The following is a 455,436-nucleotide window of genomic DNA, read 5'->3' on the forward strand; positions in this document are numbered from 1 at the left end:
GCGTTTGGCAATGCCTTCGCCGGGCCCGAGCCCGAACCAGCCGCCGTTCCAGAACGCCTCCATCGCGGTGTCGACCTGGAAGGTATCGCCGGAAGCCGGGTTCATGAAGCGCGTGATACGGCCCGCGACGTGCGGCACCAGCAGATAGGCGGTGAACAGGCCGGCGCTGGCGGCGCCAGCGAGCCCAAGCACCCAGATCATGCGCATGCCGGCGATGAAGAACAGCGCGCCCCACACCATCGAGATCAGCATGGTCTGGCCGAAGTCAGGCTCCATCACCAGCAGCGAGACCAGCATCATCAGCAGCACCAGCGCCATCGAGGTCGCCGGCATCTCCGGCCGCTTCGTCGACTCCGCGAACAACCACGCCGCGAGCACCACGAAGGCGGGCTTGGCGGATTCGGAGGCCTGGATGTTGACCCCGAGCAGCGTGATCCAGCGCCGCGAGCCCTTGACCTCGGGCCCGATCAGAAGCGTCGCCACGATCAGCACGATCGAAACCGCGAACACAATCACCGCGGCGCGCCGGATCTGCCGCGGCGTCATGAACGACACCCCGATCAGCACGATCACCGACGGCACCAGGAACATCACGTGCCGATTGAAGAAATGGAAGGGGTCGAGCCCGATGCGGGTCGCGACCGGCGGGCTCGCCGCCAGCGACAGGATCACACCGGCCAGCATCAGCGCGGCAATCGCCGCAAGCAACAGCTTGTCGACGGTCCACCACCAGTCCGAGAACGGGGTGCGTTGGTCACGGGCGAGCATGGGCATCCCCAGATGGCAGAGGTAGCCTCCATTGGTGGCGCAGGATGGTTTCCAAGGGATTAACGGGTTGGGTAACTTTTGAGGGAGGTGTTGGGGAGCCGAGTGGCGCGCGGTTTGGACTAGGTTCGGTGTCATCACCCGCGAAGGCGAAGGCGGGTGATCCAGTATTCCAGAGACGCCGATGCTTGAGCCGATAGGCCGCGGCGTGCTGCCCGGTCAAGCCGGGCGATGACAGTTGTGGGTGGGACGCAGCTTCGCCTTCTCGCGAGCCCGTAGGATGGGTATCGCTGCGCTCCACCCATCCTACGCAGGTTCGATCTCACACCACCGGCTTCACACCGGGCATCGCAGTTACCAGATCGCGGAACGCGGCGCCGCGGATTTCGAAATTGCGGTACTGGTCGAACGAGGCGCAGGCCGGCGACAGTAGCACGACGGCCTCCGCAAGCCCGGACGCCTCCGCATCGCGCGCGGCGCTGGCGATTGCGACATCGAGCGTAACCGACATCTCGTGCGGCACGCGGTCGCCGAGCGTGCCGGCAAATTCCGGCGCGGCCTCGCCGATCAGATAGGCTTTTCGGATGCGCGGGAAATAGCCGGTCAGGCTGGTGATGCCGCCGGCTTTCGGCTTGCCGCCGGCGATCCAGAAGATGTCGGCAAAGGATGACAGCGCATGCGCCGCCGCATCGGCATTGGTGCCTTTGGAATCGTTGACGAACAGCACATTGCCGCGGCGGCCGACCTGCTCCATGCGGTGGGCAAGGCCGGGGAAGCTGCGCAAGCCCTTCTGCAGCACGTCGGTAGAGATCCCCATCGCGAGCGCACACGCCGAAGCGCACGCCGCGTTCTGCGCATTGTGCAGGCCGCGCAGCGAACCGATGCCGCCCAACCGCGCCACCTCGCTGCGCGCCGCGCCGGATGCGCGCACGATGGTCTCGTGCTCGACATAGAGGCCATCGGGCAACGGGTTCTTCACGGAGATGCGCACCACGCGCTTGCCGTTGCGATCGAGCCGGTCGGCGATATTGCGGCACCAGCCGTCGTCGACGCCGACGATCGCGGTGCCGTCGCCCTGCACGCCGGCCACCAGCCGCTCCTTCACCGCGGCGTAATGCTCCAGCGTGCCGTGGCGGTCGATGTGATCCTCGCTGACATTGAGCAGGATGCCGACCGATGGATCGAGCGAGGGCGCGAGATCGATCTGGTAGGACGACATCTCGACGACATGCACCCGTCCCATCCGCGGCGGCTGCAGCGACAGGATCGCGGTGCCGATATTGCCGCCCATCTGGGTGTCGTAGCCGGCAACCTTCATCAGATGCGCGATCAGCGCCGTGGTGGTCGACTTGCCGTTGGTGCCGGTGATGGCAACGAACGGCGCGTTGGGCGCATGACGCCGCCGCTCGCGGCAGAACAATTCGATGTCACCGATCACCTCGACGCCGGCCTGCCGCGCCAGCAGCACGCTCCAGTGCGGCGCCGGATGGGTCAGCGGCGCGCCGGGGGTCAGGATCAGCGCGGCGAAATTTGCCCAAGGTACCACACGCAAATCGGCCGTGATGAAGCCGGCCTGGGCTGCCTTGGCGACATTGTCGGCGCTGTCGTCGGCCGCGACCACCTCGGCGCCGCCGGCCTTCAGCGCATGGCAACTCGCGAGGCCGGAGCCGCCAAGGCCGAAGACCGCGACCGTCTTGCCCGCGAAGGAGGTGACGGGGATCATGGTTGGCCCACAGTCATTCCGGGGCGCGCCTCTCTGCGCGAACCCGGAATCTCTAGATTCCGGGTCCGGTGCTCGCGCACCATCCCGGAATGACGATGGTTGGAATGGAAGCGCATCAGCGCAGCTTGAGCGTGGAGAGGCCGGCGAGCGCCAGCATCACCGAGATGATCCAGAACCGGATCACGATCTGCGGCTCGGTCCAGCCCTTCTGCTCGAAATGATGGTGTAGCGGTGCCATTCGGAACACGCGCTTGCCCGTCAGCTTGAACGACGCGACCTGCACGATCACAGACACCGCCTCCAGCACGAACAGGCCGCCGATCACCGCAAGCACGATCTCGTGCTTCACTGCGACCGCGATGGCGCCGAGCATGCCGCCGAGCGCCAGCGACCCGGTATCGCCCATGAAGATCGAGGCCGGCGGTGCGTTGAACCAGAGGAAGCCCAGGCCGGCGCCGAACACCGCGCCGCAGAGCACCATGAGCTCGCCGGTGCCGGCGACATAGTTGATCTGCAGATAGTCCGAGAACACCACGTTGCCGGTGAGATACGCGATCAACCCGAAGCTTGCGGCCGCGATCATCACCGGCACGATGGCGAGGCCGTCGAGGCCATCAGTGAGGTTCACCGCATTGCCGGCGCCGACCATCACGAAGGCGCCGAAGATCACGAAGAACCAGCCGAAATTGATCACGACATCCTTGAGGAACGGGATCGCAAGCGAGGTCGAGGACACATCGCGCCCGAGCCGGACCAGCGCATAGCAGGCGGCGAGCGCGATCACCGCCTCGATCATGAGCCGAAACCTGCCGGCGAAGCCGCCATGCGACTGTTTCGTGACCTTCAAATAATCATCATAGAAGCCGACGAAACCGAAGCCGAGCGTCACCGCCAGCACGATCCAGACATAGGGGTTGAGCGGATTGGCCCAGAGCAGCGTCGACACCACCAGACCCGACAGGATCATCAGCCCGCCCATGGTGGGCGTGCCCTTCTTGGAGATCAGATGCGACTGCGGACCGTCGGTGCGGATCGGCTGGCCCTTGCCCTGCCGCAGCCGCAGATGATCGATGATCCACGGCCCGAACAGGAACACGAACAGAAGGCTCGTCGCAATCGCCCCGCCGGTGCGGAACGTGATGTAGCGGAATACGTTCAATCCGCTGCGGAATGGTCCGAAACCCGGAACGGTGTTGGAGAGATCAATCAACCAGTAAAACATTCAAAAAGCCCTATACCGCTTCTTCGTGCACGGCTTTGCCGGGAAAACGCTTCTCCAGCGCGCTGACGATGACCTTCATCTTCGAACCCAGCGATCCCTTCACCATGATCGCGTCACCGGCACGGACCGCGGCGACCGCCTGCGCTTCGAGCGCCGCCGAACTCTCGGCATAGCCTCCCCGCTTGCCGCTGGAAAGGGCATCCCACAGATTCCGCATCAGCGGACCACAACAATATACGAGATCGATGCGGTTGGCGGTGATGGCCTCGACCAGGCCGTGGTGCAGCGCGGGACCGGTCGGCCCGAGTTCGAGCATGTCGCCGATCACGGCGATACGGCGGCCGTGCGGGCCGATCTGGGCCTGCCCGAGCACGTTGAGCGCAGCCGCCATCGAGGCCGGGTTGGCGTTGTAGCTTTCGTCGATCAGCGTCGCCTCGCCCTGGCCGACCTCGAGCGCGCGGCGGACGCCACGCCCCGATGGCGCCTCGAGCTGCGACAGCGACAGCGCCGCACGCGCGATATCAGCGCCGAGCAGCGAGGCACCCGCCAGCACCGCCAGCGAATTCATCGCCATGTGGCGGCCGGGCATGCCGATCTTGTAGGTGATGTCATGATCGAGGATGTCGGCATGCACCGCGGAGCAGGTCGCATGCAACGACACGTCGATCAGCCGCGCATCGGATTTCTTGTGGGTGCCGAACGACATGATGCGGGAGAGACCGGCCTTCCTGGCCCGCCGCTGCAGCCGCGCGAATTGCAAATTGTCGCGATTGAGCACCACCGTGCCGCCGGGTTCGACCCCGAGAAAAATCTCCGCCTTGGCATCGGCGATCGCCTCGATGCCGGCGAAAAATTCCAGATGCACCGGCTCGACCGTGGTGACGATGGCGACATGCGGCCGCACCATCTTCGTAAGCGGCGTGATCTCGCCGGCATGGTTCATGCCGATCTCGAACACCGCAAAGCGTACGCCCGCGGGGCAGCGCGCCAGCGACAACGGCACGCCCCAATGATTGTTGAACGACGCGGAGGAGGCGTGCGTTTCGCCCTGCGCCGACAGCGCGCAGCGAAGCGCCTCCTTGGTCGAGGTCTTGCCGACCGAGCCGGTCACCGCGATGATCTGCGCGCCGAGCCGCGCGCGCGAGGCATGCGCGAGCTCGACCAGCGCGGCAAGCACGTCGTCGACCACCAGCAGCGGCGCATCGGCGGGAAATTTTGCGCGCTGGGTCGCCTCGACGACCGCGAGCCCGGCGCCGGCCTTCAGCGCGGCCTCGACGAAACTGTGACCGTCATGGACATCGCCCTTGATCGCGAAATAGGCCTCACCAGCCGCGATCGTCCGGCTGTCGATCGAGAGGCCGGTAACCCCCTCGGGCAGCGCGCCTTGCGTCGCGGCGCGCATCGCCTGCACCATCGCATCCGACGTCCACAACAATTTTCTCATGCCCCCCTCGCCGCCAATGCCGCCGCCACCGCATCGTGATCGCTGAAGGGCAGCGTCGTGTCGCCGATGATCTGCCCGACCTCGTGCCCCTTACCTGCCACCAGCAATGCGTCGCCTGGCTCAAGGTCCGCGATGCCGGCGCGGATCGCCTCGGCGCGGTCGCCGATCTCGCGCGCACCCTTTGCAGCGGCCATGATCGCGGCGCGGATCGCGTCCGGCTTCTCGCTGCGCGGATTGTCGTCGGTGACGATGACACGATCGGCATTCTCGGCTGCGATCGCGCCCATGATCGGGCGCTTGCCTGCGTCGCGATCGCCGCCGGCGCCAAAGATCACGACGAGCTTGCGCTTTGCGTAGGGCCGCAGCGCCTGCAACGCCTTGGCGAGCGCATCCGGCTTGTGCGCGTAGTCGACGAAAATCGGCGCGCCATTGTGCTCGCCGACGCGCTCCAGCCGGCCCTTGGCGCCTTCGAGATGTTCGAGGTTGCCGATGACGTCGTCCGCGACGCTGCCGGTGCCGATCGCAAGGCCGGCCGCGACCAGCGCATTCTCGATCTGGAATTCGCCGACCAGCGGCAGCCGGATCGTGTGCGTTCGGCGGCGATGCTCGATGACAAGCGTCTGCGCAAAGCCGTCGATCGTGGCGCCGACCAGCCGAATGCCGTCGCCTGCACCATCGGCATTGCGCCCGACCGCGATGACGCGAAGCTTGCGTGCGGTCGCCGCATCGGTCACGGTCTGCGAGCAATCATGATCGGCCGAGATCACGGCGGTGCCGCCGTCGACGACGAGATCGCGGAACAGCCGCAGCTTTGCATTGAGGTAATGCGCGACGTCAGGATGGTAATCCATGTGGTCGCGCGACAGGTTGGTGAAGCCGCCGGCGGCAATGCGCACGCCGTCGAGGCGATATTGGTCGAGGCCGTGTGACGAGGCCTCGAACGCCAGATGGGTGACGCCGTCGGCCGTGATCTCGTCGAGCTGCCGATGCAGCGCGATCGGATCGGGCGTGGTCAGCGAGCCGTAGACGGTGCGCTTGTCCGACACCAGGCCGATGGTGCCGATGCTCGCGGACACCTGGCCGAGCCGCTGCCAGATCTGGCGCGTGAAGGCCGCAACCGAGGTCTTGCCGCTGGTGCCGGTCACGGCCGCGATCGTTTGCGGCTGCCGCGGATAAAATCTTGCCGCGGCCAGCGCCAGCGCGCGGCGCGCATTCGTCGTGATGACGAACGGCACACGGGCCTCGCCTTGCGGCAGATGATCGCCGGCGACGGCCACCGCGCCGGCCTTGATCGCCGCGTCGATGAAGCGCACACCATCGGTTCGGCTGCCGGCCAGCGCAAAGAACAGATCGCCCGGCTTCACCGCGCGGCTGTCGACCGCAAGTCCTCTAACCACAAGTCCTCCGACCGCAACCGTGTCGGCACGCGGGTCGATCGCGGCGTCATCGCTGAAGAGGTCGCGAAGTCTCATGGTCTTCCAGTTGGCTGGCGCCGTGGTTCAAGCATGAACTTTCCGGATCATGCTAGGGTACGCCTTACTGGGTTGTCTTGGATGCCGCAAGAATAAGGCGGTCGGACGGCGGCAGGTCAAATCGCGGCTCGATGCCCAAAAGCGGCGCAATTCTGGCGATCACCTTGCCCCCGGTCGGCACTGCGTTCCAGCCCGAGGTGATGAAGCCATAGGTTTCCTTCAGCGACTGCGGTTCGTCGAGCATGATCAGAAGCTGGTATTTCGGATTGTCGGCCGGCAGGATCGCGGTAAAGGCCGTGAGCACCTTCTTCTTGGCATAACGGCCGTTGATGACCTTTTCCGCCGTGCCGGTCTTGCCGCCGATATAATAGCCCTTCACGTCGGCTTTTCGCGCGGTACCGACCTCGGCGTTCAGCCGCATCAGGAACCGCATCTTCTCGCTCGTCTCTGGCTTGATGACCCGCTTGGCAATCGCCATCGCTTCCTGCTCGGTCCGCTTCATGAAGGTCGGCGGAATCAGATAGCCGCCGTTCACCAGCGCATCGATGCCCATCACCGCCTGCAGCGGGGCCACCGCGACGCCATGGCCGAAAGCGATCGTGATCGTATTCAATTCACTCCAGTGTTTCGGCAGGATCGGCGAAGCGCTCTCCGGCAGCTCGGTGCGCAGGCGATCGAGCTGCCCCAACTTGCGCAGGAACGCCTTGTGCGCCTCGACGCCTTGCGACAGCGCAATGCGCGCCGCACCTATGTTGGAGGAGAACGTGAAGACCTCCTTCATGCTGATGAAGCGCCCCTTCGGCTCGTCGTCATGGATCGCGAACTTGCCGTAATGCAGCGGAGCGCGTGCGTCCCACAACGAGTTGAGATCGTATTTGCCGGTATCGAGCGCCATCGCCAGCGTGAAGGCCTTGAAGGTCGAGCCCATCTCGTAGACGCCGGTGGTCAGGCGGTTGATGCGATCGGGGTCGTGCGCTTCCTTCGGGTCGTTCGGGTCGAAGTCGGGCAGCGACACCATCGCCACGATTTCGCCGGTCCTGACATTGGAGACGAGGCCGGAGGCCGCCTTGGTGTGGAATTTTTCCTTGGCCTTGAGCAGTTCGTCGCGCAGCGCGTGCTCGACGCGCAAATCGACCGACAGCTCGATCGGCTTTTGCAGCCGATCGGTGGCGAAGCCCGCGCGATGCAGATCGGCCAGACCGTTATTGTCCAGCCACTTCTCCATGCCGGCGATGCCCTGGTTGTCGATGTTGACGAGGCCGATCAGATGGGCGACCTCGTTGCCGGTCGGATAGACGCGCTTGTTCTCGCGCAGGAAGCCGACGCCGGGAAGGCCGAGGCGATGGATATCGAGTTGCTGCTTCGGCGTGATCTCGCGCTTCAACCAGACGAAGCCCTTGCGTGATCCGATGCGGTCGCGCACCTCGCCGGTGTCGAGATCGGGCAAGGTCCCGGTCAGGAGCTCGATCGCCTCGTCCTTGTCGATGATGCGGCGCGGTTCGGCGAACAGGCTCGGCGCCTTGACGTCGGTGGCGAGGATCGCGCCGTTGCGGTCGATGATGTCGGGCCGCGCGGTCGCGATCGCGTCCTGCGAGGCCGTGTGCCGCGCGCCATGGCTGTCGGCGCCGACCGCGAACAGCACCAGGCGCCCGGCGAGCACGGCATAGATGGCAGCAAAGGCCAGGATCGCGAGGCCGACGCGGGCGCGCGCCTTCGCGGCACGGTCGACGTTGCTCCCGTACAGCAGCGTGCGGACCAGGCGCTGGCGCCAGGGCTCAGCGGGCTTCCCGGCCGGCTTTTTGGCGTTTGCCGGATCTGTCATGGCTGGTCCGGTCATTGCTGATCTCCCGGGTCCTGCTCGGGCTCTGCCGCCGGTGCCTGCTCCGCCGCGGGCGCTGGCTCGGGAATCGAGCCGGTCGTGCTGTCAGGCTGGGCGGCGGCCTCGATGGTGTCGAGCATCGCGCCGATCGGATCGCGCGCGCCGGGCCGGGCGAAGTTCGGCGGCCGCTCGGGCAGGTTCTTCAGGCTATCATACTGGTTGGCATTGATCGGCTTGAGCGGCAAATGCCGTTCGGCAAGCCCTTGCAGCCTCAGCGGCGCATCGAGCTTGGCCCATTGGGCGCGTAGCGTTGCGATCGCGTCACGCTGCTCGCGGATTTCCGCGTTCAGCCGCAGCACGCGCTCGACACGCGCCGTCGATTCCATCTTGATGCGATAGACGTAGGACGCCGCGAAGATCAGCATGCCGATGACGAGGAAATGGAGGATGCGCATCGTCAGCCTCCCCGCATCACGTCGGCGAGACGCGGCCATGACGGCGAAGCATCTGCCGCGTGCACCGGCGCGGCGGTCCGCTCAGCCGCACGCAGCTTTGCCGATCGGGCGCGCGGATTGGCAGCGACCTCGGCATCATCGGCCGTGACCGGGCGCTTGGTCAGAATCTGGAAGCTCGGCGCTGATTGCGCGACCTCGGGCCGATGCCGCGACCCGGCACTCACCTTGCCGCGCTCGGCGAAGAAGTTCTTGACGATGCGGTCTTCCAGCGAATGGAAGGACACCACCACCAGCCTGCCGCCCGGCCTCAGCACGCGCTCGGCCGCCGACAGCGCCAGATGCAGCTCGTCGAGCTCCTCATTGACGAAGATGCGCAACGCCTGGAACGTCCGCGTCGCGGGGTGGATCTCGTTCGGCTTGGCGCGCACGACCTTGGCGACGATGCCGGCGAGGGCTTCGGTCGTCGTGATCGGCGCGTCCTTGCGCGCGGCGACGATGGCGCGCGCGACACCGCGCGAATGACGTTCCTCGCCGAAGATGTAGATGATGTCAGCGAGATCGCTTTCGGAAGCCTTCGCGACCACGTCGGCCGCCGTCGGACCGCTCTGCCCCATCCGCATGTCGAGCGGTCCGGCAAGGCGGAACGAGAAACCGCGCGCCGCCTGGTCGAGCTGCATCGAGGAAACGCCGACATCCATCACGACGCCGTCGACGGTGTCGGCCCCCTGCGCGGCGCAGACCTCGGCGAGATGGGAGAAGCGGTCCTCGACCAGCGTCAGCCGGCCGCCCGCGCCGTCGACCAGATCGAAGCCATCAAGGATCGCGGTGCGGTCACGGTCGATGCCGATCACGCGCGTATCGGCAACGTCGAGGATCATGCGGCTGTAGCCGCCGGCGCCGAAGGTCGCATCGACATACGTGCCACCGGCGCGTGGCGCGAGAAAATCCACCGCCTCGCGGCCAAGCACGGATACGTGACGGGCAAGCGCGCTCATGCGCCGTCCCCGGCCGGGGCCGCGCCGATGAGATCGAAAATGGACGCGCGCAGGCTCATTGCGCCTCGAATCCTCGCGCCTTGCCAGGCCGTTCCGGTCAAAAAGTCCCTGCGAGATGCGCGCGCTGGTTCCCATCGTCGGCGGCAAATCCTGATGTCCGACCGGAATTTGCTGGGCTTCCATGGAATTTCGCGCAAAAGCGGACCTCGGCCGGCCCGAAACCGGTTCGGCTGTTCACCCCTCAGTAACGGCACTTAGCGTTAAGAAAACGTTGATGATCCGTTAGCGGAATCCGGCGCTTTTTAACCGTTCTCGAGGTGATGCGCTCGGCACACACCCCGGGCAAAATGCATCAGATGGAACCGGCCGCCGATTGCGCGGGGCACAGGGTAAAGGAATAGTAAACGCATATCGTTTACCAATCGTATTGCCGCTCTTGATTGCCGCTCTCTTGCCGGGTTTGGATTGTCTGATGGCTTCTGGTCCGTTCACGCCGTCAAATTCTGATTCGAAGCGTCAACGCGCCCTTCCCGTTCCCAGGGCCGTTGCCGACATGAAGACGTTCATCCCCGATTCCTCGATCGCCTCCGACGTGATCCCGTCGGCGAATTTCGGCGAGCGCGCCAACGGCCGGCAGCCCGACATGATCGTGCTGCACTACACCGGCATGCCCGATGTCGAGGGTGCGATCGCGCAGCTCGTCACCGCGGGCACCGAGGTCTCCGCCCACTACGTCGTGCTCGAGGACGGCCGCATCGTGCAGTGCGTGCCCGAGAGCAAGCGCGCCTGGCACGCCGGCGTGTCGCATTGGGCCGGCGAGGAAGACATCAACTCCTGCTCGATCGGCGTCGAGATCATCAACCGCGGCCACGACTGGGGCTATCCGGACTTTCCGCTGCGCCAGATCGCGGCCGTGATCGCGCTGTGCCGCGGCATCATGCTCCGCCGCAAGGTACCCTCGCATCGCGTGCTCGGCCATTCCGACGTGGCGCCTGGCCGCAAGAAGGATCCCGGCGAGAAGTTTCCGTGGCATTCGCTGGCCAATTCCGGCGTCGGCCACTGGGTGCAGCCGGCGCCGATCGTGCGCGGCGACGCGCTGAAGTTGGGGGCGATCAGCGACGACGTTGCGAAGATGCAGACGGCGTTCGCACGCTACGGCTACGGCATCCCGACCCACGGCAAGTTCGACGGGCCGACCATGGAGGTGATCACCGCCTTCCAGCGCCACTTCCGTCCTGAGCGGGTCGACGGCGCCGCCGATTATTCCACCATGGCAACGCTGCAGGCGCTGCTGACGAGCCTGCCGGAAGATGCCGTGGCGCCGGTCGTGGCGCAGACGAAGTAGTCATCGTCTCGACCCAAGGCCTGTATCAACCCCTGATCCAGAATGCACGGCCCGTCCCGCGCCTCGGCGTTAGGAACCTAGGGCGTCCAGCACCGTTCTAGTGGTCCACTCTTCCAGAGGAGACCCAAATGAAAAAAATCGTTGCGGGATGTGTGCTGTCAGTCGCGCTGGTGTCCGGTGCCCATGCCGCGTCCATCCTGTCGTCTGCACCTGCAGAAAGCTGGACCGTCACCAATTTCTACAAGCAGACGGTCTACGATCCGGGCGAGAACAAGATCGGCGATGTCGATGACGTGCTCGTTGACAAGTCCGGCAAGGTGACCGGGCTCGTGATCGGCGTCGGAGGATTCCTCGGCGCCGGCGAGAAGGACGTCATCGTTCCGTTCAACTCGGTGAAGACCACCAAGAAGAACGACAAGTGGTGGCTCACTCTCGCAGACAGCAAGGACGAGCTCAAAAGCGCTCCTGGCTTCAAATACGACAAGGCGAGCACCACCTGGGTCCCCGCCAAGTAAGGCGTTCGCAGCGTTCACTGGAGAGACGCGCACCGTTCTGGGTGCGCGTCTCCGACGTTGCATCCGGATCGCGCAACGAATAGGCAGCGCGGCAGCCGTGGATCGCCCTCACCCCATCTCAGCGATCCTTCGCGCATAGAGCCGGCGCAGCGGCTCCAATTGCGTCGCGGCGCTCGCCGCGTGATACGCCTCCCGTGCCTCCTGCTTGCGGCCGAGCCGGCGCAGGAGATCGGCGCGCACCGCGGGCAACTGGTCGTATCCCTTCAATCCGCCGCGCGCCTCCAGCGCATCGATCAGATCGAGGGCACGCGCCGGTCCGTCGACCATCGACACCGCGGCGGCGTGGTTGAGTTCGATCACCGGCGACGGACTGATCCGCAGCAGCACCTCGTACAGGCCGGCGATCTGCGGCCAGTCGGTGTCCTCATAATTGGGCGCCCGCGCATGCAGCGCGGCGATCGCCGCCTGCACCGCGTAGGATTGCGGCCGGCCCGGCATCCGCAGCGCTCCCTCGACCAGCTCGAGACCTTCAGCAATCTGGTTGAAATCCCACTGCGTGCGGTCCTGCTCTTCGAGCAGCACGATATCGCCGCTGGCAGTCTGCCGGCCGGCGCGACGCGAATCGTGCAGCAGCATCAACGCCAGCAAGCCTTTGATCTCGCCGCGCGCCGGCATCAGCGCATCGAGCAACCGCGCCAGCCGGATCGCCTCGCGCGCGAGATCCGGCCGCATCAGATCCTCGCCCGAGGTCGCGGCATAGCCTTCGGTGAAGACGAGATAGATCACCACGAGCACGCCGGTGAGACGCGGCTGCAGCGCCTCGCGCTCCGGGACCTCATAGGGAATGCCGGCGAGTTTGATCTTCTGCTTGGCGCGCAACAGCCGCTGCGCCATCGCGTCTTCGCTCGCAAGGAAGGCGCGCGCGACCTGCGCCGTCGTGAGGCCGCAAACCGTGCGCAAGGTCAGTGCGACCTGGACCTCCGCGGCAAACGACGGATGGCAGCAGGTGAAGATCAGCCTGAGCATGTCGTCGTCGAGCGTGGCATCGGACGGCTCGGCCGGCGGCGCCGCATCGAGCAGCAGCTGATGGGTCAGCGCCTGTTCCTTGCCGCGAAACGTGGTCGCACGCCGCACGCGGTCGATCGCCTTGTTGCGGCCGACATTGACCAGCCAGGCGCGTGGATTGGATGGCAGTTCACCGGTCGGCCAGCGCTCCAGCGCCACCGCGAAGGCATCCTGCAGGGACTCCTCGGCGAGATCGAAATCGCCGACGAGGCGGATCAGCGTGGCCAGCGCCCGCCCCGCCTCGTCGCGGAAGATTTTGTCGATATCGCCTGGGGTCATGAAGCGCCGGTTCCAAACAGTCTTTCCGGGGCGATGCGAGAGCATCGAACCCGGAACCTCGAGATTCTCCGGCGCGCAACCGCGCGCCGTAGCTTGTGTCTTCGACACGCCCCGGAATGACAGCCGGGCCGTCAGTTGTCGTAAACCATCACTGGCCTGACCTCGACCGAGCCAGACTTGGCGCCGGGAATCCGTGCAGCGAGGCTGAGCGCGGTGTCGAGATCCTTGGCGTCGACCAGATAGTAGCCGGCGAGCTGCTCGCGGGTCTCGGCGAATGGGCCGTCGGTCGCCAGCATCTTGCCGTCACGGACGCGAACGGTGGTTGCGGTTGTCGTGGGCTGGAGCCCGTCGCCGGCCTTGAAATGGCCGCTCTGGATGATGGACTGGGTGTATGCCCCGTAGTCCGCGGACACGCCCTTGCGGCTTTCCGCGTTCATACCGGCCAACACCGATTCGTTCTGGTAGATCAGCAACAGGTAATTCATCTCGTATCTCCTTGTGATCGGCTGGATCGCCGACACCCAGTCGAACGGGCGGCGCACAGGACGACACCGTCAGGATAGTTTATTTTTTGACCGCCTTCGCGGCCGTTATCCGCTTGACGGGACCGGCCGAAACCCCCATGCCTACGCCGTCAGTCGGCCGGACGGCCGCTCCCGCAAGTGTCGAAAGGCCGCGGGGGAGGAAAGTCCGGGCTCCATCGACATGCGGTGCCGGATAACATCCGGCGGGGGCGACCCCAGGGAAAGTGCCACAGAGAACGAACCGCTTCCTCCACCTACCTCCCCCGCTTGCGGGGGATTAAAGGGAGGGAAGTAAGGGTGAAAAGGTGCGGTAAGAGCGCACCGCGTTTCCGGCGACGGAGACGGCATGGCAAACCACACCGGGAGCAAAACCGAATAGGGACGGCAACGCGGTCAGTTCGCGCAAACGCGCGATAACACCGCAGGGCGATGTCAGGCTCGCCGTCCGGGTAGGTTGCTCGAGGCAAGGTGCAAACCTTGCCCCAGAGGAATGGCCGTCACGTACCATTCGCAGGAATGGTGCCCTACAGAACCCGGCTTACAGGCCGGCTGATGCTTCTACCATGAAGGGCTCGGCGTACTGCGCCGGGCCCTTCGCCATTTTTTCCCCGTCATTGCGAGCGCCAGCGAAGCAATCCATCGTTCCGCGTGCGCAGATGTATGGATTGCTTCGCTTCGCTCGCAATGACGGGGATGGACTCAGTGATCCATGATCTGCTGCAGCAGCGCCATCAGCGCCTCCGGCGCCGTCACGTTCGGCGAGTGGCTGGCGTCGATGTCGAAAGAGTGCCAGCCGGCCTCGCTCCTGGTGCGCTTTGCAAACTGGCCAAACGTGTCTGCCGGCGTGATACGGGTGGCGTAGATGTAGCTGCGCGGCAGGGTCGTCTCGCCGTGCTGCAACTTGAGCTTCTGCTCGAAGCATTTGATCGGCATGTTGACGCGGCGCGGGGTCACCCATTCGATGTCAGCCGCCGAGGTGTCGGGCGGGATCCCGATCGGCGGGATACGCCAGCCGTCGGCGTTCCGCGCGCCCTCCCGCATCGCCTCGATCGCCGGCGCGTTGAGATCGAACAGCGATTGCCCGTCGCGCGGCACGAAGGCGTCGACATAGATCAACTGCGCGACGCGGTCACGCGCACGGTCGGCGACGCCGGTTGCGACCATGCCGCCATAGGAATGGCCGAGCAGCACGATGTCGCGCAGGTCCTCATACTTGATGACGTTGAGCACATCCTGGATGTGGGCCTCGAGATCGAGCGACTGGGTGGCCAGATGCGCCCGCTCGCCGAGCCCGGTGTAGCTCGGAGTGATCAGCCGGTGTCCGGCGGCCTGCATCAAGGGGTGCATCTTCTTCCACGCCCATCCCGCGGACCAGGCGCCGTGACAGACCAGAAAGGTTTTGGACGAACTTGGAGTCATTGGGACGCTTCCATTTCGATTGTCGTTGAAGGCTTGCGATTTCGAATAGTACCTGCTGCCGACGTCGTGTAAACGTCGCTCCCAATCACAGCAGTCATTCGGGGATGGTCCGCAGGACCAGACCTCAGATGCGCGGTGGCGCATTGGGGAATCTCGAGATTCCGGGTTCGCTGCGCGCCCCGGAATGACGAAGGAGAAGCGGATTGAATCCGACAAGCTACGCGCTTCTGTTCTTCGGCGCGTTTGCCGGTGGCTTCGTCTCCGGCCTCGCCGGCTTCGGCACTGCGCTGATGGCACTCGGTATCTGGCTTTACGTGCTGCCCCCGACGCTTGCGGTGCCGCTGGTGCTGGTCTGCTCTGTCATCGCGCAGATTTCGACGCTGCCGTCGATCTGGAAGACCATCGATTTCCGCCTGGTCTGGCCCTTCATCCTCTGCGGCCTTGCCGGGGTTCCGATCGGCATTTTCCTGATCGCCCGCGCCGATCCGACCGTCTTCAAGCTGACCATCGGCATCTTCCTGCTGGTGTTTCCCGTTGCACTGTTTTTGCAACGCAAGCCGATGTCGATCGCTTTTGGCGGCAAATGGGCCGACGGCGCCATCGGATTTGCCGGCGGCATCCTCGGCGGCCTCGCCGGACTCTCCGGCCCGCTCCCGATCCTGTGGGCGAGCGTACGCGGCTGGGGCAAGGAGCAGCGCCGCGGCGTGTTCCAGACCTTCAATTTCACGATCCTGGCGGTCGCGCTCTGCGTCCAGATCGGCAGCGGGCTGGTGAAGCCCGAGATCGTCTGGCTCGTCATCTGCGCATTTCCGGGCACGCTGCTTGGCGCCTGGCTCGGCGCGCGGGTCTATCACGCGCTGAGCGACCGGAATTTCTCCGACGTCGTGCTGGTGTTGCTGTTTTTGTCGGGCGTCGGATTGGTGTGGAGCGGAATTGCTCCGAGATAGCGCACGCATAGCCGCCATGTGCACCGAGCGCGTTGCTTGTCGACGGCGCCGCAAAGCAGCTAATCACAGCCATCATGTCCACATCATCCTCGCACGAACGTCTTGGCCTGCTGCTCGGCTTTGTCGGCATGGCGATCTTTGGCGGCACGCTGCCGGGGACGCGCCTTGCGGTCTCGGCGATTGATCCGAGTGCACTGACCGCAATGCGGGCCGCGATCGCCGGCGTCTGTTCGCTGGCGGTGCTCGTGGCGTTGCGACGTCCGCTGCCGCCCCGCGCGCTGTGGCCGCAACTGCTGCTGACGATGGTCTGCGTCGTCGTGCTGTTTCCACTGCTGATGGCGATGGGCATGCAGCGCGTCGACGCCTCGCATGGCGGCGTGGTGTTCGGCGGCATGCCGATCGGAACGGCGCTGGTCGCCGTCGCGGTTACCCATGAACGTCCGCGACCGCTGTTCTGGATCGCTTCTCTGGTGGGCGCCGCGCTGGTCGTTGCCTTTGCGCTGCGGCAAGGCGGCGGCACGCTGTCGGTCGGCGACCTCTTCCTGTTCGCAGCCGTTGCGGTCGCAGCGGTCGGCTACGCCTTCTCCGGCAAGCTCACCGCCTCGATGCCGGGCTGGGAGGTGATCAGCTGGGTGCTGGTGATCGCGCTGCCCTTCTCGGTACCGGCGGCGCTACTGACCATGCCGGCCGATCTCCTGCAGCTTCCGCTCAAGCCGCTGCTCGGCCTGCTCTATGTCGCGCTGTTCTCGCAATGGATCGGGTTCTTCGCCTGGAACGCCGGCATGGCGATGGGCGGCATCGCGCGGGTGTCGCAGGTGCAGTTGCTGCAGCCTTTTGTCACCTTCGCGCTTGCCGCCCTGTTCAACGGCGAGACCATCACCTGGCAGATTGTGCTGTTCGCCACCGCCGTGGTGGCGACGGTGGCGATCTCTACACGGACGCGGGGGCAGACCGCGCCGCCTCCGGCTCAGCTGGTTCCGGAGTGACCGCGCGCGCCGGCGGCACCAGGCGTTTGCCGAACTCGCGGCGCAGCAGCCACAGGCTCAATGTCGCTTGCAACGTCGTGGTCGCGATCGACAGATACCAGACGTGTTCGATCGCAAAGCCGGGCCGGCTCGAGAGCCAGACTGCAGGCACCGCATAGGTGACCAGGCGCGTCGCCGAGCTCACCAGCACCGGCCTGGTGTTGCCGAGCCCCTGGAACATGCAGTTGCAGGTGAAGACCACGCCCTGCGCCACGAGATTCAGCGAGACGAGTTGCAGGAACCGCGCGGCGACCGCCATGGTCTCCCGGTCGTTCGAGAAGCCGTCGAGCAACAATCCCGGCTTCCATTGCGCCAGGATCGTGAAGGCGATCATCACGAGCGTGCCGATCACGGCCGCCTTGACGAAGGTCTCCCGCACCCGCGCGAGGTTGCCGGCGCCGAAGTTCTGGCCGGCGATTGGACCGGCGGCGAGCGCAACCGCCAGCGCCGGCATCTGGATCAGGCCGAGCACGCGCGTGCCGATGCCGAATCCCGCTTGCGCCGCCGGGCCGAAATCGCGCAACACATAATAGATCACGCCCATCCAGGCGAAGATGATCGCGAATTCGCCGCCGGCCGGCAGGCCGACATTGAGGATGCGCTTCCACTGGTATAGCTGCGGACGCCATTGCGCGGGCTCGAAGCCGACATAGCGCTCGAGCCTGCGAAAATACCCAAACAGCATCAGCACGGCGATCAACACGGCGATCGAGCTTGCGAAGCCGGCGCCGGCCACGCCGAGCGGCTGACCGGTGCCCCAGCCCGCGATCAGGACCGGTGCCAGCGCAATGTTGATGAGCACGGCGACCACCTGCACCAGCATGGTCGGCCGCACGATGCCGCTGGCGCGCAGCGCCGCCCCCATCACTTGCGTGATGAATTGCAGCGCCAGCGCCGGCATGAACCACAACAGATAGACCGTGCCTGCCTCGACGGTAGCGGTATCAGCGGCAACTGCCCGCATGTAAGGGCGCGACAGCAGGGCGCCTGCGACCAGCGTCACCAACCCGAACAGCACCGACAGGACGATTCCCTGGTTGAACACCGAATTGGCGTCGCTTCGGTCCTTGCGTCCGACCGCCTGCGAGATCAGCGCGACCGTGCCCACACCGAGCACTTGCATCAGCCCGTTGATCAGAAAGCCGGCATTGCCGGCCGCGGCCACGCCGGCGACGGCGGCGTCACCAAGGCTGGCGACGAAATAAAGGTCGACCAGCTGGCAGACCATGATCGTGATCATGCCCAGCACGATCGGCGGCGCCATGGCCAGGATGTGGCTCACGATGGAGCCGTGCGTCAGGTCTTTCATTGCCAATCCAATCTCAAAATCGATTTGTGGCGCGTGGCTTTTGCAGCCACGCGCCGCCATTCACTCCGCTGCGTCGATCCGGCCGAACTCCATCACCTGCCGCTCGAACAGGCCGCGATAGATGCCGCCCGGCCGCGCCGCGAGCGCCGTGTGCGTCCCCTGCTCGACGATCGCACCACGATCGAACACCAGGATCCGATCCATGCTGCGCACCGTCGACAGGCGGTGCGCGATCACGATCGAGGTCCGGCCCTTCATCAGCCGCTCCATCGCCTGCTGGATCAGCGCTTCCGATTCCGAATCGAGGCTCGAGGTCGCCTCGTCCAGGATCAGCACCGGCGCATCGGCCAGGAAGGCCCGCGCCAGCGCCACGCGCTGCCGCTCGCCGCCCGACAGCTTGACGCCGCGCTCGCCCACCAGCGTGCCGTAACCCTTCGGCAGCCGCATGATGAAGTCGTGCGCATTGGCAAGCCGCGCCGCCTGCTCGATCGCCTCGGCGCCGGCGCCCGGCCGGCCATAGGCGATGTTCTCCGCCAGCGAACGATGAAACAGGATCGGTTCCTGCTGCACGATCGCGATCTGGCTGCGCAGCGATTGCTGCGTTGCCTTGGCGATATCCTGACCGTCGATCAGAATCTTGCCGCCGGAGACGTCGTAGAGCCGCTGCATCAGCTTGACGAAGGTCGTCTTGCCGGAGCCGGAGCGCCCGACCAGCCCGACGCGTTCGCCGGCACGGATGTCCGCCGACAAGCCGTCATAGAGCGGCAGGCGATGGCCGCCATAGTGGAACGTCACGTCGTCGAACACGACGCGGCCGCCCTGGATGTCGATCGCCTTGGCATCATCCGCGTCGACGATGCCGAGCGGCTCGCCGTGGATCGCCACCAACTCCTCCATGTCGTTCACCGAACGCTGCAAATTATTGATGTGCATGCCGACGTCACGCAAGTAAGCGTGGATAATGTAGTAGCTGGTCAAGACATAGGTGACGTCGCCCGGCGTGGCGCGGCCCGCCGCCCACAGCAGGATCGCGCCGCCGATCACCGAGGCACGGAAGCACAGCAGCACTGTCAATTGCGCCGCTGCGGTGTAGTTGTAGTGGAACCAGGTCCGCCGCACCCGCCTGCGCCAGCGCTCGATTACGCCGGCGAGCCGCGTATCCTCGCGCGCCTCCGCACCGAACGACTTCACGACGGCGTTGCAGGTCAACGCATCCGCCAGCGTGCCGCCGACCTTGGTGTCCCACGCGTTGGACACGCGGGCAGCCGGCGCGACGTAGCCGATCGAGAGCGTCACGGTCATCGTGACATAGATCACCGAGCCGATCGCGATTACCGCCCCTAGCTGCGGCCAGTGCAGGCCGAGCAGGATCATCGAGCCGAGCAACACCACCATCGAGGGCAGCAGCGCCATCAGGATCGTGTCGTTCAACAGGTCGAGCGCCCACATGCCGCGCGTGACCTTGCGCACGGTGGAGCCGGCGAACGAATTGGCGTGCCAGTCGGTCGAGAAGCGCTGCACGCGCATGAAGGCCTGCTGCGCCACATGAGCCATCGTCTTCAGGGTGAACGGCACGATCGCCTGCAGCCCGCACATGCGCAGGATCACCGACACCAGGCCAAGTGCTACGATCGCGCCGAACGCGATCATCGCGGCGTGGCGCGCGGCGGGGTCCGAGGCGCCTGACGTCAGCGCATCGACCAGATGGCCGGAATAGACCGGCATCAGCAGGTCGGCGACGGTCGCGCCGAGGAATCCCGCGATCATGGCGGAGCCACGAAGCGGCTGCTTCAGCCAATGGCGGAACACGAACGGAAGCACGATCCGGATCGCGGCGGGTCGCTTGGTGGTTTGAACGGTCATGGCACATTCCGGCCACGCATTGTCAGCGCCGGCCGGCTCCATCTGAGGCGACGCGCGGGCGGAATCCGGCCGCAAGCGTCGTCGAGAACAATCGATAAGGCGTTGGGAAGTCTGGATGATCGGGGATCAGGCCCGATCAGAGCTGGTGCTCAATACGCGGCGGCGTCCAGCAAGAACATCGAACGCGGGCGCGCGATCTGTGTAAACGACGAAATCATGCACATCTCCCCGGTTCGAGTGACAATGCGTTGCTTATAAATGCGTCACGCGCGATTTGCAAGATGACATCGGCGTGAGTGAACGCGCTGCGATCCAAACTGCGTAACTGTGACCGTTATGACTCAATGCGCGTCGCCGCCGCCGCTCTGCCCCAAGGCAGTCGGCTTGTTCACCAACAGGATCAGCAGGCTGAGGCCGAGATAGAACAGCGCCAGCATGAAGAAGGCATCGCCATAGCCCATCACCGAGGCCTGGCGGTGCACGATCTGCGAGAGCTGTTTCATCGCCATCATGGCGGAATCGCCGAGGCCCTGCATGCGCTGGGTGAACATGTTGAGCGTCTCGACCGCGGTCGCATTACCCCAGGTCATGCGGTCATGGAGCCGCGAGATGTGCAGGTCGGTACGGTCGTTCAGCACCTGGTTGATGACCGCAAGCCCGACCGCGCCACCGAGGTTGCGCATCAGATTGTAAAGGCCGGAAGCGTTCTTGACCCGGTCCGGCGGCAGGGTGGCGAGCGCGATGTTGTTGGTCGGCACCATCGCGCACATCATGCCGATGCCGCGCAGGATCTGCGGCAGCAGCAGCTCATAGAAATCGAAATCGCGCGTGATCCAGGTCATCTGCCAGGAGCCGAGCGCGAAGGTGACGAGGCCGAAGGCGATGATGTAGCGCAGATCGACCTTCAGCATCAGCCGTCCGACCACCGGCGCCATCAGGAACATCGCCACGCCGGACACGAACATGGTCTCGCCGATCATCAGCGCACTGTAACCGCGAATCTCCGCAAGATAGCGCGGATAGATGTAGGTCAGCCCGTAAAGGCCGATGCCAATGCAGAATTGCAGCACGCTGCCGACCGCGAAGTTGCGGTTGGTGAAGGCGTAGAGATCGACGATCGGCTCCCTTGCCATCAGCACGCGCCAGAAGAAGGCGATCGCCGACACGAAGCAGATCGCGGCGCAGATCGCTACAGACGTATCCTGCAGCCATTCATATTGCGGACCCTCCTCAAGCACGTATTCGAGCGAGCCGAGGAAGCCACCCATGAAGATCAGTCCCCACCAGTCGAAGTGGTCGAGCAGCGCAAGATTCGGCCGGTCGAAATCGATCAGCATCAGCGCGCCGATGGTGATGCCGATGCCGGGCACGACATTGATGAAGAACAACCAGTGCCACGACATCAGGTCGGTGATGTAGCCGCCGACCGTCGGTCCAATCGTCGGCGCCAGCGTCGCGACGAGGCCGATGATCGGAGCCACGATGTGGAACTTGTTGCGCGGGAAGATCAGGTAGGCCGACGCGAACACCGTCGGAATCATGCCGGCGCCGAGGAAGCCCTGCAGCGCGCGCCACAGGATCATCTGCTCGATCGAAGAGGCGAAGCCGCACAACAGGCTCGAAGCGGTGAAGCCGAACGCCGAGATCGCAAACAGGATCCGCGTCCCGAGCGCGCGCGACAGGAAGCCGGACAACGGTATCGCGATCACCTCGGCGATCAGATAGGCGGTCTGCACCCACGACACTTCGGTCGAGCTCGCCGACAGGCCGGCCTGGATGTCGGTCAGCGAAGCCGAGACGATCTGGATGTCCAGGATCGACATGAACATCCCGAACACCATGATGATGAACGCAAACAGCCGCTTCGGCTGGATACGTTCCGACGCCGCCGGCGCGGCGCTCATCATCGATGGGGAGGCAGTGGTCGCGTTGGCCATGGGCTAAGGCCCGGTGCTTCTGAACACCTCTCCCCGTCGGGGAGAGGTCGGCGCGCAGCGCCGGGTGAGGGCCTTCAGATTCCACGAGAGAGCGTAACCCCTCACCCGGATCGCATCTGACGATGCGATCCGACCTCTCCCACAGGGGGAGAGGTGGACTATCGATGCGGTGGCTACTTGATCCGAATTCATCGTGCTCAAGCCCGTGCAGTAAGACTTCACTGCGGATGAATCATCATCGGCGAGTCGAGATCGCTGTTGCTGTCGGCATCCGTCGCACCCTCGGTCGTATCGACGATGGTGTAGACCGACATGCCGGCGCGCAACATGCCCTGCTTGGCAACGCTCGCGGGCACGCGAATGCGGACCGGCAGGCGCTGCACGATCTTGGTGAAATTGCCGGTCGCGTTGTCGGGCGGCAGCAGGGTGAACACCGAGCCCGCCGCCGGTGCGATGCTGTCGACGATACCTTCGAACTTGCGGAAGCCGTAGGCATCGACCTTGATCGTCACCTTCTGGCCCGGACGGATGCGCTTGAGCTGGGTTTCCTTGTAGTTGGCATCGATGAACACGTCATCGAGCGGCACCACATTGCCGAGCCGCTGGCCCATCGTGATGAAATCGCCGACATTGACCAGGCGGTTGGAGAACGAGCCGTCGACCGGCGCGCGCACCGTTGCGAAGTCGAAATCGCGCTCGGCCTTGGCGAGCTGGGTCTGTAACTCCGCGAGCGTGGCGCGGGCCTCGACCTGCTGCGCCTTCGTCACCTCGACATTGTCTTTCGCGGCGTCGTAGGCCGCCTGCGCCGATCGCACCGCGGCAGCGCCCTGGTCGCGGCCGGCTTCGGAGACTTCGAAGGTCGCCCGCGAGGCAAAGCCCTTGTTGCTCAGTGCCTGCTGACGATCGAAATCGAGGTCGGCGCGCTTCTGGCCGGCCGCCGCGGAGACGAACTGCGCCTGGGCCTGCTCGACCGCACTCTGCTGCGCGATGACCTGGCGGCCGATGCGATCAATCGTCGCCTGCTGGGTCGCGATCCTGGTGCGTGCAGCATCGACCGCGATGCGATAGTCGCCATCGTCGATGCGGAAGATCACGTCACCGGCGTGCACCAGCGTGTTGTCGCCCGGCAGGATCGCAGCGATGTGACCCGAAACACGCGCGCCCAGCGTGGTGTTGTTGGCACGGACATAGGCGTCGTCGGTCGCGACGTAGAAGCGCCCGACCATCAGATAGTAGGTGCCATAGCTTGCGGCGGCGAGCGCCAGCAGGCCCACCAGACCGATCATGACGAATTTCCGCCGGCTGGATTTCGGCGCCGCAGTTGCCGCGGGCGGAGCAGCCGCCGGTTTGTCCTCGGGCGCAGGCGCGGCCGGCGTCTCCGCGGGACGGCGTCTGGCTTCTTCGTTAGCTTGAGTTGGGAGTTGCGCCGCGGCTTGAACCTTGGCCTGCTCGCCAGGATGGGCGGTGGCGTCGCGCAGCGGCTCGTCAGCCTCAGGCCCGGAACGGACGATGCGGGCGGCCTGGTCTCTCGCTGCGGCCATAATTGGCTTCCCCACAAAAAAAAATCCCGATGCGCGCACGGCCGCAACTCCGGCTTCGCGGTCATCGTCATCGATAAGTAGCATTGACCGAACGGTTCGGTCAAACTATATTCCCGTCTTACGCACTATACTGCGTCGATTCTTACCCTGCGTATTTTGGGTTGAATTCTTTCCTAAGAAGCTGAACCAATGGTTGCATCGCCCCAAAACCCGCTCCGCCTCGTCGGCGAGGAGGACTCCTCGAAGCGCCGCCAGATCCTGGACGGCGCCCGCAAGGTCTTCATGGACCTTGGTTTTGACGGCGCCAGCATGGGCGAGATCGCACGTGCCGCAGCCGTCTCCAAGGGCACGCTGTATGTCTACTTTCCCGACAAGGCCGGGCTGTTCGCCGCGATCGTCGAGGAGGAGAAGCTCGAGCAGGGCAACACCGAGTTCAATTTCGATCCCGAACGCGATGTTGACATCACCCTTCCCGAGTTCGGCCGCGCCTATGTCGGGGTGCTGTGCCGGGCCGGCGGCGGCTCGGCGCTCCGCACCGTGATGGCGATCGCCGAGCGGATGCCCGAGCTCGGCAGCCGGTTCTATACCCACGTGATCGCCCGTACCATCGATCGCTTCGCCGCCTATCTGGAAGCGCGCGCAGCACTCGGCGAACTCGTGATCGACGATTACCAACTCGCGGCCCACCAGTTCATGCAGATGTGCCAGGCGACGCTGTTCCAGCCGTTCATCTTCCAGGCCAAGCCGTCGCCCTCGCCCGAGCAGATCGCCAGCGTGGTCGACAGCGCCGTGCGCGTCTTCTTCGCGGCGTACCGGCCGAAGGCGGGTTGACAGGGTCACGCTGGCGCGGAGCGGACTTTGTCCGCCGCAGCCTTTTTGTCTGCTGGCTCCTTGGCGAAGGCAGAATCAATCCATCGCGCGGCAAACTGAAATGATGAGGTGAGAGCTTCGCCTCGCGCGGACCTGCGTGCAAATGACGCACGGTCGATGGCCTGCTGCTGTGAAGCAGCTCATAGTGCGGTTATTCATCGTACTTTTATACCTGAGGTTGAGCGGCCCGGAGGCCGGTTCGGCATCGCGCGATCAGCACGCTGCCCTCACTCAGCACCAGAGGTGTCACATGGCGTTCCTGTTCTTCAATTTCCGCAGCATGGGCCTCAGCGAAGCCCTGGCCAATGTCGGCGAGCTCAAGGGCGTCGTCGCCAATACGTTGAAGCAGGACGGCTTCACCGACGTCGTCAACACGCAGTCCGAGGTCGCCGGAAACAAAAACCGCGTGCGCGTCTCGATCCTGCACTTGCATATCGTCGACCGCCAGTTCTGGCAGGTATTCATGGCCGGCGGCGACACTGCGGCCACGCAGCAGACGCTCAACGAGGTCGTCAACAAGGTCGAGCACCTCGCCTTCCTTTAGAGCGTTTTCGAGCGAAGTGGACGCCGGTTCGCGTGAAGAAAACGCGTCAAACAAAAATCCAGAGCTTCGGTTCTGATTCAATCAGAACCGATGCTCCAGCCAAACAAAATCCCCCGCAGAGAACCGCAGGGGATTTTGCCCGTTGTTAGTTCGGTTAGTTCGCCGCTGCGTTGATCTGCGCCGGCGCGCTCCGTTCACCCTGCTCCATCTCCTCCGGTAGCCCGGCGAAGCGGCGCAGCGCCTGCGCCATCTTCACGCGGCCGCCGACACCGGTGATGATGACGTCGACCATGGTGTAGGACGAGTGGAATTGGCCGTGTGCCTTGAACTGCTCGACCGGCACGCCGGCCTTTGCAAGCGCCTCGGCATAGGCGATGCCCTCGTCGCGCAGCGGGTCGAACTCGCAGGTCACGACATAGGCCGGCGGCAGGCCTTCGAGCTTGCCACGCAGCGGCGAAGCGCGCGGATCGGTGCGGTCGGCGGGCGAGCAGTACAGGTCCCAGAACCAGAACATCAGCCCGCGCGTCAGGAAGTAGCCGGTCGCATTTTCGATGTAGGACGGGCGATCATAGGTGCAGTCGGTGACCGGGCAGACCAGCAGCTGTCCCGCGATCTCGGGCCCGCCGCGGTCGCGTGCGAGCTGGCAGGTGACCGCGGCGATGTTGCCGCCGGCGCTCCAGCCCGCGACCAGCACCGGCCCGGCCCGGCCGCCGAGCTCGGCGGTGTGCGCGGCGATCCAGCGCGTCGCGGCGTAGCCGTCCTCGGCCGCGGCCGGGAATCGATGCTCCGGCGCGTGGCGATAGCCGACGCTGACGACGATCATGCCGGTGCGCCGGCACAGATCGCGGCAGAACGGATCGTCTGACAGTTCGTCGCCGAGCACCCAGCCGCCGCCGTGGAAGTAGACGACGATCGGATGCGGCCCCGGCGTCGCCGGCCGGTAGAGCTTGTAAGGCAGCGGACCGTCAGCCCCTTGCAGCATGCCGGTGCCGAGCTCGCCGACCGGCCGTCCGGCCGGACGGGCCTGGTTGAACGCATTGAGGAAGTCGCGTGCGCCCTGAGCGCCCATCGTTTCGATCGGCGGCAGGTTCATCCCGGCAAGCATGTTCAGCACCAGCCGCACGTCCGGCTGCAGCCGCACCACCTCGCCGTCATTGCATTGCGCGGCGACGCCGGGACCACTGAGCTTGAGGCCCAGCATGCCGCAGCTTGCGACCTCGTCGCAGATGCTGCGGTACGGACCGACACCGCCGGTATAGGGCATCACGCCCTGTGGCTTGCCGGGTACGTTGGCGCCCGTGTACCAGGTGTTGGCGAGCCGATGCAGCGTCAGGGTCGCGCAATCCGCCATGTGCCGCTCCCAGCCGGCCTGTGCCGTCTCGGTCGCTTCCGCGGTGGTGAAGCCGGCGTCGCGCAGCGCCACCAGGCGGTCGACCACCCAATCGACATGCTGCTCGATCGAGACGGCCATGTTCGACAGCACCGATGGGCTGCCGGGGCCAGTGATCATGAAGAGATTGGGGAAGCCTGCGACCATGAGCCCGAGATAGGTCTGCGGTCCGTGCGCCCAGACATCGGACAGCGACTTGCCGCCGCGTCCTGAAATCGGATGCACCGCCATGATCGCGCCGGTCATCGCGTCGAAGCCGGTAGCGAACACGATGACGTCGACCTCGACGCTGCGCTTGTCGGTGGTGATGCCGTTTGCCGTGATCGCCTTGATCGACTCCTGCCGCAGATTGACCAGCGTGACGTTGGGACGGTTGTAGGTCGCGTAGTAATTGGTATCGAGGCAGGGGCGCTTGGCGCCGAACGGATGATCGTGCGGGCTCAACGCCGCCGCGGTCTCCGGATCCTTCACGACGTCGCGGATCTTCTCGCGGATCAATTCGCCGACCAGCCTGTTGCCATCGACATCGACGCCCTGGTCGGCCCAGAGCTGCGTCAGGATGTGCACGAGATCGCCCGCAGCCCACGCCTTCTCGAAGCGCTCGCGGCGCTCGGCGTCGCTCAACTGCCAGCTCACCGCCGTCTGCTGCGGATACGGCACGCCTGCCATCGACGCGCGCGCCTGGTCGCGATAGGCGGCGCGGTCGGTTTCGAACAAGCCCTTGCGATCCGCCGGCTGCGGACCGTTGCCCGCCGGAAGCGCGAAGTTCGGCGTGCGCTGGAACACGGTGAGCTGCGCGGCCTGCGCTGCGATCAGTGGAATCGACTGAATGCCCGACGATCCCGTGCCGATCACCGCAACGCGCTTGCCGTTGAGGTCGACGCCGTCATGCGGCCAGCGGCCGGTGAAATAGATTTCGCCCTTGAAATCCTTGACGCCGTCGATCTCCGGCGGTTTCGGCGACGACAGGCAGCCGGTCGCCATGATGTAGTTGCGGCAAGAGACTGGCGCGCCATGGCTGGTCGCAAGCTGCCAGCGCTCGCTCGAGTCGTCCCATGTCGCCTGCGTGACCCTGGTGCCGAAACGGATGTCGCGGCGGAGATCGTAGCGGTCGGCGACGAAGCCGAGATAGCGCAGGATTTCCGGCTGGGTCGCGTATTTCTCCGACCAGGTCCAGGCCGTGTCGAGTTCCGGATCGAACGTGTAGCTGTAGTCGATGGTCTGGATGTCGCAGCGTGCGCCGGGATACCGGTTCCAGTACCAGGTGCCGCCGACATCGCCGCCCTCCTCGAGCACGACGGCGGAGAAGCCGGCCTTGCGTAGCCGATGCAGGAGATAAAGGCCGGCGAAACCGGCGCCGACGACCGCGACGTCGACCCGCTGTGCGGTTCCGCTGTGCGTTGAATCCGAAGCGCGTGCTGCAACTGCTGCGTCTGGCATGCCATCCTCCCGTGCGTTTTGATTTTGCCGGAAGGCTAGTCCTGCGCTGTCAGTTTGTCATCACGACAAGTGCAATCTCAGGTCACCATACTTGTGACGAATGCGACCTGGAGCACGGCACTCAGCGCCTCAACGCAACTGCGCTAAACCGATCGCATCAGCCCGCCGTCGACGCGGATGTTCTGGCCGGTGATGTAGGCCGCGCCGTCCGAGGCGAGGAAGGCGATCGTCGCCGCGATCTCCTCGGCCTTGCCGTAGCGCTGCATCGGCACGCTCTGCCGCCGCTCTTCGTTCGCCGGCAGGCTGTCGATCCAGCCCGGCAATACATTGTTCATGCGGACATTGTCGGCCGCATAGCTGTCGGTGAACAGTTTGGTGAAGGCTGCCAGGCCCGCGCGGAACACCGCCGAGGTCGGAAACATCGCGGTTGGCTCGAACGCCCAGGCGGTGGAGATATTGATGATCGTGCCTGACTTCTGTGCCTGCATGATCGGCGCGACGAAACGCGTCGGACGGATCACGTTCATCAGATAGACGTCGAGACCGGTGTGCCACTGCTCATCGGTCAGTTCCAGCACGGCCGCCCGCGGTCCGTGGCCGGCGCTGTTGACGAGCGCGTCGATGCGGCCCCAGCGCGCCATCACGCCGTCGACGGCGCGCTTCAGATCGTCGTTCGACCGGTTCGAGCCGGTGAAGCCGAGACCGCCGAGTTCGTTCGCCAGCGCTTCGCCCTTGCCTGACGACGACAGGATCGCGACCTGGAATCCGTCTGCCGCCAGCCGGCGCGCCGCCGCGGCTCCCATGCCACTGCCGCCCGCGGTGACGAGCGCGACTTTCCCTGCTGCCATGATCGATGATCCCGTTGATGACGAACCCGACGCAAGGTCTATCATCAGGGATCGCGCGGCGCGACACCCGGCCTGCCACGCGATGGCCGCAGCTACTTCCGGACGATCTGTTTTGACGCAGCGTCGAACCGGGCGACGGGCCGCTCCATCTGCCAGAGTTCGACATCGTGGCTGTCGACGAGACGGCTGGCGGACGTGACGGCGGAATCATCGTCGCCGCAGTCGATGTTAACCACGGCAATCGGTCGGCTGTGCAGCCCAACGATATACGCACGATAAGCCGTCATCCTCGCCTCCATGTCGCGCGAACTGTGGAAATGTTCGCCTGGAAGATGAGCGCGACGACGTATGAATTCGAGAAGGAAGGTTGCGGCACTTTGTAAAGACGGAATAAGTGCCGCCAAGCCAATCCGCACGATCACGCGCGCGGCGCATCCTTCAGTAGCTTCGTCACCGCCGTGACCAGTTGGTCGGGTGAAAACGGCTTTTGCAGCAGCACGCTGTCCGGCACGCCTCTGGTCGGCCACTCGTCGCCGCCGCCGCCGGTGATATAGAGCACGGGGAAATCTGGATCGACCTCGCGGGCGCCACGCGCCACGCGCCAGCCGTCGAGCCGGCCGAGCAGGCGGATATCGGTGACCAGCGCGCTGTATTTGGTCCGAAACGCTTTCAGCAGCGTCAACGCTTCCTCGCCGGAGCCCGCGATCGCAGGTTCAAAGCCGCCGTCCTTCAGGGCGTCCTCCACCATCATCTGAAGGTCACGATCGTCTTCGATGACGAGAATGATCGGCGCGTCTTGCAAAACTACCCCCAAAGAATCAGCCGGGGCCGCCCGGCTCCGCAAGCATATGCAGCAAATAGTGGCCACCGTTTGCGCGGCAGCCCGGTAGAAATACGGACGCGAGAGGCGCCCTACTCGTCCGCTGAGTCGTCCTCGTCGTTGGCCGCAGGCTTGCCTCGTGGGGCGGCCGGCCGGCCACCAAGCGATCCTGTGGCATACGGATCGCGCGCTGCATAGGGGCCACGGCCGCCGGCGCGGGCGGCAACTTCCTCGCCCGAGACGGCGGACGGCTCGCAGATCACGCGGCGGCTGGCGCGGCGCATCAGGTCCACATGGATGTGGTCGTAGTGATATTTGTTGGAGCCCGGCGCCAGTACCGTGTTGAACTCCCGGCAGGCGGCAGCCTGCACGTCGCGCAGAAAACCCTGCTCCTCCGGTAGGCCCTTCCAGCCGTCCTTGACGCTGATGCGGCGGCCGTCGGCGAGCGTGAAGGCCGCGATATCAAGCGCGTTACCGAAGGCGTGCTCGGAAATATGCGCGTTCGGATTGCCGTTCATACCGCGGCAGGAATAGGCGGAGATCTGCTTGATCTCGACCACCCGCGCACCGAACCAGCGCTGCGCCGCCGGCTGCACGGAATCGGCAAGCCAGTGCTCCAGCACCGAGACGATCGGGCATGCCAGCGTCGCCGCCGGCTTCACCGCGACCGGACCAACCGCCATCACCTGGTTGCCGACAGGCGGGCCGAGCCGCGGCGGCGGTGCCGCTTCCTGCTGCTGCGAGTAAGGTGCCGGCGAATAGGGTGCGCCCGCGCCCTCACGCTGCGGATTGGCCGGCAGGCCCGGATAATAAGGTCTGGAGCCGCCCCTCGGATCGGGCGAACCTTCCGCCGGCAGGTCGATCTCGTCCTGCTGCGGGGCGACGCCCGGCGCGGTCAGCGAGACCGGCCCGTTCGGCTGGCTGCCATAGCCCGGCCGGCTCACGACCTGGTCGGAATAAGGCGCCTGCGCGGGCGGTGGGCTCTGCTGCGGATTGATCGGCCAGCGTGGCTGGTTGCCGATCGGCGCCGGGGGACGCAGATCGTCGGCAAATCCGTAACTCGGGCTGGCCTCCCCGATCGCGGCCACTTTGAGTGGGAATTCCGCGCCGCAGACGCCCGGACCCGAGATCGGGTCGATGCGAACGAGGTCGGCGCTCTCCCTGACGGCGCCGGATTTCAGGCATGCCGCCTCTGCCTCGGCTCGCCACGGCTCGCGCTCGGCGGTCTGAAACAGACCGCGGCCGCAACCAGCTAGCGAAACAAGGACAAGGGAGCCGACGAGATACAAACGAACTCCACGCGTCATGCGCGCAGGTTCGGCTAATTTATTTAAAGACTCTTCAACGCATTGAATTCATGTGTTCTTAACCATGCGGCGGAACCCGGCGCCAACATCGAGATGCCGGGAGGGACAGCAGCGCTGACTTTTTTGGCCGGGAACGTCTTGCTAGCTTTGTCGTTAATGCGGGCAGCGTTGTGAACCAAGGGAGCATCCCAATGGACTTCGCGAGTCCTCTGCTGAGCAAGCTGAGCATTGTGGCCGCGTACATCGCGTTCGCCTTCGTCGGCGCCATCGTTCTCGGCGTTATCTAGGCACCAATATCGGACCAGAGTTTCGCCCGGCGGCTGTCCCGCCGGGCGCGTTGCGTTTGTGTCCGGGAATGTGCCGACAATCATCTCAGAAATTCGAACCGCGCGTGCGCTTCAGCATATTGGTGTAGATGTCGTTGTCGGCATGGGCGGCGGCGCTGCCGAGCAGCAGCAGCGCAACCAGACTCAGGCGTTTCATGTTGGCCTCCTTCGCGTCACGGATAGCGTTGACCTCCATCGGTCGCGCGCGACGGGACGGCCGGTTCGAAGCCGATCGATTACAAATTGGACATTTGCCGGGTCAGGACCGCGGCTCGGACTGGATCTGCTGTTGCGTGATCATGCGCCGCGGCGCGGGCGAGGCACGGGTCCAGTTGGTGCCGGTGCAATAGAAGCCGCCGAACGCGCAGGCTTCGACCCGCAGCGTATTCGCCCCCTTCGTCTCCATCGTGCCGTAATGGGTGTTGCCGCTGTCATGGCTGTAGACGTTGCCGCTCCACTGCGCGCCCTTCTTCGGCTTCATGTTGATCAGAACAGCCTCGCCCAGGTCGCGCGTTTCCTTGTCGAGCGCGTAGCCGCACAGCGCGCGGCCGCAGAGGCGGATGCGGACGAGGCTGTCGGTCTCGGTCTGCCAGTCCCCGATCGTCCCGTCTGCCGGTTCGTCCTCGGCCACCCGCGACACCCGCGTGGCCTGCTGTGCCGGACGCACAGGTTCGGCCGGCCGTGCCACCGGCGACTGAGGTGGCGGCGCGGGCGGGATGACGACGACGGGTGGCGGAGGTGCGGTGACGATGCGCGGCATGGGCGTCGGTGAAGGTGGTGGTGCGGCGACCGGCGGCAGCGCGGGAGGAGATGCGGTCGCAAGCCGAGGCGGATTGCTTTCGGCCGCTACCGCGGAGATCGTCCCCGTCGTCGCGGGCGCGGGCGGTGCCGGCTTCGCCTGGCGGCCTTTGTCGCCGCCGTCATCCCGCCGGGAAACGCCGGAGACCGAGACGCAGGAGACCGAGCGGCACCGCACCGAGTTCGATTTGGATCCGATGGCCGCCGATCGAAAACGAGATGCCGTTGCCGGCATGAGCGGACGGACAGAACAGCATCAACGCGGCAAGTAAACAGAAGCGCTTCATCGAGGCCTCCCGGGTAACGGCATGACGCTGGCCGCGTGGCGCTCACGGCGCTGTGAGCTGAGTCACGTGCTCCACCCGTCCGATGCGCACCGCCTCCTGTGAGGCCGGTCACAGAAGACGGCGGTGGCGGCGCGTAGCGTTGCGATCAGATCGATGCAACAGGCGCACCCGCCGCTCAACGCTCAAGGAGGCTCTTATGAAAAGGCTCGTTGCGATCGCCGCGCTGCTGATGGCCACCACCTCCGCCCAGGCCGGTGGCTCCGGCATCACCTTCCAGATCGACGGCCAACGCATCCATGTCGAGGCGCCGCGCAATTGCAATGCGCTGTCGTGCATCCGGATCGAGGCGCCGGGCTATAACGGCACGATCGGCAACGTCAATCTCAAAGGGCTCGGCTCCAAGAAGGACGACGATGACGACGTCGCGTCGAGCACCGACCCGGTCGCGCCCGCGCCGGTTCAGGCTGCGGCGCCACAGCAGCAACCGGCTGCACCGGTTGCGGCCTACGTCGCACCGCCTGCTCCTCCTGCTCCGGCAACGATGGTCGCAACCGCAGCGCCCGCGCTTGTTGCGCCAGCTCCTGCGCCGGTCGCGGCGCAGACTGCGCCGCAGCCGGTCCCTGCTCCCGCCGCCGCAGCACCGGCACCCGCTCCGACCGGGCCGATCGGCGTCTGGGCCACGGAAGAGAACAAGGGCAACGTCCGCGTCGAACAGTGCGGCACCAATCTCTGCGGCTATTCCGCCAAGACCAACGAGCGAATCCTGATCAACATGAAGCCCGATGGCAACAAGTGGAGCGGCCGCATCCACGATCCCGACTCGAACCGCAACTACGACTCGACGATCGCGATGAAGGGCCCGAATGCGATGCGCGTGCAGGGTTGCGCCTTCGGCGGCATGTTCTGTGGTGGCCAGACCTGGAGGCGCGTCAGCTAAACACTCCTACGAGACGGATGTCCGCTGCCGCGCGAGCGATAAGCGGACATCAGCCATTGCTCCCGGAGCCATCTATCGACAACCTCAATTGCCGTGTTCAAGCCCAACTGCCCGCTTCAAGCGGATCATCCGAGGCGGTATAAGAACCGCTCTGTCGAGGTGAATCCGCGGAGGACGGCTGCGATGGCGTTGACGGCTCTTGATCTCGGCCTGCGCGGTGCGGTGGTCGGGCTATTCCTTGTGGTTTGCGCGGTGCTGCTGCTGCGCTACACGACGGTCCACCGCGCCGCGAGCCTGGGTGCGGCGATGGGCGTGGCCGGTGCGGCCTACGCGATTTCGACGGCGCCGTTCTTTCCGACCTGGTCGTTCGGGTGGAGTTCTCCCTTCGTCGCCCTGGGCATGAGCTCTCCCGTGATCCTGTGGCTGTGGGCGCGCATGATCTTCGACGAGCATTTTGCGTTGCGCCCGTGGCACGCGGCCATTTGGGTGCTGATGGCCGGCCTGGGCGTTGTCGCCTTCAACGGCTGGACAAGCTGGCCCGGCCTTGCCGCGACATCCGGACGCCTGCTGGCGGCAGCATCCATCGGTTTTGCCTTGCTGGCGGTCGCCCAGACCCCGAAGGGATGGCGCAAGGCGATCACGACCGCACGCGGCCGGTTGCTGGTCGCGTTATTGATCGGCATCAGCAGCCAGATCGTGCTCAGCGCTTCCGCAGGGCTCGCTGGAATCCCGAACCGGTCCATCAGCCTGACTGTCGCGTGCGGCCTCGGTGCATTCGCACTGATGTCAATCTGGATGATGCTGTTCGATCCGCCCGAGAGCCAGCCGGCTGCGGCCGGCGCAGGTGCCGGTGACGCCGACCGGACCTCGAGGTCGTTCGTGCGCGCCGCTCCATCCAGCCCCGACCGCGCGTCGCTCAATCGTCTGGAGTACCTGATGACCGCGCAGCGGGCTTATCGGCAGGAAGGGCTGACCATAGGCTTGCTGGCGGTCAGGCTTGGGATGCCGGAATACCGGTTGCGCACCCTCATCAATGACGGGCTGGGCCACAAAAACTTCAACGCCTTCCTCAACCGCTATCGCCTCGACGAGGCCAAGGCGGCGCTGGCCGATATCGGCCAGGCCGAGGTGCCGGTGCTGACGATTGCCCTGGATGCCGGGTTCCAGTCGCTTGCGCCGTTCAACCGGGCGTTCAAGGCGGACACCGGATTGACGCCGACCGAATTTCGCCGAAGTGCCGTTGCGGGGCAGAACATCCATGTTGAGCTCGAAATTGCCCGTTCGAACTGACAATTCGATCCTCGATTTCAGAATTCGATAGGCGCCCATCCGCGCGATCTGCCTAGCTGTGCCGTAACGACTCCGTTTCGGGACCTCGCAGGTGAACAAGGTTGCAATATCGGCCGTAGTGGCGCTCGGCCTCCTGGCTCAGCCTTCGATGGCCGTTGCCGCCGCGGCAGGGGTGATATGGCAATGCCCCGAAGGCTATCAGGTCCATGAAGGGCTGAACGTCGATTTTCCCCACAAGGGGGTCAAGCAGTCGTTCTGGGTCTATCCTCCGGCCAACGGTGCGAGCCCGGCGCCGGTATGGATGCCGCTCACGGGCACCGTGGAATCCACCAACGACAACCTCACCGTCCCCCGCAGCGGCGCGAACGCGCTGATGGCGCAACAGGGCTTTATGGTGATCGGACCGGTGCGCCAATGCGCCGACGGCGAGCCCGCCTATGCCGGTCCACGCTGCAACGGCCCCGGCATCGATGGCTGGAACTGGCGACCATGGAATGAAGGCCGCGCGGCCAACGCAAGCGGCGAACCATGGAAGCAGGACGCCGGTCACGATGCCAGCTTCTTCCAGGCGGCGATCAAATGTGCCGGGACCAAATGGAAGCTCGATCCCGACCGTCTCTATATCGGCGGCATCTCCTCCGGCGGCACCATGACCAACCGGGCGCTGCTGTTCGATTCCGATTTCTGGGCCGGTGGCATGCCGATTTCGGGCGAATGGTATGTGACGCGCGACGACGGCAGCGGATTGTCATTCAATGACGCGCGCAGCTTCGTGGCCGCCAATCCCGCAAAAATCATGCAGGGCCGGGTCGGCCCCTTTCCGCTGCCGGCGCGGCTTGGACCGATGATCGTCATCACGGTCTGGGGAGGCGACAAGGACCTGTGGAATTGCGGCCCGTCGATTGGCCTGTGTGCGGACTACCGGCCGGCGACGCAGGCAAGCTCCAACTTCTTTGCGAGCCAGCCCGACGTGGTTCATGTCGCATGCAGTTCGACCCACGGGCACAGATGGCCCCAGATCAATACCCAGGCCTTTAATACCTGGGCCCTGAAGACGATGGCCTCGCATCCGAAGGGCACGAGCGCAAAGGACTTCGTCCTCAGGCCGCCCCCGGACGGTTATCAATGCCGCATCGGCGCCTTCACCGATCACTATCCGGAGCCGGGGTGATCGCATGGGCATCTCGCACATCAGCAAATGGCTTTCAGCACTGTTGGCGTTGGGTCCCAGCATGGTCCTGATCGTCTCCGCTGCCTCGGCCGACGATCTCGCGTCCGGCAAGGCGCTGTACGAACAGCGTTGCGCCGGTTGCCATGATCGCGCCAGCGATCGCACGCCATCCCGCGAGATCCTGTCGCGCAATCCGCCCGCCTTCATCCTCAACGCCATGCGCGAGGTGATGGCGCCGATGGCGACCGGCCTGTCGCAGGACGAGATGAAGGCGGTCGCGTTGTATCTTAGCGCTGCCGCGCCGCAACCCGGTGATCCGAATCCGAACGCGATCTGGGGACCATCATCCTCGCAACTGCCGCTCGACGGTCCCAAATGCGAGGGCCCACCACCGCCGATCGACCTTGCCAGCCCGCAATGGAATGGCTGGAGCCCGCGGCCCGACAACGCGCGCTATCAGCCTGATCCGGGGTTTACGGCGGCCGACGTGCCGCGGCTCAAGGTCAAGTGGGCGTTCCACTATCCGGGCTCGAAGAACGGCCAGGCCACCGTGATCGGAAGCCGGCTCTATGTGACCAGCATGTCGGGCGCCGTCTACGCGCTCGATGCGCGCAGCGGCTGCGTTTACTGGCGGTTTGATTCACTGGCAGCGACGCGCTCCAGCGTGTCGATCGGCCCGATCGCGAACCGGCCGGGCCACCGCTACGCCCTCTACTTCTCGGACTGGACCAAGAGCGCGGTCGCCATCGACGCCGAAACCGGCGAGCCGATCTGGCGCACCAAGGTCGATGACAGTTCCGGGCTGCAGATGACCGGCTCGCCGACGCTCTATGATGGTGTGTTGCTGGTGCCGATCTCGACCGGCAACGAGGCGTTCGCCCACAACGATGACTATGTCTGCTGCAAGTTCATCGGCTCGCTGGTCGCGCTCGACGCCAACAGCGGCGAGATTCTCTGGAAGACCTACACCACCGACAAGAAGCCGGAGCCCTACCGGCTGAACGCCAAGGGCAAACAAATGTGGGGTCCCTCGGGCGGCTCGATCTGGAGCGCGCCGACGATCGATCCGGCGCGCGGCCTGATCTATGTCGCGACCTCCAACTCGCACACCGACGCCTTCCATGACGGCGCGGACGCCGTGATCGCGATGGATTTCAAGACCGGCGCCGTCAGCTGGAAGAACCAGTTGCTGAAGGACGACAACTACATCATCGGCTGCCCGGCCGCGGCCAATTGCCCACAGCCAGTCGGACCGGACTTCGCGCTTGGCGACTCCGTGATCCTGCATACGCTGAAGGACGGCAGGCAGATATTGATCGCCGGGCAGAAGTCGGGCGACGTCTACGCACTCGATCCCGACGCCGGCGGCAAGATCATCTGGCGCCATCGCTTGAGCAGCGGCAGCACGCTCGGCGGCGTGGAGTTCGGTTCGGCGGCGGACGGGGACAATGTCTATATCGGCATTTCCGACGTGGTGAATTTCCGCGATCCCAAGCCCGGGCTGACTGCGATCCGGATCGCCGACGGCACCATCCTGTGGACCGCGCCGGCGCCAAAGACGGCCTGCCGCTGGACCAATATTTTTTGTTCGGGCGCGATTTCGATGGCGGTCACCGCGATATCAGGCGTGGTGTTCGCCGCCTCGATGGACGGGCATTTCCGCGCCTACGCAACGGCTGACGGCAAGGTCGTCTGGGACTTCAACACCGCCGCCGACCCCATCAACGCTGTGCTCGGCAAGCTAGCCTATGGCGGTGTGATGGATGGGGCGGGACCGACGGTCGTGAACGGCATGGTCTACGTTCATTCCGGCTATGCCGGACGGTCGACCGCCAACATCTATGACCTCAAAGGCAAGGAAGGAAATTTGCTGATCGCCTTTTCGATCGACGGCAAATGATCCAGGCATCGCGCGCAGCAAGCCAGAACAACGGAGTTCAACGTCTCATGAAAAACTTCCTCAACGCAGCCAGGCTGCTGCTGCTCGACCTCGCATCGACCTTCGTCTTTCTTGTGCTATTTCTTCTGACGCACAATACGGCGCTCTCGGTCGGGCTCGGCATCGCCTTCGGCGTCGCGCAGATCGGGCTGCAGTTGGTCCGCGGAAAGCGGATCGACATGATGGAGTGGCTCAGCCTGTTCCTGGTCGTCGCCGCCGGCAGCGCAACGCTGCTCACCCATGATCCGCGCTTCGTGCTGTTCAAGCCGAGCGTGATCTATGCGGTCGTCGGCGTCGTGATGCTGAAGCCGGGTTGGCTCAATCGTTATCTGCCCGAGATCGCAAGGACGGTCGTGCCTGACGTCGCCGTCGTGATCGGCTACGCCTGGGCGGGGCTGATGTTCTTGTCCGCGGCGGTGAACGCGTTCGTCGCGCTGACCTGCGATGTGATGATTTGGGCCATGGTGATGCCGATTTACGGTATCGTCAGCAAGGTGGTGGTGTTCCTCGGCGGATATGCGGCCCTGCGCCTCATCGCCCGGCGTCGCATCTACGCCATGCCGGCCACCGAACGTGACGCCGTGCTGGCCCTCGATGGCGGTACCGCGACGGCCTCATCGTGACACGCAGGACCGGCCTGCGATCGACGCGGTGCTTGATCGTCGTGGCTTGCCATGACAACAAGGCAACACCGTTCATACGGCATTCAGCCTGACGCGGCTCAATTGCCGGTCCGTCCGTCAGGGGCTTCCCGGGAATTGATCGCGATGCGGCGCAGACTCTCCTTGGCGCTTCTGCTTGGTGCCGGGTTCATGATGAGCTGGCAGGCGCAGGCCATCGCCGAACCAATGCAACTCGCGCAAACACAGCCTGCGCAGACGCCGGCCCCCGCCCCGGCTCCAGCCGCGACGCCGGCGCCTGCGACACCGGCGGCCAGTCCGCAGGCTGCGGCGCCCGAGCCGATCGGCAACGTCGCGACGTTGACCGGCACCGCCACCGTCACGCGCAACAACACCACGACGCCGCTACAGATCCGCGACGACATCTATGCCAATGACGAAGTCGCGACCGCAGCGACATCATCGCTCGGCATCACCTTCAACGACGCCACCACCTTCAACCTGCGCGCCAACGCGAAGATCAAGATCGACAGCTACGTCTACGAAGAAGGCGGCCAGCAGAACAACGCGCTGTTCAACGTCGCGAAGGGAACGGCGGCCTTTGTCGCCGCCGCCGTCGCCAGGACCGGCAACATGAAGATCTCGACGCCGACGGCAACCCTCGGCATCCGCGGCACCACGGGCCTCGTGGAGGTGCCGGAAGGCGCGACCGCGACCGACAACAATGTCGGCATCAAGCTCTATCCCGACGCCGACGGACACGTCGGACGCATTGAGGTCAACGACCGCAGCGGCGCCTCGCTCGGCGTGCTGACGCAGGGCGCGAGCGGTTTTGCGATTCGTCCGGGCTCGGGCGGCGCGCGGTTCGCCGCGGTGCCGCTGACGATCTCGCCGCAGCAGATGGCGCGCGACCAGGGCTTTGTGCGCGCGGTACACAGCGCGCAGACATTGGGACGGCAGGTCGTCAGCGAACAGCGCGACTTCCGCCGCGCCAATCCGGACTTCCGTCGCGCCAATCCGGCCGCGCCCTATCCGAACCGCGGCCAGCCGGCGCAGCCGAACCAGCAGCGGCAGAACGGATTGCCGGGCCAGAACCGTGGCACCCCGCAGCAACCGGGTCAGCCGAACCGTCCGGGCCAGCAGCAGCAACCGGGCGCACCCGGCCGGCAGGGCTCGCAGCAGCCGGGCACCCAGCAGCAGGGCGGCGCGCAGCACAACCTGCCCGGCCAGCCCGGCGGTGCGCCGCTGCCGCGCGCACCGAGCGTGCAGACTCCGGCGCGACAGGGAGGTGTGACGCGGCCCGGTGTGCAGCAGCCGGCCGGCCGTCAGGGCGGTGTACAACCAGGAAGTCCGCGCGGGCCGGCAGGCGCGCAGCCGCCGGGTAGTGTGCGGCCGCCGGGCGCTCCGCAGCAAAATGGCGCGCTGCCGGCGGCTGGCCCGCAAGGCCAGCCACGACCGCCGGGCATTCAGCAGGCTGCGCCCGGCGCACCACGGCCCGCCGTGCAACGGCCGGCCGCGCCGCGGCCCGGCGTCCAGCAACGCCGCCCGCCCGCTCCGAAGCCTGGCAAGCCGCCGCCAAAGAAGCGCAGGTAGGACGAGTGCCGCTACTCAGGCCGCGCGGCGCAGCCAGTCCCGCACGCGCTGAATGAGATTTCGGCGCACGATGTCCGCCGGTGCGGTCGCGTCCGGCTCGGCGGCAGTCACAAACGACGGCTGCTCCGCCGGCACGGCAGTGTCGGCGACTTTCTCCGCCGCCTCGACCACTTCGCGGGCCTCTCCCACATCGTCCTGCAGCGCCGACGCGACGACGTCGGCCTTCTCCACCTCCACCGCTTCGTCAGCCTCCACCGCATCGTCTTGCGGCACCGGTGCGTGCGGTTCGTCCGGCTCCATCGCCGCGGGGGGCTCCTCGACCACGGGCGCGTTCACAGCGACCGGCGTCTCCAACGGTGCGGGCAACTCCGCGACCACGGGCACCTCGGTGACCACGGGCACCTCGGTGACCACGGGCACCTCGGTGACCACGGGCACCTCGGTGACCACGGGCACTTCCGTGACCACGGGCGGCAACGCCACGGCACGACGGCTGCGCCTCTCCGTGGCTGCAGCCCGCGCGCGTGCCCGCCGCGCGCTCTCCGCGTCGGCTGCCGCCTGCAACGCGATTGGCCCGACACTTTCCAGGAATGCGCGCTCATAACTGCGCGACAGGCGGTCGAGCGCCTCGTCAAGCGGCAGCCAGTCGACCTCCCTGATGTCGCTCATCAGCTCGCGCACCGGCTTGCCGCCGGCATCCATACGCCAGTAGTGCACCACCTTGGAGCGACCGCCCGACTCATAGACCAGCGTGCCCAGGAATTCGTGCACGTCGACGGCGTGGCCGGTCTCCTCCAGCACCTCGCGCTCGGCGGCATCGCGTGCCGTCTCGCCATCATCGAGCTTGCCCTTCGGCAACACCCATTCGTTGCGCTTGCGCAGGCGCACGACGGCAAAGCGCGGCGGTGTCTCCCGCCGCAGCACAATGCCTCCCGCCGCCATAACAGGCGTCCGCGCCATCTCGTGTCCATCAGGTTTGCGATTTAGGATCGTCTCGTGACGATCGCATCCATACTAAAGCATGATCCGGAAAAGTGGAAACCGATTTTCCCTCGCGACATGTGGAACGTTTGTGCGGAGATCATGCTCAAATAAAGAGCCGGTGAAAAAAGCGAGATCACATCGCAGGCTTTCGCAGCAGCGGCTCGCCGCATTTAATTCGTGTTCCCTCCGCGATAGTGTCACAGAACTCGAAATTGTCCGGTGCGAGCACGATGATGGTCGAGCCGTGCTCGAACCAGCCAAGCTCGTCGCCCTTCCTCACATGCGCCTCGCACGGAAAATCGACCGGCCCTCTGCTTTGTGCATTCAGCGTGACATCGAGGAAATGCAGCCGGATGCTCGCGACAAGGATGGCGGCGACCGGAACCAGCGTCAGCGCCTCGCCGCTCGCGAGCCGGGTGCGCAGCACCGCGCGCTCGTTCTTGCAGAACAGACGCTCGACCCGTTTCAGCGCGATCGGATTGACGTTCCAGACGTCGCCGTGAATGAACGTGACCTTGTCGATGGTGAGGTCCGCGGGCGCGTGGAAGCGGTGATACATGCTCGAGGTCAGTCGCAGCGTGACAAAGCGGCCGTTCCGGTGCTGCTCGACCAGGTCGGGGTCGCCGAGGAGATCGAGCAGCGAATAGGGCGCGCCCTTGATCTGGAACAATTGTGTGTCCTCGATCCGCCCATGCGCGCCGATGATCGCATCCGATGGGCTCGTGATAATGGCGGGGTCGGCCGCGACCGGACGCAGGCCGGGATTCAGCTCGCGGGTGAAGCAGTCGTGCAGGCTCCGGAACTCGGTCTTTTTGGCTTCCGACAAATCGAGGTCGGAAAACAGCCGCCAGCAGGCGATCGAGGCGTCGCGCACCAGCGGGTTCTCGATCTTGGAGAACCAGCCCATGAACCGGGTCACCGCCGCCCGCGGGATTCGGTTGGTCAACAGGAAGTTGAGGTCTTCCTGCTGGGTGAACGCCGAGATCAGGCCCTTGACTGTCATGAATTTGTTAGGTGCTGACGCTAGCGCTTCTGTCATGGATTCATCCCTTCCGATTCTCTCGCTGTCCGCCGCCGCGCTTGCCGGCGCCGCCGCAGCTTTCCCCAAAGTCAAAGCCCGCCTTGCCCTGTCGCGCGCCAAGCACCGCTCGCTGACCGGACATTCCAAGATGTCCAAGATGGTGGCGCGCCTGGTCCCGCACTACGAATTCGACATCGACGATTTCTTCCGCTCCGACGGCGCGCCGTCCGAGGTCGCGATGCAGCGCCAGGATGGCTTCTTCCGCCTCGCCGGCATCTACGGGGATCGCTACCCCAAGGGCCGCGCCATGACGGCCGAGGTCTCGGACCGGATCTCCGACCTGCAATTCACCGAAACCTACCGCGTGCCGTTCCAGTACAGCCGCCTGGTGCGCGAGCACCTTAACACCTCGGCCTTCGTGCAGGCCTCGAAGGGTGTCACCGTCACCGACGTCGACGGCAATGAATCCTACGACCTGACCGGCTCCTACGGCGTCAACATCTTCGGCAACGACTTCTACAAGGAGTGCATCGCCGAGGGCGAGAAGCGCGCGCATGCGCTCGGCCCCGTGCTCGGTCCCTACCACCCGATCATCGCCGACAACGTCAAGCGGCTCTGCGATATCTCCGGCCTCGACGAGGTCTCGTTCCACATGTCCGGCACCGAAGCTGTGATGCAGGCGGTGCGGCTGGCGCGCTACCACACCAAGCGCACGCATCTGGTCCGTTTCGCCGGCTCCTATCACGGCTGGTGGGGCGAGGTGCAGCCCGGCGTCGGCAACCCGGTTTCGCCGCATGAGACCTTCACGCTCGCCGACCTGTCGGACAAGACACTGCATGTGCTGCGAACCCGCAAGGACATTGCCTGCGTGCTGGTCAACCCGCTGCAGGCGCTGCATCCGAATTCCAACGCGCCCGGCGATTCCGCGCTGGTCGATAGTTCGCGCTCCTCTCGATACGACCGCGCTGCCTACACCGAATGGCTGACCAAGCTGCGCGAGGTCTGCACCGAGCGCGGCATCGTGCTGATCTTCGACGAGGTGTTCGTCGGCTTCCGCCTCGCTCCCGGCGGCGCCCAGGAATATTTCGGCGTCAAGGCCGACATGGTGACCTACGGCAAGAGCCTCGCCGGCGGCCTGCCCGTCGGCGTGGTCTGCGGCCGCAAGGATCTGATGCGGCGCTTCCGCGACGACCGTCCCGCCGACGTCTGCTTTGCCCGCGGCACCTTCAACTCGCATCCCTACGTCATGACGGCGATGGACGAGTTCCTGAGCCGCCTGGCCAGCCCGAACTTCCGCTCGATCTACAACGGGCTCGAGGAGACCTGGAACGGCCGCGCCAAGGCGCTGAACGACCGCCTCACCGCCGAGGACCTTCCCGTCCGCGTCGGCAACATCTCGTCGATCTGGACCGTCCATTACACCACACCGTCCCGCTATAACTGGATGCTGCAATATTACCTGCGGGCTGAGGGACTGGCGCTGAGCTGGGTTGGCACCGGCCGCCTGATCTTCAGCCTGAACTACACCGACGCCGACTTCACCGAGGTCGCCGACCGCTTCGTCACAGCCTGCGAGAAGATGAAGCGCGACGGCTGGTGGTGGCACCAGCCGGGTGTGACCAACAAGAACATCAAGCGACAGATCCTGAAGGAAATGGTCGCGGTGAGGTTCAAGCGCTGAGGCCAATTCGCCTCCAAGCTGCTTGCCCCCTTCCTTCGCCTGTCCCGCTTGCGGGGGAGGCCGTATCGCATCGCCAGATGCGATACGGGTGGGGGCTCTCTCCTCACAAAAAATGTCGCAAGCGGTGACACCCCCACCCCAGCCCTCCGCCGCAAGCGGGAGAGGGAGCGTAGTCCCGTCGTAACTGGCAGATCGGCCTAGTCTGTTCACAGAAGCCCTAAGACGTAGATGCCCGGGACAAGCCCGGGCATGACGCAATTCGAAAAAATTGGGATCAACGATCAGGCGTGCTTGACGTGCTTCTCGAGACCCGGATCGATCAGCTCGCCCTTCATCAGGAACAGCGGCGCCTTGTGATAGAGCTTCAGGTCGTGGAAGGGATCGGTGATGATCTTGGTCATCCAGACCAGGCCCGTCTCAATGTCGCGGATGAAGAACAAATGGACGGTGCGGAACAGGAGGCCGCCGACGCCGACCACGAGCCAGATTTTGGCCACCTGGCGGGTAAAGTCGCCCATCGTGACCCACGGCTTGAACAGGCCGAACAGGGTCGGATCGAAGTAAAGCACCATCGGCGACAGCGCCCAGATCGCCATCAGCACGACCTTGCGCTGCAGATTGTAGCCGACCTTGATGTCTTCCTTGTGCTCGTGGGTCGCCTGGTTGACGTGGTCGTAGCCCTTCGGCTCGAAGAAGAAGTGACCGGCCTGGCGCGAGGTCATCGAGACCAGCCAGCCGACCAGCGCCGACACCATCGGATCGAAGAACAGCATCACATAGGCGAACACGAAGCTCAGCGCGCTGACGAAGTGCAGGCTCTGGTTGATCCGGCTGTGATGATAAAAGCGATGGTCATCCCAGCGCTGGGTACGCAATTCTTGCAGGAAATTCTTGATCATTGGTTCCCCCAACATCTCTCGGAACTTGGTTTACAGGGATTCGATGTACGGCATGTGACATCATCATAATGACATATAACAATGTGGAGCAGCGCTTCGATACGACCAGTGCCCCCCACGGTGAAGCGCCCGACTGAGTGAGGCGCCTCACAGATGAGGGTCGGTCAACGATCCTACGCGGCCTCTTTAGGCCGCCTTGGCCACGTCGACCTTGCGGAAGCGGACCAGCGAGAAGTGGCCGAGCGGCGGAATCAGACGGCGCTCGGCGAGCTCCATGCCCTTGGTGCCGGCGAGCCACTTGGTGTAGCGCGACCAGGCGAATTCAGCGGTGCGGAAGCCGAGCGGACGCACCACCGGCTGGAGCTTCTGCTCGATGAAACGGCGCATGCCGGCATCGGCGCTGACGCGGGTCAGGATGATCAGTTCGCCGCCCGGACGCACCACGCGGGCGAACTCGTCGAGCGCCACTTCCGGATTCGGCACCGCGGTGACGACATATTGCGCCATCACCACGTCGAACGAATCGTCGGGGAATTCGAGCTTCTCGGCGTCCATCACCGCGAGCCCCTCGACGTTCTTCAGGCCGTGCTCGACGACGCGCTTCTTGGCCTTCTCCAGCATCGCTTCCGAGATGTCGGTGCCGAAGATGCGCAGGTGCTGGCCGTAGAGCGGCAGCGAGATGCCGGTGCCGACGCCGACCTCGAGCACGCGGCCGCCGATCTTGTTGGTGGCCTGGATCGCGGCCTGCCGGCCCTTGCTGAACACGCCGCCGAATACGAGGTCGTAGATCGGCGCCCAGCGATCGTAGGCCTGCTCGACCGTCTCGCGGTCGAAGTCCAGGGGCCGGTTGGCGTCGAGCTTGATGATATTTGCCATAGATAAGGTCTCTCGTTCGGTTGAGGTCTTAATTCGGAACAGCAGTCCGGCCGGCGACGCGGCGGGCGGGCCGCGGGGCGCGGCTCGGCTGCAACCTGGCCAGATTGCCGATGAACTGACGCGCACTGTTTTCCCAGGAACGCTCCAGCGCGAAATTGCGGCAGGTCGCGCGCGACATTGTAAGCGCACGCAGGCACGCGCTGCGGAGGTCGTTGCCGATGGCTCCGATCGGATGATCCGCGATCACGTCCTTCGGCCCGGTGACCGGGAACGCCGCCACCGGCGTGCCGCAGGCCAGCGCCTCGAGCTGCACGACGCCAAAGGTGTCGGTCAGGCTCGGAAACACGAAGACGTCGGCGGCGGCGAGATGCGAGGTCAAGTCCTGGCCCTTCTTCTCACCAAGGAAAATCGCGCCGGGATATTTCTGTTCCAACGCCGCCTTCTGCGGCCCGTCGCCGACCACCACCTTCGAGCCCGGCAGGTCGAGCGACAGGAACGCGTCGAGATTCTTCTCCACCGCGACGCGGCCCATGGTCATGAAAATCGGCCGCGGCAGATCGAGCGCGGCCGGCGCATCCGGATGGAACAGCTGCGTGTCGACGCCGCGGGTCCAGAAGCCGAGCTTGCGGAAGCCGCGCTCGGTGAGTTCCTGCCGCAGCGAATCGGTCGCGACCATCGTCATCGACGCCGCGGCATGGAAATGGCGCAGCACGGCGTAGCCCACACTGTCCGGAATCCCGGTTCGTACCGAGACATATTCCGGAAAGCGCGTGGTGTAGGATGTCGTGAACGCCAGCTTGTTGCGGCGGCAATAGCCGCGCACCGACCAGCCGATCGGTCCTTCGGTCGCGATGTGGATCGCGTCGGGCGCGGCCTCTTCGATCCGGCGCGCGATCTCGCGGCGGTTCGGCAGCGCGACGCGCAGGCCCGGATACGTTGGCACGCCGACCGAGCGAAAGCCGTCGGGCGTCAGGAATTCGATGTCGGCGCCAAGCGTCGCGGCGCTACGCGCCAGCGAGGTCAGTGTCCTCACCACGCCGTTGACTTGCGGATGCCAAGCATCGGTCGCAACAAGTATGCGCATTGCAGGAGATCCAAATCGTTAATTTTGATTCTGCTCGCACGACGTTCTGACATGGATGTTTCAAACGTATGACGTCATCGAAATGTAAGGTTCTTTTTCACGGCGTTCCGCGGCTTTTTGGTGTATCGTGACAGTAAGATGTCAGAGCAGAGCGAAAATCCCGGCGTCGCGCGCCCCAGGCTCAAGCGAAGAAATTCGTCGCTGCTGATTCTTGCGGCGGGCATCTTTCTGTTCGGCATCCTCGCCAGCACGCTCTATTACGGCCTGCGTCCGGTAACGTTGCGGATCGCGGTCGGGCCGCCCGGCAGCGACGACCTGAAACTGGTCCAGGCGTTGACGCAGGCCTTTGCGCGCGACGGCAGCGCGGTTCGCTTAAGGCCGGTCACGACCCAGGGCGCCACCGAGAGCATCGCGCTGTTCGCCGAGAACAAGGTTGACCTCGCGGTCGCACGCGGCGATCTCAATTTGCCGGCCGGCGCCGGATCGGTTGCGATCGTGCGCAAGAACGTCGTGGTGCTGTGGGCGCCGTCGGGCGCACCAGCAAAGGGCGTCAAGCGGTCCTCGGTCTCGAAGGTCAAGAGCATCGACGACCTCGCCGGCCGCAAGATCGGCGTCATCGGCCGCACCGAGGCCAACGTCACGCTGTTGCGCGTGATCCTGACCGAGTCCGGCGTCAACCCGGACAAGGTTGCGGTCAGCCATTTCGCCGTCAACCAGATCGCCGATCTCGCGCGCGACACCTCGCTCGACGCCTACATGGCCGTCGGGCCGGTTGACAGCAAGATCACCGCCGACGCGATCGCGGCAACGGCGGCCACGCGCGGCGAACCGAAGTTCCTGCCGATCGACGTCTCGGAAGCGATCGCGCAGAAACATCCGCTCTACGAGTCCGAGGAGATCCCGGGCAGCATCTTCTCGTCGTCTCCCGCACGACCCGAGGACAAGATCGAGACCGTCAGCGTCAATCATTTGATCGTCGCGCAGCACAGGCTGCACGAGGCGATCGTCGGCGCGCTGCTCCGGCAAATCTTCACGGTGCGCCCGCAGATCGCCCACGACGCTCCGAGCGCCGCCAAGATCGAAAAGCCCGACACCGACAAGGATGCCGCGCTGCCGGCACATCCGGGCGCAGCGGCCTATATCGATGGCACCGAGCGCACCTTCCTCGACAAATACTCCGACTACATCTGGGGCGGGATCCTGCTGCTGTCGGGCCTCGGCTCGGCGGGCGCCTGGCTGCGACACTACCTCAAGCGCAACGAGCGCGAGCAATACGTCACCCATCGCGACAATTTGCTTGTGCTGGTCTCGAAGGTGCGCGGTGCCGAGACCACGGATGACCTGGCGGCGATGCAGGTCCAGGCCGACGATCTCTTGCGCGAGGCGCTCAACTGCTACGACGACGGCGCGATCGAGGAAGGCGATCTCTCGGTGATCGGTCTGACGCTCGAGCAATTCCACCACGCCGTCGCCGACCGCCGCGCCGCGCTCGGCAGTGACAAGACGGGCTTGGCAAGGATGCGCGCCGGCTAGGCGGCAATCGCGGAGTCGAGGCCGGATACGTCCATTCCTGAAGGCCGGCAACCCGCCGTTAACCGCCCCGACGAAACACGCACGAAACAATTCCCTAACGCCACGAAACCATTTTGGCGATTTCGTGCAAACGTCCTGAAACGCCTGACCTGTACTGGTTTGCTTAACAACGCGCCGAACTGGCGCGCAGGGCGCAAACAACAGGGGTCGACAATGTCCAATTCCATGAGGCTGAACTCGCGTCTCGCTGCCGCCGCCTTGGGCGCGCTGGCGATTGGTACCGTTGCTCTTTCCGCTTCCGCAGCAGCCGCTCCGCTGCCGATCTTCCCGTTCATCCTGATGCCGCAGACCGAGGCGGCCCCGCCGGTGCAGTCCGCGCCGCAGGTCCAGGATGAGGACCGCTCGGGCGAACTGCCGGCCCGCCTGAAGCGCCAGGTCGTCACCTACCCGACCCGCGAGGCGCCCGGCACCGTCATCATCGATACCCCGCACACCTACCTTTACTATGTGCTCGGCGGCGGCCAGGCCATCCGCTACGGCATCGGCGTCGGCCGCGAGGGCTTCACCTGGTCCGGCACCCAGACCATCACCAAGAAGGCGGAGTGGCCGGACTGGACGCCACCGCCGGAGATGATCGCCCGCCAGCCCTATCTGCCGCGCCACATGGCTGGTGGCACCGGCAACCCGCTCGGCGCCCGCGCCATGTATCTCGGGGGCACCGTCTACCGAATCCATGGCACCAACGCGCCGGAGACGATCGGCACGCACGTCTCTTCGGGCTGCCTGCGCCTCACCAATGAAGACGTCACGGACCTCTATTCGCGGGTCAAGGTCGGCACCAAGGTGATTGTGATGCCGATGACCGATCGCCGCGCGGATCTCGGCTCGACGGTCCGCTAAACCGGACACATTCAGACACCGACCAGAAATCGACAACGGCCCCGGCATCCCGCCGGGGCCGTTGTCGCGTTCGTGAGCGTTTGTGATCGTTAACCGCTCCGCCGCATCGGCGGCGGCTACCAGCTTTCGCCGCCGAAGAAGCCCGATCCGGCCACACTGGCGCCGCCGTCGGCAGGCCTGTACAACCCCGTTGAGTTCATTGATCCGGGGGAATGATGCGTCTTCCGATGCATCCAAAGACGATATTGCTTGGGATCGCCGTAGTGGCGGTGTCGTTCGCGGCCAGCCTAATGGCCATGAACTGGCTCGCACCGCGTGCCACCGTGCCGCAGCCGCAGCTAGCGCAATTGCCGGCGCTGCCGGCGGCACCGCGCTCGTCGACGATCGTGGCCCAGGTTGCCGTCGCGCTATCGGCGATCCGCGACGCCGCCGAGCGTGGCGCCCCGAAGACCTTTACCGGCAAGGCCGACAATCCGGTCTCGCAGATCCTGCAGAACGCCGATATCGGCTGGACCGCGTCGCGCGGGCCGATTGCGGTCACCGGCGCGCAGGACGTGCTGACGCTGGCAACCCCGATCAACGGAACGCTCAAGGTCACCGGCTCACTCTCGGCCAAAGCGACCGGCGCGGTCGGGGACGCCCTCGGCAGCCTGCTCGGCGGCAAAGTCGCCAAGCAGATCGCCGCCGTGAACATCAAGCAGCTCAACGCCGATGCCGAAATCAAAGGTAATGTCACCCTCACCTCGCGGCCGAAGCTCGGCGCATCCTGGCGGATCGAGCCGAACCTGCAGGCGCAGGTCAATCTCGGCGACTCCAGCCTGTCGGCCGCCGGCGTCAAGGTCAGCGTGCCGGCCCAGGTCAAGCCAGTCATCGACAAGCAGGTCGCCGACCAGATTGCCGCCGTGCAGGCGAAATTGCAGAACGACCCGACCTTCGAGAACAACGCGCGCGCCCAATGGACCAAGGCCTGCCGCTCGATCCCGCTGCAGGGCACCGGCGGCACCTCGTCGATGCCGCCGATGTGGCTGGAGCTGCGGCCGACCCGCGCGATCGCGGCGCAGCCGAAGGTCGATGCGTCATCGATGATCATCACGATGGGAATCGAGGCCGAGACCCGCATCACCGAAACGCAGACCACCCCGACCTGCCCGTTCCCCGAGAAGCTCTCGATCGTGCCGCCGATGCCCGGCCAGGTCGCGATCGGCCTGCCGGTCGACATGTCGTTCATCACGCTGACCCAGCTCATCGAGGCCCAGCTCAGGGACAAGATCTTTCCCGAAGACGGCTCCGGTCCGGTCGACGTCACTATCAAGCATGCGAGCGTTGCCGCTTCCGGCGACCGCCTGCTGATCTCGCTGCTGGTGCACGCCAAGGAAAAGACCAGCTGGTTCGGCCTGGGCGCCGAGGCGACCGTGCACATCTGGGGCCGGCCGCGGCTCGACCAGCAGGCGCAGACCCTGCGGCTGAACGACGTCGAGCTGGCGGTCGAATCCGAGGCTGCATTTGGCCTGCTCGGCGCCGCCGCGCGCGCGGCGATCCCGCACGTGCAACAGGCGCTCGCCGACAAACTGATCATCGACCTGAAGCCGTTCGCCAACAACGCACAACGCAAGATCGCCTCCGCCATCGCCGATCTGCAGAAGAACGAGCCGGGCATTCGCGTCGATGCCGAGATCACCAGCGTCCGCCTTGCCGACATCGCCTTCGATTCGAAGACGCTGCGGGTGATCGTGGAGACCGACGGCACCATCAACGCGGCCGTGACGGCGCTGCCGGGGCTGTAAGCCGCGGAAACCGGCGGTCCGTCGATACCTTGTGTGCCCAAAAAGTCGACTTTGCGGCCGGTTGCCGCACCGGGTACAAGGTGCCCCGTGAAACCAAATCCTTAATGAGAAGTCAGGGAGAGACATTGATGAAATCGCTTTTGGCCGCAGTGGCGGCCGGCCTCGCGCTAGCCGCCTCCGGCACCGCGGCCAACGCCCAGATCTCCGACGACGTCGTGAAGATCGGCGTGCTCACCGACCTGTCGAGCCTCTATGCCGACGCCACCGGCAAGGGCTCGGTCGCCGCCGTCCAGATGGCGGTCGCCGATTACGGCGGCCAGGTGAAAGGCAAGCCGGTCGAGGTGGTCTCGGCCGACCATCAGAACAAGCCCGACGTCGGCGTCAACATCGCGCGCAACTGGTACGACAATGAGAAGGTCGACGCGATCTTCGACGTCCCGACCTCTTCGGTGGCACTGCCGATCTCGGCGCTGACGCGCGAGAAGAACAAGATCAACATCAATTCCGGCGGCGGCTCTTCCGACCTCACCGGCCCCGCCTGCTCGCCCAACACGGTGCACTGGACCTACGACACCTACGCGCTGTCGAACGTCGCCGGCAAGGCGATGGTCAAGCGCGGCGAGGACACCTGGTTCTTCGTCACCGCCGACTACGCCTTCGGCATGGCGCTGGAGCGCGATGCCGCCAATGTCGTGAAGGAAAGCGGCGGCAAGGTGCTGGGCAGCGTCCGCCATCCGCTGAACTCGTCGGACTTCTCGTCGTTCCTGCTGCAGGCGCAGGCCTCCAAGGCCAAGGTCGTGGCGCTGGCGGACGCTGGCGGCGACACCACCAACGCGCTGAAGCAGGCCTCCGAATTCGGCCTCACCCAGGGCGGCCAGAAGATGATCGCGCTGCTGATGGAGATCACTGACACGCATTCGCTGGGGCTGAAGGCGACCCAGGGCCTGATCGTGACCGACGCATTCTACTGGGACATGAACGACGAGACCCGCGCCTTCTCCAAGCGCTTCTACGACAAGGTCGGCCACATGCCGACCATGATCCAGGCCGGCCTCTATTCGGCGACCATGCACTATCTGAAGGCGATCGAGGCCATCGGCACCGATGAGGCGCCTAAGGTGATGGCGCAGATGCGGGCCACACCGGTCAACGACTTCTTCGCCAAGAACGGCCACATCCGGATCGACGGCCGTATGGTCCACGACATGTATTTGTTCGAAACCAAGAAGCCGGAAGAGTCCAAGGGCGAGTGGGACCTCTACAAGCTGATCGCCACCGTTCCCGGCGACGAGGCGTTCCGTCCGCTCGACAAAGGCGGCTGCCCGCTGGTGAAGCCGAACTAAGCGCTTTCAACTCGAATTATCTTTCGAGGTCCAGCCAGGAGGCGTGGATCGTACGAGCGATCCACGCCTCTTCGACGGGATCAAGACGCGTATTGGGCCAGGCCATTGCCGAACGACCAGTTCTCCTTCTTGACCTCGACGAGGTTGATGAAGACGTCTTCCGGGCGAACGCCAAGCGCCGACAGGCCGCCGGCGATCGCCTTGTAGAGCGCTTTCTTCTGCTCCAGCGCGCGGCCCTCGTTCCAGGTGATCTGGATGATCACCAGATCGTCGCTGCGGTGGATCCCGAGATAGTTCGGATCGAACAGGAAGTTTCCGGCGTCGTGCTCGCTGATGATCTGGAATCGATCGTCCTTCGGCACCCCGACGCTCAGCATCGCCTCGTACACGACATTGCCGACATCCCGCCGAAAGGCGGCATCCTTGCCCTTGCGAAGATCGATCCGGACGAGCGGCATGACTGTTCTCCCGACGGTTGATGATGGCATCATTGCGCTCCGGGTGACTGATCTCACCCGACTGAGGCGGCGTGCCGCGGGTCTCTTCCCTGCGCGGCACGCTCGCCCGACGTAGTCGGTGACGCAACGACATTCAATGAATGATAATTATCATATAATCATATTCGTGCGAGCCGGCGCCTCCCAATGAAGCCGAGGCCGATCCCGGCATCTGCTTTTGCGATGGCGTCCCGGCGAACCGCGTCCCCCTCATTTGCAGGTCGGGGCCTATCCCCAGGAATTTTTGCCTGCCCGGGGCCGCCCGGCGGTCATCCGACTGTCAGAGAACTGAGACAAGAAGACAAACGCGTGGGCCTTATTCGGCTCGGCCCTGTGGCATACGAAGCGATGCCAGGTCAAAGATGGAGGCTAGGCCATGAAGCACGGTCGTTCACGACGGAAACTACATGTTGGAGCGATGCTGCTCGGTGCGGCGGCTTTGGCGCTCCTCCCGGTATCGATGGCGTCTGCGCAAACTACCTCAGCGCCATCAGGCGCCAAGCCCTTCCTCACCCTCGATGGAAAGCAGCCTTTGGTCATCGGGCATCGCGGCGTGCCGGGGCTGATGCCTGAAGAGACCGAGGCATCTTATGAGCTGGCCGCGGCCCTCGGGGCCGACTCCCTCGAAGAAGACCTGCACCTGACCAAGGATTGCATTCTGGTCGCACGTCACAACCCTTGGCTGAGCGACAATACCAACGTGGCCGAGGTGGCGAAGACCAATGCGGCGGTGGCGGCCCGCAAGCGCACGACGCCGGGCGTCATGGTCAAGGTGAAATGGCCGCAATCCGCCGCAAGCGGGCCGGCCGAATATCCCACCGATCTCGTTGATCCCAGCGATCCCAAATCGGTGCTGAAAGCGCTGATCGTCGACGGCGACGACCATACCAATGATTGGTCGATCACCGATTTCACGATGGCCGAGCTGAAGAACTGGATCTCCGGCACCACCTATGATGCGGCCAATGAAAGGCCGAAGGTGTTCAACGGCAAATTCCCGATTATCAGTTTCCAGGAGATCGTCGACCTCGCCAAGGCCAAGAGCAAGGAGACGGGCCGTACCATCTCGGTCTATCCGGAAACCAAGAATCCGACCTGGAATAATGCCCAGGCGATCGCCAATGGCTGCGGCGCGCCGGGCAGCCACCCGCTCGAGGATGCGCTAATCAAGATCATCAAGGACAACGGCCTCAACTCGAAGGACGCTCCCATCTTTGTTCAGAGCTTCGAGCCCGGCAGCCTGAAATATATGCGCAGCCATGGCCTGGAGACGCGGCAGGTCCAGCTCATTGACGGTAACGGTGTCGACTTCAAGGCCGGCAAGGTCCTCCTCAACAACATCGCCAATTCCCGTCCGTACGACTGGACCGTTGCGGGTGACGGACGCGGCTTCGATGCGATGCTGACCCCCGCGGGCCTTGCGGAGATCAAGACCTATGCCGACGGCATCGGTCCGTGGAAGGTTTACCTCGTCCCGTACAAGATTTCGCCGTGGAAGGACAGCAACGCCGACGGCACGCCCTACAAGGGATCGACGCCGGACGCTTCGACGCAGGAAGCAACCAGCGTCATTGCCGACGCGCATAAGCTTGGTCTGTTCGTGCATCCCTTCACATTCCGAAACGAGAAGAAATATCTGGCTGCCGACTATCACGGCGACCCGGGCCTGGAAGATCTCAAGTTCTTCCGTCTCGGCGTGGATGGGATCTTTACCGATTTCACACACACCGGCGTTGCCGCGCGCGCTACCTATCTCCGCGAACTGGGCTGGTGAGGCCTGGAGCACCATAACGCCAGGTTGATTGGCTCAGCCACAGACTCGCTGCACCTCTCCCGCTTGCGGAGGAGGTCGGATCGCATCGCCAGACGCAATCCGGGTGGGGGCTCTCTCCACGATACGACTCGCGGAGAGACCCCCACCCTAGCCCTCCCCCGCAAGCGGGAGAGGGGACGCAGTTTCTATACTTCTGCCCGGCGCTTTCCTTGGCCCTCGACTGCGGAGGGCGCGGTATGACAAACTGCGCGTCCGCACGATCGGAGCGAACCGATTGCGTTGGAGGTCTCGATGCTTCCGAAGGCTGAAGCGGCATATTTCGCTATTGCCGACATCTCCGGCTATACGAACTTCCTCGCGGCGGTCGAGCTCGAGCACGCGCAGGACATCATCGCCGATTTCATGGACACGATGGTGAAAGGGCTGCGCCCGCCATTTCGCCTCGCCAAGTTCGAGGGCGACGCCGCGTTCGTCTATACGACCGACGAGAAGATCGACGGCTCGCTGCTGCAGGACGCGATCGAGGGCGCCTATTTCAAATTCCGCCGGCGCCTGCGCAACGTTCGCCAGGCCTCGGCTTGCGAGTGCCAGGCCTGCGTCGCGATGGGCGATCTCGATTTCAAATTCGTCGTCCATCACGGCGAGATGGTGAAGCAGAAGATGGGCGGCAGAGAAGAGCTCGCCGGGCGCGACGTCATTCTCGTGCACCGGCTGCTCAAGAACAATGTCAGCGAGAAGATCGGCGGGCGCGCCTACGCGCTCTACAGCGATGCCGCGATCCGCGCCATGGGCGTCGACCCGCTGGCGCAAGGTCTCATCGCGCATCACGAAACCATCGACATCATCGGCGACGTGATGCTGTGGGCGCGTGATCTCGACGCGGCATGGCGGCAGGAAGACGCGCGAATTCGCAACGAGGTAACACGCGGCGACGCATGCGCCACGTTCGAGTTCGATATCGCCGCCCCACGGCAGACGGTGTGGGAGCATCTCACCGTGCCCGGGCAATGGCAGAAATGGTGGGACGCCGACAACATCATCGAGGATTCCGGCAAAGCGCGACGCGGTGTGGGCACCAGGAATCACTGCATGCACGGCAAAGCGACCAACATCGAGGAGACGCTCGATTGGCGCCCCGTCGACTACCTGACGGTCAGCATCGCGCTTCCGGTTCCCGGCGCGCCGCGGATCGTGGTGACCCGCGCCCTTCTGGACGGTCCAAACGGCACGACGCGTTTGGAACTGCGGATCGCCAGGCCGAAGCCGAAGGACAAGGCGTTCGTCGAGGGCGCCGCGGCCAAATACGGCGAACGCATGAACCAGGCGATCGCCGACTTGCGCTCCATGGTGGAAGGTAAGCAGGCCGCCTCGAGCGCCGTGGAAGAGCCGGCGCTGAAGCTATCGACCGGACGCTTCCTGACCGAGCCGGTGAAATCGGGCGCGCCACGCTGAAACCGTCATGTCGAGCGAGGCGCCGCCTGCCATAGCGGCGCGCTCGCATCGAACTCGCGGCAGCCAAGATAATTGGACGAGGGCGACACTCGGCCGCCCTCGTGGGCGGTTGATCGGGCGAGACGGATCACGCCGCGGCCAGCCTGCTCGTCGAGGCGCTCTCTCGCCTCAGCCGCCACAGAACCAGGCCATGGAGCATAAGGGCCAGCGGGACTGCGAAAGTAGGGACCATCACCAGCGGATAGGATGAAATGAGGAGGTTCGGCGCATCGAAGGCCAAGAGGTGGGGTCGACCCGGGGACGTCATTGCCCCCATGGTCACCGCCACGATGAGGTCGGCGATTCCAAAGAGGCACCAACCGTAGGTCGCCCTCAGAGCGCCTGGCGCCTTTTGCGCCAGCAGCACGGCCACGACGACGGCAAGGCAGCCTGTCATCACGTCACCAATCCCTGCAGGCAGCGCGAATTGCCAGGGCAGGCGTCCGTCCGCCCAAAGGACGAGGAAGATTCCACCTCCGATGCGGTAGACTTGGGCCGCTACGATCCAGTGCAGCGGTATCGCTGAGACGAGGCTGGCAATTCTTCCCGACAGCCGCAGGCCCACGGCAGCGGTCGCCAGTGGGATCAGCAAACCGAACAGCAAAGTCGGCGCCGCATTCTCGCTGGCCGCAAAATACGCATTTGCCGAGCCCAAATACTGAGCGACGGCCAGCCACGCAATGAGAACCACCGACAGAACAGCCGCGGTTGCGTAGCGCGACTGTGCGGGTCCTTCCATGCGTGTCGCACCGATCCAGATCAGGCCTAGTGCAATAGCCGCTACGAGGGGCCGGATGGCCGCCTCGAAGGCCACGAGATATTCGGGGATTTGCGGTGTCATCGCACAACTCCATTGGCTGTTGTAACTATCATTACATGATGTCACTAGTTTTTTTGTAGTCAATTGCCAAAGTCGTGATGGCCGGGTAAAGCGGACCTATGCCAAAGCAAAAGCCCCAAAAGCCCCAAAAGCCCGCAGCGGAAGGCCCGGTGGCCTACACACTCAGCGTCATTGGATCGAGTTGGACTTGCCTTATCCTGCGCGACCTCCTCCAGCACGGTGCGAGGCGCTTCCAGGATTTGCAGGACTCGCTGGATAGCATTGCGCCAACGACATTGTCGGAGCGTCTCAGGACGCTCGAACAGAATGGCGTCGTGGAGCGGCGGTTCTATTCGATGAGCCCCCCGCGGGCCGAGTACGTGCTGACCGAGAAGGGTCGCGACCTCGGCCCGATTGTGGGTGCCATGCGAAATTGGGGACGCAAGTACTCGAGTTGACCCGCCTCGCCTCGTCTAACAACTTGGCAGGCGATGGAGCTTATCACCGACAGATTTGGCTTTCCGAAGAGTGGCCTCGCGGCGTATTCGGCAGCTGATTGTCGCGGCCTGGGCAGCATCCGCGCTTATCGCAATGACCGTAATTGGCCCCAAGCCCGATACGAAGCTCAGGCGGCGTAGGTGCTGGCTGTAGGTCTTTGAGAAGCAGGCTGTGCGATGACGCCGCCCAGCCTCCGCGTCACTTGGCCTCAAGCATCACGTGGTCTCGAGCATCACTTGGTCTCGAGCATCATTTGGCCTTCAGCACCAGGGCGCTGGTCAGGTCGCCGAGCGGTTTCTGGTCGTGAGCGGCGATCGCGGCGTCGCGCACGGTGATGCCGTGCAGGGTCGGCAGCTCGAAACGGCGCGTGACGAAGCGCAGGATCGAGGTCGTGTCCATCGGCGTATGGTCGACATAGCCGCGGCGCGCATAGGGGGAGACGATGATGGCCGGGACGCGTGAGCCGGGGCCCCAACGGTCGCCCTTGGGCGGCGCCACGTGATCCCACAGGCCGCCATTCTCGTCATAGGTGACGATAACAAGCATGTGCGGCCATTGCGGGCTCTTCTCGAGATGCGCGACCAGATCGGCGACATGGGCGTCGCCCGACTGGATGTCGGCATAGCCCGAATGCTCGTTGAGATCGCCCTGCGGCTTGTAGAAGGAAACCTGCGGCAGCTTGCCGTCGTCGATCGCCTTAATGAACTCGCTGCCCGCCAGCCCGCCGTCGCGCAGATGCTCGGCACGCGCAGCGGTGCCGGGCGCGAAGCTCGCATAGTAGTTCAGAGCCTGGTGGTGATACTGGAAGTTCGGGACCGGCGACTTGTTGCCATGGTCGAGCACATCCTGCCAGGCACCGCCATACCACGCCCAGGTGACATGCTTGAGGCTGAGCATATCCCCGATGGTCGGCTCAAGCTGCGGCGGCAGCGTCGTCGGCTTCGTCGGATCCGCATAAGCCTTGTCGCCATCTTTCGCGGGGTCGTTGCCGCTCGGCTGATAGGGCGGCTGCATGGTGTTCACGGCGTAGAAATCGGGGGTGAGATTGCCGTCGCTGACATATTTCGGAATGCCATCCACCGCGGATTTCGGCGAGTTGGCGGCTTCCTTCAACGTCACGCCGTCCGCCTCCACAACTGATATCGACGGCTTCGCCGGATTGGTGTCGGCATTGGGATAGGTGGGCGCACAGGCGCAGACCAACCATTGGTGGTTGAGAAAGGAGCCGCCGAACGCTCCCATGAAGAAATTGTCGGCCAGCGCATATTTCTCGGCAACCTTCCACATCGCCGTTTTCGATCCGTCCCAGAGGCTCATCACCAGAGCGCCGGAGTCGGCATGGGCGACGAATTTGTCGTTGCGCCCGCCATTGATCTGCATCTGGTTCTGGTAGAAGCGGTGCCAGAGGTCGTGCGTGATGGTGCCATAGCTGAGCTTGAAGCCCTTCGGGTCGTCCAGATAGAAGGGGCGATTGGGGAGATGCTCGGTCTGGGCCTGGGTCACCGGCGGCGTCACGCCCTTGGCGGTCAGGCCGTCCCAGATCGGCGGCAATTCGCGGAACGGCTTGCCGTCGCGATCGCGCTGGAGGCGGGTCGAGGCGGCCGCCTTCGACACGCCGTTCGCACCCGGGAAACTACCATAGAGATTATCGAAGCTGCGGTTCTCCGCATAGATCACCACGACCGTGTCGATCAGCGCCAGATCGGCGGCGGCATCCTTACCCGAATGAGCCAATGAATGCGAACTGGGACCCGGACCATTTCCGGCTGCCAGCGCCGGGCCGAAACCACCGATGGAGAAACCCAACGCACAAAGGACAACCGCCGATTTCGTTCGCATTCGAGCCCCGCTCACCTGATTGTTGCTATCGTTCCGTTCGGTTTTCGTCATAGCCCGGACGCTCACCGAAGGCACGTTCCACCATGAAGGTGTCCAGCCATAGGCTCGGTTTGCAACATGCGGATTAAGCAGTGGGTTTTCTTATCGGCGATTGTCTCGGCGATAGTCCTGCCGGCCCTGATCGTCGTTCCCGGCCAGGCCGGGGCGGAGATGTCACGCGCCGAGGCGCGCCGGCAGGCCGAGCGGCTCGGCGCGCTCGGCCAGGCGCTGTTTTTCGATCCATCGCTCTCGCCATCGGGCCAGCTTGCCTGTTCATCCTGCCACGATCCCGCCCACGGTTTCGGTCCGACCAATGCCCTCGCGGTGCAATTGGGGGGTGGCGACATGCGCCAACCGGGGACGCGTGCGGTCCCTTCCCTGAAATATCTGCATGTGGTGCCGCCCTTCACCGAGCATTTCCACGATTCCGAGGACGAGGCCGACGAAAGCATCGACAACGGCCCGACCGGAGGCCTCACCTGGGATGGTCGGGTCGACCGTGGCGCCGACCAGGCCAGGATTCCGCTGCTGTCGGATTTCGAGATGGGCAATCGGAACGAGGCCGACGTGGCCCGCCGGGTGCTCGCTGCGGGCCATGGCAAGGAGATCGCGGCAATTGCCGGACTTAAGGGGCCCAACAAGGCAGCCGCCGATCCGGCAACCGTCTACAAGACGGCCCTCAAGGCGCTCGAAGTGTACCAGCAGGACTATCAGACCTTTTATCCCTATTCGAGCAAATATGACGCAATGCTGGCCGGCAAGGCCGAACTCAGCCCTGAGGAAGCGCGCGGGCTCGAGCTATTCAATGCGCCGGACAAGGGCAATTGCGCCTCCTGCCACATCAGCAAGCGCGGCAATGACGGCACCCCGCCCCAGTTCACCGATTACGGGCTGATCGCGCTCGCGGTGCCGCGCAATCCTGACATTCCCGCAAACAAGGACCCGGCCTATTTCGATCTCGGCCTGTGCGGACCCCTGCGCACGGATTTCCTGAAGCGCGAGGATTATTGCGGCCTGTTCCGGACGCCGACGCTCCGCAACGTCGCGCTGCGCCAGACCTTCTTCCACAACGGCGCGATGCATTCCCTGCGCGACGCCGTGCGGTTCTATGTTGAGAGAGAGACCCGGCCCGAAATCTGGTACCCACGCAAGGCCGACGGCAGCATCGACAAATATGACGACCTGCCCGAAAAACCGAAGGCCAATGTCAACATGGATCCGCCGTTCGACCGCAAGGCAGGCGAGGCGCCAGCCTTGACCCCGGCCGAGATCGACGATGTCGTCGTCTTTCTCGGAACCCTGACCGACGGATATCAGCCGGCGAAATGAAGGCTGGTTGCCCGCCTCCAAGTCTCCGCCTCCAAGTCTCCACTTCCAGGTCGCAGCCTCAGTCTCCGGGCAGGCCGAGCAGGCTTGCGACCGTCTCGGCCCCCTTGCCGGAGGCGGAGATTTTCCCATCGTCCCTGACTTCCACGGCGGCGCCATTGGAGAAACTGAGGGACCAGCCATCATCCGTGCCGTTCCGGCGCCGATCGGTAAGCCCGATGCCGGCTGCGGTAATCACTGCAGTAGCCTTGTCGACATCCATGGTGGTCACCTCTTGCAAGCGTCGGAATATTCCCGATCGGTGTCGTGAAGTCGAGGGGGACTCTAGGCGAAACGATTGGCGGCAATATGAACCAGGCGGAGGTTTGCGCGATGTCGAACAAAAAAACGCGTCCGGGATCACCGGGCGCGTTTCTGTTTCTCGGATGATGCGATGCGTTACTCGGTCGAGTACTTGAACTCCGGCATCGCCTTCAGCTCGTCCTTGGTCGCGTTGAAGATCGCGTGATCGGGATACCAGGGATTCGACTTTGACGTTGCCGTAGGCGCGGTCGTGGCGGCGCCCGTGGTGGTCGTCGACGTCTTGGTGTTGCCGGCGCCCGTGTTCGACGCGCTCGCACCGGTATAGGCGACGGGCTCGTTGGAGAACTTTACCTTCTCAAGCGGCACGGCGACCAGATGCTCGCCCATGCCAAGGAAGCCGCCGACACCGATCACCACTGCCTTGATGGCGCCGCCCTTCTCCATCAACAGGTCGTTGATCGAGCCGACGCTCTCATTGTTGTCGTTGTAGACCTTGAGTCCAACCATCTTGGAAGCACGCCAGTCGCCCTGAAACGAGGTCGGCGACGCCGACGTCGTGGCCGCAGGGGCCATTCCGGCCTTGTCATTCTTGTCGGTTGGTGTCTGCGCGAACGCAACGCTCGCAAGCAACGCGGAGCCGGCGATGCCGGCGACGATGGATTTGACTAACATTGATGGGCTCTCCTCACTTCGCAAAATCGATACGTGAAGAACCCGTAATCTCCGCAACCGTTCCTATGGAACGTGCGATCAAAAGCCGCCCCAGTAGGGCGGAACGCCGTAGAAGCGATGCAACTCGGCTTCCTGTGAACGATCGCCCCAGTCGAAATCCTTGTCGGCGCGGAACGAAGGTGCGCGCTTCAGCTCGTCATCGTCGATGTCGAGCTGATAGGCCTCGAACTTCGGATTGTAGTGCAGCCGCGCCCACGGCAACGGGATCAGGTTGGTTCCGATGCCGAGGAAGCCGCCGAAGCTCATCACGGCGTAGGACACTTTGCCTGAAACCTTGTCGATCATCAGCCGTTCGATGTGACCGATCATGTCGCCATTGGGCCGCCGCACCGCGGTGCCTTCGACGCGATCGCTTGCAATGAGTTGATGCGGCCTTGTCATGACGTCCGCTGCCATCTCACCCTCCATGCCTGAAAGATTGAATCAACTCGGCGTCAGCGGCACTGGTTCCGTCGCAATGCGGCAGCCACCCTCCCCTTTTTTGAAGCATGGTTACGATGCGGCCAGCCGATGGAACGAGCTGGAATTCAGAAAACGGGGCCGCCCGCTTGAATACCGCCTTCGGTCGACCGACGACTGCAGCGATCACCAGCGGACGGCACCCCGATCGGGCCGGCCGGGTGTCTCCCAAATCCTGTCGATATTTCAGCACCTTAGGCTTGATGACAGAACGATAACTTTTCAGGGTGCCGGGGAACTGTTAGTTGCTTATGGCCGTGCCGCGCAACAGTGTGGAAACATACTGAAACAAGATTCCTCAGCCGCTCTCCCCGAATCACGGACAAAAGACTCGGTATGACCCAGGCAGCGCCCAATATCCTTGTCGTTGAGGACGATCGCGAGACGCGGGCCCTCATCGCAAAGTATCTCCGCACCAATTCCTGCAACGTCACCACCGCATCCGACGGCCGCGAGATGGCCCGGGCGATGGCCGACCACCGGGTGGATCTTCTGATCCTCGACGTCATGCTGCCGGGCGAGGACGGCCTCAGCCTGTGCCGCAAGGTGCGCGCGGAATCGCAGACGCCGATCATCATGCTGACCGCGCGCGGCGAGGACGTCGACCGCATCCTCGGCCTCGAGATGGGCGCCGACGATTACCTGGCAAAGCCGTTCAACCCGCGTGAGCTCCTGGCGCGGATCAACGCGGTGCTGCGCCGGCAGACTGCCGCCCGCAATGCCAGCGCGATCGAGGGCGCGACCACGCTGTCGTTCCTCGGCTGGCGCATCGACATCCGCCTGCGCGAGCTGCGCAATCCCGAAGGCGCGCGGGTCGCGATGACCAGCGCCGAATTCGACCTGTTGCGGACCTTCTGCGAGCGGCCCGGCCGCGTGCTGTCGCGCGACAGCCTGCTCGACCTGACGCAGGGGCGCAGTGCCGGCTCGTTCGAGCGCTCGATCGACGTGTTGGTCAGCCGCATCCGCCGCAAGATCGAGCCCGATCCGCAGGAGGCCACCATGATCAAGACGGTGCGCTCCGGCGGCTACATGTTCACCCCGAGGGTGGAGGCGGTCGCCGCCACGACCAACTGACCATGAAATTCCTGCGCGTATTGAGTCTGCGGAGGATCGGCGCACAGATCGCAGCGCTGGTGGTCGTGTCGATCGTCGCGCTGCATCTGATCTTTACCGCGAGTTTCCTGATCCACCGCCCCGACCGGCCCGAGCAGTCGGATCGCTGGCACACCCAGCTCGCCGCCGCCGCGCAATTGCTCGGGCATGCCCCGGCATCGGAACGGCCGCGGCTGAAGGACGATATCGCGCGCGCCTTCCCGCAACTCGCGATCGGCGACCTGCCGGCGGGTGCAAGTCAACTCAGCGAGCCGGACGCGCCAAGCCTGCACGCGCTGCGCCGGCTCGGGGCCGGCTATCACGTCTTCCTGCTGCCGCGCGAGCCGGGCGCCAATTCGCGGGACGACCAGTCCCGCCGCGTCGGCATTCGCCTGCCCGACGGCGAGATGATATCAGCCAATTTGATGCCGGATCAGCACATGCGGCCATTCTGGGGCGGGCCCTGGATGATGACAGTGCTGTTCGCCGTCATCTGCGTCACCCTGCTCGGCCTGTGGGCTGCATGGGCGCTGACCGCGCCGCTGTCGTCCTTCGTCAAGGCTGCGGAGACCTTCAGCCTGAGTGGCGCCGCGGCGCCCCTGCCCGAGCGTGGTCCGGAGGAGATCCGTTCGCTCGCCAAGGCCCTGAACCGGATGCGGGAGCGCATCACCGCGCTGATCGACGACCGCACCAAGATGCTGGCCGCGATCAGCCACGATCTCAGGACGCCGATCACGCGGATGCGGCTGCGCGCCGAGTTCATCGAGGACGAGACCCATCGCCATCGCATGCTGCGCGATCTCGACCAGATGCGTTCGATGCTGGAATCGGTGCTGTCGTTCCTGCGCAATGACCGCAGGCTCGAGGAGATGACGCTGGTCGACATCGCGAGCACGCTGCATCTGGTCACCGACCAGTTCACCGACATGGGACACAAGGTCACCTATCAGGGTCCGCAGCACGCGATGGCGACGGCGCGGCCCGGCGACCTGCATCGCAGCGTCACCAATCTGGTGGAGAACGCGGTGCGATTTGGCGGACAGGCCACCGTCCACCTCGACGTCAAGCCGGACCACATCACCATCGACGTCGAGGACGACGGCCCCGGCATCTCCGACGCGCACAAGGCCAACGTGCTGGAGCCGTTCGTGCGCGGCGACAACGCACGCAACATGGACGAGGCCGAGGGTTTCGGCCTTGGCCTGTCGATCGCCAACGCCATCGTGCTCGCGCATGGCGGCACGCTGTCGCTGCACGACCGGCAACCGCATGGGCTCGTGGTCCGAATCCAGTTGCCGGTGCAACACCAGCAGCAAGCCCGGAGATCGGCGGCCTGATCAGGCGGCCGGACTTTACGCCGCGAGCGGGGTCAGTTGCGCGTGGTCGTAGATCGCGATCGCTTCGAAACGATAGTTGCAGGCGCGGCAATTCCACAGATAGGTGGTGCGGCCTTCGCCGTGCTCCACCCAATCCGGACGCAGGATCGGCCTGCCGCATTGCGCGCAAGGATTTTCGCGAGGCGAATAGCCGGACTCCTGACGGGCCAAATCCTGACGAGTCATATCTTGACGAGTCCAACCTTGAGGAGTCATGGCGCATCTCCCTGGAGCGTTTGTGGCGTGATGCTGATTGGACAGATGGGCTGACTCAAACCAGCGCACGCTGTTGGCGCGCATTGTACAACTCCGGTGAGTCGTTTGCACGACAATCCGCACTCGCGCGGCGTGCGGCAAAATCGGCTCCGACAATTTGAAGCAACTTCGCCGGCTTCGCTCCCCGTTCATGAAATACCTCTTGGAATACCTCTTGTCGCGCGGAGGTTTTGCCACATTCCTGCCCGCTCGCCGTACCATTCAGGACGCAGAACCTGACATATCGTGAATGGGCGCAAACGATCCGAAATGAAGACCTCTCAAACCCTTGCCTGGCTCGCCGCGGCAGCGATGCTGGCATTCGGCTCCAGTGCGCAGGCGCAATCGCGCGCCCAATATGAGGCGACGGTGGCGGCCCACGCCAAAGCCAATCTGGTGCCGGAGGAGCTGGTGCATCGCGTCATCGTGCGCGAGAGCAAGTACCAGCCGAAGCTGATCGGACGCGGCGGCGCCATCGGGATGATGCAGATCAAGCTCGCGACCGCCCGCGGCCTCGGCTACACCGGTACCGCCGAAGGCCTGCGTGATGCCGAGACCAACCTCACCTACGGCATCAAATACCTTGCCGGCGCCTATCGCGCTGCCAAAGGCGATTTCGACCAAGCCGTGCGTTATTTCGCGGGCGGGTATTACTACGTCGCAAAGCACCAGCGCATCGAGCACCTGAAAGAGGCCAAGCAGGTCGGCGAGAGTGCGCCGCCGAAGGAGCTCGCCAAGCAGGAGAAAAACGCTCAAGCGGCCGCCGATGCCAGCGCCGAAGAGCCAGTTCCGACGAAATGACGCAGACGACGAGTGTTTGTTGACACTCCGGCCTATCGGCTTACATTAGGGGCGTTCCGAGGGGTGCTCCGAAGGAGGAGCTGAGATACCGCAAGCTTGGGCTTGAGCCGTGATGGCGAACAGTCCGGGACCGCGGTGACCCTTTGAACCTGATCCGGGTCATGCCGGCGAAGGGACAGGGATGTATCAGACGTTACGACCGCGGGGGGATTCCCCCGTCTCGATCATCGGCGCTGGCATTGCCGGCGCCTGGCAAGCGCTGTTATTCGCGCAGGCAGGGCACACCGTCACTCTGCACGAGCGCAGTGACGCCGCGATGACGGATGCCACCAGCCACTGGGCCGGCGGCATGCTCGCGCCGTGGTGCGAGGCTGAAACCTCCGAGCCCGTGATCTCGCGGCTCGGCATCCGCTCGCTGGCGCTGTGGCGCGAGCATTTCCCGCAGACCCCGTTCAACGGATCGCTGGTCGTGGCGCATCCGCGCGACCGCGCCGATTTCGAGCGCTTTGCGCGGTTTACCGCCGGCCACCGCAGGCTGGACGCGCAGGGCGTCAGCGCGCTCGAGCCGTCGCTCGAGGGCCATTTCAGTGGCGGATTGTTTTATCCCGACGAAGGCCATGTCGAGCCGCGCCGCGTGCTGCCGCAGCTCCATGCGGCGATCGCGAAAGCCGGCGGCACCATCACCTTCAACAGCGCGGCCACGGCCGATGATCTCGACGGTCTGGTGATCGATTGCCGGGGACTAGCCGCACGCGACCGCGCGCCGTCCTTGCGCGGCGTCAAGGGCGAGATGATCGTGATCGAAACCTCGGAGGTCGAGCTGGCGCGCCCGGTGCGGCTGATCCATCCGCGCTGGCCGCTCTACGTGATCCCGCGCGGTGACAACCGATTCATGCTGGGGGCGACGTCGATCGAGGCCGAAGATCGAGGGGTCAGCGTGCGCTCGGCGCTGGAGCTGCTCGGCGCCGCCTACGCCGTGCATCCGGCGTTTGCCGAGGCACGCATCGTCGAATTCGGCTCGGGGCTGCGGCCTGCTTTTCCCGACAATCTGCCGAAGATTGCGATCGACAAGGATGCGATCAGCGTGAACGGGCTCTACCGCCACGGCTTCCTGCTGGCGCCGGCGCTGGCGGAATTGACGCTCGCCTATGTCGCGCGCGGCGAAATCGACAACGAGGTGATGCAATGCGCGTGATCGTCCAATGCGTGTGATCGTAAACGGCGAGCAGCGCGACATCGCGGCTTCCAGCGTCGACGCGCTGCTCGGCGAACTCGAATACGAGGGCACGCATTTCGCGATCGCGCTGAACTACGACGTGGTGCCGAAGAGCCGCTGGGCCGCGACCTCATTGAAGGCCGGCGACGAGATCGAGATCATCACGCCGCGGCAGGGAGGGTGAGGATGATGATCGCGCCAAATACACCGCTGTCATCGCCCGGCCTGTGCGCAATTGCGCACATGGACCGGGCGACCCAGTACGCCGCGGCCTTTCGATTCATCTCAGGCGTCCCGGCGTACTGGATCCCCGCTTTCGCGGGGATGACGACCACATTTGAGGAGACACCTCGGACATGGTGAACTTCTACGGCAAAACCTTCACCTCGCGCCTGCTGGTCGGCACGGCGCTCTATCCCTCGCCCGCAATCATGCAGGGCGCGATCCGGGCCTCGGGCGCGGGCATCGTCACGGTGTCGCTGCGGCGGGAGGCGGCCGGCGGCAAGACCGGCGATGCGTTCTGGTCGCTGATCCGCGAACTCGGCGTCACCGTGCTGCCGAACACCGCCGGCTGCCGCAGCGTGCGCGAGGCGGTGACGACCGCAAAGCTCGCGCGCGAACTGTTCGATACGAGCTGGATCAAGCTCGAGGTGATCGCCGACAACGACACGCTGCAGCCCGATGTGGTCGGCCTGGTCGAAGCCGCCGGCATCCTGATCAAGGACGGCTTCGAGGTGTTCCCCTATTGCACCGAGGATCTCTCGGTCGCGACACGGCTGGTCGACGCCGGCTGCAAGGTGGTGATGCCGTGGGCCGCGCCAATCGGCAGCGCGAAAGGCATCATCAACCGCGACGCGCTGAAGCTGCTGCGCGATCGCCTGCCCGACATCACGCTGGTGGTCGACGCCGGCCTTGGCGCGCCGTCGCATGCGGCCGAAGCGCTGGAACTCGGCTACGACGCGGTGCTGCTCAACACCGCGATCGCAAAAGCCGCGGATCCCGTTGCGATGGCCAACGCCTTCCGCCTCGGCGTCGAGGCCGGCCGCGCCGCCTATCAAGCCGGGCTGATGGATGCTCGCGACTTCGCTTCCCCGTCCACTCCTGTTGTTGGGACCCCGTTCTGGCATGCCGTATCCTGATCCGTTCTATCCCGTCGTCGACAGCCTCAAATGGGTCGAACGCCTGACCAAACTCGGCGTCGGCACCATCCAGTTGCGCGCGAAAGACCTCGACGACGGCGCGGCGCTTCAGATCGTCACCGACGCGCTGGCGATAACAAAGGGCACGGGCACAAAGCTCGTCGTCAACGACTATTGGCGCGCGGCTGTTGTCGCCGGCGCCGAACATCTGCATCTCGGCCAGGAAGACCTCGCTGAGGCCGACCTCGCCGAGATCCGAAACGCGAAGCTGACGCTCGGCATCTCCACCCATGACGACGAAGAGCTGGCGATCGCGCTGAAGGCAAAACCCGATTACATCGCACTCGGCCCGATCTTCCCGACCACGCTGAAATCGATGCGCTTCGCCCCGCAGGGCATTCCGAAGATCACGGAATGGAAAAAGCGCGTCGGCCCCATTCCGCTGGTCGCGATCGGCGGCATCAAGTTCGAGCAGGCCGCCGAGATCTTTGAGGCCGGCGCCGATTCGATCGCCGTCGTCAGCGACGTCACCCAGAACGCCGACCCCGATGCACGGGTGCGGCAGTGGCTCGGCCAATCCGCGGAGGCCGCGTGATGCGCCCTCTCCGAAGCCTCGTGCCACTCACTCCGTTGTCATCGCCCGGCCTGTGCGCAATTGCGCACTAGGCGGGGATGACAGCGATATTTGTTTCCCGCGCAGCGACGCCAACGAATTGAAGTAAGGAGGATACCCCATGAACATCCGCTCCAACCCCGACACCACGTTTCCCGCTGTCACCACCGGCCCGCTGCCGTCGTCGCGAAAAATCTTCGCGACGCCCGATGCCGCGCCCGAACTCCGCGTGCCCTTGCGCGAGATCATGCTCTCCGAAGGTGCCGGCGAGCCGAACCTGCCGGTCTATGACACCTCGGGCCCCTACACCGATCCGACCGTCACCATCGACGTCAATTCCGGCCTGGCGCGCAATCGGCTGGCCTGGGTTAGGGAGCGCGGCGGCGTCGAAGAGTATGAAGGCCGCGACATCAAGCCGGAGGACAACGGCAATGTCGGCGCCTCGCACGCGGCAAAGGCCTTCACCGCGCACCACACGCCGCTGCGCGGCCTCGACGGCCACAAGATCACGCAACTCGAGTTTGCCCGCGCCGGCATCATCACCAAGGAGATGATCTACGTCGCCGAGCGCGAGAATCTCGGCCGCAAGACGCAGCTCGAACGCGCCGAAGCGGCACTTGCCGACGGCGAGAGCTTTGGCGCCGCGGTGCCGGCCTTCATCACGCCGGAATTCGTGCGCAGCGAAATCGCCCGCGGCCGCGCGATCATCCCCTGCAACATCAACCACGCCGAACTGGAGCCGATGATCATCGGCCGCAACTTCCTCACGAAAATCAACGCCAATATCGGCAACTCGGCGGTGACCTCGTCGGTCGAGGAGGAAGTCGACAAGATGGTGTGGGCGATCCGCTGGGGCGCCGACACCGTGATGGACCTCTCGACCGGCCGCAACATCCACACCACGCGGGAATGGATCCTGCGCAACTCGCCGGTGCCGATCGGCACCGTTCCGATCTATCAGGCGCTGGAGAAGTGCGAAGGCGATCCCGTCAAGCTGACCTGGGAGCTCTACAAGGACACGCTGATCGAGCAGTGCGAACAGGGCGTCGATTATTTCACGATCCACGCCGGCGTCCGCCTGCCCTACATCCACCTCACCGCCAACCGGGTCACCGGCATCGTGTCGCGCGGCGGCTCGATCATGGCGAAGTGGTGCCTGGCGCATCACAAGGAAAGCTTCCTCTATACGCATTTCGACGAGATCTGCGATCTCATGCGCAAGTATGACGTCTCGTTCTCGCTCGGCGACGGCCTGCGCCCCGGCTCGATCGCCGACGCCAACGACCGCGCGCAGTTCGCCGAACTGGAGACGCTCGGCGAATTGGCCAAGATCGCGTGGGACAAGGGTTGCCAGGTCATGATCGAGGGCCCCGGCCACGTGCCGATGCACAAGATCAAGATCAACATGGACAAGCAGCTCAAGGAATGCGGCGAAGCCCCCTTCTACACGCTGGGACCGCTGACCACCGACATCGCGCCGGGCTATGACCACATTACCTCGGGCATCGGCGCTGCCATGATCGGCTGGTTCGGCTGCGCCATGCTCTGCTACGTCACGCCGAAGGAGCATCTCGGCCTCCCTGATCGTAACGACGTCAAGGTCGGCGTCATCACCTACAAGATCGCCGCCCACGCCAGCGATCTCGCCAAGGGCCACCCCGCCGCGCAACTGCGCGACGACGCGTTGTCGCGCGCGAGGTTCGACTTCCGCTGGCAAGACCAGTTCAACCTCGGCCTCGACCCCGAGACCGCGAAGAACTTCCACGACGAGACCCTGCCGAAGGAAGCCCACAAGGTCGCGCATTTCTGCTCGATGTGCGGCCCAAAGTTCTGCTCGATGAAGATCACCCAGGACGTCCGCGACTACGCGGCGACGCTGAACGACCCCGACAAGCGCGCCGTTGCCGGCGTCGGCATGTCGATGTCAGGCGTCATCGAGGACGGCATGGCGTCGATGTCGCAGAAGTTCAAGGAGATGGGCGAGAACTTGTATCTCGATGCGGAGAAGGTGAAGGAGAGCAATCGGATGTTGTGAGGGAGGAGCAGAATGCTGTCCCGCATGTTGCTGCGCCCAACTGGGCTTCACGCCGAGGCAAAAATTCCTGCGCTTCCAGAAAGGGGACACGTCCCGAAATTGCGACGCGCGCCGACAAATTGTGCCTCTACCAGCGGCTAACCAAAGTTAGATCAAGGAATGTGTTCAGAAGATTCGCCAAACCTCACGGACGAATTCGATCTGCTCTACATCCGCGGCGTCGCTGGATGGAGTGACTTGTACGTTCTGGCCCCCAACACTCAGATCTCTGTACGCGTCACGCACATTATGTCGGACCCTATAGCAGAACTATCCGAGCTATGTTGCAGGCTGTTGCGAGGTGAGCCTCAGTGCATGGCCCGCCTGCTTGACGAGCCTGGGGCGACTATAGTCGCGGCATCCGTTCATCCAACGCAAAAGCATATAGTTCGCATTGAATTTTGGTCCTGCGAGGGCTGGAATGGCTCCCCACCATGCGGAACGTCAATTTTGAGCGTGGACGTCGAGATTCAGCAGTTCGTGGGCTTGGTATATCGCCAATTTGAAAAAGTGCGATGGCTCTATGAAGAACGGAGTTACCAAAAGAAACGGGACCTCTTTCCACATGTCGCATTTGAAACGCTACAACGGGTGTGGATGAATTCGTCGCGTTAGCGGCTCAGCAGCAAGCGTAGCCGGGATGAGCGCAGCGACATCCGGGGTTTGTATCCGTCCCGCATATCGCTGCGCTCATGCGGGCTACGCACCTACGCCGATGCGCCAGCGGCCGCCGCTCCGCGCGACCTTGCTGAATTCGATCTCCTGATACCCCTTCGCCGCGACGTCATTGATGATCCCCAAAAACTTCGGCGTACCCCCGTTGTAGACGAAGTACCGCACCGTCCCCTCTTCATGGCCCGCGACATTCGAGTTGTAGCCGGTGAACCAGGACTTGGCTTTGCGCATCAGCATGATCTCGTACATCTTGGCGACGTGCGCGGTCCAGCGCTGCTGCGCTTCCAGCGTGGCGTCGGCGCGGGTCAGGCCGCGATCCCACATGGTTTGCAGCAGGTTCGTGCACCAGTTGACGCCGTTCTCGATGCCACGCGGGAAATTCGTCGACGCGGAGGCGCTTTGCGGGCCGGTCGGCATCAGCAGGTTCGGAAAGCCGTGGACCATCATGCCGAGGAAGGTGGACGGCGCCTGCTTCCATTTGTCCGCGAGCTTTGCACCGCTGATGCCGCTGATGTCGATCAGATCATAGGCGCCGGTGATGGCATCGAAGCCGGTGGCGTAGACGATGATGTCGAACTCGTAGTCGCGAGCTGATGTGCGCAGGCCTTTCTCGGTGATACGCACCAGCGGCGTCTCGCTGAGATCGACGAGATGCACATTGTCGCGGTTATAGACCTCGAAATATCTGGTCTCCAGCGGCAGGCGTTGCACGCCGAAGCCGTGATCCCGGGGGATCAGTTTCTCGGCGACCTTGGGATCCCTGACGCGGCGGCGGATGCGGTCGGCGATATATTCGGATAGTTCGGCGTTGGCTGATACGTCCATGAAGATCTCGCGGAAATTCGCCAGCCAGATGCCGAAGCCGGGCTCGTCGTAGAGCTTGTCCCACAACGCGAGACGTTCCTCGCGGCTCACTTCGTAGAAGCCGCGCTTGTCCGGCCCATGCACGAAGCTGCCCGGCGTCAGCGCGCAGGCGGCAAAGATCTCGTCATAGCGCGCGCGGATGTCGGCCATTTCAGCTTCCGAGATCGCGCTGTTGTTGAGCGGCGCGCTCCAGTTCGGCCGGCGCTGGAACACGGTGAGGTCACCGACCTTGTCCGCGATCTCGCCGATCACCTGGATGCCGGTGGCGCCGGTGCCGATCACCGCGACCTTCTTAGCCGTTAGATCGACCGGCTCGTGCGGCCAGTAATAGGTATGGAACGAGCGGCCCTTGAAGTCGTCGATCCCCTCCACGCGCGGCATGGTCGGCGCCGACAGCAGCCCAATCGAGAGCACCACGAAGCGGCAGGTCAGCGTGCGGCCGTCACTGATCCTCAATTGCCAGAGATCGTGCGTCTCGTCGAAGCGCATCGCCTCGACCTTGCAGTTGAACTGCATGTGCTTGCGCAGATCGAACTTGTCGGCGACGTAATTGAGGTAGCGCAGATTCTCGGGCTGACCGGAGAAGCGCTCCTTCCAGTGCCATTCGTCGAGCAGTTCGCGGGAGAACGAGAAGCCGTAGGTGTAGCTCTCCGAGTCGAAACGACAGCCAGGATAGCGGTTCCAGTACCAGGTGCCGCCGAGATCGGGCGCGCCTTCGAGCACGGTGGCGTCGATGCCGAGATCGGCCAGCCGCTTGATCTGGTAGATGCCCGCGACGCCGGCGCCGACGACGATCACCTCGTAATGGGTTTTGGCCGCTTCCGACATTTCCTTCTCCGGAATTTTGTTCTTGCTTCTGTTGGCGTCGATTACAGACCCTTTTGCCTGATCAGGCAACCGGCGACCGCGAAGAGCATCAGCCACGCAACTTGCGTTGAGGCGCTGCCTGCGCCACATCGATCATTGCGCTTCTAACGCCGAGAGCGCGATTGGGTTGAACGGCAACGCCGAGGGGATTGTGCTCCCTCTCCCGCTTGCGGGGGAGGTGCAATGTGTATGCCGCGATATCCATTCAACCTGAATTCATCAGGCTCTCGCGTCCCACAAGCGACAGAACGTCATGATAGAACGCCCTGATCACTCCCACCGCCTCCCCGACCAGCTCCGCGCCAACCTCCGGCTCGTGTTCGTCGGCACCGCGGCGAGCACGCGCTCAGCCGCCGTCGGGCATTACTACGCGCATCCCGGCAACCGCTTCTGGCGCGCGCTGCATGAAGCCGCGATCACGCCGCGGCTTTATCGGCCGGATGAGTTCACCACGCTGCTCGAGCTCGGCATCGGTTTCACCGATCTCTCGAAGACCGGCGCCGGGATGGATCACGAGATCGCGAGACAGTCGTTCGATGTGCTGAGCTTCCGGGCGAAGATCGAGACGTATCGGCCGAAGACCATCGCCTTCACCAGCAAGAAGGCGGCGAGCCTGTTCTATCACCGGCCGACCAGCGCGATCGCGTTCGGCCGGCAGAAGCCGCTCAGCGACTTTCCGGACGTGTTCGTGCTGCCGTCGCCTTCGGGTGCGGCGTCAGGGCATTGGGCTTCGCAGCCGTGGCGCGATCTGGGGGAGCGGATCAAGGCGGACTAGCGTAGCCCCGATGGAGCCAACGGGTCGCGTTATTCCTTCAACGTGATCGCGAGGCCGCTGAGGTCCAGGTTGGCCATCAGCCCGAGCTGCTTGCCGGCCAGTTCCAGGATCGCGCCGTTCTGGTTGGTCAGCACGATGCCGCGCACGCCGGCGCCGAATGCAACGCCGGCACCGGCCGCGGCATAGACGCCGGCGATGTCCTGAGCCCGGCGGATATTCCGGACCCGCCCCTGCAACGTGGTCTGGGACCCACCGAAGACGAGGCCATAATCCAGCCCGCCGGCGGTGAGCCCGTAGGTCTGGCCGTGGAAGGTCATGACGCCCTTGCCGATCGAGCCGCCGAAGATCCAGCCCCCCTTGAAGATGACGAGCGTCACCGCCCCTTCCTCGGCCCGGGCGGCGGACGATCCGGCGAACAGCGCCAGCGCGAGCAGCACGGCGCGGGCGACGAATGACAATCTCATGGGGTGTTCTCCGGACGAGGTGAGAGGCAGGAATCGGGCCAGTCTACCCGATGGGCGGCAGGGTTGAAATGTTCGCCGGGCATGCGGGGTTGAGCTTGTCCCTGAACCCGTGGAGTCTATCATCAGGCCACGTTTGTGCGAACCCATTCGTATGGTGAACCATGCCCATCCAGCATTTTCCTCCCCCGCGTGGCATCAAGGCACCGCCGCTATCGTTCGGCGCCCGCGTCGGCGACCTGTTGTTCATATCCGGCATTCCCGGCTTCGACGCCAACGGCGCGCTGCCTGATACCTTCGAGGCGCAGTTCGCCAATGTCGCCACCAATTTCAAACGCGTGCTGGACGAGGCCGGCGCCACGACGCGCGACCTCGTCAAGGTCAACGTGCTGCTGACCCGCGCCGCCGACGTCGCAGCGATGAACGCGCTCTACGCCGGCGCATTCGGCCCGGCCCCCTATCCCGCGCGCACCACCTGCGTAGTGGTGGCGCTGCCGAACCCGCAGATGCTGATCGAGATCGAGGGTGTGGCGTCGGTGAAGGGGTGAAGTGGCCTTCTGAGTGGATGCGCCCTCGCGCGCTCAATCACTGATTTGCCCGACGGCGCAAGCCCTCGCATGAAAAATATTTCGTTTTAACAGAAATAAAGATCGGTGTATAAATCCGTCCGTCCCACCCGATCGAGGGGCGAGCGCACGTCACGAACGCGCGGTGGGATGCGGTGGACGTGGAGCGTGCGACTGACGAGCGCGCGCTACGCGGACGGTGAAGTCGTGTGGTTCCGACGCCTCAGTGGCAGGTGTCGATTCCGTGAGACGCAAATGCAGCTCGCGGATGACGGTGACAAAAAAGCCTGGTCTCGCCGGGAAGAGCACGAAGTAAGCCGTAAAACCATCGCGCAGGGAAAGCCGGGTTGTTTCCGGTTACACCTGTGGTCCTACCCCCGTGCTTTCTGTTGCACCGGGCCCATGGGTGCAATCGGCACCCGGCTTTCCCTGCGCCCTCTGCAAAGTGAGAGGGCAAACGAAGAGCAAAGGTCGGACAAATCATGTCGCGAGAATGCGAAGCTGCGTCCCCATCCACAGATGTCATCGCCGGCCCCCGTGCGCAATTGCGCACCAGGCCTCGACGCCTACCCCGCGTTATCTGCTCATGTATCCGAACCATCGCTCAATGATGCCTGATCAGCGCGTCGCGCGCGGCAGCGAGTTCGTGGAACGCCGGACCGTTGCCGCCGCCGTCGGGATGCACGGTCTTGGCGGCACGCTTGAACGCCTGATGAATCTCGGTCGTGGCGAGGCGTCGGCCGAGCGGGAGGCCGAGCAATTGCCGGTACTGATCCTCCTGCGTCGGCGCCTTCGGCACCAGGCCGCGCCGGCCGAACCGCGGCATGGCGAGCCTATGCAGCGCATCGCCGATGATGCCGAGGCGGCGATGCGCCATCTCCCTGGTGCGGCGGTCGGCGGATGTTGCCGCCTGGCGCAGGACCGGCAGCACCTGTGCGGCGGCCTGCCGCAGCGTCTCGTCGTGTTCGGTCGCAGCGATCTCCGCGACCAACCGCGCCATCTCGCGATAGTCAGGGTCGGGCGCCGCGCGAAAACGCTCGATCGCGAGTTTCCATTGTCTGATCTGCGGGTGCATGTTCCGCTCCATCCGCATCTTCCGAATTCAGATGACAGCAACGCGCAAACGCCGCTTGGCGTTTCGCTTGGTGCAGTTTTGAATAGTGTTGTCGACAACACTCAAAAACCAAACGAGGAAACGCCATGCCCCTTCTCGACAATCACATCGCCGTCGTCACCGGTGCGGGCTCCGGCATCGGGCGCGCGATCGCGGCGGGCTACGCCAGGGAAGGCGCGCGCGTCGTACTGCTCGACATGAATGGCGAGGCCGCAACGGAGGCGGCGCAAGAGATCCGCGATGCCGGCGGCAAGGCCGAGAGCTTTGCGCTCGATGTCACTAATCGCGACGCCTGCATCGCGATGGCGAAACAAGTCGCCGACAAGGTCGGAGCGGTCTCGATCCTGGTCAACAATGCCGGCATCGCGCGCCGCAACGGCATGCTCGGTACTGATGAGGCCGTGATCAAGGACTGGGAAGACATCATCGCGATCAATCTCACCGGCGTCTTCAACGTGACGCATGCGTTCCTCGCACCGTTGCGCAAGAACAGGGGACGCATCGTCAATATCGGCTCGATCCAGTCCTTCGTGCATCTGCGCACGCCGAGCTCGCCGGCCTACACTGCCTCCAAGCATGGCGTGCTCGGCTTCACCAAGGCGCTCGCCGCCGAGCTCGGCAAGGAAGGCGTGCGGGTCAATGCGATCGGCCCTGGCTTCATCGAGACGCCGCTGAACGAGAAGGTGCGCGCCACCAATCCCGATCTGGTGAAGGTGTTCATGGATCACACGCCGCTCGGCCGTGCCGGCCAACCGGAGGACATCGTGGGACCCGCGATCTTCCTCGCCTCCGACCTCGCGGCCTATGTCTCGGGCACGATCGTGATGGTCGATGGCGGCTATCGGACGCTGTGACGGATGGAACCGCAATCGTGGCGATTTCGGGGTATTTTCGTTGATGCACAGATGGTTAGGGGCGCGTTAAGGACTTGTTAACCAAACCGGCACACCGTGGAATTACGGGCTTGGGGTAGTTGGGTACTCGATGTTTCCGCCTCATCGCCGAGGCGGGCGTTGATCGGGAGTTTGTCAATGTCTTACGCGTCCACCCTGCCGTCGCCGGAAGCACTGCTGCTGCCGTCGCTGGCCCCAAATGAAATCGTGCTAATGCTGATCGGTGCCACCGTCGGCGAGGTCGAGCGCGAGCTCGTGCTGCAGACGCTGGCGCGCTGCGACGGCAACCGCACCCGCGCCGCGCGCGTGCTCGGGCTGTCGGTCCGCACCCTGCGCAACAAGATCCGCGAATATTCCGCTGACGGCATCGAGGTGCCGCCGCATGTCGAGCGCGCGGCGGCGTAAAGGTTCAGATTGGCAGATCGATCGCGAGGCGACGCCAGCGTGCGAGCAGCGCGTCGTCCGCGGCGAGCGAGAGGCCGATCTCCGTCGCCGATGTCTGGCGCAGCGTCCGCGCGACCAGTTCGTTCGCGTAGTGCCAGTAATCGCGGCGGACAGACGGATCCGCCGCGACCAGCGATTTTGCGAGGATCTCGACATAGATCGCCCTAACCGCCGTCCGCCAGAGTTCGCCGGCGTCCGTCACCGCGGGCAGCACGCCGCGCCGCGTGTGCCACATCAGCCAGTAATCCTCCTCCTCACCCGCCCAGGCCGGCGACGGCAACGACGGGTCGAGACAGGGCGAGCGGCACCCAAGCGCTCGCCCCGTGCGCGCGTCGCAGAACAGGGAATAGCCGAGCTTGCGATACCAGCTCACCCTGAGCAATTTTCGGATCACGCCCGCTTCATCCGTGCCGGGCCGGCGCCTGCGCTCGCGTTCGAGATCGGCGATGATCGCCTCGAGCCTCTCGCGATCAAACGGTTCGACTTCGAGCACCACGCCGATGTTATGCGGGAACAGTTCGTCGAGCGCATCGACCATCTCGCGATAGAAGGTCTGCGCCAGCCCGCCGCCCCGCCACGCCTTCCCCACGCCGACATGATTGCAAGAGATCAGGCGGCTTGCATGGTCATAGGTGAAGAAGCCGAGCCCGATCGCGCGCCCCGCGGCGCGCAGGATGAAGCAGCGCGAATCGAGGCGATACGAGAGCTCTTCACCGTCGATGGTAAAGTGTCGCGGCTCGCCCACATCGTCGGACAAGACCCAGCGCACGATATCATCAGGGTCGTCGCGCTCGCTCATAGGAAACAGCTCGGCATAAAGATCGAGCAGGCCGGTGCCGCGAAAGCTCGCTTCGTCAAGCACATCGTGTCGTGTCACCACGATGTCGAGGGCCGACCAAGCCTGTCCCGTGCCGTTCAGGAACCGCAACGCGCTCTCCTCCGTGCAAGGCGCATCGAATTATGACTGTTGATCGCTCGCCTCAGCGCTGGCCAGCAGAATTGAAGCCCTCGTCCAACCTCTGTTACAAGCGGCTTCACATCTCGACGGAGCATAGCAGTGGCTGACGACACAACTTCCCGCGAGGGACTACGGGGACCGCAGGGGCCACAGGGCCGTCAGGGCGAGCCGGGACGTCCCGGCCCGCAGGGACATCCCGGGCGCCCCGGCGCGGAAGGCGTGCGCGGCAAGCCGGGTCCGGCCGGCAAGGGCGGCCCCGTCGGCAAAGCTGGTCCACAGGGCAAGCCGGGAGCGCAGGGCAAGGCAGGCCCGCAGGGCGCACGCGGTGAGGCCGGCCCGCAAGGCGCCCCGGGACCGGCGGGCCCGCGCGGCGAAGCCGGCCCGGCCGGCCAGCTGCCGTCGATCGACCAGGTGATGCCGTGGCTGCACATGATCTTCGACGCCTACGAAGACTACAAGCGCACCAGGGAGCGCGAAGCGGTCGAGCAGGCCGAGCATGAAGCCGCCGAGCGCGCGGCGGCGGAAGCGATCGCCTACGACGTCGATGCCGCCGACTTCGGCGAGGATGATTCGGGCGAGGACGACGATCACAAGAAAAAGAAGAAGCACCGTCACAAGGACAAGAAGGACAAAAAGTAGCGCGTCCGGTCCCTGTGATCCGCGCACAACAGTCGGCGTGTGGTTCGTCTAGGGATCACGGGGCGGGCCGAGGTGGATGAACTGGAACACCCACCGCATGGCGTAGTACGAGCCCACCCCCGCAAACGCCCCGCAGATCGACAGGATGATGACGTTGGTGCGGTCGATCGCCCCGCTCGACCACAGCATGCCGCAGGTCCACAGCACGGCGAACGCGATCGAACACAGGGTGAGCGGGACGGCAGGCTTCATGGCGTTGCTCCGGGGGCCGGGGCGGGCGGCGATCCTGCCCGGTGCCGTGTCGCTGGTCCGTGATCTGGATCACGGCAACCTGGATCAAGGTCTGGCGCCCATCTCAGCCGAACCGCAGCCGCGAGCGCTCCTTCGCCTTTTCGGCCTCGACCTCGCGATCGCGCGCCGGCGCCGTGGTCTGCAACGAGACCAGCAGCCTTCGCGCAGCCTCGGAAACCTCGGTCACCGCCTGATTGAACGCAGCCTCGTTGGCCTGCGATGGTTTGTTGAAGCCGGAGAGCTTCCGCACGAACTGCAGCGCCGAGGCGTGGACCTCGTCCTCGGTGGCCGGCGGCTCGAAGTTGAACAGCGTCTTGATGTTGCGGCACATGATGGTCTCCGTTTGGCCCGGCGATCGGGCTGCTCCCTCAAGGACGATCGGTTGCTGCAAAATACGACATCGTGGTCTATTCTCACATCCGCATCGTCCACGACGGAGAGGTTCCCCATGAGCCACGTGATCTACAAGGTCGTCCAGCACGACGGCGGCTGGGCCTATACCGTCAGCGGCGTCTTCTCGGAACCGTTCCCGACCCATGCCGCGGCGCTTGCTGCCGCGCGACGCGTCGCCACCGAGCAACGCGTGCCCGGGCGCACCGAGGCGATCGAATACGAGACAGCCGACGGGAAATGGCGGACTGAAACCGCGGCGGGCAACGATCGCCCGGAGACGGAGGTCGAGGACAGCCGCTAGCCCAGTCAGAACGGAACCTGCACGCCAAGCCGATCGAAGAACGCCCGTCCCCGGTTCGTGACGCGCAGCGCGCGCGGAATGCGGTGCGGCGCAACGCAGCGCGTCTCGAGCAGCCGCGCCAGCACGGCGTTGGCAAAGGGACCGGCGAGATGCGGCACGCGCTCGGTCCAGTCATTACAGGGCCGCAGATGCGGCTGCCGCGCCGGGTCGAAATCGATCTTCTCGGCCCGGCACCACGCCAGCCCCTGTTCGGTCACGTGACCGCTGCGGCCGTCGACGACGACGAGCCGGCGGCGGATCAGTGCGTTGGACAACAGCACGCCGAGCTGGCCCGCCAGATGATGGTAGCAGGTGCGCGATTGCCGGAGCTGCTCGGCCGGCAGCGCACGCTTGCGCACGGCACTCACTCTCGCCGCAAGATCAACCAGGCTCTCGATCAACGCCGCGACGTCGTCATCCCTGATCCGGTAGTACCTGAACCTGCCCTGCGCCCAGACCGACAACACGCTCGCATCCACGAGCTTCTGGAGATGCGCGCTCGCGCTCTGCGGCGAGATGCCGGCAACCGAGGCGAGCTCGCCGGCGGGCAATGCCTTGCCGTCGGCCAGCGCGCTGACCATGGCCTCGCGCGCCGGATCGCCCAGCGCTTCGGCGATCCGCGAAAATCCCGTCTGCACCGACTGACCGGATGATCCCACCGCTTCGTTCTCCAAATCGACCGGGACAGTCCTACCGGCAATCGGAAGATCACGAAACTCATTTCAGATTTTCCTGAAACATCGGAGCAGCGCCATCCGCTCTGATCGGCACAGGTCAACGGAACGAAAGAGAACGGCCATGACAACCGATACGAACGATGCGGAGCGCATCTACCGGCTTTGGGACCAAGCCCTCGGCAATAAGGATCTCGAGGCGGCGCTGGCGCTCTATGCGCCGGAGGCCTCGATCGAAAGCCCGCTGGTTCAGCACCTGATGCAGACGAGCGACGGCATCGTCCGCGGCAAGGCTGCCCTGCGCGAGTTCATTGCGCGGGTATTCCGCACCAACCCACCGCAACGCAAACGCTTCAAGCAGGGCTTCTTCAGCGACGGCCGGGTCATCACCTGGGAATATCCGCGCCAGTCGCCGGACGGCGATCAGATGGACCTGGTCGAAATCATGGAGATCGAGGATGGACTGATCCAGCGCCACCGCGTCTATTGGGGATGGTATGCGCTCAACGTGCTGAGGGCTGGTTGGCCGATAACTCCCCGTCCCGGCCACTCGCGGCCTCTCGGACGGGCGCGCCCGTCATGATAGGCTCGCAACGAGGCGGCTGGACAAACGCGCCGCGCCCGGGGAGAAACACGATGATCCGCTTGTGCGCGGCGCTTGCAGTCGCTCTCGTCTCGATATCGGTCACCGCAATGGCTGCAGACTATCCTGCGCCGCAGGACGGCGAGTGGATCGCGAAGGATTTCAAGTTCCACACCGGCGAGATCATGCCGGAGCTGCGGCTGCACTACACCACGGTCGGCGCGCCGACCGGACAGCCGGTGCTGGTGCTGCACGGCTCCGGCGGCTCGGCCGCCAGCATGCTGACGCCGAGCTTCGCCGGCGAATTGTTCGGGGCCGGCCAGCCGCTCGACGCGTCGAAATACTACATCATCATCCCCGACAGCATCGGACACGGCAAATCCTCGAAACCGTCGGATGTGATGCGGACGAGCTTTCCGAAATACGACTACGACGACACGGTCGATGCGCAGTATCGGCTCGTCACCGAGGGCCTCGGCATCAAGCATCTGCGGCTCGTGATCGGCAACTCGATGGGCGGCATGCACACCTGGATCTGGGGCGTGCGCTATCCGCATATGATGGATGTGCTGGTGCCGATGGCGTCGCAGCCGACCGCGATGGCGGCGCGCAACTGGATCCTGCGCCGGATGATGCTGGAGACGATCCGCAACGATCCCGACTATAACAACGGCAACTACACAAGCCAGCCGCGGATGATGAAATACGCCGTCGCGGCCTACCGCTTCGCGAGTGCCGGCGGCACGCTCGGCTACCAGACGCTGGCACCGGCGGCAGCGCAGGCCGACAAGATGGTCGACGAGCAACTGGCGCTGCCGGTCACATCAGACGCCAACGACTACATCTATCAATGGGAGGCCTCGCACGACTACGATCCGTTGGCCGGAATGGAGAAGATCGAGGCCGTGCTGCTCGCGATCAATGCTGCCGACGATGAACGCAACCCACCGGAGACCGGAGTCACCGAGGCCGCAGTGAAGCGGATCAAGAACGGCAAAATCTTTCTGATCCCAGCCAGCATCGAGACGCGCGGCCATCTCACCACCGGCGACGCGAAGTTCTACGCCAAACAATTGCAGGAGCTGCTGCAGACCGCGCCGCAGCGAACGATGTAGGCCGAACTCAGAGGTCAAAGCCATGTCACAAAACCGTTTCCGCAAGATCGCGCTGAGCCTGCCCGATGCAGTCGAGGGTGCGCATCAGGGCCACGCCGATTTCCGCGTCGGCAAGCGCATCTTCGCAACCATTGGCTATCCCGACGACGCCTGGGGCATGGTCAAGCTGACACCGGAGCAGCAGGCGATGGTGGTCGAGGCGGAGCCCGACATCTTCCGGCCCGTGCCGGGCGGCTGGGGCAAAGGTGGCAGCACCCATGTCCGCCTTGCGAAAGCCGATCCGGCGACGTTGCGTAGCGCGCTGACCATGGCCCGGGATAACATCGCTGCAAAGCCGGCCGCGAAACCACGCGCCGCGAAGCGCGCTTGATTTTCCGCAGCGCATCAAACTTCTCAGCCCGGCCTCGCTCATTCTTTGAGCATGCATCTCGTGCGCGGTTCGTGCCTAATTGCAGACAATAACGGGATTCGCCCATGCGTCGTCCGCCACGCGTGGGCGGCCGAGATTTACGTGGAGGATCCGGATGCGAAGGTTCACGCATATCGCCCTGCTTGCGTGGCTCTCGACGTTCACCGGCACTGCGCTCGCTTTCGACAACGGCCAGTACGACAATTTGCCATCAGACATTCGCGCCTGGTTCAAAAGCGTGATGGCACCGAACGGCGTGCCCTGCTGCGACATCTCAGACGGCCACCGCACCAGCTACGATGTGCGTGAAGGCGCCTATTGGGTGCCGATCGAGGGCGAATGGATGATGGTGCCCGAACGCGCCATCATCCGCGACCGCGGCAATCCGGTCGGCGAAGCGGTGGTGTGGTACGTGCACCACCGCGGCGGCATCATCATCAGCTGCTTTGTTCCCGCGGACTCCGTCTAGCGTTCCGCGTGGTGCACACCGCAGCGCTGTGTTAGGTCCGCTGATGATGTCCGCGATATCAGACGAACGCATCCGTGCCGCCCTGCGCTGGATCCTCGCAGCGATCTATGCCGCGGCAAGTTGCCCTACATCAGCAACAGCTGGCTCTACCATGGACCGCGGCTGGCATTTCAGCCGGTGCTCGTTTGGTGGGCGCTCTTTGCGCCGGCGTAATTGACTGGCCGTGGCGGAAGACCAAATAGTCCGTCAGGAGCAACTCGGACGAGACAAGTGCCTCGCGCCATTTTGAAGCAGCCTGCCCTGTTAAGATTACTTCTTAACCAATAATTAACTATGGGTTTGCTGGCGCGATGGAGCCCGGCTTAGCGTCCGCACAATGCTCCGTAACCGAAGAGTTGGTGCATGCCATGGCGTATCGAATATCTGCGGCGTTTGTTGCGTCCGTCGGCGTTGCAGCGCTGATGTTTGCGTGCTCGACGGAAACCTTCGCCAGATCCGGAACAGCGCCGCGCGGTGCGTTCACGTCCCCACATCCAGCCTTCCGCCATCACGGACGCGTGCCCGGCACCTTTTGGGGGGACGTAGGCGGATATGGATATTATGACGGTCCGTCCGGCGAGCCCCTCGCGGGGGTCGCGCCGCCGGTCTCGAACGACATCCGTTACACCTTCACCGATGACGTTCCCTGGGACTGGGCGCACCGATACCCGCCGGCGGTGGCGCCGTCCGATCGTCCCTATGTGTCGAGCTGCCCTACGGAGAGCGTGGTCGTTCCCGGACGCGGCGGAGATCGGACCGTCAACATCACCCGGTGCTACTGACAGGGCCCGGGTCGAACCAATATTGTGAAGCGAAAGAGGCCGCCCAAATGGACGGCCTCTCGTAGTTGCAGGGACGGTTTCCGATTCAGCCGAAGCCGATCAGGAATCCTCGCCCTTCAGATGGCCGACGTGCTTCTGGGTGTAGAGTTCAAGACCGATACGCTTGATCAGGTCGAGCTGGGTCTCGAGGAAGTCGATGTGGTCTTCCTCGTCCTTCATCAACTGCTCGAACAGGTCGCGGCTGACATAGTCCTTGACGCCGTGGCAATAGGTCGCCGCTTCCTGGTACAGCGTGCGCGCGGCGATTTCGGAGGCGAGATCGCACTCGATGATCTCCTTGACGTCCTGGCCGATCCGCAAGGGATCGAGCACCTGCATGTTCGGGAAGCCGTCGAGAAACAGGATGCGGTCGGTGAACTTGTCGGCGTGCTCCATCTCCTCGATGGATTCCTTGCGCCAGACCTTGGCCATCTCGAGCAGGCCCCAATTGTTCAGCACCCGGTAGTGCAGCCAGTACTGATTGATGGCGGTCAGTTCGCTGCGCAGCCCCTTGTTGAGATAATCAATGACTTTCGGGTCGCCTTGCATGATCCACTCCACCTGTCGCGGCCAAGATCGGCCGGGATTCTCAATTTAGAATGCTTCTAAATTAGATTGCCAGCAAGAGCAACCTCTGCGGAACCGGCGCGTGGACAAAGAAAACAGGGGATTTGAGCGGGACTCAGTAGGCCGCGAGCGCAAACTCGGTGGCCGGCTCGTCCTCGTTGGCCGCGTGGGGATGGACGTGCGGGCAGCCGGCGCAGCAGGCCTTGGCACAGGGGCCCAGCGCCTCGTCGATGATTGCCTTGATGGTACGCGCGCAGCGGCCACATTCGGCACTGCAGCCGAGGCAGCCATAAACCTGCTTGGCGTTTCGGGTCGCGGCTCCGCCGGCACTGACGGCAGTGCGGACATCGTGGTCGCTGAGGACGTTACAGGAACAGACAATCATCTGAGATCAGCAGGTCCATCGGTGATGCTGCAAATCATCTATTGAACGGCTCGATCGGATGCAAAAGGAAAAGAGCCTTTTTGAAGCAATTCCAAACTGATGTGCTGTTCAGATTGGAACGAATTTAAAATTCTGGACATGATCGATTTCGATCGCGGACAGCGTCGGGTGTTCCCGGATGGACGTCGGCCGATCGCGGTCAATCACCGCTTCCGCCGCCTCCTCCATCGCCGCCACGGCCGCCGCAGTCACCACCACCGTCGCCGCTCGGGGCGTCACTGCAGCCACCGGAATGGTCGGCATCGGAACTGCCGCTGAACCAGCCGGAGACCCCGCCGTCTCCGTCGGAAGCGCTCGTGGAATTGATCGCGCCGTCACCGGCATTGGACCGTCCGAGGCGGCGATTCGCGTTCCCGATTGTCAGGGCGTAGGCAAGCAGCGAGGCGCCGGCGAGCGCAATCATGAAGACCATCATTCCGCTCATCGCCATCCCGGACTCTCCAGCGCCCGTCGACATGTTCCCGGTTTGTACGGCGCGAAACATTGCCACAAAGCAGCACACATTCGTAAGCTAATGAGGCGGCTTCGTTCATTGATCATTCAAACGAAGTATGGAAACTTCGCGCGATAGACCGCTCGCAAGCTGTCATTGATCCGAGAGAAAGGTGAAGCCATGAAGAAGACATTGCTGGCGCTTTGCGCCGTCGCCACTCTGGCGATTTCGGCTGTGGCGGTGCCCGCCCCCGCCAATGCTCAGCGCGGTGTTGCCGCTGGTGTCGCCGCAGGCTTGATCGGTGGCGCCATCGTCGGCGGCGCGATCGCATCGCAGAATCCATATTACGGACCCGGCTACTACGCGCCCGGCCCGGCCTATGTCGCCGGCCCGCCCTGCTACTGGCAGCGTCAGCGCTTCTGGGATGGCTACGGCTGGCGCATTCGCAACGTCAGGGTCTGCGAGTAATCCTCGTTCATCTCGACTAAATCTAACCAGATGTCCCGGAAAACGGCTGTTTTCCGGGACATCTCGCTGTTGAGGGCCCGAAAAAACCGCTTTTTTCGGGATGATCGCACCGGCGTTTACTTTCAATTGACTGTTATGCGCTGTTTAGCGAGACAGCAGTTCGAAACCAGCGTGCGCGTCACCCCAAACCCGGCGCCGAATCACGGCGCCATCACCCTTCCAAGAGAGCCAAAGACATGAAGAAGACTTTAGCTGCCCTCGTCGTCGTCACCACGATTGCGGGTTCGCTGGCCGTTGCCCCGGTGGCCAAGGCGGGAGACGGCGGCGCGGTCGCAGCCGGTGTTGTCGGCGGCCTGATCGGCGGCGCCCTGCTCGGCGGCGCGATTGCGCAGAGCCGTCCAGCCCCGGTTTATGTTGCACCGGCGCCGACCTATGTCGAAGAAGCCCCCTGCCGCTGGGTTCGCGAGCGGTTCTGGGACGGCTACGGCTGGCGCTTCCGCCGCGTCGAGGTCTGCGACTAAGCCGACCGCATCGCGGGCGTGTCTCGCGCGCATTGCCTTCAAACCCGGCCGCCTGCGGCCGGGTTTTTGTTTGTTCAGGGATGCGCGTCGGGAATTCCGTGCCTCTGGGTCAGGACGCGCAAGATCGCGTCCTTGCCCTCGACGAACCGGCGGCCGTTTGCCCGACCGGTTTCGAGCCCGGCCCCGGCATCATCGGCGAGCACGAGCACCGGCAGCGACTGGTTCTCGACCCCAATCAGATCGACGACCTCCCGCCTTGGTCGCGGCCAGGCGATCCGCTCGACATCGATCGCAGCGGCCAATTGCGGAAATGACGCCAGCACGCCTTCCAGCAACGCGCAGTGCCAGCAATAGAACCGGCGGCCGGGAAAGGCCAGGTCCTCGAAATCGGGCTTGAGAAGGAACAGCCTGTCCCGCAACATCCAGTTTCTTTCTACCGCGCGGCGCACATCGAACGCAGCACCGCGTCACTAGGCCAGCAATCGACCTTCAGTCCGGCGGACTTCTGATAGGCGCCGAGCGCTGCGCGGGTCTGCATGCCGGCCTTGCCGTCGAGCTTGTCCTTGTAGAGTCCGATCCGCGTCAGATGCCGCTGCATCGCCTCGACGTCAGCGGAACGCAGCTGCGTTGAAGTCGACCAGGACGTTGCGAACGGCAGCGGGCTTGTCATGCGATCGGCGAGATGGCCCACGAACAGCACATAGAGATCGGAGAAATTGTATTCCTTGATCACGAAGTAGTTCTGCGTGGTCAGGAAGGCGGGACCGTAGATCCCCTCCGGCTGTAGCAGCGAGGCCGATTGTGCCTGCTCGGCGGCGCCAAGCTTCTGCCCGCGCACCGGAACGAAGCCAGCTCGCAGCCACTCGCCGATCGGCTTCGTCACCTCGGGAACGCCGGTCGTGCAGTCGACATTGGCCGGCGCCTTGACCTCGTAGGCCCAGCGCACACCGGGCTGCCAGCCCTTGTTGACGAGCTGCTGCGCCGCGGAAGCGAGCGCGTCCGGCACCGAGTGCCAGATGTCGACACGCCCGTCGCCGTCGAGATCGACGCCATGCTTGTAATATTCCGACGGCAGGAACTGGGTGTAGCCGGTCGCACCGGCCCATGAGGAGCGCAACTCCTTGCGCGTCACCACGCCCTCGCCGAGGATCTTCAGCGCGAGGATGAACTCGGTACGGTACTGGTCCTTGCGGCGGCCGACATAGGCCTGCGTCGCCACTACGCGCAGCGTGTCGTAGGGCAGCGAATAGCGGCCGTAGTCGGTCTCGCGGCCCCAGATCGCCAGCACGATCGGGGCCGGCACGCCGAAGCGCTTCTCGATTTGATCGAGCGCCGAGCGATATTTTTGCCAAAGCTTCTGCCCCTCCTCCGCGAGCCGCGCGATGGAGGCTTCCTTGATGTAGTCGGCGGGCACTTGCACGAACTCGGCCTGCGCCGGTGCGCCTGTCTTGGGGCGGCCGGGCAGGATCAGATCAGGCAGCTTGTAATCGGGCTCGAGCCCACGCGTCTCGCGATCGAAGGTCTCGCGCGACACACCGGCGGCCTGCGCCTCCGGCCAGAGCGAGGCGATGAACTGGGTGAACGCCGCGTCGGCGGCGCGCGCCGGCGAGACGATCGGCCAGGATACAATCAGAAGCCCGAAGGCGAGCGCGCGGAGGAATGGCAAATCCAACAGCCTGTTCACGCAAAGACCCAATGGGCGGATCGTCCGGCCATCTCCCGTCATGTTCGTGTCGTGAGCCTTATCACGACACCGGATCGCTGTGAACCGCGGAGCGCCGAGGCCGCCATCAATGCGCAGTCTGCTGCTTGGCTGCCTCGATCGCACCGTTGGACAGCTTGTCGACATAGGCGATGCCGATGGCCGACAGGATGAACACGGTGTGGATGATGGTCTGCCACATCACGCCGGTTTCGGTGTAGCCGGTTTTGCCGGACGCGAGGCCGCCGGCCTCGATGAAGGTCCGCAGCAGATGGATCGAGGAAATGCCGATGATGGCCATCGCCAGCTTGATCTTCAGCACGCTGGCGTTGACGTGGCTGAGCCATTCCGGCTCGTCAGGATGCCCCTGCAGATTGAGGCGCGACACGAAGGTCTCATAGCCGCCGACGATCACCATCACCAAGAGGTTCGAAATCATGACGACGTCGATCAGGCCGAGGACAGCCAGCATGATCTGCTGCTCGCTGAAATCGAAGGCATGGGCGAACAAATGCCACAGCTCCTTGAGGAACAGCACGACATAAACGCCCTGGGCGATGATGAGTCCGACATAGAGCGGTAGTTGCAGCCAGCGCGATCCGAAGATCAGCATCGGAATCGGACGCATCGACCGTCCCTTCACGGGGGCGGGCGCGTCTGAAATGGCGGACATGTTGGATAGCTCGCGGGACTGGATTGGCGGAGCACTCAATCTACGCAATCGCGCGCGCTTGAAAAGCGACAACTGGCCGCAGATTGCGCCGTGATGCGGTCACGATCCTGCAATCCCGTCGCAGCGCGACCATGCACAGACCCGTCACAGCCGGGACAAGCCCGGCCATGAAAGTGGTTGGTCGATTCAACGCGTCAGCTTCTTGTACTTCACGCGATGCGGGATGATGCTGTCCTGGCCGAGCCGGCGCATCTTGTCCTTTTCGTAATCCTGGAAGTTGCCCTCGAACCATTCGACATGGCTCTCGCCCTCGAAGGCCAGGATGTGGGTCGCGATGCGGTCGAGGAACCAGCGGTCATGGCTGATGATGACGGCGCAGCCGGCGAAATCCTCCAGCGCCTCTTCCAGCGCGCGCAGTGTGTCGACGTCGAGGTCGTTGGTCGGTTCGTCGAGCAGCAGCACGTTGGCGCCCGACTTCAGCATCTTGGCAAGATGCACGCGGTTGCGCTCACCGCCGGACAGCGCGCCGACCTTCTTCTGCTGGTCGGCGCCCTTGAAGTTGAATGACGAGCAGTAGCCGCGCGAGTTCACTTCCCGCTTGCCGAGCAGGATCAGTTCGTTACCGCCGGAAATCTCCTCCCAGACGTTCTTCTTGCCGTCGAGATCGTCGCGCGACTGGTCGACGTAACCGAGATGAACACTCTCGCCGACCGTGATCGAGCCCTTATCCGGAGTCTCCTGTTGGGTGATCATCCTGAACAGCGTGGTCTTGCCGGCGCCGTTCGGACCGATCACGCCGACGATGCCGCCCGGCGGCAGCTTGAAGGTGAGATCGTCGATCAGCATGCGGTCGCCAAAACCTTTGCTGAGGCCTTCGAAATCCACGACGTTCTGGCCCAGACGCTCAGCGACCGGGATCGTGATCTGCGCGACCTGGGTCTGCTTTTCGCTCGCCTGTTTCAGCAGATCTTCATAGCGCTGATAGCGCGCCTTCGACTTGGCCTGGCGTGCCTTCGGAGAGGATGCGATCCACTCCTGCTCGCGGGCCAGCGTCTTCTGGTGCGCGGCGTCCTCGCGGCCTTCCTGCTCGAGCCGCTTCTGTTTCTGCTGCAGCCAGGATGAGTAATTGCCCTCGTAGGGGATGCCCTTGCCGCGGTCGAGTTCGAGGATCCAACTCGTCACGTTGTCGAGGAAGTAGCGGTCATGGGTCACGATCAGGATCGCGCCGGGATAGTTGCGCAGATGGCCTTCCAGCCAAGATACGGACTCGGCGTCAAGGTGGTTGGTCGGTTCGTCCAGCAGCAGCAGTTCGGGCTGGTCGAGCAGCAGCTTGCAGAGTGCGACACGGCGGCGCTCACCGCCGGATAGTTTCGTCACATCGGCGTCGTCAGGCGGGCAGCGCAGCGCATCCATTGCCTGGTCGACCTTGCTGTCGAGATCCCAAAGGCCCGCGGCCTCGATCTCGTCTTGCAGCTTGGTCATCTCGTCGGCGGTCTCATCGGAATAGTTCATCGCCAGTTCGTTGTAACGATCCAGGATCGCCTTCTGCTTGGCGACGCCCAGCATGACGTTGTCGCGGACCGAGAGCGTGGCATCGAGCTGCGGCTCCTGTTCGAGATAGCCGACGCGGGCGCCTTCTGCGACCCAGGCCTCGCCGTTATATTCCTTGTCGAGGCCGGCCATGATCTTGAGCAGCGTCGACTTGCCCGAGCCGTTGACGCCGAGCACGCCGATCTTGGCGTCCGGGTAGAAGCTCAAATGAACGTTATCGAGCACCTTGCGGGTCGGGTAGCTCTTGGTCAGACCCTGCATGAAATAGACGAATTGGCGAGCCATCCGCGGTCCCTGCAATCGAGAGGATTTGTGGAAATTTTGCTGCCGCCGATGTAACGGCCGCACCCTGAAAGCGCAACCACACGCGGCCCGTTTTCCGTTCATTCACCACGGGTGAATACGGGTTCGATACCATGTGTGCGCGGGCACACCCTTGTGTGCCCTGGATCACGACAATTGAAACTATCTTTTAATAAATCAGGCCAAAACTGGTTTTCAGCGCCGAAAACGGCGTTTTTCGCGGCAGAACCGCGATCGAACAAGCAGAGGCCGTGTTATGGCTACCATCACTTCGGCATCGCTTCCGCGCCCGGCCACCGCCCGCGAGGCCAAGCCGTTCGCCGAACTTCGCGCCTTCTGGCGTGCATTCGTGGACAAGGCGTTCAACCCCTATCGGCCGGAACTGCACTATATGCGCGGCCCGGGCCCGGCCTGGCGCGCCAAGCACGTGGGATTGTCACCCGCGGTGCAGTCGATGCTCGCCGAAATCCGGACCGGGAAGGCGCGCAAGGCGTCTCCATCCGCATAACTGCTGTCTCTCTTTTGGTAACTGCCGCCGCTTGCGCGTCCGCCGATTGCGCGCGACCATGACGAGCCCCCGACGGTTCATTTCCGCCGTCGCCCTCGCCATGAACGGACCTCCCGATGACGCGGCTCAGCTGTGCAATCCTCGACGACTATTTTGACCTCGCCCTCTCGGTCGCCGACTGGCCCGGGATCGAGGACCGTGTCGACGTCACCGTGTTCGACAAGCCGTTCGCAAGCGAGGCGGATGCCGCGGCCAAGCTGAAGGATTTCGAGATCATCTGCGCGATGCGGGAGCGCACTGCGTTTCCGCGCGCGCTGTTTGACGCATTGCCCAAGCTGAAGCTCCTGATCACCTCGGGCATGCGCAATGCCTCGATCGACATCGAAGCGGCCAAGGACCGCAAGGTTTTGTTCTGCGGCACGCAATATAGCCGTGACCCCACCGCGGCCCTGACCATGGGCCTGATCCTGGAACTGACGCGCGGCATCGGCCGCGAGAACGCGCGGATGCACGCCGGCGAGCCCTGGCAGACCTTTGCCGGCACCGAGATCGAGGGCAAGACGCTCGGCATCGTCGGGCTCGGCAAGCTGGGCAGCAAGGTTGCTGGCATGGCCAAGCCGTTCGGCATGAAGGTCATCGCCTGGAGCCCGAACCTCACGCCCGAGAAGTGCAAGGAGGCCGGCGTTGGCTATGCCAGCAAGGAGGAGCTGTTTTCGACCGCCGACATCGTCACCATCCATGTCGTGCTGAGCCCTCGCTCGCGCGGACTGGTCGGTGCCGCAGACATCGCGCGGATGAAGCCGTCGGCCTATCTCGTCAACAGCGCGCGCGGCCCGATCGTCGATGAAGACGCCCTCCTCGCGGCGCTGCGCGCCAGGAAGATCGCCGGGGCCGGCATCGACGTGTTTTCGGTCGAGCCGCTGCCATCAGACCACCCGTTCCGCAAGCTCGACAATATCGTGATCACGCCGCATCTCGGCTACGCGACGCGTGAGAGCTTGCAAACGCATTATCAGCAGATGGTCGAGTGCATCGACACTTTCACAAAAGGCGGCGAGCCGCCTCGGCGTCTGGCCTGAGGCCGCGCGCTTCAATCGCGGGCGCGGGGAGGAGCCGCGAGGCGGTCAAGGCTTCAGGATCCAGCGAAATGCGCGGCGGAGTTCGGCGCCACCGTCACGGTCGTACCAGCGCCCGTGAGCGAGGATGATCCGTTGTGGATCCCACGCGATCATGCGGGTGACGGCAGCCTTCATCGCGGCTCGGTTCCGCGAGAATGTCAGCCGCAGGTCGCGCGGCGTGCTGCCATCGGGATCGCGCACGCCGCCGGCCCAGGTCAGCAACCGCATCACGGGCGAGCCGATCTTTTCGGTTTCGAAATTCTCGATCAGATCGGTCAGCAGCAACGTTCGCGACGGGCGGTGGAAGAACACGATCTCTGTCATGTAGCTGCCGGCGACCGAAAGCGTCGCGATCCAGTCGTCCCAAGGATAACCCGATTGCCGATCCAGCGGCTCGCCATCGAACCCGAGCCGGACGCCGGCCTGCTGCGCGATCCCAGGGGCGAGAAAGACGCGCGCTTCGGGATAGGCTGCATGCCAGTCTTGTATCCACCAGTAATGCAACCGGTTCGGCCCGATGATCCAGCTGGGTATTCCCAAGCGCGCGATCTCGGCCTTGAGGTCACCCATCAACGGCGTCGGCGAATGGATGAACAGCCTCTGGTCGGGCAATCGAATTATCGTTGCACGTGTTGGAAACGGCGCGCTGAGCCAGGACGGGCCGAACCGGATCACCGGTCCGTCGACGATCCACACCCCGTCGGCAACCGGCTTCGGCGTGTTCAGCGGCGGATATGTCAAGCCGGCTTCCTGCATCGCGTTGCCTCGGAACGGCAACGTCGAGACAAGTCGGCTGGTTGCAACAAAAAAGGCGCGCTGTTCGCGCGCCTTTCTTGAAATGAGTGGTGGCCGGCTTAGCGGACCGTGACAGGCGCGGGCAGCGGCTGGACAGTGGTCGGCTGGGTACCGGGCAACGGCGCGACCTGGGCCTGGGACGGCGCTGGACCAGCGGCAGCCATCGGGCTTCCGGGCACCGGCGCGGCGTCGGCCGTCGTTCCCGGCGGCGGACTGCCGGGCATCACGACCACGCGGGTGCCGACCTTGGCGCGATCGAACAGGTCGGAGACGTCTTCGTTCAGCATGCCGATGCAGCCCGACGAGACGAACTTGCCGATGGTCGACGGCTGGTTGGTGCCGTGAATACGATACACGGTCGAGCCGAGATACATCGCGCGGGCGCCAAGCGGGTTGCCGGGTCCGCCGGCCATGAAGCGCGGCAGATAGGGCTGGCGCTCGATCATTTCCGGCGGCGGATGCCAATCCGGCCACTCGGCCTTGCGGGTGATCTTCTGAACGCCGGTCCAGGTGAAGCCATCGCGGCCGACGCGGACGCCGTAGCGGATCGCCCGGCCACCGCCGAGGATGTAATAGAGGTAGGTGTTCGGCGTATCGACGACGATGGTGCCAGCCGGTTCCTTCGTCGGAAACGCCACTTCCTGGCGGCGCAGATTCGGCGCCAGTTGCGCCAGGCCGGATTCGGGCTGCTCATCCGGCGGAAGCGCTGCGAGCTGCACCGGCTGGCCATCGGCACCGACCGGGGCTTGCTGCGGGGGCACCGACCCGGTGACACCGACCGCATCCGGCGGACGCATGCCGCTGCGATCATTGCCGTACGGATTGGCGGGATAGACGACGCCTGCGGCCGGAACGCCGTTGTCACGATAGGCCTGCTGCGGCGCGCCCTGCGGACGATCCGCATAGATCACCGGCGGCGGGCTCATGGGTCGGCCGTAACGCGGATCATCAGGCGACATCACGGGACCCGCCGGTGCGCGATCGGAGTAAACCGGGGGCGCGTTCATCGGACGGCCATAGCGCGGATCATCCGGCGACATCACCGGGCCGGGTGGCGGTAGCGCAGCCGAATCCTGCGGCGCGTCGTCGTCGTCCAGCGCGTCGAAATTGGGCATGTTGCCCTGCGGATAAGGTTGCGGCGCCGAATAGGCCTGGCCTCGGGGAGCCGGATAACCCTGCTGCGCATGCGCAAACGAGGTTCCCGCCACGCCGAGAGCCGCGGCAGCGCAGATCGTCAGAATGCGGTTGATCATCATCGCTCTTGTATAGTCCCCAAGGCACACCGGACTGTTAACGGCCACATGACGGAAGATAGCGGCGCATTCAAGACAAATCCTCGAAACTCGGCCCAATTCGGGCATTTTGTGATCTCGTGTGACCGCTGCGGCAAAGATGTCTCACGACTTGGGAAAGTTTGTCCACGCGCCCAAAGTCATCAGGCGCTCGCATTTTGTAACGAACAGCCTCCGGACGTTGCGATATCCTCGAATCGGCCTGATTCGCGCTCGCGACGCCGGCTTTCTTTGTGTGGTCACCGCGTTCCCTTGTCATCAAGACCTCCCGCAGAAGGGGGAACTCGCGACCATGCTGCCCGGCCTTCGTTTCTTGTTCGCGGCGATCGTGCTGGCGACGTCGATTTTGGTGTTCGGGTTGGGTGCCGCGGCGTTGTTCCGCGCCGCCCATGAGGAATTTGCCAGCATCCCCGCGCGCCCGGCACCACGCGAGCCGCAATTCGCGCAGCAGACGCAGACCCCGCCTGTCCTTGCCATGCTGCGTGTCGACCCGCCGCCCGCGGGCAAGGCGACGGCAGAAACTCCGGCCCCATCGATATCCGAAGCGACAGCGCCTGCGGAAGTGTCGCCACCCGCCGAGCCCGACAAGATCGCCGCGGTGAAGACGGATGATCTGCCACCGCCGGCCACTCCGAAATCGGAGGCACCGCCTGTAGAGACCACCGCGTCCGCGCTGCCGGCAGAGGCCGCTCCGCTAGCGCCGGCCGCAGCGGAGCCGGCGACACAGCAACCCGCACCGGCTGCCGCCGAAGCGGCGCCCGCGCCGACCGAGCCCAAGCTCGCCGCGGTGACCGAGCCGCCGGCCGTGACCAGTGAGCCCGCGCCCGCTGCAACTGGGCCGGCGATAGTTGAGCCGGAAACTGTGGCGCCGCCGTCGCCCGAGGCGATTGCCGCTGCGACCAGGATCGCAACGCTGGGCGGCCCCGAAGTCGTGATCCCGTCACCTCCCGCGGCCAAGGCTGTGGAGGCGAAGAAGCCTGACCACAGCGCGACCGGCAAGCCGGCGCACCGGAAGGAGCGGCGGCGGATTGCGCGTGCGCGTCACGCCCGGAAGACGGTTGTTCAACAACAGGCCCTGGATCCGTTCGGCCAGCCGACCACGATCACGGCCGTTCAGCGGCAATAGCTGACATTCACGCCGGCCCGGTTGCAATCGGCGGGCCGCTCGCCTGCCCCCATTCCGACCACGAGCCGTCATACAGCGCGGTGTCGTTGACGCCGAGCCGGTAGAGCGCGAGCGTCAACACGCCGGCCGAGACGCCGGAGCCGCAGCTCGTGACGATCGGCGCATCGAGCTTCACACCAGCGCCGGTGAACGCCGCGCGCAGATCGTCGAGCGGCTTCATCGCGCCGGTCGCGGCATCGAACAGATTGTTGTAGGGCACGTTACGGGCGCCCGGGATGTGGCCAGCGCGGATGCCAGGCCGCGGCTCCGGCGCACGACCCTCGAAGCGCTCGGCGGCGCGCGCGTCGATCACCTGCTCGGCTCGGCTTTCGACATTGGCGATCATCTGTTCGATGCTGCGCACGCGCTTGGCATCGTAGGCCGCGCTGAAGGTTGCAGGGCGCGGCTTCACCTCGCCGCTCTCGACCGCCCGGCCCTCGGCGCGCCACTTCTTCAGCCCGCCATTGAGAATGCGCACGTTGCGGTGGCCATAGGACAGGAACATCCACCAGGCGCGCGGCGCGGCGACCCAGCCGCCGGCATCATAGATCACGACGGTGTCGGCATTGCCGATACCGAGCGCGCCGATATCACGACCGAATTGCTCGGCGCTTGGAAACATGTGCGGCAGCGGGTTGGAATGATCCGACACGCCATCGACATCGAAGAACACCGCGCCCGGAAGATGCGCGGCGAGATAGTCGTCCTTCGGCAGCGGCAGCACGCCCGGCAGCTTGAAGGTGGCGTCAAGGACCTTCACATTGGCGTCGCCGAGGTGCGCGGCAAGCCATTCGGTCGAAACAAGCGGATCGTCGGTTGTGGTCATGCTGCGATGTCCCCGAGGGCTTTGCCCTCACTTCTTCTTCGGCTCCCACGCCTCGATCGGGCCGCCGGCGTCGCGCCAGGCGGCGAAGCCGCCGCCCATATGGGCGACCGGCTTCAGGCCCATGTCCTGCGCGGTCTTGGCGGCGAGCGCCGAGCGCAGGCCGCCGGCGCAGTGGAAGACGAACTTCTTGTCTTCCTGGAAGATCGGCTTGGCATAGGGACTGTTCGGATCGATCCAGAATTCCAGCATGCCGCGGGTGCAGGCAAATGCGCCCGGGATCTTGCCATCGCGCTCGATCTCGCGGGGATCCCTGATATCGACGATCACGACGTCGTCCTTGCCGATCAGCGTGATCGCATCCTTTGCGGCTATCGTCTCGATCTCGGCATTGGCCTCGTCGATCAGCGCCTTGATGCCGCGGTGAATGGTCTGGGGCATGGGCTCTCCCTTACATCTTCTTGGTTGTCATTCCGGGGCGATGCGAAGCATCGAACCCGGAATCTCGAGATTCCGGATCAGCCGCTTCGCGTCTGTCCGGAATGACGGAGACAATCACCGCACCAGTTCCCGCATCGCATGCTCCAGACCCTCGATCGTGATCGGATACATGCGCTCGGAAAAGATGCGGCGGATGACGGTGGTCGATTCCGAGTAGTCCCAGTGCTTCTGCGCGACCGGGTTCAGCCACACCGCGTGCGGATAGGTGCGGATGATGCGGTCGAGCCAGATCGAGCCGGCCTCCTCATTGACATGCTCGACCGAACCGCCGGGGACCATGATCTCGTAGGGCGACATCGAGGCATCGCCGACGAATACCACCTTGTAGTCGTGCGGGTACTTGTGCAGCACGTCCCAGGTCGGCGTGCGATCGGTGAAGCGCCGCTTGTTCTGCTTCCAGACGCCCTCATAGAGGCAGTTGTGGAAGTAGAAATACTCCATGTGCTTGAATTCGGTCTTGGCGGCGGAGAACAGCTCTTCGACCTGCTCGATATGCGAATCCATCGAGCCGCCGATGTCGAAGAACACCAGCACCTTGACGGCGTTGCGCCGCTCGGGGCGCATGTGCACGTCGAGATAGCCGTGGTTGGCGGTCTCCTGGATCGTGGTGTCGAGATCGAGCTCGTCAGGCGCGCCGGTCCGCGCGAACTTGCGCAGGCGGCGCAGCGCGACCTTGATGTTGCGGATGCCGAGCTCGACATTGCCGTCGAGATCCCTGAACTCGCGCTTGTCCCACACCTTCACGGCGCGGTTGTTGCGGTTCTTCTCCTGCCCGATGCGCACGCCTTCGGGATTGTAGCCATGGGCGCCGAACGGCGAGGTGCCTGCCGTGCCGATCCATTTGCTGCCGCCCTGGTGGCGGCCCTTCTGCTCCTCGAGGCGCTTCTTCAGCGTCTCCATGAGCTTGTCCCAGCCCATGGCCTCGATCTGCTTCTTCTCGTCCTCGGTGAGATATTTCTCCGCGAGCTTCTTCAGCCACTCTTCGGGGATCTCCGCCTTGCCCATGGCGTCGAGCAGGCTCTCGAGCCCCTTGAACACGGAGCCGAACACGCGGTCGAACTTGTCGAGGTTGCGCTCGTCCTTCACCAGCGCGGTGCGGGACAAATAATAGAAGTTCTCGACCGTCTGATCGGCGAGGTCGGCGTCGAGCGCTTCCATCAACGTCAGATATTCCCGTAGCGTCACGGGGACCTGGGCGTCTCGCAGCGATGTGAAAAACTGCAGGAACATACCCACCTAGATCGCCCGCGGGGCCGGTGGCGTCAAGGGGCCCCCGACGTGCTTCGCCCCGAGATCAGCCATCCACTTTCGCCCGCCACCCCCGACGGCCCTGGGCCGGGCCGAGACGGCTGCAGGAGCGTTCCTAGCAAGACGATGCATTCCGCACAGCGGAAAGATGATGCCTGACATTCCATGCCAATGCGGCCCTGGGCACCGCTGCGCTGCGGAATCCGCGCTAGACCGCCCCGCTTTTTCAACTAGAATTGCACCTGACGAGAGATTGGACAGGCCATGCGACCGCTGCGAGAGCGGTCGTTTCATGTTGCGGCCCGAGCCGCCGACGAACGAACCAAGGCAAAGAGATCGATGAAATTCACGGGTACCAAAGACTACGTCGCCACCGATGACCTCAAGGTCGCCGTCAATGCCGCCATCGTGCTCGAGCGCCCGCTGCTGGTGAAGGGCGAGCCCGGCACCGGCAAGACCGTGCTGGCCGAGGAAGTCGCCAAGGCGATCGATGCGCCGCTGCTCACCTGGCACATCAAGTCCACCACCAAGGCGCAGCAGGGCCTCTACGAATACGACGCGGTGTCGCGGTTGCGCGACAGCCAGCTCGGCGACGCGCGCGTCTCCGACATCAAGAACTACATCAAGCGCGGCAAGCTGTGGGACGCCTTCACCCACGAGAAGCGGCCGGTGCTGCTGATCGACGAGATCGACAAGGCCGACATCGAATTCCCCAACGACCTGCTGCTCGAGCTCGATCGCATGGAGTTCCATGTCTACGAGACCGGCGAGACCATCAAGGCTAAGCTGCGCCCGATCGTGATGATCACCTCGAACAACGAGAAGGAGCTGCCGGACGCCTTCCTGCGCCGCTGCTTCTTCCACTACATCAAGTTCCCCGACGTCGACACGATGAACAAGATCGTCGACGTGCACTTCCCGAACATCAAGAAGCGTTTGGTGGAAGAGGCACTGCGCATCTTCTTCGAGGTGCGCGAGGTGCCTGGCCTGAAGAAGAAGCCCTCGACCTCGGAGCTGCTCGACTGGCTCAAGCTGTTGCTGAACGAGGACATCACGCCGGAGATGCTGCGCGAGCGCGATCCACGCAAGCTGATCCCGCCGCTGCACGGCGCGCTGCTCAAGAACGAGCAGGACGTCCATCTGTTCGAGCGGCTCGCATTCCTGAGCCGCCGCGAAGTCTAGTTCCGATATCGGCAAACGCCGGGGCCTTGGCTCCGGCGTTTTGTTCCCGCACCTCAACCAAAAAGAAGACCAGGGAAGATGAACGTCCAGAGCCAAATCCGCGCCGCCGAGCCCGTTACCACCGAGCATTTCGACGTCCTGATCGCAGGCGCCGGCATCTCCGGCGTCGGCGCCGCCTATCACCTCACCACGCAATGTCCGGGCACCAACTTTGTGGCGCTGGAGACGCAGGCAACATTCGGCGGCACCTGGTCGACCCACCGCTATCCCGGCATCCGCTCCGACAGCGACCTGCACACCTTCGGCTATCGCTTCAAGCCGTGGACCAGCGCGCCGATCGCAAGCGCGGCCGAGATCCTGAAATACATGGGCGAGGTGATCGAGGAGAACGATCTCGCGCCCCATATCCGCTATCGCCACACCATCACGGCGGCGAAATGGTCGAACGAGACCAATCTCTGGACCATCGATGCCGTCAGGCTCGACACCGGCGAGATGCTGCGCTTCACCACCCATTTCTTCTGGATGTGCCAAGGCTATTACCGCCACACCGAAGGCTACACGCCGGAGTGGACCGATATGGCCAAGTTCAAGGGCCCGATCATCCATCCGCAGAAATGGCCCGAGGATCTCGACTACAAGGGCAAGCGCGTCGTCGTGATCGGCTCCGGCGCGACCGCCGCAACCCTGATCCCGGCGCTGGCCAAGGATGTCGGCCACGTCACCATGCTGCAGCGCTCGCCTACCTATTTCCGCACCGGCCGCAACGCGATCGAAATCGCCGAGGAACTGCGCAAGCTGCAGGTCGACGAGCACTGGATCCACGAGATCACCCGCCGCAAGATCCTGTTCGAGCAGGATGCCTTCACCAAACGGACATTTGCCGATCCCGAGGGCGCCAAGAAGGATCTGCTGGCGGCTGTCGAGGCCGTTCTCGGCAAGGATTACGATATGGCCACCCACTTCACGCCGCGCTACCGGCCGTGGCGGCAACGCATCGCCTTTGTTCCGGATGCCGACCTGTTCCAGGCGATCAGGGACGGCAACGCCTCGGTCGTGACTGACGAGATCGACCGCTTCACCGAGAAGGGCATCCTGCTCAAATCCGGTAGCGAGCTCGAGGCCGACATCATCATCACCGCGACCGGCTTTCACCTCTCCGCCAATGGCGACATCGAGTTCGAGATCGACGGCAAGCCGCTCGATTTCAAGGACACCGTGACCTATCGCGGCATGATGTTCACCGGCGTGCCGAACCTCGTCTGGGTGTTCGGCTATTTCCGCGCCAGCTGGACCTTGCGCGTCGATCTCGTCGCCGATTTCGTTTGCCGCATGCTCAACCACATGAAGGCAACCGGCGCGAAGAAGGTGACGCCGGCACTGCGCCCGGAAGATCACAACATGCCGCTGCTGCCGTGGATCGACCCGGAGAACTTCAACCCCGGCTACATGATGCGAGGCATGCACCTGTTGCCGAAGCGCGGCGACAAGCCGGAATGGCAGCACAATCAGGACTACTGGGCCGAGAAGGACGAATTCCCGGCGATCGATCTCAAGGACAAGGCGTTCGTTTACGGCTGAGCTCCTTCTATCCATTACTCATTGCGAGAGCCAAGCGACAAGGAAGCCCTTCTCGCTCAGCTCGCGATGACTTTGGAAGGAGCTAAGCATCAGCTAATGTGCCGGCAATTGCATTGAACAGCTCAATTAGAGCTCTGACGCCGAGAATATAGTCGAGGTCGCTGCTCCATCGCCCGTACATGCCTGCCCCCGGAACCAGCCGATTCAGTACGGCGGCCCCCTCAGTTTCGAAGGCAAATCTTGGTTCGTTCACATGAAAGATTCGAAATTTTAGCGGAGACCGCAGGCGAAAAACATTGCCACCGAGCCACACGCCAACCTCAAAGACAACATCTCCGCTTTTCTTTCGCCAACGGTTTCGTGAGCGAGCTTCGAACCCCAGCGCTCTGCAAAATTGATCCAAGAAGGGGACAACATCCGACTTCCTTTCCAATCTGCGCTCCATGTCGAGTCCGAGCCGATGGCCTTCCGCCCTCTGCAATCCACTGTAGAATGTAACCCGGCTTTCTCGAAATTCCGGATCCTCCCACACCTTTTTGGTGTGGTCGAACAAACACCTGAGAAGCGGCGGGTTTTGATACGGCGGCTCAATCGCAGGCCTAACGGCAAATAGTTCGTCCAAAAAAGCAGAGCGATAAGTTGGCTCAATGAGGAAGGTACGCCCATCTGAGTTTCCCTGTCCGAGCGATTGCATCGTCTCGAGAGCCACTTCGTCCCAGTATCGATGAAGCAACTCTGATTGCCCATCTCCGCAGAGCTGGATGATTTCGTCTTGCCATGCTCTGTGGATCGAAAACCCAAGTGCCTCGAATGCAACCTGTGTTGGACCCCGCCCGCGCCAACGTGCTAGCGCGCTTAGAAGCGGGTGTTCTGCCGTTCGTTCCGACCCAGCCATGCCAATCGAAGCAACCCTCACGCATACTCCGGCAGTTTCACCGTCACTTCCGGCGCCTTCCCCCGGATCATGTCGGAGGCCTTGTCGGCAATCATCAGCGTGGATGCGTTGAGATTGGCCGAGATCATCCGCGGCATGATCGAGGCGTCGATCACGCGCAGGCCTTCCATGCCGTGCACGCGAAGCTGGTCGTCGACCACGGCCCATGGCGCGTCCGCCGGCCCCATCCGGCAGGTGCAGCCGGGATGGAACGTCGTCGTCCCGCGCTCGGTCGCGGCCGCGAGGAATTCGTCGTCGCCCTGCACCTTCGGACCTGGAAAATCCTCGTACGCAAAATACGGCTTCAGCGGCTCGGAGGCGAGCAGCCGGCGCGCCAGCTTCATGCCGGCGACGACGACGCGGCGATCGAGTTCTTCGGCAAGATAATTCGTCTGGATGATCGGTGGCTGGAACGGATCCGCCGAGCGGATGCGGACATAGCCGCGGCTCTCCGGCCGCTGCTGCCACGAGGCGACCGTCATACCGGGCTCGTCCTCGAGCTGGCCCTGCACGCCCTCCTTGTAGCTCGCCGGCGTGAAGGTGAGCTGGAGGTCGGAGCTCTCGGTGGTCTCGCCGGAATGCCAGAAGCAGTACACCATGGTCGGCGACAGCGACAGCAGCCCGCGCCGCGTCGTCGCCCATTTCAGCGCCTCGACCCACAGGCTGAGGCCGCGACGCATTTCGTTGATGGTCCGGATGTTCTTCACCCGCGCCACCGAGCGCGGCGCGTAGTGATCCTGCAGACCCTCACCAACACCCGGCAACGCGTGGCGCACCTCGATGCCATGCGACTGCAACAGGCCGGGCGAACCGACGCCGGAGAGCTGCAGCACCTGCGGCGAATTGTAGGCACCACCGGAAAGGATGACCTCCTTGCTGGCGCGGATCTCGATCGGATCTCCGTACTTGCCACCCCTGTTGTAGCGCACGCCGACCGCGCGCTTGCCCTCGAAGATGATGCCGGTGACATGCGCATGGGTGCGCACATCGACGTTCGGCCGTTTCCGCGCCGGATGCAGATACGCGGTCGCGGCGCTCACGCGCAGTCCGTTCTGGATGGTGCGCTGGCAGTAGGACACGCCCTCCTGAATCTGGCCGTTGTAATCGGTGTTGCGCGGGATGCCGAGGCTCACAGCACCGTTCATGAAGGCTTCGCAGAGCGGGTCCTGCCAATCCATCGTGGTGACCGTCAGATTGCCGTCGCGGCCACGATAGGTGTCATCGCCCTCGCCGACCCGCCGCTCCATCCGCCGGAAATACGGCAGCACGTCGGGATAGCCCCAGCCGCGATTGCCGAGCTGCGCCCAGGTGTCGAAATCCTGGCGCTGGCCGCGATTGTAGATATGGCCGTTGATCGACGACGAGCCGCCGAGCGTCTTGCCGCGCGGGGCATAGATGCTACGCCCGCCGGTGTAGGGACCCACCTCCTGCTGATAGGCCCAGTTCACGCTCTTCATGTGAAAGGTCTTGATGAAGCCGGCCGGCAGATGGATGTAGGGATGCCAGTCGCTTGGTCCCGCCTCCAGCACGCAAACCTTGGTGCCCGCGTCCTCACTCAACCGGTTGGTCAGCACGCTTCCGGCGGAGCCTGCGCCAATGATCACATAATCGAACGTTTCCATCGTCTCTTTTTCTGGCGCTGATATGAACGTCAGCGCGCCTTTTCGTTGAGTTGAAAATTGAGATGCGCCTTCACTGTAGGCCATTCGCTGGCGATGATGCTGTAAACCACGGTATCACGCAACGTGCCGTTCGGCGCGATCTGGTGGCTGCGCAGGATGCCGTCCTGCTTGGCACCGAGACGCTCGATGCCGCGCCGGCTCTGATGGTTGAAGAAATGCGTGCGGAACTCGACGGCGATGCAATCGAGCTTCTCGAAGGCATGGGTCAGCAAAAGCAGTTTGCACTGCGTGTTGACCGCGCTGCGCTGCACACGCTTGGCGTACCAGGTCGAACCGATCTCGACGCGGCGGTTCGGCGTGTCGACGTTCATGTAGGTCGTCATGCCTGAGATCTGGCCTGCGGCATCGAACACCGTGAACGGCAGCATCGAGCCGGCGGCCTGCAGGCCGAGCCGGCGGTCGATCTCCTTGGCCATGTTCTCCGGTTTCGGAATCGCTGTGTACCAGAGCTTCCAGAGGTCGCCATCGCTGACGGCTTCGGTCAGTCCACCGAGGTGATCGTGCGACAGCGGTTCAAGCCGCGCATGCGCGCCGCGAAGGGTGACCGGTTCAAGCCAAGGCATTTTGTATCCTTTGAGTACGAAGTCGTCCGCTCATTCTAGCCGTCATTGCGAGCGAAGCGAAGCAATCCATCTTTCCGCGTGCGCGGACAAATGGATTGCTTCGTCGCTTCGCTCCTCGCAATGACGGTGGGCATCACTTGTTCAGAAAATTCAGCGGCAATCCCGGCCGCGGCCAGTCCATCGCGATCAGTTCGCCCTTGCCTGACAGCGTGATGTAGGCCGTCTTCAGCTCGGGGCCGCCGAAGGCGATGTTGGTGGTGACGCGGTCGCCGGTCGGCACCTGCTCGACCAGCGTGCCGTCAGGCGCAATCACCGAGATGCAGCCGGAGACCAGCGTCGCCACACAGACATTGCCGTTCGCTTCGACCGCAAGCGAGTCGAACATCTGATAGCCGCCGAGGCCCGCGATCGGCTTGCCGCGCTCGCCGCGATAGATCACGTCGCGCGGCTTGATCGTGCCGGGCTCGGAGACCTCATAGGCCCACAGCCGCGCCGTCGGCGTCTCCGCGATGTAGACGGTCTTTTCATCCGGCGACAGTCCGATGCCGTTGGCCGGCAGGATGCCGTGCACGGCCTCGACAATTTCGCTCATGCCGGGCTTAAGATAGTAGAACGCGCCGACATCCATGTCGCGGGCGCGGCGCTTGCCGAGGTCGGAGAACCACAAACCGCCCTGCTTGTCGAACACCAGATCGTTCGGCCCGCGCAGTTCGTGCTCGCCGCATTTTGTCACCACGGTCTCGACCTTGCCGGATTGCAGATCGACGCGCTGGATCGAGCCGCCGAGATAGTCACCCGGCTGCGGCCCCGGCATGATCATCTTGCCGGTCGGGATCCAGGAGAACCCGCCATTGTTGCAGACATAGATCTTGCCGTCGGGGCCGAGCGCCGCGCCATTCGGCCCACCCGGCATCTTCGCGACCACTTCCTTGCGCCCGTCGGGATAAACCCGCGTCAGCCGCTGGCCGCGGATTTCGACCAGCACGACCGAACCGTCAGGCATAACCACCGGACCCTCGGGAAACTCCAGATCGGTGGCGAGAACACGGATATTGGCCATGGCATCCTCCCGGCTCGTTGGCTGCCGGCGGATTCCGTCGAGGCCCGCACGCGCAACATGTTGTTTCGCCCCGTTATGGCAAAGTCGTTCCGGCTTGCCAAGCAATCACGGGCGCAACGCTGCCCGGCGGTTATTCCTTCACCGGCACCCAGATCTCGAGGCCGCCATGACCGGTGCTCGCATCAAAACTCTCATCGTAGCGCTCGAAGTTCGGGGCGTCCGCGACCTTCATGCCGGACTGCGGCAGCCAGCGATTCCAGATCGTGTTGACGGTGCGGCGGATGGTCGAGATGTGGTCCGTGTGGGCAAATACGAGATATTTCTGTTCTGGAATCCGCACCCGCGCGAACTCGCGCGGCAGGTCTGAGAAATCGGCGACCTCGATACCTGCGATGTAATCGAAATTGCCGGCGTCGTCGCCGTTGCAGCAGACGCCATAGGCGATCTTGCCGACATGGCGGGGAATGCTCGGGCACTGCACGTGGAATTCGTGCCACTGGTTCGGGATGCCGGCGGTGCTGCCGTTGGCGTGGTTGTAGCGTTCGCCGATGCCGGCGACGAGGAACGCCTTGCCGGTGGCAACGCGCGGCGGATCGAGATGATCGAGGGCTGTCGAGATCATGGTGATCGGCTCCTGGAGCTTGAGCGTCTTCAGGCAGGGTGTCGCGCGCACCGTTTCCGGCGTGACGCCGAAATGGTCGCGGAACGCGCGGGTGAATGCTTCGTGGGAGCCGTAATCCGCATCCAGCGCGAGGCTGAGGATGTCGGGCGCACCGGCGGCAAGCTCGCGCGCGGCCTCGCTGAGGCGGCGGGCCCGCACATAGCGCATCACCGAGAACCCGGTCGCCTCCGCAAACGCCCGCACCAGATGGAAGCGCGAGACGCCGGCGACGCCTGATATCTCGTCGAGCGTCAGCGGCGCACCGAGATGGCTTTCGATGTACCAGAGCGCCTTCTGGGCTGGATTCATGAACGACGGCTTTCCTGGAGCATGATCCGGAAAAGTGTGTAGCGGTTTTCCGAAGAGATCATGCTCAAACAAGACGCTAATTTGTGCGCATTATGCACCGCTGCCGAGCGCGGCGCTTGACAGTGCTTGCTGCGCGGCGGCCGAAACCCTGCGGTTCCGCTGCACGGAAATTACTCCAAAGGGCTTGCTGGTAACATGGTCCCAATCGTGCATACTTGGCGCCGCATCGATCCGACGGCTCACGACAAGCAGCCGACCATCAAGACTGCATGAGCCGCGGCCAGCACGTCAGGGAGGACAATGATGCATCGCCGACTCTTGAGCTATGCCCAATCCGCCGCACTTGCGGGATGTCTCGCGGTTGCGGTCGCAAGCGCGGCCAACGCGCAAAAGAAATACGATCCGGGCGCGACCGACACCGAGATCAAGGTCGGCAACATCATGCCCTATTCCGGCCCGGCATCCGCCTACGCCACCATCGGCAAGACCGAGGCGGCCTATTTCAAGAAGCTCAACAGCGAGGGCGGCATCAACGGCCGCAAGATCGATTTCATCTCCTACGATGACGCCTACAGCCCGCCGAAAATGGTCGAGCAGGCCCGCAAGCTCGTCGAAAGCGACGAGGTGCTGCTGATCTTCAATCCGTTGGGCACGCCGGGCAACACGGCGATCCAGAAATACATGAATGCCAAGAAGGTGCCGCAGCTGTTCGTCTCCACCGGCGCCGCCAAATGGAACGATCCGAAGGATTTTCCGTGGACGATGGGCTGGCAGCCCAGCTACCAGGTGGAAGCGCGCATCTACGCCAAGTACATCCTGAAGAATTATCCGGGCAAGACGATCGGCGTGCTCTACCAGAACGACGATTTCGGCAAAGACTACCTGATCGGCCTGCATGAAGGGCTCGGCGACGAGGCCAAGAAGCTGATCGTCATCGAATCTTCCTACGAGACATCGTCGCCCACGGTGGATTCCCAGATCGTGCAGATCAAGGGCGCCAATCCTGATATCTTCGTCAACATCGCGACGCCGAAATTCGCGGCGCAGGCGATCAAGAAGGTCGCCGAACTCGGCTGGCATCCGGCCCAGTTCGTGACCAACGTCTCCGCTTCGATCGCGGGCGTGATGCATCCAGCCGGCTATGAGGCAAGCCAGGGCGTCCTCTCCACGCAATACCTCAAGGACCCCAAGGATCCCGCCTGGAAGAACGATCCGGCCATGGTCGAATGGCGCGCTTTCATGAACAAATGGTACCCCGAAGGCGATCAGGACGATGCCTCGACCGTGTTCGGCTATGGCGTGGCCAAGGGTCTCGAGCAGGTGTTGAAGCAGTGCGGCGACAACCTCACCCGCGAGAACGTGATGAAGCAGGCCGCCAATTTGAACTTCGAGATCGGCATCTATCTGCCTGGCACCAAGATCAAGACCGGTCCAGACGATTACGCCCCGCTCGAGCAGCTTCAGATGATGCGCTTCAAGGGCGAGAGCTGGGAGCTGTTCGGCCCGATCATGAGCGGCGAGAAGGGCGCGTAGGGTCTGACCGACGCCTGGATAAGACGGGGCGCACGACCGCCGCGAAGAAACTGCGCTCCCTCTCCCGCTTGCGGGGGAGGTACAGCGAATTCGCGGATAGACTCTCTCTACTTCGTCCCCGGCTTCGCCGGTGTCGCATCCTTCGCGGCCGGTGCGTCGGCCTTCTTGCTCAACTCGTCGACGAGCTTGCCCTGCGCGGTCTGCAGATCAGCGACGAGCTTCTGCAAGCTCGCGACCGCACTCTTCAGACCGTCGATCTGGCGGTTGGCGGCATCGAGCTTCTGCTGATGATCTGATGTGAGCTTGCTGATCGTCTTCTGCAGGAAATCGACATTGCTCTGCAGGCAGCTGGTGCGCCGCTCCATGGTTTTTTCGACGGTGCAGATTTCGATGCCGGGGACATCCTGCGCATACGCGTGGCCTGCGCCGAGTGCAAGCAGCACGAGAACCACAACAGCAAAACGAGCGATCATCAACATCCCCGATCAGACGCGTCATTCACAGCTTTGTGCTCCCGACGCTGAGAGCAAGGGAGACATACCATACTGATACCGCATTCACGCGGTGTGCTCGGTCGATTGCGGGGAACTTCTCGTGGGGACGGGGGGGCCTTCGGAACTTGTTTGGTTCGAACCCTTGACGATGGAGACAGATCACATGGCAACGCGCGAAAAACGGCTGGCGCAATTCGATGGCCATGGCGAACCTTCGCCCAACCAGCGCGTGGAAGTGCTTTGTGAGGATCACAGCGGGACGTATCAGCTGCCGTTCGCCTGCCGCTTCGTCGACGGCCAGTGGCGCAATGACGCAACCGGCGGCGCGGTCGAAGCCAACGTCATCGGCTGGCGCCTGCCGCGCGACAGGCATGCGGCCGCGACGCTGGCTGCCGGCGCATTGTCTCAAAACGCGACTTAGCGGCACGTCGTCTTAGGATTCGGAACGCTGCTAGAACGAACCGCGCCCGAATCACTGATCGAGCGCCGTACTCCGTTGTTCACGGCTAGATATGGTCATCAGGCCGAACCAGCGCACCACATGCAGAATCATGACGATCGGCCGCAACCAGCGGCCGACCACAAAGGTTAATTCCTCCGCCGATGACATGCCGATCAAGCCCAGGGCGTGGGCGCAGGCACCTTGTCCGTCCCCGGATCGACATCGACGGTCTTGAAATCGGCGGGACTGACGATCTCGAGGTATTCCATGTCCTTCGAGTAATCGAACAGATAGTGGGTGATGCCCGGACGCTGATGGATGACGTCGCCGGCCTCGACCAGCGTCTCCTTGTCCTCATACATGAAGCGGGCCCAGCCCTTGGTCATGATGACGATCTGGAAATCGCAGAGATGCTTGTGCCAGCCGGTACCTTCTTCCGGCGGCAGATCGGGATTGGCCTTGACCAGGTGGCAGATCACCTGCCCGCTGGTGGCGTCGGCGATGCCGAGGTCGCGATACAGGAAGAAGTCGCGCAGACCTCCTTCCTTGAAATCGGTATCACCGGGTTTGACGTGGGAGAATTTGCTGACGACGGCGTGCTGATTCATGAAAGCCTCCACGGTTCTCGTTTTCGCGAGATCGCGGCGCGGGCTCAGCGTCCAAATTTTCGGCAGCGTCGCATCGTCGCGGTCACAGCTCGATGTTTGCTATGCGAAATCCTTGCCAGCCGCGCATTGCGGCGGCGGGGTTGCTGCGCGTCTTGGTCTTCGCGGCGGAAGCGCTTGCTGCAAAGCGTGAATTCGCGTTGCACGTGTGCCGGCTCGCGTCCCGCCGCGATCCGGTGCGAGGGCCAACCCGACCGCCGGCGGCACGTCCGTTGAGCAAAGCCTGCCCTGCGCTTGAGCCGCCGATACGGGCAGGCCGGGCAGCCGACTGCCTAATATTCGACCTCAAGCTCCTCGACGTCGGCCGGCTCGGCCTTCGCCGCCTCGATCCATTCGGCCATTTCGGGCATCGTCATGATGGTCTTGGCATAGGCTGAAAGCTGCGCGTCGAGCTTCACGTCATAGGTCATGAAGCGGGTGACGACCGGGGCATACATCGCGTCGGCCATGGTGCGGCGCTCGCCGAACAGGAACGGGCCGCCCGATTTGGCCAGGCAATCGCGCCAGATGACGCAGACCCGGTCGATATCGGCCTGCGCGCGCGACCAGATCTTGAATCCGGGGAAGTGCCCCTTGAGGTTGACCGGCAGCGAGGCCCGCAGCGTGGTGAAGCCGGAGTGGATTTCGCCGCAGATCGAGCGGCAATGCGCCCTCAGCACGCGGTCTTCCGGCAGCAGGCCGGCATGCGGCATCAGATCGTTGAGATACTCGCCGATCGCCAGCGTGTCCCAGACCGTCGCCCCCTCATGGCGAAGACATGGCACCAGGATCGAGGACGACAGCAGCAGCAATTCGGCCTTGGCCGAGGCGTCGTCGGGCGGGGTGACCATCTCCTCGAACTCCAGCCCGGCAAACTTCGCCAGAAGCCAGCCGCGCAGCGACCAGGACGAATAGTTCTTGCTGCTGATGGTGAGTGTCGTGTCCGCCATGCCCATTCCTCACGCCTGAACGCTTCCCCCGATGCGCCGCCCGGGGGCGGGGCGCCCTGCCCAAGGCATGAGCGCCGAGCATTTTTGCAGCAAGCCACGTGCCAATTTGCAAGGCGGCCCCCGCCCGCTTTGGCGTCGATATTGCATAGCACCATAGGGCAAGGGCGGATGCGTATGATGTCAATGATGTACCAAGCCTACCAGAACCACATGGACCTCACGGCACCGTGGCGGACGGGAGCCGCGGCGGCGCTGAAATACCTCAACTTCGTACCACAGGGCGTCTCGGACCGGGTGTTCGGCCGGCTTGCGGCGGCGCTCGAGCTGATCTCCCGCTCCAGCCTGACCTACAGCCGCCCCGACTATGCCATCGGCCGCGTGAAGGTCGGCAACCGGGACTTGGAGGTCACTGAGGAAGTCGCTTATGCGACACCGTTTGGCTCGCTGCTGCACTTCAAGAAGATCGATGCGCCCGAACAGCCGCGGCTGCTGCTGGTGGCGCCGATGTCCGGCCATTTCGCGACACTACTCCGCGGCACCGTGAAGACGCTGCTGCAGGACCACGACGTCTACATCACCGACTGGCACAATCCGCGCGACATCCCGCTCGCGGCCGGCCGCTTCGGGCTGGAGGACTACACCGACCATCTGATCGACTTCCTCGACAAGCTCGGGCCCCGCGCGCACATGGTGGCGATCTGCCAGCCTTCGGTCTCCGCGCTGGCGGCGGCCGCCGTGATGTCGGAGGAAAACCATCCGGCGCGACCGGCGTCGCTGACGCTGATGGCAGGTCCCATCGACACACGAATCCTGCCAACCAAGGTCAACGGGTTCGCCAAGAGCAAGCCGATCAACTGGTTCGAGGACAATCTGATCAACTACGTACCGTTCCAGTGCAAGGGCGCGTTCCGGCAGGTCTATCCCGGCTTCGTGCAGCTCACGGCCTTCGTGTCGATGAATCTGGAGCGGCACATCAAGCAGCACATCGACCTCGCCGATCATCTCGCCAAGGGCGAGATCGACAAGGCCGAGCTGATCAAGACCTTCTATGACGAATATTTCGCCGTGATGGATTTGCCGGCCGATTTCTACATCGAGACCGTCCGCGACGTGTTCCAGGAGCATTTGCTGCCGCAGGGCAAACTGATGCATCGCGGCCGTCCGGTGAATCCGGCCGCGATCAAGCGCATGGGCCTGATGACGGTGGAAGGCGAAAAGGACGACATCTGCTCGATCGGCCAGACGCTCGCCGCGCAAGACCTCTGCACCGGCGTGCGGACCTATCGCAAGGTGCACCACATGCAGGCCGGCGTCGGCCATTACGGCGTGTTCTCGGGCAAACGCTGGAACAACGAGATCTACCCGCTGCTGCGAGATTTCGTGCATGTGAATTCTTGAGCGGGTTCGCGCCGCTATCGTCCACCTCTCCCATTGGGAGAGGTCGGCGCGTAGCGCCGGGTGAGGGGTTGAGGTTCCATCGATAGAGCGACACCCCTCACCCGAATTTCGGCTGCACTCGAAATTCGACCTCTCCCTCCGGGAGAGGTGGCGCACTCGTCGCACTCCTGAGCATAGCTGAAACCGAGGCGACCTCTGGTCCTGCATCTCTTCGCGAAGTATCGTTCCCCCGCCACGACGACACCGCGCGCCCCAAGAATCGTCTCCGGGAGAAACCTCCATGCGCCGCCTTTCCTTCCGCACTCTCGCGCTTGCCTTCGTCAGCGCCCTCGCCTTCACCTCAGTCGCATCCGCCGCCGAAGTCCACGTCATGATCTCGGGCGGGCTGACCGCGGCCTACAAGGCGCTGGTGCCGGAATTCGAGCGCAAGACCGGGAACAAGGTCGTGACCGCCTTCGGACCGTCGATGGGCACCACCACAAACGCCATTCCGGTGCGGCTGGAGCGCGGCGAGCCGGCGGATGTGCTGATCATGGTCGGCTATGCGCTCGGCGACCTCATCAAGCAGGGCAAGGTGGTCTCGGACAGCCGCGTCGACCTCGTCAACTCGCCGATCGGGATTGCGGTGAAATCGGGCGCACCGAAGCCCGACATCAGCTCGGCTGAGTCAGTCAAGCAGGCGCTGCTGGCGGCAAAATCGGTCGCCTATTCCGACAGCGCGAGCGGCGTCTACGTCTCGACCGAGATGTTCGGAAAGCTCGGCATCACCGATGCGATGAAGGACAAGGCGCGGAAGATTCCGGCAACCCCCGTCGGCGAGATCGTCGCCAAGGGCGAGGCCGAGATCGGCTTGCAGCAGATCTCTGAGCTCAAGCCGGTTGCCGGCATCGACATCGTCGGTCCCTTGCCTGATGCGATCCAGAAGATCACGGTATTCTCCGCCGGCATCGCCACCGTGTCGAAGGAGCCCGACGCCGGCAAGGCCCTGATCAGCTTCCTCGCCTCGCCGGACGCGCGCGACACGCTGGTCAAGAGCGGGCTTAACCCGATCCCGGTGGCGGCAACGCATTAGGTTGCAGCGCACGTCTGCTCTCTCCCCGTCATCCTGAGGCGCGAGCGGAGCGAGCCTCGAAGGATGCGCGGCCCGGCCGGTGGCCGTCGATCCTTCGAGGCTCGCAAGCGCTCGCACCTCAGGATGACGGGGATAGGCCGGTGGTGGAGCCGAGCACGTACGTCGCGTCTTGCCCTAGTGAAAATGATGCGCCCCATAAGCAAGCAGCAAGACGACGGCGAGCGCGAGCAGCAGCGTCGTCGATTTCCAGAACAGCACCGGGTTGCGCTCGATCAGCGGCGTCGACGATGTCGCGAGATATTTTGCGTTGGGATTGCGCAGGTCGAACAGGAACTCCGAGAAACTGTCATAGCGCTTGAGCGGGTTCGGATGCACCGCACGCTCCAGCGCGCCGTCGACCCAGGTCGGAATGTCGCCGCGATGTGTCGCGGGGCGGTAGACCAGCCGGTTGAAATCCGTCCGCGTCCGCGCGCGCGCGATCTGGGCCCCGTAGGGCAACCGCCCGGTCAACATTTGATAGGTGACCACGCCGAGCGAGAACAGGTCGGATCGCATCGAGCCACCCTCGCCCAGGAAGTACTCCGGCGCGGTGTATTGCTGGGTGCCGAGGATGGCCTCGCTGCCTGACAGCGCCGCCTCGGCGACACCAGCGATCCTGGTCGAGCCGAAATCGATGATCTTCACCGTGCCGGTGTGCTCGATCATGATGTTGTCGGGCCTGACGTCCTGGTGCAGCATCTCCCTGCGGTGGAAGGCGCGCAGCCCTTTTGCGATCTGCTCGGCGAGGTCGCGCACCGTCTCGAGCGAGGGAGTGGGATTGTCGATCATCCACTGCGTCAGCGTCTGGCCGTCGATATATTCCGTGGTGACGTAGAGGAAGTTGCGCTTGCGCCGCGGCAGCCAGGGTTTCAGCACATGCGGTGAGTCGATCCGCCGGGCGACCCATTCCTCCATCATGAAGCGCTTCAGATAGGCCGGATCGTCGCGCAGGTCGATCGAGGGGATCTTGATGGTGACGGTGGTGCCGGTGTCCTCGTCGACCGCGAGGTAGATGTGGCTGCGGTGTGATGCATGCAGCTCGCGCACGACGCGGTAGCCGTCGAAGCGCATCCGCGCGTCGAGCAGCGGCGGCAGCGGCAGTTCGGTCGGCTGGCCGAATATTTCGCGCGCGTCGCCGTCGGGCAATTCGTCGATCCGGACGATCTGCGCGGTGAGATTGTCCGGGCTGCCGCGTTCGAACGCCTGTTCGACGATCGATTTCGCGACCCGATCCAGATCGGCGGCGCCGTCCAGGACCATCTTCGCCAGTTGCCGCGACGGCACATGCTCATGGATCCCGTCGGTCACCAGCAGGAAAATGTCGCCGCGCTCGAGCCGGAGATTCTGATAGTCGATCTCGACCTGCGGATTCACGCCGAGCGCGCGGCCGAGATAGCTCTGCTCCGACGAGATCACGACACGGTGGTCGTTGGTCAATTGCTCGAGGCTGTGGCCTGCGACGCGGTAGATCCTGCTGTCGCCGACATGGAACAGATGCGCCGTGGTCGACCTGATGACAATGGCGCTGAGCGTGCAGACATAGCCCTTGTCCTTGTCGTAGGGATTTGGACTGCGCCTTGTCTGCGCATGCAGCCAGGAATTGGTCGCCTCCAGCACCCGCTGGGCTGAGGTCTTCACGGACCAGGATTCCGAGGTGCAGTAATAGTCGGTGAGGAAGCCCTTGACCGCCGACTCGGCCGCAATGTGGCCCACACTGCTCGACGAGATACCGTCGGCGAGCACCACGGCGATGCCCTTCAGGCCGAGCAGCGGCTCCTCGGGGATCAGCACGCCGTGAAAATCCTGATTGGCGTCCTTGCGGCCCTTATCAGAGAATTGCCCGACCGATATTTTCAGCGCGCGCGGCATCGCCTCGTTCAAGCCCGACGAGTCCCTCGCCGACAGGAGAGCCCGATATGCCCGTCGAGATCAAGCCGCGAGAGGCTCACGGCTCAGTGCGCATCCCCTTGACGGTACCGCTACTTGGTCTGGGTCCGGATCGGCGTATCCTTCAGGCCGTTATTGTCATAGGCCTTGCGCAGCGTACCGTTGGCGATTGCGTCGGTCATGAATTTGGTGGCGAAGGCGGCGGCGAGCGGATGGTTGAGCGGCACCGCGACGGCGGTCACGGTCTGCTTGAAGGTCTCATCCAGCACGCACGTGCCCGGAATCTGCTTCGCCATCGCGATGAGCTGGTCGCGCGACAGCGCGAAGGCGTCGACCTCGCCGTTCTCCAGCAGATGGAATATTTCGTCATAGGTCTGATAGCCCGTCACCCTGGCGTGCTTGAGATGCGCGATCGCGCCGCGCATGGTCGTGGTGTTGTTGACGGCGGCGACCTTGACGCCCTCCTGGTCGAGCGTCGCGAAATTCACAATCTTCGAGCCCGGCCTGACGATGTAGGTGGCGTCGGCGACCTCGTAGATCGGCCCGAACGTCATCCTGGTCTCACGCTCGGGATCCTTGGGAAGGAACGTGATGTCCCAGGTGTTGTTGCCCGCCGCATCGGTGATCTGGCCGGAATTCAGGTGCACGACATATTCGACGGGAACGCCAAGCTGCGCCGCCATCTCGCGGCCGAGGTCGACGGGAACACCGGCATAGCCGTTCGCGGTCTTCGTCGACCAGAACGCGCCGCCGGCCGGGCTGATCGCGATCGCGACCCGAAGCTTGCCGGTCGGCGCGATCTCATCCTTCAGGGCATCGGCATGGGCTGGCACGGCCATCATCATCACTCCCAGAACGAGGCCGGCAAGACGCAACAGTTGACGAGACATCGGACTTCCTCCACGCCGGATCCACGCCCGGCAACAAAACCGTAGGCGCTAGATCCGCGCAACGGCCATTTGCGCAAGGTGGCCATCGCAGCCGATCTACTTGACCCTAATGGTGATCTTCTCGGAGACGATGGGGGGATTGAACGGATAGTGCTTGGCGTCGCCCAGCACCAGTTGCAGCGTGTGCTTGCCGGGCGGCAGTTCGATTTGGGTCTCGGTCTGGCCCGCACCGAAATGCAGATGCGACTTGTCCGATGGAATCGGCTCGTTCGGATTGAGCGGCTCGTTCACGTCGATCAGCAAATGATGGTGACCGCTGTTCGGATAGTCGTCGCCGGCATGGGTGACGCCCATGTTGCGCAGGCCGAAGCGGCACCAGAACGCGCCCTTGATGGTCGCCCCGTCATGCGGCCAGACGAAATACAGCTTTGCGTCGTGTGGCGCCGGCTTGCCTTGTGCGTGGGCAGGGGTCGCGATCAGCACCGCCGCCGCAAGCAGGATGAAGCGTGCAATTGTCATCGACCCCTTCCCCGATCATCATGCTCTACGGTGACAGCGCGACCCTGAAGCCGTGGGTCGGATAGCGAACGTTGGTGTCGTAATTGTCGCGATTGGCCGGCCGCACATAGCGCGTGTCATTCTTCCAGGAGCCGGAGCGGATGACGTGGGACGCGCAGTCACCGCCGGACCAGACCGAACCGTCGGCCGGTGCGCCCTGGTAACTCCTGTGCCAGCAATCCTCAACCCACTGGTCGACGCCGCCGCCCATGTCGTAAAGGCCGAACGGATTCGCTTTGAAGCTGCCGACCTTGACCGGCTGCTCGGCGCCGGCGTCGCCGCCGCAATCCCTGCAACTCGCTGCGCCCGATTGCATCTGATCGCCCCACCAATATTTGGTTTGGGTTCCGCCGCGCGCCGCGAACTCCCATTCGGATTCGCTCGGAAGCCGGTACGCCTTCTTGGCGTGGTTGGCGAGCCACGTCACATATTGCTTGGCGTCGCTCCAGCTCACATTGGTGACCGGCGCATCGTCCTTGCCTGACGCCGTGAAGCCGCAGGCCTTGGCCGCCGCGCACGCATTCCATTCGCGCACCGTGACCGGATACTTGCCCATCGCAAAAGGCTTTACGGTCACCCGGTGGATCGGGCGTTCCGAGGCGTCATCATTGCTCCCCATCGAAAAACTGCCGCCTTGAAGGGGGACCATTTCGGACTCCGGCACGGACGCAGCTTGCGCGGTCGCGGAGGGCGCAGGCTGGGGCGACGATTGTTGCCCGGCAAGCGTCGGCACCGGATTTGGCGTGGCACTCGGCGCTGCCTGCTTGACGGCAGGCGCCGGTTCGGCCGGCGATGGCGCCTGCGCCACGTCGCGTGGCTCGCCGCGCGGCTGTGCCAGCATGTACCAGAGCGCGCCGCCGGCGATGATCGCGATCGCGATGCCGAGCAGACCGATCAGGACATTCTCGCGACGCTTGCGCGTGCGATTGTACGCCGCGGCGTCCGGCAACACGCGATAGACGCGGACGGGATCGGTGATGTTCTTGACCTTGCGGTCGCCGAGCGACTCGTATCCGCAGACCAGTTTGTGCTTGATCTGCTCGTAGATGCCGCCGGAGATGAAGACCTCGCCCGGCGCGGCAATGCCTTCCAGGCGCGCAGCAACGTTGACGCCGTCGCCATAGATGTCGTCGGGTTCGATGATGACGTCGCCGAGATTGACCCCGATACGGTACGCGATCCAGTAATCCTTCGGCACCCCCGCGTTCCGGCCGACCAGGTTTTGCTGGATCACGATGCTGCATCGGACAGCCTCGACAGGACTGTCGAACATCGCCAAGAAACCGTCGCCGGTGGTCTTGACCAGCTTGCCGTGGTGTTCGGCAATGGTGGGTTCGATAAGATCGCGCTGGATCCGCTTAACCCGGCTATGCGTGCCCTCTTCATCGAGTTCCATCAACCGGCTATAGCCGGCGATGTCGCCCGCAACGATGGCCGCAAGGCGCCGCGGCACCGCTTCGTCGGGCGGCGGTTTGCCTGATTTGCCTGACTTGAAGTCGCGAATTTCTCCCATAGCTGGGCCGGCTCCACAAAATCACGAACGGCAGTGATAAAGGCGCGACCGGCACCTGGGTCCCCGAAGCCCGGGCGGAGCGTACCACACCGTAGGGTCGGAACAAGTTCATGGAATGTCGGAACAAAGCTCACAGGCAAGTGTGCAGTGCATGAAGCGCAGTTGCTTGACCGGCGTCGGATGTGTGCTTCCCGACCATGTCAACCCAAATTGTCGCGGCAAAGCGTCACCGCCGTCAGTTCGGCTGCGCTACCGTCACCTTGATCTCGCGCGGCAGGATGATCGCGGCCGCGATCGCCAGCAGGCAGAGCGCCGCAAACGCGCGCAGCATCATGCTGAAGCCGCCATGGTCGTATAGCCAGGCCACCAGGCCGACGGAAGCACCCGCTGCGGTGAAGCCGACAAAGTAGCGCACCGCATAGGCCCGTGAGCGCCATTCCTCGGTGGTGTATTTGCCGACCATGGCATCGTTGACCGTGACCTGCCCGAAGGCGCCCATCACGATGCCGATCGAGACCACGATCAGCGGCAGGTTCGACAGGCTGGCAGCAAGATAGAGGAACGGCGCCAACATGAATGACAGCGGCAGTGCCACCGTCTTCAGCGAGTGTTTGTCCAGCAGCTTGCCGATCGTGTATTGCGTCATCGCACCGAACACGTAGACCCCGGCCGCAATCAGGCCGAGCAGCGCCGGGCTCTTGGTCAAATCGGCGAGCCGTTCGGCGAACAACTTTGGCAGCGCCACCGTCACCGCGTTGAACGTGGTCGAGATCGCGATCACGACGATCAGCAGCGCCAGCACCACGCGCCACATGTCTTCCTTGGCGACGCGCACCTGGGCAGCCGCCTGCCTGGAGCCCTTGCGGTCCTCATGGACCACGGTCATCGCAAAGGCGATGCCGATCAGCACGGTGACCACGCCGGGCACGATGAAGGCCCAGCGCCAGCCGAGATATTGGCCGACCACGCCGGTGACCAGCGCCGAGGAAGCGACGCCGAGATTGCCCCAGACGCCGTTGATTCCCATCTGGGCCCCGAGCTTCTCGGCATAGGACACGATCATCGCGGTGCCGACGGGGTGGTAGATCGAGGCGAAGATGCCGATCGCAAACAGCGCCACGCCGAGTTGCAGGGGCGTCTGCACGAAGCCGACCGAGATCATGGCAAGACCGATGCCGACGAAGAAGATCACCATCATGTGGCGGCGGCTCCAGCGGTCGCCGAGCCAACCCGTGATCAGCGATCCGGCGCCGAAGGCGATGAAGCCCGGCGTCGCATACGGCAACAGTTCCGAATAGGCCATGCCGAGCGCCGGGCCCATGATGATGACGGCGGCGGCGAAAATCAGCATCGCATAATGGTCGATGAAGTGGGCGGCGTTGACGAAGCTGATCACCCGGCTGGGGCTATTCATGGGCAGGTTTCTCACTCGAATCTTCAAAGGCTCGAAAATAGGTTATAGGGTCATGTACTGACGGGATGTCGCCAATGACTATCGCTGAGCCGCCAATCAGACCGCTTTATGAGCAACGGCTCGTCACCGATGATGGCGTGCATCTGGTCGCGCGCACGTACAAGAAGGGTCATCGGCTTGACCCCCACATGCACCGCGAGGCGCAACTGGTCTATGCCGCGAAGGGCACCATGCAGGTGTCCACGCCGAAGGGCCGCTGGCTGGTGCCGCCGGACCGCGCGGTCTGGGTCCCTGCCTTGTTCGGCCATGCGATCGACGTGCTCGCCGACATCGAGATGCGCACGCTGTATTTCGAGCAAGCCTGGCTCGCACGCGAGGAGCGCAGCGACAGCCTTCGCAACGAATTCGTGGTGCGGGTCTCGCCGCTGCTGCATCAGGCAATGCTCGCGCTGTTCGACAGTTCGAGCAGCGAGGAGCGCATTGAACTTCTGATCCGGCTCGTCATGCTCGAGCTCCACCGCGCCGAGGACTCCGCAACCTTCATTCCGTTGCCGCAGGAGCCGCGATGCCGCCGCGCCGCCGACATCGTGCTGGCAGATCCGACGCACGACCACGAGATCGAGACGCTGGCGCGCGAGGTCGGCACTTCGGCGCGAACCCTGTCACGGCTGTTCTCGGCAGAGACGCAACTGAGCTTCAAGAGCTGGTGCCAGCGCGCCCGCATCGCGGCCGCGATCGAACGGCTGTCGACGGACGCGAACTTTTCCATCAAGCAGGTCGCCTCCGACCTCGGCTACGCCAGCGTACCGGCGTTTTCCCACGCCTTCCGCCAGGTGACCGGCAAGACGCCGACGGAGTTTGCGGAGAAAACGTGAACACGACTCGTCATACGCGGGCTTGACCCGCGTATCCATCGTCCGTCACAAAAGTTCTGTTCTTCAAGGAGATGGATGGCCGGGCGTAGGCGAGCGGAAGCGACGCCGTCCTGCGGACGGCTATGCCCGGCCATGACGAATCGAGCTGCGACATATTTCCGTACGATCCATGCGCTTGACTCTCATCCCTCCAGCCTTAAATCCGTGTAAGGTTCGGCATCACCGGACACGACCTGCCTATGGCCAACGCTTTCTTCTCCGACCTGCTCTCGACGATCTCCGAACGCGGCCGCATCCTGCTCGGGCGGGTCGGTTCTGCCGACGACAAACAGGACGCCTCCGAGCTCCTGGAACTCTGCGAGGCGCTGCTGTCGGGCCGCGGCGAGGCGTCCGGTACCGCGATGGCGCGCGAGGTGCTCGATCGCTACCATCACCTCGACGCCGCCGGCCGTCTGTCGTTCTTCCAGACACTGTCGCGCGATTTCGGCCCCGATCACGCCCGGCTGGTGCAGGCGATCGAAAGCTGGCGCGCGCAGGCCAACGGTGATGATGCCAGCGATCTGCATTTTGCCTCCGAGCCGCGCCGGCAGGAATTGATTCGCCGGCTCAACCGCGCGCCGGGCGGCACCAGCGACCTGGTGTCGATGCGATCCGATCTGCTTTCACTGATGAAGGGCAACAAGGACCTCGCCGTCCTCGACCGCGACGTGTCGCATCTGCTCTCATCCTGGTTCAACAGGGGATTCCTAGTGCTGCGCAGGATAGACTGGTCATCGCCGGCCAATATTCTGGAAAAGATCATCCGTTATGAGGCCGTGCACGAGATCCGCGACTGGGACGATCTGCGCCGCCGCATCGATCCGGTCGACCGCCGCTGCTACGCCTTCTTCCATCCGGCGCTCGCCGACGAGCCGCTGATCTTCGTCGAGGTCGCACTGACCGAAACCATTCCCGGCGCGATCGCGCCGCTGCTCGCCGAGGAGCGCGAGCCGGTGGCGGTCGAGCGCGCCCGCACCGCCGTGTTCTATTCGATCTCGAACACCCAGCGCGGGCTCGGCGGCATTTCCTTCGGCAGTTTCCTGATCAAGCAGGTGGTCGAGGAGCTGCGCCGCGAGTTGCCCAAGCTCGACACCTTTGTGACGCTGTCGCCGGTGCCGGGCTTCATGCAATGGGTGAAGCAGGCCGATGACGTTCCGCTCACCGCGGACGACCGCCAATTGCTGGAAAGCCTCGACAAGCCGGGCTGGTTCGAGAATGACGAGCTCGCCGCGCAACTGCGCGCGATCGTGGAGCCGCTCGCCGCCTACTATTTCCTCAAGGCGCGTACGCCGAAGGGCCGTCAGATCGATTCGGTCGCACGCTTCCATCTCGGCAACGGCGCGCGGCTGGAGCGGATCGACTGGCTCGGCGACCTCTCGCCCAAGGGCCTGCGCGAATCCGCCGGCATCATGGTCAACTACCTCTATCGCCTCGACGACATCGAAAAGAACCACGAGGCCTACGCCAACAACGGCGAGGTGATCGCCTCGAGCGCGGTAAAGAAGCTGCTGAAAGGCGATGGCCGCCGGCTGCTCGATATACGGCTGTCGTAGCGGTTGTCGGCCTCTCCACGTCGTTGCGCGCGCAAGCGAGGCAATCGGCCACTACGTCAGGGGGACACGGACCTGAACCGCAACATTGCAGCGGAGAGATGCGCGGCGAGCCAGCTGGCGATGGCGCGCTCGTTGCGATGATAGAGCAGACCGGCGGCGATAACGGCTACTCCGATCAGCGACAGCGCGAAGGGAAACAACAGCGAGTCCTTGAAGACGACGTCGGCGAGATGTCCGAGATAGAGACAGATGCCAAACGCGCCAAACACCGCATAGGCGCGCCGCATCAGGATCACGGCGAGCGCGAGCAGGCCGACATTGAACAGGCAATACATCGCCCGCCCCAGTTCGGTGGCGCTGTCGGACGAGGTAATTCCACCCCAGAAGGCCAGCAATCCGAACAGATGCAGCCAGAAGGCAAAGTCGCCATTGCGGCTGCGATAGTCCACGGTCCAGGCCACCGCGAGGACAAGCAGCCCGAACCAGATCGACACCCTGCGCCGCATCTCGAAATCGAGGTAATTCACACCGCTGAACCACGGCGCCAGATCCATCGACATGAACCAAAGCGCAACCGCGATGAGCGCGACGATGAATGGAAACCGGTAATAGCGCAACGCGACGATGCCGGCGGCGACAGTCGCGATCTCCATGAAGACCCAACTGCCTTTGACCCAGATGTAGAAGTCGTGCACCGTCCCCGGCTTGCCGAACGTGCCCCACCAGCCGAGTTCATCCTGAATGCCGTAGACCGCGAGCGGCGCCATCGACACTGCGACGGCGATCAGCAATCCGCCGGGTACACGCAAATTCCTGGCGTGCCAGAGATAGTGGCCCGCCACGCTAAATCCGATCGCATACGCGATCGCGCAGAGCGTGAGCGCACGGCCACCCATCTGCGAGAAAGCCAGCGTCGAGAACAGCCCCATGGCGCCGATCACAATCAATGCGCCGGCGTACCAGAGCAGGCTCGCGGCATCGAACTTGGCCCGCGGGCTTGCGCCGCTGGCCAGTTCCCGCGATTCACCGCGCGACAGAAAGGCGAGCAACCGCTCCAGATCAGCCGCGCTGATCACCCCGGCATCTGCGGCAACGCGTAGATCGTTTGCTGAATACGGCATGCGACTGTTCCCGTGTGGTGGGTCACGCCTCTCCCCGCTAAACCGGTCAAGGTCGTCTCGCATCTGACTATAGCTGAAATTGAGCGACGCTCAACAAATATTTGAGCATCGCTCACAAAGATTGGTGAGCGGTCCGTTCGGCCAGGCGTCAACTCGCTGAATTGACCTGGCTACTCCGCCAAGACCTTCATTTCCTTGTACAAATCCGACTTTCCCTCAAACCCGATGCCCGGCAGGTCGGGCATGGTGATATGGCCGTTCTCGACGCGCACGCCGTCCGGGAAACCGCCATAGGGCTGGAACAGGTCGGGATAGCTCTCATTGCCGCCGAGGCCTAGGCCGGCTGCGATGTTGAGCGACATCTGATGGCCGCCATGCGGGATGCAGCGGCTCGGCGACCAGCCATGGGTCTTCAGCACCTGGAGCGTGCGCTGATATTCGCAGAGCCCGTAGGACAGCGCGCAGTCGAACTGCAGCCAGTCGCGGTCCGGCCGCATGCCGCCATAGCGGATCAGGTTTCGTGCGTCCTGATGGCTGAACAGGTTTTCGCCGGTTGCCATCGGCCCCGGATAGAACTCCGCAAGCGCGGCCTGCAGCGCATAGTCGAGCGGATCGCCGGCCTCCTCATACCAGAATAGCGGGTACTCCCGCAGCATCTTGGCATAGGCGATCGCGGTCTCGAGATCGAAGCGGCCATTGGCATCGACCGCGAGCTGCGCGCCGCTGCCGATCTCCTTCAGCACCGCCTCGATGCGCCCGCGATCCTCCGCGAGCGGGGCGCCACCGATCTTCATCTTCACGACGTTGTAGCCACGGTCGAGATAGCCGCGCATCTCCGCTCGCAATGCGCCGAGATCCTTGCCCGGATAGTAGTAGCCGCCGGCGGCATAGACGAAGACGCGCGGATTGGCGTTCACACCGTGACGCTCGGCCAGCAGCCGGAACAGCGGTTTTCCTGCGATCTTCGCCACCGCGTCCCACACCGCCATGTCGATGGTGCCGACCGCAACCGAGCGCTCGCCATGGCCGCCCGGCTTCTCGTTCGACATCAAGGTCGACCAGACCTTGTCCGGATCGAGATTGTCGCCGCTGGCATCGAGCAAGGATTTCGGATCGGCTTCCTTGAGCCGCGGCGCAAAGCGCTCGCGGATCAGGCCGCCCTGCCCGTAGCGGCCGTTGGAATTGAAGCCGTAGCCGACCACCCGCCTGCCGTCGCGCACCACGTCGGTGACCACGGCAACCAGGCTCGTGGTCATCTTGGTGAAGTCGATATAGGCGTTGCGGATCGGCGAGGAGATCGGTTTTGTGACTTCGCGGACGTCGACGATGCGGACGGACATGGGGTTGCTTTCCAAGTTGGTAAGCACGTCATTCCGGGGCGGTGCGAAGCATCGAACCCGGAATGACAGTGTTTTACTTCTTGTCGCGGAAATATGGCTCGACCGGGCCGTGCACCTTGATGGTCAACGGGTTGCCGTGGCGGTCCTTGGCATTGCCGGCGGTGACGCGGACCCAGCCTTCGCTGATGCAGTATTCTTCCACATTGGTCTTTTCGGCGCCCTTGAAGCGGATGCCGACGTCGCGCGACAGGATTGCCTCGTTGTAATACGGGCTGCCGGGGTTGACCGAGAGACGGTCGGGGAATGGCTCGTTGGTGGTGTCGTCGTTCTCGCTCATAGCAGCGCCTCGATATCCTTCTTCAATCCTTCGGGCCGGGCGGTCGGCGCATGCCGTGCCACCACCTTGCCGGATCGATCGACCAGGAATTTGGTGAAATTCCATTTGATCGATGACCCGAGCAGGCCCGACTTCTCACGCTTCAAATAGTCATACAGCGGATGCGCGTTGGCGCCGTTGACGTCGACCTTGGCGAACATCGGGAACGTCACGGCGTAGTTGGTCTCGCAGAAATTCGCGATCTGCTTCGCATCACCCGGCTCTTGCGCGCCGAACTGGTTACAGGGAAAGCCGAGCACGGCAAAACCGCGCGGCGACAGGTCGGCGTGCAGCTCCTGCAAGCCCTTGTATTGTGGCGTGAAGCCGCAGGCGCTCGCGGTGTTGACGATCAGCAGCACCTGCTTCTCGAACCGCTGCAGCGGCACGTCGTCGCCGGTCAACGACTGGGCCGTGAAATCATAAACGCTCGGCATGTTCCTACTCGCTCTTATCGGCGCATGATCTGGTCGGAAAACCGGGATCCACTTTTCCGGATCATGCGCTAATCTGCCGGATCGATCGCCGCCGACGGCGTGCCGCCGGCTTCGACCGCCTCGCCCGCGGCGAGGCAGAGATCCTCGCGATAGCGGCCGGCCACCAGTTGGACGCCGACCGGAATCCGTCCGACCAGTCCGGTGGAAACGGTTAGCCCGGGAAGCCCCATGAAGGGAATGGCAATCTGCGACAATTGCGCATGCCACACCCGGGCAAAGGACGCCTCGTCCTTGCGGTCGAGATGATCCGGAAATGGCAGTTCGCCGGATACCGGCATCAGCAGCACCGGATATTTGTCGAGAAATGCGAACCATTCCCGCGTCAGCGTCGCGCGCCGGGTCAGCGCCTTCGAGAGGTCGAACGGATGCACCTTGGCACGGTTCCCCCGCAGGCAGGCGAGCGCGCCGGGATCGCCCTCGCGCTCGGCCATTTCAAGCTGGGCCTCGTAGCCGTCACCGAGCCAGAGTTTGGTCTGGATATCGGCGGCCTCGCGCAGGGACGGCGTGTCAGCGATCTCCTCGACGATCCAGCCCGCATGTTGCAGCCGCTTGCCGGCATCCGCCACCGCGGCGACCACCTCGGGCACGGGGTTGAGGCCATCGGGATTGAGGCACATCGCGACGCGCTTCGGCCGCGGCGGCCCTTCGAGTGGCACCGGCGCGTACCAGGGATCGCGCGGGTCAGGCGCGGACATCGCCGCCAGCGAAATCCGCAGATCGTTGACGGTGCGCGCCAGCGGGCCGGAGACGGCGCTGATCTGCGGGCCGATCGGGCGCTCCGGCAGCGCGGCATTGAACGCGGGAATGCGGCCCAGGCTCGGCCGCAAGCCATGCACGCCGCAGGCATAAGCGGGATAGCGGATCGAGCCCGCGATATCGGTGCCATGCGCGATGTGACCGATGCCGGCCGCGACCGCTGCGCCCGCGCCGCCGGACGAGCCGCCCGGGGTGATGCCGGGATCGCGCGGATTTTTCGTGTCGCCATGAATGAGATTGGTGGTGAACCAGCGATAGGAGAAGGCCGGGCAATTGGTGCGACCGAGCAGCACGGCACCGGCCTTGCGCAGATTGGCGACCACGGGGTTGTCGGCCTTGGCCATGGTGTCGCGCTGCAGCTTCAGGCCGTTGGTGGTGGCAAAGCCTTCCTGGTCGACATTGGCCTTGATCGTGACGGGCACGCCAGCGAGCGGACCTAGTTCGTCGCCGCGCGCGATTGCCGCATCGATGGATGCGGCCTGCGCCAGCACGTCGTCCGGCCGGTGATCGACTACCGCGTTGATCTTCGGGTTGACCGCGTCGAGGCGGGCAAGGCCGGCCTCCGCCGCCTCTTTCGCCGAAACCTTCTTCGATTTGATGAGGCCGGCGAGTTCGGTCGCCGACAAACGCCAAAGATCCTGCATGTACCACTCCGTGTGACGGAGGCCTTTTAGCGCCGCCCGAAACACAAGGCCAGCGGCCTGCCGCCCGATCTATCAGCGGAAATGGGCGACGTAATAGGCAAGGTATGAAATCTGCTCCTTGGTCACGGTCTGCATCACGTCGGCCATGGTGGCGTCATAGCCGTGGCGGCTGTTGTCCTTGTATTCAGCCAGCGTCTTGGCGAGATAATCCTCGCGCTGATTGGCGATCCCCGGGACGTTCTCCTTGCCCGAAAAATCGGTGTTGTGGCAGGTGTTGCAGCGGTTCTGCTGCACCAGGGCCTGACCGCGCGCCATCCGCGCCGGATCGCCGGCCTCGGTGGGCGGCGCAGGCTTCGGCAGCGTGGCGATGAAGTCGGAGAAGGTGCGCAAATCGTCGTCGGTGAACGACTTCGCCATCTCGTTCATCGGCTCGAAGATGCGCAGCTTTTCACGGAACATGAAGAGCTGGATCAGCGCATAGGGCGCCTGCTGGCCACCGAGCGAGGGCGTGTTCTCGGTTTCCGACGTGCCATGCTCGCCGTGGCAGGCAAAGCAGGCGACGGTGCGTTCCTGGATGGTTTCAGCGTTTGAGGAGACGGCGATGGACGCAAACGCCAAGGCTGCAAGGATCGTGTAACGCATCGATTCATCTCCACGGCCGTCATTGCGAGCGAAGCGAAGCAATCCATGCCGCTACCTGCGGAGATACGGATTGCTTCGTCGCTTCGCTCCTCGCAATGACGGCGGCTGGCTACTTGGAGGTTACTTGGACTTACTGGTTCGCGACCTTCTGCTTGCCGTAGCTGACGCGATAGACCGCGCCGTTCCAGTCGTCGGAAACCAGCAGCGAGCCGTCCTTCAGCAGCATCACGTCGACGGGGCGGCCGACATACTTGTTGTCCTCGAGGAAGCCGGTCATGAACGGCTCGACCGACTTCACGGTGCCGTCCTTGTTCAGCTTGACCACGACGACATCACCGCCCTGCTTCTGCGACTTGTTCCAGGAGCCGTGCCGCGCGACGAAGATCGCGTCCTTGTACGACTTCGGGAACTGGCTTCCGGTGTAGAAGCGCATGCCGAGCGAGGCGGTGTGCGGGCCCATCAGGCCGACCGGCGGCGTGTAGTCCTTGCAGGATTTACCCCAGCCGAGTTCCTGATCGACGATATTGCCCTGGTAGCAGAACGGCGCGCCGAAATCCTCGCCGGCCTTGGTGACGCGGTTGAGTTCGTCTTCCGGCACCGACTCCGACAGCCAGTCGCGGCCGTTGTCGGTGAAGTACATCTGCTTGGTCTCGGGACTCCAGTCGAAGCCGAGCGAGTTGCGCACGCCGAGCGCGTAGACCTCGGCGCCGGTGCCGTCGAGATTCATGCGGCGGATCTGGCCGTGGTCGGCGTCATGCAGCACGTCGTTGCCGGGCTGGCCGACCGGGACATAGAGCTTGTTGTCGGGACCGATGGCGATGAACTTCCAGCCATGGGCCTCGTCCTTCGGCAGCTTGTCGTAGATCACGGTAGGCTTTGGCGGGCTATCCAGTCTGTCCTCGACGTTGTCGATCTTGGAGACCTGCGAGAGCTCGGCGATGTAGAGCGTGCCGTTCTTGAAAGCGACGCCGTTCGGGCGATAGAGGCCGGAGGCCAGCACCTTGACCGAGCGTTTGCCGTCCTTGTTGACGATCGCATAGACCTTGTCGACGAGCCGGCTGCCGACGAACACGGTGCCCTTGTCGCCGAGCGCCAGCGAACGCGCATTGGCCATGCCGGCGGCATAGACCTCGACATTGAAGCCGGCCGGGACCTTGAGCTTGGCGAGCGGCAATTTGTCGGGCGCGGCCGCGATCGGCGGCCCCGCGACCGGGGCGAGCTTGGCGGCCGCATCATTGTCCGGACGCCCCAGCAGCGGCGAGCCCTGCGGCAGCGGCTGGGCGGCGGGCGCAGCACCTGCGGCGGGCGGACTGGCCGGCTGTTGCGCTGCGGCATGAAGCGTAAAGGCACCGAACAAAACACCCGCCAGCAACAGGCTGCGCGGCGCAAGCGAATAACTCATCATGGCGTTCTCCCCTGAGCCGGAAGCCGTCTTGCTTGACACCGGTGACGACCGGCATCGGCGGCTTTCCATCCGTCCTAGTCTTGCGAATTTGTCCGGACAAATGCAATCGGAAACATGCAACCGAAAACATGCAAGACATAACGCGACGACGCGGGGTTCCGCCTCGCGGCGTTTCGGCGCGCTTCAATGCCTGGTGATTGTGCGATCCGGGCTATCGAGAATCGCTTCCGTGAACGGAAACTCCAGCACGATCTGGCCCTCGTCGTCGGTCACCTCAATGACCGCGCTCAAGAGCGCACCGTCGGCCCCTTCGGTCTTCAGGAGTTCGCGAATCATGGCTCGCGCCATTTCCCAGGCCCGATCGGGATCGCGCAGGATCTCGCCGTCGGGATCGGAAATCAGCTCGTCGCCGATACGGGTGTTGAAGAAATAGCGTGGCATCGGCTAACTCAGCTTAGTTGGGCGCCCTCTCCGCCAAGAACGCGAACAAGAACGCAAACAAGAGCACAAAATCGTCATCGCGACCTTCGGAGGAGGGCTTGCTTCCCCTCCCTAGCCCAAGATCACCATTCACCGTGTGGCGAACAACAGGAAAAAGGTCTGATGCCACGGGCTTTTGAGCGCAACCTACGCACAAGTCCGTGAGCAGTCACGCGGAAATACTGCGATGCAGCATGCACTTGGCAAGGACTTGGCAAGGCACGCCTGCAAAAAATTTAACTGGCGAACTTTTCGATCCACAGTAGTTTAACTTGCAGGGCGGAATGTTCGTCCGATTGCAATGGAGAGCGAAATGGCCTGGAAAGCACCGAAAATCGTCGAAGTGTCGGTCGGCATGGAAATCAACATGTATATGTGCGCGACCCGCAAGTAAGCGGCAGCGTACTATACAGGTTTAGCGCAGGTGGACGCCCGGTCATGACGCGCTCCCGATCAGGGGAGTGTGGTTCAAATCCGGGCTCCACCTCGTAGTGTTTTTAGGTTCGCGTCAGATTCCTCCAGGAGACGGATCATGCTTCGCGTCGTCGTCCTGGGCGCCGCGGCAGGCGGCGGTGTTCCGCAGTGGAACTGCGGCTGTCCGGTGTGCAGAAGTGCACGAAGCGACCATCCGGAATTGCAGAGCACGCAGGCCTCGATCGCAGTGAGCGGCGATGGCGCGCACTGGTTCCTCATCAATGCCTCTCCCGATCTCCGCCAGCAACTGATCGCAACGCCGCAATTGCATCCCCAGAGCGGCGCGCTGCGTCACAGCCCGATCGCGGGCGTGATCCTCACCAATGGCGAGATCGATGCGGTCGCAGGACTGCTGTCGATGCGTGAGGGATCACCGTTTACGATCTACGCGCATGAACGCGTGCTGGCGATTCTGCGTTCCAACAGCATCTTCAACGTGCTGAGCGACAAGAACGTCAGCCGCCGGCCCATCGCCGTCGACCAGGCCTTTGAACCCACTTTGCCCGACGGATCGCCGTCGGGACTAGAGATGCTGCCGTTCGAGGTTCCCGGCAAGGGCGCATGGTATCTGGAAGGCAAGGCGCATCCGGCCGGCAGCGACGGCATCGGTGATACGCTCGGCCTGCGTATTGCGGACCGGCGAAGCGGCAAATATTTGTACTTCCTGGCAGCCTGCGCGCGGGTGACCGACGATCTCAAGTCGCGGCTTGCGGGCGCGCCGCTGGTGTTCTTCGACGGCACGGTGTGGCGCGACGACGAGCTGATCGTGGCGGGGCTCGGCAACAAGACCGGCCAGGGCATGGGACATATCGCGATGTCGGGCGATCACGGCGCGATCGCAAGCCTCGCCGGTCTCGACATCGGACGAAAAGTGTTTTTGCATATCAACAACTCCAACCCGGCACTGCTTGGAACCTCGGCAGAGCGCAAGGCGGCCGAACATGCCGGGTGGCAGATTCCTTCCGACGGAACGGAGATCGTGCTGTGAATGCCGTGCCTACCTCTGGAATGACCGCGTTCTCGATCGGCAAGGGCATCGCGCTCGACAGCGCCGAGCAGATGGAGGCAACGCTGCGCCAGATTGGCGCGACGCGCTATCACAGCCTGCATCCGTTCCACCGGCTGTTGCATGGCGGCAAACTCAACAAGGGCCAGGTGCAGGCCTGGGCGCTGAACCGCTACTACTACCAGAGCACGATCCCGCTGAAGGATGCGACGGTGATCTCGCGTTTCCGCGACCGCAAGACACGGATCGAGTGGCGCCACCGCATCGAGGACCACGACGGCGATCTCGGCAATGAAGGCGGCATCGAGCGCTGGCTCAAGCTGACCGAGGGCCTCGGCCTCGACTCGGCCTATGTCGAATCGACCGAAGGCATCCTGCCGGCGACGCGGTTCGCGGTGGAGGCCTATGTGCATTTCTGCCGCGACCGCACCCCGCTGGAAGCGATCGCCTCCTCACTCACCGAATTGTTCGCGCCGAACCTGCATGAGGAGCGCATCTCCGGGATGCTGAAGCACTATGACTTCGTCAACCCCGACATCATGAGCTATTTCAGCCGCCGCCTGCAGCAGGCGCCACGCGACGCCGGATTTGCGCTCGACTACGTCAAGCAACATGCCAAGACGCCGGCCGAACGCGAGGCGGTCTGCAACGCGCTGATCTTCAAGACCAACGTGCTGTGGGTGCAACTCGACGCGCTCTCATACGCCTATGTCGAGGGCCACATTCCGCCCGGCGCCTTCGTGCCGAAGGCGAGCTAGAGCATGATCCGGAAAAGTGGACCCCGGTTTTCCGAAAGATCATGCTCAAACAAAGAGACTTAACCATGGCCAGCCGCAACATCAGCGTCAGCGAGACCAGCCGGCCGAAACTGCCGCGCCATGCCAAGCTGAAGTTCGATGAGACGCGGCAGGTCTGGGTGATCCTGGCGCCGGAGCGCGTGCTGGCGCCGGACCAGATCGCAGTCGAAGTGCTGCAACTTTGCGACGGCGTGCGCAGCGTCGGCGATATGGCAGAGCAGCTCGCAGCGAAATACGCAGCACCACGCGAGGCGATCATGACCGACGTGATCGCCATGCTGCAGGATTTGGCCGACAAGGGCTTTCTCACCGAAGCGCGCGAGAAGACGTCATGACCGATATCCTCGCAGGCAACAAGACAGCGACCACGGGCCCGACCGACGGTCTCGCGGTGCTTGAGAATCGCCGCTCGGCGGCGCAGACCTACGGCATCCCGCTCGCGGTGCTCGCCGAGGTCACGCATCGCTGCCCACTGCAATGCCCCTATTGCTCGAACCCGGTCGAGCTCGACCGCGGCAGTACCGAGCTCACCACCGACGAGTGGAAGAAGGTCTTAAGCGAGCTCGCCGAGCTCGGCGTGCTGCAGATCCATTTCTCCGGCGGCGAGCCGACCGCGCGCAAGGACATCGTCGAGCTGGTGCAGCACGCGACCGATGTCGGGCTCTATTCCAATTTGATCACCTCGGCCGTGCTCCTGACCCGGGACAAATTATCGGCGCTGGCCGATGCCGGCCTCAGCCACGTCCAGATCAGCTTCCAGGGCAACGAACCCCTCGTCGCCGATCGCGTCGCAGGCTTGAGGGATGCGCACCGCAAGAAGCTCGAAGTCGCAAAATGGACGCGCGAGCTGGAGCTGCCGCTCACGGTGAATGCCGTGATGCACCGGCAGAACCTGCATCAGCTCTCCGACATCATCCAGATGGCGGTCGATCTCGACGCCGACCGGCTCGAAGTCGCCAACGTGCAGTATTACGGTTGGGCGCTGAAGAACCGCGCCGCGCTGATGCCGACGATCGAGCAGATCGAGGAGACCAGCCGTATCGTCAAAGAGGCCCAGGTACGCCTGAAGGGCACGCTCGCGATCGATTATGTGGTACCGGACTATTACGCGCTGCGGCCGAAGAAATGCATGGGCGGCTGGGGCCGCCAGTTCTTCAACATCTCGCCGGCCGGCAAGGTTTTGCCGTGCCACGCCGCCGAAAGCATCACCGGGCTTGAATTCGAATCGGTGCGGTCGAACCATTCGATCGCCTGGATCTGGCAGAACTCGGAAGCCTTCAACCGCTATCGCGGCACGGGCTGGATGCCCGAGCCGTGCAAATCCTGCGAATTCCGCGAGGACGATTTCGGCGGCTGCCGTTGCCAGGCCTTCGCACTGACCGGCGATGCCGGCAACACCGATCCGGCCTGCGCGCTGTCGCCGCTGCATGACGAGATCTTCAAGCAGGCCGAGCGCGAATCCGCAGGCGCCGAGAGCCGCTTCCTCTACCGCAACTTCGCCGGCGGCACGCTGGAGATGGACGATCATCATGGCGCCTGACGCCGATGCCGGTAAAGCCGCCAGGCGATCCGATCCCTTTGCACCGCTGACATCGGAATTGCTCGATGTCGGCGACGGTCACAACGTCCATGTCGAGAGCGTCGGCCGCGCGGGCGGCACTGCCGCGGTCTATCTGCACGGCGGGCCCGGCAGCGGCTGCCAGCCGGACCATCGCCGCCTGTTCGACCCTGAAAGATTCCACGCCGTGTTGTTCGATCAGCGCGGTTGCGGCCGCAGCCGGCCGAAGGGCAGCCGCGACCACAACACGACGGCGCATTTGATCGCGGACATGGAGAAAATCCGCGAACGGTTCGGCTTCGAGCGCTGGCTGGTGGTCGGCGGCTCCTGGGGCGCAACGCTCGCGCTGGCTTACGCGCAGGCGCATCCCGACCGCGTCAGTGGCCTTGTGCTGCGCGCGACCTTTCTCGGCACGCGTGAGGAGCTCGAGGACGTCTTCCTGCGCGCCTTGCCGCGTTTCTATCCCGGCCTCTACGAGGATTTCCTGAGCGTGCTGCCGGCGGACGAACGCGCCCAGCCGATTGCGGCCTATTATCGCCGCATCCTCGACCCGGACGCGGCCGTGCACGCGCCGGCCGCACGGGCCTGGCACGATACCGAACGCACGCTGTCGGAACACACGCCGAAACAGACGCGGCTCGATCTCGCGGCATTGAAGTCGGGCGCCCTGCCCTCGACGCCGTTCATGGAAGCGCACTATTTCGCCAATGACTGCTTCATGCGGCCGAACCAGCTGATGGAGGACGCAGGCCTGCTCGCCGGCATTCCCGGCATCATGGTGCAGGGCCGCTACGACCTGCTATGCCCGCCGGCGACAACGCATGCACTCGCCGCGCGCTGGCCGGGCAGCGAGGTTCGCGTGATCGATGGCGCCGGCCATATCCTCTACGATCCCGGCATCCGCAATGCCGTGATGAAGGCAATCGCGGATGTGGCGTCGAAAGCGGGATGAGATTGGATCGAATAGCGACCGCGGCGGGACCGCGCCCCCTTGCCCCGTTCTTGCGGGGAGAGGGTTGGGGTGAGGGCTGCTTCCGCATAGGCGGTGACAGATGCTCCCGCGGAGCCTCCCCCTCACCCGGAACGCATCTTGCGATGCGTTCCGGCCTCTTCCCGCAAGCGGGGCGAGGCGAGGCGAAGAGCCGCCGCTCCTCCCTAAACCAAACTCAAATCCTTCGGCTTGATGCCGGTGAAGATGCGCTCAAGGTTGGCCTGCTGCAAACCATAGACGTGCGGGATCAGGCCGGCGAAGAACGCCTTGTGGTGTCGGTCAGCACGGGATAGTCGCGGTTCTGGAATAGCGTTGCCTGCGAGACCTGGACCTGCTCGCCGGCCATGCGGCCGCCATTGATGCCACCGCCCATCACCCAGTAGACGCTGCCATGGCCATGATCGGTGCCGCGGTCGCCGTTCTCGCGGAACGTGCGGCCAAACTCGGAAATCACGACCACGACCGTGTCGCGCCACATCGCAGGGCCGATCTCCTCGGAGAAGCCGGCGAGGCCGCGGCCCAACTCACCCAAGCGGTCGGCGAGATAGCCCGTTGCCGCGGCTGCCATACTTACTCGACCTTACTCGACTTGACGCGCCAGCCAGGCTGTTAGCAACCTAACCGCCGCTGATCGTGGCTTCTCCGCTTGTGCCGTCACAAGGAAATAGCCTTCGGGAAGTTCTGTGGTTGGGCCATGTGGGCGAAGACGACCTGCTGCGATATGGGGTCGAGCATATGCCTCGTCCATCATGGCGACCCCAGCGCCCGCCAGAGCCGCATCCATCGCTTGGGCGCGGGTCTCAACCACGACGCTTCGGATCGGCGGTTCCCCTGTTTTGCATGTCGCGCGCCACCAGCGTGTCCAGTCTGCGAAGCGCGATCGCGCCCTGATGACCGTGCTTGCACTGGAAAGGTCGGCCAGATCCGGACGGGCGACAGGCGCAAGCGTTTCGTGGAACAACAGAGTGGCTGACAGGTCCTGCCAATCCCCAAGACCATGGCGGACGGCGCAATCAATATCTTCTGCTGCAAGATCGAGCACCCGCGTAGTCGTGGAAATTGCCAGCTCGATGTTGGGATGCTGATGCTGCCAGTCCGCAAGGCGGGGGATCAGCCAAAGCGACGCGAAGGTCGCCACGGTGCTGATGCGCAACTGTCCCCGCCGCCGACGAAGCGGCGCCACCGCCGCCTCGATACGGTCGAGCGCGTTGCCCATCACCATCAGGAGGGACTGCGCATCATCCGTGAGCACGGCACAGCGGCCGGACTGACGGACGAGAATGACACCGAGTTGTCGCTCCAGTTCAGCGATCCGGTGCGACAGTGCCGAACGGGTCACTCCAAGCGTCTCTGCCGCGGCGCTGAGGGAGGATGCTTTCTTCAGGGCTGCCAGGGCCTGCAAGTTCCTTGTCGAAGGCAGGTCCATATAGGTAGGTCCATATCGCTGTGGCTCCGACGCGACGCGTGAATATATCTCACGCATGGGCGTGTGCGAAGCCGCTACGGTGGCCTGCGGAGGTTCTCATGACCAAAGCTACCTTTGACCAGTTCGCGGCTTACAATCGGTGGGCGAACGCCCGCATTTACGCCGCGGCGCTGGCGCTTCCCGAGGAGGCGTATAGGCGGCCGGTCGGCGTGTTCTTCGGCAGCCTTCATGGGACGCTCAATCACCTACTCCTCGCAGATCGAGTGTGGCTTCGTCGACTGACAGGCGAAGGCGAACATCCTGATCGTCTTAATGCCATCATCTTTGATGACCGGCATGACCTCGCCCGTGCTCGCTTTGAGGAGGACAAGCGGCTCGTGATGGTTGTCTCAGCCTACGAGGAAGCGCAGTTGAATCGTGTTCATGCCTACAGAACCACGAGCGGGCAACCGCAGGAACAGCGGATCGCCGACATCCTCCAGCATCTGTTCAATCATCAGACGCACCATCGAGGCCAGGCCCACGCTTGCGTGTCGATCCTGACCGGCAAGGAACCACCATCGCTCGACCTTCTCGCGTTTCAGCGCGGCGCACCGGCGCCGCCTATCTTCGAAAGTCTGCTTTCAAGCTCCCCCCAAATGCCATCGGACGGCTAACAATGGTCAAAAAGTCTCTGGAGCGGGATGGTATTTGTCTGGAGCGGCAGCGGAGGTTCACCTCTCCCTTGGGAGAGGTCGATTTGCGCAGCAAACCGGGTGAGGGGTTACGGTCTATCGAGAGAGCAAGAGCCCTCACCCGGATTGCACTGGACGATGCTTCGCATCGCCAGGCGCAATCCGACCTCTCCCCGGTGGGGGAGAGGTGAACCGAAAGCGCGGCAGCCGCTCCGATGAAGCGAGCACTACAATCCCGGTGACCTCGCCGCCCAAGCTTTGGTGGCCTGGCAGCTTTCCATCGCTCGGGCGTAGGCAGGGCGTGCCGTCGTGCGGGCGAGATAGTCCCGCTCGATAGAACCCGGGACGTAGTTGCCAGTTCGCAGGCCGAGCAGGAGGGCGTAGCTCACCGAGATATCGGCAGCAGTGAATCGGTCGCCGGCGAGATAGGGGCAATCCGCAAGGCGGCGGATAACCAACCCCAGCCGGCTCTCGAAGGTCTCGAGTGCCCAGCAAGTAACCCGGGCATCTCGCTCGGCTTCGGGCGCCAGTTGGCGACCGACAATGACGGCGTTCATCGGCCCGGCGAGCCCGGCCTCGCCCAAGTGGAGAAATTGCAGATAGGAAGCGAAGGCGGGATCGTCCGGGGCGACGGCAAGCGAACCTGAGCCGCGGCGGGCGAGCAGGTACTCAAGAATCGCGATCGATTCGACCATGATCGTCTCGCCGTCTTGTAGTGCGGGAATGAAGCCGGCAGAGTTGATCGCGAGGAAATCGCGATCATTCTCGACAGCCAGCAGATCGACCGGGCGCAGCCGATAAGCCAATCCTAATTCCTCAAGCAGCCAAACAACACGGAAGCCGCGACCTTCGCCATAGACGGTGAGCATGGTTGAGCGTTCCTGGATTGGGCGCTTTGGGGTTTGAGGCGCGCGCTGGACTTGCTCGTCGGCCGTCCGGCTGCCATGGCACGATTTCTGGATAATGGAAAAATACCGCTGATTTGCCCGACGGGTCAAGTTGCCGTGTCGGACACCGGCAACCGACGGCTCCTTTGCATGGGGTTGTTTTCGATATTTTGGCAGTGCCCCTTCAAACCAAACTCAGATCCTTCGGCTTGATGCCGGTGAAGATGCGTTCGAGGTTGGCCTGCTGCAAACCGTAGACGTGCTGGATCAGGCCGGCGAAGAACGCCTTGTAGTCGGTCAGCACCGGGTAGTCGCGATTCTGGAACAAGGTCGCCTGCGAGACCTGGACCTGCTCGCCGGCCATGCGGCCGCCATTGATGCCGCCGCCCATCACCCAGTAGACGCTGCCATGGCCGTGATCGGTGCCGCGGTCGCCGTTCTCGCGGAACGTGCGGCCAAACTCGGAAATCACCACCACGACCGTGTCACGCCACATCGCAGGCCCAATCTCCTCGGAGAAGCCGGCGAGGCCGCGGCCCAACTCGCCCAGGCGGTCGGCGAGATAGCCGGTCGCCGCGCCCTGGTTGACATGGGTGTCCCAGCCGCCGACATCGACGAAGCCGAGATTGAACTGCTCGCGCATCAACCGCCCGATCCGCCGCGCCGACAGTTCGAAGCCGCGCGGCGAGACCGCGCCGCGGTTGGCCGCCGTCATCTCCTCGGAGACCGACTTGTAGACGTCGTCGCGGACGCGAAAACCCTCCGATACCGAGCTGGCGAGATTGCCCTGGGTGTACATCTGCTTGATCAGCCGCGCCTGGCGGTCGTCGACGCCGGGCTTGCTGACGCTGGCGATGCCGGTGTTCGGGATCTGGTTCTGGCCGCGGAAGATCAGCGGCAACTGATCGGTGAAGGAGATCGGCTTGACCCGCGTCAGCTCAGTTGCAAGCCGGTTCATGAAGCCGGAACGGTAGTCGCGGCTGCCGCCGACCGCCTGGCCGAGCTCGATCGTGTCCTGGGTCTCGAAATGGCTGCGCGAGAGGTCGTCGCTGGTGCCGGCGAACGGGATGAAGGCCACCTCGCGCTTGGCCCACAGCGGATAGATCGAATCGCGCAAGCTTGGATGCAGGCCCCATCCGGCGTCGAGCGCCAGCGCCGCGTTTGGATTGCCGGCATCGGGCCGCGCGACCGCGAGAGTCGGACGCGAGGCGTAATAGAACTCGCTGCCGATGGGCACGATCACATTGGCGGCGTCGTAGGCGCCGCGCAGGAACACGACGAGCAGGCGCGCGTCGGTCGCGGGCGCGGCCCAGACCCGCCCGGCGACGGTGAGCGAAGCCGAAGCGGCGAAGGCCTTGATCAGTTCACGGCGGTTCATGGCGAACCTCCCTTTCAGTGCATGAATTCCGGTGACGATAGAAAGAGCGTGTTCCAGTCCTGCGGGGACATCGCCTGGTCGAGTGCGGCGAGCGTCGTCGGGCTCAGCGTCTGGCGCAAATTGTTGAAGTAGAGTCCGTTCATGACCAGCGGAAACGCCGGCTGGTCGGCGGCGTTGGGCTCGTTCGGCTTGAACAGCCCGGCCGAGCCCGATCCGATCGCGCGCGCGATCTCGAAGCGCAGCATCATCTGTCCGGGACCGTTCCATGCCGCCGACAGCATCGAATATCCGTCGGGGGTGTCGTGGTTGAACAGGCCCTCCGACAGGCGGTTGAGCCAGTTCTGAATCGGCAGCGTGTTGAGGATGACCTTGTTGTCGTAGGCAAGCCGCACCGCCGACATCACATAGACCACCGGATCCTTGAATTTCGTGCCGCCCTTCAAGGTCGCCGTGAATTCCGGCGCGTGCACCAGGGTCGACATGACAGCCGCGATATCTCCATCGGTCTTCTGGAAGGTCTGCGCCATGCGCTGCACCAGCGCGTCGGGCGGATTGTCCGACACGAAGTAGGTCGCAAGCTGCCTTGATATATGCGTGGCGGTGGCGGGATGACGGCAGAGGATGTCGAGCGCTTCGTCGACCTCCGCGAGGCCACGGCCCTTGATCTGATGGCCGAGGAAGGTCTTGTCGCCATAGTCGTGGCGTGCCGGGTTGAATTCGAACGCGCCTTCACGGACAAGCTGGGATTGCAGCTCGGGCTTCAGCTTGGGGTCCTCCGGCTTGAAATCGATGCCGACGCCGGTCAGTATCCGTGCCAGCGCCTCGACATCGGCCTGGCTATAGCCGGAGCCGACGCCCATCGTGTGCAGCTCCATGATCTCGCGGGCGTAGTTCTCGTTGAGATGGCCGGCCGCGTTGTCGGCATTGTCGAGATAACGCAGCATCACCGGATGATGCAGCGTCGCGGCGAGCAGGTCGCGGAACTTGCCGAGCGCATAAGGCCTGATCGCGCGATCCTCGTAGTCGCCTACCAGCACGCGGATGTTAGCCTTGTACTGGTGGACATTGAAGTGGTTGAACCAGAACCAGGTCATGCGCTCGCGCAACTGGTCCGGCGCATAGAGCGCGTACAGGATGCTGCGGGCGGCGGCCTGTCTGCCGCGGTCGTTCATGGCCTGCTGATAGACCTGTTGCGCCGCCTTCTTCTGCTCGGGGTCGGCGACCTGGTTGGCGGACTTCGCCTGCTGATCGAAGCTGACGGCGATATCGAACGGAAAGCGATGCACGTCCGGCATCGCCTCGACTTGGGCGCGGGCGGCTTCCGGCAAGGTCGAGTTGGCCGGGTGCAATTGTTCCTGCAGCCACCGCTCGACGCCGATTTCGCGCAGATGCGCCGCACTCGCGGCGTTGACGCCCCAGGTCAGGCGATCGAGCAGCGCGACGTCCTGTGCGGCGAGTTCGGCGGCGCGGGCGGGCTGGTGGCAAGCCACCAGCCCTGCGATCGCACCGATCAGAAGCGTCGAGACCGACCGGAATCCGGGAGAGCCTGATGTTCTCATGGATGCTGACCTGCTCATGGCGTCACGCCCTCAGTGCTTGCACTTTCCAGGAGGGCATGGCGGCGGCTTCGGGGCGGCAGGCCGCGGCGGCGGCGCGGCACGCTGCGCCACCGGCCGCGGGGGCGGCGGCGGGGCAGCACGCGGAGGCGGAGCGGGAGCCGGATGCGGCGCGACGGCTGCCGCACGTGGTGGCGGCGGGGCAGCCGGGCGCGGTGGCGGCGCCGGACGCGAGGCCGGTGGCCGGGTTACTGCGGCCCGCACCGGTGCGGGCCGCGCAGCCGGAGCCGGTCTTGCCGGCGCCGCGCGAACTGCTGCTTTCGGACGTGTCGCGGTCGCAGGCTTCAGCGTGCTGGTCGGCGCCGTCGCTGCATGCGTCAGCGGTGCCGCCGCGGGCGGCTTGCCCGCGGTCAAGGGCGCGTTCGTCGTCCCCGGGGCAGGCCTTCCGGCCGTCCCGTGCGGGGGCGCGTTGGCGGGCGCCAGGGCCGTGGCGGGCCTGCCGGGAGCAAGTGCATTCGGCCTGGCGCCGGGTTGTGCCGGGGTCGTGGGCGCCGTTGCCGTCGCGGGCAATGGCGGTCCGTTCCTGGCACCCGGCAAGGTATGGACCCCGGGCGCGCCAGGTCCGGCAGGAGCGGCAGCGTTCGGCGTGGCGCCGGGCAACGCCGGTGCGGTGCCGGTCCGCGCACCAGGCCCCGGCTGACCGCCTTGCTGACCGCCCGGCTGCGCCAGATTGGCGCGCTGCAACGCGGCGGGCGGCAGCGACGGTCCCCTCGTGATAGGCCCGCCGGGGACCGTTGGCCTCACCCCGGCCGCAGCGAGTTGCGCCGGCGTCGGGTTGGGATTGTTGATCACGGTGTTGATGATCGTGGTGTTGTGGATGTTGTTGAACACGATGTTGTTCGGCGGCGGCACGACATAGGCCGGCGCTGCGACATAGGCCGGCATCGCCACGAAGAACGGGATCGGCAGCACGAACAGGCCGATCGGCGGCGGCGGTGGCGGCAGCACCACGAAATCCGGCGGCGGTGGCGGCAGGAAGAACAGCGGCGGTGGCGGCGGTGGCGCAAAGGCAAACGCCGGGTCGCTGTAATAGAGCACCGGACGATCGACATAGTCGACCTCATCAGGCGGCGGCGGCGGCACGTCGTAGGCGATCGGCGCGAACTGCGGCGGCGGCTCAAGCGCAGCCGAGAGATAGCTCAGCCGGCGCCGCGCATCGAACGCATGCGGGCCGTGTGGATAGCGATTGAGATAGGACCAGTAAGCGTCCGGCGTATCGGCGTTGTAGGTGCGGCGCCAGGTGATCGCCTCGCGCCGCGCGGCGACGATCGCGCGGACCCGCCTGGCGAGCGGATCGTTCGGGTAGGCCTGCAGATAATCCTGGTAGCCCGGCAGCGTGTCGCGCTCCAGCGCCGCCGTATAGGCATCCTGCGCCGAGAAATCACGGATCGGCTTGGTGCGCATTCCGGCGTCGGTCTGGGCCGGCGGCGCATCCGGCTTGCGCTCGAAGAACACGAAGGGTGCATCGATCTTCTGCGCGTCCCACGGAATCTGCGCGCCCTTGGTCATGTCGTTGACGCGCAGGCGAACCCGGTCGAACACGTCGGGCAGAGACAGACCGCCGGTGCGGATCATTTCCGCCAGCGCCTGGGCATAGGGACCGTAAGGCGGCGCGCCGTCCGGCGCGACGGTGCCGGGCGCGGAGTTGAAGGCAACCAGCATCTTCGGATCGGGATCGACCAGCGCGAGGCCGCCGGCCAGCGGCTGGCCGTCCTTGGCAAACGAATTGCTGCGCGCCGCATCGAGCACGATCACATCAGCCTTGATCCCCAGCGCCGAGAGTTGATGCGTGTAGTCGGACATCCTGATCGCTTCGACCGGCACATCGGTGTCGCGTGCGATCTTGGCATCGACCGGCACGAAGTAGTTCTCGCCGGTCAGTTGCACCCCATAACCTGCGAGATAGACGAAGGCGACGGTGTTCGGTCCGGCGTCCTGCACCTTCTGGATGAAGTCGCGGAACGACTTGCGCAGCGTCTCGCCATCGAGGTCGCGCGCGCCGATCACGTCGAAGCCGGCCGCCTGCAAGGTCTGCGCGATCAATCCGGCATCGTTGGCCGCGGTCTGCAGCGGGCTCGCCTGGTACGCACCATTGCCGACGACGAGCGCGAGCCGCTTTTCCTGATCCTGCGCATGCACGGGAAGCGACGCGAGCGACACCAGACCGACGATCAATGCCCACAAAATTCGCGCCATCGCGGCGTCCCCTTTTTTCATTTCAGCAATCTTCCGGACGAATGGAAATGCAGTATCCGTGAACCCGCGCTGAACAGAATTGCACGAATTGTGGCAATCCTTGGTCTGAGCTGGTTTTCATTGCAGGAACCGGCTTCCGTTGCAGCGGCCGTTCGGCAATATTCGGCAGTCAAATCAGGCACCCAGGAGCAAACGATGCCGATCGCCGGACAGGGCATGCTGCTGACATCGATGGATGTCGACACCTTACACGAGGCTGAATTCAATCGCTGGTACGACCGCGAACATCTCGAAGAACGGGTGGCGATCGACGGATTCCTCGAAGCGCGCCGCTACGTCGCCCATAACGGCAAGCCGAAATATCTCAGCCTCTACTCGACCGCGACATTCGAGGTGCTCGACAGCCCGGCCTACCGCACGGCGCTCGCCGGCCAGACCGAATGGTCGAAGGCCAACATCGCGCGGTTTGAAAACATGATCCGCGGGGTCGCGCGCATCACGATCAGCCGCGGCACGGGCCGAGGCGCAGCGCTCGGCATCATCCGCCTGCGTCCGCCCGCTGACGGTGCGGACAAGCTTCGCGCCGCCTTGCGCGAGCGGCTTGATCCCTCCGCACGGGACGGCGTCATCTCGATGCATCTGCTGGAGAACGATCCGGCGCTCTCGAAGCCGCTCACCTCGGGCGCAGCGGAGGACGATCCCGGCGCCGGCGACTGGTTCGTGCTGATCGATGCCACAGATGTGAACACCATCCCCGCGGCTGCGGCCGGCATCACCGACAATGCTGCGTTCAAGCCGCTGATCGTCTCGAAAGGCGTCTACCGGCTGCTGTGGGACATCGCGAAGAGCGATCTTCCACGCGGCTAAACACATCGAATGCGGCGGCGCACCATATTGCACCGCCGCATAACTAGTTCGAGACGAGCGCTCCACGCACATCAGCCGCGCGAAAGCTGCTGATCGCGCAAATTTGCCTTTGCCATTTCTGGAACCGGTCTAATAAGATAACCCTATGATCCAATTCAAAAACCAGAACAACGTCGCGTGAGCGTTCGTCGTCAACAATAAGGCCGCGCCTCTGGCATTTTTCGCGCGGGTCAAAGGTAGGAATGAAACCGACTGATATCTCGGCGCCGGATTACTTTCATAAAGTAGTCGATTGCCAATGGGCCTGCCCCGCACACACTCCCGTTCCCGAGTACATCCGGTTGATTGCTGAGGGGCGTTACAGCGACGCCTACATGATCAATTGGCAGTCGAACGTGTTCCCCGGAATCCTGGGACGCACCTGTGACCGTCCGTGCGAGCCCGCGTGCCGCCGCGGCCGCGTCGAGGAAACGCCAGTAGCGATCTGCCGCCTGAAGCGCGTCGCGGCTGACTTCAAGGACGATATCAAGCATCGGCTGCCGAGGCCGGGACCGAAGAACGGCAGGCGCATCGCGCTGGTCGGCGGCGGCCCCGCCTCGCTTGCGGTGGCCCGCGATCTCGCGCCGCTCGGCTATCACTGCACCGTGTTCGACGGCGACCCGAAGGCCGGCGGCATGATGCGCAGCCAGATTCCAAAATTCCGGCTGCCCGATAGCGTGATCGACGAGGAGACCGACTACATCCTCAATCTCGGCATCGAGTTCAAGGGCGGCCATCGCGTCGACAGCCTGAAGCAGCTGCTGTCCGAGAACTATGACGCGATCTTTGTCGGCAGCGGCGCGCCGCGTGGCCGCGAACTCGAGATTCCCGGCCGCAAGGAAGCTGCCGCCAACATCCATATCGGCATCGAGTGGCTGTCATCGGTGTCGTTCGGCCATATCGAGAAGATCGGGCGCCGCGTCATCGTACTCGGCGGCGGCAACACCGCGATGGATTGCTGCCGCACCGCGCGCCGCCTCGGCGGCGACAGCGTCAGGGTGATCGTCCGCTCCGGCTTCGAGGAGATGAAGGCCTCACCCTGGGAGAAGGAAGACGCCCTCCACGAGGACATTCCGATCCTCAACTACATGGTGCCGACAGCCTTCGTTCACGACAACGGCAAGCTGATCGGCGTCACCTTCCAGAAGGTCAAGGCCGAGTACGACGCCAAGGGCCGGCGCAATCTGGTGCCCTCGGGTGAGGCGGACGAAACCGTGCCCTGCGACGATGTGCTGGTCGCGGTCGGCCAGGAGAATGCGTTTCCCTGGATCGAGGCCGATTGCGGCGTCGAGTTCGACAAATGGCACATGCCGAAAGTCGATCCCAAGACGTTCGTCTCGACCAATCCGAAAGTGTTCTTCGGCGGCGACGCGGCGTTCGGGCCGAAGAACATCATCTGGGCGGTGGCGCACGGCCATGACGCCGCGCTCTCGATCCACAGGCTGCTGTCCGGCGAGGACATCAACGAGCGCCCGCTGCCCGAGGTGCATGTCTCCTCGCAGAAGATGGGCATCCACGAGTGGAGCTACGACAACGACATCTCCGCCGACAAGCGGTACAAGGTGCCGCATCGCGACAAGGTGATCGCGCTGAAGGACATCCGCACCGAGGTCGAGCTCGGCTACGACCTCAAGCTCGCGCTCGGCGAGGCGCAGCGCTGCCTGAATTGCGACGTGCAGACGGTGTTTTCCGCGCCGCTCTGCATCGAATGCGACGCCTGCGTCGACATCTGCCCGATGGACTGCATCACCTTCACCGAGAACGGCGAAGAGGATGATCTGCGGCAGCGGCTGAAGGCCCCCTCGCCGCATCACGACCAGGCGATCTATGTCGCCGACGGCCTGAAGACCGGACGCGTGATGGCGAAGGACGAGGATGTCTGCCTGCACTGCGGGCTGTGTGCCGAGCGCTGTCCGACCGGCGCCTGGGATATGCAAAAATACCTCATCGATATGGTTCAAGCGGGATCAACATGCCAGTCCAAAGCCCGATCAGCAGCGTAAACGACTTCGTCGTCCGCTTCGCCAACGTCAACGGCTCGGGCTCCGCCTCTGCCAACGAACTGTTTGCGCGCTCGATCCTGCGCCACGGCGTACCGGTGAGCCCACGCAACATCTTCCCGTCCAACATTCAGGGCCTGCCGACCTGGTACGAGGTGCGCGTCACCGAAGCCGGTCATCTCGGCGCCCGCGGCGGCGTCGACATGATGGTGGCGATGAACCCGCAAACCTGGGACAAGGACGTCGCTGGAATCGAGCCCGGCGGCTATCTGTTCTACGATTCGACCAAGCCGATGCCGACGTCGAAGTTCCGCGAGGACATCAACGTCATCGGGGTGCCGCTGACCGCGATCACCAACTCGACCTACACCGATCCGCGGCAGCGCCAGCTGTTCAAGAACATCATCTATCTCGGCGCGCTCTGCGCCCTGCTCGACCTTGATCCCAAGCTGGTCGAGCAACTGATCGGCGAGCAATACAAGGGCAAGGAGAAGCTGTTGTCCTCCAACGTCCATGCGCTGCATCTCGGCCGCGACTGGGCACTGCAGAACCTGAAATGCCCGATCGGGCTGCGGGTGAAGAAATCGGACAAGGTCGGCGACCGCATCTTCATCGAGGGCAACAGCGCGGCGGCGCTCGGCGCGGTCTATGGGGGCGCCACCGTCTGCGCCTGGTATCCGATCACGCCGTCGTCTTCGGTCGCGGAAGCTTTCACTGCTCATTGCAAGAAGTATCGCCACGACCCTGAAACCAAAAAGGCGAAATACGCCATCGTGCAGGGTGAAGACGAGCTTGCCTCGATCGGCATCGTGATCGGCGCCTCCTGGAACGGCGCGCGGGCCTTTACCGCGACCTCGGGTCCGGGCATTTCGCTGATGACCGAATTCATCGGCCTGTCCTACTTCGCCGAGATCCCGGCCGTGATCATGAACATCCAGCGCGCCGGCCCCTCGACGGGCATGCCGACCCGCACCCAGCAATGTGACGTCATCTCCTGCGCCTATGCGTCGCATGGCGACACCAAGCATGTGCTGCTGTTCCCGGAGGATCCCGCGGAGGCCTTCGAGTTCGCTGCCGTCGCGTTCGATCTCGCCGAGCGGCTGCAAACCACGATCTTCCTGATGCTCGATCTCGATATCGGCATGAACCATCGGCTAAGCCGCCCGCTGAAATGGGACGACGCAAGGCAATATGACCGCGGCAAGGTGATGACCGCCGAGATGCTCGACGAAGGCCGCGACTTCGGCCGCTATCTCGACGTCGACGGCGACGGCATCCCTTATCGCACGTATCCCGGCACCCATCCGACCAAGGGCTCCTACTTCACCCGTGGCACCTCGCGCGACCGCTATGCGCGTTATTCGGAAGAAGGCGCCGTCTACGCCGACAACATGCAGCGTCTGGTACGCAAGTTCGAGACCGCGCAGGACATGGTGCCGCGGCCGCTGCAAGCCAATGCGGCGAAGCCAACCAAATACGGCGTGATCTATTTCGGCTCGACGTCACCTGCGATGGACGAGGCGATCGGCATCCTGGAGGCACGCGGGCATCACCTCGACCGCCTGCGCGTCCGGGCCTTCCCGTTCCACTCCAGCGTCGCGAGCTTCATCGCCGATCATGATTTTGTTTACGTGGTCGAGCAGAACCGCGACGCCCAGCTCCGCCAGCTGATCGTCAACGAGAACGGAATTGATCCGGTCCGGCTGGTGCCGATCCTGCACTTTGACGGCACGCCGATCACCGCCCGCTTCATCGCCAATTCGATCGGCGACCACCAGGACCACCTCAAGGTCACCCCTCTCCGCAAGGCCGTGTCATGACCTACATTGCAAAACCGAAGTTTCATCATCCCGGCCTGAAGAAGAACGATCTCGGCTACACCCACCGCGACTATGAGGGCAAGATCTCAACGCTGTGCGCCGGCTGCGGCCACGACTCGATCACCGCCTCGATCATCGAGGCGTGCTACGAACTGTCGATCGAGCCGCACCGGGTGGCGAAGATCTCCGGCATCGGCTGCTCGTCGAAGACGCCGGACTACTTCCTCGGCAATTCGCACGGCTTCAATTCGGTGCACGGCCGCATGCCGTCGGTGCTGACCGGAGCCAACCTGGCCAACCGCGACCTGATCTATCTCGGCGTCTCCGGCGACGGCGATTCGGCGTCGATCGGCTTCGGCCAGTTCGCGCATTCGATCCGGCGCGGCGTCAACATGACCTACATCGTCGAGAACAACGGCGTCTACGGCCTGACCAAGGGCCAGTTCTCGGCGACCGCCGACCGTGGCTCGAAGTCGAAAAAGGGCGTCACCAACACCGACAACGCGATCGACCTGGTCGCGATCGCGCTGCAGCTTGGAGCGACCTTCGTGGCGCGCAGCTTCTCCGGCGACAAGACGCAATTGGTCCCGTTGATTGCCGCCGCGATCCGGCACAAGGGCGCGTCCTTTATCGACGTGATCAGCCCCTGCATCGCCTTCAACAACCATGCTGGCTCGACCAAGAGCTTCGACTATGTCCGCGAGCACAACGACGCGGTGAACCGGCTCGACGTGCTGGTCGGCCGCGATCCGATCAGCGTCGACTATGCGCCGGGCACCGTGCAGGTGGTCGAGCAGCATGACGGCACGAAGCTGGCGCTGCGCAAGCTCGACGCCGACTACGATCCGCATGACCGGCTCGGCGCAATGACCTTCCTGCAGAAACATGCGGCCAAGGGCCAGATCGTCACTGGACTGCTCTATGTCGATCCGGACGCCGACGATTTGCACACCCATCTCGACACTGTCGAGACGCCGCTCAACACGCTGGACGAAAAGGCGCTTTGCCCCGGCTCCGCCGTGCTGGACAAGATCAACGCCAGCTTGCGCTGAGGCAATGCCCGATATCGCGCCGGGCCTTTCGGGCTGAACCTGGAAGGCCCGGCTTGCGTTTTGGCGGTTACTTGTCGCTCAGGACGTCGCCGAACAGCGCCCACGACTTGCCGTCGAACCGCGCCATCTGGATTTGCCGGATCGGCGTCACATTGTCGGGCTCGGTCTGGATCTTGATGCCCGGCAACAGCATCGGCAGCTCCAGCGCCTTGAGGTTGCTGGCCTGCTTGATGATGTTGTCGCGGCTGTAATCGCCATTGCAGTTCTTCAGCACCGCCGTCATGACCTGCGCGACCGTGTAGCCCTGCGCGTTGAAGAGATCGCCCATATTGGCGTTGGGCTGGTACTTCTTCATCCAGGCCGAAAACTCCTTCTGGCCGGGATCGTCGGCCCAGCGCGGATCGGTCGGATCTTTCAGATAGAGGCCGGTCACGACACCGACGACGTTCTCGAGGCCGGCCGGTTCGAGCACCGCCGACACGGAATTCGAGACGGTCGGCAGGATGGTCAGCGGCTTCCAGCCCATGCTCGCCGCCTTGCGCAGCGCCTGTGCCGCGAATTTCGGCGTCGCCTCCGCGAAGAACACATCCGCACCGGACTCGCGCATCGTCACCATCTGCGAATCGATGGTCGGATCGCTCGTCAGATAGGTCGTCTCCGAGACGAGCTGGCCGACATGCTCGCCGAGCCCGTCCTTGAAACCCCTGAGATAATCCTTGCCGGCATCTTCGTTCGGCGTGATGACGGCGATCTTCGCATCCGGCTTGGTCTTCAGGATGTATTTTGCGTAGAGCCTGCCTTCGAGCTCGTAGGTCGGATTGAAGCCGACCGTCCAGGGGAACTGCTTCGGATCGTTCCAGCGCGTCGCGCCGGATGAGACAAAGAGCTGAGGCACGTGCTTGATGTTCAGATACTTCTGCACAGCGATGTTGGGCGCGGTGCCGACCGCGCTGAAGATCGCAAGCACTTCATCCTGCTCGACGAGCTTGCGCGTCTGCTCGACTGTCTTCGACGGCGAATAGGCGTCGTCGAGACTCTCGAACTCGATCTTGCGGCCGTTGATGCCGCCCTGATCGTTCAGCATCTGGAAATACGCCGCCTCGGCGCGCGCGACCGTGCCGTAGGCGGATGCCGGGCCGCTGTAGGGCGCGGTGTTTCCGATCTTGATCGACGTCTCGGCTGCAACGGATGGCGAGATCGACAAGGCCGAGAGTGCGGTGAAGGCGAGAAAGCTCGCCAGACAGGCGCGAGTTGACAAGGGTGTATCCTCTTCTTGGTTTTCTTGACGCGGCGCACCTTATCAACCGCGTCCGCGCAGGCAATCGCCAAGAAGATAGCTTCAGGAGCTGAATGTTGCTTTGATGTTCACGATAAAAACCTTCGATGGCCACGAAGGTTCACCGGGCAAGACACCTATTCCGCACGACGGCCGGCAAGCGCAAACCTGCCGTCCGATATTGCCGATGATGCCATCGCGCCAGAGCATGATGAGATAAGGTCGAACTTGAACGGCGCCGAAAGTTCACCTCTCCCTTGGGAGAGGTCGATTTGCGCCGCAAATCGGGTGAGGGGTCACGGTCTATCGAGAAAGCAAGAACCCTCACCCGGCGCTTCGCGCCGACCTCTCCCCGGCGGGGAGAGGTGAAACCGCCGCTAACCGATTCGACCAAAACTCATCTCGCTAGGCCGCCACGGCCGCCGCGCGCGGGCTGATGACGTATTCCTTCAACACCTTGTCGGTGCTGTCGACCTCGGTCAGCGCAACGTCGTAGCTCCAGAGATCGGCGAGGTGCTGCAGCACGCGCCGCGCATCGGTCTCGTTGAGTTGCGCACCCTTCACCGTGGTGTGGCGCAACATCAGCCGGCGATCGCCGGCGAGATCGACATCCACCACCTCGATATTGGCGTCGACGAAACCGACGTCATATTGCCGCGCCAGTTCGCGGCGGACCCGGCGGTAGCCGCGCTCATCGTGGATCGCATCGACCTTGATCCCCGCGCTTTCCGCGGGGTCGTCGTGCAGGTGGAACATGCGGAGGCGCCGGATCAGCGCCGGGCTCAGGAACTGGGTGATGAAGCTTTCGTCGCGATAGTTGTTCCAGACGTCGCGCAGCACGCCTTCCACGTCGCCCTTGCCGGCGATGTCGGGGAACCAATGCCGATCCTCGTCCTCCGGCTTGGTCACGATGCGCTCGATGTCCTGCATCATCGCAAAGCCGAGCGCGTAGGGATTGAAGCCGGAGTAGCGGCGATCATCGAATTCCGGCTGGAACACGACGTTGGTATGCGACTGCAGGAATTCGAGGAAATTGCCGTCGGAAATCCGGCCCTGCTGGTGCAGGCGATTCATGATGCGATAATGGACGTAGGTCGCGGTGCCCTCGTTCATCACCTTGGTCTGGCTCTGCGGATAGAAATACTGTGCGATGTGGCGCACGATGCGGATGATCTCGCGCTGCCAAGGCGCCAGCCGCGGCGCGGTCTTCTCCAGGAAATAGAGGATGTTCTCCTGCGGCAGCCCGAGCAGCGCGCGGCGACGCTCGGCGGTCAGCGTCGCCTTGCTCTTGGCCTTGGTGTTCGGCACCGTCCGCCACAGATCGTTGAACATGCTCTCCTCGTGCCGACGGCGCTCTCCGGCGCGCTTCTCGTCGGCACGGAGGTCGAGGATCTTCTTTCCAGGATAGCGATCAATGCCATGCGACATCAGCGAATGTGCGGCGTCGACAGTACGTTCCACCGCTTCGCGGCCATGGCGATCCTCGCATGCGGCGATGTAGCCCTTGGCGAATTCGAGATAGTCGAGGATGCCGTCGGCATCGGTCCACTGCTTGAACAGATAGTTGTTCTTGAAGAAATGATTGTGCCCAAACGCGGCGTGCGCGATCACCAGCGTCTGCATCGTCGCGGTGTTCTCCTCCATCAGGTAGGAAATGCACGGCGACGAGTTGATCACGATCTCATAGGCGAGGCCCATCAGGCCCTTGCGATAGGACGCCTCCTGGAAGGCGAACTGCTTGCCGAACGACCAGTGCTTGTAGAACAGCGGCATGCCGACCGACGAATAGGCGTCCAGCATCTGCTCGGCGGTGATGACTTCGATCTGGTTCGGATAGACATCGAGCCCGAGCTCCTTGCGCGCGATCTCCTCGCAGGCGTCATGCACCCGCTGCAGGATATGAAAGTCCCAATCCGCGCCTTCGAACAACAGCTGGCCGGAAGAAGACATCACGCAACCCTTTCCTGCTTGCTGCGGCGCTTGAACAGGTCCTGGAACACCGGGAAGATCTCGCCGCGCTCGCTGACCTTGCGCATCGACAGCGGCGCACCGTCGTTACGCAGGCGCTCGTAGAGCGTCCAGAGCGAGGAGTCCGGCATATCGAAGGTGTAGTTGGCAGCTTCGCCGACTTCGAGGTAGGCGAAGAACTGGCAGACCGGCAGGATCTTTTCGGTGAGGAAATGGCCCGTCTGCGCGCTGTCCGACGTCATGTTGTCGCCGTCGGAGGCCTGTGCGGCATAGATGTTCCAGTCGGACGGACGGAAGCGAGTGCGGACGATATCGTTCATTGCAACGAGCGCGCTCGACACCAGCGTGCCGCCGGAGGCCGGTCCGTGGAAGAAGGTTTCCTCGTCCACTTCCTCGGCGCGGTCGGTGTGCCGGATGAACACGATCTCGACATGCTTGTAGCGCCGCCTCAGGAAGACGTAGAGCAGCATGTAGAACCGCTTGGCGAGATCCTTCATGTGCTCGGACATCGAACCCGACACGTCCATCAGGCAGAACATCACGGCCTGCGCCACCGGCTTCGGCACCGTCTCGAAGCGACGGTAGCGGATGTCGATCGGATCGATGAACGGGATCCGCTTGACCTTGGCCTTCATGGCTTCGAGCTGCGCCAACAGCTCGCGCCGGCGTGTCGTGTCGTCGCACTCGGCGAGTTCGGCCTCGAGGGCTTCAATCTCGTCCTTGCGCGGCCGGCGCAGCGCCACGCGCCGGGCCAGCGCCCGACCCACGGTGCGGCTGATCGAAATATTCGCCGGCGAGCCCGATGTGGCGTAGCCGGCGCGCTGGAGCCCCTCGCTTTCGGTCTGCGCCAGCTTGCGCTTGGCAAGGTCGGGCAATTCGAGGTCGTCGAGGAACAGGTCGACGAACTCCTCGCGGCTGAGCACGAATCGGAAGGCGTCCTCGCTGTCGCCCTCGCCGGCGCCGGAACCCTTGCCACCGCTCTGGTTCGGACGCTGCAACCAGTCGCCTTCAATGTATTTCTTGTTGCCGGGCAGCACCATGTCGCGGGTGCCCCCCTCGCGCCGGAACCGCGGCTCGTCCATGCCGTCCAGCGGGATTGTCACCTCGCCGCCTTCCAGGACGTCCTTGATGTCCCGATCTTGCGACGTCTTCTTCACGGCCCCCTGAACCAGCGCCTTGGCACGCCGCAGGAAGCGTTGGCGGTTCTCCAGGCTCTTGCTACCCGGGTTCAGGCGCCGATCGACGATATGAATGGCCACGTTGCATCCGCCTCATGGATCATGCTGCGACGATTAAGACATCGCATCATGATCTCATTTTCGTGTTGAGCAGGGAAGCCGGTTTTCACGTCTCCGGATCATGCCCTAACCGGCCTGTTTCACCCGCATGTACCACTCGACGAGCCGGCGAACCTGGCGCTCGGTATAGCCGCGTTCCACCATTCGCTCGACGAACTCGCCGTGCTTCTTCTCGGTCTCGCCGTCCTTTTTGGAACCGAAGGAGATGACCGGAAGCAGATCCTCGACTTGCGAGAATATCCGCTTTTCGATCACGTCGCGGACTTTTTCGTAGGAGGTCCAGCCCGGGTTCTTGCCGCCATTATGGGCCCGGGACCGCAGCGAGAACTTGACGACCTCGTTACGGAAGTCCTTCGGGTTGGCGATGCCGGCAGGCTTTTCGATCTTGGTCAGCTCCTGGTTCAGAAGCTCGCGGTTGAGCAGCTGCCCGGTGTCGGGGTCCTTGAAGTCCTGATCCTCGATCCAGGCGTCGGCGTAATCGACGTAGCGATCGAACAGGTTCTGGCCGTAGTCGGAATAGGATTCCAGATAGGCCTTCTGGATCTCGTTGCCGATGAACTCGGCGTAGCGCGGTGCGAGATCGGCCTTGATGAATTCGAGATAACGCTTCTCGACTTCATCGGGCAGCTGCTCGCGACGGATCGACTGCTCCAGCACGTACATCAGATGCACCGCGTCGGCGCCGACTTCGGTCGTGTCGTGGTTGAAGGTCGAAGCCAGCACCTTGAAGGCAAAGCGGGTCGAGACGCCGTCCATGCCCTCGTCGACGCCGGCGGCGTCCTTGTATTCCTGCACGCTGCGGGCCTTGGGATCGGACTCCTTCAGGCTTTCGCCGTCGTAGACCCGCATCTTGGCAAACAGCGTCGAGTTCTCGTGCTTGCGCAGCCGTGACATCACCGAGAAGCGGGACAGCGTCTCCAGCGTGGCTGGCGCGCAGGGCGCGGCGGCGAGTTCGGAGGTCTGGATCAGCTTCTCGTAGATCTTCTGCTCCTCGGCCACCCGAAGGCAGTACGGGACCTTGACGACGCAGATGCGGTCGATGAAGGCCTCGTTGTTCTTGTTGGTCTTGAAGCTCTGCCACTCGGACTCGTTGGAGTGCGCCAGGATGACGCCGGTAAAGGGGATCGCGCCGATATTCTCGGTGCCGATATAGTTGCCTTCCTGCGTCGCCGTCAGCAGCGGATGCAGCATCTTGATCGGCGCCTTGAACATTTCAACGAACTCGAGCACGCCCTGGTTGGCGCGGTTGAGGCCGCCGGAATAGCTGTAGGCGTCGGGATCGTTCTGGGCGTAGGTCTCGAGCTTGCGGATGTCGACCTTGCCGACCAGGGACGAGATGTCCTGGTTGTTCTCGTCGCCGGGCTCGGTCTTGGCCACACCGATCTGGCGAAGCCGCGAGGGCTGGATACGCGCGACGCGGAATTGCGAGATGTCGCCGCCGAAGGCTTCCAGCCGCTTGTAGGCCCATGGCGACATTAGCCCGCTCAGCCGGCGGCGCGGAATGCCGTACTTCTCCTCGATCATCGGCCCGAGTTGGTCCGGATCGAACAGGCCGAGCGGAGACTCGAACACGGGGCTCAGCTCGTCGCCGGCCTTCAGCACGTAGATGGGGTGAACCTCCATCAATGCCTTGATGCGTTCGGCAAGCGACGACTTGCCGCCGCCGACCGGCCCGAGCAGATAGAGGATCTGCTTGCGCTCTTCGAGCCCTTGCGCCGCGTGGCGGAAGAAGCCGACGAGGCGCTCGATCGTATCCTCCATGCCATAGAAGCCGGCAAAGGCTGGATATGAACGGATCGTGCGGTTCAAAAAGATACGGCCGAGGCGAGGGTCCTTGGCCGTGTCGATCATCTGAGGCTCACCGATCGCCGCCAATAACCGCTCGGCCGCATTGGCATATCGCATCGGATCGCTTCGACACGACTCCAGATACTCGGCCATCGACATGTCGGTTTGGCTTCGTGCTTCAAACGACCTGGCGAAGGCGTTGAACAAAGAATCGTTGTACATGATCCCTCTCTCCACGATATGTGTATCGCCGCACGACTGAAACGAGTCGCAACCAGAGCCCAAGGATCGAATCAGCGTCGGCACGCTGGGTCCATTGGACACTCGACCGACTCACTTCGGCAATGCACGGCGCATGCAGCCTCTGCCTTATCAACAGGCATGAAGCTTAATAGTTCATCAATATCCGCAGTTAGTGGCCTGTTTTTGACAGTTGTAGCCCGCTCGCCACATCCGTGGTTTAACGGGAGGTCAGGCCTCCAAAGCGAACATCCTAACTAGGCACCTTCCGCGCCCGGGCGATGAACGTTGGGCTTCCCTCAAGACGTGTGACTGACCGGCCGTGACTTCAAGATGCGCGCTTCACATGTCGCATGATCAAAGATTCAGGCGTCGTTGAACGTGCCTCCTTGTCGCCGCGACTAAGGCGGCGAGTCCTGCACAATCCCGCGCGGCACCATCGCCGCGTATCAATTGTGATGCGCGACACGCATCACTTATTCCTGAGACCGATTGCGAGCTGATATCCCGCGTTCAGCCATTGGCGCAGTCTTCGCAACGTCGCAGGCCAGCGCCACGATCGGGCGCCAGCAAAAAAGCTGAAGGTGCTCTACCACCTCAGCGACCTCGACAAGGTCAATTTCGCCATCGACCACATCCAGAACCATCTCGACGGTGTCGGCGGTCCCCGACAGTGTGACCGCGGCCAATTCCGGCCTGTCGGAGCATGTCGGCCAGTTTTCGAGAGACGGAATCGAGCTCGCCGTCTGCGCCAACACCATGAAATCGCAGAACATCAGCCTGAACGGCCCGCCGCCGGGCTTCGTTAGTGCCGAGAGGCGCGGCGTCGTCCGCCTCGCCGAACTGCAATCGCAGGGTTACCTCTATTTGAGGCCGTGAGCAGGTCGTGCGCAGTCATAAAAATGTGCCGAGATCAGGCTCTCCTCGAAATCCGAACGCTGGCGGGATCGAACTGATGTGAATGGCGTTATGGTTCGGGACCACTCATATTCCGCCTGGGCCCCCGCTTGATGTTGACAATCCGCCCCCGCCCCCGAAAGCTGCCCGGGAACCCAAAAATCGACCCTCGATCGAACGAGAACAGGCACCCATGAATCCCGTCAAAGCACTCGAAAACCATGGCCAGGCAGTCTGGCTGGACTTCCTGGCCCGCGGCTTCGTCACCAAGGGCGACCTGAAGCGGCTGATCGAGACCGACGGCGTCAAGGGCGTGACGTCCAATCCCTCGATCTTCGAGAAGGCGATCGGCAGTTCGGATGAATATGACAGTGCGATCGCCGGCGCCCTGAAGCATGGCGACCGCTCGGTCGCCGACCTGTTCGAGCATGTCGCGGTCGAGGACATCCAGCACGCCGCCGATGTGCTGCGCCCGGTCTACGACCACACCCATGGCGGCGACGGCTTCGTCAGCCTCGAAGTGTCGCCCTATCTCGCGATGGACACCAAGGGCACGATCGCGGAGGCCGAGCGGCTCTGGAAGGACGTTGATCGCAAGAATTTGATGGTCAAGGTGCCGGCGACGCCGGAGGGCCTGCCCGCGGTCGAGCATTTGATCGGCGAAGGCATCAGCATCAACATTACGCTTTTGTTCTCGCAGAAGGTCTATCGGCAGGTCGCGGAAGCGTATCTCAAGGGCCTGGAGACATACGTCGCCAAGGGTGGCGATCCCTCCCACGTCGCAAGCGTCGCGAGCTTCTTCGTCAGCCGCATCGATAGCGCCGTTGACAAGCAGCTCGACGAGAAGATCGCCAAGGCCAACGATCCCTCCGAAAAGGAGCGGCTCGCCGCGCTGAAGGGCAAGGTCGCGATCGCCAACGCCAAGCTGGCCTACCAGGACTACAAGCGCCTGTTCGCGGGCCCCCGCTGGGACAAGCTCAAGGCCAAGGGCGCCAAGCCGCAGCGGCTGCTCTGGGCCTCGACCGGCACCAAGAACAAGGACTACAGGGACGTCCTCTATGTCGAGGAGCTGATCGGCCCCAACACGGTCAACACCGTGCCGCCGGCGACGCTCGACGCGTTCCGCGATCACGGCAAACCGCGTGACAGCCTCGAGGAGAATGTCGACGACGCAAAGCACGTGCTGGAGGAGCTTGAGAAATCCGGTGTCTCGCTCGACGCGATCACCGCGGAGCTGGTGAAGGACGGCGTCAAGCTGTTCGCCGACGCGGCCGACAAGCTCTACGGCGCGGTGGCGCACAAGCGCGCGACCTCGCTCGGCGGCGGCATCGACCACCAGAAGCTGGCGCTCGGCGCTGCTATCGAGAAGGCGGTCGAGAGGAGCACCGAGGAATGGCGCGCGTCGGCCAAGATCCGCAGGCTTTGGCAGAAGGACAAGTCGGTCTGGACCGGCGATGACGAGAATAAGTGGCTCGGCTGGCTGACCAGTGCAGCCTCGGCCGATGTCGCCGAATACGAGGATTTCGCCCACCGCGTGAAGGGGCAGCAGTTCACCGATGCCGTGGTGCTCGGCATGGGCGGATCGAGCCTCGGACCGGAGGTGCTGGCGGAGACCTTCCCGCACAAACCGGGCTTCCCGAAACTGCACGTGCTCGACTCCACCGATCCGGCGCAGGTACGCGCAATGGAAGAGTTCGTCGATATCGAGAAGACGCTGTTCATCGTCTCCAGCAAATCCGGCGGCACCACCGAGCCGAATGTGATGAAGGACTATTTCTTCGATCGGGTGGCAAAAGCGATCGGCAAGGACGAGGCTGGCCATCGCTTCATCGCCGTAACCGATCCCGGCTCCGCGCTGCAGAAGGTCGCCATCAAGCAGGGCTTTGCACGCATCTTCTACGGCGATCCCACGATCGGCGGCCGCTACTCCGTGCTGTCGCCGTTTGGCCTGGTGCCGGCGGCTGCGGCGGGCATCGATATCCGCAGCCTGCTCGGCCACACGCTATCGATGATGCGCTCCTGCGGCGCCGACGTGCCGCCACAGGAAAACCCCGGCGTGCAGCTCGGCCTTGCGATGGGCATCGCGGGGCTCGAAGGCCGCGACAAGGTGACGATCTTCGCCTCGCCGAAGGTCGCCGACTTCGGCGCCTGGGCCGAGCAGTTGATCGCGGAATCGACCGGCAAGGACGGCAAGGGACTGGTCCCGATCGAAGGTGAGACGATTGGCGATCCTGCCGTCTATGGCAACGACCGCTTCTTCATCGACCTGCGCACCGAAGGCGACGACGATGCCGCGCACGAGAGCAAACTCGCCGCAATCGAGGCCGCGGGCCATCCGGTCGTGCGCATTGTCATGAAATCGATCGACCATATCGGCCAGGAGTTCTTCCGCTTCGAGATCGCGACCGCGGTCGCCGGCTCGGTCCTCGGCATCAACCCGTTCAACCAGCCGGACGTCGAAGCGGCCAAGATCAAGACCCGCGAGCTCACGGCTGCGTTCGAGAAGACCGGCACACTCCCTGCGGAGCATCCGGTGGTATCGTCGGCGGATGTTGATCTCTACACCGACGGGCAGAATGCCGAGGAGTTGCGCAAGGCCGGCGCCAATGGCGACCTCAATTCATGGGTCAAGGCGCATCTTTCGCGCTCCGGCCGCGGCGATTATGTCGCCCTGCTCGCCTATATCGAGCGCGACGGCGACACCATCGACGCCGTGCAGGCGATGCGGCTGAAGGTGCGCGATGCCAAACACCTTGCGACCTGCGCCGAGTTCGGCCCGCGCTTCCTGCATTCGACCGGACAGGCCTACAAGGGCGGCCCCGACAGTGGCGTGTTCCTGCAGGTGACGGCCGATGACGCCAAGGATCTGCCGGTGCCTGGCCAGAAGGCGAGCTTCGGCGTGATCAAGGCGGCGCAGGCGCGCGGCGATTTCGACGTGCTCACCGAGCGCGGCCGGCGTGCGCTCCGCATCCATCTCAAGGGTGATCTCGCCTCCGGGCTCGCGGCGCTCGATGCCGCGATAACAGCCGCGTTGAACTGAAGGAGCCCTGCGATGCAACTCGGCATGATCGGCCTCGGCCGGATGGGCGGCAACATTGTCCGCCGCCTGATGAAGCAAGGCCACACCACCGTGGTCTACGACAAGGATCCGAAGGCTGTGGCCTCGCTTACCGCTGACAACGCCGCGGGCGCCTCGTCGCTGGAGGATTTCGTTCTCAAGCTGGAAGCGCCGCGTACGGTCTGGGTGATGCTGCCGGCCGGCAAGATCACCGAAGCCACCATCGAGGCCCTGTCGAAACTGATGCAGCCCGGCGATGTTATCATTGATGGCGGCAACACGTTCTGGCAGGACGACGTCCGCCGCGGCAAGGCGCTGAAGGAGCGCGGGCTGCATTATGTCGATGTCGGCACCAGCGGCGGCATCTGGGGCATCGAGCGCGGCTACTGCATGATGATCGGCGGCGAAAAGGCCGTGGTCGACCGGCTCGATCCGATCTTCAAGACGCTCGCGCCCGGCATCGGCGACATCCCGCACACGCCTGGCCGCGAGGGCCGTGATGTCAGGATCGAGCAGGGCTACATCCACGCCGGCCCGGTCGGCGCCGGGCATTTCGTCAAGATGATCCACAACGGCATCGAGTACGGCCTGATGCAGGCCTATGCCGAAGGCTTTGACATCCTCAAGAACGCCAACATCGAGGCGCTGCCGCCGGACCATCGCTTCGACCTCGATATCGCAGATATCGCCGAGGTGTGGCGTCGCGGCAGCGTGATCCCGTCCTGGCTGCTCGATCTCACCGCGTCGGCGCTCGCGTCAAATCACACGCTCGACAATTATTCGGGCTTTGTCGAGGATTCCGGCGAAGGCCGCTGGACCGTCAACGCCGCGATTGACGAAGCAGTCCCGGCCGAGGTTCTCACGGCCGCGCTCTACACACGCTTCCGCTCGCGCAAGGATCATACCTTCGCCGAGAAGATCCTCTCGGCGATGCGCGCCGGCTTTGGCGGCCACAAGGAGCCGCCCAAGAAAGCGTAGTAAGAAGGCGTAAAGTGCAGGAAGGCATTGCACGAAAGTATTGCAGGAAAGTACTGAATGGCTGACGCTCACGTGCAGAAAAAACCTGATCCCTGCTCCTTCATCATCTTCGGAGCCACCGGTGACCTCGCGCACCGGCTGGTGATCCCGGCGCTCTATAACCTCGCGGCATCAAACCTGCTGCCGGAGAAATTCTGTGTGGTCGGCATCGCCCGCAAGGGCATGTCGAGCGAAGAGATGTCCGATAGTCTGCAGAAGGGCCTGCGCCAGTTCGCGACGCGCCCGATCGACGAGACGGTCGTCAAGCGCCTGTTCGAATGCGTCACCTCGATTGAGGCCGATCCAAGCGATCCCGCATCCTTCGACACCATGAATGAGCGGCTCGAGAAGGTCGAAAAAGCACGCGGGACCGGCGGCAATCGCCTGTTTTATCTCGCAACCCCGCCCAGCGCCTTTCTGCCGATCAGCGAGCAACTCGGGCGCACCGGCATGCTGGAGGAGAACGGCTCCTGGCGGCGGCTGGTGATCGAAAAGCCGTTCGGCACCGATCTGGCGTCGGCAAGGACGCTGAACGCCGCGCTGCTAAAATTGGTCGACGAGCACCAGATCTACCGGATTGATCATTATCTCGGCAAAGAGACCGTCCAGAACATCCTGGTGCTGCGCTTTGCCAACGGCATGTTCGAGCCGATCTGGAATCGCAACCACATCGATCACGTCCAGATCACGGTCGAGGAGAAGCTCGGCGTCGGCCACCGCGGCAGCTTCTACGACGCCACCGGCGCATTGCGCGACATGGTGCCGAATCATTTGTTCCAGCTGTTGTCACTGGTCGCGATGGAGCCGCCGGCGCGCTTCGATGCACATGCGGTGCGATCGGAAAAGGCCGAGGTGCTGGCAGCAATCCAGACCCAGAGCGAGCAGGAAGCGCTCAACAATTCGGTGCGCGGCCAGTATCGCGCCGGCAGGATCGGCGACACCGAGATCGAGGACTATCTGAAGACCGAGGACGTCAAGCCTGATAGCACCACCGAAACCTATGCGGCGCTGAAGCTGACGATCGACAATTGGCGATGGGCCGGCGTTCCCTTCTACCTCCGCACCGGCAAGGCGCTCAACACCAAGCGCACCGAGATCGCAATCAAGTTCAAGCAGGCGCCGATTGGCATGTTTCGCGACACGCCGGTCGATCGCCTGTCGCAGAATTTCCTCATCATCTCGACCGAGCCGACCGAAGGTATCGAGCTGCAGTTCAACACCAAGGTGCCCGGCCCGGCCATTGATATCGACGGCGTCGAGATGAAGTTCCGCTACAAGGACTACTTCAAGGCGGAGCCGTCGACCGGCTACGAGACACTGATCTACGACTGCATGATCGGCGACAACATCCTGTTCCAGCGCGCCGACAGCGTCGAGGCCGGCTGGCAGGCGGTGCAGCCCTTCCTCGATGCCTGGAAGAACGCCGGCGGGCGCGGGCTGCAGCCCTACAAGGCCGGCAGCAGCGAGGGCCCGGAGGCTGCCAACGCCCTGCTGACGCGCGACGGCCGCAGTTGGCGAAAGCTCAGCTGACCATGGCAGGGAGCGGCGAGCGCAGGATCATCACGGTCGCCGATCCGGCCGCGCTGGCGAAGGCAGCGGCCGAGCGGGTGATCGCAAGGATTGCGGAGAATGCCGGCCGCGTGGCTGTCTGCCTCACCGGCGGTTCGAGCCCGAAAGCACTTTACGAGCTGCTGGCGACGCCGGAGTATCGTCCCAGAATTCCCTGGGAGCGCGTGCACTGGTTCATCGGCGACGAACGCCTGGTGCCGCGGAAGGACCCGCTGCACAATATGAGCATGGCGCGCCAGGCTTTCCTGGATCGCTGCGCACCGGCCGCCAATGTCCATCCGATCCCGACCGACACCGCTGACCTCAAGGATCCAGACAAGAGTGCCGCGCTGTACGAAAATGAGCTGATGGCTTTCTACGGCGCCGAACAGCTCGATCCGGCGCGTCCGCTGTTCGATCTCGTGCTGATGGGCGTCGGTCCCGACGGCCATACCGCGTCGCTGTTTCCCGGTTACCCAGCCGTCGAGGAGACCACACGCTGGGTAGTCGGAGTCCCCAAGGCCAATGTCGAGCCGTTCGTACCGCGCGTCTCGCTGACCTTGCCGGCGCTGGCTTCCTGCCGCGAGATGCTGTTCGAGATCGCAGGGCACGGCAAGCGCACGATCTTGACGCGCCTCTTCGCAGGCGAGAACCTGCCGGCGAATCGCGCGCGATCGCAAGGCGAGACCATCTGGCTCGTCGATCAGGCCGCGCTGCCGGAGGATTTTCGTGGGTGACGGGATAAGCCCCTGCGCACTGGTCGTGATGGGCGTCTCCGGCTCGGGCAAGAGCACCATCGCCGACCACCTCGCGATCAGGATCGGCTGGCGCTACGAGGACGGCGACAGCTTTCACCCGCCCGGCAACGTCGCCAAGATGCACGCCGGCCAGCCGCTCACCGACGAGGATCGCTGGCCCTGGTTGCAGGCTATCGCCGACGAGATCGACCGCACCTGCAAAGTCCGCGAGCGCGCCGTGATCGCCTGCTCGGCCCTGAAGCGCGTCTATCGCGACATCCTGGTGCATGGACGCGAGGACGTCCGCATCGTCTTCCTGAACGGCACGCAAGAGCTGATCGCCGCGCGGCTCGCCACGCGCAAGGGACATTTCATGCCGCCAGAGCTCCTGGCCAGCCAGTTCAGGACGCTGGAGCCGCCGACCCCGGAAGAATGCCCGATCACGGTGAAGATCGACAACACCGTCGAGACCATCGTCGACAACATTGTCAGCCAACTGGAGCTGGAGCGCCCATGACCCGCATCGCCCTTGTCGTATCCGACGTTGACGGCACGCTCCTGACCAAGGACAAGATCTTGACCGACGCCGCCAAGGCGGCGGTCGGCAAGCTGCATGAGGCCGGCATCGGCTTCACCATCGTCTCCAGCCGGCCGACGATCGGGATGGGCTTCCTGATCGCACCGCTCGGCATCACGCTGCCATTCGGCGCCTTCAACGGCAGCTCGATTGTCGATGCGCAGATGAAGCCGGTCCAGCAGCATTTGATCCCGGCCACCACAGCAAAACGCTGCATCGACCTGCTCACCGATCGTGGCGTCGATATCTGGCTGTTCACCAACGACCGCTGGCTGACGCGGAATCCGGAAGGTGAGTATACCGCCCACGAGCAGCGCACGATCAAGCACGACCCGACCATCGTCACGGACTTCACGCCGTATCTCGGTCAGGCCTGCAAGATCGTCGGTGCGAGTTCGGACGCCCCCCTGCTGCAGCGCTGCGAGGTGGAGATGCAGCAGATGGTCGGCAATGATGCGACCGCGGTCCGCTCGCAGACCTACTACCTCGACGTCACCCCGCCCGGCCACGACAAGGGGACGTTCGTCGTCGGCATCGCAAAGCGTCTCGGCGTATCGCTCGAGAATGTCGCCACCATCGGCGACATGCAGAACGATCTGCCGATGTTTGCGAAGAGTGGCGTCTCCTTCGCGATGGGCAATGCGGCCGACGACGTGAAATCCCGCGCCACGCATGTGACCGAGACCAACGAGCACGACGGTTTTGCGCGCGCCATGGACATTGTGCTGAAGACCGGCCGGTAAAGCGAGGCTAAGTCGAACGCTGCACTGCCGGCTTCTTGGCCTCGGCCCGCGCATCGCTGAGGTTGTGCGCGGTGTTGATCAGCGCGATGTGGGTCAGGGCCTGCGGGAAGTTGCCGGTCTGACGGCCGGGCCCGGAATCGAACTCCTCCGCCAGCAAGCCGACATCGTTGGCGACGGCCACGACACGGTCGAACATGATCTGCGCCTTGTCGATATTGCCTGCCAGCACATGGGCGTCGGCGAGCCAGAAACTGCAAGCCAGGAACGCGCCCTCGATCGGCTGCGTTTCATCGGACACCTCGCGCGGGTCGTGGCGCAGCACGAACCCATCACGCATCATGTATTTTTCGATCGCATCGATGGTGCCACGGATGCGCGGATCGGTGGGGGGCAGGAAGCCGACCGATGGCAGCAGCAGGAGGCTGGCATCGAGCAGCTTTGAGCCGTAGGATTCGACAAAGCTGTTGAGCTCGCGATCGAAGCCTTTCTGGCAGATGTCGCGATGAATGGCCTCGCGCACGGCGCGCCATTTGGCCAGCGACGCCCTGAGGCCGAAACGCTCCGCGCTCTTGATGGCGCGGTCGAAGGCCACCCAGCACATCACCTTGGAGAAGACATAGTGCCGGGGCTCGTCGCGGCGCTCCCAAATGCCATGATCCGGCTTGTCCCAGACATCGGCGAGATGATCGACCACCGTGCACTCCAGCGACCAGTTCTCCTCTTCGAGGTCCAGCTTGGCCATGCGGGATTGGTGGAAGGCGTCGATCAGCTCGCCATAGACGTCGAGCTGCAGCTGCGCATGCGCGGCATTGCCGACCCGCACCGGCTGCGCCCCCTCATAACCGGGCAGCCATTCGGCCTCCCATTCCAGCAGACGTCGCTCACCCATGATGCCGTACATGATCTGCATATCCGCCGGCATACCCGCCACCGCCCGCAACAGCCAGTTGTGCCAGGCCGCTGCCTCCTCGGTATAGCCTGAGTTCATCAGCGCCAGCAGCGTGAAGGTGGCGTCGCGCAGCCAGCAGAACCGGTAGTCCCAGTTTCTCAAACCACCGAGTTTTTCCGGTAACGATGTGGTCGGCGCCGCGACGATGCCACCGCTCGGCGCGAAGGTCAGCGCTTTCAGCGTGATCAGCGAGCGCATCACGAGGTCGTGGTGACGACCCCCGTCATAGGTCGAGCGGCCGGACCATTCGGTCCAGTAATCCTCGGTGTCCTTTAGCGCTGCCTCGGGATCGATCAGCGCCGGCACCGCGAGATGCGAAGGACCGTAGGTGAGCACAAACGGTACCATCTCGCCTTCACCGACTTCGAAGTCAGCGACCGTCGTCATGTCCTCACCGCGGGTCTCGACTGGCGTTCGCAGCACCGTCATGTCCGGCCCGCTGATCGCCAGTAGCCCCGGTCCGTCCGGATTCTTCTTTACCCAGGGAACGCCGATGCCGAAGCCGAAGCGAATAACCAGCTCCATGCGCATCTTCACGCGGCCACTGAGCCCGCGAACCATGCGGACAACATCGGAGGCGTCGCCGCGCGGCGGCATGAAATCGATCAGGGCGACCGCACCACTTTCGGTCTCGAACCGCGTCTCCAGGATCAGTGTATCGCCCTGGTAGCGGCGCGAGGACTTGCTGACTTTTTCGGCAGGCGCGACCAACCAGCGGCCATGCTTCGAGGTGCCGAGCAGCGCCGCGAAACAGGCATCGGAATCGAACGCCGGCCAGCACAACCAATCGATCGACCCGTCGCGGCCGACCAGCGCCGCGGTCTCGCAATCGCCGATCAGTCCGTAGTCTTCGATATGCAAGGGCAAACGCTGTGCTCCATGGCGGATCAGCCGCCGCGCGACCGCTCCTGAGTTGAGCGCTTGAGTGCATCGACGTCGATCGCCGATGACAGATGCTCGATCGAGACCGCAAGCCGCCGGCGCCAGTTCGGATGTTCGTTGACAGTGCCGGGGATGTTCGGTTGATCGACCAGACCGAGCAAATCCTCCATCGAAACCACCATCATGCGCGAATGGGTTCGCGCCAGGAAGCTTGCGACCGCATAGAGATCGTGGTTCTCGATGCCGTGCCGGCGCAACAGATCGTCGAGATGGCCGAGTGCATCCCAGCGCCCCTGGTCGGTTTCGCCGGGATCGATCCCGAGCGCCCGCTTGGTCTTGAGATCACTGAAGGACCGCCAGCCGGCATAGGTCGAGAGGTCGTGGGTGTTGAAGGTGACGAGCGCGTCCGCGATGTAATAGTCGGCGTTACGAAAGACGCCCGAGTCATCATGCTCGAACATCATCACCAGATATGACCAGATGCCCCAGCCGTTCATCTGCTCGCGAAAGCCCTCCGGCACCGTGCCGAGGTCCTCGCCGATGACGACGCAGCGACCGGCAACGCTCTCCAGCGCGGTCGCCCCCAGCAGCGCCTCGAACGGCATCTGCACATAGGCGCCGTTGGCCGGGCCAAAGCCGCGCGGCACGAGGTAAAGCCGTCGCAGTCCGAAGGCGTGGTCGAGCCTGACCGCACCGGCATGACGCATCGAGGCGCGCAACATCTCCCTGAACGGCTCGAAGGCGCGCAGCTCGAGGCCTGCGGCATTGAAGCCAGCGAGCCCCCAATCCTGACCAGCGGTGTTGAGCGGATCCGGTGGCGCTCCAACACCCAGATGACGCGAGATCGCGATCTGTTCATTCCACGCGTCGAAACCATCCGACTGAACGCCGACGGCGACGTCGAGATAAAGCCCGACCCGCATGCCGAGCTTGTGCGCAAGCGCCTGGCAGCCGCCAAGCTGCTGATCGGCGGTCCATTGCACGAATTCGACGAATTCAACTTCGGTGGCTGTATCGTTCGCGCCACGCAGCCTGGTGCAGGCCGCCTCATTGGGCTGCCGCCATTCGTCCGGCCATTCCCACCACGGCGTGTTGAGCTTGTGTCTCATCACCTCGAAACAGGCATAGCGCGACAGCAACTCGCCCTGCTCGCTGCGATAGGCTTCGAAAGCCTGGCGGCGGCCGCGGCCCGGCTTGGCCTTGAAAGCTGCGAAGGCCGCCCGCAACGCACGCCACTTCAGCGGGCCGACGGCGACATAATCGACGAGGTCACGGGTGCGCAGTTGCGCCAGCGCGGCCTGCGTCTCCGCGTCGATCTTGAATTCGGGGATTTTCTCGACGTCGATATAGAGACCGTTGAGGAACAGCCGGCTGTTCGGTGAGTACGGGCTGCAATCGCCGGGCCGGTCGTCAAACAGCGCGTGCAACGGATTGAGTCCGATACCGTCGGCGCCGACCTGTTGGGCGAATTTGAGCAGGCCCTGCAGGTCGGTGAAATCGCCGATACCCCAGTTGCGCGCGGACCGCACACCGTAGAGCTGAACGGCGATCAGCCAACAGCGGTCGAATTCACCGGCGAATGCCTTTTCCGGCGCGACCAGCAGCGGCAACGTTTCGCTGGTGCCTGACGCATCAGATACCTGCAGTCGATGCACGCCTTGAGGCAAATCCGCCGGCCAGGCGAGGCTGCGCTGGCGCGTCTCTCCCTCTGCGAGCAGCGCCGCGCCATCCGTAATCTTCCAGTGCACTGGAAGCCGGGCGGCCTCCCGCAGCTCGATTCGCGCGGCGTGGCCGGAGCGAATGACGACGGGCTCGGCGATGATCCGCCGCGCTGGCTCCGGCGGAAGCGCATCGAGGATCGCCGAAAGGGCCTCAGGCGTCGTCACACGGTGTTGACCGTGACCATCGATAAAGTCGGTCTGAATTCCCAGGGTCTTGGCTTTGGCGTAAAGGTCCATACGGCACGCTGCTTGCACGCAACGGTATTTGCGGTCGTTGCGAAATTGTCCAGATAGGGGAAAGGGTTAGACGATGCTTAACGCGCTGCCCCAGCCGGTGTTCCGAGGGAACCAATGCCCGGCGAGCGGCTTTCTATGTAGGTCTGGCGCGCCTCCTTCCCGCCGCTGCGACGTCATTTGCATTTCAATGGCGGCATCACCGTGAACAAAACTGCCCGACCTGTCGAGAGTGCCAGCGGCACTTTTCATATCACCGACGTCTATCCGTCGGTCGATTGCGGCCGTTTTGCAGTCAAGCGCATTGCCGGCGAGGCTGTCGAGGTGTGGGCCGATATCTACCGCGACGGACAGGCCGTGATATCAGCCGCGCTGGTGTGGCGGCACGAGGCGGCAGGCGAATGGCAGCGCATGCCGATGACGCTGCATGGCAACGACCGCTGGGGTGGTGCATTCGTCCCGGATCGGCCGGGCCGTTATGTCTACGCGATCGAGGCCTGGACTGACGAATTCGCCAATTGGCGGCAGCGTTTCGAGCTGCAGCAAACGAGCGGCAGCGACCTCACGCTGGATGCGATCGAAGGCGCGGGCATGCTGACCAAGGCGCATGCCGCCGGTCCGGCCGACGCCGCCGTGATCATCAAGCAATGCGAGATCTATCTCGCGACCGGCGAGCCTGGCGCGTTGCTGGCACCGGAATTGAAGCGGGCGATGGCCGATAGCCAGTATCGCGCCGATCTGACGCGGTCGCAGCTGTTTCCGCTCGTCGCCGACCGGCCGAGGGCGCGCTATGGCACCTGGTACCAGATGTTTCCGCGCAGCCAGGGCAACGTGCCGGGCGAGCATGCGACCTTCACCGATTGCATCGCGCGGCTGCCCGATATCGCGGCGATGGGCTTCGACGTCGTCCATCTCACGCCGATCCATCCGATCGGTGGAGCGCGTCGCAAGGGCCGCAACGATGCGGCAACGGCACTATCAGGCGATCCCGGCAGTCCCTACGCGATCGGCTCGGCCGATGGCGGCCACGACGCCGTGCATCCGCAACTCGGCACGCTGGATGATTTCCGCTCCTTCATCGCCGCGTGCCACGCGCGCGGCATGGAGGTCGCGCTCGACTTCGCCGTGCAGTGCTCGCCCGATCACCCCTGGGTGAAACAGCATCCGCAATGGTTCAAGCGGCGCCCGGATGGATCGATCCGCACCGCCGAACATCGCCCCCAGCGATGGGATGATGTCGTCACCCCCGACTTCGCCAACGAGGACGCCGGAGCGTTATGGCATGCGTTGCGCGACGTCGTGCTGTTCTGGGTCGACCAGGGCGTCAGGATCTTCCGCGTCGACAACCCGCACACCAAGCCGCTGCCGTTCTGGGAATGGCTGATCCGCGAGGTGGAGCGCCACGACGCGAACGTGCTTTTCCTCGCGGAAGCCTTCGCGCCGCCGAAATTGATGAAAGGTCTGGCCAAGCTCGGCTTCACACAATCCTATACCTATTTCACCTGGCGCACGCAGCGTGCGGAGCTCGAGCAGTATCTCGGTGAATTGATCGGCTACCCCGAGCGGGACTTCTTTCGGCCGAATTTCTTCGTCAACACACCCGACATCCTGCCCTTCCACCTGCAAATCGGCGAATCCTGGATGTTCAAGTCGCGTCTTGCGCTGGCCGCGACGCTATCGAGCAACTACGGTATCTACAGCGGCTTCGAGCTGCTGGAGCATGCGCCAATCCCCGGCCGGGAAGAATATCTCAACTCCGAGAAATACGAGATCAAGGTTCGGGACTGGCAGCAGCCTGGAAATATCAAGCCTTATGTCGCCGCGCTCAATCGGATCAGGCGCGGCAATTCGGCGCTGCAACAGACCGCCAATCTGCGCTTTATCGCACTCGAGGACGGCAATATGATCGGCTTCATCAAGGAATCGATCGACCAGAGCAATGTGGTCGTGGCCGCGATCGCACTGACGCGCGATGCGCGCGAGGTCTGGATTCCGCTCGGCGACTCCAAGGTCGGCCGCGGCGATGTGCGCTGTACCGTCACGGCCGTGGAGGATCTCGTCACCGGCGAGCGCCATACGCTCGAATGGGGCGGCGTGCGCCTGCGTATCGATCCCGAGCGCGATCCCGCGCTGTTGTTGCGCTGCGTGGCCTGAGGGAGCCATCATGAACGTATTCTCCACCGTCAATCCCAAGGAGAGAGTCGCGACCGAGACTGCGGACCAGCTTTGGTACAAGGATGCCATCATCTATCAGCTTCACGTCAAGGCCTTTGCCGACAGCAACAATGACGGCATCGGCGACTTTGCGGGGCTGACGGAGAAACTCGGCTATCTGCAGGAGCTCGGCGTCACCACGCTGTGGCTGTTGCCGTTCTATCCCTCCCCGGGCCGCGACGACGGCTACGACATCGGCGACTACGGCGACATCAATCCCGACTTTGGCACGATGAAGGATTTCAAGCGCTTCATCCAGGAGGCCAAGAAGCGGGGTCTGCGCGTCATCACCGAGCTCGTCATCAACCACACGTCCGACCAGCATGCCTGGTTCAAGCGCGCGCGCCGCAGCGCGCCGAACTCGAGCGCGCGGAGCTGGTATGTCTGGAGCGATACCGACCAGAAATATCCGGGCACGCGGATCATCTTCACCGACACCGAGAAGTCGAACTGGACCTGGGATCCGGAAGCCGGCCAGTTCTACTGGCACCGCTTCTTCTCGCACCAGCCGGACCTCAATTTCGACAATCCGCGTGTGGTGCGCGCCATCGTGCAGGTGATGAAGCGCTGGCTGGACACCGGCGTCGACGGCTTCCGGCTCGACGCCATTCCCTATCTGTGCGAGCGCGACGGCACCAACAACGAGAACCTGCCGGAGACGCATGCCATCATCAAGCAGCTGCGCCAGGAGCTCGACGCCTATGCCAAGGGCAAGGTGTTGCTCGCCGAGGCCAATCAATGGCCGGAGGACGTGCAGGAGTATTTCGGCCGCGGCGACGAATGCCACATGGCCTACCACTTTCCGCTGATGCCGCGGATCTACATGGCGATCGCCCAGGAGGACCGCTTTCCGATAACCGACATCCTGCGGCAGACGCCGGATATCCCGGCGGCCTGCCAATGGGCGCTGTTCCTGCGCAATCACGACGAGCTCACGCTGGAAATGGTCACCGATGTCGAGCGCGACTATCTGTGGTCGACCTATGCCAACGATCCGCGCGCCCGGATCAATGTCGGCATCCGCCGGCGGCTTGCGCCGCTGATGGACAATGACCGGCGCAAGATCGAGCTGATGAACTCGCTGCTGCTATCGTTCCCCGGCACACCGATCATCTATTACGGCGACGAGATCGGCATGGGCGATAACATCTATCTCGGCGACCGCAATGGCGTGCGGACGCCGATGCAGTGGTCGCCGGACCGCAACGGCGGCTTCTCGCGTGCCGATCCGGCGCGGCTGTACGCCCCGATGATCATGGACCCGGTCTACGGCTACGAGTCGGTCAACGTCGAGGCGCAGTCGCGCAGCCTGTCGTCGCTGCTGAGCGCCACCAAGCGGCTGATCGCGGTGCGCAAGTCGACGCTGGCGTTCGGGCGCGGCACCATGACCTTCATCCGCCCGGAGAACCGCTCGGTGCTGGCCTATGTACGTCAGCACCTGGGCGAGGTCATTCTGTGCGTCGCCAATCTGTCGCGATCGGCGCAGGCAACCGAGCTCGACCTCTCCGCCTTCAAGGGCCGTATTCCGCTCGAGATGCTCGGCCGGACACGCTTTCCGGCAATCGGCGAGCTGCCCTACATGATCACGCTCGCGCCTTACGGCTTCTACTGGTTCCAGCTGCAGGAGCGCGACAAGTCCGAACCGGTGGTTCCGCACGCGGTGCCGGAGTTCGAGACGCTGGTGGTACCGCTGAATTCGACCTGGATGTCATTGGCACGTACCCGCGGCGTGTTCGAGCACGATGTGCTGCCCGGCCATCTCGCGCGTACGCGCTGGTATCCGGAGCACTCCGCCCAGGCAATCCAGCCGACGCTGGTCTCCGCGATCCCGTTCTGCGACATCGGCGACAACCGGCCGTGGCTTGCCTGCTTCGAGACCACGCAACGCGGCACGACCAGCCGCTACGTGCTGCCGATGCAGATCGAGTGGGTGCGCTTCGACCGCGAACGCTATAACCCGCGCGCCTTCGCCGCGGTCCGCCAGGGCGCGCGCGAAGGCACGCTGCTCGATGTCGCCACCGACCAGATTTTCACCGGCCTGTTCCTGCGCAATCTGCGAGAACATCTGACGGTCGATGAAAGCGAACAGGGCGTGAAGCTCGAATTCCGGCCGACCAGCCGCTTTGCCGACAAGGCGATCCGGCAGCCGGACCGCATTCGCGTCTACGAAAACGATCAGCCGCACTCGACCGCGCTGGTCGACAACGAATACGTCACCAAGATCTACCGGAAGCTCGAGGTCGGCATCAATCCGGAAATCGAGATCGGCCGCTTCCTCACCGAGATGGTGGGTTTTCCCAACAGCCCCGCTTTGCTCGGCACCGCCGAACTGATCGAGGGCGACAAACGCAGCGCGATCGCGGTTCTGCATGCCTTCGTGGTCAACCAGGGCGATCTCTGGACCGTCGCGGCCGGCCGCCTCGACCAATTCGTCGACACGCAGCGTCTGCTGGCCGCCAGCCAGCACCCGGCCGAAAGCGACGACCAGGGATCCTATCTGCACTATATGTCGCAGAGCGGAAAACGCCTGGCCGAGCTGCATCTCGCACTTGCCGGCAACAGAGACCTGCCGGATTTTGCGCCGGAGCCGACCCGGCCCGAGGATCTACAGCGCTGGAGCCGCGAGATCATGGCGCGCGCCGAGCGCGTGTTCGACACGCTGAAGCAGCGGCGCGACACCCTGAAGGACCCCAACCGTCTGCTGGCCGACCAGTTGCTGGCCCAGCACGATAGACTGCCGGACCGGCTGAAGGCGCTGCTGCCACGCGACATCGACGGACTCAACATCCGCCATCATGGCGACCTCCATCTCGGCCAGGTGCTGGTCGTCAAGGACGATGTCTTCATCATCGATTTCGATGGAGGACCGGGCCGCACCATCGCTGAACGGCGTCGCAAGGCGCCGGCCGCGCGCGATGTCGCCAGCCTCATCCGCTCGATCGACTACGCGACGACGGCTGCCCTGGAGCGAGCGCTCAAGGTCGCCACCGACGAAAACGGCAAATTAAGCCTCGCTTTGGCGGAATGGCGCGATCGCGCGGCGGCGGCCTTCCTCGGCGCCTATCGCGAGACCATGGCCGGCCAGCGCCTGTGGCCTACCGACGCCAAGGCCGCCGAGCGCCTGCTCAACTTTTTCCTGCTTGAGAAAGCCTTCTACGAGATCGAATATGAACTCGCCAACCGGCCGGATTGGCTGCGGGTCCCACTGACTGGCCTGTTGAGGATTCTGGCGCAACAGCCGCATGAGGTTGCATGACCAAATTGCCCGCCGAAGCCTATGCCATCATCGAGGGCCGTCACGCGGATCCCTTCCATTATCTCGGCCTCCACACCGAGGGAGATCGCAAGGTCGTCCGCGCGTTCCTGCCGGACGCAACCAATGTCGAGGCGATCGGCGAGCATGGCGAGACCGCGCCGCTCGCCCGGATTCATGACGCCGGCCTGTTCGCCGGCCCGCTGCCGAACGGCTCGACGCGCTACCAGCTTCGCGCACGCTTCGGCGACAACGTCGTCGAGTTTGAGGACGCCTACCGGTTTCCGCCGATCCTGAGCGATTTCGACCTCTATCTGCTCGGCGAGGGCACCCATCAGCGCGTCTACGACACGCTCGGCGCGCATCCGATGACACTCGACGGCGTCGAGGGGGTGGGCTTCGTGGTGCTGGCCCCGAACGCGCGACGGGTCAGCCTGGTCGGCGACTTCAATTTCTGGGATCCGCGGCGCCATCCGATGCGCGTCCGTGGCGCCGGCTATTGGGAGTTGTTCATTCCGCGCGCGCGCGTCGGCGACCACTACAAATTCGACATCGTCGGACGAAACGGCCAGCATCTGCCACTGAAGTCCGATCCCCTTGCCTTCGCCACCGAGGTCCGGCCGAAGACCGCCTCGATCGTGTACGATGAGCGCACGATCCCGCATCCGCGCCCCGCTCCCGACGGCATCAATGCGCTGCGGGCTCCGGTATCGATCTATGAAGTCCATCTCGGCTCATGGCGGCGCAAGGGTCACAACGAGTGGCTGACCTACCGCGAGATGGCGGAGCAGCTCCCGGCATACGCCCGCGATATGGGCTTCACCCATATCGAATTCATGCCGGTCAGCGAGCATCCGTTCGACGGATCCTGGGGCTATCAGCCGACCGGGCTGTTCGCGCCGACCAGCCGCTTCGGTTCGCCGGACGATTTTGCCGCACTGGTCGATGCCTGCCATCGCGAGGGACTGGCCGTGCTGCTCGACTGGGTCCCGGGGCATTTCCCCGACGATCCCCACGGGCTCGGCCGTTTCGACGGGACCGCGCTCTACGAGCATGCCAATCCGCTGCAGGGCCGCCATCTCGACTGGGGCACCCTGATCTACAATTACGGGCGCACCGAGGTCACCAACCTTCTGGTATCGAACGCGCTGTTCTGGCTCGATCGTTACGGCATCGACGGCCTGCGCGTCGACGCCGTCGCCTCCATGCTCTATCTCGACTACAGCCGTCCCGCCGGCGGCTGGATCCCGAACAAATATGGCGGTCGGGAAAACATAGAGGCCATCGACTTCCTCCGCCGCTTCAACACCGAGGTGTTCGCACGCTTTCCGCAGGCGACGACGGCGGCCGAGGAATCGACCGCATGGCCGCAAGTGTCGCGCCCCGTCGAATTTGGCGGGCTCGGCTTCGGCTATAAATGGAACATGGGCTGGATGCACGACACGCTGAAATACATCGGCAAGGATCCGATCCACCGCAAACACCATCACGGCGATATCCTGTTCGGCCTGCAATACGCCTTCTCGGAAAACTTTATCCTGCCGCTGTCGCATGACGAAGTCGTGCACGGCAAGCGCTCGATCCTGGGGCGGATGCCCGGCGACGACTGGCAGCGCTTTGCCAATCTGCGCGCTTACTACAGCTTCATGTTCGGTCATCCCGGCAAGAAGCTGATGTTCATGGGCTGCGAATTCGGCCAGGAGCGCGAGTGGGATCACGATCACTCGCTGGATTGGCATCTGACCGAGCAGCCGAAACATGCCGGCGTCCAGAACCTGATCCGCGACCTCAACCGCCTCTATCGCGCGCTGCCGGCGCTGCACGAGCTGGACTGCGACCAGGCCGGGTTCGAATGGGTGATCACCAACGACGCCAACAACAATCTGTTCGCCTGGATCCGAAAGGGCAGTGGCGCGCGCTCGCGCTGCCTCGTGGTCGTGAACTTCTCGCCCAACGTCTATCGCAACTATCGCGTCCGCGTTCCGTTCGCCGGCAAGTGGCACGAGGTGCTCAACTCGGATTCCGCGCATTACGGCGGCAGCAATGTCGGCAACATCGGCGAGGTCCGCGCCTCGGAGGGCGCAACGCCCGAGCTGAGCCTGACCATTCCCCCGCTGGCTGCGATCTTCCTCGTACCGGAAAGCTGATTCATGCGATTGACCGAGGGGACGTCCTCGCGGCTTGGCGCCAGCTGGGACGGCAGGGGTACTAACTTTGCGCTGTTCTCCGCCAACGCGGAGAAGGTCGAGCTATGCCTGTTCGACGGCCAGGGCCGCCGCGAGCTCGAGCGGGTCGAATTACCCGAGCGCACCGAGGACATCTGGCACGGCTATCTCAACGACGTTTCGCCGGGTCAGCTCTACGGCTATCGTGTCTACGGCGCCTATGCGCCGGAGCGCGGCCATCGTTTCAATCCGAACAAGCTGCTGCTCGATCCCTATGCCAAGCGGCTAGCCGGGCGGCTGGTCTGGAGCGATGCGCATTTCGCCTACCGCACCGGCAGCGCGCGCGAGGACCTTTCGTTCGACCGGCGCGACAACGCCCGCGGCATGCCGAAGGCCGTGGTGGTCGATGAGACCTTCAACTGGGGACGCCGCGAGATTCGTCCGCATATCCTCTGGGAAGACACCATCATCTATGAGGCCCACATCAAAGGCCTGACGCAGAAGCGCGAAGACGTACCGCCGGGTTTGCGTGGCACCTATGGCGGCTTGTCGTCGCCCGCGATGATCGAACACCTCAAGCGGCTCGGCGTGACCACCGTGGAGCTGTTGCCGATCCACGGGCTGATCGACGACCGTACGCTGGTCGAGAAGAAGCTCGTGAACTACTGGGGTTATAACACCATCGCGTTCTTCGCACCGGAGGCGCGCTACGCCCAGGACAATGCGCTGGATTCCTTCCGCACCACGGTGGCGCGGCTGCACGACGCCGGCATCGAGGTGCTGCTCGACGTCGTCTACAACCACACCGCCGAGGGCAACCATATGGGCCCGACGCTGTGCTTCCGCGGCATCGACAATGCCTCCTATTACTGGCTGAACCGCGAGAATCCGCGCTTTTACGACGACTTCACCGGCTGCGGCAGCTCGGTCAACCTCACCCATCCGCGCGTGCTGCAGATGGTAATGGACTCGCTGCGCTACTGGGTCGAGGTCTGCCATGTCGACGGCTTCCGCTTCGATCTCGCGACAACGCTGGCGCGCGGGCCGAATGGTTTCGATCGCGGTCATTCATTCCTGACAGCGGTTCGCCAGGACCCGGTGCTGGCAACCGTGAAGATGGTCGCAGAGCCCTGGGACCTCGGCCTCGGCGGCTATCAGGTCGGCGCGTTTCCGTCGCAATGGTCGGAGTGGAACGATCGTTATCGCAGCGCGATGCGGCGCTACTGGAGCGGCGAAGGCAGCCTGATCGGCGAAATCTCGGGCCGCATGACCGCCTCCTCGGACCTGTTCCACCATGACAACCGCGCGACCCGCGCCGGCATCAACCACATCACGGTGCATGACGGGTTCACGCTGGCTGATCTGTTCAGCTACAACGAAAAGCACAATGAGGCGAATGGCGAGGACAATCGCGACGGCTCCAACGACAATCACTCCAACAATTGCGGCCATGAGGGCCCGACCGACGATCCCGCCATCAACGCGCTGCGCCGTCAGCTCCGGAAGAACCAGCTCGCCTGCCTCCTGCTCGCACAAGGAACCCCGCTGATGCTGGCCGGTGACGAGGTCGCCAACACCCAGGACGGCAATAACAATGCCTATTGCCAGGACAACGAGATCGGCTGGATCGGCTGGGACAATCTCGGCAAGGATGACGACTTCACCGATTTCATCGGCCACCTGACCGCGCTGCGCCGCCGCTTCGGCCAGATCCGCTGCCAGCGCTGGCTCGACGGCCGCCGCGCCGACGGTAGCTACGGCGTGCTGTGGCTGACACCGTCGGCCGACGAGATGACGGAGTCGGACTGGAAATTCCCCGAAGGCCGGTTCCTCGCCTTCGTGCTCGGACCGGTGGAACAGGAACAGGCGCCGATCTTTATCGTGCTGAACGCCACGCCCGAGGAGATCGCATTCAAGATGCCGAAAATGCCGGATTACAAGAGCTGGCAGCAGGTGCTGAACACCTCCGGGAGCCAGCAGGACGGCGCCGCCTTTGCCTCGAGCACCGACAGCAAGGCGCCGCCGCGTTCGGTGCTGGCATTTGCAGGCTCAGCATGAATGCCCGTCACTTTGGCCCCGAGCTAACCCACGACGGCACGCGCTTCCGGCTGTGGGCGCCGGCGGCAAAGCGCGTCGACGTGTTGCTCGACCGCCCGCACGCGCTGACACGCGACGCTGCCGGCTGGTACATCACAACTGAGGTCCCGGGCACGGGCGCAGGCGCGCACTACAAATTCCGCATCGATGACGAGATCGATGTGCCCGATCCGGCGTCCGCATTCCAGCCCAACGACGTCTTCGGCCCGAGCGAAGTGATCGACCACGCTGCCTTCAAATGGCGCGCCACGGGTTGGCGTGGGCGTCCCTGGCACGAAGCCGTCGTTCTCGAGGCCCATGTCGGCACCTTCACGCCCGAAGGCACCTATCGCGCCATGATCGACAAGCTCGATCATCTGGTCGCAACCGGCATCACCGCGCTTGAACTGATGCCGCTTGCGGATTTCGCGGGCAAACGCAACTGGGGTTATGACGGCGTGCTGTGGTACGCGCCCGACAGCGCCTATGGGCGGCCCGAAGACCTGAAGACCCTGATCGACGAGGCGCATCTGCGCGGGCTGATGGTGATGCTCGACGTGGTCTATAACCACTTCGGCCCCGAAGGAAACTATCTCGGCCGCTATGCGCCGACATTCTTTACCGACACCAAAACGCCGTGGGGCAGCGCGATCGACTATCGCATTCCCGAGGTGCACGCCTTCGCGATCGAAAACGCATTGTCCTGGCTGCGCAACTATCGCTTCGACGGACTGCGACTCGATGCCGTCGATACCATCATCGACGAGGACGGCGTTTCAGTCCTGCGTGACCTCAGCGTTGCCGCTGGACGGCTCGCTGCCGAGACTGGCCGGCACATCAACCTCGTGCTCGAGAACGGCGAAAATCGCGCCAGTCTCCTTGACGCCTCGGAAGGTCCACCGCACGGCAAATATCGCGCACAGTGGAACGACGACTACCATCATGTGTGGCGCGTGATCTTGACGGGTGAAACCCAGGGCTACTACGCCGACTATCAGCACACTCCGCTGCACCAGCTCGCCCGCGCACTGTCATCCGGCTACGTCTATCAAGGCGATATCTCGGCCTTCAGGCGCGGTAAGCGCCGCGGCGAGCCGAGCGGGAAGCTGCCGCCGACCTGCTTCATCAATTTTCTGCAAAACCACGACCAGATCGGCAACCGCCCGTTCGGCGATCGTCTGGTGACCACCGCAAAGCCGGCCGCGCTGGAGGCTGCACTCGCGGTGACGCTGATCGCACCGGCGGCGCCGATGCTGTTCATGGGCGAGGAATGGGGTGCGACATCGCCGTTTCCGTTCTTCTGCGACTTCAAGGGTGATCTTGCTGATGCGGTCCGCAACGGACGCCGCAAGGAGTTCGCTTGGGCATTCGCGAAATATGGCGACGACATTCCCGATCCGCTCGCTGAGTCGACGGCGCGATCGGCCGTGCTTGATTGGTCGGCGCGCGAGCAGGGCCCGGGCCGCACGCGGCTGGGGCTCGTGCGCGACCTGCTCGGCGTTCGCCATCGCGAAATCATCCCAAGGCTTGTGGCAGCGCGCTTCGGCGACGCCCTTGTCACGGGCGACTTGTTGACCGCGCACTGGCGGATGGGCGACGGCAGCACGCTACGGCTTGCAGCCAACCTGTCGGATCGCGAGATCACTGGCCTGCCGGAGACGACGGAACGCCTGATCTGGGGTAACGCGCCGCCGGGCGGCATGCCCGCCTGGTCGGTGCGCTGGCACATCGGATAGCACCATGCCTCCGGCGATTCCGATCGCGACATACCGCCTGCAGCTGACGGCCGATTTCGACTTCGACGCCGCCGCGCACGTGACGCCGTATCTGAAGGCGCTCGGCATCAGCCACGTCTATGCGTCGCCCTTCACGAAGGCGCGCAAGGGCTCGACCCACGGCTATGATGTCGTCGACCACACCAAGTTCAATCCGGAGCTCGGCGGCGAGGAGGGCTTTGCGCGGTTCAGCGACGCGTTGAAGCGCAACGACCTCGGCCTGATCCTCGATTTCGTGCCGAACCATGTCGGCGTGCACTTTGCCGACAATCCATGGTGGCTCGACGTGCTCGAATGGGGGCCGGCCTCGCCGCACGCAGTCTCCTTCGACATCGATTGGGACCTGCTGCCCTATCGTGGCCGCGGCGGCGTGCTGCTGCCGATTCTCGGATCATCCTATGGCCGTGCGCTGGAAAGTGGCGAGATCGAATTGCGCTACGACGCCGGCGACGGCAGCTTCTCCGCCTGGTATTTCGAGCACCGGCTGCCGATCGCCCCGGAACGCTATGGTGAGGTATTGCGGGCCATTGTCCGGGAGGCCGGCGCGGAGGACAGCGTGGCCGGACGGGCCATGCTCGTCCTCGCCGCGCGATACAGGGGGCTACGCCACCCGAACCGCGCTGAGGCCCCGGCACTCAAGGGAGCGATCAGGGAGATCGAGGGCGGCGCCGACATCATCGTGCGCGGTCTCGCCGCCTATCGTGCCGGCGAGGACCGCGCGGCCCAAACGCTCGCTTTGCATCATCTGCTCGAACGTCAACACTACAAGCTCGGCCACTGGCGGCTCGCGTCCAGCGACATCAACTACCGCCGCTTCTTCGACGTCAACACACTGGCGGGCCTGCGGGTCGAGGATGCCTATACTTTCGAAGCGAGCCACAGCCTGGTGAAGCGGCTGATTGCGGAAGACCGGCTGCAGGGTCTCCGGCTCGATCACATCGATGGCCTGCGCGATCCGGCGCAGTACTTCCAGCGCCTGCGCCGGCTGATCCGATCGGCGCAAGGCGCGAAGACGAAGCCGTTCTACATGGTGGTCGAGAAGATCCTCGGCGAGGACGAGAAGCTGCCCGCGTTCAGTGGCGTCGACGGCACGACCGGCTACGAATGGATGAACGTGATCAGCCAGGTGCTGGTCGACGGCAGTGGGCTCGACCCCCTCAACGAGGTCTGGCGCCAGGTCAGCAACCAGTCGCCCAATCTGGCGCCGGTGCTGCGCGACGCCAAACGCCGGGTGCTCGAGACGCTGCTGACCAGCGAATTCACCGTGCTCGTGCGACTGCTGGCGCGGATCGCCAGCGGCCATTATTCGACCCGCGACTTTTCTGCCGACAGTCTGCGCCAGGCGCTCGAACTCTACGTGCTGCACTTCCCGGTCTATCGCACCTATCTGACACCGTCGGGCGCGAAGGCGCATGACCGCGCACTGATCAACGACACGATCGCGCATGCGCGCGCCGACTGGTTCGCGGCCGACGAAGGTATCTTCGATTTCCTGCGCGATGCCCTGACCATGGATTTGCTCAAGCCCGGCCGGCCGCCGCACGGCGCGCCGCGGGTCCGCCGTTTCGCGCTGAAGGTCCAGCAGTTCACCGGCCCGATGATGGCAAAGTCGCTGGAGGACACGGCCTTCTATCGCTATCACCGCCTGCTGGCGCTGAACGAGGTCGGCGGCGATCCCGCGGCGCGCGCGCTTTCGGCGGACCGCTTCCACACGATGATGCAGGGCCGCGCCCGCGAATGGCCGCATGGCATGACGGCGACCGCAACCCACGACACCAAGCGCGGCGAGGACGCCCGCACGCGGATCATGGCGCTGGCCGAGATCCCCGGCGAATGGACCAGCGCGGTCGCACGCTGGAAGGTGCTGAACGCGCCGCACCTCGTGCTCGACGGCGAGATGCGCGCACCATCGGCGACCTTCGAGTATATGCTGTATCAGGCGCTGATCGGCGCGTGGGAGCCGGACGACGCATCCTTTGTCGAGCGCATGCAGGCCTATGCCTTGAAGGCGGCACGCGAAGGCAAGCAGGAGACGAGCTGGCTCAATCCGCATCAAGCTTATGAAGACGGCGTCAAGATCTTCATTGAACGGATCCTGGATCGCAAGATTTCGGCCGAGTTCCTGGATTCGCTGGGGATGCTGGCACAACGCACGGCTCGAATCGGTGCGTTGAACTCGCTCAGCCAGATCACGCTGAAGGCGACCATGCCGGGCGTGCCGGATTTCTATCAGGGCACTGAGCTGTGGGATTTCTCGCTGGTCGATCCCGACAACCGCCGGCCGGTCGATTTTGCGGAACGCTCAAAGCTGCTTCCCTCGGTGGAAGCTCCTGATTGGGACGCACTCGCACAAACCTGGCATGACGGCCGCCTGAAATTTGCATGGACGCGGCATCTGCTGCGACTGCGGAACGAAATGTCTGACCTCTTCGCCAGCGGCGAGTATGAGCCGATCGAGGTGAGCGGACCGCATCGCGACCACGTTATCGCGTTCGCCCGGCGGCACGGCCGCGATGCGGTCATCGTCGCAGTGGCAAGATGGTTTGCCCCGTTCACGCAAAGCGGGCGGGCTTGGCCGCGTCCGGAGGCCTTCGACGGCGCGATCGATGTGACGGGGTATGCGACGGAGGGCGGAGCGAACAGGCTTCAGCTTTCGACGCTCTTCGAACAGCTGCCCGTTGCGGTGCTGAGAGCAAGGGCTCCAGCCAAGCGGACATCAAAGCGAAAGCAGAGCCGTCCGTAAAAGCGCGGAGGCCGTCCGGGATCGACGGCCGGACGGCCTGGCGGATGTCGTGCCGGTCAAGAAGGCCGGTTCCCTCCCTCCGCGCTTGCAATGATGCTCCGGCAAATTGGTTACGGAGATGCTGACGGCCGCCCGCGGCGCGCGGTATTTCATTGCTGCGGGGCACAACAAACGGCGACGCGTCAGCCGCGCTTGGTCAAGAGCAACTGCCCGCTCTTCTGGATAGCGATCTGCGCGACCTCGGCGAAGCGCTGCAGCATCCACGGCAACGTCACCTCCAACCGCACATACGCATCCTCGACATCGAGATGCCCGGAAGCGACCTGCCCAAGCGCACGGACGCGGAAGATCATGCGATTGTTGTCCCAACGCTCCTCGTCGACACTCAACACCGGTACGCTCGCTGCCGCACGCGACAAACCTGTTTTGAGGCGGCGCATGGCTTCGTCGCGGCCGAGACGATGCGGAATCGAAACGATAAGCGGCGCCGACATCACAAGCCCTCCTCGACCGATTCGGTTGATGTAATTTCGTTCCACACAAATGGAAGATGTATGGGCTTTATCGTATCGCGAGAGTAGGAACCTTCACAGTTCCGATTTGTTTCCTCCACGCAAAAGACAGACGCACGCAGGCCTGTGGGCTGAGGAGAACATTCATGTCACTTGGAACGATCATTCTTATTATTCTGGTCATCGCGCTGCTGGGCGGCTTCAGCGGCATCGGCGGCGGGCCGTTCTACGGCACCGGCTATTACGGCGGCGGTGGCCTCGGCCTCGTGATCGTGATCCTGCTGATCCTCTTGCTGCTCGGACGGCTATAGTCCACAGGCGCAATGCGCCGCAACAACATCGACGACTGTCATCACCCGCGAAAGCGGGTGATGACGTATTCCGGAGACGCTGACGATCGAAATGAAGCCGAGCGTGACGACAGCTGATTACTGCGCAGCGAGTTTCTTCATCGCCGTCTTGATCGACGTCGCCGCATCGTCGTAACCGTCCCAGGCCTTGGTCTTCGCCAGCAGCGCTGGCACGGTGCGGATGGTGTATTTCTTCGGATCGAGATCGCCGCGGACCTGGGTCCAGGTCAGCGGCATCGACACCGTGGCACCCTCGCGCGCACGCGGCGACAGCACTGCGACCGCGGTCGACATCCGATCGTTGCGCAGATAGTCGAGGAATATCTTTCCGGTGCGCTTGGCCTTGGACATGTTGAGCAGATAGCGCTCGGGGTCGTCCTGCGCCATCCACTGGCAGATCGCTTGCGCGAAGGCCTTGGCCTCCTTCCACGTTACCTTGTCTTTCGCGCCGTGGAGCAACGGCGTGACGACGTGAAGGCCCTTGCCGCCGGTGGTCTTGCAAAAGCTTTCGAGCCCGACCACGGTCAGGCGCTGGCGCATGTCCTTGGCGGCCTCGATCACCTCGGCAAATCCGACGTCGGGCGCGGGATCGAGGTCGAACACCAGCCGGCCCGGCGTGTCGTACGCATCGGGCGCGCAATTCCACGGATGCAGCTCGAGCCCGCCGAGCTGCGCGACCGCTGCCAGCCCCTCGATCTGGTCGATCTGCAGATAGGGTTTGCGGTCGCCCGAGACCTTGGCGAGTTTCAATAGCTTCGACGTGCCGGCCATGGCGTGGCGCTGAAAGAAGGTCTCGCCCTTGATGCCGTCGGGTGCGCGCACGATCGAGCACGGCCGCCCCTTGAGGTAGCCGAGCATCCATTCGCCGACCGTCTCGAAATACCTTGCGAGGTCGAGTTTTGTGACCACCTCGCCGTCGCCCGCATCGGGCCACAGTGCCTTGTCCGGATGGGAGATGACGACGCCCATCACCTCGCCGGACGTCTTCCCCGCACCCTTTGCCGTGCTTCTGGCCATCGGCTTCACCACCTTGGTTACGACGGGCTTCTCGGCTTCGACCTCGCGCGCGGGCTTGTCCTGGCGCAGGCCCTTGAACGCGGCCTGGCGGATATTGCCGCCGTCGGTCCATCCCGCGAATTCGATCTCGGCGACCAGCTCCGGCTTCAGCCAATGCACGTCGCGGGTCTTCTTCGGCGCGTCCTTGCCGCCGAACGGGCTCTTGTCAGACGCCGCCGCCTTCAGCGCCGGCATGATGCGCCTCACTGTATCCTGGCCGAAACCGGTGCCGACGATGCCGACAAAGGCCAGATGACTGCCGCGATAGACACCGGCCATCAACGAACGGAATTTGCCGTCAGTAGTCTTCCAGCCACCGAGCACCACCTCATGCCCGGCGCGGATTTTCGCTTTGGTCCAGTCGTCGGAACGGCCAGAGCGGTAAGGCCCCTCCAGCATCTTGGAGACGATGCCTTCCAGCGCGAGTTTGCGTGCCGATTCCAGCACAGTCTCGCCGTTCTCCTCGAAATGCTCGACATAGCGGATCAGCAGCTCCTTGCCCCTGCGCGCCTCGAGCAATTGCTTCAAATGCGCCTTGCGCTCGGCAAGCGGCAGCGAGCGCAGATCCTCCTTGCCGGCAAACAACAGATCGAAGGCGAAGAAGATCAACTTGTTGGTCTTGGCGTCGGAGATGGCCGCCTGCAACGTCGAGAAATCCGGAACGCCTCCTTCGTTGAGCGCGACGATCTCGCCATCGATCAGGGCGTCCGGCAGCTTGCCGGCCTCGGCCGCGATCGCACCAAACTTGTCGGTCCAATCGAGCCCCTTGCGCGTCTTCAGCACCGCCTCGCCGTCCTCGACGCGGAGCTGGACCCGGTAGCCGTCGAACTTGATCTCATGGCACCAGCCCGCTCCATTCGGCGGGCTGTCGACCGACGCGCAGAGTTGCGGGCTGACGAAATCCGGCATCTCCGACACTTGTTTCGGCCTCGCCGCCGGCCGCGCCTTGGGCGGCGGAGCCTTGACCTTGGCGCGCGCCTCGGCGGCTTCCCCGCGATTGGAATGCCAGACGGCGTCGGCCTTCGCTTTGCCAGTGCCCTTGGCCAGCATGAACGGCTTTGGCGCCCGGCCCTTGCCAGCCGCGATCTGCGCCATCGGACGGCCGGAGGCGACCGAGCGGTCCTCCTCAAGGATCTCGGCGCCGTCGCCGTCCACGGCATAGTCGTCGCGGTGCTTGATCAGCAGCCAGTTGGTGCGCTTGCCGCCAAAGCGGTCGCCTTTCATCCGCACCAGCACCCAGCTGCCATGCAGCTTCTCGCCCTTAAGCGTGAACTTCAAGTCGCCCTTCTTGAAGCCGCGTTCGGGGTCATCGGATTCCCAATAGCCGCGGTCCCAGAGCTGCACCGTGCCGCCGCCATACTGGTTTTCCGGAATCGTGCCTTCGAAATCGCCATAGTCGAGCGGATGATCCTCCACCTCAACCGCGAGCCGTTTGTCATGCGGATCGAGCGAGGGACCGCGCGTCACCGCCCATGATTTGAAGACGCCGTCGAATTCGAGCCTCAGATCGTAGTGCAGCCGGGTCGCGTCGTGCTTCTGGATCACAAACCGCCGCTGCTTCGCCGGCGCGACTTTGAGGTCGCCCGACGGTTCATCGGTCTTCTCGAAATCGCGCTTCTTGCGATAGGTAGACAGGTTTCTCAGCGACAATTGCAAGCCTCGGCGCAAACGACAACCGCCGCGCATCCGCGGCCGTCAGGAACCAAAACCCACGGTATCCGTTCAAGTTCCAAACTCAAGCTGTTTGGAGACGACATGGCCGCTCCCCGCGCCTACTGGAAAGGCACGCTCAAGCTCTCGCTGGTATCATGCCCGGTGGCGCTCTATCCGGCCTCCACGTCGACGGAGAAGACCCGTTTCCACATGATCAACAAGGAGACCGGAAACCGGCTGAAGCAGCAGATGGTCGACGCCGAGACCGGCGACGTCGTCGAGGCCGACCAGAAGGGCCGCGGCTACGAGGTGAGCAAGGGTAAATACGTCGAGATCGACAAGGCCGAACTCGAGGCCGTCGAGATCGAGAGCAACCACACCATCGACATCGACAGCTTCGTGCCCGAGGGCGAGATCGACAAGCGCTATCTCGACCATCCCTATTACATCCGGCCCGACGGCAAGGCCGGCACGGATGCATTTGCCGTGATCCGCGATGCCATGAAAGACCAGGACCGCGTCGCGCTGGCGCGGATCGTCCTGACCAACCGCGAGCACGTCATTGCGATCGAGCCGCTCGGCAAGGGCCTTATCGGCACCACGCTGCGCTACCCCTACGAGCTGCGCGACGCCGACGATTATTTCGACGACATCAAGAGCCCGAAAGTGACAAAGGACATGATCGAACTCGCCGGCCACATCCTCGACAGCAAGGCTGCGCATTTCGATCCGTCGAAATTCAAGGACGAGTATGAAAACGCCTTGAAGGCGCTGGTTCGCCGCAAGGCCAGCGGCAAGCCGATCAAGGCCCCCGAACGCGAAGCGAAGCCAAGCAACGTCGTCAATCTGATGGACGCATTGAAGCAGAGCCTGAAGGAGCGAAAGAGCCCACCGCGGTCGCGCCCCGCTGCACGTCGCCAGACCTCGCATCGCCGACCAGCCAAGAAGGCGCACCGGTCATCGGCGCGGTCGCGCAAGGCGAGCTGAACTGTCTCCACCGTCATTGCGAGAAGCGAAGCAATCGTCTTTCCGCATGTGCGGAGAGGTGGATTGCTTCGCTTCGCTCGCAATGACGGCCTGGTTTGGCTTAGCGTCCTACCGCTTCTTCGCAGCCTTGCGTTTCTTGCTGGTCTTCCGCTTCTTGGACGTTTTCTTGGCAGCTTTCTTCGGCACCTTCTTGCCCTTGGCTCGCGCTTCGGACAGGCCGATCGCGATCGCCTGCTTGCGGCTCTTCACTTTCTTCTTGGAGCGGCCACTGCGCAACGTGCCGGCCTTGCGCTTCTTCATCACGCGCTCGACGTCACTCGACGCCTTCCGCGAATATTTTCGTGCCATGGTTTCCCTCCCGGTAAGGGGAAAACAATCCTCACCGGCCGGGAAAGTTCCTGATGTCGACTAATCCGCGGCGCGCAGCCGATAGCCGATGCCGGTTTCGGTCAGCACGAACTGCGGACGCTCGGGGTCGGCCTCGATCTTCTGGCGAAGCTGGCGCACATAGACGCGCAGATACTGCGCGTCAGTGAGTTCGTCCCACAATTCCTTCAGCAGGAAGCGGTGGGTCAGCACCTTGCCGGCATGCTGCACCAGCACGCGCAGCAGATCGTACTCCTTCGGCGACAGCTTGATCTCCTTCTCGCCGACCTTGACGATCCGGCGTACCAGATCGACGGACAGATCGCCCGAACGGAACACCGGTCGCTCGCCCTGCACCTGCAACTGGTGACGGAGCGCCGCGCGTAACCGCGCCAGCAACTCGTCCATGCCGAACGGCTTGGTCAGATAATCGTCGGCGCCGAGATCGAGGGCTTGCACCTTGCCGGCCTCGTCGCCGCGGCTCGACAGCACCACAACGGGCACACTCTCGTTGCGGCCGCGGATCATGCGCAGGAGGTCGTGGCCCTGGATGTCGGGCAATCCGAGATCGAGGATGATCAGCGCCGGCTCTTCAGCCAGCATTTCGAGCGCGATCTTGCCGTTAGAGGCCTCGAGGATGTCATAGCCTTGCGTGCTCAAGCCCATCCGCAGCAATTTGCGGATCGGCGGCTCGTCATCGATGACCAGAACCTTGATGGGCGTGGCGTTCATGCAGCAGTGTCCAGCGCGTGGGTGTCGGCCGTAACACGCAGGCGGATGGTGATGACGGCGCCGCTCCGGTCGGGGCGGTTGGCGGCGACGATCGTGCCGCGCATCGCCTCGACGAAGCCGCGGGAAATCGCCAGCCCAAGGCCGGTGCCGGGGCGGACATGGTCGCCCTTCTCGGCGCGATAGAACTTGTCGAACACGCTTTCGAGGTCGTGAGCCGGAATGCCGTTGCCCTCGTCGAGGATCTGCAGCGCGATGGTCGCGCGGTCGCGTGCAGCGCGGACCGAGATCGTGGTGTCCGACGGCGCGTATTTGGCGGCGTTGTCGAGCAGGTTGAACAGCACCTGCTCGAACAGCACGGCGTCAAGCTCGAGCATCGGCAGGTCGGCCGCGAGCTCCAGCGATACCTTGTGATGCACCAGGATTTTTGCCGCGCGGCGCAGCGCACTGCCGACGATCTCGCCGATGTCGTGCCGCGCGGTGTTGGGCACGATCGCACCTGACTCGAGCTTGGTCATGTCAAGCAAATTGGCGATGAACCTGTTGAGCCGTTCCGACTCGTCGATCACGGTCGCGAGCAGGTCATGCTTCTGCGCGTCCGTCAGGTTTGACCCAAGATCGCGCAGGGTCGAGGCTGCGCCGAGCACGGAGGCGAGCGGCGTCTTGAGGTCGTGCGAGATCGAAGTCAGCAGCGCGCCGCGCAGGCGATCCGATTCGACTGTGCGCTTGACGCGGTCCATGTCCTCGACCAGCAGCACGCGCTCGATCGCGAGGGCGCCCTGATCGACCAGCGCATCGAGCAGACGGCGCTGGTCGGGCGTCAGCAGCGGTCCAGTACGGTCGTCGTCGATGCCAATCACGCCGATCGGGCCGCGCCCGGTGCGCATCGGCAGGAACAGCCGCTTGGCACCCGGCAGCGTGTCCGAGCCTCGCCCGGCGGGCCGATCGTTGCCCCAAGCCCAGTTGGCGGCCGCGAGGTCGGCCTTGTCGAGTTGGTCCTCGGGCGGATAGCCCGCCTTGACGGCCAGCATATCGTCCTCCGGCAACAGCAGCACCACCCGCACTTTCAGCATCAGCGCGATCTGGTAGGCGGTTGCCCACAGCACGTCGTCGAGCGTGGCGGTGCCTGCGAGCTTGCGGCTAAACGCATAGAGCGACTCGGTGGTGCGCACGCGCCCGATCGCCGTATCGGCCTGGGTGCGCACGCGCGCCGCGACATTGGAGACGAGCAGCGCCACCACCATGAAGAAGAAAAACGCTGCGACGTTGGTCGGGTCGGTGATGGTGAAGGTATAGACCGGCGGCAGGAAGAAGAAATTGTAGCACAGCGAGGCCGCCACGCTCGCCAGCAGCGACGGCCACAGGCCGTAGCGCACGGCGACGCCGACGACGGCGGTGATAAACACCAGATCGACGTTCTCGATCCCGAAGAATGGCTGGATCAGCACCGCTGCCCCGAGTCCGACGGCGATCAGCAGCAGCGCCATCAGATAGGGGCGCGGATTGAACGGCTCCTGCGGCTGCGCCGTCTGCACCGACGCCTTGCCGACCGGCTGCTCATCGCCGGCGATCACATTGACGCTGATATTGCCGGCGCGGCGCACCAGATCGTGCACCACCGAGCCGCGCGTCATCTCGAACCAGCGCGAGCGCGTCGACTTGCCGATGATGATCTGGGTGACGTTGTTGGCCTGCGCGAAATTGATGACGTCGTCGGCGATGCGGCGTCCGACCTCGGGAATCGTCAGCGCCTCGCCGCCAAGCGCCTCCGCGAGCCGCATCGTGTCGGCGAGCCGGTCGCGCTGCTCGTCGGTCAGTTGCAGGCTACGGCGGGTCTCGATGCTGACGGCCGTCCACGGCGCATGCAACCGGTCGGCGAGCCGCTTGGTGTAGCGGACGAGGCCGGCCGCGCGGGGATCCTCGCTGACACAGACGAGGATTCGCTCGCCCGCCGCCCAGGGCCCTGCGATCGCGTTGGCCTGCATGTGGGTGAGCAACTGCTCGTCGACCCGCTCGGCCGTGCGCCGCAGCGCCAGTTCGCGCAGCGCGGTGAGATTGCCGGGCGAGAAATAATGCTCCAGCGCCCGCTCGGCCTGCTTCGGCACATAAACCTTGCCCTCCTTCAACCGCTGGATCAGGTCGTCGGGCGTGAGGTCGATCAGCTCGATGGCGTCGGCGCGATCGAACACCGAATCCGGCACGGTCTCGCGCACCCGGACATGGGTGATCTGCGCGACCACGTCGTTGAGGCTCTCGATGTGCTGGATGTTGACGGCGGTGTAGACGTCGATGCCGTGCGAGAGCAGCTCCTCGACATCGAGATAGCGCTTGGGATGCCGGCTACCCGGCGCGTTGGTATGGGCGAGCTCGTCGACCAAGGCGATCTGCGGATGCCGCGCGATCAGGGCGTCGAGATCCATCTCCTCGATCGTCTGGTCGCGGTAGGTCAGACGCTTGCGGGGGAGCGCTTCGAGGCCTTTCAGCAGCGCCTCGGTCTCGACCCGCCCGTGGGTCTCGACGACGCCGACGACGACGTCGGCGCCCGCCTTGACGCGAGCGTGGGCGCTCTGCAGCATCTCGTAGGTCTTGCCGACGCCGGGAGCGGCGCCGACGAAGATCTTCAGCCGCCCCGAGCGATCGGTCTCCCGGCGCGCGGCCTCGAGCAGCGCATCGGGCGAGGGTCGTTTTTCAAGGTCGCGGCGCTGATTGGCCATGCAGCAATATAGTCATCCCGTCTGTCGCAGCCTACTCCCCTATTTCGAGCTGGCCCCGTCCAGCGCCAGATTGAGCGCAAGAACGTTAACGCGCGGCTCGCCCAGGATACCTGCGAGGCGCCCCTGCGTGTTCTCCGTCACCAGCTGACGAACCGCTTCTTCGGACATGCTGCGCGCCGTGGCGACGCGCGGCACCTGGAACAGCGCGGCGTCCGGCGAGATGTCGGGATCGAGCCCGCTGGCCGAAGTGGTGACCAGATCGATCGGCACCGCGGCCGACGGATTTTCAGCCCGGAGTTTCTCGACATCTTCCTTGACCCGGTCGTTCAGTGCCTTGCTGGTCGGACCGAGATTGGAGCCGCCGGAATTGGCCGCGTTGTACGGCGCCGGCACGGTCTTGGTGGCGTCTTTCGGATCGGGCGCGACCGTCGCCGACGGCCGGCCGTGGAAGTATTTGTCGTCCTTGAATTCCTGCCCGATCAGGGCGGAGCCAACCACCTTGCCGTTTCGCACGATCAGGCTGCCTTGCGCCTGTTTCGGGAAGATGGCGCCTGATATCGCCGTCATGGCGAGCGGATAGACCAGGCCCGTGATCGCGGTCAGCACGACCAGGACGATGATGGCGGGACGAATTTCTCTGAGCATCGTAAGTCTCCTAAGTTTGCGCCGTCATTGCGAGGAGCGAAGCGACTTCGCGGCCCCCGCAATGACGGTTGTGTGGTTCAAGCGAGGCCCAGGGCGGCGACCACGAGGTCGATCGCCTTGATGCCGATGAAGGGAATGATGATGCCGCCGAGGCCGTAGACCATCAGGTTGCGGCGAAGCAGCGCGCCGGCCCCGATCGCGCGATACTTGACGCCCTTCAGCGCCAGCGGAATCAGCGCAATGATGATCAGCGCATTGAAGATGATCGCCGACAGGATCGCGCTCTGCGGGCTCGCCAGATGCATGACGTTCAGCACCGCAAGCTGCGGATAGAACGCGAGGAACATCGCCGGAATGATCGCAAAGTACTTGGCGACGTCGTTGGCAATCGAGAACGTGGTCAGCGCACCGCGGGTCATCAGGAGCTGCTTGCCGATCTCCACCACCTCGATCAGTTTGGTCGGATTGGAGTCGAGGTCGACCATGTTGCCGGCCTCGCGCGCGGCCTGCGTGCCGGTGTTCATCGCGACGCCGACGTCGGCCTGCGCGAGCGCCGGCGCATCGTTGGTGCCGTCGCCGCACATTGCGACCAGCTTGCCCTTGGCCTGCTCGTCGCGGATCAGCTTGAGCTTGTCTTCAGGCGTGGCCTGCGCCAGGAAGTCGTCCACGCCGGCTTCAGCCGCGATCGCCGCCGCCGTCATCGGGTTGTCGCCGGTGATCATCACCGTGCGAATGCCCATCCGGCGCAGCTCGGCAAAGCGCTCGCGGATGCTGCCCTTGACGATGTCCTTGAGGTGTACGACGCCGAGCAGCTTGCCGTCCTTGGCGACGGCAAGCGGCGTGCCGCCGGCCTTGGCGATCTCGTCGGCGATCGACTGGACCTCGCGCGCCTCGGCGCTCATCGTCGCCTGGATCGAGCGGACGACATTGCCTGAGGCAACCGTGCGGGGCTCGCCACCCTCGACATAGCTCAGGATCGCGTCCACCGCACCCTTGCGCACCGACGACGAGCCGGCATCGATGCCGCTCATGCGGGTCTGTGCAGTGAACGGCACGAAGGTCGCGGCGAGCTCGTGCATGTCGCGGCCGCGGATGCCGTATTTCTCCTTGGCCAGCACGACGATCGAACGTCCTTCCGGCGTTTCGTCGGCGAGCGAGGCAAGCTGCGCCGCGTCGGCTAGATCCTGCTCGGTGACGCCGCGGATCGGACGGAACGCGGTCGCCTGGCGGTTGCCGAGCGTGATGGTGCCGGTCTTGTCGAGCAGCAGCGTATCGACGTCGCCGGCGGCTTCGACGGCGCGGCCGGACATTGCCAGCACGTTGAAGCGGACCAGGCGGTCCATGCCGGCGATGCCGATCGCCGACAGCAGCGCGCCGATCGTGGTCGGGATCAAGGTGACGAACAGCGCCACCAAGATCACGACCGAGATCGAGCCGCCGGCATAGGACGCATAGCTCGGGATCGTCACGGTCGCGAACACGAAGATGATGGTGAGACCGGCGAGCAGGATGTTGAGCGCGATCTCGTTCGGCGTTTTCTGCCGCTCTGCGCCCTCCACCAGCCGGATCATGCGGTCGATAAAGGTCGAGCCCTGCGCCGCGGTGATGCGGACGCGGATCCAGTCCGACAGCACCTGCGTGCCGCCGGTGACCGCCGAACGGTCGCCGCCGGATTCGCGGATCACGGGCGCGGATTCGCCGGTGATGGCGGCCTCGTTGACCGAGGCGACGCCTTCGATCACCTCTCCGTCGGACGGGATGTTGTCGCCGGCTTCCACCAGCACGACGTCGCCGACCTTCAGCGAGGTGCCGGGCACCATGCGAAAGGTCCGGTCCGTACCGGTGAGCAGCTTAGCCTGGCTCTCGGTGCGGGTTTTCTTCAGCGACTCCGCCTGGGCCTTGCCGCGACCTTCGGCGACCGCTTCGGCAAAATTGGCGAACAGCACCGTGAACCAGAGCCAGAGGATGATCTGGAACGTGAAGCCCAGGCTGGCCCCGCCCGTGACGAGGTCGCGCAGGAAGATGACCGTGGTCAACGCGGCCACGACCTCGACCACGAACATGACGGGGTTCTTGGCCATCAGCCGGGGATCGAGCTTGACGAACGCCGACCAGATCGCCGGCACCAGGATCTTCGGGTCGAGCATAGTCGACGCCGTCACCTGCTTTTGCAGTTTCATGGTTTCCATGGAGGTAACTCCGGTCGTATCAGGTCAGAACAGGGTGTTGGCGGTCATGGCGAGGTGCTCGACGATCGGCCCGAGCGCCAGCGCCGGAAAGAAGGTCAGGCCGCCGATGATCAGGATCACGCCGACGACGAGGCCGACGAACAGGCCGCCGGTGGTCGGCAGCGTGCCGGCTGACGGCGGGATCGACTTCTTGCCCGCCAGCGAGCCGGCCATCGCCATCGCCGGCACGATCATGAAGAAGCGGCCGACGAACATCGAGACGGCGAGCGTCAGATTGTAGAAGAAAGTATTGCCGCTAAGCCCCGCGAAAGCCGAGCCGTTGTTGCCGGTCGCCGACGTGTAAGCGTAGAGCACCTCGGTAAAGCCGTGCGGACCGGCATTGGCCATCGAGGCCACCGCCGAGGGCAGCACCACCGCGACCGACGTCCAGCCGAGATACATCAGCGGCAGCACGAGAATGGCAAGCATCGCCATCTTGACCTCGCGCGCCTCGATCTTCTTGCCGACATATTCCGGAGTACGGCCGACCATCAAGCCAGCGACGAAGATTGACAGCACAACGAAGAGCAGCATGCCGTAGAGACCGGCACCGACGCCGCCGACGATGATCTCGCCGAGCTGCATGTTGATCAGTGGGATCATGCCGCCGAGCGCAGTGAAGCTGTCATGCATGGCGTTGACCGCGCCGCAGGACGCGGCGGTGGTGATGACGGCAAACAGCGAGGACGCGACGATGCCGAAGCGCACCTCCTTGCCCTCCATGTTGCCGCCGGTCAGGCCGAGCGCCTGCAGCGCCGTGGTGCCGTTGGCTTCCGCCCAATAGGTGACGGTGACACCGGCGAGGAACAGCACGCCCATCACAGAGAGGATCGCCCAGCCCTGGCGCTCGTTGCCGACCATACGGCCGAACACGTTGGTCAGCGCGGCGCCAAGCGCGAAGATCGAGATCATCTGCACGAAGTTCGACAGCGCGGTGGGGTTCTCGAACGGATGCGCGGCGTTGGCGTTGAAGAAGCCACCGCCATTGGTGCCGAGCATCTTGATCGCGACCTGCGAGGCCACGGGCCCGAGCGCAATGGTCTGCTTGCCGCCTTCGAGAGTGGTGGCATCGACATAGGCGCCGAGCGTCTGCGGCATGCCCTGCGAGACCAGGAACAGCGCGTAGACGATGCACATCGGTAGCAGCACGTAGAGCGTGCATCTGACGACGTCGACCCAGAAATTGCCGATCGTGCGCACCGAAGAGCGCGAGAAGCCGCGGATCAGCGCCACGGCAAGCGCAATGCCGGTGGCGGCCGACAGGAAGTTCTGATGGGTCAGGCCGAGCATCTGGACCAGATAGGACAGCGTGCTCTCGCCGCCGTAGTTCTGCCAGTTGGTGTTGGTGATGAAGGAGATCGCGGTGTTGAAGGAGAGATCCTCGGCGACCGCGGACTGTCCGGCCGGATTGAACGGCAGCACCGCCTGCAGCCGCATCAGGCCGTAAATGATGAAGAAGCCGCCGACATGGAACAGCAGCATGGCGACCGCATAGGTCAGCCAGTGCTGCTCGCGCCGCTCGTCGACGCCACCGACCCAGTAGATGCCACGCTCGAGGGGGCGCAGCACCGGCGAGAGGAACGTGTGCTCGCCGTTGAAGACGCGGGTCATGTACCAGCCGAGCGGTTTGACCAGCGCGACCACGATCGCGCAATAAAGAAGAATTTGAATCCAGCCGATGACAGTCATTGCGTCAAACCTTTCGAACGGGTACGAGGCGCAGCAGTGACGCGAGCAGGCCGAGCAGCAAGCCACTCAGCACCACGTCCGCCACGAGAATTGTGCAAAGCACGAGCATTGCGCGGGCCTAGAAGCGCTCGGGCCGCAACAATGAGTAAGTGAGGTAGAACAGCAGGCCGAGCGAGACGAGGCCGGCGAGCGAATAATCAAAGATCATCGTCGCCTCCTATAGCCGTTCGCAGGCGTAGGCGTAGCCGATGCCGGCCGCGAACAGGCCGATCGCCAATGCCGCCATGATAATGTCCATCATGAGAGACTCCTATGCTCCATGGGCGGCGGACGTCGCATAAGCGACCCCGCGCCGGATGGTGGTGAAATGCCATCCGAGGCATAGGTTTTCGAGATGTGGCGAATAAGGACGTTATAGGAATCCTATAAGGGTTCCCCCGTCGTCCCGGCGCAGGCCGGGACCCATAACCACAAATGCCGCTTGTTGCGCAACGCTGGAACGACGAATCGCCTTCACAACATTCGCCGCGGCGTATGGGTCCCGGCCTTCGCCGGGACGACGCGTAGAAGCGCCCCGTTCCATCTTTATGGAATCCCTATATCTCCGCCCCTCGCCTCATCTCGTTTTCAAATGGCGATCCGGCCATTTTGGACGTGCGGCCAATGTCTTGGGCCGCGCTTGGCACGAGATAACGTCATGTCACTGCTTTCTGAAAACCCCACCTCCGAGCTCGGCGATCGGCTGCGCGACGCTGATGCCGTCACAGCGGAGTTCATGGCCGACATCATCAGCCAGGCCTGCCGGCGCTTCCCTTCGCTCGGACAGACCGGCAAGACCGCCCGCGTCCAGCACCTGATTCAATCCGGCGCCTGGACCGAAACTGCACTTGCTCTGCTCGATCTCGAGCTGCCGCAATGGCAGGTCCGCCGCCTCGTCTATGACGAGGGCGAGTGGCACTGCGCGCTGTCGCGTGAGCGCGAGCTGCCCGACTGGCTCGACCAATCGATCGAGAGCCATCATGCGGATCTCACACTGGCGATCCTCAGCGCTTTCGTCGAGGTCGAGCGGATCAGCGCACCGGCGAGCCGGACCAGCGTGCCTGTGGTCCGTCGCCACGCCAGTCCGCAATACGAGCCCTTGCTCGTTGATAATTTCTGCTAATGGCGGCGCCATCGTGAGTGCCAAAGAGTTGCCCCGGGAATTGCGCTCGGCCCAGGTCCTGATCCGGTTCGGATTCCGGCTGGCGATCATGATCGGCTTTGCCGCCTTCGGCGGCGTCGGCTTCGGCAAGGGCCTTGTCGCACTGTTGTGGATGTCCGCACTGCTGTGCGCCGTGGCCGGCGCGGTCAAGCGCGAGCCGCCCTTCAGGGCCCAGCTCAATCACTGGGACGAGATGACCGCCTATGTCGCGCTGTGCGCGCTCGGCACCGGCATTGTCGAGCACCTCTGAAAATCTCCCGCAATCCTATGCCGCTCCTATGAAGTCGATGCCTGTTCGCGCTCGATTTCATATCCGGCAAGACAGACATTGTCAGCGTTCAGTTCACTTCAAGGAATGCCAACGTGAAACTCGTCGAACCTCCCTCGTGCAGCACAGCCTCGACCATTGTCTTCATCGGCCGCAACCGGCGCGGCCAATGGGTCGCCCAGGAACAGAACGGCCTCTACGGGGGCCTGTTCGTCAACCGCGCCCAGGCCGTCAAATACGCGCTGTTCGAGAACGGCCAACACCTCGAAATGCTCGTCGAACTATCGCGTGAGATCGAGCTCGATATGCACCGCCGGGCGACCGCCAGCATCCCCGCAAGCCGCGTCGCCTGACCCCGGATGGTCTCCCCTTCAAAATCGGCCGACTGGCTGTCGGGTTACATCCCCGATCTTCCGACACCTTTCAACGAGCAGGGCGGGATCGACGAGCTCGCGTTCGGCCGGCTTTGCGAGCGACAGATCGCGGCCGGCGCCACGGCGCTGGTGGTCGGCGAGACATCAGGCGAGTCGTCAACATTGGAGCCGGCGGAGCGCGAGCGGCTCGTCCGCATCGCCGTCGACGTCGCCCGCCACCGCGTGCGCATCATCGCCGGCGCCGGATCCAATGCGACCGAACGGGCGATCACGTTCACCCAGGCCGCGGAAGCCGCCGGCGCGGACGCCATCATCTCCGTGGTCCCCTACTACAACAAGCCAATGCCGTCGGGCCTATCAGCGCATTTCCGCGCCGTCGCCGCGGCCACGACGCTACCCGTAATCGTCCACGATATCCCGGCGCGAACGGTGCGCGGCTTGCCCGACGACACCCTCGTCGAGCTCGTGCGCTCGGCGCAATTTGTCGGATTGCGGGACAGCAGCGGCGATATCGCCCGGCTGATGCGGCTGCAGGCACGCCTGCCGGCAAGCTTCCGCTTGTTGACCGGCGACGACACGACTTCGCTCGCCTATCTCGCGGCGGGTGGTCATGGCTGCATCTCGTCAGTGTCGAATGTCACGCCCGACCTCTGCATGGCCCTCTTCAGGAATCTCCGTGAGGGCCGGCTCCGTCAGGCGCGCGAGGTGCACCAGGCGCTGGTGCCGCTCGCAACGTTGCTGGAGCGGGAGCATCCCGCCGCCCTGAAGTTCGCACTCGCGGTGCTTGGATTCATGCAGCCGACGACGCGCTTGCCGATCGTGCAACTGGACGCATCGGCAAAGGCTGGGGTCGCGCAGGCCGTCGCCGGTCTCGCCGACGAATACCTAGCAGCGGCGCAGTGAGATTCGCTAACGCGCGGCGACACAAGCCATCGCAATGCACAATGGCATCAGCGAACATCTCCGTAACTCCACTCCCATATTGAGGTTCCGGAACGGGGCCCCATATCTCTGCCAAGGGAGTGCTTGCCGTGCAGACCTTACGGGCGGCCCTCGTTGCGGCGATTGCCCTCGTCGCGCTGGTTGTCTCCATCCGACCCGGCCCGGCGGAGGAGGACCGCCGTCTTGCCCTGACCATTTCGATCGACGGAGCGATCGGGCCGGCGTCCGCCAGCTACGTGAAAGACGCTCTCGCCAAGGCTGCCGAACGCCGCGCCGAGATTGTCATTCTGCGCTTGAATACGCCGGGCGGTCTCAGCACCAGCATGCGCGAGATCATTGCAGACGTGCTCGCTTCGCCCGTTCCCGTCATCGGCTATGTAGCTCCCTCCGGTGCCCATGCCGCCAGCGCCGGTACTTATATTCTCTATGCAGCCCATATCGCCGTCATGGCACCGGGCACCAATATCGGCGCCGCGACGCCGGTGCAGATTGGTGGTCCGATGCCGGGTCTGCCGGGCGCCGCGCCGGAGAAGGATGGCAAAGACAACAAGGATGGCGACCACCCATCCGAGCCGAAGGACGCCATGACGGCGAAGGTGACGAATGACGCTGTCGCCTTCATCCGCAGCTTGGCCGAGCTGCGCGGCCGCAATGCCGACTGGGCCGAGAAGGCGGTCCGCGACGCCGCCACCCTCTCCGCCAACGGCGCGTTGCAGGCCAAGGTCATCGACCTCATCGCACGCGATCCGGCCGAATTGCTCAGGCAGGTCGATGGCCGGGTGGTCGAGGTCGCCGGTGGCAAAACCCAACGCTTGGCGACGAAGGATGCCGCGGTCGAAGCCGTCGATCCCGGCTGGACATCGCGCGTCCTTGCGGTCATCACCGATCCGAACGTTGCGTTCATTCTGCTGATGGTCGGCATCTACGGGCTGATCTTCGAGTTCGTGACCCCAGGCACGTTCGCTCCGGGGGTCGTCGGTACGATCTGCCTGCTGCTCGGCCTGTATTCCCTCAATCTGCTGCCGATCAACTACGCCGGCTTCGCCTTGATGCTGGTCGGGATCGTGCTTCTCACGATCGAAGCTTTCAACCCGACCGTCGTGATCGGCTTTGGAGGGGTCGTCGCCTTTGTGTTGGGCGCGCTGATGCTGTTCAGGGTCGAAGCCCCCGGCTACGCGCTGTCATGGTGGGTCATCGGCGTCACCGTCGCGCTGTTCGTCGTTTTCTTCCTTGCCGTGCTCGGCGCGCTTCGCCGCGCCGCCAAGGGGCCGGTCCGGGTCGGCGCGCAAGCCATGCGAGGCCTGCCGGCCGAAGTCCTCGACTGGTCCGAGACCACAGGTCACGTCTTCACCAACGGTGAACGCTGGCAAGCGCGCGGCACCGAGGCGTTCAAGTCCGGGGAGACGGTCGAAGTGGCCAACATCATCGATTTGACGCTGGTGGTCCGGCGCGCGCCGGCCGCCGCCGGCGAGGGGGGTACAGCATGACGCTTGATTATTTCGCCTATGCGGCGCTCGCGCTGATTGTCATCATATTCCTGACCCAGGCGATTCGCGTCCTGCGCGAATATGAGCGCGGCGTCGTCTTCACACTCGGCCGCTTCACCGGCGTGAAAGGCCCGGGACTCATCATCCTCATTCCGGTCGTGCAGCAGATCGTGAAGGTCGATCTCAGGGTGATGGTGCAGGTCGTGCCGCCACAGGACGTGATTTCTCGCGACAACGTCTCGGTCAAGGTCAACGCCGTGCTCTACTTCCGCATCGTCGATGCCGAGCGCGCCATCATCAAGGTCAGCGACTACATGGCCGCGACCAGCCAGCTCGCACAGACCACACTGCGCTCGGTGCTCGGCAAGCACGAACTCGACGAGATGCTCGCGGAGCGCGACAGGCTGAACGCCGACATCCAGGAGATCCTCGACAAGCAGACCGACGTCTGGGGCATCAAGGTCACCGCGATCGAGATCAAGGATGTCGATCTCAACGAAACAATGGTGCGGGCGATCGCCAAGCAGGCCGAGGCGGAACGGTTACGGCGTGCCAAGGTGATCAACGCGATAGGCGAGCAGCAGGCTGCCGAGAAGCTCGTCGAGGCAGGGCGAACGCTCGCGCAGGAGCCGCAGGCCATGCAGCTGCGCTATTTCGAGGCTCTGCATGACATCGCAGGCGAGCGCTCCTCGACGGTGGTCTTTCCGCTCCCGATGAACATTCTCGATCATCTGACGCGGCGAAGCGAAGCAACCTGACCTTACGGGTTGCCGGCAAGGACAGCCGCTCTGGGAGCAGCCGAACTGGCGCATCGTGCTCAACGTCAAGAATATCACCAACGAACGCTATTTTATCGCCGCCATCGGCGCCGGCGGGCTCGTGGGCGAAGGCCTGAGCGCCTTTCTGACGGTGGCCTATCGGCAGTAGACGGAGGCCGGCCGGAAAGCCGGCGTCCTCCTCGTTAGTGCTGCAGATGCTTGGCCCGCCAGGCCGGCCCGGGGCCGCGCATGTAGTGCGCCTCGGGCCGGTAGACCCTGACCGGCTCCTTGCCGATCCAGGCCAGGAAGTTGAGTAACCCGTTTGCGGCGCGGCGCAGCAGGCCGGCTGTGACGGTCGATGACGATGCGCGCATTTCAGTAATCCCACTTCTCGCCGAGCACGACGGGGCGCTGCGGATATTTCGCGGCATCCGCGCCGCGACTGCCGACATCCAGATTCATCTGCGCCCAGTCCTCGTGGCCGCGATGCAGCAAAAGCTCGTTGCGCAAGCGGTGGATTTTCGCGGCTGCGATGGCGCGGTGGATCGCCTTGAAGGCAACGCCGATCCGCCTGATCGCCCGGGCGAATGTGAAACGCGTGGCGCGGACCGGTCCGCGCAGCCTCAGGTCATGTGCATAGAGCAAAGTCATGTCCCACCTTCCTATTCCCGGCGCGCGTGAGCGCGCCACCTCATCCCGGAAGATGCTGATAGGACCGTAGGAAATCGAGATGGCCCGCGGCCAAGCCGCATAGGCACCGCATAAAAGGGCCGCCGCCCCGCGGGCATGCTGCAAATCGGGACATTGCGGGCGTTTTCGCGCGATTCCCCGGTCCGGAGCCGGTTTACGGTCGGCGGCAACATCGGTAACCTCTTGATGCGCAAGTCCGATGTGAAGAGGTGCCAATGCAGCCCAAGGATCCCATCAACTGGATGCTGTCAGATGCGATCGAGACGCTCGCGCGGGCCGAACGCATGCACCAGCGCTTCCTGAATCTGCACCCGCGTACCGGAAATCGCGAGCCGAGCTGGGAACCGCCGATCGACGTGATCGAGACTGACGACGAAGTCCTGATCCTGGTTGCGCTGCCCGGGGTCGATCCCGACGAAGTCGAGGCGGCGCTGGACGGTACAACGCTCGTCGTCAGCGGGCGGCGCACCTTGCCCCCGGAGCTCCGTGATGCCCGCATCCTGCGGCTCGAACTGCCGCAGGGCCGGTTCGAACGCCGCATTCCGCTGCCCACGGGGCGCTACACCATCACCCGCTTCGCCGCGCATGGCTGCGTCGGCCTGCGGCTTGGAAAATTGAGCTGAGGAGTTCGGCATGTCCGATGTAGCAAACGCAGCGCCGGTATCCTCGTCCGATCGGTCGACGCCGATTCCGTCGGATGCCCTCATCATCGTCCCGGTCCGCAATACCGTGCTGTTTCCGGACGTGATCATCCCGATCACTATCGGGCGGCAGAAGTCCATCGCCGCCGCGCAGCAGGCGGTGCGCGAGCAGCGGCAGATCGGCATCCTGCTGCAACGCGATCCGGAGGTAAACGACCCGGGCCCGGACGGCCTCTACCGCGTCGGGACCGTCGCCAATGTGGTTCGCTACCTTACCGGCCCCGACGACAGCCATCATCTGGTCTGCCAGGGTGTGCAGCGTATGCGCGTGCTCGACTACCTCCCGGGGACACCATTCCTGGCGGCGCGTGTGCTGCAGATCCCGGAGCCCACCGCGACGTCGCCCGAGATCGAGGCGCGCTTCCTCAATCTGAAGCGGCAGGCGCTCGAGGCCGCGCAGCTGCTGCCGCAGGCCCCGCCGGAACTGGTTGCGGCGCTGCAGGGCACGACCTCGCCTGCAACACTGGCCGACCTTGCGACCTCCTTCATGGACATCAAGCCGCCGGAGAAGCAGGACATCCTCGAGACCATCGACCTCGCGCTACGGATGGACAAGGTGTCGCGCCATCTCGCCGAACGTATCGAGGTACTGCGGCTCAGCCAGGAGATCGGGCAGAAGACCAAAGCCGTCTTCGACGAACGCCAGCGAGAGGCAATCCTGCGCGAGCAGATGGCGACCATCCAGCGCCAGCTCGGCGAAGGCGACGGCAAGGCGGCGGAAGTGGCTGAAATGACCAAGGCGATCGCGGAGGCCAGGATGCCGCCGGAAGCCGAGAGCCAGGCGCAAAAGGAGCTTCGCCGCTATGAGCGGATGCCGGAGGCCGCGGCGGAATCCGGCATGGTCCGAAGCTACCTCGACTGGCTGATCGAATTGCCCTGGAGCATCCCGGAGGAGAAGCCGATCGACATCGCCGAGGCGCGGCGCATCCTCGACCAGGACCATTATGGCCTGGAGAAGATCAAGAGCCGTATCATCGAGTATCTCGCCGTGCGCAAGCTGGCGCCCAACGGCAAGGCTCCGATTCTCTGCTTCGTCGGACCGCCCGGCGTCGGCAAGACCTCGCTCGGGCAGTCGATCGCGCGCGCGATGTCGCGGCCGTTCGTCCGCGTCAGCCTTGGCGGCGTTCACGACGAGGCGGAGATCCGCGGCCACCGGCGCACCTATATCGGCGCGCTGCCGGGCAACATCATCCAGGGCATCAAGAAGGCAGGCGCGCGCAACTGCGTGATGATGCTCGACGAGATCGACAAGATGGGGCGCGGCATCCAGGGCGATCCCTCCGCCGCCATGCTCGAGGTGCTCGACCCCGAGCAGAACGGAACGTTCCGCGACAATTATCTCGGCGTGCCGTTCGACCTGTCGCGCGTCGTGTTCATCGCGACCGCGAACATGCTCGACGGCGTGCCGGGACCGCTGCTCGACCGCATGGAGATCATCAGCCTCGCGGGATATACCGAAGAGGAGAAGCTCGAGATCGCCCAGCGCTATCTGATCCGCCGTCAGCTCGAGGCCAACGGGCTGAAGGCCGACCAGGTCGAGCTCGAGCCTGATGCCATCAGGATGATCATCAAGAGCTACACCCGCGAGGCCGGCGTCCGCAATCTGGAGCGCGAGATCGGCAAGGTATTCCGCAACGTCGCGGTGCAGATCGCCGAAGGCAGCGCGAGCCGCGTCGTCATCAACCCGAAGGACATCGTGTCGCTACTCGGCCAGCCGCGGTTCGAGAACGAGATCGCGATGCGCACCAGTATTCCGGGCGTTGCGACCGGGCTTGCCTGGACGCCGGTCGGCGGCGACATCCTTTTCATCGAGGCTTCACGTACGCCGGGCAGAGGCGGGCTGATGATCACGGGACAGCTCGGCGATGTCATGCGCGAGAGCGTGCAGGCCGCGCTCACGCTGGTGAAAAGCCGGGCCACCCAGCTAGGCATCGACCCGACGGTGTTCGAGAAGAGCGACATCCATGTCCACGTCCCCGCGGGCGCGACGCCGAAGGACGGCCCGAGCGCGGGTGTTGCGATGTTCACCGCTCTCACCTCGCTGTTGACCAACCGCACGGTGCGCAGCGACACCGCGATGACCGGCGAGATCTCGCTGCGCGGTCTCGTGCTGCCGGTCGGCGGCATCAAGGAGAAGGTCGTCGCCGCCGCCGCGGCGGGCCTCACTCGCGTCATGCTCCCCGCGCGAAACCGGCGCGACTTCGACGACATCCCGGCCGGCGCCCGCGAGAAGCTCGAGTTCATCTGGCTCGAACGGGTCGACGAGGCCATCGCCGCGGCGCTGGAGGCCGCCAAGACCACGCCAGCGGCGGCGGAGTGACGTTTCGCATCGATATCCCGCCCCGGGGCCACCCCTCTCCCCGCCCCTCCCACGCAAGGGCAGGGCTATCGCATGTGGCACTCCACGTCGTCATGGCCGGGACAAGCCGGGGCGAGCTATGGAACGTGGGCTGATAGCCATATGTGATAGCCTGCCGTCGCAGGGGCGCACTGCCAAAATATCGAAAACAACCCCATGCAAAGTAGCCGGCGGCTGCCGGCGTTCGACACGACAATTTGACACGTCGGGCAAATCAGCGGCATTATTCCATTATTCCGAAATCGCGCCAAGGCGCCTTTCACCCCGGGCTATCGCATATGGCACTTGCGGACTTCTCTAGCTAACATCTCGTCGTCATGGCCGGCCTATGGACGTGGCCGTAACCATGTGCGATTGCCCTGCCCGCAAGGGGCCCCTTGGGGGGAGGTTAGGGAGAGGGTTCCGCGCGGCGTGCTCTCTCGACTCAATTCTCAACGCATCTGGAACAGCGCGGTTGAAGCGCTTTCCCGAAAACCTTTTCAAACGGCAGACCAAAGCGCGATGCCGATCGCATCGCGCTTTGGTTGACCGCAATCAAAAAATCCTGATCGCGCCCTCCAGCGTCTTGTACACGCCCCAGGCCAGTGGGATTGCTACAAAGGCCCAGAACAGCATTGCCTGGGTGTCGAGGCCGCCCTTGCCGATGCCGAACGATCCGCTCGGCCCGGAGGCCACCGCGCTCGCCGTCTCGGCCTGCAGCTTCGCGACTTCAGCCTCGCTCATGTGCCATTTGGAATCGACCGGCCGGATCCGCAAATTGCAGATCAGCCCGATCACCAGCAGGCCCACCAGGATGTACATGGTGCGGTCGTAGACCAGCGCGCGCGCGATCCCGGCCTGAAGCTGCGCATCCCTGATGTAGCCGACCAGCAAGGGACCGACGACGCCGGCCGTCGACCATGCCGTCAGCAGACGGCCGTGGATGGCGCCGACGAACTGCGTGCCGAAGATATCGGCGAGATAGGCCGGGATGGTGGCGAAGCCGCCGCCATACATGGTGATGATGACGCAGAATGCGGCAACGAAAAGCGCTTTCGAACCCATATGGGCGAAGCTCGGTGCCAGCGCATAGAGCACGATGCCCAGGACGAAGAACGTATAATAGGTGTTCTTGCGGCCGATCTTGTCGGACAGCGACGCCCAGAAGAAGCGGCCGCCGATGTTGAACAGCGACAGCAGGCCGACGAAGCCGGCCGCGATGGTCGCGATTGCGACCTTCTGCCCGGCATCGAGCGCAGCGAAGCCGACCTCTGGCTTGCCGATCAGCGCGCCGCCGAAGATCTCCTGCAACATCGGCGAGGCCATCGCGAGCACGCCGATGCCGGCGGACACGTTCATGCAGAGCACCATCCAGATCAGCCAGAACTGCGGCGTCTTGTGCGCATTGTCGAGATGGACGTTGGCCGCGCTGATCATGCGGTCAGTGGTGGCTGGCGGGGTCCAGCCGTCGGGACGCCAGCCGGCGGGCGGCACGCGATAGGCGAACGCGCCGATCATCATGAATACGAAGTAGATGATCGCCAGCACCAGGAAGGTCTGCCAGACGCCGACCGATGTCGGCGACTTGAACGTGTTGATCAGGATGTTGGCGAGCGGTGAGCCGATCATTGCGCCGCCGCCGAAGCCCATGATCGCCATGCCGGTCGCCATGCCGCGCCGGTCGGGGAACCACTTCACCAGGGTCGACACCGGCGAGATGTAGCCGAGGCCGAGGCCGACTCCGCCGATCAGGCCGAGCCCGATCCACAGCATCCAGAGCTGATGAATGTAGACTCCGAGCGCGGAGATCGCGAAGCCGCCGGACCAGCTCAGCGCCGCGACGAAGCCCGCCTTGCGCGGACCGGCGCGTTCGAGCCAGCCGCCAAACATCGCGGCCGAAAGGCCGAGCACCACGATGCCGATGGTGAAGATGATCAGGAGGTTGGTGACCTGCCAATCGCAGGTCGTCGTGAAGAGGTCGCTCATCACCGACGGGCTTTGACACGCAACAGGCTTGTCGAGACCGATCGCACGCGACAGTGGCAGCCAGAATACGCTCAATCCATAGGACATGCCGATGCAGAGATGGATGCAGAGCGCAGCCGGTGGCACCAGCCATCGATTGAAGCCGGCGGTCGCGATCGTCCGTTCCTTGTCGAGAAAACCTGCGCCTGTTCCGGATACAGTTCCGGCGCTGCTCATCGTCGTCATTGAAACCTCCCTGCACCGCCGTCGCGTCCGGCGTGTCCGCCATCTTCGATCCCGTCCCAGCCCGTTGCGGCGCAACCGCTACGCGGCTGTTCCGTACGATTCCCTGCATGCGCCGGGATCAGCCCCCGCGCATTCCGGAATCTAACCCGCGACGCGACCGGATATGCCCCGGCCGCGCGGCCCGATCTGGAAGCAGCCCTGCTCCCGCGTGCCCTAATCCGGGCACGATTCCATCTCCACAAACCCAGCGGAGATTATCAATTCGCGCAGAAGGAGGAATAGGTGTCGATAGGCAAAAGGTAGATATCAGGCTGCGACTAGCTCATACGCGGCGATGCAGCATTTGACTTATCTATCGTTCCATTCGTCTTCTCGATCAGGAACACGATGCGGACGTCGCTCCGCTCGGTGATCTCGACCTTGTCACCGGTCTCCCGAACGAGGTTCGGGATATCGATCACCGAAAGCGGATCGGTGCAGTGCACTTCGAGGAAGTCTCCGGGCGTCACCCGCTTCAGCGCCTTGCGCGTCTTCAATGCCGGCAGCGGGCATTTCAATCCGGTGAGATCGAGTTTCGTCGTGGTCATGGCTGGACCATGGCGAAGCTGTTGCGCCTCGTCAACGGAGGCCGGTGCGTTCGCGTGGAAACCGCTTCGTCAGCGATCGGCGGAAGCCCTCGCCAGCACATCGTCGACCGGAATCGCAAACCGCAGCATTAACGCAGCCACCTCTTCGACGTTGTCGAGATGAGCCACCGGCAGCGTGGTTTCGACCGGAACGTCGCAGGCGATCGCCACCACGCACGCGTCGTCGGGAAACAACAGCGGCTTGCCATTGGCCGCACGATGCACCTCGATCTTGTTGATCGGCTCGCGCCTGAAGCCCTCAACCACGACCAGATCGACCCGCGCCATCTTGCCGAGCAGCTCCGGCAGCTGCGGCTCGCTCGCTCCGCGCAACTCGTGCATCAGGGCCCAGCGCCGCGTCGAGGATACCAGCACCTCGGTCGCGCCGGCGTGCCGGTGCACCCACGAATCCTTGCCCGGCACGTCGACGTCGAACTCGTGATGGGCATGCTTGATTGCGGAGACGCGCAGGCCGCGGCCCAGCAGATACGGGATTACCCGCGACAGCAAGGTGGTCTTGCCGGCGCCGCTCCATCCCGCGAGGCCAATCACTTTCATTCTGTCCATTCCCGTCAACGTAAGCCTATCTGTCCGTCCACCGTCATTGCGAGCCAACGGGTCGGCGCGAAGCGCCGCCCGATAACAGGCTCCGCGAAGCAATCCACCTCTCCCTGGGGGCTATGGATTGCTTCGTCGCTTCGCTCCCCGCAATGACGAGGAAACTACCAAGATGCTTATATCGGCCCGGAGCCCTTGTCATGGTAGCCTGCCCGGCATGGTGAAGATCGAGAAGGTCCCGGAAGGAAGACCTGCGCCGTGACTGACGTGACGTCAAAAATCGCATCCAGTGATCGGTTTGTGGAGCGTCAACTTGCGCGACGAACTCCGCCATGCGCTTGTCGTGGAGGACGTCAGAGGGGCCGGCCGCTGGATCGCACGCTACAGGCTCGCCAGCGTGACCTGGCCAACGACGCCGCTCGATCCATTCTTCAACGCCAACACTCTGGACGACATCGCCGAGGCCGAGCGGCTGGCGGCGCTGGACGAAGCAGGTGCTTGAGCGCCCGTAATCCGAAGGCAAATCTGACGTGTGCAGTTTGTTTCGCCCAGCGCCCGATTTTGGACCATCGCAAAGGACGGAGGGCTCGTTAGGGCCGAAAAATAACAAAGAGCCTAAGCCTGCGCATGAGCGAGCGGGTTTGAATTCCAAATTCCAATCTGCGGTTGTTCTGTAATCATTGCAAGAAAGCCCTCGATCTCTCCCCGATCCGCGCGAAATTGCATGTAATCGTAGAAATTCTGGGCCGTATCCCATTCCTCAACGAGTATGAATTGGCTCTTCTCGATATCGCCTCGCAACAGTCGGATATTTCGAAAGCCAGGACGAAGCCTGGTTATCTTGAACATGTCCTGGAGCGTGGCGACAAACGCGTCGATCGATTTAGGCTTGATATTCCAGCTTACCGTTACGGTGACGCCTGACATCGCTGCATCCTTTCATCTTTTTTGAATCGCTGCGTAAGCCGTCCCAAAGCACGGCTTGAGGTGCCTCAGGCCAGCAATACCGATGAATAGATCGATTCCTGTAGCGAGTGCTACATATCATCTCTCTGTAGCATGCGCTACAGGTATTTGCATGAGCATTCGAAACGAGCGCCGCGAAGCTGCCGTTGAACGCATGGCCGATCATCTCCTGTCGGAGGGATTGGGCGCCGCGACCCTGAGGCCATTAGCAGCCGCCGCCGGAATCAGTGACCGCATGCTGCTCTACTACTTCGCCGACAAGGACGAGATATTGTCCGTTACGCTACATAGAATTGCAGCGCGCATGACCGCTCAGCTGGACGAAGCCGTGCCGATCGGACGGCCGCGTTCGTTTCCTGTTTTGTTGGAGGAAGTGTGGGCGGCGTTGGGATCGGAAGACGTGAAGCCGTTCATGCACCTGTGGCTCGATCTTGCGTCCGGTGCGGCGCGCGGCGTTCAGCCTCACTTGAAGATTGCGGGCACGATAGCTGATGGATTTCTGGCTTGGGTAAAGAGCCGCCTGGAAATCAAGCAGGGCGTCGACCACCCTCTGTCGGCTGCCTTGTTCCTGGCTTCCATAGAGGGGATGCATCTTCTCGAAGCCATAGGTCGTCGCAGCATCGCGGACTCTGCGGTCGCCGAACTCTCGGCGCGTTCAAAACCTCGTCGCTGATCGTCCGCGAGGGCTATCGTGCCCGGCGGCTAGGCGTCGTGAGCTGCGCAGCGAGTTTTTTTCATTGCTGCATTATTCGCGGGTGACTTCACCAGCCTCTCGACTGTGCAAGGAAATGCCTGAAAAATTCTGTAGCGCGTCGCGGCTGGCCGATCCGTATGTGCCGAGGGATACTTGGTGATGCTTCCTATCATCGGCCCGACCGGAGCGGCGACGTGTAAACAGGCGCCGCCGGCCGGTAGGGAACGACGGAATTGCCGAAGTTCTTGCCGTATTGCTGCTGGACGCCCGGGATATTCACGACGCCGGTTTTGGTATCCGGCGATCTCGCGTCGAGCGGCGGATCGTTGCCGACCGGATTGGTCTCGTCGACCTTGCGCTTGAGCTGTTCATTGAGACGCTGGAACGAACGGTCGGTGGTGCCTTTCGCTGCCGGGCTGCCCTTCCCCTCGCCGCCTCCCTTGTGATCATTGCTCAGAGGCTTGGGCGGCTGGACGCTGATCTCGGGTAGCATGGCCTGTGCGTTGGCCTGGGCCGACATACCAACCGACATCAATGTTGCGATCGCGACTAGGATTGCCATGCGCATCGGACGCCGCGTTTCGGCCATTCGATGTGTCATTGATCTCATCATCGCGGCGCCCTCACCTGCATGACGAGTTGAAACCCATGGAGTTGAAACGATGAGCTTCATCAAAACAAAGGCCGGCACCGAGATTTTTTTCAAGGATTGGGGCAAAGGTCAGCCGGTTGTGTTCAGCCATGGCTGGCCGCTATCGGCCGGCGACTGGGACACCCAGATGCTGTTCTTCCTCAATACGGCTACCGGGTGATCGCCCATGACCGCCGTGGCCACGGACGTTCCAGCCAGACGGCGGACGGCCACGATATGGATCACTACGCGGATGACGTTGCGGCTTTGACGGCGCATCTCGATCTGAAGAACGCCATTCACGTCGGTCATTCCACCGGTGGCGGCGAGGTGGTGCGCTATCTGGCGCGGCACGGCGAGAGCCGCGTGGCGAAGGCGGTTCTCACCAGCGCGGTACCACCCCCATGGTAAAGATCCCGACCAATCCCGGCGGCCTGCCCAAGTAAGTCTTCGATGGACTGCAGGCGCGGGTTGCGACCAATCGGACCCAGTTTACCGCGACCTTCCGGCCGGTCCCTTCTATGGCTACAACCGGTCGGGCGCCAAGGTTTCAGAGGGCATTATCCAGAATTGGTGGCGCCAGGGCATGATGGGCGGCGCCAAGGCGCATTACGACGGCATCGTCGCGTTCTCACAGACTGACTTCACGGCCGACCTCAAGAAGATAACGGTGCCCGTCCTGGTCATGCATGGGGATGATGACCAGATCGTCCCTTATGCGGATTCCGGGCCGCTGTCGGCCAAACTGCTGAGGAGTTCGACCTTGAAGACCTACCCTGGATTTCCGCACGGCATGCCGACCTCGAACGCCGACGTCATCAACGCCGACCTCCTGGCCTTTGCGAGGGAATGACCCGTTCGAGCCGGAGCACGCCGAACTCACCGGTTTGACGGCCGCACTTCCGGCCGCGGGCTCACTGTTTGATGATGCGGACCAGATGACGGCGCGGACGGACGCCGGTTGAGTTCGCCGAGCAGGTTGCGGACGGCACCGTCATATTCATCGGGCTGGACTTTCTGATCGACCTGTCGCCTGTCGCGCGGCTGATCGCGGCGGCGGCTGGACAAGTCGTCATTCGCCGCGATGAGCAGGCGCTCGAGATTGATGGCATCACCGCGTTCCGGACCGGCAACCAATGCCTCGCCCTCGCGCTTTTGCCACGGAGCGCGCGGAAGGTCGCCGCGCGCCATCCTGCGCCGGCGGCGCGAGATCATCTCACGTACGCCATAGCCCGATCCGAACCCGATGCCCAAGGCGATGACGATAATCAGGAGTCCAAGCATTGGTCTGTCCTACAATCAGCCTGCCGCACTGCAATAAGCCGATAATGAAGGCGGAGAGGTGACGGTTGACGCGTGTTTTTGCAGCGCGGTGAACCGTGGAATCCGCGCCGACCGCGGAGTCCTACGGTCTTTTATTTGGGGTCCTCCTCGGCTACCTTCCCGGAACTCGGGGGGCCGGGGGACTCGATGCGCAAGAGTAATGACTACATTTTGAGGCTGCGGCCGTGGTCATTGTCCACGTTCGTCGCGGCGCTGTTGATGGTGGTGGTTGCGACCGCGATGCAGGAGGTATTTGCAACCTTCGGCACGCAGCTCTACTTCGCGGGCTTCGTGCCCGCGATCCTGATCGCAGGCCTGCTCGGCGGCGCGCCCGCCGGAGCCTTTGCCACCGTCATCACGGTTCCGATCGTGGTTTGGGCGTTCATGCCGCCCTACTTTGAGTTCACTTGGCCGACCGCATCCGATTACGACAGCATCTCGACCTTCCTGCTGTCGAGCGCGCTGCTGGTCTGTTTCTCGCAGCTCTATCGGGAAGCGATCGTCATTTTGCGGAAGTGAGCCTCGGTCGCGTTCCGGCCACGGCGTAATCGCCACGCGCCAACGGGCAGCGATCACCTCGCCGTCGGCAAGCAGGGCGCCACAAAAGCGAGCTGCCCTCAGATCCCGAACATCCAGACCGCAACGATGGTGGCGATCGTCGCCATCCCGCTGATGGTCCAACCGACGGCGTAAAAGGCGTCGTCGGGAGCGGTGTCGAGCATCGCGTCGGTCGTTTCCGTCATCGATCGCCAGCGCATGGCGCGTCTCCTCGGAAAACCTGCCCATCCGCTTAACGCAGATCGAAGTTCCCGGTTCCGCGCGTCCTGGCGACCACAGGCCGATCACGGGCAACTGATCCGTGAAGCGGAACCTGCGACAATCTGTCCCGTTGAGGGGCGCCGGAAAGAAAATGGGAGAACCACCCGATGCGAACACTGATCCTCGCCGCCACTGCCCTCGCCTTCCTGTCGTCCAGCGCGTTCGCGCAGGACAAGGCCGCAGCACCCGCTGCACCGAGCAGCGACACGGCGACCAAGAGCGATACGACCAAGATGGCGCCGAAGAAGGCGAAGAAGATGAAGAAGTCGAGCGCAAAGTCCAGCGGCGACGCGACCAAAGAATAAAGAAACAGCCAAGCGATCGACGATCACGCGACAGGCCGCCCTCGGGCGGCCTTTTGCCGTTCTGGCGCACCAAATGCGCGGGCCGTTGAATTGAGGTGCGGAAGGTGGAGCGAAAGTGAAGCGGAGCTGGTGATGCGCACCGCCATTGGATCGTACTGAAAAAAACCACCAGCCCCTGAAATTGCTCCACCTGCCGCGCCTTCTGTTGTGGCGCGATGGCGCGGGCGATGCATGATCCAAACGGGCTATCACGGCAGACGCGCGCATTGAACTTAATGCTGAGCGCCATCATCGCGCGTTCCCGTCAGACCGCTCACGCGCAGCCGCTCGGCAAACCAGAGCGATGCCGGACGCACGACGGCGCCACCGGCATAGACCTCGGATGAAACCACCCCGTCCCGTCCCAGTGTTACCAGCACACCCATCGCATAGGCGAACCAGACATGCGGATCGGTCAGCGCCTGCAGCTTGTGCTGATCGTGCTCGATCGGCTGGTGGTTGTTGTCCTTGCGCACCTCGATGGCGAGCAGATTGTTCGGAATCTCGCGCTGATGCACCACGATATCGGGATAGATCGATTTGCCGAGATGGTCGTCGGTCGAGACGATCGTCCCGTGTGGCAGCCGCAGCGTGCGTTCGCCGAGCCGATCGTAGTTGCAATCGACCTGCCATCCGGCGAACTGCCGCTCGACATAGATCGCGAGCCGGTGAGTGAGTGTTCGCTCGCCGAGATCGCGTTCCAGCAGGAAACCCTCCTGCGCATAAAACTCCTGCAGGGCAGCAATCACCTTGCTCAGCTCGGTCTGCATTCAGGCCTCCGAACGGCAGCGCCGCCGCCGCATCATAAACCCTTCCTAAATCTGCACTTCGATCAGCCGCGGTCCCGGCTCGGCGATGGCGTCCGCCAGCGCCTTGTTGAACTCGTCCGCGGTTGTCACCGCGACGCCCGGCACGCCCATGCCCTTGGCCAGCGCGACGAAGTCCAGCGTCGGACGGTCGATCTTCAGCATGTCCTGTGCGCGCTCGCCCGGCTCGCCGGCGCCGACGCCGTCGAACTCGCCGCGCAGGATCTGGTAGATCCGGTTGGCGAACACGATGGTCAAGACGTTGAGCCCTTCGCGGGCCTGCGTCCACAGCGACTGGATCGTGTACATCGCAGAGCCGTCGCCGACCATGCAGATCACCTTGCGGTCCGGACAGGCCACGGCCGCACCGGTCGCGACCGGCGTCGAATAGCCGATCGAGCCGCCCAGATTCTGAATCCAGTCGTGCGGGGCGGCGCCCGCCATCACCGGAAAGAAGCCGCGTCCGGTCGTGATGGACTCGTCGACCAGGATGGCGTTGTCAGGAATAGCCACGGCGATCGCCTGCGCGATCGACGCATGGTTCAAGGCACCCGTCGGCCTGACCAGATCGACTGTGGCCTGCGGCTTCACATCGGACGGCTTGGCGCCGACCGCTGAGGCCAGCGCCTCCAGCGCCGCCACAGAGTTCTCCCCGCTCGAGGTCATGCGATGGATCTCGCAACCCTCCGGCTTCAGCAGGCTGGGCTTGTTCGGATAGGCGAAGAAGGCCACGGGCTCGTTGGCCTCGAGCAGAACGATGTGCCGAAAGCCTTTCAGCGCCGCTTGCGCCAGCTCAACCACGTAAGGCACCCGATCGATCGAAAACCGCCCGCGTCCGCGCGCCATCCGCGGGCTGGCCAGCGGTCCCATCACCTTGCAACCGGTCTTGCCGGCGATCTGCGCCGCCAGCGCCAGTCCCTGCTCCGTCACCGCGCTGCCGGTCATCAGCAGCAATGTCGGTTCGCCGCTGCGCAGCAACTTGGCGGTGTTCTCGACGGCCTGTGCAGAATAGCTCTGGCGCTGGGATTCGACCGGCACCTGCGCCACGCCGTCAGCCTCGTTCCAGGCGGTATCGGCGGGCAGGATCAAGGTCGCAATCTGCGGCGGCGAGCCGCTGGCGGCAGCAATCGCGGCGGCGCCGTCTTTGGCGACCGATTTCGCGTCCGGCGAGGTGCGCACCCAGGCCGACATCGGCCGTGCCAGGCCTTCGATATCGGAGGTCAGCGGCGCGTTGTATTCGATGTGGTAGGTCGCGTGCTGGCCGACGATGTTGACGACGCCGGAATTGGCCTTCTTGGCGTTGTGCAGATTGGCAAGGCCGTTGGCGAGGCCGGGCCCGAGATGCAGCAGCGTCGAGGCCGGCGTGCCCTTCATGCGGAAATAGCCGTCGGCCGCCCCCGTCACCACGCCCTCGAACAGGCCGAGCACGCAGCGCATGCCCGGGACCTTGTCCAGCGCCGCAACGAAATGCATCTCCGAGGTGCCCGGATTGGTGAAGCAGACATCCACACCGCCTGCGACCAATGTCCGCACCAGGCTTTCCGCACCATTCATCGCCGCGCTCCCGTTCTGAGATGTTCTTGAGGATGGTCCAGATCAACCATTGTTCATCCGCCTCGTCAAAGGTTTAGCCGGACAATGCTGGTATCGCTTACGGAATGTTGCCTTTTTAAACCGTGTTGTCCGAAACCGCCGCGCCTCACGGCTTCGTCGCTTGCGAAAGGCCGGCAATTGTGGCCTCTCTGGCCGCATATTTGATTGTTCGCGAGGACGATGACGATGCGCCTGGTTGCCCTGATCTTTGCCGCGCTCACGATCCTGGCAGGTGCCGGCCAGGCACATGCCCAGTTCTTCGACTCTCGCGGTTACATGAACGACGGCCCGACCTTCTTCGGCAGCGGCGCGAGCCCGATCCCGCGCACCACCGTCGAATACCCGACCAACTACGCACCCGGCACCATCGTGGTGAACACGGCCGAGCGCAGGCTCTATCTGGTGTTGGCGAACGGCGAGGCGCTGCGCTACGGCATCGGCGTCGGCCGGGACGGCTTCCGCTGGGGCGGGGTCCACCGCATCAGCGCCAAGAAGGAATGGCCGTCGTGGACGCCGCCGTCGCAGATGCTGCACCGCCGCCCCGATCTGCCGCGCCACATGGCCGGCGGTATCGAGAACCCGCTCGGCGCACGCGCATTGTATCTCGGCTCGACGCTCTACCGCATCCACGGCTCGAACGAGCCCGAGACGATCGGACAGGCGGTCTCGTCGGGCTGCTTCCGCATGACCAATGAGGACGTCAAGGACCTCTACGATCGCGTCTCGGTCGGCACCACCGTCGTCGTGAAGAATTGACCGCCTTGACTCCGAGGGGAACCCGGCGCCGGCGTCACGGCTGATATGGCCTTGCGCCGCTGCAAGCCTTGCGGCAGCGTCGTTCGAATGCGCCGATACCGACCTCCGATCCTGGCTCTCCTCGCCGTGGCGCTTGCCGTCACCCTTGTTGCGACCTTCGCCGATGCCATTGCGGTCGCCGCCGAGATTCCGGCGATCGCCTCGCGCCAGCGCGCCGAGAAGAAGGTCTTCACCGACACCGAGATCGTCGAGGGTTTTCTGAAGACCGCGTTCGGCGCCGAGTATCATCTCGCCGGGCGGGTCGATCGCATCCGCAAATACGACAGCCCGGTGCGCGTGTTCGCCGACGGCAACCGCGCCGATCGCAAGGCCCAGCTCGCCAGGGTCGTCGCCGACATCGGCACCAGGATCAAGCATCTCGATATCGCGATGACCGAGGATAACGAGGCCGCCAATGTGCGGGTCAAGATGGTGCGCGACCACGACCTCTATCGCACTATTACGACCTTCTATGGCCGCGAACGCGCCAAGGAGATCCGCACCTCGCTCGACCCGCAATGCCTGTCCGGCTTCCGCAAGAACGACAATTACGAGATCGAGCATTCCGACGTGATCCTCACCGTCGACAATGGCGATTTCGTCTTCCTCGACTGCGCCTATGAGGAGCTGTTGCAGTCGCTCGGCCCGATCAACGATACCGCGAGCGTGCCGTGGACCATGTTCAACGACAGCGTCTCGATGGGCTTTTTCGACGTCTACGACCAGTACATCCTCAACCTGCTCTACGACCCCCGCATCAAGGCCGGCATGACCGTGCAGGAGGTCAAGGCCGTGCTGCCCGACGTGCTCGCCGACGTGCGTGCCTGGGTGAAGCAGGTGAATCATCTGGAGTGAGCTGCGCAGTAGGGTGCGCCGGGCTGCATCCACATCAAATCACGGTGTGAGAATCCGGTTTCAACGATCAAGCAGCCAGACCCTCGTTGTCGTCGCCCGGCTTGACCGGGCGATCCAGTATTCCAGAGGCAGTCGTGCTTGAACCGATGGGCCGCGGCGTACTGGGTCGCCCGGTCCCGGTGCGCAATTGCGCACACAGACTGGCCGTACCGACTGATGTCGGCTTCTGACCCCGATTCGACCATGAATGATCTTTTTCCCGGTGCCTCACGACACGTTTTCGCCCGACGATGTGCTAGGGTGCGGTCCTTGCCCGAGGACGAAGCCCATGAGGCGACGGGAGTTCATCGCGCTTCTTGGCGGCGCAGTGGCAGCGTTGCCGCTCGTCGCGCGCGAGCGGGACTATCCATCGTCAGCAAGCGATGGGCTTCTGTAACGAGTTAATCCGATGCAAACGTGGGTCCGAACGCTCGTTGCGATCGTCTTAGCGCTCACTGCGCTGAGCGCGATCTCCGAGCGAGTCCGCGAACAAGGCGTGACCGATACGGAAATTCGTATCGGCAATCTCATGCCTTATAGTGGAACTTTGGAGGTCTTCGGGGCGATTGGGAAAGCCGAAGCCGCGTATTTTGAGATGATCAACGAGCGCGGCGGGATCAACGGCCGTAAGGTGCGCTTTATCTCATATGATGACCAATCCAATCCGGCGGCCGCCCTAGAGTTTACGCGCCGTCTTATCGAGGAAGACAGCGTCTTGTTGATGTTCGGCTCCTTCGGAACGCCGGGCAATTTTGCCGTTCGCAAATACCTGAATGACAGGCAAGTGCCCCAGCTGTTCGTCGCCTCCGGAGACGATCATCTCAGCGACCCAACCTTGTTTCCGTGGACCATGGGTTGGCAGCCGTCGTTTCGGGAAGAGGGACGCATCTACGCCAACTACATACAGGCGTCCTACCCCCGACAGAAGATTGTAGCTCTTTGGCAGAACGATCAAGTCGGTCGGGAAATAATCAAGGGATTGGAAGACGGGCTCGGTGACGTCGCCCGTATGATCAGAGTCGATATCGCGTACGATATCGCAGATGAGCATCTGGACACGCACGTATCGATCCTGAAGCAATCAGGAGCCAAGATTTTTGTATTTGCAGGAGCGCCTGCAGACGCAGCGAAAGTAATCCGAATAGCGGCGGAGCTCAATTGGCACCCTGTGTTCATTTTGAGCCATATGGCTTCATCGATTGCGACGGCGCTAAAGCCTGCTGGCGTGGAAAATGCTGTGGGCGCGATTACAGCCGCCTTCTTGAAGGATGCAAATGATCTAGCTTGGAAAGACGAACAAGCCACAAAGGACTGGCAGTCATTTGTTGAGAAATATAGTCGGGCCGGAGGCAAAGACGACGGCGCCGCCGTCTTCGGCTACGCGGCCGCCGAGACCCTGGTGCAAGTGCTCAAGCAGTGTGGCAATGACCTGTCTCGCGAGAACGTCATGAAGCAAGCAGCGGCCCTCAAAGACTACCAAGGCTCCGTTTTGTTACCTGGGATCAAAATCAGCACCGGACCTTGGAACTTTCGGCCGATCAAACACCTGCGACTGGTTCAATTCGACGGCCGCACGTGGCAACCAATCGGTGATGTCCTCGAAACGGCTTTCTCCAACGTCGACAAGTAGCTGTGTCCGGGGAAACAACTGGCTCGAACGGAGGATGCGAAATCTAACGTCTCCATGCAACATGCCACCAAGCCGATCGGCCTCAACCCCGCCTGCTTTGCTCGCACGCGCCGACGAGGTGATCGAAGCGGGCTCCCTTGCTGGGGTGCATGAGTCCGCAGCTGGCCCTTTTCGAACATCGGGCGATGTCCGATGTGCGTCCGTCGTGCGCACGAAAGCGGACGTCCCTGTCATCGGGGCCGCGCTTTGCGCGCACCGGTTTGGCTCGCCCCGAAACAACAGAGACGCTTGACCTTGCCCCTGCGGCCGCCTCCATAAGGTGAGCGGTCAGACGATGCGAGGTGATTCGATGAATGCTGCCGCAAGATTCTACAGCCCATCCGAAGCTGCGAGGCAGCTCGGCATTTCCGCGAAAGCGCTACGCCTTTACGAGGAGCGCGGCCTGATCACACCGGTCCGTACGCCGGCGGGATGGCGAGCCTATGGACCGGCCGAGATGGCCCGCGGTGCCGAAATCGTCGAACTGCGCGCGCTCGGCCTCAGCCTCAGTGAAGTCGGTCGTATCCTGCGCGGCGACGCCGAGATTCTCACGCGTGTGCTCGCCGCGCACGAGAGAAGCCTCGAGGAGCGCATCCGTCAGTCCGGCGACAGCATCGCAAAAATCCGCCGCCTGCGCGCCGACCTCGGCCGCGGCGAGATGCCCGCGACGCGTGACGTCATCGGCGCGGTCAGGGCGCGGCCGGCCGTCAGCGTCGCGTTCGATCTGCCGTGGCCGTGGGGCGGCGAACGCTTCGAGCTGCGCGACGTCAGGCTGCTCACTTACATCGTCGGGCCGCTTGGCAGCGGCAAGACACGGCTCGCACAGCGTCTTGCGGACGCGCTCCCCGATGCCGCCTTCGTGGGACTGGAGCGCGCCGCGGACGGCGGCGCGGCGGCTCGCGGGCGCCTGGATGCCGACCCGGCCCTGAAGGCGCGGGTCGACGAGAACCTGGCCGCGCTCACAGCCGCCGGCGCCGCGGCATCGCCGGCGCTGATCGCCCTGCTCGCGGCCCTGCTCGCGGATAGCCCCGCGATCCTCGTGATCGACATGCTGGAACAGGGACTCGATACGACGACCCAGGAGGCCCTGATCGCGCATTTGCGCCGCCGCGGACCGCGCGCGCGGCCGCTATTCTTTCTCACCCGCTCCAACGCGATCCTGGACCTCGATACTGTCGGTGACGACGAAGCCGTCATCCTGTGCCCCGCCAATCACAGCCCGCCGATCTCCGTCACGCCGGTTCCGGGCGCGCCCGGCTATGAGGCGGTTGCGACCTGCCTCGCCTCGCCCGAGGTTCGCGCACGCACCGAAGGCGTCATCGCGTGGCGGCCGGCCTGACGACAACTCCAGGCTTCGGCCGCTGCACACCGCGACCTTAACGCACGGTACCGGACAGATGCGCGGGTCGGAAGTGTGCTATAAGCCCGGCTAATGAGCGACCTCCCCCGCACACAGGCCCTGCGTTGTTTCACCACGGTTGCCCGCGAAGGCACGGTGTCGCGCGCCGCAGCGGTGCTGAAGCTGACCCAGCCCGCCGTCAGCCTGCAGCTCAAGGGGCTGGAGGAAAGCACCGGCCTGCAACTCTTCAACCGCACCCCGGGCGGATTCACGCTGACCGAAGCCGGCGCAGCGTTGCTGCCGATGGCGCACAAGGCGGTGGCGGCGGCATCGGATTTCAAGGCGACGGCGGAGGCGCTGAAGGAAGCCCAGCGCGGCACGCTGCGCGTCGGCACCATCCTCGATCCGGAGTTCACGAGGCTCGGTCCTTTCGTGCGCAGCCTCGCCACATCGGCGCAGCGGACCGAGGTGTTCCTGCGCCACGGCGTCAGCGACGACGTGCTCGCGCAGATCGGCAGGGGTGAGCTCGACGTGGGCTACTATGTCGACGCGACGCCGGCGGACCAGCTCGTGCATCACAGCTTCACTGAGCGCAGCGTCGAGGACGGCCGCTACCAGTTGGCTCCGCTGTTGAGCTATGACTATCGCGTCATCGCGCCGATCGACTGGAGCGAACGGGTGATCGGCAGGGGCTGGGCCGAGCTCGCCCATCTGCCATGGCTCGCGACACCGATGCATTCGGCGCACCGGCGGCTGCTCGACGACATCTTCCGCCCGCTGGGCGCCTTGCCGAGGCGCGTTGGCTATACCGATCAGGAAGAGGCGATGATCGACTTCGTCGAATCGGGCATCTGCCTCAGCCTCGCGCGCGACGTCGCGCTCGCGCCGCGGCTGTCGCGCCCGCACAACTTCGTCATCGCCGATACGGTGAAGATCACCTGCGACCTCAGCTTCGCCTGTCTCGCGACGCGGCGTCAGGAGCCGGCGATCGCGCAGGCTTTCGCCGCCGCGCGGGCGGTGTGGAATATCAGATCGGCCGTGGCAGGGGCCGGATCGGCGCGCTCGCGGAAAGTGGCACGCAACGCGTAGCTCGATGGAGCGCCTCGCCCGTAACTGCAATCGGCGCGTAGTAACGTCTGCCTGCCTTACCCTTGGTAGAGAGCAGAACGGCCGAAGATCAGCGCTTCCTATGTACGATACCGAACATATGAGACTGGTTTGCCTGCGCCACATGCTGCACTGCGTATCAGTGCGGCACATGCGCAGACGGCGACAGAAGACGCGATCGGATACGTGCAGCCACAATTTCGCGGCAAAGCGGGTGGTTTGAAATAAAGACTCGCAATGTCCGGTAGGACTTTTACTGTTCCCGCATTATCGGATATCCGCCAGGGCACCGATAGCTGAGAGTTCTCTGCGCTCCCGCCTGTCACCGGGAACGCATATGAAGAACCTTTTGCTGACGCAGATTGCCCAGGCGGACTTCGATCGTCTTGAGCCGCATTTAAAGACGACGGGCTTCGCGCAGCATTCGGTGCTGTTCGAGACTGATCAGAAGATCAAGCACGTCTACTTTCCGACCGGTGCGGTTGTGTCACTGGTCGTGACGCTTTCGACCGGAGAGATGGTCGAGGCCGCGATGGTCGGCTCGGATGGCGTTGTCGGAGCGGCCGCAGCGCTCGACGGAAGAATCTCACTCTGCCGTGGAATCGTTCAGCTCGCCGGCGACATCATCGTTTGCGACATCGACGTGTTGAAGTCGACTGCCCTGCAGAGTCCGAACCTGCTATCGTTGCTGATTCGTCATGAGCAGGCCGTGTACGCCCAGGCGCAGCAATCCGCCGCGTGTTTCGCCACGCATCACGTCGAGGCGAGGCTGTGCCGCTGGCTGCTGCGCGCGCGGGATCTGTCGGAAGGCGACATGCTCAATTTCACGCAAGAATATCTCGTCGTCCGTTAAGAAACCGAATTAAGCGGAGAGCGGTCGCTGGCGGCAGCGATGAGGGTGGTCAGGATCAGGCACCAAAGAGCCCTTAGCCAGGCGATGATGCGGCGGAAGTTGTGGCCGACGGCTGAGAGGATGACGTTAGCCGCATCGCCGGCGCGGCCTTTGAGGTAGCAGCGGCCGAGGTGACCATCGGTCTTCAGGTGTCCGATGATGGGTTCGATGGCGGAGCGGCGGCGCAGCTCGCGCTTGATGACACCGAAGACGCCGCGCTTCTGGCCAGAGATGAAGATTCGGCGGGGATTTTGTGCGTTGTGACCGCGGTATCCCTTGTCGACATAGGCCCGCTCGATCGCGCAGCCGGTGAGTGTCTCGGTGCGGTCAATGACGTCCTGCAAGGTATGACCGTCGTACGGGTTATCGGGTAGCGCCGTGGCGTGCAGCACGAACAGGCCCCCAGGAGCCAGGCGGTTGTTGGTGACGATGGAGGCTTTGACGCCGAACTCGTAAGGCGCGGCTGCTTTGCCCTTGCCGATGCACTCCACCTCCGGGGCGTGGAAGGAATAGAGCTTCCAGCCGCGCTGGCGTTGCTGCTGCGAGCGGATCTGCGAAGCCCGGCTGAGCGGGAGGGCGAACGCGTTCTCGATCACAGCCTGACCTTCGATCTTGCGGCGGAGATCGCGGATGATCCGGCCCAGCCGGCTACGCAGGATGCGCAACTGCCGCTGATGCCGTTTGAATTGCTTGGCATGGGCGTAGCGCCCCGCCATCATTGCCGCGGTCTTGGCAATGCGAAGGTAGGACTGCCGCAGCTTGACCCCGTGCTTCCTCGCCAGGCGGTTGAGCCCCTTGATCGCCGCGTGCAGCAGCTTGGCATCGGTCGGGAAGGTGATCGCCTTCGGCTGCACGGTGGTATCGACCGTGACCCGCTTGAGGTCCTGGCTGCGTAACGCGCCGGCCTCGTGCGCCACCCGCAAGCTCTCGGCCAGCAACAGCTCCAGCTTGTCGCCGAGCCGTTTGCGCCAGTGGCTCAGGTCCGAGCGCTCGTGCGGGAAGGCGTGCTGAAAGAACTCTTCGCCGGTGAAGAACTGGAAGTACGGGTCGTGGACCCAGCGCTCGCACACCCCCTCATCGGACAGGCCATAAATGTGCTTGAGCAACAGCAGCCCGATCATGAATCGGGTCGCGATGCCTGGCCGACCGTTCTCGCTATAGAGTGGCGCGATCTCACCGTCGATCCAGTCCCAATCGACTTTGCCGGCGAGCTGAACCAGCTCGTGCTTCATATTGATGATCTGGTCCAGCCTGGCCCGGAACAGATCGCCCGATCCCGTCGTCCTGTGCTTCTTCGGTCGCATCGCCACCTCCGATGCGACGACGGAATCATGACTGGCGATTCGACGGAATCCTGAAAATGAAATTGCAGGGTTCCGATGCTCGAAGCATCAAAACCCTGCAATCGCAAAACAGTCCACAACGACAAATGCGATTCTAGCTCAATCGCTTAGCCGCTCTTCACGGACGACTATCTCGGGGAGATGCTGGGCGTCCGGCGCACCAGCGTGACCGCCGTGGCTCACACGCTACAGGCCGCCGGCCTGATCAAATATGCGCGTGGACGAATTCAGATTCTCGACGCCGACGGTCTGCGGCAGAGCGCATGCGAATGCTACGACACCGTCAAGCTTCACTACGATCGGTTGCTCATCCAGCACCGCGATTAGCACTGTCACCTTTGGCGAGACGGCCGCTTTACAGCGGCATCTCCGCTTTGAACGAAAATTGGCTAATCACTTTTCCGGAGCGATCAGTGACCTCTAGACGCCAGTCGAGGCCCGGTTCTATTCGCCCATACATGTTGCGGATCATATCGCACGCCGACATCGCGGCTTCATGCCAAAGCTCGTCCGGATCGCCGGTGGCGATGGTATCCGCTCGGTGCGTTTCGACCCCATTGGCCAAAACCCGAAACCGGTATGAAGCAGTCGTGGTTTCTTGATTTCGCATTCCTGCCCTCATTAGCCAAGGCGGGAGCACAACCGCTCTCAGTAACCGATTTAGGCCGCGAACGGACGGTAATGATGAACATGTTATCTTATGTCTAGTCTACGGCACAACTTAAAATGAACCAGATGATTCAATCTCAGGTGCGAAGATCGAACCAGCCCGCGCGACATGGGAGACCATCGTTGTTCTTCCGAACGACTTAGAATCAGGCGTCCAACTTTGGACAAGCGTCAAGATTGTACAAGCGTCAAGACAGGATCCATTGACAACCTGCCGACGAAGCCAGGACAATAGTGCGTATGCGCATTCATTCCCGTGATATCAGATGTCCCGCGATTTTCGCCTTCATCACGCTCCCGTCGACGTTCTCAACTATGAGATCGCCCAGGAAACGGCCGCTTCGCTCGGACGGATGGGACGCGCGCTGGAAGCGGCCCTCGCCCGGCTGCGGGAGTTCGATGCCGCTCATCCGGGCTCGGGCGCACCGGCGTCGACGCAGCCAGCGCGGCGCACACTGGTGATGGAAGCCGGCCACGCGCTCTGGATGTTCGTGGTGCAGCGAGAGGCCTGTGGCCTGCGCGACAGCCGCGCCATCATGCGCACCTATAACGTGCCGGGCGAAGTGCAGCAGTGCATGGGAGTGGTCCCCACCACATCGACGCTGACAGCAACATCATGAAAGAAGCGCAGGCTGAGTTCGCTGCTTGCGCACGGAAGTTGTAGCGCGGAACCTGCGCGGGGCAAAAATGTCAGCTCGGGGTCAAAAGCGCCGTCTTGACGGTCGGCCGTTCGATCAGAGGTCGGCGGCAGGCGATCGAAAGCCTCCTCGCCGCCTGCCCTGCGGGTGAAGCTCCACTGAACAGCGGGCGCCACCCTCAAATCAGAATCACCTGGCCGGACGTTCACCGCTGGGAACCGCCGGCAGCGGCTGCTTGCGCGCCGGGATCTCCTTTTTCGGAGGTGCCGGGATCAATCCTTCCCGGATCGCCTGCTTGCGGGCGAGCTTACGGGAACGACGCACCGCCTCGGCCTTTTCGCGCGTCTTCTTTTCCGATGGCTTTTCGTAGGCGCTGCGCCGCTTCATTTCCCGAAACACGCCCTCGCGCTGCATCTTCTTCTTCAAAACGCGGAGCGCCTGGTCGATGTTGTTGTCGCGGACAAGTACCTGCAATCGTTTGCTCCGGTCGGTTGATGTAAGACGACGTGCTGCGCGCTGCCATCGCGCGAGTCCACGACTACGCTGTTTTTAGTCCGACGATGTCTTTGGAAAAGGGTCGCTACGACCGATCTTCAAGGCTCAAGGCCAATCGAACTGCCCCAAACTATATACTTATTTCGCAGACGCAAGGTGAGTTTCGACGGGCCGCACACGCTATCTATCGTCCAACGCGGCGCGGACCGCCCCAATTTCGGTCTTGAACCGGGCCGGGATATCGGAGTTGATAGCCATCATCGGCAGCGGTTCCACAGGCGTCGGTGGCTGGGAGACGATGCACTCCCGCCTGCGATGGTGAGACCGTCATGACGCGCTACTATTTCGACATCAGAACCGGACCAGACCTCTATCCGGACGAACAGGGGCTGGAACTTTCCGATCAGAGCGCGGCCGAGATCGAAGCCGCGCAGTCTCTGGTCGGCCTGGCGAAGGACCTTCCGCCGCTCGACGAGCGGCAGGACGTTGCCATCGAGGTTCGCACGGAAACCGAGGCGCTGTTCAAGGCCGCGTTCATCTTCGAGAGCAAGCGCTAGGGCCGCGCCAAACCTTCATGCCCGCTGCTCGCCCTCGTCGTCACCCTCCAGCTTCTTCAGCAGGGCCACGATCACCCGACGGACCGTTTCCAGGTCCTTGACCGCGAGCCCGTCCGAAAGACCGTTGACCCATGGCACCTGCAAGGCCATCGCGGCATCGAGGGTCCGGCGCCCCTTCCCGGTGAGAACGACGAGCTGCGCCCGCCGGTGATGCGGGTTGGTCTCGAAGACCACCGGAACAGGTCGAGCACGAGACCGGTCAGGACGTCGCCGGCCGGTGTTCGTCGGGTCTTGAGCAGACCACCCCCGACTTCCGGGCGGCGTTCACGCATCCGGAGTTCAGGTCGAAGCTCTCCGCATCGGCCGTGGCGTCCCCGCATTTGTTCCAGAGGATCGCGGTGCCGGGCATCTGCGTCGCGTAACTCGTGCGAATCAGATCTTGCCGCTGCCGCAGATCCCTTTCAGCGCCTGCCATTCGGCCGGCGACAGCAGCGGCTCGCCGGTGGTCGCGCCGTCGGCCTTGCTCATGCGGGCGAGGCGGTCTTCGGTCAGCGGATGGCTGGAGACGATCGAGAGCCCGCTGCCGCCTTCCTTGCCGGTGACCCGGAAAATCAGTTCGCCCATCGGCTTCGCCGGGCGACCGAGGCGGTGCATGGTCTCGATCGCAAACGTGTCGGCGTTGGTCTCGGCGTCGCGGGAATAGGACGACGTTACCAGCGTGCGCGAGGTGAAAACCAGCGCGCCGGAGCCGGTGATGTCGCCGAACAACAGCCCGATCAGGAACGAGGTGCCGCCATTGTGGATCAGCTCGCGCATGCTGTCGCGGTGGCGGAGATGACCGAGTTCGTGGGCCAGCACACCGGCGACCTCGTCGGGGCTTTCCGCTTTCGCCAGCAGTCCATCGAACAGATAGACCTTGCCGCCCGGCAGCGCGAAGGCATTCGGTATCGACGTCGCCAGCACCGCCGATTGCACCGAATTGTCGAAGCCTGCGGATTGCCTGAGCGCGCCGACCAGCTTTTCGAATGCGGCTTGTCCTGCGGCATCGTCGCAGCGCTTGGCGTCGAAGATCACCTTGACCTGCGCGTCGGCGACGTCGCCAAGCCGCCGCTCGAAGCTGTCGGGCACCAGCGGTGTCAGGCGGTCGGCAGCAAGCGGTACGCCGAACAGCACCACCAGCACGATCGAGACCGCCGCCGCGAGCGACCAGCCGACGATCGCGGCGACGCCGCGGCGGTTCGGAAGATTGTCCTCGAAGCGCGGGCAGCGCGCCGTGAGCTCGGCTGCAAGCTGCGGATCGCGGATCTCGAGCCGTGCCAGCGCCGGCGCTGTCAGGCAGCTCAATCGCAACAAGCCGGCCGGGCTGTCGGCACGGCGGATATCGGCATAGGCCCAGTCCGTCAGCGTCTCGCCGCCCTCGACGATCCCCAGCGCATCCGACAGCGCGAGCGTGACCAAGCGCCGCTTGCTTGAGGTACCGTCGAAATAGACCGCGCCCGCCTGAGGCAGCACGGCAGAGATTGCTTCGCCGGGACCGGTCTCCATGTGTCAGAAGCCCGCGACGTCGAGGCCGTCGGCAAAGCCTTCACCGAGCGCGTTGGCCAACTCGCCGCGTGCGGTGACATTGGCTGCCGCCTCGATGTTGTGCACGATCGTCGAGGACAGCACCCGGACCCAGAGATCGCGCATCAGGTAGATCCGCATCACGACGTTCATCGACAGTGCAAAGACGAGATAGCCGATGCCGGCCAGCACCAGCAGCGGAATGCTCTTGGCAAACGCTGCCGTCTTGAAGAAGACCGCGATCGGGGTGGCATCCATGCTCGCGACGAGGAACGCGCACAGCGCAAGATAGGCGACAAACGCGACGCCGAGCAACGCGATCCAGCCGATCACTTTCCAATAGAGCCCGATCAGCGCGCTGCGCCGCAGCGTCGATTCCAGCCGCACCTCGCCGAAGCGGATACCCGACAGCCACCAACGCCACTCGATCGCCTTGAACGCACCATAGACGAACGGCGCGAAAACCGTCAGATACAGCGCGAACGGCGCCAGCAGCCACAGCCACCAGCCGCGCTTGAAGAACTCCCAGCCGGTCCCCTCGAAGCTGCCTTGCAGATCGCCGTAATAGGAATGGCGCATCTTGTAGCGCTCGAGCGCCGCCTCGCGCCACGGCAGCGCGAGGCCGAGGGTGACCGCGACCAGCAGGCCCCACAGCACGGCCAGCAACGCGTAGAGCCAGCCCGACCCACTCATCCAGAACCGCACCCCGCGCCACACCGTGCGCGTCAGGCGATAGCGCCGCGCGCGGTAGATCGCGAACTGCCCGAACACATAGAAGAAGGCGACCAGCGGCAGCGACGCGAAGGCCTTGACGCGCTCCGCCTCGAGGCCGGCGAGGAAATAGCCGAGATAGACCGGCACCAGGATCGCGAGCGCGATCAGGAACCCGATCAGGAGCTCCTTGCCGCGGCCGGTATATTCGGCGCCATCGCCGTCGACCAACGTGTTCGACCAGAGTTGACGACGGATGTCGGTCGCGAGCCAGAACCGGTAGAAGCCAACGGTGACGAGTTCGAGCCCGGCACCGCGCACGATCAGGCGAAAGAACTCCTTGCGATTCCCGGAGAACGCTACCGGCATCGGCGGCGGTTGCGGTAGCCCCGGCGGGGTCCAGCTCATGTCATTCACGGATCAGCTCCCGGACAGTGACAATCTCTGCGGATCAAAAGCACAGATTATCCGCTGCAAGTGTGACCCAGGTTTCACAGAAGGTCGAGGCTGCAAGCCGGACTTTCAGGAACCGCCAGGGCTTTGCATTAACGGGGGCTTGCCGGGAACGCGAAATCAGTGCGCGGCTACGATCGATCGGTTGATGCGGGCTGCGCGTTGCCGCCGATCAAATAAAACGTTGTTTCAAACAGCGTTAGTTGCCCCCAGCCTTTTTTCACCGCGAAGGGTGTCCGAAATCAGTCCTTCCCAGTGCCGCAATCATGCGGCCAAATGCGTGTTGAGGACCCTTGCGCAAACGCCCGAATGGGAATGTAATTCGATAAAACATCACCGCGCCGGCAAGGCCCCGGCCCAGGGACCATTGAGGAGCCGCTCATGCACGGAACCATCGATCTCGTTAAAGACATCAATCAGGATGCCGCGCGCGAGCGGGCCAATGCGATTCCGCTGTCGGATTACGATCCTGGCCATCCTGAATTGTTCAAGACCGATTCGTTCTGGCCGTATTTCGACCGGCTGCGCAAAGAAGACCCGGTGCACTACTGCAAGGACTCGATGTTCGGGCCGTACTGGTCGATCACCAAATACAACGACATCATGGACATCGAGACCAACCACTCAGTGTTCTCGTCGGCCGCCTCGCTTGGCGGCATCACGATCCGCGACGTCCCGACCGATCTGCGCCGCGAGAGTTTCATCGCGATGGACCAGCCCCGCCATTCGGCGCAGCGCAAGACCGTGGCGCCGATGTTCACGCCGACCCATCTCGACCAGCTCGCGCTCAACATCCGCACGCGCTCGACCGAATGCCTCGACAATCTGCCGCGCGGTGAGATATTCGATTGGGTTGACAAGGTCTCGATCGAGCTGACCACGCAAATGCTGGCAGTGCTGTTCGACTTCCCCTGGGAGGACCGCCGCAAGCTGACGCGCTGGTCGGATGTCGCAACCACCCTGCCCGGCGCCGGCGGCCTGGTCGCGACCGAGGACGAGCGGCAGGCCGAGCTGATGGAATGCGCCAGCTATTTCGCGCGGCTCTGGAAGGAGCGGATCAACCAGCCGCCGAAAAGCGATCTGCTCTCGATGATGGCGCATAGTGACGCCACACGCGACATGGATCCGAAGAACTTCCTCGGCAATTTGATCCTGTTGATCGTCGGCGGAAACGATACCACGCGCAACACGCTGTCCGGCAGCATCTATGCACTGGCCAAGCATCCCGACCAGTACCGCAAGCTGAAGGAGAACCCGGCGCTGATCGACAGTTTCGTGCCCGAGGTGATCCGCTGGCAAACGCCGCTCGCCCATATGCGGCGCACGGCGCTGGCCGATTTCGAGTTCCGCGGACGCCAGATCAAGAAGGGCGACAAGGTCGTGATGTGGTACGTCTCGGGCAACCGCGACGAGGAAGCGATCGAGCGCCCCTACGAGTTCGACATCAGCCGCGCCCGCCCGCGCACCCATATCTCGTTCGGCTTCGGCATCCACCGCTGCGTCGGCCTGCGGCTGGCCGAGCTGCAGCTCAAGATCATCTGGGAGGAAATCCTCAAGCGCTTCGACACGATCGACGTGGTGGAGGAGCCGCAGCTTGTGTATTCCAGCTTCATCAAGGGCTACGAGACGCTGCCGGTGCGCATTGCCGCGTGAGGCATAGGCGCCGCGCTCCCTCGCCCCGCTCTTGCGGGGAGAGGGTTGGGGTGAGGGGTTTCACCGCAAGCGACACTCTTCGTATGGAAAGAGCCCCCGCCCGCCGCACTTCTTCGAGCGCGGCGATCTCCCCCGCAAGCGGGAGAGGTGAAGGTCAGAACATTCGCTGGAGCAAAGTACCATGAACGTCCAAACCCCCATCCGCGCCGAGCAGGCCGAGTCGCTACGCCAGGCGCGCGAGGAAGCATATTCAACCCCGCTGAAGGACTTTCATCCCGGCGCGCCAAAACTGTTCCAGAACGACACGCTGTGGCCGTGGTTCGAGCGGCTGCGCAAGGAAGAGCCGGTGCATTACTGCACCAATTCGCCGATCGAGCCCTACTGGTCGGTGGTGAAGTACAACGACATCATGCATGTCGACACCAGCCACGGCATCTTTTCTTCCGACTCGACGCTCGGCGGCATCTCGATCCGCGACGTGCCGCCGGGCTACGACTGGCCGAGCTTCATTGCAATGGACCAGCCGAAGCACGCCCATCAGCGCAAGACCGTGTCGCCGATGTTCACGCCGCAGCATCTCGACGAACTGGCAAAGCTGATCCGGCAGCGTTCGGCGACCGTGCTCGACAATCTGCCGCGCAACGAGACCTTCAACTTCGTTGAGCGCGTCTCGATCGAGCTGACGACCCAGATGCTGGCGACGCTGTTCGACTTTCCTTGGGAAGAGCGGCGCAAGCTGACGCGCTGGTCCGATGTCTCGACTGCGCTGCCGAAGAGCGGCATCGTTGAATCGCCGGAGCAGCGGCGGCAGGAGATGGACGAGTGCTACGCCACCTTCACCCGCCTCTGGAACGAGCGCGTCAATGCGCCGCCGAAGAACGATTTGCTGTCGATGATGGCGCATAGCGACGCCACCCGGCACATGGATCCCGACAATCTGATGGGCAACATCATCCTGCTCATCGTCGGCGGCAACGACACCACCCGCAACACCATGAGCGGCTCGGTGCTGGCGCTGCACGAGCATCCCGACCAATTCAGGAAACTGAAGGAGAACCCTGATCTGATCGACACCATGGTGCCGGAGGTGATCCGCTGGCAGACCCCGCTCGCGCATATGCGGCGCACCGCGCTGGTCGATACCGAGATCGGCGGCAAGACCATCAAAAAGGGCGACCGCGTCGTGATGTGGTACGTCTCGGGCAACCGTGACGACGAGGTGATCGAGCGGCCCGACGAATTCATCATCGACCGCGCCCGGCCGCGCATCCACCTGTCGTTCGGCTTCGGCATTCACCGCTGCGTCGGCATGCGGCTCGCTGACCTGCAGCTCAAGATCGTCTGGCAGGAGATGCTGAAGCGCTTCGACCGAATCGAGGTGGTCGGCGAGCCGAAGCGGGTCTATTCCAGCTTCGTGCGCGGGATCGAGTCGCTGCCGGTGCGGATTCCGGGCTGACGATAAACCGCGCTTGCACGAGCTATTTTAATCCGATCACCATCGAATCCGGACCGACCAGCGGTTCGACCCACGTTCTTGAGAATCCTGCGTCACGCATCCAGGCCTGACAGTCCTCCCCCGTATAATCGAACCCACCGGGAGTCTCGATCAGCATATTCAGGCTCATCATGAGACCGAAGGCGTTGGTGCGGCGATCATCATCGATGAGGGCATCATAAACGACGACGGCGCCGCCTTTTGGAAGCGCATCGTGGCGGGAACCATGCCCTGAGCTGCACCGAGATCCATGAAAGTCTTGTAGTCTCTCCACGGGAAATTGGCGGCGATCGCGCCAGCCGGCCCCGCGCTGATTGCGCTCATCGCACTCAAAAATCCGCGCAATTCGACGGCACTCAGGAGTGTTTTGGATGCCCAAAAGCCCAAACCAACCTGCATAATATGTTCCGGTGTTGCTGCGCTCACGGCGTGGTCCTCAACTTGGCTGTCACCAGGTGCACCAGAATGGTTGCGAGGTCTCGCTGTGGCGTCATTTCATAGCGGCAAAGCGGTTGCCATCGCAAGATTCGGCTCGGGTCAGACGTCCCGTGGTCATGCGGGAAAAAGGGCCGAGAATCCTGCGACTCTCGGCCCTTTTGCGATTGTCCGAAGCCGGCTGGACCAATGGGAATCGGCTCAGCTACGACATCGGTCTCAAGACTAGTCCTTGTTGAAGACGTCGTGCCCGAAGGTCGCGTACCGCAGGTCCGGCTGGGCAGCGAAGCCCAAATGGCCGTGCCCGTCATCGCCGCCCTGGTCGATGCCGAGCAAATCTTCGTAGCTGCGCAGCGCCGAGAAGTGGTTGTATTGGCCGACGCTGTTGACGCTGCCGGGCGCAATGTGGCGCGCGTTGAACAATACGGCGCCGATCTTGCCGCCGCCCGGATAGACCCCCGTGGTGGTCGGGGCTTTCTCAGCACCGAGGAATCCGAGAAGCGGGCTATAGCCGAAATTGCTTATATTCGGCCCTGTCGGGTAATTGCAGATAGCCGAATGATACGAATTGGTCAGATCGCACGCCGCGGTGTCGGCTAGCGGGTTGCCCTCGTCGAAGGTCAGAACCACGAGCAGTTCGCCTTCTTTGTAGGCGGGCGAGGCCAGGATCATCGGCATCCAGTGCTTGAGCCAAAGATCGGCGCCGACGAGACCGCCAGCGGAACCGCCCTCGGTATTGGGACCCTGGCAGATAGCATCGTGGCCGTCGTTGCACAGATTGGGCGTCACGAACATGAATCTTGGAGTGGTCTCGCGGCGTTGCAGGTCCTGATAAAGGTGCCCCGAGAATACGTCCGCGCCGTTCGGCCCAGTGCCGACGCTCACTTTGCCCAGCGGGACGACGTGAGCGTCACAACGCGCCTGATTGTCAATAACGCTGTGGAAATACATGAACCCGTTGTGCCGTGTTGCATACTGATCGGAAGCGGTCGCAGAATTGGTCGTGTCGACGCCGTCCAGCGCGGGATGACCGCAGTCGGTACCGCCGAGTGGATCGGGAGTGCCGCCGTCGCGACTTGTCGTGTTGCCCATATCCTCCGAATACTGCCGCCACAGGATGTGCCCCGGCCTATACTTCACGCCTGACGCAGTGAAGGCGACTTGGTCATACTTCTCATCGAGTTGGTCGCCGATTGTCCGGGCGGCATTTTTCCTCGGAGAGGTCTCAAACGACCCCACGGGCGCGGGGTAGATGCAGCCGTCGCCTACCACTTGGCCTGGAAAAGACGAATTGTTGGCGTCCGTGCCCGGCGAGACGTCGAAATACATGCCGGTCAGATTGGTCGGCGAGAAAGTCGCGGCATTGATGCAGTCGCTATTGGTCGACGGTGTAGAGCCCTGGCCCGAGATCTGGGCGATGTAATTGTCCAGGCTGACGTGGCCCGTTGCATACCAATCCGGGATCAATTCGCCCTGTTTCAGGAGTGTGTCGTTGAGATACTTCGCTGGAGAAGCTGGCCCGAACGTCGTTCCCTCGCTCTCGTTCTCCAGCTTAATCACCAGGATGTTTTTGATCCCCTCGCCCGGCTTGTGTTCATGCTCATCCGCCGAGGCAGGTGCCGGCGTAGCGGCCACGCATAGCCCGGCGACCACGGCGCCATTCACGGCATGGCGCAGCATGCCCCAAATATTCGTCGCAAAGTTCATCGAAACCTCCCCAAAAAAAGTAATTTATGCGGCGGCTCGTGTATGCGGGATGACGGACGCAAGACAGTACGTTAACGGAAATATTCCGTTGGGCATGCGCGAGCATCACACTCGTAGGTTTAACGTGGCTGGCCTGAATTTCCCCTACCCGCCCCCTCGACCCGGTCTGGCCAATCTTCGGCGTTCTCGATTTGATACGCGAGGGACGCGGAGGCGGCGCGACCTACCCCAACCTGCATTACGAAGTCCGCCAATCCTCGCACATTTCCATTCGGGCGGCCCATAGCAAGACCATTCGCCTTGCCGGGCTGCCGGAACCGCGACGACGAGGTGATCGACCGGCCCGACGAATTCATCATCGACCGCGCCCGCCCGCGCATCCACCTGACCTTCGGCTTCGGCATCCACCGCTGCGTCGGCATGCGGCTCGCCGAGCTGCAGCTCAAGATCGTCTGGCAGGAGATGCTGAAGCGCTTCGACCGCATCGAGGTGGTCGGCGAACCGAAGCGGGTTTATTCCAGTTTCGTGCGCGGGATCGAATCGCTGCCGGTGCGGATTCCGAGCTGACTACCCGGGTCGGCATGTTCGGTCTGGTCGAAAAGCTATTTTAATCCGATCACCATCGAATCCGGACCGACCAGTGGTTCGACCCACGTTCTTGAGAATCCTGCGTCACGCATCCAGGCCTGACAGTCCTCCCCCGTATAATCGAACCCACCGGGAGTCTCGATCAGCATATTCAGGCTCATCATGAGACCGAAGGCGTTGGTGCGGCGATCATCATCGATGAGGGCATCATAAACGACGACTGCGCCGCCTTTTGGAAGCGCATCGTACACCTTGTGTAAAAGCATCTTCTTCTGGGCGAGGTCCCAATCATGGAGGATATGACCCATGATGATGACATCAACTTTCGGCAGCGGGTCTTCGAAGAAATTTCCACCGTGAAACCGCACGCGGTCCTGCACGCCGCGATGAGCGATGAATTCCTCGAAGACGTGCTTGACCGGGGGAAGGTCGAAACCGATACCAGTGAGGTGGGGATGGGCGCTGGCGAGTGTGGCGGGAACCATGCCCTGAGCTGCACCAAGATCCATGAAGGTCTTGTAGTCTCGCCACGGGAAATTGGCGGCGATCGCGCCAGCCGGCCCCGCGCTGATTGCGCTCATCGCACTCAAAAATCCGCGCAATTTTCCCGAATCGGCATACATCGCCACGAAGGGGCTTTCTCCTCCACCCTTGCTCTCGTTCTGCAATTCGCCGGTGCGCAGGGCCTCCGTGAGCGCCCCCCAGAAGCCGTAGAGACGGGCATTCGCCATCTCCAGGGCACCGCCGATATAGGATGGCTTGGCTCGATCGAGAAAGAGGTCCGTGTCTACGGTGTTGCTGTAGATGCCGTTGTCGCGCTCCAGCAATCTGAGCGCCACCAGCGTATCGAAAAAGTCTCGGGCTGATCGCGGATGCAGCGCAAGTTTTCCTTGAAGAGTCGGCAGATCGGCCGGTGCATTGGCCAGAGTGCTGAACACACCCAGTTCGACAGCACTCAGGAGTGTTTTGGATGCCCAAAAGCCCAAACCAACCTGCATAATGTGTTCCGGTGTTGCTGCGCTCACGGCTTGGTCCTCGAATTGGCTGTCGCCTGGTGCACCAGGATGGTTGCGGGGTCTCGCTACGGAGCGCACGGTCGGCACGGTAAACGAGCCCTGCTACGGAGGAATTGCAGGGATTGGATGTCGCGTTACATCCGTAACACGGCGACTGTAACACGGCGACGGGCGGCAATGCGCGCACCGCGAGGCTCGCGAGAAACGGCGCAAGTGGACCTTTACCCTGACCCCGCGATTTTACCGAACCCGCTCGAGAACTTGTTCGAAACGATCCCGGTCGTTCTTGAACGCCAGGCGTCAGTTCGCTTGTGCAGCCGACCCAAGCCGGTGTTATTCCGCTTTGGCTCGCCGTCCGACCGGGCATGAGTGGATGCGCCGTTCGAGCGCTTGATGTCGTACGGCTCCGCGCTTCGGCATCCACTGCTGCGTCGGCATGCGGCTCGCCGAGCGGCAGCTCATGATCGTCTGGCAGGAGATGCTGAAGCGCTTCGATCGGATCGAACTGGTCGGCAATTGCTGGTGCCGGCGAACCGAACGTGCTTTGGTACCGCATGGCCGAACCGACCCCGGAACAAGTCGCGCAGCTTACGCGCGCGTTCGAGCAATTCACGCGCCGATTCAAGGTGGCTGAAGCGGCGGCGGCCGCCGACAATGCCCTCAACGCGCTGGATGCCGAGACGCTGGTGTTTGCCGGCGAGAATCCCGGTTGCGGCATCGGCGATGTCGCCCGCTATCTCAACGTCGCCATGACGACCATGTCTTCCGCCATCGACCGGCTGGTGCGGAAGGATCTGATCGAGCGCGGCCGGCCCGAGGACGATCGCAGATCGGCAGCGCTGACCGTCACCGACAAGGGGCGGCAAGCGGTCGAGGATCACATTGCCGCTTACCGCGAAGCGTGCCGCGTCATGCTGCGTGCACTCGATCCGCGGGAACGACGCGAACTGATCCGGCTGACGGAAAAGATCGCCAGATCCGAACCTTGAATACTACGAACTTCGTACTATCCTATGCTCCTCCCTGGCTCGCTCCGGAGCCGGTTTCGAATGGAGGCGCCGATGGCAATCGTCATCAATGGAACCGAATATCCGTTACCGGACGACCCCAGGGTTTCGCTGCTTGACCTGCTCCGTGAGCGGCTGGGGCTGACCGGTACAAAGCTCGGCTGCAATCAAGGAGGATGCGGTGCTTGCACCGTCATCGTCGACGGAGCGCGGGTGCTGTCCTGTCTGACACTGGCGGTCCAGGCCAACGGGCGCGAGGTGCAAACCATCGAGGCCATCGCGGGGGAGGACGGCGGACTTCATCCGCTGCAACAGGCGTTCATCGCGCATGATGGTCTCCAGTGCGGCTATTGCACACCGGGCCAGATCTGCTCCGCCATCGCAATGGTCGCAGAGTTGCGAAGGGGCGACCCCAGCTACGTGACAGACGACCTCGCCGAAGGCCCGAAGGGCACGACACGCCAGGAAATACGCGAACGCATGAGCGGCAATCTGTGCCGGTGTGGCGCGCATAACGGGATCGTCGAAGCGATCGAGGAGATGCTGACCGGAGGCGCGGCATGAGACCGTTCGAATATCGGCAGGCAGCCGACCGCAGCGAAGCGTTGTCCATCGCGGCCACCGAGAGCGCTCGCTACCTTGGCGGCGGCACCAATCTGGTGGACTTGATGCGGCAGAATATCGAAGCGCCTGCCGCGCTGGTCGACGTTTCTCGTTTGCCCGGCACCATCGAGGATACGCCAAACGGTGGCCTGTTGATCGGCGCGGCCGTCCGCAACAGCGTCGTCGCCGCGCATCCCGCCGTGCGGACACGCTATCCGATGCTGTCGCGGGCGCTCCTCGCGGGCGCCTCGGCACAAATTCGCAACATGGCGACCGTCGGAGGCAATATCCTGCAGCGGACGCGTTGCGCTTATTTCTACGACGCTGCCGGATCTCGCTGCAACAAGCGCAGCCCTGGCACCGGCTGCGACGCCATCGGCGGTTTCAACCGCTATCATGCCATTTTCGGCGCGTCGGAGCACTGCATCGCGACGCATCCCTCGGACATGTGCGTGGCGCTTGCGGCGCTCGACGCGACGATACATCTCGCCGGCCCAGACGGCGAGCGCAGCGTCCCGCTGCTCGACTTCCATCGATTGCCCGGTGACCGTCCGGAAATCGAGACGATCGCGCGGCCGGGCGAACTGATCACGGCGGTCGAACTCGCCGCGAGCCCCGCCGCGGCGAATTCGCGATATCGCAAGGTGCGCGACCGTTCGAGCTATGCCTTCGCGCTGGTTTCGGTCGCAGCAGGACTGGAAGTCGTGGATGGAAAAATCCAGGACGTGCGGATCGCCCTCGGCGGCGTTGCGCCGAAGCCATGGCGTGCCGCGCAAGCTGAACAACTTCTGCGCGGCCAGGCTCCGACGAGAGAGCTTTTCCTCGCGGCAGCCGATGCCGAACTCGCCGCGGCCAAATCCTTCGACGGCAACGTCTTCAAGATCGAGCTCGCAAAAAGAACCATCGCCGCCATGCTCGGCGAACTCACGGGAGTGGACGCATGAGCAAGCTGCAGAACGCCATCGTCGGCGGGGTCCGCACCGCGATGGGCTATGTCCCCGCGAGCTGGTTGCCCGGCGGCACGCCGGACCCGTTGATCGAAAAGCGGGTGAATCTCGGCACTCAGCAGCCGCGGGTCGATGGCCCCGACAAGGTGCGGGGCATCGCGCGCTTTGCCGCCGAGGTGCGGATGGACCGGCTGCTCTACGCCGCCTGCGTCCACTCGACCGTCGCGCGGGGCCGGATCGTTGCGCTCGAGGTCTCCACAGCCGAGGCTGCGCCCGGCGTGGCGCTGGTGATGACGCATCGCAATGCGCCGAAAATGGCGATGCCTCCGCCGATCGGGCTGACCAACCTCAAGGCTGCAGGTAACAACATCCTGCCCGTGATGCAGGACCCCGAAATTCGCTGGAATGGGCAGGCAGTTGCAGTCGTGCTCGCCGAAACACAGGAGCAGGCCGACCACGCTGCGTCGCTGATCCAGGTGCGCTACGAAGCGGCCGCTGCGCGCACACGGTTCGAGGACGCCAAGGCCGATGCACGCACGCCCGACTCGCTCATGATCGAGAAGAATCGGCTGAAGCGAGGCGACGTCAAAGCGGCGTTCCAGGCGGCGGCGCGCAGCGTCGACGCGGTTTATCGTACCCCCTGGCATAACCACAATCCGATCGAACCGAACGCCGCGACGATTGCCTGGGACGGTGACCGGCTGATTGTGCATGACGCGACCCAGATGCTGAACGGCACCGCCGGTTCGCTCGCAAAAGTGTTCGGCCTCAAGGAATCGCAGGTGTTCGTCAGTTCGCCCTTTGTCGGCGGCGGGTTCGGCGGGAAAGCCCTGTGGGATCACCAGATCCTGGGCGCTGCGGCGGCCAAGCTCGCCGGCCGGCCGGTGCGGATCACTCTTTCGCGCGCAGGAATGCACCGCCTGATCGGCGGCCGCTCGCGGACCGAGCAACGCGTTGCTCTCGCCGCCGATGCCGACGGCAAGCTCAAGGGAGTGATCCACCACGGTTTTTCGGTGAAGCCGCAGCACAGCGCCTGCGACGAGGCATTCACCCTGACGAGCCGCTCGCTCTACGCGTCGGAAAGCTTCGATATCGTGCAGCATACGCTGGACCTCGACGTGCTTGCGAACACCTTCATGCGTGCGCCCGGAGAGGCTGTCGGCACGTTCGCGATTGAATGCGCCATGGACGAACTGGCCTACGGCCTCGCGATGGATCCGATCGAGCTCAGGCGCCGCAACGTCCCGGACAAAGACCCGGTGAGCGGGGCGCCGCACTCCCAAAGCGACTTGATGCGGGCCTACGACCTCGGAGCCGAGCGATTCGGCTGGAAGCGCCGCGCGACCGAACCGCGATCGCGCCGGCAGGGCGAGTGGCTGATCGGGATGGGCTGCGCGACCGGATCCTTTCCATATGCCCGGATGCCCGGCATGTCGGTGCGGATCACCATCGACGGCAACGGTCATGCGACCGTATCGAGCGCCGCACACGAGATGGGCATGGGCACCGCGACCGTGCAGCAACAGCACGCAGCGGATCGCCTCGGCCTGCCGCTGGAGAGCGTCACGGTCAAGATCGGTGACACCAGCCTGCCCTTCGGCAGCTTCGCTGGAGGATCGTCGCAGACCGCCTCGCTCGGCGCGGCAATCGGCGCGGCCAGCAGCAAGCTCGCCGGCGAATTGCTGCGCCTGGCAGGCAACGACACGCCTCTTGCGGGCCTCAGGGCGGCCGATGTTGAATTCGCGAACGGCGGCCTGCAGAAGCTCGACGAGCCTTCCCGTCACGAAAGCTTCGTGTCGATCCTCCGCCGCGCGGCGCGCAGTGACATCAGCGTCATGGGCGAGAGCAGCGCTCCTCTCGAGATGCTCAAGTTCTCGATGCATTCCAGATCGGCTATCTTTTGCGAGCTTGGCGTCAGCCAGGTGACCGGAGAGGTTCGCGTCGACCGTCTCGTTGGCAGCTTCGATTGCGGCCGCATTCTCAACCCCAAAACCGCGGCAAGCCAGTTCCGGGGCGGCATGATCATGGGAATCGGCATGGCGTTGACCGAGGAGACTTTGCTTGATGAACGTACCGGGCGGATCGTCAGCGCCTCGATCACGGACTATCATGTGCCGGTCCACCTCGACGTGCCGGAGATCGACGTGCTGTGGACCGACATCCCGGATCCGCGCACGCCCATGGGAGCGCGCGGTATCGGCGAAATAGGCATTACGGGCGTTGCGGCTGCCATCGCCAACGCCGCGTTCAACGCCACCGGAAAGCGCGTTCGCGAACTCCCGCTGACGCCGGAGAAATTTCTGTCCGTCTGACCACGCCAATGTCTCTCGGGAGCATCGAGCGATTTGGCGAAGCCTGTCCAGTTGCGGCAAGTCTTCAACACGGCTCAGGCACTCAGCGGTCCATCGCGGCCGCCTATAGAATTCCGGCATAGCTGCGCGAGCCAGATGCGAAGTGAATAGAGCCTTCGCTTGCCCTAAGCCTTCGGTGAGGACGCGCCCATGCGCGCCCCGAGCCGAGGCCAAGATGGACCAGATTGCCGTTCACCAGGACAATGCGACCGGCCGGGACTGGCCGGTTGCGATCTATCGCACGCTGAAGGAATTTGGCGTGGCCCAAGTGTCCTACGTCCCTGATGCGGGACATTCGAAGCTGATCAAGCTGTCGCACGCGGATATTGATATCAAGACCACGGTGCTGACGACCGAGGAGGAAGGCGTGGCGCTGGCCGCTGGCGCGTGGCTCGGCGGCGATCGCGCGGTGCTCTTGATGCAATCGAGCGGCGTCGGCAATTGCATCAACATGCTCTCGCTGATGGCGAGCTGCCGCTTTCCGTTCCTGACACTCGTGACGATGCGCGGAGAATGGGCCGAGTTCAATCCGTGGCAGATACCGATGGGCAGGGCGACGCCGCAGGCCTTCGAAATCATGGGCGCGACCGTGCTGCGGCTGGACAACCCTGATGACGCCGAGGAGGTGATCTCGGCCGCCGCCTCGCTCGCCTATGACGGCGACCAGCAGGTCGCGGTGCTGATCTCGCAACGGATGATCGGCCGCAAGAAGTGGACAAAGGAGACGCATTGATGTCACCACCAACAGGCACACTCGATCGCCGCGCCGCCGTGAAGGCGTTGCTCGCAGACCGCGGCGACCTGCTCGTGATCTCCGGGCTCGGCTCCTCGACCTACGATGTGTTCGACGCCGGCGAACATCCCGGCAATTTCTATCTGTGGGGCGCGATGGGTGGCGCTGCGATGGTTGGCCTCGGCCTCGCGCTGGCGCAGCCGCAGCGACCGGTGCTTGTCGTCACCGGTGACGGCGAGCAGCTGATGGGGATCGGCAGCCTGCTGACGATCGCGACCAAGCAGCCCGGCAATCTCTCGATCGCCGTGCTCGACAACGGCCATTTCGGCGAGACCGGAATGCAGCTCAGCCATTCCGGCCTCGGTGCCAAACTGGAAGTGATCGCTGATGGCGCAGGCATCGCCTCGGTTACCGAGATCGCCGATATGGCCGGCGTCGAAAGCTTCCGCGCAAGCTTGCGGGATATGCGCGGCGGCCCGCGCCTGGCGCGGATCAGGATTGCGGCCGGTGAGGTCGAGCGCGCGCTGCCGCCGCGCGACGGCACCTATCTCAAAAACCGCTTTCGCGGCCATCTCGGCTTCGCGGTGACGTGATGCGAAGACGCGCTCAGGCGAGCTGGATATCCCAGAGACCCTCGGCGCGGCAGGCGGCGACCTCGTCGCGCAGCAGCTTTGCGATCAGCGTGATCGCGGTCGAGCCGGGATGCTCGACCGGCGAAGCCAGCGTCAGCTCGCGCCGCGGCGCGGGCCGTGCGATCGGCGCGGTTTCGAGCCGGCCGTCCGCGACTTCGGCGCGTACCGAGGATGGTGGCAGCAGCGTGTATCCCAGCCCCTCCTCGACCAGGCTGGTCAGCACGCGGAACGAATCCGCCTCGAGCTTGACGTCGAGGTCGATCTTTTTCTTCGCAGCCGCATGTTCGAGCAGCGCACGAAGGCCGTGCGAATGACTCGGCAGCACCAGGCGCTGGCGCATCAGCCAGCCGAACTCGACCTGCTTCTTCTGCTTCAGCCCGCTGCCGTGCGGGCCGACCGCGACGATCGAGTCGCGGCCGAGACTCTGCACCGCCAGATGCAGATCGACCGACGGCCCATAGATCACGGCAAGGTCCATCTCGCCGCGATGCAGCCACTCGATCAGGTGCCCGCTGTAGCTCTCGACGATGCAGAGCGAGATTCCGGGATAGCGCTCCACGGTGCGCCGCGCCAGCCGCGCCGAGATCACGCAGCTCACCGTCGGCACCAGCCCGAGCACCACGCGCCCGGACGGCGCGCCGCCGGCGGACTGGATGTCGTCCCGGATCTGATCGATCTGCCGCACGATACCGCTGGTGCGCGCAAGCAGCAGCCGGCCGGCGTCGGTCAGCACCATGCCGCGGCCGTTGCGCGTGAACAGATCGGTGCGCAGCTCGTGCTCGAGCAGCTTGATCTGACGGCTCAGCGCCGGCTGCGCGACCCGCAACGTATCGGACGCCTTGCTCAGACTCCCGAGTTCCGCAACGCAGGCAAACGTCCTAAGCTGGCGGAAATCCATACTTGCCAATCCTGGAAGGCAGGTTCATACGCTATAACAAAACAGCATAGGGAGTTTACCGGGGCCCCACAATGGCGGGCGCTTTGCCCGCAAGATTCTGGTTTTGACGCGTTTTCTTCACGCGAACCGGTCCCCACTTCGCGCGAAAACGCTCTGCTGCAACCTCTCGGCAAGAAGCAACAATGACCGCACACGACCCACAGATCGACGAGCATTCCGACATCCGCGACGCGGTGGCAAAGCTCTGCGCGCAGTTTCCTGGCGAATACTGGCGCAAGCTCGATCGCCAGATGGCCTATCCGAAGGAATTCGTCGATGCGCTGACGGAAGCCGGCTATCTCTCGGTGCTGATCCCCGAGGAATATGGCGGCGCCGGCCTGAAACTGTCGGCGGCCGCCGCGATCCTGGAAGAGATCCAGCGTGCGGGCTGCAATGGCGGCGGCTGCCACGCCCAGATGTACACGATGGGCACTGTACTGCGGCACGGCAATGATGCGCAGAAGGCGAAGTACCTGCCGAAGGTCGCGACCGGCGAGTTGCGGCTGCAGGCGTTCGGCGTCACCGAACCGACCAGCGGCACCGACACCTCCTCGCTGAAAACTTTTGCCAAGCGCGACGGCGACCATTACGTCGTCAACGGCCAGAAGATCTGGACCAGCCGCGCCGAATATTCCGACCTGATGGTCCTGCTCGCGCGCACCACGCCGAAGGATCAAGCCAAGAAGCGCACCGACGGGCTCTCGGTGTTCATCGTCGACATGCGCGAAGCGAAGGGTCACGGCCTGGAGATCCGCCCCATCCGCACGATGATGAACCACGCCACGACCGAAGTGTTCTTCACCGACATGAAGGTGCCGGCGGAGAATCTGATCGGCGAGGAAGGCAAGGGTTTCCGTTACATCCTCTCCGGCATGAATGCCGAGCGCATCCTGATCGCGGCCGAATGCGTCGGCGATGCCAAGTGGTTCATCGCCAAGGCCACCAACTACGCCAAGGAGCGTAGCGTGTTCGGCCGGCCGATCGGCCAGAACCAGGGCGTCCAGTTCCCGATCGCCAAGGCCTATGCCTCGATGCGCGCGGCCGAGTTGATGGTGAAGGAAGCCACGCGCAAATATGAGGCCGGCCTCGACTGCGGCGCCGAGGCCAACATGGCCAAGATGCTGGCGGCGGATGCGTCGTGGGAAGCGGCCAATGCCTGCGTGCAGACCCATGGCGGCTTCGGCTTCGCGGAAGAGTATGATGTCGAGCGCAAGTTCCGTGAGACCCGGCTCTACCAGGTGGCGCCGATCTCGACCAATCTGATTTTGTCCTTCGTGGCCGAGCATGTGCTCGGCATGCCCCGCTCCTACTGAGTTCGCACCATGTTGCCGCTTGAGGGATTGACCGTCATCGCCGTCGAACAGGCGGTTGCCGCGCCGTTCTGCTCGTCGCGCCTGGCCGATGCCGGCGCCCATGTCATCAAGATCGAGCGTCCCGAGGGCGATTTCGCCCGCGGCTACGACGCCGCAGCAAAGGGCCAGAGCAGCTATTTCGTCTGGCTCAACCGCGGCAAGGATTCGGTGGTGATCGATCTGTCCACCAAGGGAGGCCGTGCCACGCTTGAGCAATTGATCGCAAGCGCCGACGTGCTGCTGCAGAACCTCAAACCTGGCTCGATGGACAAGCTCGGCTTCTCGCGCGAGCGGCTGCGCAAGGACTATCCAAAGCTGATCATGTGCACCATATCAGGCTATGGCGACACCGGCCCCTATGCCGACCGCAAGGCCTATGATCTCCTGATCCAGGCCGAGAGCGGCCTCGCCTCGCTCACCGGCGGACCGGAAGGCGCCTCGCGCGTCGGCATGTCGATCGTCGACGTCGCCACCGGCGCGACCGCGCATGCCTCGATCCTCGAAGCGCTGATCGGCCGCGGCCGTACCGGGCAAGGCGCCGACATCCGGATCTCGATGTTCGACGTGATGGCCGACTGGCTCACCGTGCCGCTGCTCAATGCCGAAGACGGCAAGCCGCCGCAACGCATCGGCCTTGCCCATCCCTCGATCGCCCCCTATGGCGTGTTCCGCTCGAAGGACGGCAAGGAGATCCTGATCTCGATCCAGAGCGAGCGCGAGTGGCAGAAACTTTGCGCCGACGTGCTCGGCCAGCCCGATTTGCCCAACGATCCGCGCTTCACCAACATGGTCGAGCGCGTGCGCAACCGCGCGCAGACCGACCGGTTCGTCGGCGACAGTTTCGGCAGGCTGACGCGTGACGAATTGCTGGCGAAGCTCGCAGAGGCCGACATCGCGTTTGCCGAGGTCAATACCATGGCCGACCTCGCCACGCACCCGCATCTCCGCCGCATCGAGGTCGACACGCCGAAGGGCCGCGTCGCCTACCCGGCGCCGGCCGCGATCTTCATGGGCGAAGACAGGCATTACGGCGCGGTGCCTGCCATCGACGAGCGCACGACGAAACGTTCTTAAAGAACTCCTGTCCGGGACAATCTCATGAGCGACACACTCGACCTCGATCATCTCCGCCAGTGGATCGGCCGCAGCACTGATGCAACTGACGTCGTCACCGCGCATCTGGTGATGGGTCTGCGCGCAACGCTGTTCCAGGAGATCGGCGAGCCGAAGCCGGGCGATGCCGCGCCATGGACCACGCATTGGTGCCTCGGCCAGCCGGTGTTTCCGATGTCGCAGCTTGGCCCCGACGGCCACCCGACCCGCGGCGGCTTCCTGCCGCCGGTGCCGCTGCCGCGCCGGATGTGGGCCGGTGGCGAGCTGGAGTTCCTCGATGCCTTGCGCGTCGGCGACACGCCGAAGCGGACCTCGCGCATATCAGATGTCACGGTGAAGACCGGTTCGACCGGCACGCTGTGCTTCGTCTCGATCAATCACGAGGTGACGACGTCGCGCGGCATCGCGATCCGCGAGCGGCAGGATATCGTCTATCGCGAGATGACCGCGCCATCGCCATCGGCCGCGCCCGCCAAGGCTCCGCCGCCTCCGCCGGTCGCACAGCATCGCGAGAGTCACGTCTCCGATCCGGTGCTGCTGTTCCGCTACTCGGCGCTGACCTTCAACGGCCACCGCATCCATTACGATCGCGACTACGTCACCAAGGTCGAGGGCTATCCGGGCCTGATCTTCCACGGCCCGCTGCAGGCCTCCTTCATCGTCGAATTCGCCGCCAAGCTGCATGGCGGCCAACCGCCGAAGAAGTTCGTCTATCGCGGCGTGCAGCCGCTGTTCGAGGGCAGCGAGTTCTCGGTCAATGCCACCGACAAGGACGGCGGCCTGGAGTTGTGGATCGCGAATGCGGAAGGGCAGCCGACCATGAAGGGCACGGCGAGCTGGTAAGGCCTTGACTAAGCCGTCGTTGCGAGCGAAGCGAAGCAATCCATATCTCCCACGCGGAAGCTATGGATTGCTTCGTCGCTTTCGCTCCTCGCAATGACGGAGTGTGAAATGAGCCTTGGGAGTCACGTCATGTCGTCCCGCAAGCCCGCCGCCAGCAAATCCGTCACCGTCAAGGACGCCACCTTCGGCCTGTTGCGCGCGTTCGGCATCAGACGCGTCTTCGGCAATCCCGGCTCGACCGAGCTGCCGTTCCTGAGCGACTGGCCTGATGACATCGACTATGTGCTCGGCCTGCAGGAGGCCTCGGTCGTCGGTATGGCCGACGGTTACGCGCAGGCAACCCGCAACGCCGGTTTCGTCAATTTGCATTCGGGCGCGGGCGTCGGCAACGCGCTCGGCAACATCTACACCGCCCATCGCAACCAGACGCCGCTGGTCATCACCGCCGGACAGCAGGCGCGCAGCATCCTGCCGCTGCAGGCCTTCCTCTACGCCGAGCGCGCGTCGGAGTTTCCGCGGCCTTATGTGAAATACAGCGTCGAACCCGCGCGCGCCGAAGACGTGCCGGCCGCGATCGCGCGCGCCTATTATGTCGCGATGCAGCCGCCCTGCGGACCAACTTTCGTCTCGGTGCCGATCGATGACTGGAACCACGCGACGCAGCCGATCGAGGCGCGCCAGGTCAGCCGCGAGCTCGGTCCGGATGCTTCAGCCATGAACGCGCTGGGGGCAGCGCTTGCCGGCAGCAAGCGGCCGGCCCTCGTCGTCGGTCCCGGGGTCGATCGTGCCGAGGCCGTCGACCTCATGGTCAAGGTTGCCGAGCGATCAAAAGCGGCGGTCTGGGTCAGCCCGTTCTCGGCGCGCTGCTCGTTCCCGGAACGTCATCCGCAATTCGCGGGCTTCCTGCACGCCTCGCCCGGCCAGCTTTCGGACGCGTTGCGCGAGCACGATGTCGTGGTCGTGATCGGCGCGCCGGTCTTCACCTTCCATGTCGAGGGCCACGCCGCGATCTTCGACGGCGCCACCACGATCTTCCAGATTACCGATGATCCGACCGCCGCCGCCGTGACGCCGGTAGGCCAAAGCATCGTCGCGACCATGAAGCCGGCCCTGACGATGCTGCTCGATCTTCTGCCGGACACCAAGCGCGCCGTCCATACCGGCCGTACGCTGCCGCCGCCGCCAGCCGCGGCAGATCCGATCCCGGTCGAATACGTGCTGCACGCGCTTTCCGCGGCGATGGGGCCGCAGGATGTGCTGGTGGAGGAAGCCCCGTCACACCGGCCCGCGATGCAGAAATTCATGCCGATGCGCGGCCAGGACAGTTTCTACACCATGGCGAGCGGCGGCCTCGGCTACAGCCTGCCCGCCGCGGTCGGCATCGCGCTGGGTCGCCGCGAGGCGCGCACGGTCTGCCTGATCGGTGACGGCTCGGCGATGTACTCGATCCAGGCGTTGTGGACCGCCGCCCAGCGCAAGCTGCCTCTGACCGTAGTCATCCTCAACAATTCCGGCTACGGCGCGATGCGCTCGTTCAGCCAGGTGATGCAGGTGCGCAATGTGCCGGGACTCGACCTGCCCGGCATCGATTTCGTCAAGATCGCCGAGGGCATGGGCTGCGACGCGGTGCGGGTGACGAATTCGGCCGAGCTGACCAACGCCTACAAGCGCGGGCTGTCGCATCAGGGCGTGAGCCTGATCGAGGTGATGGTGGATTCCGCGGTGCCGATGCTCTACGCACAGAAGGGTTGAGGCACACCCTCCCCGTCATTGCGAGCGAAGCGAAGCAATCCATGCACCCGCATACGCGGACGGATGGATTGCTTCGTCGCTAACGCTTCTCGCAATGACGGGAGAGCGCGAGCGTCACGACCCGCCTTACTTCCCGTAGCTCTCCCGCATCTTCGCCTGGATCTTGGCCATGCCGCCGATCCAGCGGTCGTAATTCTCGGTCTTCTTGCGCATGTAGCCGAGCACCTGGGGGTGCGGCAGGATCAGGAAGGTCTCCTCGTCGAGCCCCTTCAGCACGTCCTGCGCGACCCGCTCCGGCGTCAGGTCGCCGTCGCCGGATTGCGGGCCCTTGGGGATCGAGCGCAGCATGTTGGTGTCGACGCCCTGCGGGCAGAGGATCGAGACCTTGATGTTGTCGGCGCGATGCGAGATCGCGAGGTTTTCGGCGAAGCCGACCGCGGCATGCTTGGTCGTCGAGTAGGCCGGGCTGCCGACCTGCGACAGCAGACCCGCCGCGGAGATCGTGTTGAGGAAATACCCGCCGCCCCGCGCCTTCATGCGCGGCACCAGGTGCCGCGCCGCGTAGACATGCGCCATGACGTGGATCGCCCAGCTCCGTGACCACGGCTCGTCCGAGGCGCCGCCGGCATTCACCGACAGCGGATCGAAGCCGCCGCCGATGCCGGCATTGGAGCAGAACAGCGCTATCGGGCCGAACATGCGCTCGGTCTCGTCGATCACATGCAGGATGTTCTTCTCCTGCCCGACATCGCATTTGAACGCCGCGCCGCCGACCGACGCTGCAACCGCTTCCGCATGTCCATGGTCGAGATCGACGACCACGACCCTGGACGCGCCTGCGGCGTGGAACGCCTCGCACATCGCCTTGCCGATGCCGTTGCCACCGCCGGTGACCACCACGATTTTACCCGCCACCTGCATGGCCATCCTCCCGGAATCTTGATGTTAGAGGGAGTATGATAGCCCATCCGCCGCCGTTGGCGAGAGCTTCAGCTCGCCAGCACGACGTCGAACACGGCCGTGTAGTGGCAGGCTGCGCCGAGCAGGACGAAGCAGTGCCAGATCGCGTTCTGGAAGCGCAGCCGCCGCCAGGCGTGGAAGATCACGCCGAGACTGTAGAGCACGCCGCCCGCGAGCACGAAGCCGAGCGCCATGGCCGGCAGCACCTTGACCACCGCGTTGTAGAGCATGATGCCGCTCCAGCCCATCGCGAGATAGAGCCCGACCGAGAGCCGGTCGAACCGGCCGGGATAGACCAGCTTCAGCCAGATGCCGACGATCGCCACGCACCACACACCGACGAGCAGCGCTATGGCGAAATAGCTGTCCTTCACTTCCATGATCAGGGGCGTGTAGGTCGCCGCGATCAACAAATAGATCGCCGAGTGATCGAAGCGGCGCAGCACCCATTTGGCGCGCGACACCGGCCAGAGATTATAGGTCGCCGACAGCACCAGCATCGCGAGCAGGCCGGCGACATAGACCGACACGACGGCAACGTCGAGCGGGCTGGCATAGACCGCGGTCAGCACGATCAGCGCAGTCGCCGCGACCAGCCCGAAGCAGACGCCGACGATGTGCACGACGCCATCAGCGATTACTTCGGCACGGTCGTAATTCCAGAGCACGGCGCCGGCCGCGTGGATCGAGTGCGACGCAAATTGCTTCAGGCGGAAGACCGTCATACGGGGAGGCTTTCCTCAGGGCGATAGAACATGGGTATCGCAGGTGCGAAGGTACGTTCAATCCTCTCGCCTGCAAAGGCGCCGGAAGTGTGAAGCTTGATTTCGGGCCGATTATCGCCATTTTGCGTGTGATCGCTCGCCCGTTTTTTGGGCTCCTCCCGCCGGATTTTCACTCAACGCGCCATGCCTCCCAGCTTTCTAGATATCGTCGAGGAAGCGCGGCTCTCGGCGCGGGCCCTGCTCGACTATGGCGAGGGGTTCTTCAACCCGACGGTACGGCTCGGCGTCACCGGCCTGTCGCGCGCCGGCAAGACCGTGTTCATCACGGCGCTGGTGCACGGGCTGACACGGGGCGGCCGCTTCCCGGTGTTCGAGGCCTATGCCTCGGGGCGGATCGCACGCGCCCGCCTGGAGCCGCAACCCGACGATGCGGTGCCGCGCTTTGCCTATGAGAACCATGTCCGCACCCTGATCGAGGACCGGCGCTGGCCGAATTCGACCACCGACATCTCCGAACTCCGGCTCGTGATCGACTACCAGCGGCAAAATGGCGCAGACCGCACGCTCACCCTCGATATCGTCGACTATCCCGGCGAGTGGCTGCTCGATCTGCCGCTGCTGAACAAGAGCTACGAGCAGTGGTCGGCCGAGAGCCTGGCGCTGTCCCGCGAGGCCTTGCGCGCCAAACTCGCCTCACCCTGGCACGACTATCTCGGGACGTTGCAGCCGGAGGGGCGCGAGAACGAACAGGCGGCGCTGACCGAAGCAAGGCTGTTCACCGATTATTTGCGCGCCTGCCGCGACGATCGCTTTGCGATGAGCCTGCTGCCGCCGGGCCGCTTCCTGATGCCAGGCAATCTCGCCGATACGCCGGCGCTGACGTTTGCACCGCTCGATGTGCCCGTCGACGGCAGCGCACCGGACGGCTCGTTGTGGGCGATGATGCGGCGGCGCTACGAGGCGTACAAGGATGTCGTGGTCCGACCATTCTTTCGCGATCATTTCGCGCGGCTGGATCGCCAGATCGTGCTGGCGGATGCACTCGCCGCATTCAACGCGGGCCCGGAGGCACTGCACGATCTCGAGGCCGCGCTCGCCGGTATCCTCGATTGCTTCCGGATCGGCCGCAGCACGATCATAAGCTCGCTGTTCCGGCCGCGCATCGACCGCATCCTGTTCGCGGCGACCAAGGCCGATCACCTGCACCACCAAAGTCACGACCGGCTGGAAGCGGTGCTGCGGCGGATCGTGGCCAAGGCTGCCGAGCGCGCCCAATATGCCGGAGCTGAGATCGACGTGGTGGCGCTCGCGGCCGTGCGTGCCACCCGCGAGGCGCAGGTTCAGCGCGGCCGTGACAAATTGCCGTCGATCCTGGGCACGCCGGCACCGGGCGAACTCGCCAATGGCGAGACGCTGGACGGCGAAACGGAAGTGGCGACCTTTCCGGGCGACCTCCCCGATAATCCCGAGGAACTGTTCAGGGGCGACTTCCGCGGCCTGTCCAGCGCCGGCGCCGAGGCGGCCGATTTCCGCTTCCTGCGCTTCCGCCCGCCGAAGCTGGAGCGAAACGGCGATGCAGACCCTGTGCTGCCTCACATCCGCCTTGACCGCGCCCTCCAGTTCCTGATCGGAGACAAACTGCAATGAACGAGAAGACGCCCAACCGGCGGCCGGCGACGTTCAAGCTCGACGATCCCGGCGTGGTCGTGATGGATGTGGAGGACACGGGCCGCCTCGCCCGCGGCACGATCCAGATCGTGCCCGAGGCCGAGCCTGCGCAATTGCCTGCCACGGTCGACGTGCCCCTCGTTCCCGTGCGCCGCGGCTTTCACTGGGGCACGCTGTTCTGGAGCTCGGTCGCGGGCCTCGTGCTGCTTGGCACCGGGCTTGGCGTCATCAACCTGATCGAGGATTTGTTCGCGCGCAACGAGGGCCTCGGCGTCCTCGGGCTGGCCTTTGCGGTGATCGCGGCGGTCGCGCTGCTCGTCGTGATCGCGCGCGAGGCGGTCGGGCTGGCACGCCTTGCGACCATCGAGAAGCTGCATCTGCGCGCGGCCGAGGTGCTGCTCAGCGACGATCGCGCAGCGAGCCGGGCTGTTGTTGCCGATCTCATGAAGCTCGCGCACCAGACCCCGCGGCTCGCCCGCGCCCGCAGCGCGCTGCAAAGCCATACCGATGACATCATCGATGGCGCCGACATGATCCGCCTCGCCGAGCGCGAGCTGATGGCGCCGCTGGACGAGGAAGCGCGGCGGCTGGTGTCGTCGGCGGCGCAGCGCGTCTCCGTCGTCACCGCGGTCAGCCCGCGCGCGATGATCGACGTGCTGTTCGTGTTCGTGGCTTCGCTCAGGATGATCCGGCAGCTGGCGCGGCTCTATGGCGGCCGGCCCGGCGCGCTTGGCATGATCCGCCTTATGCGGCACGTGATCGCGCATCTCGCAATCACCGGCGGCATGGCGGCGAGTGACAGTTTGATCCAGCAGATGCTCGGCCACGGCATCGCAGCCAAACTCTCGCAGCGGCTCGGCGAAGGCATTCTCAACGGCCTGCTCACCGCACGGCTTGGGCTTGCCGCGATCGACGTGACCCGTCCGCTTCCGTTCAACGCGCTGCCCCGCCCGGCGCTCGCGGACCTCGCAAAGGATATGTTGAAGACACGCGAGGAAGAAGAATAGGACTCCTCGCCTCGCCCCGCTTGCGGGGAGAGGCCGGAGCGCATCGCCAGATGCGATCCGGGTGAGGGGGAGTCTCCGCAAATCCATCTCTCGCCGTCTGTACCCGGAGAGAGCCCCTCACCCCAACCCTCTCCCCGTAAGAACGGGGAGAGGGAGAAGTAACATTGTCGTGCGTGAGTCGATCAACATCGCCAGCACGCGCCAGCGGAAGAAGGGAGTGTCCGGCGGCGGCGACAGGTTCGGCGTCCAGCCGCTGATCTTCTCCAGCGAATAGATATCCATCACCATGTCGCGCCAGCTCCGCTCGACTCGTTCGAGCGGCTGCCGCACGGCGGTGGTTTCATTCCATAACGGGAGATTGTTCTCGGGCTCGCGTCCGACATATAGGCCGGCATGATCCTTGATCAGGCTCATGCCGGGATCGGCAAAGCCCTGGAAGCGGCCGCGCTCGTTGATCTCGACAACCGGCACACGCCCCCTCAGGAACCAGCGCAGCATCGAATAGGTGCGATAATCCGTAGTCGCGACCCAGGTCGCGCCGGTCGCCCGCAATTGCGCTTCCACGCGCGCGGCAACCAGACCATAGCCGGCCTCGGTGCCAACAGGATCGGTGCGGCCGATCAGATTCCATGGCGCGACCGTATAATACAGGAACACGCAGACGACGAAGACGATGCCCGACGTCACCGCGGTCCGCGCCCAGAATACGGTCGATTTGACCAACCGGACCGACCAGCCCTCGAATGGCATCCGCGTGACGTTGATGGCAACGGCCGCGAAGCCCGCCGGCCACAGGAACATCGGCCAGGTGTCTCCGACCCGCAGCGTCAGCGACTTCCACAGGAAGTAGGCGAATGGCACGATCACGGCGGTCGACAGCAGGATCGCGACCGGCTCGCGGCCGCGATAGCCGCGCCACGCCGTCAGCGCCGTGCCGAACAGTACCACCGGCAGCAGCACGAAGCCGACCAGGCCGAACTGGATGCCGATGAACTCGCCGAAGGTGCGCAGCAAGAATGCGTGATCGGCCGTGGCGCGCACCGACTGGAAGCGGAACGAGGCCCAATCATGCTCGGCATTCCAGATCAACACCGGCGAAAACACAATGATCGCGATCAGGGCGGCGAGGTAAGGGTACGGGCTGCGCAGCCAGCGCCACCGCCAATCCGGCACCAGCGCAAAGGCGAGCACGGCCGGCGCCAGCATGATGCCGGTGAATTTCGACAATAGCGACAGCCCGGCAAACAGGCCAGCGGCAAGCCACCAGCGTCCGTCATTGCTCTGCGCTGTCAGCACCAGCGACCACAACATCGCGACCGTAAACGGGATCAGCGCGGTGTCGGGCGCGACCTTGGCCATCAGCAGCCCGTAATAGAGCGCGGCTTCCGGCAGAAGCAGCGCCAGCACGACGGCGCGGACATTGTTGCTCGTGACGCGGCGGACGATGTCGGCAAGCAGGAGCTGGGTGACCAGCATTCCCACGATGCCGCTGAGGCGGACACCGAGATTGGTATCGCCGAAGATCGCGGTTCCGAAGTGAATGAACCAGGCGATCATGGGGGGATGATCGAGGAAGGACAGCACGCTCTCCTTCGACCAGGTCCAGTAATAGGCCTCGTCGGTGCGCAGATCCAACACCGAGGCATAAACCAGCCGCATCGCGGTCATCGCCGCGATCACGGCCACCACGGCCGTCCAATTGGGCCCGCGCGAACGGGCCGGCTTGACGTTGATGTTATCGGCGGGGGCACTCGTCACGGCGGGCTTTTTGTTCGACTCTTGAGGGGGTGTCAACGTGTTAAGGCGCCCGTTGTCACTCCTTGATCACCTTGGCGCGGGACGGTGGTATTCATCGCGGGAATTAAACACTAGATTGCCGATCATGAATCACATGGCCTCCCCTTCGCGCGAGCATTTGCAGGAGATGGTCCGCGGCGTCGGCCTGCGGCAGGTCCGCCTGGTCAGCGGCGCGATCATGTTTGCCTATCTGGTCAGCCATTTCCTCAACCACGCGCTCGGCAATATCTCGATGGAGGCGCTGGCGATCGGCGTCCACTACCATACCGAGTTCTGGCGGTTCCTGCCGGTCGCGATCGTGTTCTATGGGGCCTGTCTGGTGCATACCTCGCTCGGCATCTGGGCGCTGTACCAGCGCCGTGAATTCGGCTGGAAGGCGCTCGAGCCGCTGCAGCTCGTGCTAGGCTTGAGCATCCCGATGCTGATCGTGACCCACGTCGTCGGCGCGCGTCTCGGCCAAACCCTGTTCGGGCATCAGAAACTCTATCCGCAGGAGCTCTATTCGTTCTTCATCGCGTCACCGAACCGGATATGGACGATGCTCGCGGTGCTGGTCATCGCCTGGGTGCATGGCTGCATCGGCCTGTTTTTCTGGTTGCGGCTGCGCCCGTTCTTCAAGCGCGCCGCACCGTTCCTGCTCGCCGCCGCCGTGCTGATCCCGACGCTGGCGATGCTCGGCGTCTACCAGGCCGGCCGCATCACGATCGCCGACCACGAGGATGCCGCCTGGCGGCACGAGGAGTTGTCGGTGGACAAGCTTGGGACGGCAGCCCAGGGAGCCGTGCTCGACGACATCGCGAATGGCCTGACGATCGGCTATCTCGGCCTGCTCTGCCTCGTCGTCATCGCACGCGGCGCGCGCACCCTGCTCGAGCGCCGCGGCGGCATGATCGCGCTGTCCTACGGCAACGGCCGCACCGTCCGGGTGCCGAAGGGATTGAGCGTGCTGGAAGCGAGCCTGCGCAACGACGTACCGCATGCCAGCGTTTGCGGCGGCCGTGCGCGGTGCTCGACCTGCCGCATCCGCATCATCGGCGACTGCGCCGGTTTGCCGGAGCCCTCGCCCCGCGAGGCCTTTGTGCTGCACCGGGTCGGTACCGACGACCCGTCGATCCGGCTCGCCTGCCAGTTGCGGCCGACCACCGACCTGACGTTCTTCCAGCTGTTCCTGCCACACATGATGTCGGCCAATGCGTACGCCACCAACCCGGCTCAGATCGGCGAGGAGCGTTATCTCGTCAGCATGTTCGTCGACATGCGCGGCTCGACCCAGCTCGCCGAGAAGCGGCTGCCGTTCGACACCGTCTTCATCGTCAACCGCTTCCTCGGCGCGGTCTCGCAGGCGGTGCTGGAATCCGGCGGACGGCCGAACCAGTTCATCGGCGACGGCATGCTGGCGCTGTTCGGGCTGACTACCAGCCGGCAGGAGGCGTGCCGCCAGGCGCTGCGCGCCGCGGCGCTGATCGCGGCCAATGTCGACGAGCTGAACCAGTTCCTCAGCCACGACTTGCATGAGCCGATCCGCTTCGGCATCGGTATCCATGGCGGCGAGGTGATCGTCGGCGACATCGGCTATCGCGACCACATGGTGTTCACCGCGCTCGGCGATGCCGTCAACGTCGCAGCGAGGCTGCAGGATATGACCAAGAGCCTGGCCTGCGAGGCAGTGATCTCGGACGAGGTGCGCATCACCGCGGGACTTGCCGGCGACGCATTGCCGGCGCAGGAGGTCGCGATCCGCGGCCGCAACGAGCCGATAAGCGTGCGCACAATCGTGTCGACATGCATATTGTCGGCGCTCGTCGGCAACGAGCGTGCGGTTGCGGCCTGAGGGGTTCACAGGCTGCACCATCGACCGTGATCTGCCGCACACCTGAACACACGTTCAGCAAGTGTTCTCGAACGCGCGCTCTGCAGCGGGCGACTGACGGACGATGGGCAATACCGCAACCCGCGCCGCGACAGAGCTCAACGCGCATTTGAAGGAGACCACCATGTTTCGCAAAGTGACCCTTGCTCTCGCCACCGCCGCCACGCTCGCTGCCGCCGCGCTGGCGCCGACCGCTGCTTCCGCCAAGCCGTTTGGCTGGGGCGGCGGCTTTCATCATCACTGGGGCCGCGGCTTCGGCGTCGGCTACGTCGACTCCGGCTGCTACGTCAGCCGTCTGGTCCTGACGCCCTTCGGCTATCGCTATCGCACCGTGAATGTCTGCGCGTACTGATCGAACCTTCCGGCTTGATTGAAACGCCCCGGCCGCCGACGCGGCCGGGGCTTTTCGTTGTTGCAACGCAATGCCTGAGGACGCTGCGAAAGCATCGATTGACTTGCGGTTCCCCAATGCGACATTTGTCGCCTGCGTGCATTCGTGGGCCGAGTGCGCGCAGCTAGCCTTGAGTCTGGTGATGACCAGCTCAAACAGAACAGCTTCGGAGGAAGCGGAATGCTCGATCGACGAGATCTGATGAAGCGCGCCGGGTTGGCCGCTTTGGTGACGGGGTTGGGGTCAAGGGGCGCGCTCGCGCTCGACACGGTGACACTTCCCTTCGGCAATGGCGGACGGCCGCTGGTGCGCTACCCGCAGAAGCGCCCGATGATCGGCCTCACCAGCCGGCCGCCACAACTGGAAACGCCGTTTGCGATCTTCAACGACGGACCGATCACGCCGAACAACGCGTTCTTCGTCCGCTATCACCTCGCCGGCATCCCTTATGATCTCGACCCTGATGCCTTCACGCTCGAGATCAAGGGCAAAGTGGATAAACCGCTGAAGCTGTCGCTGAAGGACATCAGGAAAATGAAGGCGACCGAGCTCGTCGCCGTCAATCAATGCTCCGGCAACAGCCGCGGCTTCTTCAATCCGCGGGTCGCCGGCGGACAGCTCGGCAACGGCGCGATGGGCAACGCGCGCTGGCACGGCGTACCGCTGAAGACACTGCTCGACATGGCCGGCGTCCAGGCCGGCGCCAAGCAGGTCACCTTCAACGGCATGGACGGTCCGGTGATGGAGACGACACCCGACTTCGTCAAGGCGCTTGACATCGACCACGCGCGCGACGGCGAGGTGATGCTGGCCTATGGCATGAACGGCGAGGATTTGCCGTTCCTCAACGGCTTCCCGCTCCGCCTCATCGTGCCCGGATATTACGGCACCTACTGGGTGAAGCACCTCAACGAGATCACCGTCGTCGACGACGTGTTCGACGGCTTCTGGATGAAATCCGCCTACCGGATTCCGGACACACCCAACAACGCGGTCGAGCCCGGCACCGCGCCGAAGGCGACGATCCCGATTAACCGCCTCACGGTACGCTCGTTCATCACCAACGTCACCGACGGCGCCAGGCTGAAGGCAGGCCGCACCATGTTACGCGGCATCGCCTTCGACGGCGGCAAGGGCATCAAGGAGGTCGCGGTCTCGACCGACGGTGGCAAGACCTGGACACCGGCGAAGCTCGGCAAGGATCTCGGCAAATATTCGTTCCGCGAATGGAAGCTGAAGGTCGCGCTCGCCGCCGGCCCCTCCGATCTGAAGGTGCGCGCCACCAACATGGCCGGCGACACCCAGCCGATGGATCCGCTGTGGAATCCGGCCGGCTACCTGCGCAACGTCGTCGAAACCGTGCACGTCAGCGCGGCGTGAGGAGAAGCATTATGAAGCGCAAGCTGCTCCCCGCGTTCGCCGCGATATCAATCCTTTCGATCGTCGCGGCCGCTGCCACGCCGGTGAACTACGCGCTCCCCGAGGAAACAGCGGCGTTCAAGCCCGGCCCCAACCTCGAGGTCGTGCAGAACAACTGCACTGCCTGCCACTCGGCCGACTACATCAACACCCAGCCGCAGGGCGAGAAGTTCAAGAAGGATTTCTGGCAAGCCGAAGTGACCAAGATGATCGAGGTCTATGGCGCGCCGATCGACAATGCCGAAATCGGCAAGATCGTCGAGTACCTCGCCGCGACCTATTGACAGAATACGACTGTCCCCTGCGCGCTCGCAAGAACTCGCGCGCAGGGGCGACATTTTCCGGCGTCGATCGAGCGGGAACCGTCCGATCTTGCAGCGCATCAATTGACCACGAAACAGGCAGATTGGCGCTAGAGCCCCGCAAAACCGGGTGTTTCCAGGTGAAAACACACCGTCGTTTGATCTACCCAGCCTTTTGCAAACTGCTATCCTGCTCGGTGCGGACAAGCTGGTTTGTGCGGGGATCGGCGGGTCTGATTTCGTTTGATTCCGCGGAGACGACTGGAATGGCTAAAGGTACAGTGAAGTGGTTCAATCCGACCAAGGGTTATGGATTCATCCAGCCCGCATCGGGCGGCAAGGACATTTTCGTGCATATTTCAGCGGTTCAGAAGGCTGGCCTCCAGTCGCTCAATGAAGGCCAGACGGTCGAGTACGACGAGATTGCAAATCGCGGCAAGACGTCGGCCGAGAATCTGAAGGTCTAGCGCGTCAGCGCCAGACCAAACGGCGCAGTCTCGGACGTCATCCGGGAGTGGGGCCGAACCATCAATCAGGACAACGTGATGTTCGGCGGAGCGGGCACAGCGCCCGCGCGCCATGACGTCGAACCGCTGAATGACATAGGGGCGCGCTAGCCGTCCGTAAGCCTTACAGGCAGGTGCCGCCCTGGCCAGAGCCGCACGGCACCTTCTTCGACAATTCCTGGATCTTGCGCTTGGACTCCGCCTGCGCCAGCACGTCGAACACGCTCGACGGCGCGAGCTGCGTGGCCTTGCGGAAATCGTCGGTCGCCTTGCCGGGGTGGTTGAGCGCCTCATGCGCCTTGGCGCGGGCGAACAGCCCCTCCACCGTCTCCTTCTGCGCGATGGCCCGGTCGAGATCCTCGATCGCCTTGGCGTGGTCGTGCAGCGCCGACCAGGTGATGCCGCGCAACATCAGCGCCGGCTGATAGTCCGGCCGCGTGCTCAGGACGAGATTGAGATCCTTCATCGCGTCGTCGGGCTTCTTCAGCCCGAGATAAGCCCGCGCCCGCAACACATGTGCAAAGGGATCGTTGGGCGCCTTGGCGACGATCTGGTCAAAGGCGGGAACGGCGCGGTCAAATTGCGCCGAGGTCAGCATCGCCAGCGCGCGGCCGAGCTGGGCGGTGGGATTGTTGGGATTCCGTTCCAGCACGCCATTGATGTCGACCAGCCCCTCGTCGGTGCGGCCTTTCAACAGCAACGCTAGTCCGCGCCAGGATTTTGCGAGCTGATTGGCCGGCGAAAGTGTCAGCGCCTGGTCGAAATCGAGCAGCGCCTTGTCGGTCTGGTTGAGGCTGACATAAGCGAGCCCGCGCTCGGTGAAGGCGAATGTATCCTTGGCGTTGAGGGCGATCGAATGATCATAATCGGCGAGCGCATCCTGCTGTTTGCCGGTGCTGGACTTGACGAGGCCGCGGGCCAGATAGGCCATCGCATTGTTCGGATCGAGCGCAAGGGCGTGGGTCGCATCGGCCATCGCATCATCGAATTGCCGAAGCGCCGCCAGGGTGACCGCGCGGAAGGCGATCAGTGGCGCGTCGTTCGGCTTGAGCTTGAGCAGATCGTTGATGTCGTTGCGCGCCTCCGCGAACCGGCCGAGCCCCGAATAGGCCACCATGCGCAGCCGCAGCGCGCCCTCGTTGCGGGGATCGCCACTCAGCACCTGGTTGAGATTTGTGACCGCGCCCAGGTAATTGCCCTGTGCGATGAACAGTTTTGCCTGGTCGATCTGCTGGTTGGTCGAGGCGGTCACCGGCGCGCCGGGCGGGGCCACGGGGGCCGCAGGCGCGGCCTGAACCGGTGCGGCCGGTGGCGGCGGGCGCGTGGGCGTCGTGCCGGCTTTGGCCAGTTCGGCCTGCATGGCGACCGCCTGCTGGCGCTGCTGCTGAACCTCCTTGTTGTCGGGCAGCAACGTCAGCAGCTTGTCGAAATCGGCAATGGCTCTGATGTAATCGCCCTTGGCGCTGTAGAGCTGGCCGCGCGCAAAATAGGCGCCGCGGTCGGTCTGCGGCGCCTGTGCGATGGCACGCGAGAAATCCTCGATCGCGTGATCTATATCGCCCTTGCGGCGATAGGCCTGGCCGCGCCAGTAAAACGCGTATTGCGCGCTCGGATTGATCGCGAGCGCCGTATTGACGTCGGCCAGCGCGGCATCGAGCTGCGCGGTTTCGATATGTGCCCGCGCCCGCCCGACATGGGCCGCGGCGAGATCCTGACGCAGCGCGATCGCCTGGTCGTAATCCGCAAGCGCCTCCGACCAGGCATGTTGGTCATTGCGCAGATTGCCGCGCGCCAGGAAGGCGATCGCGTTCTTCGGCTCGAGCTCGATCGCGCGGTCGAAATCGGCGCGGGCCTGATCGAGACTGCCCTTGCGCTGCCGCACATAGCCGCGCGCGAGCAGCGCCGGCACGAATTGCGGGTTCACTTGCAATGCGGCTTCGGCATCACCAAGCGCCTGGTCGGTTTTCCCGCGGGCGACATAAAAGCGTGAGCGAGCTGCGAAGGCCTTGGTCCGATCCTCAGCGGAGCGCGCGGCGTCGTTGATGATGGCCGAACAGGCCGCCTCGACCTTGTCCTGCGCCGGCCCATTGCAATCCTCGACGTCGCCCGCCTGCGCCGGCCCGAATGCCGCGAACGATAACAGCAGCACGCCCGTCAGAAACAAAGAGAAATGAGCGCCGCGCCTTACGACATCAATACAGCTCGCGCACAACTGCATTTCCTGACCCCGGCACCGATTGAACGCTTTTTGTATCCCTACAATCAATGCGAGTGGAACGCCACGGCGCGGACGGCGCGGACGGCGCGGCGGCCAAATTCAACCGCTCAATCTTCCGTCACCCATTGGGCGACGGTCATGACGTCGGGCGGCTGCAGATAGCCGCGTGGCCAGAGGTCGACGGCCCATTCCACCTTGGTCGCGCGCTCGACCAGCACGGCGGTGTTGTGCGGCGTCTGCATCAGGTGAAACCCGCGATAATGGGGATCGCCGACGTCGTGAAATTTGAACAGGTTCCAGTCCTGCAGCACCAGCATCAGGCTCGTGGTGTTGCGGGTGGTGTCCCAGCAATCGTAATTGTGCTTGTCGTCGTTGGCGCGGAAGTCGGCGCTCGCCACGCGCTTGTCGGTGCCGAGGATGGGTCCCATGTGGCGGTCGAGCCAGATCACCGCCTTCTGCGTCGCCGCACGTTCGGCGGCGGCGCTGGCGCGGCCGCCGGCCATGATCTTGCTCAGCGCCGCCTTGTCGCCCGCGGTGAAATAGACCATCTCGCGACGCCTGCAGACGAAGCCGTAGCAGACCGTCATCGTCGTCGCCGACGGCGGATAGATCGACACCGAGGAATAGAGCTGCATGATGCCCGAGCTGAGCTCGGCCGCTCCCGCCGGCACCGCTGTCAGCGATGACAGCACAAAGGCCGCCAGTGCGCCGGCAAATCCGGCGCGCCTCACTCGTATCGGCTGATCGGCGTCTTGCATGATGGCTGCCCCAATGGGAGGCAGAATTAACGCGCCCGGGCGGCGATGCCAATACGCTGGGCGTATGGCTGTGGATCACGAGGATGTCAGCCGACCGGGAGCGGCGCGTCGCGCTTGACCTCTTCCATCACGGCGTAGGTTCGCGTCTCGCGCACGCCCGGTAGAGCCAGCAGGGTTTCGCCAAGGAACCGGCGATAGGCGGTCATATTGGCGACCCGCGCCTTGATGAGGTAGTCGAAGCCGCCGGCCACCATATGGCACTCCAGCACTTCCGGCGCGGTCTGAACCGCCTTTGCGAACCGCTCGAACACGTCGGGCGTGGTCTTGTCGAGCAGCACCTCGACGAACACCAGCAAGCCCAACCCCAGCAAATGCGGGTTGAGCCGGGCGCCATAACCCTCGACAAAACCGTCGCGTTGCAGCCTCTTTAGCCGCTCGCCGACCGAGGTCGGCGATAGCCCGATGCGTTCCGCAAGTTCCACATTGGCGATCCGGCCATCCCCTTGCAAAATGGAGAGGATTCTGCGGTCAATCTTGTCGATATCTGTCATATCTGCGGTCATATCATTGATTATCGTGATTATCTAAGGCAAAAGTGCCAATTTGTCTATCGAACTGCAGTTCGCTCACGGGTAGGTTCCACGCAACCCACGGGAACAGCCATGCCAGACACCTCTCCTCTCCCCCCGCCGTTCAGCGCGCCTTACGCACCCGATGATGCGGCCATCGCGGTCGGCCTGCTGCAAGACGCCAGGCTCGACGCGGACCGTGAGGCACGGATCGATCGTACCGCGACGCGCCTGATCGGGGCCATCAGGACCAACGACGATCGGCTCGGTGGGGTCGAGGACATGCTGCGGGAATTCGCGCTCTCAACCAAGGAGGGGCTGGCACTGATGGTGCTGGCGGAGGCGCTGTTGCGGGTGCCCGATGCGCACACTGCCGACCAGTTCATCGAGGACAAGCTCGGCCAGGGCGACTTTATCAACCACGAGATCAAGTCGAGCGCGTTCCTGGTCAACGCGTCGGCATGGGCGCTCGGGATGTCGGCCCGGGTGATCCAGCCCGGCGAGACGCCCCAGGGAACGATCGGGCGACTGACCAAACGGCTCGGCGCACCGGCCGTGCGCGCGGCGACGCGGCAGGCGATGCGCCTGATGGGCAGCCATTTCGTGCTCGGCGAAACCATCGAGGCCGCGTTGGCCCGCGCACAATCGCATTCGGGCCGCGGCGCGCGCTATTCCTTCGACATGCTCGGCGAGGGTGCCCGCACCGCCGACGACGCCGATCGCTATTTCGAGTCCTACGCGCGCGCGATCGCAGCGATCGGTCACGCAGCCGGCGAGCGCCCCCTGCCCGACCGGCCCGGCATCTCCGTCAAGCTCTCGGCGCTGCATCCACGCTTCGAGGCAGTGAGCCGCGCGCGGGTGATGACCGAACTGGTGCCGCGACTGGTCGATCTGGCACGCCGCGCCCAGGCGTTCGACCTCAACTTCACGGTCGATGCCGAAGAGGCCGACCGGCTCGAACTGTCGCTCGATGTGCTCGCCGCCGCTTTCGCAGATCCGTCGCTGTCCGGCTGGAGCGGCTTTGGCCTTGCGATCCAAGCCTATCAGAAGCGCGCCACGGAGGTGATCGATCATGTCGATGCACTCGCGCGTGGGCTGAACCGCAAGATGATGGTGCGGCTGGTCAAGGGCGCCTATTGGGACACCGAGATCAAGCGCGCGCAGGAACGCGGGCTCGACGGCTATCCGGTATTTACCCGCAAGGCGATGACCGACCTCAACTACGTCGCCTGCGCGCGAAAGCTGCTGGCGCTGCGGCCGCGGCTGTTTCCGCAATTCGCCACCCACAATGCGCTGACGGTCGCGACCATCCTCGAACTCGCCGACGACGCCACGAGGTTCGAATTCCAGCGGCTGCACGGCATGGGCGAAGCGCTGTATGCGCAACTCGGCAATGACCGGCCGGAGATCGCCTATCGCACCTATGCGCCGGTCGGCAGCCACCGCGACCTGCTCGCCTATCTGGTGCGGCGGCTGCTCGAGAACGGCGCCAACTCTTCCTTTGTCGCGCTCGCGGCCGACGACAAGGTGCCGGTCGCGAGCCTGCTGCACCGCCCCGCCGAGATCATCGGCACTGACGACAATGCCAATCATCCGGAGATTCCGCTGCCGGCCGACCTCTATCGGCCGCAGCGCGAGAATTCATACGGCATCGAGTTCGGCGAACGCGCTGCACTCGACAAGCTCACATCGGCGATATCAGCCGCGAAGGTTGCGCGCGCTGTCGCCGCCTCGTTCACGGCGGAGCAGGCCAATGCGACCGTTGTCGCCGCGCGCCGCGGCTTCAAGGCGTGGAACCGGACGCCGGCTTTGCGCCGTGCCGACATTCTGGACAAGGCTGCTGAGCTGCTGGAGCAGCGCCGCGCGCACTTCATTGCGCTGTTGCAGAGCGAGGGCGGCAAGACGCTCGACGATGCGCTCTCCGAAGTGCGCGAGGCAACCGATTTCTGCCGCTACTACGCAGCGCTCGGGCGAAAACTGTTCGGCGACGGCGAAGTGATGCCGGGGCCGACAGGCGAAAGCAATTTGCTGACCTTGCGCGGCCGTGGCGCCTTCGTCGCGATCTCGCCGTGGAACTTTCCGCTGGCGATCTTTTTGGGCCAAGTCACCGCCGCGCTGATGGCGGGCAACGCAGTGGTCGCAAAGCCGGCCGAGCAGACGCCGCTGGTCGCAGCCGAGACCGTCCGGCTGCTCCATGAAGCCGGCGTACCGGCGTCAGTGCTGCACCTCGTCCAGGGCGACGGCCCGATCGGCGCCGCGCTGGTCGCGCATCCCGACATCGCCGGCGTCGTCTTCACCGGCTCGACCGAGGTTGCGCGGTCGATCAACCGGACGCTGGCGGCCAAGGATGGTCCGATCGTCCCGCTGATCGCGGAGACCGGCGGCATCAATGCGATGATCGTCGATGCCACCGCACTGCCCGAACAGGTCGCCGACGACGTCGTGATGTCGGCGTTCCGCTCGGCCGGCCAGCGCTGCTCGGCGTTGCGACTGTTGTTCGTGCAGGACGACGTCGCCGATCGCATGATCGAGATGATCGCGGGCGCGGCGCGCGAATTGAAGCTCGGCGACCCCCTGGATTCTGCCACGCATATCGGGCCGGTGATCGATGTCGAGGCAAAGCAGCGGCTCGATGCGCATATCGCGCGCATGAAGAAGGAGGCGCGCGTGCATCTCGCCGGCGAGGCGCCCGCCGGCAATTTCGTGGCGCCGCATATCTTCGAACTGTCGGATGCCGGCCAGCTCACCGAAGAAGTCTTCGGCCCGATCCTCCATGTGGTGCGCTATCGGGCCGACAAATTCCGCGACGTGCTGGCTGCGATCGAGGCGACCGGCTTCGGGTTGACGCTTGGCATCCATTCGCGGATCGACGACACGGTCGAGGACGTGATCGATCGCTTGCAGGTCGGTAACATCTACGTCAACCGTAACATGATCGGCGCCGTGGTCGGCGTGCAGCCATTCGGCGGCAGCGGTCTCTCCGGCACCGGCCCCAAGGCCGGTGGCCCGCATTACCTGGCGCGGTTCGCGACCGAGCAGACGGTGACGATCAACACCGCCGCCGCAGGTGGCAACGCAGCGTTGATGGCGGGAGTGAAGTAAAATATCAACCGCCGTCATTCCGGGATGGTGCGTCAGCACCAGACCTCAGATGCACAATTGTGCATCGGGGAATCTCGAGATTCTCGGGTGCGCAAGTGCGCACCCTGGTTCGATGCTTCGCATCGCCCCGGAATGACTTGGTTGCATCGTGCCCCCGAGATGGGTCAAATGGCGGTTCGATCGGGATCATCGCACGCGATAATTCCAGCAACCGGAAAAAGACCAACAAGCGCCACGGGAGCGACGGTACGATGGAAAAAGGCATTTTTGACGGGCTCAAGGTCCTGGACTGCGCGAGCTTCATCGCCGCGCCCGCGGCCGCCACCGTGCTGTCCGACTTCGGCGCCGACGTCGTCAAGATCGAGCCGCCCGGCGCCGGCGATCCCTACCGGAACCTGCCGAACCTGCCCGGCTATCCGCACAGCGAACACAATTTCGCGTGGATGCTGGAGGCGCGCAACAAGAAGAGCCTGGCGCTCGACCTCACCAAGCCGGACGCGCAACAAGTGCTGTACAAACTCGTCGCGGAAGCCGACGTCTTCATCACCAACATGCCGCCGCAAGTGCGCGCCAAGCTCGGCATCACCTACGACCATCTCGCCCATCTCAACGACCGGCTGATCTATGCGTCGTTCACCGGCTATGGCGAGAAGGGCGAAGAGGCCAACAAGCCCGGCTTCGATTCCAACGCCTATTGGGCGCGCTCCGGCCTGATGGATCTGGTGCGCGCCGACGAGGACACCACCCCGGCCCGCTCGGTCGCCGGCATGGGCGACCACCCCTGCGCGATGGCGTTCTACGGCGCGATCGTCACCGCGCTGTTCCAGCGCGAGAAGACCGGCAAGGGCTCGCATGTCTCGACCAATCTGATGGCCAACGGCGTCTGGGCCAATGGCGTGCTGGCGCAGGCCAAGCTGGTCGGCGCCAAGTTCAAGAAGCGGAAGCCGCGCGAAGCGGCGTTGAACGCGGTGACCAACCACTACAAGTGCAGGGATGGCCGCTGGATCATCCTGTCGCTGCTCAACGAGGAGCGGCAATGGCCGACCCTGGCGCGCTGCATGGGCCGCGAGGATCTCGTCACCGATCAACGATTTGCCACCAAGGCAGACCGCCATGCACGCTCGGTCGAGCTGATCAGGATTTTCGACGAAGTGTTTGCCAGCAAGGACCTCGCCGAATGGCGCAAGGTTCTCGACGGCAACGGCCTGGTGTTCGGTGTCGTCGGCATCCTCGACGACATCCCGACTGACAAGCAGATGATCGAGAACGAGGTGCTGGTGCGCTTCGAGAACGACACCATGCTGACCGTCAACAGCCCGATCTTCATCGACGGCGCCAAAAAGGTGCAGCCGCGCAAGCCGCCCGAGGTCGGCGAGCATTCAGACGAGATTTTGCGCGAGGCGGGCTACGACGAAGCCACGATCCGGAAGCTGCGCGCCTCCGGCGCGGTGGCTTAGACGGCGCACGCTCCCCAGTCGTCATTGCGAGCAGAGCGAAGCAATCCATCGCGCCGCAGCGGAGACATGGATTGCTTCGTCGCTGCGCTCCTCGCAATGACGACAACGGCAAGAACAAGAGGACGACCCATGCCCCGCTATCGGCTGCACTACTTCCCGGAATCCGGCAACAGCTACAAGCTCGCGCTGATGCTGACCTTGTGCGGTGAGACGTTCGAGCCGGTGTGGACCGATTTCGGCGGCGGCGTCACGCGGACCGCGGAATGGCGCGCGACCGTGAACGAGATGGGCGAGATCCCGGTGCTGGAGGTCGACGGCGAGCGCCGCACCCAGACCGCGCCGATCCTGCTGCAACTTGCCGAGAGTTACGGAAAATTCGGCGGTGAGACACAGGCTGAGAAATTCGAGCTGCTGCGCTGGCTGTTCTGGGACAACCAGAAACTCTCCGGCTACATGGCGACCTACCGCTACATGCGCACCTTCACGCCGTCGGTCGATCCCAAAATCCTCAAGCATTACCGCGCGCGGCTCGACGACTTCCTCGGCATCCTCGACCAGCATGTCGGCAAGAATGCCTTCATGATCGGCGCGCGGCCGACCGTGTCGGATTTCTCGATGATGGCCTATCTGCACTATCCCAGCGACGAGACCGGCTACGATTTTGCCGTGAGCCATCCGAATATCAGCGCCTGGCTCGGCCGCATCGCCGCGCAGCCCGGCTGGAAGTCGGCCTACGACCTGCTGCCCGGGCCGCGGCTGAAGCACTACGCGTAAGGCTCTTTTTTTGACGCGTTTTCTTCACGCGAACCGGTGCCCACGTCGCTCGAAAACGCTATGTTCAGCGTTTCAGCCAGGCCCAGACGATCGCGACAACGATGACGCCGATAATGACCGCGGCAGCGATCGCCCAGCTGCTGACGCGGACGTCGCTGACCACCTGGCGTTCGGCCTCGTTCTCCGCGATCTCGCGGTTGCGCTGCTTGTCCTGCTCGGGAGCACTCATCGGCCGGGTCTCCGCTCAAGGGCTGGCCGGTTCAAGCCCATGCCATCGGCGGCAATGTAGCACCAAATGATGACGCCAGAAGCCGATCGCTACCGGCTTTTGATGAAACACATGCCCATGCGCGAGGTCTGGCCCGCAACCTGGCAAACCAGCCCATCGGCGCAGGTCCAGGCGCGAAAGCTGCGGTCGGCCTCGGCCGGCTTGGCGCCGGGCAGGTAGCAGTGCGCGCCCCAGCCATCGCTGTACTCGGTGCCGGCTAGCTCGATGCTGCCGCGCGATTGCGGGCGGTTGGAGAAGCCGCGCGAAAAATCCGGCGTCTTGCCGTCGCGGAAGCTTGAGAGGATATCGCGGCGGCGGACCTGGTCACCGAAGAAATGCGGCGAGCCCGGCACGACGGTGGAATTCGACGGCTTGGCGGCCATCCAGTCGACGCCAGGGAAATGAAAGCCGCCGATGCCGCGGGTCTGGTGGCAGCCTGTACAGGTGACGTCGTTGAGACGCCGCTCGAAGCCGGCGAGCGACTGGATGTTCTGCAGCCGCGTTCCATCGGCCGCGGCCTTTTTCAAGGCTCCGACGACATCGTCCGCCGAGAACAACGCCTTGTCGGCGCCGCCATCACCCTGCACCAGCCCGAACTCCGGCTGCAGATCGCTGACGTCGAAGCCCGCGGGGGTCGGCGCGACGGCGCCGATGGCGAGGAATTTCTCCGGGATCAAGAGCGTGCCGCGATCAAGCTCGGCAAAATGCCCGGGGTCGAGCAGCCAGGCCTTGAACTCGCGCCTCAGCCCCTCGTCCGCCAGGATGCGATCGCGGTCGATCTGGTTCTCCATCGGCGCTTCCGCGAAACGCTTCGCCTGGCCGTCATAGTCGAACACTTTCAGGAGATAGTCGGTGCGGAAGTCACGCACCGCGGATTTCGGCGCATGGGCGATCTGAAGATTGGTCTCGATCCGATCGATATTGGAGGGACTAATCAGTTCGAGCGGACCGCCCTTGCCGAACAGTTGTTCCATGGTCGGCGGGGAGTTGCTGGTTGCGAGCCAGCGCCGCGCGATCTCGCGGCAGGTGATCGACGGATCGTCGCCATCGCCCTTCGCTCTCAGCACCAGATTCAGCGTCATCGGCAGGCGTTGCGACACCGCGTTCTCGCCGATCGTGGGGACATCGGTACGGGTCAGGCGATAGATCAACCGGATCTCACCGCAACTGGCCGATGCCACGTAAGCGCGGTCCATGCGGTTGACGATGCCTGACAGAACGAAGCTGACGTCAGGGGACCCGAACAGGCCGCGGTCGAACAGCTGGAAGGCGTAACTATCGCCAACGCCGATACTCTCGTTCGGCAGGCTGGCCTTGTGCCTCGCGACATAGCGATCGAACTCGCGGTCGAGTGCCTCGCGCACCAGTAACATCGAGGGCAGTCCAAACAGCTCGCTGTTCGGAAGCGAAAGGCCGGCCGCACGCTCTGGCGACAACATATGGCCGAGGCCGAAGCGGCCGTGATCGAGCTCGCGCAGAATGGCGGGATCGATGATCGCGGTCCCGCGCTCAAGCGGGCGATCCTCGCCTGCGCCCGCGGCGCTGACGCCGCAGAGCAGGACGGACACGATCAAAAGGCATCTCAGCACGCGGCTCATGCCTGCACTAACACCGCGCGGGGAAGCCTATTCAAGAAAAAAGGCGCTTCACATCGCGGTGAAGCGCCTTGGTGTTGTCGCTATCCTCAGCGCGAAACGATCAGGCCCCTGCTGGTGACGACCACCCAGCGGCCATCCTGCTTGCGGATGGCGTCGACGCGGCCGAGGCCGGGGACGGGATCGCCGGCATAGACCTCGTAGACCCCCTGGCGGCTCTCGATCAGCGCACCACCATTGCCGACGTCACGGAGCGCCCAGCCATCGACCACCGGCAGGCGGGCGACCTCGACCTTGGGTGCGGCAGCGGCTGTCGCAGACGGCGTGACCGAGCCCGTGATGTCCCTGGCTGCCGCGGGCGCCACGGCGGCAACGGCCGCAGCCGGCGGCGTGGCGCGGAGCTTGTCGACGGCTTCGCTGAGCTTGGCGAGCTTGGCCATCGGCTCGGTCTGCGCCTTCTCGACCTTTTCGAGGCGGTCATTGGTTTTGTTGGATTGAACCGTGCCGGCCCGGGCGGTCTGGTCGACACTGGATTTCAGGGCGAGGATTTCGGCATCGATCCGGGCGATCGAGGCGTCGACCGTATCCTTCGTGGTGTCCTTAGCGGATGCGACGGCGGGGGTGGTGATGTGACCGAGACCCGCGGTCGCGAGCGCACCGCCGATGGCACCAGCGACCGTCGCCAACGCCACCACAGCCGCCATCGCCGCGACCCAGCGTGTGCCGGAGGGCTTGGCGGCCTGCTCGTGGGCCGGCTTCGAGGCGGCCCCCTCATGATCCCAGGCGCGGTCGCCGGGCGCCATGATCATCAGCTTGCCCGGGAAACGCGGCTCGTCCTGCCTGCCGGCCTCGACCTTGGGCACGTCCATCTTCGGCAGATCGACCTTGGGCGGCTCGACCTTGGGCGCTTCCATCCTGGATGCGTCCGCCTTCGGCGACGTCTCCTCCTGGTCGGGCGCCAGTCGGGGAGCCTCAACATCGGCCGCAGCCATCACAGGCTCGGTTTTCGCCGCCATTTCAGCGCCGGTATCAGCGCTGACCGGCTCGCTCTGCTGCTCACTCACGTTCAAATTCTCCAGACTGGGTTGACCTTTTGGTAACTTTTATTGCTTGCGAAATCGTTACCGGGCTCATCAGCGGGCTTGGGCTTACCGAAATTTTAGGAACTTTTGCGGGCGGGATTTAGGCGGATGCTGCCCTGCGGCATTCCGCGCGCCGGCTCGGTTTGCGCCCGGCCCTTTCCCGACTAACATGGGCCAACCAACCAGCCAGAAGGCAGGCGCGGCGATGACGATCGAAAAGTGCATCATTGAATTTGATGTCGATGACGTCATTTTTGAGGAAGGCTCGACCGGGCGCGAGCTTTTTGTCGTGCTCGACGGCAAGGTCGACATCGCCAAGATCGATGGCGGAAACAAGACGGTCATCGTCAACCTCGGCAAGGGCGAATTCTTCGGCGAGATGGCGGTCATCGACGGCTCATCGCGCTCCGCCACCGCAATCGCCGCCGCGCCTCGCACCCGGGTGATGCGGATCAACCACGCCCGCTTCGTCTATCTCGTCAGCCAGCAGCCGGCGTTCGCGCTGATGGTGATGGACGCGCTGTCGAAGCGCTTGCGCGCCTCCAACGCCGTCACCTACCGGACAACGGGCACCCCATGAGCGATCGCCGGCCGAGCCCGTTCAAGACTCTGTTCGACACCGATGTCGCAACCCTGATCCAGGCGGCCGAGGACGTCTACCAGATCCGCTTCAAGAACCGCGCCGCGAACGCCTATCTGGTGCGCGGCAGCAGGCGGACGATCATGATCGACGTCGGCCTGTCGAGCAACTACCCGCACCTCGTCGCCTGCCTCGATCATATTGGGGTGACACCTGCCATGATCGACATGGTGGTGCTGAGCCACGAGCATCTCGACCACATCGGCGCGGCCTATCATTTCGACGGCCGCGCCTACATCGCCGCGCACCGGCTCGCCGCCAACAAGATCATGCTGCGCGACGACTTCTCGATGCTGCGCAAGATGTTCAACGAACCGAACGAGCCGATCGATATCGATATCTGGCTCGAGGAAGGCAATCTGATCGACTTGGGCAATTTCCGCCTCAACGTGATGTATACGCCCGGCCACACCTCGGCCTGCATCACGCTGTTCGAGCAGGACCGGGGGCTGCTGTTCGCCGCCGATACGCTGATGCCCGGCGGCGTGATGGGCGGCGTGTTCGGCTCAGGCTCGATTGCCGACTACATCCAGTCGCTGGAGCGACTGAAGGGACTAAGCGCGACCATCCTGCTGTCTGGCCATGGCCGGCTGTCCGACACGCCGCGGGACGACGTGCGGATCGCGCTGCAGCGCTCGCACGCCCTGCTCGACGACACCGCACAACTGTTCGATGCACTCGATGCGCGCGCGAACTTCGAGCCGATCATGCAATCGGTGCGGGACCTCAACAAGCTCGACGATTGACGCCATTTTCGCCGTCATTGCGAGCCAACGGGTCGCGCGAATGCGCGCCCGATGACAGGCTCAGCGAAGCAATCCATATCTCCGCTTGCGGAGGAGTGGATTGCTTCGTCGCTTCGCTCCTCGCAATGACGTTGGATTTGACAAACGCGCGCGCCCCCTGTTCAACAGCATCAACAACCCTAAAAACAGGGAGCGAGGACCATGAGGTTTTACGACTCGATCGGGCCGAACCCGCGCATCGTGCGGATGTTCATGGCGGAAAAAGGCATCGAGATTCCCAAGCAGCCCGTCGACCTGCGCAAGGGCGAAAACCGGGAGGCCGCGCATCTGAAGCGCAATCCGCACGGCCAGATGCCGGCGCTGGAGCTCGACGACGGCAATCACCTCTCCGAGATCACCGCGATCTGCGAATATCTCGAGGAGAAGCACCCCTCGCCCGCAATGATCGGCACGACGCCGGAGGAACGCGCCGAGTGCCGGATGTGGACGCGCCGCGTCGACCTCAACATCGCCGAGCCGCTCGCCAATGGCTATCGTTTCGGCGAGGCGCTCAAGTTCTTCGAGAAGCGCATTCCCTGCGCGCCCGAGGCCTCGCCCGGGCTGAAGATGATCGCCGCCAACCGTATCAAATGGCTCAACGACCAGATGGCCGACGGCCGCCATTATATCTGCGGCAGCCGTTTCACGCTCGCCGACATGCTGCTCTATTGCTGGCTCGAATTCGGCAATCAAGTCGGCCAGCCGCTGGACCAGTCGAACACCAATATCATCGCATGGTTCAACCGCGTCGGCGAACGGCCGTCGGTCAAGGCGTAGTGTCCGATCGCCGAACCTCACGACGCAAGACAGTAACCGGCGCGGTGCCAAACGTCGCCAACGGGGAAGGACAAGCGGATGCAGGCCGAAGCCACCAAAGCTGAAGCCGTGAAAGCTGAAGCACTCGCGCAGATGCGCCGCCGCGTCGTGATTTCCTCGACGATCGGCAATGCGCTGGAGTGGTTCGACTTCACGGTGTTCGGCCTGTTCGCGGGCATCCTGAGCAAGCTGTTCTTTCCGTCAGACAATCCGAGCTCGTCGCTGCTGCTGACCTTCGCCACATTCGGCATCGCCTTTGCGGCACGCCCCTTGGGCGGACTGGTATTCGGGCTCTACGCCGACAAGCACGGCCGCAAGAAGGCGCTGGTCGTGATGATCTCGCTGATGGCGGTCGGCACGGGTCTGCTCGGCCTGCTGCCGACCTATGGCGCGATCGGCATCGCGGCGCCGCTGCTGTTGCTGCTGGCACGGCTGATCCAGGGCTTTTCCGCCGGCGGCGAATTCGGTAGCGCCAGCGCCATGCTGATCGAATTCGCGCCGCCCGGCCGGCGTGGCCTTTACGGCTCGTTCCAGATGGTGTCGCAGTCGCTCGCCTTCGGGATCGGCGCAGCCATGGCCATCGGCCTCAACCTCGGCCTGTCGGCGGACGCGTTCGCGAGTTGGGGGTGGCGCGTGCCGTTCATCCTCGGCATCCTGATCGGACCCACCGGGTGGTACCTGCGGCAGCGATGCGACGAATCGCCCGAGTTCCAGGCCTATCTCGCCGAGAAGGCCGTGACGGCGCAGCCGAAGCGACAGACCACGCTCGGCGAGTTGTTCTCCGACCATCCGCGTGAATTGATCGCGTCGTTCTGCCTGATCGCGGCCGGCACGGCGATCAACTACGTCAATGCGATCTTTCTGCCGACCTATGCCGTCGCCGAGCTGAAATTGCCGCTGCTGAACGCCCAGCTGGGGCTTCTCTTTATCAGCGTTGCCAACGCGGCGATCGCGATGGCCTCCGGCGTGCTCTCCGACCGGATCGGCCGCCGCGCGGTCCTCGTTCCGTCGCTGATCATCTACGCCGTGCTGTTCTACGTGATGTTGCAGCGGCTGGTCGCCGCTCCGACAACCACGAACCTCTGGCAATTGCAGATCGTCGCGGTTTTCCTCGGCGCGCTGGCGGGGCCGATGCCGGCCTTCATGACTGAAATCTTCCCCGTCGGCCTGCGCTCGACCGGCGCGTCGCTGATGTACAATCTGGCGGTGATGCTGTTCGGCGGGCTCGCACCTTTCATCAACACCTGGCTGGTGCAAGTGACTGGCGACAAGGCTGCCCCCGTCTACTACATCTTCTTTGCGGCCGCGGTGGGCCTGGCCGGCCTGTCCGTCTACCGGGCGCGAACATCCGGGGCGGGAACCATGCCTGAGCCTGCGTTATCGCGGATCCCGCTCGCCGGCGAGAAAACGGCAGGGTAAGACGCGCGCACCGCTAGATCACCACTGGCGCATCCGGCAGTTCGTTCGGGCCGCCTTCCATGTGCGGGAAGTATTTTGCTAGCTCCCGCGACACCGCGGCAATCCCGTTGGTCACGCCCTGCTCGAAACGGCCGGCCCTGAAGTCTCTTTCCATCGCGCGACAGATGGCTTCCCAACCGGCAGCACCGACCTTCATGTCGATGCCGCGATCGGCGACGATCTCGACGTCGCGATCGGCGAGCAGCAGATAGATCAGAACGCCGTTGTTGTGATGGGTGTCCCAGATCCGCAGGTGCGAAAACACGTCCAGCGCCCGCTCCCGCGCCGGCTGATCGCGGAATAGCGGCGCGCCGTCGAGTGCGCCCTCGACGACGAAGCGGATCTGGCCGGAATGAGTGGCCTCACCCGCCTTGATCGCCTGCTCGATCGCATCGAGCACGCGCGGCGGAAAATCACGCCGCACCCGCCAGCGATGTTCGAGCAGATGCTTGCCGATGCGCTTGATGCCCATAGCTACCAGCTCCCCGAGGCGCCGCCGCCGCCGAAATTGCCGCCTCCGCCGCTGAAGCCTCCGCTGCTGCTCGAGCCCGAGCCGCCGCCCCAGTTGCCGCCGCCGGACCAACCTCCGGGATAGCCACCGCCACGCCGGTATGGTCCCGAGCCGACAACCGGACCGCCAAAATTCAACCCGCCGAAGATCAGCGCCGCCACGAAGCCAAACAGCCCGAGCGCGAGGGCCGTGAGGATCGATCCGGCCACCATCCAGGCAAAGACACCGACGATGCCGCCGGTCGCGACCGAGCCGAGCAGCCGTCCCAGTATCGCGCGCAAAAACCCGGCCCCGATGACGACGGCAAAGATCAGCACCGGATTGGCGAAATCGACCAGGTGGGCCGCCTGCCAATGTTCCGGCTCCGGCGCCGGCAATTGCTCGCCATTGATCAGGCCAATGATGCGGTCGACGCCGGCCGATATGCCGCCGGCGAAATCGCCGGCCTTGAACTTCGGCGTGATGTCCTCTTCGATGATGCGGTGGGTGACGACGTCGCTGAGTACGCCTTCGAGGCCGTACCCGACCTCGATGCGCAGATGCCGGTCGTTCTTGGCGACCACGAGCAGCGCACCGTCATCGACCTTCTTGCGCCCGATCTTCCAGGCTTCGGCGACCCGGATCGAGAACTGCTCGATGGCCTCCTCGCCCGTGGTCGGCACGATCAGCACCGCAACCTGGGCGCCCTTGCGAGTCTCCAGATCCTGCAGCTTCGCAGTCAATGAAGCGACGTCGCTCGAAGACAGCGTTCCGGTCTGGTCGACGAGACGGCCGGTGAGCGGCGGCACCGCGACCTCGGCCAGCGCCGGACACATGAAGCCGAGCAGGAAGGCGAGCAGGATGACGCGCGCAGCGGTCATTGCGGGCGGCCGCACCACCGCTACTTCGACGGCGTCGGTGCCGGGTTGAAATCGACCTTCGGCGCGGTCGAAATCTCCTTCTCGTTCTCGACCGTGAAGTTGGCCTTCTCCTTGTAACCGAACACCATCGCGGTCAGGTTGTTCGGGAAGGTGCGGATGCCGACGTTGTAGTCCTGCACCGCCTTGATGTAGCGGTTGCGCGCCACAGTGATGCGGTTCTCGGTGCCTTCGAGCTGCGCCATCAGGTCGTGGAACAACGCGTCCGATTTGAGCTGCGGATAGTTTTCCGTCACGACCAGCAATCGCGACAGCGCGCTTGAGAGTTCGCCCTGTGCCTGCGTGAACTTCTGGAACGCGGCCGGATCGTTGACCACCTCCGGCGTTGCCTGGATGCTGCCGACCTTGGCACGCGCATTGGTGACGCCGAGCAGCACGTCCTTCTCCTGCTGCGCAAAGCCCTTCACCGAGTTGACCAGGTTCGGCACCAGATCGGCTCGCCGCTGGTACTGGTTCACCACTTCCGACCAGTTCGACTTGACCTGTTCGTCATTGGTCTGGATCGCATTGTAGCCGCAGTTGGTCAGGCTCAAGGTCGCCAGCGCTGCCAGCACGGTCCAAAGCTTGCGCATGAAAGTCCTCCCGGTGGAATTCTGCAGCACCGTATCAGATTCTTGCAGGGTAATCCCGTGTGGCGGTTTTCGCCGGCATTTTTGCCGCTGATTGCGCTTGCCTATCCCTGTCCGACCCGTTCATCATGTTGAAAAATCGATCCCGGGGAGGATCCATGACATCTGAACAATTCGAGACGATCGTCGTCGAACCGGAGCCCGCGATCGCACGGATCGTGATGAACCGCCCCGAGGCGCGCAACGCCCAGAACCTGCAAATGACCTACGACCTCAACGCCGCCTTCGACCAGGCGGTGCAGGACGATGCGGTCAAGGTCATCATCCTCGCCGGCAACGGCCCGCATTTCTCGGCAGGCCACGACTTGCGACCGGCCGGGAAAAACCAGGCTGGCGTGGATTTCCCGCCGGTCGGAAATTGGGGTGGCTTCGCCGAGCCGAACGCGCATGGCCGTTTCGCGCGCGAGCAGGAGATCTATCTGCAAATCACCCGGCGCTGGCGCAATCTCGCCAAGCCTGTCATCGCGGAGGTGCACGGCAAGTGCATCGCCGGCGGGCTGATGTTGGCCTGGGCCTGCGATCTGATCGTCGCAAGCCACGATGCCGAATTCTGCGATCCCGTGGTCACGATGGGCGTCTGCGGCGTCGAGTGGTTCGTGCATCCCTGGGAGTTAGGGGCGCGCAAGGCCAAGGAGATGCTGTTCACCGCCGATAGCTGGAGCGCCGACGAGGCGCATCGCCTCGGCATGGTCAATCACGTGGTGCCGCGCGGCGATCTCTCGTCCTTCACGCTGGCGCTGGCGCGCAAGATCGCGGCCAAGCCCGCCTTTGCGCTGAAGCTGAGCAAGGAGGCGGTCAACCGCACCACTGACATCATGGGGCAACCGGCGGCGATCGATCAGGCCTTTGCGCTGCATCAGCTCTGCCACGCGCATAATCTTCAGGAATTCGGAATGGTGGTGGACCCCGCGGGCCTGCATCCGTCCGTCAGAAAATCCGCCAATTTGAAATAGACCAGATGGACCTAACCCCCAGCGACGAACAGCGCCTGCTGCGCGAAAGTGCCGACCGCTTCGTGGCGGAAATTTTTACGGCCGAGCACCGGAAGAACGCTGCCAACGAGCCGCTCGGCTTCTCGCCCGCGATCTGGAAGCAGTTCGCCGAGCTCGGCTGGCTGGCGCTGCCGATCAGCGAAGCCCATGGCGGGCTTGGCGGCGGCGCGATCGAGATCGGGATCCTGATGGAGGCGTTCGGGCGCGGGCTGGTGTCCGAGCCCTATCTCGCCACCGTTGTGATCGGCGCCGCGCTGGTCGCCGAATGCGGCACCGAAGCGCAGAGGCAAGCGATCCTGCCAAAGGTCGCGGAAGGCGCGCTGTACCTCGCCTTCGCGCATTCGGAGCGCGCCGCGCGGTTCGACCTTGCCCATGTCGAGACGACGGCGACAAAGACCGCCGGCGGCTGGCAATTGAACGGTCACAAGACCGCGGTGCTCGACGGCGCGGCCGCCAACCAGATCATCGTCTCCGCCCGAATTGCCAATGCGAACGGCGCGTCGGGCAAGGTCTGCCTGTTCGTGGTGCCGGCTGGAACGCCCGGTCTCGTCCTGCACGACTATGCGCGTCTGGGCGGCGGCCGCGGCAGCAGTCTCGATCTCAACAATTTGCAGCTTCCAGCCGACACCCTGCTCGGCGACGGCGGCGATGCGCTGCCCACGATCGAAGCCGTGGTCGATCGTGCAATGGCAGCCCTTGGCGCCGAAGCCGTCGGCATCATGCAGACGCTGCTCGACACCACGCTGGAATACACCAAGATCCGGAAGCAGTTCGGAAGGCCGCTGTCGGCCAACCAGGTGATCCGGCACCGCCTCGCCGACATGGCGATGCAATGCGACGAGGCGCGCTCGATGGCGTTGCGCGCAGCGCTGATGGCCGATGCCGAGCCGGTGGCGCGCAGCCGTGCCGCGTCCGGCGCGAAGGCAAAAATCGGCAAATGCGCGCGCTTCGTCGCCGAACAATCGGTGCAACTCCACGGCGCCATGGGCGTCACCGAGGAGCTCGATATCGGCGCCTATTTCAAGCGCCTGCTCGCCTTCGACACGTTGTTCGGCGGCAGCGCCCATCATTATCGCCGCCACGCCGCCTTGAGGGGCCGCGCGCAGGAATAACGGAGAGCGTCAGATGGATCTCACCTTCAACGCCGAGGAACGCGCCTTCGAGCAGGAGGTACGCCACTTCATCGCGGCGAACCTGACGCCGGAAATGAAGCGCGCCACCGCGCTGACGCCTTCGGTGTTCTCCGATCCCGACATCGGCATGGCCTGGCAGCGCACGCTGCACCGCAAAGGCTGGGGTGCGCCGGGCTGGCCGGCGGACCATGGCGGTCCGGACTGGACGTCGGCGCAACGCTGGATCTTCGAGACCGAATGCGCCCGCGCCGGCGTGCCCAATGTCAACGTGATGGGCGTGAAGATGGTCGGCCCCGTCATCATTGGCTTCGGTTCGCCGGAGCAGAAGAACTTTTACCTGCCGCGAATCCTCTCAGGTGAGGACTATTGGTGCCAGGGCTATTCCGAACCGGGCTCCGGCTCCGACCTCTCGTCATTGAAGACGCGCGCGGTGCGCGACGGCGACGAATACATCATCAACGGCACCAAGATATGGACCACGCATGCGCATCACGCCAACCGCATGTTTGCACTGGTGCGCACCAATGAGGGTGAACGCCAGCAGGACGGCATCAGCTTCATCCTGATCGACATGACAACGCCGGGTATCACCACGCGGCCAATCGTGACCATCGGCGGCGACCACGAGGTCAACCAGGTGTTCTTCGACGACGTCCGCGTTCCCGTGGCAAATCGTGTCGGCGAGGAAGGCAAGGGCTGGACCTACGGCAAATATCTGCTCGAGTTCGAGCGTGGCTCCGGCATCGCTTCGGCGAAGCTGCGCGAGGCGCTGAGGACGATCTCCGAACTCGCTGAATCCGACGTCACCGGCCGCGCCATCGATGATCCTGACATCGCGATGCGGGTGTCGGAGGTTGAGGTCGATATCGATGCGCTCGAGATGACGGAGCTGCGGGTGCTGTCGGCGCTGCAGACCGGACAAAATCCCGGTGCGGTGTCGTCGATGCTCAAACTGCGGAACAGCGAAATCCGCCAGGCGGTGACGCGGCTTGGCGTCGATGTGATCGGCAATGACGGGCTCGCCGTCGAACCGGCGCGGCCGCTCTACAGACTGAACCACGAGCCGGTGATTTCAGAGGAATTGCTGCCGGTGGTTCCGGAATATCTCAACGGGCGCGCCTACACGATCTTCGGCGGCTCGTCGGAGATCCAGCGCGACATCATCGCGAAGATGGTGCTGGGGCTGTAAGGCCACCACCGTCATTCCGAGGCATCGCGCAGCGATGAACCCGGAATCTCGAGATGGTGGCGCGAGATTCCCGATGCGCAATCGCGCATCTGAGGTTCGCGCTGGCGCGCACCCCGGAATGACAGAAGCCTACGCCGCCGCCCCCGCCTTGGCGTCACGAATCGCCTGCCAGATCTTCGACGGCGTCAGCGGCGTGTTGAGCCTGCTGATACCGAGCTCGCTCAGTGCATCCATCACGCCATTGGTGATGCAGGGCGGGCCTCCGATCGCACCGGATTCACCGCAGCCCTTGGCGCCGAGCGGATTGGTCTTGCATGGCGCGGAATCGTCCAGCGTCACACTGATCGGCGGGATGTCGTCGGCACGCGGGATGCAATAGTCCTGATAGCTCGCGGTCAGAAGCTGGCCTTCCTCGCTATAGGCCACACCTTCGTACAACGCCTGACCGATGCCCTGGGCGACACCGCCATGCACCTGGCCGGTGACCAGCATCGGATTGACGGCGACGCCGACGTCGTCGACCGTGGTATAGCGCACGACCTTGGTGACGCCGGTCTCGGGATCGATCTCGACCTCGCAGATATGGGTGCCGTTCGGCCAGCTCGGCCCGTCGACCTCGCCTTCGCTCTCGACCGAGAGCTTGGCGCCGTCTTCCTTCTTCGCGATCTCGAACAGGCTGATACGCCTGTCGGTACCGACCACGGTGAGAAAGCCGTCGCGATATTCGATGTCCTCGACCGAGGCCTCCAGCATGTTGGAGGCCTTGTCGCGCGCCTTGTTGATCATGTCGTTGCTGGATAGCGCGACCGCGGTGCCACCGACGAACAGCGAGCGCGAGCCGACGCTGCCGAAGCCGGTGGCGAGATCGGTGTCGCCCTGGATCACGTCGATCCGGTCCATGGCAATGCCGAGCGAGTCCGAGACCATCTGGGTGTAGGTGGTCGCCAGCCCCTGCCCCATCGCCATCGTGCCGGAATGGAGAACCACGCGGCCTTCGGCTGTGGCATGCAGCGAGACTTTCTCGGTGTGGGCGCGGCCGCCGGTCCATTCGATATAGCTGGTCAGGCCGCGGCCATAAAGCAGGCCCTTCTTCTTCGCTGCCTTCTTGCGGGCGGCAAAGCCGTTCCAGTCGGCGAGGTCGGACGCGCGCTCCAGCATGTGCGCGAAGGCGCCGGAATCATACACCTGCCCGACCGCATTGGTGTAGGGCAGTTGCGCCGGCTTGATGTAGTTCACCTTGCGGAGAGCGCGCGGATCCATCCCGATCTGGCGCGCGGCGGCGTCAAACAGCCGCTCGACGATGAAGACCGCCTCGGGCCGGCCAGCGCCCCGATAGGCGCCGACCGGGGCGGTGTTGGTCATCACCGATTTCACCTCGAAATGCACCAGCGGCAGGTCGTAGACACCGGTCTGCACGAACGGACCAAGTACCAGCGGGATGATGTTAGCGGTGCCCGACGAGTAGGCGCCGGTGCCGCCGATCGAGCGCACCCGATAGGCCAGTACACGGCCGCTGGCGTCGAGCGCGAATTCGCCGGTCGAGGTGAGATCGCGGCCATGGGTGCCGCCGACAAACTCGTCGGTGCGGTCGCCGCGCCAGCGGATCTTCTTGTTCAGTTTTGTGGCAGCGTAAGCCACGATGCCGTCTTCAGGATAGAGGCTGGTCTTCTGGCCGAAGCCGCCGCCGATATCGCCGACCAGCACGCGCACGCTGTCCTTTGGCCGCTTCAGGATCGATTCCGCGAGCAGGTCGCGGGTCGACCCCGGCGTCTGCGACTGCACGTGCAGAATAAGCCGGCCGGTCTTCTTCTCGATCTCCGCGATGGTCGAGCGCGGCTCCATCGCCGACGGCACCAGGCGCTGGCTGACCAGGTCGAGCGACACTTTGTGCGCGGCGTTGGCAAAAGCCTCTTCGACCTTGGCGGCATCGCCGTAGCTCATCGCGGCCACGATGTTGTCGGGCGCCTCCGGCCAGACCGCGGGCGCACCTGATTTGATCGCCTCGACCGAATCGACCACCGAGGGCAGCATCTCGTAATCGACCTCGATCGCCTCAGCCGCGGTCTGCGCCAGCACCCGCGAGGTCGCGACGACGGCCGCCACCCCCTCGCCGGCAAAGCGCACCACCTCATGCGCCAGCAGGCGCCGCGGCGGCACGCTCATCGGCTTGCCGTCCGGCCGCTTGAAGATCGCGAGCGTCGGCAGCGTGCCGATTTCGTCCTTGACCAGGTCCGCGCCGGTATAGACCGCCTCGACGCCGGGCATCTCCAGCGCCGCCTTGGCATCGATCGACTTGATGTTGGCATGGGCATGCGGCGAGCGCAGCAAGTGCAGCCAGAGTGCCCCGTCCTCCGGTTTATCGTCGATGAAATGCCCCTTCCCGGTGAGCAGCCGCTGGTCTTCCAAACGCTTGACCGGCTGGCCCGCACCAAAACGCATATTGCCGGGAAGAATGTTCATCAGAGGGTCCTTGATATCAGAAATTCGGCGGGTTTTAGCGGATTTTCACCGCAAGACAACACGCCACCGTCATTCCGGGATGGTCCGAAGGACCAGACCCGGAATCTCGAGATTCTCCGATGCGCAATTGCGCGTCTGAGGTTCGATGCTGACGCATCGCCCCGGAATGACCAGATGGTGAGAGCACATGCAACGCGCAAGCCAGCTTCAATGCAGATCGCGCAGAGCCGCCTCGACCACTTTGCGTTGCTCGGCCGTGAGCGGGGCCTGCGGCGGCACGGGGTCGCCGACGTCGTAGCCCTGGATCGCAAGCCCGGCCTTGATGCAGGCGGCGAGGTTGAAGCGGGCGAACGCCTCGTTGATGCGCCAGAGCTTGCGCTGGAGCGTTATAGCCTCGTCCCATCGGCCGCGGCGGCAGAGGTTATAGAGCTCGACGCTTTGCCGCGGGATGATACAGGCCGGGCCCGCCATCCAGCCATGGCCGCCGATCAGCATCACGGCGGCCGGAATATGGGCGGAGGCCGAGAACACCTTCAAGCCGTCGCCGCAACGGTTCATGATCGACAACAGCCGCCCGGTGTTGGTCGAGGCGTCCTTGATGTAGCCGATGCGCGGATGGGCAGCGAGCTGCGCGATGACGTCGAGCGTCAGATCAGAGCGCTGGAAGTTCGGATTGGTGTAGATCACGACGGGAATGTCGACGGCATCGGCAATGGCGCGGAAATAGGCCTCGACCTGGGCATCACTGAGCGGAAAATACGCTTCCAGGATCGCGAGGATGCCGTTGGCGCCGCGCTTCTGATAGGCCTTGGCCTGCGCCACCGCATCCGCCGTCGAGGTCGAGGCAACGCCGGCGACGACGGGCACGCGGCCCTGCGCGGCCTCGATGGTGGTCTGCACGACCTGCGCGCGCTGGGCATTGTTGAGATAGGCGAACTCGCCGGTCGAGCCGAGCGGCGTCAGCCCGTGCACGCCGGCCTTGATCAGATCGTCGCACAGCCGGCCCAGCACCTCGGTGCGGACATGGCCGGCGGGATCGACCGGGGAGACCAGATACGGGAAGACGCCGTGGAAATCAGCCATTTGCGATCAGCCTCGTGGACGGCGAGACATAGTCGGGATCGTGCGCAAAGGGAAGCGGCGCCGCCGTGCGCAAGGCCTGCAAAACGGAGGCAAAATCGGTGCTGGCGCGAAAGCCGAGCAGGCGTTCGGCCTTGGTGGAATCGTAGATCCGGCCGATCGATTTCGGCAGCTGCCATCCGCGGCGCGCGAACAGCGCCGGCGCATCGGGGAAATAGCGTGCGATCACATCAGCCGCGTCGAATTTCAGCGCCGCGACGTCCTTGCGCGCAAAGGGCGTCGGCGCGCTGATCACAAAGACCTCGAAGCCGCTGGCTTTCTCGAGTGCCACCACATGGGCCTCAGCGGCGTCCTCGACCGTCAGGCGGCGATACATGAGTTCGGTCGCCTTCAGGTTCTCGCCATGGATGTCGCGGATCGTATCGTCGTCTTCGGGGAAGAAGCGGCTGGTGCGCAGTACCGCGCAATTCAGCCCATGCCCCTTGCTGAACAACCGGCACAGCCCTTCGGCGGCAAGTTTCGTGATGCCGTAGATATTTCGCGGCTCGAGCGGGCCTGTGGTCTCGTCGAGCCAGACGGCGGCAGAGCCCTCATCGTCGCGGATCGCCTGCGAGATCATCAAGGATGTCGTCGAGGTGAAGATGAAGCGGTCGTGGCCTGCAGCGGCGGCCGCCTGGAGCAGATTGAGCGTCCCCGTCACGTTGACATCCACAAACGCCTGCGGCGGGAATCGCTCGATGTCCGGCTTGTGCAGGGCACCGGCGTGGATCACGGCCTCGATACCGTGATCGGCAAACACCCGATCGACGACGGATCGTTCGGCGATCGAGCCGACGACATCGGTCGCCTCACCCGGGACGACGTCGAGGCCGACCACGCGGTAGCCGGCCTACCGCAGCCGCGGTGCAAGAAAACGCCCCAGCCAGCCGGACGAGCCCGTCAACAGCACACGCATGACGTCTGCCCCGGCCGCGCCTTCAGAATACCTTGGCGATCGCGGCTTGCGCGTCGCCCTGGATCTGCTTCAGATGATCCGGTCCGCGGAAGCTTTCGGCGTAGATCTTGTAGACGTCCTCGGTGCCGGACGGACGCGCCGCGAACCAGCCAGACTCGCTCTCGACCTTGATGCCGCCGAACGGTTGATCGTTGCCCGGCGCCTTGGTCCTGACCGCGCGCACGGGATCACCGGCAAGCTGCGTCATGTTGAGCTGCTCGGGGCCGAGCGCCTTCAGCGCGCTCTTTTGTTTTGATGTCGCCGCGACATCGATGCGCTCATAGTAGGGAACGCCTAGCTCGGCGGTCAGTTCGTTGAACAGCTCGCTCGGATCGCGGCCGGTCTTTGCGATGATCTCCGCCGCCAGCAGACCGAGGATGATGCCGTCCTTGTCGGTGGTCCAGACCGAGCCGTCCTGCTTCAGGAATGAAGCTCCAGCGCTCTCCTCGCCGGCAAAACCGAATCCGCCGCTCCCGAGTCCCTCGACGAACCATTTGAAGCCGACCGGCGTCTCCACCAGCTTGCGATTCAGCTTCTTGGCAACCCGATCGATGATCGAGCTCGACACGATGGTCTTGCCGATCGCTGCACTCCCGCTCCATTGCGGCCGGTGCGCGAACAGATAGGCGATCGCGGTAGCGAGGAAATGGTTCGGGTTCATCAGTCCGTTCGAGCGGGTCACGATGCCGTGGCGGTCGGCGTCGGTGTCGTTCGCAAAGGCAACGTCGAAGCGGTCGCGCATCCCGATCAGGCTCGCCATCGCATAAGGTGACGAGCAGTCCATCCGGATCTTGCCGTCCCAATCCGCGGTCATGAAACGGAAGGTTGGATCGACGGCGTTATTGACGACGGTCGCGTTGATCCCGTAGCGGGCGATGATCGGTTGCCAGTAGTGCACCGCGGCGCCGCCGAGCGGGTCGATGCCGATCCTGACGCCGGCGGATTTGATCAGCGCGAGATCGACGGTGTTGCCGAGGTCGGCGACGTAAGGCGTGATGTAGTCATACAGATGCGTCGTCGCTGCCTTCCGCGCGCGCTCATACGGCATCCGCGCGACGCCCTTGAGGCCGGCTTCGATGTAGCGGTTGGCGTTCTTCTCGACCACCCCGGTGACGTCGGTATCGGCCGGACCACCGTGCGGCGGATTGTATTTGTAGCCGCCGTCCTCCGGCGGGTTGTGCGACGGCGTGATGACGACGCCATCGGCAAGCCCGGTACTGCGTCCCTTGTTGTGGCTGAGGATCGCGTGTGAAATGACCGGCGTCGGCGTGTAGCCGGCCTGGGCATCGATCATGATCTCGACGCCGTTGGCGGCGAACACTTCCACCGCGCTTGCGAGCGCCGGCTCGGCCAGCGCATGCGTGTCGATGCCGATAAACAGCGGCCCCGTCAGCCCGGCCTCGCGGCGATAGTCGCAAATCGCCTGCGTGGTGGCGAGGATGTGGTCCTCGTTGAAGGAGTTCTTGAGCGACGAGCCGCGATGGCCCGAGGTGCCGAAGGCAACGCGCTGGGCTGGATCGCTGGCGTCAGGCTTGCCGGCGAAATACGCCGTGACCAGCCGCGGCACATTGGTGAGCGAGGCGGGATCGACAGGTTTGCCGGCGGCGGGATTTGGTGTCGTCACTTGACCTCCCAGAACAGGTATCGCCGGCCATCAACACGAATGAGGTATGCCCCGGCGTGCTAGCATGGTGGCTTACTTCCAATCAAGCCGGGGGCACTTCGTTCCTTGCTGCCGCGGCAACGCGCTACGACACGTCGATCTGCTCCACCTTCTCGCGGAGTTCGTCGACCAGTACCCGCTTGTTCTCGGTGTAGTCGACCGGAACCACGACGAGATGCACACCGCCGCCCGCGAAAGCGCGCTCCAGCGTCGGAACGATCGCCTCCGTGCTCTCGATGCGGGAGCCCTTGGCACCATAGCTCTCGGCGTATTTGACGAAATCCGGGTTGCCGAAGGTGAGGCCAAAATCGGGGAAATGATCGACCGCCTGCTTCCATCGGATCATGCCGTAGGCGGAGTCTTCCAGGATCAGGATCACGAGATTGAGCTTGAGCCTGACAGCGGTTTCCAATTCCTGCGAGTTCATCATGAAGCCGCCGTCGCCGCAGACCGCGAGCACCCGGCTCTTCGGATAGAGCATCGCAGCCATCATCGCCGACGGTAGGCCGGCGCCCATGGTCGCCAGCGCATTGTCGAGCAGGAGTGAGTTCGCCAGCAGCGTGCGGTAGTTGCGCGCGAACCAGATCTTGTACATGCCGTTGTCGAGCGCGACGATGCCGTCTTCGGGAATCACCTGCCGCACATCGTGCACGATGCGCTGCGGCGTTGGCGGCCAGTGCCCTTCCGTGGCGCGGTCGCCGATCTTTGCCAGGATGCCTTCGCGCAGGCTCTGCAGCGCGCTGGCGTGGGGGAGCCGTCCCTCCAGCCTGTCAGCCAGCAGCTCGAGGCTCGGGCCGACGTCGCCGATCACCTCACACTGCGGAAAGTAGACCTGCTCGACATTCGCCGCCGTGTAGCTGACGTGAACCACCTGCGGGCCCTTCGGGCCCATGATGAAGGGCGGCTTCTCGATCGTGTCGTGACCGATCGCGATGATCAGGTCGGCGCGGTCGATCGCCTCGTGCACGTAGTCGCGCTCGCTCAGTGCGGCGGTGCCCATGTACAGATTAGTGCCGCCGGACACCGTGCCCTTGCCCATCTGGGTGGTGAAGAACGGAATCCTGGTGCGCCGAACGAAATCGCCGATTCCAGCCGTGCTGCGTGGGCGCGACGCGGCTGCGCCGAGCATGATCAGCGGGCGCTGCGCCTTGAGGATCATGTCGGCAGCGCGATCGAGCGCAGCCGCGTGCGCCACCGGAATCTCGATCGGATGCGGCGGTATCATCGCTACCGGCTCCGCCTCTTCACCCGCGATGTCCTCCGGCAGTTCGAGCAGCACCGGGCCCGGCCGCTCCTGCATCGCGAGCCGGAACGCGTCGCGGACCAGGGTCGGAATGGTCATGGTGCTGACGATCTGAACCGACAGCTTGGTCAGCGGACGGAAGGTGTTGATGATATCGACGATCTGGAACTTGGCTTGCCGGCTGCTCAGAATGCCCTTCTGGCCCGTGATCATCACCATCGGCATCGCGCCAAGCAACGCGTAGGCAGCGCCGGTCGCGAGATTCAGCGCACCGGGACCGAGCGTGGTCATGCACACGCCGGGTTTGCCGGTCAAGCGGCCATAGGTCGCCGCCATGAACGCCGCGGGCTGCTCGTGGCGCGTGACGATCAGCTTGATCGAGGATTTGCGCAGGCTTTCGACGACGTCGAGATTCTCCTCGCCGGGAACACCGAACACCCGTTCCACACCCTCGTTTTCGAGAGCAGCGACCAGCAAATCGGAACCTTTGACCATCTTAGCCTCGCAGTTTTGATTGCATGCTGCCGGCCGAGCATAGCCGCATCGCACGCTGTCGGGGAGTCCCTCAGGGCTTGTGTGCCCCGATCCATTCAGCGACCTGGCGCAGCACGCGTGCCTGGAGGTCACCCGAGATCGCGATCGCTTCCAACGCCCGCCCCACCATCAGCCGTCCGCCGCCGGTCGATTGCGACGGGGCAAAGGCGGCAAGCTCGGCGGCGTGGGCTGGATCGGTAAAATTGGTCATGAAATTGGGGACGAACTGGTCGCGGAAGTTTGGTCCCTGCTTCGCCAGCAGCGTGTCAAAGTTCTTCTGGACGAAATCCCAGGCGAGCTGCGGCTGCTCGCCCGCGGACGCAACCGTGCCGATCATGCCGCCAACGATGGTGCTGGGCAACCCGGCGGTCAACGTAAACGCCAGCGTCGCCTGCGCCAGTTCGGGATCGCGGGCGCTGGCGGCGGCAAAATAATAGCGCAGCCGCTCATTGGTGACCGTGCTCTCGCGCGCGAGCGCCAGCAGCGTGTCATAGGTCGCCCGGTCGGCCGTGATGCCGACCAGATGGGCCACGGCGTCGCGCAACGCATTCGGAAGCGAGGTGGGATCCACCAGGAAGGCCGCGAACCGCCGCTTCGCCTCGGTGATAACAGCCTCGTCACCGAGATCACCAAGCGCCCTGATCAGGCTTGCGCGCAGCAGCGCGGTGTCATCATCGGCTGGGCCACCGCCGTCCCATCCGAGCCTGTCGAACACCGGGCGCAGCTTCGCGCGCGCATAGGCCTGGATCGCCGGCCGCTCGGCGCGGTCGCGTGACAGGCGGTTGAGCGCCGCAAATGACGAGATCACCTGCTCCCATACCGCACGATGATCGCCGACCTCGAGCGCGTCGAGCAGCGCGAGATAGGACGATGGCTCGGCGTGGCCGGCCTGCACCAGCGCCCAGTTGTCGGTGACGATGTTGAGCCGGTCGTCGACCTGCATTGGCGCGAACGCGTTCAGCAGCGCGGCGCGGTTCTTCGGGCCGTATTCGACGCGGTAATAGCCGATGTCGCCGAGATTGACCTTGATCGCATCGCCGCAGGCGCCGGCCGGTACATCAGCGCTGCCCTGCAGCAGGATATCCGCGAAGGGCTTGCCGCCCACCGGCCCGGCCGCCACCGGGATTTGCCAGTCGTGCGCCGGTAGCGCGGCCGCGTTGGCCGGCGCGATTACGAACCGGTCCTGCCGCAGCGTCAGGCGCTGCGAGGCGCCGTCGCAGATCGTCTCCGCCACGACCAGCGGCACGCCATCCTGTTCGGTGAAGGATGCGGCCACGCCGGTGATTTTCTTGCCCGCTGTGCTTTCCAGCGCGTGCCAAAGATCGGCTGTCGTGCTGTTGCTGTAGGCATGCGCGGCCATGTATTTGCGGATGCCGTCACGGAACGCCTGCTCGCCGAGATAATTCTCGAGCATGCGGATCAACGCCTCGCCCTTGCTGTAGGTGATGGCGTCGAACGCCGTGACCGCCTCGCTGTGATCGGCGATCGGCTGCTGGATCGGATGCGAGGTGCGGCGCGCGTCGAGCGTCATGGCAAACTGCTTCGCGCCATAACCGTTCAGCCAGCTTTGCCATTGCGGGTAGAACTGTTCGGACGCCTTGGTCGACATCCAGCTGGCGAAACCTTCATTGAGCCAGAGATTGTCCCACCAGGCCATGGTGACGAGGTCGCCGAACCACATATGCGCCATTTCATGCGCGATGATTCCGAAGATGCCGCGCCGCGCGGTTTCCGCGTTGGTCGCGGGGTCGAACAGCAGCCGGCTCTCAAAGAAGGTGATGCCGCCCCAATTCTCCATCGCCCCGCCGAACCCGCCGGGCACCGCGATCAGGTCGAGCTTCGGCAGCGGATATTTCACGCCAAAATAGTCGTTGTAGTAGCCGAGCAGCTTCACTGCGCTGTCGAGCGCGAACCGGCCCTGCCCGCCCTTGCCTTCTGTCGTGACGACGCCGACCGTCACGCCATCGGCGTCCGCCGTGACACGTTCGAGTTCGCCCACGGTGAGCACGAAGAGATAGCTCGACATCCTCGGCGTCGGCGCAAAGGAGACCTTTTTGAGATTGTCGGCGACCGCCTCTTCGCTCGCGACCGGCATGTTGCCGACCGCCAGGAGATTCTTCGGGATCACGACGGTCAGCGCAAACGTCGCCTTGAACGCCGGCTCGTCCCAGCACGGAAAGATCCGGCGGGCATCCGCCGGCTCCAGCTGGCTCGATATCAGCCGCTTCATGCCGTCCTTGGTCGGATAATCGACCGAAAACAGGCCAGTGCCGAATTTGTTGATCTGCGCCGTGAAGGCGATGCGAAGCTTGTGCCGGCCTGCCGCGATCGGCTGCGCGAAGGTCAGCGTCGCGGTCTGCGCCGCGGTATCGGTCACCACCGCCGCACGCTGCGCGCCGTCATCGGCGGTGACGTCACCAAACGCCGTATTGACCGCGTTCAGCGTCACTTGCGCGACAGGCTCGCGCACCTCGACTTCGACGGTTTCGACACCGGGCAAGGCCAGGGTTGTGAAATCCGCCGTCAGCTCGATCGTATAGCTCACGGGAATGACGGACTTCGGCAGCTTGCCGGGCGTCGCGTCGAAGGAGAATGTCTGCTCGGCGAAGGCACCCGCAACCATCGACAGGAGCAGGGCAGCCCCCGTGGCAACACGACGCAGAGACGTCCACCGGAAGTGGCCTGCAGGCTTGTTCATTGTGAGCGACTCACACGAGGCTTCGAGGGATTCAAAGGTCATCCCGGAAACGAATGACACAATCGGCAATCTAGGGGAGAAAACGCCGCGATGAAACTGACAACCGCGCGACCCAGCCTGCATTGCTTGTTGCCCGACAGCGGGATGAGAGACTAACGTGGGCTTCCCGGTTTGTTGCCCAGGCATTTGATGACCGACGAATGACGATGCGATTTCTGGTCACGATCGGTCTTGTTGCGGCAATCGTGCCGGCCTTGGCCGATTCGGACAGCGCCCCGCTCGAAATAACCCTGCCCGTTACGACCGATCCTGCGACAATCCAGTGCCGCCAGATCGGCACACAAGGCGCAACCTCACTGTCCTTCCTGCCGATGCACCGCACCTTCAACGACGATTTCGACGAGCATCCGCTGTCGAGCGGACGATGGGTGCCGCATTACGCCGGCGGCGCCGCATGGCCGGAGGCGCGCTACTGGGGCGGCGACGGCTCTGATTTCAAGCGCAAGACCAGCGCCAATGGCGAGCAGCAGATCTATGTCGATCCACGCTACGCCGGGCGCGGCACGACCCCGCTCGGCCTCGATCCGTTCCATGTCGAGAACGGCGTGCTCACGATCACGGCCAGGCGCACGCCACCCGACATGAAGGCGGTGCTGTTCAACAACGAATACATCTCAGGCATCCTGACCACCCAGGGCAGTTTCGCGCAGAAATACGGCTATTTCGAAATTCGCGCCAAAATCCCGATCGGGACCGGCGTGTGGCCGGCGTTCTGGATGCTGGCCGACGACGGCGGCTGGCCGCCCGAGGCCGACGTGGTGGAGGGACGCGGGCAGCGACCCGGCGACCTCGTGATGACCACGCATTGGCGGATTCCCGCGACCGGCAAGATCGAACACTGCGGCTTCGATTTCACCGTCCCCGGAGCCGAGGCCGACTTTCACAATTATGGTGTGTTGTGGGAGCCGGACCGCCTGATCTATTTCATCGACCGCAAGCCGGTGTCCGATATCAGCGTGCCGGTCGGATTCGATGATCCGATGTACATGATCGTCAATCTTGCGATGGGATCAAAATTCTTCATCGGCGTCGGCTTTGTCGACGGCGAGTCCCCGGTGACGGTCAATTTCGAGATCGACCGCATCTCCGCCTACCAGATCGACATGACCTTCGCGGGAGCCAGCAATGTCCGATAGATTTTCACGTCGGCAGTTTGCCGGGCTTGCCGGCCTCTCGGCGCTCGGCCTGTCGACCCCCGCGCAGGCGACGGAGAGCGCGCCGCGGCCGGACGGCGCAAGCTTTCCCTCCGGCTTCCTCTGGGGCACGGCTACGTCGTCCTACCAGATCGAAGGCGCGGTCGACGAGGACGGCCGCGGCCGCTCGATCTGGGATACGTTCGCCCACACGCCGGGCAAGATCGAGGACGGCAGCAATGGCGACCGCGCCAACGATCATTATCACCGCTACAAGGAGGACGTCGGTCTCATCAAGGATCTCGGCACCAAGGCCTATCGCTTCTCGATCGCGTGGCCGCGGGTGTTTCCGGACGGCACCGGCACGCCGAACCCGAAAGGCCTCGACTTCTACAATCGCCTGGTCGACGAGCTACTCGCGAACGGCATCGAACCCTACGCCACGCTCTATCACTGGGACCTGCCGCAGGCGTTGCAGGACCGCGTCGGCGGCTGGCGCTCCAGCGACACATCGAAGGCGTTCGCCGATTACGCGGGCTATGTGGCGGAGCGGCTCACTGATCGTGTGAAGAATATTTTCACCGTCAACGAGGTCGGGCGTTTCCTCCCCTTCGGCTACGCCCTCGGCGTCGACGCACCCGGCTTGACGCTGCCGCCGGCCGAGGTGAACCAGGCGCGCCACCATGTCGCGCTCGGGCATGGCCTTGCGGTGCAGTCGATCCGCGCCAAAGGGCGCGCCGGCACCCGGGTCGGCCCGGCCGAGAACATCACCACCTGCGTGCCCGCGATCAACACACCTGAGAACATTCGCGCCACCGAGATTGCGACGCGCGAATTCAATTCCGGCTTCCTCGGCGTCGTTCTCGACGGCAAATACACCGAAGGCTTCCTGGCCTATGCCGGTGCGGATGCCCCCAAATTCACGGCTGAAGAGCTGAAGATCATCTCGGAGCCCAATGACTTCGTCGGGCTGAACATCTACTCACCGCAGCTCTACATCGTCGCGAGCGACCACAAGCCCGGCTGGAAGCCGCTGCCGATGCCCGCCTCGTTCCCGCACATGAACTCAGATTGGCTGCGGATCGCGCCGGAGGTGATCTACTGGGCGCCGCGGATCGCAGCGAAAATCTGGAATCTCAAGAGCATCTATATCAGCGAGAACGGAACATCTGGTGAGGACAAGGTCCAGCCCGATGGGCAGATCTACGATCTCGACCGCATCATGTATCTGCGCAACTATCTCGCCCAGCTGCAGCGCGCCACCGCCGAAGGCGTCCCGGTCCACGGCTATTTCCTGTGGAGCCTGATGGACAATTTCGAATGGATTTATGGCTATGAGAAGCGCTTCGGCCTGTACCGGGTGGACTATGCCACCCAGGCGCGCGTGCCGAAGCTGAGCGCAGCGTTCTATCGCGACGTGATCGCGCGCAACGCGATCGGGGTGTGACGCTGATGTCCTATCCGGCCTGCGGCTGTGCACCGGCCCATGCCCGCTTGAGCAGATCGCGAATGGCGGCCTGTTCGATCGGCCGCGGATTCCAGTAGGGATTTTTGGTCGCAAGCGCCGCGGCCTTGTCGATCCCGTCTTCCGGCATGCCGATCTCGGCAAGCGAGCGCGGCGCGCCGAGCTTTGCCGATAGTTCGAACAACCCGTCAGCCGCATCCCGCGCGCCAAGCGCCCTGGCTGCACGGCCAATCGCCTCGCGGGCAGCCGGCGTGTTGTAGGCGATGGTATGCGGCAGCAGCACCGCATGGGTCTTGGCATGCGGCAGGTCGAACAGCGCGCCGACGGTGTGGCAGAGCTTGTGATGCAACGCCATACCGACGGTGCAGAGACAGACGCCGCACAACCAGGCCCCGTAGAGCGCGTCCGAGCGTGCATCGAGATCACGCGGCCGCGCAACCACTTCCGGCAACGACGATGCCAGCCTGGCGATCGCTTCCTCCGCCATCAGCGCGGTGATCGGGTTGCCGTCCCGTGCATACAGCGCCTCAGCGGCGTGCGCGATCGCGTTGAGGCCGGAGATCGCGGAGAATTTTGCCGGCATCGAGAGGGTCAGGTTGACGTCGTAGATCACGGCCTCGGGCAGGATCTTCGGCGATGACTGCGTGGTCTTGACGCCGTCGACGGTTTCGCCGAGCACCGGCGTCATTTCGGAACCGGCGTAGCTGGTCGGCAGGATCAGCTGCGGCAGGTCGGTACGCAGCGCGATCGCCTTGCTGAGCCCGGTCGCAGCCCCCGCGCCGATCGCAACCACGCCATCGGGCTTCAGCTCACGAACCACATCCATCGCGCGCTCGGTCACCGCAACGGGCGTATGCACCACCGCACCGTCGAACACGCCCGCCACGCGGCCGCCGGTCAACGACGCGAGATCGCCGAACTCGGCCTGCTGCCGCCGGCTCGCGAGCACCAGCGCGCGCGTGATGCCGAGACGATCGAGTTCGTCTGCCAGGTGCGCGATCGTGCCGACCCCGAACACGACCCGCATCGGGCTGACCTGGTAGGTGAATGACTGCGACATCGGGATTTCCTTGTTGCCCTCCGGAGAAAACCGCCGTCGGACGGCACAGCTGTTCCACTTATCGCCTTGGTCCAGTCAACGACACCCCTACGCCACCGCCTTGTAGTCGGGCGCGGTCGCAAGGAACCGCGCATAGGCGTCCGCGTCGGGCGGCGTGAATTTTTCGACGAGCGGGCTGCGGCGGCGCGATGATGTGCCGATGTCAGCCAGCAGCTCGTCGAAATGCTTGAAATGGTAGGGCGCGACGCATAGCCCGCCATAGACGCCCGCCGCCGGACGCTCCACTCGCTTGAAGCGCAGCATCATCGCGATGTTGTCGTTCATCTCGGCTGCGCTCGGCTGGTGTGCGAGCTGGCCATCGGCGTAGCGCACCAGCCAGTTTGCGGCGAGGTCAGCGCACAGCACCGTGCAGAAGCTCGAATTGAAGCCGACGAAGCCCATGTCGGGCAGATCAGGATTGGCGATCAGGCGATACAGTCGATATTGCCCGTCGGGCTCGACCAGCTTCGCCCGATAGGCGTCGGGCAGGAACGGCACGCCGAGCTTGTAGCCGATCGCGAGCACCGCAACATCGGCGGCAATGCGCTGGCCGCCGCTCATGACGATGGTCTTGCCGTCATAGTGATCGAACGTGCCACGCACCGCCTTGATGCGGCCATCGGCGACCATCGGATAGAAGCCGGGCGTCGCAATCGGCACCGAACAGTTGACGCCGTCCTCGATTCGCTGCTTCGGCACCATGTCGCACTGCTTCAGCTTGAGCTGTAGCTTCAGCATGCTTTCCAGCCCACGCCAGTTCGCCCACACGAAGGGCTTTACAATGGCGTGCGCTAGCCGTGACATCGGCCCGATGCCCCAGCTCCGGAACATCTCCTCCTGGGCGCGGACGTAGAGGATGCGCTTGAAGTTGACGAGTCCGCCGATGAAATACGGAATCCGCCAGACCGGCTCGCGATAGACGATGTTCACCGCGATGTCGGTTGCCGATTTCGAGCCGCCGAGCACGACCACCTTGCGTCCCTTGGCAAGATCAGGATCGCCATATTGCGACGAATGCAGGATCTGGCCGCCCTGCGCCTTGAAGCCGTCCTCGCCCGCCAGCTGCAGCGTCTGCGGCTCGTTGAACTGCCCGGTGCAGACCGCGACGAAATCGAAGTCCTCATGGCCGCTGGCGCCATCGGGGCTGCGCAGCGCGAGGGTCCAGCCGGCTTGCCGTCGGCACGACGGCTCATGGCCTCAACCTTGGTATTGAAGCGGATCGCACCGTCGAGCCCGTGACTACGGGCGTAGTCGCGCAGATAGGCATGGACCTGCGGGCCCTTCGGCCATTCCGGATAGGTCTCCGGCATCGGCTTGTCGGTGTAGCGATAGAGCTCCTTCGGGCTCTGGGTCTGCACATCGGGATAAGCGCGTGCCGGCTCCCAGACGCCGCCGAGATCGCCGCTGCGCTCGACGATCGTGACTTTGTGGCCGCGGGTGGCAAAGGCCTTTCCGGCGGCGAGCCCCGACACACCGGCACCGATGACGCACACATGCTTCTGCTTGACCATGAAACCGCTCCGCGATGAGTGAACTGGTCCATTCCCTTGAGCGCACGCGTCCCCGTCATCGCCGGAGGTTGCTCCGGCGAGCCGTGTATCGCGTGCGCGGTATCTGCTTTAGTCCCAGCCTAGTCGTTGGCTTCCGGCGGCAGGAAATCCACCTCGTGCTCGGCGGAGATGCGGACGACCTCGGCGGGGTCCTGCAGATTGTGCAGCTTCTCGAACAACGCTTCGAGCTTCTGCATCGGCGAGACCCAGAACAGCGCCCGCGCCGGCTTGTCCGACTTGTTGAAATAGCCGTGCGGAATGCCGCGCGGCAGGCGCACGAGGTCGCCGGCCTTGGCCTGGACCCAGACCCCATCGAGCTTGAGGTCGAGCACGCCCTCCTGCACCAGAATGAACTCCTCCTGGGTCGGATGGATGTGCACCGGCACGAACTGGCCGGGATCGCTATTGGTCTCGAACGCGAAGGTCGAGTCGGTGACCGCCTTCGGATAATAGACCTGGCCCAGGATATTCCAGGTTTTGCCGCCGTAACCGGTGCCGTTTGGCGTGATGCCTTGTTCGAGCGTGCCCATGTCAGCCTCTCCAGATTGGATGCGCATTGCGGAGCCTGAACCTGTCGCCGGCCACCTTGGCTGTCTAGCCGATAAACGAATCCGCAAGCCGGCAGGACCATGTTGCGATGCGAAATCGCGCCGCCGTCCGTGATGTGCCCAAGGCGCCCGCACTGACCTGCGCGCCGATCGGGCAGACTGCGCAACGAAACCGCGTTTCCCTTTCCGGGAGGATGCATTAGGCTGTCGATGTTTTAGACCTCAAACAACTCCGGACGGCCGGCGTGATTGCGACGAGCAGCGAGGTTTCGGCAAGGACAAGGCTGACGGATTTCGCCCGCGTCTCCACGATGCGCGTCGACGACGCGGCTGAGGCGGTCGGGCGCATCTTCTGCCCGCACGAGCTGACGCCGGTCGATCGGTCGGAACGGTATTTCTTCGCACTTCACAATTGCGCCGGCTTTGATGGCTTCTCCATCAACTACGTCGCCTATGGCGGTTCGGTGTCGATCAACCCCGGCTGCCTCGACCGTTTCTTCCTGCTGCAGATGCCATTGCACGGCTCGGCGTCGGTCAAGACAGCCGCGCGCCAGCTGACGACGGGGCCGCAGCGGATGGCGTCGCTGCTGTCGCCGACCATTCCGACTGAAATGACGTGGCGCGGCGATTGCGCTCAGCTCATCCTGCTGCTCGACCGCAAGCTGGTGGAGCATCGCGCAGCCGCGCTTGGCGGCACGGCCGTACGGCCGGTCGAATTTGATCCGGCCCTCGATCTGACAAATCCGGTCGGGCAAACGCTGACGACGGGAATGGAACATCTGGTCGCGCTTCTCGAGCAAGTCGGACCGCAGAAACGCCTGTCCGCGATCGCAGCCGCCAACTGGCGCGAGCCGTTTCTCAACGCGCTGCTCAACGGCCAACGACACAGCCTGAGCTCCGCTATCGATGTGTTCAACGGACGCGGCGAAACGCAGCCGGCAGCGCTGAAGCGGGCGCGGGCCTATCTGGAGACGCGCGCAGCCGAACCGCTTGATCTCGCCGAACTCGCCGACGTCGCAGATACCGGCATCCGCGCGCTGCAGATCGGCTTCCGCCGCCATTTCGGCGCCACCATCTCCGAGATGCTGCTCGACATCCGCCTCGCCCAGCTCAACGCTCGGCTGAAGACGGCGCGGCCGGGCGAGCGAATCGTCGATATCGCCTTCGATCTCGGCTTCACCCATCTCAGCCGCATGGCCAGCACCTATCGCGCCAAGTTCGGCGAGAGCCCAAACGCGACCCTGCGCCGGCTGAGTTGAGCGCAAGGTCCGCCCCAGCCTACCGGTCCCGCCGGACCCTGCCCATCCGGCCAGTTTCGGGATTGCCCGTGACATCCCAGATTGGGGAAAGCCACAGGAGCTTTCCATGACCGAACAGACCCCCCTCTCCTCCCTTTCGTCGGCTCTTTCCGAGACGGTCGCGCGCGCAGCGCCGGCGATCGTCTCCGTGCATTCGCACCGCCTGCGGGCCTCCGGCTTCGTCTGGAAGCCCGGGCTCATCGTCACCGCCGAGGAGGCGCTGGCCGACGAAGGCGAGGTCGAAATCCTGCTCTCCGACGGCAGCCGGCGGCAGGCGACCATCGCCGGGCGCGACCACACCACCGACATCGCGCTGCTGCGGTTCGACGGCGATATCGCCCCGGTCAAGCTCTCGGCGAACGTTCCCGCGCTCGGATCGCTTGCCGTCGTCGTCGCGACTGACGGCGGCGCCGCGACCGCACGGCTCGGCATGGTCTCGCGCTCGGGTGCGGCCTGGCGCAGCCTGCGTGGCGGCGAGATCGACGCCAGGGTCGAGCTCGACGTCCGGCTGCGGCACAGCCAGCAAGGCGGCCTGGCGCTGAATGCCGAAGGCGAAGCGTTTGGCATGGCCGTGCTGGGTCCGCGGCGCGTGCTGACGATACCCGCCGCTACCATCGAGCGCGTCGCAGCGCAGCTCGAGAGAAGCGGCCGCATCCCGCGCGGATATCTCGGCCTCGGCATGCAGCCGATCCGCCTCGACGACGGCATCGGCGCGATGGTCATGAATGTCGACAAGAACGGCCCCTCGGCCGCTGCCGGCATCCGGCAGGGCGACGTGATCGTGGCGGTCAACGGTGAGAAATTGTCCGGCGTACGGGCGCTGTCGCGGAGCCTGGGGCCGCAGAGCGTCGGAACGGTCGTCGACCTCACGATCCATCGCGGCGGCGAGCCGTTGCACTTCAAGGTGACGATCGGCGAAAGGCCGGAGACGTGAGCAAGGAGACCGCGCCTGACGTCGTGATCTCGCTTCAGATCGACGATCCGGCCCTCGCCGACCGGCTGGCGACGCTGCTTGACGGCGTCGCCGGGTTGCGCCTCGCAGCACCGGGAGAGCCGGCCGTGGCCGTAATCGTCTCGCGCGATCGGGAGGCGGCGGGTTCGCCCGGCGACTTCGAGCTGACGCCGCGCGAACTCGATGTGCTGGCGCTGCTGGCCGAGGGTGCGTCGAACAAGATGATCGCACGGCGCCTCGGCATCTCCGTCCACACCGCCAAATTTCACGTCGGCTCGCTGCTCGACAAGCTCGACGCCACCGGCCGCACCGACGCCGTCGCACACGCGGCGCGGCGCGGGGTGATCAATTTGTGAGATATTCTGTCGTCATTGCGAGGAGCCAACGGGTCGCGCAAATGCGCGCCCGATGACAGGCGCCGCGACGAAGCAATCCATCGGTCCGCGCACGCGGAAGGATGGATTGCTTCGCTCCGCTCGCAATGACGGGGCAGATTCGGCTCGGACGATCAGATTGCCAACCCTCGGTGTCGTCGCCCAGCTTAACCGGGCGATCCAGTATTCCAGAGACGGTTGTGATTGAGGCGATGGGCCGCGGCGTACTGGGTCGCCCAGTCCCAGTGCGCAATTGCGCACAAGGCCGGGCGATGACAGATGGGGTTGGGCTGCAGATCACCATCGCGAGCTAACGACTCGCTCGAGCGAGGATGCCCCTAAAGATCGAAATTCGTGGGCAGCATGACGACGTCGCGAATGGTCATGCCGCGCGGCCGCGTCAGCATGAACATGACGACATCGGCGACTTCGCTGGCCTCCAGCAGGCTTCCCTGCTCCTTGGCTTCCTTCAGCTTCTCGGGCGGCCAGTCCGCGAGCAGTGCGCTGATGACCGGTCCCGGCGAGATCGAGCCGACGCGGATGCCGTGCTTGAAGACCTGGCGCCGCACCGTCTGGACGAAGCAATTGATCGCCCATTTGGACGATGCATAGACCGGCTCCCATGGCGTCGGAAAATGCGCCGCCAGCGAACTCGTGACGATGATGTCGCCGGTCCGGCGTTCGATCATATGAGGCAGCACATCGTGCACATTCTTCATCACGACGTTGACATTCAGGTTCAGCATCCGGTCGATCGCGCCGGTATCGGCATCGACCAGGTCGCCACCGACATAGGTCCCCGCATTGGCATGCAGGATGTCGAACTGGCCCGCCTGCTCCAGCACCCTGGGCAGCAGCGTCGCGCAGTCCCTGGGATCGAGCAGGTCGATGACCAGCGGGATCATGGCGTCGCCGTGCCTGCTGCAAAGCGCCTTCAGCGCGGCCTCGTCGCGGTCGACCATCACCACGCGCGCACCCGCCGCCAACATCGCCTCGGCGCTGGCCAATCCGATGCCCGACGCAGCCCCGGTCACGGCGGCAACCTTGCCTTCCAGTTCTCTCGCCATAGGTCTTCACCTTACTGAGGTCACCACACCACGCATCGCATTATAGCAACCACAAGCGGCCTTGTCGGGGCAAAGGCCTGTCCGCGGTGGGGCTAATGATCCAGTTGGCCGCGCCAATTGCTAGCTTGTGGTGCCTAGCTGTGTTTCGCCGGGATGTCGTCCTGCGCGCCCGGGCAGGATCAGGATGCAGCCGAGGATGAAGACGGCGATCACAGCTGAAGCGATGGGGCGGCTGAGCGCCAGCCCGCCATGATCGATCGGTTTGTCGAGGAAATCGCCGACGGTCGCGCCAAGCGGCCGTGTCAGGATGAACGCGGCCCAAAACAAGACCACCCGGGAGGTGTTCGTCCAGAAATAGGCCGCTGCAAGGATGGCCAGTCCGGCCGCAAAGACCAGTGCGCCGCCCGCGTAGCCAAGGCCCGTCGTGTCGGCCATCCAGTCTCCAAGCGCTGTTCCCAGGGTCTGGGAGAATGTGATCGCGGCCCAATAGAATGCCTCGACCCTCGGCCGGGTCACGGTCTCCACCGCAATCGACCCCTCGACAAAATACCAGAGAACCAGCGTCGCCAGCAGTAGTCCGAGCAGCAGCGACGAGCCGCCGGTATAGCCGATTCCCAACGACCGATCGGCGAAATCAGCCATGGTCGTGCCGAACGTTGTCGAGGCAACGACCGTCGCCCAGTACAGGAACGGATGGAAGCGCCGGGCGAGAATCTGCACCACGACCAGGACGATGAGTGCGCCAAAAAAAATCGCCGTTCCAGCCAGGTACCCCCAATCCAGGGTCATCGTCACGGAGTCTCCGCCAGTTTCTCCGAGCGTGGTTGCGGCGATCTTGATGATCCAGAAGACGAGGGTGACTTCGGGAACCTTTGTGAAAGTGTCTCGCACGTCGTGGGAATTCAAAGCAGTCATGGCATCGCATCATGTTGTTGACAGGGAATGGGCGAAGTCGTTTCGGCTGGAAGGCTGGGCACAGCCTACATCAGGACTTTCCAGCGGAATCCATCATCGACAATAATTCGCTGATGGTCTGTTTACATTTGAGGGCGTCCGGCGTTGCCGCACGCAGCGCATCGAGCGCACGGTCGATCGCCTTGTCGACCTTGTGCCAATCGGCGGCGGCGCGCGGCTTCAGGGCCGCTTCGGCGTCGTCCCACTGGACCTCGAGATCCTTGATCCTGCTCTTGGCGCCGGCGAGATCGCCCTTGTCGATCAACGCGGCGACATCGACGACGACGGCGCGGAATGGCGAGAGGTCGCCGAGTTTCGAGGACATTGTGGCTTCGGCTGACGGCACGAAGGAAACGCCGCCGTCCGCATGCCTGTGCGGCTCGCCTGACATGAGACTCAGTACACCGATGGTGGACGCGAGTATCAATTTTTTCATGCTCACTCTCCTCGTTGCGGCCCGCGCGACATCGCCCGGGCTTCTGGTGAAAAACGGTTGGAAGCAGAGGTCACCGCGCAGGATCGGCGCCTTCGCTGTGTTCGCCCTCGAAGGTCACCCAGGCGACAAGCGCGATGATCATGGTCAGGAAGGCGAGGCTGGTATTGACGGTACCGAGGCCGACGCCGCCGTAGTTTCGCGATTGCGACAACAGATCGCCGAGCGAGGCGCCAAGCGGCCGGGTGAGAATGTAGGCCAGCCAGAACGTGAGGACGGGATTGACGCCGAGCGTATAGAAGACGGCAACAAAGGCGATCAGGACCCCGAACACGACGACGCCGAGCCCAAAGCCCAGGCCGAGCGCCTCCGTTGCCAGATCTCCAGCGGCGGTGCCCAGCGCAAAGGTGACTAGAACGGCAGCCCAGTAAAACAGTTCGCGGCGCGTGGTCGCGATCGTGCGGATCGACAGCGTGCGTTCGACGGCGAACCAGATCGCGAACGTTACGGCCAGCGTGCAGGCAAACACGACCGTGCTGACGTAAAGGCTGATCTCCAGCCTGTCGGTCAGAAGATCGGTGATCTCGGTCCCGACAGTGCTGACCAGCACCACCGTCAGCCAATAGATCGAGGGAACGTAGCGCCGGGTGCGCAGTTGCAAGATCAACGCGGCGAGCAGCAGGGACGCCATGCATGCCGTCGTCACGTTTGCCCCCAGCCCGACATGGACTGCGAGATAGTCGGCGCCGGTCTCGCCAACTGTTGTTGAGAGGACCTTGATGGCCCAGAAGATCAGGGTGACCTCCGGAACCTTGTTCAGCATCGGCGATGAGCGGACCAGCGAGATCGTGGACACGGCGTTCTCCGGGTAATCATTTGTTCACAAGCGACGCCGAGATCATGGCCACGGCCGACTTAGGTGCGACTTAGACGGAACGTCCTGCACGGCCCGGACAAGCTTTTCGGCAAGTCCAGCAGTGCGCGACGCCGCCCTAAGTCTGGGCTAAGTCTGACCCACAAGAACTGTGCGGTCCGGTTCCGGCCCACGGACGAGGATCGAAGGATGCGCGTTCTGCTGATCGAAGATGACAGGATGATCGGCTCGGCTGTGCAGCAGGCGCTGAGGGACGCAGCTTACGCGGTCGACTGGGTGACCGACGGCGAGACCGCCATCCATGCGGCGGAGAGCGAAGCGTATGAGCTTGCTCTGCTTGATCTCGGGCTGCCAAAGGCCGACGGTCGCGAGGTGCTGCGGCGGATGCGTGCGCTTGACCGCAGACTCCCCGTCATCATCGTGACCGCGCGCGACAGCATCGACGACAGGATCGACGGGCTCGATCTCGGTGCCGACGACTATCTGGTCAAGCCATTCGAGATTCGCGAGCTGCTGGCACGGATGCGCGCCGTGCTCCGGCGCGAAGGCAGCGGTGCTACGCCGCTTCTGCACAATGGAAAGCTCAGTCTCGACCCGGCCACGCGCGAGGCATCTTTTGCGGGCGAGAGCGCGGTCCTCACCGCACGCGAGTTCGCGCTGCTCCAGGCGCTGATGGCGCGGCCCGGAACCATTCTGTCGCGCAGCGAGCTCGAGCGTCAGATTTACGGCTGGAACGAGGAGGTCGAGAGCAATGCAATCGAATTCCTGATCCACACGATTCGCAAGAAGCTCGGCACGACGGCCATCCGCAACGTGCGCGGGGTCGGCTGGATGGTGGACCGCCCGTCATGATCAGGTCGCTGCGCGGACGCCTGTTCCTCGGGCTGACCGTAATCATCATCCTGACAGGCCTGACCGGCAGCCTGCTGGTCTACAGCTGGGCGTTCCGGGAGGCCGCCGAGTTGCAGGATTCGGTCCTGATCCAGCTGGCGAGCCTGGCTCAGAACGGCAGCTTTGCCGGCAGCCAACCCCTGCCGGGCGTCGAAGAGGACACCGATGTCTGGCTGATCGAGCTGGGACAGACGCCGCGTGGCCCGGCCGACGACCGTCAGCTGTTCGGCGTGACGGACGGCTTGCATCTCGCCACGCGAAAGCGGCAACCGATCCGGGTGCTGTTGCGGACGCGGCCGGACGGCAGCAGGTTCGCCGTCGCGCAACCGACCGCGGTTCGTGACGATACCGCGCGCGATATGGCGTTCCGCACGGTGCTGCCGATTGCCGCGCTGATTCCCTGCCTGATGTTGGTCACGGCGATCGTGATCGCGCACTCGCTGCGGCCGATGGTCCGATTGGCCGGAAATCTCGATGCCAGACGCGCTGATGATCTCATTCCGCTGCCGCTGGCCGGCACGCCGAGCGAGTTGCACCCCTTCATCCACTCCATCAACGAATTGCTGGTGCGCGTAGGCCTGCTAGTGGATCAGCAGCGGCGGTTCGTCGCTGATGCCGCCCACGAATTGCGAACACCGATTACCGCGCTCAGCCTGCAAGCGGAAAACCTCGGATCGGTCGACCTTCCCGGGGAAGCTTGCGGTCGCGTTGCGGCGCTCAGGCAGGGCATGCAGCGCACCAAGCATCTGCTCGAGCAATTACTCGCGCTGGCCCGCTATGAGGCCGCTCCAGCCGCACGAGGTAAGATGCCGTTGGTCGCTTTCGACAGCGCGGTCAAGCAAGTCGTCGCCGATCTGTTGCCGCAGGCGCATGATCGCGGGATCGATCTCGGTTTCCAGCTTGTCGAACCCCTCATCGTACGAGGTGAGCCGGTGATGCTCGCGACGATGGTGCGCAATCTGATCGACAACGCGCTGCGCGTGACGCCACGCACGGGACGCATCGACATCGGCATCTATCGGGAGGACGAGGCGGCGATCCTGCAGATCGAGGACACCGGGCCCGGCATCGCATCGTCTGACCTGGAACGGATCTTCGAACCGTTCTTTCGGGGCTCCAGTCCGGAGGGCGAAGGAAGCGGTCTTGGCCTGTCGATCGTGAAGCGCGTTGTGGAAGGGCTCGGAGGCGGGATCGCGCTGGACAACATTGCCGGGACCGATCGTTCCGGGCTGCGCGTGACGGTTCGTCTGCCGCTCGTGGACGATCTGCCGAAGGAGGCCTCCGGTACGGCGTAAGCAGAGCTTGACGCCCGCGGGTCCGGGCAAGTGGCATCTTCTCCTGGTACACGTCTGTTCCGTTCACCTTTTGAATCAATGGCCGGAAAAGCATAGCCTGACCAACAGCCCCGGCGCGTTGTCGCGCAGCTCGATCTGCGCGCCATGCAGGCTCGCCACCGCGGCAACGAGGCTGAGGCCGAGGCCGTTTCCGGGCGTGTAGCGGCTTTGCTCGAGCCGAGTGAAGCGCTTGAAGACATGGTCGTGCTGGTCGGCGGGAATGCCGGGGCCGTCATCGGCAACCGACATCACCGCGCCGCCCTCGTCGTTGTCGCAGGTGACGCTCACCCGTCCGCCGGCACGGCCGTGCTTGATCGCATTGTCGACGAGATTGGCGATCGCGTCGAACAGCAGGTCGCGATCACCGGTGACCAGCACCTCGGGATCGCCGGCAAGATCGAGACGGGTGGTATCCCGCTCGGCCGCGGCGTCGTAGAGCTCGACCACTTCGCCGGCGATCTCGACCAGGTTGACGGTCCGGAACGCGCCCTTGCGGGCCCGCGACTCGATCTCGGAAATCCGCGTGATGGATGCAAACATCCCGAGCACGGCGTCGAGATCGGCAATGGTATCGCCGATCAGCACCGCGTCATTCTCGCCATTGCGCGGAGCGTGATAGGCCTTCTCCAGCCGCCCGCGCATGCGGGTCAGCGGCGTGCGCAGATCATGCGCGACATTGTCGCTGACCTGCTTCACCTCCCCCATCAGGGTTTCGATGCGGTCGAGCATCAGATTGAGATTCTCCGCGACGCGATCCCATTCGTCGTGACTGCCGCGCAACGGGATGCGCTGGTCGAGCCCCGAGAGCATGATGGCGCGGCTGGTCGCATTGATGGATTCGATCCGGCCGACCGTGCGCCGCGTCACCCCGATGCTGGCGCCGGCCGCGAGAGCGAAGATCAGCACGATGACCGCAAAGCCGGCCGCCTTGATCCGTGCGGTGAAGCCGTCGAGATCGCTGATGTCGCGACCGACCAGCAGCCGATCGCCGCGCGCCAACGCCTCGGTCACGCCGCGGACCAGAGGTTCGGCCGAGCCCAGCGACGGCACCGGTGCGCGGAACTCGCTCCATCCCTGCTCCGCGGCGCCGGCCGGCCATTGTGTGAGGTTTCCGGCGAGCACCACAGGTCCGGGTCCGGCCAGCAGGTAGACGTGACCGGCAAAGCTCTTGTCCGCCATGCGCTGCCCGATCAGCGCAATCAGTCCGTCGCGGCCGGACCGCGTATAAGTGTCGCGCAGGCTCGCCTGCTCGGCCGCAACAGCACCATCGGCGCGGCTGCGCACATAGGAGGCGGTCGACCAGTAGACATAGGCGAAGATCGCCGAGACGATCAGGCCGAAGGTGCCGATCGCGATCAGCGCCAGACGGAACGTCGATGATCTGAGGGTCTTAGCCAGGAGCACGGAGGCAATACCCGATGCCGCGGATGGTGTGGATCAGCGGATAGGCTTGCTGATCATCGACCTTGCGGCGCACGCGTCCGACATAGACGTCGATGATGTTGGTCGAGGGATCGAAATGCAGATCCCAGACGTGCTGGAGCAGCATGGCGCGCGACACCACACGACCTTCGTTGCGCGCGAGATATTCGAGCAGCTGGAACTCCTTCGGCAGCAGCGGAATCTTCCGGCTGCCGCGGCTCGCCGTCCGCGAGATCAGATCGACCGCGAGATCGCCGACCCGCAAAATGGTCTCCTTGGCGACGGTCTCGCTGCGCCGGCCGAGCGCCTCCAGGCGCGCCAGCAACTCGACAAAAGAGAACGGCTTGACCAGATAGTCGTCGCCGCCGGCGCGCAATCCGCGCACGCGGTCGTCGACCTCGCCCAGCGCACTGATGATCAGGAACGGCACCACGATGCCGTCATCGCGCAGTTGGCGCATCACCGCGATGCCGTCGATGTCAGGCAGCATCCGATCGATCGTGATCACGGCATAGTCACGCGCCGCGCCTCGGCTCAGCGCGTCGCGGCCGTTCGCGGCCAAATCGACATCATATCCGCTGGTGGTGAGCTGCTCGACGAGCTGATCCGCGGTTTCCGGATCGTCCTCGACGACGAGAATGCGGCGGTGGGCTCCGGTCATCGTATTGAACTCTCCGAGCGCGCCCCGCGACGGTCGCCACCAGACTATCCCATTCCGGGGCAGGATGGAAATGCCCGGTGACGACCGCGACAACGGCGCGGTTCGCGGTATCAGTACCAGCCGTCCCCGCACGCGTTGACCCATTGCAATCCGTAAGGCGTCCATGCCCTGCGCCAGCAACCGTCATAACTGCCATCATAACCGTAAGTCCCGCCGAAGAAGGCGAAGCGGCGGTGGTGACGGAAGTCGCCGTGATGATGGAAGCCGTGATGGAAGGCGTGCGCGCCATGGAATCCGCCTGCCGCGAAGCGCGGGCCTAATGCCGATGCACCCGTGAAGCGCGGGCCGCCAAAATGTCCGCCGCCGAAATGGGCGTGACCCGCGCCGGCGAAGGCCGTCGCGCCACCGCCAAAACCTCCCGCGTGCACGCCGCCGCCAAACCCTCCGCCATGTATTCCGCCGCCGAAGCCGCCGCCATGGCCGCCTCCAAAGCCGCCGCCGCCGAAGCCGCCGCCGCCATGGCCGCCGCCTCCGAAGCCGCCGCCATGCCCGCCGCCACCGCCACCGCCGCCACCTCTGGCGAAGGCCGCCGGCGCGAGTGCGACGCTGGCGCCGATCACGGCCGCCATAAGACAAGTAAAGAGCTTATTCTTCATCGAATATTCTCCGTCGTTGAACTGCGGCGAAAGCTCTTTGCCGCAAGAAGAGGAGGATCAGCAAACGCAAACCACAGGCTCACTTCAACTTACAAATGCGCCAGTTTCTGACGCCGGATTTAGTTTCGGCTGAAGGCTTCGATGCTCCGCACACGACAGATGCCGTGGCACGCCGGCAGCCTGGCTGGCCGAGATCGACGGACATTTGGCTGGAATCAGCGGATGCCCATCGTTGAAGCCATCGGCCAGGCTTTCTAGTTGTTGGGCCACGCAAAAGCGATGTCCGCAACCCAGGAGCTTCCGATGAGCGACGAGACGAAACGACCATTTCTGACACACGCGTCTGGCGCGCCTGTCACCGACAACGTCAACATCATGACGGCGGGGCCGCGCGGTCCGGCGCTGTTGCAGGACGTCTGGCTGATCGAGAAGCTCGCGCATTTTCACCGCGAAGTGATCCCGGAGCGGCGCATGCACGCCAAGGGCGCGGGCGCCCACGGGACCTTCACCGTGACCCACGACATCACGCGCTATACCAAGGCGAAAATCTTCTCGGAGATCGGCAAGCAGACGCCGATGTTCGCGCGGTTCTCGACGGTTGCCGGCGAGCGCGGCGCGGCCGATGCGGAGCGTGACATCCGCGGCTTTGCGCTGAAGTTCTACACCGACGAAGGCAATTGGGACGTGGTTGGCAACAACACGCCGGTATTCTTCTTCCGCGATCCGCTGCGCTTCATCGACCTGAACCACGCGATCAAGCGGCACCCCCGCACCGGCATGCGCGATCCGGACATGAACTGGGATTTCTGGACCCTGCTCCCCGAGGCGCTGCACCAGGTCACCATCATCATGAGCGAGCGCGGCATCCCGAGAAGCTTTCGTCACCAGCATGGCTTCGGCAGCCACACCTATAGCCTGATCAACGCGAACAATGAGCGCGTCTGGGTAAAATTCCATTTCCGCACCCAGCAGGGCGTGCAGAATCTGACCGATTCCCAGGCCGAGGCGCTGGTCGGCAAGGACCGCGAGAGCCATCAGCGCGATCTGTTCGACAGCATCGAATCCGGGGCCTTCCCGCGCTGGACGCTGTTCATCCAGGTGATGACGGACGAACAGGCGAAGGCGTTCCCGTTCAACCCGTTCGATCTGACCAAGGTCTGGCCGAAGGCGGATTACCCGCTGATCGAGGTTGGCACTTTCGAGCTCAATCGAAACCCGGAGAACTTCTTCGCCGAGGTCGAGCAGGCAGCGTTCACGCCGGCCAATGTTGTGCCCGGCATCGGCTATTCGCCCGACAAGATGCTGCAAGCCCGCCTGTTCTCCTACGGCGATGCGCAGCGCTACCGCCTTGGCGTCAACCACCACCAGATCCCGGTCAACGCGCCGAAATGTCCGTTCCACAGCTATCACCGCGACGGCGCCATGCGCACCGACGGCAATCTCGGCGGGACGACGACCTATTGGCCGAACGGCCGGGGCGAGTGGACGGACCAGCCGCAGCTGAACGAGCCGCCGCTCGAGATATCAGGTGCGGCCGCGCATTGGGACCATCGTGTCGATGACGACCACTGGCGGCAGCCGGGCGATCTGTTCCGCAAGATGAGCGCCGCGCAGAAGCAGACGCTGTTCGACAACACCGCCCGCCAGGTCGGCAAGGCATCCCGGCACATTAGGGAACGGCACGTTGCGAACTGCAGCAAGGCCGACCCGGCCTATGGCAAGGGCGTCGCCGACGCGCTCGCCAGGTTTGCCGCCGGCGAGCTGTAGTACAACGAGTGCGGCAAGCCCTACGTCGGCTTGCCGCGGCCGTTCTTCTCGGCGGCGCGGCGCAGCGCTTCGGCGAGTGCGCCGCCCGCGGACTGATCGCCCGACTTGCGCGGAGCGGATGACGACATCTTGCCGGAGCTGCGCGAATTGTCGCGCGACGGTGCGGCCGCGTCCTTCTTCGCTCCAACCTCGTCGTCGAGACGCAGCGTCAGCGCGATGCGCTTGCGGGCCACCTCGACGTCGAGCACCTTGACCTTGACGATATCGCCCGGCTTCACCACCTCGCGCGGGTCCTTGATGAAGGTCTTGGACATCGCCGAGATGTGCACCAGCCCATCCTGGTGCACGCCGATATCGACAAAGGCGCCGAACGCGGCGACGTTGGTCACGGTGCCCTCGAGGATCATGCCCTTGCGGAGGTCCTTGACCTCCTCGACACCTTCCTTGAACACCGCGGCCTTGAACGCCGGACGCGGGTCGCGGCCGGGCTTTTCCAGCTCGCGCAGGATGTCGGTGACGGTCGGCAAACCAAACGTGCCGTCGACGAAAGCCTGCGGCTTGAGCTGGCGCACCACATCGGCATTGCCGATCAGCGTCTTGATGTCGCTTTTGGTCGCCTCGAGAATGCGCCGCACCACCGGATAGGCCTCCGGGTGCACGCCTGAGGTATCGAGCGGGTCGTCGCCATTGGTGATGCGCAGGAAGCCGGCGCATTGCTCGAACGCCTTCGGCCCGAGCCGCGGCACCTCTTTCAGCGCCTTGCGCGATTTGAACGGGCCGTTGCTGTCGCGGTGCTGCACGATGCTTTGCGCGAGCCCCTGCCCGATGCCCGACACGCGGGCCAGCAGCGGCACCGAGGCGGTGTTGGCGTCGACGCCAACCGCATTGACGCAGTCCTCGACCACGGTATCGAGCGAACGGGCGAGCTTGGCTTCGCCCAGATCGTGCTGGTACTGGCCGACGCCGATCGCCTTCGGGTCGATCTTCACCAGTTCGGCCAGCGGATCCTGCAGGCGGCGGGCGATCGACACCGCGCCGCGGATGGTGACGTCGAGATCAGGCAACTCGCCCGACGCAAACGCCGAGGCCGAATAGACCGACGCGCCGGCCTCGGAGACCACGATCTTCGTCATCTTCAGGTCGGGCAGCCGCTGCACCAGTTCGGTCGCGAGCTTGTCGGTCTCGCGCGAGGCGGTGCCGTTGCCGATCGCGATCAGTTCGACCCGATGCTCGATCGCGAGCTTGCCGAGCATCGCCAGCGCCTCGTCCCAGCGCCGCTGCGGCTCATGCGGAAACACCGCCGTGGTGCCCACCACCTTGCCGGTCGCATCGACCACCGCAACCTTGACGCCGGTGCGGAAACCGGGATCGAGCCCCATGGTGGCGCGCGCGCCGGCCGGCGCCGCCAGCAGCAGGTCGCGCAGGTTCGAGGCGAACACGCGCACGGCTTCGGTCTCGGCCGCGGTCCACAGCCGCATCCGCAGATCGATGTTGAGATGGATCTGGATTTTGGTGCGCCACGCCCAGCGCACCGTCTCCATCAGCCATTTGTCGCCCTTGCGCCCCTGGTCGGAGACGGCGAAGGCGTTCATGATCCGCAGTTCATAAGCGCCGGGCACGCCGGCCACCGGCTCCTGCGCCTCCGGCTTGATGGCGAGGTCGAGGATCTCCTCCTTCTCGCCGCGGAACAGCGCCAGAATGCGGTGCGAGGGCAATTTTGGCAGCCCCTGGCTGAAATCGAAATAGTCCTTGAACTTCTCGCCTTCGGTCTTCTTGCCCTTGCGCACGGTGGAGACGATCACGCCGTTCGACCACATCATCTCGCGCAGCGCGCCGATCAGGTCGGCATTCTCGGCAAAGCGCTCGACCAGGATCGCGCGCGCCCCCTCGAGCGCGGCGGCGACATCGGCGACCTCTTTCTCGGCATTGACGAAGGGGGCCGCGACCGCCTTGGGATCGTTTGCTGGCTGCGTCAGCAGCATCTCGGCCAGCGGCTCGAGGCCGGCCTCCTTGGCGATCTCGGCCTTGGTGCGGCGCTTCGGCTTGTACGGCAGATAAATATCTTCGAGGCGGCCCTTGCTGTCGGCGGCCATGATCTGGGCTTCGAGTGCGGCATCGAGCTTGCCCTGCTCACGGATCGATTCGAGGATCGCGGTGCGGCGCGCTTCGAGCTCGCGCAGGTACGTCAACCGCTCTTCCAGCGTGCGCAGTTGCGCATCATCGAGCGCGCCGGTCAGCTCCTTGCGGTATCGAGCGATGAACGGGACGGTCGCGCCGCCGTCGAGCAACGTCACCGTCGCCTCGACCTGCTCGTCGCGAACCCCCAGCTCCTGCGCAATCTTCTGATGAATTTTTGCCACGCTCGTCTCTCTGAACAGTCGCACCGCCGGACCTTCGGCTGTGCGGGGGTCGCTTATGGACCATCCCGGATTGATTCATCAAGGCGCACTGTGGATCAAATTTGGCGACAGCCAGGCGCTATCTCCGGGATGTATGCCTTCCGCGACTTGACAAATAGATGCGCGCCGCATTGCCGCCGTAGATATCGGCCTTTTCGGCCGGCGCCAGGTCCGCCAGCAAGGTCTCGCTGGCCGCGAACCATTTTGCATAGCCGCCGGCCAGATTGACCACCGGCCAATCGCTGCCCCACAGCATACGCTGCGGCCCGAACTGCGCAATCACATGATCGACGGCTTCGCGCAAATCGGCGACCTGCCAGTCAGCCGCCGCCTCCGTCACCAGGCCCGACAGCTTGCAGACGATGTTGGGCCGCGCGGCAAGGCTCGCGATGTCCTGCTTCCAGGCCGCGATCTCGCCAGTTGCGAGATGCGGCTTGGCGAAATGGTCGAGCACGAATTGCAGGCCGGGATGACGATCGACCACCTGGATAAGCCGTGACAGGTGCCGCGGCAGCGCCAGCGCGTCGAACACGAGGCGATGCCGTGCCATGGCCTCGAGCTGCGGCGCCAGCGCGGGGCGCAGCAGCCAATCGTCATCGGCGATATCCTGCACCATCGGCCGCAGGCCGACGACAAGCTCGCGCGCCGCGATCGCATCGATCCGCGCCACGGCATCGGCCGCGTCGAAATCGATCCAGCCGACCACGCCGCGCACGATCTCAGCGCGCTCGGCGACGTCTTCGACGCGCTCGGCGATATCGAGCATGAAGGCGGTCTCGGCTTCGGTTGGCGCCGCCTGCACCAGGATCGTGCCCTCGATCCCGGCGGCTGAAAGATGCGGCATCAAATCGGCGAGGCCGAAGTCGCGATAGAGCGGTGTAAGCTCCGGCGTCAGCCAGCCATAATCGCCGCGCGCCACCGTCCAGACGTGTTGATGCGCGTCGATCCGCATCACGCCGGCACCGGCGCATCCGCGTCGAGCAGACGCTCGGCCTTCAGTTCGCGCCACAATACCGCAGGCACCGGTGTCGACAACGCATCGACATTGCGCTCGACCTCTTGCGGCGTCTGCGCCCCAAGCACGAGGCTTCCGACCGCCGGATGGCCCAGCGCGAAATGTAGCGCAGCGGTCGGCAAGGCGACACCATGCGCACGACACACGCGCTCGATCTGCGTCACCTTCTGCATCACATCAGGCGGTGCGTCCTTGTAATTGTATTTGGCGCCCTTGACGGCACCGGTCGCCAGAATGCCGGAATTGAACACGCCACCGAGCATCATGCCGATGCCCTGTTGTTGCGCGAGCGGCAGGAACTCGGCGAGCGCCGGCTGCTCCAGCAGCGAATAACGGCCGGCGAGCAGCATGGTGTCGAAGGTGCCCGCCTTGGCGAAGCGCACGCACATCTCGGCCTCGTTGACGCCGATGCCGATGCCCTTGACGACGTGCTCGGAGCGCAGTTTATCGAGCGCGACGTAAGCGCCGTCCATCGCCTCACGAAAGCGGTCTTCGATGGCGTCCGCGCCATGGGTCCAGACGTCGACGTCGTGGATCAGCAACAGGTCGATGCGATCGGTCCCCAGCCGCAGCAGTGACTGCTCCACCGAGCGCATCGTGCCGTCATAGGAATAGTCGACCATGGCGCGGTGCGGCTGGCCGCCGACGAAATTGGAACCCTCGCCGCGTCCGTGGAACGGATCCATCCAGCGCCCGACCTTGGTGCAAACCACGATCTCGTTGCGCGCCACACGGCGGAGCGCGGTGCCGGCGCGGTGCTCGGCCAGGCCGTGGCCGTAGAGCGGCGAGGAATCCAGCAGATTGACGCCGAGCGCAAACGCCCGCTCAGCCGCTGAAATCGCGGTGGCGTCATCGAGCAGCCCGAACAGGTCGCCCAGCGGCGCGGTTCCGAAGCCGAGCACGGAGACATCGAGCCCGGTTCGGCCAAGCCTGCGGCGCGGCAGGGCCGAAGCGGCCCCGTTGGAGGATTGCTGTTGGGCCATCGCTGCGCCTCTCCCACGATTCTTCTTGCTAGTGGGCAGACTAGCGTCAGGGTTTTGGAGCGCAAGCCTTCTACAGGCCCTTGCTAGGCCGCTCGGCCGATATGACGCACCACTCCGCCGGTCGATTGGGGCGGACAAGCCCCACGCGGTGGAATCCGACGGCGCGCAGCGTTTCCATGACCTCCTCGGGCGCGCGCGACGTGAAGAAGTCGACCGGGAATCCCAATTCGTCCATTCGCGCCTTGGGCAGAAAGCCTGTGACGAGACGTCCGCCCGGCGCCAGGGTGCGATGCAGCTCCGCGAAGCCGCGTTGCAGCGATTGCCAGAAGTAGATTGTGTTGACCGTGCAGGCGCCGTGAAACATCGCCTCGTCAAACGGAAGCGCCTCGGCGTCGGCGACCTGAAACTGGGCACGCCGCGCGGCGATATCAGGCGCAAACTGGCGGTTCGCGCGTTCAACCATGCGCACCGAACGATCGACACCGGCGACAAAGCCGGCGCGGCTCAGCAACGCCGGCAGCGTGACGCCTCCGCCGAAGCCAACCTCCAGGATCCGCTGATCCGCCTGCGCGTCCAGACATTCGACCGCAAGGCGATTCATCCTGGCATTGTGGCGGTTCATCAATCGCGCGACCAGGCTGCCGAGCACGCCTTGCGGGTGCGCAAGATGGCGGGCAATGAAGTAAGGTGGCGCTCTCATGATCAACCCGCATGTCCTGGTTTAAATCTGCTTTCGACCGAGCGCGTTCGGCCAGAGAATCTTAGCGCCTGGATCTCAGCGCGCGATCTGCCGGAATTTGTCGGACAGACCGTCGAGATAGCCGACCCAGGTTGCGTTGATCGGCTGATTTTCCACCAGCGCATGAAACCGGATCATGATGCAGATCAGAAACAGCGGCTGGATGAACGCCGAGCGCAATGTCGCGGCCAGCAGCGCTGCGACCAGGATGGTGACCACTGCGCCGTTTTCCCGTATCGGGTCCGGCAACACCATCGTCAAAATGCCGGCGGGGACGAGCAGCAGCAGGCAAAGCAGGATGCTCAGGCTCCGTTCAACGACGACCATCCAGATCGATGTCATCAGGATCGGCTTGGCGTTCTGGCAGTAATAGACCAGTCCGTCCTGAACATTTCGCCGTGGATCATCTCCGCCGCGCGCGAGGTCATAGGAGAGGACCACCTTGTCAAGATAACGCGTGGCAGCTGCCACAATGGTGTTGACCAGACCGACGATCGTGCTCACGCCCGGGGTCGGCAGCCATTCTCCGAGCGTATCCAGCGCATTGTGAAAGGCTCTCAGCACGCCGCGAACAAGCACACTGATCCCGAACAGTGCCGCGACCTCGCCGAACCTCGCCATGACGATCCGGCGGCCATAGGCGAACTGCCCTTCATTGCCGTCGCCGATGCGGCCTTGCGTGATCAACTCGGTCAGCACGGCAACGTGGCCGCAGGCGATCATGTGCAGCACATAGCGCAGGATGGCGCTCCAGACCCAACCGCCGACGAGAAGAACACCGAGCAGCCAGCAGACGCCGAACATGGTGGCGACGTGCGCACCGAGCCAGGCCGCGCCACCGACTCCGATCCCGATCCAGACGAGGCACGCCACGGCGAATGCCAGCAGGACGCCCCATCGCGCCAGCGCGTAGGGCAAGGTTTGGACCAGCAGTCGCAGCGCCGTTGCCAATCCATGATCACGCACGATCAACGGATAGGCGTGAGATGGTCGCTGGGACTGACTCCCGTCGCGCCATTCGGCCGAGCCATCGCCGCTCCGACCGCCGTTATTAGCCAAACTCATGTCAGATACTTGCTTTCTCTCCCGTTACGGTGACCGATCGAGCCCTGCGTACGCCTATTGCGGGATCAGCTCGACGCGGCGGTTCTTGGCGCGGCCGTCGTCGGTGGCATTGCTGGCGATCGGCGCGAGCAGGCCGGCGCCGTGGCCTTTCAGGCGCGCGGGATTGATTCCGTAGGTCGTGACGAGATCGGCCACCACGGCGTCGGCCCGCGCCTGCGACAGTTGCATGTTGAAGTCGAAGCCGCCGACATTGTCGGTGTGGCCGACCAGATAAACCTTGCGTGCGGCATCCTGCTTCAGGAACGCCGCGATCTCGTCGAGCGCGGGCCGCGACTCCTGCTTCAGTTGCGACTTGTTGAAGTCGAACAGGATGCCTGAGAGAATCACCTGACCCGACATGTCTAGCCGTTTGGCGATTTCGGTGGCCGATACCGGGACCATGCCGTTCTTCAGCTCTCCGACCTGAACCGCATCGAGCCGCACCACGACCTGGCCTTTCTCGACCGTGACCGCCGGGTTGTAGCCGTCGTCGTACTCCACGATGTAGAGCGCGATGTAGGTCTTCGCCCCACCATCCTCCTTCACCGCGGCGAGATAGCGCGACTGGTCGGGGCTGTAGCCGACGATCTGGCCGCCCGGCCCCATGCTCTCGAAGAAGCTGCCTTGCGACACGCCGAAGGCGGGGCCCTTCGCCTCATAGAGCACGCGATAGCCGGCCGAAGGCAGATACTCCTTGTAGCTGCGGAACACCTCCGCCGAGGACGCACCTTTCGGGACCGTATATAGCAACTGCGTGAGCCGTCCTTCGAGATCCTGCTTGGCCTCGATCTCGGCCTCGTTGGTATGGGAGTCGAAGCCGGTGATCTTGCCGGTCGGCAGCGTGTACTCGGCAAAGGTCCTGGAATCGCACAGCGCGATCGACGAATTCTGGAAGCGCATCATGCCATCGACATCGCGGCAGCCCGCCTTGTCGGCTGCGGACGCGTGTTGCGCGGTGAACGCCAGCATCGCTGCGGCGACAAACGATGCTGCGGTGTGAACGAATTTGCGTCGATGCGGGGTCATTCGGGCTTCCGGTTGGTTGGTGGTCATCATTGAAACAGTGGTGCCGTTGCCTCAGCCGGCGGGCATCACAGCGCCTGGGGCTGGGAGAGGTCGTTGGCGCTGTGAGCGGCGCGGCCGCGCCCGCAGCCGCGACACCGGTCAGGGACGAGGACCGATGCCGCGGCGTGCGATCATTGGCCTGGCGGCAGTTCGGCGTAGTTGCCGTCCTTGTCGCGCCGGTATACGACGTAGTCGATCAGGGTGATGTCACCCTTCGGCGTATAGGTGATGTTGCCGAGCACGGTGTCCCAGCTTCCGACCTTGATCGTCGCTGCGACCTTCCTGGCGTCCGTGGTCTTGGCGCGGGCGACCGCCTCGCTCCAGATCTGGAACGCAGCATAGCTGTAGAGCGTGTAGCCGTCGGGATCGATGCCCTTGTCCTTGAACTTCTTGATAACAGCGGCCGCTGCCGTCTTCTTCCGCGGATCCGGCGCAAAGGTGAACAGCGAGCCCTCGGCAAGGGGACCTGCGATCGCCGCGAATTGCTTGTCGACCAGGGCATCGCCACCCATCAGCACGGCATTGACCCCCTGGTCGCGCATCTGGCGCAGGATCAACGCGGACTCGGCATAGTAGCCGCCGACATAGACGAGATCGATGGATTCCTTCTTGAACCTCGACACCAGCGCGGCAAAATCCTTGTCGCCCTTGTTGTAAGCTTCATAGAGCTTTTCCTTCACGCCCGCCGCATTGATGGCGCTGCGGGTCTCGTCGGCGAGACCTTTGCCGTAGGTCGTCTTGTCGTGGATAACAGCGATGTTCTTCGTCTTGTAGTTCTTGATGATGTAGGCGGCGGCGACCATGCCCTGCTGGTCATCCCGACCGCAAACCCGGAACGTGTTCCACAACCCGCGTTCGGTGAATTGCGGGTTGGTCGAGCCCGGGGTGATTTGCAGCACATTGCCCTCGGCATAGGCGTCGGAGGCGGGAATCGACGCCGACGAACAGAAGTGACCCGCAACGAAGGGGATCTTCATGCCTGCCATCTTCTCTGCAACCGATACCGCCTGCTTCGGATCGCAGGCGTCGTCGCCGACTTCCAGTTTCAGCTTCTGGCCGAGCAGGCCACCCTTCGCATTGATCTCGGCCACGGCCAGTTCGGCACCGTTCCTGAACTGCTGACCGAAGCTCGCCTCCGATCCTGTCATTGGCCCGACCACGGCAACACTGATGTCCTCGGCGAGAGCCGCGCCCGACAGCGCGAGACTCATGCCAAACGCAAGAAAGTATCGTTGCAGCGAAAAATTCATCCTGTTCTCCTTGAAGTGCCTTGACCGCCTCAATGCATCGCGACCGGTGAATCGTCCCGAACGGGACGATCCCCCGGGCGCCGCCTTTTAGGCGCGTCATGGTTGCGAGGCTCGGACTGGGGCAACAGCGAATTGGACATATGCGACATCGGCCGATGATTAGAATCCATGCAATCGCGCATGCTCGTTTACGGCCGCGTCAATGGCTCGGACACCTCCGGCTTGACGTCGGCTCCGACCGGCGCCGCCGGTGCGACGGCGCCTTTGAGCTCGACCTCGTAATAGCCGCCGACCTTGATGGCGCCCCATTGCGTCGTGACCGCCAGATTGATTCTCTGCTGCGTCGGCAGATCCGCATCGGTGTGTCGGCGGCCGAAATCACCTTGGGACACAACCTCGATATGGGACAAGTGAACGCCGTCCGCGCCCCAGAAGTCGAAATTGATGTGCTGTCGCATCGCATTTCCGAACAGCCCCATCTCCTTGAAGGCAAGTTCGACGTCAACGTGGCCCGGCCCCGCCATGAACGTATAGTATTGGCCGGAAACATCATTGGTGATGTTGGCGCGATTGATGCCCAAGCCCAGCACCGTCGGCTGATGCGGATCGGTTGATTGTGCTGCTGAGCGGCCGGTGAGCCCGATACACAGAAGACAAATAGCCATTGATCCCGATCGAATAAACCAAGCCAACATCACCGCACTCCTTCTTCAATGAGTGCGCGAAGGGCCCAACAGGTTCGCGACGCGGTAATCGTTCTCTCCGGCTTGTGACGCCGACAAAACCCGTTGCCGTGAATATGCCGAGTGGGTTGTGCACGTTCCGGCGAGCGATTATTGATCTGCCGCCGGAAGCGGCGTGCGTCGCCATGCTGATGTGTGCGAACGAGAAGGCCCTGCCTGCTGAGCGTTACCGGCAACTGATCGAACACATCCGACGGGTGCCGGGCTGCGGCGAGCGATAGGGAGCCGCGCAACGGCTACGTCAAGCAGGTGAGACGCTGTGTCCGAAACGCCGCGGTGCCACGCGGATTTCCGAGGGCGTTGCGCCGTAGTGGCGGCGGAATGTGCGGTTGAAGTAGGACAGGTCACCGAAGCCGGATTCAAACGCGATCGTGCCGATGGTGCTGTCGATCCGGCGCGGATCGGTCAACAGCCGGTGCGCGCGCGCCAGTCGCTGGCCGAGCACGAATTCCGAGAAAGTCGTGCCGGAGTGCTCGAACAGCCTCTGGACATGGCGTGGCGTGAGCTTCAGTCGCGACGCGACGGCGGGCAATGTCAGGTCGAAGCCGAGATTCTTGCTGATGTCGGCCTTGATCGCGGCGAGCCGCGCGACCGCCAGCCCGCGGTCCTCCGCGACAACGGTCCCGTCCCGGTTCGCGCCGATGATGAGCGCGCCAAGATCGGTCAGATGCGTGACGACCGCGCCGAGCAGCTCGGGTGTCGCGAGCTGGTAACCGTCGTCCAGCTCCCTGACATAGAACGCGAGCAGCCGCAGGGCTTCGGTGTTGGTCGACAATGCGCGCATCATCATGTCTTCAGGGTCGGAGCCGAGCGAGGTAAGCGCCTTGCGCGGCAGCCTGAGGCCGAAGAAGCGGCTTGGCGACGGGGCGACGGCCATGTCGCCGGCCTCCGCGGCCGACATCAGCACGGCTTGACCCGGACCAAGTTCGAGTTTGCGGCCGCGTTGCGACGCGGTAACATGACCGCTTGTGATGATCGTCAGGACGAAATCGTCTTTGCCGTCGTGCAGCAGCGTGCGCGGCCTCGCGATCCGCAGGTTGCTGCACGCCCAGGATCCGATGCCGAGCCCGGGCAGCTCACGCACATTCGCTTCGGCGTGGAACGCGCCGTCGGTCAGCGGCTCCGGGTCGAGCTTCACCATCATCCGCCCGATCTGCTCGCGGAAAATCGGCAAGCGGTCGCGCTCGCTCCAATCCGCGGTCGAGAACCGGAAATCAATGATATCCGGCGACTGCATCGTCATCGGGTTAGCCTCATGGTGGCGGGATTGCCGCGAGGGTGCGGTTGATTTGTGGCGGCTACAAACACGCTGTCGCAAACACCCTGTCGCATGTGTCGCGCGCAGTTGGTTCAATGTTCAGCGGGAACTCGTTGCGGCCGGCGGCTGGCTCCGCCGCGACGATGGCGACGTGCCAAGTGACGCCAAGATGTGCCGACAGCACATGGCCGCCATGCGGCTGGAACCCGCGGGGGCGACATCGCTGCTACAGGTGGCGCAGCGCAAGCTGCGCTTGTCCGACCTTGCTACATTACATCGGATCGAAAGCGCGGATCGGCGGCAGATTTCCGTTGAAGCGCTCCACCTCGACCGTCGTGAGCTGGCCGGTGCAGCCCTGCGCAAAGGATGATGTGCCGATGTCGCGTGTGAGCACGTTCGGATTGCCGTGAACGCAGAGCGGAGCCTCGTCCTCGGGATCCATCGGGTCATACCAGGCGCCGGTCGGCAGTTGCACGATCCCGGGCGCGATGCCGTCGGTGACATGCACCGCGGCAAGGCAGGCGCCGCGCGCATTGAACAGGCGGATGATGTCGCCGTCCGCGATGCCGCGGGCGCTCGCGTCACGAGGATTCATGCGCGCGACCTCGCGGCCGCGATGCTTGGCCGCGGTCGAATGTCCGCCGAAGTCGAGCTGGCTGTGCAGCCGCGTGACCGGCTGGTTGGCAATGAGGAAGAACGGCGAACCCGGCCCGGGCACGTCGGTCTTCTCGAGCCAGACCGGATGCCCCGGACAATCCGCGTCACCGTGGTCAGCGATGGTCTTCGAGAAGATCTCGATGCGCCCGCTCGGCGTCCGAAGCGAGTGGGCGACCGGATCCTCGCGGAAGCGGCGCAGCGAGCCGCCGTCATCGAGGTGTTGCGGCACGATCAGGCTGCCGCTCTCCCAGAATTCCTCGAAGCGTGGGGCCGGCAAGCCCTGCGCAGCGAGCGAGGCGCGGGTCGGCTCGTAGAGACGCATCAGCCATTGCCGCGTTGTGCGTCCTTCGGTGAAGGCTTCGCGCGCCCCGAGACGCTCGGCGAGATCGGAGAAAATCTCGTAGTCATCGCGCGCGAGGCCGAACGGCTCGGCAATCCGGTGCATGGCGACCATCAGCGGATCGTTGGAGGAATAGCCGATGTCCTCGCGCTCGAGCGTCATCGTCGCGGGCAGGACGATGTCGGCGTGCCGGGCTGTGGCGGTCCAGGCGAGCTCATGCACCACCAGCGTGTCGAGCCTGGCGAACGCCTTGCGCAGTCGGTTGAGGTCCTGGTGATGGTGGAACGGATTGCCGCCCGCCCAGTAGACGAGGCGGATGTCCGGATAGGTGCGCGTCTCGCCATTGTAGCGATAGGTCGAGCCGGGATTGAGCAGCATGTCGGCAATGCGCGCCACCGGAATGAAGTCGGCGACACCGTTGCGGCCTTGCCCAAGCGTCGGCCCCGGCACTGCATTAACGCGCCGGCCGTAATAGCCGATCGCACCGAGCGAATAGCCGTAACCACCGCCGGGGAGGCCGATCTGGCCGAGGGCAGCCGCGAGCACCATGCCCATCCACACCGGCTGCTCGCCATGCTCGGCACGCTGCAGCGAATGCGAGACGGTGATTAGCGCGCGCCGCCCGGCGAGACGACGCGCCAGCCTTCGGATGGTGTCGGCGTCGATGCCGCAGATCGACGCGGCCCATTCCGCATCCTTACGCTGGCCATCGGCCTCGCCGCCGAGATAGCGCAGGAACACCGGCCAGCCTTCGGTGTAGCGATCGAGGAAGGCCTGATCGTGCAGGCCTTCGCTGACCAGCGTGTGGACGATACCGATCATCAGGGCGGTGTCGGTGCCGGGCACAGCCGTCATCCATTCGGCGCCGGCCTCCGCGGGCAGATCGTCCCGCAGCGGACTGACAAGGATGAACTCGCAGCCGCGCCGGCGCGCCTCGGCCATGGCGCCGCGCTCGACATGCTTGCTGATCGAGCCGCCGGCGACCATGGAGTTCTTCAGGGCCATGCCGCCGAACGCCAGCACGATCTCGCTCTCCGACGCGATCTGCTCCCAGGTGACGTTGCGCTTGGTGATGTCTTCGTAACCCGCCAGGATCTGCGGCAGCAGCACGGATGACGCACCCGAGGAATAGGAGTTCACCGAACGCACATACCCGCCCATCGCCATGTTGAGGAAGCGATGAACCTGGCTCTGGGCGTGGTGGAAGCGGCCCGCGCTGGACCAGCCATATGAGCCGCCGAAGACCGCACCGGGGCCGCGCGTCTCGCGGAGGCGCGACAACTCACCCGCTAGAAGATCGAGCGCCTGCTCCCAGCTGACCGAAACGAATTCATCGCGGCCGCGGCGGTCGTCGGGTCCCGGTCCGCGCTCAAGCCAGCCGCGGCGGATTGCCGGCCGGGCGATGCGCACCTGGTGGCGCAACGCGGCGGGGAAGTTGCCGATGATGCCGCTCGGATCGGGATCTGCCGCATACGGCCTGACTTCGAGACCATCCGCGTTCAGACGCGCCGAGAACACGCCCCAGTGCGACGTGTGCGGCCTGAAGCCGTCGGACAGGTCGAGGCCGGGATCGGGAGTGCCAAGGGTCTCGTTCATCGCGTCGTCCTTGTCGCAAAACCGGCGATAGCTCGATATCCCCGGTCTGTGGCGCGAAGCAAGGGCGCGTTCGTCGCACGGGCTTAGGATAGCCCCTTTCTCAGCCGCAGCCGGTTTTCAAGCCAGTCGAATATCACTTCGTTGGCCAATGTGGGGTTATCCATGTGGCCTTGCATCGCCGCCGTTTCAGCACGCCGAAACAGGATCAACCTGGCGTCATGATGAATGTCGCCTAATTGGCTGCCAAACTCAATCAGGGCGCCCGGAAGCAGCCAGCCGCCTTCGCCCGCGGTGACAAGCAGCGGGCAATCGATACTTCGGGAAATCGAGTTGGGCTCTTCAAGCCATCCAATCCGCTCATGGCCGGCTGTATGGCGGGAAAAGAAACTTCTCTCGTGCGAGTCCCAAATTCCGGCATCACAGACAGCCGCGGCAAATCGGGGGTCGCTTGCGGCCGCGCGGGCGACCAACGAGGAACTCCAGGCGTCCGCCACGATCGCGATCCGGGTGTTGTCAACGCCGGGCATCTCTGAAAGGAAGTTCAGGACACTGCTCATGGCGGCTTCGAACCTATGGCCCTCGACTCGTTCCGGTGACAAGGCCATCTGGGTACCCAACAAATCCACCGCGAGCAGCGAGAGCCCGCGCTCATTTGCGTGACTGGCGTACTTCGCGATCAATTCTTCCTTGTAAGAACCTGGCTCACCGACGCAGACGATCACGGGCCCATTGTCGCGAAAGGCCGACGGCAAGTAGTAAGCTTGAAGCGATACGTCGTCCGTCCAGGGAATCGAAAGCATCTGACCAGCCGGAACCCGGCTCTTCAAAAAGTTGTTTGCACATCGCCGCATGCCGTCGACGGCGCATTTCAACAGATTGGAAGATCCAAGCGGCCTTGCGGCGGCGTGGAAGTAAGTAACAGCCCGGAGCCAGTTCCGGCGAGCCGTGATCAGGTTGCCGTCGAGGAACGAATGATCGGCTCTCGCCTCGTTCAGTTCTGCGGTCCTGATCCACTCCTCGGACCACGAACTCTCCGACGCAAGGTTGATCTTGCTCAACGTCAACCAGCATTCGGAAACCGTCGAACCGCCCTCCTGCGCGGCAGCCAGAAGTCTGATGAACTCCGCCGACAGATCCTCTCGATCCGGCCAGGAAGGCCAGCCCTTGTCATCGAACTCGATGCTGCTTGACGAGGCGCCTCGCGCCCCCTGGTGGCCATGCATATGTCGTCAACTCGTTCGCTTCTCGGAAGGATTCCTAATCGTGTTGCCTTGCGGGCAAACCAACGATTTCGCCTGCGCGTGGCCCGGATTTTCGAGTGCCTGTTGGTAGCGACAGCTGGTGGACGATGGCCATGGCGGCGAAAAGGCCTGATCGGCGAAGTGAAAAAAGCTCAACACGGAAGGTCAGCAACTTCGCATCTCGACGTAGGGCATCGTGACCACACTCTTGAGCATTGCCTAGCCAGCAAAAATCACCTTCAGATGAACAGCACCGCCGCAATCGGGTGATAACGCTGACGTGATCGATGTGGACGAATCCTCCAGCAATCACCTGCTTCTTGCCGGCGTACCTCGTTTTTTACCGGGTACGCGTAAGACACCACTCACCTACCTCCCCAAAGTGAATATAACAGTTCCTTATTCGTATAATTGAAGTTGTTCGTCGGTCGCAATCATCGATATGGCGGCGCAGGGATGCGTTGCGCTTATGCCTTCCGGTAGATTGTTGTCGACGCAATTACCTTCCGAGCGTTTGCTCGGCAGTGTCTTGAACCGTCCCAGCAAGCACGTGTCTCTCTTTCCGCGCGTTGAGCAGATGCAAGCTTGCTCACAGAATCGCGAGACTGAAGACGTCGGGGATCACTCGGCTGTGACTTCGCGAGGTGGGCTGCTCGAGCAGGAGAGAAGCCTCGGCGACCGGACCTAACGCGCAAGCTGCTAGAGTGGGAAGATGTCGCTGTCCTTGAACAGATAGCTTTGCAGCGCCAGCGCTCTGTCGCTGGACTTGATGAACCGCTCGACCAAATCGAGAAAGGTCGAGAATTCCGTTTCGTTCATGCAATCCAGCCAGACATCGTTGACCTTTGATTGCATGGGCGCGAGTGAGTCCAGGAGCGCGCAGCCGCTTGGCGTGATGGTCAGCCTGGTACGGCGCCGATCGCCCAGATCCTCTGCTTTTTCAACCAATCCGAGTTCGGTCAGCTGTTGGATAGCCTTCGTGACACCCGCGCTCGTCAAATGAAGAGACTCGGCGATGGTTACGAGGAAGACATCCTCTCTGGTCTCGAGATGACGGATCGTGCTCAAAATCGTGTACTGCATGCCGGCGATGCCGACACGTGCTGCATAGCCCTGGATCAGGCCGTGATGGCGCGATGACAAGGAATGCAAACAGGCGGTCAGGCGCTGAAGCTCCGGTTCGGTCGCTTTCGCAGCACGATCGGCTCGAGGGGGCGAGCGAAACTCCGTGGAGAAATGGTCAGTCGAGGGTTTGCGGTTGTGGCCTGATTTTGCGATTGCCTTCTGCATACCGAGCCAGCTTCCTGATCAGAGCGAAACGCATATATATGATATAATCATATAATGAAGACAAATTATTTCGTCCAGAGCTGATCGTGCCGCTTGCCTGCGTCGGGCGTCACCATTCGAGGCTGCCGCTCAATCCTGGTGATCCACGGAAGCGCGAGCCATCGCGACGCAAGCTGAACGCTCTGCAAAGCGGCGTCGACGCTTGTCGGTCGAGCGGTTCGCATACCGATCGGGGTCCGAGTCCAAATGAAAAACCTCCGGCAGGGCATTGCCGGAGGTTTCGGAGGTTAGTTCATAAAAGGTATTCGAGCTCTCCTCACTTCGGTCGGCGATAAGCCAATGTCGCCTTATACATTATCCAATAATGTTAGTTAATCACATGATTGGGAGATCGTTCCAACGAAAACCCCGACGGTTTCCCGTCGGGGTCGCTTTGGATCGAGATCAGGTCAAACCGGTGTTACCAGTTGCGCTGAGCGCGGAGGAGCAGGGTGAGGGTGTCCTGATCCTTCAGTTCGTACACCGTTGCCGGCTTGCCGATAGCAGCGCTGCCCGGGAACGTGATCGTGCCGGCGAACTTCTGATCCAGATGGGTGTAGGTCAGGTCTGCCGAGAAGGTCAGGTTCTTGACCGGGGTCCACTGGGTCTGCGTGCCGATCTGCGCGATATTGTAGTTCGGGTTGCAGGAGGTCAGGCCAGCGGTACCGAAGACAGCGCCGAACGAACCACCCACGCCCGAACCGGTCGGGCCGCAAATGAGCGACTTGGCCGTGCTGTTGTACATGACCCCGGCGTAAGCGCCGTAGACGCTGGTGTTCCAGTTCGGGCTCCAGTTGTGGACATACGCACCGCGCATACCCCAGGTCTGGATCAGCTGCTGCGAGCCACCGCTCGCGAACACGCTGTCCGGAGCTATGCCGAAGCCGATGCTCTGGTAGGCGCCGGGCACGTTGGTGCCGCCGAAGTAGGTGACGCCGCCAGCCTGCGACAGGTCCTGGATGTTGTAACGGGTCGCACCGTCCGTATAGACGCCCTGGATGTTGATCGTGTCACCAGGTCCGGTCGGGATGTTCTTGATCGACAAGGCCAGCTGACCAGCCCAGCCCCACTTGTCATCCGGATGACCGGTCAACTCGGTGGCGCCGTAGTAGGCGGCGTGGTTGTCATGCGTCGCGACCGACGCCTGGAACAGACCCCACGCCTGGTCGACCTTGATCGCTGCGACGAAGTCTGGAGCAGCCGTGCCAGCGTAATCGCTCGAGCCGAAAGCGCCGAGGGTACCGGTACCGGCAACGCCGACATTGTTCACGCCAGCCTGAAAGTACGCCGACGGATCCTGGGCCGACAGGGACAGCGACACGCCGTTGCCGAACTGGGCGGTGTAGGTGAACTGGTTCACACCTGTAACCGTGCCGCCGCCGCCGACGAGGCCGTCGAAGTTGTTGCCTGGATAGTTGGTCCACGGAGCGCTGAACTGCGAGACCGCCTTACCGATCGTGAAACCGGCGAACTGGATGAAGGCATAGTAGACGCCGATGCCACCGCCGGCGACACCGCCCTGCGTGGCGTTGCCCGGAGCAGCAGCCGTGCCAATCGGTGCGTAGGTCGTCGCACCAGCGGTGCCCGTACCGGCGTAGTTGTCGTTCGTCCAGTTGAACACCGCGTCGAAGTAGGTACGAACCACGCCGTACTCGGTCGCGGTGCGGGTATCGATGTTGAAGTCTTCACGCGAGCGCCAGGTGTAGGCGTTGGTGAAACGGTTCTGTGCGCCGCCAGCACCCGAGAGGTTGCCGGACGCGTCCGAGTTGGTGTTCGCCAGAACGTCTGCGCGCAGATAGCCGCCGAGCTTGACGCAGGTATCGGTGCCCGGGATGAAGTAAAAGCCGGGACCATACAGCGAGCAGACCTTCACGTACTCAACCGCCTTGGCCTTGACGGGAAGGTCCGCCGCCAGAGCTCCGCTGCTCGCGACGAGAGCCGCCGCCGAGCCGAACAAAAGGCCCTTAACGATCTTCATGTTATCCTCCAAGTGATGCCCTGCGCTGTTGGCAAAGCGACAAACGTACCCCTCCCGAAAGCCGCTGCCCGCAGCGATTTTCAGGATGCTAGTGGTCAACCCGGCCACCGAAGACGAGAGACGGCGGGTGCCCCCCTCCGTCACCGCCCGACTATGCATTAGGGTTTCACATGTTCAACTTATATTAGTTAGTCATTCTATGGTTTGGCCTGCCATGTGTCATTCATGCAACGCTCGGGTGTGAACATTTTCGCCGACCGAGCTTCAAAACGAGATGGATATCTGTGAAGATGACTTATCCGTAAGGAAAGCCATGAACGAGCGCAAATCGACCGACAAACTGCAGGACGCGGCCGAGCGATTGGCCTGGGAGATCGTATCGACCAGCATCCGCCTCGACGAGTTGCGCGGCATCTGGGCCAAGATGATCGGAATTACCGGCCCGCAATGGATGATCATGATGGTGCTGGCCAACGCCGACGACCGCGCCGTCGGCCTGCCGGTTGGAGTTGTCTCGAGAGCACTGCGCGTCGATCAGTCGTTCGTGGTGACGCAGTCGAAATTGCTCGAAAAGAAGAACCTTCTGCGCCGGAGAAATTCGACCGAGGACGCCCGCGTCGTCAATCTGTCGCTCACCGACCACGCGCACAAGCAAATGGCGAATCTGTCCTCGCAGCGCAGGGAGCTGAACGAGTTCGTCTATGCGGACCTTGATCTGCGCGAGCTGCTCCAATTGACCAGCAAGATGAGCTCCATCAAGAGCCGCCTGGAAAAAGCAATATTGAGGATCTCGGTCGACCTTTAGAAGGAGTCGTCGAGCGTTCCGGTCGGCTTGGCCGAACTCGCGGCACGAATCGACACCCCAGCAGGCCGGGCTTGCCAGCGAGCTTTTCCGTGGGTCATCGGACTCTCATCCACCTCACGCCTTCGCTACGCTCGCATCGATCAGCAGCTTTGCCACCGTGAGCGCCGACTGCGCCGGCCCCTGTTCCGACTGCTGGCCGGTGACGTAGATGCCTTCGATGAGCAACAGCAGGGCGTCGCCAAGCACGACGGGGTGACGCGCGCCCATGGCGGCGGCGAGTTCGCGCAGGCGCTTGCGAAAGACCTTCTTGTGCGCTTCGGCGACCTGCCGTGCGGGATTGTCCCGCGACGGAAATTCCACGGTGGCGTTGCTGAGGCCGCAGCCGCGATAGCCTTTTTGCACGGCGCGCGTGGACAGCACGCGAATATAGGCGAGCACGTGCTCACGCGCATCGCTGTAGGATTTTCCGCCGGGCTTCTCGAAGTTCTCCCAGAAGTCCAGGTCGTAGTCGCGCATATAGGCGGCCGCGAGATCGTCCTTGGACGCGAAGCTGCGATAGAGGCTCGGCTTGGTGACGCCGGCGCGGTCGACCACCTCATCGACGCCGACGGCGCGGATGCCCTCGCGATAGAACAGCTCGTTCGCGGAGGCGCGGATCCGGTCGACAGCCCGGACGGGACGTTCCGCAGACGGTTCGACAAATTTCTTCATGATGGTTCTCCGGATCGTTCCGTACGGCACGCTTGACAATGTTACTTACCGGTACGTATACACACCGCATCACAATACGTACCGGTAAGTAACATGCCAAATTCCTTTCTTCAACCCGCCTCCCTTCAACCCGCCCCCGTGTCGAGACGGCCGTTCGGCCAGAAATACGCGTTCGTCGTCGTTGCCGTGATCTTCCTTGCGCTGCTCTCTTCGGCGGGCCTGCGCGCGACGCCGGGCGTGCTGATGCTGCCGCTGCAACAGGCCTTCGGCTGGAACGTCGGCGTGATCTCGTCGTCCGCCGCGGTCGGCATCTTCCTCTATGGCCTCGCGGGTCCGTTCGCCGCGGCCGTGATGCAGCGCTTCGGCATCCGCCGCACCGTGCTGGGCGCGCTCGCGCTGATGTCGGCGTCGACCGGCGCCAGCTATTTCATGACCACGCCGTGGCAATTGTTCCTGACATGGGGACTGCTCTCCGGCATCGGCTCGGGCGCGGTCGCCAACGTGCTCGGCGCCACCATCGTCAATCGCTGGTTCACCACCAATCGAGGCCTCGTCATGGGGCTGCTGACGGCGAGCACCGCGACCGGCACGCTGATATTCATGCCGGGCCTCGCGGCGCTGGTGGAATGGGGTGGCTGGAAGCCGGTCGTGCTGACGGTGGCTGCGTGCTCGGCGGCGCTGATTCCGCTGGTGTATCTTCTGGTGCCCGAGCGGCCCGCTTCGGTCGGCCTGCGCTCGTTCGGCAGCCCGCACGACGATCATCCCGCGCCACCGGCGCAGGGCAATCCGTTCACCGCCGCGTTCAGCAACCTCGCGCGCGCGGCGAAGACGCGGGCGTTCTGGTTCCTGTTCGCCACCTTCTTCATCTGCGGCTTCACCACCAACGGTCTCGTCGGCACCCATCTGATCGCGTTCTGCAGCGACCATGGCATCGTCGAAGTGCAGGCGGCGAGCCTGCTCGCGCTGATGGGATTCTTCGACCTGTTCGGCACCGCATTCTCGGGGTGGCTCACCGACCGCTTCGATCCGCGCAAGTTGCTGTTCCTGTATTACGGACTGCGCGGCGTGTCGCTGATCTACCTGCCCTACTCGGACTTCTCGCTGGTCAGCCTGTCGGTGTTCGCGGTGTTCTATGGTCTCGACTGGATCGCGACCGTGCCGCCGACCGTGCGCATCGCCAACGAAGCGTTCGGCGACAAGAACGCGCCGCTGGTGTTCGGCTGGGTGGTCGCCGGCCATCAGCTCGGCGCCGCCTGCGCCGCGTTCTTCGCCGGCTTCATGCGGTCCGCCCAGGGCGATTATCTGCAGGCCTTCATGATCGCAGGCCTGACCGGCATCGTCGCGGCCGTCCTGTCGCTGATGATCACCCGGCAGCCGGCGCAACCGGTGCTCGCCGCGGCGTGAGGACGGGCAGGCTATCGTCTCAATACTCAAACCACCCTTGTAGCGCCCGGTTCTTTTCGTCGGTGAAGGGCGAGTATAGGTGGTCGATCGCAACGTCGGGCGGAGAGATCAGCATCGACTTGGCATGGGTGAGCGCTTCGAAGCCGTATTTTCCGTAGTAGTGGCCCATCCCGGCGGACCCGGTGCCGCCGAACGGCATGGTCTCGACGAACAAATGAACGTTCACCAGGTTCACGCCGCCGCCCCCGTAGGACAGCTGGCCGATGAACCGATCGATGGTGTTCTGGTCGCGGCTGAAGATGAAACCGGCAAGCGGACGCGGCGTCGCCGCGATCCGCCCGAACGCCTCATCCAGCGACGTGTAGGTGAGGATCGGCAGGATTGGCCCGAAGACCTCGTCCTCCATGACCTTGTCGTCCCAGGTGACGGGATAAAGCAGCGTGGGATCGAGGTAGTGCGCATCCCGGTCCGACTTGCCACCGGCGATCACCTTGGCGGGATCGATGAGCGAGGCCAGCCGATCAACCGTACGTGCGCTGATGATGCGCGAATAGTCGGAATTGGATTTCGGGTCTTCACCAAACAGCTCGACCAGCGCCTTCCTGGCCTCGGCGGCGAAGGCGTCCGCGACAGACGCGTGGACATAGGCGTATCCCGGCGATGTGCACCATTGGCCGCCCCAGGCCATCGCGCCCCAAACGATCTTCTTGGCGGCGTCGGGGATGTTGGCGGTCTCGTCCACGAGTGCCGGGTTCATCCCGCCGAGTTCGAGCAGGACGGGCGTGAGGGTTTCCGCCGCCGCCCGCGCGACGATCTTGCCGACATGTGTGCTGCCGGTGAAGAAGATGAAGTCGAACGACAGCTTCAGGAGTTCGGTGTTCTGCTCCTTGCCGCCGGCCACGAACGTCACGGCGCTCGGATCGAAATATTTCGGGACAAGCTCGCGCAGCACTTCGGTCGTTGCCGGGAGCGCTTCACTCAGCGTGAGAATGCAGGTGTTGCCGGCCGCGAGCGCCGTAAGCGCCGGACGGATCAGCAAGAGCAAGGGTCCGTTGAACGGCCCGATGATCAGCGCGACGCCATACGGCTCGCGATAGATCATCCCCTTGTGGCCGGTTTTAGCCAGGAAGCGCGGTACTGGCGCCTCGACCGGCTTCATCCATTCCCGCAGCTGGCTCTTCTGAACCTCGCTCTCGCCGGCAGACGCCGCGGTCTCGAAGATGTATTCCTGAGAGGCGGTCTTGAAGTCCCTGGCCATCGCCTTCTGGAAGCGCGCTTCGTTCTCCTTGATCATGCGGGCCATGCGATCGAGCTGGTCAACGCGCCATTCATACGTGCGCGTGCCCCCCGTGGCGAACAGCGCTTTCTGCGCGTCAAAGATTTTCTGGAATTGATTCATGGGATTTCCGCCTCAAAGTTCAGGATTGGCTTCGAGTTGCTTGGCGCCGGGGACCGGGCTGACCCAGGGTCTGCGCCGGCCGACGAACAACTCCCACACCGGGTGGAACCAGTCGTTGGCATCGAGGGTGCCGGCCTTGACCATCATCAGATCCGGAGTCAGGTCGGGCTCGGTGGTCAGCGGCGAACCACAGGCCGCGCAGCACCGGCGCAACACCCTGAGCCCGCTCGTCCCGATGTCGTCGAAGACCTTGGTCTCGCCGGTGAGCGTCATCGCGCTGCGGTGGATGAAGATGATCGTCGAGAACGCACTCCCCGATTGCGGCCGGCAGCGGTCGCAGTGGCACAGGCCGTCCACCATCGACTTTTCGGTGATCTTATAGGTGACCGCGCCGCACATGCAGCGGCCCGTCAGCGCGGCGGGGACTTGGGGTGCGTCGTCGCTCATTGGTCTACCTTTCCACAGTGAAAGCGCAGCCTGACCGGGCGCTCAGCTCATCGTCAGCACCATCCTGAAGCGCGCCGTGCCTGACATCATCTTCGCGTAGGCTTCCGCGGCCCGTTCGAGCGGCATGGTTTCGATCATGGCGGCGACATTGCTCATCGCGCTGAATTTGAGCGTTGCATCGCCGGCCGCAGGGGTCCCCGTCAGGGCGCCGTCGACACCAAGTTGCTTGAACAGCAGTTCAAACGCCGACAGCTCGATCGGCTCATCGGTCGCGCCGAGCGAAATCACCACGCCACCACGGCGCAAGCCACCGAGGGCGGCGGCGACCGCTTTGCCACCCGAGGCGGTGGCCAGCACCATCTGCGCGCCGCCACGCTCCTGCAGTGCCTTGGCGACATCGGTGGTGGAGCTGTCGATATAGTGGTGCGCGCCCAGTTTCTTCGACAGCTCGGCCCGGTCGTCACCGCGGTCGATCGCGACGACCTCGAACCCCATCCGCCGCGCGTATTGCACGCCGAGGTGGCCTAGTCCGCCAACCCCGAACACCGCAACCAGATCTCCCGCCCGCGCCGGCGAGTTCCTGAGCGCGCTGAAGGTCGTCAAGCCGGCGCATAACAGGGGCGCAGCATCGACCGAGGAGAGATCGTCCGGCACCGCGATCAAGCCGCTCGACTTGGCGAGCATCACCTCGGCGTAACCGCCATCGTGCTGCACTCCAGTGTAGCCCTGGTTGATGCAGTTCACGAGATCGCCATCGCGGCAATGCACACAGTATCCGCAGTTGCCGCCGAGAAAGCCTACGCCGACGCGTTGGCCCATTGTCCAGCCTTGGACGCCTTCTCCGATTGCGTCGATCCGTCCGACCGCTTCGTGGCCGGGCACCCTCGGCCACTCGATCGGCAAGATCCCCTCCACCGTCGCAGAATCCGAATGGCATACGCCGCACGCCTCGACACGAATGCGGACGTGGCCCGCCGGCGGATCGAGCAGCGGCTTTTCGGTCAGCTCCAGCTTGCCCGGGCTCACCGCCTGCACCGCACGATAGGTGGACATCCTGTTTGCCACTTGTCCCTCCGCCGCTCACTGTTGCAGCCACAATCTACCGAGCTAGCACCACCGTAGGCCACGCCATTGGTCCCACGTTTCGTGCCAATCGCATCGATTTGTCCGAGGCTTGGCGATCTCTCTCCAGCGATACCCAGTGAGCTACGCAGTGCGAAATTGACCACACGCTTCGTGGCGACGGCTGCCTGGTCTGGCTCAAAGCTTTCCGATCGGGCATGCTGGCGCCGTCATGAAACCGCAGCCCGTCAAACATGCTCCCTCGGGCGGTTCCGAACCGCGTCAGATTGGTATTCTTGTTTATCCGGGCATCCTGTTGCTCGACGCTGTCGGGCCGCTCGACGTCTTTGCGGCCGCCAACATCGTTGTCGCTCAGCGCTCACCCCACTCTCCCATCGCCTACCAGGTTGAGATCTGGGCCGACCGCCTCGGAGCCATTGAGGGATCCTCCGGTGTTGGCTTGATCGCGACTCGTTCGATTGCGACGGCGGCGCCTTTGGAGCTCGATACCCTGATCGTGGCCGGCTCGCCTGGGGTCGACAATTCTGACTGCCGACCCTGTATCGACTGGCTCAGGCAGGCGACCGGAGGAATCCGCCGGATAAGCGGAATTTGCACCGGCGTTTTCCTGCTGGCGGCGGCCGGTCTACTCGACGGCCGCCGCGCCGTCACGCATTGGTTCTTTTGCGATGAATTGGCGCGGCGCTACCCGGCAATCCGGGTCGAGCCGGATCCGATCTTTCTGCGAGACGGCCGCTTCTACACCACGGCCGGCATGACTGCAGGCATGGACCTCGCCTTGGCGTTGGTACAGGACGATCTCGGGCGCGACGTGGCACTTGCTACCGCCCGGTTGCTGGTGCTCTTCCTCAAACGGCCTGGTGGTCAGTCGCAGTTCAGCGCGCATCTCGCAGCCCAACTCGACGGCGACGGCCCCATCGCCGTCCTGCAGCGCTGGATACTCGATCATCTCGATGCCGATCTTACGCTCGAGGTGCTTGCGGAACGCGTGGATATGAGCACGCGCAGCTTCTCTCGTAACTTCCAGCGAGAGGCCGGAATACCGCCCGGCACTTTCGTGGAACGCGCGCGCCTCGATGCCGCGCGGCGCGCTCTTGAGGATGGCGAGAACCGACTCGAGACCATCGCCAAGAATTGCGGCTTCACCAGCGCCGAAGTGCTTCGCCGCCTGTTTCAGCGACGCCTGGGCTTGAGCCCGACCGCTTACAGGGAGCGCTTTCGATCGGCGAGTTGAGAGATGCCTGGCGGGCTTTGGCGCGCCTAGCGGACCGCGGCGGGATTATCCCGCCGCCCATACCGGTCTGGTTGCAGATTCGAGTCTTGCCGCGCCCACCAGGCACTATTGACCCGAAATCGGATCGACCGGGGGAAAGCCGAGCGCGTTTGCGCCGGCGCGTGCGTAGAACCGCTCCTGGGCGAAGGCATGTTGCCTTGCGACGTGAATATCGCGCAAGCGCCGCTGCAGCGGCGACGCATTTAACACGACGCTGGATCCGCCCAGCGTATAGCAGCCACTGACGACGTCGCTGCAGGTCGCATGGATCCAGGCTGAGCCCTGCAGGCTTTGCACAAAATCCGCCTTGCCGTCGAGCGCGCCGGCAAGCGCCCGACGCCAGTCGCTCTCGGCCTGAACCAGCATGAGTGCACGCGCCGCGCGCAGCGCTGCGCCGAGCCGGCCAAGTTCATGCTGGAAGACAGGCGAGTCCCTGAGATCGGCTGTAGCGAAGAGCTGGCGGCGGCCACTGCCGGCCATAGCGACGAGGTCGGCGACCGCCCCGGTCGCAATGCCGGTGGCAACGGCGGCATGCAAGCTTCCGATGAATGGCGTTATGGCACTCGCAAAGGGCCCCGGCAGGCATGACGACCCATGAAATAGATCGAAGGTCTCGGCCTCGGCGACGGTCACATTGTCGAGGACCACATGATGGCTGCCGCTGCCTGTCAGTCCGGAGGCCTGCCATGTCTCCTCGATGCGCCAGCACTCGGCTGGAAGCACGATGAAGCCCGTCAGCGGGCGTCCGTCCGACATGACCGGCGCACCGTCCTTGTGGATGACGAAACAACCAGCGATCCACTGTGCGTTCTGGCAGCCGCTCGCGAACGGCCAGCGTCCCGAGACCCGATAACCGCCGTCGATGGCCTCACCGCGCCCTGCCGGCGTGCCGACTCCGACGGTGAGCGCATCGGCTCTGCCCATGACGATCTTGTCGAATGTCGCCCGCGATACCCGTGTGCGGAACACCTGCGACGCCGTGCCGATCATGGCCACCCAGCCGACCGAACCGTCAGCCGCGGACAAGGCCTCGATCAGGGGCAAGACCTCGGGCACGCTCAGCTCCAGCCCGCCATGGCTGCGCGGCACCAGGGTTCGGAAAAGGCCCATGCGTCCCAGCCGGTCGGTGATGTCGGCAGGAATTCGGCGGACGCTCTCGATCTCGCCGGCGCGAGCAGCAAGCTCCGGCGCCAGATCCTCGATGGCGGCGAGCAGCCGCGCGGCTTCATGCCCAATCGGCTGTTGTTTGACGGGCGCGTCTGCGCCTCGATGTGCAAGCTGGACATTGGTCGTCATGCTGATCTCCCGAATGTTGTACCGCAGCACCTGCGGGAACGTGAGGTTGGTCTTTTGAGGTCAAGGGCCGCTTGGCGGCATGCTCGCCAGGCTGCGCGCACCGTGTTAGCGAGAAATTTCCAATCCGGTGAGCCGCGCTACATCCGTAATTCTCGCGACGCGTTTGCGCTTCCGTGGTTGCATGCTTCAAGCTCCATGCGTTTCAAACGCCACGGGCCGGGTTCACCCTTCCGGCAGCGGGATGGCGGACGCGAAGACGCCATCCGGATCGAAGCGGCGCTTGAGGACCCGAAGCCGGGCGGCGTTTCCGCCATAAGCTCCCGCCGCCTGTTCGCGATCATTCGGTCCGAGCAGGTTGGCATAACCGCCCGGCAGCGCGAACGGGGCGAGCTTCTGCCATAGATCCTCTGCCCAGCGCCGGTGCGCCGCGCCGTCTCCGTCGGGCTTCCAGCCCGCGACGATCTCGATCATGAGGTGCTCGCTGCGCAGGCCGAACGCGGCGCCCGCCGGCGGCATCCTCGTCGCGGCACCGTGGAAGTGGTGCCAAAAGACCGAGCAATCCGGCGACGGCGCCCGGGCCTTCGCCGCGATGATCGCGTCGGCGGCGTCCGCGGTGAGCGCGGGCAGCCAGCGCGTCCGGGTCTCCCAGTGATAGCCGTCCGCGGCTTCCACCCACGCGTCGAAGTGGGCGAGCAGGTCAGAATAAGTCGCCGGTCCGACCTGGGCGGATAGCGGCGAGCCGAAGGCCCGCAGGCCTTCCATGGCACGCTCGCCCTGGCGGCGCTCGCCGTTCCACAGCGGCACGATCATGATGACGGGTCCGCCATCCGGGCCGGATATCACGCCGACGGCCACGCCAAGCTCGTCGGGCGCGGTGGGAGCGAATGCCGCGTAGCGGCGCAGGACCGCGCCGGCCTCGTTCCAGCCGTAGATGATCGATCCCGCGAGCATGTCGCGTGCCGGATGAAGGCGGACCCGCAGGGAGGTCACGACGCCGAAGTTGCCGCCGCCGCCGCGCAGCGCCCAGAACAGCTCAGGCGCCGCGTCGGGACCGGTGGTCACGCGCTGCCCGTCCGCCAGCACGATCTCGGCGCCAAGCAGGTTGTCCGCCGCCAGGCCGCAGGTGCCACTGAGGGGGCCGTAGCCGCCGCCCAGCGTCAGGCCGGCCATGCCAACCGCGCCGCAGTTGCCCATCGCCGCGACCAGACCATACGCACCAGCCTCGGCGGCCACATCCTTGGCCTTTGCCCCGCCGGCGACGGTTGCTACCCGTGTATGCGGGTCGACGACGACTTGCCCCATGCGGCTCAGGTCAATGACGAGTCCATCAGGGCATAAAGCGCGTCCCGCCCAGTCGTGTCCGCCGCCGCGCACGGATAAGGGCAGCCCGTGTTGACGCGCGATGCGCACGGCTGCCTGCACGTCCGCCGAGGTCTCGCACACTGCAAACAACGCCGGCTCGTTCTCCACGGCGCCGTTCCATATCTTCCGCGTGCGAGGATAGTCATCATCACCGCGTGAGACGACTCTTCCCTGCATGATGACACGCAGTTCACGCGTCGCGGCTGACTCCGAAGTGCTGTGTACGTTCATCACGCTCTCCCGTCATGATCTCGCCGGCTTGAGGCAACTCTTTGAAGCCGTAGCTCGCGCACAACTCCGAATAGGCCGGCATCGGATGCGGAGCTGTGCGAGTTGCAGCTCGGAGTCCGCACGGTGAGCGAGATCGGTTACGGGAGATTTTCGAGGATTGGATATTGCGTTACATCCGTAGCATGGCGGCAGACTGCGTCGCCGACAAGCTGTCTTGAGCAGTCGATAAGGGCCACGCGGCGATGCGGAGCCTTATCGACCTTGGGGCTCAACAGTCGCGGCAGATGATAAGCTTACGGTCGATCTCCTCGTCCAACCGCCGCAATTCCAATTCGAGCGGTGACAATTGAGCGGCCTCCGGAATGTCGCTTAGGCGCGGCTGCCGGTGGCCGATCGGAGCCGAGCGGAACAAACTGGCGAATTTTTCCGAGTCCTCATCACGGCCGGACGAACCGGTTGACAGGCTTTGGACGGCGCTTGTCGGACGTTCCCCACCCGCGACACCGGGCGCGGAGCTGAACAGAAACGAGACGGCGACAACACCGAGACCAAGTCGTTTGGACATCATCATTCTCCTATCGCAATCGTGTTGAATCGTTCTCGAGTGAACGACCAGGTGCGATGGATAGGAGGAGCGCACGACATGATGACTACGCGCGCACCATATCGCGTTACGGGTGAAACGGCGCGATGGCCCGGTGCCGGCAAAAGAGCCCTATCGCGCCGATGCGATCCGCTGGATCCTTTCGCCGCTCGGTGTCGCAAGACATCGCGTCAATGCGGCGGCAAGCTCGGCAGACACGAGCGGGTGATAGATCAGTTCCGTCACTCCCGAAGCCGCCAGCAATGGCGCACCGAGATCACGTGTCGAGGGACTTGCGAGAATGATCGGAAGGCCAGGCGCCGCCGCATGCAGCGCCCCCGCGAGAAGGAGCGAAGATCCTCCGGGCACGTGGCACACCAACGCCATGTCGAAACGCGCTCGCTCGGCGCGGCAGGCCGCCTCGGCTTCGGTGAGCCCAACGAAGCCGACCGGCTCGTAGCCGAGCGCGGCGAGAATTTCCTCGTAGCGCATCAGGCGCCTGCGGTCGGGCTGGAGCACCAGGACGGTTTCACCGGCGCCGCGAAGCGCGAGATCCGGCGCGCGCTGCGCCGATATCGGCTCACCCGATCCGCTCGCCGGCAGCCAGACGTCAAAGCGCGTACCGGCGCCGGGCGCGCTATGCACATCGATCGCGCCGCAGTGCTGCTCGACGATCTCGCGGACGGTCGCCAGCCCAAGACCGCTGCCGTCGGCGCGTGTCGTGAAGAACGGTTCGAAGATCCGCTCAAGCGTCGCCTCGTCCATGCCGGGTCCGGGATCGGACACGGAAATGATGGTGAAGCGGCCCGGCGCCAGCTCGGTCCGCCGAATCCACAACGGCTGCATGATTTCTTGCACGCCGACGTGCAGCTCGATCAAGCCCGGCTGCTGCATTGCCTGGGCGGCGTTGTTGCAGAGATTCAGGATGACCTGCTGCAATTGCGCCGGTTCGCCCCACACGGTCGCCGCTTCGTCGATCTCAGTGATCGCAAGCTTGACATGCGACGGCAACGATGCGCCGAGCAGCGCCGCGGTCTCTGCGGCCAGCGCCTCGATCGAGATGCGTTCCCGCCTGACCTTCCCGCGCCGGCCGAAGGTCAGGATCTGCCCAACGAGCTCGCGCGCCCTTTCGCCGGCGCGGCGGATTTCCGCCAGGTTCGCCGCGGCGCGGCTGCCCGACTTCACGCCGGCGTCGGCCATTTCGGCATAGCCGAGGATGGCACCGACAATGTTGTTGAAGTTGTGCGCAATGCCGCTCGCGAACGTGCCGATCGTTTCCATCCGGCGGGCCTGTTGCAGGCTGGCCTGAAGCCGCTCCGTTTCCTGTTCGAGCCGAACCCGGCCGATGGCGTTGCGGATGGCGTCGGAGGCCATGCGGAACAGCGCGAATTCGGCCCATTGGGTCAGCGCGTCGGCCCGCACCGCATCGAAGCCGAGAACCGTCGCGCGCAGCTGTCCCGATGGGGCCGTGATGCACAACCAGCCGCGAACGCCGGCCTCCGCGAGCAGATTGGTCGTGTCGTACGGATGGCTCGGCTTGACCTTCGGGATGTAAATGATGTCGGCGCGGTCGCGGTCGATCCGCGGCACCAGATCGAACACCCGCTCCGGCCATCCCTCCCCGAACCCGACGCCTTCGCGCGACCATCGATAAGCGCTGACAGTGGCGCCGGCACGGCAGGCAAAATAGGCCCGGTCCGCGCCGATATAGCCGGCAAGCTGCTCGAGCGCCCGCTCGACATGGCCGGCGATCTCGTCATGCCGCGAGTCGATGAACCGCATCGAGATGTCGGCGATGATGTGCTCGAACGCCGCGCGACGGCGCAGCGCGATGGCCCGCGCGCGCAACAACAGGCCGAAATACACCAGACCGCCGAGCAGCAATAGCGACGTGGCGTACTGCAACAGGCGGTTCTGGCGGGCTGCCGCACGCGCAGCGAGCTGACGCTGCATGATCAGGGCGTGCAGATCATCCTGCTCGCGGATGCTGGACTGTTCGACCAGCGCTTTCAGGATGACATCGACGGACGGGAGCAGGTTGTGCAGCAGCTGACCGTGCGCAAGGATGGCGCGAATCGAATCGATTTCCCCCGACGGGGTCTGCAGCTGCGCCAGACCCTCGAGCCGCGCCTGGACCTCCTGCACTGCCGCGTCGGACGTGTTGAGCGTCAGATGCAGCATGGCGGCCGCGAGCGCGGAGGTACCCGCCACCAGCGACTTGTCTTCCGACGATGCAAGGCGCTCGCCGAACAGACTGAAATAGGCCAGGGAGTTCTGCAGCAACGCGTTCTTGCTCTTGAACTGCTCGATCAGCTCTTCCTGCTGCCCCGCGCGTGCGGCCAGCGCGTCGACCGCCGCTGCTTCCTCCCTGTCCGAGCCGACCGCCTCGCGCAATCGCGCCAGCGCACCATCATAGGTATCCACCATTCGCACCAGGGGGTCATAGTTCCGCGACAAACCGGCGCGCGATGTCAGCACTTCACGGGTGATGCCGCGTTCGGACCGGCCGAAATCGGCGAGCGCCTGCGACTGGCGGTCATAGCGGGCCGAATTCATGTTCAAGCCGTTCAGCAGAAGCCACGTCAACAGCGCGAGCAGGAACGATACGGCGATCGCAGCGGGCGCAACCTTCATGGCGCAACTCCCACAGGTACGCCGCGATATTCCCCGGTCAGGCTCTGCAGGTAGGCGACGAGCGCCTTCGCCTGCGCGTCGGTCAGCTTCGCGTTCAGTTGCGCGAGCGCCATCTTGCGAACGGCGTCGTCAAGCGTAGGCGCGCTGCCGTCGTGAAAGTAAGGCGGCGTCGTTGCGACATTGCGCAGGCTCGGCACGCGCAGGATGGCCGGATCCGGTGACGCCAGGGGATGAAAAATGCCGTGGCGCTGAAACAGATTGCCGCCGATATTGACCCCCTGATGGCAGGCGACGCAGCCCAGCGATTTGAACAGATGGTATCCGTCCAGTTCATCGTCCGACAGCGCGCCGGCATCTCCGGTAAGCCAGCGGTCGAACTTGCTGCCGGGCGTGACCAGCGTCCGCGCAAAGCTTGCCATGGCATCGACGATGCTGGCGGCATCGGGGCGATGGCCGTAGGCCGCGGCGAAGCTGGCGCGCATCTCTGAATCGCCATCGAGCTTCGTCGTGACCTCGGCGAGACTGCTGCCCATGATCCGCGGGCTTTCCAGCAATGCCTTGATGTCGTCCTCGACGGTGCGAACCTTTCCCTCCCAACCGAAGCGAAAGTTCAGCGTCGAATTGAACACCGTGAGCGTGTTGAACCGCTGCTGCCCGCCATCGACGCCAACGTCGAACCGTTTTGTGCTCGCCCCGTTCGCGGCGAGGTCATGGCACGACGAACAGCTCTGCGAATTGTCATGCGACAGCCTGATATCGTTGAAGAGGCGCTCGCCGAGCTTGACCTTCAGCGGATCTATCCCGGGAGGAGCGGGTATCGGCGTGATCGGCTCCTCCGCGCGGCTCAATACCGGTACCAGCGCCGGCAACTGGGATGGCGCCGGAGATGGCAGAAGGCAAGCCGAGAGCAACGCGCAAGCCGCGACAATGTGGCGTCGAGGCATCAATTCACGAAGAATTCTGATCAGGGCGAACGACAAGTCCCCCAAATAGACGCCAGGTGACATTTCGGCAATGTGCGCTCACGGAGAGAATTGTTCCCCCTTTTCAAGAATTCTTGATCAATGAGAGATCGCGGTTCCGCCGAGGCCGCCAACGCCGTCCAACCCAGGTGTGCGGCGTCAGGCCGGCCAAGCTCACCCTGAGGCCGTGCGAAATGGAACGGGTCGCCGCGTGATAGAAACCCAATCCTGCGACCAGAAAATAGACAGCGTCAGTAATCACGGGAGTGCCTCACCACGCGCTCAATGTCCGATCGACCGCAGATGCCCAGATCCCGCAAGGTCCGATCATCGTATTCCGCTAGCGCCGCCACCGCCCTTTGGATATCCCGCTCCCGGCGCCAGTGCTTCCAGAGCGCCACCACCGGTTCGCCAATGGAACTCAGCCAGTTCCAGCGGCGGCGCGGACGCGCGTCAGCCCACACGGTGCACCCCAGACCGGTGGTGATGCTGTTTTCCAGTGACGGCGACCTGCCTTCTTCCGCAGCTGCCGCCTGCCGATCGCCAACCAGACGCGGCTTGGGAGCCTTTGCGGACGCAGGCGTTGGCGCAATCGGAAACTCCACGGTCGGATACAGCGCCGCGCCGTAGCTCGCGCAACCTTCAACGAAAAACGCCAGCGTCGCCAACCACCAACTAATGGGCGAACGATCCGGCTCCTCAATCGATGCCGCCGCGCGCGAAATGTAGTGCGGCAACTCGTGCGCCCCCTGCTGCGGCGGCAGACGGCCAGTTCCGCGGTCAACGGAACGGATGGCGCGGGCGGTTCCATCGACCCCGCTCTGGGGCGGTCGCGCGACATGATCCACGTTCGGAACGGAGTTCGGCTTCGGCATCAGATAGATCTCCTGCACGATGTTTGCAGGAGACAATCTGAAGTCGCGCTGTTACGCCGACGTCACCACCACAAGCAAAACGGTTACGATTGCAACGCACCACGGCGCGCAAGCGCCTCGTGGTCATTTGTCGGACGGTTGGTCAGTTCGCCTTGCCCGGCGCTGGCGGCCGACCCCGCGTCGACGTCACCACCGTAATCCGATTGAGACGACGGCCTAAAAAGGCTCGACCGGTACGGCAAAGACGTAGCCGATTCCTCGCTCTGTCTGGATGACGCGGGGCGCGCTCGGATCGGTCTCCAGCTTGCGGCGCAGGCGCAGCACCTGAACGTCGATGCTGCGATCGAAGATATCTTCGTGGACGCGGGTTGCCTGCAGCAGATGTTCGCGGGTCAGCGGGCGCTGCGGCGCTTCGAGAAAGGCGAGCAGCAAGGCGTACTCGCCCTTGCTCAGGGCAACCGGCGCATCACCGCCATCGATCAGCCTGCGGCCGCGGCGCTCAAGCTTCCAGCCGTTGAAACGGTAACCGCCGCGTTCGGGATCACGGGCGCGCGCGGCCCGTCCCATCTCCTGGCGTCGCAACACCGCGCGCACCCGCGCCAGCAGCTCTCTCAGGCTGAACGGCTTGATAATGTAATCGTCAGCACCGAGCTCGAGGCCGACGATGCGATCGATTTCGTCGGGCCGATGCCCGGTGGTGATGATAACCGGCACATCGGAATGCGAACGGATTTCCCGCAGCAGATCGAGCCCGTCGTCTTGACCGAGACGGAGATCGAGAATGATCAGGCTGGGCTGGGTTCCTTCGAGATGGCGATGCAATTCGGCCCGATTGGACGCAGCCCTGGTCGGCACACTGTGCTCTTCCAGATATCTAATTACCATCTGCCGCAATGTGGGATCGTCATCGACAACGATGATGTGACCGACGTCTGCCAACATAATTGATCTCTTGAACCGGCGGGGGGCGACTATCTGGGCTTGAGCATGTAATCCGTGACTCTTGCGGTCTGGAACCAAAAATGGGTTCCTCAGTTGCCCGCTATTCCCTGTAAAAGTCATATGCCCGAACTGCACGTCGATCTGGACCGATCTCGGTGCGAAGCATCGTCGTGTTGTCGTCCCCAACTAAGTCATTGTTTGGTCGTTTTCTGCGGACTCTCCTACACGTGATGAATTGTGATGCCGGCGATGGCCCCGTCGTGTTCCATCTTTGAGCGTGATCTGTTCGGGAAAGTTGGATAGCGCGCGCACTCCCGCATCGGGTGCAGGCATCGCCACTCAGCGGAGGATTCGGATCATTCGGCCGGCAAAGTCCGCGCGCCGAATCGAGCAGCGCAGCGTCGCACGCCGTCAGGCAGCCGCCCAACCGCGCATCAAGCGGGTGGCAGCTGAGTCAGGTACTGGTACATCGCCGCCAGTTCGTCATCGTCCATGCGTCCGATCGGGCGCCACGGCATCTGGTCGCTGATCTGATGGCCGCCGGGGTCGATGCCGGTGCGCATGGTCGCGATGAATTGCGCCAGCGACCATTCCTTGACGACGCCGAGATCGGGTCCGAGCGGCGGCAACTGACCGGGCACACCACCGGCGAGAGTCTTGCCGTGGCATTCGCGGCAGTCCTGATAGGACAGAAGGTATTCGCCGTACTGAGCGGTCGGCGCTTTCGGTGGCGCAACGACGCTGGCGGCCGTCACCGGCTTGGCGTCCGGCAACAGTCCCGCCCCCAGCATCGCGGTGCCGAGAAAATTGAAGCGATCGAGCGGACCAGGCGTCGGCGTGCCGGCGGCCGGGAGGCTGCGCAGATAGGCAATCACCGCAATCGTGTCGTCATCGCTCAACCGGCTGGCGTTGGTGAAGGACATGATCACGAGCCAGCGTCCGTTCGCGTCAACAGCGTTGCGAACAGCGCGAAAGATCTCGCCGTCGGACCAGTGCTTCAATGCTCCGGCAGGCGTCAGATTGGCGGCGACGAACGAGCCGATGTTGACCGGAAGATCCTTCGCGAGGTCCGTCCCGCCAGTCAGCGGGCCGGTCGTGGTATGGCATCCGCTGCAAAAGCTGTCGGCCACGGCCTTGCCACGCGCAATTCGCACCGGCGTCAATTCGACCGAGAGATCGGGCAGCGGGGCGGCACGTCCCTGCTGCTTGACTAAGCCCGCCGCCGTGATCGCGCTGACCGACGATACCGCGATCGTCAGCGCGGCTGCGAGCCCAGCCCCGCCCCATTTCAAGATGCGAGATTTAAGCCGCAGGGCCCGAAGCCCGCACCGGACCAGCAGTGCAGCGGCAACGAGCAGTGCAATCAGACCGACAATATTCCGCATGTGATTTCTCAGTGAATTGCGTGCGGCTTGGCCAGCGCACGAGAGACAATCGCCGATGATTCCGGCAAACGCCGCCGCCGAATATTTGCGGCGCGCGCCAGCTGGCGATGTGCGTCACTATGGGTGCGGCGTTACCCGGCTGTTTCGACACCGCAAGCATGCGTTACGGCTGTAACTTGCGCGCGTGCCGCAGCCCGCCCCAGGCCTCGGCAACGCCATCAAGCATTGCCGCCGTAACCATTTCGCTGCCGCTCGGAAGCTCTGGCGTAATGCGCAGAGCCGCAGATGTCCCTGCTCAGTCGAGCGGCCGCCAAATACGACGGCCGCGCATGCAAACGACAATCAGAGGACCGATCACATGAAGATTCTCATCGCTTCAGTGCCCGCACCGGGTCACGTCAACCCGATGCTGGCCATCACCCGCATCTTGAAGGCCGACGGCCACGAGGTCGCCTTCTACACCGGCTCCAGCTTCGAGGCCCGCGTCGCAGCGAGCGGCGCAAAGTTCTTTCCGCTTCCGGCCGACGCTGATTTCGACCCGGGTAATCCCTTCGAGCGGGCTCCAGAACTCAAGACCATGCCGCCGGGATTCGAATGGTTCCGCGTCGCCCTGGAACGGTTGTTCATCGACAGTATCGCCGCCCAGCACCGCGGCCTGCAAATGATCTTGCAGGACTTTCCGGCCGACATCATCCTCGGCGACGACATGTTTTTCGGTCTGCTGCCGATGCTGCTCGGCCCGCGCCGCAAGCGGCCGCCGATTGCGCTCTGCGGCACGTCGCTGCTGCACTGGCCACGCGAGGATGGAGCTCCGAATTTCCTCGGCCTGCCGCCGGCGACGACGGTCGAGCAGCGCGAGCAATACGCGGCGATTGCGGACGACTATGACGAGGCGGTCGATCAGCCCGCGGGACGTCACCTGAACCAGACGCTGAAGGCGCTGGGTGTCGGGCCGCTGGCGATGCCGGTGTTCGATGCCAGTGTCGCGCTTCCGGACGCTTACCTGCAATTGTCGGTGCCGAGCTTCGAATTTCCGCGTGAGGTCCCGCCGTCAGTGCATTTCGTCGGCACGCCCCCCATCATTCCCGGCCAGGTTGCTCCGCCGCCGTGGGCGCATGAACTCGACGGGTCGCGCAAGGTCGTTCTGGTGACGCAGGGAACGGTGGCCAATCACAATTTCGACCTGCTGATCGCGCCGACCCTGGCCGCGCTCGCCAATGAAGGCGACGTGCTCGTGGTCGCCACGGCGGGAGGCCGGCCGGTCGACGCCATCCCCGGCCCTGTTCCCTCCAACGTGCGGCTGGCAAGCTATTTGCCGTTCGAATGGCTGCTGCCGAAGGTGGACGTGCTCGTCACAAACGGCGGCTATGGCAGCGTCAACCAGGCCATGAGCTACGGCATTCCGCTGGTCGGCGCGGGGCTCACTGAAGACAAGGCCGACGTCAATGCGCGGATCGCATGGTCCGGCGTCGGCATCGATCTTGAGACCAACGCGCCGACGAAGGAAGCGCTGCGCCAGGCGGTTCGGACCGTGCTTGATCAACCAGGCTACCGCCAGCGCGCCTCGCAAATGAGGGACGAGTTCGCCGGGATCGACACCCCGTCGGAAATCCTCAGAATCATCGGCCAACTGGTCGCGGACCAGAACGCATCGTTGCGATCCGAGCCGGTGGCGACGGACAGGGCGCGGCGCGTCGCGCGCCAGCGCTGATCCGATCAGCGGTCCGGAGCGAAGGAGGAAGTCACTTCCTCCTTCGCGACCAGAGCGCGATGAGATCAGGTTGATCGTCAATCACGCTCTAGCTTCCTGTTTAAGCATGATCTCCGCGCAAACGCTCCGCGTTTGTCGCGACGGAAAACCGCTTCGCACTTTTGCGGATCATGCTCTAGAGCAACCGAAAGCAATGGAACGTTCGCACCATGAACATTCAGCCGACCTCCTTCGCCTTCACGCTGCTGCTCGGCGTTCTTACGGCCGTGCCGTATTCCGGCATCGATATCAACCTGCCGGCGCTGGCCGCGACCGGCACCACGCTCGGCGTGAGCTCGTCCGATATCGGCCTCACCATGAGTGCCTTCATGCTCAGTCTCGCCGCGGCACCACTGGTCTACGGGCCGATCTCGGACCGAATTGGCCGCAAGCCGGTCGTCATGGCCGGAGTGGCCTTGTTCGTCGTTGCGAGCCTCGCCTGCGCGGCGGCGCAGTCGATGCAGATGCTGCTGATATGCCGCTTCATCCAGGGCGTCGGCGCTGCGGGCACGACAATGACCTTTGCGATCATCCGCGACCTGTTCGGCGAAACGACCGCGCGCGCGAAGATCTCCAATGTCGTGATTGCCGTCAATGTGGTGACCGTGGTCGCGCCCAGTGCAGGCGCCGCGCTGCTCGCCGTCGGCAGCTGGCGGCTGATTTATGCGACGCAGGCCGCGGTTGGTGTCGTCCTGCTATTGGTCGTGCAGTTGGGCTTTGCTGAAAGCGCGAGGATCGCCCCAGCCGGTCGCCTGCTGCCTTCGGCTGTCATCACGGACTATCTTCGCGTGCTGACGCATCCGGCCTCGTTCGCCTTCATCCTGGTCGGCGCGGCGGGCGGCGCCACCGTCTTTGCCTATGTGACGGGATCGTCGCTGTTCTTCATCGGCGTCATCAACTTGCGGCCGGACCAGTATGGCATGATCTTCAGCGCGTGTTCGGCGGCCGTCATGTGCGGCGCATTCCTCGATGGCCGCCTCGGCCGGCACGGAATAACACCCGCCACGGTCTTGACGATCGGTCTTGCGCTGTTGGCCACGGTCGCAACCGTGCTGCTCGCGATCACGCTCGCCAACTGGACGCCGCCTGCCCTTGTTGCCGTACTGCTGATGGCAGTGGCGCTTGCCTTTGGGCTGAGCATGCCGAACATCATGAATGCGACGATGCAGCCGTTGCCCGATATTGCCGGCGCGGTCGGCGCCGCCGCCGGAAGCATTCAGATGACCGCAGGTGCCGTCGCAGGTGGCCTCGTCGCGATCCTCTTCGATGGGCACTCGGCGCTTTCGATGACGGCCGTCATGGCCACGACATCACTGCTCGCACTGACGCTCTATCTGCTCCTTGCCCGCCCCGCCGAGGGGCGCTTGCACCGTGAGACGATGGTAGCGACCGAACGCGCTACGCCTTCGTGACAGCAGCCGAGAACGTCGAGCGCCGATGATCCAGCGGCAGAACTCTCCGCTAGATCGCCTACGAAACCCGCAAGTTTGGAGGCCGGTCCGCAAGCGCCCCCTCAAGGAGGTACCTGACACAACGACCGACAGGCTATCAAACGCCTTCGGCCCATGAGGACAGCGAAAGGTTACTAGCGAGCTTTTCCGCTCGGCGTTTCCGGTTCGGTGTCTAATGCCCAAGCGTTCCTACGGCGATAATGATAGCGGTTCTATTCAGGAACCGGTACGTCAAAACCGTTGAGGACAACGGACACTGCGCAGTAGAGCCCGACGAGATAGATCAACTCGGCGATGCCTTCGCGCCCGAACGTCTTCTGCGCCTGATCGTAAAGAAGCTTGGGCACGATTCGGCCCGACACGAGCGCCGAAGCAAAATCGTAAGCCAGCGCTTCCTCCTTGGTCAGCACCGTCGGCTTCTCCCCGGAAACAATGGTGGCTATCGTTTCATCCGAGAGCCCGCGCGCCTCGCCGACCAGGATATGGGCATAGAGCTCATAACCAGAGTGGAAGTGCGTGCCCGTCACCAAGATCGCGACCTCGCGCACGCTCTTGGGCAACTTCGGGTCGCTCGCCATGGCCTTGGTGAAATCCCAGACAGGCCCTCCGAATTGTGGAAAGGTCAGCCAAGGGTTCCAGGGTCCGATAAGCGCGCCGCTCTCATCGATCGCCTTGAAACCTTTGAAACTGGTCTCAATGCCTTTCTTCATATCGTCATATAGGGCTCGCTGCTCGCCTTTAAGTGTTTCCGGCGGAATGAGGGGAAGTCGCATCACGTTCTCCTGCTGCCAATTTCCGGCAATGCTTGACGCCTGACTCTATCGTATTGTGCGCTTCCTCACCAGCGCGAGCGAAGTCAGTTGAAAGCCGTGTCTGCCGATTTCTTCTGCCTCCGAACCGATGTCGAGATCGATCGCAAAACAAATCCTCTCGATACTGCGCTCCGGATTCGATCGAACCCATATGGAACGGCAAGAATGCGACGCCGGCGCCCCGCATCGCGGCCGTAAGCTCTTCCCTTCGTTTCCTGCCGTCAGCCAGGTTGCGCACCGCCGTGGCCGGGTCGCTATCGACCTACAAAATGACCGGGACGCTTCTCGATGAAGCTTCGAACGCCTTCGGCGGCGTCTTCGGAGCTTCTCAACCCCCTCTGCAAGCTTTGCAACTCGGCGACAGCCGCATCCGGTCCTTCAAACACCGACTTGCGGACGTTGGAAAGTGTGGCTGCGACCGCAAGTGGGGCTTGCGCCGCGATCCGTTCTGCCAGCGCTATCGCGCGAGAACTTTCCTCGCCCGGCGGAACGATCTCCTGGACGAAGCCGAGACGAAGCGCCGTGCTCGCGTCGAACTCGTCGCCGGTCAACAGGAAGCGCAATGCATTGCCCAAGCCTGCACGTTCGGCCATGCGGATCGTCGCACCGGCGCTCGCCATGATCCCGCGCTTGACCTCGAGTTGCGCAAACCGGCAATCGGACGCGGCTATCACGATGTCGGCCGCAAGCATCAGTTCGATGCCGAGCGTAAAGCAGATGCCTTGAACGGCGGCTACGACCGGCTTCGTGCGAAGTATCCGCAGGTTGACCGGGTCGATCTTATCGGGAGGAAACAGGTATCCGCCTTCGAGGCGTCCGGAAAGCTTGCTGAGTTCGAGGCCGGCAGTGAAGTTCTTACCCGCCGCGCAGAGAACCCCGCATCGTACCGCGGGATCGTTCTCCAGCTCCGCAAACGCTTCCGATAGTTCGTCGAGCATTACCGCGCTGAAGCCGTTGAGCTTCGCCGGCCGATCTATCGTGATGATCAGGATGGCCCCGACCTTGCGGCGTAGAATGCGGCCGTCCGCTGGATCTCGTTCTGTTTTCACCCTGTAACGTCCTCTCAAATTGGAACTACGCAAAGGCCTGCGCAGTTCATCGCATGATCCCGCCATCGACCGGGATTACCGCGCCGGTCACATAATCGGACAGCTCCGTCGCCAGAAATTCGATCACGTTGCTGCAATCATCCACCGTTCCGAGGCGACGCAACGAAATCAGACTTACGGGATCCGCGGTGCCCATGTTGCCCGGCAGTACGTTCTGCACGATACGGCCGGTTGCTATCAGTCCGGGCGCTATGCAGTTCGCCGTAATCCCGAATGGACCCAAATCCTGCGCGAGGAAACGCGTGTAGTGCGCAATGGCAGCTTTCGTCGCACCATAATGCGCATAGATGCCCTCGCGCGAAGGGCTCGAGCCTGCAATCGAGCCGACGGTGATGATCTTTCCCGAACGTTGTTCTTTCATGATTGGCGCGACGGCATTGCAACAATAGGTCGTTCCAAAGAGATTCGTGCGGACCACAAAGTCGAGAAGCTCAGGATCCAGCGTACTGGCTTTCGTCTGGTCCGGCTTTCCACGCCCGCCGCCCGCATTGGCAACCAGAATATCGACGCGCCCCCAGGCGCCAACAATCCGTTCGACGGCCGTTTCGACGGCCTGCCGATCCGTGACATCCATCTCGAAACCCAGCGCAACGCCGCCGATTGCCTCGATTTCCGCAACCGTGCTGTCGGCCTCCATACTCTGCGCTTCCGCTTCGAACTCGCGATACGACTTCAAATCGACGTCGGTAACAGCGACCTTGGCGCCGAGTGCCGCCAGCCGCTTTGCGTAACTTCGCCCCAGCCCTCTTCCCGCGCCGGTCACGATCGCAACTTTTCCCTCGAGTCTACCCATGCCGCAACCTTTCAAAAGGACCCAGCCGTGGCTCGACCGTCAATGTTCGAGGGGAATCTTGTTGGTTTCCATGGCGGAGACCAACGACAGCACGCCGATCGAACAAGCGTGGATGCCAATGTGAGCCGCCATCTGCAACACCAGGAGGATCTCGGCACGACTGATACCGAGCCGCAATGCCCGGCGGATTTGTAGACGTACGCCCTCGGGGTTCAGCTCGGTGAAACAGGCGTTCAGCGCCAGTACGATCAGCGTTCGCGATTTTTCGTCGAGGCCTGGCCCCCGCACACCGCAGGTCAGAAGATCAAGCATCACCGCGAAATGGCCGGGATCTAACCTGAGCATTCTCTCGCAATAGAGCGGCCAATCGCCGAAGCGCTGCTGGTAATGCGCCTTCAGGCTCTCTTGCGAATCACTCAACGACCCCTCGAATTCGGGGATGCGTTGTCCCGCCGCCTGCAATTCCTCAACGAGGATGTTGGCCCCCATCGTCGTCCCGTCGAGCCCTTGAGCAACTCCGAGCTGCAGGACCTCCATGATCTGCTGCGGCGCAGCTCCACGTTCCAGCGCCATGTTCATGTGCATGCGCAGACCGGAGTCGAAGAGGTGTGTCGCCGAACCGTCGAGGGCTATGTAGATGAACTCGCACATCAGCTCGGACAGCGGTCCATTTTGCGCGGCGTAACCGGCGTAACGGGCGTATGTATCAAGGAAATCCGGATTGATGCGTAGCAATCCTTCCGTCCATGCTTTCCAATATCCACGCGCCCTGACGTAAGCGTCCTTGAGCTCCTGTTGTCTTGCTGTCAGTTCCACTTGCGTCTCCGGTGGCATTGAAAACTGGCTTCTTGCGACTCATCGTCGGCATCATGGAAACATATCTGTTTCCGATAACCCATAGTGGTATCTGGCTGGCGGATGCCGCCTTCCCGAACCTAGCCGTCTGTAGAAGACCGCACGGGTCGCAGGATGGCCTCGTTGTCTTCGCCGAGCAGGGGAGCGCGGCGGCGCACCGGCGGCCGGACACCGTTGATGCTCCACGGCGCGGAAACCAGTGGCATTTCGAGGTCGGGGGGCGATTGGAAGATTCCCAACGCCTGAACCTGAGGGTGATGGAACGCTTCCGCCGGGTCGAGTATCGGCGCGCAAGGGATCCCGTTCGAACCCAACAATTCGACCCATTCGTCGCGATTACGTGAAGCCAGCGCCTCCTCGATCATCGGCTCCAGAACGCTGCGGTTTGCGACGCGGGCTGAGTTCTTGGCGAAGCGCTCGTCATTGATCCATTCGCCGCGACCGATGAGCTTTGCGAACGCCGCAAACAAGCCGTCGCCGGCGAGCCCAAGCATGATGGGCCGATCGGCCGTCGGGAATACGCCGTAAGGCACGATTTGCACCGATCCGTTACCCGGACGACGCGGTGGGCGCCCGCTGGCCACATATTGCGCGAACACGCCATCCCGCCAGAAAAGCGCAGCCTCCAGCAGCGAGGTCTCGACCACACTGCCTTTGCCCGTCTTGGTGCGATCGTGCAGCGCCGCCAGAATGGCTATCGCCGCCCACATGCCGGCCCCTTTGTCGACGATCGCGTCGGCGACGAGCAGCGGCTGTCCGTCGGGCTCGCCATTGCCGTACATCTGGCTCGACAGCGCTTGCGCCAGACCGTCATAGGCACTCCAGGTGCGCCACGGCCCCTTCGCCCCATAGGCACCGATCGCGCAATACACCAAGCGAGGGTTCAGCGCGAGCGCTTCCGATCCCGAAAGCCCGAGGGATTCGGCAACTCCGGGACGCATGTTATGAACGAATACGTCCGCCTCCGCGACCAGCCTCCTAAGCTCATCCTGGTCGTGCGGGTTCTTGAGTTCCAGCGTGACCGACCGCTTGTTGCGATTGATCGCCTGGAATCTGGCGCCCACTCCATGCAGCATCGGAGGCGACCAGCCGCGTGCATCATCGCCGCCATTGGGCTTCTCGATTTTGACGACCTCCGCTCCGAGGTCGCCGAAGATCGTTCCCGTCACGGGACCAGCGATATTGGAGCAGGCTTCGACGATCTTGATGCCGCTCATTGGCATGATGGCATAGCCTCCGTGTTGGACGAACGAATACACTCGATGCGGGCTTACCCTAAGCCGGCGAGAGCACGTGGATGGTGCGGCTCTCGATGAGATCCTTGACCTTGGCCTGATATGCCAGCGTGTGAGGCGCCTTGGCGTGGGCCTTCAGGTGGGAAGCCGATTCCCATTTTTCGATGACGACAAACGTGTCGTCCCCATAGGGCGCGAGCGAGCCGAAGCCCGCCGCGTCGACGAACGCGGTATATTCGATGCAGCCTTGCTCGGCGTGGACCGCCGGCACATTGGCCTTGAATGCGCCGAGCACGGTCTCTCGCTGGCCCGCTTTAGCCACGATTTCCACGACGACCTGAATCATCTCTTTGTCCTTCTCTTGATACCGATTGTCGTGCAAGACGTTTGTGCCGGCTTCGACGAAGGCTATCGCGGATCGGCTGCGCGGCGTCCGGCTAGCCATGAAACGATGTTCGATACCGTGTCCTGGTAGAAGGTCCGGTAGAGGTCGTCGGCGACGTACCCGATATGCGGTGTCGCCAGCACGTTGGGCAGTGATCGGAACGGATGGTCCAAAGGCAGCGGCTCTCGATCGAAAACGTCCACGGCGGCGCCCGCGATCCGGTTCGCCCGAAGCGCTTCGATCAGCGGGCTTTCGTCCACGATCGGCCCTCGCGAAGTGTTGACGAGCAATCCAGACGGCTTCATCAGGTCGAATTCGGATTTTCCCACCAGGCCCCGCGATCTATGGCTCAGGATGAGATGCACGGAGACGATGTCCGATGTGCGGAAAAGCTCTTGCTTCGTTACCAAGGTCACTCCGTGTTCGGATGCCTTGTCGCTGGTAAGATTCTGGCTCCAGGCGATCACCCTCATACCGAACGCGAGGCCGACGCGCGCGACGCCTACACCGACCCGTCCAAGCCCGACGATACCCAGCGTCTTGCCGTGTAGACCAACACCGAGGGTCTTCTGCCACGAGCCGGTGCGCAAGCCTTGGGCCTCGGTCACGATATGGCGTGCACTCGCCAGGATCAGGCCCCACGTCAATTCGATTGTCGGATAGGAATTGTAGCCAGTGTTGACGACTTCGATGCCGCGCGCGCGAGCTGCACCGATATCGATCGATGCATTTCCAGGGCCTGTCGACGCGATTAGCTTCAAAGCAGGGAGGCGTCCTATGATCTCCGCAGTCAACGGCGTACGCTCGCGCATCACGCAAACGACATCGAACGGTGCCAGCCGCGAGACGAGCGCATCGGTGTCCGAAATGTGATCATTGAAGAACGTCAGCTCGGCGGCGTCGGCGAGCAGTGACCAATCGGCACACTGCGCCGCAACGTTCTGGTAATCGTCCAGTATCGCAATCTTCATGGGATTAACTGCCGGACTGGGATGCGACCGTCCTGGTCGCCCGTGTGCGGAACTCCTCCCATTGCTCGGGGCCCCAACCGTGCAGATATTGAACCGTTCCGCCGCCGCCCTCGACGAGCGCGGCGCCTCCGTCCATCGTGATACAGTCGCCGTTGATGAATCCCGCATATTCCGACATCAGATAAGAGCAGAGATTGGCGAGTTCGCCGTGTTCTCCGACGCGCTTTACAGGAACACGCGCGACCTGCGCTTCGTATTCCGCCGGATCCGGATAAAGCCTCGCCGACGCGCCGGGGGTCGGAAATATCCCGGGTGCCACCATGACGGTGCGAATGCCCCTGGGACCCCATTCGGTGGCCAGGCTCCGCATCATGGAAAGCACGCCAGCCTTGGCGGTTGCCGACGGAACCATGAACGCCCTGCCTTGCCAGGCCGCGCTGGTCAAGATCGAGAGGACCGTACCTTTGTGATCGCCCTCGATCCACCGCTTGCCGGCCGCAAGCGTGCAGTAGGCGCTGCCGTGCAGGACAATGCTGATGACCGAGTCGAATGCGCGCGCTGACAGCGTCTCGGTGCGCGCGATGAAATTGCCCGCCGCGTTATTGACGAGACCGTCGAGCGGACGGTCCCGCCAGATCTCCTCGAACATTGCGTCGACCTTATCGGGCAGACGCACGTCGCAAACGATATAGGAGGCCTTGCCGCCGCCCTGCGTCCACTCCGCCACTGCCGCTTTGAGGACTTCCTCGCGTCTGCCGCAGATCACGATCTCCGCGCCAAGTTCGAGAAAGCGGGTGCCCAGGCTCTTGCCGATGCCCGTTCCGCCGCCGGTGATGAGGATCTTCTTCCCTTTAAGTACCCGTTCCGAAAACATGCTCGGATCTCTCCGTATGGCTGCGATGCCTGGACAGCGATGATGGAAACCGTACTGTTTCCATTGCGCGCTCTGCTTCTCCATGTCAAGAAGGAAAACGTGCCCTTGACGGTTGAAGATCGAGCGATTGGATTTCCACCGTCGTTTTGACCGAACTGGGCAAGGGATGCCGAAATGCGCTTGATCGACGGGCACCCATCGATCACATTGGCCCTCTTCGCACTGCGGCAATTGAGGAAACAGGTCCGTATCAAATGGCACTGAAACAGGACGAAGAGGTCACCCGCGCCAAAATCCTCGAAACCATCGACCGCTTATTTTATCGGCAGGGCATCCGCGCCGTCGGCGTCGACACGATCGTTGCCGAACTCGGGATCAGCAAAAAGACCCTCTATCGTTATTTCCGCTCGAAGAGCGAAATGATCGAGGCCTATTTGCGTGGTCGGTTTCGGCCTCTTCCCGAGGACTCGGACAAGCCGCCGGCCGAGCAAATCCTATCCAATTTCGCGTGGTTGGAGAGGTCGCTTTCCTCGAAGAAGGAATACAGGGGCTGCGCCTACCTGAACGCCCTGGCCGAACTCGGAGAGGATGAGCGCGAATCCAGAGACCTCGCCGCTCATTTCAAGGAATGCCGCAGGCTATGGTTTCGCGATCTGCTTTCGAAGCTCGACGTTGACGATCCAGAGACGCTCGCGACGCAGCTCTCTCTGCTCATCGACGGCGCATATTCGGCCATGCTTACCCGAAGGGACCCTTCTTCGACGCGAGCCGCGATCGCCGCCGCTCGGGTGCTTTTGAAGAATGCCGGCGTGAGGCTCGCTTACGTGGCGCCCCGTGTTTCCCCGAGCGAACCATCCGCCGATCCCGCCACACCTCGCGATCAAAGGCGACTGCAACGTAGCTAGGACCAATCGATCGATCCAACGGCCTCTTCTCGTGCGCGGCCGGTCTAGAAAGGAATGGATACTGCCGTCGCGAACGTCAGGAAGCTCAGCCAGCCCAACATCAACGCGAGCGACAGGATTGCGCACAGGAAATAGCCACTATCGCGGAGCATGACGCAACGGTCCTGCCGGCACGGCAAACAAGAACCCGACCGCGATAGTGACGGGAGCAGCAGCCATCCTGCCTTGAAGATAAGGACCTCCGCTCGCGGGCTCCTCGACAGGCCGTTTGCCGGTCTGGGAGCGAGGAATTTTAGCCCCGCTACGGTTCACTTGTTCTGCCAATCGGGTTTCCGCTTTTCCGCGAATGCTTTCGGTCCCTCGATGTAGTCCAGGCTTGCCTTGTTCTCCTGATGAGCCGGATAGATCTTCCGCATCGCGCTTTGCAAATTCGGCTCCTCCAGTCCCCTGAAATAGGACTGTTTCGACGCACGGATCGCCTTGGGTGAACATTCAAGGATCAGTTCGGCCCAGCGCTTTGCCGCCGGCAAGGCTTGGCCAACCCCTACGACCTCATTCACGAAGCCCAGCTCTTTTCCCTCGGCTGCCGACACGCGACGCCCGGTGAGGATCATACCGAGTGCCTGTTTTTGCGGGATGATGCGTGGCAAGCGGTGGACCCCTCCGGCACCCGCAATCAGGCCCACCCGTGGTTCTGGAAGCGCGAAGACCGCGTTTTCCGCGGCGATGATGATGTCGCAAGACAAGGCGATCTCGAAGCCGCCTCCCATCGCAATGCCGTTCACGGCTGCGATGAGCGGCTTGTCGAGATCGAACCGATGGGTGATCCCCGCGAAGCCAGAGCGTACAAAGCCGGTGCGGCTGCCCGCTGCCTGCGCCTTGAGATCGTTTCCGGCGGAGAACGCCCGATCGCCCGCCCCGGTGATGATCGCGAGCCAGAGATCGTCCGACGCAGCGAACTCATCCCACACAGACTCAAGTTCGCCGTGCGCGTCGCTATGGAGCGCATTCATGACTTCGGGACGATTCAAGGTGACGGTGCGGACGCGGCCCTCGTCGGTGACAGTGCAGTATCGATATCCGGCCATTTTTCCTCTCCGTTGTTACAATTTATCCCGGGGGGTGACACGGATTGCCGAATTCCGCCGCCGTGCCGATCTTGCTGGGCTCACAGCGCGTGCTGCCAGGCCTCCGCGTGAAGAAAGTACCCGTCGCCCTCGCGGGCCACATTGTAAAAGCCGGGGAAATGAAGGTGCATCCCGGCGACCAGAAATCGGTCGGAGGCCGCTTGATCGAGCACCCTCTTGCGGGACTTTCTCGCCGTCTCATAGTCGACATCGAAATTCGTGCCGGTGTCGGGCAAGGCGACCTGGATCTCGGGGACATGGACGACGTCGCCCCAAATCAACAATTCCTGGCCACCGGACGAGATCAGATAGCCCGTGTGCCCAGGGGTGTGGCCGGGGATGGGCATCGCCACGACGCCGGGAAACACTTCGCCGCCGGAGAAGAGCCGGGTTCGACTCTTGTAGGGCGCGATTTGCGCGCGCGAATGTTCAAACATTGATCTCGCTCGATCGTTCGGGGTCCGCGCCAGTTCGGCGTCGTCAAGCCAATACCGCGGCTCGGCTTCGTGCATGACGAGTTCGGCGTTCGGAAATATCGGTCGCCCCGTGCCGGTGTCCGTGAGACCAGCGGAATGATCGGGATGCATATGCGTCAGCAGCACGGCGCTCACGTCCCTTGCATCCAACCCCGCCGCGGCGAGATTGCGACCGGTCCAGCCATTGGTCGTTCCCATGGATCCCCCGGTGCCGGTATCGATGAGAACCGGGCCCTCCCTGGTGTGCACGAGAAAAGCGTTGATGCTGATCCTGCGCACCGGCCGGAACGTGCCGGCGAGAATCGCATGGGCCTGATCGACTTCGACGTTCTTCAATAAATCGAGGTTTCCATCGATGAATCCGTCGCTTATCGCAGTGACGATGATATCGCCGACCTTGCGATGATAGACGCCGGGAATCTGCTGTACAGGAAGAAGACTCATGATTTTCCACGCTCATGGAAACAGTTCTGTTTCCTAATGTGTAGCCTTGCTTGCCGGGACAGTCAACAGGGCAACCCGCGCTAACTCGATTGGTCGGCGGCGAGCACCCGCTTGACCGCAGGTCGTTGCAGCATCGTCTCGTAATGCCGTTTGCAGTTTGGCGGTAAGGGCACCGAGAATCGCTCCGCCCATCGCTCCAGGTAAAACAACGCCGGGTCGGCGTAGCTGTAGCAACCCGCTATGTAGGTCTTGCCGACGAGGCCCGCATCGATGACTGCGAAACCTTTGGTTACCATCTCTCGCCCGGTAGCGACGATATTCGCGTGTTGGGCCACCGGCCCGAAAGCCTTAGGAACGATCATCCGGCTGAACCCGCGCATGTGAACCGTTCCCACGACGTAGTCCAAAAGCTCGATCGCGCGAGCCTCACTATCGGCGTCCTGAGGCATCAACCCCGCCTGTGGATTTGTCCGCGCGAGCCAGCGCGCGATGGCACCGAACTCGGTAAGAACGGATCCGTCGCCCCTGATGAGCGTCGGCACCTTTGACTTGGGATTAACCGACGAAAAGGCAGGTTGATATTGCTCGCCCACTGCCAGATCCAGCAACACGACTTCGTAAGGCTGAGCGATTTCCTCGAGCAAGATGCGAATGCCGACGGCACTCGTGCCGGGAGCGTAGTAGAGCTTCATGGATTCGGTCCACGATCGTCGGCCCGCTGCCCTCGAACATGGCTCGGCAAGAATATAACCGGATCCCGGCGATTATCTCCGTATGCCCTTCTGCAAGTCACCAAACAGCTCCCAACGTTCGCCATTGAACCGCATCATTCGCATTTCATCGACCGGAGAGTAGTTATCCGGTGTCGTATTCAGGGTGATCCCCTCGAGGAGGACGTCGGACTTCACGCCGTGAAGGCTCGCGGCCTGCCTCATGATATTCTCACGCGTCAGATTATCTCCGGCTTCCCGCAGCACATGAGCCAGGGCCTCCGCCTTGGCGTAGCCGAGCGTGAGCAGGGAATCCGTCTTGTCGGCCCCCGGCATGTACTTCTCCATGAAGGAGAGATACCTGGTCATACCGGGATCTTGGGACAGAGTCGGGTCCAGTACGTCCTTCAGGTACGTAGCCGAAACCAATCCCTGGGCATTTTCGAATCCCGCCGGCGCAAGAACCGCGCCCACGGAAGACGACACGCTCGTCACGATATGCAGCGGCTTCCACTGCATTTCGGATATTTTTTTTACCGTCTGAACGGTGAACTTCGGCGTAGCGAACGTGACGAGCACATCGGCGCCCGAACTCTTCAGAGTTACGATGTGCGAATCGATGGTCGGCTCGGATACGTCGTATGACGACTTCGCAACGATCATCGAATTCCTCTCGCCCAAGGCGTCGAGGAAGCCCTTGAGCATGTCCTTTCCAAAATCGTCATTCTGGTACAGGACCGCTATCTTGGCATCCGGTCTTTCGCGCTGGATATATCGCGCAAAGATGGCGCCCTCGCTCTGGTACGAGGCGCCCATGCCCATCGTCCATGGAAAGTGTTCCGGATCGTCCCATTTCGTCGAGGCCGACGCGAGAAACAGATGCGGAATCTTTTTGCCGTTCAGATACTTCTGGATCGCGGAATTGGTCGGTGCGCCGACCGGGCTGAAGATCGCAAGGACCTCGTCGCTCTCAACGAGGCGACGCGTCTGCTCGAGCGTCTTCGGAGGACTATAGGCGTCGTCGTAGCTGATGAAGTTGATCCTACGTCCGTTGATACCGCCTTGATCGTTCACCATCTTGAAGTACGCGGCTTCCACCTTGCCGACCGCCCCATAGAGCGACACTGGCCCGCTGTACGGCGCAATGTTCCCGATCTTGATCTCGGTGTCGGACGCTCCCGGATCATATTTGGGCTGCGCGTTCGCCAGCGGAGCCGCCAACGCCGCGGTTAGCCCGATCAAGCACAGCGCCTTTTTGATCATCTTGCTCCAACTCCTCGGCCCGCATCTCGTTATCGAGATGGAAACACACTTGTTTCCATAGGCCCGAAAAAAGACGACGTCAACGGCGCGTCATGCGCAATCTACGGGTTTGCCCTGATCTTTCTGGCTATGCGTACCTGAGACGTTGCCCGATACCGAGCAGTTCGCCTTTCTTCAGCATCGCATGACCGAGCGCAATATCGCTCAAGGAGAGGCCGCGATGCCATAGCAAGATGGTCTCGAGTCGAAAAGGTGGTCCAACAGGCGCACGTTCCAGTACGCGGTGCCGCGCGCACCGATGTGCCCCAGGATCTTCGAATTCTTCCGCGCCAGATACTTGGCGCCTATTGCCGTCACGGCTCCGGTCCGCATGTCCGTTATGCCGCTAGCGTCCATGATGGCTCTCGGCACACCATTGCGCGGGTCGAACAGCAAGAGCACTCCGAATTCGGAAGGCATTCCAGACTTGTAGTTGACTGCCAAAAGCAAAGCAACGCGACGCCTGGAGCTGCCATCAGTAGCGCCCGACGTACGGGCGCCCAGACGTCTTTCGGCGACGACGCCCGGACAGAGCTCAATGTCATCTGGTTGCTCATGCCGCGCGCCTTATGTTGAGTTCGCTTCGGAATACGGACCACACCCGATCGTAAGCCTCGGCAAAGCCGGGGATCGCGTAAGGTTCGAACATGTCGCGAGGTCGCGGGAGATCGATGGGAATTTCGGATATGACACGCGCGGGCCGGCAGCTTAGCACGACGACGCTGTCCGACAACAATACTGCCTCGGTGATGTCATGCGTGACGAAGAGTACGCTTGCACCTTCGTTCGCCAGCATCGTCTGCAAGTCATGCTGCATGACCATACGCGTTTGCGCGTCCAGCGCACCGAACGGCTCGTCCATCAGGATCGTATCCGGCTTGTAGACCAGCATGCGTGCGATCGACGCGCGCTTTTGCCTACCGCCCGACAATTGATAGAGGTAGTGCGCTTCGAAGCCGACGAGGTCGACTCGTCTTATAGCCTCCAACGCTTTTGCGCGACGCTCGGCTGAAGACATGCCGCGCAGCAACAATGGAAATTCGATATTCTCGATCATCGTCTTCCATGGCAACAATTGCGCCTGCTGCGGCACGAAGCCGATGGTGCGATTGACGCTGGTAACCCCTTGATCGTTGTGGAAGACCGTGCCGACCGATGGCTTGAGGAGCCCTGCGGCCATCTGGATGAGAGTACTTTTCCCGCAGCCGCTATCGCCGCTGGTTGTAGACGTCAAGGCAGACCGCGCCGAGCAGCACCAGCCCCTTGATCACCTGCTGGTAGTCGATGCCGATGCCGAGGATGGACATGCCGTTGTTCATCACTCCCATGATCATGGCCCCGATCACGGCGCCGCCGACCTTGCCGACGCCGCCATAGGCAGAGGCGCCGCCGATGAAACAGGCGGCGATGACGTCGAGCTCGAAGCCCTGCCCGGCTTTCGGGGTCGCGGTGTTGAGTCGCGCCGCGAACACGAGTCCGGCAAGTGCTGCGAGCGCCCCCATATTGACGAATGTCAGGAAGGTGAGCCGCTCGGTCTTGATGCCGGACAGGCTTGCGGCCTTGGCGTTGCCGCCGATTGCATAGATCTGGCGGCCGACCACCGTACGCGTGCTGACGAAGCCGTAGAGCGCGATCAGCACCGTCATGATGACCAGCACATTGGGCAGGCCGCGATGAGAGGCGATCAGGTAGGTGAAATAGATCATCGCGCCGAACAGCAGCGCATTTTTAGCGACGAAGAAGCCGTAGGGCTCGACCTCGATGCCGTGGGACTGTTGGCGCGCTCTCGCCTTCGCGCTGGTAAAGACCAAGGCCACCGCCAGCACGGCACCGACCAGCAGCGACGTCGGATAAAGGGTACCGGCGGCGGGAAACAGTTCGGGAATGAAACCCGAGGACAATTTCTGGAAGGTCGATGGAAACGGTCCCACTGACTGACCTTGCAAAATGGCCAGCGCGAGCCCCTTGAACACCAGCATGCCGGCCAGCGTGACGATGAAGGACGGGATCTTGAAATAGGCGATCCAATAGCCCTGCGCGGCACCGATCAGCGCGCCGACCACGAGGCAAGCCAGGAAGGCAAGCGGATAGGCGACGTGGTAGCGCACCATCAGCACGGCGGCAACGGCGCCGACAAAACCGGAGACCGACCCGACCGACAGGTCGATATGGCCGGTGACGATGACCAGCAGCATGCCCAGCGCCATGATCACGATGTAGCTGTTCTGCAGCACCAGATTGGTGAGGTTGAGCGGCTGCAGCAGCGTGCCGTCGGTCATGGCCTGAAAGAACAGCATGATCGCGAGCAGCGACAACAGCATGCCGTAATTGCGCAGGTTGTTCTTGATGAAGCCGACGTGCCCCGGAAGCGAAACCGTCTTGTCGGTCATGTCCGCATACCTTCCTGCAATTCCTTGTCGCTCATATCGCGCTCGTTGTGCCCGTGCTGAGCGATGTCCTTGTTGCGCATGATGGCGCCCATGATCCCTTCCTGCGTAGCTTCGGCAGCGGAGAATTCTCCGACGAAGGCACCCTCATTCATCACACAGATGCGGTCGCAGATGCCGAGCAATTCCGGCATTTCCGACGAGATCACCACCACGGCCTTGCCCGCCTCAGCGAGCTCATTGATGATACAATAGATCTCGTATTTTGCCCCTACGTCGATGCCCCGCGTGGGCTCGTCCAGGATCAGCACCTTCGGATCGGTCATCAGCCATTTCGACAACACCACCTTTTGCTGATTGCCGCCGGAGAGCTGGCTCGTCTCCTGGTAGACGTCGGAACAACGGATCCGCATCCGACTGCGATAGTCGCTCGAGACCTGCAATTCGCGCATATCGTCGAGCACGCGCCAGCGCGACACGCGATCAAGGCTTGCCAGCGTGATATTCTTGCGAACGTCGCTGGCAAGGATCAGGCCCAGCTGCTTGCGGTCCTCGGTAACGTAAGCAAGACCGGCGTCGATCGCCGCCGTGACGTTGGGCAAATTCACTTCGCGTCCATCAAGACAGACGCGGCCGCTGATCGTCCTACCCCAAGCGCGACCAAACAGGCTCATGGCGAATTCGGTGCGGCCGGCGCCCATCAGGCCGGCGATGCCGACCACCTCGCCGTGCCGGACCTCGAAATTGATCCCCTTGATGACGCGGCGCTCGGGATGCTGCGGATGATGCACGGTCCAGTCCTGGACCGCGAGGGCCGGTGCGCCGATCGTGGCTCGGCGTTGCGGAAAGCGATGGGCAAGGTCACGGTTAACCATGCTGCGGATGATCGCGCCTTCTTGCACCGGCCCGGCATGGCAATCGATGCTGTCGACGGTGCGGCCATCACGCAGCACGGTGATCCGGTCGGCGACGCGGGCCACTTCCGACAGCTTGTGCGAGATCAGGATCGAGGCGATGCCGCGGGCGCGGAATGCGAGCAGACGATCCAGCAGCGCGGCACTGTCGGTCTCGTTCAGGCTGGCGGTTGGCTCGTCGAGAATCAGGAGCCGCACCCGTTTCGACAGCGCCTTGGCAATTTCCACCAATTGCTGTTTGCCGACGCCGAGAGCCGTGACCAGCGTGTCGGGCATCTCGGCGAGGCCGACCTCGGCGAGCAGTTCCTTGGTCCGGCGGTGGACCGTGTCGCGGTCGATCACGCCAAGACGCGACGGTGGATGGGACAGGAAGATATTCTCCGCGATCGACATCAGCGGAATCAGGGCCAATTCCTGGTGAATGATGATGATGCCGAGCGCTTCGGAATCGTTGACGTCGCGGAAGCGCCGTTCCTCACCATCGAATACGATGCTACCCTCGTAGGATCCGCTGGGATAAACGCCGCTCAGCACCTTCATCAGGGTAGACTTGCCGGCGCCGTTCTCGCCGACAAGGGCGTGGATCTGCCCCGCTTCCACCGTGAAATTGACGTCACGCAAGGCCTGGACCCCGGCGAAGCTCTTGCTCACGCCGCGCATTTCGAGAATTGCGGTCATCGCGCCATTATGTCCATCATGTCTACCATCTCCAGGCCCCCACAACCCGCTTCGGGATAGGCGCAGCGGCGACGCCGGCCATCGCCGGCGCCGCCCTTCCCCGCTTCAGTCGAACTGCGCGCGCTTGTAGTAGCCGCCTCCGATCAGCACTTTCTCCCAATTGCTCTTGTCGACGACGACCGGCTTCAACAGATAAGACGGCACCACCTTGACGCCGTTGTTGTAGGTCTTGGTGTCGTTGACCACGACTTCCTTGCCGCTCAGCGCCGCGTCGACCATGTCGGCGGTGACGCGGGCAAGATCGCGGGTATCCTTGAAGATGGTCGAGTACTGCTCGCCGCGCAGTATCGACTTCACCGACTGCACCTCGGCATCCTGACCGCTCACGATCGGTATCGCCATGTTGCCGCTACCATAGCCAACGCCCTTCAGCGAAGAGAGAATGCCGATGGAGAGCCCGTCATAGGGCGACAGCACGGCATCGACCCGCTTGCGGCCATAGAACGCACTGAGCAAATTGTCCATCCGCGACTGGGCGGTGGCGGGATCCCAGCGCAAGGTCGACACCTTGTCCATCCCCATCTGTCCGCTGCCGACCACGAGCTTGCCGTTCTTGATGTAGGGCTCCAGCACCGACATCGCACCATTGTAAAAGAAATAGGCGTTGTTGTCGTCCGGTGAACCGCCGAACAATTCGATATTGAAGGGGCCCTTGCCGTCCTTCAGCCCGAGCGCCTGTTCGATCGACTGAGCCTGCAGCACACCGACCTGAAAATTGTCGAAGGTGGCGTAGTAGTCGACGTTGGGCGTATCACGGATCAATCGGTCATAGGCGATCACCGTTATCCCTTTGGCTTTGGCCTGCTTCAGCACGTCCGACAGCGTGGTGCCGTCGATGGCCGCGATCACCAGCACCTTGGCGCCCTTGGTTACCATATTCTCGACCTGCGAGAGCTGGTTCGGAATGTCGTCGTCGGCATATTGCAGGTCAGTGCCGTAGCCGCGCTCGTTCAGCACCTTGACGATGTTGTTGCCGTCGTCGATCCAGCGGGCCGAGGATTTGGTCGGCATCGCAATGCCGACGGTCGGCTTGCCTTGGGCAAAGGCACTCCCCGCTGACGCCGTGGCCATTGCCGCCGCCAACGCGAGGGCCGTCAGGGTGCTCTTCAGATTGATCATGCTTCACTCCCTTTGATCATCGATGATTCCATGGGTTCGCCAGACTGATGAATGGCGCTCGTCGGGTCGCGAACGCTTTCACTTCAAAAGCTGAGCGACATTGTCCTTGGTGACGCGATCAAGGCCCGTGTAGATGATCTCGGGCACCTTCTGGCCCTTCTTGATCGCCAGCAGAATGTCCATGGCCTTCTCACCCATCTCGAACGGCCGTTGGCCGGTAAGCGCGTTGGAATACCCATCGCGCAGCAGTTCGAGCTGCATCTTGAGTGTATCGGCCACGACAAGCGTGAACTTGCCGGCGTCGATATCCTTCTTATTGTAGTTGACGAAGGCCTTGTAGCCCTCGGGCGCGAACATCGGCCAGCCGCCTACCGGCACGATGGCCGCTAGATCCGGCGTCGCAGTGCGCAGGTCGGTCATCTGTTGAACCGCGAGCGCGGGGTCGTCATTGCAGAAGGTCGGCGAGCCGGCAACTTCGACCCATTTCGAACCCTTGAGCGCTTCGCGGACGCCATCGACGCGTTCGGCAAGATTCTTGGCGCCCGGTCCGCCGGAGACGATGGCGTACTTGCCGCCATCAGGCCGAAGTTGTAGCAGCTGCTTACCCAGTGCGACGCCGAAGTCTTTGTTGTTTGTACCAATGTAGGCCACGCGCTTGGAGCCCGGCGCATCCGAGTCGAAGGTCACGACCGGGATGCCGGCCGCGGCGGCGGCGTCGATAGACTTGGTCATCGCCGCGACGTCGGCGACCGAGATCGCAAGACCATCCACCTTCTGCGTGACGAAGTCCTGGATGATCTGGGCTTGGGTCGCCGGCTCGTGCTCGACCGGGCCCTTGTAGATGCATTCGACGTTGCCGAGTTCCTTGGCGCGTTTCATGCAGCCGTCTCGCGCCCCGTCGAAGAACGGGTTGTTCATCGCCTTCGGCACGATCACGAAGCGGTAGGTCTCGGCGAGAGCCGGTGTCGCGATCATTGCGGCGGCTATGCCGGCAAGCAGAAGCTTTCTCATTGGTCTCCTCCCACGGTTGTTATGCCTATCCTCGAAATTTTCTGTTCCGACACATTCGTTGTCCTCCCGGCCTGCATCTTCAAATCATGCGCGAGCGGACACGGTCGACCAGCACAGCCAGAATGATGATCACGCCCACCAAGGTCTGCTGCCAATAGGAATTGACCTGCGCGAGCACGAGCCCGTTGCGGATGACCTCAAGCAGCACGCAGCCGACGATGGCGCCGAGCGGTCCACCGATGCCGCCCGCAAGATTGGCGCCGCCGATAACCGCCGCGGCGATCACATTGAGCTCATAGGACGTCGCCATGTTCGCCGGCGCCGAACCGAGCCAACCGCAGACGATGATTCCTTGCAGTCCCGCGGCGAGCGCGCAGATCGCATAGACTTCCACCTTTATCCGCACCACCGAAACGCCGGTCAATTCGGCGGCTTTCTCATTGCCGCCTAGCGCAAAGACGTGACGACCGAACGCCGTGTGGTGCAATACAACCGCCATCAGCAAGGCGAGGATCACGAGATAGATAAAAGGTGCGGGCACTCCAGACACGTTGCCCGACGTGAGCGCGTAGAAATAGTCGGCGTCCGGCCCGCCCGGGGAGGCGCCCCTGCCGTTGGACACGACATAACCGAGACCGCGCACGATCGAGAGCATGCCGAGGGTAGTCACGAAGGGTGACAGCCCAAGCACTGCGATGCAGAAGCCATTGACGAGGCCAACGATCAGCGCGGTCCCAAGTCCCGCGAGGACCGAAATGAGCAGGATCAGGCCGGGTATGTTGGCAAGCACGGTCTTGCCGTCGGCAGCCATGTGGACGAACAGCGATGCACCGGGCATGCCCGGCGTCGACAGACCCGTCATGACCATCGATGTGACCATGGCGGAAAAGCACATCATCGAGCCGACCGAGAGATCGATGCCGCCAGTGATAATCACGAAGGTGACGCCAAGGGTGGCGATTGCGATAAAGGAAAAATTCTTCGCCACGTTCTGGATGTTGCCCTCGGTGAAGAAGTAGGGGCTCGCGAAGTGCATCACCACGATGAGAACCAGCAATGCCAGTGCAACGTAGCCGGTCTGCGAGGCAAAAAGGCCGCGTTGCCACCATCGAACCTGGCCGACATTGGCAAAGGAGATCGGAGATTCCATGGGCAGGGCCATCACGCCGCCTCCTTTGCGCCGGTGATGAGGGCCGTCACTTCCTCAGGGCTGGTCTCGCGGATCGGCTTGTCGGCCGTTTTCTCACCCCGACGCATCACGATGACGCGATCGCAGACCGCGAAGACATCCGGCATGCGGTGGGAGATCAGCATGATCGCAACGCCCTGTTCTTTCAGGCGGTGGATCAGGCTCAGAACCTGTTCGACCTGCCGAACCGAGATCGCGGCGGTGGGCTCATCCATCATCACAAGCTTGGCGTTGGAAAGCCGCGTCCGCGCGATGGCGACCGCCTGGCGTTGACCACCCGACATCTGCTTGACGAGATGGTGCGGCCGGGTCTCGGAACGCAACTCGCCAAAAAGCTCCAGCGCGCGCGCCGCCATCGCCTTATGGTCAAGCAGGGCGATGGGGCCAAACTTGCGCTTGAGTTCTCGTCCGAGGAACACATTTGCTGCTGCCGTCAGATTGTCGGCGAGCGCAAGATCCTGGTAGACGACCTCGATGCCCACGGCACGTGCATCAACGGGGCGATGGAAATGAACAGCCTTGCTTTCGAAGCGAATCTCTCCTGAGCTCGGTGCGAAGTTGCCGGCGATGATTTTCACGAGTGTCGACTTTCCCGCGCCATTGTCGCCCATGAGACCGACGACCTCTCCAGCTAAAACCTGCATGTCGACGCCATGCAGCGCGCGGATCGCCCCGAATTGCTTACCGATTCCTGTCAATTCCAGAACCGGTTGGCCGGCCTGAGACATCTCCATCATGACAATCCCCCTACTCATTCGACGTCCGTCCGATATCGAGTTCAGGGCCATGTCTCGACCCATGGCAAGCGAGGTGATCCATGGGGCCACTTGCTGAGACGGGAGCGCATAGCTTTACAGCCGCTCACGATGACCGCTAATCCTTCGCCGCCATCGGGCCGGATAGAGAACTTTCACCTCCTGGCCTCGTCCCTATTCGGCATTCCGCACGATGCTCCGGCCGCCGTACCTGGCCGGTCCGCGGCGATCATGGACCGCACGGATGGCGCTCTTGGCGAGACCCCTTCACCGTCGAGGCGGCTGTCCAGCAGAACGCACATGTTGCGTGCGCTCTGAAGGAACCGCCACCTTTCACGTTAGAGCCGTTCAACGTCTTGACCCGGACAGGCTACCGCCGCATCAGAAGTGGACCGTGGTGCGCGTGCCAAAAACCCAGGCGTTGTCGGTCTTGTAGCCGCCGGCATTATACCCGCGCCCGCCAGGATTGATCACATACTGGGCGTCGAACTTGAGGTTCATCCAGCCGGTTGCCTGCCATCCGTACCAAGCTTCGATCGGAACTTCGTTACCGCCTGCGTTCGGGCTCAGCGCGGCCGAATTTACGTGGGTCGTACCCACCGCGAAGCCGACTTCATCCTGGGGTCGCCAGGAGAACGTTCCGGTGTGCCTGACGCCCCAGGCGACCTGGTAGTCCTGGTACGACGTCCGGTGATCGGCAACGGTCGTATTGAGGAAGGTATACCAACCCTGCGGGCCGGGACCGTCAATGGTCAACCGCTGCAGGATCGACTCATAAACGCCGTAGCGGCCTCTTTGATCTCCCAGAGTCTGGTCCGGGATACCCCCGACGCCCGGGATGGTCGTGATGATACCCGGGAGGCCACCATCAATCGTCGACGCATTGTCGTACCAGCCGCCCAATCTCCAGGTGCCGTTCAGGCGACCGCCCGGCCCCAAGGCCGACCCCCAGACCAACTCCACCGGCACCAGCACACCGGAGGCGGGGTTCGAGCCAGGGATGCCCGGCAAGTAGTAAGTGCTGGAGTCTGACGTCGTCAGATAACTCGGATTGGCGTCGTAGACGCCGACCGAAAGCTGGACTTCCTTGGTTATGTTGTAGTGGGCGACACCGCCCCATTGGCTCACCGGCCAGTTGTAGATGTAGCCACCCAGGATGTTGCCGGGCTGGCCGCCGCAGAAGGTCAGGTTGATGAACTCGCACAGGCCGAAGAAGAAATCGGAGCCCACCGGAAGACGGCCGCCCTTGAGTTCAAGGCGATCATCGAAAAGCTTCTGCGAATAGTAGAGTTCGGTCAGTCGCAGAATATTTCCGCGGCCGAAGACTTCGTTGGTCAGTTGCAGCGCCGGAATGCCCGCCTCGGAATTCAGATTGTCTCCGAAGCGGTCGACCAGCGTGAGGCCGACCGTACCGCCCTGGATGCCGGCAAGCTTCGCCATATCGAACTTGGCCTGAAAAAACAGCTGACCAGAGTTGACCGCAGTGTTCTTGGCCCCGCCCGTGACGTTGCCGACGGCTTCGTCACCCAGCGTCAGGGCCAGAGAGATGCCCATCTCCTTCAGCTTCGTCCTGCCGAGATCGCCGAACAGATACGGTCGTGTCCAGAAATCATCAGTCTCGGCATAAGGAACAGGCGGAGCTTTCGTCAAAAGATCGGCCGCATGCGCTCCACCGCTCACCAGAGATGACAGAGCAATCCCCACACCACACGCACGTGCGGCCTTTACAGACCTATGCAACATTTTTTCGCCCTCCCAGAGTCACCGGCTTTGTCTTTTCTGTCTCGCGTCCAGGCCCAAAGCCCCCAGCCTGGAACGCGCCCTCTCCCCAACACACACCGGCCGAAAAAAACCGGCCGCATATGAACTATTTCCCTTGGCGGCATCGTCATTGGCGAACACCGCACAGCCGAAAGCCTCCTTGCAGGCGTTGTCCCCATTCAAGCCGTTCCGCACACCCTGGCAGTGGTTTTCCCTTGTTGGGCTGTCATGCCTGATCACCCGTTCGCGCTGGCACCGCAGCGGCACCGCGCAGTGATGCGCCCTGCTTTCCTTGCACAAGTGTCGATCGCGGCGCCGTAGGGGCCATGCCGGCCAGCGCAACCTTGCGCCGCCGACGGGCCTGCAATTGCTGATCCGCGAGCACGCCGAGCAGGATCACCGTCCCCATCACGGCGAAGTTCAGGGAATTCGGGATGCCAAGAATGTTCACTAGGTTCTGCAGCACCTGCAGCAGCGCCGTCCCCAGCACGATCCCGAGGATAGAGCCCTCGCCGCCGCGCAGGCTGCAGCCACCGAGCACGGCGGCCGCGATCGCATAGAGTTCGTAGAAATTACCGAACGAACTCGGAGAGACCGAGTTGGTGTAGAACACGAATAACACCGTCGAAACCCCGGCGAGCCCGCCGCTGATAATATAGGCGGTTGCGATCACGAAATTTGTGCTGATGCCGGAGAAGCGCGCCGCTTCCTCGTTCTTGCCCACCGCATAGAGCCAGCGCCCGTAGACCGAGCGATGCAGCAGCACGCCGAGGATCAGCGCCAGGATGATCAGGAAGATGAAGGTGTTCGGAATCCCCGCGACATTGCCGGAGGCGATGTTGCCCAAGGTGGCAGCCTCGTCCCCATAGCCGAAGCCGCGCGTCGAATCGCTGGTGTAATAGCGGGCGGCGCCGCGATAGATCAGTAGCCCGCACAAGGTCACGATGAACGGCTGCATCTTCAGCCGCGTGATCAGGAAACCCTGGATCGCTCCCAGTCCCAGCCCGCCCAGCAGCACCAGCAAGAGCGCGAGCGGCCAGGCGATCTGATAGGTCGTCAGCAGATCGATGAAGACGACGCCAAGCAGCGCGAACATCGAGCCGAGCGAGAGATCGATGCCTCCGGTAATGATCACGAGCCCTTCGCCCAGCGCGAACACACCGAACAGGCCGATCAGGTTGGCCATGTTCAGCAGGTTCACCACCGAGAGGAAGGCCGGATTGATCGCGCCCGTGATGGCTGAGATCACGACCAGCAGCACGAGGAGCCCGACTTCCTTCTTCATCATGACGCGACCGCTCTCATGGTTTCCAGAGCCTGGCCCATCGCTAGCCGCAGCACGTTGTATTCGCTGAACTGCTCGCGCTCCAGCACGCCGCTAATGCTGCCTTCATGCATTACGGCCACCCGGTCGGAGACGCCGATGACCTCCTCCATGTCGGAGGAGATCATCACGATCGCGACGCCCTGGTCGGCGAGCTGGCGCATCAGCGCGTAAATCTCGCTCTTGGCGCCGACATCGATGCCGCGAGTCGGCTCGTCGAAGAACATCACGCGCGGCTGCATGGAGAGCCACTTGCCCAGCACCACCTTTTGCTGGTTGCCGCCGGAGAGCGTTACGGCCTCCATGTCGATGTTCGGCGCCTTTATGGACAGGCTCCTTGCCTGGTCTTTCGCGACCTTGCGCTCGGCCGTGCCGTTGACCAGCCACATCCGTGCATAGGTCAGCAGGCTCGCGAGCGTGACGTTCTCCCGGATCGGCAATTCCAGCACCAGTCCGGATTTCTTGCGATCCTCCGGCACCAGATAGATCCCTTGCCTGATCGCGTCCCGCGGCGACGCGATGTCGACCGGCATGCTATCGATCCTGATCTCGCCGCCCAGCGGCGGGTCGACGCCGAAGGCCGCGCGGGCGAACGAGGTGCGGCCGGCGCCGACCAGCCCGGCCAAACCGAGGATCTCGCCACGTCGCACCGAAAGATCGATCTGCCGGTCGGGGAAGGCGGAGGTCACGAGGCCAGCGATATCGCAGCCGCCCGGCTGCGGCGGCTGCTTCGGCGGCGTGTACAGCGCCTTCAGGTCGCGGCCGATCATCAGTCGGATCATCGCGGCATGGCTTAGCTCGTCCCGCGCCAGCTCTCCCACCGTGCGCCCGTCGCGCAGCACCACGACGCGGTCAGCGCAGGTCATGATCTCGCCGAGCCGGTGAGAGATATAGATCACCGAGATGCCGTGCGCCTTCAGGTCGGCGATCACCTCCAGCAGCCGTTCCGTCTCCGAAATCGTCAGGCTGGAGGTCGGCTCGTCCATGATGATCACGCGGGCGTCAATCGAGAGCGCCTTGGCGATCTCCACCATCTGACGCTCCGCAATCGATAGGTTCTCGACCATCGTGTCCGGCGTGAAATCGGCGCCCAGCCGCTCCAGCAGCGGCGTCACGCGCGCGCGCATCTCGGCGTTGTTGACCAGCTTCAGCGGGCCGCCGGTGCGTTTCTCGCGCCCGATGAACACGTTGGCCGCAACATCCAGATTCTCGAACAGGTTCAGCTCCTGGTGTACGAAGGCGATGCCGGCCCGCGTCGCCTCGTTCACCGTGATCCGGGCATGGTCGTTGCCGCCGATGCGGATCGCGCCTTCGCTCGGCGCAATCACGCCGCCCAGCACGCGCATCAGCGTCGATTTGCCGGCACCATTCTCGCCGATCAGGCCCAACACCTCGCCGCGGTAAACGCGCAGGTTGACATCGTCGAGGGCTCTGACACCGGGATAGGTTTTGCTGATCCCGGCAAGTTCGAGCAGCGTTTCCGCCATTGCGTCCCCCCATTCACCGCCCGGTCGCCTTTGGCAGCCGGGCGATGAAGACACTGAAGTCACTTCTTCAGCAGGTCTTTCATCTGTGCGGTGAACTCCGCGACGTTGGACTTGCTGATCACCTTGGTCGGCACGATCAGCTTGCCGTCCGCCGGAATCCAGGACTTGTCACCATTCAGCGTCTTGATGATGTTGGTGGCGGAGAGATAGCCGAACTCGAACGGCTGCTGCACGACCGTGGATTCGATCGTGCCATCGGAAACGCCGCGCAGCGTTCGCTGGTCCTCGTCGAAGCCGACGATCTTGACCTTGCCGGCCTTGTTCGCCGACTTCACCGCGTCATAGATCAGCGGCGTCTCGTAGCTCCATAGGCCCGACATCAGCGCAATGTCGGGATATTTGACGAGCACGTTCTCCATGTTCGCCTTGGCCTTGGCGTAGTCCACCTGGTCGGTGAATACGTCGACCAACTCGACCTTGGTGCCGGAGATCGCTTCCTTGATGCCTTGGACCCGCTCGCGGGCGTTGTCAGCGTCCATCGTGCCGACAAACAGCGCGATCTTGCCGCCGTTCGGCAGGGCCTTCTTCATCTCTTCGCCCGCCTGCCGCCCGGCCGCGACGTTATCGGTGCCGATATAGGCGAGACGTTTGCTCTGCGGCGCGTCGCTATCCGTCGTGATCAACACGGTCTTGGCCGCAACCTTGTTGAGTTCTTCGGTCGCGTGCGGCGCATCATCTACAGAGATGGAGATGCCGACGACGCCGCGCACCAGCAGGTCGTCCAACTCGCGCCGCTGGCCCGCCGCGGTTGCTTCGTTGGTGACGATCAGCTCGATATTGTATTCCGGATGTTCTTTCTGCGCCTTCTCAAGCCCGCGGCCGGCGATGGTCCAGAAGTCGGCCGCGGCATTGGTCACCAGCGCGATGGTCTTTTTCTGCTGCGCCTGCGCCACCCCCGTGGCGATCATGAGCGCGGCCGCGCTCGCCAGCAACGGCACGACAAATCTCTTCATTGAGCCCTTCATGTGCACCTCCCTTTCGTCACCCCGGCATGAGGGGATTCACGCATGGCGCTTTCTGCGCCCTATTTTATTTACGCTGCGAACAAATTAGGTGGGTTCAAATCGCCAGTCAAGGATGTTTTCGCGTGTTACTTCAAGCTCGAATAGAGAATGTGGTACGATGTGGCAGCCGCGCACTCAACATCTCCCGTATTATGCCGGTGAGGCGCGCAGGCATTAAGTTCACCGAACGAATTAAAGACGTCGTCTACGTTGATTAACTTCACTGAGCAAACTAAAGAGTCCCCATGGACGAGCAGCCCGAGCCGACCAGACGCGCCTCGAGCGTGGCCCGCGGATCAAACCCCGGCCGCCTCGTCGAAGCCTTGCGGCGTCAGGGACCATTGCCGCGCGTGGAGCTCGCACGGAGCACGGGACTAAGCTTCCCGGCCATTTCGGCCATTACGTCGAAACTGATGGCGGAAGACCTGCTGCGCGAGGCCGAGACCGAAACGGGCGCGGCGACGTCGTGGCCTGACGACACCGACGAGGAGGACGCGGACCAGCTGAATGGCCGTCGCCGTGGCCGGCCGGCGGTGCTGCTGACCTTGAATCCCGAATTCGGCCGCATCATTGCGGTCTCGCTGCGCATGAACCTGATCGAGACGCTGATCGCGGATTTCAGCGGTACGGGCCTGGCGCAATCACGCCTTGCACTCGCGACGCGCGCGCTCGATGCAGACGCGTTGTGCGATCTCGTAATCGCGCAGATCGATACGATGCTTGAGGCGACTGCCACGCCGCGCCACCGGCTGTTGGGAATCGGGATTGCCTTGCAGGGCATCGTGAACGCCGACACCGGTCGGCATCTCTGGAGTCCGGCGCTGTCGATCACCGACGTGGATCTGGCGAAGCCAGTCCGTCAGGCGTTCGGGGTCGAAGTCGTGATGACGAACGACGCTGTCGCGGTTGCGCTGGCCCTCGTGGCCGAGGAACCGGCACTGGCGCAAGGCCTCACGGCCACGATCATGGTCGGCCACGGCGTCGGCATGGGCGTCGTTGTCGACGGCGAAGCGCGCTGGGGCGCCGGCGCCGGCAGCGAGATCGGCCATGTCAAACTGGCGCTGAACGGTCCGCAATGCCGCTGCGGCCAGCGCGGCTGCATCGAGGCCTATCTCGCCGACTATGCGCTGTACCGCGACGCCCGCACCTTTCTCGACCTGCCGCCTGCGGTGTCGCAGCAGCCCTCCGAGGCCCAGATGGCGCTGTTGCGCGAGCGAGCGCTGGGAGGCGATCCCCGTCTCGCGCAGTTATTCCGGATAGCCGGCCGCGCGCTTGCAGAGGCGGTCGCCGCAACGATTTCAGTGCTGCGCCCGCATCATCTCATCCTGGCAGGCCCGGGCCTGCTGTCATTCGACATGATGCGCGCCGGCTATGAGGAGCGGCTTGAGCACGCAGTGTTGCCGTGGCTGCTCAAATCCACAACGATCTATGTGCGTCCGAGCGAGGCGGCCACCATTGTCGACGGCATGGTGCGGCGGACGCTGCGGGTCGTGGACCGCAACCACATGGAAACGACCGAGTGAATCCCCTGCGGCGTCTTGCTTGAGCCGCAGCAACGCAACCGACGCCCTTCAGGCGCCAAAATCGAGAGGATGCCAATGCAGGGCGCGATCTATCCAAGCCTCAACGACCGGACCGTACTGGTGACCGGCGGCGGTTCGGGCATCGGCGAGGCCATCGTCCGCCAGTTCGTCAGCCAGGGCTCGCGGGTCGGATTCATCGACGTCGATGAAAAGGCCTCAAACCAGATGCTGTCCAGCCTGCCCGCAAATGCCAGCGTGCATTTCGAGCACGCCGATCTGCGCGACATCGGTGCGCTACGACGCGCCGTCGCCGGCATCCGCGAGGCGCTCGGGCCGATCACCATCCTGGTCAACAACGCCGCCCGCGACGACCGTCACGCGATCGAGGACGTGACACCGGAATTCTGGGACGAGCGGATGGCCGTCAACCTGAAGCATCAGTTCTTTGCCGCCCAGGCGGTCGCGCCTGACATGATCAAGGCCGGCGGCGGTGCGATCGTCAACATGGGCTCGGTGAGCTGGGTGATCGGCCAGGGCAACATGCCCTGCTACACCACCGCCAAATCAGCGGTTCAGGGCCTCACCCGTGCGCTCGCCCGCGATCTTGGGCCGAACAACGTGCGGGTCAATTCCATCCTGCCCGGATGGATTATGACCCAGCGGCAGCAAGATCGATGGTTGACGCCCGAAGGTGAGGCCGAGCTCATGCAGCGCCAGTGCCTCAAGCGCAAGCTGGTGCCGGACGACATCGCCCGCGTCGTCCTCTTCTTCGCCGCCGACGACAGCGGCGCTTGCACCAACCAGAACTACATCGCCGACGGCGGCTGGGTCTGACCACAGCCGATGTCGGTCATGGAGCGGCGGCTATTGTCCCGAAACCGGACCGACCGGAGGAAAGCCGAGCGCGTGTGCGCCGGCTCGTGCGTAGAACCTTCCTGGCCGAAGACGTGTTGCCTGGCGGCAAAATATCGAAAACAACCCCATGCAAAGGTGCGGGCGGCCCGCCGGCACCCGGAAAAGCAACTTGACACGTCGGGCAAATCAGTGGCATTTTTCCATTATTCCGAAATCCTGCAGACGTCCGCCGCCCGGCGATAGCGGCGCATCCGTCGCGATTGCGGCCGACAATTCTCACCCCACTCATGACATTGCAACGGCTCGCCGCGGCGAACGATCGCCTGCGCAGGGCGTAACCGCGCGCTTGCCGCGCACATGCCAAGGAATTCTCGACATGAGCAAAGCTCCCGACCTCCTGATGCCAACGGCGATCACCGCAACCGATGAAGCCAAGACTGCTGAAGCCAAGGCTGCCGTAAACCCGAAGGCTGCTGCAACCCCGCAGATCAGGCTCTCGCCGCGTGGATTCTCCATCGACCACCCTGACCCGAAACTCGGCGAACAGCTGATGGCTGATACACTGGGGGCCGCCGACCGCGACGCGATGGAGGGCATCCTCCGGCAATTGGTCAAGGCCAGCGTGAACGGCGGCAAGGCCTGCGAGGTCAACCTCGCTTTCATGATTTCGATGGTGAAGAGCATTCGCCCAAGGGATTCCGTCGAGGCCATGCTGGTGGCGCAGATGGTTTCGGTTCATGTGATGGCGATGCGATGTGCCCATCACCTCGCGACCGCGGACGACCTCGCCCAGCACGACAGCGCCGCGCGCGCGTTAGGCAGGCTCACCCGCACCTTTCCCGCCCAGATCGAGGCGCTGAACCGCCACCGCAGCCACGGCGAACCCGCCATCACCGTGCAGAACGTGAGGGTGGAGGACGGCGGCAAGGCCATCGTCGGCAACGTCACCCAGCATGCGAGCGTGATCGTATCGGACAAGGAGCCGGCATCCGGGGCGCGGGCGCCGAAGGCCGCGGGCGCCAGGCGACGGCACGATTCCGCTGATGCCAAGCGAGGCGCAGAGGCATGAGCGATCGCATCAAAAATACCGGCTCGATGCTCACGAGCCCGCGGTGTGGCGCCAAAACCCGCAGCAGCGGCGCGTGCCGCTCGCCGGCGGTGCGCGGCAAGACGCGCTGCCGCATGCACGGCGGCGCACAAGGATCCGGCGCGCCAAGGGAAAACCGGAACGCGCACAAGCACGGCCTGTTCACCAGGGATGCGATCGCTGAGCGACGGCAGATTCGGGTGTTGTTGGGAGAGGCGCGGAGGCTGCTGGAGGGAATCAAGTGATGAGTTGCGGCGACGGTGCAGTCCAGCGCTGTCACCTTAATTCCCTGTGGGGGAACAGCAAATCACTGAATCTTAACGTCTAAAAAGATTCCTGTACCTCTGTTGTCAAATATGACAACATCGCCCATATTCCTGATCTGGTCCGCCCTGTCTCCTGGCTGAAAGCCGCCCGAAAAGAGTTCGAGCAATTTCCCCGGGAGGTGCAGCGCGAAATGCTGACGGCACTGACCATTGCGGCGCGCGGCGGCAAGGCCGATACGGCCAAGCCATTCAAGGGCGTGGATGGCGGGGTGTTCGAGATCGCGCTCAGGCATCGGGGGGATGCCTTCCGCGCCATCTATGTCGTGCAGATCGGCGATGATGTCTGGGTGCTAGACGCCTTCCAGAGGAAATCCAAGAGCGGCATCAAAACGCCGCAGATGGACGTGGACCGGATCAAGGAGCGACTTAAGCGGCTGAAGGAGGCGTTGCGATGAGCAAGAATGATTTTGAGCTGGTACGCGGCAGCGGCAATGCGTTCCGCGACTTTGGACATCCCGACGCGGATATTCAGCAGGCCAAGGCCATTCTCGCAGCGCGGATCGTTGCTATCCTCGATGAAAAGGACATCAGCGTGCGCAAGGCGCACGAGCTGACCGGCTTCGCGGCGGCGGACTTCTCCCGCGTGCGCCAGGCCAAACTTGACCGCTTCACGCTCGAACGGCTGATTTCGATGCTGGTAAAGCTCAATGAGGATATCGAGGTCAGCATCGAGGTGAAACCGCGCCAGCACGGTCATTTCGTGCCGGTATAAGCGGGGAAGCTCTCAAGGGCGATGGCGGGCAAGCACTCGATCCGCATCAATGATCAATGGCGGATCGTGTTCCGGTGGACCGGCGCGGGTCCGGAAGACGTGGAGATCGTCGACTATCACTAGCCCATGTCGGCCGAATGCAGCTGCCGAATAGGAGATCGCAAATGGCAAAGAAGCTTCCGCCGGTTCATCCCGGCGAAATCCTGCGGGAGGAATTTCTCGTTCCGCTCAAGCTGACACCTTACGCGGTCGCAGCCGCGCTGAACGTGCTGCGCACCCGGATCGAGCGCATCGCCCGCGAAGAAAAGCCCGTTACGGCCGACACCGCGCTACGACCCGGCAAGTTTTTCAAGACCGGTGCTGCGTTCTGGATGAACATGCAGGCGCGCTTCGATCTCGAAACGGCCGAAGACGTGCTCGCGCCGCAGATCAAGAAGATTGCGTCTTACGAGGCGGTGTAACGACGTTACGGTGACAGTGCACTGGCCATTACGGTGACACTAAATCAACCAACGGGGAGTTTAGTGCACTGTCACCGTAATTCTTCAGCTTGTACGCCGTCGGAAACGTTCTGATCGCCATTTTGTCTGTCATCGGTCATCCTCGGGGACAACCTGTCACAGAAATTACCGTGTCTCACCTATGGGGTGCAGTCCAGCACTGTCACCGTAATTAATCTCACCATTACGGTGACAGTGCACTAAATCGACCAACGAGGGGTTAAGTGCACTGTCACCGTGATCGCTTCTTAGCCTTCACCATTCCAGATCGCGATGGAAATCGATCTACAAGGGTCCATCAACCGCAGACTTGAACGGGCTCCCGACGCCAGCCTTGCTTGGTGTGCACGCGTCGATGAACTACACGGCAACTGCCGTTGTCACTGTACGTATCGTTGTAGGCATATGGGTAATAGCCATACCCATACGGATAATCATAAGCATCGTCATATGGGAAGAAGCCGAATCCACGACCGCGGAAGCCACGACCGCGGAAGCCACGATCATGGAATCCATCGCCATGGAAACCGCCAGCTATCCCGGTATGGAAGCCGCCGCTTCGGCCACCGTGGAAACCGCCAGCAAGGCCGCCGCCGTGGAAACCTCCGCCGCCGAAACCGCCACCGCCAAAGCCACCGCCGTGGCCGCCGCCAAAGCCGCCACCTCCGTGGCCGCCACCACCCCCTCCTCCTCCTCCTCCGCCAAAGCCGCCACCTCCGTGGCCACCACCACCACCACCTCCTCCTCCTCCTCCTCCTCCACGTGCCAACGCCACTGTCGGCGCAGCCAGGCCAACGGACGCGACTGCCAATAACGCGATAATTGTCTTGCGCAACATAACCATTCTCCTTCAGCAAGATCGCTCTCAACGCGATGCTCTTCGCAGGTGGCGTTGGTCTTGAAGAAGCGCTACGAACCTTGACGAGCTCGTTACTGCCGTTGACGAGTCCGTCGCTCAACTCTGCGCGAGCCGTGCCTGGATAAATTCAAAGTCAGGAAATAAATTCAGAGTCAGGAAGGAGTGTGCGCGCGGATCATGCACGGCGCATTCGCACGACTCCACTGTTACAGACGCAACCTTATTTTGGACTCCCCTAACGAAAAGCTGCTGCGCGCAGCATACGGCTCTCCTCTGCATCCCGCCGTTCCATCTCGTGTCGCCCGCAACGGGAAAGGCGGCGCGCACATCACTCATAGTCAAACCGCATCACGCACGACTGATAGCGGCTTGTATCTGGCGCTACACAAAAGAGATGAGGGCTCCTAAGCCGGGCTCACCCTTCAACCCAGAGCCAAGGTCAAACATGCCAAATAGAGGTCAAACATGTCGAAGCAGGTTCGTGACCACCTAGCCACCCTTCGCGCGGGACTACTGAACCATCCCATCTACGCGGAGGTTGCTTCCGTCGACGATCTGAGGCGATTCATGGAAGATCATGTCTTCGCGGTCTGGGATTTCATGTCGCTGCTGAAGCGGCTGCAGCAAGACCTGACGTGCACAAAAGTGCCGTGGTTCCCGGCGGAGAATGCGCGGGCCGCGCGCCTGATCAATGATATTGTGATTGGTGAGGAGACCGATGTCGATCCGGACGGCTCCTATGTCAGCCACCTGGATCTCTACCTCCGCGCCATGGCGGATGTCGGCGCAAGCACCCGCCAGTTCGACACGTTTCGCTCGCTGGCGCGAGTCGGTACGTCGGTCGAACGGAGTATGGTACGGACGGGAACACCGCCTCATGTCCGAGCTTTTGTCGCGCATACGATGACGTTAGCCCAGTCGGGGTCGACGGAAGAGGTCTTAGCGGCATTTTTCTATGGTCGCGAGGACATCATCCCCGAGATGTTCAGCAGGCTTCAGAAGACGCTCCCTGGCATCAAGCACGACAAAGATCGCTTGCGTCATTTCGTCTACTACATTGAGCGGCACATCGAGCTCGATGGCGACAGTCATGGCCCAATGGGGAGAGAACTTCTCGACGGCCTGGTCGCGGATTCGCCGCAGAGGGACGAACGCGCGCTACGGGCCGCGTGCAACAGCATCCAAGCCCGGATCGAGCTTTGGAATGGCACATTAAGCACTCTTCGAGCCACACGCGCTGCGTGAGAACCGTGTCCTAAGTGCGAGCCGCCGGACAGCCTGATAGGCGGGGTTCGGCGGCTCAAAGCGGGATCGACTCGATGTTGGCCTGCTCGTCTTCCGCACCCCGGTCTGCGAAAATCCCCTGGCACCAGCTTTACAAAGCGGCTGACGGATCAGCGATCTCTAACCGCAGGCAAGTGATCGTCTGCAGTCATTTGTGCGCACGACGATGCGTTCCGCGTGTTAATCGGCGCACAATATTGACCCCGTCTATACGAAGTTGATCAAGCACTTAGGATGCCGATCGGCGCTCGGACCCCACGCCGATTCACAGTTTGAATATTTCCGGACACCAAGGGCGGCGAGGAAATTAAGGGCGGCGAGGAAATTTTTTCGCGAATGCGCCAGCCACAGTGAGGCATGGCGCCGAGGCTGGTCTGCTAATGTCGGCAGCAAATTCCCCAAGCGTTCGCCGCTGTTCACCAGCGGCTTATTCAACCATTATTCAACGAACGTGGCTGATGGCAATCTAGGTGCCTGAGTTCGCTGGCGCTCCCTAGGGGAATTGAACCCCTGTTTCAGCCTTGAGAGGGCCGCGTCCTAACCGCTAGACGAAGGGAGCGTTGCGACGGAAGGCAATAGCCTTGAAATCCGGCCGCCGCAAGATGGCTTGTTCGCTGCGGTGGGGTTTTTGTCCCGGCATGCTTTACGGCCCTCGGGGGCCTTTTCGGGGCGGCCCTGCCGCCTCGTGACACCCGCGCCTCTCCTGCGGGCATTATGCGGGAACACCACCGCACCGTCCGGTCGCGCTTTCGACAGACCGCAAATGCAGAACACCTGCCTGTGAAGTCGCGCATCGTCGCCATCTGGTAGCATCGCAATCCCCACCAGACCGCGCCGGCAAGGCGCGAACAACAGCGAGAGGAGTGCCGGAACAAAGCGCCAGCCCTTGGCGTTCGGCAATCTGGTTCACCGACAATCTTGGCACACAGAAACGACGCGGGCCGCAGGCGATGGAAGATGTTCCGCGCCTTACACCGCACCGGTCAACAGCTTAAGCAGAGCGAGGACAGACCATGATCAAGCTAAAAATCAACGGCCAGGAACAGAATTGGGATGGCGACCCGAATCTTTCGCTGCTCTGGTATCTCCGCGACGAAGCCGGCCTGACCGGCACCAAATTCGGCTGCGGTCAGGCGCTGTGCGGCGCCTGCACTGTGATCGTCGACAAGCAGGCGGTGCGGGCCTGCATCACGTCGGTGTCCGACATGGTTGACCGCGAAGTCACCACCATCGAAGGGTTGCATCCGACCGGCGATCATCCGGTGCAGAAGGCCTGGCGTCAGGTCAATGTTCCGCAGTGCGGCTACTGCCAGGCCGGCCAGATCATGCAGGCCGCGGCTCTCCTGAACGAGAACCCAAAACCCTCGCACGACCAGATCCGCGAAGCCATGTCGGGCAACATCTGCCGCTGCGGCTGTTACCAGCGGATCGAGAATGCCGTGCATCTCGCATCGACGGGGGTGTGACATGAACATCCGCACCAATATCCCGACCAACTCTCGCAAGCTTCGTGGCTTCGAGAAGCACGTCAAGGTCGAGAGCGTCTCGCGCCGCAGCATCCTGAAAGGCCTCGGCATCGCCGGCTCTTTCGTGCTCGCCGCGCCCGTGATGTCGCGGCCGGCGTTTGCCTATGAGACCGGCGCCGGCAAGATGCCGCATGGCGTCGTGGTCGATCCGCGCGTGTTCGTCGCGATCGCGCCCGACGGCGTCGTCACCATCCTGGCGCACCGCTCCGAGATGGGAACCGGCGTCCGCACCAGCCTGCCCTTGATCGTCGCCGAGGAGATGGAAGCCGACTGGTCCCGCGTCCGTGTCCAGCAGGCACATGGCGACGAAGTCAAGTACGGCAACCAGGACACCGACGGCTCGCGCAGCACGCGGCATTATCTGATCCCGATGCGCCAGATCGGCGCCTCGGCGCGCACGATGTTGGAGGCTGCCGCGGCGAAGAAATGGGGCGTGCCGGCGACCGAGGTGAAGGCGCAGAACCACGAGGTGGTCCATGGCGCAAGCGGGCGCAAGATCGGCTTCGGCGATCTCGCCGCCGATGCCGCCAAGGAATCGGTCCCGGCCATCGAGGGGCTCAAGCTCAAGGACCCAAAGAACTTCCGCTACCTCGGCAAGGGCGAGGTCTCAATCGTCGATCTCCACGACATCACCACCGGCAAGGCGCACTACGGCGCAGATATCCGCCTGCCAGGCCTGAAATACGCCGTCATCGCGCGCCCGCCCGTCACCGGCGGCAAGCTCAAGTCGTTCGACGGCAGCGACGCGATGAAGGTCTCCGGCGTCGAGAAGGTCATGGAGGTCAAGGGCTGGCCGTGGCCGTCGAAATTCCAGCCACTCGGCGGCGTGGCCGTGATCGCGCGCAACACCGGCGCTGCGATCAAGGGCCGCGACGCGTTGAAGATCGTCTGGGACGACGGCGCCAACGGCAAATACAACTCGGTCGCCTACCGCGCCTCACTCGAAGAGGCCGCGCGAAAGCCGGGCCTCGTCGTGCGCAAGGACGGCGATGCCGATGCGGCGCTCAAGAGCGCCGACAAGGTCATCACAGGCGAATACTATCTGCCGCATCTCGCCCATGTCAGCATGGAGCCGCCGGTCGCGGTCGCCAACGTCACGGGCGACAGGGCCGAGATCTGGGCGCCGGTGCAGAGCCCGGGCGGTACCCGCGAGGATGTCGCCAAGACGCTCGGCATCCCCGAGGACAACGTAACCGTCAACGTGACGCTGCTCGGCGGCGGTTTCGGGCGCAAATCGAAATGCGATTTCGCGCTCGAGGCGGCGCTGCTGTCGAAGGAGCTCGGCGCGCCGGTCAAGGTGCAATGGACCCGCGAGGACGATGTGCATCACGACTTCCTGCACACCGTCTCGGTGGAACGGATCGAGGCCGGCCTCGACAAGAGCGGCAAGGTGATCGCGTGGCGGCACCGCAGCGTGGCACCGAGCATCGCCTCGACCTTCGCGGCCGGCGCCAATCATGAAGCGCCGTTCGAGCTCGGCATGGGCCTGATCGACAATCCGTTCGAGATCGCCAATTTGCAATGCGAGAATCCGGAAGCCGCCGCGTTCACGCGAATCGGCTGGTTCCGCTCGGTTTCCAACGTTCCGCACGCGTTCGCGGTGCAATCGATGGTCGGCGAAATCGCGCATGCGACAAACCGCGACCAGAAGGACATGCTGCTGGAGCTGATCGGGAGCCCACGGATCGTCGACCTGTCGTCGGTGAAGGATCCCTGGAACTACGGCGAGCCTTATGACAGCTACCCGATCGACACCGCGCGATTGCGCAAGGTGGTCGAGCTGGTCGCCGAGAAGGGCGAATGGGGACGGTCGTTGCCGAAGGGCCACGGCCTCGGCATCGCCGTGCATCGTTCCTTTGTCAGCTACATCGCGACCATGGTCGAGGTGGCGGTCGACGACAAGGGCAAGCTCACCGTGCCGCGGGTCGACACCGCGATCGATTGCGGAACCTATGTCAATCCGGAGCGCATCCAGTCGCAGATCGAGGGCGCTGCAATCATGGGACTGAGCCTCGCCAAGTACGGCGAGATCAGCTTCAAGGACGGCAAGGTGCAGCAGAGCAATTTCGACGATTTCCCGGTGATCCGGATCGACGAATCGCCTGTGGTCACCAACGTCTACATCGTGCCGCCGGGGCCTGACACGCCGCCGAGCGGCGTCGGCGAACCCGGCGTGCCGCCGTTTGCGCCGGCGTTGCTCAACGCGATCTTTGCCGCCACCGGAAAACGCATCCGCGCGCTTCCGATCGGCAAGCAGCTGGAGACGTGAGGGAGGTAGTAACCGCAAAGGAAATGCGTCTCCTCTCCCGCTTGCGGGGCAGGGTTAAGGTGGGGCTCTCTCCACGACTCGCATCGTGGAGAGAGCCCCACCCGGATCGCATCTGTCGATGCGATCCGACCTCCCCCGCAAAAGCGGGAGAGGTGTACCGAATTAGCGGATAAAGCGAACTCCAATCACGCACGCGGACCAGGAAGCGGCGGACTCCCCATCCGCCGCTCCCCGGTCGCAACGCCCCTTGTCCGCGCGTCGCCGTTACTTCTTGTCGAGCGCAAAGACCCAGACAACGCCGCCTTGCGGCACGTTGTTCTCGAAGCCGGCAACCTTGCCTGCCAGCGCATCCTGGATGCGCTGTGCGTCGACACCCCAACCCGACTGGATCGCGATGTATTGCGTGCCATCCACCTCATAGGACACCGGCATCGCCATGATGCCGGAATTGGTCTTTTGCTCCCACAACAGCTCGCCGGTCCTGGCATTGAAGATGCGGAAGAAGCGGTCGTTGGTGCCGCCGGCGAGAACGAGGTCGCCGGCGGTCGCGGTCACCGCGCCGAACAATTGCGAGGTCTTGTAGTCGTGCTGCCAGACCTTCTTGCCGGTCGCCGGATCCCAGGCCTGCAATTCGCCGAAATGATCGGCGCCCGAAACCGGCGTCAGCCCGATGTCTTCCGGCTTGGTGCCAAGCCAAAGCTGTCCGGGAACCAGCGGCACCTTCTCGCCGGTGAAGCCGCCGCAGAAGTTTTCGTTGGCGGGAACGTAGACGAGCTTGGTGTTCTGGCTGTAGGCCGCCGACGGCCAGTCCTTGCCGCCCCACAGCGACGGACAGAACTCGACCCGCTTGCCGATCACCGGCTTATGGTCGGGATCGAGGATCGGCCGGCCAGTCTCGGCCTCGACCCCTTTCCAGACATTGGTCTTCACGAACGGCCAGCCGGCAACGTAGTTGATGCTGTCAGGCTTTCGCTCCAGCACCCAGAAGATCGCGTCGCGTCCGGGATGGATCAGGCTCTTGAACGAACGCCCGTCGCGCTGCATGTCGACCAGCATCGGCGCGTCGACCTCATCCCAATCCCAGGAATCGTTCTGGTGATACTGGAAGAAGGTCTTGATCTTGCCGGTCTCGGGATCGAGCCCGAGCACCGAGCTGGTGTAGAGATTGTCTCCTGGATGCATCGCGCCCGGCCAAGGTGCCGCGTTGCCGGTGCCCCAATAGATCACCTTGCTGTCCGTGTCGTAGGTACCGGTCATCCAGGCCGGGCCGCCTCCCGACTTCCAGTCGTCGCCGCTCCAGCTGTCGTGGCCCGGCTCGCCCTCGCCGGGAATGGTGAAGGTGCGCCACAGTTCCTTGCCGCTGTTGGCGTCGTAGGCGACGACATAACCGCGCACGCCGAACTCGCCGCCGGAGCCGCCGACGATCACCTTGCCGTCGACCACCAGGGGCATCAGCGTCATGTACTGACCCTTCTTGTAGTCCTGGACCTTGGTGTCCCAGACGACCTTGCCGGTCTTGGCATCGAGCGCGACGACGTGATCGTCGGTGGTGGCAAGATAGAGCTTGTCCTCCCACAGGCCGACGCCGCGGCTGGTCGGATGCAACTGGAACAGATCGTCGGGAAGCTGACGCTTGTAGCGCCAGTACTCGTCGCCGGTCTTGGCGTTGAGCGCGATCACCTGTCCCATCGGGGTTGCGACGAACATCACGCCGTTGTTGACGATCGGCGGCGCCTCGTGACCCTCGAGCACGCCGGTGGAGAAGGTCCAGACCGGCTTGAGGTCCTTGACGTTCGAGGTGTTGATCTGGTCGAGCGGACTGTAACCCTGTCCGTCATAGGTCCGGCGATAGAGCATCCAGTTGCCGGCTTCAGGATTTTCGAGACGCGCCGACGTCACCGGGCTGTAGTTTTCGATCGGCCCTGCGACGGCACAAGTCGAGACGAGGCACGTGAACGCGACACAGCTCGACAATAGCAATTGCTTACTTGTCATGAGATGCTACCTCCCTGCTTTGTTTTGTTTTTTAAGTTTAGGTCGTGCAGAAATCCCGATGCGGTCTCATCCTCCCTGCTGAGCACCCACCTTCCCGATGAACGTTGCTTCGACAGTGATCGCGCCGTCGGCGACCGTCAGCGGCAGTGCCGCAAGGCGCCGCGGCGCCGGCCCGAAAACGACCTGCGCACTCTGCCGCGGGTCGTATTCGGAATTGTGACAGGGACATTTGAGGACGTTCTTGTCGCCCTGCTCCTCTTTCACCCATTCGGTGATCGGACATCCGGCGTGCGAGCAGATGACGGAGTAGCAGACGATGCCGTCGGGTGCGCGGGCGCGCGTGTCGTCGTCGAACTCGCTCGGATCGAGTTTGACGAGTACGACCTCGTTCAGGCGCGAGCCGTTGCGGATGACGGAGGTTTTCGGGTCCTTCGGCCAGGCACGCACCGGCGGACCGCCAAGCTTTAGATCATCCGCCTTGATGACGTCGCCTGCTCTGTCGCCTTCGGCGCGAACCAGCAGATCGGCTTTTTGCGGTCGCTCACTGGCGCCGGGCTGCTCATCGTCCGCGGCAGCGGGTTCGATCGCCGCAAGACAGGCGCAACCAGCAAGCGCCGTCAGCAACAGAGCGCGACGCGTCGGATCGGTGCAAGGAACCGCCGCGTTGGATTCATCGATGTGTTCGATGGAAGCGCTGAGGTTGGACTCCGACATGGCTCAAGCTGAACGTGCAACTCGGCCGAAAAGATGGCGGCGCACGTTGCCGCTGCACGAACGCAGGTGAAAAAAATACTTTGCAGCTTTGGGTTGATCGCGATGCGGCGTTCGCGATTGTTCCGGTCAGGGTTCGTTGACGAAGGTCAACCTGCCGACGGGCTTCAGCGTCTTGGCATCGAATGTGCGGATTTCGGTCGCACCGCCTATATCAAGCGTCACCACCAGCCGGTCGCCGGCTGTGCCGGTCGAGACGATGCGGGCGCCCTTCGGCAGCGCAGCAGTGGCGTCGGACACCGAGACGGGGCTTCCCTCGCTGCGATAAAGGCGGTAGCCGATGGCGATCAACACGACGGCCACCGCCAGCGCCGAGGTCAGGCCCGCGATCAGCATCATCCGCCTTACCCGCGCGATCAGCGCGGTTTGGTCGGGGGTCGGTTCGGTCACGGCAGTGTCGGTCATCACAAGGCTCTTCTTTGCAACAGGTCTCTTCGAATAACGGTCGGAAGCTGGAGGTCATCGTCGCCGGCGACGAGGGGTCGGCGCGGCTCGACCGCGTGCTGGCGCACCGCACCCCCGAGCTGTCGCGGTCCCGGCTCAAGGCGCTGATCCTGGCCGGTTCCGTGACCGTCAAGGACGCCGCCATTCGCGACCCCGCTTATCATGTCGCCATGGGCGATACGATCATAATCGACGTGCCGGAGGCGGTGGCCGCCGAGCCGCAGGGCGAGAACATCGCGCTCGATATCGTGTTCGAGGACGACGACATCATCGTCATCGACAAGCCGAAGGGCCTCGTCGTGCATCCCGCCGCCGGCCACGCCACGGGAACACTGGTCAACGCGCTGATCGCCCATTGCGGCACCAGCCTGTCCGGCATCGGCGGCGTCAAGCGGCCGGGCATCGTGCACCGGCTCGACAAGGACACCACGGGCCTCATGGTCGTCGCCAAGAACGACCAGGCCCACCAGTCGCTGACCGCGCAATTCGCCGATCACGGCCGCACCGGCCCGATGCAGCGCGGCTATATGGCGTTCGCCTGGGGCGTGCCGAACCGCCCCCACGGCACCATCGATGCGCCGATCGACCGTCATCCGCATGCCCGCGAGAAGATGGCGGTGCGCCAGGGTGGCCGCGAGGCCGTCACCCATTTCGAGCTCAAGGAAAGCTTTGCCGGCCGCGACGGCAAGCCGGTCGCTTCGCTCTTGGCCTGCCAGCTCGAGACCGGACGGACCCATCAGATCCGCGTACACCTCGCCCATATCGGCCACCCCCTGATGGGCGACAGCGTTTACGGCGCCCACTTCAAAACCAAGTCCGGGCAGCTCGGCACGGAAGGTAAGGACGCACTCACCGCGCTCGACCGGCAGGCCCTCCACGCCTATCTGCTGGCTTTGGAGCACCCCCGGACCGGGGAATTTTTGCGCTGGGAGGCACCTTTGCCGGAGGATTTGCTTCTCCTGCAACGGGCGCTGGTAGCGGCGGTATGACGCACCCCTTGCCGGAAAACGAAGCCATGACAATAGGTTATATCTGGCACACGGGGACGTGACGTCAGCAATCCTTCCCTATTTGCCCCTCCAGGGTGTATGTTGCGGTTGCGTTGAATATCCAACGCGGAACATCGCAGACCAGCCGGCTTTAACACAGCGGCCGTCTGCCGGGCCCGCCGCTATCGGGGGCCTGAACCACTGGAGGGCGCACGAATGGCCCGTACAGCTACCTTACCGGTTCTCAATGGAGAATCCGGTCTTTCAAGATACCTCGCCGAAATCCGCAAGTTCCCCATGCTGGAACCCCAGCAGGAGTACATGCTCGCCAAGCGTTGGCGCGAGCATGATGATCGCGACGCGGCGCACAAACTTGTCACCAGCCATCTCAGGCTCGTGGCCAAGATCGCCATGGGCTACCGCGGCTACGGTCTGCCGATCTCCGAGGTGGTCTCGGAAGGCAACGTCGGCCTGATGCAGGCGGTGAAGCGATTCGAACCCGAGAAGGGCTTCCGTCTCGCCACCTACGCCATGTGGTGGATCAAGGCGTCGATACAAGAGTACATCCTGCGTTCCTGGTCGCTCGTAAAGATGGGCACCACCGCGAACCAGAAGAAGCTGTTCTTCAACCTGCGCAAGGCGAAGAGCAAGATCTCCGCTCTGGAAGAGGGGGATCTCCGCCCCGACCAGGTAAAGCTGATTGCCAAGCGCCTCGGCGTGACAGATCAGGACGTGGTCGACATGAATCGCCGCCTCGGCGGTGACGCGTCGCTCAACGCCCCGATCCGCGATGACGGCGAAGCCGGCGAGTGGCAGGACTGGCTGGTCGACAACTCGCCCAACGCCGAAGCCGTGATGGCGGAGAGCGAAGAGTTCGATCATCGCCGGCAGGCGCTGAACGGCGCGATCGGTGTGCTCAACCCGCGCGAACGCCGCATCTTCGAGGCGCGTCGTCTGGCCGACGAGCCGATGACCTTGGAAGACCTCGCCGCCGAGTTCGGCGTGTCGCGCGAGCGCGTGCGGCAGATCGAGGTCCGCGCCTTCGAAAAGGTGCAGTCGGCCGTCAAGGGCACGATCGCCCGGCAGGAAGCTGCGGTGATGGAAGCCGCGCACTAACTTCGCGGACCCAGCCAACAGATACGAAAGCCGGCGGCAACGCCGGCTTTTTGTTTTTTGCAACGTCGTGCTCGACGCGCACCTTGAAATAGGGCGTACGCATAAATCCGCCTGCCGACGAATGTCCGCATTAACCTCGGGAGCGGACAAAAGAGGCGCTCTTGGCCATGTCGGCTAAGGGCCCAAAAGCGGAAATCAGAGTCTGCAGAAAGCCTCACCTAGCTTAAGGCCGCCAGAATCGCTGCCATCAGTTCGTCATCGCCATAGGGCTTCCGAAGTATTTGCGTTTCTCCAAGCTCCTCAAAATCCTCGCGATCGCCATAGCCCGTGACGAGGATCACGGCCAAGTTGGGATAATTAGTGTGGACCGCTTTCGCGAGTTCGACACCCGTCATTTCCGGCATGGCAAAATCTGCAAGAACGAGGTCTGTCGTCAGTCCGTCCATGAGCAGTCGAAGCGCTTCTTGTGCGCTGGCAGCGGGCACCGCCGTGTACCCCAAGGCCTCGAGCGCTCTAACGGTCGACCTAAGAACTGCCTGATCATCATCAACCACCAGAATACTCGGCTTTAACCTGACCCCTGGAATTTGGTCACCGTCAGGTAGTCTTCCGCCAACGTGTCGGACATCTTCGCCACAGGGCAAGAACACCGTCACCGATGTGCCTTCGCCGACACGCGTCTCAATGGCGACGCCTCCACCCGACTGCTTGGCGAAACCAACGACCTGCGCAAGTCCGAGACCCGACCCTTTTCCTGGTCCTTTAGTGGTGAAGAAGGGCTCGAAGACGTGGGGTCGTACATCATCGGGGATGCCCATGCCCGTATCTCGGACGACCAGCCCCACATACCTTCCCGGAGCCGGCTCTTCTTGGCGAGAGGGTGCCTTATCGATGATGGCATTGAACGTTTCGAGGATCAGAGTCCCTCCGGACTGCATGGAATCCCTGGCGTTGATCGCCAGATTAAGAATCACCGACTGAATTTGGGTTGAATCTACCAAGGCTGGCCAAAGGTCGGCGGCGAGATTCCTACGAAGCTGAATCGTTCCACTCAGTGAGGCGTTAAGCAGGCCGCGCATCGTCGTGATGATGCCGTTGAGATCGACCTCTCTTGGCTCAAGCCGCTGTTGACGCGAGAAGGCAAGCAATTGCGCGGTGAGAGTTGCGCCCCGCTCCGCGGCGGCGCGGATCAGCTCGATACCTTCCTGATCGTATGGATCACGCAGATTTCGCGACAACATACGCGCGTTGGTTAGCACTACGCTCAGTAGATTGTTGAAGTCGTGCGCGACGCCTGACGTAATCTGCCCGATAGCGTCGAGGCGTTGCAGTTGCTGGGCTTCAGCCTCGGCGATTTCCCGCTGCTCAATCTGAGCGCGCAACTGTCGATTGGCGTGTTCGAGCTCGCCCGTTCGTACTTCAACGCGGCGCTCAAGATTCCTTTCGATCTGTTTGCGACCGGTGATATCCAACGCCACTCCAAAAAACGAAACGGGAGTTTGTTCTTCGAAATCGGTTTGCCCCCGCGTCGCGATCCAGCGTTCCACACCGTCTGTTCTTCCGATGACTCTGTACTCGATGTCGTACACCCCATCGCCGCGAGGGTCGACGCAGCGCTGTATTGCCGTCTCCACGCGTGCGATGTCGTCCGGATGCACGCCCGCGCGCCACAACGCGTAGTCAACCGGCGCGCCAGCGGGCAGGCCCCACATGGCCCTCAACGCGTCGTCCCATTGCAGCTCGTTGGTTTGTGGATTCCACGCATAGCGGCCGAGCTTCACGAGATTGACGGCGGCCAGCAGGCGCGCCTCGCTTTCGCGCAAGCGTTTCTCGACTTGCTTGCGGTCGGCATTACTCCGCGCGATTTTTGACGCACCGATGACCCTGCCATCCGCGTTCTTTACAGGCGACACGGTGAGTGAAACATCGATCAGGCTTCCGTCTTTATGCCGGCGAATGGTTTCGTAAGTGTCGACGCGTTGGCCGCTGCGGACGCGCTCGAGAATTTTGGCTTCCTCGTCGTGGCGATCCCTTGGAATGAGGATGGTGACCGGCTTGCCGATTGCTTCTTCGGCCGTGTAGCCGAAGAGCCTCCGGGCTCCCTCGTTCCAGCTGGCGATGGTGCCATCGATGTCCTTACTGATAATTGCATCATCAGACGATTCGATGATCGAGGCGAACCGCTGCAGCGCCGAGGCGGATTGCGTAGCAGCAAGCCTAGACGGATTGCTTTCAGCCATGAGCTGATTTCCCACTTCAATGCCGCAGCAGCCGAACGAAATGCGCCATCTGCGGCGCGAGATCACCCGTCTGGCAACAACGAGTTAGCTCCCGACCGAACAGCGTATGAACCCTTAGCTAGGTGCCTGATCCCTACCTTGCCAGGGTGCCTTTGACGCCGCCGTTGCAGCCGGTGACCACTCAGCCAACCACAATTTGGAGACCGTGTATGCAAATTCCCTTCCGTTGGGCGCAGAAGGTCCGGTTCGGGTCAAACTCTACATTGTGCCGCTGGCCTGCCACGTCCGATCTGCCCCCATCTCCAGACATACCGCTGCACTGCGCCAACTGACGCGATGGGCCACAAGCAGACAACGAAACCGCCAACGATGCTGGCAGAATTTAAGGTACCGAACCACAACTTGCGGCTACTCGATGTATGAGTGCCGATAGGCGGGCAGTCAGCTTCTCGATCCACCCGTCATTCATATGCTCACTCTCGGCGTGTCGATCGAACTGATCCATGCAAGAACGTGGCTTTCTGTTATCTATGAGCAACAGATTACTCCTTGCCGCGCTGTGATAGGGACTACCATGGCGCATCACACGGCCGCGATTACTGAGTTGATTGGTACATCCAACAAGTAGACAAACCCGGATCGCTCATAAGCGAGATGAACTTGGCCACTCAATTGCTGTCCAAGGGACTCCATCATTCGGGTACCGAAACTTCGTCGTGTTGGCACTTCAACCGCGGGACCGCCGCTTTCGGTCCAAGTAAGCCGAAGGCGCTGTTTCATCTCGTCGATCGTCCACGCAACTTCTACGCGGCCGGCCGGGTTGGAAAGAGCGCCGAATTTCGTGGTATTGGTGCACAGTTCATTGAAGGTCATCGCCAGCGCAATAACTGCACCGGACGTAATTCGAATGTCAGGCCCATTGAAATGAAACCGCCTGCCGCCGGTGCTGTCATACGGATCGGTTGCTCCGCTTAAGGTATGCGTGAGACTGGCGCTCGCCCAGCTGACCTGCATGAGCAGATCGTGGGCGCGTCCTAACGCGATCAATCGGCCCTCCATGGCCTTTTGTCCGTGCTCAACACTCGTGGCTGCTCGGAAGCTTTGCGACGCAATTGCGCTCACTGTGGCAAGGGTATTCTTGACGCGATGATGGAGTTCGCCAAGGATGAGCTTCTGCAGCTTGTCGGCTGCCTCGCGCTCCTTGGCGTCTATGCCGGCTTGCGCAAGCAAGGTTTTGGCGTCTATTCCAGCTTGTTCCAGCAATAGCCGAAGGCTGTCATTCTCAGCCGTCAAAACCGCCTCATGCGCAGAGGGATGAGGCGTCTCATCCGCAGCCGCCATCGTTGCGTTTGGGACGATCTTCAACGCGCCCATACCGATCATCACTTGGAGTTGGGCAGTCATTTCCTCGACTCCCAGCGGCTTTCCAAAGAAGCGGCTGTCCGTTGGCCGCTCGGCTTCAGATGGGTTCACCTGGCCGGAAACCAGAATGATCTTGATTTCCGGCCAGCGGTCGTGGACTGCGTGGGCGAGTTTCAGACCGTCCATGCTGCCTGGCATCTGGATATCGGTAAACAACAACGAGATATCCGAGCGCGCTTCGAGAATGGAAATTGCCTCGTCAGCATTGACGGCTTCGATCGCGGTAAATCCTGCATCCTCAACAATGTCTACCGCGCGCATGCGCAACACCATTTCATCTTCGACGACCAGAACGTTGGCTGGAGAACCGTTAAAATCTGATGGCATGCGAGAGCTCCTGGAAAGGAGCCAAAAATGATCGCCCACGCCAATTGCTCAGTGACGTCAGGCTAACCTACTCCGCGGATGCAGGCGCATTTTATAGCGCGTACCGGAAACCGGATCGGCGTCTCCATCCTCACGGAGCAATATCTGCGCCAATCGCGCACAATTAAGCGGGGAGAGATAACGGTGGGGCTGGTCGCCGATCCCGCTGCGCTCGGGGATACTTCACAACAACCAAAATGATAAATGGTTCCAATGTCGCAACTTATATTTGAGCGGCCGCTGTTGACGCGCCAGGTCGCCTTTGGTCATTTGCGCCGTTTTGGCGGCCGCCCGGTCGCTTCCGGTCTACCTCCAAAGCCAGACCACCCACGAGCCGGTCTGGACGTCGCAGACGGGCCAAAAGCGGAAGTCAAGCGCACTTTCCGATCACCCAGTCGGCATTACGGGTATTGGGAAAGGCCGTTCGTTCGGAAAGTCTGTAACTAACGAGACGTACTCGTTCCGCCAAGTGTCGCTCGGATAGCTGGCCGGATCGAATTCGGCAAGAAAGGTCGGCACTCCGAAATAATTGAGGTGCCGCAAGACAGGCTCCTTGTTCAGCTTCGCTGTACCGCAGATTTGAGAGACAATGGTCCGCGCCAGATGCGCATATTGCCAGGGCGTCGCACTCGTTGATTCCAGTCCGACGGAAACGAAATAGAGGTTTGGCGCATCGAGGCCCACGACCATCGAACCGCAGCGGCGCGCGAGCTGGTCGGGACGGGTAATCTGGTTCAATCCGACCGCCTGCAGGTAGGAAAGGTCCATTTCGTAGCCCGTTCCCCAAAGTATCACGTCAGCCGCGATTGTCGTCCCGGATCGCAGCACGACCGACCTTCCCTCGATTTTCCTAATGTCATCGCGATGCCGCTCGATCCGGCCGAGATTCTCTATCAGGCGCCAGCGTCCGGGAATGAGCTGGTCCTTTTCGGTATCGAACGGAGCGTCCGGCAACAGTTCTTCCATGCCGAATTTCTGGTATCGAGCACGCAATTCCGCATCGATGACCGATCCGATTTGCGCGGCGGATTCACCGAGCATGTGTCGTTTGGCCAATTCGCGCAAGTTACTGGCGAATCTCTTTGGCTTTCGCGTCGGGACCATCCATCTCAACGAGTGGTACACCCAAACCACTTGCGATGCGCCATGTTCAAGGCTGAGGTCGACCAAGTCGAATGCCGATGCGCCGCCGCCTGCAACGATAACCCTCTTTCCCGACAGACTGGTCGGGTCGCGGAGCATTGAGGAATGCACTTCGACAACGTCGGAGCGGCTTCGCTCAACGTCAGGAATAATTGGCCTGTTGTGAACACCCGTTGCGGAGATCAGCGCTTTCGCTCTCAGCTCACCCGCCGACGTCTTGATGGTCCACCCTTCCTGTGTCGGTGTCGCATAAAGTGCCGTGGTACCGAGCCGAATGTGCTGTCCCAGATCGAACTGGTGAACCCATTGCTGGATATTGGCGAGGATGCTGGACTGATCAACCCCCGCGATTGGAAGATCGCCGAGTGTCCAATCCTCGGCTCGGTTTTGAATGTCCTGCCATGCCGGCAACTGCGCCCACAGTCCGCCGACTGTATCCTGCTTTTCCAGCAGGATAGTTTTAAGTCCCGCTTGCGTTGCATAGTACAAGGCGATTACCCCGCCGGGGCCGCCTCCAACAATGGCAACGTCAATGTGATCCGAGTCGGTCATGGGACTCCTCGATTCCGGTTGCACAAGCGTGCCAACGTTGGGATGCGCCAAGCCATGAAAACCCACCGCACCGTTTGCTGACGAGCGGCAGGGCCGCTACACCATAGGTGTGTTCCTGACGGGGGTCGATATGTCTGTCTTTCGAGGAGGCTGCCTTTGCGGCACAATCCGGTACGCCGCCAGCGCCCAGCCGATACGGGTCACCTATTGTCATTGCAGATTCTGCCAGAGAGCAACCGGATCGGCTTACATGGTAGAACCGATCTTCGAGAAGACATCCTTTGAAGTGACGGCTGGCAAACCTGCTACCTTCACGCAAGCTTCCAAAGGCAGCGGAAAGCGGGTCACCATCAATTTCTGCGCCGCCTGCGGCACCAAGCTGTATCTCGACCTGGAACGGTTCCCGGCAGTATACGGGGTCTATGGCGGCACATTCGATGACCCGAACTGGTTCGATCGTCGGCCGGAAATAACCCGGCATATCTTTCTAGACTCTGCGCAGCACGGCACGGTCATACCTGCCGGAGTAAAAACGTTTCGCCAGCACACAATGCTCAACGAGGGAGCCCCGGCGGCACCGACCGTCTTCGAGGGGCACCATTTCATTTAGATTTAGAAGGGCGCCCTGATCCGAAGTCCGAGTCGGGTCAATCGCGTCGCCTGTTCCGTTGAATCGAACCGACCTACGTCTCGAGCGGTCTGAAAGCCGACGTGCTTTCAGGAGCTTACCGGCTTCAAAATGGCCCGCCTCACTAACCGAGGAGGCCATCATGGCTGACGTCTCAAGCGTTACTGAAGTGGCATCCAAACGCATCCCCTGGAATAAGGGGAAGATCGTTGGAGCGAAGCCGCCACTTCGGCCTAAGCACGTGTGGTCCATTCGAACAAAGCTCCAAGTCGAAAGTCGCGTTCGGGATCTTGCTTTATTCAATCTCGCCATCGACAGTAAACTCCGCGGCTGCGACGTCGTGGCGCTGAAAGTCGATGACATGGCACCCAGCGGCTACGCGGCCGACCGCGCAACCGTTCGGCGGAAGAAGACCGGCCGATCTATCGGCACCTGCACCGCGCGGCGAAGGAAAAAGCCCGAAGAGTTAGCGACACAAGCAAACAGGACCCGAAGGTCCTGTTCAATGGTTTCCCTGATGTCCGGGAATCAATACTCATCATAGCGGCGATAGAAGCTGTGATGATGGTGGTGGTGGTGGTGATGGTGATGGTACCGCCGATACCGTGGCACCACCACGATCGGCGCTTCTTGATAATAGCCGCGAGGATAGAAGCTGTGGTGATGATGGTGATGATGATGATGATGATGATAGTAGTACTGAGCGAGCTGAATGTTCTCGCTTGCCTTCGCTGGCGCTTGTTCATCGATAGCCCGCAGCAGGGCTACAGCATTCGGGATGGGCTCAAGCAGCTCGGCGTATGAACTGGCCTGCAAGGCATCGGCCGGCGCTGGCGCGGGCGCAGCGTCGGCGGAGCCGAATGTCCCGAGCGCGGCAACCGCTCCCAATAGTCCAGAGATCTTCTTGTCCATAGTTGTTCTCCAAAACGGTCGCCGGACCCAACGCCGGTATTCCGCAACGTCAAACATTCCGGGATGTTCCCTGAAAGGGACGTTAATGCCCTGTGGCGAGATGGCGCCCCCCGACGCCTTAATTTGCTGAACGTGCGGCAGTACGGTGCAGGAATTGCAGCAGCAGCCGGCTAACCTTCCGCGGCTGCTCCTGCTGCACCCGGTGGCCGGCGCCCTCGACCAGATGATAGCCGATCATGTTGGTGCAGGCTTTCGACTGCATGGCTTCGTATAACACCGAGCGCTGATAGGTGCCCCCGTCCTGCTTCCTCCCGGGGCATGCCGATGTCGCAGTTGGTAGAGTCGAGGATGGGCGCGGTAGCTTGGGGCCTATGGCCAACGCCCCGTTTCCCATCCCCGCTCATCAAACCGGACGGGCCGATTTCCGGCATCCGGCTTTCCGACCAGCTTCACCGCAAGGCACGCGACGGGACCGCTCGGGGCAGGCGTTGGAGGCACAGAACGCCGAGTTCTCGATGAATAACATCGAATGTGAATCGGCGATTGCCGCGCCCTTGCACCTTGTGCCTTCGCGCGAGGAACCTGCGCAATCGTTCAAAGACGTATTGGTCGACGCTGCGGTATGCCTTGCTCAGCGAGCCGTAGCCAAAGTAGTTGGACCAGCCTCGCAGAGACCTGTTCAGCTTGTCACATACTTCCGGCCATGGATCGATATTGCTCGGCACCAGAAGGTCGCCGATTCTTGTCTTGAGCCGTTGCACACTCTTCTTGGACGGGCTTGCACCCAGATACCAATTCCCGTTCGCCTCAAACCGATGCGCGCCGAACGAGTAGCCGAGGAAGTCGAAGCGTTCCTGTCGGGCGTTTCTCAACGAAGTTTTCGCCTCGTTGATCGTCAACCCGAGCTTGGTCATCACCACCTTCGTCCACGCTAGTGCCTCCGCCGCACGACCGCGGCTGAGGATAACGAAGTCGTCGGCATAGGAGACGACGTGAGCCTGGAAGCTCTCGCCGCAGCCAGTCAAACGCCAATGCTTCAGGAACCGGTTCATGTAGATGTTGGCCAGCAGTGGACTTGCGACACCGCCTTGCGGCGTGCCACGCGTGTTTCGCTTGCCGCCACTCATACTCCGGGCTCCGTCCGCGTCCCGTTCCTCGATCGGCGCCCTCAGCCACATCTTGATGAGGCACAGGACGTTTCGATCCACCACACGCCGGGCTACTGACTTCATCAGCTCGGAATGCGGTATCGTATCGAAGTACTTGGACAAATCAGCATCAACTACGTCGGCATAGCCCCGGCATAAATGCCGGTGCACTTCCTTGACCGCGTCCACCGCCCCGCGAGCGGGCCGGTAGCCGTAGGCATTGTCCTCGAAGTCAGCCTCGAAGATCGGTTCGATCACGATCTTGGCGGCAGTCTGAATCACACGATCACGAATGGTCGGAATGCCGAGCGGACGCTCGCCACCATTCGCTTTCGGGATCATCACCCGCCGCACCGGATCAGGTCGGTACGTCTTCGAGACCAGTTCCGCGCGCAAGCCCGCCAACCATGCTTCCAGGCCCTGCTTCTCGATCTGAGCAAACGTCATCCCGTCCACACCTGGTGCACCCGCATTAACGCGGGCAAGCCGATAGGCGTGGTCTAGGATGTCCTCGCGACAGATCTTGTCGTAGAGCAGATAGAAGCGGAAGGTGGGCTCCGCCTTCGCTTTGCAGTAGAGCTTTCTCTGAAGGCTCCGGATCTTATCAGGCGTTGTCAGGCTCATCACCAATCACCTTCACCTCACCATCTTCAAAAGCGCACCAGAAGTCGGGGCCCTTTGCTCCACCGGCATTACCCGGCATCAACGCTCCTATGGCCCCGTCCGACTCCCGCCGTGACCACCGCCTGATGCGATGCTGAGGCCGCTACCCTCGTCCGCGACGGGTCTCCCCCTGTAACTGCGAACTACCCTTCCGACGTGCCGTGCCCACTACCCCGGCGGATCGCGTGGGTGCGCGTGTCGATTGCTTCCCCACACGTGCGGCCTTCCCCAAATGACCGGAGGGTCGGCATCCGCATTAGAACTTTCGAGGCCTGCTCGGGCTTCACTTTTGTTACGGCCCATCAGATCGCTCAGCAGCCCACGGCTGCCTTCGTCGCAGGGCTCCGACCCAGCCAGTTACCCGGCCGAGCCGCCTGCCAGCTTCCGGACCAATCGACAATTATCCGGGTGAGTTCCTCCCTCACTGGTAGTTCGCGCCCTCGGGGCGCACGTAGAGTCGAGGATGGGCGCGGTAGCTTGGGGCCTATGGCCAACGCCCCGTTTCCCATCCCCGCTCATCAAACCGGACGGGCCGATTTCCGGCATCCGGCTTTCCGACCAGCTTCACCGCAAGGCACGCGACGGGACCGCTCGGGGCAGGCGTTGGAGGCACAGAACGCCGAGTTCTCGATGAATAACATCGAATGTGAATCGGCGATTGCCGCGCCCTTGCACCTTGTGCCTTCGCGCGAGGAACCTGCGCAATCGTTCAAAGACGTATTGGTCGACGCTGCGGTATGCCTTGCTCAGCGAGCCGTAGCCAAAGTAGTTGGACCAGCCTCGCAGAGACCTGTTCAGCTTGTCACATACTTCCGGCCATGGATCGATATTGCTCGGCACCAGAAGGTCGCCGATTCTTGTCTTGAGCCGTTGCACACTCTTCTTGGACGGGCTTGCACCCAGATACCAATTCCCGTTCGCCTCAAACCGATGCGCGCCGAACGAGTAGCCGAGGAAGTCGAAGCGTTCCTGTCGGGCGTTTCTCAACGAAGTTTTCGCCTCGTTGATCGTCAACCCGAGCTTGGTCATCACCACCTTCGTCCACGCTAGTGCCTCCGCCGCACGACCGCGGCTGAGGATAACGAAGTCGTCGGCATAGGAGACGACGTGAGCCTGGAAGCTCTCGCCGCAGCCAGTCAAACGCCAATGCTTCAGGAACCGGTTCATGTAGATGTTGGCCAGCAGTGGACTTGCGACACCGCCTTGCGGCGTGCCACGCGTGTTTCGCTTGCCGCCACTCATACTCCGGGCTCCGTCCGCGTCCCGTTCCTCGATCGGCGCCCTCAGCCACATCTTGATGAGGCACAGGACGTTTCGATCCACCACACGCCGGGCTACTGACTTCATCAGCTCGGAATGCGGTATCGTATCGAAGTACTTGGACAAATCAGCATCAACTACGTCGGCATAGCCCCGGCATAAATGCCGGTGCACTTCCTTGACCGCGTCCACCGCCCCGCGAGCGGGCCGGTAGCCGTAGGCATTGTCCTCGAAGTCAGCCTCGAAGATCGGTTCGATCACGATCTTGGCGGCAGTCTGAATCACACGATCACGAATGGTCGGAATGCCGAGCGGACGCTCGCCACCATTCGCTTTCGGGATCATCACCCGCCGCACCGGATCAGGTCGGTACGTCTTCGAGACCAGTTCCGCGCGCAAGCCCGCCAACCATGCTTCCAGGCCCTGCTTCTCGATCTGAGCAAACGTCATCCCGTCCACACCTGGTGCACCCGCATTAACGCGGGCAAGCCGATAGGCGTGGTCTAGGATGTCCTCGCGACAGATCTTGTCGTAGAGCAGATAGAAGCGGAAGGTGGGCTCCGCCTTCGCTTTGCAGTAGAGCTTTCTCTGAAGGCTCCGGATCTTATCAGGCGTTGTCAGGCTCATCACCAATCACCTTCACCTCACCATCTTCAAAAGCGCACCAGAAGTCGGGGCCCTTTGCTCCACCGGCATTACCCGGCATCAACGCTCCTATGGCCCCGTCCGACTCCCGCCGTGACCACCGCCTGATGCGATGCTGAGGCCGCTACCCTCGTCCGCGACGGGTCTCCCCCTGTAACTGCGAACTACCCTTCCGACGTGCCGTGCCCACTACCCCGGCGGATCGCGTGGGTGCGCGTGTCGATTGCTTCCCCACACGTGCGGCCTTCCCCAAATGACCGGAGGGTCGGCATCCGCATTAGAACTTTCGAGGCCTGCTCGGGCTTCACTTTTGTTACGGCCCATCAGATCGCTCAGCAGCCCACGGCTGCCTTCGTCGCAGGGCTCCGACCCAGCCAGTTACCCGGCCGAGCCGCCTGCCAGCTTCCGGACCAATCGACAATTATCCGGGTGAGTTCCTCCCTCACTGGTAGTTCGCGCCCTCGGGGCGCACGGTCAATCGCGTCATTCTAACGAGGACCGGCCGCTTCCGATTCACCTCTGACAACAGACATCGTGAGAGCCAGTCGGCACGTCTCATACGGGCCATAGGCGGAAGTTGCGCCTGGCGCGGGGGCATGCGTCGTCACATGCTCACTCTGTTCGAGACGTGACGCGCCCAGGGCTGCTCGTTTTGGTAGTTGCGCTACTAAGTGCCAGCTCAACTCAGCCGCCGATGTCGCTGCTAAGGATTTCGCCAAACCGCTCCCAAGTCTCGCCCTTGAACCTTATCAGTTGCACCTGCGAAATAGGAGCAAAGTGTGTGGCAGTCGTGTTGATCTTGACGCCCGGCAGCAGCCCGTCCAGTTCGAGGTCCCTGATGCTGGCGGCCTGCTTCATAACGTTCTCGCGCGTGAGATCATCGCCGCAGGCCTTCAGTACATGCACCAGCGTTTGAGCAACCGCGTACCCGTAGACAATCGCACCGTCGGTACGGTTGGCATCTGGGTAGTATTTATCCAGGAACTCGTTCCAGGCCTTTAGGTCGTTCTTCCAATATGGATCGGACGGATCTTTGAGATAGACCGAGGAAATGATCCCTTGCGAAGCGTCAAATCCGGCGGGCTTGATGACGCCGCCGACCGAGGAGGAGATGTTGGCGAGAAAGTGCAGGGGTTTCCAGCCGATCTCGGCGGCCTTCCTGATGGCCTGCGCCGCGAACTTCGGTCCGGTGATATCGACGAATACGTCAGCGTTCAGTGATTTCATCTTGACGATATGCGAGTCGATGGTTGGTTCGACCGACTCATAAGCGTCCTCGGCAATGATCATCGACGAAGCCTTGTCGCCGAGGCCGTCCTTCAGGCCCTTGAGATAATCCTTCCCCAAATCATCGTTCTGATAGAGGACAGCAACCTTTGCGTCCGACTTCTCCTTCAGAATATACTTTGCGTAGATCCGCGCCTCATCCTGGAAGTTGGGCTGCCACCCCATGCTCCAAGGGAAGTTCTTTGGATCATTAAATTTCGTCGAGCCGGTCGCGACGAATAGCTGCGGCAGTTTCTTGGTGTTCATGTACTTCTGGATGGCGAGATTGTTGGCCGATCCCAGCGACTGAAAGATCAGCAGCACCTCGTCATCTTCGACGAGTTTGCGCGCCTGCTCGACCGCTTTCGGCGGACTGTATGCATCGTCATAGGAAATGAAATTGATCTTGCGACCATTGATACCGCCTTCGGCGTTGATCTTGCGGAAATAGGCCGCCTCGGTCCTGCCGATGACGCCGAAGGCCGATGCCGGCCCGCTGTAGGGCATGATGTTGCCGATCTTGATCTCGGTATCGGTTGCGCCGAGATCGTATTTCTTCTGGCCAATTGCGCTGCTTCCAGTGGCAGCAAGCAAAACAATGGCGGTCGAAAACGCCGACAATCGTCGCGCGACGAAGGACATTTCGTTTCTCCCTATGAATCCATGAATGTGTTTGTTGCCTCGGGACCTCTTTCGGGTCTTTTTCGTCCAATATTGAACACCCCTCAGCAAACCTTGTCGATAGAGACCGCCACCTCGTCTGCGCTTCCGGATCAGTTCGTGCGGTTCGGTCAGCGTAGCTGCGTTCGGGCTAGGGCCGGTGTCCGTATCGGGTCATGCGCGTCGATCCAGCCACAGGTCAGCCATTCCCGGTCTACCGCCAAGTGCCGACATTTGGACGAACGCTGGCTTTCGTCGGTTCGTGCCATCGCAGCGAATTGCGTCGTATCCGATCGCTCGTCGGCACAAGCATCATGCGCGGGCTCATTCGGTCAGCCCTGCTTTGCGGAGACCCTCCGTCAACAGCTTCGAGTTTGATTGCCCGCCCCGAGCGATCCACGCCGATATTGTGAAAGCAGGGTCGATCTCTAGCACACGGGCAGCCGCCTCGCGAGCATCTGCATCACGTCCGAGATGGGCGAATGCGGAGGCGAGACAGTGGTAAGCTACTGAGAGGGAGGGGTTCTGACGAAGGGCTTTCTTCCTGCGACGATGGCCTCGTCAAAGCGACGAAGCCCAATAAGGGCCATTCCCATCCCAACAAACACCGACGTTCTTTAACGACCTTTCGCCGAGATCATCGAACGCATACGCCGTCTTCCCGCGCACTTGCCGATAGGCATCGTCCGACAGGCACACGCTTCCCGGCTCGCATTCGTTCTCGACACGCGCCGCGACGTTGACGCCGTCGCCAAAAAGGTCGTCGCCGTCGATGATAATGTCGCCTACGTTTATTCCGACCCGGAACAGAATGTGTGGCCCAGCTCCACTGGTTGTTCGCTCCGCTATCTTCTCCTGAACCTCGACCGCGCAGGTCACAGCATCGAGAGCACTTGCGAACTCGGCCAGCATGCCGTCGCCGGTGGTCTTGACGATGCGGCCATTGTAAGGAGCGATGGCGGGATCGACGATCTCATGGCGGTGCGCTTTCAGGGCCGACAGCGTGCCGACCTCGTCAGCGCCCATCAGCCGCGAGTAGCCGCGACATCAGCCACCAGGACCGCCGCGAGTCGCCGCTCGATACGCTCGCCTGTCAACGAAGCCTCCGATCGAATGATCTCAGCTACGTCATCAAAGCATAGGAACGGTTCAATAGCTAATTTCTGTGCCTTTATGAGTGCGCGCCCTCGCAGCGCAAGGCTCGTCCGGCAACTGGGCCGGACGAGCCTAAGACCAGGCGTTATTCGACGAAGCCGACGCCGCGGAACACTGTGCCGTAGACCGGCCCTGCGACCGTTGTGAACGACTCGTTTCCGACCTGGCTCAATTGCGTCGCTGCGATCTGATCGGTGATTTCCACCACCTTGTTGGGATCGGCACCGTTGTCGCCCGAGGCGCTCTTGGTCGAGGTTGTCGCCCAGAGCGTCACTGTGCCGTTGCGGTTGATCCGGCCGGTCAGATTACGCAGTCCAATCGTGGTTATAGCTGGCCATGGGCCAGCGTAGCCGGTCACATTACCATCGACGACGCCAATCAGCCCCTTCGTCAGCACGTATTGGAGATGCCAAGAGCCGTTGCTGCCGAGAGTCCATTTCTGTAGCCCCGCGTGCGACGATGTGTCCGTCGTGCTCCCGGTGCCTTCGTCGCTGACATACACAGTGGTCGGATTCGCGAAAAACACGGCGAAGGGCGTGTAATTTCCATTGGTCGCGCGCGCCGAATCAGTCGGAAAACCGGGCACGACAGCAATGGTCGAGGTCGCCGCGTTGTACAATGTGGGCAGCGAGTTCGGCGCCTTGACGGTATAGACCGTATCCATGCCGTTACTGCCGCTACCCTTCGTAAAATAGAGCGCGCCGCCGAATTCCGTAATGCCGCGATAATTGTTGTCCTTGCCCGGCTTATCGAGGCCCAACGGATTGCTACTGGTCACCTTGTTGAGGGGGTATTGGATCGACGGATCGACTTCGGACGAAGTGGCCGATGGGATTGTCGCGCTAACCACCGACGAATTGATTGGATTGACGACTACGAGGCCTGTTGTCTCGGTGACGTCCGGGTTCGTTCCGTTTGGCGCAAAGGTCGATGCATTGCCATTGTTGGCGTTGCCGACCATATAGTACAAACCATTCGACCCCAACAAGGCAGACCGGCCGTTATTGCCGCCGTAATCGAGGGTCGGCGTATAAGTGATGCTGGCTTTCTCATCGACTGAGACGATGGTGCGGCGAAAGGCGTAGCCCGGCCCGAAGGCGACGGTCACCGGGTTCGTTGGATCCTGTCCCGGCAAAGCATCGGAATTCGATACGTCGAGTTTTCCAACGCCCGCGTTCGCATAGCCCACAAGCACGACACTAACTGCCGGCCACTTGTTGATCACATGCAGGCCAAGCTCGGATTTGGACGAAAAGCTGGTAACAACTTGATCTGTCGGCATCTGCATCGAGCGGAAGACTTTGCCGTTGCTCAAGTCGATATCGGTCAGCTGGATGGCCGAAGTCACGCCGAAGCTGCCATCGACCGATGCATTGTTCCAAATAGTGAGGTAGCTATTACCCGCGACTGCCGTCGAGGGGCCGGGCAGCGGCGTGCCGATCGCGAGCGCGGCGACCGCCCCTTGCGTTGCGTCGTAAGTGCTGCTGCTGATAACCAGCGAACCGTGCTTCAAGAATTGCTGATCCGCGCGGGCAGGCGTTGGATCAGCAAGACCGATCAGCGCGGTGCCAAGAAGTGCAGTCCCGGACAAAAGTTTTTGGCGTAGCCCCGGGCGGCGCGCGGCGCTACTAATGATGTTCAACATCGCGATTCCCCTTAAGGTAGTTGGAAACGTGGCCACGCTATGGTCGAACTGTGACGGGTTGATTACGAAGGTCGTTGCAGGCATCCAGTCAATCAAAGAGAGCTTTGCGCAGATCCGATTTTGTTTCCATTCGAAGGCCCAAACACCCGTTCGTCATGGAATTTGAGATCGCCGGATGTCGTTGGGGCGTACCTGTGACCGGTCGGGCGTCCGCTTAGGGTCCAACAGCGCCATTTGCGAGGTCGGCCAGTTACTTCCGGTCTACCCCGATAAGCGGACCACTTCGGAGCCCGCCCGCGCTTCGCAGTCGGGCCAACATCAGACTGCCCCGCACGGGCGTGGCATAAAGCTCTCAGGCTACTCTTTTGGCGACACCGTCCGCAAATAAGCAACGATGGCATCGAGATCGGTAACCGACACCGTGGCATAGATTTCAGGTTCCTGAGGCGGTTCTAAATATTCGGCCCAATGTCTCATGTGGGTCAGAAGGCAATATCCCCGAGGCCGGGTCGGGTTTCCGCTTCGTCCCCGAAAGCGGGCGTCCCGGATTTTAATGAGTACGCGCCCTACTCGCCCCACTCCCGCGCCATCGTTGCGAGCGCGCAGCCCTCGCAATAGCGGGCATCCTTGAAGTCGATCCAGTCGTGCGCATAGACGCGGTCGAGCGGAATGCCGTAGCGCGCGCGCAGCACCTTCACCAGCACCCGCCATGCAGCAATCTGCGCGTCGGTCGGGCCACGGGTGACGTCGGGATAATTGCCGGCGAACTCGACGCCGATCGAGGTGTCCTTGTTCACCTGGTGATAGGTCTTGCTGTTGTCGATGTACTTGTTGTCGTTGCGGTCGGCGCCGTCGGTGTGAGTCAGAACCAGATTGTCCGCGACCGCCCAATAGACCGTGCCGTCGGTTTCGACCCAGACCATGACGCCGCGCCGGGTCGGGTTCTTGTGCTGCTCTTGCGCGCCGAAGCGCGCCGAGCCGGCCGGGCCCTCGGTCTGGTGCACGATGATGTTGCGCCAGGGATGGGAGTTGGCGACGTCGCCCCAGGGCGACAGCCAGACCATCTTCAGCCCGGGGATGTCAGGCGTACCTTGCGAGCGCGCGATGGTGGCAAGGTTGGGCGTTTCGGCAAAGGCCGACGAAGACAGCACGAGTACGAAGAGCGCGGCAAACAGGCGAAGCGTCATGCGGAAAGATCCGATGTCGCCACGCCATAGCACGCTCAGGCGCTCCTGCGCAGCAGCTCGACCATGTCGGGTGCGAGCGGCGGCGCTGATGGCTCGTAGGTCGCGTAGCCGTTCTTGCCGCCCTTCTTGGCGTCATAGAGCGCGTGGTCGGCAGCGGCGATCAGCCGGTCGGGATGCATGCCGATCTCGCGGGACCATTGCGCGACGCCGATCGAGATCGCGATCGGAATGTCCTTGCCGGTGCACTGCTCGGCATCGGCGCGGACGACTTCCAGCACGCGGCGGGCGATCATCCCGCCCTCGCGCAAGGTCGAGGACGGCAACACGATGCAGAACTCGTCGCCGCCGGTGCGGGCCAGCATGTCGCCCGGCCGCAGCCGGGTCTGCGCCATCAGGGTGAAATGCTGCAGGCAGGCGTCGCCGGCGGCATGGCCATGGGTATCGTTGATGGCCTTGAAGCCGTCGAGATCGATCGCCAGCAGTGCGAACGTCTCGCCGCTGCGCTCGGAGCGCGCACATTCCTCGGTCAGCCGCTGCAGCAGGTGACGGCGGTTACCGACGCCGGTCAGGTCGTCGAGCAGCGCGAGGTCGGCGACCTCGTTGCGCAGCCGGTCCATCGCCATCAGCAGGAAACCGAAATTCAGCGCCATCGACAGGAACACCAGCACCAGGATCAGCGCCGCCTGCGCCGCATCGAATTGCAGGTAGGAAAACTCGCCGTCCGGGCGAAGCAGCGCGCCGGTCAGGCGGACGGTGTAGATACCGATAATGATGGTGGCGACGATGCCGGCCAGCCGCGCGCCCGGGCTGACGCGGCCGTTCTCGGGCGACAGCAGCAGCCTGAGCGACAGCGCGATCGGCAGAACCTGCGCCGTCGTGTAGGACAGCATCCGCAGCTGCATGCTGTCGTAGCCGAAGATGAAGATGTTCAAGGCTGCGAAGGTCAATCCGGTGGTCAGCGCGGTACCGCGCCATGTCACGGGCTTGCCGTAGAACCGCTTGATGCCCATCGCGGCAAGGCAGGCGGCGAACACCAGAATCGTGCCGGCCACCAGCAGCGGCAGCAGCGAGTCCGTCATCACCACGCGGAGCGTTGCAAAGGCCGCACCGGTCGCCGCAGCGAACGTGGACGCCGTCCAGAACCGGGCCGCGCCGAATGCGGGATAGCTGTGCGCCACATAGGCCCAGATCAGGCCGAGTGCGAGAAAATTGATAACGAACACCGTCCAAAGCGTCGGAACGCTCAACATTGCCTTCGCGCGAGCCCTTTGGGCCTCGCCTCCCCTGTGATCGAACCGCCCGCCCCTGAGGCGCTCCTCCGACGACAATCCCCGTTGTCTTGCGGACAAGATGCGGCCGCGCCGCTTAACGGACTCTGACCCGCCACCTGCCAATTCATGCTGTGGTTTTGAATTGATGAAGAGCGCGCGCTCGACGTTCGCGCAACGTTAAGCATGACGCGGACGATCGGGCTCTTGCCGACGTCGTGAAGAACTTCGCGAAAAACGTGCCGAAAATGCATAACAGCTGTGGATAACGTGATGACAGCGTCGTGACAGCACGCGGCAGCAGCCTGCGAATCTGCTGAGTTTGTTACTGAGGATGTTGCGAGGCTGGCCCTCCGCCAAGCATGCCTCGGAGTCGCGTTCAATCCATTAAACCCTGAGAGGATACTATGGCTAAGAAAGCGAAGAAGGCGAAGAAGGCGAAGAAGGTCACCAAGAAGAAGAAGGCCAAGAAGTAAACCGATCTCGCCCGGGTAGCGGCTCTTGCCCTGCCCGGGCACCCAGTGCCGGGAAACTGGTTTTAAAAATAGCGGATTTCAAGAACAGCGGGCGCAAGGCCCGCTTTTTTGTTGCCGCCATATCCACTCGGACAGTTAGACGATCAGCGCTCCGCGAAGGCGAGCTTGGCGCCGAGCAGGGCGAAGCCGGCGGCAAAGCTCCGCCGCAGCCACGCCATCGCCTTCGGCCGGGTGATGACGCGGTCGCGCACCGAGGCCGCGAACAGCCCGTAGACCGCAAACACCGCGAAGGTCATCGCCATGAACACGACGGACAGTTCGGTCATCCGCGCCAGCGGATGGGCCTCGTCGACCGCGATGAACTGCGGCAGGAAGGCCAGGAAGAAGATCGACAGTTTCGGGTTGAGGATGTTGATCAGGATCGCGGTGACGATCACCCGTCCGGTCGAGCGCGGCTTGACCTCGGTATCGACGGCAAGGGCCCCGGTTTCGCGCAGCGCCTGCCAGGCCATGTAGAGAAGGTAGGCCACGCCGCACCATTTCAGCGCCGCGAAGGCCACCGCGCTGGTGTGCAGGATGGCGGCAAGTCCGAGCATCGCCGCGATCATCTGCGGCACGATCCCGAGCGTGCAGCCGAACGCCGCCGCCACGCTCGCTTTCGAGCCCCGCGTCAGCGCCACCGCCAGGGTGTAGAGCACCCCGGTGCCGGGCGAGGCAACCACGATCAGCGAAGTCAGCAGGAAGGACGGCGTCATCTCAACCCCTCGGTTCATTCCCGGTGGGCCTTCAAATAGCACGGCGCGGGCGACATCAGCCGCAAATATCACGCCGTCCGTGCCGGCGGAAGCCGGCGCCTGTGCCCCGCCATTCGCCGGTACTGACGATTGCGTTATGAGAACCCGCGCGATCCACCCGCAAGTGCCGTCGCCTTCATCTCGGCGACGCGGATCACGTCCAGCGGCGCCCAGGGCTTGGCCCAGAACGTCGCCCCATCAGGCAGGCGCTGCCGCAGCGGCCGGCCCGAGGTGACGATGACGTCGAGGTCGGGGTTGTATTTCTTCGCGGCATGCGCGAGCTCGACGCCGGTCATGTGCCCGGCCAGCTCGACATCGGTCATCATCAGCACGACCTTATCGCCGGCATCTTGCAGCACCAGTTCAGCGGCCTCAGCGCTCTCGCAGGCGATGACGTCGAATTCGCTCTCCGCCAGCAACAAGCCGATCATCTCGCGCTGCATCGGGTCGTCCTCGACGACCAGCGCCTTTGCTCGAGAGGGCTTCGATTGTCCCATGACTGCGCTTCCTTTGGATGGATCGTCGATTGCAGATTCACACAAGTTAAAGTCCAAAATCGCTGGAAGGTTCGGTTCCAATCTGAGAAAAGCACGGGAACATGCATTATTCTCGTGTTCCGCTGGAGCTGAACCAATGACCGCGATTCGTGGATCCGCCGCCGCCGTGACCGGAGCCGCCAGCGGCATCGGCCGCGCGCTGGCGCTTGAACTGTCGCTGCGCGGCTGCGACCTGGCGCTGGCCGATCGCGACGAGGCCGGCCTGCAGACGCTCGCCGCCGAGATCGGCAAAGCCGGCCAGCGCAAGGTCAGTGTACACCGGGTCGACGTCAGCGAGCCCGCGGAGATCACCGCCTTCGCTGCAGCCGCGACTGCCGCACATCCTGCGCTGAACATCGTCATCAACAATGCCGGCGTCGCCCTGCTCGGCCAGTTCGGCGAGATCGAGCAGGCGGAGATGGAGTGGCTGTTCAACATCAATTTCTGGGGCGTGGTGCACGGCACGCGCGCCTTCCTGCCGCAGCTCGCAAAACAGCGCGAGGCCCATATCGTCAACATCTCCTCGATCTTCGGCATCGTCGCCCCGCCCGGCCAGAGCGCCTATTGCGCAGCCAAATTCGCCGTCCGCGGCTTCTCCGAAAGCCTGCGCCACGAGCTTGCGATCACGGGCAGCCCGGTGAAACTCTCGGTCGTGCATCCCGGCGGCGTCGCCACCAACATCGCCCGCAACTCGCGCACGGGCTCAGGCGTCACCGACAATGCCCGCCGCGTGCAATCGATCGAGCGGTTCGACGCACTGGCCCGGACCACGCCGACCGCCGCCGCATTGCGCATCATCGCCGGCATCGAGAAAAACCAGCCGCGCATCCTGATCGGCAACGACGCCCGCTTCATGGACCTGCTACAACGCTTCCGTCCCGGCACATATTGGAAGGTGATGCAGCGGCAGATCGAGAAGGCCACGGCGAAGGTGGCTGCGGTTGCGGCGAAGTAACTGGTGTCGTCCTGGCGAAAGCCAGGACGACAGCGAAACTGTCGCACGACTTGTGACTCATACAGCGGAGGAGCAATCACCCGCCCAACTGCCCCTTCACGCCGAGCGCCAATCGATAGAGCGGGTCGCTCTTCTCCGACGGATAGAGCGCCGTCTTCGCCACCAGCGGGAAATCGTCGTTCTTCCAGAACGAGGCCGGCGTGAACGAGAACTTCGCGACCAGCCGCCGGCCGAAATCCATCTCGTAGGGAAAATAGTTTTCCTTCTGCTCGTAGCCGGCCATGTCTGGATATTCGCCGAGCAGATAGCCTTCCTGGATATGCGGCCGCACCGCCGAGGGCGGGCAGACGCTGGAGAGGCGCACGATCTGCAGGCCCGCTTCCGCGCTCGCGGTGATCGCGCCGCTCAAATTCGGCACGCCCAGCACGTAGAGGAAGGCTGTATCTGTCTTGGCGAGCGAGGCAAACGATGCGGCGATCCGGATCGAATGCGTGACATCGAGCAGCGGTGTTTCGCAGACCTCGTAATGCTGCAGGATCGACCAGCGCAGGATGCGATGCCGCTTCAGCCGCTCGACGCCGAGCAGTTTTGCCCTTGCATATTCCGCGATCAGGATCTGCTCGGCCCGCGCCAGCGCCGCGAACCGCGCGACCAGCGTGGCGCGATCCGGATTACGGCCCATGCCGCGAAACAGCGTCGGCTTCAGGGAAGAGTTGCGCTTGACGTTCCTGAAGTCGCCGCCCTGACCGCGAAACAGCAGCACATGGTCGCGGTTGAGGAATTGCAGCTCCGCGATCTTGGTCGCAAGCTCCAGATAGGAGCCGACGCGATGGCCTGCGCCCTGCCGGACCGCCGTGTTCTTCGCGATCTGGCATCCCCGGCGGTCGAAGAACGACCAGATCTTTTGGCTGCCGATGGTTTCCATGGGGTGCCCCGATGCTACCAGCCGTCATTGCGAGGAGCGAAGCGACGAAGCAATCCATCGTTCCGCATATGCTGACAGATGGATTGCTTCGCTTCGCTCGCAATGACGGTCGAGGCGGAAGCGGCCCTCACCGCCCCACGAGCTGATCCGCAAAATACCCGATCGTCTTGCGATAGATCACCGCCCGGTTCCACTCGCGCATCGCCTCGAAATTCGCGGTGCCTTCGCCATAGGGCGCGCCCATCTTGAAGCCGTTGGTGTGGAGCAGGTTCGCCGTGGACGCCAGCACGTCAGGCACCGAGTGGCGTAGATCGACACGGCCGTCGCCGTCGAAATCGACGCCATACTTGATGTAGGACGACGGCAGGAATTGCGTCTGGCCGATCTCGCCGGCATAGGCGCCGATCAAATCGTTGAGACGGAGATCGCCGCGCTGCACGATCTTGAGCGCCGCCAGCAATTCGCCCTGGAACAAATCTGTGCGGCGGCAATCATGCGCCAAGGTCGCGAGCGTGCGGATCACGGGTAATTTGCCCATGTCGCCCTTGCCGAAATCGGTCTCGAGCCCCCAGATCGCGACCAGGATCTGGCGCGGCACGCCATACTGCTGCTCGATCTTCGAAAGCAGCGCAGCATGCCGCTGCAACAGCGCGCGCCCGCCATTGATGCGGCCGGGCCCGACGCGGGTCGAGACATACTGCTCGAACGTCTTGTTGAAGGTGTAACGCTGCCGCCGGTCGAAGGCGAGCACACCTCCATCCTCCGTCACGCCGCCGAGCGCGGACGAGATCACGTCCTGCGAGATGCCCGCCGCGGCGGCTTCCTGCGAGAAGGACTGGACGAAGGTGTTGAAAGGACCGCCGCAGCGGGCGGCGTAGGAGGGGGTGGCGGCAACAAGAGCGCCAAGGAGAGCCAGCAAACGAAATTTGAGCATATTGATTTTCCGAAAGGACCACGCGCTTCGATCATGCCATGCGGGTGGCTTCGCGGTCAAAAGCACGACTTCACGCTGTGAGCTGCCGCTCCAGCTCCGCAAAGTCCATCTCCGCCCAGCGCTCGCAAATCTTGCCCTCCCTGATCCGCCAGAACGTCATGCCGCGGAATTCGACGTGCTTGCCGGTCCTCGGGATGCCGCGCCAAGGCGCTCGGTGGATGCCGCGCCAGATGAAGCGGCCGGCAACGATGTCGCGTTCGGCGACCAGGCATTCGGCGACGACGGACAGATTCGCGAAGGCTTCGTGCAACATGATGGAGTACGCAATCACCTCGTCGGTGCTCATCATCTTGCCCGAGGCGTGGTCGAAGAAATCGGGCGTGAGGTGGCTGCGGATCGCGTCGAGATCGAGGCGGTTGGTCACGGCCTCGCAATGCGCGAGCACCAGCGCCTTGTTGGCGTCGAGGGTGGCGTTGGACATCTGGAATGGCTTCCAAGGGAGGCGAGTTGCAGAAATGGCAAGATGCGCCTCATACGCGAATCGGCGGTGGCAGCGCAAGTGACGATGGTCAGAAAACTCGGGACTTTCACTGCGGCAAAGTGGAAAGAGTGGCGGCCTTTCGCGTGCGGTTCGGATCGCACCCGATGCGAAACCGGACTCGGGCGGGACTGGTCACGAACCGCGCACGGCTTCGTCGCTGGCATACAAGCGGCGACATAGGCCGGGGAGCGATGCCCGCGATCTGCGCGCGCATCGCCAGCCATCGAGACGGGGCGGTTGTTTCGGTTACCACCTCGCAAGGGTCTGCCGTGCAGGGCAGATCGGCGGGGAAGGCTGCGTAATTTGCTTTGACAGCGCCGTCGCTATCGGGGACAAGCCCGCATGCCGAAAAAACCCGGGACCAATCCCAAAGGCGAGTTCGCCTTCTTCAACGTCTTCTATGAAGACGGCTCGCAGCGTTCCAACCGCCGGGTGCCGGCCGAACTGCTCGGCGGGCTCGACGGCGACGAGCCGGCGCGCGGCTTCATCATGGAACAGGACCGCGAGATCGGCGAGAAGGCCGGCCGCCCGCCGCTCGCGATCAAGAGCATCGAGCGGGTCGGGGCGAAGAAGAAGTAGCGGCGGTCGCGGCGTCAGGCAGTGAAGTCTCGGCGGGCGTGTTGCGCTCGCCTTCAATGATCAGCGGAGCAAGCGGCACCCCTCTCCCCGCCCTCCCCCGCAAGGGGGGAGGGAGCCCGTCCGTTGGTGGCTCCCTGACTTGAAGAGGTGAGGCCGTGCCGGGCAAAGTCGTAACATCACGTCCGATCAGGTGAGGCGAGCAGGGCTGCTAAGGCTCACTCCCCCCTTGCGGGGGAGGGTTGGGGAGGGGGGCGGCCGCGGGCGCTGGCGTGAGACGTTTGATGCGACCTTACAAAAGAAAACGGCGGGCCTCGGCCCGCCGCTTTGTTTCGATGGATTGCCGGGTCATTTTGGCGAAGACGCGCTCCGCGCTTTTGCCCGGCAATAAAAAAATCAGTTATCCAGGAACGACCGCAGCTTCCGCGACCTCGACGGATGCTTCAGCTTGCGCAGCGCCTTCGCTTCGATCTGACGAATGCGCTCTCTGGTCACCGAGAACTGCTGGCCGACTTCTTCCAGCGTGTGGTCGGTGTTCATGCCGATGCCGAAGCGCATGCGGAGCACGCGTTCTTCGCGGGGAGTGAGCGAGGCCAGCACGCGCGTGGTGGTCTCGCGCAGGTTCGACTGGATCGCGGCATCAATGGGGAGGATCGCGTTCTTGTCCTCGATGAAATCGCCGAGGTGCGAATCCTCTTCGTCGCCCACAGGCGTCTCGAGCGACAGCGGCTCTTTCGCAATCTTGAGAACCTTGCGGACCTTCTCCAGGGGCATGCCGAGCTTCTCGGCGAGTTCCTCTGGCGTCGGCTCGCGGCCGATCTCGTTCAGCATCTGGCGCGAGGTGCGGACGATCTTGTTGATCGTCTCGATCATGTGCACGGGGATGCGGATGGTGCGGGCCTGGTCCGCGATCGAACGGGTGATCGCCTGCCGGATCCACCAGGTGGCGTAGGTCGAGAACTTGTAGCCGCGGCGGTATTCGAACTTATCGACCGCCTTCATCAGGCCGATATTGCCTTCCTGGATCAGGTCGAGGAACTGCAGGCCGCGGTTGGTGTACTTCTTGGCGATCGAGATCACGAGACGGAGGTTGGCTTCCACCATCTCCTTCTTGGCCTGACGAGCCTCCCGCTCGCCCTTCTGCACGCCGTGCACGATCTTGCGGAATTCGCCGATCTCGAGCCCGGTCAGCGCGGCCAGCGACTGGATCTCGTGGCGCAGCTCCTTGATGCGGTCCTTCTCGTGATGGACGAAGTTCTTCCAGCCTTTTGCGGACAGCTTCGAGACACGGTTGAGCCAGCGGGGGTCGAGTTCGGACCCCTGATAGTTACGCAAAAAGTCCTCGCGGGCGACGCCGTGGCTGTCACCCAAACGCAGCAGGCGGCCCTCGAACGAGACCAGCTTCTTGTTGATGTCGTAGAGCTGCTCGACCAGCGAATCGATGCGAGCCTGGTTGAGGCGCAGCGACTTCACCTCGACGATGATCTCGTCCTTCAGCTTCTTGTACTTGCGCTCCTGCGATGGCGACAGCGTTTCGCTCTGCAGCTGGTTGGCAATATCCTGCTCCTGCAGGCGGCGCAGCTTCTTGTACTCGGACGCGATCTTGTCGAAGGTCTCGACCACCTTCGGCTTCAGCTCGGCCTCGATGGCGGCGAGCGACATCTGGTTCTCGAACTCGTCGTCGTCCATGTCGGATTCGGCCGCGGCCTCGCCCGGATCCTTTTCCTCGCCCTCGGGCGTGGCGCCGGCAGGCACGGCGCGGAACGGGGTCGGCGACGGCGGCGCGGCCGGCGGCGCGACATGCGCGGGCGCGGTCACATCAGCACCGTTGCCATTGACTTCCGCAGCAGTACCATCGGCGCCGGGAGCGGCGATCAGGTTCGGATTGATGCCGCCCTTGGATTCGGGGCCGGCATAGGTGGCTTCGAGATCGATGATGTCGCGGAGGAAGATCTTTCCTTCGTTCAGTTCATCGCGCCAGATGATGATGGCCTGGAACGTCAGTGGGCTTTCGCAGAGGCCGGCGATCATCGCCTCGCGGCCGGCCTCGATGCGCTTGGCAATCGCGATTTCGCCTTCGCGGGACAGCAGCTCGACGGTGCCCATCTCGCGCAGATACATGCGCACGGGATCGTCGGTGCGCTCGCCCGGCTCCGACTTCTTGACCTCGGTGACGGCCTTCTGCGTGACCTCGACGAGTTCGTTGTCGGTCTCGTCGTCGCCGTCGTCCTTGTCGTCCTCGCCTTCGGTGTCCTCGGCCTCGGTGACATTGATGCCCATGTCGGAGAGCATCGACATGATGTCTTCGATCTGTTCGGGCGAGGTGGTGTCGGAGGGCAGCACTTCGTTGAGCTGATCGAAGGTCACGAAGCCGCGCTTCTTGGCCTGCTTGATCATCTTCTTCACCGCGGCATCCGACAGGTCGAGCAACGGCGACGGCGCGTCGGCGGAATCCTTTTCAGGCGTATCCGCTGCCTTGTCGTCTTTTTCCTTGTCCTTAGCCTGCAGCGTCTTTGCCTTGGTGGCCATTCACTAAGCTCCCGAAACGCGGTCATGCAAAATGGCGCGAAGCGCGCACATCCGCACGATATCTAGAGTTACTCTCGACGCGCAAAGGGCGGCGCAATCCTCGCCACCCCTGTCATCCGTCTCGATGGTGTCCATCTGCAAATAGCCGCGAGGCTATTAAGTTTCGCTTAACCCTGTTTTTGCAGCCAAACCATGGAATTGGCGAGTCTTTTCGCAGGTTTGGTTCGCGCCGTCCGCATCATTTTTTCATCAGACACTGCGCTGGAACCGGCCCGATAATTCGCCGAACCCCTCAATCAGGGCCTCGGTCCCATCGGCTTCTGCCATCCGGGCCTGGATATCCTGCAGCCATGCCAGATTGGCTTCGCTGGAATCTTCAGCCAAAGCCACTTCCGCGTCCTTCATTTCCCTAAGTAAGGCGTGGGTTTTCTGATGCAAGGCAACGAGTTGGCGCCAGGTCGATAAAACATCCTCCCGCGCCGCGCCGGTCCTTGCACCCCACACCGCCTGGGTTGTGATCGCGCGCTCAACCCTTTGAAGTACTTGAGAAAATCCGCCTGCTTCGAGGTCAGCGCGCATTTTCTCGGCCTGCTCCTCCTCGTCGGGTGAATGATGATGATCGTTGGCGAAGGCGGCGATGATGCCGGCGCGGAGCTTGTGGGCCTCGGGATGGGCCAGTTCGAGGGCGGCTACTTCCTCCAGATGGTCGTGCAGCAGCCAGGGGTGGTTGATCAGGGATTCGAGGATCAACGCCTCGCGGCGGGAGATCGCGCTGCGCTGGCCGCGCATGATCGGGCTGTTGGCCAGTTGCGCGCTGGCAGCCTGGTAGGGGCCACGGGCAAGGCCTGACGTCGCGCCCTTCTGGGGAAAACGGCCGCCCTGGGGGGATCCGCGGGGCGCAAACTGGCGAGGTGATTCGCGGCCTCCGCCGCCGAAATTGCCTCGATTATTGCCCCTGTTATTTCCTTGATAATTTCCTTGATAGTTTCCTTGGCCATAGAAGCCGCGGCCGCTCTCAGGGGCAAAGGTGCGCTGCAGACGCTCCTGCATGTCCTGGCGGTAGTAGCGGCGCAGCACCTCGTCGCGGATGCCGTTGGTCATTTCACCGATGCGGGCTTCGAGCGCGGCGCGGCGTTCCGGCGTGCCAAAGCTGCCGCCCTCGATCTCGCGCGACCAGATCATGTCGGCGAGCGGGCGCGCCGCTGAGACCACCTCCTCGATCGCGCCACGGCCGCCCGAGCGCGCGAGATCATCGGGGTCCTGCCCCTCCGGCAGCATTGCGAAGCGCAGGCTCTTTCCCGGCTTGAGCTGCGGCAGAGCAAGGTCCGCCGCACGATACGCCGCCTTCTGTCCGGCGCGGTCGCCGTCAAAACAAAGGATCGGCTCGTCCGCCATCTTCCAGAGCAGCGCGAGCTGGTTTTCGGTCAGCGCCGTGCCGAGCGGCGCGACGGCGCCGGGGAAGCCCGCGGTGACCATGGCGATGACGTCGACATAGCCCTCGACCACGATCAGGGCGCTGCCGTCATGGGCGGCCTGCCGCGCGGTGAACAAATTGTAGAGATTGTCGCCCTTGTGAAACAGCGGGGTTTCCGGCGAGTTCAGATATTTTGCCGGAACGTCCTTCTCGAGTGCGCGCCCGCCGAAGGCGATGACGCGGCCGCGGGCGTCCGTGATCGGAAACATCACGCGGTCGCGGAAGCGATCGAACGGCACCGGCTTGTCCTCGCCTGATACCAGCAGCCCCGCCTCCACCATGTCCTCGGTCGAGATGCCCTGCGCGCCGAGATGCTCCTTCAGCGCGAAGCGATCCGGCGGCGCGTAGCCCAAGCGGAACTGGAGCTGCGTCGCCGGCGTGATGCCGCGGTCGGCGAGGTAGCCGCGCGCTTTGGCGCCGTTGCGCGAGGCCAGCGTGTCGGCAAAGAATTTCGCGGCCAGTTCCATTACGTCATGCAGCGTGCGGCGGCGCTGCTCGTGGCGCGCCGCATCGGGGGTCGCCGCCGGCACCGCCATCCCCGCCATCGACGCCAGCCGCTCCACGGCTTCCGGGAAGGTAACGCCCTCGGTCTCCATCAGAAAATCGAAGATGTTGCCGTGCCGGCCGGAGGAGAAGTCGTGATAGAAGCCCTTCTGGTCGTTGACCGTGAAGGACGGCGATTTCTCCTGCTGGAACGGCGACAGCCCCTTCCACTCGCGCCCGGCCTTTTTGAGCTTGACGCGCTTGCCCACGACTTCCGAAACCGGAAGCCGGGCACGCAACTCATCGAGGAATTCGGGCGTGAAGCGCATCAGGGTGATTTAGGGGCTCGAGCGACGAATCGCGGACAACCGGCTAGCCATATAGTGGCACGGCCCGGTGTGACGAAGAATGTCAGGTTTTTCCGGGCTATTCACAGGCGTGCTTGCCCCTTCCCCGGTTCCGGGGTTGGATGGGGTCATGTTCACGACGTTCAGGGGCGGGCAGAGCGGCGGCTGGAAGGTCACTTCGGTCGCGCGGGTCAAGGGCGAGACGCTGCCGAAGGTCGCGGCGCTGTCGATCAGTGCCAGCGAGGCGATCGCGCTGCCGCTATTACCGTCGCAGACCTCGTGGCGGCTCGCCGGCGTTGCCAGCCATCTGCGCTACACCGAACGGGCTGAGAAGGAGCAACTCGCCGCCGTGCCGGCCGGGCTCGGCCGCAGCGAGGCGACCCATGCGGCGCTGATCCCGATCAAGAAATCGGCGGCCTGGTGGGAGTTGCCCCAGGAAGAGCGGCGCAAGATCTTCGAGGACAAGTCGCACCATATTGCCGGCACGATGAAATATTTGCCGGCGATCGCGCGGCAGCTCTACCATTCGCGCGACCTCGGGATGCCCTTCGACTTCCTGACCTGGTTCGAATTCGCGCCCGAACACGCGAGTCTGTTCGAGGAGTTGGTCGGGACACTGCGCGCCACCGAAGAGTGGAGCTATGTCGAGCGCGAGGTCGATGTCCGCGTGATGCGGGAAGACTGAAGTCCCCTCCTCGTCATGTCCGGGCATGACGGAGAAACTCCTAAAGCGCGATGAGTTTTGGTCGAATCGGTCCGCGGCGGTTTCGGTTCACCTCTCCCCGCCGGGGAGAGGTCGGCGCAAAGCGCCGGGTGAGGGTTCTTGCCTTCTCGATAGACCGTGACCCCTCACCCGATTTGCTGCGCAAATCGACCTCTCCCAAGGGAGAGGTGAACCTTCGGCGCCGGTACAACCCGACCTTATCTCGTCGTCCGTGAAGAGCGGCTAAGCGATTGAGCTAGAATCGCATTTGTCGTTGTGGACTGTTTTGCGATTGCAGGGTTTTGATGCTTCGAGCATCGGAACCCTGCAATTTCATTTTCAGGATTCCGTCGAATCGCCAGTCATGATTCCGTCGTCGCATCGGAGGTGGCAATGCGACCGAAGAAGCACAGGACGACGGGATCGGGCGATCTGTTCCGGGCCAGGCTGGACCAGATCATCAATATGAAGCACGAGCTGGTTCAGCTCGCCGGCAAAGTCGATTGGGACTGGATCGACGGTGAGATCGCGCCGCTCTATAGCGAGAACGGTCGGCCAGGCATCGCGACCCGATTCATGATCGGGCTGCTGTTGCTCAAGCACATTTACGGCCTGTCCGATGAGGGGGTGTGCGAGCGCTGGGTCCACGACCCGTACTTCCAGTTCTTCACCGGCGAAGAGTTCTTTCAGCACGCCTTCCCGCACGAGCGCTCGGACCTGAGCCACTGGCGCAAACGGCTCGGCGACAAGCTGGAGCTGTTGCTGGCCGAGAGCTTGCGGGTGGCGCACGAGGCCGGCGCGTTACGCAGCCAGGACCTCAAGCGGGTCACGGTCGGTCGAGTAGCCCCGGGGAATTGCACCCCGAGGCTCTCACGAAACCGGACGTGAACCTCTCGATTCATCCGGCTTCTATCTTCCAGCCGCAGGTCGAATGCCGACTCGCCACAAATAGAGCAGGTTCGGATCGCGCTGTGCGAGCCGTCCCAACCAATATACTGAGGCGACTTTCCGGCCTTTCAACCGCTTGTATTTCCGCCTCGTCCAACGGGCGAGCGCGTCGTTAACGTGACGAAGGACGTTGACACATTCTGTCCGGTAAAACCGTCCATAATAGTTCAGCCATCCTTGCACGACAGGATCAATCAGCTTGGCGAGTTCTTCAAGACTCCAGTGGTTTCGCGTCGAACCCAGTCGCCATGAGCGAATGGTTTGTCGGATTCCTTTGGCAGCCTTGTTGCTGATTGCCGGGAGGAAGTTGAGGAACTTCTCGCCCTTTCGATCGCGAGCGCTGCGCGGCTGGAAGGTGTAGCCAAGGAAGTCGAACGAGATGTGTTCGCATTCCTTTCTCCGTTTATTATCCTTGCAGTAGACGATCCGGGTTTTCTCCGGGTGGAGCTCCAGACCGCATTCCGTAAGACGTTTTCGGATCGCCTCCATCACGGTTCGAGCCTCGCTTTCAGTTCTGCAATGGACTATCGCATCGTCAGCGTATCTTTCGAAACACAAACAAGGGAAGGTTCGCTGCATCCAGTGATCGAATGCATAGTGCAGAACCAAATTTGCGAGCAGCGGTGAAACCACTGAACCCTGAGGGGTTCCGCGTGTTCTCTCCACAAGGATTCCGTCTTCTTTCTCCACGGGAGCTTGCAGCCACCGCTTTACGTAGAGACGAATCCAACTCAGTTCCGTGTGGTGGGCGACGGCCTTTTCGATCAGGTGCCAAGGAATCGAGTCGAAGAACGACTTGATATCAAGGTCGATAACCCAGTCGAATTTCCAGCAACGCTTTCGCGCTGTCCCGACTGCGTCAAGCGCCGAACGGCCGGGCCGATAGCCATAGGAGTCGGGATGGAATATTCGTTCCATCGTCGGCTCCATAACCATCTTTGCAACCGTCTGAGCCACGCGGTCAGCTATAGAGGGTATTCCTAACGGTCGCTTCCCTCCATTAGCCTTGGGAATTTCCACGAGACGGACGGGAGGCGGAAAGTATGTCCCCGACGACATTCGATTCCAGATCTTGTAGAGGTTTCTCTTCAAGTCCTTTTCGAATTCCTCGATGGAGACCCCGTCCACACCCGCTGACCCGCGGTTCGCTTTCACCTGTTTCCAAGCTTCCCAAACGAGATGCTTGGGGATCTGATACGACTTTGCCTCAGTCATCGGCTCCTCCCGTTTCCGGTTGGCCTGTGACTTTGGCTGGAAGATCGGGTCCCTTCGCTCCGCCCGTATTACCGGGCCTCATCACTATTACGAACCCGTCCGCCCCTGCGTCGCGCATTGGTACTCTGCCCTCGGCGGGTCCGCCGCCTTTGGGGTCTCCCTTGGCATCGCGACGCAGGTTCCCATGTTCCGCGCAAGAGCCTGCCATCGGGATCACGCCGCCTCTACACCGGTTGCCGCTCGGCCAATAGACAGGCTCTCGCCGCGCTTGATCCCAGGAGGTGGTATCGCCCCTGGTTTCGACAACACCTGAACTGTACTTTCGATGCATCATCGGCGGTTTACTTGCGTTCGTCTTCCCGTGGCTCACCTGACGGGCTGATCGCCCGCCTTTTCCAGCAACGCTCACCACCTCAGCCATTGAGCTAAAGCAGCTTGTGGCGGTTTGGACTCTGATCCTGCAATCCGAGTCCGAGGGACCTGCCCTCATCTCTTGCGCAGCAAGGCTGCTCGAAAGATGGTCTACATATTCAACCTCCTTCTTCGCGCCGTCATGGCGCACATACCACCGTGCAGCCGAAGGCGATCACCTTCCCGACCGATGCCAAGCTGCTGCACGCGGCGATCAAGGGGCTCAACCGCCTGGCGAGGAAGCACGGGGTCAAGCTGCGGCAGTCCTACCTTCGCATTGCCAAGACCGCGGCAATGATGGCGGGGCGCTACGCCCATGCCAAGCAATTCAAACGGCATCAGCGGCAGTTGCGCATCCTGCGTAGCCGGCTGGGCCGGATCATCCGCGATCTCCGCCGCAAGATCGAAGGTCAGGCTGTGATCGAGAACGCGTTCGCCCTCCCGCTCAGCCGGGCTTCGCAGATCCGCTCGCAGCAGCAACGCCAGCGCGGCTGGAAGCTCTATTCCTTCCACGCCCCGGAGGTGGAGTGCATCGGCAAGGGCAAAGCAGCCGCGCCTTACGAGTTCGGCGTCAAAGCCTCCATCGTCACCAACAACCGCCTGGCTCCTGGGGGCCTGTTCGTGCTGCACGCCACGGCGCTACCCGATAACCCGTACGACGGTCATACCTTGCAGGACGTCATTGACCGCACCGAGACACTCACCGGCTGCGCGATCGAGCGGGCCTATGTCGACAAGGGATACCGCGGTCACAACGCACAAAATCCCCGCCGAATCTTCATCTCTGGCCAGAAGCGCGGCGTCTTCGGTGTCATCAAGCGCGAGCTGCGCCGCCGCTCCGCCATCGAACCCATCATCGGACACCTGAAGACCGATGGTCACCTCGGCCGCTGCTACCTCAAAGGCCGCGCCGGCGATGCGGCTAACGTCATCCTCTCAGCCGTCGGCCACAACTTCCGCCGCATCATCGCCTGGCTAAGGGCTCTTTGGTGCCTGATCCTGACCACCCTCATCGCTGCCGCCAGCGACCGCTCTCCGCTTAATTCGGTTTCTTAACGGACGACTATCTCATCGCGCGCTAGTGCTCCAGGAATCTTCCGGACTCGATCAGCGGCAAGTCCCTCACCGGCCAGTTGTAGATATACGTCCACGCCTCGCCCACGCTGCCGTCGGCGAGCGTGACCGGCAACATCTCCCTGATATATTCGGTCGGCGGCGCAAAACCCTCGCCACAGGCTTCATACATGTCGAACTCGCGCAGCATCACCTCGGGCCCGCGCAGGCGGAACAATTCGCCATGCACGACATCGGCTGCACCGTCCGACTTAACCAGACCGGGATAGTGCTTCACCAGATAGAGCCGGCCGCGGCACTGCGCCGCGCCGAGGAAGTCCGCATTGGCCGACAGCAGCTTCGCCATCGGATGGTCGAAGCCGCGCATCAGCGTGCCGTAGACGAAGAGCAGGTCGGAGATCATGGGAGCAATCCTAGGCGGCCGCCACTTCATCGGTGACGACGACGAATTTCGCCAGCGTCATGCGGCCGAAACTGGTGGTGAGCGCGACGTCGGCGGCGTCGCGGCCGGTCCCCATCAAGATGCGGCCGATCCGCGGCACATTGTGGCGGGCGTCGAAGGTGTACCATTGGCCGGAGAGATAGACCTCGAACCAGCCGGAGAAATCCATCGGCGCGGGATCCGGCGGCACGCCGATGTCGCCGAGATAGCCGGTGCAGTAGCGCGCCGGGATGCCCATGCAGCGGCACAATGTGAGCGCGAGATGCGCGAAGTCGCGGCAGACGCCGGTGCGCTGCTCGTAGACGTCGTGCGCCGATTTCATGTGATGGGCATGCTCGTAGCCGAAGGTGACGTGGTTGTGCACGAACTCCACGATCGCCTGCACCCGCGCCCAGCCCAGCGGCGTCGCGCCGAACAGCGACCAGGCGATGTCGGTCAGCTTGTCGGTCTCGCAATAGCGGCTCGGCATCAGATAGAGCAGCATGTCGTCGGGCAGTTGCTCGATCGGCAGCTGCTGCGCGGCCGGATTGACCACGTCCGGCAGGCCGGAATCGCGCACCAGCGCATCGCCGTGGAAGGTGACGCCGCCGGCGGGCGCAACAAGACGTCCGCAAACATTGCCAAAACTGTCGCGATAGAAGCCGATCGGCACGCCGGGCGCGGTGACGATATGCTCGGTGCCGACGATGTCGGCGTACCGCGAGGGATGGATCGACAGCATGATCACCATCGGCGTCGGTTGGGCGGCCGTGTAGGTGATCTCGAAGCCGACCTTGATCTGCATCGTCAGGCCGTCTCCCACTCCGCATCCTCGCCGACCGAGACGACGTTGATGTCGACATCCATGTGCTGGAACGCGTCCGCCGGGCCGAGATAGACCCCGTGCAGCGGAATCGCCTGGCGCGGATCGCGGGCGACGGCGACCCGGATCAAGTCGCGGGTGCCGACGATGCCATTGGTCGGATCGAACTCGATCCAGCCGGCGTTCGGCAGATAGACCTGTACCCAGGCATGCGTCGAGCCGCCGCCGACATAGCCATGCGCGCTGTCGCTTGCACTCGCCAGATAGCCGGAAACGAAACGCGCGGCGATGCCGAGCCGGCGCAGCGCCTCGATCATGAACAGCGCGTAGTCTCGGCAGGTGCCGGATTTCGTCTGCAGCGTGTCGAGCGGATGCTGGGTGCCGTGCTCATGGCGCTTGCGATAGCGGAAGCTCTCGCGAATGCCGTGCGTCATGTCGCTCAGGATGTTGAATGTCGGCGTCGGCGCCACGATGTCGAGGAAGCGTCGCGCCCAGGCCGACAGTTCGCCGTTCGGATCGCCATATTGCGGCGTGATGAACTGCTGCAGGTCGGGGAATTCCTCGTCGTCGTAGAGGAACGGATAGAAATAGGCGCGATCGTCCGGCGTCAGCGCGAACTCGTGCGCCGGATTGTGCTCCACCGTCGCGGTCGAGACAAAGGACAGCGCATCGGCGCGCTCGTCGAAATTCGCGATCGCGACGCTGTTGCCGAATACGTCGTGGATCCAGCGCAGCGACATCGGCTGCGGATCGATCACAAGCTCGCTGCCGAGCACGCGCAGATCATGGCTGTCGCGCGGGCGCAGCATGATGCGGTGCTCGCCAAACGCTACCGGGCGCTTGTAGCGATAAACGGTCTTGTGATGGATAGTCAGCAGCGGCATCGTCGAACAATCATCGTTATTTCGGACCGTCTAATCTATAGGGAATGCTGCTCATTTCCAGACCGGCATGCCGCCCGAATAGGCAAAACTGAGGAAAAGCCCCTTGAATCGCGTCGGTGATCCCACTTTTCTGCTCGCAAGGACCGATGTTCCGCCGGTTCTCGAACGCAATCCCGCCAGCCACTCGCCGTTCCTCTTCACCTGCGATCATTATGGCCGGCTGATTCCCTCTTCGCTCGGCGATCTCGGCCTGCCCGAAAGCGAGCTGGTACGGCACATCGCCTGGGACATCGGCATCGCCGGCGTCGCCGAGCAACTTGCCGACCTGCTCGGCGCGCATCTGATCGCGCAGCGCTATTCGCGGCTCGTGATCGACTGCAACCGCCCGCCGCATGTCGCAAGCTCGATCCCGCTGATCAGCGAAGCCACCACCGTATCAGGCAATGAAGGCCTGTGCCGTGAAGACGCCGAGGCGCGCCGCGCACAGATCTTCGATCCCTATCACCGCCGCATCGACGAGATCATCGACGCGCGCGCGCAGCAGGGCATGCCGACGGTGCTGGTGTCGCTGCATAGCTTCACGCCTGTCTATGCCGGCATCGCGCGGCCCTGGCACATCGGCACGCTCTATCACCGCGACACGGTGCTGCCGCCATTGCTGTTGAGACATCTGCGCAACGAGAGCGATCTCGTGGTCGGCGACAACGAGCCCTATGCGGTCAGCGACGAGACCGACTACACAATCCCTGTGCATGGCGAGAAGCGCGGCCTGATGAACTCCGGCATCGAGATCCGCCAGGACCTGATCTCCGACCAGGCCGGCGAGACGGCGTGGGCCGATCGGCTGGCGCGTATTCTCGGCGAGATCGAAGCGACGCTGCGCAGGGAAGCGTTGATCTAGCGTACGATGAAGTCAGGTTGAGCCGGTCTTGTAGCAGACTGGCTGCACCTCTCCCGCTTGCGGGTGGGTGCTCTCTCCGCAATGTGACTCGTGGAGGGAGCCCCCACCCCAGCCCTCGCAAGCGGGAGAGGGAGCGCACTGCCTTCACGACAACTACTCAACCTAATCTCATCACGCTTCAGCGAATGGCCGCCACTCAGCCGAGATCGTGCAGATCCTTGCCAAGCGGCGGCGTCAGGCGAAACGACGAGAACACCACCTTCAGTCCGGCCCGCTCGGGGGTGCAGGCCATCGGTCCGACAAGGTAGGAGTCCGCCTTGGGGAACGGTGCGAGCCGCATCAGCGGCCAGAGCTTGCCGTCGACTGAGGTCTGCAAGCGAAGCACGCCGTTCGCGACGGTCGCGCGCAGCCGGAAGTCGCTGGCATCGTGCCCATAATGCGCCGTCGCCCAGTCCGATCGCCCGTCGGTCAGAACGCTGCCAAGCATGGCATGGCCGTCGGAGAACTCGATCCCGGCCTTGACCCAATGCTGTGCGTCGATGCGCACCATGATGCCCGCCTGGTCGTAGAGCGCGCGAAAGTCGCCCTGCACCCGCAGCTCGGCGGTGAATGCCTCGCCGGTCCGGAAGCCGAGAAAATGTCCGCTGTCGCGGTTAAAGCCGTAGTGAGTCTCGCGCCAGAAGTCGGTGGCTTTGTCGGTGATGATCTCAAGGCTGCCGTCCTGTGCGGACCATCGTTCCGGTTCGTTCAGCCATACACCGTCGCTTCTGCGCAGGATCGAGTTGTGCATGTCAGCCCGGTTACCGAGCCCGTGTCAGCGCGAGCCAGATGCCGCCGCCGATCATGAAGCCGCCGGAGATGCGCGACATCAGCCGCGTCCGTTCCTTGGAGAAGAATTTTCGGGCGCGGCCGGCCAGCAACGCATAGGCCCCGTCGGTCAATACGGCTGTCGCCATGAAGGTGATGCCGAGCAGCGCCACCTGCGGAACATGGGGTTTGTCCATGTCCATGAACTGCGGAATGAAGGCGCCGAAGAACACCAGCACCTTCGGGTTCGACAGCAGCACCAGGAAGCCCTGCAGGAAGAAGCCACCGCGCGGCGGTGGCGGCGTCTCGTCGGTGCCGACGCCCTCGACCGGCGAGCGGATCAGCTTGATGCCGAGCCAGACCAGATACGCCGCACCGGCAAAGCGCACCCAGTCGAACCAGTAGCCCATGGTCGCCATCATCGAGGTCAGGCCGACCGCGACGATCCCGATCACGATCGCGAGCCCCACTTGCGCACCGAGCACATTGGTCATTGCGGCGCGCGTGCCGTAGCGCAGGCCGTTGGCGATGACCATCGTGACGATCGGACCGGGCAACAGCGCCAGCGCAATGCAGGCGGCGACGAAGGCGAAATAGGCTTGCAGGGACATGGAGGACTCTTGGGTTTATTTCGGGGCATTATGCATGTTGGGGACGCAGATGGAAGCGGCTGAGCCCCTCAGCCCGCTCTTGCGGGGTCGAGACGAGCGAAGCTCGCTCTTAGAGGGTTGGGGTGAGGGGTCTCTCCGCGGGTCTTGCGTAAGTCGTTGGACCTGTACCCCCTCACCCGGATCGCATCTGGCGATGCGATCCGACCTCTCCCCGCAAGCGGGGCGAGGTGAAGAAAGCGCCGACTGCTTAGCCGCCCTCCATTGCTGCAGTCATCCATCGTTTCAGTTCGGCAGACTCCAGGAACTTCAGCGCCAAGCGCTGCACATCCGCCGCATCGCCGCTGCCCTGCGCGGCCGCCACCAGCAGGTCGCAGCGGTGCGACACGGCGATACCGATCGCGGTGCGCTTGCCGTCAGGCATCTCGATACCATACGCCCTGATCCGTCCGGGCATGTCGGCGACATCAACGACATCGCCGGCCTTCAGCGGCGCAAAGCGCGCGCTGATCATGTCGATATCGGCGACGCGGTCGACCTCGTCGTCATCGGCGACGCCGCTTCCGCAGTTGCAGAAGCCGAGCTTGGGCCGGACGTAGACCTCGACATCAGCGCCGCAAGCCGTGGTGTCGCAGCGGAAGGCGCGGCCGGCGGGCCAGCCGTCGCGCGGGAACGGCCAGACGATCTCGTGCCACTCGCCGGCGCGCGGCGGCGCCATCTCGTAAGCTGCCACAGCCGAAAGGCCGCCGAGCGCCAGAGACATCGCCGCGATGACGGGCCACAAGCGCATCACGCCCTCACGGCAGGCCGGCGACGGTGCGCGCATCGCCGGTCAGTTCGAGAATGTGCAGGCCGGTGTTGGCGCGGTCGACGATGTAAATGTAGCCGCGCTCATCGGTCTCGACATTGTTGGTCTGGATCGCGACCTTGCAGCGGTCCTTGCCACCGATGGTGACGCAGCGCTTGTCGGTCGCGGATGTGATCGATGGGATGAAGTAACCGACTTCCCTGGGGTGATAGGGATCGCGGATGTCGAGTGCACGGACGCCGGCGTTGAAGAAGGCGATGAAGGCCATCTTCTTGTAGTAGACCGGCGCCATGCTCTCGTTCGACGAATGCGAGCCGAACCGGCCGCCACGTTCGCAGAACGAGCCCGAGGCCTCCGGCACGGTATAACTCGAGATCATCATCGGCCGCGCCTCGGTGGTGACGTCCGCGAACCACACCATTTGCCGCGCCTCGCCGCATTCGTTCTGGATCGCCTCGTCGACGATCATGACGATGTCGCGGGTCTTGCCGTCCTTGTCGCGCGCGAACTCCGCGATCGGCATATCAGGCATCGGAAACACCGTATGCGCGCCGTTGAGCGCCGACATCGGCATCCGCGCAATCTCCGGGAATTTCAGATTGTCGGGCGTCGGCTCTTTCGGCCCGTTCAGGAGCTTGTCGCGATCGACGATCTGCAGGAAGCCGCCCTTGTCGGTGCCGTAGCCGAAATAGATCCGGTTGCCCTTTGGTCCGGTCGAGATCGGCCCGTGCAGTTCGGTGGGCACCGCGCCGGTCGCGCCCGGCTCCTGCCCGGGCAGACCAAAGTCCCTGATCTTCACCGGATGCGCGGGATCGGAGAGATCGTAGACCTGCGTCATGCGCCGCGTGCGCCAATCCGGCGCGCCGGATACCAGGTACGCAATGCCGGTGTCGCATTCCCACCAGTTCTTGTGGGTGTCCTTCAGGCCCTCGCCGATCCTGGTGACGAGCACCGGATTAGCCGGATCGGCGACATTCCATATCTCATGCCCCTGGCTGCCGACCGCGCGCAGCATGTAGACCGCATTGCGATCGCCCTTCGGCAAATCCTTGCCGTCGCAGATCCGCACCATCTGCGCACCGCCGGATTCATATTTGCCTTCCTGTCCCGGAATGTGCCGCAGATATTTCGGGTGCGCGGGATCGGTGACGTCGACGATCGAGGTGCCGTTCGGCTCGGCCTTGCCGGTCATTGGATTGACGGGATCTGGAATGTCGTCGGTACCGCCGTGGTGACCGATATAGGCGATCCACCTGTCACCCTGATGATGGATGGTCGGCTGATAGGCGCTGCGCCCTTGCAGGTCGTCGGTGCCGACCAGTTTCACGTTGGAGGCTTCGGGTGGGTCGCCGATCTTCTGCTGCTGGGCGCTTGCGCCAGACGCGAGCAGGACAAACCCAACCGTGCAGCAAACCGCCGTAACGCGACCACCCATGCGCACCACCCCTTAGTTCCCCGCCAATCTTCGTTGGCTATCCGCACGATAGCATGGCGAAGCCAACGCAAAAACACACGCTCTTGACATGCAACCATTTGGTTGCATATTATCCGACCCATGGATGAAGTCTTCAAAGCGCTGGCGGATGCCTCACGGCGGACGCTGCTGGACCGGCTTCACGACCAGAACGGACAGACGCTGGGCGAACTCTGCGACGGCCTCGACATGACACGTCAGGCCGTGACCAAGCACCTTGGGATTCTCGAGGAGGCCAACCTCGTCACCACGATCAAGCACGGCCGCGAGAAGCTGCACTACCTCAACCCGGTTCCGATCCATCAGATCGGCGAGCGCTGGATCAGGAAATTCGAGCGCGGAAAGCTCGCCGCGCTCAGCGAATTGAAACGGCAATTGGAGAAGCGCGATGAGTAAGCCTGAGTTCGTCTACGTCACCTTCATCGAGACTAACCTGGAGAAACTGTGGGAGGCGCTGACGAACAGCGAGTTCACACGGCAATACTGGTTCGACACCGAGATCAGGTCCGGCTGGACGGTAGGTTCACCGGTCGCGCTGGTGATGGGCGGCACGACCACCGACACCGGCGCAATCCTCGAGATCGACCGGCCGCGCCGCCTCGCCTACAGCTTCAAGCACGAACTGGATTCCGAGATGGGCAAAGAGCCGGCGACCAGAGTCGTCTTCACGCTCGAACCGGTCGGCAACGTGGTCAAGCTTACCGTCACGCATGACGGGTTCGGCCCCGGCAGCAAGCTTTATGAGGGCATCGCCAAGGGTTGGCCGGCAATCTTGTCCGGACTCAAGAGCCTGCTCGAGACCGGCAAGGCATTCCGGATTCCGCTGGAAGCGCTCGGCGTCGACTGCCACTGAACGCCATGAAGATCTATCGAAGGATACGAACGAACATGAACGTCGAGAAATTCAAGCCGGCAATCGTCTACACGATCTATATCGCCTCCACGCCCGAGAAGCTGTGGCAGGCGCTGACCGAGGCCGAGTTCAGCCGGAAGTATTTCTCCGGCAATGCGGTCGAGGTCGACTTGCGGGTCGGCGGCGCCTTCACCGCGCGCACGCCAGACGGCGCGCCCCATATCTCCGGCGAGGTGATCGAATGCGATCCACTGAGGCGGCTGACCGTGACCTTCAACGTCAACTGGCCGCAGTTGATCGAAAAGCTCGGACCGACGCTCGTCACCTGGGAGATCGAGCCGGCCGGCGACGGCGTGAAGCTGACCTTGCTGCAGTCGCATGACCGCCCGATCAGCGACGACATCCTGTCCGGCGGCCGCGCCGGCTGGCCGGCGATCCTCTCCAGCCTCAAGAGTCTGCTGGAGACCGGGCAGGCCATGGTGATCCCGATGCAGCCGCCGGCGCGCATGCTGGCCGCACTCAAGGAGCTGGGGATCGCGACGCCGTAGCTTCCGCCAACATAGCCAACCACTCAGTTTGCTCTCGGCCGGAGCCTCAGATCCATCGCTCGCGGCTCCGGCCGGAGGCAGCGCCCACGTCGGGCCGCATTCCAGGAACCAATGATCAACCGGATCATTGAAGCCGTGACGCGGGGCACGCTTGCGTCGCCGCCTTCTCCGTTCGACCAGAAGCAATCTCATCCGTTCGCTTCAACACGGAATTCCGATCCCGCGCGGCAAGCGATTACCGATGGTCGACATCTTGCGGGACCACAAACCAAGGAGTCTTCAATGGCCAAGAAACCGAAGCTGCTGAGCGACCTGTTCCATGAGACACTGAAGGACATCTATTTTGCCGAGAACAAGATACTGAAGACCTTGCCCAAGATGGCGAAGGCCGCCGAGTCCAAGGAGCTTGCCGCGGCGTTCAACAAGCATTTCCGTGAAACCCAGGGGCAGGTGAAACGCCTCGAACAGGTCTTCAAGATCATCGGCAAGCCGGTCCGCGGCAAGACCTGCGATGCGATCAACGGCATCACCGATGAGGGCGCGGAGATCATGAAGGACTTCAAGGGAATGCCGGCGCTCGACGCCGGTCTGCTCGCGGCCGCGCAAGCCGTCGAGCACTATGAGATGTCGCGATACGGCACATTGCGGACCTGGGCCGAAGAGCTTGGCATGCCGGACGCGGCGAAATTGCTGCAAGCGACCCTTGACGAGGAGAAGGCCACCGACTCCGCCTTGACCAAGCTTGCCAAGTCGATCGTCAACGTGGATGCCGAGCAGGATCTGGCAGCGTAACAGTCAGAAAGACGAATTCGCGGAAAGTCCCCTCACCCGGATCGCATTTGACCATGCGATCCGGCCTCTCCCCGCAAGCGGGGCGAGGCTAAGAAACCTAACCCAACGCCCTCAACTCGCGTCGCAGCACCTTTCCCGTTGCCGTCATTGGCAGGCTCTCCGCGAACTGCACGAAACGCGGATATTCGTGGGCAGCGAGTTGCACCTTGACGAACTCCTGGATCTCGCGCGCCAGCGCGTCGCTCGGCGCATAGCCCGGGCGCAGCACGATCCAGGCCTTGATCGATTCGGTGCGGATCGGATCGGGAATGCCGACCACGGCCGACATCGCCACTGCCGGGTGCTTCATCAGCGTGTGCTCGATCTCTGACGGACCGACGCGGTAGCCGGCGGACGTGATGACGTCGTCCTCGCGGCTGACGTACCAGAAATAGCCGTCCTCATCCTGCACGCCGAGATCGCCGGTCAAGAGGAATTCGCCGGCGTATTTTTTCGCGGTCGCCGCCGGATTGCGCCAATATTCGATCATGGTGCAGGGACATGGCTGGCGCACGCCGATGATGCCGCGCTGTCCGCGCGGCAATTCCTCGCCTCTGTCGTTGACGATGCGGACGTCGAAGCCCGGCGTGGCGCGGCCCATCGCACCGGGGCGGATCGGAAACAGGTTCGAATTGCTGCCGATCACGAGATTGCATTCGGTCTGGCCGAACACCTCGTGGGCATCGATCCCGAAGGTGTCGCGCACCCATCCCAGCAGTTCGCCGCCAAGCGACTCGCCGCCGGTGAAGATGCTGCGCAGCTTCACGCCGGGATTCGTGACACCCGCCTGCCGCATCAGCTTCAGCGCGGTCGGCGGCAGGAACACGTTGCGGATGGCAAGATCAGCCATCATTTGCATCGCCGCCTGCGGCTCGAACTTGCGGGCGCGATGACCGACCAGCGGGATGCCGTGATACCAGAACGCAAACAGGCCGTTGATCAACCCGCCGATCCAGGCCCAATCCGCCGGCGTCCACATCAGGTCGCCGGCCTGGGCAAGAAGTCGTGGCACATCTCGACATTGGGCAGATGGCCAAGCACGACGCGATGGGCATGCAGCGCGCCCTTGGGATTTCCCGTGGTGCCCGAGGTGTAGATGATCAGGCCGGGATCGTCGGCCGAGGTGTCGACGGTCGTGAATTCCGGCGAGGCCGATTTGATCGCGTTCCAGAACGACTTTGTCCCGGCCGGCGTGCGTTCGCCGACGATATAGATCGACTTCAACTCGGGAAGCCGCTCGCGGATTTTTGCGATCTTCTCCCAGCCGGCCTCATCGGTGACGACGGCCTTGGCTTCCGAATTCGACAGGCGGAATTCGAGCGCGTCTTCGCCGAACAGCGCAAACAGCGGGATCGAGATGACAGCTGAGCGGAACGCGGCGAGATGCGCGACCGGCAGTTCGAGCGACTGCGACAGGAACACCGCGACGCGGTCGCCGCGGACCAGGCCGTCGGCACCTAGCACATTGGCGAAGCGGCGCGAGGCGTCCGCGACCTCGTCGAACGTGGTGCGCGTGGTGCCGCCGTCCTCGTCGACATAGACCAGCGCGAGCCGCTTGGTGCCGTCGGCGTAACGGTCGCAGCAGGCGGTCGCGATGTTGAAGCGCGCAGGGATGTCCCAGCGGAAATTGCGGGTGAGTTCGTCGTAGGTGGCGGCTTCAGTCAGCATGGTTGCCAGCGCGGTTGGACATCAGAGACTCGACCTTACCTGAAGGAAAGATTTTTCGAGAGGCGCTTTGCGATCACCTCGCGTTCAGCTATCCCAAGACATGTTACTGCACGCAAGTCTCCTCACAATTGCAGGGAGACACCATAAGCACGATGGGGAAACGTCTCATGCCGCAAATGACGCGCCGCAATATCCTTCGCGCCGGTGCGACACTGGCTGCAGCCGCGCCATTTCTGCCGGTGCGGGCCGCCGATGACGCCGCAAAACCGGCCTCCGACGCCAAACCGAAATCGCGGCTGATCCTGCTCGGCACCGCCGGCGGGCCGACGCCGAAACCCAATCGTGCGGCTCCCGCGCAGGTCATCGTCGTCAACAACAATTCCTATGTGATCGACTGCGGCAACGGCGTCGCCCGCCAGATGATCCTGGCCAAACTCAAGCTGGCGTCGATCCGCAGCGTGTTCATCACCCATCACCATTCCGATCACAACGCCGACTACGGCAATCTGTTGCTGCTGGCCTGGGCGACCGATCTCACCAAGCGCGTCGATACCTACGGGCCGCCGCCGCTGGCCGAGATGACCAGGCAATCTCTCGCTCTGAACGACTACGACATCCGCACCCGCATCGCCGATGAGGGACGCCCGCCGTTGAAGGACTTGATCGTTCCGCATGAGATCAGTGCCGATGGCCTCGTCATGCAGGACGACAACGTCAAGGTGTCAGCGGCCCTGGTCGAGCATCCGCCGGTCACGCCCGCCTTCGCCTACCGCTTCGATTGCCCCGACCGCTCGATCGTGATCTCGGGCGACACCAGGCCATCGCCAAACCTCGTCAAGCTGGCGCAAGGCGCCGACGTCCTGGTCCACGAAGTCATGCACCTTCCGTCGCTCGAGCAATTGATCGCGACCGAGCCGAACGCCAAGACGTTGCGCGAACATCTGCTGGCGAGCCACACCACGACCGAGCAGGTCGGCCGCATCGCCACCGAGGCAGGGGTCAAGACGCTGGTGCTGTCGCACTTCGTCCCCGGCGGCTATCCCTTCCTCAAGGACGAGGTCTGGTTCGACGCGGTACGGCCGTACTTTTCGGGAAATCTCGTCGTCGGCCACGACCTGCTGGAGCTCTAGATCGCGCCGGCATAGGATTCTCGGCCTTGTTCGCGTTCCCTTGCGGCCCAACTGAAATTCAGTCTCCCTGCATATAGCGAACCGGATTCTGCTCGTCCGCCTTGAAGATATCGGCGGCCTCGGCGAACAGCGCCGCTACGGCCGGGGCTTTCAGATCGTCGAATGCCTCGAAGCTGAAATTGTTGCCACCGGTCCGCAATTCACCGAGCTTGCCGGCATAGAACGCAACGAGCGGCCTCTTGCCCCTTGTGACCGCGACATAGACGCTGATGTAGTTTTTCTGCAGAGCGACGCCGATCACCGGCCACGACGTCGCCTTGCCGGATTTGATGGCGTAGCGAAACTGGCCGTAGCCGATCATGGTCATGCGCATGCCGGCCTCGCCCGCCGGCGTTCCCGTGTGGAAATGCCGTTTCAGGCCGGGCGCCGCCTTTCGCATCAGGCTGTGCAGTTGTTCGAGATCCGCCGTCCGGGCGGGATCGAAAGCGAGATAGGCCTCGAGGCTATCCGCTGTGACACGAAACACTGCAAGACCTCCGCCGCTATCCCGCCAGCGCCGCCTTCACCAGGCCGCTGGCCTTGCCGAAATCCATCTGGCCGGCGTATTTCGCGCGCAGCACGCCGATGACCTTGCCCATGTCCTTCATGCCGGCAGCGCCGGTCTCGGTGACAACAGCCGCGATCGCGGCCTTCACCTCGTCATCGGACATCTGCTTCGGCAAATAGGCCGAGATCACCGCGATCTCCTCGCGCTCTTGGGCGGCGAGTTCGGCGCGGCCGCCCTTGTCGTAAAGCTCGACCGATTCCTGGCGCTGCTTGATCATCTTCTGCAGGACGCCAAGCAGATCGGCGTCGGAGAGCGGCGGCTTGCCCTGCCCGCGCGCGTCGATATCGGCGTTCTTGATGGTCGAATTGACCATGCGCAGCGTGGAGAGCTTGCGCTCCTCCTTCGCCCTCATCGCATCCTTGACCGCATTGTTGATGTCGTCGCGCAGCATCGTCATGTCCTTGGAACTGGGAATCCATTCATCTAGGCAGTTCGCGGCGATAGAACAACCTAGTTCCGCAGCCATTCGACCAGCGCGTCGGCGCAGGCCTGCGGCTGCTCCAGCTGCGGCAGGTGGCCGCAATCGGAGAGGACGATCAGCTTTGCGCCGGGAATGCCGTTGGCCATCTCGTCCGACAGCGAATTCGGAACAGTGTTATCGGTATCGCTCGTCAACACCAGCGTCGGACACCTGATCCAAGCCATGCCCGGTCGCGAGTCCGGCCGGCTGAGCACCGCGGTCTGCTGACGGATGAAGGCCTCTGCGCCGACGTCCTCGCTCATATCGTCAACGACCTGACGCAGGTTCGCATCGCCGTGCCGCGACGGATGCACGAAGCCGGGAAACAGCTCGTCGACCACGCTGCGATATTGGCCTCCCCTCGCGCGCTCGATCAGACCCCGGCGGCGAGCTGTTGCTTCCGGCGTGTCGGCTCTAGCCTGGGTGCTCATGAGCGCCAGTTTCGCAACCCGATCGGGCGCCTGCCGCATGATCTCGAAGGCGATATAGCCGCCCATCGAATGGCCCGCGAGCGCGAAACGCGGGGGCGCCTCGGCCAGAACCCGGCGCGCGATCGCCCCCATATTGTCGTCCCTGACGTGGTTGGCGACCGTCACGGGCCCGAACCGCCATAGAGCCGGAATCACGGGGGCAAATATCCGCGGTGAGCAGATAACGCCCGGAACGAGCAGGATCGGCATCGAATTGTCCATGCGAAGGCTCCGGACCGGGTCATTTTCGGCAAGCAAACGGCCGCCGAAGGGAACTTTAGATTAAAAGGCCGTTCCGGCCTGTCAAATCGGCCGGCAATGCCATGTGAATCCGCACCCTTTCGCTTTGACGGCGCAGGGTGCGGCGACTATTTAAAGGGCTCATGACAATCCCCGAAAACGTTCCCGCCTGGCCGGACCACAAACCGACCGCGCTCCTTGTGCTCGCCGATGGCACCGTGCTGGAAGGCTTTGGCCTTGGCGCGGAAGGCCACGCCGTCGGCGAAGTCTGCTTCAACACCGCGATGACCGGTTATGAGGAGATCCTCACCGACCCGTCCTATGCCGGGCAGCTTATCACCTTCACCTTCCCGCATATCGGCAATGTCGGCACCAACGATGAAGACATCGAGACGGTGAACATGGCCGCGACACCCGGCGCGCGCGGCGTGATCCTGCGCTCGGCGATCACGGATCCCTCGAATTACCGCGCCACCCGCCACCTCGACCTCTGGCTGAAGGCGCGCGGCATCATCGGCCTCTCCGGCATCGACACCCGCGCGCTGACCGCCCTGATCCGCTCCAAGGGCATGCCGAACGGCGTGATCGCGCACGCCAAGAGCGGCGAGTTCGACCTGCACGGGCTGAAGGAAGAGGCGCGCGAATGGCCGGGCCTCGAGGGCATGGATTTGGTGCCGATGGTCACCTCCGGCCAACGCTTTACCTGGGATGAGACGCCCTGGGTGTGGCAGCAGGGGTTTGGCCGGCAGACCGCGCCCGAATTCAATGTGGTCGCGATCGACTATGGCATCAAGCGCAACATCCTGCGTTTGCTCGCCGGCGTCGGCTGCAAGGTGACCGTGGTGCCGGCGACGACGTCGGCCGAGGACATTCTGGCGATGAAGCCGGACGGCGTGTTCCTGTCGAACGGCCCCGGCGATCCGGCGGCGACCGGCAAATATGCCGTGCCCGTCATCCGGCAGGTGATCTCCTCGGGCACGCCGACCTTCGGCATCTGCCTCGGCCACCAGATGCTGGGGCTCGCCGTCGGCGCCAAGACCATGAAGATGCATCAGGGCCACCACGGCGCCAATCATCCGGTCAAGGACGAGACCACCGGCAAGGTCGAGATCACCTCGATGAACCACGGCTTTGCGGTGGACCAGGCGACGCTGCCTGCTGGCGCGGCGCAGACCCACATCTCGCTGTTCGACGGCTCCAATTGCGGCATCGCGCTCGAAGGCAAGCCGGTGTTCTCGGTGCAGTACCACCCCGAGGCCTCGCCCGGTCCGCGCGACTCGCACTATCTGTTCCAGCGCTTCGCCGATCTGATGCGGCAGAAGAAGAGCGCGGCGTAAAGTTCTCCATGACCGACGGCCCCGCCCCGAAGCCCGAATACGGCGTCTCCTCGATGGAGGTGTTGGCGTCGATGTCGGGCCTCGACTTCGTACGTGGAATTTTCGCCCGCACATTGCCGGAGCCGCCGATCATGCAGACGGTCGAGCCGTTCGACTGTACGGCCGAGGCGGGCGTCGTGGTGATCCACAGCGTGCCGGGCTTGCGCCACTACAACCCGATCGGCTCGGTGCATGGCGGCTACGCCGCGATCCTGCTGGATTCCGCGATGGGGCTCGCGGTGCAGACCATGCTCCCCAAAGGCAGCGGCTACACCACGCTGGAGTTCAAGATCTCCTTCATCCGCGGCATGAGCAAGGACACCGGCACGATCCGCACCGAGGGCCGCGTCCTCAACGCCGGCCGCCGCGCCGCGACCGCGGAAGCCCGCATCACCGACGACAAGGGCAAGCTGGTTGCGCATGCGACCACGACCTGCATGGTGTTCGAGCTACCCAAAAGCGCCTGAAGACAATCGCGTCCCCGCGCATTGGAGGCATGACGGACCGCGCTGGATCAGCGCCGGCGTTATGTGATTGACTTTCCCCGTCCGAGATCAGGCCAAAATGGTCCGGCCAGCACAGGGAAAACGCCCGATGACGTCAGCCAGTTCAGACATGACCATCCGTGACGTCAGCGTGACGATGCTGCGGCTACCCTGGGCCGACGATCCCTGGCTGAAAGGCGCAGCGCTGGGCGCGACACGTGACATTCTGATCTGCGAGGTCGAGACATCAGGCGGCATCACCGGCATGGGCTATCTGTTCGTGTTCCGCCCGGGAATGAAGTCGATCGCGGCCTGTCTCGACGAGTGCATCATCCCGCGCGTGAAGGGCAAGGACGCCACTGCGATCGAGGCGATCTGGCGCGATCTGTGGACGGCGACGATGACGTATGGCCGCGGCGGCATCGCCGCGATGGCGATGTCGGCGCTCGACATCGCGCTGTGGGATGCCGTGGGGAAACGCGCCGGCCTGCCACTGCACCGGCTGTGGGGACATTATCGCTCAGAGATCCCGATCTACGGCTCGGGCTGTTTCCGCGGCGCCGGCGGCGACGGCATGATCGAGAAAGCGCTGCATTTCGTCAAGCAAGGCTACAAGGCGATCAAGATGCAGGTCGCGCATGTCCACACGCCCGCGCAAGACCTCGACAATGTACGCCGCATGCGCGAGGCGCTCGGTCCCGATATCGATATCATGATCGACGTCAACATGGGCTGGACCGCCGATGTCGCGATCGAGATGGGACGCAAGTTCGAGAAGTACGATATCTACTGGCTCGAGGAGCCGGTGCCGGCCGATGATTTCGCCGGCTATCAGCGCATCGCCGCGGCGCTGGACATGCGTGTCGTCGGCGGCGAGACCCATTTCACGCGCTACGATCTGCGGCCGTTCTTTCTCAATCCCTGCCTGCCGATCCTGCAGCCCGACCCGATGCGCGGCGGCATGACCGATCTGCGCAAGATCGCAGCGCTTGCGGACACGTTCGGCATCACCATCGCGCCGCATCTGTTTCCCGAGCTGAACGTGCACCTGCTGGCTTCGATCCCGAACGGCATCTGGTGCGAGAACATGGCGCTGATCGACGATCTCTGGGTCGATCCGCCGGAGATTGCCAACGGCATGATCACGGCGCCGGAGCGGCCGGGACACGGGCTCAGATTCAAGGAAAGCGTGCTGAAGTTCAAGATCTAGAGCATGATCCGGAAAAGTGTGAAGCGGTTTTCCGAAAAGATCATGCTCAAACAAGAAGCTAAAGCGCGATGACGATTCAGCCTAATCTCATTGCGCTTTAGCGGGAACGGTTTTCGAACCAGCGGTTTGGTTTGTCCTGACATCACGCCTCCTCAACATGCCGGAGAACCACCATGTCGGTCATCAGTACCGATATCGAGCCCCTCACCTTTGTCTTTCAAGACGACGGCCTGGTGCCCAACAACCCGATGCCCTTCCTGGTCTACAAGGCCACGGTCGACGTGCGGAATGAGCATCCCGAAAAGACCATCGAGGGCCTGTTCGGTGCCAATGGCTGGGGCGCGATGTGGCGGAACGGCGTCTACGACTACACGCACTATCACGCCACCGTTCATGAGGTGCTGGGCGTCGCCCGCGGCCGCGCCCGCGTGCAATTCGGCGGCGAGTTGGGCCGCGCGCTGGAGATCGCAGCCGGCGACGTCGCCATCCTGCCGGCCGGCACCGGGCATCGATGCCTGTCGACGAGCGACGATTTCTGCGTGGTCGGCGCCTATCCGCCGGGGCCGCCGATGGACCTGCAGCGACCGACGCCGGAGAACCACGCGAAGGCGTTGAAGACGATTCCACTGGTCGCGGTGCCCGCGACCGATCCGGTGATGGGCAAGGATGGCCCGCTGCTGCGGCTGTGGAGGCGGTAGCTCTTTCCCGAACATTGCGTAGGGTGGGCAAAGCAAAGCGTGCCCACCTTCACACGAACGGTGCAAGAATGGTGGGCACGGCGCTTGCGCGCCTTTGTCCACCCTACGAAATCAACGCCTGCAGCGGCTCTACGCCGCGTTGCTGCCTTCCTGGCGGCTTGCTTCGAACAGGAACCAGGTGCGGCGCTCGGTCTCGTCGATGAAGGTCTCGAGCAGGCCGGCGGTGCCGGAATCCTCGTGATCGTCGCAGAGCTTGTGTGCCTTGCGCATCGCGGCGGCCATTTGCTTGTTGTCCTCCATCAATTCGCGCAGCATCTCGCGCGGCGGGACGTAATCCTCGTTATTGTCCTGGATGGTCTGATGCTTGGCGACATCGCCGATCGACTTCAACGTCGCGCCGCCGAGCTTGCGCACCCGTTCGGCAAGCTGGTCGGTGGTCGCAAAGATCGCGTCCGACTGCTCGTCGAGCATCAGATGATAGTCGTGGAAATGCCGGCCGCTGACGTGCCAGTGGAAATTCTTGGTCTTCAGATAGAGCGCGAACGCATCAGCCAGCAGCGTGTTGAGCGCGGCCGAGATCTGGTGCACCGCAGCCTGCGGCAGATCGCTCGGCGTATCGAGATCGGGGGAGATTTTATCAGTCTTGGCTTTGCTCACGTGAGACCTTCCTGTTAGGAACCGCCTGTTAGGAACCGGACCTTCGGCGCATTGAACATTCGCCGCCGGACCGCTAACGCATTACTTCCCTGCCCGTTCCTATGCCAGGAACCCTGCTTTTCGGAATTACCCCCACGATGGATGACTGGATCGACTATTACGATTCCACGCATACGATTTATGCGAGCAAGTTGCACCGCGACCTGCATTTCGAAGTCATCGCGCGCGACATCATCGGCTATATCGCCTCGCCCGACGCCGTCGTGCTGGACTATGCCTGCGGCGAGGCCCTTTCGGCGGCGAAGGTCGCGGAAGCATGCGCAAAACTCTATCTGGCCGAGCCCGCGCCCGGCGTACGCGGCCGGCTGATTGCGCGCTTTGCGCCCAACACCAAGATCCGCGTGCGCTCGCTCGACGATCTCAGGAAGATGGATGAGAACTCGGTCGATCTCGTCGTGATGAACTCCGTCGCGCAATACATGACATCAGAGGAACTGGATTCCGCTTTCGATGTGATCCATCGCCTGCTGAGGCCCACCGGCCGCTTCGTGCTCGGCGATATCCTGCGGCCCGAGGTCGGAATGCCGCGCGACGTGCTGGCGCTGCTGCGCTTCGCCGCGACCCACGGCTTCCTGCGCGACGCGCTGATCGGGCTGGTCTCGACGGCGCTGTCCGACTACCGGCATTTGCGCAACAAGGTCGGCCTGCAGCGCTACCGCGAGGCCCAGATGATCGCAAAGCTCAGCGCGGCTGGCTTCACGGCATCGCGCGCCCCGCGCAATATCGGGCACAATCCATGGCGAATGACGTTCGTGGCGCAGCACTGATCGGCCGCGTAACGAAGCGTTAAGGTTAACCAGAGGTAAACATGGTGGCTGCTGAAATAATCAGCAATGATCCGCTCGGCCCGGTGGCGGAAGTGTCAACGCGGCAGTGATGCATCACTGTTTATCCTGGTTCAAATCCAGGCCGGGCCTCCACGCTTCGCCCTGACGGGCTACGCGTGGCGCAGCCACGCCAGACCGGCAGGGCAAAGCGTGTCCGGCGTAGCTTGAGCGAAGCGAAAGCGTAGACGGACCGGGCCTCCACCCTCTATCAATCAGCGTCGGCTATTTCGGATTCTGGAAGAAGCTGCAATCGTCCGGCGTCGCGCGCGGCGGATTTAAGCACTGCATCGATCAAACCGGGGAAACGCGCGTCCAGATCCTCGCGGCGCAGCTTCATCAGCCGGTTGGTGCCGACGATGCGCGTTTGCATCAACCCGGAATCGCGCAGCTTTGCGAAGTGATAGGCCAGATTCGATTTGCCGCTGAGCTCGTTGAAATCGCCGCAGCACAATTCGGTCCCGTCACGTTCGTGCTGCGCCAAATGGTAGACGATCGCCAGCCGGATCGGATCGCTCAGGCAATCCAGCACGACCGGCAATTCCATCTGGTCACGCGTGGGATGTCGCAGGGGTCTCGCCATCACCAACACATACTGATTCAGGTCAGCCGGCGCAATGTTCAATATTTGTTGAACTAATTGACATAGGCCGCCACAAAGTCAATTGTTCAACAAGCATTGAACAATGGGGAATGATCATGAGCGTGCTCTGGCTGGGCGTGGCGGCATTTGCGATCGGAACGGAAGCCTTTGTCATTGCAGGGCTTTTGCCTGTCATCGCCGCGGACCTGCAGGTCTCCCTTGCGTCCACCGGCCAGCTCGTGACCGTCTACGCCCTGACCTATGCGGTCGGTTCACCGATCCTCGCCGTCGCCTTCAACAATTTCGACCGTCGAACCTTGCTGGCGCTTGCGCTCTCCTGCTTCATCGTCGCCAATCTGCTGGCCGCGATGGCGACGACGTTCGTGTTCCTGCTGGCGTCGCGCATGCTGATGGCCGTTGGGGCAGGACTGTGCATGCCGACGGCGCTGGCCGTGTCCGTCGCCGTCGCGCCTCCCGAGCGACGCGGTCGCGCGATCGCCCTTGTGACCTCAGGGCTGACGGTTGCCACCGTCCTCGGTGTCCCGTTCGGCACCTTCGTCGGCAATCAGTTCGGCTGGCGTGCCACATTCGTTATGGTCGCCGGCCTCGGCGCGGTGGCGCTCCTTGGCCTGTTGTTCGGACTGCCCCGCGGCCTGCCACGCACGACCGCGACGATTAGCCAGCGGATCGCCGTCGCGCGGCGCGGTGCCATGCTGCACGCACTTGCGATCACACTCCTCTGGGCGATCGGCGGTTTCACCATATTTACCTATTTGTCGGTGCCCTTGCGCGAGGTTGGTTTCGGTCCCACCGGGATCAGCCTGGCATTATTGACCTTCGGTTCGGCAGCCGCGATCGGCAATTTGCTCGGCGGCTCGCTCGCCGATCGCCTCGGCCCGATTCCGACCGCAACCCTCGGACTGATCGGGATGATACTGGCCCTGACCCTGCAATCGGCCGCGCTGAAGTTTGCGCCGCCGGAACTGGCAGGCCCGATCATCCTTGCCCTGATCTTCTGTCAGGGTTTCTCCGGCTGGGCCTTCTACACGGCACAGATCGCAAGCATCGTGCGGATCGAGCCTGACGTCGCGACCATCGCGCTCTCACTCAATGCCTCTGCGATGTATCTCGGCTTCGCGATCGGGGGGATCACCGGGGCCGTGGTGCTATCGGTCATGGGCCCCAGCGACCTTGGCTGGACGGGCGGCCTCTGTGTCGTCGCCGCACTCGCGGCGCTGCTGATTTGCGGGCGCCAGACGCGGCTAGAACCGCTCGAAATTGCCGGTTGATTGAGCCTTTTTGGGGGTTTCGCAGGTGCGGAAACTGGTCTAAAGACCACCCGCGCGCGAGGGATCGCGCTTCCAGCGCTACAGCTGTAGCGCAGGGCTCGAGGGACGCGCGACCAGCGCGCCCTTTTTTTGTGCCCAAATTCCAGTCCGCGAGAGCTGATGCCCAAAAGAACCGACATCTCCACCATCCTGATCATCGGCGCCGGTCCCATCGTGATCGGCCAGGCCTGCGAATTCGACTATTCCGGTACGCAGGCGGTGAAGACGCTCAAGGAAGAGGGCTATCGGATCGTCCTGGTCAATTCCAACCCGGCGACGATCATGACCGACCCGGAGCTGGCGGACGCGACCTATATCGAGCCGATTACGCCTGAGATCGTCGCCAAGATCATCGAAAAGGAGCGCCATGTCATCCCGGGCGGCTTCGCGCTGCTGCCGACCATGGGCGGCCAGACCGCGCTGAACTGCGCGCTCAGCCTGCGCCGTCAGGGCACGCTGGAGAAATTCGATGTCGAGATGATCGGCGCGACCGCCGACGCCATCGACAAGGCCGAGGATCGGCAGCTGTTCCGCGAGGCCATGACCAAGATCGGGCTGGAGACGCCGAAGTCGCGGCTCGCCAACGCGTCGGCCCTGAAAAAATCCTTTCGCGACAAGTACCACGCCGAACGCGCGAAGGCGTCCGGCGCGGCGCTGCAAGAGCTCGAGCGGCAATGGACGCTCGGTGAGAGCGAGCGCCGCAAGCGCTACCAGGAGTATGCGCTCGGCCAGGCCTTGATGGCGCTGTCGGAGATCGGGCTGCCCGCGATCATCCGCCCCTCCTTCACGATGGGTGGCACCGGCGGCGGCATCGCCTACAACAAGGAAGAATTCCTCGACATCATCGAACGCGGCCTCGACGCGTCGCCGACCAACGAAGTGCTGATCGAAGAATCCGTGCTCGGCTGGAAAGAGTTCGAGATGGAGGTGGTGCGCGACAAGAAGGACAATTGCATCATCGTCTGCTCGATCGAGAATCTCGATCCGATGGGCGTGCATACCGGCGATTCGATCACGGTGGCGCCGGCGCTGACCTTGACCGACAAGGAATACCAGATCATGCGCGATGCCTCGCTGGCAGTGCTGCGCGAGATCGGCGTCGAGACCGGCGGCTCCAACGTGCAGTTTGGCGTCAATCCGGAAGATGGCCGGATGGTCGTGATCGAGATGAATCCCCGCGTGTCGCGCTCCTCCGCGCTGGCCTCGAAGGCCACCGGTTTTCCGATCGCGAAAGTCGCCGCCAAGCTCGCGGTCGGCTACACGCTGGACGAGATCGCCAACGACATCACCGGTGGCGCGACGCCGGCCTCGTTCGAGCCGACGATCGACTACGTCGTCACCAAGGTTCCGCGCTTTGCGTTCGAGAAATTCCCCGGCGCCTCGACCACGCTGACGACATCGATGAAATCGGTCGGCGAGGTGATGGCGATCGGCCGTACCTTCCAGGAAAGCCTGCAGAAGGCGCTGCGCGGGCTGGAGACCGGGCTCACCGGTCTCGACGAGATCGAGATCGATGGCCTCGGCCGCGGCGACGACAAGAACGCGATCCGCGCCGCGCTCGGCACGCCGACGCCCAATCGCCTGCTGCAGGTCGCGCAGGCGATGCGGCTCGGCTGGTCGAACGAGGAGATCTTCAATTCCTGCAAGATCGATCCCTGGTTCCTCGCCGAACTGCGCGGCGTCGTCGAGATGGAGGACAAGGTCCGCAAGAATGGCCTGCCGGCGAACGCGTTCGCGATGCGGATGCTGAAGGCGATGGGTTTTTCCGACGCGCGGCTTGCCGTGCTCGCGGAGAGCACCGAGGCCGACGTCACCGCCAGGCGCCACGCGCTCGATGTGCGTCCCGCGTTCAAGCGCATCGACACCTGCGCCGCGGAGTTCGCCTCGCCCACCCCCTACATGTACTCGACCTATGAGCGGCCGTTCGCAGGCCACCTCGCCGACGAGAGCCAGCCGTCGGACCGCAACAAGGTGATCATCCTCGGCGGCGGACCGAACCGCATCGGCCAGGGCATCGAGTTCGATTATTGCTGCTGCCATGCCTGCTTCGCGCTCGCCGACGCCGGCTACGAAACCATCATGATCAACTGCAATCCGGAGACGGTGTCGACCGACTACGACACCGCCGACCGCCTCTACTTCGAACCGCTGACCGCCGAGGACGTGCTCGAGATCGTTGCGACCGAACGCAGGAACGGCACGCTGCATGGCGTGATCGTGCAGTTCGGCGGGCAGACCCCGCTGAAACTGGCGCGCGCGCTGGAGGCCGCCGAGGTACCGATCCTCGGCACCTCGCCCGACGCGATCGACCTCGCCGAAGACCGCGACCGCTTCAAGCGCGTCCTCGACAAGCTCCGCCTCAAGCAGCCCAAGAACGGCATCGCCTATTCGGTCGAGCAGGCCCGCCTGGTGGCCGCCGATCTCGATTTGCCGCTGGTGGTGCGTCCGTCCTATGTGCTCGGCGGCCGCGCGATGCAGATCATCCGCGAGGAGAACCAGCTCAACGACTATCTGCTCGGGACGCTGCCCGAGCTGGTGCCCGCCGACGTCAGGGCGCGCTACCCGAACGACAAGACCGGGCAGATCAACACCGTGCTCGGCAAGAACCCGCTGCTGTTCGACCGCTATCTGTCGGACGCCACTGAAATCGATGTCGACTGCCTGTGCGACGGCAAGGACACCTTCATCGTCGGCATCATGGAGCACATCGAGGAAGCCGGTATCCATTCCGGCGACTCCGCCTGCTCGCTGCCGCCGCACTCGCTCGATGCCAAGATGATCGATGAACTGGAGCGGCAGACCCGCGAGCTCGCGCTCGGCCTCGACGTGGTCGGCCTGATGAACGTGCAATTCGCCATCAAGGATGGCGAAATCTACGTGCTCGAAGTCAATCCGCGCGCGTCGCGCACGGTGCCGTTCGTCGCCAAGGTGGTCGGCACGCCGGTCGCCAAGATCGCGGCGCGGATCATGGCCGGCGAGAAGCTCGCCGACTTCAAGCTGACGAAGAAGAAGCTCGGCCATGTCGGCGTCAAGGAATCGGTCTTCCCGTTCGCCCGCTTCCCCGGCGTCGACACCGTGCTCGGACCGGAGATGCGTTCGACCGGCGAGGTGATGGGCATCGATCGCTCGTTCGAGGTCGCATTCGCGAAGAGCCAGCTCGGCGGCGGCACGCGCGTGCCGCGCCGGGGCACGGTGTTCGTCTCGGTGCGTGAGGGCGACAAGGACCGCATCGCCGACGCCGTGCGGCTGCTGCACGATCTCGGCTTCAAGGTGATGGCGACGTCAGGGACCCAGCGCTTCCTCGCCGATCACGGCGTGCCGACCGAGAAGGTGAACAAGGTGCTGGAGGGCCGCCCGCATATCGTCGACGCCATCACCAATGGCGACGTCCAACTGGTCTTCAATACCACCGAAGGTCCGCAGGCGCTGGCCGACAGCCGCTCGCTGCGGCGGGCTGCCCTCTTGCATAAAGTGCCGTATTACACCACTCTTTCCGGTGCGGTGGCGGCCGCGCAGGGGATCCGCGCCTATCGGGACGGGGACCTTGAGGTCCGCACGCTTCAGAGTTACTTTTCCGAGAGCTGATCGCCGCCCGGGCCGAAGGCCCGGGGCGGTCAGCAATTAGCCCGACGGCTGGAACTCACCGCGCGATTGGATGTTGTCACGGCCCTTAGCGGGGCCGAATATCACTGGGTTTCCGGGCGCCTTTCAGGCCCTGGTCCTGCGTTAGCTGAACTCAATATCTCGTGCGCCCTGGATTCGCGCACGGGTAAAGGACGAAGATGATGGAAAAGGTTCCGATGACCGCGGGTGGATACGCCGCATTGACGGTCGAGCTGAAGAAGCGACAGTCGGAGGATCGTCCGCGCATCATCGAACATATCGCGGAGGCGCGCTCGCATGGCGACCTCTCGGAGAATGCCGAGTATCACGCCGCCAAGGAAGAGCAGTCGCACAACGAAGGCCGCATCGCCGAGCTGGAAGACAAGCTCGCGCGCGCCGACATCATCGACATCTCGAAACTCTCCGGCGACACCATCAAGTTCGGCGCCACCGTGACGTTGGTCGACGAGGACACCGAGAAGAAGGCAGTCTGGCAGATCGTCGGCGAGGTCGAGGCCGATGCCAAGAAGGGCCGCATCTCGATTACGTCGCCGCTGGCACGCGCACTGATCGGCAAGACCAAGGGCACCAGCGTCGAAGTGATGGCGCCTGGCGGCGCCAAAGCCTACGAGATCACCAAGGTCGAGTGGCGATAGAATTATTCTACGCTGCACCGAGATAAGAAGCCGCGTCCTGGACGCGGCTTTTTTCTTGCGCGAAAGACCCCGCCGCTCCGTCACGCGTCCCTGACGGAATTGTGAGTTGGCGGCGCGGCATGCGTCATTCTAGAGCGTTTTCATGGTTGGTGACGATAACCGGCATCGGCGAGAAAGTTCAGGCATTCTGTTGGCGAGAAGCGGGTAAGGGCGTCGGCGATTGCGTTGTCGAGGGCTTCGAGAGTTCGTGCGCCTGCCTTGCGCAGCAGGGACTTTAATTTGGCGAAGAACTGCTCGATCGGATTGAGGTCCGGGCTGTATGGCGGCAGATAGCGCAACATCGCACCGGCCGCCTCAATGGCTTCGCGGACGCCCCTGACCTTGTGGCTCGACAGATTGTCCATCACGACAATGTCGCCCGACCGCAGCGTCGGAACGAGGAACTGCTCGACCCAGGCGAGGAATGTCTCGCCGTTCATCGGGCCGTCGAAGACGCACGGCGCGGTCATGCCGTCCTGGCGCAAAGCTCCGACGAAGGTGGTTGTTTTCCAATGGCCGTGCGGGACTGTGCAAACGAGCCTCTTGCCGCGCGCGCAGCGGCCGTAAAGCCGGGTCATTTTGGTGGACGCGCCGCTCTCGTCGATGAAGACCAGGCGCTCCGGGCTCAATTCCGCCTGACCGGCGCGCCATTCCACACGCGCCTCGGCGACATCGGCCCGATCTTGCTCCGCAGCTCTCAGTGACTTTTTTTGAGCGTCAGGCCGAGCTGGCGCAGGCGCTTCCACAAGCAGCCGATACTGACCTTCACGTCGTGCGTGGCCAGCAGCCACGCCCGGATCTCCTCCAGCGTGGCGTCTGGCTTGTGCACGATCCGCTGGCGCAGCGCTTCATCGTGAGCAGCAAGTTTCGGAGCCGGCCCGCGGCCCGACGGGCGAGCCGTCGTCTCGCCAGTCGCCCGCCAACGCCCCAGCGCCTTGTAAATGTAGGAAACGCTGACCCGCAGCAGCGGCGCTGCCTGATACGCTCCCATTCCGCCGTCGACGACGGAAATGACCCGTTCACGCAAATCTTGAGAATAAGGTGCTCCCATCAAAGCCTCCGCCTCGAATCAATGCGGAAACTGAATCATGGAGCAACCGCGCTGGGAATCCTCCGATTCCACCAATTGTGAAAATGCTCTAGGTAACGCGATATGATTATGAAGTATAACTAAGTTACCTGAGGGATACCGCCTGCGACATGTCGACCTCGCGCATCATGGCTGCAACTCCAGCGCGCCACATGCAGCACCATGCGGCGTGGCGCACGGCTTCCCTCGCTCAGTTCAATCTCGTCGCCTGGCACAAGCACTTTTGCTGCGCCGCGACGGCGTGCAACCGGCAATGATTCATCAATGGCGGTGTTGACATCACATCACGGTGGCGGACACCGTGTATCTTGCTTCGTGCAACGTTCCAGCGTGTCAAACAGGGGGTAAATGACAATGGACCAGACACTTTCGAAGTTTCAGCCGGTAGCGCTCAGCCTGCTTCGATTCATCACCGGGCTGCTGCTGTTTCAATACGGCGTCGCCAAGCTTCTCAAATTCCCGCCGGATTCACCGTTCGCAAAGGTCCAGCTGATGTCGCTGTACGGCGCTGCCGGCAGCATCGAGCTGATCCTGGGCGGGCTGCTCATCCTTGGCCTGTTTACACGACCCGTCGCATTCATCCTGTCGGGTGAAATGGCCTTCGCCTATTTCATCAGTCACTTTCCGAAGAGCTTCTTCCCGGTGATCAACAACGGCACCGCGGCGATCGCGTTCTGCTTCACCTGCCTCTATCTGGTCACTTCGGGCGGAGGTCCGATCAGCCTCGACGCGCTGATGCGAAAGAAGGGCTGAGTCTATCTTCCATCATTGCGAGCCAACGGGTCGCGCGAATGCGCGCCCAATGACAGGCTCCGCGAAAGCAATCCATTCTCTCCAAGCGGAGGCATGGATGCTTCGTCGCTTCGCTCCTCGCCATGACGGCTGAGAAGGTCAGCCCGCGGCCTTGAGATCCAGCGGCACCGCCGCCTCGTATTTCGAATTATGCAGCACCAGCGACGTCCGGACGTTGCGCACATGCGGCGCGGCGGTCAGGTGGGTGACGAAGTCCTGGAACGTCGCCATGTCGGGCGCCACGCATTTCAGGATGAAGTCGACCTCGCCCGACAGCATCCAGCACTCCCGCACCAGCGGCTCGGCGCGCACGAAATTCTCAAACGCGCGCAAATCGGGGTCGGCCTGGCTCGACAGGTGGACGGCGGCGAACACCGTCACGTCGAAACCGAGACGGCGGGGATCGAGCAGACCGCGGTATCCCTGGATGTAGCCTTCCTCCTCCAGCGTCCTGACCCGGCGCAGGCAGGGTGGCGGCGAGATCCCGACGCGTCGGGCCAGTTCCACGTTGGTGATTCGGCCGTCGGCCTGGATTTCGGCGAGGATTTTGAGGTCGATTTCGTCAAGGTTCTTCGACACGCGGCTACGGTTCCCTGAAGGCTTGGAAGTTTGGCAAGTCTGCCGGCAACTGTCTTAGCGCAGGCCACCCGTATGGCGCAATTTTATTGCGCGTGCAGCGCATGATTTCGCGATTTTGATTTCAGTTCCGGGGAAAAATCGCCGGCTTGGATTGCAATTCTTGCATAGCTACCCAGATATCATAGACTGGATTCGGCACTTTTAGCGCCGCCGCGACCCGTTTCCGGGCGCTTTCCGCACAAGTCCTGACCAAAATCCCCAGAACAGAGGGATCTGCCAATGCCCGCGCCTATCCATGCCAAGGTCGTCATTATCGGGTCCGGCCCTGCCGGTTACACCGCGGCGATCTACGCAGCGCGCGCGATGCTCGAGCCGGTGCTGATCCAGGGCATCCAGCCGGGCGGGCAGCTCACCATCACCACCGACGTCGAAAACTATCCGGGCTTCGCCGACGTGATCCAGGGCCCCTGGCTGATGGAGCAGATGGAGAAGCAGGCGACGCATGTCGGCACCAAGATCGTCACCGACCTCGTCAGCAAGCTCGAACTCAGCCAGCGGCCGTTTCGCCTGACCTGCGACTCCGGCGACGTCTATCTGGCCGAAACCGTGATCCTCGCGACCGGCGCCCAGGCACGCTGGCTCGGGATACCGTCGGAAGAGAAATTCCAGGGCTTTGGCGTGTCGGCCTGCGCGACCTGCGACGGCTTCTTCTATCGCAACAAGAAAGTCGTGGTGGTCGGCGGCGGCAATACCGCGGTCGAGGAGGCCCTGTTCCTGACCAACCACGCCTCGCAGGTCACCATCGTGCATCGCCGCGACCACTTCCGCGCCGAGCGCATCCTGCAGGAACGCCTGTTCAAGCATCCCAAGATCAAGGTGATCTGGGACTCGGCCATCGACGAGATCCGCGGATCGGAACAGCCGAACAAGGTCACCCATGTGCGGCTGAAGAACGTCAAGACCGGCGCCCTGACCGACGTCAAGACGGACGGCGTCTTCGTCGCGATCGGACATGCGCCGGCGACCGAACTGGTCAAAGGCCAGATCAAGCTCAAACCGTCAGGCTATGTCGAGGTGGCGCCGAATTCGACCGCGACCTCGGTCCCCGGCCTGTTCGCCGCCGGCGACGTGGCGGATGAAACCTACCGGCAGGCGGTGACCGCCGCCGGCCTCGGCTGCATGGCGGCACTCGAGGCGGAACGTTTCCTGGCTCTTCGCGCGAGCGATCGCGCTGCGGCGGAATAATCATGGCACGATCTCGCGACGGATTTACGGATATGGATTGGGACAAGCTGAAGGTGTTTCACGCTGCGGCGGAAGCGGGCAGCTTCACGCATGCCGGAGAGCAGCTTGGGCTTTCACAATCGGCGGTCTCCCGCCAGGTCAGCGCGCTGGAGCAGGAGCTCTCGGTCTCGCTGTTCCACCGCCACGCCCGCGGCCTGATCCTGACCGAACAGGGCGACCTGCTGTTCCGCACCGCGCATGACGTGTTCATGCAGCTGCAGGCCGCGCGCGCCAAACTCACCGACAGCCGCGAACGGCCGAGCGGCGACCTCAAGATCACGACGCCGCCCGCGCTCGGCATCAACTGGCTGATTCCGCGGCTCGACGAATTCACCGCGCTCTATCCGGACATCAGGATCTCGCTGATCGTCACCGACGAGGATCTCGATCTGTCGATGCGCGAGGCCGACGTGGCGATCCGCACCCGCAAGCCGACCCAGCCTGACCTGATCCAGCGCAAGCTGTTCTCGATAGGCTTCCACGCCTATTGCTCGCCGGAATACATCAAGCGGTTCGGCACGCCGCGGACGCTTGACGATCTCGACTCGCACCGCATCATCATGCTCGGTGACGCCCAGGTGCCGCCGCATCTGCAAAACCGCAGCTGGCTGATCGATGCCGGCCGCAACGGCTCGGGTCCGCGCGAGGCCTATTTCAAGGTCAACAACATCCTGGGGCTGGTGCGCGCGTGCCAGCAGGGGCTCGGCATCGCCGCGCTGCCGGACTATCTGGTCGAAGAGAACAACCGTCTGGTGCAGCTGTTCGGCGAGTCCGACTCGATCGCACTCGACACCTACTTCGTCTATCCGGAAGAGCTGAAGACGGTGGCGCGGGTACAGGTGTTTCGCGACTTCGTCGTCAGCAAGGCGCAGCGCTGGCCGTCCTGATTAAGCAGCGCTTATACGGATCCGTTATACGCGTGCTGAGCTGCCCCAACAGGCCCCCCGAATCTCCGCATGTCTGACATGCGGCTCGGATGGTTGCCGCATGGCGCTGATGGGGATCATAGTGCTCGGACGCTGAGCGGTCGCGTCGCGCATATGTCCCCCTCCTCCAGTGGCGCGGAAGTTCAGTAATCCCTCTTGGAAGGTGATTGTGTCGGCCTCACGTGGCCAATACCTTAAGCCGGGCTCTACTGAGTCCGGCTTTTTTTTATTCGCTCGTCGTCTCCATGCGCTGTGCGCCACGACCAGTGCGCGCATTGACAGTGAGAGCGCAGCGCAGCATCATCGCCACATGATCACGACTTCGTGCGCCGTTCTCTCGTCGAAAAAAGCTCCCCTCCCGGGGACACGAGATCGCGCGCGATAAGATCATTTCGCATTTGACCGATCCCGAAACCCCGCCGCCTGGACGGGGTTTTTTATTGGTCCCGTCTCCGGCTTTGCCCCCTGAGGAGATGGAACATGACCGACCTACACCAGCAATTGCAGGGCCTGTGGCTGCCCTTGATCACGCCATTTCGCAACGGCGAACTCGACATCGACTCGCTGCGCCGCCTCGTGCAGCACTACGCGAGCGGCCCGGTGGACGGCCTTATCCTCGGTGCAACCTCCGGTGAGGGCATGTCGCTCGGCTTCAGTGAGCTGGAACGGCTGGCGAATGTGGTGCGCGCCGAGCTGAGTGCCAGCTCCCGCCATCTGCCGATCTGCCTCGGGCTATCAGGCGCCAGCACTGCGCGGATGAAGGATGCGTTGGATGATACGGCGGATTGGCCGATCGACGGCTATCTGATCGCAAGCCCCTATTACATCAGACCCTCGCAACGCGGGCTGTTGCAGCACTTCAACGCGCTCGCCGATCATGCCGCCTGGCCGATCGTGCTCTACAACATCCCATACCGCACCGGGGTGAACCTGGCCAACGAGACGCTGCTCGCGCTCGCCGGCCACCCGAACATCGTCGGCATCAAGGATTGTTGCGCCGACCGCGCGCAGTCGATCGAATTCCTCAACCGGCGGCCGGCCGGTTTCCGCGTGCTGACCGGCGAGGACACGCAAACCTTCGACGCGCTGTCCGATGGCGCTGACGGGGCGATCCTGCTGTCGGCGCATCTTCAGACCGAAACCTTCGCCTCGATCCGGACGCTGCTGAAGCAGGGCGATCGCGATGCCGCGCTGGCGGCGTGGCAGAGCGTCGCCAGCCTGACCAGGTTGTTATTCGCCGAACCGAGCCCGGTGCCGGCCAAGCACTGGCTGTGGCGGCAGGGACTGATCGACAGTCCCGAGGTGCGGCTGCCGATGGTCGAGGTGAGCGAAGACCTCGCCGCCTGCCTCGATGCCGAGATCGAGCGGCGCGCCCCGCGGGTCTTGCAGAGCGCATAACATCCGGGCGACGGCCTTGTGCTCCCTCGCCCCGTTCTTACGGGGCCGCGACGAGCAAAGCTCGCGCTGAGAGGGTCGGGGTGAGGGGCTTTCTCCGCGACAATGCTGAGAGATGGACTCGCGGAGAATCCCCCTCACCCGGATCGCATCTTCGATGCGATCCGACCTCTCCCCGCAGGCGGGGCGAGGTGACGAGCGCCTAGTCCAGCTTCACCCGTGCCAACCGCAACGCATTGCCGATGACGCTGACCGAGGACAGCGCCATCGCGGCGGCGCCGACCATCGGCGACAGCAGGATGCCGAACAGCGGATACAGCAGGCCTGCCGCGATCGGCACTCCGGCGGCATTGTAGACGAAGGCGAATGTCAGGTTCTGGCGGATGTTGCGCATCGTCGCCACCGACAGCCGCCGCGCGCGGACGAGTCCCATCAGGTCGCCGGTCAGCAGCGTGATGCCGGCGCTCTCGATCGCGACATCGGTGCCGCCGCCCATCGCGATGCCGACGTCGGCCGCCGCTAGCGCCGGTGCATCGTTGACGCCGTCGCCCGCCATCGCGACGATGCGGCCCTCGCCGCGCAGCCGCTGCACAACCTCGCTCTTGCGTTCCGGCAGGACGCCGGCCTCGACCTCGTCGATGCCGAGCGTCCGCGCCACCGCGCGCGCCGTCGTCTCATTGTCGCCGGTCAGCATCACGATGCGGAGGCCGTCGGCCCGCAATGCTTGCAGCGCTTGCACAGCCGACGGCTTGACCGGATCGGCGATCGCGATCACGCCGGCGATGCGGCCATCGACCGCGATGTAGATCGCGGTTGCGCCATCCTGGCGCGCGGCCTCGGCGGCCTGATCGAGCGCCGATGTCGCGACGTTGAGCTCGCCCATCAGCAAGGCATTGCCAAGCGCGACCTGCCTGCCCCCGACCGTGCCGGTCGCGCCCTTGCCCGAGGGCGAGGCGAAGTTGCTGATCGCAGCAGGGGCAAGCTCACGCGCCTTCGCTGCGGCGATGATCGCCTGCGCCAGCGGATGCTCACTGCCCTGCTCGACACTTGCAGCAAGACGCAGCAGGCCATTCTCGTCAAAACCGTCGGCCGGAATGATCCGCGCCACCTTCGGCTTGCCTTCGGTCAGCGTGCCGGTCTTGTCGATCACAAGCGTATCGATCGCCTCCATCCGCTCCAGCGCCTGCGCGTCGCGGATCAGGATGCCGGAATGCGCGCCGCGGCCGACGCCGACCATGATCGCCATCGGCGTCGCCAGCCCAAGCGCGCAGGGACAGGCGATGATCAGCACCGTGACGGCTGCGACCAGCGCATAAGTCAAACGCGGCTCCGGCCCGAAACTCGCCCAGGCCGCGAAAGCGAGCGCGGCGGCTGCGATCACCGCCGGCACGAACCAGCCGGCGACACGATCGGCGAGGCGCTGGATCGGCGCGCGCGAGCGCTGCGCTTTCGCCACCATGTCGACGATCCGCGACAGCATGGTGTCGCGGCCGATCTTCTCGGCGCGCATCACGAGACCGCCGCTCCGGTTGACGGTGCCGCCGATCACCCGATCGCCATCGGCCTTCGAGACCGGCATCGACTCGCCGGTGACCATGGATTCGTCGACCACCGCGTGGCCCTCGATGACGAGGCCGTCGACCGGCACCTTCTCGCCCGGACGCACGCGCATGATATCGCCGACCTTGATCGCGTCGATCGCGACGTCCTCGTCGCCCTGATCAGTGATGCGTCGCGCGGTCTTCGGCGCCAGGCCCAGCAGCGCGCGTATCGCACCCGAGGTCTGCGCCCGGGCGCGCAACTCCAACACCTGCCCGAGCAGCACCAATACGGTGATGACGGCCGCTGCCTCGAAATAAACCGCGACCGCGCCATGCATGTCGCGGAAGGCCGGCGGGAACAGCTGCGGCGCCAGCGTCGCGACCACGCTGTAGAGGTAGGCGACGCCAGTGCCCATCGCGATCAGCGTAAACATGTTGAGATTGCGCGTGACGAGCGACTTCCAGCCGCGCACGAAGAAGGGCGCGCCGGCCCAGAGCACCACGGGCGTCGCCAGAACAAACGAGATCCAGTTCGACCAGTTTGGCTGCACGAGATGCATCAGGCCGAGATGGCTGCCCATCTCCAGCACGAACACAGGCAAGGTCAGCGCCAGCGCGATCCAGAACCGCCGCGTCATGTCGATCATTTCAGGGTCGGGCCCGTCATCGAGCGAGACCTGTTCGGGCTCCAGCGCCATGCCGCAGATCGGACAACTGCCGGGACCGACCTGCCGCACCTCCGGATGCATCGGGCAGGTGTAGATCGTGCTCGCAGGCGCCGGCGGCTCCGGCTCGCGGGGCTTCAGGACCTTCTCGGGCTCGGCCTCGAAACGCTCGCGGCAGCGGCCACTGCAGAACAAATATTCTTCGCCCTTGTAGCTGAAGCGGTGGTTGGCCGTCGCCGGATTGACCTTCATGCCGCAGACCGGATCGATCGCCAGCGCCGCCTCGGCCGGCTTGTCACCGTGATCGTGCTTGCCGCCGCAGCAGGAATGCGCGGCCGCGCCATGATGATGATCCGCGTGCGAATGGTCGTGTTCTGCGTGTGCCACGAAAACTCTTCCCGGCCGATTCCGGCCTCTTGATTATCATACCCTAGGGGGGTATATGATGCTTATGCGCGAAGAGATCAAGACATCCTGTTTAAAACGACTCAAACGGATCGAGGGCCAGATCCGTGGCCTCGCCGGCATGGTCGAGGACGACCGTTACTGCATCGACGTGGTGACGCAGATCGCAGCGGCGCGCGCGGCGCTGCGCCGCGTCGAGGAGGAGGTCCTGCGCGATCATGTCGCCCATTGCGTGGAGCATGCGATCTCGTCCGGCGACAAGGCCGACCAGCGGCGCAAGATCACCGAACTGATGGATGTGATCGGCCGCGCGGATCGGTAATAAGGCAGGATGAGGTCAGGTTGAATCGGTCAGGCGGCATGCTGGCTGCACCTCTCCCGCTTGCGGGGGAGGTCGTATCGCATCAACGATGCGATACGGGTGGGGGTTCTCTCCACACGAAGAGGCCGACTCGCGGCGATACCCCCACCCCGCCATCCCCCGCAAGCGGGAGAAGGAGAACCACGAGCCGAAATAAACCCCGCGATCAGGTATTGAAGCGGAAGTGCATGACGTCGCCGTCGGCGACGACATAGTCCTTGCCTTCGAGCCTTAGCTTGCCCGAATCGCGTGCGCCGGCTTCGCCATTGCCGGCGATGTAGTCGTCATAGGCGATGGTCTCGGCGCGGATAAAGCCCTTCTCGAAATCGGTATGGATCACGCCGGCCGCCGCCGGGGCCCTGGTGCCGCGGTCGATGGTCCAGGCACGCGCTTCCTTCGGGCCGACGGTGAAATAGGTGATGAGGTCGAGCAGCTGGTAGCCGGCGCGGATCAGGCGATCGAGTCCGGCCTCCTCCAGGCCCAGCGTTTCCAGAAAGTCGACGCGCTCCTCGCGCGACAGCGTCGCGATCTCGGATTCGATCTTGGCGGAGATCACGACCGCGACCGCGCCCTCCTCCTTGGCGCGCTCGAACACCGCTTTGGAGAAATTGTTGCCATCCTTCGCCGAGCCTTCCTCGACGTTGCAGACGTATAGCACGGGCTTCGATGTCAGGAGCCCGAGCATCCGGAACGCACGCTCCTCCTCCGCCTTGCGTTCAAGGAACCGCGCCGGCTTGCCGTCGCGCAGCAGCACCAGCGCGCGGTTGACCAGCTCGAGCTGCTCCTTGGCGTCCTTGTCGTTGCCCTTGGCCTTCTTCGAGAGGTTGTCGACGCGCTTTTCCAGGCTGTCGAGGTCGGCGAGCATCAGCTCGGTCTCGATGGTCTCGATGTCGGCCAACGGCGCGATCTTGCCCTCGACATGGGTGATGTCGGAATCCTCGAAGCAGCGCACCACATGCGCGACCGCATCGACCTCGCGAATGGTGGCGAGGAACTGGTTGCCGAGGCCTTCACCCTTGGAGGCACCGCGGACCAGGCCGGCGATATCGACGAAGGTCAGCCGGGTCGGAATGATCTGCGCCGATTTGGCGATCGCCGACAGCTTGTCGAGCCGCGGATCGGGCACCGCCACCTCGCCGACATTCGGCTCGATGGTGCAGAACGGATAATTCGCCGCTTGCGCGGCTGCCGTCTCGGTCAGCGCATTGAACAGCGTCGACTTGCCGACGTTGGGCAGCCCGACGATCCCGCATTTGAATCCCATTGTCTGTCCCGATCTGTCGCGCGATCACGCTGCGCAATTGAGTGAAGTCGTCATACGCGGGCTTGACCCGCGTATCCATCCCACTTGAAAAGATGGATCGCCGGGCCAAGCCCGGCGATGACGGCGAGGATTACTTGCTATCCTCTCCCTTGGAGTCGAAAAATCCCTTGGCCTGCATCACCAGATGCACCTTGTTGGCGAACGACGCATCATGCCCCTTCGCCAGCAAGCCGGCATTGTCGGCCACCGCCGCACACAACGCCTCCACCCACGCCCGGTCGCTTTTTGCGAAGTCGGACAGCACGTGGGTGTGCACCAGCTCCTTGACGCCGGGATGACCGATCCCGAGCCGCACGCGGCGGTACTCGTTGCCGATATGCGCGGAGATAGAGCGCAGCCCGTTATGGCCGGCGATGCCGCCGCCAACCTTCACCCGCACCTTGGCCGGCGGCAGCTCGAGCTCGTCCTGGAACACAGTGACGTCGAAGGCCGCGAGCTTGAAGAAGCTCGCCGCTTCGTGCACCGCCCGCCCGGACTCGTTCATGTAGGTGGCCGGCTTCAACAGCACGACCTTCTCATGGTCGAGCACGCCTTCGGCGGTCTCGCCCTGAAAGCGACGGCGCCATGGTGCGAAACCATGACGCCGCGCAATCTCGTCGACCGCCAGAAACCCGATATTGTGCCGGTTGCTGGCGTATTTCGCGCCGGGATTACCGAGACCGACAAAGAGGCGCATGGCGCGGCATCCCGTGTTGGCGCGCCATCAGATGATCGCGCGCCAACCTGATCGGTTACTTCTTCTTGTCGCCACCGGCGGGCTTGGCACCCGCAGCCGGAGCCTTGGCACCCGCAGCCGGAGCCTTGGCACCCGCGGCCGGAGCCGCAGCGCCCGCAGCCGGCGCCGCGGCGGCCGGAGCCGCACCTGCGGCCGGAGCCGCGGTTCCACCGGCAGCCGCCGCAGCCGCGGCCTTCTGCTCTTCGGCGTAACCGGACGGCGGCACGATGGTGACCAGCGTCGCATCCTCGCGGCTCAGCGCCTTCACGCCGGCCGGCAGTTTGACGTCGCTCAGATGCAGCGAGTAGCTGATCTCGAGAGCGCCGACGTCAGCCTCGATGTATGGCGGGATGTTGTCGACCGCGCACTC

The 455,436-nt window shown here is 63.5% G+C and carries 409 protein-coding genes, 2 tRNA genes, 1 other RNA gene, 14 pseudogenes and 1 riboswitch (2 of these 427 cut by a window edge); of the genes and pseudogenes, 189 read left to right on the forward strand and 237 right to left on the reverse strand.

Annotated elements, in window-relative coordinates; translation table 11 throughout:
* The 8 genes from ftsW to rsmH all read right to left on the reverse strand — a co-directional run.
* Positions 1-768: the 5' portion of a putative lipid II flippase FtsW gene (gene ftsW / locus ACP2YO_RS38105; RefSeq protein WP_426436200.1), read on the reverse strand. It extends 387 nt beyond the left edge of the window; 768 of the gene's 1,155 nt are visible here — the first part of the coding sequence; its start codon is at positions 766-768; its stop codon lies beyond the left edge, outside the window.
* A gap of 319 nt (positions 769-1,087) precedes the next feature.
* Positions 1,088-2,488 carry a UDP-N-acetylmuramoyl-L-alanine--D-glutamate ligase gene (murD, locus tag ACP2YO_RS38110; protein WP_426436201.1) on the reverse strand — a complete coding sequence of 467 codons (1,401 nt, stop codon included), beginning with the start codon at positions 2,486-2,488 and terminating at the stop codon, positions 1,088-1,090.
* Positions 2,489-2,603: 115 nt separating this feature from the next.
* Positions 2,604-3,710, reverse strand: a complete 1,107-nt coding sequence (mraY, locus tag ACP2YO_RS38115; RefSeq protein ID WP_426436202.1) for a phospho-N-acetylmuramoyl-pentapeptide-transferase — start codon at positions 3,708-3,710, stop codon at positions 2,604-2,606.
* Between the two features lie 10 nt (positions 3,711-3,720).
* Entirely contained in the window at positions 3,721-5,154 is a 1,434-nt protein-coding gene (locus tag ACP2YO_RS38120) for a UDP-N-acetylmuramoylalanyl-D-glutamyl-2,6-diaminopimelate--D-alanyl-D-alanine ligase (RefSeq protein WP_426436203.1), read from the reverse strand.
* Positions 5,151-6,626: a UDP-N-acetylmuramoyl-L-alanyl-D-glutamate--2,6-diaminopimelate ligase gene (locus ACP2YO_RS38125; protein WP_426436204.1), complete on the reverse strand. Its 1,476-nt coding sequence runs from the start codon at positions 6,624-6,626 to the stop codon at positions 5,151-5,153. Before ACP2YO_RS38125 ends, ACP2YO_RS38120 begins: the two co-directional genes overlap by 4 nt.
* Positions 6,627-6,690: 64 nt before the next feature.
* Complete coding sequence (locus ACP2YO_RS38130) at positions 6,691-8,448, reverse strand: peptidoglycan D,D-transpeptidase FtsI family protein (RefSeq protein ID WP_426443414.1); 1,758 nt, start codon at positions 8,446-8,448, stop codon at positions 6,691-6,693.
* Between the two features lie 11 nt (positions 8,449-8,459).
* A complete protein-coding gene (ftsL, locus tag ACP2YO_RS38135) occupies positions 8,460-8,900 on the reverse strand; it encodes a cell division protein FtsL (protein WP_426436205.1) in 441 nt (146 codons plus the stop codon).
* A gap of 2 nt (positions 8,901-8,902) precedes the next feature.
* Complete coding sequence (gene rsmH / locus ACP2YO_RS38140) at positions 8,903-9,895, reverse strand: 16S rRNA (cytosine(1402)-N(4))-methyltransferase RsmH (RefSeq protein ID WP_426436206.1); 993 nt, start codon at positions 9,893-9,895, stop codon at positions 8,903-8,905.
* 472 nt (positions 9,896-10,367) lie between these two features.
* On the opposite strand from rsmH, the gene ACP2YO_RS38145 reads away from it, so the two are divergent.
* Together ACP2YO_RS38145 and ACP2YO_RS38150 are read left to right on the forward strand one after the other, a co-directional pair.
* A complete protein-coding gene (locus ACP2YO_RS38145) occupies positions 10,368-11,240 on the forward strand; it encodes an N-acetylmuramoyl-L-alanine amidase (protein WP_426436207.1) in 873 nt (290 codons plus the stop codon).
* Between the two features lie 128 nt (positions 11,241-11,368).
* Positions 11,369-11,755, forward strand: a complete 387-nt coding sequence (locus ACP2YO_RS38150) for a PRC-barrel domain-containing protein (RefSeq protein ID WP_426436208.1) — start codon at positions 11,369-11,371, stop codon at positions 11,753-11,755.
* A gap of 108 nt (positions 11,756-11,863) precedes the next feature.
* Here ACP2YO_RS38150 and ACP2YO_RS38155 read toward each other — a convergent pair whose 3' ends face one another.
* Both ACP2YO_RS38155 and ACP2YO_RS38160 read right to left on the reverse strand, forming a co-directional pair.
* A complete protein-coding gene (locus tag ACP2YO_RS38155; protein WP_426436209.1) occupies positions 11,864-13,099 on the reverse strand; it encodes an RNA polymerase sigma factor in 1,236 nt (411 codons plus the stop codon).
* Between the two features lie 131 nt (positions 13,100-13,230).
* The gene (locus ACP2YO_RS38160) at positions 13,231-13,584 is read right to left on the reverse strand and encodes a YciI family protein (RefSeq protein WP_426436210.1); all 354 of its coding nucleotides are present in this window, start codon (positions 13,582-13,584) and stop codon (positions 13,231-13,233) included.
* Between the two features lie 149 nt (positions 13,585-13,733).
* On the opposite strand from ACP2YO_RS38160, the gene rnpB reads away from it, so the two are divergent.
* Positions 13,734-14,180, forward strand: an RNA gene (gene rnpB, locus ACP2YO_RS38165) — RNase P RNA component class A.
* Positions 14,181-14,322: 142 nt separating this feature from the next.
* Here the strand turns inward: rnpB and ACP2YO_RS38170 are convergent.
* Positions 14,323-15,042 carry an alpha/beta fold hydrolase gene (locus tag ACP2YO_RS38170; protein ID WP_426436211.1) on the reverse strand — a complete coding sequence of 240 codons (720 nt, stop codon included), beginning with the start codon at positions 15,040-15,042 and terminating at the stop codon, positions 14,323-14,325.
* 203 nt (positions 15,043-15,245) lie between these two features.
* Between ACP2YO_RS38170 and ACP2YO_RS38175 the strand changes: the two genes are divergently transcribed.
* Both ACP2YO_RS38175 and ACP2YO_RS38180 read left to right on the forward strand, forming a co-directional pair.
* Complete coding sequence (locus ACP2YO_RS38175) at positions 15,246-15,989, forward strand: sulfite exporter TauE/SafE family protein (RefSeq protein ID WP_426436212.1); 744 nt, start codon at positions 15,246-15,248, stop codon at positions 15,987-15,989.
* 74 nt (positions 15,990-16,063) lie between these two features.
* Positions 16,064-16,975, forward strand: coding sequence for a DMT family transporter (locus tag ACP2YO_RS38180; RefSeq protein WP_426436213.1), 912 nt, complete (start codon positions 16,064-16,066; stop codon positions 16,973-16,975).
* Here ACP2YO_RS38180 and ACP2YO_RS38185 read toward each other — a convergent pair.
* From ACP2YO_RS38185 to ACP2YO_RS38200, 4 genes are all read right to left on the reverse strand, one after another.
* On the reverse strand, positions 16,920-18,323 hold the full coding sequence (locus ACP2YO_RS38185) for an MATE family efflux transporter (protein ID WP_426436214.1): 1,404 nt from the start codon (positions 18,321-18,323) through the stop codon (positions 16,920-16,922). The genes ACP2YO_RS38180 and ACP2YO_RS38185 overlap by 56 nt on opposite strands.
* Before the next feature lie 60 nt (positions 18,324-18,383).
* A complete protein-coding gene (locus ACP2YO_RS38190) occupies positions 18,384-20,186 on the reverse strand; it encodes an ABC transporter ATP-binding protein (protein WP_426436215.1) in 1,803 nt (600 codons plus the stop codon).
* A 341-nt stretch (positions 20,187-20,527) separates the two neighbouring features.
* Positions 20,528-22,123, reverse strand: a complete 1,596-nt coding sequence (locus ACP2YO_RS38195; RefSeq protein ID WP_426436216.1) for a DHA2 family efflux MFS transporter permease subunit — start codon at positions 22,121-22,123, stop codon at positions 20,528-20,530.
* A 218-nt stretch (positions 22,124-22,341) separates the two neighbouring features.
* Positions 22,342-23,664 (reverse strand): HlyD family secretion protein, encoded by a 1,323-nt coding sequence (locus ACP2YO_RS38200; protein ID WP_426436217.1) that lies wholly within the window; start codon positions 23,662-23,664, stop codon positions 22,342-22,344.
* A 189-nt stretch (positions 23,665-23,853) separates the two neighbouring features.
* Between ACP2YO_RS38200 and ACP2YO_RS38205 the strand changes: the two genes are divergently transcribed.
* Both ACP2YO_RS38205 and ACP2YO_RS38210 read left to right on the forward strand, forming a co-directional pair.
* Entirely contained in the window at positions 23,854-24,495 is a 642-nt protein-coding gene (locus ACP2YO_RS38205) for a TetR/AcrR family transcriptional regulator (RefSeq protein ID WP_426436218.1), read from the forward strand.
* 289 nt (positions 24,496-24,784) lie between these two features.
* Complete coding sequence (locus tag ACP2YO_RS38210) at positions 24,785-25,078, forward strand: hypothetical protein (RefSeq protein WP_426436219.1); 294 nt, start codon at positions 24,785-24,787, stop codon at positions 25,076-25,078.
* Between the two features lie 154 nt (positions 25,079-25,232).
* Here ACP2YO_RS38210 and ACP2YO_RS38215 read toward each other — a convergent pair whose 3' ends face one another.
* From ACP2YO_RS38215 to ACP2YO_RS38245, 7 genes are all read right to left on the reverse strand, one after another.
* The gene (locus ACP2YO_RS38215) at positions 25,233-27,908 is read right to left on the reverse strand and encodes a flavin-containing monooxygenase (RefSeq protein WP_426436220.1); all 2,676 of its coding nucleotides are present in this window, start codon (positions 27,906-27,908) and stop codon (positions 25,233-25,235) included.
* A gap of 143 nt (positions 27,909-28,051) precedes the next feature.
* Positions 28,052-28,756, reverse strand: a complete 705-nt coding sequence (locus ACP2YO_RS38220) for an SDR family oxidoreductase (protein WP_426436221.1) — start codon at positions 28,754-28,756, stop codon at positions 28,052-28,054.
* 92 nt (positions 28,757-28,848) lie between these two features.
* A complete protein-coding gene (locus ACP2YO_RS38225) occupies positions 28,849-29,178 on the reverse strand; it encodes a hypothetical protein (RefSeq protein ID WP_426436222.1) in 330 nt (109 codons plus the stop codon).
* The gene (locus ACP2YO_RS38230) at positions 29,175-29,558 is read right to left on the reverse strand and encodes a response regulator (RefSeq protein WP_426436223.1); all 384 of its coding nucleotides are present in this window, start codon (positions 29,556-29,558) and stop codon (positions 29,175-29,177) included. Before ACP2YO_RS38230 ends, ACP2YO_RS38225 begins: the two co-directional genes overlap by 4 nt.
* A gap of 110 nt (positions 29,559-29,668) precedes the next feature.
* Positions 29,669-30,883 (reverse strand): extensin family protein, encoded by a 1,215-nt coding sequence (locus ACP2YO_RS38235; protein ID WP_426436224.1) that lies wholly within the window; start codon positions 30,881-30,883, stop codon positions 29,669-29,671.
* A 23-nt stretch (positions 30,884-30,906) separates the two neighbouring features.
* A complete protein-coding gene (locus tag ACP2YO_RS38240) occupies positions 30,907-31,254 on the reverse strand; it encodes a hypothetical protein (protein ID WP_426436225.1) in 348 nt (115 codons plus the stop codon).
* Positions 31,255-31,468: 214 nt separating this feature from the next.
* Positions 31,469-31,840, reverse strand: a complete 372-nt coding sequence (locus ACP2YO_RS38245) for a DUF2147 domain-containing protein (protein ID WP_426436226.1) — start codon at positions 31,838-31,840, stop codon at positions 31,469-31,471.
* 85 nt (positions 31,841-31,925) lie between these two features.
* Between ACP2YO_RS38245 and ACP2YO_RS38250 the strand changes: the two genes are divergently transcribed.
* From ACP2YO_RS38250 to ACP2YO_RS38280, 7 genes are all read left to right on the forward strand, one after another.
* A complete protein-coding gene (locus ACP2YO_RS38250; RefSeq protein WP_426436227.1) occupies positions 31,926-32,279 on the forward strand; it encodes a hypothetical protein in 354 nt (117 codons plus the stop codon).
* 211 nt (positions 32,280-32,490) lie between these two features.
* Entirely contained in the window at positions 32,491-33,231 is a 741-nt protein-coding gene (locus ACP2YO_RS38255) for a DUF2147 domain-containing protein (protein ID WP_426436228.1), read from the forward strand.
* A 252-nt stretch (positions 33,232-33,483) separates the two neighbouring features.
* On the forward strand, positions 33,484-34,521 hold the full coding sequence (locus ACP2YO_RS38260) for a helix-turn-helix domain-containing protein (protein ID WP_426436229.1): 1,038 nt from the start codon (positions 33,484-33,486) through the stop codon (positions 34,519-34,521).
* Positions 34,522-34,612: 91 nt separating this feature from the next.
* On the forward strand, positions 34,613-35,692 hold the full coding sequence (locus ACP2YO_RS38265; RefSeq protein ID WP_426436230.1) for a hypothetical protein: 1,080 nt from the start codon (positions 34,613-34,615) through the stop codon (positions 35,690-35,692).
* A gap of 4 nt (positions 35,693-35,696) precedes the next feature.
* A complete protein-coding gene (locus tag ACP2YO_RS38270; RefSeq protein WP_426436231.1) occupies positions 35,697-37,592 on the forward strand; it encodes a PQQ-binding-like beta-propeller repeat protein in 1,896 nt (631 codons plus the stop codon).
* Positions 37,593-37,639: 47 nt separating this feature from the next.
* On the forward strand, positions 37,640-38,254 hold the full coding sequence (locus tag ACP2YO_RS38275; RefSeq protein ID WP_426436232.1) for an inner membrane-spanning protein YciB: 615 nt from the start codon (positions 37,640-37,642) through the stop codon (positions 38,252-38,254).
* A gap of 144 nt (positions 38,255-38,398) precedes the next feature.
* Positions 38,399-39,844 carry a FecR domain-containing protein gene (locus ACP2YO_RS38280; protein WP_426436233.1) on the forward strand — a complete coding sequence of 482 codons (1,446 nt, stop codon included), beginning with the start codon at positions 38,399-38,401 and terminating at the stop codon, positions 39,842-39,844.
* A gap of 15 nt (positions 39,845-39,859) precedes the next feature.
* On the opposite strand, the gene ACP2YO_RS38285 is transcribed toward ACP2YO_RS38280, so the two are convergent.
* The gene (locus ACP2YO_RS38285) at positions 39,860-40,804 is read right to left on the reverse strand and encodes an NUDIX domain-containing protein (RefSeq protein ID WP_426436234.1); all 945 of its coding nucleotides are present in this window, start codon (positions 40,802-40,804) and stop codon (positions 39,860-39,862) included.
* A gap of 157 nt (positions 40,805-40,961) precedes the next feature.
* Positions 40,962-41,831 (reverse strand): archaetidylserine decarboxylase, encoded by an 870-nt coding sequence (asd, locus tag ACP2YO_RS38290; protein WP_426443415.1) that lies wholly within the window; start codon positions 41,829-41,831, stop codon positions 40,962-40,964.
* Positions 41,832-41,865: 34 nt separating this feature from the next.
* Between asd and ACP2YO_RS38295 the strand changes: the two genes are divergently transcribed.
* On the forward strand, positions 41,866-43,530 hold the full coding sequence (locus ACP2YO_RS38295; RefSeq protein ID WP_426436235.1) for an aminotransferase class III-fold pyridoxal phosphate-dependent enzyme: 1,665 nt from the start codon (positions 41,866-41,868) through the stop codon (positions 43,528-43,530).
* A 281-nt stretch (positions 43,531-43,811) separates the two neighbouring features.
* On the opposite strand, the gene ACP2YO_RS38300 is transcribed toward ACP2YO_RS38295, so the two are convergent.
* From ACP2YO_RS38300 to ACP2YO_RS38310, 3 genes are all read right to left on the reverse strand, one after another.
* Complete coding sequence (locus tag ACP2YO_RS38300; protein ID WP_426436236.1) at positions 43,812-44,429, reverse strand: hypothetical protein; 618 nt, start codon at positions 44,427-44,429, stop codon at positions 43,812-43,814.
* Between the two features lie 186 nt (positions 44,430-44,615).
* Positions 44,616-45,305, reverse strand: a complete 690-nt coding sequence (locus ACP2YO_RS38305; protein WP_426436237.1) for a methyltransferase domain-containing protein — start codon at positions 45,303-45,305, stop codon at positions 44,616-44,618.
* A 28-nt stretch (positions 45,306-45,333) separates the two neighbouring features.
* Positions 45,334-46,389: a glycosyltransferase family 4 protein gene (locus ACP2YO_RS38310; protein WP_426436238.1), complete on the reverse strand. Its 1,056-nt coding sequence runs from the start codon at positions 46,387-46,389 to the stop codon at positions 45,334-45,336.
* A gap of 138 nt (positions 46,390-46,527) precedes the next feature.
* Between ACP2YO_RS38310 and ACP2YO_RS38315 the strand changes: the two genes are divergently transcribed.
* The 4 genes from ACP2YO_RS38315 (at position 46,528) to ACP2YO_RS38330 (ending at position 51,949) form a co-directional block, all read left to right on the forward strand.
* A complete protein-coding gene (locus ACP2YO_RS38315) occupies positions 46,528-47,922 on the forward strand; it encodes a TAXI family TRAP transporter solute-binding subunit (RefSeq protein WP_426436239.1) in 1,395 nt (464 codons plus the stop codon).
* Between the two features lie 213 nt (positions 47,923-48,135).
* Complete coding sequence (locus ACP2YO_RS38320) at positions 48,136-48,822, forward strand: L,D-transpeptidase (RefSeq protein WP_426436240.1); 687 nt, start codon at positions 48,136-48,138, stop codon at positions 48,820-48,822.
* 215 nt (positions 48,823-49,037) lie between these two features.
* Positions 49,038-50,606 (forward strand): DUF4403 family protein, encoded by a 1,569-nt coding sequence (locus ACP2YO_RS38325; protein ID WP_426443416.1) that lies wholly within the window; start codon positions 49,038-49,040, stop codon positions 50,604-50,606.
* Between the two features lie 128 nt (positions 50,607-50,734).
* Positions 50,735-51,949, forward strand: a complete 1,215-nt coding sequence (locus ACP2YO_RS38330) for an ABC transporter substrate-binding protein (protein ID WP_426436241.1) — start codon at positions 50,735-50,737, stop codon at positions 51,947-51,949.
* An 80-nt stretch (positions 51,950-52,029) separates the two neighbouring features.
* Here the strand turns inward: ACP2YO_RS38330 and ACP2YO_RS38335 are convergent, their stop codons facing one another.
* Complete coding sequence (locus ACP2YO_RS38335; protein WP_426436242.1) at positions 52,030-52,407, reverse strand: tautomerase family protein; 378 nt, start codon at positions 52,405-52,407, stop codon at positions 52,030-52,032.
* Between the two features lie 415 nt (positions 52,408-52,822).
* On the opposite strand from ACP2YO_RS38335, the gene ACP2YO_RS38340 reads away from it, so the two are divergent.
* Positions 52,823-54,220: a glycerophosphodiester phosphodiesterase family protein gene (locus tag ACP2YO_RS38340; RefSeq protein WP_426436243.1), complete on the forward strand. Its 1,398-nt coding sequence runs from the start codon at positions 52,823-52,825 to the stop codon at positions 54,218-54,220.
* 291 nt (positions 54,221-54,511) lie between these two features.
* On the forward strand, positions 54,512-55,672 hold the full coding sequence (locus ACP2YO_RS38345; protein WP_426436244.1) for a DUF2652 domain-containing protein: 1,161 nt from the start codon (positions 54,512-54,514) through the stop codon (positions 55,670-55,672).
* Positions 55,673-55,799: 127 nt separating this feature from the next.
* Here ACP2YO_RS38345 and ACP2YO_RS38350 read toward each other — a convergent pair whose 3' ends face one another.
* Entirely contained in the window at positions 55,800-56,552 is a 753-nt protein-coding gene (locus ACP2YO_RS38350) for a hypothetical protein (RefSeq protein ID WP_426436245.1), read from the reverse strand.
* A gap of 149 nt (positions 56,553-56,701) precedes the next feature.
* On the opposite strand from ACP2YO_RS38350, the gene ACP2YO_RS38355 reads away from it, so the two are divergent.
* Positions 56,702-56,989, forward strand: coding sequence for a winged helix-turn-helix transcriptional regulator (locus ACP2YO_RS38355; RefSeq protein ID WP_426436246.1), 288 nt, complete (start codon positions 56,702-56,704; stop codon positions 56,987-56,989).
* A 289-nt stretch (positions 56,990-57,278) separates the two neighbouring features.
* On the opposite strand, the gene ACP2YO_RS38360 is transcribed toward ACP2YO_RS38355, so the two are convergent.
* Positions 57,279-58,919, reverse strand: a complete 1,641-nt coding sequence (locus ACP2YO_RS38360) for an acid phosphatase (protein WP_426436247.1) — start codon at positions 58,917-58,919, stop codon at positions 57,279-57,281.
* A 66-nt stretch (positions 58,920-58,985) separates the two neighbouring features.
* Between ACP2YO_RS38360 and ACP2YO_RS38365 the strand changes: the two genes are divergently transcribed.
* Complete coding sequence (locus ACP2YO_RS38365; RefSeq protein ID WP_426436248.1) at positions 58,986-60,236, forward strand: cytochrome-c peroxidase; 1,251 nt, start codon at positions 58,986-58,988, stop codon at positions 60,234-60,236.
* A 58-nt stretch (positions 60,237-60,294) separates the two neighbouring features.
* On the opposite strand, the gene ACP2YO_RS38370 is transcribed toward ACP2YO_RS38365, so the two are convergent.
* From ACP2YO_RS38370 to ACP2YO_RS38380, 3 genes are all read right to left on the reverse strand, one after another.
* Positions 60,295-60,495 carry a hypothetical protein gene (locus ACP2YO_RS38370; RefSeq protein WP_426436249.1) on the reverse strand — a complete coding sequence of 67 codons (201 nt, stop codon included), beginning with the start codon at positions 60,493-60,495 and terminating at the stop codon, positions 60,295-60,297.
* 176 nt (positions 60,496-60,671) lie between these two features.
* On the reverse strand, positions 60,672-61,208 hold the full coding sequence (locus tag ACP2YO_RS38375) for a PRC-barrel domain-containing protein (RefSeq protein ID WP_426436250.1): 537 nt from the start codon (positions 61,206-61,208) through the stop codon (positions 60,672-60,674).
* Between the two features lie 78 nt (positions 61,209-61,286).
* Complete coding sequence (locus ACP2YO_RS38380; protein WP_426436251.1) at positions 61,287-61,664, reverse strand: PRC-barrel domain-containing protein; 378 nt, start codon at positions 61,662-61,664, stop codon at positions 61,287-61,289.
* Positions 61,665-62,063: 399 nt separating this feature from the next.
* On the opposite strand from ACP2YO_RS38380, the gene ACP2YO_RS38385 reads away from it, so the two are divergent.
* On the forward strand, positions 62,064-62,801 hold the full coding sequence (locus ACP2YO_RS38385) for a response regulator (RefSeq protein WP_426436252.1): 738 nt from the start codon (positions 62,064-62,066) through the stop codon (positions 62,799-62,801).
* A gap of 2 nt (positions 62,802-62,803) precedes the next feature.
* Entirely contained in the window at positions 62,804-64,156 is a 1,353-nt protein-coding gene (locus tag ACP2YO_RS38390) for an ATP-binding protein (protein ID WP_426436253.1), read from the forward strand.
* A 15-nt stretch (positions 64,157-64,171) separates the two neighbouring features.
* Here the strand turns inward: ACP2YO_RS38390 and ACP2YO_RS38395 are convergent, their stop codons facing one another.
* Positions 64,172-64,495, reverse strand: coding sequence for a hypothetical protein (locus ACP2YO_RS38395; protein WP_426436254.1), 324 nt, complete (start codon positions 64,493-64,495; stop codon positions 64,172-64,174).
* Positions 64,496-64,720: 225 nt separating this feature from the next.
* Here ACP2YO_RS38395 and ACP2YO_RS38400 point away from each other — a divergent pair, with 225 nt between their 5' ends.
* The 6 genes from ACP2YO_RS38400 (at position 64,721) to thiC (ending at position 70,254) form a co-directional block, all read left to right on the forward strand.
* On the forward strand, positions 64,721-65,251 hold the full coding sequence (locus ACP2YO_RS38400; protein WP_426436255.1) for a transglycosylase SLT domain-containing protein: 531 nt from the start codon (positions 64,721-64,723) through the stop codon (positions 65,249-65,251).
* 49 nt (positions 65,252-65,300) lie between these two features.
* A riboswitch (TPP riboswitch) is annotated at positions 65,301-65,445 on the forward strand.
* The gene (locus tag ACP2YO_RS38405; protein ID WP_426436256.1) at positions 65,433-66,446 is read left to right on the forward strand and encodes an FAD-dependent oxidoreductase; all 1,014 of its coding nucleotides are present in this window, start codon (positions 65,433-65,435) and stop codon (positions 66,444-66,446) included. It overlaps the preceding riboswitch by 13 nt.
* A 7-nt stretch (positions 66,447-66,453) precedes the next feature.
* Positions 66,454-66,651: a sulfur carrier protein ThiS gene (gene thiS, locus ACP2YO_RS38410; protein WP_426436257.1), complete on the forward strand. Its 198-nt coding sequence runs from the start codon at positions 66,454-66,456 to the stop codon at positions 66,649-66,651.
* A 172-nt stretch (positions 66,652-66,823) separates the two neighbouring features.
* Complete coding sequence (locus tag ACP2YO_RS38415) at positions 66,824-67,606, forward strand: thiazole synthase (RefSeq protein WP_426436258.1); 783 nt, start codon at positions 66,824-66,826, stop codon at positions 67,604-67,606.
* On the forward strand, positions 67,593-68,201 hold the full coding sequence (locus ACP2YO_RS38420) for a thiamine phosphate synthase (RefSeq protein WP_426436259.1): 609 nt from the start codon (positions 67,593-67,595) through the stop codon (positions 68,199-68,201). The genes ACP2YO_RS38415 and ACP2YO_RS38420 overlap by 14 nt, the downstream gene beginning before the upstream one ends.
* A 139-nt stretch (positions 68,202-68,340) precedes the next feature.
* Positions 68,341-70,254, forward strand: a complete 1,914-nt coding sequence (gene thiC, locus ACP2YO_RS38425; protein ID WP_426436260.1) for a phosphomethylpyrimidine synthase ThiC — start codon at positions 68,341-68,343, stop codon at positions 70,252-70,254.
* Positions 70,255-70,992: 738 nt separating this feature from the next.
* Here the strand turns inward: thiC and ACP2YO_RS38430 are convergent.
* Positions 70,993-72,660 carry a flavin-containing monooxygenase gene (locus ACP2YO_RS38430; protein ID WP_426436261.1) on the reverse strand — a complete coding sequence of 556 codons (1,668 nt, stop codon included), beginning with the start codon at positions 72,658-72,660 and terminating at the stop codon, positions 70,993-70,995.
* 292 nt (positions 72,661-72,952) lie between these two features.
* Here ACP2YO_RS38430 and ACP2YO_RS38435 point away from each other — a divergent pair, with 292 nt between their 5' ends.
* Positions 72,953-73,474, forward strand: coding sequence for a mismatch-specific DNA-glycosylase (locus ACP2YO_RS38435; RefSeq protein ID WP_426436262.1), 522 nt, complete (start codon positions 72,953-72,955; stop codon positions 73,472-73,474).
* Between the two features lie 29 nt (positions 73,475-73,503).
* On the opposite strand, the gene ACP2YO_RS38440 is transcribed toward ACP2YO_RS38435, so the two are convergent.
* On the reverse strand, positions 73,504-73,938 hold the full coding sequence (locus ACP2YO_RS38440; protein ID WP_426436263.1) for a hypothetical protein: 435 nt from the start codon (positions 73,936-73,938) through the stop codon (positions 73,504-73,506).
* A gap of 161 nt (positions 73,939-74,099) precedes the next feature.
* On the opposite strand from ACP2YO_RS38440, the gene ACP2YO_RS38445 reads away from it, so the two are divergent.
* The gene (locus ACP2YO_RS38445; RefSeq protein ID WP_426436264.1) at positions 74,100-74,483 is read left to right on the forward strand and encodes a RidA family protein; all 384 of its coding nucleotides are present in this window, start codon (positions 74,100-74,102) and stop codon (positions 74,481-74,483) included.
* Positions 74,484-75,105: 622 nt separating this feature from the next.
* On the opposite strand, the gene ACP2YO_RS38450 is transcribed toward ACP2YO_RS38445, so the two are convergent.
* On the reverse strand, positions 75,106-75,576 hold the full coding sequence (locus ACP2YO_RS38450; RefSeq protein ID WP_426436265.1) for a hypothetical protein: 471 nt from the start codon (positions 75,574-75,576) through the stop codon (positions 75,106-75,108).
* A gap of 125 nt (positions 75,577-75,701) precedes the next feature.
* Here ACP2YO_RS38450 and ACP2YO_RS38455 point away from each other — a divergent pair, with 125 nt between their 5' ends.
* Entirely contained in the window at positions 75,702-76,469 is a 768-nt protein-coding gene (locus ACP2YO_RS38455; protein WP_426436266.1) for an SDR family NAD(P)-dependent oxidoreductase, read from the forward strand.
* Between the two features lie 177 nt (positions 76,470-76,646).
* The gene (locus ACP2YO_RS38460; RefSeq protein WP_426436267.1) at positions 76,647-76,913 is read left to right on the forward strand and encodes a helix-turn-helix domain-containing protein; all 267 of its coding nucleotides are present in this window, start codon (positions 76,647-76,649) and stop codon (positions 76,911-76,913) included.
* Positions 76,914-76,917: 4 nt separating this feature from the next.
* Here the strand turns inward: ACP2YO_RS38460 and ACP2YO_RS38465 are convergent, their stop codons facing one another.
* The gene (locus ACP2YO_RS38465; protein WP_426436268.1) at positions 76,918-77,880 is read right to left on the reverse strand and encodes a hypothetical protein; all 963 of its coding nucleotides are present in this window, start codon (positions 77,878-77,880) and stop codon (positions 76,918-76,920) included.
* A gap of 129 nt (positions 77,881-78,009) precedes the next feature.
* Between ACP2YO_RS38465 and ACP2YO_RS38470 the strand changes: the two genes are divergently transcribed.
* Positions 78,010-78,549, forward strand: coding sequence for a collagen-like protein (locus tag ACP2YO_RS38470; protein ID WP_426436269.1), 540 nt, complete (start codon positions 78,010-78,012; stop codon positions 78,547-78,549).
* Between the two features lie 48 nt (positions 78,550-78,597).
* Here ACP2YO_RS38470 and ACP2YO_RS38475 read toward each other — a convergent pair whose 3' ends face one another.
* Positions 78,598-78,801: a hypothetical protein gene (locus tag ACP2YO_RS38475; protein WP_426436270.1), complete on the reverse strand. Its 204-nt coding sequence runs from the start codon at positions 78,799-78,801 to the stop codon at positions 78,598-78,600.
* Between the two features lie 103 nt (positions 78,802-78,904).
* Positions 78,905-79,171, reverse strand: a complete 267-nt coding sequence (locus ACP2YO_RS38480) for a DUF2277 domain-containing protein (RefSeq protein WP_426436271.1) — start codon at positions 79,169-79,171, stop codon at positions 78,905-78,907.
* Positions 79,172-79,288: 117 nt separating this feature from the next.
* On the opposite strand from ACP2YO_RS38480, the gene ACP2YO_RS38485 reads away from it, so the two are divergent.
* Complete coding sequence (locus ACP2YO_RS38485; RefSeq protein ID WP_426436272.1) at positions 79,289-79,534, forward strand: DUF2188 domain-containing protein; 246 nt, start codon at positions 79,289-79,291, stop codon at positions 79,532-79,534.
* Positions 79,535-79,539: 5 nt separating this feature from the next.
* On the opposite strand, the gene ACP2YO_RS38490 is transcribed toward ACP2YO_RS38485, so the two are convergent.
* Positions 79,540-80,232, reverse strand: coding sequence for an ArsR/SmtB family transcription factor (locus ACP2YO_RS38490; RefSeq protein WP_426436273.1), 693 nt, complete (start codon positions 80,230-80,232; stop codon positions 79,540-79,542).
* Between the two features lie 139 nt (positions 80,233-80,371).
* On the opposite strand from ACP2YO_RS38490, the gene ACP2YO_RS38495 reads away from it, so the two are divergent.
* The 5 genes from ACP2YO_RS38495 to ACP2YO_RS38515 all read left to right on the forward strand — a co-directional run bounded on the left by ACP2YO_RS38495 (position 80,372) and on the right by ACP2YO_RS38515 (position 83,644).
* Positions 80,372-80,830, forward strand: coding sequence for a nuclear transport factor 2 family protein (locus tag ACP2YO_RS38495; RefSeq protein ID WP_426436274.1), 459 nt, complete (start codon positions 80,372-80,374; stop codon positions 80,828-80,830).
* Between the two features lie 53 nt (positions 80,831-80,883).
* Positions 80,884-81,945: an alpha/beta fold hydrolase gene (locus tag ACP2YO_RS38500; RefSeq protein ID WP_426436275.1), complete on the forward strand. Its 1,062-nt coding sequence runs from the start codon at positions 80,884-80,886 to the stop codon at positions 81,943-81,945.
* 22 nt (positions 81,946-81,967) lie between these two features.
* Complete coding sequence (locus ACP2YO_RS38505; RefSeq protein ID WP_426436276.1) at positions 81,968-82,315, forward strand: MmcQ/YjbR family DNA-binding protein; 348 nt, start codon at positions 81,968-81,970, stop codon at positions 82,313-82,315.
* A gap of 154 nt (positions 82,316-82,469) precedes the next feature.
* On the forward strand, positions 82,470-82,823 hold the full coding sequence (locus ACP2YO_RS38510) for a hypothetical protein (RefSeq protein ID WP_426436277.1): 354 nt from the start codon (positions 82,470-82,472) through the stop codon (positions 82,821-82,823).
* Positions 82,824-83,230: 407 nt separating this feature from the next.
* Entirely contained in the window at positions 83,231-83,644 is a 414-nt protein-coding gene (locus ACP2YO_RS38515; protein WP_426436278.1) for a hypothetical protein, read from the forward strand.
* Between the two features lie 99 nt (positions 83,645-83,743).
* Here the strand turns inward: ACP2YO_RS38515 and bfr are convergent, their stop codons facing one another.
* From bfr to ACP2YO_RS38530, 3 genes are all read right to left on the reverse strand, one after another.
* Entirely contained in the window at positions 83,744-84,232 is a 489-nt protein-coding gene (gene bfr, locus ACP2YO_RS38520; protein ID WP_426436279.1) for a bacterioferritin, read from the reverse strand.
* A gap of 133 nt (positions 84,233-84,365) precedes the next feature.
* On the reverse strand, positions 84,366-84,635 hold the full coding sequence (locus tag ACP2YO_RS38525) for a (2Fe-2S)-binding protein (protein ID WP_426436280.1): 270 nt from the start codon (positions 84,633-84,635) through the stop codon (positions 84,366-84,368).
* A gap of 108 nt (positions 84,636-84,743) precedes the next feature.
* Positions 84,744-84,938 carry a hypothetical protein gene (locus ACP2YO_RS38530; RefSeq protein ID WP_426436281.1) on the reverse strand — a complete coding sequence of 65 codons (195 nt, stop codon included), beginning with the start codon at positions 84,936-84,938 and terminating at the stop codon, positions 84,744-84,746.
* A gap of 370 nt (positions 84,939-85,308) precedes the next feature.
* Between ACP2YO_RS38530 and ACP2YO_RS38535 the strand changes: the two genes are divergently transcribed.
* Both ACP2YO_RS38535 and ACP2YO_RS38540 read left to right on the forward strand, forming a co-directional pair.
* Positions 85,309-85,596 (forward strand): hypothetical protein, encoded by a 288-nt coding sequence (locus tag ACP2YO_RS38535; RefSeq protein WP_426436282.1) that lies wholly within the window; start codon positions 85,309-85,311, stop codon positions 85,594-85,596.
* A 236-nt stretch (positions 85,597-85,832) separates the two neighbouring features.
* Complete coding sequence (locus ACP2YO_RS38540; protein ID WP_426436283.1) at positions 85,833-86,117, forward strand: hypothetical protein; 285 nt, start codon at positions 85,833-85,835, stop codon at positions 86,115-86,117.
* Between the two features lie 74 nt (positions 86,118-86,191).
* On the opposite strand, the gene ACP2YO_RS38545 is transcribed toward ACP2YO_RS38540, so the two are convergent.
* The 4 genes from ACP2YO_RS38545 to ettA form a co-directional block, all read right to left on the reverse strand.
* Positions 86,192-86,539, reverse strand: a complete 348-nt coding sequence (locus tag ACP2YO_RS38545) for a DUF3088 domain-containing protein (RefSeq protein WP_426436284.1) — start codon at positions 86,537-86,539, stop codon at positions 86,192-86,194.
* 11 nt (positions 86,540-86,550) lie between these two features.
* Positions 86,551-87,801, reverse strand: a complete 1,251-nt coding sequence (locus ACP2YO_RS38550) for a lytic murein transglycosylase (protein ID WP_426436285.1) — start codon at positions 87,799-87,801, stop codon at positions 86,551-86,553.
* Positions 87,802-87,907: 106 nt separating this feature from the next.
* Positions 87,908-88,492, reverse strand: coding sequence for a TIGR00645 family protein (locus ACP2YO_RS38555; protein WP_426436286.1), 585 nt, complete (start codon positions 88,490-88,492; stop codon positions 87,908-87,910).
* A gap of 186 nt (positions 88,493-88,678) precedes the next feature.
* Complete coding sequence (ettA, locus tag ACP2YO_RS38560) at positions 88,679-90,328, reverse strand: energy-dependent translational throttle protein EttA (protein WP_426436287.1); 1,650 nt, start codon at positions 90,326-90,328, stop codon at positions 88,679-88,681.
* 274 nt (positions 90,329-90,602) lie between these two features.
* Between ettA and ACP2YO_RS38565 the strand changes: the two genes are divergently transcribed.
* Positions 90,603-90,854 (forward strand): hypothetical protein, encoded by a 252-nt coding sequence (locus ACP2YO_RS38565; RefSeq protein ID WP_426436288.1) that lies wholly within the window; start codon positions 90,603-90,605, stop codon positions 90,852-90,854.
* Positions 90,855-90,970: 116 nt separating this feature from the next.
* Positions 90,971-91,933 (forward strand): D-2-hydroxyacid dehydrogenase family protein, encoded by a 963-nt coding sequence (locus ACP2YO_RS38570; RefSeq protein WP_426436289.1) that lies wholly within the window; start codon positions 90,971-90,973, stop codon positions 91,931-91,933.
* Between the two features lie 45 nt (positions 91,934-91,978).
* On the opposite strand, the gene ACP2YO_RS38575 is transcribed toward ACP2YO_RS38570, so the two are convergent.
* On the reverse strand, positions 91,979-92,713 hold the full coding sequence (locus ACP2YO_RS38575) for a DUF4336 domain-containing protein (RefSeq protein WP_426436290.1): 735 nt from the start codon (positions 92,711-92,713) through the stop codon (positions 91,979-91,981).
* Positions 92,714-92,826: 113 nt separating this feature from the next.
* Positions 92,827-94,023: a L,D-transpeptidase family protein gene (locus tag ACP2YO_RS38580; RefSeq protein ID WP_426436291.1), complete on the reverse strand. Its 1,197-nt coding sequence runs from the start codon at positions 94,021-94,023 to the stop codon at positions 92,827-92,829.
* Between the two features lie 328 nt (positions 94,024-94,351).
* Here ACP2YO_RS38580 and ACP2YO_RS38585 point away from each other — a divergent pair, with 328 nt between their 5' ends.
* Positions 94,352-95,185: a hypothetical protein gene (locus ACP2YO_RS38585; protein WP_426436292.1), complete on the forward strand. Its 834-nt coding sequence runs from the start codon at positions 94,352-94,354 to the stop codon at positions 95,183-95,185.
* Positions 95,186-95,192: 7 nt separating this feature from the next.
* Here ACP2YO_RS38585 and sseA read toward each other — a convergent pair whose 3' ends face one another.
* From sseA to ACP2YO_RS38600, 3 genes are all read right to left on the reverse strand, one after another.
* On the reverse strand, positions 95,193-96,050 hold the full coding sequence (gene sseA / locus ACP2YO_RS38590; protein WP_426436293.1) for a 3-mercaptopyruvate sulfurtransferase: 858 nt from the start codon (positions 96,048-96,050) through the stop codon (positions 95,193-95,195).
* A gap of 27 nt (positions 96,051-96,077) precedes the next feature.
* On the reverse strand, positions 96,078-96,488 hold the full coding sequence (locus ACP2YO_RS38595) for a rhodanese-like domain-containing protein (RefSeq protein ID WP_426436294.1): 411 nt from the start codon (positions 96,486-96,488) through the stop codon (positions 96,078-96,080).
* Positions 96,489-96,602: 114 nt separating this feature from the next.
* On the reverse strand, positions 96,603-97,778 hold the full coding sequence (locus ACP2YO_RS38600; protein WP_426443417.1) for a vWA domain-containing protein: 1,176 nt from the start codon (positions 97,776-97,778) through the stop codon (positions 96,603-96,605).
* Positions 97,779-98,135: 357 nt separating this feature from the next.
* Between ACP2YO_RS38600 and ACP2YO_RS38605 the strand changes: the two genes are divergently transcribed.
* Together ACP2YO_RS38605 and ACP2YO_RS38610 are read left to right on the forward strand one after the other, a co-directional pair.
* Positions 98,136-98,978, forward strand: a complete 843-nt coding sequence (locus ACP2YO_RS38605) for an AAA family ATPase (RefSeq protein ID WP_426436295.1) — start codon at positions 98,136-98,138, stop codon at positions 98,976-98,978.
* 78 nt (positions 98,979-99,056) lie between these two features.
* The gene (locus ACP2YO_RS38610) at positions 99,057-100,559 is read left to right on the forward strand and encodes a flavin-containing monooxygenase (RefSeq protein ID WP_426436296.1); all 1,503 of its coding nucleotides are present in this window, start codon (positions 99,057-99,059) and stop codon (positions 100,557-100,559) included.
* An 82-nt stretch (positions 100,560-100,641) separates the two neighbouring features.
* On the opposite strand, the gene ACP2YO_RS38615 is transcribed toward ACP2YO_RS38610, so the two are convergent.
* The 5 genes from ACP2YO_RS38615 to ACP2YO_RS38635 form a co-directional block, all read right to left on the reverse strand.
* Entirely contained in the window at positions 100,642-101,268 is a 627-nt protein-coding gene (locus ACP2YO_RS38615) for a hypothetical protein (protein WP_426436297.1), read from the reverse strand.
* 203 nt (positions 101,269-101,471) lie between these two features.
* Positions 101,472-103,115, reverse strand: coding sequence for a GMC family oxidoreductase (locus ACP2YO_RS38620; protein ID WP_426436298.1), 1,644 nt, complete (start codon positions 103,113-103,115; stop codon positions 101,472-101,474).
* Positions 103,116-103,144: 29 nt separating this feature from the next.
* Entirely contained in the window at positions 103,145-103,738 is a 594-nt protein-coding gene (locus ACP2YO_RS38625; RefSeq protein WP_426436299.1) for a GNAT family N-acetyltransferase, read from the reverse strand.
* Positions 103,739-103,871: 133 nt separating this feature from the next.
* Complete coding sequence (locus ACP2YO_RS38630; RefSeq protein WP_426436300.1) at positions 103,872-104,798, reverse strand: SMP-30/gluconolactonase/LRE family protein; 927 nt, start codon at positions 104,796-104,798, stop codon at positions 103,872-103,874.
* A gap of 130 nt (positions 104,799-104,928) precedes the next feature.
* Positions 104,929-105,768, reverse strand: a complete 840-nt coding sequence (locus tag ACP2YO_RS38635; protein WP_426436301.1) for an AraC family transcriptional regulator — start codon at positions 105,766-105,768, stop codon at positions 104,929-104,931.
* Positions 105,769-106,068: 300 nt separating this feature from the next.
* On the opposite strand from ACP2YO_RS38635, the gene ACP2YO_RS38640 reads away from it, so the two are divergent.
* The gene (locus ACP2YO_RS38640; protein ID WP_426436302.1) at positions 106,069-107,301 is read left to right on the forward strand and encodes an ABC transporter substrate-binding protein; all 1,233 of its coding nucleotides are present in this window, start codon (positions 106,069-106,071) and stop codon (positions 107,299-107,301) included.
* Between the two features lie 107 nt (positions 107,302-107,408).
* Here the strand turns inward: ACP2YO_RS38640 and ACP2YO_RS38645 are convergent, their stop codons facing one another.
* Entirely contained in the window at positions 107,409-107,774 is a 366-nt protein-coding gene (locus ACP2YO_RS38645) for a hypothetical protein (RefSeq protein ID WP_426436303.1), read from the reverse strand.
* Between the two features lie 184 nt (positions 107,775-107,958).
* On the opposite strand from ACP2YO_RS38645, the gene ACP2YO_RS38650 reads away from it, so the two are divergent.
* Positions 107,959-108,216: a hypothetical protein gene (locus tag ACP2YO_RS38650; RefSeq protein ID WP_426436304.1), complete on the forward strand. Its 258-nt coding sequence runs from the start codon at positions 107,959-107,961 to the stop codon at positions 108,214-108,216.
* A 51-nt stretch (positions 108,217-108,267) separates the two neighbouring features.
* On the opposite strand, the gene ACP2YO_RS38655 is transcribed toward ACP2YO_RS38650, so the two are convergent.
* The 3 genes from ACP2YO_RS38655 to ACP2YO_RS38665 form a co-directional block, all read right to left on the reverse strand.
* Positions 108,268-108,405, reverse strand: a complete 138-nt coding sequence (locus tag ACP2YO_RS38655) for a hypothetical protein (protein WP_426436305.1) — start codon at positions 108,403-108,405, stop codon at positions 108,268-108,270.
* Positions 108,406-108,410: 5 nt separating this feature from the next.
* Entirely contained in the window at positions 108,411-108,845 is a 435-nt protein-coding gene (locus ACP2YO_RS38660; protein WP_426436306.1) for a cupin domain-containing protein, read from the reverse strand.
* 329 nt (positions 108,846-109,174) lie between these two features.
* Complete coding sequence (locus tag ACP2YO_RS38665; protein ID WP_426436307.1) at positions 109,175-109,831, reverse strand: glutathione S-transferase; 657 nt, start codon at positions 109,829-109,831, stop codon at positions 109,175-109,177.
* 174 nt (positions 109,832-110,005) lie between these two features.
* Between ACP2YO_RS38665 and ACP2YO_RS38670 the strand changes: the two genes are divergently transcribed.
* Together ACP2YO_RS38670 and ACP2YO_RS38675 are read left to right on the forward strand one after the other, a co-directional pair.
* Positions 110,006-111,229: a polyhydroxyalkanoate depolymerase gene (locus tag ACP2YO_RS38670; RefSeq protein ID WP_426443418.1), complete on the forward strand. Its 1,224-nt coding sequence runs from the start codon at positions 110,006-110,008 to the stop codon at positions 111,227-111,229.
* A gap of 280 nt (positions 111,230-111,509) precedes the next feature.
* Complete coding sequence (locus ACP2YO_RS38675) at positions 111,510-112,301, forward strand: extracellular solute-binding protein (RefSeq protein ID WP_426436309.1); 792 nt, start codon at positions 111,510-111,512, stop codon at positions 112,299-112,301.
* Between the two features lie 174 nt (positions 112,302-112,475).
* Here the strand turns inward: ACP2YO_RS38675 and ACP2YO_RS38680 are convergent, their stop codons facing one another.
* The 5 genes from ACP2YO_RS38680 to ACP2YO_RS38700 form a co-directional block, all read right to left on the reverse strand.
* Entirely contained in the window at positions 112,476-114,209 is a 1,734-nt protein-coding gene (locus ACP2YO_RS38680; RefSeq protein ID WP_426443419.1) for a protein kinase domain-containing protein, read from the reverse strand.
* Positions 114,210-114,319: 110 nt separating this feature from the next.
* A complete protein-coding gene (locus ACP2YO_RS38685; protein WP_426436310.1) occupies positions 114,320-115,117 on the reverse strand; it encodes a transporter substrate-binding domain-containing protein in 798 nt (265 codons plus the stop codon).
* A 96-nt stretch (positions 115,118-115,213) separates the two neighbouring features.
* Complete coding sequence (locus ACP2YO_RS38690; protein ID WP_426436311.1) at positions 115,214-115,636, reverse strand: DUF4399 domain-containing protein; 423 nt, start codon at positions 115,634-115,636, stop codon at positions 115,214-115,216.
* A 25-nt stretch (positions 115,637-115,661) separates the two neighbouring features.
* Positions 115,662-117,188, reverse strand: a complete 1,527-nt coding sequence (locus ACP2YO_RS38695) for an SUMF1/EgtB/PvdO family nonheme iron enzyme (RefSeq protein WP_426436312.1) — start codon at positions 117,186-117,188, stop codon at positions 115,662-115,664.
* Positions 117,189-117,423: 235 nt separating this feature from the next.
* A complete protein-coding gene (locus ACP2YO_RS38700) occupies positions 117,424-118,602 on the reverse strand; it encodes an MFS transporter (RefSeq protein ID WP_426436314.1) in 1,179 nt (392 codons plus the stop codon).
* 74 nt (positions 118,603-118,676) lie between these two features.
* On the opposite strand from ACP2YO_RS38700, the gene ACP2YO_RS38705 reads away from it, so the two are divergent.
* Positions 118,677-119,477: a helix-turn-helix domain-containing protein gene (locus tag ACP2YO_RS38705; RefSeq protein WP_426436315.1), complete on the forward strand. Its 801-nt coding sequence runs from the start codon at positions 118,677-118,679 to the stop codon at positions 119,475-119,477.
* 239 nt (positions 119,478-119,716) lie between these two features.
* On the forward strand, positions 119,717-121,069 hold the full coding sequence (locus tag ACP2YO_RS38710; RefSeq protein WP_426436317.1) for a malonyl-CoA decarboxylase: 1,353 nt from the start codon (positions 119,717-119,719) through the stop codon (positions 121,067-121,069).
* 56 nt (positions 121,070-121,125) lie between these two features.
* On the opposite strand, the gene ACP2YO_RS38715 is transcribed toward ACP2YO_RS38710, so the two are convergent.
* The 8 genes from ACP2YO_RS38715 to ACP2YO_RS38750 all read right to left on the reverse strand — a co-directional run bounded on the left by ACP2YO_RS38715 (position 121,126) and on the right by ACP2YO_RS38750 (position 128,288).
* A complete protein-coding gene (locus tag ACP2YO_RS38715; protein WP_426436319.1) occupies positions 121,126-122,190 on the reverse strand; it encodes a hypothetical protein in 1,065 nt (354 codons plus the stop codon).
* Positions 122,191-122,360: 170 nt separating this feature from the next.
* Positions 122,361-123,530, reverse strand: coding sequence for a mandelate racemase/muconate lactonizing enzyme family protein (locus ACP2YO_RS38720; protein ID WP_426436321.1), 1,170 nt, complete (start codon positions 123,528-123,530; stop codon positions 122,361-122,363).
* 73 nt (positions 123,531-123,603) lie between these two features.
* Entirely contained in the window at positions 123,604-123,867 is a 264-nt protein-coding gene (locus ACP2YO_RS38725) for a DUF3297 family protein (RefSeq protein ID WP_426436323.1), read from the reverse strand.
* Entirely contained in the window at positions 123,864-124,340 is a 477-nt protein-coding gene (locus tag ACP2YO_RS38730) for a glutathione peroxidase (protein ID WP_426436325.1), read from the reverse strand. Before ACP2YO_RS38730 ends, ACP2YO_RS38725 begins: the two co-directional genes overlap by 4 nt.
* Positions 124,341-124,408: 68 nt before the next feature.
* Positions 124,409-125,800, reverse strand: coding sequence for an amidase family protein (locus ACP2YO_RS38735; RefSeq protein ID WP_426436327.1), 1,392 nt, complete (start codon positions 125,798-125,800; stop codon positions 124,409-124,411).
* A gap of 72 nt (positions 125,801-125,872) precedes the next feature.
* A complete protein-coding gene (locus ACP2YO_RS38740) occupies positions 125,873-126,442 on the reverse strand; it encodes a c-type cytochrome (protein ID WP_426436329.1) in 570 nt (189 codons plus the stop codon).
* 130 nt (positions 126,443-126,572) lie between these two features.
* Entirely contained in the window at positions 126,573-127,847 is a 1,275-nt protein-coding gene (locus tag ACP2YO_RS38745) for a PQQ-dependent sugar dehydrogenase (protein ID WP_426436331.1), read from the reverse strand.
* A gap of 183 nt (positions 127,848-128,030) precedes the next feature.
* Complete coding sequence (locus ACP2YO_RS38750; protein ID WP_426436333.1) at positions 128,031-128,288, reverse strand: DUF6894 family protein; 258 nt, start codon at positions 128,286-128,288, stop codon at positions 128,031-128,033.
* A 352-nt stretch (positions 128,289-128,640) separates the two neighbouring features.
* Here ACP2YO_RS38750 and pqqA point away from each other — a divergent pair, with 352 nt between their 5' ends.
* The 6 genes from pqqA (at position 128,641) to pip (ending at position 133,114) form a co-directional block, all read left to right on the forward strand.
* Positions 128,641-128,721: a pyrroloquinoline quinone precursor peptide PqqA gene (gene pqqA, locus ACP2YO_RS38755; protein ID WP_035635412.1), complete on the forward strand. Its 81-nt coding sequence runs from the start codon at positions 128,641-128,643 to the stop codon at positions 128,719-128,721.
* A gap of 138 nt (positions 128,722-128,859) precedes the next feature.
* Positions 128,860-129,789: a pyrroloquinoline quinone biosynthesis protein PqqB gene (pqqB, locus tag ACP2YO_RS38760; protein WP_426436335.1), complete on the forward strand. Its 930-nt coding sequence runs from the start codon at positions 128,860-128,862 to the stop codon at positions 129,787-129,789.
* A 20-nt stretch (positions 129,790-129,809) separates the two neighbouring features.
* A complete protein-coding gene (gene pqqC, locus ACP2YO_RS38765; RefSeq protein WP_426443420.1) occupies positions 129,810-130,565 on the forward strand; it encodes a pyrroloquinoline-quinone synthase PqqC in 756 nt (251 codons plus the stop codon).
* 65 nt (positions 130,566-130,630) lie between these two features.
* Entirely contained in the window at positions 130,631-130,939 is a 309-nt protein-coding gene (gene pqqD / locus ACP2YO_RS38770) for a pyrroloquinoline quinone biosynthesis peptide chaperone PqqD (RefSeq protein ID WP_426436337.1), read from the forward strand.
* Positions 130,936-132,144: a pyrroloquinoline quinone biosynthesis protein PqqE gene (pqqE, locus tag ACP2YO_RS38775; protein ID WP_426436339.1), complete on the forward strand. Its 1,209-nt coding sequence runs from the start codon at positions 130,936-130,938 to the stop codon at positions 132,142-132,144. The genes pqqD and pqqE overlap by 4 nt, the downstream gene beginning before the upstream one ends.
* Entirely contained in the window at positions 132,134-133,114 is a 981-nt protein-coding gene (gene pip / locus ACP2YO_RS38780) for a prolyl aminopeptidase (protein WP_426436341.1), read from the forward strand. Before pqqE ends, pip begins: the two co-directional genes overlap by 11 nt.
* Before the next feature lie 203 nt (positions 133,115-133,317).
* Here the strand turns inward: pip and ACP2YO_RS38785 are convergent.
* Positions 133,318-133,712: pseudogene (locus tag ACP2YO_RS38785) on the reverse strand (DUF1501 domain-containing protein); the annotation flags it as partial.
* Positions 133,713-133,733: 21 nt separating this feature from the next.
* The gene (locus ACP2YO_RS38790) at positions 133,734-134,579 is read right to left on the reverse strand and encodes a LysR substrate-binding domain-containing protein (protein WP_426436343.1); all 846 of its coding nucleotides are present in this window, start codon (positions 134,577-134,579) and stop codon (positions 133,734-133,736) included.
* 98 nt (positions 134,580-134,677) lie between these two features.
* Between ACP2YO_RS38790 and ACP2YO_RS38795 the strand changes: the two genes are divergently transcribed.
* Positions 134,678-135,235, forward strand: a complete 558-nt coding sequence (locus tag ACP2YO_RS38795) for a DinB family protein (RefSeq protein WP_426436345.1) — start codon at positions 134,678-134,680, stop codon at positions 135,233-135,235.
* A 245-nt stretch (positions 135,236-135,480) separates the two neighbouring features.
* On the opposite strand, the gene ACP2YO_RS38800 is transcribed toward ACP2YO_RS38795, so the two are convergent.
* The 4 genes from ACP2YO_RS38800 to ACP2YO_RS38815 all read right to left on the reverse strand — a co-directional run bounded on the left by ACP2YO_RS38800 (position 135,481) and on the right by ACP2YO_RS38815 (position 141,330).
* Positions 135,481-136,122, reverse strand: coding sequence for a glutathione S-transferase family protein (locus tag ACP2YO_RS38800; RefSeq protein ID WP_426436347.1), 642 nt, complete (start codon positions 136,120-136,122; stop codon positions 135,481-135,483).
* Between the two features lie 202 nt (positions 136,123-136,324).
* Complete coding sequence (locus ACP2YO_RS38805) at positions 136,325-137,518, reverse strand: DUF1501 domain-containing protein (RefSeq protein ID WP_426436349.1); 1,194 nt, start codon at positions 137,516-137,518, stop codon at positions 136,325-136,327.
* Positions 137,519-137,532: 14 nt separating this feature from the next.
* A complete protein-coding gene (locus ACP2YO_RS38810) occupies positions 137,533-139,077 on the reverse strand; it encodes a DUF1800 domain-containing protein (protein WP_426436351.1) in 1,545 nt (514 codons plus the stop codon).
* A gap of 30 nt (positions 139,078-139,107) precedes the next feature.
* Positions 139,108-141,330: a caspase family protein gene (locus ACP2YO_RS38815; RefSeq protein ID WP_426436353.1), complete on the reverse strand. Its 2,223-nt coding sequence runs from the start codon at positions 141,328-141,330 to the stop codon at positions 139,108-139,110.
* A 195-nt stretch (positions 141,331-141,525) separates the two neighbouring features.
* On the opposite strand from ACP2YO_RS38815, the gene ACP2YO_RS38820 reads away from it, so the two are divergent.
* The 4 genes from ACP2YO_RS38820 (at position 141,526) to ACP2YO_RS38835 (ending at position 147,108) form a co-directional block, all read left to right on the forward strand.
* A complete protein-coding gene (locus ACP2YO_RS38820; RefSeq protein ID WP_426436355.1) occupies positions 141,526-142,197 on the forward strand; it encodes a hypothetical protein in 672 nt (223 codons plus the stop codon).
* A gap of 242 nt (positions 142,198-142,439) precedes the next feature.
* Positions 142,440-144,239 carry an FAD-dependent oxidoreductase gene (locus ACP2YO_RS38825; protein WP_426436357.1) on the forward strand — a complete coding sequence of 600 codons (1,800 nt, stop codon included), beginning with the start codon at positions 142,440-142,442 and terminating at the stop codon, positions 144,237-144,239.
* Positions 144,209-146,056 (forward strand): 2-oxoacid:acceptor oxidoreductase subunit alpha, encoded by a 1,848-nt coding sequence (locus tag ACP2YO_RS38830; RefSeq protein ID WP_426436359.1) that lies wholly within the window; start codon positions 144,209-144,211, stop codon positions 146,054-146,056. The genes ACP2YO_RS38825 and ACP2YO_RS38830 overlap by 31 nt, the downstream gene beginning before the upstream one ends.
* Positions 146,053-147,108 carry a 2-oxoacid:ferredoxin oxidoreductase subunit beta gene (locus ACP2YO_RS38835; RefSeq protein ID WP_426436361.1) on the forward strand — a complete coding sequence of 352 codons (1,056 nt, stop codon included), beginning with the start codon at positions 146,053-146,055 and terminating at the stop codon, positions 147,106-147,108. Before ACP2YO_RS38830 ends, ACP2YO_RS38835 begins: the two co-directional genes overlap by 4 nt.
* Before the next feature lie 67 nt (positions 147,109-147,175).
* On the opposite strand, the gene ACP2YO_RS38840 is transcribed toward ACP2YO_RS38835, so the two are convergent.
* The 4 genes from ACP2YO_RS38840 to ACP2YO_RS38855 all read right to left on the reverse strand — a co-directional run bounded on the left by ACP2YO_RS38840 (position 147,176) and on the right by ACP2YO_RS38855 (position 153,660).
* Entirely contained in the window at positions 147,176-148,366 is a 1,191-nt protein-coding gene (locus ACP2YO_RS38840) for an ABC transporter substrate-binding protein (RefSeq protein ID WP_426436363.1), read from the reverse strand.
* 423 nt (positions 148,367-148,789) lie between these two features.
* Positions 148,790-150,334: a SpoVR family protein gene (locus ACP2YO_RS38845; protein WP_426436365.1), complete on the reverse strand. Its 1,545-nt coding sequence runs from the start codon at positions 150,332-150,334 to the stop codon at positions 148,790-148,792.
* The gene (locus ACP2YO_RS38850; protein WP_426436367.1) at positions 150,334-151,611 is read right to left on the reverse strand and encodes a YeaH/YhbH family protein; all 1,278 of its coding nucleotides are present in this window, start codon (positions 151,609-151,611) and stop codon (positions 150,334-150,336) included. Before ACP2YO_RS38850 ends, ACP2YO_RS38845 begins: the two co-directional genes overlap by 1 nt.
* Positions 151,612-151,716: 105 nt before the next feature.
* Positions 151,717-153,660, reverse strand: a complete 1,944-nt coding sequence (locus ACP2YO_RS38855) for a PrkA family serine protein kinase (protein ID WP_426436369.1) — start codon at positions 153,658-153,660, stop codon at positions 151,717-151,719.
* Between the two features lie 522 nt (positions 153,661-154,182).
* Here ACP2YO_RS38855 and ACP2YO_RS38860 point away from each other — a divergent pair.
* From ACP2YO_RS38860 to ACP2YO_RS38890, 7 genes and pseudogenes are all read left to right on the forward strand, one after another.
* A pseudogene (locus ACP2YO_RS38860) lies at positions 154,183-154,557 on the forward strand (DsrE family protein).
* A gap of 211 nt (positions 154,558-154,768) precedes the next feature.
* Positions 154,769-157,615, forward strand: a complete 2,847-nt coding sequence (locus tag ACP2YO_RS38865) for a bifunctional transaldolase/phosoglucose isomerase (RefSeq protein ID WP_426436371.1) — start codon at positions 154,769-154,771, stop codon at positions 157,613-157,615.
* Between the two features lie 12 nt (positions 157,616-157,627).
* A complete protein-coding gene (gene gnd, locus ACP2YO_RS38870; RefSeq protein WP_426436373.1) occupies positions 157,628-158,611 on the forward strand; it encodes a phosphogluconate dehydrogenase (NAD(+)-dependent, decarboxylating) in 984 nt (327 codons plus the stop codon).
* A 57-nt stretch (positions 158,612-158,668) separates the two neighbouring features.
* On the forward strand, positions 158,669-160,180 hold the full coding sequence (gene zwf, locus ACP2YO_RS38875) for a glucose-6-phosphate dehydrogenase (protein ID WP_426436375.1): 1,512 nt from the start codon (positions 158,669-158,671) through the stop codon (positions 160,178-160,180).
* A gap of 2 nt (positions 160,181-160,182) precedes the next feature.
* Entirely contained in the window at positions 160,183-160,935 is a 753-nt protein-coding gene (pgl, locus tag ACP2YO_RS38880; protein WP_426443421.1) for a 6-phosphogluconolactonase, read from the forward strand.
* Between the two features lie 28 nt (positions 160,936-160,963).
* Entirely contained in the window at positions 160,964-161,452 is a 489-nt protein-coding gene (locus tag ACP2YO_RS38885) for a gluconokinase (protein ID WP_426443422.1), read from the forward strand.
* A complete protein-coding gene (locus tag ACP2YO_RS38890; RefSeq protein WP_426436377.1) occupies positions 161,449-162,255 on the forward strand; it encodes an HAD family hydrolase in 807 nt (268 codons plus the stop codon). Before ACP2YO_RS38885 ends, ACP2YO_RS38890 begins: the two co-directional genes overlap by 4 nt.
* Before the next feature lie 7 nt (positions 162,256-162,262).
* Here the strand turns inward: ACP2YO_RS38890 and ACP2YO_RS38895 are convergent, their stop codons facing one another.
* Both ACP2YO_RS38895 and malQ read right to left on the reverse strand, forming a co-directional pair.
* The gene (locus ACP2YO_RS38895; RefSeq protein WP_426436379.1) at positions 162,263-164,071 is read right to left on the reverse strand and encodes a glycoside hydrolase family 15 protein; all 1,809 of its coding nucleotides are present in this window, start codon (positions 164,069-164,071) and stop codon (positions 162,263-162,265) included.
* A 20-nt stretch (positions 164,072-164,091) separates the two neighbouring features.
* The gene (gene malQ / locus ACP2YO_RS38900; protein ID WP_426436381.1) at positions 164,092-166,044 is read right to left on the reverse strand and encodes a 4-alpha-glucanotransferase; all 1,953 of its coding nucleotides are present in this window, start codon (positions 166,042-166,044) and stop codon (positions 164,092-164,094) included.
* Positions 166,045-166,245: 201 nt separating this feature from the next.
* Between malQ and ACP2YO_RS38905 the strand changes: the two genes are divergently transcribed.
* The 6 genes from ACP2YO_RS38905 to treY are packed head-to-tail and all read left to right on the forward strand — an operon-like array spanning position 166,246 to position 180,267.
* Entirely contained in the window at positions 166,246-168,195 is a 1,950-nt protein-coding gene (locus tag ACP2YO_RS38905) for an alpha-1,4-glucan--maltose-1-phosphate maltosyltransferase (RefSeq protein ID WP_426436383.1), read from the forward strand.
* Between the two features lie 10 nt (positions 168,196-168,205).
* On the forward strand, positions 168,206-171,511 hold the full coding sequence (treS, locus tag ACP2YO_RS38910; protein ID WP_426436385.1) for a maltose alpha-D-glucosyltransferase: 3,306 nt from the start codon (positions 168,206-168,208) through the stop codon (positions 171,509-171,511).
* Positions 171,508-173,655, forward strand: a complete 2,148-nt coding sequence (gene glgB, locus ACP2YO_RS38915) for a 1,4-alpha-glucan branching protein GlgB (RefSeq protein WP_426436387.1) — start codon at positions 171,508-171,510, stop codon at positions 173,653-173,655. The genes treS and glgB overlap by 4 nt, the downstream gene beginning before the upstream one ends.
* A 3-nt stretch (positions 173,656-173,658) precedes the next feature.
* Positions 173,659-175,731, forward strand: a complete 2,073-nt coding sequence (gene glgX, locus ACP2YO_RS38920; protein ID WP_426436389.1) for a glycogen debranching protein GlgX — start codon at positions 173,659-173,661, stop codon at positions 175,729-175,731.
* Positions 175,728-177,485, forward strand: a complete 1,758-nt coding sequence (treZ, locus tag ACP2YO_RS38925) for a malto-oligosyltrehalose trehalohydrolase (RefSeq protein WP_426436391.1) — start codon at positions 175,728-175,730, stop codon at positions 177,483-177,485. The genes glgX and treZ overlap by 4 nt, the downstream gene beginning before the upstream one ends.
* A 4-nt stretch (positions 177,486-177,489) precedes the next feature.
* Complete coding sequence (treY, locus tag ACP2YO_RS38930; protein WP_426436393.1) at positions 177,490-180,267, forward strand: malto-oligosyltrehalose synthase; 2,778 nt, start codon at positions 177,490-177,492, stop codon at positions 180,265-180,267.
* A gap of 182 nt (positions 180,268-180,449) precedes the next feature.
* On the opposite strand, the gene ACP2YO_RS38935 is transcribed toward treY, so the two are convergent.
* The gene (locus tag ACP2YO_RS38935) at positions 180,450-180,761 is read right to left on the reverse strand and encodes a polyhydroxyalkanoic acid system family protein (protein ID WP_426436395.1); all 312 of its coding nucleotides are present in this window, start codon (positions 180,759-180,761) and stop codon (positions 180,450-180,452) included.
* Between the two features lie 164 nt (positions 180,762-180,925).
* Here ACP2YO_RS38935 and ACP2YO_RS38940 point away from each other — a divergent pair, with 164 nt between their 5' ends.
* On the forward strand, positions 180,926-181,090 hold the full coding sequence (locus ACP2YO_RS38940; RefSeq protein WP_076865768.1) for a DUF3309 family protein: 165 nt from the start codon (positions 180,926-180,928) through the stop codon (positions 181,088-181,090).
* A 117-nt stretch (positions 181,091-181,207) separates the two neighbouring features.
* Here ACP2YO_RS38940 and ligD read toward each other — a convergent pair whose 3' ends face one another.
* Positions 181,208-183,871: a DNA ligase D gene (ligD, locus tag ACP2YO_RS38945; RefSeq protein WP_426436398.1), complete on the reverse strand. Its 2,664-nt coding sequence runs from the start codon at positions 183,869-183,871 to the stop codon at positions 181,208-181,210.
* Between the two features lie 69 nt (positions 183,872-183,940).
* On the opposite strand from ligD, the gene ACP2YO_RS38950 reads away from it, so the two are divergent.
* Entirely contained in the window at positions 183,941-184,825 is an 885-nt protein-coding gene (locus tag ACP2YO_RS38950; RefSeq protein ID WP_426436400.1) for a Ku protein, read from the forward strand.
* Positions 184,826-184,933: 108 nt separating this feature from the next.
* Here the strand turns inward: ACP2YO_RS38950 and ACP2YO_RS38955 are convergent, their stop codons facing one another.
* The 7 genes from ACP2YO_RS38955 to ACP2YO_RS38985 form a co-directional block, all read right to left on the reverse strand.
* On the reverse strand, positions 184,934-185,173 hold the full coding sequence (locus tag ACP2YO_RS38955; protein WP_426436402.1) for a DUF6496 domain-containing protein: 240 nt from the start codon (positions 185,171-185,173) through the stop codon (positions 184,934-184,936).
* Positions 185,174-185,233: 60 nt separating this feature from the next.
* Positions 185,234-185,923 carry a response regulator gene (locus ACP2YO_RS38960; protein ID WP_426436404.1) on the reverse strand — a complete coding sequence of 230 codons (690 nt, stop codon included), beginning with the start codon at positions 185,921-185,923 and terminating at the stop codon, positions 185,234-185,236.
* Entirely contained in the window at positions 185,920-188,634 is a 2,715-nt protein-coding gene (locus tag ACP2YO_RS38965) for a DUF4118 domain-containing protein (protein WP_426436406.1), read from the reverse strand. Before ACP2YO_RS38965 ends, ACP2YO_RS38960 begins: the two co-directional genes overlap by 4 nt.
* 39 nt (positions 188,635-188,673) lie before the next feature.
* Positions 188,674-189,279 (reverse strand): K(+)-transporting ATPase subunit C, encoded by a 606-nt coding sequence (locus ACP2YO_RS38970; RefSeq protein WP_426436408.1) that lies wholly within the window; start codon positions 189,277-189,279, stop codon positions 188,674-188,676.
* Positions 189,280-189,356: 77 nt separating this feature from the next.
* Positions 189,357-191,468, reverse strand: a complete 2,112-nt coding sequence (kdpB, locus tag ACP2YO_RS38975; RefSeq protein ID WP_426436410.1) for a potassium-transporting ATPase subunit KdpB — start codon at positions 191,466-191,468, stop codon at positions 189,357-189,359.
* A 24-nt stretch (positions 191,469-191,492) separates the two neighbouring features.
* Positions 191,493-193,196: a potassium-transporting ATPase subunit KdpA gene (kdpA, locus tag ACP2YO_RS38980; protein ID WP_426436412.1), complete on the reverse strand. Its 1,704-nt coding sequence runs from the start codon at positions 193,194-193,196 to the stop codon at positions 191,493-191,495.
* Between the two features lie 118 nt (positions 193,197-193,314).
* Positions 193,315-193,404: a K(+)-transporting ATPase subunit F gene (locus tag ACP2YO_RS38985; protein WP_426436414.1), complete on the reverse strand. Its 90-nt coding sequence runs from the start codon at positions 193,402-193,404 to the stop codon at positions 193,315-193,317.
* Positions 193,405-193,893: 489 nt separating this feature from the next.
* On the opposite strand from ACP2YO_RS38985, the gene ACP2YO_RS38990 reads away from it, so the two are divergent.
* From ACP2YO_RS38990 to ACP2YO_RS39015, 6 genes are all read left to right on the forward strand, one after another.
* On the forward strand, positions 193,894-194,358 hold the full coding sequence (locus tag ACP2YO_RS38990) for a hypothetical protein (RefSeq protein WP_426436416.1): 465 nt from the start codon (positions 193,894-193,896) through the stop codon (positions 194,356-194,358).
* A 13-nt stretch (positions 194,359-194,371) separates the two neighbouring features.
* The gene (locus tag ACP2YO_RS38995; RefSeq protein ID WP_426436418.1) at positions 194,372-194,647 is read left to right on the forward strand and encodes a hypothetical protein; all 276 of its coding nucleotides are present in this window, start codon (positions 194,372-194,374) and stop codon (positions 194,645-194,647) included.
* A gap of 113 nt (positions 194,648-194,760) precedes the next feature.
* Complete coding sequence (locus ACP2YO_RS39000; protein ID WP_426436420.1) at positions 194,761-195,018, forward strand: hypothetical protein; 258 nt, start codon at positions 194,761-194,763, stop codon at positions 195,016-195,018.
* A 6-nt stretch (positions 195,019-195,024) separates the two neighbouring features.
* A complete protein-coding gene (gene dapA / locus ACP2YO_RS39005; protein ID WP_426436422.1) occupies positions 195,025-195,942 on the forward strand; it encodes a 4-hydroxy-tetrahydrodipicolinate synthase in 918 nt (305 codons plus the stop codon).
* 128 nt (positions 195,943-196,070) lie between these two features.
* Entirely contained in the window at positions 196,071-197,468 is a 1,398-nt protein-coding gene (locus ACP2YO_RS39010; protein ID WP_426436424.1) for an NfeD family protein, read from the forward strand.
* Positions 197,465-198,226, forward strand: a complete 762-nt coding sequence (locus ACP2YO_RS39015) for a slipin family protein (protein ID WP_426436426.1) — start codon at positions 197,465-197,467, stop codon at positions 198,224-198,226. The genes ACP2YO_RS39010 and ACP2YO_RS39015 overlap by 4 nt, the downstream gene beginning before the upstream one ends.
* A 203-nt stretch (positions 198,227-198,429) precedes the next feature.
* Here the strand turns inward: ACP2YO_RS39015 and ACP2YO_RS39020 are convergent, their stop codons facing one another.
* Both ACP2YO_RS39020 and ACP2YO_RS39025 read right to left on the reverse strand, forming a co-directional pair.
* Positions 198,430-198,600 carry a hypothetical protein gene (locus ACP2YO_RS39020; RefSeq protein WP_426436428.1) on the reverse strand — a complete coding sequence of 57 codons (171 nt, stop codon included), beginning with the start codon at positions 198,598-198,600 and terminating at the stop codon, positions 198,430-198,432.
* A gap of 1 nt (position 198,601) precedes the next feature.
* Positions 198,602-198,877 carry a hypothetical protein gene (locus ACP2YO_RS39025; protein ID WP_426436430.1) on the reverse strand — a complete coding sequence of 92 codons (276 nt, stop codon included), beginning with the start codon at positions 198,875-198,877 and terminating at the stop codon, positions 198,602-198,604.
* 254 nt (positions 198,878-199,131) lie between these two features.
* Between ACP2YO_RS39025 and ACP2YO_RS39030 the strand changes: the two genes are divergently transcribed.
* Positions 199,132-199,539 (forward strand): Hsp20/alpha crystallin family protein, encoded by a 408-nt coding sequence (locus ACP2YO_RS39030; RefSeq protein ID WP_426436432.1) that lies wholly within the window; start codon positions 199,132-199,134, stop codon positions 199,537-199,539.
* 10 nt (positions 199,540-199,549) lie between these two features.
* On the forward strand, positions 199,550-201,937 hold the full coding sequence (gene lon / locus ACP2YO_RS39035) for an endopeptidase La (protein WP_426436434.1): 2,388 nt from the start codon (positions 199,550-199,552) through the stop codon (positions 201,935-201,937).
* A gap of 573 nt (positions 201,938-202,510) precedes the next feature.
* Here the strand turns inward: lon and ACP2YO_RS39040 are convergent.
* From ACP2YO_RS39040 to mobB, 3 genes are all read right to left on the reverse strand, one after another.
* Entirely contained in the window at positions 202,511-204,166 is a 1,656-nt protein-coding gene (locus ACP2YO_RS39040) for an L-lactate MFS transporter (RefSeq protein ID WP_426436436.1), read from the reverse strand.
* 317 nt (positions 204,167-204,483) lie between these two features.
* A complete protein-coding gene (locus ACP2YO_RS39045; RefSeq protein ID WP_426436438.1) occupies positions 204,484-204,753 on the reverse strand; it encodes a sulfurtransferase TusA family protein in 270 nt (89 codons plus the stop codon).
* Between the two features lie 69 nt (positions 204,754-204,822).
* Positions 204,823-205,350, reverse strand: coding sequence for a molybdopterin-guanine dinucleotide biosynthesis protein B (mobB, locus tag ACP2YO_RS39050; RefSeq protein WP_426436440.1), 528 nt, complete (start codon positions 205,348-205,350; stop codon positions 204,823-204,825).
* Positions 205,351-205,627: 277 nt separating this feature from the next.
* Between mobB and ACP2YO_RS39055 the strand changes: the two are divergent.
* A pseudogene (locus ACP2YO_RS39055) lies at positions 205,628-205,852 on the forward strand (molybdenum cofactor guanylyltransferase MobA); the annotation flags it as partial.
* Positions 205,853-205,965: 113 nt separating this feature from the next.
* Here the strand turns inward: ACP2YO_RS39055 and ACP2YO_RS39060 are convergent.
* Positions 205,966-206,277, reverse strand: a complete 312-nt coding sequence (locus ACP2YO_RS39060) for a putative quinol monooxygenase (protein ID WP_426436442.1) — start codon at positions 206,275-206,277, stop codon at positions 205,966-205,968.
* Between the two features lie 151 nt (positions 206,278-206,428).
* Here ACP2YO_RS39060 and ACP2YO_RS39065 point away from each other — a divergent pair, with 151 nt between their 5' ends.
* Positions 206,429-206,989 carry a TetR family transcriptional regulator gene (locus ACP2YO_RS39065; RefSeq protein ID WP_426436444.1) on the forward strand — a complete coding sequence of 187 codons (561 nt, stop codon included), beginning with the start codon at positions 206,429-206,431 and terminating at the stop codon, positions 206,987-206,989.
* Positions 206,990-207,179: 190 nt separating this feature from the next.
* On the opposite strand, the gene ACP2YO_RS39070 is transcribed toward ACP2YO_RS39065, so the two are convergent.
* Positions 207,180-207,572, reverse strand: a complete 393-nt coding sequence (locus tag ACP2YO_RS39070; protein WP_426436446.1) for a hypothetical protein — start codon at positions 207,570-207,572, stop codon at positions 207,180-207,182.
* Between the two features lie 100 nt (positions 207,573-207,672).
* Between ACP2YO_RS39070 and ACP2YO_RS39075 the strand changes: the two are divergent.
* Positions 207,673-208,494: pseudogene (locus ACP2YO_RS39075) on the forward strand (alpha/beta fold hydrolase).
* 26 nt (positions 208,495-208,520) lie between these two features.
* Here the strand turns inward: ACP2YO_RS39075 and ACP2YO_RS39080 are convergent.
* On the reverse strand, positions 208,521-208,925 hold the full coding sequence (locus ACP2YO_RS39080) for a hypothetical protein (protein WP_426436448.1): 405 nt from the start codon (positions 208,923-208,925) through the stop codon (positions 208,521-208,523).
* 186 nt (positions 208,926-209,111) lie between these two features.
* Between ACP2YO_RS39080 and ACP2YO_RS39085 the strand changes: the two genes are divergently transcribed.
* Positions 209,112-209,483 carry a DUF4118 domain-containing protein gene (locus tag ACP2YO_RS39085; protein WP_426436450.1) on the forward strand — a complete coding sequence of 124 codons (372 nt, stop codon included), beginning with the start codon at positions 209,112-209,114 and terminating at the stop codon, positions 209,481-209,483.
* Between the two features lie 98 nt (positions 209,484-209,581).
* Here the strand turns inward: ACP2YO_RS39085 and ACP2YO_RS39090 are convergent, their stop codons facing one another.
* Positions 209,582-209,722, reverse strand: a complete 141-nt coding sequence (locus tag ACP2YO_RS39090; protein ID WP_426436452.1) for a hypothetical protein — start codon at positions 209,720-209,722, stop codon at positions 209,582-209,584.
* 168 nt (positions 209,723-209,890) lie between these two features.
* Here ACP2YO_RS39090 and ACP2YO_RS39095 point away from each other — a divergent pair, with 168 nt between their 5' ends.
* Positions 209,891-210,088: a hypothetical protein gene (locus ACP2YO_RS39095; protein WP_426436454.1), complete on the forward strand. Its 198-nt coding sequence runs from the start codon at positions 209,891-209,893 to the stop codon at positions 210,086-210,088.
* Between the two features lie 272 nt (positions 210,089-210,360).
* Here the strand turns inward: ACP2YO_RS39095 and ACP2YO_RS39100 are convergent, their stop codons facing one another.
* Positions 210,361-210,897, reverse strand: a complete 537-nt coding sequence (locus ACP2YO_RS39100) for a hypothetical protein (protein ID WP_426436456.1) — start codon at positions 210,895-210,897, stop codon at positions 210,361-210,363.
* A 45-nt stretch (positions 210,898-210,942) separates the two neighbouring features.
* Positions 210,943-212,487, reverse strand: coding sequence for an acetolactate synthase large subunit (locus ACP2YO_RS39105; RefSeq protein ID WP_426436458.1), 1,545 nt, complete (start codon positions 212,485-212,487; stop codon positions 210,943-210,945).
* Between the two features lie 225 nt (positions 212,488-212,712).
* Between ACP2YO_RS39105 and ACP2YO_RS39110 the strand changes: the two genes are divergently transcribed.
* The 6 genes from ACP2YO_RS39110 to ACP2YO_RS39135 all read left to right on the forward strand — a co-directional run bounded on the left by ACP2YO_RS39110 (position 212,713) and on the right by ACP2YO_RS39135 (position 219,183).
* Positions 212,713-213,282: a L,D-transpeptidase gene (locus tag ACP2YO_RS39110; RefSeq protein WP_426436460.1), complete on the forward strand. Its 570-nt coding sequence runs from the start codon at positions 212,713-212,715 to the stop codon at positions 213,280-213,282.
* A gap of 87 nt (positions 213,283-213,369) precedes the next feature.
* Positions 213,370-214,176 carry a DUF2927 domain-containing protein gene (locus ACP2YO_RS39115; protein ID WP_426436462.1) on the forward strand — a complete coding sequence of 269 codons (807 nt, stop codon included), beginning with the start codon at positions 213,370-213,372 and terminating at the stop codon, positions 214,174-214,176.
* A 448-nt stretch (positions 214,177-214,624) separates the two neighbouring features.
* A complete protein-coding gene (locus ACP2YO_RS39120) occupies positions 214,625-215,845 on the forward strand; it encodes an ABC transporter substrate-binding protein (protein ID WP_426436464.1) in 1,221 nt (406 codons plus the stop codon).
* A gap of 349 nt (positions 215,846-216,194) precedes the next feature.
* Positions 216,195-217,223, forward strand: a complete 1,029-nt coding sequence (locus ACP2YO_RS39125; RefSeq protein WP_426436466.1) for a MerR family transcriptional regulator — start codon at positions 216,195-216,197, stop codon at positions 217,221-217,223.
* A gap of 93 nt (positions 217,224-217,316) precedes the next feature.
* Positions 217,317-218,312 (forward strand): LysR family transcriptional regulator, encoded by a 996-nt coding sequence (locus tag ACP2YO_RS39130; protein ID WP_426436468.1) that lies wholly within the window; start codon positions 217,317-217,319, stop codon positions 218,310-218,312.
* A 355-nt stretch (positions 218,313-218,667) separates the two neighbouring features.
* On the forward strand, positions 218,668-219,183 hold the full coding sequence (locus ACP2YO_RS39135) for a Crp/Fnr family transcriptional regulator (protein WP_426436470.1): 516 nt from the start codon (positions 218,668-218,670) through the stop codon (positions 219,181-219,183).
* On the opposite strand, the gene ACP2YO_RS39140 is transcribed toward ACP2YO_RS39135, so the two are convergent.
* The gene (locus ACP2YO_RS39140) at positions 219,180-220,526 is read right to left on the reverse strand and encodes an IS5 family transposase (protein ID WP_426436472.1); all 1,347 of its coding nucleotides are present in this window, start codon (positions 220,524-220,526) and stop codon (positions 219,180-219,182) included. The two genes, ACP2YO_RS39135 and ACP2YO_RS39140, sit on opposite strands and share 4 nt — an antisense overlap.
* Before the next feature lie 180 nt (positions 220,527-220,706).
* Between ACP2YO_RS39140 and ACP2YO_RS39145 the strand changes: the two are divergent.
* Positions 220,707-220,892 (forward strand): annotated as a pseudogene (locus ACP2YO_RS39145) (helix-turn-helix domain-containing protein); the annotation flags it as partial.
* Positions 220,893-220,920: 28 nt separating this feature from the next.
* Here the strand turns inward: ACP2YO_RS39145 and ACP2YO_RS39150 are convergent.
* Positions 220,921-221,175: a DUF6894 family protein gene (locus ACP2YO_RS39150; protein ID WP_426436474.1), complete on the reverse strand. Its 255-nt coding sequence runs from the start codon at positions 221,173-221,175 to the stop codon at positions 220,921-220,923.
* A 325-nt stretch (positions 221,176-221,500) separates the two neighbouring features.
* Here ACP2YO_RS39150 and ACP2YO_RS39155 point away from each other — a divergent pair, with 325 nt between their 5' ends.
* Complete coding sequence (locus ACP2YO_RS39155) at positions 221,501-221,854, forward strand: DUF6665 family protein (protein ID WP_426436476.1); 354 nt, start codon at positions 221,501-221,503, stop codon at positions 221,852-221,854.
* A 207-nt stretch (positions 221,855-222,061) separates the two neighbouring features.
* Here ACP2YO_RS39155 and rpsU read toward each other — a convergent pair whose 3' ends face one another.
* A complete protein-coding gene (gene rpsU / locus ACP2YO_RS39160) occupies positions 222,062-222,346 on the reverse strand; it encodes a 30S ribosomal protein S21 (protein WP_426436478.1) in 285 nt (94 codons plus the stop codon).
* Positions 222,347-222,696: 350 nt separating this feature from the next.
* Between rpsU and ACP2YO_RS39165 the strand changes: the two genes are divergently transcribed.
* Positions 222,697-222,924: a DUF6894 family protein gene (locus tag ACP2YO_RS39165; RefSeq protein ID WP_426436479.1), complete on the forward strand. Its 228-nt coding sequence runs from the start codon at positions 222,697-222,699 to the stop codon at positions 222,922-222,924.
* Between the two features lie 15 nt (positions 222,925-222,939).
* Here ACP2YO_RS39165 and ACP2YO_RS39170 read toward each other — a convergent pair whose 3' ends face one another.
* Positions 222,940-223,158, reverse strand: a complete 219-nt coding sequence (locus ACP2YO_RS39170) for a hypothetical protein (RefSeq protein WP_426436481.1) — start codon at positions 223,156-223,158, stop codon at positions 222,940-222,942.
* Positions 223,159-223,226: 68 nt separating this feature from the next.
* On the opposite strand from ACP2YO_RS39170, the pseudogene ACP2YO_RS39175 reads away from it, so the two are divergent.
* Positions 223,227-223,346, forward strand: a pseudogene (locus ACP2YO_RS39175) (antibiotic biosynthesis monooxygenase); the annotation flags it as partial.
* A gap of 10 nt (positions 223,347-223,356) precedes the next feature.
* Here ACP2YO_RS39175 and ACP2YO_RS39180 read toward each other — a convergent pair.
* Both ACP2YO_RS39180 and ACP2YO_RS39185 read right to left on the reverse strand, forming a co-directional pair.
* Complete coding sequence (locus ACP2YO_RS39180; RefSeq protein ID WP_426436483.1) at positions 223,357-224,469, reverse strand: M48 family metallopeptidase; 1,113 nt, start codon at positions 224,467-224,469, stop codon at positions 223,357-223,359.
* Positions 224,470-224,472: 3 nt separating this feature from the next.
* Entirely contained in the window at positions 224,473-225,606 is a 1,134-nt protein-coding gene (locus ACP2YO_RS39185) for a DUF898 family protein (protein ID WP_426443423.1), read from the reverse strand.
* A gap of 426 nt (positions 225,607-226,032) precedes the next feature.
* Between ACP2YO_RS39185 and ACP2YO_RS39190 the strand changes: the two genes are divergently transcribed.
* Together ACP2YO_RS39190 and ACP2YO_RS39195 are read left to right on the forward strand one after the other, a co-directional pair.
* Positions 226,033-227,304 carry a cytochrome P450 gene (locus tag ACP2YO_RS39190; protein WP_426436485.1) on the forward strand — a complete coding sequence of 424 codons (1,272 nt, stop codon included), beginning with the start codon at positions 226,033-226,035 and terminating at the stop codon, positions 227,302-227,304.
* 181 nt (positions 227,305-227,485) lie between these two features.
* On the forward strand, positions 227,486-228,760 hold the full coding sequence (locus ACP2YO_RS39195) for a cytochrome P450 (RefSeq protein ID WP_426436487.1): 1,275 nt from the start codon (positions 227,486-227,488) through the stop codon (positions 228,758-228,760).
* 22 nt (positions 228,761-228,782) lie between these two features.
* Here the strand turns inward: ACP2YO_RS39195 and ACP2YO_RS39200 are convergent, their stop codons facing one another.
* Both ACP2YO_RS39200 and ACP2YO_RS39205 read right to left on the reverse strand, forming a co-directional pair.
* A complete protein-coding gene (locus tag ACP2YO_RS39200) occupies positions 228,783-229,073 on the reverse strand; it encodes a methyltransferase (protein ID WP_426443424.1) in 291 nt (96 codons plus the stop codon).
* A gap of 386 nt (positions 229,074-229,459) precedes the next feature.
* Positions 229,460-230,914, reverse strand: coding sequence for a hypothetical protein (locus ACP2YO_RS39205; RefSeq protein ID WP_426436489.1), 1,455 nt, complete (start codon positions 230,912-230,914; stop codon positions 229,460-229,462).
* 342 nt (positions 230,915-231,256) lie between these two features.
* Between ACP2YO_RS39205 and ACP2YO_RS39210 the strand changes: the two are divergent.
* A pseudogene (locus ACP2YO_RS39210) lies at positions 231,257-231,508 on the forward strand (cytochrome P450); the annotation flags it as partial.
* 35 nt (positions 231,509-231,543) lie between these two features.
* Here the strand turns inward: ACP2YO_RS39210 and ACP2YO_RS39215 are convergent.
* Positions 231,544-232,554 carry a methyltransferase gene (locus ACP2YO_RS39215; protein ID WP_426436491.1) on the reverse strand — a complete coding sequence of 337 codons (1,011 nt, stop codon included), beginning with the start codon at positions 232,552-232,554 and terminating at the stop codon, positions 231,544-231,546.
* Between the two features lie 545 nt (positions 232,555-233,099).
* Between ACP2YO_RS39215 and ACP2YO_RS39220 the strand changes: the two genes are divergently transcribed.
* The 6 genes from ACP2YO_RS39220 (at position 233,100) to ACP2YO_RS39245 (ending at position 238,779) form a co-directional block, all read left to right on the forward strand.
* On the forward strand, positions 233,100-233,534 hold the full coding sequence (locus ACP2YO_RS39220; protein ID WP_426436493.1) for a MarR family winged helix-turn-helix transcriptional regulator: 435 nt from the start codon (positions 233,100-233,102) through the stop codon (positions 233,532-233,534).
* 72 nt (positions 233,535-233,606) lie between these two features.
* Positions 233,607-234,116: a (2Fe-2S)-binding protein gene (locus ACP2YO_RS39225; protein ID WP_426436495.1), complete on the forward strand. Its 510-nt coding sequence runs from the start codon at positions 233,607-233,609 to the stop codon at positions 234,114-234,116.
* Entirely contained in the window at positions 234,113-235,099 is a 987-nt protein-coding gene (locus ACP2YO_RS39230) for an FAD binding domain-containing protein (RefSeq protein WP_426436497.1), read from the forward strand. The genes ACP2YO_RS39225 and ACP2YO_RS39230 overlap by 4 nt, the downstream gene beginning before the upstream one ends.
* Before the next feature lie 41 nt (positions 235,100-235,140).
* Positions 235,141-237,414: a xanthine dehydrogenase family protein molybdopterin-binding subunit gene (locus tag ACP2YO_RS39235; protein WP_426443425.1), complete on the forward strand. Its 2,274-nt coding sequence runs from the start codon at positions 235,141-235,143 to the stop codon at positions 237,412-237,414.
* A gap of 214 nt (positions 237,415-237,628) precedes the next feature.
* Positions 237,629-238,186 carry a phosphonopyruvate decarboxylase gene (locus tag ACP2YO_RS39240; RefSeq protein ID WP_426436499.1) on the forward strand — a complete coding sequence of 186 codons (558 nt, stop codon included), beginning with the start codon at positions 237,629-237,631 and terminating at the stop codon, positions 238,184-238,186.
* Positions 238,186-238,779: a thiamine pyrophosphate-dependent enzyme gene (locus ACP2YO_RS39245; RefSeq protein WP_426436501.1), complete on the forward strand. Its 594-nt coding sequence runs from the start codon at positions 238,186-238,188 to the stop codon at positions 238,777-238,779. The genes ACP2YO_RS39240 and ACP2YO_RS39245 overlap by 1 nt, the downstream gene beginning before the upstream one ends.
* 13 nt (positions 238,780-238,792) lie before the next feature.
* Here ACP2YO_RS39245 and ACP2YO_RS39250 read toward each other — a convergent pair whose 3' ends face one another.
* On the reverse strand, positions 238,793-239,716 hold the full coding sequence (locus ACP2YO_RS39250; protein ID WP_426436503.1) for a LysR substrate-binding domain-containing protein: 924 nt from the start codon (positions 239,714-239,716) through the stop codon (positions 238,793-238,795).
* Between the two features lie 182 nt (positions 239,717-239,898).
* Here ACP2YO_RS39250 and ACP2YO_RS39255 point away from each other — a divergent pair, with 182 nt between their 5' ends.
* The 4 genes from ACP2YO_RS39255 (at position 239,899) to mdlC (ending at position 244,815) form a co-directional block, all read left to right on the forward strand.
* The gene (locus ACP2YO_RS39255; RefSeq protein ID WP_426436505.1) at positions 239,899-241,068 is read left to right on the forward strand and encodes an acyl-CoA dehydrogenase family protein; all 1,170 of its coding nucleotides are present in this window, start codon (positions 239,899-239,901) and stop codon (positions 241,066-241,068) included.
* Between the two features lie 9 nt (positions 241,069-241,077).
* Complete coding sequence (locus ACP2YO_RS39260; protein ID WP_426436507.1) at positions 241,078-242,181, forward strand: CaiB/BaiF CoA transferase family protein; 1,104 nt, start codon at positions 241,078-241,080, stop codon at positions 242,179-242,181.
* Positions 242,182-242,205: 24 nt separating this feature from the next.
* A complete protein-coding gene (locus tag ACP2YO_RS39265; RefSeq protein ID WP_426436509.1) occupies positions 242,206-243,063 on the forward strand; it encodes an FAS1-like dehydratase domain-containing protein in 858 nt (285 codons plus the stop codon).
* 129 nt (positions 243,064-243,192) lie between these two features.
* Complete coding sequence (gene mdlC / locus ACP2YO_RS39270; RefSeq protein WP_426436511.1) at positions 243,193-244,815, forward strand: benzoylformate decarboxylase; 1,623 nt, start codon at positions 243,193-243,195, stop codon at positions 244,813-244,815.
* 126 nt (positions 244,816-244,941) lie between these two features.
* Here mdlC and ACP2YO_RS39275 read toward each other — a convergent pair whose 3' ends face one another.
* Positions 244,942-245,736: an SDR family oxidoreductase gene (locus tag ACP2YO_RS39275; protein WP_426436513.1), complete on the reverse strand. Its 795-nt coding sequence runs from the start codon at positions 245,734-245,736 to the stop codon at positions 244,942-244,944.
* 68 nt (positions 245,737-245,804) lie between these two features.
* Positions 245,805-246,500 carry a PAQR family membrane homeostasis protein TrhA gene (gene trhA / locus ACP2YO_RS39280; protein ID WP_426436515.1) on the reverse strand — a complete coding sequence of 232 codons (696 nt, stop codon included), beginning with the start codon at positions 246,498-246,500 and terminating at the stop codon, positions 245,805-245,807.
* Positions 246,501-246,683: 183 nt separating this feature from the next.
* Here trhA and ACP2YO_RS39285 point away from each other — a divergent pair, with 183 nt between their 5' ends.
* On the forward strand, positions 246,684-248,147 hold the full coding sequence (locus ACP2YO_RS39285; RefSeq protein WP_426436517.1) for a YcjX family protein: 1,464 nt from the start codon (positions 246,684-246,686) through the stop codon (positions 248,145-248,147).
* Positions 248,144-249,175 carry a YcjF family protein gene (locus ACP2YO_RS39290; RefSeq protein WP_426436519.1) on the forward strand — a complete coding sequence of 344 codons (1,032 nt, stop codon included), beginning with the start codon at positions 248,144-248,146 and terminating at the stop codon, positions 249,173-249,175. Before ACP2YO_RS39285 ends, ACP2YO_RS39290 begins: the two co-directional genes overlap by 4 nt.
* Before the next feature lie 117 nt (positions 249,176-249,292).
* On the opposite strand, the gene ACP2YO_RS39295 is transcribed toward ACP2YO_RS39290, so the two are convergent.
* Positions 249,293-250,843 carry a glycosyltransferase family 39 protein gene (locus ACP2YO_RS39295; protein ID WP_426443426.1) on the reverse strand — a complete coding sequence of 517 codons (1,551 nt, stop codon included), beginning with the start codon at positions 250,841-250,843 and terminating at the stop codon, positions 249,293-249,295.
* A 223-nt stretch (positions 250,844-251,066) separates the two neighbouring features.
* On the opposite strand from ACP2YO_RS39295, the gene ACP2YO_RS39300 reads away from it, so the two are divergent.
* From ACP2YO_RS39300 to ACP2YO_RS39320, 5 genes are all read left to right on the forward strand, one after another.
* Positions 251,067-252,803 carry an adenylate/guanylate cyclase domain-containing protein gene (locus ACP2YO_RS39300; RefSeq protein WP_426443427.1) on the forward strand — a complete coding sequence of 579 codons (1,737 nt, stop codon included), beginning with the start codon at positions 251,067-251,069 and terminating at the stop codon, positions 252,801-252,803.
* A gap of 163 nt (positions 252,804-252,966) precedes the next feature.
* A complete protein-coding gene (locus ACP2YO_RS39305) occupies positions 252,967-253,194 on the forward strand; it encodes a hypothetical protein (protein WP_426443428.1) in 228 nt (75 codons plus the stop codon).
* Positions 253,195-253,413: 219 nt separating this feature from the next.
* Positions 253,414-254,613 (forward strand): molybdopterin-dependent oxidoreductase, encoded by a 1,200-nt coding sequence (locus tag ACP2YO_RS39310; protein WP_426436521.1) that lies wholly within the window; start codon positions 253,414-253,416, stop codon positions 254,611-254,613.
* Between the two features lie 11 nt (positions 254,614-254,624).
* Complete coding sequence (locus ACP2YO_RS39315; RefSeq protein ID WP_426436523.1) at positions 254,625-254,936, forward strand: cytochrome c; 312 nt, start codon at positions 254,625-254,627, stop codon at positions 254,934-254,936.
* Positions 254,937-255,220: 284 nt separating this feature from the next.
* Complete coding sequence (locus ACP2YO_RS39320) at positions 255,221-255,421, forward strand: cold-shock protein (protein ID WP_426436525.1); 201 nt, start codon at positions 255,221-255,223, stop codon at positions 255,419-255,421.
* Positions 255,422-255,584: 163 nt separating this feature from the next.
* On the opposite strand, the gene ACP2YO_RS39325 is transcribed toward ACP2YO_RS39320, so the two are convergent.
* From ACP2YO_RS39325 to ACP2YO_RS39335, 3 genes are all read right to left on the reverse strand, one after another.
* Positions 255,585-257,624, reverse strand: coding sequence for a tetratricopeptide repeat protein (locus ACP2YO_RS39325; RefSeq protein ID WP_426436527.1), 2,040 nt, complete (start codon positions 257,622-257,624; stop codon positions 255,585-255,587).
* Positions 257,625-257,785: 161 nt separating this feature from the next.
* Positions 257,786-258,436, reverse strand: coding sequence for a hypothetical protein (locus tag ACP2YO_RS39330; protein ID WP_426436529.1), 651 nt, complete (start codon positions 258,434-258,436; stop codon positions 257,786-257,788).
* A gap of 86 nt (positions 258,437-258,522) precedes the next feature.
* A complete protein-coding gene (locus ACP2YO_RS39335) occupies positions 258,523-258,987 on the reverse strand; it encodes an Lrp/AsnC ligand binding domain-containing protein (RefSeq protein ID WP_426443429.1) in 465 nt (154 codons plus the stop codon).
* A gap of 111 nt (positions 258,988-259,098) precedes the next feature.
* On the opposite strand from ACP2YO_RS39335, the gene putA reads away from it, so the two are divergent.
* The 3 genes from putA (at position 259,099) to ACP2YO_RS39350 (ending at position 264,338) form a co-directional block, all read left to right on the forward strand.
* Entirely contained in the window at positions 259,099-262,107 is a 3,009-nt protein-coding gene (gene putA / locus ACP2YO_RS39340; protein ID WP_426436531.1) for a bifunctional proline dehydrogenase/L-glutamate gamma-semialdehyde dehydrogenase PutA, read from the forward strand.
* Between the two features lie 251 nt (positions 262,108-262,358).
* Positions 262,359-263,564: a CaiB/BaiF CoA transferase family protein gene (locus ACP2YO_RS39345; protein ID WP_426436533.1), complete on the forward strand. Its 1,206-nt coding sequence runs from the start codon at positions 262,359-262,361 to the stop codon at positions 263,562-263,564.
* Between the two features lie 129 nt (positions 263,565-263,693).
* Positions 263,694-264,338: a glutathione S-transferase family protein gene (locus ACP2YO_RS39350; protein WP_426436535.1), complete on the forward strand. Its 645-nt coding sequence runs from the start codon at positions 263,694-263,696 to the stop codon at positions 264,336-264,338.
* Positions 264,339-264,402: 64 nt separating this feature from the next.
* Here ACP2YO_RS39350 and ACP2YO_RS39355 read toward each other — a convergent pair whose 3' ends face one another.
* The 3 genes from ACP2YO_RS39355 to ACP2YO_RS39365 form a co-directional block, all read right to left on the reverse strand.
* Positions 264,403-264,567, reverse strand: a complete 165-nt coding sequence (locus ACP2YO_RS39355; protein WP_426436537.1) for a hypothetical protein — start codon at positions 264,565-264,567, stop codon at positions 264,403-264,405.
* Between the two features lie 89 nt (positions 264,568-264,656).
* A complete protein-coding gene (locus ACP2YO_RS39360) occupies positions 264,657-266,204 on the reverse strand; it encodes a hypothetical protein (RefSeq protein WP_426436539.1) in 1,548 nt (515 codons plus the stop codon).
* Positions 266,205-266,290: 86 nt separating this feature from the next.
* Positions 266,291-267,271: a hypothetical protein gene (locus ACP2YO_RS39365; protein ID WP_426436541.1), complete on the reverse strand. Its 981-nt coding sequence runs from the start codon at positions 267,269-267,271 to the stop codon at positions 266,291-266,293.
* Positions 267,272-267,488: 217 nt separating this feature from the next.
* On the opposite strand from ACP2YO_RS39365, the gene ACP2YO_RS39370 reads away from it, so the two are divergent.
* The 4 genes from ACP2YO_RS39370 to ACP2YO_RS39385 all read left to right on the forward strand — a co-directional run bounded on the left by ACP2YO_RS39370 (position 267,489) and on the right by ACP2YO_RS39385 (position 270,943).
* Entirely contained in the window at positions 267,489-267,863 is a 375-nt protein-coding gene (locus tag ACP2YO_RS39370; protein ID WP_426436543.1) for a Crp/Fnr family transcriptional regulator, read from the forward strand.
* Positions 267,860-268,669: an MBL fold metallo-hydrolase gene (locus tag ACP2YO_RS39375; protein ID WP_426436545.1), complete on the forward strand. Its 810-nt coding sequence runs from the start codon at positions 267,860-267,862 to the stop codon at positions 268,667-268,669. Before ACP2YO_RS39370 ends, ACP2YO_RS39375 begins: the two co-directional genes overlap by 4 nt.
* Before the next feature lie 201 nt (positions 268,670-268,870).
* Positions 268,871-269,485, forward strand: coding sequence for a glutathione S-transferase family protein (locus ACP2YO_RS39380; RefSeq protein WP_426436547.1), 615 nt, complete (start codon positions 268,871-268,873; stop codon positions 269,483-269,485).
* A gap of 78 nt (positions 269,486-269,563) precedes the next feature.
* Positions 269,564-270,943, forward strand: a complete 1,380-nt coding sequence (locus tag ACP2YO_RS39385; protein ID WP_426436549.1) for an MFS transporter — start codon at positions 269,564-269,566, stop codon at positions 270,941-270,943.
* Positions 270,944-270,956: 13 nt separating this feature from the next.
* Here ACP2YO_RS39385 and ACP2YO_RS39390 read toward each other — a convergent pair whose 3' ends face one another.
* The 3 genes from ACP2YO_RS39390 to ACP2YO_RS39400 are packed head-to-tail and all read right to left on the reverse strand — an operon-like array spanning position 270,957 to position 272,982.
* Complete coding sequence (locus ACP2YO_RS39390) at positions 270,957-271,454, reverse strand: TPM domain-containing protein (RefSeq protein WP_426436551.1); 498 nt, start codon at positions 271,452-271,454, stop codon at positions 270,957-270,959.
* Positions 271,455-271,456: 2 nt separating this feature from the next.
* On the reverse strand, positions 271,457-272,353 hold the full coding sequence (locus ACP2YO_RS39395; protein ID WP_426436553.1) for a TPM domain-containing protein: 897 nt from the start codon (positions 272,351-272,353) through the stop codon (positions 271,457-271,459).
* Between the two features lie 20 nt (positions 272,354-272,373).
* Positions 272,374-272,982, reverse strand: a complete 609-nt coding sequence (locus tag ACP2YO_RS39400) for a LemA family protein (protein ID WP_426436555.1) — start codon at positions 272,980-272,982, stop codon at positions 272,374-272,376.
* Between the two features lie 155 nt (positions 272,983-273,137).
* Between ACP2YO_RS39400 and ACP2YO_RS39405 the strand changes: the two genes are divergently transcribed.
* The 3 genes from ACP2YO_RS39405 to ACP2YO_RS39415 are packed head-to-tail and all read left to right on the forward strand — an operon-like array spanning position 273,138 to position 276,353.
* Entirely contained in the window at positions 273,138-273,992 is an 855-nt protein-coding gene (locus tag ACP2YO_RS39405; protein ID WP_426436557.1) for an enoyl-CoA hydratase, read from the forward strand.
* A gap of 5 nt (positions 273,993-273,997) precedes the next feature.
* Entirely contained in the window at positions 273,998-275,143 is a 1,146-nt protein-coding gene (locus ACP2YO_RS39410; protein WP_426436559.1) for an acyl-CoA dehydrogenase family protein, read from the forward strand.
* Positions 275,144-275,156: 13 nt separating this feature from the next.
* The gene (locus ACP2YO_RS39415) at positions 275,157-276,353 is read left to right on the forward strand and encodes an acyl-CoA dehydrogenase family protein (protein WP_426436561.1); all 1,197 of its coding nucleotides are present in this window, start codon (positions 275,157-275,159) and stop codon (positions 276,351-276,353) included.
* A gap of 129 nt (positions 276,354-276,482) precedes the next feature.
* On the opposite strand, the gene ACP2YO_RS39420 is transcribed toward ACP2YO_RS39415, so the two are convergent.
* The 6 genes from ACP2YO_RS39420 to ACP2YO_RS39445 form a co-directional block, all read right to left on the reverse strand.
* Positions 276,483-278,813: a xanthine dehydrogenase family protein molybdopterin-binding subunit gene (locus ACP2YO_RS39420; RefSeq protein WP_426436563.1), complete on the reverse strand. Its 2,331-nt coding sequence runs from the start codon at positions 278,811-278,813 to the stop codon at positions 276,483-276,485.
* A 207-nt stretch (positions 278,814-279,020) separates the two neighbouring features.
* Positions 279,021-279,896 carry a dihydrodipicolinate synthase family protein gene (locus ACP2YO_RS39425; protein ID WP_426436565.1) on the reverse strand — a complete coding sequence of 292 codons (876 nt, stop codon included), beginning with the start codon at positions 279,894-279,896 and terminating at the stop codon, positions 279,021-279,023.
* Entirely contained in the window at positions 279,889-280,770 is an 882-nt protein-coding gene (locus ACP2YO_RS39430; RefSeq protein ID WP_426436567.1) for an NAD-dependent epimerase/dehydratase family protein, read from the reverse strand. Before ACP2YO_RS39430 ends, ACP2YO_RS39425 begins: the two co-directional genes overlap by 8 nt.
* 100 nt (positions 280,771-280,870) lie before the next feature.
* Positions 280,871-282,511 (reverse strand): phosphoglucomutase (alpha-D-glucose-1,6-bisphosphate-dependent), encoded by a 1,641-nt coding sequence (pgm, locus tag ACP2YO_RS39435; protein ID WP_426436569.1) that lies wholly within the window; start codon positions 282,509-282,511, stop codon positions 280,871-280,873.
* Between the two features lie 124 nt (positions 282,512-282,635).
* Positions 282,636-284,288 carry an acetolactate synthase large subunit gene (locus tag ACP2YO_RS39440; protein ID WP_426436571.1) on the reverse strand — a complete coding sequence of 551 codons (1,653 nt, stop codon included), beginning with the start codon at positions 284,286-284,288 and terminating at the stop codon, positions 282,636-282,638.
* A 70-nt stretch (positions 284,289-284,358) separates the two neighbouring features.
* A complete protein-coding gene (locus ACP2YO_RS39445; protein ID WP_426436573.1) occupies positions 284,359-287,025 on the reverse strand; it encodes a M1 family metallopeptidase in 2,667 nt (888 codons plus the stop codon).
* 200 nt (positions 287,026-287,225) lie between these two features.
* On the opposite strand from ACP2YO_RS39445, the gene ACP2YO_RS39450 reads away from it, so the two are divergent.
* Both ACP2YO_RS39450 and ACP2YO_RS39455 read left to right on the forward strand, forming a co-directional pair.
* The gene (locus tag ACP2YO_RS39450) at positions 287,226-288,221 is read left to right on the forward strand and encodes a glycoside hydrolase family 16 protein (RefSeq protein WP_426436575.1); all 996 of its coding nucleotides are present in this window, start codon (positions 287,226-287,228) and stop codon (positions 288,219-288,221) included.
* Complete coding sequence (locus ACP2YO_RS39455; RefSeq protein ID WP_426436577.1) at positions 288,211-289,665, forward strand: GH1 family beta-glucosidase; 1,455 nt, start codon at positions 288,211-288,213, stop codon at positions 289,663-289,665. The genes ACP2YO_RS39450 and ACP2YO_RS39455 overlap by 11 nt, the downstream gene beginning before the upstream one ends.
* 10 nt (positions 289,666-289,675) lie before the next feature.
* Here ACP2YO_RS39455 and ACP2YO_RS39460 read toward each other — a convergent pair whose 3' ends face one another.
* The 3 genes and pseudogenes from ACP2YO_RS39460 to ACP2YO_RS39470 all read right to left on the reverse strand — a co-directional run bounded on the left by ACP2YO_RS39460 (position 289,676) and on the right by ACP2YO_RS39470 (position 292,862).
* The gene (locus ACP2YO_RS39460; RefSeq protein ID WP_426436579.1) at positions 289,676-290,743 is read right to left on the reverse strand and encodes a maleylacetate reductase; all 1,068 of its coding nucleotides are present in this window, start codon (positions 290,741-290,743) and stop codon (positions 289,676-289,678) included.
* Between the two features lie 87 nt (positions 290,744-290,830).
* A pseudogene (locus tag ACP2YO_RS39465) lies at positions 290,831-292,293 on the reverse strand (flavin-containing monooxygenase).
* A 119-nt stretch (positions 292,294-292,412) separates the two neighbouring features.
* Positions 292,413-292,862, reverse strand: a complete 450-nt coding sequence (locus tag ACP2YO_RS39470; RefSeq protein ID WP_426436582.1) for a cupin domain-containing protein — start codon at positions 292,860-292,862, stop codon at positions 292,413-292,415.
* A gap of 263 nt (positions 292,863-293,125) precedes the next feature.
* Between ACP2YO_RS39470 and ACP2YO_RS39475 the strand changes: the two genes are divergently transcribed.
* The 3 genes from ACP2YO_RS39475 (at position 293,126) to ACP2YO_RS39485 (ending at position 295,486) form a co-directional block, all read left to right on the forward strand.
* Complete coding sequence (locus tag ACP2YO_RS39475; RefSeq protein WP_426436584.1) at positions 293,126-294,139, forward strand: AraC family transcriptional regulator; 1,014 nt, start codon at positions 293,126-293,128, stop codon at positions 294,137-294,139.
* Between the two features lie 106 nt (positions 294,140-294,245).
* Complete coding sequence (locus ACP2YO_RS39480; RefSeq protein WP_426436586.1) at positions 294,246-295,112, forward strand: S1C family serine protease; 867 nt, start codon at positions 294,246-294,248, stop codon at positions 295,110-295,112.
* Entirely contained in the window at positions 295,109-295,486 is a 378-nt protein-coding gene (locus ACP2YO_RS39485) for a response regulator transcription factor (RefSeq protein WP_426436588.1), read from the forward strand. Before ACP2YO_RS39480 ends, ACP2YO_RS39485 begins: the two co-directional genes overlap by 4 nt.
* Positions 295,487-295,842: 356 nt before the next feature.
* Here the strand turns inward: ACP2YO_RS39485 and ACP2YO_RS39490 are convergent, their stop codons facing one another.
* The 4 genes from ACP2YO_RS39490 to ACP2YO_RS39505 all read right to left on the reverse strand — a co-directional run bounded on the left by ACP2YO_RS39490 (position 295,843) and on the right by ACP2YO_RS39505 (position 298,781).
* Positions 295,843-296,571: an SDR family oxidoreductase gene (locus ACP2YO_RS39490; RefSeq protein WP_426436590.1), complete on the reverse strand. Its 729-nt coding sequence runs from the start codon at positions 296,569-296,571 to the stop codon at positions 295,843-295,845.
* Positions 296,572-296,691: 120 nt separating this feature from the next.
* On the reverse strand, positions 296,692-297,486 hold the full coding sequence (locus ACP2YO_RS39495) for a hypothetical protein (RefSeq protein WP_426436592.1): 795 nt from the start codon (positions 297,484-297,486) through the stop codon (positions 296,692-296,694).
* A gap of 70 nt (positions 297,487-297,556) precedes the next feature.
* Positions 297,557-297,961 carry a hypothetical protein gene (locus ACP2YO_RS39500; RefSeq protein ID WP_426436594.1) on the reverse strand — a complete coding sequence of 135 codons (405 nt, stop codon included), beginning with the start codon at positions 297,959-297,961 and terminating at the stop codon, positions 297,557-297,559.
* Between the two features lie 70 nt (positions 297,962-298,031).
* Positions 298,032-298,781 carry a hypothetical protein gene (locus ACP2YO_RS39505; RefSeq protein ID WP_426443430.1) on the reverse strand — a complete coding sequence of 250 codons (750 nt, stop codon included), beginning with the start codon at positions 298,779-298,781 and terminating at the stop codon, positions 298,032-298,034.
* Between the two features lie 240 nt (positions 298,782-299,021).
* On the opposite strand from ACP2YO_RS39505, the gene ACP2YO_RS39510 reads away from it, so the two are divergent.
* Positions 299,022-299,684, forward strand: coding sequence for a response regulator transcription factor (locus ACP2YO_RS39510; protein ID WP_426436596.1), 663 nt, complete (start codon positions 299,022-299,024; stop codon positions 299,682-299,684).
* The gene (locus tag ACP2YO_RS39515; protein WP_426436598.1) at positions 299,681-301,018 is read left to right on the forward strand and encodes an ATP-binding protein; all 1,338 of its coding nucleotides are present in this window, start codon (positions 299,681-299,683) and stop codon (positions 301,016-301,018) included. Before ACP2YO_RS39510 ends, ACP2YO_RS39515 begins: the two co-directional genes overlap by 4 nt.
* A 75-nt stretch (positions 301,019-301,093) precedes the next feature.
* On the opposite strand, the gene ACP2YO_RS39520 is transcribed toward ACP2YO_RS39515, so the two are convergent.
* From ACP2YO_RS39520 to ACP2YO_RS39530, 3 genes are all read right to left on the reverse strand, one after another.
* Positions 301,094-302,461 carry a sensor histidine kinase gene (locus ACP2YO_RS39520; protein ID WP_426436601.1) on the reverse strand — a complete coding sequence of 456 codons (1,368 nt, stop codon included), beginning with the start codon at positions 302,459-302,461 and terminating at the stop codon, positions 301,094-301,096.
* On the reverse strand, positions 302,448-303,140 hold the full coding sequence (locus tag ACP2YO_RS39525; RefSeq protein ID WP_426436603.1) for a winged helix-turn-helix domain-containing protein: 693 nt from the start codon (positions 303,138-303,140) through the stop codon (positions 302,448-302,450). The genes ACP2YO_RS39520 and ACP2YO_RS39525 overlap by 14 nt, the downstream gene beginning before the upstream one ends.
* Before the next feature lie 110 nt (positions 303,141-303,250).
* Positions 303,251-303,796, reverse strand: coding sequence for a hypothetical protein (locus ACP2YO_RS39530; protein ID WP_426436605.1), 546 nt, complete (start codon positions 303,794-303,796; stop codon positions 303,251-303,253).
* A gap of 303 nt (positions 303,797-304,099) precedes the next feature.
* Between ACP2YO_RS39530 and ACP2YO_RS39535 the strand changes: the two genes are divergently transcribed.
* Positions 304,100-305,563 carry a catalase gene (locus tag ACP2YO_RS39535; RefSeq protein ID WP_426436607.1) on the forward strand — a complete coding sequence of 488 codons (1,464 nt, stop codon included), beginning with the start codon at positions 304,100-304,102 and terminating at the stop codon, positions 305,561-305,563.
* Between the two features lie 20 nt (positions 305,564-305,583).
* On the opposite strand, the gene ACP2YO_RS39540 is transcribed toward ACP2YO_RS39535, so the two are convergent.
* From ACP2YO_RS39540 to ACP2YO_RS39600, 13 genes are all read right to left on the reverse strand, one after another.
* Positions 305,584-307,923, reverse strand: a complete 2,340-nt coding sequence (locus tag ACP2YO_RS39540; RefSeq protein ID WP_426436609.1) for a Tex family protein — start codon at positions 307,921-307,923, stop codon at positions 305,584-305,586.
* 118 nt (positions 307,924-308,041) lie between these two features.
* Positions 308,042-308,914, reverse strand: coding sequence for an amidohydrolase family protein (locus ACP2YO_RS39545; protein ID WP_426436611.1), 873 nt, complete (start codon positions 308,912-308,914; stop codon positions 308,042-308,044).
* Positions 308,914-309,960 carry an aldo/keto reductase gene (locus ACP2YO_RS39550; RefSeq protein ID WP_426436613.1) on the reverse strand — a complete coding sequence of 349 codons (1,047 nt, stop codon included), beginning with the start codon at positions 309,958-309,960 and terminating at the stop codon, positions 308,914-308,916. The genes ACP2YO_RS39545 and ACP2YO_RS39550 overlap by 1 nt, the downstream gene beginning before the upstream one ends.
* A gap of 70 nt (positions 309,961-310,030) precedes the next feature.
* Positions 310,031-310,660: a class I SAM-dependent methyltransferase gene (locus ACP2YO_RS39555; protein WP_426436615.1), complete on the reverse strand. Its 630-nt coding sequence runs from the start codon at positions 310,658-310,660 to the stop codon at positions 310,031-310,033.
* A gap of 75 nt (positions 310,661-310,735) precedes the next feature.
* The gene (locus tag ACP2YO_RS39560; RefSeq protein WP_426436616.1) at positions 310,736-311,650 is read right to left on the reverse strand and encodes a hypothetical protein; all 915 of its coding nucleotides are present in this window, start codon (positions 311,648-311,650) and stop codon (positions 310,736-310,738) included.
* Positions 311,651-311,818: 168 nt separating this feature from the next.
* Positions 311,819-312,829: an OmpA family protein gene (locus tag ACP2YO_RS39565; RefSeq protein WP_426436617.1), complete on the reverse strand. Its 1,011-nt coding sequence runs from the start codon at positions 312,827-312,829 to the stop codon at positions 311,819-311,821.
* Positions 312,830-312,999: 170 nt separating this feature from the next.
* Complete coding sequence (locus ACP2YO_RS39570; protein ID WP_426436618.1) at positions 313,000-314,118, reverse strand: branched-chain amino acid ABC transporter substrate-binding protein; 1,119 nt, start codon at positions 314,116-314,118, stop codon at positions 313,000-313,002.
* A 188-nt stretch (positions 314,119-314,306) separates the two neighbouring features.
* Entirely contained in the window at positions 314,307-314,783 is a 477-nt protein-coding gene (locus tag ACP2YO_RS39575; protein WP_426436619.1) for a hypothetical protein, read from the reverse strand.
* A 319-nt stretch (positions 314,784-315,102) separates the two neighbouring features.
* On the reverse strand, positions 315,103-316,104 hold the full coding sequence (locus tag ACP2YO_RS39580) for an AraC family transcriptional regulator (protein WP_426436620.1): 1,002 nt from the start codon (positions 316,102-316,104) through the stop codon (positions 315,103-315,105).
* Between the two features lie 286 nt (positions 316,105-316,390).
* Positions 316,391-318,712: a molybdopterin guanine dinucleotide-containing S/N-oxide reductase gene (locus tag ACP2YO_RS39585; RefSeq protein ID WP_426436621.1), complete on the reverse strand. Its 2,322-nt coding sequence runs from the start codon at positions 318,710-318,712 to the stop codon at positions 316,391-316,393.
* A gap of 83 nt (positions 318,713-318,795) precedes the next feature.
* Entirely contained in the window at positions 318,796-319,935 is a 1,140-nt protein-coding gene (locus tag ACP2YO_RS39590) for an alpha/beta hydrolase family protein (RefSeq protein WP_426436622.1), read from the reverse strand.
* A gap of 717 nt (positions 319,936-320,652) precedes the next feature.
* Positions 320,653-321,243 (reverse strand): MarR family winged helix-turn-helix transcriptional regulator, encoded by a 591-nt coding sequence (locus tag ACP2YO_RS39595; RefSeq protein ID WP_426436623.1) that lies wholly within the window; start codon positions 321,241-321,243, stop codon positions 320,653-320,655.
* Between the two features lie 460 nt (positions 321,244-321,703).
* Positions 321,704-323,260 (reverse strand): porin, encoded by a 1,557-nt coding sequence (locus ACP2YO_RS39600; protein ID WP_426436624.1) that lies wholly within the window; start codon positions 323,258-323,260, stop codon positions 321,704-321,706.
* Between the two features lie 313 nt (positions 323,261-323,573).
* On the opposite strand from ACP2YO_RS39600, the gene ACP2YO_RS39605 reads away from it, so the two are divergent.
* Complete coding sequence (locus tag ACP2YO_RS39605; RefSeq protein ID WP_426436625.1) at positions 323,574-324,065, forward strand: MarR family winged helix-turn-helix transcriptional regulator; 492 nt, start codon at positions 323,574-323,576, stop codon at positions 324,063-324,065.
* 114 nt (positions 324,066-324,179) lie between these two features.
* Here the strand turns inward: ACP2YO_RS39605 and ACP2YO_RS39610 are convergent, their stop codons facing one another.
* On the reverse strand, positions 324,180-324,776 hold the full coding sequence (locus ACP2YO_RS39610) for a TetR/AcrR family transcriptional regulator (RefSeq protein ID WP_426436626.1): 597 nt from the start codon (positions 324,774-324,776) through the stop codon (positions 324,180-324,182).
* A 93-nt stretch (positions 324,777-324,869) separates the two neighbouring features.
* Here ACP2YO_RS39610 and ACP2YO_RS39615 point away from each other — a divergent pair, with 93 nt between their 5' ends.
* Positions 324,870-326,180 carry an MFS transporter gene (locus tag ACP2YO_RS39615; protein WP_426436627.1) on the forward strand — a complete coding sequence of 437 codons (1,311 nt, stop codon included), beginning with the start codon at positions 324,870-324,872 and terminating at the stop codon, positions 326,178-326,180.
* Positions 326,181-326,199: 19 nt separating this feature from the next.
* Here ACP2YO_RS39615 and ACP2YO_RS39620 read toward each other — a convergent pair whose 3' ends face one another.
* Genes ACP2YO_RS39620 through ACP2YO_RS39630 form a run of 3 tightly spaced genes read right to left on the reverse strand, consistent with a single transcriptional unit; the run spans position 326,200 to position 329,079 of the window.
* Positions 326,200-327,579, reverse strand: coding sequence for an aldehyde dehydrogenase family protein (locus ACP2YO_RS39620; protein ID WP_426436628.1), 1,380 nt, complete (start codon positions 327,577-327,579; stop codon positions 326,200-326,202).
* Between the two features lie 12 nt (positions 327,580-327,591).
* The gene (locus ACP2YO_RS39625) at positions 327,592-328,026 is read right to left on the reverse strand and encodes a GFA family protein (protein WP_426436629.1); all 435 of its coding nucleotides are present in this window, start codon (positions 328,024-328,026) and stop codon (positions 327,592-327,594) included.
* A 42-nt stretch (positions 328,027-328,068) separates the two neighbouring features.
* On the reverse strand, positions 328,069-329,079 hold the full coding sequence (locus ACP2YO_RS39630; protein ID WP_426436630.1) for an alcohol dehydrogenase catalytic domain-containing protein: 1,011 nt from the start codon (positions 329,077-329,079) through the stop codon (positions 328,069-328,071).
* Positions 329,080-329,320: 241 nt separating this feature from the next.
* On the opposite strand from ACP2YO_RS39630, the gene ACP2YO_RS39635 reads away from it, so the two are divergent.
* Positions 329,321-330,343, forward strand: coding sequence for a GlxA family transcriptional regulator (locus tag ACP2YO_RS39635; RefSeq protein ID WP_426436631.1), 1,023 nt, complete (start codon positions 329,321-329,323; stop codon positions 330,341-330,343).
* 105 nt (positions 330,344-330,448) lie between these two features.
* Here the strand turns inward: ACP2YO_RS39635 and ACP2YO_RS39640 are convergent, their stop codons facing one another.
* The 8 genes from ACP2YO_RS39640 to ACP2YO_RS39675 form a co-directional block, all read right to left on the reverse strand.
* Positions 330,449-331,678, reverse strand: a complete 1,230-nt coding sequence (locus ACP2YO_RS39640; protein ID WP_426436632.1) for an acyl-CoA dehydrogenase family protein — start codon at positions 331,676-331,678, stop codon at positions 330,449-330,451.
* Between the two features lie 222 nt (positions 331,679-331,900).
* Positions 331,901-333,271: an FAD-binding oxidoreductase gene (locus ACP2YO_RS39645; RefSeq protein ID WP_426436633.1), complete on the reverse strand. Its 1,371-nt coding sequence runs from the start codon at positions 333,269-333,271 to the stop codon at positions 331,901-331,903.
* 268 nt (positions 333,272-333,539) lie between these two features.
* Positions 333,540-333,842 (reverse strand): hypothetical protein, encoded by a 303-nt coding sequence (locus ACP2YO_RS39650; protein ID WP_426436634.1) that lies wholly within the window; start codon positions 333,840-333,842, stop codon positions 333,540-333,542.
* Positions 333,843-333,986: 144 nt separating this feature from the next.
* The gene (locus ACP2YO_RS39655) at positions 333,987-336,488 is read right to left on the reverse strand and encodes a two-component system VirA-like sensor kinase (protein ID WP_426436635.1); all 2,502 of its coding nucleotides are present in this window, start codon (positions 336,486-336,488) and stop codon (positions 333,987-333,989) included.
* On the reverse strand, positions 336,485-337,357 hold the full coding sequence (locus tag ACP2YO_RS39660; protein ID WP_426436636.1) for a cytochrome-c peroxidase: 873 nt from the start codon (positions 337,355-337,357) through the stop codon (positions 336,485-336,487). The genes ACP2YO_RS39655 and ACP2YO_RS39660 overlap by 4 nt, the downstream gene beginning before the upstream one ends.
* Positions 337,358-337,701: 344 nt before the next feature.
* On the reverse strand, positions 337,702-338,343 hold the full coding sequence (locus tag ACP2YO_RS39665; RefSeq protein ID WP_426436637.1) for a DUF1127 domain-containing protein: 642 nt from the start codon (positions 338,341-338,343) through the stop codon (positions 337,702-337,704).
* A 198-nt stretch (positions 338,344-338,541) separates the two neighbouring features.
* Positions 338,542-339,267, reverse strand: coding sequence for a response regulator (locus ACP2YO_RS39670; protein ID WP_426443431.1), 726 nt, complete (start codon positions 339,265-339,267; stop codon positions 338,542-338,544).
* A 434-nt stretch (positions 339,268-339,701) separates the two neighbouring features.
* A complete protein-coding gene (locus ACP2YO_RS39675) occupies positions 339,702-340,652 on the reverse strand; it encodes a c-type cytochrome (protein WP_426436638.1) in 951 nt (316 codons plus the stop codon).
* Between the two features lie 358 nt (positions 340,653-341,010).
* Between ACP2YO_RS39675 and ACP2YO_RS39680 the strand changes: the two genes are divergently transcribed.
* Positions 341,011-342,363, forward strand: a complete 1,353-nt coding sequence (locus ACP2YO_RS39680) for a glycosyltransferase (RefSeq protein ID WP_426436639.1) — start codon at positions 341,011-341,013, stop codon at positions 342,361-342,363.
* A 209-nt stretch (positions 342,364-342,572) separates the two neighbouring features.
* The gene (locus ACP2YO_RS39685) at positions 342,573-343,814 is read left to right on the forward strand and encodes an MFS transporter (RefSeq protein ID WP_426436640.1); all 1,242 of its coding nucleotides are present in this window, start codon (positions 342,573-342,575) and stop codon (positions 343,812-343,814) included.
* A gap of 251 nt (positions 343,815-344,065) precedes the next feature.
* Here the strand turns inward: ACP2YO_RS39685 and ACP2YO_RS39690 are convergent, their stop codons facing one another.
* From ACP2YO_RS39690 to ACP2YO_RS39725, 8 genes are all read right to left on the reverse strand, one after another.
* Positions 344,066-344,626, reverse strand: a complete 561-nt coding sequence (locus ACP2YO_RS39690; protein WP_426436641.1) for a carboxymuconolactone decarboxylase family protein — start codon at positions 344,624-344,626, stop codon at positions 344,066-344,068.
* Positions 344,627-344,919: 293 nt separating this feature from the next.
* Entirely contained in the window at positions 344,920-345,714 is a 795-nt protein-coding gene (locus ACP2YO_RS39695; RefSeq protein ID WP_426436642.1) for a crotonase/enoyl-CoA hydratase family protein, read from the reverse strand.
* A gap of 46 nt (positions 345,715-345,760) precedes the next feature.
* Positions 345,761-346,537 carry an SDR family NAD(P)-dependent oxidoreductase gene (locus tag ACP2YO_RS39700; RefSeq protein WP_426436643.1) on the reverse strand — a complete coding sequence of 259 codons (777 nt, stop codon included), beginning with the start codon at positions 346,535-346,537 and terminating at the stop codon, positions 345,761-345,763.
* A gap of 69 nt (positions 346,538-346,606) precedes the next feature.
* Positions 346,607-347,383, reverse strand: coding sequence for a carboxymuconolactone decarboxylase family protein (locus ACP2YO_RS39705; RefSeq protein ID WP_426436644.1), 777 nt, complete (start codon positions 347,381-347,383; stop codon positions 346,607-346,609).
* Between the two features lie 119 nt (positions 347,384-347,502).
* Complete coding sequence (locus tag ACP2YO_RS39710) at positions 347,503-348,645, reverse strand: CaiB/BaiF CoA transferase family protein (RefSeq protein WP_426436645.1); 1,143 nt, start codon at positions 348,643-348,645, stop codon at positions 347,503-347,505.
* A gap of 52 nt (positions 348,646-348,697) precedes the next feature.
* Positions 348,698-349,003, reverse strand: coding sequence for a putative quinol monooxygenase (locus ACP2YO_RS39715; RefSeq protein WP_426436646.1), 306 nt, complete (start codon positions 349,001-349,003; stop codon positions 348,698-348,700).
* A 62-nt stretch (positions 349,004-349,065) separates the two neighbouring features.
* A complete protein-coding gene (locus ACP2YO_RS39720) occupies positions 349,066-350,013 on the reverse strand; it encodes a D-2-hydroxyacid dehydrogenase family protein (protein WP_426436647.1) in 948 nt (315 codons plus the stop codon).
* Positions 350,014-350,017: 4 nt separating this feature from the next.
* Positions 350,018-350,887, reverse strand: a complete 870-nt coding sequence (locus tag ACP2YO_RS39725; RefSeq protein WP_426436648.1) for an SDR family oxidoreductase — start codon at positions 350,885-350,887, stop codon at positions 350,018-350,020.
* A gap of 254 nt (positions 350,888-351,141) precedes the next feature.
* Here ACP2YO_RS39725 and ACP2YO_RS39730 point away from each other — a divergent pair, with 254 nt between their 5' ends.
* Positions 351,142-351,792, forward strand: a complete 651-nt coding sequence (locus ACP2YO_RS39730; RefSeq protein ID WP_426436649.1) for a TetR/AcrR family transcriptional regulator — start codon at positions 351,142-351,144, stop codon at positions 351,790-351,792.
* Between the two features lie 308 nt (positions 351,793-352,100).
* Here the strand turns inward: ACP2YO_RS39730 and ACP2YO_RS39735 are convergent, their stop codons facing one another.
* The 16 genes and pseudogenes from ACP2YO_RS39735 to ACP2YO_RS39810 form a co-directional block, all read right to left on the reverse strand.
* Positions 352,101-352,880: an enoyl-CoA hydratase-related protein gene (locus ACP2YO_RS39735; protein ID WP_426436650.1), complete on the reverse strand. Its 780-nt coding sequence runs from the start codon at positions 352,878-352,880 to the stop codon at positions 352,101-352,103.
* Between the two features lie 80 nt (positions 352,881-352,960).
* Positions 352,961-353,839 carry an MBL fold metallo-hydrolase gene (locus tag ACP2YO_RS39740; RefSeq protein WP_426436651.1) on the reverse strand — a complete coding sequence of 293 codons (879 nt, stop codon included), beginning with the start codon at positions 353,837-353,839 and terminating at the stop codon, positions 352,961-352,963.
* Between the two features lie 80 nt (positions 353,840-353,919).
* Entirely contained in the window at positions 353,920-354,531 is a 612-nt protein-coding gene (locus ACP2YO_RS39745) for a glutathione S-transferase family protein (protein WP_426436652.1), read from the reverse strand.
* 72 nt (positions 354,532-354,603) lie between these two features.
* Positions 354,604-355,812, reverse strand: coding sequence for an ABC transporter substrate-binding protein (locus tag ACP2YO_RS39750; protein WP_426436653.1), 1,209 nt, complete (start codon positions 355,810-355,812; stop codon positions 354,604-354,606).
* Between the two features lie 243 nt (positions 355,813-356,055).
* A pseudogene (locus ACP2YO_RS39755) lies at positions 356,056-356,286 on the reverse strand (ornithine cyclodeaminase family protein); the annotation flags it as partial.
* Positions 356,287-356,404: 118 nt separating this feature from the next.
* Positions 356,405-357,031 carry an ABC transporter ATP-binding protein gene (locus ACP2YO_RS39760; protein WP_426443432.1) on the reverse strand — a complete coding sequence of 209 codons (627 nt, stop codon included), beginning with the start codon at positions 357,029-357,031 and terminating at the stop codon, positions 356,405-356,407.
* Between the two features lie 28 nt (positions 357,032-357,059).
* Complete coding sequence (gene mmsB, locus ACP2YO_RS39765) at positions 357,060-358,241, reverse strand: multiple monosaccharide ABC transporter permease (protein ID WP_426436654.1); 1,182 nt, start codon at positions 358,239-358,241, stop codon at positions 357,060-357,062.
* On the reverse strand, positions 358,238-359,830 hold the full coding sequence (gene mmsA, locus ACP2YO_RS39770) for a multiple monosaccharide ABC transporter ATP-binding protein (protein ID WP_426436655.1): 1,593 nt from the start codon (positions 359,828-359,830) through the stop codon (positions 358,238-358,240). Before mmsA ends, mmsB begins: the two co-directional genes overlap by 4 nt.
* 105 nt (positions 359,831-359,935) lie before the next feature.
* Positions 359,936-361,009 (reverse strand): multiple monosaccharide ABC transporter substrate-binding protein, encoded by a 1,074-nt coding sequence (gene chvE / locus ACP2YO_RS39775; RefSeq protein WP_426436656.1) that lies wholly within the window; start codon positions 361,007-361,009, stop codon positions 359,936-359,938.
* Between the two features lie 78 nt (positions 361,010-361,087).
* Positions 361,088-362,020 (reverse strand): sugar-binding protein, encoded by a 933-nt coding sequence (locus ACP2YO_RS39780; protein WP_426436657.1) that lies wholly within the window; start codon positions 362,018-362,020, stop codon positions 361,088-361,090.
* A 79-nt stretch (positions 362,021-362,099) separates the two neighbouring features.
* On the reverse strand, positions 362,100-363,182 hold the full coding sequence (locus ACP2YO_RS39785) for an ABC transporter permease (RefSeq protein ID WP_426436658.1): 1,083 nt from the start codon (positions 363,180-363,182) through the stop codon (positions 362,100-362,102).
* The gene (locus tag ACP2YO_RS39790; protein ID WP_426443433.1) at positions 363,182-363,937 is read right to left on the reverse strand and encodes an ATP-binding cassette domain-containing protein; all 756 of its coding nucleotides are present in this window, start codon (positions 363,935-363,937) and stop codon (positions 363,182-363,184) included. The genes ACP2YO_RS39785 and ACP2YO_RS39790 overlap by 1 nt, the downstream gene beginning before the upstream one ends.
* Before the next feature lie 408 nt (positions 363,938-364,345).
* Complete coding sequence (locus ACP2YO_RS39795; RefSeq protein WP_426436659.1) at positions 364,346-365,707, reverse strand: carbohydrate porin; 1,362 nt, start codon at positions 365,705-365,707, stop codon at positions 364,346-364,348.
* 244 nt (positions 365,708-365,951) lie between these two features.
* Complete coding sequence (locus tag ACP2YO_RS39800) at positions 365,952-367,013, reverse strand: ABC transporter permease (protein ID WP_426436660.1); 1,062 nt, start codon at positions 367,011-367,013, stop codon at positions 365,952-365,954.
* Positions 367,010-368,536: a sugar ABC transporter ATP-binding protein gene (locus ACP2YO_RS39805; protein ID WP_426436661.1), complete on the reverse strand. Its 1,527-nt coding sequence runs from the start codon at positions 368,534-368,536 to the stop codon at positions 367,010-367,012. Before ACP2YO_RS39805 ends, ACP2YO_RS39800 begins: the two co-directional genes overlap by 4 nt.
* 59 nt (positions 368,537-368,595) lie before the next feature.
* Positions 368,596-369,561 carry a sugar-binding protein gene (locus ACP2YO_RS39810; protein ID WP_426436662.1) on the reverse strand — a complete coding sequence of 322 codons (966 nt, stop codon included), beginning with the start codon at positions 369,559-369,561 and terminating at the stop codon, positions 368,596-368,598.
* Positions 369,562-369,845: 284 nt separating this feature from the next.
* Between ACP2YO_RS39810 and ACP2YO_RS39815 the strand changes: the two genes are divergently transcribed.
* From ACP2YO_RS39815 to ACP2YO_RS39860, 10 genes and pseudogenes are all read left to right on the forward strand, one after another.
* Positions 369,846-371,123 carry an ROK family protein gene (locus ACP2YO_RS39815; RefSeq protein ID WP_426436663.1) on the forward strand — a complete coding sequence of 426 codons (1,278 nt, stop codon included), beginning with the start codon at positions 369,846-369,848 and terminating at the stop codon, positions 371,121-371,123.
* A gap of 75 nt (positions 371,124-371,198) precedes the next feature.
* The gene (locus ACP2YO_RS39820; RefSeq protein ID WP_426436664.1) at positions 371,199-371,957 is read left to right on the forward strand and encodes an SDR family NAD(P)-dependent oxidoreductase; all 759 of its coding nucleotides are present in this window, start codon (positions 371,199-371,201) and stop codon (positions 371,955-371,957) included.
* Positions 371,958-372,354: 397 nt separating this feature from the next.
* A complete protein-coding gene (locus tag ACP2YO_RS39825) occupies positions 372,355-373,047 on the forward strand; it encodes a hypothetical protein (protein WP_426436665.1) in 693 nt (230 codons plus the stop codon).
* Positions 373,044-373,310, forward strand: coding sequence for an HGGxSTG domain-containing protein (locus tag ACP2YO_RS39830; RefSeq protein WP_426436666.1), 267 nt, complete (start codon positions 373,044-373,046; stop codon positions 373,308-373,310). The genes ACP2YO_RS39825 and ACP2YO_RS39830 overlap by 4 nt, the downstream gene beginning before the upstream one ends.
* A 212-nt stretch (positions 373,311-373,522) precedes the next feature.
* Positions 373,523-373,786, forward strand: a complete 264-nt coding sequence (locus ACP2YO_RS39835) for a type II toxin-antitoxin system RelE/ParE family toxin (protein ID WP_426436667.1) — start codon at positions 373,523-373,525, stop codon at positions 373,784-373,786.
* Entirely contained in the window at positions 373,783-374,103 is a 321-nt protein-coding gene (locus ACP2YO_RS39840) for a helix-turn-helix domain-containing protein (protein WP_426436668.1), read from the forward strand. The genes ACP2YO_RS39835 and ACP2YO_RS39840 overlap by 4 nt, the downstream gene beginning before the upstream one ends.
* A gap of 24 nt (positions 374,104-374,127) precedes the next feature.
* Positions 374,128-374,226 (forward strand): annotated as a pseudogene (locus ACP2YO_RS39845) (type II toxin-antitoxin system RelE/ParE family toxin); the annotation flags it as partial.
* A 41-nt stretch (positions 374,227-374,267) separates the two neighbouring features.
* A complete protein-coding gene (locus tag ACP2YO_RS39850; protein WP_426436669.1) occupies positions 374,268-374,564 on the forward strand; it encodes a HigA family addiction module antitoxin in 297 nt (98 codons plus the stop codon).
* A gap of 544 nt (positions 374,565-375,108) precedes the next feature.
* On the forward strand, positions 375,109-375,417 hold the full coding sequence (locus ACP2YO_RS39855; RefSeq protein ID WP_426436670.1) for a hypothetical protein: 309 nt from the start codon (positions 375,109-375,111) through the stop codon (positions 375,415-375,417).
* A 510-nt stretch (positions 375,418-375,927) separates the two neighbouring features.
* Complete coding sequence (locus ACP2YO_RS39860; protein WP_426436671.1) at positions 375,928-376,707, forward strand: DUF3050 domain-containing protein; 780 nt, start codon at positions 375,928-375,930, stop codon at positions 376,705-376,707.
* 523 nt (positions 376,708-377,230) lie between these two features.
* On the opposite strand, the gene ACP2YO_RS39865 is transcribed toward ACP2YO_RS39860, so the two are convergent.
* Positions 377,231-377,305, reverse strand: a tRNA-Glu gene (locus ACP2YO_RS39865).
* Between the two features lie 454 nt (positions 377,306-377,759).
* On the opposite strand from ACP2YO_RS39865, the gene ACP2YO_RS39870 reads away from it, so the two are divergent.
* Together ACP2YO_RS39870 and ACP2YO_RS39875 are read left to right on the forward strand one after the other, a co-directional pair.
* Positions 377,760-378,212 carry a (2Fe-2S)-binding protein gene (locus tag ACP2YO_RS39870; protein WP_426436672.1) on the forward strand — a complete coding sequence of 151 codons (453 nt, stop codon included), beginning with the start codon at positions 377,760-377,762 and terminating at the stop codon, positions 378,210-378,212.
* Position 378,213: 1 nt separating this feature from the next.
* Positions 378,214-380,541, forward strand: a complete 2,328-nt coding sequence (locus tag ACP2YO_RS39875) for a molybdopterin cofactor-binding domain-containing protein (protein ID WP_426436673.1) — start codon at positions 378,214-378,216, stop codon at positions 380,539-380,541.
* Positions 380,542-380,805: 264 nt separating this feature from the next.
* Here the strand turns inward: ACP2YO_RS39875 and ACP2YO_RS39880 are convergent, their stop codons facing one another.
* From ACP2YO_RS39880 to ACP2YO_RS39890, 3 genes are all read right to left on the reverse strand, one after another.
* A complete protein-coding gene (locus ACP2YO_RS39880; protein ID WP_426436674.1) occupies positions 380,806-382,536 on the reverse strand; it encodes a methanol/ethanol family PQQ-dependent dehydrogenase in 1,731 nt (576 codons plus the stop codon).
* Between the two features lie 66 nt (positions 382,537-382,602).
* A complete protein-coding gene (locus ACP2YO_RS39885) occupies positions 382,603-383,250 on the reverse strand; it encodes a ubiquinol-cytochrome c reductase iron-sulfur subunit (protein WP_426436675.1) in 648 nt (215 codons plus the stop codon).
* 126 nt (positions 383,251-383,376) lie between these two features.
* Entirely contained in the window at positions 383,377-383,712 is a 336-nt protein-coding gene (locus ACP2YO_RS39890; protein ID WP_426436676.1) for a hypothetical protein, read from the reverse strand.
* Between the two features lie 47 nt (positions 383,713-383,759).
* Between ACP2YO_RS39890 and ACP2YO_RS39895 the strand changes: the two genes are divergently transcribed.
* Both ACP2YO_RS39895 and rpoH read left to right on the forward strand, forming a co-directional pair.
* The gene (locus ACP2YO_RS39895) at positions 383,760-384,740 is read left to right on the forward strand and encodes an RluA family pseudouridine synthase (protein ID WP_426443434.1); all 981 of its coding nucleotides are present in this window, start codon (positions 383,760-383,762) and stop codon (positions 384,738-384,740) included.
* Positions 384,741-384,956: 216 nt separating this feature from the next.
* A complete protein-coding gene (gene rpoH / locus ACP2YO_RS39900) occupies positions 384,957-385,856 on the forward strand; it encodes an RNA polymerase sigma factor RpoH (protein ID WP_426436677.1) in 900 nt (299 codons plus the stop codon).
* 218 nt (positions 385,857-386,074) lie between these two features.
* Here rpoH and ACP2YO_RS39905 read toward each other — a convergent pair whose 3' ends face one another.
* The 3 genes from ACP2YO_RS39905 to ACP2YO_RS39915 form a co-directional block, all read right to left on the reverse strand.
* A complete protein-coding gene (locus tag ACP2YO_RS39905) occupies positions 386,075-388,096 on the reverse strand; it encodes a PAS domain S-box protein (protein WP_426436678.1) in 2,022 nt (673 codons plus the stop codon).
* A 582-nt stretch (positions 388,097-388,678) separates the two neighbouring features.
* Complete coding sequence (locus tag ACP2YO_RS39910; protein ID WP_426436679.1) at positions 388,679-389,845, reverse strand: sensor histidine kinase; 1,167 nt, start codon at positions 389,843-389,845, stop codon at positions 388,679-388,681.
* 426 nt (positions 389,846-390,271) lie between these two features.
* Positions 390,272-391,579, reverse strand: coding sequence for an NAD(P)-binding domain-containing protein (locus tag ACP2YO_RS39915; protein ID WP_426436680.1), 1,308 nt, complete (start codon positions 391,577-391,579; stop codon positions 390,272-390,274).
* Positions 391,580-391,829: 250 nt separating this feature from the next.
* On the opposite strand from ACP2YO_RS39915, the gene ACP2YO_RS39920 reads away from it, so the two are divergent.
* Both ACP2YO_RS39920 and ACP2YO_RS39925 read left to right on the forward strand, forming a co-directional pair.
* Positions 391,830-392,189 (forward strand): GFA family protein, encoded by a 360-nt coding sequence (locus ACP2YO_RS39920; RefSeq protein ID WP_426436681.1) that lies wholly within the window; start codon positions 391,830-391,832, stop codon positions 392,187-392,189.
* A 160-nt stretch (positions 392,190-392,349) separates the two neighbouring features.
* Positions 392,350-392,634 (forward strand): annotated as a pseudogene (locus tag ACP2YO_RS39925) (tyrosine-type recombinase/integrase); the annotation flags it as partial.
* Positions 392,635-392,735: 101 nt separating this feature from the next.
* Here the strand turns inward: ACP2YO_RS39925 and ACP2YO_RS39930 are convergent.
* The 11 genes from ACP2YO_RS39930 to ACP2YO_RS39980 form a co-directional block, all read right to left on the reverse strand.
* Complete coding sequence (locus tag ACP2YO_RS39930; RefSeq protein WP_426436682.1) at positions 392,736-393,119, reverse strand: hypothetical protein; 384 nt, start codon at positions 393,117-393,119, stop codon at positions 392,736-392,738.
* A gap of 118 nt (positions 393,120-393,237) precedes the next feature.
* Positions 393,238-393,381 carry an alpha/beta fold hydrolase gene (locus ACP2YO_RS39935; RefSeq protein ID WP_426436683.1) on the reverse strand — a complete coding sequence of 48 codons (144 nt, stop codon included), beginning with the start codon at positions 393,379-393,381 and terminating at the stop codon, positions 393,238-393,240.
* A gap of 187 nt (positions 393,382-393,568) precedes the next feature.
* Complete coding sequence (gene ltrA, locus ACP2YO_RS39940) at positions 393,569-394,891, reverse strand: group II intron reverse transcriptase/maturase (protein ID WP_426435889.1); 1,323 nt, start codon at positions 394,889-394,891, stop codon at positions 393,569-393,571.
* Between the two features lie 603 nt (positions 394,892-395,494).
* Complete coding sequence (gene ltrA, locus ACP2YO_RS39945; protein ID WP_426435889.1) at positions 395,495-396,817, reverse strand: group II intron reverse transcriptase/maturase; 1,323 nt, start codon at positions 396,815-396,817, stop codon at positions 395,495-395,497.
* A gap of 702 nt (positions 396,818-397,519) precedes the next feature.
* Entirely contained in the window at positions 397,520-398,743 is a 1,224-nt protein-coding gene (locus ACP2YO_RS39950) for an ABC transporter substrate-binding protein (RefSeq protein WP_426436684.1), read from the reverse strand.
* Positions 398,744-399,322: 579 nt separating this feature from the next.
* Positions 399,323-399,787, reverse strand: coding sequence for an adenylate/guanylate cyclase domain-containing protein (locus tag ACP2YO_RS39955; protein WP_426436685.1), 465 nt, complete (start codon positions 399,785-399,787; stop codon positions 399,323-399,325).
* Between the two features lie 214 nt (positions 399,788-400,001).
* A complete protein-coding gene (locus tag ACP2YO_RS39960) occupies positions 400,002-401,561 on the reverse strand; it encodes a hypothetical protein (RefSeq protein ID WP_426436686.1) in 1,560 nt (519 codons plus the stop codon).
* A 566-nt stretch (positions 401,562-402,127) separates the two neighbouring features.
* Positions 402,128-402,748, reverse strand: coding sequence for a peptidoglycan recognition protein family protein (locus ACP2YO_RS39965; RefSeq protein ID WP_426436687.1), 621 nt, complete (start codon positions 402,746-402,748; stop codon positions 402,128-402,130).
* 35 nt (positions 402,749-402,783) lie between these two features.
* A complete protein-coding gene (locus ACP2YO_RS39970) occupies positions 402,784-403,998 on the reverse strand; it encodes a GGDEF domain-containing protein (RefSeq protein ID WP_426436688.1) in 1,215 nt (404 codons plus the stop codon).
* 637 nt (positions 403,999-404,635) lie between these two features.
* Positions 404,636-405,247, reverse strand: a complete 612-nt coding sequence (locus ACP2YO_RS39975) for a LysE family translocator (RefSeq protein ID WP_426436689.1) — start codon at positions 405,245-405,247, stop codon at positions 404,636-404,638.
* Positions 405,248-405,381: 134 nt separating this feature from the next.
* The gene (locus tag ACP2YO_RS39980) at positions 405,382-405,783 is read right to left on the reverse strand and encodes a response regulator (protein ID WP_426436690.1); all 402 of its coding nucleotides are present in this window, start codon (positions 405,781-405,783) and stop codon (positions 405,382-405,384) included.
* A gap of 136 nt (positions 405,784-405,919) precedes the next feature.
* On the opposite strand from ACP2YO_RS39980, the gene ACP2YO_RS39985 reads away from it, so the two are divergent.
* Positions 405,920-406,777 (forward strand): SDR family NAD(P)-dependent oxidoreductase, encoded by an 858-nt coding sequence (locus ACP2YO_RS39985; protein WP_426436691.1) that lies wholly within the window; start codon positions 405,920-405,922, stop codon positions 406,775-406,777.
* Between the two features lie 76 nt (positions 406,778-406,853).
* On the opposite strand, the gene ACP2YO_RS39990 is transcribed toward ACP2YO_RS39985, so the two are convergent.
* The 3 genes from ACP2YO_RS39990 to ACP2YO_RS40000 all read right to left on the reverse strand — a co-directional run bounded on the left by ACP2YO_RS39990 (position 406,854) and on the right by ACP2YO_RS40000 (position 409,117).
* Positions 406,854-407,702 (reverse strand): FRG domain-containing protein, encoded by an 849-nt coding sequence (locus tag ACP2YO_RS39990; protein WP_426436692.1) that lies wholly within the window; start codon positions 407,700-407,702, stop codon positions 406,854-406,856.
* 127 nt (positions 407,703-407,829) lie between these two features.
* Entirely contained in the window at positions 407,830-408,636 is an 807-nt protein-coding gene (locus ACP2YO_RS39995; protein WP_426436693.1) for a lytic murein transglycosylase, read from the reverse strand.
* A 70-nt stretch (positions 408,637-408,706) separates the two neighbouring features.
* Positions 408,707-409,117, reverse strand: a complete 411-nt coding sequence (locus tag ACP2YO_RS40000; protein WP_426436694.1) for an ester cyclase — start codon at positions 409,115-409,117, stop codon at positions 408,707-408,709.
* Positions 409,118-409,519: 402 nt separating this feature from the next.
* Between ACP2YO_RS40000 and ACP2YO_RS40005 the strand changes: the two genes are divergently transcribed.
* Positions 409,520-409,756: a hypothetical protein gene (locus ACP2YO_RS40005; RefSeq protein WP_426436695.1), complete on the forward strand. Its 237-nt coding sequence runs from the start codon at positions 409,520-409,522 to the stop codon at positions 409,754-409,756.
* A gap of 393 nt (positions 409,757-410,149) precedes the next feature.
* Here ACP2YO_RS40005 and rpoD read toward each other — a convergent pair whose 3' ends face one another.
* Both rpoD and dnaG read right to left on the reverse strand, forming a co-directional pair.
* Complete coding sequence (rpoD, locus tag ACP2YO_RS40010) at positions 410,150-412,282, reverse strand: RNA polymerase sigma factor RpoD (protein ID WP_426436696.1); 2,133 nt, start codon at positions 412,280-412,282, stop codon at positions 410,150-410,152.
* 249 nt (positions 412,283-412,531) lie between these two features.
* Complete coding sequence (gene dnaG, locus ACP2YO_RS40015; protein ID WP_426436697.1) at positions 412,532-414,568, reverse strand: DNA primase; 2,037 nt, start codon at positions 414,566-414,568, stop codon at positions 412,532-412,534.
* A 148-nt stretch (positions 414,569-414,716) separates the two neighbouring features.
* On the opposite strand from dnaG, the gene ACP2YO_RS40020 reads away from it, so the two are divergent.
* Both ACP2YO_RS40020 and ACP2YO_RS40025 read left to right on the forward strand, forming a co-directional pair.
* A complete protein-coding gene (locus tag ACP2YO_RS40020) occupies positions 414,717-415,271 on the forward strand; it encodes a chlorite dismutase family protein (protein WP_426436698.1) in 555 nt (184 codons plus the stop codon).
* 411 nt (positions 415,272-415,682) lie between these two features.
* Positions 415,683-416,123, forward strand: a pseudogene (locus tag ACP2YO_RS40025) (transposase); the annotation flags it as partial.
* Between the two features lie 75 nt (positions 416,124-416,198).
* On the opposite strand, the gene ltrA (ACP2YO_RS40030) reads toward ACP2YO_RS40025, so the two are convergent.
* Positions 416,199-417,452, reverse strand: coding sequence for a group II intron reverse transcriptase/maturase (ltrA, locus tag ACP2YO_RS40030; RefSeq protein ID WP_426436699.1), 1,254 nt, complete (start codon positions 417,450-417,452; stop codon positions 416,199-416,201).
* A 558-nt stretch (positions 417,453-418,010) separates the two neighbouring features.
* Here ltrA (ACP2YO_RS40030) and ACP2YO_RS40035 point away from each other — a divergent pair.
* Positions 418,011-418,919 (forward strand): annotated as a pseudogene (locus ACP2YO_RS40035) (IS5 family transposase); the annotation flags it as partial.
* 22 nt (positions 418,920-418,941) lie between these two features.
* On the opposite strand, the gene ACP2YO_RS40040 reads toward ACP2YO_RS40035, so the two are convergent.
* The 3 genes from ACP2YO_RS40040 to ACP2YO_RS40050 are packed head-to-tail and all read right to left on the reverse strand — an operon-like array spanning position 418,942 to position 421,065.
* Complete coding sequence (locus ACP2YO_RS40040) at positions 418,942-419,340, reverse strand: gamma-glutamylcyclotransferase family protein (protein ID WP_426436700.1); 399 nt, start codon at positions 419,338-419,340, stop codon at positions 418,942-418,944.
* Between the two features lie 10 nt (positions 419,341-419,350).
* Positions 419,351-420,163 (reverse strand): transglutaminase-like domain-containing protein, encoded by an 813-nt coding sequence (locus ACP2YO_RS40045; protein ID WP_426443435.1) that lies wholly within the window; start codon positions 420,161-420,163, stop codon positions 419,351-419,353.
* Between the two features lie 2 nt (positions 420,164-420,165).
* Positions 420,166-421,065, reverse strand: a complete 900-nt coding sequence (locus tag ACP2YO_RS40050; RefSeq protein ID WP_426436701.1) for a transglutaminase family protein — start codon at positions 421,063-421,065, stop codon at positions 420,166-420,168.
* A gap of 103 nt (positions 421,066-421,168) precedes the next feature.
* Here ACP2YO_RS40050 and ACP2YO_RS40055 point away from each other — a divergent pair, with 103 nt between their 5' ends.
* Positions 421,169-421,966: an N-formylglutamate amidohydrolase gene (locus ACP2YO_RS40055; protein WP_426436702.1), complete on the forward strand. Its 798-nt coding sequence runs from the start codon at positions 421,169-421,171 to the stop codon at positions 421,964-421,966.
* 196 nt (positions 421,967-422,162) lie between these two features.
* On the opposite strand, the gene ACP2YO_RS40060 is transcribed toward ACP2YO_RS40055, so the two are convergent.
* The 4 genes from ACP2YO_RS40060 to ACP2YO_RS40075 form a co-directional block, all read right to left on the reverse strand.
* Positions 422,163-422,756, reverse strand: coding sequence for a DUF1349 domain-containing protein (locus ACP2YO_RS40060; RefSeq protein ID WP_426436703.1), 594 nt, complete (start codon positions 422,754-422,756; stop codon positions 422,163-422,165).
* A 10-nt stretch (positions 422,757-422,766) separates the two neighbouring features.
* Positions 422,767-423,384 carry a LysE family translocator gene (locus ACP2YO_RS40065; RefSeq protein ID WP_426436704.1) on the reverse strand — a complete coding sequence of 206 codons (618 nt, stop codon included), beginning with the start codon at positions 423,382-423,384 and terminating at the stop codon, positions 422,767-422,769.
* 247 nt (positions 423,385-423,631) lie between these two features.
* A complete protein-coding gene (locus ACP2YO_RS40070; protein ID WP_426436705.1) occupies positions 423,632-424,171 on the reverse strand; it encodes a hypothetical protein in 540 nt (179 codons plus the stop codon).
* Between the two features lie 7 nt (positions 424,172-424,178).
* Positions 424,179-425,624: an LVIVD repeat-containing protein gene (locus tag ACP2YO_RS40075; protein WP_426436706.1), complete on the reverse strand. Its 1,446-nt coding sequence runs from the start codon at positions 425,622-425,624 to the stop codon at positions 424,179-424,181.
* Positions 425,625-425,744: 120 nt separating this feature from the next.
* Between ACP2YO_RS40075 and ACP2YO_RS40080 the strand changes: the two genes are divergently transcribed.
* The 4 genes from ACP2YO_RS40080 to ACP2YO_RS40095 all read left to right on the forward strand — a co-directional run bounded on the left by ACP2YO_RS40080 (position 425,745) and on the right by ACP2YO_RS40095 (position 427,856).
* Positions 425,745-426,059: an ArsR/SmtB family transcription factor gene (locus ACP2YO_RS40080; protein WP_024581051.1), complete on the forward strand. Its 315-nt coding sequence runs from the start codon at positions 425,745-425,747 to the stop codon at positions 426,057-426,059.
* Positions 426,052-426,516, forward strand: coding sequence for an SRPBCC family protein (locus tag ACP2YO_RS40085; protein WP_426436707.1), 465 nt, complete (start codon positions 426,052-426,054; stop codon positions 426,514-426,516). The genes ACP2YO_RS40080 and ACP2YO_RS40085 overlap by 8 nt, the downstream gene beginning before the upstream one ends.
* Before the next feature lie 35 nt (positions 426,517-426,551).
* Positions 426,552-427,064 (forward strand): SRPBCC family protein, encoded by a 513-nt coding sequence (locus tag ACP2YO_RS40090; protein WP_426436708.1) that lies wholly within the window; start codon positions 426,552-426,554, stop codon positions 427,062-427,064.
* A 282-nt stretch (positions 427,065-427,346) separates the two neighbouring features.
* Positions 427,347-427,856 carry a ferritin-like domain-containing protein gene (locus ACP2YO_RS40095; protein ID WP_426436709.1) on the forward strand — a complete coding sequence of 170 codons (510 nt, stop codon included), beginning with the start codon at positions 427,347-427,349 and terminating at the stop codon, positions 427,854-427,856.
* Between the two features lie 97 nt (positions 427,857-427,953).
* Here the strand turns inward: ACP2YO_RS40095 and ACP2YO_RS40100 are convergent.
* Positions 427,954-429,563: pseudogene (locus ACP2YO_RS40100) on the reverse strand (acyl-CoA synthetase).
* A gap of 167 nt (positions 429,564-429,730) precedes the next feature.
* Between ACP2YO_RS40100 and ACP2YO_RS40105 the strand changes: the two are divergent.
* Positions 429,731-430,693, forward strand: coding sequence for an MBL fold metallo-hydrolase (locus tag ACP2YO_RS40105; RefSeq protein WP_426436710.1), 963 nt, complete (start codon positions 429,731-429,733; stop codon positions 430,691-430,693).
* A 58-nt stretch (positions 430,694-430,751) separates the two neighbouring features.
* Here ACP2YO_RS40105 and ACP2YO_RS40110 read toward each other — a convergent pair whose 3' ends face one another.
* Genes ACP2YO_RS40110 through ACP2YO_RS40120 form a run of 3 tightly spaced genes read right to left on the reverse strand, consistent with a single transcriptional unit; the run spans position 430,752 to position 432,452 of the window.
* On the reverse strand, positions 430,752-431,219 hold the full coding sequence (locus ACP2YO_RS40110) for a hypothetical protein (RefSeq protein ID WP_426436711.1): 468 nt from the start codon (positions 431,217-431,219) through the stop codon (positions 430,752-430,754).
* A 16-nt stretch (positions 431,220-431,235) separates the two neighbouring features.
* The gene (locus ACP2YO_RS40115; protein WP_426436712.1) at positions 431,236-431,691 is read right to left on the reverse strand and encodes a GatB/YqeY domain-containing protein; all 456 of its coding nucleotides are present in this window, start codon (positions 431,689-431,691) and stop codon (positions 431,236-431,238) included.
* A 59-nt stretch (positions 431,692-431,750) separates the two neighbouring features.
* Positions 431,751-432,452, reverse strand: coding sequence for an alpha/beta fold hydrolase (locus tag ACP2YO_RS40120; RefSeq protein ID WP_426436713.1), 702 nt, complete (start codon positions 432,450-432,452; stop codon positions 431,751-431,753).
* A gap of 161 nt (positions 432,453-432,613) precedes the next feature.
* Here ACP2YO_RS40120 and carA point away from each other — a divergent pair, with 161 nt between their 5' ends.
* From carA to ACP2YO_RS40140, 4 genes are all read left to right on the forward strand, one after another.
* On the forward strand, positions 432,614-433,807 hold the full coding sequence (gene carA / locus ACP2YO_RS40125) for a glutamine-hydrolyzing carbamoyl-phosphate synthase small subunit (protein WP_426436714.1): 1,194 nt from the start codon (positions 432,614-432,616) through the stop codon (positions 433,805-433,807).
* Between the two features lie 8 nt (positions 433,808-433,815).
* Positions 433,816-434,313: a PaaI family thioesterase gene (locus ACP2YO_RS40130; RefSeq protein ID WP_426436715.1), complete on the forward strand. Its 498-nt coding sequence runs from the start codon at positions 433,816-433,818 to the stop codon at positions 434,311-434,313.
* 127 nt (positions 434,314-434,440) lie between these two features.
* Positions 434,441-435,541, forward strand: a complete 1,101-nt coding sequence (locus ACP2YO_RS40135) for a mandelate racemase/muconate lactonizing enzyme family protein (protein WP_426436716.1) — start codon at positions 434,441-434,443, stop codon at positions 435,539-435,541.
* 173 nt (positions 435,542-435,714) lie between these two features.
* A complete protein-coding gene (locus ACP2YO_RS40140) occupies positions 435,715-436,239 on the forward strand; it encodes a cupin domain-containing protein (protein WP_426436717.1) in 525 nt (174 codons plus the stop codon).
* Between the two features lie 129 nt (positions 436,240-436,368).
* Here the strand turns inward: ACP2YO_RS40140 and ACP2YO_RS40145 are convergent, their stop codons facing one another.
* Positions 436,369-436,896 (reverse strand): Dps family protein, encoded by a 528-nt coding sequence (locus tag ACP2YO_RS40145; protein ID WP_426436718.1) that lies wholly within the window; start codon positions 436,894-436,896, stop codon positions 436,369-436,371.
* Positions 436,897-437,033: 137 nt separating this feature from the next.
* Here ACP2YO_RS40145 and ACP2YO_RS40150 point away from each other — a divergent pair, with 137 nt between their 5' ends.
* Together ACP2YO_RS40150 and ACP2YO_RS40155 are read left to right on the forward strand one after the other, a co-directional pair.
* Positions 437,034-437,723 (forward strand): class I SAM-dependent methyltransferase, encoded by a 690-nt coding sequence (locus ACP2YO_RS40150; RefSeq protein WP_426436719.1) that lies wholly within the window; start codon positions 437,034-437,036, stop codon positions 437,721-437,723.
* 77 nt (positions 437,724-437,800) lie between these two features.
* Positions 437,801-437,876 (forward strand) — tRNA-OTHER (locus ACP2YO_RS40155).
* Between the two features lie 115 nt (positions 437,877-437,991).
* Here ACP2YO_RS40155 and ACP2YO_RS40160 read toward each other — a convergent pair.
* Positions 437,992-438,363 carry an ArsR/SmtB family transcription factor gene (locus tag ACP2YO_RS40160; RefSeq protein WP_426443436.1) on the reverse strand — a complete coding sequence of 124 codons (372 nt, stop codon included), beginning with the start codon at positions 438,361-438,363 and terminating at the stop codon, positions 437,992-437,994.
* A gap of 116 nt (positions 438,364-438,479) precedes the next feature.
* On the opposite strand from ACP2YO_RS40160, the gene ACP2YO_RS40165 reads away from it, so the two are divergent.
* The 3 genes from ACP2YO_RS40165 to greA all read left to right on the forward strand — a co-directional run bounded on the left by ACP2YO_RS40165 (position 438,480) and on the right by greA (position 443,950).
* Entirely contained in the window at positions 438,480-439,652 is a 1,173-nt protein-coding gene (locus ACP2YO_RS40165; protein ID WP_426436720.1) for an MFS transporter, read from the forward strand.
* A 159-nt stretch (positions 439,653-439,811) separates the two neighbouring features.
* Complete coding sequence (gene carB, locus ACP2YO_RS40170) at positions 439,812-443,276, forward strand: carbamoyl-phosphate synthase large subunit (RefSeq protein WP_426436721.1); 3,465 nt, start codon at positions 439,812-439,814, stop codon at positions 443,274-443,276.
* 200 nt (positions 443,277-443,476) lie between these two features.
* Entirely contained in the window at positions 443,477-443,950 is a 474-nt protein-coding gene (greA, locus tag ACP2YO_RS40175; RefSeq protein ID WP_426436722.1) for a transcription elongation factor GreA, read from the forward strand.
* Positions 443,951-444,090: 140 nt separating this feature from the next.
* Here greA and ACP2YO_RS40180 read toward each other — a convergent pair.
* Positions 444,091-445,040, reverse strand: a protein-coding gene (locus tag ACP2YO_RS40180; protein WP_426435017.1) for an IS630 family transposase whose coding sequence is annotated in 2 segments (ribosomal slippage) — positions 444,091-444,704 and positions 444,704-445,040 — 951 coding nt in all. Because the reading frame shifts where the segments join, the coding sequence is not laid out codon by codon here.
* Positions 445,041-445,433: 393 nt separating this feature from the next.
* Between ACP2YO_RS40180 and ACP2YO_RS40185 the strand changes: the two genes are divergently transcribed.
* A complete protein-coding gene (locus ACP2YO_RS40185; protein ID WP_426436723.1) occupies positions 445,434-445,832 on the forward strand; it encodes a DoxX family protein in 399 nt (132 codons plus the stop codon).
* Positions 445,833-445,970: 138 nt separating this feature from the next.
* Here ACP2YO_RS40185 and ACP2YO_RS40190 read toward each other — a convergent pair whose 3' ends face one another.
* A complete protein-coding gene (locus tag ACP2YO_RS40190) occupies positions 445,971-446,450 on the reverse strand; it encodes an Lrp/AsnC family transcriptional regulator (protein ID WP_426436724.1) in 480 nt (159 codons plus the stop codon).
* A gap of 279 nt (positions 446,451-446,729) precedes the next feature.
* Here ACP2YO_RS40190 and trxB point away from each other — a divergent pair, with 279 nt between their 5' ends.
* From trxB to dapA (ACP2YO_RS40205), 3 genes are all read left to right on the forward strand, one after another.
* Positions 446,730-447,695 (forward strand): thioredoxin-disulfide reductase, encoded by a 966-nt coding sequence (gene trxB, locus ACP2YO_RS40195; protein WP_426436725.1) that lies wholly within the window; start codon positions 446,730-446,732, stop codon positions 447,693-447,695.
* 2 nt (positions 447,696-447,697) lie between these two features.
* Complete coding sequence (locus tag ACP2YO_RS40200; protein WP_044538968.1) at positions 447,698-448,621, forward strand: LysR family transcriptional regulator; 924 nt, start codon at positions 447,698-447,700, stop codon at positions 448,619-448,621.
* 519 nt (positions 448,622-449,140) lie between these two features.
* Positions 449,141-450,058 (forward strand): 4-hydroxy-tetrahydrodipicolinate synthase, encoded by a 918-nt coding sequence (dapA, locus tag ACP2YO_RS40205; RefSeq protein ID WP_426436726.1) that lies wholly within the window; start codon positions 449,141-449,143, stop codon positions 450,056-450,058.
* 199 nt (positions 450,059-450,257) lie between these two features.
* Here dapA (ACP2YO_RS40205) and ACP2YO_RS40210 read toward each other — a convergent pair whose 3' ends face one another.
* A complete protein-coding gene (locus ACP2YO_RS40210) occupies positions 450,258-452,648 on the reverse strand; it encodes a heavy metal translocating P-type ATPase (protein ID WP_426436727.1) in 2,391 nt (796 codons plus the stop codon).
* A 64-nt stretch (positions 452,649-452,712) separates the two neighbouring features.
* Between ACP2YO_RS40210 and ACP2YO_RS40215 the strand changes: the two genes are divergently transcribed.
* The gene (locus ACP2YO_RS40215; RefSeq protein ID WP_044590129.1) at positions 452,713-452,988 is read left to right on the forward strand and encodes a metal-sensitive transcriptional regulator; all 276 of its coding nucleotides are present in this window, start codon (positions 452,713-452,715) and stop codon (positions 452,986-452,988) included.
* 205 nt (positions 452,989-453,193) lie between these two features.
* On the opposite strand, the gene ychF is transcribed toward ACP2YO_RS40215, so the two are convergent.
* From ychF to ACP2YO_RS40230, 3 genes are all read right to left on the reverse strand, one after another.
* Positions 453,194-454,291, reverse strand: coding sequence for a redox-regulated ATPase YchF (gene ychF, locus ACP2YO_RS40220; protein ID WP_426436728.1), 1,098 nt, complete (start codon positions 454,289-454,291; stop codon positions 453,194-453,196).
* A 130-nt stretch (positions 454,292-454,421) separates the two neighbouring features.
* Entirely contained in the window at positions 454,422-455,027 is a 606-nt protein-coding gene (pth, locus tag ACP2YO_RS40225; RefSeq protein ID WP_426436729.1) for an aminoacyl-tRNA hydrolase, read from the reverse strand.
* Between the two features lie 55 nt (positions 455,028-455,082).
* A protein-coding gene (locus ACP2YO_RS40230; RefSeq protein ID WP_426436730.1) for a 50S ribosomal protein L25/general stress protein Ctc crosses the window boundary here: on the reverse strand, positions 455,083-455,436 show its final stretch. It continues 405 nt past the right edge of the window; 354 of the gene's 759 nt are visible here — the last part of the coding sequence; its start codon lies off the right edge, out of view — the gene reads right to left on this strand; its stop codon occupies positions 455,083-455,085.

This window comes from Bradyrhizobium genosp. P (genome assembly GCF_049949265.1).
Lineage (GTDB): Bacteria > Pseudomonadota > Alphaproteobacteria > Rhizobiales > Xanthobacteraceae > Bradyrhizobium.

Bases quoted from the DNA above. Each gene is read 5' to 3' on its own strand.
- ACP2YO_RS39150 (WP_426436474.1), bottom strand. From the start codon at position 221,175: ATGCGAAATCAAGAAACCACGACTGCTTCATACCGGTTTCGGGTTTTG.
- ACP2YO_RS38790 (WP_426436343.1), bottom strand. From the start codon at position 134,579: ATGGACCTGCCTTCGACAAGGAACTTGCAGGCCCTGGCAGCCCTGAAG.
- ACP2YO_RS39025 (WP_426436430.1), bottom strand. From the start codon at position 198,877: ATGACTTTGCTCTATGCACATGACCTGAGGCTGCGCGGACCGGTCCGC.
- ACP2YO_RS38515 (WP_426436278.1), top strand. From the start codon at position 83,231: ATGGCGTATCGAATATCTGCGGCGTTTGTTGCGTCCGTCGGCGTTGCA.
- pgl (WP_426443421.1), top strand. From the start codon at position 160,183: ATGGCAGGGAGCGGCGAGCGCAGGATCATCACGGTCGCCGATCCGGCC.
- asd (WP_426443415.1), bottom strand. From the start codon at position 41,831: ATGACAGTCAAGGGCCTGATCTCGGCGTTCACCCAGCAGGAAGACCTC.
- ACP2YO_RS39445 (WP_426436573.1), bottom strand. From the start codon at position 287,025: ATGAACAAGCCTGCAGGCCACTTCCGGTGGACGTCTCTGCGTCGTGTT.
- ACP2YO_RS39820 (WP_426436664.1), top strand. From the start codon at position 371,199: ATGCAGGGCGCGATCTATCCAAGCCTCAACGACCGGACCGTACTGGTG.
- ACP2YO_RS38150 (WP_426436208.1), top strand. From the start codon at position 11,369: ATGAAAAAAATCGTTGCGGGATGTGTGCTGTCAGTCGCGCTGGTGTCC.
- pqqA (WP_035635412.1), top strand. From the start codon at position 128,641: ATGGCCTGGAAAGCACCGAAAATCGTCGAAGTGTCGGTCGGCATGGAA.
- ACP2YO_RS39405 (WP_426436557.1), top strand. From the start codon at position 273,138: ATGACATCTGAACAATTCGAGACGATCGTCGTCGAACCGGAGCCCGCG.
- ACP2YO_RS39310 (WP_426436521.1), top strand. From the start codon at position 253,414: ATGCTCGATCGACGAGATCTGATGAAGCGCGCCGGGTTGGCCGCTTTG.
- ACP2YO_RS38985 (WP_426436414.1), bottom strand. From the start codon at position 193,404: ATGATCTTTGATTATTCGCTCGCCGGCCTCGTCTCGCTCGGCCTGCTG.
- ACP2YO_RS39740 (WP_426436651.1), bottom strand. From the start codon at position 353,839: ATGAGTCTTCTTCCTGTACAGCAGATTCCCGGCGTCTATCATCGCAAG.
- ACP2YO_RS38435 (WP_426436262.1), top strand. From the start codon at position 72,953: ATGATAGAACGCCCTGATCACTCCCACCGCCTCCCCGACCAGCTCCGC.
- ACP2YO_RS38820 (WP_426436355.1), top strand. From the start codon at position 141,526: ATGCCGATCGCCGGACAGGGCATGCTGCTGACATCGATGGATGTCGAC.
- ACP2YO_RS39870 (WP_426436672.1), top strand. From the start codon at position 377,760: ATGATCAAGCTAAAAATCAACGGCCAGGAACAGAATTGGGATGGCGAC.
- gnd (WP_426436373.1), top strand. From the start codon at position 157,628: ATGCAACTCGGCATGATCGGCCTCGGCCGGATGGGCGGCAACATTGTC.
- ACP2YO_RS39335 (WP_426443429.1), bottom strand. From the start codon at position 258,987: ATGACAGATATCGACAAGATTGACCGCAGAATCCTCTCCATTTTGCAA.
- ACP2YO_RS38120 (WP_426436203.1), bottom strand. From the start codon at position 5,154: ATGAGAAAATTGTTGTGGACGTCGGATGCGATGGTGCAGGCGATGCGC.
- mmsB (WP_426436654.1), bottom strand. From the start codon at position 358,241: ATGACCGACAAGACGGTTTCGCTTCCGGGGCACGTCGGCTTCATCAAG.
- ACP2YO_RS39490 (WP_426436590.1), bottom strand. From the start codon at position 296,571: ATGGCGAGAGAACTGGAAGGCAAGGTTGCCGCCGTGACCGGGGCTGCG.
- ACP2YO_RS39240 (WP_426436499.1), top strand. From the start codon at position 237,629: ATGGACCAGATTGCCGTTCACCAGGACAATGCGACCGGCCGGGACTGG.
- ACP2YO_RS40115 (WP_426436712.1), bottom strand. From the start codon at position 431,691: ATGCTGCGCGACGACATCAACAATGCGGTCAAGGATGCGATGAGGGCG.
- ACP2YO_RS38360 (WP_426436247.1), bottom strand. From the start codon at position 58,919: ATGACGAAAACCGAACGGAACGATAGCAACAATCAGGTGAGCGGGGCT.
- ACP2YO_RS38595 (WP_426436294.1), bottom strand. From the start codon at position 96,488: ATGCCCCAGACCATTCACCGCGGCATCAAGGCGCTGATCGACGAGGCC.
- ACP2YO_RS38405 (WP_426436256.1), top strand. From the start codon at position 65,433: ATGTATCAGACGTTACGACCGCGGGGGGATTCCCCCGTCTCGATCATC.
- ACP2YO_RS39420 (WP_426436563.1), bottom strand. From the start codon at position 278,813: ATGAACATTCTTCCCGGCAATATGCGTTTTGGTGCGGGCCAGCCGGTC.
- ACP2YO_RS39555 (WP_426436615.1), bottom strand. From the start codon at position 310,660: ATGAGAGCGCCACCTTACTTCATTGCCCGCCATCTTGCGCACCCGCAA.
- ACP2YO_RS40165 (WP_426436720.1), top strand. From the start codon at position 438,480: ATGAGCGTGCTCTGGCTGGGCGTGGCGGCATTTGCGATCGGAACGGAA.
- ACP2YO_RS39935 (WP_426436683.1), bottom strand. From the start codon at position 393,381: ATGCAGTCGAAAGCCTGCACCAACATGATCGGCTATCATCTGGTCGAG.
- ACP2YO_RS38440 (WP_426436263.1), bottom strand. From the start codon at position 73,938: ATGAGATTGTCATTCGTCGCCCGCGCCGTGCTGCTCGCGCTGGCGCTG.
- ACP2YO_RS39915 (WP_426436680.1), bottom strand. From the start codon at position 391,579: ATGACCGACTCGGATCACATTGACGTTGCCATTGTTGGAGGCGGCCCC.
- ACP2YO_RS38255 (WP_426436228.1), top strand. From the start codon at position 32,491: ATGAAAAGGCTCGTTGCGATCGCCGCGCTGCTGATGGCCACCACCTCC.
- ACP2YO_RS39390 (WP_426436551.1), bottom strand. From the start codon at position 271,454: ATGGGCATCAAGCGCATCGGCAAGCATCTGCTCGAACATCGCTGGCGG.
- ACP2YO_RS38155 (WP_426436209.1), bottom strand. From the start codon at position 13,099: ATGACCCCAGGCGATATCGACAAAATCTTCCGCGACGAGGCGGGGCGG.
- ACP2YO_RS39450 (WP_426436575.1), top strand. From the start codon at position 287,226: ATGACGATGCGATTTCTGGTCACGATCGGTCTTGTTGCGGCAATCGTG.
- ACP2YO_RS39850 (WP_426436669.1), top strand. From the start codon at position 374,268: ATGGCAAAGAAGCTTCCGCCGGTTCATCCCGGCGAAATCCTGCGGGAG.
- ACP2YO_RS38855 (WP_426436369.1), bottom strand. From the start codon at position 153,660: ATGTACAACGATTCTTTGTTCAACGCCTTCGCCAGGTCGTTTGAAGCA.
- ACP2YO_RS39395 (WP_426436553.1), bottom strand. From the start codon at position 272,353: ATGACCGCTGCGCGCGTCATCCTGCTCGCCTTCCTGCTCGGCTTCATG.
- ACP2YO_RS38125 (WP_426436204.1), bottom strand. From the start codon at position 6,626: ATGAGACTTCGCGACCTCTTCAGCGATGACGCCGCGATCGACCCGCGT.
- ACP2YO_RS38800 (WP_426436347.1), bottom strand. From the start codon at position 136,122: ATGCTCACCGTCTATGGCGAAGGTCGCGGCTTCCGTGTTGTTTGGCTG.
- ACP2YO_RS39645 (WP_426436633.1), bottom strand. From the start codon at position 333,271: ATGAACGTACACAGCACTTCGGAGTCAGCCGCGACGCGTGAACTGCGT.
- ACP2YO_RS40065 (WP_426436704.1), bottom strand. From the start codon at position 423,384: ATGTCCCTGCAAGCCTATTTCGCCTTCGTCGCCGCCTGCATTGCGCTG.
- ACP2YO_RS39550 (WP_426436613.1), bottom strand. From the start codon at position 309,960: ATGGCCCAACAGCAATCCTCCAACGGGGCCGCTTCGGCCCTGCCGCGC.
- ACP2YO_RS38220 (WP_426436221.1), bottom strand. From the start codon at position 28,756: ATGGCAGCAGGGAAAGTCGCGCTCGTCACCGCGGGCGGCAGTGGCATG.
- ACP2YO_RS39745 (WP_426436652.1), bottom strand. From the start codon at position 354,531: ATGAAGCTCTACTACGCTCCCGGCACGAGTGCCGTCGGCATTCGCATC.
- ACP2YO_RS39350 (WP_426436535.1), top strand. From the start codon at position 263,694: ATGCCCCGCTATCGGCTGCACTACTTCCCGGAATCCGGCAACAGCTAC.
- ACP2YO_RS38620 (WP_426436298.1), bottom strand. From the start codon at position 103,115: ATGGAAACGTTCGATTATGTGATCATTGGCGCAGGCTCCGCCGGAAGC.
- ACP2YO_RS38835 (WP_426436361.1), top strand. From the start codon at position 146,053: ATGACCTACATTGCAAAACCGAAGTTTCATCATCCCGGCCTGAAGAAG.
- ACP2YO_RS39400 (WP_426436555.1), bottom strand. From the start codon at position 272,982: ATGCGCAAGCTTTGGACCGTGCTGGCAGCGCTGGCGACCTTGAGCCTG.
- ACP2YO_RS39795 (WP_426436659.1), bottom strand. From the start codon at position 365,707: ATGTTGCATAGGTCTGTAAAGGCCGCACGTGCGTGTGGTGTGGGGATT.
- dapA (WP_426436726.1), top strand. From the start codon at position 449,141: ATGACCGACCTACACCAGCAATTGCAGGGCCTGTGGCTGCCCTTGATC.
- ACP2YO_RS39320 (WP_426436525.1), top strand. From the start codon at position 255,221: ATGGCTAAAGGTACAGTGAAGTGGTTCAATCCGACCAAGGGTTATGGA.
- ACP2YO_RS39345 (WP_426436533.1), top strand. From the start codon at position 262,359: ATGGAAAAAGGCATTTTTGACGGGCTCAAGGTCCTGGACTGCGCGAGC.
- ACP2YO_RS39535 (WP_426436607.1), top strand. From the start codon at position 304,100: ATGAGCGACGAGACGAAACGACCATTTCTGACACACGCGTCTGGCGCG.
- ACP2YO_RS39605 (WP_426436625.1), top strand. From the start codon at position 323,574: ATGAACGAGCGCAAATCGACCGACAAACTGCAGGACGCGGCCGAGCGA.
- ACP2YO_RS39930 (WP_426436682.1), bottom strand. From the start codon at position 393,119: ATGGACAAGAAGATCTCTGGACTATTGGGAGCGGTTGCCGCGCTCGGG.
- ACP2YO_RS38205 (WP_426436218.1), top strand. From the start codon at position 23,854: ATGGTTGCATCGCCCCAAAACCCGCTCCGCCTCGTCGGCGAGGAGGAC.
- ACP2YO_RS38635 (WP_426436301.1), bottom strand. From the start codon at position 105,768: ATGAATCCAGCCCAGAAGGCGCTCTGGTACATCGAAAGCCATCTCGGT.
- treS (WP_426436385.1), top strand. From the start codon at position 168,206: ATGAACGTATTCTCCACCGTCAATCCCAAGGAGAGAGTCGCGACCGAG.
- ACP2YO_RS39955 (WP_426436685.1), bottom strand. From the start codon at position 399,787: ATGGGCGCTGACGAGGTCGGCACGCTGTCGGCCCTGAAAGCGCACCGC.
- ACP2YO_RS39060 (WP_426436442.1), bottom strand. From the start codon at position 206,277: ATGTCAGGCGTCACCGTAACGGTAAGCTGGAATATCAAGCCTAAATCG.
- glgB (WP_426436387.1), top strand. From the start codon at position 171,508: ATGACCAAATTGCCCGCCGAAGCCTATGCCATCATCGAGGGCCGTCAC.
- ACP2YO_RS39610 (WP_426436626.1), bottom strand. From the start codon at position 324,776: ATGAAGAAATTTGTCGAACCGTCTGCGGAACGTCCCGTCCGGGCTGTC.
- ACP2YO_RS38745 (WP_426436331.1), bottom strand. From the start codon at position 127,847: ATGATGAGTTATTCGCTTGCGCCGCGCAGCCTGTTGCTGGCGGGTGTT.
- ACP2YO_RS39725 (WP_426436648.1), bottom strand. From the start codon at position 350,887: ATGTTTTCGGAACGGGTACTTAAAGGGAAGAAGATCCTCATCACCGGC.
- ACP2YO_RS39230 (WP_426436497.1), top strand. From the start codon at position 234,113: ATGAGACCGTTCGAATATCGGCAGGCAGCCGACCGCAGCGAAGCGTTG.
- ACP2YO_RS39100 (WP_426436456.1), bottom strand. From the start codon at position 210,897: ATGCAGACCGAGCTGAGCAAGGTGATTGCTGCCCTGCAGGAGTTTTAT.
- ACP2YO_RS39355 (WP_426436537.1), bottom strand. From the start codon at position 264,567: ATGAGTGCTCCCGAGCAGGACAAGCAGCGCAACCGCGAGATCGCGGAG.
- ltrA (WP_426435889.1), bottom strand. From the start codon at position 394,891: ATGAGCCTGACAACGCCTGATAAGATCCGGAGCCTTCAGAGAAAGCTC.
- ACP2YO_RS39585 (WP_426436621.1), bottom strand. From the start codon at position 318,712: ATGAACGAGACCCTTGGCACTCCCGATCCCGGCCTCGACCTGTCCGAC.
- ACP2YO_RS39265 (WP_426436509.1), top strand. From the start codon at position 242,206: ATGAGCGACACACTCGACCTCGATCATCTCCGCCAGTGGATCGGCCGC.
- ACP2YO_RS38675 (WP_426436309.1), top strand. From the start codon at position 111,510: ATGCGCCGCCTTTCCTTCCGCACTCTCGCGCTTGCCTTCGTCAGCGCC.
- ACP2YO_RS39905 (WP_426436678.1), bottom strand. From the start codon at position 388,096: ATGGCTGAAAGCAATCCGTCTAGGCTTGCTGCTACGCAATCCGCCTCG.
- ACP2YO_RS38950 (WP_426436400.1), top strand. From the start codon at position 183,941: ATGGCCGCTCCCCGCGCCTACTGGAAAGGCACGCTCAAGCTCTCGCTG.
- ACP2YO_RS38670 (WP_426443418.1), top strand. From the start codon at position 110,006: ATGATGTCAATGATGTACCAAGCCTACCAGAACCACATGGACCTCACG.
- ACP2YO_RS40090 (WP_426436708.1), top strand. From the start codon at position 426,552: ATGAACGTCGAGAAATTCAAGCCGGCAATCGTCTACACGATCTATATC.
- ACP2YO_RS39375 (WP_426436545.1), top strand. From the start codon at position 267,860: ATGAGCGATCGCCGGCCGAGCCCGTTCAAGACTCTGTTCGACACCGAT.
- ACP2YO_RS38200 (WP_426436217.1), bottom strand. From the start codon at position 23,664: ATGGCCGCAGCGAGAGACCAGGCCGCCCGCATCGTCCGTTCCGGGCCT.
- ACP2YO_RS39750 (WP_426436653.1), bottom strand. From the start codon at position 355,812: ATGATCAAAAAGGCGCTGTGCTTGATCGGGCTAACCGCGGCGTTGGCG.
- lon (WP_426436434.1), top strand. From the start codon at position 199,550: ATGTCCGATGTAGCAAACGCAGCGCCGGTATCCTCGTCCGATCGGTCG.
- ettA (WP_426436287.1), bottom strand. From the start codon at position 90,328: ATGGCTCGCCAATTCGTCTATTTCATGCAGGGTCTGACCAAGAGCTAC.
- ACP2YO_RS38195 (WP_426436216.1), bottom strand. From the start codon at position 22,123: ATGGCCAACGCGACCACTGCCTCCCCATCGATGATGAGCGCCGCGCCG.
- ACP2YO_RS38510 (WP_426436277.1), top strand. From the start codon at position 82,470: ATGCGAAGGTTCACGCATATCGCCCTGCTTGCGTGGCTCTCGACGTTC.
- rpoD (WP_426436696.1), bottom strand. From the start codon at position 412,282: ATGGCCACCAAGGCAAAGACGCTGCAGGCTAAGGACAAGGAAAAAGAC.
- ACP2YO_RS39685 (WP_426436640.1), top strand. From the start codon at position 342,573: ATGAACATTCAGCCGACCTCCTTCGCCTTCACGCTGCTGCTCGGCGTT.
- ltrA (WP_426435889.1), bottom strand. From the start codon at position 396,817: ATGAGCCTGACAACGCCTGATAAGATCCGGAGCCTTCAGAGAAAGCTC.
- ACP2YO_RS39600 (WP_426436624.1), bottom strand. From the start codon at position 323,260: ATGAAGATCGTTAAGGGCCTTTTGTTCGGCTCGGCGGCGGCTCTCGTC.
- ACP2YO_RS38335 (WP_426436242.1), bottom strand. From the start codon at position 52,407: ATGCCGCTCGTCCGGATCGATCTTCGCAAGGGCAAGGATGCCGCCTTT.
- ACP2YO_RS39805 (WP_426436661.1), bottom strand. From the start codon at position 368,536: ATGGCGGAAACGCTGCTCGAACTTGCCGGGATCAGCAAAACCTATCCC.
- ACP2YO_RS39460 (WP_426436579.1), bottom strand. From the start codon at position 290,743: ATGTCGCAGTCATTCACCTACCAGGTCAGCCCGATGCGGGTCGTGTTC.
- ACP2YO_RS39425 (WP_426436565.1), bottom strand. From the start codon at position 279,896: ATGGCTGATTTCCACGGCGTCTTCCCGTATCTGGTCTCCCCGGTCGAT.
- ACP2YO_RS39090 (WP_426436452.1), bottom strand. From the start codon at position 209,722: ATGCGCTGGCGATCGATGACGGAAACGACCGACGCGATGCTCGACACC.
- treZ (WP_426436391.1), top strand. From the start codon at position 175,728: ATGAATGCCCGTCACTTTGGCCCCGAGCTAACCCACGACGGCACGCGC.
- ACP2YO_RS39680 (WP_426436639.1), top strand. From the start codon at position 341,011: ATGAAGATTCTCATCGCTTCAGTGCCCGCACCGGGTCACGTCAACCCG.
- ACP2YO_RS38280 (WP_426436233.1), top strand. From the start codon at position 38,399: ATGCGGCGCAGACTCTCCTTGGCGCTTCTGCTTGGTGCCGGGTTCATG.
- ACP2YO_RS38330 (WP_426436241.1), top strand. From the start codon at position 50,735: ATGAAATCGCTTTTGGCCGCAGTGGCGGCCGGCCTCGCGCTAGCCGCC.
- ACP2YO_RS39040 (WP_426436436.1), bottom strand. From the start codon at position 204,166: ATGACGACGATGAGCAGCGCCGGAACTGTATCCGGAACAGGCGCAGGT.
- ACP2YO_RS39855 (WP_426436670.1), top strand. From the start codon at position 375,109: ATGGAATCCATCGCCATGGAAACCGCCAGCTATCCCGGTATGGAAGCC.
- ACP2YO_RS39825 (WP_426436665.1), top strand. From the start codon at position 372,355: ATGAGCAAAGCTCCCGACCTCCTGATGCCAACGGCGATCACCGCAACC.
- ACP2YO_RS39205 (WP_426436489.1), bottom strand. From the start codon at position 230,914: ATGCTGCGCCATGCCGTGAATGGCGCCGTGGTCGCCGGGCTATGCGTG.
- ACP2YO_RS39720 (WP_426436647.1), bottom strand. From the start codon at position 350,013: ATGAAGATTGCGATACTGGACGATTACCAGAACGTTGCGGCGCAGTGT.
- ACP2YO_RS40150 (WP_426436719.1), top strand. From the start codon at position 437,034: ATGGATGACTGGATCGACTATTACGATTCCACGCATACGATTTATGCG.
- ACP2YO_RS39575 (WP_426436619.1), bottom strand. From the start codon at position 314,783: ATGGCTATTTGTCTTCTGTGTATCGGGCTCACCGGCCGCTCAGCAGCA.
- ACP2YO_RS40070 (WP_426436705.1), bottom strand. From the start codon at position 424,171: ATGCGCTTGTGGCCCGTCATCGCGGCGATGTCTCTGGCGCTCGGCGGC.
- ACP2YO_RS38865 (WP_426436371.1), top strand. From the start codon at position 154,769: ATGAATCCCGTCAAAGCACTCGAAAACCATGGCCAGGCAGTCTGGCTG.
- zwf (WP_426436375.1), top strand. From the start codon at position 158,669: ATGGCTGACGCTCACGTGCAGAAAAAACCTGATCCCTGCTCCTTCATC.
- ACP2YO_RS39730 (WP_426436649.1), top strand. From the start codon at position 351,142: ATGGCACTGAAACAGGACGAAGAGGTCACCCGCGCCAAAATCCTCGAA.
- ACP2YO_RS38325 (WP_426443416.1), top strand. From the start codon at position 49,038: ATGCGTCTTCCGATGCATCCAAAGACGATATTGCTTGGGATCGCCGTA.
- ACP2YO_RS39260 (WP_426436507.1), top strand. From the start codon at position 241,078: ATGTTGCCGCTTGAGGGATTGACCGTCATCGCCGTCGAACAGGCGGTT.
- pth (WP_426436729.1), bottom strand. From the start codon at position 455,027: ATGCGCCTCTTTGTCGGTCTCGGTAATCCCGGCGCGAAATACGCCAGC.
- ACP2YO_RS40140 (WP_426436717.1), top strand. From the start codon at position 435,715: ATGTCGGTCATCAGTACCGATATCGAGCCCCTCACCTTTGTCTTTCAA.
- ACP2YO_RS38395 (WP_426436254.1), bottom strand. From the start codon at position 64,495: ATGCGCGCCAACAGCGTGCGCTGGTTTGAGTCAGCCCATCTGTCCAAT.
- ACP2YO_RS39920 (WP_426436681.1), top strand. From the start codon at position 391,830: ATGGTAGAACCGATCTTCGAGAAGACATCCTTTGAAGTGACGGCTGGC.
- putA (WP_426436531.1), top strand. From the start codon at position 259,099: ATGCCAGACACCTCTCCTCTCCCCCCGCCGTTCAGCGCGCCTTACGCA.
- ACP2YO_RS38445 (WP_426436264.1), top strand. From the start codon at position 74,100: ATGCCCATCCAGCATTTTCCTCCCCCGCGTGGCATCAAGGCACCGCCG.
- ACP2YO_RS38500 (WP_426436275.1), top strand. From the start codon at position 80,884: ATGATCCGCTTGTGCGCGGCGCTTGCAGTCGCTCTCGTCTCGATATCG.
- ACP2YO_RS39880 (WP_426436674.1), bottom strand. From the start codon at position 382,536: ATGACAAGTAAGCAATTGCTATTGTCGAGCTGTGTCGCGTTCACGTGC.
- ACP2YO_RS38940 (WP_076865768.1), top strand. From the start codon at position 180,926: ATGTCACTTGGAACGATCATTCTTATTATTCTGGTCATCGCGCTGCTG.
- ACP2YO_RS39950 (WP_426436684.1), bottom strand. From the start codon at position 398,743: ATGTCCTTCGTCGCGCGACGATTGTCGGCGTTTTCGACCGCCATTGTT.
- greA (WP_426436722.1), top strand. From the start codon at position 443,477: ATGGAAAAGGTTCCGATGACCGCGGGTGGATACGCCGCATTGACGGTC.
- ACP2YO_RS39815 (WP_426436663.1), top strand. From the start codon at position 369,846: ATGGACGAGCAGCCCGAGCCGACCAGACGCGCCTCGAGCGTGGCCCGC.
- ACP2YO_RS38715 (WP_426436319.1), bottom strand. From the start codon at position 122,190: ATGCCGTATTCAGCAAACGATCTACGCGTTGCCGCAGATGCCGGGGTG.
- ACP2YO_RS39995 (WP_426436693.1), bottom strand. From the start codon at position 408,636: ATGCTCAAATTTCGTTTGCTGGCTCTCCTTGGCGCTCTTGTTGCCGCC.
- ACP2YO_RS39655 (WP_426436635.1), bottom strand. From the start codon at position 336,488: ATGAAGGTTGCGCCCGCTGCGATCGCCGTATCGTTCCTGCTCGCGCTG.
- ACP2YO_RS38235 (WP_426436224.1), bottom strand. From the start codon at position 30,883: ATGACGCGTGGAGTTCGTTTGTATCTCGTCGGCTCCCTTGTCCTTGTT.
- ACP2YO_RS38340 (WP_426436243.1), top strand. From the start codon at position 52,823: ATGAAGCACGGTCGTTCACGACGGAAACTACATGTTGGAGCGATGCTG.
- ACP2YO_RS39440 (WP_426436571.1), bottom strand. From the start codon at position 284,288: ATGGTCAAAGGTTCCGATTTGCTGGTCGCTGCTCTCGAAAACGAGGGT.
- ACP2YO_RS39835 (WP_426436667.1), top strand. From the start codon at position 373,523: ATGCTGACGGCACTGACCATTGCGGCGCGCGGCGGCAAGGCCGATACG.
- ACP2YO_RS39710 (WP_426436645.1), bottom strand. From the start codon at position 348,645: ATGCCAATGAGCGGCATCAAGATCGTCGAAGCCTGCTCCAATATCGCT.
- carB (WP_426436721.1), top strand. From the start codon at position 439,812: ATGCCCAAAAGAACCGACATCTCCACCATCCTGATCATCGGCGCCGGT.
- ACP2YO_RS39970 (WP_426436688.1), bottom strand. From the start codon at position 403,998: ATGTTGAGCGTTCCGACGCTTTGGACGGTGTTCGTTATCAATTTTCTC.
- ACP2YO_RS38310 (WP_426436238.1), bottom strand. From the start codon at position 46,389: ATGCGCATACTTGTTGCGACCGATGCTTGGCATCCGCAAGTCAACGGC.
- ACP2YO_RS39470 (WP_426436582.1), bottom strand. From the start codon at position 292,862: ATGGGCACGCTCGAACAAGGCATCACGCCAAACGGCACCGGTTACGGC.
- ACP2YO_RS38680 (WP_426443419.1), bottom strand. From the start codon at position 114,209: ATGCCGCGCGCGCTGAAAATATCGGTCGGGCAATTCTCTGATAAGGGC.
- ACP2YO_RS38270 (WP_426436231.1), top strand. From the start codon at position 35,697: ATGGGCATCTCGCACATCAGCAAATGGCTTTCAGCACTGTTGGCGTTG.
- ACP2YO_RS39085 (WP_426436450.1), top strand. From the start codon at position 209,112: ATGCGCAAGAGTAATGACTACATTTTGAGGCTGCGGCCGTGGTCATTG.
- ACP2YO_RS38210 (WP_426436219.1), top strand. From the start codon at position 24,785: ATGGCGTTCCTGTTCTTCAATTTCCGCAGCATGGGCCTCAGCGAAGCC.
- ACP2YO_RS38145 (WP_426436207.1), top strand. From the start codon at position 10,368: ATGGCTTCTGGTCCGTTCACGCCGTCAAATTCTGATTCGAAGCGTCAA.
- ACP2YO_RS38420 (WP_426436259.1), top strand. From the start codon at position 67,593: ATGCCGTATCCTGATCCGTTCTATCCCGTCGTCGACAGCCTCAAATGG.
- ACP2YO_RS39095 (WP_426436454.1), top strand. From the start codon at position 209,891: ATGCGAACACTGATCCTCGCCGCCACTGCCCTCGCCTTCCTGTCGTCC.
- ACP2YO_RS38970 (WP_426436408.1), bottom strand. From the start codon at position 189,279: ATGCTCAGAGAAATTCGTCCCGCCATCATCGTCCTGGTCGTGCTGACC.
- ACP2YO_RS38580 (WP_426436291.1), bottom strand. From the start codon at position 94,023: ATGATGATCAACCGCATTCTGACGATCTGCGCTGCCGCGGCTCTCGGC.
- ftsL (WP_426436205.1), bottom strand. From the start codon at position 8,900: ATGCGCATCCTCCATTTCCTCGTCATCGGCATGCTGATCTTCGCGGCG.
- ACP2YO_RS38545 (WP_426436284.1), bottom strand. From the start codon at position 86,539: ATGTTGCGGGACAGGCTGTTCCTTCTCAAGCCCGATTTCGAGGACCTG.
- ACP2YO_RS39105 (WP_426436458.1), bottom strand. From the start codon at position 212,487: ATGAATGGTGCGGAAAGCCTGGTGCGGACATTGGTCGCAGGCGGTGTG.
- ACP2YO_RS38660 (WP_426436306.1), bottom strand. From the start codon at position 108,845: ATGAATCAGCACGCCGTCGTCAGCAAATTCTCCCACGTCAAACCCGGT.
- ACP2YO_RS39785 (WP_426436658.1), bottom strand. From the start codon at position 363,182: ATGGCCCTGCCCATGGAATCTCCGATCTCCTTTGCCAATGTCGGCCAG.
- ACP2YO_RS39220 (WP_426436493.1), top strand. From the start codon at position 233,100: ATGGCCGAACCGACCCCGGAACAAGTCGCGCAGCTTACGCGCGCGTTC.
- ACP2YO_RS39305 (WP_426443428.1), top strand. From the start codon at position 252,967: ATGTTTCGCAAAGTGACCCTTGCTCTCGCCACCGCCGCCACGCTCGCT.
- ACP2YO_RS39370 (WP_426436543.1), top strand. From the start codon at position 267,489: ATGACGATCGAAAAGTGCATCATTGAATTTGATGTCGATGACGTCATT.
- ACP2YO_RS39620 (WP_426436628.1), bottom strand. From the start codon at position 327,579: ATGAATCAATTCCAGAAAATCTTTGACGCGCAGAAAGCGCTGTTCGCC.
- ACP2YO_RS38585 (WP_426436292.1), top strand. From the start codon at position 94,352: ATGCTGCCCGGCCTTCGTTTCTTGTTCGCGGCGATCGTGCTGGCGACG.
- ACP2YO_RS39195 (WP_426436487.1), top strand. From the start codon at position 227,486: ATGAACGTCCAAACCCCCATCCGCGCCGAGCAGGCCGAGTCGCTACGC.
- ACP2YO_RS38365 (WP_426436248.1), top strand. From the start codon at position 58,986: ATGCGGATTAAGCAGTGGGTTTTCTTATCGGCGATTGTCTCGGCGATA.
- ACP2YO_RS38305 (WP_426436237.1), bottom strand. From the start codon at position 45,305: ATGGCAAATATCATCAAGCTCGACGCCAACCGGCCCCTGGACTTCGAC.
- ACP2YO_RS39715 (WP_426436646.1), bottom strand. From the start codon at position 349,003: ATGATTCAGGTCGTCGTGGAAATCGTGGCTAAAGCGGGCCAGCGAGAG.
- ACP2YO_RS38315 (WP_426436239.1), top strand. From the start codon at position 46,528: ATGTCAGAGCAGAGCGAAAATCCCGGCGTCGCGCGCCCCAGGCTCAAG.
- ACP2YO_RS39065 (WP_426436444.1), top strand. From the start codon at position 206,429: ATGAGCATTCGAAACGAGCGCCGCGAAGCTGCCGTTGAACGCATGGCC.
- ACP2YO_RS39525 (WP_426436603.1), bottom strand. From the start codon at position 303,140: ATGACCGGAGCCCACCGCCGCATTCTCGTCGTCGAGGACGATCCGGAA.
- ACP2YO_RS39295 (WP_426443426.1), bottom strand. From the start codon at position 250,843: ATGACCGCGATGCGGCTGGTTTATGCCTCGGTGTTGGATCTGCGCACC.
- ACP2YO_RS38525 (WP_426436280.1), bottom strand. From the start codon at position 84,635: ATGATTGTCTGTTCCTGTAACGTCCTCAGCGACCACGATGTCCGCACT.
- ACP2YO_RS39140 (WP_426436472.1), bottom strand. From the start codon at position 220,526: ATGCGACCGAAGAAGCACAGGACGACGGGATCGGGCGATCTGTTCCGG.
- ACP2YO_RS38700 (WP_426436314.1), bottom strand. From the start codon at position 118,602: ATGAATAGCCCCAGCCGGGTGATCAGCTTCGTCAACGCCGCCCACTTC.
- ACP2YO_RS38655 (WP_426436305.1), bottom strand. From the start codon at position 108,405: ATGTCATCGGCGGAGGAATTAACCTTTGTGGTCGGCCGCTGGTTGCGG.
- ACP2YO_RS38735 (WP_426436327.1), bottom strand. From the start codon at position 125,800: ATGCAGGATCTTTGGCGTTTGTCGGCGACCGAACTCGCCGGCCTCATC.
- ACP2YO_RS38130 (WP_426443414.1), bottom strand. From the start codon at position 8,448: ATGACAGATCCGGCAAACGCCAAAAAGCCGGCCGGGAAGCCCGCTGAG.
- ACP2YO_RS38750 (WP_426436333.1), bottom strand. From the start codon at position 128,288: ATGCCACGCTATTTCTTCAACACCCGTATCGGCGACGAGCTGATTTCC.
- ACP2YO_RS38350 (WP_426436245.1), bottom strand. From the start codon at position 56,552: ATGACACCGCAAATCCCCGAATATCTCGTGGCCTTCGAGGCGGCCATC.
- ACP2YO_RS39980 (WP_426436690.1), bottom strand. From the start codon at position 405,783: ATGGGACAATCGAAGCCCTCTCGAGCAAAGGCGCTGGTCGTCGAGGAC.
- ACP2YO_RS38295 (WP_426436235.1), top strand. From the start codon at position 41,866: ATGGATTCATCCCTTCCGATTCTCTCGCTGTCCGCCGCCGCGCTTGCC.
- ACP2YO_RS38890 (WP_426436377.1), top strand. From the start codon at position 161,449: ATGACCCGCATCGCCCTTGTCGTATCCGACGTTGACGGCACGCTCCTG.
- ACP2YO_RS38710 (WP_426436317.1), top strand. From the start codon at position 119,717: ATGGCCAACGCTTTCTTCTCCGACCTGCTCTCGACGATCTCCGAACGC.
- ACP2YO_RS38815 (WP_426436353.1), bottom strand. From the start codon at position 141,330: ATGGCGCGAATTTTGTGGGCATTGATCGTCGGTCTGGTGTCGCTCGCG.
- ACP2YO_RS38375 (WP_426436250.1), bottom strand. From the start codon at position 61,208: ATGTTAGTCAAATCCATCGTCGCCGGCATCGCCGGCTCCGCGTTGCTT.
- ACP2YO_RS38645 (WP_426436303.1), bottom strand. From the start codon at position 107,774: ATGATCGCTCGTTTTGCTGTTGTGGTTCTCGTGCTGCTTGCACTCGGC.
- ACP2YO_RS38430 (WP_426436261.1), bottom strand. From the start codon at position 72,660: ATGTCGGAAGCGGCCAAAACCCATTACGAGGTGATCGTCGTCGGCGCC.
- ACP2YO_RS39115 (WP_426436462.1), top strand. From the start codon at position 213,370: ATGCGCCGATACCGACCTCCGATCCTGGCTCTCCTCGCCGTGGCGCTT.
- ACP2YO_RS40120 (WP_426436713.1), bottom strand. From the start codon at position 432,452: ATGGACAATTCGATGCCGATCCTGCTCGTTCCGGGCGTTATCTGCTCA.
- ACP2YO_RS40085 (WP_426436707.1), top strand. From the start codon at position 426,052: ATGAGTAAGCCTGAGTTCGTCTACGTCACCTTCATCGAGACTAACCTG.
- ACP2YO_RS40215 (WP_044590129.1), top strand. From the start codon at position 452,713: ATGCGCGAAGAGATCAAGACATCCTGTTTAAAACGACTCAAACGGATC.
- ACP2YO_RS39330 (WP_426436529.1), bottom strand. From the start codon at position 258,436: ATGCAAGACGCCGATCAGCCGATACGAGTGAGGCGCGCCGGATTTGCC.
- ACP2YO_RS38665 (WP_426436307.1), bottom strand. From the start codon at position 109,831: ATGGCGGACACGACACTCACCATCAGCAGCAAGAACTATTCGTCCTGG.
- ACP2YO_RS38685 (WP_426436310.1), bottom strand. From the start codon at position 115,117: ATGTCTCGTCAACTGTTGCGTCTTGCCGGCCTCGTTCTGGGAGTGATG.
- treY (WP_426436393.1), top strand. From the start codon at position 177,490: ATGCCTCCGGCGATTCCGATCGCGACATACCGCCTGCAGCTGACGGCC.
- ACP2YO_RS40050 (WP_426436701.1), bottom strand. From the start codon at position 421,065: ATGCCGCTGCTGACTATCCATCACAAGACCGTTTATCGCTACAAGCGC.
- ACP2YO_RS39380 (WP_426436547.1), top strand. From the start codon at position 268,871: ATGAGGTTTTACGACTCGATCGGGCCGAACCCGCGCATCGTGCGGATG.
- carA (WP_426436714.1), top strand. From the start codon at position 432,614: ATGACAATCCCCGAAAACGTTCCCGCCTGGCCGGACCACAAACCGACC.
- ACP2YO_RS39500 (WP_426436594.1), bottom strand. From the start codon at position 297,961: ATGAAAAAATTGATACTCGCGTCCACCATCGGTGTACTGAGTCTCATG.
- ACP2YO_RS38320 (WP_426436240.1), top strand. From the start codon at position 48,136: ATGTCCAATTCCATGAGGCTGAACTCGCGTCTCGCTGCCGCCGCCTTG.
- chvE (WP_426436656.1), bottom strand. From the start codon at position 361,009: ATGATCAATCTGAAGAGCACCCTGACGGCCCTCGCGTTGGCGGCGGCA.
- ACP2YO_RS38630 (WP_426436300.1), bottom strand. From the start codon at position 104,798: ATGGCCAATATCCGTGTTCTCGCCACCGATCTGGAGTTTCCCGAGGGT.
- ACP2YO_RS38485 (WP_426436272.1), top strand. From the start codon at position 79,289: ATGAGCCACGTGATCTACAAGGTCGTCCAGCACGACGGCGGCTGGGCC.
- ACP2YO_RS38495 (WP_426436274.1), top strand. From the start codon at position 80,372: ATGACAACCGATACGAACGATGCGGAGCGCATCTACCGGCTTTGGGAC.
- ACP2YO_RS38610 (WP_426436296.1), top strand. From the start codon at position 99,057: ATGAACGTCCAGAGCCAAATCCGCGCCGCCGAGCCCGTTACCACCGAG.
- ACP2YO_RS40200 (WP_044538968.1), top strand. From the start codon at position 447,698: ATGGCACGATCTCGCGACGGATTTACGGATATGGATTGGGACAAGCTG.
- ACP2YO_RS39580 (WP_426436620.1), bottom strand. From the start codon at position 316,104: ATGACGATGCAGTCGCCGGATATCATTGATTTCCGGTTCTCGACCGCG.
- ACP2YO_RS38250 (WP_426436227.1), top strand. From the start codon at position 31,926: ATGACGACGACGGGTGGCGGAGGTGCGGTGACGATGCGCGGCATGGGC.
- glgX (WP_426436389.1), top strand. From the start codon at position 173,659: ATGCGATTGACCGAGGGGACGTCCTCGCGGCTTGGCGCCAGCTGGGAC.
- ACP2YO_RS39780 (WP_426436657.1), bottom strand. From the start codon at position 362,020: ATGAGAAAGCTTCTGCTTGCCGGCATAGCCGCCGCAATGATCGCGACA.
- ACP2YO_RS39640 (WP_426436632.1), bottom strand. From the start codon at position 331,678: ATGACGACCAATGTCCAGCTTGCACATCGAGGCGCAGACGCGCCCGTC.
- ACP2YO_RS39235 (WP_426443425.1), top strand. From the start codon at position 235,141: ATGGGCTATGTCCCCGCGAGCTGGTTGCCCGGCGGCACGCCGGACCCG.
- ACP2YO_RS39315 (WP_426436523.1), top strand. From the start codon at position 254,625: ATGAAGCGCAAGCTGCTCCCCGCGTTCGCCGCGATATCAATCCTTTCG.
- ACP2YO_RS40130 (WP_426436715.1), top strand. From the start codon at position 433,816: ATGACCGACGGCCCCGCCCCGAAGCCCGAATACGGCGTCTCCTCGATG.
- thiS (WP_426436257.1), top strand. From the start codon at position 66,454: ATGCGTGTGATCGTAAACGGCGAGCAGCGCGACATCGCGGCTTCCAGC.
- ACP2YO_RS39415 (WP_426436561.1), top strand. From the start codon at position 275,157: ATGGATCTCACCTTCAACGCCGAGGAACGCGCCTTCGAGCAGGAGGTA.
- ACP2YO_RS39545 (WP_426436611.1), bottom strand. From the start codon at position 308,914: ATGCGGATCGACGCGCATCAACACGTCTGGACGGTGGCGCGCGGCGAT.
- ACP2YO_RS38555 (WP_426436286.1), bottom strand. From the start codon at position 88,492: ATGTCCGCCATTTCAGACGCGCCCGCCCCCGTGAAGGGACGGTCGATG.
- ACP2YO_RS38605 (WP_426436295.1), top strand. From the start codon at position 98,136: ATGAAATTCACGGGTACCAAAGACTACGTCGCCACCGATGACCTCAAG.
- trhA (WP_426436515.1), bottom strand. From the start codon at position 246,500: ATGACGGTCTTCCGCCTGAAGCAATTTGCGTCGCACTCGATCCACGCG.
- ACP2YO_RS39890 (WP_426436676.1), bottom strand. From the start codon at position 383,712: ATGACCGACACTGCCGTGACCGAACCGACCCCCGACCAAACCGCGCTG.
- ACP2YO_RS39565 (WP_426436617.1), bottom strand. From the start codon at position 312,829: ATGACCCCGCATCGACGCAAATTCGTTCACACCGCAGCATCGTTTGTC.
- ACP2YO_RS38185 (WP_426436214.1), bottom strand. From the start codon at position 18,323: ATGAAAGACCTGACGCACGGCTCCATCGTGAGCCACATCCTGGCCATG.
- thiC (WP_426436260.1), top strand. From the start codon at position 68,341: ATGAACATCCGCTCCAACCCCGACACCACGTTTCCCGCTGTCACCACC.
- ACP2YO_RS39635 (WP_426436631.1), top strand. From the start codon at position 329,321: ATGAAACCGCAGCCCGTCAAACATGCTCCCTCGGGCGGTTCCGAACCG.
- ACP2YO_RS38285 (WP_426436234.1), bottom strand. From the start codon at position 40,804: ATGGCGCGGACGCCTGTTATGGCGGCGGGAGGCATTGTGCTGCGGCGG.
- ACP2YO_RS39675 (WP_426436638.1), bottom strand. From the start codon at position 340,652: ATGCGGAATATTGTCGGTCTGATTGCACTGCTCGTTGCCGCTGCACTG.
- rsmH (WP_426436206.1), bottom strand. From the start codon at position 9,895: ATGAGCGCGCTTGCCCGTCACGTATCCGTGCTTGGCCGCGAGGCGGTG.
- ACP2YO_RS39185 (WP_426443423.1), bottom strand. From the start codon at position 225,606: ATGAGCTGGACCCCGCCGGGGCTACCGCAACCGCCGCCGATGCCGGTA.
- ACP2YO_RS38180 (WP_426436213.1), top strand. From the start codon at position 16,064: ATGTCCACATCATCCTCGCACGAACGTCTTGGCCTGCTGCTCGGCTTT.
- ACP2YO_RS40060 (WP_426436703.1), bottom strand. From the start codon at position 422,756: ATGCACAACTCGATCCTGCGCAGAAGCGACGGTGTATGGCTGAACGAA.
- ACP2YO_RS39885 (WP_426436675.1), bottom strand. From the start codon at position 383,250: ATGTCGGAGTCCAACCTCAGCGCTTCCATCGAACACATCGATGAATCC.
- malQ (WP_426436381.1), bottom strand. From the start codon at position 166,044: ATGGACCTTTACGCCAAAGCCAAGACCCTGGGAATTCAGACCGACTTT.
- ACP2YO_RS39860 (WP_426436671.1), top strand. From the start codon at position 375,928: ATGTCGAAGCAGGTTCGTGACCACCTAGCCACCCTTCGCGCGGGACTA.
- ACP2YO_RS39135 (WP_426436470.1), top strand. From the start codon at position 218,668: ATGAAGAACCTTTTGCTGACGCAGATTGCCCAGGCGGACTTCGATCGT.
- ACP2YO_RS38795 (WP_426436345.1), top strand. From the start codon at position 134,678: ATGACCAAAGCTACCTTTGACCAGTTCGCGGCTTACAATCGGTGGGCG.
- dnaG (WP_426436697.1), bottom strand. From the start codon at position 414,568: ATGCGCTTCACGCCCGAATTCCTCGATGAGTTGCGTGCCCGGCTTCCG.
- dapA (WP_426436422.1), top strand. From the start codon at position 195,025: ATGGTCTCCCCTTCAAAATCGGCCGACTGGCTGTCGGGTTACATCCCC.
- ACP2YO_RS39990 (WP_426436692.1), bottom strand. From the start codon at position 407,702: ATGGAAACCATCGGCAGCCAAAAGATCTGGTCGTTCTTCGACCGCCGG.
- ACP2YO_RS38640 (WP_426436302.1), top strand. From the start codon at position 106,069: ATGATGCATCGCCGACTCTTGAGCTATGCCCAATCCGCCGCACTTGCG.
- ACP2YO_RS39790 (WP_426443433.1), bottom strand. From the start codon at position 363,937: ATGTCTCAGGCCGGCCAACCGGTTCTGGAATTGACAGGAATCGGTAAG.
- ACP2YO_RS39505 (WP_426443430.1), bottom strand. From the start codon at position 298,781: ATGCTGAACAAGGTTCCGGAGGTCACCCTGATCTTCTGGGCCATCAAG.
- rpoH (WP_426436677.1), top strand. From the start codon at position 384,957: ATGGCCCGTACAGCTACCTTACCGGTTCTCAATGGAGAATCCGGTCTT.
- ACP2YO_RS40105 (WP_426436710.1), top strand. From the start codon at position 429,731: ATGCCGCAAATGACGCGCCGCAATATCCTTCGCGCCGGTGCGACACTG.
- ACP2YO_RS39910 (WP_426436679.1), bottom strand. From the start codon at position 389,845: ATGCCATCAGATTTTAACGGTTCTCCAGCCAACGTTCTGGTCGTCGAA.
- ACP2YO_RS38415 (WP_426436258.1), top strand. From the start codon at position 66,824: ATGGTGAACTTCTACGGCAAAACCTTCACCTCGCGCCTGCTGGTCGGC.
- ACP2YO_RS39300 (WP_426443427.1), top strand. From the start codon at position 251,067: ATGGCCTCCCCTTCGCGCGAGCATTTGCAGGAGATGGTCCGCGGCGTC.
- pqqB (WP_426436335.1), top strand. From the start codon at position 128,860: ATGCTTCGCGTCGTCGTCCTGGGCGCCGCGGCAGGCGGCGGTGTTCCG.
- kdpB (WP_426436410.1), bottom strand. From the start codon at position 191,468: ATGGAAACCATGAAACTGCAAAAGCAGGTGACGGCGTCGACTATGCTC.
- mraY (WP_426436202.1), bottom strand. From the start codon at position 3,710: ATGTTTTACTGGTTGATTGATCTCTCCAACACCGTTCCGGGTTTCGGA.
- mmsA (WP_426436655.1), bottom strand. From the start codon at position 359,830: ATGACCGCAATTCTCGAAATGCGCGGCGTGAGCAAGAGCTTCGCCGGG.
- ACP2YO_RS39360 (WP_426436539.1), bottom strand. From the start codon at position 266,204: ATGAGCCGCGTGCTGAGATGCCTTTTGATCGTGTCCGTCCTGCTCTGC.
- ltrA (WP_426436699.1), bottom strand. From the start codon at position 417,452: ATGACTGAGGCAAAGTCGTATCAGATCCCCAAGCATCTCGTTTGGGAA.
- ACP2YO_RS40080 (WP_024581051.1), top strand. From the start codon at position 425,745: ATGGATGAAGTCTTCAAAGCGCTGGCGGATGCCTCACGGCGGACGCTG.
- mobB (WP_426436440.1), bottom strand. From the start codon at position 205,350: ATGAAAGTGATTGGCCTCGCGGGATGGAGCGGCGCCGGCAAGACCACC.
- ACP2YO_RS39495 (WP_426436592.1), bottom strand. From the start codon at position 297,486: ATGACTGCTTTGAATTCCCACGACGTGCGAGACACTTTCACAAAGGTT.
- ACP2YO_RS39975 (WP_426436689.1), bottom strand. From the start codon at position 405,247: ATGACGCCGTCCTTCCTGCTGACTTCGCTGATCGTGGTTGCCTCGCCC.
- ACP2YO_RS39515 (WP_426436598.1), top strand. From the start codon at position 299,681: ATGATCAGGTCGCTGCGCGGACGCCTGTTCCTCGGGCTGACCGTAATC.
- pip (WP_426436341.1), top strand. From the start codon at position 132,134: ATGGCGCCTGACGCCGATGCCGGTAAAGCCGCCAGGCGATCCGATCCC.
- ACP2YO_RS39180 (WP_426436483.1), bottom strand. From the start codon at position 224,469: ATGGAGACCGGTCCCGGCGAAGCAATCTCTGCCGTGCTGCCTCAGGCG.
- ACP2YO_RS39840 (WP_426436668.1), top strand. From the start codon at position 373,783: ATGAGCAAGAATGATTTTGAGCTGGTACGCGGCAGCGGCAATGCGTTC.
- ACP2YO_RS38990 (WP_426436416.1), top strand. From the start codon at position 193,894: ATGTCACTGCTTTCTGAAAACCCCACCTCCGAGCTCGGCGATCGGCTG.
- ACP2YO_RS38935 (WP_426436395.1), bottom strand. From the start codon at position 180,761: ATGTCGGCGCCGCTTATCGTTTCGATTCCGCATCGTCTCGGCCGCGAC.
- ACP2YO_RS40135 (WP_426436716.1), top strand. From the start codon at position 434,441: ATGACGTCAGCCAGTTCAGACATGACCATCCGTGACGTCAGCGTGACG.
- ACP2YO_RS38540 (WP_426436283.1), top strand. From the start codon at position 85,833: ATGAAGAAGACTTTAGCTGCCCTCGTCGTCGTCACCACGATTGCGGGT.
- ACP2YO_RS39285 (WP_426436517.1), top strand. From the start codon at position 246,684: ATGCCTCCCAGCTTTCTAGATATCGTCGAGGAAGCGCGGCTCTCGGCG.
- ACP2YO_RS39070 (WP_426436446.1), bottom strand. From the start codon at position 207,572: ATGGCAATCCTAGTCGCGATCGCAACATTGATGTCGGTTGGTATGTCG.
- ACP2YO_RS38400 (WP_426436255.1), top strand. From the start codon at position 64,721: ATGAAGACCTCTCAAACCCTTGCCTGGCTCGCCGCGGCAGCGATGCTG.
- ACP2YO_RS38385 (WP_426436252.1), top strand. From the start codon at position 62,064: ATGACCCAGGCAGCGCCCAATATCCTTGTCGTTGAGGACGATCGCGAG.
- ACP2YO_RS38690 (WP_426436311.1), bottom strand. From the start codon at position 115,636: ATGACAATTGCACGCTTCATCCTGCTTGCGGCGGCGGTGCTGATCGCG.
- ACP2YO_RS38390 (WP_426436253.1), top strand. From the start codon at position 62,804: ATGAAATTCCTGCGCGTATTGAGTCTGCGGAGGATCGGCGCACAGATC.
- ACP2YO_RS39960 (WP_426436686.1), bottom strand. From the start codon at position 401,561: ATGTTGAACATCATTAGTAGCGCCGCGCGCCGCCCGGGGCTACGCCAA.
- ACP2YO_RS38830 (WP_426436359.1), top strand. From the start codon at position 144,209: ATGCCAGTCCAAAGCCCGATCAGCAGCGTAAACGACTTCGTCGTCCGC.
- ACP2YO_RS40160 (WP_426443436.1), bottom strand. From the start codon at position 438,363: ATGGCGAGACCCCTGCGACATCCCACGCGTGACCAGATGGAATTGCCG.
- ychF (WP_426436728.1), bottom strand. From the start codon at position 454,291: ATGGGATTCAAATGCGGGATCGTCGGGCTGCCCAACGTCGGCAAGTCG.
- ACP2YO_RS38565 (WP_426436288.1), top strand. From the start codon at position 90,603: ATGGCTACCATCACTTCGGCATCGCTTCCGCGCCCGGCCACCGCCCGC.
- ACP2YO_RS40045 (WP_426443435.1), bottom strand. From the start codon at position 420,163: ATGCAGATCAAGGTCGGCTTCGAGATCACCTACACGGCCGCCCAACCG.
- ACP2YO_RS39130 (WP_426436468.1), top strand. From the start codon at position 217,317: ATGAGCGACCTCCCCCGCACACAGGCCCTGCGTTGTTTCACCACGGTT.
- ACP2YO_RS39125 (WP_426436466.1), top strand. From the start codon at position 216,195: ATGAATGCTGCCGCAAGATTCTACAGCCCATCCGAAGCTGCGAGGCAG.
- ACP2YO_RS39690 (WP_426436641.1), bottom strand. From the start codon at position 344,626: ATGCGACTTCCCCTCATTCCGCCGGAAACACTTAAAGGCGAGCAGCGA.
- ACP2YO_RS39120 (WP_426436464.1), top strand. From the start codon at position 214,625: ATGCAAACGTGGGTCCGAACGCTCGTTGCGATCGTCTTAGCGCTCACT.
- ACP2YO_RS39590 (WP_426436622.1), bottom strand. From the start codon at position 319,935: ATGCATGGCCACCAGGGGGCGCGAGGCGCCTCGTCAAGCAGCATCGAG.
- ACP2YO_RS39255 (WP_426436505.1), top strand. From the start codon at position 239,899: ATGACCGCACACGACCCACAGATCGACGAGCATTCCGACATCCGCGAC.
- ACP2YO_RS39570 (WP_426436618.1), bottom strand. From the start codon at position 314,118: ATGAATTTTTCGCTGCAACGATACTTTCTTGCGTTTGGCATGAGTCTC.
- ACP2YO_RS39250 (WP_426436503.1), bottom strand. From the start codon at position 239,716: ATGGATTTCCGCCAGCTTAGGACGTTTGCCTGCGTTGCGGAACTCGGG.
- ligD (WP_426436398.1), bottom strand. From the start codon at position 183,871: ATGCGCGGCGGTTGTCGTTTGCGCCGAGGCTTGCAATTGTCGCTGAGA.
- ACP2YO_RS38240 (WP_426436225.1), bottom strand. From the start codon at position 31,254: ATGATTGTCGGCACATTCCCGGACACAAACGCAACGCGCCCGGCGGGA.
- ACP2YO_RS38625 (WP_426436299.1), bottom strand. From the start codon at position 103,738: ATGCCTTGGCTTGAACCGGTCACCCTTCGCGGCGCGCATGCGCGGCTT.
- ACP2YO_RS39670 (WP_426443431.1), bottom strand. From the start codon at position 339,267: ATGTTGGCAGACGTCGGTCACATCATCGTTGTCGATGACGATCCCACA.
- ACP2YO_RS39510 (WP_426436596.1), top strand. From the start codon at position 299,022: ATGCGCGTTCTGCTGATCGAAGATGACAGGATGATCGGCTCGGCTGTG.
- ACP2YO_RS38530 (WP_426436281.1), bottom strand. From the start codon at position 84,938: ATGCCGACCATTCCGGTGGCTGCAGTGACGCCCCGAGCGGCGACGGTG.
- sseA (WP_426436293.1), bottom strand. From the start codon at position 96,050: ATGACCACAACCGACGATCCGCTTGTTTCGACCGAATGGCTTGCCGCG.
- trxB (WP_426436725.1), top strand. From the start codon at position 446,730: ATGCCCGCGCCTATCCATGCCAAGGTCGTCATTATCGGGTCCGGCCCT.
- ACP2YO_RS38720 (WP_426436321.1), bottom strand. From the start codon at position 123,530: ATGTCCGTCCGCATCGTCGACGTCCGCGAAGTCACAAAACCGATCTCC.
- ACP2YO_RS39275 (WP_426436513.1), bottom strand. From the start codon at position 245,736: ATGCAGGTGGCGGGTAAAATCGTGGTGGTCACCGGCGGTGGCAACGGC.
- ACP2YO_RS38275 (WP_426436232.1), top strand. From the start codon at position 37,640: ATGAAAAACTTCCTCAACGCAGCCAGGCTGCTGCTGCTCGACCTCGCA.
- ACP2YO_RS38650 (WP_426436304.1), top strand. From the start codon at position 107,959: ATGGCAACGCGCGAAAAACGGCTGGCGCAATTCGATGGCCATGGCGAA.
- ACP2YO_RS38695 (WP_426436312.1), bottom strand. From the start codon at position 117,188: ATGGGAGAAATTCGCGACTTCAAGTCAGGCAAATCAGGCAAACCGCCG.
- ACP2YO_RS38215 (WP_426436220.1), bottom strand. From the start codon at position 27,908: ATGCCAGACGCAGCAGTTGCAGCACGCGCTTCGGATTCAACGCACAGC.
- ACP2YO_RS39615 (WP_426436627.1), top strand. From the start codon at position 324,870: ATGCCAAATTCCTTTCTTCAACCCGCCTCCCTTCAACCCGCCCCCGTG.
- ACP2YO_RS38300 (WP_426436236.1), bottom strand. From the start codon at position 44,429: ATGATCAAGAATTTCCTGCAAGAATTGCGTACCCAGCGCTGGGATGAC.
- ACP2YO_RS39455 (WP_426436577.1), top strand. From the start codon at position 288,211: ATGTCCGATAGATTTTCACGTCGGCAGTTTGCCGGGCTTGCCGGCCTC.
- ACP2YO_RS38455 (WP_426436266.1), top strand. From the start codon at position 75,702: ATGCCCCTTCTCGACAATCACATCGCCGTCGTCACCGGTGCGGGCTCC.
- ACP2YO_RS39480 (WP_426436586.1), top strand. From the start codon at position 294,246: ATGACCGAACAGACCCCCCTCTCCTCCCTTTCGTCGGCTCTTTCCGAG.
- ACP2YO_RS38825 (WP_426436357.1), top strand. From the start codon at position 142,440: ATGAAACCGACTGATATCTCGGCGCCGGATTACTTTCATAAAGTAGTC.
- ACP2YO_RS38965 (WP_426436406.1), bottom strand. From the start codon at position 188,634: ATGGCCAATCAGCGCCGCGACCTTGAAAAACGACCCTCGCCCGATGCG.
- ACP2YO_RS38600 (WP_426443417.1), bottom strand. From the start codon at position 97,778: ATGTTCCTGCAGTTTTTCACATCGCTGCGAGACGCCCAGGTCCCCGTG.
- ACP2YO_RS39735 (WP_426436650.1), bottom strand. From the start codon at position 352,880: ATGGCCGGATATCGATACTGCACTGTCACCGACGAGGGCCGCGTCCGC.
- ACP2YO_RS38450 (WP_426436265.1), bottom strand. From the start codon at position 75,576: ATGCACCCGCAGATCAGACAATGGAAACTCGCGATCGAGCGTTTTCGC.
- ACP2YO_RS38955 (WP_426436402.1), bottom strand. From the start codon at position 185,173: ATGGCACGAAAATATTCGCGGAAGGCGTCGAGTGACGTCGAGCGCGTG.
- ACP2YO_RS39245 (WP_426436501.1), top strand. From the start codon at position 238,186: ATGTCACCACCAACAGGCACACTCGATCGCCGCGCCGCCGTGAAGGCG.
- ACP2YO_RS38370 (WP_426436249.1), bottom strand. From the start codon at position 60,495: ATGGATGTCGACAAGGCTACTGCAGTGATTACCGCAGCCGGCATCGGG.
- murD (WP_426436201.1), bottom strand. From the start codon at position 2,488: ATGATCCCCGTCACCTCCTTCGCGGGCAAGACGGTCGCGGTCTTCGGC.
- ACP2YO_RS39800 (WP_426436660.1), bottom strand. From the start codon at position 367,013: ATGATGAAGAAGGAAGTCGGGCTCCTCGTGCTGCTGGTCGTGATCTCA.
- ACP2YO_RS38480 (WP_426436271.1), bottom strand. From the start codon at position 79,171: ATGTGCCGCAACATCAAGACGCTGTTCAACTTCGAGCCGCCGGCCACC.
- ACP2YO_RS40040 (WP_426436700.1), bottom strand. From the start codon at position 419,340: ATGATCTCCGACCTGCTCTTCGTCTACGGCACGCTGATGCGCGGCTTC.
- mdlC (WP_426436511.1), top strand. From the start codon at position 243,193: ATGTCGTCCCGCAAGCCCGCCGCCAGCAAATCCGTCACCGTCAAGGAC.
- ACP2YO_RS38345 (WP_426436244.1), top strand. From the start codon at position 54,512: ATGCTTCCGAAGGCTGAAGCGGCATATTTCGCTATTGCCGACATCTCC.
- ACP2YO_RS40020 (WP_426436698.1), top strand. From the start codon at position 414,717: ATGTTCACGACGTTCAGGGGCGGGCAGAGCGGCGGCTGGAAGGTCACT.
- ACP2YO_RS39045 (WP_426436438.1), bottom strand. From the start codon at position 204,753: ATGACCACGACGAAACTCGATCTCACCGGATTGAAATGCCCGCTGCCG.
- ACP2YO_RS40005 (WP_426436695.1), top strand. From the start codon at position 409,520: ATGCCGAAAAAACCCGGGACCAATCCCAAAGGCGAGTTCGCCTTCTTC.
- ACP2YO_RS39030 (WP_426436432.1), top strand. From the start codon at position 199,132: ATGCAGCCCAAGGATCCCATCAACTGGATGCTGTCAGATGCGATCGAG.
- ACP2YO_RS38805 (WP_426436349.1), bottom strand. From the start codon at position 137,518: ATGAACCGCCGTGAACTGATCAAGGCCTTCGCCGCTTCGGCTTCGCTC.
- ACP2YO_RS38505 (WP_426436276.1), top strand. From the start codon at position 81,968: ATGTCACAAAACCGTTTCCGCAAGATCGCGCTGAGCCTGCCCGATGCA.
- ACP2YO_RS39410 (WP_426436559.1), top strand. From the start codon at position 273,998: ATGGACCTAACCCCCAGCGACGAACAGCGCCTGCTGCGCGAAAGTGCC.
- ACP2YO_RS39080 (WP_426436448.1), bottom strand. From the start codon at position 208,925: ATGCTTGGACTCCTGATTATCGTCATCGCCTTGGGCATCGGGTTCGGA.
- ACP2YO_RS40075 (WP_426436706.1), bottom strand. From the start codon at position 425,624: ATGGGTGGTCGCGTTACGGCGGTTTGCTGCACGGTTGGGTTTGTCCTG.
- ACP2YO_RS38160 (WP_426436210.1), bottom strand. From the start codon at position 13,584: ATGAATTACCTGTTGCTGATCTACCAGAACGAATCGGTGTTGGCCGGT.
- ACP2YO_RS39225 (WP_426436495.1), top strand. From the start codon at position 233,607: ATGGCAATCGTCATCAATGGAACCGAATATCCGTTACCGGACGACCCC.
- ACP2YO_RS39965 (WP_426436687.1), bottom strand. From the start codon at position 402,748: ATGACGCTTCGCCTGTTTGCCGCGCTCTTCGTACTCGTGCTGTCTTCG.
- ACP2YO_RS39625 (WP_426436629.1), bottom strand. From the start codon at position 328,026: ATGAGCGACGACGCACCCCAAGTCCCCGCCGCGCTGACGGGCCGCTGC.
- ACP2YO_RS40185 (WP_426436723.1), top strand. From the start codon at position 445,434: ATGGACCAGACACTTTCGAAGTTTCAGCCGGTAGCGCTCAGCCTGCTT.
- ACP2YO_RS39985 (WP_426436691.1), top strand. From the start codon at position 405,920: ATGACCGCGATTCGTGGATCCGCCGCCGCCGTGACCGGAGCCGCCAGC.
- ACP2YO_RS38570 (WP_426436289.1), top strand. From the start codon at position 90,971: ATGACGCGGCTCAGCTGTGCAATCCTCGACGACTATTTTGACCTCGCC.
- ACP2YO_RS38535 (WP_426436282.1), top strand. From the start codon at position 85,309: ATGAAGAAGACATTGCTGGCGCTTTGCGCCGTCGCCACTCTGGCGATT.
- ACP2YO_RS38740 (WP_426436329.1), bottom strand. From the start codon at position 126,442: ATGCGTTACACGATCCTTGCAGCCTTGGCGTTTGCGTCCATCGCCGTC.
- ACP2YO_RS38380 (WP_426436251.1), bottom strand. From the start codon at position 61,664: ATGGCAGCGGACGTCATGACAAGGCCGCATCAACTCATTGCAAGCGAT.
- ACP2YO_RS38960 (WP_426436404.1), bottom strand. From the start codon at position 185,923: ATGAACGCCACGCCCATCAAGGTTCTGGTCATCGATGACGAGCCGCCG.
- ACP2YO_RS39810 (WP_426436662.1), bottom strand. From the start codon at position 369,561: ATGAAGGGCTCAATGAAGAGATTTGTCGTGCCGTTGCTGGCGAGCGCG.
- ACP2YO_RS39110 (WP_426436460.1), top strand. From the start codon at position 212,713: ATGCGCCTGGTTGCCCTGATCTTTGCCGCGCTCACGATCCTGGCAGGT.
- ACP2YO_RS39385 (WP_426436549.1), top strand. From the start codon at position 269,564: ATGCAGGCCGAAGCCACCAAAGCTGAAGCCGTGAAAGCTGAAGCACTC.
- pqqD (WP_426436337.1), top strand. From the start codon at position 130,631: ATGGCCAGCCGCAACATCAGCGTCAGCGAGACCAGCCGGCCGAAACTG.
- ACP2YO_RS39155 (WP_426436476.1), top strand. From the start codon at position 221,501: ATGTCCCGCGATTTTCGCCTTCATCACGCTCCCGTCGACGTTCTCAAC.
- ACP2YO_RS38190 (WP_426436215.1), bottom strand. From the start codon at position 20,186: ATGACCGTTCAAACCACCAAGCGACCCGCCGCGATCCGGATCGTGCTT.
- ACP2YO_RS38730 (WP_426436325.1), bottom strand. From the start codon at position 124,340: ATGCCGAGCGTTTATGATTTCACGGCCCAGTCGTTGACCGGCGACGAC.
- ACP2YO_RS38725 (WP_426436323.1), bottom strand. From the start codon at position 123,867: ATGAGCGAGAACGACGACACCACCAACGAGCCATTCCCCGACCGTCTC.
- ACP2YO_RS38475 (WP_426436270.1), bottom strand. From the start codon at position 78,801: ATGAAGCCTGCCGTCCCGCTCACCCTGTGTTCGATCGCGTTCGCCGTG.
- pqqC (WP_426443420.1), top strand. From the start codon at position 129,810: ATGACCGCGTTCTCGATCGGCAAGGGCATCGCGCTCGACAGCGCCGAG.
- ACP2YO_RS39595 (WP_426436623.1), bottom strand. From the start codon at position 321,243: ATGCAGAAGGCAATCGCAAAATCAGGCCACAACCGCAAACCCTCGACT.
- ACP2YO_RS39530 (WP_426436605.1), bottom strand. From the start codon at position 303,796: ATGAAGAATAAGCTCTTTACTTGTCTTATGGCGGCCGTGATCGGCGCC.
- ACP2YO_RS38885 (WP_426443422.1), top strand. From the start codon at position 160,964: ATGGGCGTCTCCGGCTCGGGCAAGAGCACCATCGCCGACCACCTCGCG.
- ACP2YO_RS39650 (WP_426436634.1), bottom strand. From the start codon at position 333,842: ATGATGATGTCCAAACGACTTGGTCTCGGTGTTGTCGCCGTCTCGTTT.
- ACP2YO_RS39630 (WP_426436630.1), bottom strand. From the start codon at position 329,079: ATGTCCACCTATCGTGCGGTGCAGGCGGTGAGCCCGGGCAAGCTGGAG.
- ACP2YO_RS38705 (WP_426436315.1), top strand. From the start codon at position 118,677: ATGACTATCGCTGAGCCGCCAATCAGACCGCTTTATGAGCAACGGCTC.
- ACP2YO_RS38810 (WP_426436351.1), bottom strand. From the start codon at position 139,077: ATGAGAACATCAGGCTCTCCCGGATTCCGGTCGGTCTCGACGCTTCTG.
- pqqE (WP_426436339.1), top strand. From the start codon at position 130,936: ATGACCGATATCCTCGCAGGCAACAAGACAGCGACCACGGGCCCGACC.
- ACP2YO_RS39875 (WP_426436673.1), top strand. From the start codon at position 378,214: ATGAACATCCGCACCAATATCCCGACCAACTCTCGCAAGCTTCGTGGC.
- ACP2YO_RS39830 (WP_426436666.1), top strand. From the start codon at position 373,044: ATGAGCGATCGCATCAAAAATACCGGCTCGATGCTCACGAGCCCGCGG.
- ACP2YO_RS40000 (WP_426436694.1), bottom strand. From the start codon at position 409,117: ATGTCCAACGCCACCCTCGACGCCAACAAGGCGCTGGTGCTCGCGCAT.
- ACP2YO_RS39165 (WP_426436479.1), top strand. From the start codon at position 222,697: ATGACGCGCTACTATTTCGACATCAGAACCGGACCAGACCTCTATCCG.
- bfr (WP_426436279.1), bottom strand. From the start codon at position 84,232: ATGCAAGGCGACCCGAAAGTCATTGATTATCTCAACAAGGGGCTGCGC.
- ACP2YO_RS38845 (WP_426436365.1), bottom strand. From the start codon at position 150,334: ATGTCTTCTTCCGGCCAGCTGTTGTTCGAAGGCGCGGATTGGGACTTT.
- ACP2YO_RS40095 (WP_426436709.1), top strand. From the start codon at position 427,347: ATGGCCAAGAAACCGAAGCTGCTGAGCGACCTGTTCCATGAGACACTG.
- ACP2YO_RS39290 (WP_426436519.1), top strand. From the start codon at position 248,144: ATGAACGAGAAGACGCCCAACCGGCGGCCGGCGACGTTCAAGCTCGAC.
- ACP2YO_RS39015 (WP_426436426.1), top strand. From the start codon at position 197,465: ATGACGCTTGATTATTTCGCCTATGCGGCGCTCGCGCTGATTGTCATC.
- ACP2YO_RS38170 (WP_426436211.1), bottom strand. From the start codon at position 15,042: ATGACTCCAAGTTCGTCCAAAACCTTTCTGGTCTGTCACGGCGCCTGG.
- kdpA (WP_426436412.1), bottom strand. From the start codon at position 193,196: ATGACTGTCATCGGCTGGATTCAAATTCTTCTTTATTGCGCGATCGTG.
- ACP2YO_RS39020 (WP_426436428.1), bottom strand. From the start codon at position 198,600: ATGCGCGCATCGTCATCGACCGTCACAGCCGGCCTGCTGCGCCGCGCC.
- ACP2YO_RS39190 (WP_426436485.1), top strand. From the start codon at position 226,033: ATGCACGGAACCATCGATCTCGTTAAAGACATCAATCAGGATGCCGCG.
- ACP2YO_RS39760 (WP_426443432.1), bottom strand. From the start codon at position 357,031: ATGGCCGCAGGGCTCCTCAAGCCATCGGTCGGCACGGTCTTCCACAAC.
- ACP2YO_RS38460 (WP_426436267.1), top strand. From the start codon at position 76,647: ATGTCTTACGCGTCCACCCTGCCGTCGCCGGAAGCACTGCTGCTGCCG.